The following is a 461,373-nucleotide window of genomic DNA, read 5'->3' as shown; positions in this document are numbered from 1 at the left end:
GACATCTACACCAGCATCGAGGCGGTCGAGGGTTCGGACTTCGCCGACCAGTTGCTCGGCACGGCCGGCGACAACCGGCTGGTCGGCGGGGGCGGTGGCGACCTGCTGGTCGGTCGTGATGGAGTCGACACCTTGATCGGCGGCGACGGCGACGACACGCTGGAGGGGGGCGTGGGCGCCGACGTCCTGACGGGAGGCGACGGCGAGGACACGGCCGACTACGCCGCCTCGACGGTGGCGGTGGCCGTCTCGCTGGCGTCGGGAACGGCGACGGGCGGCGCGGCCGCCGGCGATGTGCTGACCGGGATCGAGAACCTGATCGGCACCATCGAGGCCGACATCCTCGAAGGCGATCAGGCGGACAACCGCCTGAGCGGCGGGCGCGGCGACGACGTGCTGCGCGGCCTGGGCGGTGACGACGTGCTGGTCGGCGGCCGGGGGGGCGACGTGCTCGAGGGCGGGGCCGGCGTCGATATCGCCGACTATACGGGTTCGGTCGAGGCGGTGGTCATCGACATGTCGGGTCTGACGGCCGGCGGCGGCGACGCCCAGGGCGACAGCTTCGTCGGCATCGAGATCATCTACGGCTCCTATCACGACGACACGATCACCGGCGACGACGGCGACAACGTCATCCGGGGCGGGGCCGGGGCGGATGCGATCGCCGGCGGCGGCGGCCGCGACACCGCCGACTACGCCAACGCGGCCCAGGCCGTCGCGGTCGATCTGGCCACCGGGCTCGGCACGGGCGGCGACGCGGCCGGCGACAGCCTGACGGGCATCGAGGCGCTGATCGGCTCCAACTACAACGACAGCCTGCGCGGCGACGCCGGGGCCAACGACTTCGAAGGCGGGTTCGGCCAGGATCTGCTGGCCGGGGCGGCCGGCTCGGACACCTATCGTTTCGGGTTCGACTCCTTCGACGACACCATTGTCGAGGTCGGCGACCTGACCGGTATCGATCGGGTGGTCTTCGACGCCGATGTTCGGGTGGCCGATGTCAGCGTGGTGCGTCTGGGCGATGACCTCTTGCTCGAGATCGAGCACGACGACGGCTTCCTGATCGACACCGTGACGGTCAAGGACCACTTCCTGGGCGGCGAGACGGGCCTCGAACAGGTCGTGTTCGCCGACGGCATGGTCTGGGACCGCGACGATCTCGACTATCTCTACCGCAACGACCGCTTCAACGCCGTCGATGACCTGGTGCGCTGGGCCGACGAGGATACGCCCTACGCGATCGCCGCCAACCTGCTGACCCGTAACGACACCACCACCGAGGATCCGGGCCTGACCATCCTGTCGGTGCGCAACGGCGTCAACGGCACGGCGGTTCTCCAGGCCGACGGCTCGGTGGTGTTCACCGGCGCCCAGGATTTCCACGGCAGCGCCTTCTTCGATTACACGGTGACCGACGGCCGCGGCCGAGAATCGACGGCGACCGCGGAGGTCATCATCCGTCCGGTCAACGACGCGCCCACGGCGGCGGACGACGGAGTGTTTACCGGTTACGAGGACACGCCGTTCCTGATCCCGTTCAGCGCGATCTTCGGCAATGACGGCGATGTTGATGGCGATTCCCTGACGATCATCGACCTCAAGCCGATGATCGACGCCCAGGGCCACGACCTCTATCCCGACCTGTTCATGATGGGCAGCAACGGCAGGGCCACCGTCACGGCCAACGGTGTGCTGTTCGCGCCCAATGCCGACCACTATGGCTTCGCCGGCTTCCGCTACACGGTCAGCGACGGTCACGGCCGGACAGCCACGGCCCAGGTCGAGCTGCAGATCATCGGCGTCAATGACGCGCCGCGCCCGGGTGAAGACAAGCTGACCACCCGGATGGGCGAGCCGGTCATGGTGTCGGTGGCCCAACTGATCGGCAACGACATTGATCCGGAGGGCGACGCGATCCTGTTCGTGGACGTCGGTCCCGGAACCCACGGCGCGGCGGCGGTCGAAACCGTGACGGTCAACGGCGTGCCGACCCGCATGGTGGTGTTCACCCCGGCCGCCGACTTCCTGGGCGAGGCGACCTTCACCTACACGGTCACCGACGATCGCGGGGCCTCGGCCACGGGCTCGGCCAAGGTCACCGTCATCCCACTCAACGATCCGCCCAACGCGGTCGACGACAATGGCTTCGAGACGATCGAGGACCAGGTCCTGATCATCGACCCGGCGTCGCTGCTGCTCAATGACACCGACCCCAACGGCGATCCCCTGGTGATCGACCGCCTGGACCTCTATCCGGAGAACGGCGAGGTCCGCTGGACGGCGGACGGCAAGATCGCCTTCGACCCGCGCGCCGACTACAACGGCGAGGCGTCCTTCGACTACTGGATCTCGGACGGCCGGGGCGGTTACGACCGCGCCACAGTGCGATTGTTCATCAATCCCGCCAATGACAGCCCGGTGGTGGTCGACGATGTGATCGACGGGCTCGAGGACCTGCCGCTGTTCCTATCGGCGTTCGAGGCCTTCGCCAATGACGGCGATCCCGAAGGCGACGTGATCTACTTCGACTCCTTCGAGCTGATGGGGGTGCTGGAGAACGACTTCTCGGCGCGCACGGTGCTGAGCCGCGATCTCGGGATCGCCGACTTCACCCCGCCTGCGGCCGGCGGGGCGGTGGTCACCCTGGCGAACGGCGAGGCCCTGCCTGAATGGCTGAGCTTCGACGCGGCGACCTGGACCCTGACCGGCACGCCGCCGGCCGGCGTCGACGGCAACCTGTTCCTGCTGCTGACCGCCACCCGCGCCGATGTCGCGACGGGCGCCGTGCTGACGGTGGTCCGCGACGTCGCCCTGACCATCCCCGCCCCGCCGGAGGGCGCGCCGCCCGCTGCGCTGAGCCTGGTCCTCGATCCGAACGATCTGGCGACGACCCCGGCCGCCACGGTCACGGCGACCCTGGCCAATGGCGACATCCTGCCGCCCTGGCTGCATTTCTACGCCGAGACCTGGACCCTCGAAGGCCTGCCGCCGCCCTACTATGTGGGCCGCCTCGACATCGTCGTCACCGCGACCGAGCCGAACGCGGGCGGCGTGGCGACCTATGAATTCGAGATGGTCGTCGACCGGCTGATCGAGCTGGCCGGCGGCGACCTCGACACCGACTACGCGGCCCGGCCGCCGGTCAGCCTGATGGTCGCCGCGGCGGTCCTGGGCGCCGGTCCCGGAGCCGTCGTCGTCGCCACCCTGGCGGACGGTTCGGCCCTGCCGACCTGGCTGGCCTTCGACGCCGCGACCCTGACCTTCAGCGGCGACGCTCCCGACCACTATGTCGGCGAGTTGGAACTCAAGCTGGTCGCCAGCTGGACCGACGCCGACACCGGCCTGCCGGCCCAGAGCACGGCGATCGTCGAACTGCCGGTCGATCCGCCGATCACCTTCGGCGGCGGCGCGGTCCTGGTGCGCAACGGCGACGACATCGAGATCCGGACGCCCGAGGACTTTTTCGGCTCGCTGGCCATTCGCTACAAGGCGCACGACATCAAGGGCGCGGTCAGCGACGACTGGGCGGTGGCGGTCGTCAATGTGCTGCCGCAGCGCGAAGCTCCCGACGCCGGCCAGGACAGCTTCAGCGTCAACGAGGACGCGACGCTTAGCCTGCGCCTGGACGCGCTGCTGGCCAACGACCAGGACGAAGAAGGCGATCCGATCAGCTTCGTGTCGATGACCCAGCCCCAGCATGGCCGGGTCGATCTGGTCGCCGAGCCGTTCGCTTTCGACCTGCCGGAAAGCGCCCATGCCGGCCTGGCCGGCGCGAACATCACCTATGCCGCCACCCTGGCGAACGGCGGCGCTCTGCCCGACTGGCTGACCATCGATCCGGCGACGGGCGCGCTCGGCGGCCTGCCGCCCTTGAACTTCCCGGGCCAACTGACGGTGCGGGTGACGGCCAATGACGGCGTCGCCACCGTGGTCAGCGACCACCTGCTGATCGCCCTGGTCGCCGATCACTACCGCCTGGTCTATACGCCCGACCCGCAATATTCCGGGCGCGACAGCTTCAGCTACACGATCAGCGATGGGCGCGACGGCACGGACACCACGACGGTCGATCTCAACGTCCTGCCGGTCAATGATCCGCCCGTCGCCCAGACCGACACCTTCACGACGCTGGAAGACACCGCCCTGGCCTTCACCGTCGTCGACCTGCTCGGCAACGACAGCGACGTCGACGGCGACCCGATCCGCCTGGTGTCGCTGGGCCAGCCGGCCCATGGGACGATCACCCGCGACGGCGACCAGATCCTTTACACGCCGAACCTCAATTTCGACGGGGTCGACACCGTCACCTACACGGTGACCGACGACGCCGACGGGACGACGGTCGGCACGATCCGCATCACCGTGACGCCGGACAACGACGCGCCGGTCACGGGGATCGACACCTTCTCCGGCTTCGAGGACCAGCCGGTGATCGTCACGACAGCCCAATTGCTGGCCAATGACGGCGATCCGGACGGCGACGCTATCAGCTTTGTCGGCATCCAGCAGGTCGTGCCGCATGGCCGCGCCTTCCTCCTGCCCGACGGCCGGATCTCGTTCACCCCGGACGGCGACTATGTCGGCGAGGTCCGCTTCGCCTATCAGATCACCGACGGGCGGATTGTCTCGCCCAGCGATGCGGCGCTGTCAGGACCCCAGGCCGCCCAGTACCGCAACGTCGTCATCACCTTCGCGGCGGTTAACGACGCCCCGGTGGCCCGCGCCGACGGCGGCTTCGAGACCTTGGAAGACACCGTGATCGACATCGCGGTCGCCGATCTGCTGGCCAATGACAGCGACATCGACGGCGACGCGATCAGCGTCGTGGCGGTCGGCGATCCGGTCAACGGCACGGTGACGCTCGAGAACGGGATCGTCCGGTTCACGCCGCGCGCCGACTATTTCGGCAACGGCGGCTTCGTCTACACCCTGCGCGACGCGGCGGGGGCCGAGACCACCGCCTTCGTCTCGGTCGACGTGACGCCGGCCAACGACCTGCCGATCGCGGTGATCGACGACGGTTTCGCGATGCTCGAGGACGGCGTGCTGCTGATTGATCCGGCGACGCTTCTGGCCAACGACCTCGATCTCGACGGCGACACGATCGTGTTTACCGGCGTTTCGGGCTTTGGAGCCGAACTGACACCGGAAGGCATGATCCGCTTCACGGCCGGCGCCGACTATTTCGGTCAGGCCAGCTTCCACTACACCCTCTCGGACGGTCGGGGCCCCGACGTGCGTGGCACGGTCATCGTGGAGGTGCAGGGCGTCGAGGACGCGCCGCGCCCGACCGCCGACCAGCTCGACGGTACGGAAGACCAGGTCCTGATCATCCCGATCCTGACCCTGCTCGGCAACGACAGGGACCCCGACGGCCAAAGCCTGCAACTGACCGGTGTTTCGGCCATTGTCGGCGGAACGGTGGCGCTGGATGGCGTGGGCAACGTGATCTTCACGCCCGACGCCGACTTCAACGGCGTCGCACGCTTCGCCTACGACGTCGTTGACATCACCGGCCGGTCGGCCAGCACGACCGTTCGCCTCGACATCGCGGAGGTCAATGACGCCCCGCGCGTCGCCGCGCCCCTGGCGCCGCACGTCTCGGCGGAAGACATGGCGGTCAGCTTCCCGGTGCCGCTCGGAACCTTCGTCGATGTCGAGGGCGACGCCCTGACCTACGCCGCGTCGATGGCGGACGGCGCGCCGCTGCCGACCTGGCTGTCCTACGACGCCGCCAACCGACGTTTCGTCGGCACGCCCCCCGCCGACTTCAACGGCACGATCGGCCTGCGCCTGACCGCGTCGGACGGCGCCCTGGCGACCAACCACCTGTTCGACCTGATCATCGCCCCGGTCAACGACGCCCCCGATGCGATGGCGGCGATCGGGTCGCAACAGGCGATCGAGAACCAGCCGCTGGTCTTCACCGTGCCCAACGCGGCCTTCTTCGACCGCGATGGCGACGGGCTGACCTTCTCGGCGACGCTCCAGAACGGTGATCCGTTGCCGGCCTGGCTGGTCTTCGACGGCGCGACCGGGACCTTCTCCGGTACGCCGCCCTATGCGGCGGCCGGCGATCTCGACATCGTCGTCACCGCCACGGACGGTCAGGCCACGGCCCAGTCCGGTTTCCGGTTGGCCATCGCCGACGTCGACGAGACGCCGGTCGTCGCTCATCCGCTGACAGCCCAGTCCGGGGTCGAGGACACGGCGTGGAATTTCGTCGTCCCCGGCGACACCTTCGCCGCGCTCGACGGTGACCCGTTGACCCTGTCGGCGCGACTGGCCGATGGCGCGCCACTGCCGGCCTGGCTGGCCTTCGATCCGGCCACCATGGCCTTCGCCGGCACGCCGCCCGCCGACTTCCATGGCGCGCTCGACCTCACCGTCGTGGCGTCGGACGGCCGGTTCGTCGCCGAAAGCATGTTCCAGCTGACCATCGCGGCGGTCAACGACGCGCCGCGCGTGGCCTCGCCGATCGCCGGTCAGGCCTCGAACGAGGACCAGGCCTGGAGCTTTGTGCTGCCGGCCGGGACCTTCGTCGATATCGAAGGCGATTCGTTGTCGCTGTCGGCCAGCCTGGCCGATGGCGGGGCGTTGCCGGCCTGGCTGGTCTTCGACGCCGGCGCCCGGCGCTTCTCGGGCCAGCCTCCCCAGGATTTCGAAGGGGTCATCGACATGCGGGTGACGGCCTCCGACGGCGTGCTGGTCACGCCGGCCACGTTCCGGCTGTCGATCCTGCCGGTCAACGACACGCCGGTGGCGGTCGACGACGGGGGCTTCACGGTGACTTCCGGCGCGGTCCTGACCCTGCCGGCCGGCGCGCTGCTGGCCAATGACAGCGACGTGGACGCTTCGGCCCTGCTGACCATCACCGCCGTGAGCGGCGCCCAGCGGGGGACGGTCGCCCTGTCCGGCGGCGCGGTGGTGTTCACCCCGCAGGCCGGCTACGCGGGGCCGGCCGCGTTCAGCTACACCGTTTCCGACGGGGTCGGCGGAACGGCGACGGCCAATGTCAGCGTGACGGTGCTGCCGGTGATCGTCACCGGCACGTCGGCGGCCGACAGCCTGACCGGCACGGCCAATGCCGACCTGATCGACGGCGCGGCGGGCGACGACACCCTCACCGGCCTGGCCGGCAACGACCAGTTGATTGGTGGCCTGGGCGCCGACCGAATGGTCGGCGGTCTGGGCGACGACATCTATGTCGTCGACGACGCCGGCGACACGATCGTCGAGAGCAGCAATCAGGGCACGGACGCGGTGCTGTCCTCGGTCAGCCACGGCCTGGCGGCCAATGTCGAGCGCCTGACCCTGACCGGCGGGCTGGACATCGACGGCACGGGCAACACCCTGGCCAACCTCCTGATCGGCAACGCCGGCGACAACGTGCTCGACGGCCTGGGCGGCGCCGACACCCTGGTCGGCGGCCTGGGCGACGACACCTATGTCCTCGACGCCACCGGCGACGTGGTGACCGAACAGGCCGGAGAGGGGACCGACACCGTCCGCACGGGTCTCAACAACTATCTGCTGGGCGCCAATCTGGAGAACCTGGTGCTGACCGGGGTCGCCAATCTGACCGCCTTCGGAAACGCGACCGACAACGCCATCACCGGCAATGCCGGCGCCAACCGGCTGGATGGCGGCCTGGGTCGCGATCGCCTGGCGGGTGGAGCCGGCAACGACACCTATGTCGTCGATGACCTGGAAGACGTCGTCATCGAACTGGAGAACGAAGGGGTCGATCTGGTCCAGGCTTCGGTCAGCTACGCGCTGGCCGACCATGTCGAACAACTGACCCTGACGGGCTCGGCGGCTATCGACGGAACCGGCAACGCCTTGGCCAACGCCATCATCGGCAACCTGGCCGCCAATATCCTGGACGGCGGGGCCGGGGCCGACACCCTGACCGGCGGACTGGGCGACGACACCTATGTCGTCGACGACGTGGGCGACCGCGTGGTTGAAAGCTCGTCCAGCGGCGGCTTCGACGTCATTCGCGCCTCAGTCAGCTTCACCATGGCGACCAATGCCGAGCGTCTGATCCTCACCGGCTCGGCGGCGATCAACGCCGTGGGCAACAGCGCCGCCAACGAGATCCTCGGCAATGACGGCGACAACCGCATCGATGGCGGGGCCGGCGCGGACTTCATGACCGGCGGGCTGGGCGACGACATCTACGTGGTCGACAACGACGGCGATGTCGTCACCGAGGCGGCGGATGGCGGGTTCGACACCGTCAGCGGGGCCCGCACCATCGTCCTGGTGCAGAACATCGAGGCGCTGGTCCTGACCGGGACCGGCGGCTATGCCGGGACCGGCAACGGCCTCGACAACGTCCTGACCGGCAACGCCGGCGCCAACACCCTGGACGGCGGGGCCGGGGCCGACACCCTGGCCGGCGGGCTGGGCAACGACACCTATGTGATCGACCAGGTCGGCGACCTGGTGGTCGAGGCGCTCAACGAGGGTGTCGATCTGGTTCGCAGCGCCGTCAGCTACACGCTGGGGGCCAATGTCGAGCGGCTGACCCTGACCGGGGCGGCGGCCATCGACGGCACGGGCAACGAACTGGCCAACCTGATCACCGGCAACGCGGCGGGCAACCGGCTCGACGGCGGGGCCGGCGCCGACACGATGACCGGCGGGCTCGGCGACGACCTCTATATCGTCGACGACGGGGCCGACATCGTCACCGAGGCGGCCAACGGCGGCGCGGACACGGTGCTGTCCAGCGCCACCTACACGCTGGCCAGCAATGTCGAGCGGCTGACCCTGGTCGGGGTCGGGATCATCAACGCCACCGGCAATACCGGCGCCAACCTCCTGACCGGCAACGCCGCCGACAACATCCTGGACGGCAAGAGCGGGGCCGACACCCTGGTCGGCGGCCTGGGCAACGACACCTATGTGATCGACCAGGTCGGCGACGTCGCGATCGAGGCGGCGGGCGAAGGCGTCGACACCGTCCGTTCCAGCGCTGCGCACGCGCTGGCAGAGAACATCGAGAACCTGTCGCTGACCGGCTCGAGCAACATCAACGGCACGGGCAACCTGCTCGACAACAGCCTGGTCGGTAACGCCGGCGCCAACCGGCTGGTCGGGGCGGAGGGCATGGACATCCTGGACGGCGTGGGCGGCAACGATATCCTGACCGGCGGGGCCGACGCGGACGTCTTCGTGTTCCGCGCCGGATATGGCCGCGACACCATCACCGACCTCATGCTGGGCGGGCCGGGCGCAGACCTGATCCAGTTCTCGCTGGGAGAAGCCTTCGACAGTTTCGACGAGGTGATGGCGGTGGCCAGCCAGGTGGGGGCGAGCACGGTGTTCACCATCGACGCGGCGACCGTGCTGACGCTCCAGAACACCCAGATGTCCGCGCTCGTCGCCAGCGACTTCCTGTTCGCGGCCTGACAATGCGCGATCGCGAACGGGCGTGTAGCCAGTTGATCGACCGCCCGTGGCTAGCGCGCGATCGCCTGGGGCGGCGACGGCGCCGTCCCATCGCATGGGAGTTCATCTTGTTCGGAGAGCAGCGTACAAGAGGCGCTCTCATCGAGGAATCGACTGATGTCCCCCGGCGCCGAAACCTGGTCGAGCCTGACTTCCCTGGCCACGGAAACCATCAGGGGAGAGTTCGCGGCGCTGCGCCCCCTGTCAGTCGCCGACGCGGAGACCACGCACCAATGGCGCCATGCGGCCAGGGCGGCCTATCTCAACCAGGGCGCCGCCACGGTGGAGGAACAGGCGCGATGGATCGCCGGTCGCCCGGCCTCGGAACTCAACTACATCATTGAACTGACCAGCGGCGAGCCCGTGGGAATGCTGTCTCTGGTCGCGATCGACCTGACCCACCGTCGCGCGGAATCCGCCCGGTTCCTGATCGGCGACGAAGCGCTGGTCAAGGGCGCGCCGGTGGCCGTCGAGGCCATGAAACTGCTCTACGCTGTTGGGTTCGACCGCCTTGGCCTGGAGCGCATTCATGGTTTGATCGAGGCGCGCAATCACCTCATGCTGAAATGGCAACTCTATCTGGGCATGAAGGAAGAGGGTCGTTTGCGCCGACACTATTTGAGAGACGATGAGTTCGTCGACGCGGTGGCCCTAGGGCTTCTGGCCGATGAGTATCGCCGCGTGAGCCTGCCCAAGATGAACGCGCTGATCGCCCTCGCGCGCGGCCGAGCGGCGGCGAATTGAGCGCCATGGACAGACGTGAGCAAGTGCTCGGCATCATCTATGCCGCGCTGGAGAGCCTCAACGCCGAGCTGAGCGAGGATCGGCAGGTCGAGATCGGGCCGACGACGGCGCTGTTCAGTCCCGACGCAGCGCTGGACTCCCTGTCGTTGGTCTCGGTGATCATCGACGTGGAGACGGCGCTGACCCTGGAATGGGACGCGCCGATCAGCCTGACGGACGACCGCGCCATGGCCCGCGCCATCTCTCCTTTCGACGATGTGGGCACGCTGACCGACTACATTCTCGAACTCCTCGCTGAAGTCAGCCCGGCCTGAGGCGACCCATGGACGATCTCGTCGGCCGTTATGTGGGGCGCACCGCCCTGGTCACCGGATCCACCCGCGGGGTGGGCCGCCTGATCGCCGAACACTTCCTGGCGCAGGGCGCGTCGGTAATCGGTTTCGCGCGCTCGCCGGGCACGATCACGCACCCGGCCTACCAGCATGTCGAGGTCGATCTCGCCGACCCCATGGCCATCCAGAAGGCGTTCATGGGGCTGCACAAGAGCGCCGGCCGCGTCGACATCGTGGTCAACAACGCCGCCGTCCTGACCTCGCAATACGCGATGATCATGCCGCCCGGCGCGGCGCAGGCGATGGTCAACGTCAACCTGTTGGCGCCGTTCATCGTCTCGCGCGAGGCGGCCAAGTTCATGCGCAAGACCAAGTGGGGCCGGATCATCAACATCGGCTCGATGGCCGCCAGCCTCGAGCCGATCGGCGATTCCGTCTACGCCGCTTGCAAGGCGGGGCTGAGCACCCTGACCAATGTCATGGCCAAGGAGTTCGGGGCCATGAACGTCACCTGCAACACGCTGGCGATCACCGCCATCGAAACCGACATGCTCAGCCAGCTGCCGCGCGACAAGATCGACCAGATCATCGCCGGCCTGCCCATACCGCGCTTCGCCGAACCGGCCGACATCCTCAACGCCATCGACTTCTTCGCGTCGGAAGCCAGCGGCTACATCACTGCCCAGACCCTGTACCTAGGGGGGGTCAATTGACGATGCCGGCCCATGAGGCTGGGACGGCCGAACCCGTGGCGGTCGGGGAAGGCGTGTGGCGGGTGACCGGCGGGATCTTCTCGTCCAACGCCTATATCTGCGCGGCGGGCGACGGCTCCGGCTTCATCATCGACCCCGGCCTCGACCCGGCGAAGATCGACCGCGCTGCCCAGGCCCTGGGCCTGACGCCGCGTCAGGTGTTCTGCACCCACGGCCATTTCGACCACATCGGCGGCGCCGCGCACTTCCAGAAGGCCTATGACGCCGAGGTGTTCGTCCATCCGGCCGATATGAAGACCATGAAGAGCGGCAACTTCCTGCTGATGGTCCTGAAGATCGCCCAGCGGATCGAGTTGCCGAAAGTCACCCCCGTGGACGTGACCGCCGCGCCGTTCATGGTCGGGGGACGCCCGCTGACCTACCATCCGGTTCCGGGCCATACGCCGGGCAGTTGCTTCATCGAGTATGGCGAGGCGCTGTTCACTGGCGACAGCCTCTACGCGCGCGGCGTCGGCTTGTCGGACCTGCCCGGCGAGGACCATGACGGCCTGCGCCGCAGCCTGCTGGCGCTGTGGGACAAGATCCCCGCCGAACGGATGATCCACCCTGGCCACGGCCCCTCGGCCCGCTTCGACGCCATCCGCGCCGACAATCGCGCGCTGCTGGACTTCCTCTTCGCCACCCCCGACACAGCGGACGCGGACTGACATGTCTTCTCCCAGCGGCATTCGCATCGTCGGCGTCGGCCACCACCTTCCCGACATCATCGAGGACAACGAACAACTCTGCCGCAACCTCGACGTCACGCCGGAATGGATTGTCGAGAAGACCGGCATCAAGCGCCGCTACCTGGCGGGACCGGACGAGACCGCCTCGGGCCTGGCCCTGAAGGCGGCCCAGCGCGCCCTGGCTTCGGCCGGCGTCGGGGCCGAGGGCATCGACCTCGTCGTCGCCTGCACCTTCTCGGCCGACTACACCTTCCCGGCCCTCTCGGCCAAGATCCACAAGGATCTGGGCGTCAAGGGCGGCCAGATCTTCGACCTCCAGGCTAACTGCGCGGGCTTCGTTTCGGGGCTGACCGCCGCCAGCGACCGGATGGCCGCCGATCCGTCGGTGCGCAACGCCCTGGTCGTCGGGGTCGAGCTGAACAGCCGCTATATCGACCGCGCCAACGCCGACAGCGCGATCTACCACAGCGACGGGGCCGGCGCGGTGGTGCTGGGGCGCGACCCCGGGCGGGGCATCATCGCCTCGTCCTTCCACACCGACAGCTCCAACTACGAGGCCGTCCGGGTGCGCGGCGGCGGGTCGAGCTTCCCGGTGATGGGCCGTGGCGCGCCGGCCGAGACCGACGTCATGGAACTGAACGGCCTGGCGACCTGGAAACAGGCGATCACCCACCTGCCGACGGTGATCCGCGCCGCCTGCGCCAAGGCCCAGGTCGATCCCAAGGCCGTGGACTTCCTGGTGTTCCACCAAGCCAACTACAACCTGATCGACTATCTGGTGCGCAAGATGGGCTTTGATCTGTCGAAGACCTACACCAACGTGCAGGAGATCGGGAATACCGGCGCGGCCTCGGTCGCCATCGCCCTCAGCGAAGCCGTCGAGCGCGACCTGATCGCTCCGGACTCCCTGGTGGTGTTGGCGGCGGTGGGCGCGGGCTTCAACTTCGGCGCCAGCGTCTGGCGCTGGGGTCCGATCACTGTCAGCGGCGAGGTGTAGCGTGTTCTCCGATTTCGAAACGCTCCAGGTCGGCGACACCCGTTCGCTGAGCCGCACGATCTCCGAGGCCGACGTCCGCCGGTTCGTCGAGATGACCGGCGACGACAATCCGCTGCACGTCGACCGCGCCTATGCAGAGAGCACCAGTTTCAAGGACATCGTCGTCCACGGAATGCTGGGCGCCTCGTTTATCTCGACGGTGATCGGCACCCAACTGCCCGGTCCCGGCGCCCTGTGGGTGGCCCAGAGCCTGGAGTTCCTGCTGCCGGTGCGGCTGGGCGACACCCTGACCATCGCCTGCGTGATCACCGGCAAACACGAGCGCGAGCGGCTGCTGGACCTGGACACCACGATCACCAACCAGTCGGGCCAGCAGGTCCTGACAGGTCAGGCCAAGGTCAAGGTGCTGGAGACCGCGGCCCTGGCCCAGACCGACGCCCTGACCCGCCGCGCCAAGGTCGCGCTGGTCACCGGCGGCGGCGGCGGCATCGGTCGCGAGATTTGCCTGGCCCTGGCCCGCGACGGCCTCGACGTGGTGGTCGCCTATCGCGGCCGGGCCGATCGAGCCCAGGCGGTGGTTGACGCCGTCGCGGCGCTGGAAGGCTCCACCCGCGCGGTGGCGATCGCCGCCGACCTGTCGACGACCGAGGGCGCCAAGACCCTGGCGCGCCGAGCCGCCGAGGCCTTCGGGCCGATCGACGTTCTGGTCAACAACGCCTCGCCAGCCATCGGCGCCAAGCCGTTCGAGGCCTTGGCCTGGGAGGACATCCAGGGCCAGATCGACGTGACGGTGAAGGCCGCCATGCTGCTGGCCCAGGCCTGCCTGCCGGCCATGAAGGCCCAGCGTTTCGGCCGCATCGTCAACATCACCTCGCAGGTCATCGAAGGCGCGCCGACCCCGACCTGGACGGCCTATGCCATGGCCAAGTCGGCGCTCTCGACCTTGTCGCGCTACCTGGCGACCGAGGTCGGACCGGGCGGCGTCACCGTCAACTGTGTGGCGCCGGGCATGACCGCCACCGCCCTGATCGGCGACATTCCGGAAAAGGCCCAGCTGATGGCGGCGCGGCAAACGCCGATGCGCCGCCTGGCCACGCCTCGGGACGTCGCTTCGGCCGTCGCCTATCTCGCTTCCGAAGACGCCGGCTTCATCACCGGCCAGACCATCAGCGTGAACGGCGGCATGGTGATGCGGTGACCACCGGTCCTGACGAGCATTCTGTCGCGGACTGGATGAAGGTCCTGGCCGACCCCGCGGCGTCGCTGGCCAGTCTGATGGGCGCGGTCGAGGAGGTCGAGACGCACGCGACGCTGCCCTTCACCGCCCACGTCGGGATCAGCGCCGGCGCGACGGCCGATCTGCTGGGCCTGTTCCTGCGTCGCCACGCCCTCTTGTCGGGCGTTCGTCTGCGGGTCACCCAGGGCAATTTCGACGATCCGCTGGGCGACATCGAGCGCTTTGGCCAGGCCGGCGTCGAGTTCCTGGTGCTGGCCCCGTTCTTCGACACCCTGGAGCCGGCGTTCGAAGCCCGCGCCGCGATGATGTCCGAAGCGGAGATCGCTGGGCGCGAGACCGAGATGCGGGCGCGCTGGCGCCTGGCGCTGAAGGCCGCGGCGAGGTTCCGCAACGTCTTCCTCTGTGACTTCCATCGCTTGACCCCCTCCGTGGCGGGCGGCGACCGCGCCGATGTCGTGCTCGACCGATTCAACCAGGCGCTGGCCGAAGAAGCCGCGGCCTTCGCCAATGTCCGCGTCCTGGACATGTCGGCCATGGTCGCCGAGGTCGGGCGGGCCGCGGCCTTCGACATGCGCTTCTACCTGCGCAACACCGCTCCCTATTCCGCCGCCCTGCTCAATGTCTGGGGCCGTCAGGTCGCGGCGGCGTCGCGCGCCTATGGCGGCCGGTTCCACAAGGCTCTGGTGCTCGACTGCGACAACACCCTGTGGGGCGGCATTCTCGGCGAGGACTTGCCCGAAGGCCTCCAGATCGGCCCCTTCGACTATCCCGGCAACGTCTTCTGGCGGGCCCAGACCGAGTTCGTCGCGCTGCAGCGCCAGGGCGTGCTGCTCTGCCTGTGCAGCAAGAACGACCCGGCGGCGGTCGACGCGCTGCTCGAGACCCATCCCGACATGGTGCTGCGGTCGTCGGACGTCATCGTCAAGCAGGTCAATTGGGACGACAAGGTCGGCAACCTGCGCCAGATCGCCCAGACACTGAACATCGGTCTCGACAGCCTGGTGTTCCTCGACGACTCCGCCTTCGAGTGCGAGAGCGTCAGGACACAGCTGCCCGAGGTCACGGTGTTCCAGGCTCCGGCCAACCCGGTCGAGTATCTGGGCGTGATCGCCCAGATCAAGGACCTGTTCCTGGCCAGCGGGGAGAGCGGCGAAGGCGCCGGCAAGACCCAGCAATATCGTCAGCGCGCCGCCGCGATCGAGGCGGCCGCGGCCTTCGACACGCACGAGGACTATCTGGCCTCGCTCGACCTGACGGTGACCATCGCCCGCGACGATCCCGCCCGCGCCGCCCGGGTCAGCCAGCTCAGCCAGAAGTCCAACCAGTTCAACCTGACGACTATCCGCTACACCGCGGAAGACATCGCCCGGCTGATCCAGGACGAGGCGACCACCGTCTACGCCCTCGACGTGGCCGACCGGTTCGGCCCGGCCGGCACCACCGGGGTGGTGGTGGTCCGCCGCGAGGGCGAGGTCGCCGTGGTCGAGAGCCTGTTGATGAGCTGCCGCGTGCTGGGCCGAGGCGTGGAGCAGTCGCTGTGGTCTACGGTAGTGCGGGATGCGGTCGAGAAGGGCTGCGTGAGGCTTCAGGCCTCCTACCGACCGACCGCCAAGAACGCCCAGGCCGCCGACTTCTACGACCGCCTGGGCCTGCCGCCGCAGGGCGATGTCGGCGGCGCGCAAGTTTACGCCGCCACGCTGGCGGCGTTCATTCCCCCTCCGACACCGTGGATCAAGGTGCTGCATGTTTGACGAAGAAGCCTTGAAGAAGGTGATGGCCGCGGTGCTTCGCGTGCCTGAGGCGCAGATCGGTCCGGACACCAGCACCGACACCCTGCCGACCTGGGATTCCCTGCGTCACATGAACCTGGTGCTGGCCCTGGAGCAGGAGTTCGGCGTGTCGATCCCTGACGAGGACGCCGCCAACCTCAGCTCCTACGCGCTGATCAAGTTGGTCCTGAACGAACTGACGGTGGACTGAGATGCAGTGGCTGCTGGACCGGTTCGCGAGCGCCCCCGAGCGACTGGCCTTCGACCACCAGGGTCGAGAGGTCACCTATGGCGGCGTGGTCGAGCGGGTGGGTGGTTTCACCCGCCAGATCCAGCAGGAAGGCATCGCGCCGGGCGCCAAGGTCGTCATCCTGGCCGACTATTCGCCGGAGGTCTTCTGCCTGATCATGGCCCTGGGCCTGAACGGCAATATCATCATCCCGCTCAGCCGCGCCGCGGTCGTCGAGGAGGCTTCGGCTCTGGCGATCTCGGGCTGCGACTGGTTCGTGGAATTCGACGCCCAGGGCGGCGAGGCCACGGTCCGCCGCCACGTCATCGAAGCCGACACCCCGCTGGTCGACGGCCTGGTGGCGGCCAAGCGGCCTGGCCTGATCCTGTTCTCCTCGGGCTCGACCGGCCAGCCCAAGGGAATCCTGCACGACCTCGAGCGGGTCGCCGACAAGTTCAACAAGGTCCGTGCGCCGGTCGTCGCCATCCCCTTTCTGATGATCGACCACTTCGGTGGGGTGAACACCATCCTGGCCATCACCAGCAGCCTGGGGACGGTGGTCACCGTCGCCGACCGTTCGGTGTCGGCGATCTGCGAGGCCATCGCGCGGCGTCGCGTGGAACTGCTGCCGGCCACGCCTTCGTTCCTGTCGCTGATGCTGACGTCCGGCATCCACCGCGAGCTGGACCTGAGCTCGCTCAAGCGCATCACCTACGGCACCGAGGTGATGCCGCAGTCGGTGCTCGACCGCCTGGGCAAGGCCTTTCCGGACGCTGAACTGCAGCAGACCTACGGCCTGTCCGAGGTCGGCGTCCTGCGGTCGCAGTCGCGCGGCGACGGATCGCTGTGGGTGCGGGTCGGCGGCGAGGGCTTCGAGACCAAGGTCGTCGACGACGTGCTATGGATCCGCTCGCGATACGCCATGGTTGGCTATCTGAACGCGCCGTCCGAGTTCGACGCCGACGGCTGGTTCAACACCCAGGACCGGGTCGAGGTCGACGGCGACTACCTGAAGATCCTCGGCCGGGTGACCGACCTGATCAATGTCGGGGGCCAGAAGGTCTATCCGGCCGAGGTCGAGGACGTGATCCTGGACCTGGACAACATCGTCGACGTCGCCGTGTTCGGTGAAGCTCATCCCTTGCTAGGCCAGATCGTGGCGGCCAAGGTCATCCTGCGCGAGCCTGAACCGGCCGACCTCCTGAAGCGCCGCTTGCGGGTGGCCTGCCTGGCCAAGCTGGCCGCCTACAAGGCGCCGGCCAAGGTCTACATCACCGACGAACCCCTCCACACGGCGCGTCAGAAGAAGACGCGCCGCGCCTGACGCGGAGAACGGCCCACGCCGTTCGACACCGCCCTTGTCCTCGATCGACGGAACCAAGCATGACGACCGCCCTGCCCAAACCTTCCGATTTCGAGGTGTCGGTCCTCGGCTACGAGCCGGCGGAGCTGATCAAGGCGGCGGGTGATTGCATGGCCTCCGGCGGCTACGTCGATGCCGAGACCCTGCTGCGCGCCGCGGCGACCAAGCGTCCCCAGGACGCCGACATCCGCTATCAGCTGGCCAGCGCCCAGATCGCGCTCAGGAAGCTGGACGACGCCCAGCGCACGCTGGCCGAGGCGCGAGACCTGCACGGTCGGCTGGTGGTCCAGGCCATGGCTCCAAAGGCGATGGATCCACAGGCCACGACCGGCGATCTGGTCGCGATCGTCGAGTTCCTCTACGCCAACAACCAGATGGCCGCCGCCACCCACGTGATGCAACGACTGCTCGAGTTGCACCCCGCCGATTCCGGTCTGCGGGTGAAGATGGGCCTGGCGTTCCAGCATCAGGGGCGGGTGGAGGAGGCGATCGCGGCCTATGAGGGCGCGTTGCGTCACTGGCCCAGCGCCGACGACCATTCCTATCTCCACTATGCGCGGGCCTTCCAGCGCGCCACGCCCGACGCCATGTTCCAGGAGGGGCTACGGTGGGCCCAGCTTCACGCGTCCAAGACCCAGGCGCCACGCCCGCCCGCCCTGTACCGGCCCGAGGGTCGCCTTCGCATCGGCTACTTCGCGCCGCTGTTCAACCAGCACCAACTGAGCAAGTTCATCCAGCCGGTGCTGGAGCATCACGACAGAACGCGCTTCAGCATCGTCTGCTATTCCGGCTCGCCGGCCGGCGACGACACCGCCAAGGCGATCAAGGCTGGCGCCGACCTGTGGCGTGAGGTCAACGGACTCGACGACGCCGCCTTCGCCAGACAGGTCGCCGAAGACCAGGTCGACATCCTGGTCGACCTCTGGGGCCATACCGCGGGCAGCCGCCTGGCGATGTTTTCCCGCAAACCAGCGCCGATCCAGCTGTCCTGGATCAACTATATCGAGACCACGGGCCTGACGCAGTTCGACTACGTCCTGCACGCCGACGGTCACGACCTGCCCGGCGCTCAGGACCTCTACAGCGAGACGATCCTGCCGATCGGTCCTGTCGTCGCGCCCTACAGGCCGTCGCACGACATTCCCCCGCCGAGCGCCACGCCGATGCTGGCCTCGGGGGCCATGACCTTCGGCTGCTATGGCCACCCCGCCAAGATCACCCTGGGCGTCATCGCGACCTGGGCGCAGATTCTCGACGCGGTTCCGACCGCCAAGCTGGTGCTGCGTTCGGGCTATTTCGACGACCTGGCGCTCAAGCGCACGATCTGGGCTCAGTTCGCCGCCTTCGGGATCGGGGTTGGGCGGATCGTCTTCCCGCCGTTCGCCAGCGGCCGCGACTTCCTTCTCAGCTATCACGCCGTGGACCTGATCCTCGATCCGTTCCCCTATCAGGGGCTGACCACCACCCTGGACGCCATCTCGTCGGGCGTGCCGGTGCTGACCTGGGAAGGGGATTACATGCACGACCGGATCGCCGCGGTGACCCTGCGCGCCTGCGGGCTGGACGAACTGATCTGCGAGAGCCAGGAGGCCTATGTCCAGACCGCCATCGACCTGGCCAACGATCCCCAGCGCCTGAACGCCTTGCGGGCGAGGGTGCGGCCAAGCTTCGACGCTTCGCCCTACCGCGATGAAGTCGGCTTCACCCGTCGCTATGAAACCGCCCTGGAAGCCATGGCCGACGTCTACAGGCCAGGCTAGGCGGTCTCGAACCCGTTGACCGCATCGATCACGCGTTGGACCTGATCGTCGGTCAGCACGGGGCTCATCGGCAGGGAGAGCACCTCCCGCGCCATGGCCTCCGCCACCGGCAGATGGAAGGCCGGCAGGCGACCGGCGTAGCAGGCCTGTCGGTGAGGCGGGATCGGATAGTGGACCTGGGTCAGGACGTCCTGCGCCCTCAGGTGCTCGGCCAGCCGGTCGCGCTCGGCGCAACGCACCACGAACAGGTGCCAGACATGGCTGTCGTCGCCGCCCGGCACGGTCGGCAGGGTCACCGCCGGATGAACGATGCCCGCGCGGTACCGATCGGCCACCCGTCGCCGCAGGGCGTTGTCCGCGTCCAGCCTGGGCAGCTTGACCCGGAGAATGGCCGCCTGGAGTTCGTCCAACCGGCTGTTGGTTCCCAGCAACCGGTTCTCGTACTTGACCTCGGACCCGTAGTTGCGAAGGGCGCGCAGGTGGGCGGCCAAGGCGTCGTCGTCGGTGGTGACGGCGCCGCCGTCGCCCAACGCCCCGAGGTTCTTGCCCGGATAGAAGCTGAAGCCCGCGGCGTCGCCATGGGCGCCGACCCGCCGCCCGTCCGTCACCGCGCCATGGCCTTGGGCGGCGTCCTCGATCAGCAGCAAGCCGCGCTCGCGACAGAGGTCGGCGAGGTCGGCCATGGGAACCGCCTGGCCGTAGAGGTGGACCGCCATGACGGCGCGGACCTGGAGGGTCAGGGCCGCCTCGACCCCGGCGACATCGAGGTTGTAGGTGGCCTCATCGGGTTCGACCAGGATGGGGATCAAACCGTTCTGACTGATCGCCAGCAGGCTGGCGATGAAGGTGTTGGACGGCACGATGACGCCGTCGCCCGGCTTCAATCGTCCCTGATCGATCCAGGCTCGAAGGATGAGGACCAGGGCGTCCAACCCGTTGGCGACGCCGATGACGTGGCGTGTTCCCGTGAAGGCCGCGAACTCCTCCTCGAACCGCTGGCATTCCTGGCCCTGGATGTACCAGCCGCCTTCGATGACCCGACGGGAGGCGGCGGAAATCTCGTCGAGGATCGGGCGGTTCACCGCGCCCAGATCCAGGAAGGGAACCAGGCTCAACGCCCACCCCGCACGTCGGCCAGGAAGTCGTAGTAGTCGCGGTGGTAATCCTCCTCCTCGTAGTGGCGGGAGGCCAGCACCAGGCAGACCGATCCGGATGAGAAGTTCTCAAGCTCCCGCCATGTCATCGGCGGCATGTAGAGCCCGAAATAGGATCGGTTGAGGGAGAAGGTTTCTTTCTTGCGACCGTTGTCGACGACGACGTCAAAACTGCCCGACGCCGCGATGATCAACTGTTCGAGTTGCTTGTGGGCGTGGCCACCTCGCGATCCGCCGCCGGGAACATCATAGAGATAGTAGACGCGCTTGATCTCGAACGGGACGACCTGTTGCGCCTCGATGGATGTCAGATTGCCCCGCGCGTCCTGTATTCGGGGCAGATCCATCATGCGCCAGGGGCCGGGTTGAGTTTCACCCATGGCATGTGCTCCGCAGCGGGTCGTGGGAATTTGAGTCGCCCGGTAATGTAGTCCTGTTCTTTCGTCTTGGTCCAATCGACGACCGCGTACGGTCCGGAGTGGCCGGAGCGCGACGGCCGGGGCCGCCGCGCTCCGCTCAGGTCTAGAACCGCCAGGAACCGCCAGCCCGGATGGTCTGGGTCTCGTAGCGGTCGCCGTAGGTGGCGTCATAGGTGATCCCGAAGCGGGCCTTGTCGCCGGAGACCAGATCCGCGCCGAGTTGCAGCGCCACCGCGCCGGCGCCGTACTTGGCGCCGGTGACCACGAAGCGGCTCGCGCCGCCCGCGAAGGCGTTGGAGGTCTCGCCGGTCAGGTCGCCAGTGGTCATCCGCCAGGCGATCGAGGCCCGGGGCCGCAGGACGGTCGTCGCTCCGACGCCGAGGTCGGTCTTCAGCTTGACGCCGACATCGACCACGCCGAGTTCGCGCGTGCCGCCCTGGACGCTCAATGCCGCGAAACCGCCGGTTTCGGTGAGGTCATCGCTCTTCACGCTGAGATAGGCGCCTGAGACGAACGGCTCGATCGCCGCCGGACCGACGGTCAAAGGGACCGAGACCTGGGCGAACAGCTGGGCCGTCTTGGCGTCGTACTTGCCCTTCACCCGATCCTGGGCGCCGGGGAAGAACACCGTGCGGGTGGTGTCGATCGACGACCAGGCATAGCCGCCGCCGACGCTGGCCCGCACGGGGCCAAGGGTCGAGGCCGCGTAGGCCGCCAGTTCGCCGCTGGTGCTCTCGGCCTGGCTGCCGCGCGCCGCGATCGTGGCCCGACCTTCGCCATAGGCGGCGGCCAGACCAACGCGGGTGGCGCCCAGCAGGGTGTCGCCGCCGACCACGAGGCCGGAGGTGTTGGCCTTGACGCCCGCCGCCCCGGCGCCCGCGTCGACACGGTTCCAGCCGGCCAGGACGTCGCCCCAGCCGCCGACCGCTTCGGCCGGCGCCGAGGCGCGGCCCTGCACGGCGTCACGCAGACGCCCGGCGCCGCTGATCAGCAGGGTCGAGACGTCGGCGTGGATCTGGCCGTCCAGGGCGTCGTAGCCCTGGGCCGAGCCAGCCGCGCTCTGGATGACCAGCGAGTCGTAGACGGTCTTGCCCAACCCCAGGGCTTCGGCGGCGTTGGCCACGCCCGCCTGGTTGCGGGTCGTGGCGAAGCTGGCGAAGCGGATGTCGTTGCGCAGCAGGTTCAGCCGGATGGCGTTGGCGCTGTAGGTCAGGCTGGGCGTCAGGAACGCCATGTTGCTGGTGACGCCGGAGAACTTGCCGGTGATGCCGCCCGCCGAGGTGACGATGCCGTACTGCGACAGACGCGCGTATTGGGAGGCCGTGCCGCCGGCCAGAACCTGCACCGTGGCGCCGGTCTGGATGGTGGTGACGCCGCCGACGGCGATCAGGTCGTGCTCGCCGGTCGGCAGGACTTCCGCCTGGTAAACCGAACCCGTGGCGAAGGTGAAGTCGCCGGCCACATGCAAGGTGCCCGGCGAGTTGCCGGGGGTCACCTGGCCGCCGCTCTGCACGACGACGTCGCCGGCGATCGTGCCCGAGCCCCCCAGGGCGCCCGACGCGCCGACCGTGACGTCGGAGGTCACCGAGCCGTTGATCTTCAGCTTGCCGGCGCTGACGGTGGTGTCGCCGGTGTAGGTGTTGGCGCCGCTGAGCTCGATGACGCCGCCGCCGGTGATCGTGAACGAGCCCGAGCCGGTGATCGCGCCGGCGAAGGTGGTGGTGTTCGCCTGGTTGACCGTCAGGGCGCCGCCGTCGATCGAGATCGAGCCGGTCGAGCCGCCGCTGAGGTTGGTGACGGTCTGGGTCAGGCCGCTGAGATCCAGCAGGCCGTTGTCGACCTGGACCTCGGCGGTGCTGGGCAGGTGCAGGATGCGCACCGTGCCGCCTTGCACCGTCGTCGTGCCGGTGAAGCCGTAGAAGCCCGACAGCACCAGGCGCTGGTTCCCCTGCTTGATCAGGTCGCCCGAACCGGTGATGTCGCCGGCGTAGTCGTACTCGTCGGAGCGGTTGAAGATCACCGTGCCCGCGATCGCCAGGTCGCCGGTCAGGGCGCCCGTCGTGCCGCCCGCGCCGATCTGCAGGGTCCCGCCCGCGCCCACCGCCACGTCGCTGGTTAGCGACTGAGCCACGATCAGTTTGCCGCCCGAGACGGTCGTCGAGCCGAAGCTGGTGTCGCGGGTCAGGGTGAACTGGCCAGCCTGCACCGTCGCGGTTTCGAAGCCGGTCACCTCGGCCAGGGTCTGGGCGGTGGTCTGGCCCGCGCCGTTCAGGGTCAGGGCGTCGATCCCCGCGCCGGCGTCGATGGCTCCGCCGAAGCTGGCGCCCGCCAGGACGGTCAGGCTGTCGGCGCCGTCGCTGAACTGCACGGCCTTGGCCCCGGCGCCGCCGGAGATGTAACCGGCCGTGGTCACGTTCGCGCCGTAGCCGACGCTCGGAGTCTGGATCGGCGCGGTGCGGATGGGGGTGGCGTTGAGCAACAGGCCGATGCCGCTCGAAGAGGTCACCGAAGCGCCCCTCGCGACCGTGACGGTGGCGCGGTTCATGGCCGAGACCGAAGCGCCGAGAAGGTCACCGGAGGTCTCGCCGGTGATCGTCAGGGTCGCGTCATGCCCGCTGAAGATCTGCAGGCCCTTTCCATTGGCGTCGGTGGCGACGGCCCGGCCGGAGGTGACCACCGAGTCGCCCCGGTAGCTCACGGACTGCAGGGCGACCGACCCGACGCCGCCGATTTCGATGTCCTGGCTGTTGATCGTCACAACGTCCCCGCGACCCAGTACGCCCGCGGTTTTGTCACTGTCGGCGCGCGCCTTGCCGCTGTTGATCACCACCGCGCCGCCTTCGGAGACCCCGTACACCGCCGAGGCGTAGGTTCCGACCGCCGAGGCGTCGAGGCTGTTGATCGTGATCTTACCGCCACCGCTAGACCAGGCGCCGATCGCGTCGGCGGTGTAGCTGCCGTTCATGCCAAGGTTGGTGGTGTGGGTGGCGCCGGCGTTGATGGTGATGTCGCCGGTGGTGCTGACGCCGTAGATTCCCATGTCGCCGTGTTCGCCGACGGTGATCTCGCCGGACGTGATGTTTAGCGCGCCTTCGCGGGTGTAGGCGAACACCCCGCCGGCCGCCGCCGTGATCTTGTCGGTGGTGATGTCGATGCCGTTTTGGCCGTAGACATTGATGCCCGAGGCCGCGCCGGTGGTGATCTCGCCGCTGTCGATGGTGACCTTGCCGACGTTCTCGACCCAGATGCCGACGGCGTCGTTGGTCTGGGTGCTGATCGTGCCGCTGACGATATCGACCGTGCCGGTCCCGCCGGCCGGGACGTGCGGCGAGCCGTAGACGAACGGCGTTTCGGTCTGGGCGACGAGGATACCGCCCGCCGCGTAGCCCGTGGTGACGATCGAGCCGCTGGTGATGTTGACGGGGCCGCTGGCGCTGCTGGCCATGATGCCGGTGGCTTTGTGATCGACGCCCGGAGCCACGCCGGACTTGTCGCCCTTGGTGCTGATCGCGCCGCTCGCGATGGTGACACCGGCCCCGCCGACCGCGCGGACGCCGTTTGCGCCCGCGCCGGTGGTGGCGATCTGGTTGCTGGTGATCGACACGGCGCCGGTGGTCTCGGCCTGGATGCCGGTCGAGGCGAAGCCGAGCGTGGTGATCTTGTCGCTGTCGATCGTGATGGCGGCGTCGCCGAACGTCACGATGCCGTAGCCGTTGACACCCTTGGTGTCGATCACGCCGCTGGTGACGTCGATCGCGCCCTGGTGGTCGATGGCGATGCCGGCCGAATTGTAGCCGGCGGTCGTGATCGAGTCGCTGGCGATGGTCAGCGAACCCGTGCCGCCCACGGCGGGGTGGCTGGCGTAGTTGAAGTTGCCGTCGGCGTCGACCAGGATGCCCTGCGAGTTGTCACCGAGCGTGGTGATCACGCCGCTGTCGATGGCGATGTCGCCCTCGTTGGTCCAAGTATAGATGCCGCGCGCCCAGGTCCCGGCCGTTGTGGCCGTGCCGCTGGTGATGTCGATATTGGCCTTCTTGGAATAGGTCAGCGCCATGATCGCGTCGACGGTGTTGCCGGCGTAGTTGCCGGTGGTCGAGGCCGTGCCGCTGACGATCTTCACGCCGCCGCCGCCGTTGGCGTAGATCGCCCGGGCGCCGGCACCCGTGGTCGTGGCGGTGGTGCTGGTGATGTTCACCGCGCCGTTCGCCGCCGAGCCGTAGATCGCCCACGAGCCATTGCCCGTGGTGCTGGCCAGGCCGCTGACGATGTCGACGCCGCCGCCGGTGCTCAGAGCGCTGATGCCGTTGGCGAAGCGCTGGACGCCGTTCAGGCTGGACGCGCCGCCGGTGGCGGTGGCCGTGCCGCTGGTGATCGAGATCGAACCGGCGCCATTGGCGTAGATCGCGCTGGCGCCGTGACCGGTCGCCGAAGCCGTGCCGCTCTCGACGATCATCGCCGTGCCGCCGCTGACATTGATGGCGTCGGCCAGGCGGTTGGCGCCGTTCTCGTAGATCGCGTGGCCCAGGGTGCTGGTGCTGGTCGCCACCACCTTGGCCGTGCCGCCGGCCAGGACCAGGACGCCATAGGCGCCGTCGCCGGTCGTGGTCACCGCGCCACTGGTGAAGGTCACGTCGCCGAGGTCGGCGCGCAGGTTGACGCCATAGTCGCGCTTGCCGGTGGTCGCCACGGTCTGGCTGCTGCCGATGATGTCGCCGGCGTAGCTGCGGCCTTGCAGGCCCGCGCCATAGAAGGTCCCGCCGTACTGGTCGATGGACGGGCCGCCGGTCGAGGCAATGGATCCGCTGGTGAAGTCGATGTCGCGGTAGGCGTTGAGGTTGACCCCGGCGCTGCCGTGGCTGGCCACGATGTTGTTCAGGGTCGCGGTGACGGCGCCCCCGTCGATGATGACGTTGGTGGGCGAGCGGTACAACGCATTGGCGCCGACCGACACGCCGGCCGTGCCCGAGCTGTTGGCGCCATCGACGTCGATGCGGATATCGCCCGTTCCAGCGCTCGCGGTGACCCCCGAGGTGTAGGTGCCGACCGTGGATACGTTTCGCGCGGTGACCGAGACGTCGCCGCTGTCGGAGTGGGCGGTGATGGCGTCATTGGTCCAGTTGCTGCCGGCGAACAGCAGCCCGGTGGATTTGACGTCTTCGGCGTCGACCGTGATCGCGCCGCTGGTCGTGTGGATGAACAGGCCCAGGCCGCCGACGTCCGTGCCGTTGCCGTTGCCATTGCCGGTGACGCCCTTGGCGTTGACCGTGACGGCGCCCGTCGTGCCCGCGACCTCAACGCCCGGGTGGTCGGTGTTGCTGACCGTCGCGTTGGCGGGAACATTCAAGGTCAGGCCGTCGGCGCCGGCGGCATAGCTGACGCCGCTAGTGATCACGCCCGCGGGGCAGGTCACCACGCCGGCGACGACCGGGCCGCATGCGCCGGGCGCCACGGCGGCCATGACGGGCGCGGGTTGAACCAGCAGCGAGAGACCCAAGGCCGTGCCCGCGAGCAGCAGGTTACGTCCGGCCGGCCCCTGAATAACCTTACGGTTGATTTGAACGATAGCTGACATGACGTCCCCCAGAATAAAATCTACCTGCAGCGCATGACGCGCGCTTGCCCCCGTAGAGTTTATTGCCGTGAAACATAAATTCTTTCACTTCGCACTACAAAACAGGATAGGCGCGGAATTTTCAGTTCATGTTAGCAGGATGAGCCTGAGAGTCTCAAATATGAGACGTTTAGTCATTGTTCGATTATTTCCGAAGTGGCAGCCGGAATCGCGTCTGGCGGGATTCTTAATTCCACTGAAACGACTGTGCCATCGGCGCGACGAGCGACTTGGCTCGCGATCCTGTGACCTTGATCCGATGTGTCATTCGGTATCGGCGGCGACGGCCTTCGCGGGTTTTGATTCGCGAGGGCGCTGGCGCCATGCTCCGCCAGGCCGAGCGAGATCGGCGGAAGGCGGGGCCCTACTGGACGCTGCCGTAGTGCCGCGCGATGTACGAGACGAGGTAGATCAAGCCGCCCACGGCGAAGGCGGCCTGGAAGCGGATATCGCGAACCACGCAGGCCACCAGGCAAAGGACGACGAGGCCCGCGATCCGGATCGGATATTCCGGCCCGAGCCTCGCGAAGTGTTCCGGCCCCTTCAGCCACGTGTCGACCGTATCCATCAGGTAGGTCGTCGCCAGAAGGCCGAAGAACCAGGCTCGGCGCGACAGGAAGTAGTCGCGGAAGCCGTCGTACTCACTGATGTCGGTCGGAAACAGCAGGCTGCACAGCAGAAACAGCATGGCGGTATAGGTGATCAGGAAGATGTAGGTCTCGAAAGTCAAAACCCGCAGTTGGTTCAGCTGGAATTCCCACCACCAGAAAGCGGTGATCGAGATCAGCATATAGGCCACCCAGCACAGGTGCGGCCACCACAGGTGTTCCTTCTTGGGGTGTTGCACGAGGCCGGCCACGCCGTTCAGCAGCCGGGCGATGCTCAGGCCCAGGATGATACTGATTACGGTCCGGACATGGACCAGCAGGTCGTGGCTCGGCGGAGAGACTTGCATCACGCGAGTTCATCACCCCGCGCGGTTGAACACCAGTCCTGTCTGCTCCGAAAACCGGCTGCGCATGCTGGAATGGGCGCGAACCCCGGCGGTGGCGTCGGGATCGTGCACGAAGCCCGCCTCGGCGAAGCGGGCGATCCAATAGTCGCCCCACTGGCAGTTGACATGGTGATGACCGGGCTGGCCGGGCACGGCGGCGGTGATGAATACATGCTCGCAGCCGCCGAAGGTGGCCATGAAGTGCGGCACGTAGTCCTCGTCGACATGCTCGACGAACTCCACGGCCCAGCCCAGGTCGTAGCGGCCGGCGTCGAGGGGGCCCCGGGCATAGTCGTGCTCGATGATCACCGGGCTGTCGCGGGCATATAGCGGGTCGCCATCGACGCCCATGGCGTGCAGGCCACGCGAGCGGGCGTAGTAGACCATGCCGGGCGGACCGCAGCCGACGTCCAGGAAGCTGCTCGCCCCAAACCGGGCGATCAGGTAGTCGAGCGCGCCTTCGTCGAACTGGGTCTTGTGCTCGTGGCCGCCCAGGTGCTCGGGCGTCGGCTCGGGAACGAAGGCGTCGGCGAGCGGCGGCAGGTCCAGGCCGCGTCGCAGCAGGTACGACAGGAAATAGCGCTCGCCCAGCAGGTGCTCGGCGGGCATGTGGCTGAGCAGGCGGGTGCGTTCGTCGCTTCGGATGGTGTTGTTCGACAGCATGTAACACCAGGCGTCCTCGACCATCAGGGCGGCGTGGCGGCCGTCGTCGCGGCGGACGGCGAGGGCTTCGCTCTCGTTCCAGGGCAGGGGCATGACGGTGTGGGTCGGCAGGATCAGGGCCTCGCGTCCGCGCGCGGCGATGGCGGCGTCCATCGGCGTCGAGGCCAGGTCGAGCCACTGCAGCGGCGTGCGTCGGCGCAGGCGAGTGACGACACGGCGATAGTGGTCGGCGATCACCGCGCCGCCGGCCCGTGCGCCCATCAGGTTGCAGCTCATATAGCCCTGCGGTTCGCGATAGCCGACGAAGCCGTGTTGGCGCGCCATCTCCGCCAGGGGCGATAGGTCGCGCAGGGCCACGCAGTCGGCGTCGACATAGAGGCCGCCGTGGTGGGCCAGCAGGTAGGCGCGGATGAAGTCGGACTGGTGGTTCAGCGCCAGGCTGTCCAGCGGCAGGTCACGATCATGGACCCACAAGGCGTCGAAGCCGGCCCGGTCGAGCAGGCGCGCGTCGGGGCAGCGCCGTACGATGGTTTGCAGGCACAGGTCGATATAGGCCGGACGGGGACCCTCCCAGAACAGCCAGATGGGGTGATCGGTCACGTGAGGGCTCCCTGGTCTTCCGAGATGGGTGGGGGGAGGCGGCGCAGCAGCTTGAGCGAGCCGGCCTGGGCCTCCTCGGCCCAGCCGCCGGCGGCGACCAGGTCGTCGACGAACGCCACCACCCCCGGGAAGTAGTCCGCATAGTCGTGGAACAGCACCCGGGCGCCGGCCGGCAGGTGGTCGGCGAAGGGCGCGAAGTCGGCGGCGACCGAGGCGTAGTCGTGCAGGCCGTCGATCAGCAGCAGGTCGATCGGTCCGCTCCAGCCGGCGTCGGCGGCGGCGCCGATCCGGGTCTCGATCCAGTCGCCCAGACCCTGCTCGGCGACCATGGCGTTGAAGCGCTCCAGGGTGGGGCCGTGGTGCTGCAGTTTCTGGTCGCGAGCCCCGACCACGCCGTCGAAGGGGTCGATGACGGTCAGGCGGGCCGCGCCGCCGGCGGTGCGAACCGCGCTGGCCAGCAGGAAGCTGGCCTTGCCGCAGAACGCCCCGACCTCGACCAACCGGCCGGTGGCCGGGGGCTCGGCCAAGGCGGCGCGGGCGGCCAGCACCATCAGTTCGCCTTCCTCGTCGGCCAGCCAGCCGTCGAGGCCGCGCATCACCTTGAGCAGCGGCCAGACCTGGCCGGGAAAGGGCGCGGGCGGCGGTCTGGCGGCGACGGGCTCGCGATAGCCTTGATGGTGGTCGCGAACCGCCTTGCGCACCGGATTTTCCAGCTGTCGCGGCGCGGGGTGCAGCCAGAAGGCGTCGGACGTGGCCAGCGCCGCGTTGACCTCCCGCGCGCCGTAGGGCTTGCGGTACTGCACCCAGGTCTGGCGGCAGGGGTTGGCGGCGACGCGAAAGCCGAGCAAGGCGGTCAGGGTCGGAAACAGCACCTCCTCGGTGGCCCACAGCTTCGAGGCGGCGAGGATCGCCTTCAGCTCCGGATCGTCGAACAGGTCGCGCATGGCCTCGCCGGCTTCGCGGAAGATCACGGTCGAAGGCCAGAAGCTCCAGTGTGCGAAACGCGCCTCGCCATCCTCGAAGCGGCGCAGGAAAGGCCGCCACAGGGCGCGCTCGGCCTGGATCGTGCGGGCCGGGGCGATGCGGGTGTCCGGGCCTTGCAGGGAAGGATTGCTGGACAGCAGGCCCAGGTTGGAGCGGTCGCCGAGCCGCCTGGCCAGGAATTCCGCGTAACCTGACCGCAGCGCCAACTGGTCGGAATCGACGATGGTCATCGTCTCGTAGTCGCGGCCCTTCAGGTGGTCGATGCAGTCGAGGGCGAAACCGTGCAGCGCGCCCCAGCGCATCGGCCGGGGATTGGCCACTCGCTCGACGCCCCAGCGGTCCCAGGGCAGGGCGGGGTCGAGCAGGTCGCCGCGTGGCCCACCGTCATAGAGCAGGATCGGCGAGACCGGATCCAGCCGCCGCAGGTTGCGCACCAGGTCGATGACGCAGTCGGGTCGCTCATGCACCAGGCAGGCGTGGACGTTGGCCACAGGGCGGGGCGTGGCGAAGGCTGAAGGCGCGTCCGCCGGTCGCCGATCGATCAAGGCCTGGACGCCTTGCGGATCGCGCGCCCGCCAATAGGCCCCGCCAGTTCGTTTGGGACTGGTGTTGCCGCCATGCACCCGGGCCACCAGGATGGAATTGTCGGCCATGGCGTGGACCCGGGCGCCCCGGGCCGCGAATACGAAACGGGTGTCCTCGCCGACCCGGATTTCCGGAAAAGGGTGAGCTCGCCAGACGTCCTTGCGATAGCAGAGGCTGGCGCCATAGACCCACGGTTCGCGGCCGCCATAGACATAGTCCCAGGCCGCCGCGCCGTCGTCGCGCAGGAACACCACGCGGTCGAGACCGCAGACGTCGGCGCCGGTGTCGTTCAAGGCCTGAAGCTGCCGATCCAGGCGATCGGGCGCGTGCCAGTCGTCGTCGTCCCAGTGCACGATGACCTCGCCGCGCGCCATCTCGCACAACCGGTTGCGCTTGGCGCCCACCACGCGGCGGGCGCCCTCGCGGACGTAGCGGATGCGCGGATCGTCGGGGATGAGGTCACCGATCGCGTCGCCGCCGTCGTCGAGGATCAGCAACTCGGCGTCGTCGCGACCCTGCGCCAGGAACGCCGCGATCGCCTGGGGCGCGAACCGCCGGCGGTCGGCGGTGGGCATGATGCAGGAGGCGGTGATCATGGCGACCTCAATCCAGCGGGATGATGCGCGCCGGCGATCCGCGATCGGGCGCATAGATCTGGCCCATGAACGACAGATAGACGACCATCGACATGACCGAGAGGTTCGCCGCCGTCCAGGTTCCGCCCAGGGGCAGGGCCGGGGTCGGGCAGAGCACGGAATCCGCCTTCAACGGCCCGGCGGTCTTGGCCCAGGCCTCGAACAGCGGACGCCGCAGCGATTGTTGCGACGACGGCTTGCATGGTTCGAGCAGGCTGGCCGAGACGGACAGATCCGATTGCACGACGAGGCCCAGTTGGGTGTCCACGATCCAGACCGCGCCTCCCGCCAGTATGAAAAGCAGGCCGAACGCCGTGGAGGCGTAGGCGCGCGGCTCCGGTGGTAGCCAGGCCTTCCATTCGTCGAGGTCGGCGGCCTGTTCGCGTACCGAGGCGACCGAGAGAAACCCGTCCGCGAACGTGCCGTTTCCGATCTCTTCGGCGAAGGTCCGCAGGTCTTCCGATCCCTCGAGGCCCATGGCCGAGAGCTCGACTCCTGAACCCGGCGCGGGTGCGCCGAAGGCTTCGATGAAGGGGGCGTAGACCATCAGACCGCTCGCAATTCGAAATTGGCTTGGGTTATCGCGCGCGTCAGCGGGCTGACGGCGTTGAGGAAGCCCAGCATCTGAGGCCGTTTGCGTCCGCCCTGCGACCCGATGCTGCGGTTCACGCCGCTAATGGCGATGGCGCCCGTCGGATCCGGGAAGCCCAGGCCCCAGCCTATGTCTGGATTGTGGGGCGCGTCGTGACCAGCCACGTTGCCGCCGCGGGTCTGGAACATCTGGCGAAGCGCCGCCTCGTCGGGACCACGTCCGTGGTCCACGAAGGCCTGGTTGTTGGCCAGCATCTGGGCGACCGTCATGGCGTTTATGCCGTCCTGTTGCTCGCGCAGTTGGCGCTGATATTCGGCCCGTACCGCCGAGACCGGTATGTTCCAGGGGGTGGGACGGGCCACCGGCATCTGTCGGCGGGCGCTGTTCACGGTGACCGACATCTGGCCGATCGAGACGAGTTCATAGCCCGGATCCAGGGCCTGGATCCGCGTGAACTCGTTCGCCAGGCGGGTCATGCGCGGCTGGCGGGCGCTTTCCGGCACGCCGCGGGCCTGATCCTGCGACAGGCTCTGGGCCTGCTCGCGCGCCTGCTCCAGGCCACGCAGCATCTGCTGGGCGACAGGGCTGCTGCCTCGCCCGGCCCAGCCGGTGAACATGGTGATCGCCTGGCCCAGCTTGCTGATGATCGGAGCCCAGTTGGGCCCTTCAGCAGCTCGCGCCCCGCCGCCGGCGCCGCGATAGTCGGCGGCGGGGGTGCGGCCGTCCGGGCCGACAAGACCGGTCGAGACGCCGAGATTGGCCGTGACCTCCGGGTTGATGCGCGCCCGCACCCACCAGGAGCCTCTGCTCTCGTAGGGCTGGATGCTGACCAGGCCGTAGCGGGTGCGGATGCCGGCCAGGATCGGCGTCAGCAGCCCGGCCGTGACCCGGCCGCGCAGCCGCCGCGCCGCGCCGATCGCCGCCGCGCTGGCCAGCCGCAGGCGCTCGGCGGGATCATGCGGCACGCCCGCCTGGGCGACGAAGCGTCCCAACCGCCGGGCCTGGGTGACGATCCAGGCCACCACTCGGTCGAGGGCGTTGTTGATGGGCGCGCGGATGCGGTTGATGATGTTGGTCACCGCGTCGGCCACCCGGCCCAGCCCTGCGATGCGGGCCAGGAAGCTGATCACCAGGGTCAGCAGACCGGCCAGGGTCGACTCGACGCGGGCCGCCGCCGGGGCGATGTTGCCGGCGGCGATCGTGGCGATGGCGTCGATGAAGGACGCGGCGACAGCGGCGATCTGGCGCAGCCGCTCCACGAAGAACATCACCGTGTTGTAGATGGCGATGATGGCCTGGATGAAGGCCCCGGCCGGACTGAGCATCGACAACAGCCGGGTGACGGCGGCCGAGACGATGCGGTCCTTCACGAAGGTCATCACCTGCTCGATGACCATGTCGCGCAGGTTGGAGAGGGTCTCGAGGATCTTCTGCCAGGCCGCCGCCGGGCCTTCGTTCACCAGGGTGACGACGATGTCGAAACCGGTCTCCAGCGCGCGGACCACGGTCTCGTTGGTGGCGGCCACCAGCTTGGTGCGGATGTTGGTCCAGGTCAGGCCCAGCACCGACAGGGCGAACTTCAGGATCTCGCGCAGGCTGAAGCCCTGCGGGATGTAGACCGCCGCGCCGGTCATCGCACCCGTCAGCCAGCCCACCAGCGAGGCGCGCAGATGGGTGAGGAAGTTCTTGGCGAAATTGCTGAAGCCCAGCTTGCCGGCCTGCACCAGCGTGCCGACGAAGCCGATCGGGTTGCGGATGATGGTGTCGAAGGCGCCCGCCGCCTTCTTGACGTAGGGCATCACCCCGGGGGCCACGACCTCCATGATGATCTTCAGCAGGTCCATCACCGTGCCGCCGGCCCAGCTCAGGAAGTCGCCCATGAAGCTGGCGAAGGCGCCGGCCACCTTGAGCAGGGCGCGGGGCGGCAGGACCAGGTCCATGATCTCGAGCGACCGCAGGGTGCTCATGAACCGTTCGGGGATCGAGGTGACCAGGGCCATCAGGCCGCTGATGGCGCTCTGGAACCAGGCCCAGGCGCGGGCGATGGCGTTGGCCCGCTTGATGTTCTCCCAGATCTCTTCCTGGCCGATCAGCTTCATGAAGCCGCCGATCAGGGTGTCGGCGGTGCGCGGCACGGCTTCGCCAGTGATCGGGTCGCGGCCCAGGACGGCCTTCAGCAGGTCCCAGCCCGGCGTGCGGGCGGCCAGGGCGGCCAGCGGCTTGAGGATCGCCTCCTTGATCAGGTCGAGAACGGCGGACACCAGGCTTTTGGCGAACGAGATCAGCCGGTCTATGGGCTCGGTGAAGATCCGCTTGGCCCGCTCCCAGACGGCGCCCAGCCGGAAGGCGTCGGCGAGGCCGAGGCCATTCACGAAGGCGTCGAGCGCGGCCTTGATCGAGCCGAGGCCGATGCCCAGCGAGGCGATCTGGCTCTCGATCCACGACCCGGCCTTGTCGAAGATGCCGTAGCGATCGAGCGCCTCGACGATCAGGCCACCGCCGGGCAGGAACTCGACCAGGGCGCGCAGGATGTTGGCGGCGCTGCGCTCGACCCGGCTCATATTGATCGGGTTGATGCCGATGACGACGGTGATCAACCGGAAGCCGGGGATGTAGTTGGCCTTGTCGGCGAACCAGTCCAGGGCCTCGCTGATGATCCCGCGCTGCACCTGGGGCTGGGCGCGCTGCGACACCGTGGTGTCGACCTGCCGCTGGACGGTGGCGCTCTGCTGGATGGTGTGGGCCAGCTCGTGGGCGATCAGTTCCTTGCCGGCCTTGCTGGCCGGCTGGAACTGGCCGCGATTGAAGAACACGTGGCGGCCATAGGTGAAGGCCTTGGCGCCCAGCCGGGCGGCCAGGTTCTCGGCCTTGGCGTCGGTGTGGATGCGCACGCTGGAGAAGTCGGCCTTGAACCGCGGCGCCATGAAGTCCTGAACGGCCTTGGGCAAGGGCGCGCCGCCGCCCAGTTCGGCCTGGATGGCGTCGGCGGTCGCGGCGGTGGTCTGAGCCTGGTCGCCGCCGGAAGCGGGCGCGGCGGCGGGCGCGCGGGCGGCGAGCGGCGACCCCCGCGACAGGTGCGGCGCGCTGGCCGGCGGCGGCATGGACACCACCCTGTGCGCCAGGGTCTCGGCCTCGTGTTCGGCGGCGTCGCCGGGCGAGGAAATGGCCAGGGGCGCGGCCTGGGTCCGGGTGGACAGCAGGACGGTGGTGCGGGCGCTCCACGCCGCCGACGACGGGCTGTCCGTGGTCGCCGCGTCGCGCCTGGCGGTCGCCGCCTGGGGGGCGGAGCTCTTGCTGGTCTCGGCTTGTCGCTGGACCGCGGCCATCAGGTCAGCCCGCCGACAGGGCCGGCTTGAGCGGGCACTGCGCCTCGGTCTTGCGGTATTCGCGCAGCAGCGCCGAGCGCAGCGCCTCGTCGTCCAGCGGCCGGTCGCCCGACAGGGCCAGCAGCCGGGCGTGCAGGGCGACATTGCGAAGCTGGCCGCCGGACAGGGCGCAGCGGCAGGCGATCTCCTGCAGCAGCTCATCGGAAGCGGCATGGTCGCCCAGGTGGCGCTCGAGGATCTCGTAGCGCCGCGCCTCGTCGGGCGCGCGGAACGGCACGACCACGTCCATGCGCCGGGCGAAGGCCTTGTCGATGCGCTCGGCGGCGTTGGTGGTGACCAGCAGTATGCCCCGGAAGGTCTCGATCCGCTGCAGCAGGAAATTGGTCTCGAGGTTGGCGTAGCGGTCGTTGGCGTTGCCGACGTCGGTGCGGCGGGCCATCAGCGCGTCGCCCTCGTCGAGCAGCAGCATGGCGTCCAGGTCCTCGGCGGCGGCGAAGGCCCGGTCGAGGTTCTTCTCGGTCTCGCCGATGTACTTGCTGACGGCCGAGGCCAGGTCGATGCGGTAGAGATCCTTGCCCAGCTCGGCGGCGACCAGTTGGGCGGCCAGGGTCTTGCCCGAGCCGCTGGGGCCGCTGAACAGGGCCCGCACCCCGGCCGCGCCCGGTCCGTCGCCGGCCGCCACGGCCAGGGCCTCGCGGTGCCGGCAGCGGGCGATCAGCGACTCCAACTCCAGGCGCGCCGTGCGCTCCAGCGCCAGCCGGCCCAGTCCGCCTTCGGCGCGGACACGGGCGGCCACGGTCTCGATGCGGGCGTCGTGCAGGCCGCGCACCGCCTGGCGGACGTCATCGGCGGTCAGGTCCGCGCGGCGATCCAGGGCCGCGTAGCCCTCGGCCGCCGCCGCCGCGCGTCGGATGGCCCCGCTGGTCAAATGAAAGTCTTCGGCCAGCCGCCGCCGTTCCGCCGGGGCGCCGCCGGGCGAGGCCTCGCGCCAATGGCGGGCGCGGGCCTGGGCGTCGGGCGCCGACAGCTCCAGCGTCAGGATCGGCCGCCCATCGGCGCAGGCTACCCCGCCGGTCGGCCCCATGACCACGGCGATCGGGCCGTCCCATAGGGGGAGGGACGGCAGGGTGCGGCTCTCGCCGGGAACCAGCGCCAGCTCGACCAGCGGCATGGCCCCCCACAGGCGGGCGAGGGCGCCGCAGAGCCGCCAATGGGCTTCGTCCGCCAGGCCGGCGGCGTCGATCCGCAGGAGTCCGAGGCCCAGGGCCCGCGCGACGCCGCCGACCAGGGTCTTGCGCCCGTTATGGGCGGGGCCGCGCACGACGATCAGTCGCCCGGGCTGCCGCGCCAGGTGGTCGGGCAGGGCCGTCCAGGACGGGTGTTCCACGGCCTCGGCGCGCGGCGGGATGAAGGCGCTCAGCGGGGTCAGGCTTTCGGGCGGGATCCGTTGCGCCAGGCGCATCTCGGGGCAGGCGTCGCCGAGCGCGTCCCACAGGGCGGGCGAGACCGCCAGCCGCCAGGCCATGCGGGGCGCGTCGGGATTGAGCACGTGGACCAGGCCGGCCTGGAGCAGGTTCAGCACCGCGGCGCGGACGGCCTCGGGGCGGTCGGCGTCGCCGTGGCCGCGCCACAGGCCGATCAGGACGCCCAGGGTCGGCCGGGCGCCGTCGTCTCCAGCCAGCAACGCGGCGAAACGCGGATCCTCCTCCACCAGGCCAATGGTCAGCAGAAGGTCGATGTCCAGCGTCGCCAGCCCCGCGCGACGCAGGGCGGTCAGTGGCGTGGGCGGCAGGCGGGCGGCCCAGCCCTCGACCGCGCGACGCCAGGCCTCGGCGCCGGGACAGGTCGCCCCGAACAGGCGATCGATCTCGGCCTCGTACTCGGCCAGGAACGGGCAGGCCGCCAGCAGGCCGGCCCGATCCTCGCCCGCCGCCAGCTCCGCCAGCCGTCCCGCCACGCCCAGCAAGGCCAGACGAAAATGACCGGCGGCGTCCTGGGGCATGGCGGCGAAAGGATCGGAGAGCGTCATGGCCTGCCTTGATCAGGTGAAATGGAAGGTGGGCTTGAGCCCGACGGCCGGAATCCAGCCTGGGTCGCGGTCCAGCCCCGCGATCCTGAGGGCCAGCGGCAGGTCGGAGAGGGCGAGGTGGATATCGAGCGCGCCGTCGCTGGCCTCCAGGACGGCCGGATGGCGACAGACCAGGTCGGGGGCGTTGTGGGCGTCGACACCCAGGGCCCGCGACAGGCGCGCCCGCAGGTACAGGGTCAGGAGGTTCAGCCACCGGTCAAGGCCGCGGCCCAGTTGGACGGGCGCGCGCGTGGCGGTCACGATGGTCGTCGCGGCCAGGCCGGTCCGGCGGGCCAGTCTCGCGAGCTGGTCGCGGCCGTTGCGTCCAGGCCGTCTCGGGGCGTCGGCGATCGCGAAACCCGCCGGGTGCCAGAGCATCACTCGCTGGCGCCCCACCCAGCCGATGATCGTGGTCGGCTGGGCCCAGGGGCTCAGCCAGGCGCGAGGCGTGATCCAGGTCTTCGGCGCGACGAAGTCAGCGCCAGGGCGCCGGCGCGGAGGGCGCCCGGCCAGGTCGGCCAGAAAACCGCTGACGGGGTCCGCCGCGAAAGCTGGGCCAAACCATCGGGCGCCCAACATCGCCAGCAGGTCCCAGGGCGACAGGGCCAGGTTCCGGCCACGCGGCTGGGAAAAGTCACCGTACAGCTCCAGGCCCAGCAGGGCGTTGAGCAGGTAGAACACCCCGCCGAACCCGACCGTCGCGCGTCGGACGCGGCCCGCCGCTTCGGTTCCGCGGGCGTGCCGCGCGCCTGGAATGGGAGCGAGGGCAAGGTCGGGCCCCGGGGATTTGGACGGTGTCGGGTCGCGCGGCGAGCACGGCGTGGGGGCGGGCGCCGCCTTGGGCGCGACGGTTACGGCGACTTTCCCGCTCAGGGACGGGGCGTCGATTTCATCGGGCTTCGCCTCCAGTCCAGGTTCAGAGGTCGCGACCGGCGCGGGCCCGGTGGTCGCGCGTCGCGAAGAGGTCCTGAACGTGGAAGGCTCTCGTTTCGAGGCAACGTTGGCGGGGTGGTCCGGCGCCGGCGACCGCGCGACGAGTTGTGGATCGTTCCCGGGGACCCGTGCGTCGAGCGCATCCAGGAGGGCGGCGAAGCCTGGACCGCGCGCCTGGGGCGCGTCGCGGCGAACGGTCAGGGCCACGGCCAGCAGGCGCCGGGCCGAACCGGAAAGCCGGCCGGCGAGCAGCTCGGGCGTTGTTCGCAGCAGGACGGTCAAGGCCCGGACGTTCGCCGCGCGCTTGGCGGGCGCCTGGCGTGGGCGAACGCCAGGGCGGGCTTCGGCGCAGGCGGGGTCCAGCGCGTGGGCATGGACGATCGCGCCGAGCGCCAGGTCGAGTTCGGCGTCATCCAGTTCGGCGAGCCAGGGTTCCGCCAGGCCGCGCTCGGCCAGCCAGACGATGACGCGCGGCAGCAGGTCGCCGCGCGGCAACACCTCGGCCCGCCACCAGGCGGCCGGTGGACGGCCGCGAAGCACGGCGGACCACCACCAGCGCGCCGCCGGCGGATCGTTTCGCACCCGGCCGCCGATCAGCCAGGCGGCCAACTCGATCTTGTCGTCGAACAGCATGGAGTCGGCCTGGCCGACGCCGCCGTCCCGCGCCGGTCGCACGGCGCGGGCCAGGTTGTTTCGCAAGGCCGCCTCGACCGCCAGGGTGAACCCCGGACGGCCCAATGGCGCGGCCGCCGCCAGCCGCCGGACGATCAGCAGCGCCCGGCGAGGCAAGCCGATACGCGACGGGTCGATCGGCGCCAGGGCGGCCTCCAGGACGCGCCTGGCGTTCGCGCCGCCACCTCGAAGGCGCGCGCGCTGTATGGTCAGGCCCTGATCCGGCGACGGCACGAGCATGGATCACCGCATCAGCAGGATCAGCAGCAGGATGATCAACAGGATCAGCAGCCACCACCACTTGAAGTTCCGCTTGACCCAGTTTTCCACCGTCGCCGCGGTCGGACCGTCGCCGGAGGAAACGGAGCCGCCATCCGGCCCCCCGATGCCGGGACCCTTGGCCGGAGGATCCGTCGACACGTCGCCGCGTGGGCCATCCTTGTCGGCCTTGAGCTTGACGTTCAGCGTGGTGACGCCGTCGTGAGGCACTTTCAGGCCGTGCACGCCCGGCCGCCGCCGAGTCAGGCCGGGCCCCTCGAACGACCAGCTGAACGGGTCGTCGATCCCCTCGTGTCGCGCGACATAACCGAAGGCGCCAGGCCCCTCGTCGAGCACCTCGGCCGTGATCTTGCCGATGGTCAGGGTCTGCCCGGTGCGGCGATAGCCCTCGGTGATCCACAGATACAGGACCGTGTCCCTCCACTCCCGTTGATCGCCGACCGCGATGGAGGCCATTTCCAGATTGGGCACTGGCAGCGGGCCCGGTTGCTGAAGGGCTCCCGCCGCGAAGGCCAGCATCTCGTCTCCCAGAACCGCGCCCTTGCCCATGAGGTCGCGCACCCGGATCTTGCGTACGTGGGTGAACAGCAGGAAGTCATGGGTCTTGCCGCCGTCCTTGGGCGGCGGATAGCCGACGCCGCTGACCTCGGCGGGACGTTCGACTTCTGACAGGTTGATGAAGTCCATGTTCCGGCGGACGCTGGATTGGGCGAAATTGACGGCGGAACTCGAGGACAGCTGCACCCAGATGCACTGGTGCTTGTGAGCGGCGTAGGCAGCCGGGATCGTTCCCGCCAGCCAGTCCGAATGCGTCTCGACGGCGCCGCCGCCAGCGGGCACGGTGATCGAGGCCGAGGGATTGGGCGCGAGACCCGGCGGACGCGCCCAGTCGGTGAACCCGGGCGAACCAAGTCCCCAGTTGGCGAGGCGAACCTCGGCGGTGACGTTGTTGGCGTCCGACGTGCCCGTATTTTGGAGTATCGCGACGAGATGGTTGTTCTCCGTGCCGCTGATTTCGTGGCTGAGCGTCGCGCCGGTGCTGGGCTTGCGGCAGCCGACTCCCAGGGCGCCGTCCACGAACCGCACGCCCAGACCCAGGTTGGACTCCGCCGGGACCTGCAGCGCCGGGATCAGGCCCGTGCCGTACCAGGACGGATTGATCTGCAGGGTGGTGTCGAGAAAGCCGGTCAGGGCGTTGCCCGGGACCACGGGAAAGCGGAACTGGGTCGCGTAGTAGTCATCGACGACGTCCGGCCCGGCCGCCACGTCCTGGCCGATCCGCACGACGCTGAAATAGAGGCCAAAGCCCGCGGGCGACAGGTTGATCCAGTCGGCGCCGCCGGTCGCCGTGCTGACCGGCACGCGAATCTCGATGCTCCACGCCGACTCGTCCGGCGATCCCATGGCCACGGGCGGTAGCCAGGTACGAACCTTCACTTCGTAGGCGCCGGGAGTGACCGGGGAATAGGCCGTCCAGGGTGCGGCCGAATTGTCCGCCCGATAGAAGTTGATGGCCTGGGGAACGTGATTGCCCCGGACATGATAGTCAGCGCCCATGGGGACGCCGGGCGGAATGTCGTCCGGGTCGCCCGCCGGGCCCGGGTCGTCCGCGCCCACGTCCAGGAAGCTGGGGAAGATGTCGATCCGGCGGCGGGCCTGGTCGCCGGCGCCAGCCGCCGGACGCAAGGCCAGCACCACGACGTCACGGGGATCGAACGTCCTGTCCAGGCGACAGAGGAACGCGAACACCAGGGTGCCCGTGCCGGTGTCGCGCACGCCCTGGAAGACGACGGGCGGGAATCCCGCGCCGCCAAAGGTCATGCGACTGCCGCCGACATAGCCGGGTTCGGCCTCCGTGGTGAGGACGCCCGCGTCGGTGAAGAAGAAGCCGTCGATCGTCGGGTTGCCGGTGACGCCGTCGGCGTTGGCGAAACACAGTGTGTCGGTGTCGGACATGGAGTTCTCCTGGTCGGGTGCGCCTCAGCTGACGTAGCCTTGGATCGGGATGCGGATGAACGAGGTGAAGTCGGCCGGTGCGGCGCTGCCCGGTGGGCGGTGGGCGACGCTGATCTTGAGGAAGGTCGGGATCGGGGACGTGCCGGCGTCGGTGTTCTGCACGGTCAGGTTCAGGGATCGGGTCGAACCCGCCGCGACGCTGGTGTTGCCGGTCGGCGCGACGATCGGGGCCGCCCAGCGCCCGGCCGGCGTTTCGATGACCGCCGTGTAGGTGTAATCGCCCGCCGCCGTCGCGGTGCCCGGATGCTCGGCGTCGGCTTGCAGGCGGACAGTGAGCGGGATGACGCCGGTCTGGCCGAACTTGATCTGCACCCCCGCCAGCGAGGCGCCGTCGACGGTGATCTGGGCCTTGCGTACGGTCTGGGCGGCCGCGCCGATCGAGATCGGATCGAAGGTGACGCGTGGATCGCTGACCGCTGGGGCCTGGCCGACGACAAGGTCGAGCGGCGACGAGGTGTTGTGGAACAGGCCATCCGTCGAGGTGACGTCCAGCGAGATGGTCGCCTTGGAGGCTCCGGTGGGCACCTTGACGTTGGCCGTCACGGTGATCGGGGCGCCGCGGGTGATCTGTTGGTCACCGGTGGGGGCGATGATCGCGGCGGTCTTCCAGGCGGTCACGGTGGAGCCGGTGAGCCCCGTGAACAGCAGCGCGAAGCGATAGGTGGCCGGCAGGATGGTCTGGCTGTCGACCTGCCACGATATCGGATAGGTGTTCCCGACGATGATGGTTCCCAAGGCCGGAGTCGTGGGCTCGATCACCACCTGGCCGCCCTGCTGGGGAACGAGCGGGTTCACCAGGCAGGCCAGACTGGTCGAACCGCGGTCGCCGACCTTGACACTGACGGCGACGGTCTTGGGCAGGCCCGTGAAACTGTCGGGAACCTGGAACATCAGCTTGGTGGAGTCGGACCCCAGGTTGAAGGCGCTGATCTGGACCCCGCCCATCAGCACCGTCGTCTTGCCGGGCTGGATGTCGAAACCCGAACCGATCAGCGTCAGCAGGTCGCCGACGGCCGTCTCGTTCGATGGCTCGATCCGAACCAGGACCGGCCCGCCCGCGCTGCCTTCCAGAGCGGCGACGCGCAGTTGCAGCGTATTGATGTCCTCGAGCAGGCTGTTCACGAACTGGGCGGTGATCAGGTCGCCGGGCTGGACCTGATCCGCCCGGACGCCGACCACGGCGCCGAGCAGGGCGTCGCGCTCGGCCGGCGTGAGCACGCCGTCCAGCGCCTGCAGGATGGTCGACATCGGGACGACGATATTCCCGGGACTGGCGGTGATGGTCGGAGGCATGGGCTTGTCCTCGGCGGATTGGAGCGGGTCAGGGCCGCAGGGCGTAGTGGGCGTAGTCCCAACGGAAGAGATCGAAGCGGGCGTCGGCGCGGTAGGGCAGGTGGCCGCTGGCGAAGATCATGAACGGGGCGGGGCGGCTCGGACTGGCCGGAGCCTGGTCGATGGCCATGTCGGTCTCGGCCACCCGGTAGAGCTGGACGAAGGCGCCATCGCCGACCGTGATCGGCGGCCGGACCAGGCTTTCGCGGATCAGCGCCTCGGCCTCGGCGGCGTTGAGATAGCGGGGACCGCTCACCGTCAGGCCCTGGAAGAAGGTGGGAACGGGGCTTTGCCCGGGCGTCGGTCTCGGCGCGGGAATGATCCCGGCGGCTGGAAGATGGCCGAAGAGGCCGGCGGCCGTGGCGGCGCCCAGGCCGCCGCCCGAACCGGTCAGGTCGGCGATGTGCTCCTGGAACTGCCGGAACATCGCCTGGCCGACCGCGACGCGCCGCGCGCCCGCCAGGGTCGCCAGTCCGCCCGGATCGGCGGCGGCCAGCGGACGGCGCACGCTCCAGGCGTCGATGAACGTCAGGTCGGTGGCGCGGGTGAAGGCCAGCAGGGCCAGGGGGACGTCGGCGTCGCCGAGGCCGAAGCGCCGCATGGCGTCGGTCAGGTCGTCGGCGCGGGGCGGCGCGCCCAGCAGGTCGGCAGTCCAGTCGGTCGCCATGCCCGTCCCGAAGGCGCGGTAGGCCAGGGCGTTGCGATAGTCGGGGGCGGCCGCCGACAGGCCGGGCAGCAGCGATGGCGGCACGGCCAGCAGGCGAAGCTGGACGCCACTGACCACCACGTCGGTGTTGCAGCGGACATTGTCCGGGTCCAGCCCGTTGGTCGGGGCCGAGCCGGCCCGGGCCTCGGCTGGGGCCAGGGTGAGGATGTAGACCCCGGCGCCGGCCACATAGGTTCCGCCCAGCACCGGCGCGCAGTCGCCGAACAGGCAGTCGCCCGACGCGAGGGCGCCGCCGCCGCGCGCCAGGGCCACCTGGGCGGCCTGGGTCAGGCGCAAGGTCTGGCCCAGGCGATTGATCGCCAGGCCGGCGGCGACCTTGACGGTCGGCAGGCGGCTGTCGCTGGTCAGGCCGCCGTCGGTGACCTCCAGGCCGAAGGCCACGCCATCGCCGACCGCCAGGCCCAGCCGGGCGTCGACCTCGCGCCGGGCCGTCTGTTCGCGTCCGAGGTCGCCGCCGGTCAGCAGGCGGCCGTTGAAGAAGTTGACCGAGCGGACGCCGCCTTCGGTCAGGGGTTCCTGGAGCTGGAAGACCTCGCCCATCGCGCCCTCCTCAGGCCAGGGCCGAAAGGACGCGCCAACCGGCGCTTCCGTCCGACACCAGGGTCACGGCCTTGCCGGGATCGACGCCGAGCGTGTCGCCCGCGCCGTCGAAGGTGTCGGCGGGGTCGGCGACCAGCTTGAGGTTGTCGCCCAGGCTCTTGATCACATGCAGGCGCCCCCGGTTGGCGGGCGCGGTCTTGGGCAGGGTCAGGGCCAGGGCTCCCGTGCAAAGGACGCAGACGTGGGTCTCGTCCAGGGTCGTGTCGACGTTGAGGTCCGCCAGGGCGATCGTCGCACCGGGCGGCGCGGCGGGAAGCGAGGGCGGCGGCAAGGTCTGAAGGGCCTGCGCTAGGGCCAGCGACGCCAGCACCGGCCGGTCGCGCTGATCGATGACGATGTCGGCGGCCAGGCCGTCGACTTGCCAGGTCCCACCGTCCGATCCGACCAGGATCACCGGCGTATCGAGGCGGGCCAGCAGGACGCAATCGTCCAGGGCGTCCGCGAGGCCGCCGCAACGACGGGCCATCCACAGCGGCCGAAGCTCGGTCACCCATAGTCGCAGGGCCAGGCGCAGGAAGGCCGGATAGCGCTCCGGCGCGACCTCCAGGCTGAGTGGCGGCGAGCCGAACATGTAGTCGTCGGGCGGCGAGGTGGGCGGGCTTTCGTTGTCGATCTCCAGCCAGGGCGCGGCGGCGGCGCGCAGGGCTGCCAGCCAGGCGGCTTCCTCGTCCGCGGGCGGCAGGACCGGGCCGGCGGTGGTCAAGGCGCCCAGCCACTGGGCGAAGTCGGCGACGGCGTCATGCTCGGTCTGGGGTGGCGGCGTGACGCCGAGGGTGAGGCGATAGTCGTCGGCGACCCGCGACGGCGCCATCAGGTCCTCTTCCGATCGACAGGGCTCGCCCGGGATCGGCGCCAGGGCCGTCTGGCAGTCGGCGTAGCAGAGCGTCAGATAGAGCGGCAGCACTCCGGCGCCGGGCAGTGAGGCCGGAACGATATGGTCGGGCACGAGCGCCGCGTTCTCGGGATTGGCCAGCCAGGCGTTGAGCGCGCCGCACTGGTCGGCCTTGACGCAGATCAACTGACCGCTCGGCGCGGCGGCGGCGCCGGCCGTGACCCGGACGCGCGGGCCGGCGGCGTCGTCCTCGACGCTCACCGCCAGGCCGCTGGTCACACCGTAGCCGGCCAGTTCGCGCACCGCCCACTGGTCGCGGCCCGAGAGATAGGTGAACTCCTGGACGAAGTCGTCGACGCCCAGGACCATGCCCTTGGCGTAGTTGACGTGTAGCGACGGGTCGGCCGGTCCGGCCGAGACGAGGCTCGATCCTCTGTCACAGCATCCCATCAGGATCCTCCGGGCGGTTCGGGTTCAAGGGGTTGCGATGGAGGCGGGCGGTCAGCATGCCAGCCTCCGGCGGTCGCCGCCGACGGTGGGACCGTCGGGGCCGATGAAGCTGGCGCCCAGATAGGCCGCGCCCAGCACGGCGGGCGGGATCAGTTCCGGGGCGCGGCTGCCCTGGCCGATCTGGGTGTCGAGACCCAGCCTGGCCTCGCCCAGCCGGTTCATGGCCCAGTAGAAGCGCACGTCGAACACGGTGTGGGCGGGCTTTTCCAGGGCGACGATGCGTCTGGCCAGCACCAGGCGCCGCTCGGCGTCGAACGCCGCTTCGCCGCTGGTGGTCATCGGCAGCAGGACCGAGAAGCGGTGGGCCGAGCGGGCGATCGGCAGCAGGCGGCTCTCGAACTGGAACCAGTCGATCATCGCCGTCTCGCCCTGCGGCAGATGGTCGGGCAGCGAGACCTGGTCGAAGTCCGCCCAGTCGCCGCCATGGGCGGCGTTGAGCCGGCCTATCCGCCGGTAACGACCGGCCAGGAAGTCCTGCCAGCGACGGCGGTCCGGCGAGGCCAGGGCGAGGAACTCGTTCCAGGCCGTTTCGAGCCCGGCCGGCGGTCCGCCGCGCGGCAGGTCGAGCAGGGCGCCTGGATCGGTCAGCAGGCGCGTGGTCTGGAAACAGCGCCAGCGCGTCCGCTCCTCTGCCCCGGAACGCGGCGGGAAGCCCAGTTCAGCCAGCCAGAACCCGTCCCGGTCGTCGGAGGCGTCGGGCGTGAACAGTGGGAAGGTCTGGTAGAGCTCGTCCGCCGTCGGCTCGCGGCCCAGCCAGCGCGCCCAGCGCTCGGCCAGGCCGACGTTTCCCTCGGCGGGCGTCCAGCGCGCCCCGGGCGCGACCTGCTTCAGGCCCTCGGCGGAGCCGGGGTCGCCGGCCGCCAGGGCGCCGATCCGGCGGCTCAGATAGCGCTCGACGATGCGGATGGGGCGGGGACAGATGCAATCGGGATCGGGGTCGTCGAAGCGGTGTTCGTCGATGCAGGGCTCGAACGCCAGGGCCAGGGCCAGCTCCAGGCCATGGCGGGTGCCGCGCCAGCGGAAGAAGTCGACGGCCCTGGTCACGAACAGCCGCCGTCGCCGCTCGTCCCACGCCGGATCCAGCGCCACGTCGAACCAGTCGGCCATCCAGGCCAGGGCTTCGGTCGGCGCCGTGCGGGGGTCGAACAGCGCCTGGGCCTTGGCGATGCGGTCCTCGATGGCGGTGTTGATCCCTTCCATGTTGGCCAGGAACCGCTCGAGGAAGTCGCCCGGCTCCTCGCGATAGACGGCCGGCAGGAAGCGCTCGACATAGGAGAAGCGCGGATACCAGGCGCGCAGGGCTCGCAGGCGGGGGCTGGCCGCGCCGTCGCCCGACAGCTTCAGGCGCAATTGCAGGTACCGGCCACGCGCTTCCTGGAACAGCAGGTGCCAGGTCCCGGCCCCGGTCTTCGGATCGCCGGGCGGCAGGGCCAGGGGGCCGCGCCAGGGCAGGTCGCCGCCGTCGCCGGCCAGACATGGCCGGGGCTGCGCGACCCACGGCGCGCCCAGCAGGCCGTCGGCGCCGGCCGGGTTGTCACTGGCCCGCGCCCAGACCTCGACCGAGGTTCCGGCCGGGATGACGGCGTCGAGCCGCAGGCGGTCCCAGACGCATTGCGGGGTCTCGCCGTCCATCGCCAGGGTCAGGAACTGGGCGGTCTCGGCGTAGCGGACGCGGGGTTTCTCGACCAGCGGCGTCCAGCGGGGCGAGGTCAGGCCGCTGTCGTAGTGCGCCGCCCCCTGGACCGAGATCAGGGCGCGGCCGCCGAACCGCCGAAGCGGGAAGAGCTCCGCCGTGCCGATCAGCGTCCCGTCCTCGGCCAGGCGCCAGGCCCGCGCCTGGTTTCCGACCCCGCCGGCCAGGAACAGGCGCGTCTCGCGCTCGCCGCCCCGCACCGCGCCCTTGGCCACGACCAGGTCCTGGGTGGGATCATCGAGCGCGAGCAGAGCGGTGGCGTCGCCGCCGTCGGCCGGCAGGCGGAATATCCGGGTTCCGCCGGTCGCGGTGCGGTCCAGGACCAACAGGCCGCCGTCGCTCAGGGGTTCCAGCGCGATCGGGTCGATGTCGGCCGCCGCCAGGGTCAGGTCGCGACCGATCGGACGGGTCGCCGCGCGCAGCGTGCGGGGCGCGCCCTCCAGGGGCTGGAACAGCTCTGGCGTCTCCGGGCCATCGGGGCCGACGCCGGTCACCGAGAAGCCGCGATCCAGCGCCCATAGCCGGCGATCCGTGCGGTCCAGCAGCCAGACGCCGCCATCCGGGCGCGGCGCCATGTCGTGCACGGTCGGCCCGGACCCGGCGGTCCACAACCGTTCGCTCGGCGGACCGCCGGACACGAGGTCGAAGACCAGGAAGCCGCTTCGGTCGGCGGCCTCGAAGGCGACGACCAGCCAGGCGTCCCACGTGACGACCATGCCCATGAAGGTCTGCGCCGCGGTCGGCGCCGGCCTGCGCGGGCCGAACAGGGCGTCCTCGGCTTCGGCGTGGGCGTCGGGCCAGAAGGCGCTGGTCGCGCCGCTGCCGGCCGAGCGCACCAGGAGCTGGGCCCGGCTGTCGGCGATCCAGTAGACGTTGCCGTGGGCGTCGGCCGCTGCGCCGCGCCGGGCGGCCAGGTCGAGCGGGGCTTCGCCTTCCGTGGCGGGCAAAATCTCCAGACGCGGCGGCAAGGTCAGTTCGGCGCGGGCGGTGTCCCAGGCCGGCGGTGGCGTGGCGGGCGCGTCCTCCGGCGACGACCACAGCGTCGCCAATGGCTGGGGCGCGCCGTCGAGGTCGCCCAGGCAGCGCCCCCAGTCACCGGGGCCAAGCAGCAGATGGAAACGGCCGCCGTTGACGTTCATCAGCAGGTCTCCGCCACGATCGGCACGGGCAGGCGCGCCGGGCCGGTTGGGGGAGCGACGCCGCCGGTGTCGCCGCGCAGGGATTCCAGCGAAATCGGATCGCCGGCCGTCACCGACAGGCCGAGGATCTCGGGCAGGTCGAGGCCGCTGATCTCGACACCGGCGGTCGCCGCACGGCCGCCTTCGGCCAGCAGAACGTCGGCGACCGAGACCACGCCAGGCGTGCGCGCCGCCTCGGCCAGGATGGCCCGGGCGCTGATCGCCTGACCCAGCGGCCAGCCGCGCAGGGCGGGGTCCGGCGCCGGACCGAACAACTGACCCTGCAGGTCGGCGACGCCCGCGCCCGTCGGCGGCAGGGGGCTGAGATAGGCCCGGATGCGCTTGCGGACCGCTTCCACCGTCTGGGCGACCGACGCGCCGCCGGCCACCTCGACGCCGATCGAGATCCACAGGCCGCGATAGTTGGCGCCGCGCAGGACCAGCTCGGTGGTCACCAGCCGGCGCGGATCGAGATAGCGGCACAGGGCGTCCAGGAAGGGGCGGTCGGCGCGGGGCGCGGCCGGATGGTCGGGGTCGGCGGAGGGAATGGCCATCAGGGTGACGACGCCCGGTGCGCTGCCGGGGCCGGCCTGTCCGAGGTCGGGATGCCAGGCGGGGAGCACCTCGATCCGGCCGATCGCCGCGCCGGGCGTGCGCCAGGCGATCGACACGAAGTCGTCGGCGGTGACCAGACGGTCGCGATGCTGCAGGTAGCGCCGGACCTGCTTCTCGCCGCTGGCGGTGTCCTCGGCGTCGGCCCCGCCCCAGGTGGCGATGGGATTTGTCGCCGAGAACCCGGCCGGCAGCAGCGGTCCGCCCTTGATCGACCCGGCCGCCACATTGCCCTCGGCGCCCAGGCTGAAGCCGTAGCTGGCATAGAGCCGCGCGCCCGGCGCGGGGCGCCGACCGGTCAGGCCGTCGCCGAAGGTAACGCGGCCGGCCTCGGCGTCGACGGCGAAGACATCGACGGGGCCGGCGACGCCTTCGACGCCGGTCGCCGCCACTTCGGGGCCGGCGGCCAGCAGGTCGTCGATCACCCGCCAGCGCCGCTCGACCCCGTCCTCGATGCTGCTGACCTCGACCGTGCCCTTCAGCACCGGGGCGTGCGACAGCTGGCGGACCTGGTCGATGGTTCCGTCGCCCTCGGCCAGCCGCTCGGCGACGATGGTCTCGTACTGATGGATCGGCGTGGCGTTGACGCCGATCCAGCGTAGCCGGACCAGGGCCGCGCCGGTGGCCCGCACCCGCAGCCAGGTGATCAGCCGATCGGCCAGGGCCCCGTCCTCGATGGCCGGGGGCAGATCGCCGACCCCGCTTTCCAATGGGTCGAGATCGCGCCAGCTGACGATGGCTCCGGCGTCGGGCAGCTGGATCTGGATCACGCCGGGCTGGGTCAGGGGATCGAAGTCGGCGCGGGTCTCCAGCCGGCGGTAGGTGGGGGCGGGTCGGCCGTCGGCGTCGAAGGCCAGGGCCGAATTGACCCGCGGAAGCTCGAACGACAGCAGGTCGGCCGGCGCGATGGCCGCGCCGCCGGGCTTCAGGGTTCGGGTCTCGACATCGGTGGCGGGCGCCAGGCCCAGCGACAGGGTGCGGCCGGCCAGGGCCTTGCGCACCGGCAACCAGGGATCGTCGCCCTCCACCCTGTCGCTCTTGCGGCCCAGGATCGCGATCCACAGCGAGCGGTCGGTGGTCAGCGACAGGTCGGCCGGACCCGCGGCGGGGTCGAAGGCGACGGTCTCATAGAGCGCCAGGTCCTCGGGCAAGGCCCCGCCATACGAGGCGTAGAGCAGCTTGTAGTAGTCGAGCAGTTCCGGCGTCGGCTCGCTGACCGCCCGCTTGAGCAGGACACGGGTCTCGATCGGCAGCACGTCCAGGCCCTGGCCGGTGCGGAACGGAACCTCGCCGGCCCGCAGCTCCATGTCCTTCGACAATGCCTGGACCTCTAGCGCCGCCCGGTCGTTGGCGATGGTCGCCAGCCCCTTGGCCGCCACGGCCGGAGACAGGGGCACGCCCAGCAGGCTCAGGAACTTGGCCCGGTTGCGCTCGGGAATCTGGTTGGCGCGATAGAGCAGGCTCTCGGTCAGGAAGGCGAACAGCTGGACCAGGGTGACGCCAGGGTCGCTGGCGTTGAAATTGGTCCATTCGGGCGTGTGGACCGGCGCGCGCGCCAGCAGTTCATCGACCAGTTGCTGGTAGCGGCGGCTGTCGAGCGGCGGTGCGGGAAGGGGCATGGCGGGTTCCTCTTCCTAGGTCTGGCCGAGTGGGACGGTGACGCTGATCCGGGCCCGCGCGCCGGTGGCCACCAGGCGGTAGTCGACGGCGGCCAGGGCGGCGTCGGCCTGGCGCGGGTCGGGCGTGACCTCGACGCCCTCCAGCTTGATGCGCGGCTCCCACCGGGCCAGGGCCGCGCCGATCGCGCCCTCGATGCGGACGTGGGTGGCGGCGTTGTTGGGCTCGAACAGGAACCGGCCCAGTCCCGCCCCGAACGGCGCCAGGGCGACGCGTTCGCCGGGCTCGGTGCGCAGGATCACCGCGATCGACTCGCGGATGTTCTGCTCGCCCTCCGACCAGGCCATGCGGCCGTCGATCCCGACGCGGGGCGGGAAGGAGAGGCTTTTGCCGAAAGGGTTGAGCGCGCTCATTTCTTCCCCTTCAGGCCGGGGATCGGGAAGCACATCACGAACCAGGGCATCCAGCGGAAGATGAAGTCGAGCAGGCTGACGATGATCATCAGCAGGATCAGGGCGCAGATCGTGATGATCGGGATCGACAGCGAGCAGATCATGCCGATGTTGATCCCGCCGCCCTTGCAGGGACCGCCTTCGCCGACCTCCAGCGCCTTGTGCAGCGGCCACGGCAGCACCGAGCGCACCAGGTCGACCAGGCCCATGCCCTTGGCGCGCTGGATCTGGCCGCACAGCATGTCGGAGATCACGAAGGCCGTGCCGCGCCCGTGCTTGCGCAGGCCCGCGGCGCTGGTGTCGAGCGGCAGCGAGATGCGGATCGGCCGCACCGGCGCGTCCGGGTCGAAGAAGCTGGCCAGCTGGAACCGCTCGGTCGGGGCCGAGACGGTCGGCGGATGCAGCGGCCCGCAGTCGCGGTTCATGTGCACGAAGCGGATCACGAACCAGCCGGGGTCGTCGCCGGTCTGGAGGATGACGTCGCGCAGCTTCAGGGCGAAGGGCAGGGGCCGGGCGTCGCTTTCGTCGCGGGCGACCAGGGCTCGAACCACCAGGGCGGTCAGGCGATCGAGAGACTCGGCGGCGTCGGCCGGATCGGCGATCGCCGGCTGGCTGTCCAGTTCGGTCGCGCCCGGGGCGCCCAGGCTGGACACCGCCTTGTAGGCCCCGTCGGCGATCAGGTTGTGGTTCAATCCGGCCAGGGGGAAATGCTTTGCGGGCCAGACCGGCTGGGCCTTGGTGTCGACGGAGTACAGCGTCTCGGCGGCTTCCAGGCCGTCCCGCGTGGCGGTCTGGGCGACCATCTTGAGGGCTTCGCGCAACGACCCCGCCATCGGCTTGATTTCGGCGCCGGCGTTGAGCATGCCCTGGATCATGAGGGGACTGACGGTCGTGGCGTTCAGCCAGTTGAACACGGCCAGCGGCTTGGGAGGCAGGCCTGCCGGGGATCCGCTGCCCACGGCCGCCCAGACCTCGGGCAGGTGCGCGGCCAGCCAGTCGGCGAAGTCGAGCAGGATCAGCCACGACTGGGTCTGCCAACCAAGGTTCAGGGCCAGGGCGCGGGGGCGCTTGGTGCCGGCGGTTTCGGTGCTGTCGGGATGCTGTTCGGCCAGGCGCGCCTGGGCCAGGAGGGCGGCGCGCACCAGGCCCTTCCAGGGCTCGGCGACCTCCATCTTGAACTGGGTCATCCGGGCGGTGATCGACGGCGTCGGGGCGATCGGCGGCGCGGGGTGCAGGGTCGCGAGCTGGCCCTCGGCCAGCGGCTGGGGCGTGCGGTTGACCCCGGCCGAGAGGTAGTCCTCGCGGCGACCGACCGGTACGAGGCCGCTCCACAGCGTGCGGCGGCGCAGGGCCTCGTCCTGGTGCGCCATCGGGAACAGCGGCAGCAGCTCCTCGCCGGGCGCCAGGCTGGCGGCATTGGTCCCGCTCGACACCCGCCGCCAGGTCGCCGTTTCGCCGCCTTTCAGATAGGCGAATTCGCGCAAGGCGGTGTCGCCGGCCTCGCCCGCCACGCCGGGCAGCAGGCGGCGGATCACGAAGCCCACGGTCTCGGCCCCACCCGCTATCGTTCGCTCCGGCAGGCCGGGAATGGCGCAGACCAGGCTGGCTCCGACCAGGTAGAAGCGTTGGTGGGCCGGCTGGTAGAGCTTCAGCGGCGCGGGTGGGCGCGGCGCGATCGCCGGGGCGCGGACCTTGAGGGCGCGCTTGCGGCGCGCGTCGGCGATCAGGCCGGGCAGCGGCACGCGCTGCACCAGGTCTGCCTCGCCGGTCTCGCTGGGCGGGCTGCGCCAGGTCTCGGGCCGCGCCAGCCTTTCGCCGATCCGGGCCGGGTCGTTGGCCAGGGTGGCCAGCATCTGGTCCATGAAGTCGTCGCCGGCGAAGCGCAGGATGGCTGGCGCGCTGGCTCCCGCCAGGCCGCTCCACAGCGGCCGGGGCGCCTGCCAGGCGACGGGATGGCCCGTCTTGGAAGGGAGGGGAGCGTTCACCAGATATTCCCCGCGCCTGGAGTGTACGACGCCGAGACCACGCTGTTGGAGATCAGCGTGTCGCACTGGATCACGCCGGAGAACCGCGACATGCCGGCGTCGACCGTGACCATGCCGGCGCTGACCGCCACCTGGCTGGCGTTGACCGTGACCTTGGCCGAGGCGGTGATCGTCACGCCCGCGGCCTCCAGCTTGATGGAGTTGCCGTTGCTGTCGACGATCTCGACCGCTCCGGGGCCGTCCTTCAAGGTCACCGACTGGCCGCCGGGGGTCTCGAGGATCAGCTTCTCCTGGCCGTCCTGGTCGTCGAAGGTGATCTTCACGCCGTTGCGCGACCGGATGACCTTCTTGTTGTTGCCGCTGGCCATCGACTCCGGTGGCGCGTCCTTGCCGTTCCAAAGTCCGCCCAGGACGTAGGGGCGGCGGGGATCTCCGTGCTCGAACGCCACCAGCACCTCGTCGTCGACGTCGGGGATGAACCAGCTGCCGCGATCCTTGCCGGCGAACAGGGTCGCCATCCGCGCCCAGGCTTCGTAGCGGCCGCCGCCGGAGTCCGGCGCCCAGGGCAGGGCGACCTTCACGCGGCCTTGGTTGTCGGGGTCCTGGATGTCCAGCACCTGGGCTGGGGCGACGCCGTACCAGCGACCGCCCCAGCCCTCCGGCTGGCGCTCGGCCCACTGGCGCTCCTGGCGGTCGAGGTCGAACAGCGCCCTCATGGCCGGCCGATCCCGGGCCGATCGCAGCGGAATTCCGTGCGCAGGCCCTTGGCGTTGTCGAAGCGATGGGTGACGGCCGTGGCGCGGTAGTCGCCATCGAACAGCGGGCCCAGGCCCGAGAGCTTCAGCTTGCTCCCGACCTTCACGCCCTTGCCGCTCTCGGCGACCCCGTGACCGGTGACGAAGCGACGGGCCATGTGGCGGAAGCTGGCCTCGGCCAGGACGCGGGCCTCGCCGCCGTCGCGCGGCAGGCCATGGGCCAGGGTGTCGACCCGCTCCCCGAACGCCTGCCGCAGGATCGCCGCGCCGCCGACATCCTGGCCAAGTTCGGCGCTGATCGCGGCGGCCTCGGCGCGGTTGCTGGCGACGGCCCGCTCGGCGACGTCCCAGCCCGAGGCGACCAGGGCGGTGCGCTGATGGGTCAGATCGGCCGCGACATGGAACTCACGCAGCGGACCGGCCCAGGCCAGTTCGATGGCCTCGCCGCCGCGGGTCTTGGCCGCGTGCAGGGCGTCGCCCTCGACCCAGACCTCGGCGTCTTCGCGGCGCGCCAGGTCGTTGAGGAAGGCCAGGTCGCTCTGGTTCAGCTGGGCCTGGACCTTCGTCGCGGAGCCGGAGAGGTCGACCTGGGCCTGGAGGCCGTGATCGCCGGCGATGCTTCGCACCAGGTCGGCCAGCGACTTGTCGGCGAAGCACCGGGTGCGGCGGACCATCCGCAGGTCCTGCAGGCGGTCCTCGGCCAGGATGCCGATCTTGGGCGGACCACCATCGGGATAGTCGGCGGCGATGGCGGAAATCTTGCCTTCGAACAGGGTCTCGTCGCCGACCTTGATCGCCAGGGCCTTGCCGAATTCGACAGTGCGACGGTCGAAGTGCTGGAAGCCGGGGTGGTCGGCTCCGCCCCAGTTGCCCAGGGTCAGGCTGCAACGGGTCATGCCCTCGATGGCGTCGGCGATCTCCAGGCTCAGCAGCGCGGCCGTCAGCGTCGCCTGGCGCTCGCCGTCGATCTCGATCGACGGGCGGGCGGGGCGGGTCGGCAGGATGGCGAGGTTGGAGCTGGGCATGGCGATCTTCGGTTCCGGCGGCTCAGTGGGCCCAGGCGCGGGCGGCGTCGCGGGCGAGGGTTTCGATCAGGTGGCGCAGATCGGCCGGTTCGAGCTTGGTCTCGCCGCCGCCCTCGGCCGCGCCGCCGGCCTCGTCGCGGGGCGGAGCGTCGGCGACCGCCTCGAATTCGTTGATGACCACGGGCATGGCGGGGCTCCTCGTCAGTCGAACGCCAGCGTCGCGCCGACGCTGATGCGGGGTGAGGGAAGGGAGGGGGCGGAGACCGCGGCGCCGAAGCCGGCGCCGGCCTTGACGTCCAGGTCGATCAGTTGACCCGGCGACAGGCGCAGCGGGTCCTCGATGCCGTTGGCCGAGGCGATCGCCTGCCAACCCCCGCCCAGGCCGCCGCCCACGCTGGCGCTGAAGCCGAAACCACCCTTGCCGCCGGCCCCGGCCATCGACTGCAGGGAGTCGCCGGCCTTGGCGCTGTTCAGCGGCTTGTGACCGGGCCGGGCGGGGACCTTGCCCTCGCCCTCGAACTTGGCCTCCAGGATCTTCTGCTGGCTGAGCGTCAGGGTCAGGTTGGCCCGCAGCGGCTTGCCGTCGGGCGAGAAGTATTCCAGCGACTCCTCCAGCCCCTCGACCATGCCGTCGAACAGGAACGAGCCCCAGATGAAGCGCACGCCCGGCGGGGCCAGCTTGGTGGCGTCGCCCTCGGCCGGGGCCGGGGTCATGAAATAGATGACCTTCTGGGTCAGCCGACGGACGTCGTCGACGGCGTCCTCGGTCATGGCGGTGACGTCGAACCACAGGGTCAGGGCCAGCTTGGTGGTGCCGGCTCCGACGAACTGCCGACCGGAATTGCCCGCCGCCTGGTCGCCGCCCTGGGGCTGGACGATCTGGTTGGCGAAGGTGACCTTGAGGGTTTCGGGATTGAACTGCACGGCCACGCGCTGGCCGCCGTCCTTTTCGCTCTGGAAATCCTGCTTCAGCTCGATCAGCTGCGCCTTGACCAGCTCACCCATGGCTCAGCCCTTCCCCGGTATGAGGACGAGGGACTCGTAGGCGATGTGCAGCTCCTCGACGGCGACCGCGCCGTCCTTGGCCGACAGGGCCGGGGCCTTCATCTTGATCGGCACGCAGCGGGCCAGGCGGAAGCGGGCCCGCTCGGCCTGGCCGTCCTCGCCCAGCATCACCACCTCGGCGTCGGCCCGCAGGCCGGGATCGACGATGCTGTCGCTGAACCATTTCCAGAGGTCGAAATTGGCGGTCATGCCGCGCTTGAGCACCAGGTTGGCGTAGGCGGCCGGACCGTTCAGCCGGATCTGGCGGTCGTTGGCGCCACCCTCGCGGATGGTCTTGACCTCCATGCTCATGTCCAGGCCGTCGCAGTCGGAAAAGGCCGCCGCCACCAGCGCGCCGCCGTCCTGGCCGCGATTGATCTCGACCGAGAAGTTGAAGGTCGTGAACGGGTACGCAGCGGCGGCCATCAGGTCTCCTCCGAGAAGGTGAAGCGCTCGCCGACCTGGCGCAGGCGGACGGTCAGGAAGCGCAGCGGCGCGGCGGGGGCGACGGCGATCTCGACCAGCAGCCGTCCGGCGAAGCGGTCGGCGGGGCTGGGATCGACGGTGACCCGAAAGCTCTCGGCCGGGGTGGCGCCGGCGAAGGCGCCCTTGTGGAACAGGGTCTCCAGCATCTGGCTGAAGCCGCGTTCGACGGCGCGGCGCAGGACATCGCCGTTCGGTTCGAAGACGTAGGACGCGCCCCGCCGCACGGCCAGGCGACGGATCAGGCTGAACAGGCGGCGCGTCGGGATCGACCGCCATTCCGTCTCGTCCGACAGGGTGTCCGCGTCGAGCACCAGGAACCCGCGCGGCTCTCGGCGGATCAGGTTGATCCGGGCCGTATCGAGCGCCAGGCGATCGGCGGGGTCGATCAGCGGGTCGAGGCCGACGATGTCGCGCAGGGGTTCGTTGGCGGGAGCGACCCAGGCGCCGCGTGCGTTGGCGCGGGCGGCCAGGACGCCGGCCGCGACGCCGTCGGGCGGGCAGGCGGCCAGGCGCGGCTTGCCGTCGGCCGCCCGGGTCGGCGTCGATGACAGCACCCAGGGATGGTGCAGCGCGCCGTAGGACAGGGCGCGACGCTCGCCGTCGCTCAGGCCGTCGCCGGGCTGGGACGGATCGCGCCGAGCTGTCAGACGGCCGGCATGGGCCACGGCCTGGGCGGCGCGGTCGTCGCGCGGCAGGGACAGCACGGCGAACAGTTCGCCGCTGGCGGCGGCCAGTCGTAGCAGGGCGCGGTGGACACTCAGGAGAGCCTCGCGGGCGTCTTCGCCAAAGGGCGCGGCCAGCCAGGCGTCGGCGCGCACCGCCACGGCGATCGCGGCTGGGACGCTGGAGGTGTCGCCCACCCTCGCGGTCAGCCGGTAGTAGAAGACGCCCTCGCGGTCGGCGTCGAGGGTGTGCGACAGGGCGGTCCCGCGCCAGATTTCGACGGCGTCGGAGAGGTCGGCGCGCGTGGCCTGCTCCAGGATATAGAGCGCCGCCGGATCGGCCGTGGTCCAGGTCAGGCTCAGCGGGCCCGGCGGGATCGCGCCGACCGGACCTTGCAGCGCCGGCGTGGCGACGACGAAGCTGTCGCGATCGAGGAAGTTGGCGAAGTCGGGTCCCTCGACCTGGGCGCCGGCCGGCGCCGTGGTGCAGGCGCCGCGGTGGCTGAACCAGTGGGGCGGCGGCTTGAAGGCGGCCGGGGTCGGCGGTGGGACGACTTCGTCGGGGCGCCGTTCCCAACGCGGCTGGACGGCGTCCGGCGCGGCCACCAGGCTGGCCTCGTTCCATTCGCGGCCTTCGCCGACCCCCAGGGCGCCGTGGACGCCGAACAGCCGCTCGCCGTCGATTTCGCGGATTCGTTCGGCTTCGGTCGCCAGGGTGGCGACCGTCAGGTCGGCCAGGCGGGGGTCGAGGAACAGCTCGGCGTCCTGGCGCGAAAGGCCGTCGCGTTCGAGGGCGGTCCCGGCCATGGAGAGCGGACCCAGGGCGTCGCCGAACGTCGCCTCCAGTCCCAAGGGCAGCCATGCGGTCGGAGGGGCCAGCACGTCATCATCCGAAGCGCTCAGCGGTGGACGGCCGGAAACCGCGTCGCGCGGCCGGGCATAGAACCGGTCGTCGTCCAGATGGGTCCACCAGGCGCCCGGATGGTCCGGCGTCAGGCCGATCTCCGTCAGGACAGTCGGCGAGGCGCCGCTCTCGATACGCAGGTCGAGGGCCAGGCGGGCCAGCAGAACAGGGCCTGGCGCGGGAGCGATCGGACCCAGGGCGCGCCAGGCGGGGCCCTCGACCACCGTCTCGCCGCCAGCCGCCGCGCCGCGCGCGGTGTCGATCCGCAGCCAGACCTGATGGCCGGCGTGGGCCCAGCGCGCCCAGCGTCCTGGTCGCAGGCCTTGGGGCGCGGGCGCGGTGAAGGTCAGGCGCGCCAGGGCGGCGGGCGCCAGGCTGGCCGCGCCGGGGACCTCGTCGTCACCGGGCAGGTCGGCGGCGCCGAGACCGCCGACGTCGGCCACGTCCACCCGCGCGAACCGGCCGCGCCACGAGGCGTGGGCTAGGCCGTCGACGAGGCTGTCGACATGGGCGTAGGCGCGATGGGTAAAGCCGGGGTCGGCCAGTTCGACCAGGTCGCCGACCCGGCAGCCCTGGGCCGGGAAGCGCGCGCCGTCGTCGTCCCACGCCAGGTCCTGGGAGGCCAGGCCGGTGCGGTTCAACCGCGTCGAGACCCGCAGGCCGTCGGAGCCGGCGCCCAGTCCGCGCGCCTGGGCCTGGGCGGCTTCGAAGGTTCCGCCGGTGGTCGCCGACACCAGGCCGGGCAGGACGAAGCGGCCGCGCCTGGCGACGTCGCGCTTCTGGGGTTCGCCCAATGCGCTCGGAGCCACGCCGCGCCAGCGCGCCTCCAGGTCCTCGGTCCGGGCCACGCGGATCACCCAGCAGCGCCGGCCGCCATTGGCGAAGAAGCCGCGCACCGTCGGGGCCAGGGCCGCGATCACCCGCTCGCCCCGCGTCACGTCCCAACCCAGCGGCGCATCGCCGCCGAACACCGCCTCGAATGCCGCCACGCCGTCGACCGCCACGGGGCGGTGGACGGGCCCGTTGGCCGCGAAGCCGACGAACACCGCGATGTCCATGCGCGGCGGCTGGTCGGGCCGTGGCGGCGGCGCGGCGTCGAAGCTGACGCCCGGGAGGAGGCCGGGACCGTACATGCGGCTATTCCATCTCCAGCCGCTCGTAGGCCAGGACCAGTTCCTCCATCGCCACGTCGGTGCCCTTGGCGTTGAAGGGGCCACTGGTGTGCTTCATCGGGCGCGCGCGCAGCAGCTTCCAGGTCTGGACGATCTCGCTGTGGTCTTCGTTCTGCAGCTGCACGGTGACGGTGCGCAGGCCGGCCTGGTCGCCGTTGCGGATCTGATCCAGCCATTTGTAGAGGTTGAGTTTGCCGATCACGCCCCGCTTCAGGGTGACGTCGGTCGACTTGTTCATCCCGGTGATCTTCTGGACGGAGTTCTCCTTGGAATTACCGTTGCGGTACTCCGAGACGGTGACCTCCATGCCCACGCCGCTCACCTCCTGGAAGCCGGCGCCGGGCCCCTCGGTGACCCCGTCGCCGAGGTCGACCAGGAAGTTGAACTGCACATACGGACGCTCGCGTTCTACGGCCATGACGGCTCCCCTTAGATCTTGCGGTCGGCCGTCCACTGGCCGATGCGGAAGATGACGAATTCAGCGGGACGCAGGGGGGCGACGCCGATCAGACAGACCAGCCGCCCGTTATCGAGGTCGTTCTGGGTCATGGTCGAACGGTCGCATTTGACGAAGAACGAGCGCTCGGGCTTGTCGCCGAGCAGGGCGCCGTTCTGCCATTCGTTGAGGAGGAAATCCTCGAGGGTGCGGCGCACATTGGCCCACAGCTGTGGGCCGTTCGGCTCGAACACCGCCCACTGCGTGCCCTTGTCGATCGAGCGCTCCAGATAGGCGAAGTAGCGCCGCAGGTTGACGTACTTCCATTCGGGGTCGGAGCTGATCGTCCGGGCGCCCCACAACCGCATCCCGCGCCCCTCGAAGAAGCGGAAGCAGTTGATCCCCTCGGGGTTCAGCACCTCCTGCTGGGACTTGTTGAGCAGCTTCTCGAAGCCGATGGCCAGGTTGACCACCTCGTTGGCCGGGGCCTTGTAGACCGCGCGCTCGATGTCGTTGCGGGCGTAGATGCCGGCCACGTGGCCCGACGGCGGGACGTTGATCTCCTCCTGGCTCAGGGGGTCGATCACCCGCACCCATGGATAGTAGAGGGCGGCGTGGCTGGAATCGAACAGCGCCCGCATCTCGCGGACTTCCGAGATCGTCTGGTCCTTGACGCTGTCGAGCACGGCGATCCGGTAGCGCATGCGCTCGGCGTGGATGATCAGCTGGGAGAGGATGCCCTGGGTCTGGCTGTCATAGATCGCCGTGGAGCCCGGGGCGGCGACGATCGAGATGTCCTCGATGTCCTCGAACTGCTTAAGCCCGGTCTTGCGGTCGGTCGTGCCGTCGACCTCGCCCGCGTAATGGCTCGCGAACGGGCGCAGACCGTCGCCACCGCCGCGCAGATTGACCACCAGGCTGCGCCGGGCGGGCGGGCTGTCGTCGTCCAGCAGGTTGCCCTCGATGCCGAGGTCCGGCGGACTGCCGACCGGGCTGGCGACGACATAGGCGTCGATGAAGTCCTGCAGGATCGCCAGGCCGTCGGGAGCTCCCGTCGAGATGACGATCGGAATAGTGCGCGACCGCGACAGGCTGGCCGGCTGGGCGGCGAAATAGGCGAACACCGAGTCCGGCGCCCCGCCGCGGCGGTGCTTGGGGTCGAGCGCCAGGTCGGCGGCGACGAAGACCGGCATGTCGCGGCCGGTCGGCTCGACCGTCACGGTGACCGTCAGGGTACGGACGGCCGTCGTCGTCGGGTCGAGGTCGGCCAGTTCCAGCGTCGCCGCTTCGAGGTCATCGTCGGTGTTGTTGAACCGCCAGGTCCGCGCCGCTTCGTCCCACAGCGCCAGGTGGAAGGCGTCGATCGATCCGCCGATATAGACGAGATCGCGATCGATGGTCGAGCGCAGGGCGGGGCCGTCCGGGGTGTCGGCCAGAACGTTCTGGCCCAGGCGGAAGGTGAAGGTCACCCGCGCGTCGCCGGCCCGTCCTGGGAACCGGGCGCGGACCGTGACGGGCGGCGTCTCGCTGACCGCGGGCTCGGCGTAGCCCGTGCCGCTGTCGCCGGGCCGGAAGGTCCGGCTGACATAGAGCCGCTTGCCGCCCTCCTCGAAGAAGGCGCGCGCCCCGTGCCAGAGGTAGTTGTCGATCGGGGCGCCGTTCCAGATCAGCCGTTCCTTGCCGCCATAGACGCGCTCGAACTCGACGAGGCTGGTGATGATCTCCGGCTCGATGTCGAGCGGCCCGTAGCGGGCGGGACCGATCAGACCGGTGGTCGTCGTGCTGACGCCCTCGATCGATTTGGCGCGGAAGGAGACCTCCTCCACATAGACGCCAGGGGCTAGATATTCGGGCATCGACGGTCTCCTCGCGGGGTCAATTCGAGGTCAGGAAGAGGCTGGACGACGGCCCTTCGGCCGTCTCCAAAGTGCGTAGGGTCAGCGGGCGTCCGTAGGTCAGGGGCTGGACGCCCAGCGGCTCGGGCGGCGAAAGGGTCGAGGCCAGCGGCGTCACCGGATGGTCCAGTTGGGCCAGGATGTCGGCCAGGTCAGGCGGCTCCGGTGGCCCGTCGGCGCCGGGCGGCGAGCCGCCGACGACCGGCTGGTGATAGGCGTCCAGCGTCAGGTCCCAGCGGAAGTCGGCCATGGCCGGCGGCGAGGTGAACAGGGTGGGTCTTGGTCGCGCGGGCCAGGGGAAGAACAGTGCGGCGCGGCCGGTCGCGTCGGCCAGGCCCAGGCCCCGGGTGACCCCGTCGATCCGCGCGGCGACCAGGGCCCAGGCGGCCGGGCGGCCGGTCGTCAGGTCGGCGAGTTCGGCGTGGATCTCGACAATGGGCGGGGCGACGCGGCGGGCCGGGGCCGAGAACAACGGAATGCGGCCGGTCAGGACACCGACGGGCGAACCGTCGTCGAGCAGCGGCGCGGGCGGCGAGGCGGGCAGGGCGGACCAGCCGGCCCAGTCGTACAGGCCCTTCGCCGGCAGGTCGGCGTCGAAGGCCAGAGGCAGGAAGCGCCCGAGCGGATCGCGCACCTCGACGCGGAACGGTCGGGCCAGGGCGCTCCAGTCGTCGGCCGTCAGGGCCGCGTCGGTGAAGCCCGGCAGGCGGCCGCTCCAGATCCCGACCCGGTTGGGCGTCAGGGTCCGGCGCGCGAAGGGTGATCGGCGATCGTGGACCGTGACGTCGAGATGGTCGCCGATCCAGGCTCCGGTCGCCATGTCCTGGAACACCAGGCCCAGCGGCGCGGGGTAGCTGATCTTCTCAAGTACGGCGAAGCCGGTCATCGCAGCACCGCCATGTCGAAGTCGCGCACCTGGACCGGCGGACCGCCGTCGAGCTCGATGTCGGAGTCGAGCAGGACCATGCGCACCACGTAGTTGACGGACGGCGGAAGCTTCTTGAGCCGGTCCCACAGGGTCAGCTGGTCGGCCAGGCTCAACGGGTCGCAGACCACGTCGACGGCCTCTTCCGGGCGGAAGGTGTCGTCCTCGGCCACATACTGGTTGAGCTGGGCCGCCGACAGCGGACCGGCGTCCTCCAGGGCCCGCATCGCCCAGCCCAGCATCCGCTGCTGGCGCTCGGTGTCGTCTGCCCAGGCGGTGATCATGTAATAGAGGTCGAGCGGCAGCGAGGCGCGATAGCGCCGCCCGTCGGGCGTCCGCCTCGGCGGCAGGGCGCGGAGGCTGGCGTTGATCCCCACCCGCCACAGGAAGACCGAAAAACCGTCGCCCATCGGGCTTTCGAAGCTCTTGGCCTGGTAGAGCGAGACCTCCAGGGACGAGCCGAAGTCGTCGCGCGGATAGCGGTCGCGAAGCAGCCCGGCGATGGCGGCGCTGGCGGCGGCGATGGCGCGGGTGTTGGCCATGTCCTAGTCCGCCTCGCGCGCGGCGGCGCGGACCGCGGCCACCAGGCGCTCGCCCGACAGCTCGCCCAGGGCCACCCGTTCGGGATGCAGGCGGTAGAGGCTGCCGGTGCGGCCGCCGTCGTCGATCGCCAGGATCCGCAACCGGCCCAGGGCGGTGACGTCCGAGATCGGATCGACGGATTGCCGGCTATGCGACTTGCGGACGATCACGACATCGGCCGCCGCGCGCCGGGCCGCGCCGATCCAGTCGTCGGTGGTCGGAGCCTTGGCCACGACCAGCATGTCGCTCTGCTCGGACACAAGGTCGTCGATGATGTCGGTCAACATCGTGGGCATGCTCGCGAGAAGGATACGGATCTTGGTCACAGACCCCTCGGCCTCTTTTGCGGAACGCTAGGCGGTCGTCCGGGGGGCGGGAATGAACCGAGCGGGCAAAAACCGGTCTAGGCGCGGCATGGACCGGACGGTCTGGCGTCACGGCTAAGCTTGCGGTTGTCCTTCGCCCGTTACTGGCGGGTTCGAGCGGCGACCGTTGAGCGTTCGAGAGCGGTTTTGACCCATGGGCATGGACCAAATGGTCCATATTCGGTCCAGGCCAAGGGGCTGAACGGCATGAACTTTGTCGAAATCCACACCGAACATGGGTTTTCGAAATGAGCGGCGTCAGCTAAACTACTACCATCGGTCGTATGGTTAAAAATGCGATACGGGGCGTTTGGACGGGATGTCCGTGCGGAGCGAAGGGGTTGGCGCTGGGGGCGCCGATGCCGGCAGGCCGTTTATTCGCGGACATCGTGGTCCAGGTCGGTCGCCGGGACCGACGCAGCCTGAACAGTGCGCTTGTGGACGACATGCTGCATGGCGCGCCGCCGCGCGCCCGGGACAGGCAAGGGTGAACCAGATGATCGAGACGGGCGAAGCGGCCCACGGATCACCAGGGCGGGACACGGCCGTGAGCCGCGCGGAGACCTGGCCCCGCGTGCTCATCATCAGCGACGTGCGGCTCTATCGCGAGGGCCTGGCTCTCAGCCTGGCGCGTGGCGGCGCCCTGGAGGTGGTTGGCGCGACCAGCAGCGCCGACGCCATCGAGAGCACGGAAGCACTCTGTCCCGACGCCGTCCTGCTGGACGGTTCGCTGCCGAACGGCCTGGCCCTGTCGCGGGCGATCCTGCGTGGCGCGCCTTCGACCCGCATCGTCGGTTTCGGCATCGACGGCGACGAGCATGGGGTGCTGGCCTGCGCCGAGGCGGGGCTCTCGGCCTTCGTCTGGCGGGAGGGCACCACGGCCGAGCTGGCCGCGGCCGTCGGACACGCGATGCGGGGCGAGCTGCCCTGTTCGCCCCGCATCGCGGGCATGTTGTTCAACCGGCTGGGCTGTCTGGCCGGTGACCGCGATCCCGCGCGCGGCGAGCCGTCGCTATTGACCCGGCGCGAGCAGCAGATCGCCGAGTTGATCGCCCAGGGGCTGTCGAACAAGGAAGTCGCCATGCAGCTCCGGATCGGCGCGGCGACGGTCAAGAACCATGTCCACAACATCCTCGAGAAGCTGAAGATCAAGCGCCGGGCGGCCATCACCGCCTATCTGCGGGGCTAGCGGCGCGAGACCATGCTTGCCGTCGTGGACGCTGCTCAAGCGCCCTATGGCTTCTTCCGGGATCGGGCCGGGCGAGCGGTGTTCAGCGCCACCGCGGCGCGGACGAGCGCCTTCAACGCCTCCTCGTCGATCTTGTCGCCCTCATGGAAATCGATGGCGCGCCGGGTGTTCCCTTCGAGGCTGGAATTGAACAGGCCCGCGGGGTCCTCCAGCGCGGCGCCCTTGGCGAAGGTCATCTTCACGGCGTCCTTATAGGTTTCGCCGGTCGTGACGATTCCCGCGTGCGACCACACCGGAACCCCTCTCCATTTCAACTCCTCGACCACGTCGGGGTCGGCCTGCCGGATGAGGGCTCGAATCCGGGCGAGCGTCTCACCCCGCCAATCGCCCAGCGCTTCGATTTTCGCGTCGATCAGCTGAGAGGGAGGTCCCCCTTCGGTTCCTTCCGTCTCGCCGTTGTCCATCTTCCTCATGATCGTCTCCTCGCGCTGGCCGCTCACATGCGTTCGCCGGGCAACTGGCTGGCTTGCTTCACCCAGTCGACGAGCTGGGCTTCGTCGAGCGGGTCGTTCTCGTGGATGTGGAAGTAACGTACGTCCTTCTGCTTGGACGCGCCGGAGGGGACAGGATTCAGCGCCGCGCCGCGAAAGAAAGCCACCTTGACGTATTTCGTGAAGACATGGACGCCCAGGAACCAGCCCTGTCCCTCGATCCCGTACAGCGGCGAGTTCCATTTGACCGCCTTGCGCACGCCGGGGACGGTGCGCGCGATGAGCGCGTCGAGGCGGCGCCCGACGCCGCTTTTCCAGCCCGGCATGGCCGCGATGTAGGCCTGGACGGGGGCGTCGCCATCACCCTTGGCGATCTGGGGATTGCCGCCCGAGAGGAGGGGCGGCTTGGCGACGCCCTTCGCCGAGGTCTTGGATGTCGTGCCGGCCATTGCGTTCACGCCTGTTCGCCGGCGCGGCGGCGCGCGACGCCCCACCTGGCGACATGGGGCAGCGCGAACAGGTACAGGCCGCTGAGCAGGAGCAAGATGAGCGGGATCAGCGCCAAAAGGCCCAACCAGGCGGCGGGTTGTCCCCGCGTCATGGCGACGATGTAGAGGGTGACGCCCGCCGTGAAGGCCATGGACAGCCAGCGATGGATCTGTCGAATCCAGTTGTTCCAGTTCAAGGGGACCTCCTCTGAAGACGAGACGACGCGGATAGGGCGAACCGTGGGGCGACGGCCTTAGTCCGCCCGCGCCAGGACCTGATCCAGGTTCGCGAAGAACTGCCGCCAGCCGCTCTTGGCGCCGCCGAAGGCCTGCTTCTGATCCGGCCGGAAGCCCGACTGCTCCATGCGCAGGTGCGTGCCCGCGGCCGTTGGGGTGAGCGTGAAGGTCACCACGCTCTTCAGATCATAGGCCGCGTCATCGTGCTTGAAATTCCAGGTGTAGGACAACGTCCTGTTCGGTTCGACGGCGAGGACTTCGCAGTCCAGCACGCCGCCCCAGTCGCCGCGAAGATTGAAGCTGTGGCCCACGACGGGCTTGAAGTCGTTCTTCATCAGCCACTCCTCGATCAGGTGCGGCTGGGTGAGCGCGCGCCAGAGTTTTTCCGCCGGATGGGAAATCTCCCGTTCGACCACGACGGAGAGCGTTTCGGTTGCGGGGTTGTTCATTGGTCCATCCTTCTGAGGAGATCTTCGAGGTCGTCGAACCGGCTCTGCCAGAACCCCGCCATCTGGCTGGTCCAGTCGACCAGCGGGGTCAGGGCGCCCAGTTGCGCGCTATAGTGGGTGTGGCGACCTTCGTGGCGGTCGCGCACCAGCCCGGCTTGTTTCAGGATCCCGAGATGCTTTGAAACGACCGGCTGCGAGACTCCGGCCCGGGCCGTCAGGGCCCCGACCGTCTTCTCGCCTTCACGGCACAGACGTTCGAAGAGGGCCCGTCGGGTCGGGTCGGCGAGTGTTCTGAAGAGCACGTCGTGCGCGGTCGACATTTGGAATCCATACCCTTTGGGCTATGGGTTATCGTATAGCCATTGGGGTATGTGTTAGTCAAGCGGGAACATCGAATGGTGCGATTGGCCCCGTCCTGAGCGGACTTTCCTGAATTTTCCATGTCTCGATGGCTATGCACTATCGCAGGCGGTCATGCGGGTCGTGGCGATGTGGCGACGCGCATATTGCGGCTATCGGCGAAGGCCCGCGCCATGCGACTTTGCGGGCCGGTCCCGAAACAGGGTGCGGGGCCGCCGCGTCCTGGCGCGGACGATGAACTCCACGCAAGAGGCCCGAGTGTCCGACCAGTTTTCTCTCTTCGCGCCGGCCCCGGTCACCGACCGGCTGTTCTTCGCGATCTTTCCGGACCCCGCGACCGCCGCCGTCGTCGCGCGTCATGCCGAGCGTCTGCGGACCTTGCACCAGCTAAGCGGCCGGCCGCTGGCGGCGGAGCGTTTCCACGTCACCCTGCATCACCTGGGCGACCACGCCGGCTTGCGGCGCGACGTCGTGGCGATGGCGACCCAGGCGGCGGAGGCCGTCTCGACCCCGTCGTTCGACGTCACCTTCGACCGGGCGGGCAGTTTCCACAACGGCGGCAACAACCCGTTCGTCCTGCAGGGCGGCGAGGGGCTCGAGGCCCTGCGGGCCTTCCAGCGCGATCTGGGCCTGGCCATGGCGCGGGCGGGGGGCGCCCGCCTGGTGGACAAGGCCTTCACCCCGCACGTCACGATGCTCTACGACCGCCAACTGGTCGCCGGGCAGCCCCTTGAACCGGTGACCTGGCGGGTGGGCGGCTTCAGTCTGATCCACAGCCTGCTCGGCCGGACCGAGCATGTGCCGCTGGCCCGCTGGTCGCTGCGTTGAGGCGTCGTTGGCTGCCGGAGCGTGCGTTTCGGCCGCGCTGATCGTTCAAGTTGAACCAATCGGCGGCTGGCGCATTGTCTAGCTGTATCCCCCTCTATTCCCACTTGCCCCGGAGCGGTCACGTTCCGGGGCTTTTGTTTGGTCAGACGACCACGCGGGGCGGCGCGTCGCTGGTCAGCAGGGTCGCGACCTTGCTCAGGGCGTCGCGCAGCAGCGCCTGGCTGGCGGGGCCGCCCAGGGAAATCCGCAGGCCGTTGGGGTGTTCAGGGCCGGCGGCGAAGGCGTCGGCGGCGACCAGCGACAGGCCGCGGGCGGCGGCCTGGCCATGCACGCGCCCGGCGTCCCACCCGGCGGGCAGGTCGAGCCAGACGTGGATGGCTTCCGGCGCGCCCCGGGCCATCGGCAGGATTTCGGCGGCCAGGGCCCGGCGCGCCCGGGCTTCCAGCCTCACCCCGTTCAGCAGGCGCTCGGCCGCGCCGTCGCGAATCCAGCGCGTGGCGACGGCGGTGGTCAGGGGGGAGCCCATCAGGGCCGTGGCGCGCAGGCTGGCGGTCACCTGCGCGGCCATCGATCCGGTCGGCGCGACCAGGAAGGCGGTTCGCAGGCCCGGCGACAGGGTCTTGGACAGGGTGGCGATATGGAACGCGCGGGCCGGCGCCAGGGCGGCCAGGGCCGGAAGCGGGGTGTCGAACAGCCGGCTGTAGGGGTCGTCCTCGATCAGCCAGGTTCCGCTGCCTTCGGCGACCGCCGCTACGTCACGCCGTCGCGCCAGGCCCATGGTCGTGGCCACCGGGTTGCGGGTGGTCGGGACGACGTAGATCGCCGCCGGGCATTGCTCGGCGCACAGCCTGGCCAGGGCTTCGGGGACGAACCCGTCGTCATCGACGGGGCAGGCGACCAGCCGCAGGTCCAGCCGCCGGGCCAGGGCGGTCAGGCCGGGGTAGGTGAGGGGCTCGACGACGAGGCTGGCGCCGGGGCGGGCGAGGGTGGTCAGCACGGCGGTCAGGGCCGATTGCGCGCCAGGACAGACCACGAGGCGCTCGGCCGCCACCTCGCCGACATAGGGCGCCAGCCAGGCCGCGCCGGCGGCGCGCTGGGCCGGCGTGCCGGGTCCGGCGTGATAGGCCATCAGGGTGGCGACGTCGGTGCGGTCGAGGATGGCCGCGGTGGTCTCCTTCAGCAGGGTGGCCAGCGACACGCCCCGCGGCGGTGGCGGCAGGTTCATGCTCAGGTCGACCAGCCCGGCCTCGTCGTCGGCGGCGCGGCGCACGAAGGTGCCGCGCCCGACCGCCCCCTCGACCAGGCCCCGGGCGCGGGCCGCGCCATAGGCCCGGGTGACCGTGGTGAAGTCGACGCCCAACTGGCCGGCGACCGCGCGCTGCGGCGGCAGTTGGTCGCCGGGCTGCAACTCGCCGTCGCGGATCGCTGCCTCCAAGGCCTCGGCCAGGGCCAGATAGATCGGCTGGCCGCCGTTTCGCGCGACGCGCCTGAGCCAACCGGTGGTGGGACGATCGCGGGTCATGGTTGCGTCTCCATGATCAAATGCATACATTCTATCAGAAATGTATGCAATAAAGTCGATATTGTATGGAGTGATCCGATGATCACCGCCTTCAACGCCCCTTCCAGCCTGCGCTCGGGCCTGCTCTGCCGCTGTCCGCGTTGCGGCGAGGGCAAGCTCTACAACGGCTTCCTGAAACTGGCGAAGCGCTGCGACCGCTGCGATCTGGACTATGGCTTCGCCGATCCGGCCGATGGTCCGGCCTTCTTCGTGATGACCGGCGTCGGGATCCTGGTGATCACCGTCTGGGCCTGGGCCGTGGTGGCCCACCAGCCGCCGCTCTGGGTGCAGTTCGCGACGGTGTTTCCGGCGCTGCTGGCCGGATGCCTGGGCTCGCTGCGGCCGGTCAAGGCCTGGCTGGTGGCCGAGCAGTACATCCACAAGGCCAGCGAGGGCGGGGCCTCGAGCGTGCAGAAATAGGGCGCGCGCGGCGCGATGAGCCGCGCGCCGTCGCCTACCAGTTGAACAGGGTGCCGTCCTCGAGGCGGTTCACGGGCAGGCTGGCGGGCTTGTAGGGGAACTGGGCGGCGAGGGCCTCGTCGATGTCGACGCCGTGGCCGGGGGTCTCGCCGGGGTGCAGCTCGCCGTCCTTGAACGTGTAGGCGTGGGGGAAGACCGCGTCGGTTTCCGGCGTGTGGCGCATATATTCCTGGATGCCGAAATTGGGGACCCAGAGGTCGAAGTGCAGGGCCGCGCCCATGCAGACCGGCGACAGGTCGGTGGCCCCGTGGAAGCCGGTCTTGACGTTGTTGATCTCGGCCAGGCCGGCGATGCGCTTGAGGTGGGAGATCCCGCCGGCGTGGACGATGGTGGTGCGGATGTAGTCGATCAGCTGTTCCTCGATCAGCTGCTTGCAGTCCCAGATCGAGCTGAACACCTCGCCGACCGCCAGGGGGGTGGTGGTGTGCTGGCGGATCAGCCGGAAGCTGGCCTGGTTCTCGGCCGGGGTGACGTCCTCCAGCCAGAACGGGCGGTAGGGCTCCAGGTCCTTGCCCAGGCGGGCGGCCTCGATCGGGGTCAGGCGGTGGTGACTGTCGTGCAGCAGGTGGACGTCCCAGCCCAGGGCGTCGCGGGCCGCCTCGAACAGCTTGGGCACGGTGGGCAGGTACTTGGAGGTCGACCAGACGTTCTCGGTGGGGATGGCGGCGTCGGCCGGCTCGTAGAACAGCTTGTCCTTGGAGACCCCGTAGGTGCTGGGGAGGCCGGGGACGCCGGTCTGCAGGCGGATGGCCTTGTAGCCCATGGCCTTGTACTTGACCGCCTCGGCGATGGTGTCCGCGATGGTGGCGCCGTTGGCGTGGCCGTAGACCATCACCCCGGTGCGGCTGGCCCCGCCCAGCAGCTGGTAGAGCGGCAGGCCGGCGATCTTGGCCTTGATGTCCCACAGGGCCACGTCGACGGCGGCGATGGCCGACATCGTCACCGGGCCGCGCCGCCAGTAGGCGCCCTTGTAGAGGAACTGCCAGATGTCCTCGATGGCGTGGGCGTCGCGGCCGATCAGGCAGGGGACCACATGTTCTTGCAGATAGGCCACCACCGCCAGCTCGCGGCCGTTCAGGGTGGCGTCGCCGATGCCGTAGACCCCGTCCTCGGTGGTGATCTTCAGGGTGACGAAGTTGCGCCCCGGACAGGTGACGATGACCTTGGCGTCGGTGATTTTCGGCATTCGGGCGTTCCGTGAAGCAGACTGGCGCGGTCGCCGCTTCCGTTTGTTCCCGCGAGTGCGGGATGGCCCGACTCTTTTAAGAGAAGGTCTTGAAAGTGGCCTGGCCAATTGCGTCGGTTCTGGGTGCGGTGTCAAGCGTGTTGGCCAGGGCGCATGGCGTGTCGTCAGGCTTCGATTTGTCGCGATTTCCTTGAATTCGTTAAAGGCAACGCAGCTTTCGCAAGGGTTCGCTCCCATTTCGGAAACCGTGTCGTCGATTTTCACCGGAAGGCCGGGAGATCCCTTGAAAGTGGCCAGACCACTTGTTAGCTTGCGCTCCGCATCGGCGCCAGAACGGCGCCAACCCGTACGGCGCCTTCGCAGCTAGGCCGTCACCGAGCTGCAGCCGCTCGCGATTTCCACCGCCATGCGGGCGTGCGGTTGTCGGCTTCCTACTAGGGCTTGCTCCCCAGTCCCTAGACGGCGGGCCTTTGGGTTCGCCGCTTTTCTTGACCCAGGCCCCGCGGGATTCGCCGCTAGGCTGAGTTCAGATTTCAGAGCGCATGAGGCCCACGATGTCGGACAATTCGCGAAACGATGACGGTCAAACCCGGCGTGGCCTGGTCACGCGCAGAAGCGCCGTCGGCATCGCGAGCGGCATGGCCCTGGCCGGCGTGATGGCCGGCGCCGGTCAGGCTGTCGCCCAGACCGGCAAGCTGGCCCCGCGCTCGGGTTTGCCCAGCCTGCTCTATCCGCATGAAAGCGCCACCCGCTCGACCAAGAGCCTGGCCGCGACATGGCGCTTCCGCAGCGACCCCAAGGACGTCGGCGAAGGCGAAGGCTGGCAGAAAGGCCTGCGTGACTTCCGCCTCATCCCGGTGCCCGGCAGTTGGAACGAGGTCTTTGACGACGTGCGCAACTATGTCGGCTCGGCCTGGTACGAGACCGACTTCCGGATCGACAAGGGCTGGGCCGGCCAGCGCATCCATCTGCGCTTCGGCTCGGTCAACTACACCGCCAAGGTCTGGCTGAACGGCAAGGAACTGGGCGGCCACGTCGGCGGCCACCTGCCGTTCGCCTTCGACGTCACCGACGCCGTGTCGATGGACGGCGACAACGTGCTGACCGTGCTGGTCGAGAACAAGATCCGCCTGGACCGCGTGCCGGCGACGCCGGACACCGCGCGCTGGCACATGCACACCGTGCACTTCCCGCAGACCGCCTACGACTTTTTCCCCTTTGCCGGCGTCCATCGCCCGGTGCTGTTGTTCACGACGCCCGACGTCCACCTGCACGACGTGACGGTGAAGACCAGCCTCGACGGCAAGGTTCAGGTCGACCTGGAAGCCAGCGCCGCCTGGTCGGGCCTGGCCACGGTGACGATCGCCGATGACAAGGGCGCGCAAAAGGTCAGCGCCACCCTGACCGGCGGCAAGGGCGGGACGACCGTTGCCCTGAAGGCCCCGCGGCTCTGGAGCCCGGAGGACCCGCACCTCTACACCCTGACTGTCCGGCTGGAGAACGCGGCCGCGCCCGACGAATACGCGCTGAAGATCGGCGTACGCACCATCGAGGCCAGGAACGAGCGGCTGCTGCTGAACGGCAAGCCGGTGTTCCTGCGCGGCTTCGGCAAGCACGAGGATTTCGCGGTCCACGGCCGCGGCCTGGACGTGGCCACGATCGTCCGCGACTTCGAGCTGCTGAAATGGCTGGGCGGCAACAGCTTCCGCACCTCGCACTACCCCTACAGCGAAGAAGCGATGATGCTGGCCGACGAATACGGCCTGCTGGTCATCGACGAGACCCCGGCCGTCAGCCTGGTGTTCGCCGATCCGCCCGAGATCCAGCAGGCGCGGTTCAGTCAGCTCAAGCAGGACATCGTCGACCTGGTGCGGCGCGACAAGAACCATCCCTGCGTGATCATGTGGTCGCTGGCCAATGAGCCGCTGGTCAAGCCCTTCCACACCACCGACCCCGAGCCGCCCGGCGGCAACGAGACGGGCCTGACGTTCTTCAGTCCTCTGTTCGACCTGACCCGCCAGCTGGACGCCACGCGGCCGGTGACGATCGTCAGCGTGCAGGGCGGCTCCTCGGACTGGCAGGCCCTGGGCGATGTGATCTGCACCAACTCCTACCAGGGCTGGTATTCGCTGTCGGGCCAGTTGGACCGGGCCGAGGAGGCGCTGAAGTCCGACGTCGCCAAGCTGCACGCCCGCCACCCGGGCAAGCCGATCATGTTCACTGAGTTCGGCGCCGACGCCGTGGCCGGCATGCATTCCCAGCCGCCCGAGATGTGGACCGAGGAATACCAGGCCGACATGGTCGAGATGTATATCCGGGTGCTGGAGGCCTTTCCGTACATCTTCGGAACCCACCCCTGGGCCTTCGCCGATTTCCGCACTTCGCAGAGCATCATGCGGGTCGGGGCCCTGAACCACAAAGGCGTCTTCACCCGCGACCGTCGACCCAAGCTGGCCGCCCATCGCGTCCGCCAGCTGTGGAGCAAGCCCGCCAAGGCTTGACCCGCATGACCGAGCCGAGCGCCGATCCCCGCAAGCTGCGCCAGCAGATCGCCAATGCGATCGCCGTCTCGATCCGGGTGATCGACAACCTGCTGACCGTGGTCGAGGCCGACGCCATCGAGGAAGCCCGGCTGCGGATGGAGGCCCGCCGCAACGAGGTGGCGCGGCGGGCGCTGGTCTAGCGCCCCGCGAGGCCACTGTTCCGATCGCGCGCGACCTCCTAGAAGGCGGGCGTGAGGTGAGCATGAAGAAGGCGTTGGGCGTCATACTGACCACGGTGGCGCTGGACGCGATGGGCGTGGGCCTGGTCCTGCCCATCATCCCGCGCCTGCTGCGCGAGGTCGGGCACACCAGCGAACTGGGCTGGCGGTTCGGGGCGTTCCTGGCGCTCTACGCCCTGATGCAGTTCGTCTGTGCGCCGGTGCTGGGTGCGCTCAGCGATCGGTTCGGCCGGCGGCCGGTGCTGCTGGTCTCGCTGGGTGGCGCGGCCATCGACTATTTGTTCCTGGCTCTGGCCCCGTCGTTCTGGTGGCTGTTCGCCGGTCGGGCGATCGCCGGCATGACCGGAGCCAGCGGCGCGGTGGCCTCGGCCTACATCGCCGACATCACGCCCGGCGATCAACTGACCCGACAGTTCGGCTACATGAGCGCCTGTTTCGGTCTCGGCTTCATCGCGGGGCCGGTGATCGGCGGGCTGCTGGGCGACGTCTGGGTACGGGCGCCGTTCCTGGCGGCGGCGGCGCTGAACGGCCTGAACTTCCTGGTGGCGCTGCTGGTCCTGCCGGAATCGCACAAGGGGCGAGGCGGGAAGGTCGAGGTCTCGACCTTCAATCCGTTGGGGCCGCTGCGCTGGGCCTTGGCTTTTCCGGCGCTGCTGCCGCTGCTGGCGACCTTCCTCGTCCTGGCCGTGGTCGGCGACATCGGCGGCACGGTCTGGGTGCTCTATGGCGAGGACAAATTCGCCTGGAACGGTCTGATGATCGGGATTTCCCTGGCCGGATTCGGTCTGTTCCATGCCCTGGCCCAGGCCTTCGTCGCCGGGCCAGTCAGCGAGCGCTGGGGCGAGCGGCGCGCCCTGGCCATCGGCATCGTCGCCGACACGCTGGCCTATGTGGCGATCGCTTTCGTCACCCGGGGCTGGATGGCCTTCCTGTTGTTCCCGGTGTTCTGCCTGGGCGGAATCGGCGGGCCGGCCCTGCAGTCGCTGCTGTCGTTCCGGGCCGGCGAGGCGCATCAGGGGCGCCTGCAGGGCGTGCTGGCCAGCATGACCGGCGTGTCGTCGGTGATCGCCCCGCTGCTGATCAGCCAGGTCTACTTCGCGTCGCGCGGAGCCTTCCCGGGCCTGGTCTGGCTAGGCGGCGCGGCGCTCTATCTGCTTTGCCTGCCGGTGTTCTTCAGCCGCGCCCTGCGCCGCGCGCCGGACAAGGTGGTCGAGGTCTAACCCGTCCTGGCGGCCGTCCGGGCGGCCTGGCTGACGGTCGAAGCCATCTTGGGCGCTCCGACGCATAGGGGCGCGGCGAGGATCTCGGCCGTGACCGAGCGGTCGTGGCTTCGCGCCCGCTCGCGGTAGTGGTCCAGATGGTAGGGCGCCAGGACCGCGAGGGCCGTGGCCACGGCGCCGGCGATCACGGCGACCGGCCAGGCGCCGATCAGCGTCCTGAGGCCTCGCGCCGAGACTCCCGTGAGCAGGGCCAGCAGCCCCAGGACGCAGCACAGCATGGCCGGCGCGCCTAGGCCGGGACCTTCTCGGCGTGGCAGGCCTTGGCCGGCGTGGCGTCCTCGTATTCGTCGTGGCGACGCATCCAGTCCATGATTCCGGCCTCGTTGCGGCCCAGCGGCGCGCGGTCGAGGATCATGTAGGTCCCGATCAGTTCCTCGCTGCCTCGGCCATAGCTGGAATAGGTGTGGAACACCTGGCCGGCCTCGTCCTTGTAGAAGGCGCTGAGGCCCGGCAGCTCGCCCGGCTGGTTGTCGCCCTCGACTGGCTCGAAATTGTAGGTCGCGGTCCCGGCGGCCAGCGCCTCGGGCGTGAACGAGACATGGTAATCGTGGTTGAAGTCGCCGCCGAACGACGACACCCATGGAAAGCGCCAGCCCATGCGGGCCTTGTAGGCCTCGATCCTGTCCAGCGGCGCGCGCGACACCGCCAGCAGCGTCACGTCATGATGGTTCAGGTGGGGCAGGGTCCCGTCCAGGTGGTCGGCCAGGAACGAGCAACCCGGGCAGCCGGCCTCCCATTCGGGCGGCAGCATGAAGTGGTAGACCATCAGCTGGTTGCGGCCGTCGAACAGCTCGGCCAGGGTCTGGCGGCCGCGCGGCGTGTCGAACGTGTAGGTCTTGTCGACCTTGACCCAGGGCAGGGCCATCCGCTCGGCGGTATTTCTGTCGCGCAGCTGGGTTTCTTCCTTTTCATGGATGAGCAGCGCCTTGCGGGCCTGCAGCCATTCCTCGCGTGACGCGACCTTGTGGTCTTGCATCGATCTTCTCCCTCGGGATGAAGCCCGCCCAGCCGATCCGGCCTTGACATATTATGTTGATATCAACATAATTTTGCGGTGTCAAAGCCCCGGGAAGTCCCGTTCGAAACCACCCTTCATGTCCGTGACTCGTGCCTTTGCCTGCATGTGCAGCGCGCGGCGCGGGCCCTGGCGCGGCGGTTCGACGAGGCCCTGCGGCCGGTAGGAATCTCCAGCGGCCAGTTTTCGTTGCTGATGTCGCTGAACCGGCCGAAGCCGCCGACCATCGGCGCGGTTTCCAGCCTGCTGGCCATGGATCGCACGACCCTGACGGCTAACCTGAAGCCGCTGGAACGCCGAGGCCTGGTGGCGGTGAGCGTCGATCCCGACGACCGGCGCGGTCGGCTTCTGACCCTGACGCCGGCCGGCCTGGCGTTGCTGGCCAGGGCCGTGCCGATCTGGACGCAGAGCCATGCGGCGGTCGAGCGGAGGCTGCCGGGCGCCGACCCCGAGGCGCTGCGAACGGCCTTGCGCGCCCTGTCCTGAACCGTTCGACGTGACGTTGCGGGCGGCGAGCCCGCCCTTTTTCCGTTTTGCCCGACGGCGTGCGAACTCTACGGTGGTCAGAATAGAGAATCTGACCGCGCACGGAGCAATCACGCGTGACGACCACGATCTACGGCATCAAGGCCTGCGACACGATGAAGAAGGCGCGGGATTGGCTGGACGGTCATGGGGTCGCCTATGGCTTCCACGACTACAAGGCCGTGGGAATCGATCGTGCGCGGCTGGAGGGCTGGAGCCGCGCCGTGGGCTGGGAGACGCTGCTCAACCGCTCGGGCACGACCTTCCGCAAGCTGCCCGACGCCGACAAGCAGGGCCTGGACGAGGCCAAGGCCATCGCTCTGATGCTGGCCCAGCCGTCGATGATCAAGCGTCCGGTGCTCGATCTGGGCGACCGGCTGCTGGTGGGGTTCAAGCCCGACCAGTACCAACGGGCCATGGGCAAATGAACGCCCGGCCCGCGCCAGACGGCATCGACCTGGTCATCTTCGACTTCGACGGCACCCTGGCCGACAGCACCGCCTGGGCGATCCGCGCCGTGCGGCCGCTGGCCGAGCGTTTCAAGTTCAAGGCGGTGACCGAGGACGAGATCGCCATGCTGCGCGGCCGCACCAGCCGCGAGATCATCGCCTATCTGGGCCTGCCCCTGTGGAAGGTCCCGCTGGTCGCCGCCCACGGCAAGAAGATGATGGCCGCCGAGGCTCACGCCATCCCGTTGTTTTCCGGCACCGGCGACCTGCTGCGCGGTCTGTCGGCGGCGGGGCTGCGGCTGGCGATCGTCAGTTCCAACTCGGAGGCGACGATCCGCGCCATCCTGGGTCCCGACCTGGCCAGCCTGGTCGATCACTACGGCTGCGGCGCGGCGATCTTCGGCAAGGCCGCCAAGTTCCGGGCCGTGGTCAAGGCGGCGCGGATCGCCAAGGACCGGGTGCTGTGCATCGGCGACGAGACCCGCGACATCGAGGCGGCGCGCGAGGCGGGCCTGGCCTGCGGGGCGGTCGAATGGGGCTACGCCACGCGCCGCGCCCTGGCCGACCACGGACCGACGATGATGTTCTCGGCCATGGACGAAATTATTTCGCGGGTCGCCGCATCCAATCCCGGTCACGGCGCCGACTAGTCTTTTAGAAACGGTGCGAAGGCTCGCATCGATCTGGAGGCGAGACGGATGGAAGACCTGGTTTCCGACTATTGGTGGCTGATCTTTCCCTTGAGCTGGATGGCGATCGGCGTCTTTCAGGGCTGGCTGAGATATCGCGCCCGCCGTGACGCCCTGGAAGTCCTCAAATCCTATGCCCAGGCCGGGCGGGAACCGCCGCCGGAGTTGGTGGCCAAGCTCGACGTCCGCTGACCCCCGCGATCACGGCGCGCCCGGCGCGCCTTGGAGACCAAGATCATGGAAGACCTGTTTCGATCGTTCTGGTGGCTGATCTTTCCCCTCAGCTGGTTCGTGGTCGGCGGCTATCGGAGCTGGCTGTCCTATCGCGCCAACCGCGACACCCTCGACCTGATCAAGACCTATGCCCAGGCCGGGCGCGAGCCGCCGCCCGAACTGCTGGCCAAGCTTAGCAAGCGCTGGAGCGACGGCGACGGCGACGACAATGACCACGACCACGACGACCTCCGGCCGCGCTACCGCCGTCGCCGCGAGCGCAGCTGGTATCAGGTGGTCCTGTTCGCGGGCCTGTGCGCTGGCTTCACCTACGGCGCGGCCACCGACCTCTACGAGGCCGGCCCGGCCTTCGTCATCGTCGCCTTCGTGATGGGCGCCCTGAGCCTGGCTTCCCTGGTGTCCGTGCTGCTGGAGCGGGGACCCAGGGTCTGATGGACGCATCGCTCGTCCGGGCCGCGCGGGCGGGATCTCAGCCCGCCTTCGCCCGGCTGCTGGCCGAGCACGAGCGGTCCCTGCGCGGTTTCCTGCGCAAGAGCGGTTTCGGCGACGCCGACGACATCGCTCAGGAAGCCTTTCTGGCGGCCTGGTCCAGCCTGGAGCGGTTGCGCGACGACGAGGGCTTTCGCGCCTGGCTGTTCGGTATCGCCTGGCGCAAGGCGCTGGACCACAACCGCGCCGCCCGGCGGGCCGCCCGCCGGGACGAGGCCTGGCGCGAGGATCAGGCCGACGCGGCGCCGCGCGAGGCCGCTCCGGCCGACCGCATGGCCCTGCGGACAGCGCTGGCCGACCTGGCCCCCGACCAGCGGGCCTGCGTCACGCTCTGCCTGGGGCAGGGCTGGTCGCACGGCGAGGCCGCCGAGACCCTGGGCCTGCCGCTGGGCACCGTGAAGTCGCATGTGGCCCGCGGACGTGAGAGATTGTTGGCCGTATTGGGAGACGCGTCATGACCCCCGAAGACCGTTTGGCCGCCTTTCTGTCCGAGGACGACGCCCCGCGACGCCCGGCCGTGGACACGCTGTTCGTCGCCGGGGTGATGCAGCGGGTGGCGCGCCGCGAACTGACCGCCGGTCTGGCGGCTAGCGCGGCGACGGCCCTGGCCGCCGGCGCGGTGCTCTGGGCCTGCGCCCCGGTGCTTGACCTGGCCGTCCACGGCCTGGCCCCGGCCCTGGCCCCGACCGCCGGACTGCTGGCCTTCGTGCTGGCCGCGACCCTGCTGGGCGGCCAGATGCTGGCCCGTCGCTAGCCTTACGAAAGTTTCATCTGGCTGGGCGCCTCCAAACGGCGCCGCTCAAGCCTCTTCCCTACAGAGGCCGGAAGCATCACGCTCCGCCAAACAACTGAGGGGATTCACAATGGAAGAGATTCTCGTTCCGATTGGCCTTTTCGCGATGATCGCGGCCATCGTCATCGTTCCGAACTACCTGCGGCTGCGCGAGCGTCGGGAAATGCAGGCGACCGTCCGCGCCGCCATCGACAAGGGACAACCGCTGCCGCCGGAACTGATCGAGGCGCTGTCGAAGGATTTCAGGTCGCGCAAGGTGTCTTCAGCCCATCGTGACCTGCGGATCGGCGTCATCCTGTTGGCTGTCGCGGGTGGGGTGGCGCTGACGGGCGTGGCCTTGGGCGGGATCAACGACAACGCGATGTTCGGCACCGTGAGCGGCGCCGCGATCCCCGGCATGATCGGCCTGGCCTTCGTCATTCTCAGCTTCTTCAACCCCAACAAGCGTCCGCCGCAAGACTGAGCGCGGACACGGGGAAGAGGGGACAAACATCATGGGCGTACGCCCACCCACAGGTCACGACGTCGAACTCGCCGCGCTGGCGGCGGCCGGCGATCGGCAAGCCTTCGGCGAGCTGGTGCGCCGCCATGGCTCGGCCGTGCGGGGCCTTCTGCGCCGGTTGGGGGCCGATTCGGCCACCGCCGACGACATCGCCCAGGACGCCTTCCTGGTCGGGTTCGAGCAGATCGCCGACTATCGGGGGGAGGGGGCCTTCGGCGGCTGGATCAAGAAGACCGCCGCGCGGCTCTATCTGCGCAAGGTCAAGCGCGACTCGCGGTTCGTGCTGACCGAGACCGCCGAGGACGCGGCGCCCGCGGCATCGGACGGTTCGGGCGCGGCCGCCGACCGGATGGACCTGGACGAGGCGCTCAAGGTGCTGTCGAAGGGCGAGCGCCTGTGCGTATCGCTTTGCTACGGGGCCGATTGGTCGCACGCCGAAGCGGCCGAGGCCTTGAACATCCCCCTTGGGACGGTCAAATCCCATGTCAAACGTGGTCTGGATAAACTCAGGGTCCGGATGGCGCCGCCGTCCGGAAGCGTATCGAACGACTCCGCGAGGAGGGAAAACCTTGGCTGACCTGGATTTCGAAGCCCAACTTTCGCGCCTCTACGGCCAACCACCGGTGTTTCGCGACGCTGAACTGTTCACCCAGCGGGTGACTCAGAAGCTCGATCGCGGCTGGGCGGTGCGTCGCGTGGTGATCGGCGCGACCGGCGTGGTCGCGGGTCTGGTGGTCGCGGCCCAGCTGATCGGCGGCCGGTTCGTGAGCGAGTTCTCGGCGGTGTCGCGCGACGGCGTCCAGAAGATGGACCTCGGCCTGGACAAGGTGGCGGCGCGTTACGACCAGCTGTTCACCCTGGGCGGCACGGAAACCCTGTGGCTGGCGGCGGGGCTGGCGGCGATCGCCCTGGCCTTCGCGGTGACCCGGCTGGTGGACGAGGTCTAGGGGCGCTTCGTCCGCTCATTCTTCGATCGTGTTGCGGCGTCGGGCGATCTGGCGGAAAACGACGCACGCGTTTTCGCCGGAGTACTTGCCCTGTCCGCCCATCGTGAAGACAAGATCCGCCGTCTGGCCGCCCCGGACATCGCCGCGCGCAAGGGCGGCGAGCCCCTGGTCTGCCTGACCGCCTACACCGCGCCGGTGGCCGCGGCGCTGGATGACGCCTGCGATCTGCTGCTGGTCGGCGACTCGCTGGGCATGGTGGTGCACGGCCTGCCCAACACCGTCGGCGTGACCCTGGAGATGATGATCCTGCACGGCCAGGCGGTGATGCGCGGTTCGCGCAAGGCGATGGTCGTGATCGACATGCCGTTCGGCTCCTACGAGGGCGCGCCGGAAGAGGCTTACGCCAACGCCGTGCGGATCATGAAGGAGACCGGGGCCCAAGGCGTGAAGGTCGAGAGCGGCCCGACCGTTCCCGACACCATCGCCTACATGGTCCGGCGCGGCGTGCCGGTCATGGGTCACGTCGGTCTGCGTCCGCAGGCGGTTCTGGTCGACGGCGGCTTCAAGGCCAAGGGCAAGGACGAGGCCGGCCGGGCCGTGATCCTGGAGGAGGCCCGCCTCACGGCCGAGGCCGGGGCCTTCGCCGTCGTCGTTGAGGGCGTCGCCGAGAGCCTGGCCCGCGAGATCACCGCCGCCATCGCCCCGCCGACCATCGGCATCGGCGCCTCGGCCGGCTGCGACGGCCAGATCCTGGTCACCGACGACATGCTGGGCCTGTTCGACTGGACGCCGAAGTTCGTGCGCCGCTACGCCGACCTGAAGGGCGAGATCGAACGGGCCGCCGCCGACTACGCCCGCGACGTCAAGGCGCGGACCTTTCCGGGCGAGGCCGAGACCTACTACGCCAAGAAGGGGTAGGGCGGCGTCCGCCGCTTCCGCCCCGTTGCGGCTGACCCTGACACGCTATAGGTTCGCCGCCTCGGTGGGTCCGCTCACCACGTTATCAATCTAGAGCGTTGGTCCCGGAGCGATCCGGGAGTGACGCTTCAGGGCGCAGTTCTCGCCCCTACCGGAGCCTCGTTCGTGGTCGATGTGTTTGACGAGGTCGAAGAGCAACTGCGCTCCGACCGCTACAAGTCCCTCGCGCTGAAGTCGCTGCCCTGGGTGGGCGCGCTGGCGGCGGTGGCGATTCTCGGCACCGGCGGCTGGTGGGGCTGGAGCAGCTATCAGGAAGGCCAGGCCAACAAGGCCTCCGAAGCCTATCAGGCGGCGCTGGAAAACGGCGCCAAGGTCGGTCCGGCCAAGGCGTTCCCGGGCTTCGAAGCGATCTCCAAGACCGGCTCGACCGCCTACAAGACCCTGGCCCTGATCCAGATGGGCGGCATCCGCCTGGAAGAGAACAAAACCGCCGAGGCCGTGCGCTATTTCGACGAAGCGGCCAAGCTTGCGCCCAATCCGGTGCTGGCCGACCTGGCTGGCCTCAATTCCGCCTTGGCGCTCCTCGACACGGCTCCTTACAAGGACGTCGAAGCGAGGCTGACTCCGTTGATGGGCGAGAAAAGTCCCTATCGCGTTCAGGCGAAGGAAGCGCTGGCGTTCGCCAAGCTGCAGGCCGGGGACCTGGCCGGCGCGCGGGGCGAGTTCAGCGTGCTGTCCAGCTCGCTGGACAACTCCTCGGACGAGGTCCGCCAGCGCGCCCAAGGCGCGATCGCCATGATCGATTCCGGTTCGGCCAAGAACCTCTCGGCGGTCGTCAAGGCCGCGATCGCCCTGCCACCTTCCGCCGCTCTGACGCTGCCGTCCGGCCCGCAAGCCGCCCCTGACACCGCCCCCGCTACCGCCCCCAATAGCGCCCGATGAGCCGTCGCCCCATGACTTCCAAGCGTTCTCTGCTTCTCGCCGCGTTGCTGACGACTGCGGTGTCGGTGGCTGGCTGCTCGACACTCTCGAAGATCAACCCGTTCGACAAGAAGGAGGCCAACAAGACGTTGGCCACCCAGGGACAGCGGATCTCGGTCATCGCCTTCGACCAGAAGGTCGAGCCGGCCGAAGCGCTCAAGGGCGCCGACTTCTTCCTGCCCGATCCGGTGGTCCAGGCCGATTGGCCGCTGCCGGGCGGCAACGCCGAGCAGTCGGTCGAACACGTGGCCGCCGCCGCCAATTTCGACATCGCCTGGCGCAAGGGCTTCGGCCAGAAGGCCAACCGCAAGTTCCACGTCACGGCCCCGCCGGTGGCCGCCGACGGCAAGGTCTTCGTGATGGACGGCGAAGCCTCCGTGGTCGCCATCGACGCCCGCAGCGGCGCGACCGTCTGGCGCAAGGACCTGCGACCGGCCAAGGCCCCGGGCAAGAAGCGCGGCTTCATGGGCATCGGCGGCGGCACCGCCGACCGCACGGGCTTCGGCGGCGGCTTGGCCTATGCCAACGGCAAGCTCTATGTCTCGTCAGGCTTCCGCTTCGTGGCCCAACTCGACGCGGCCACGGGCGCTGAGGCGTGGCGCCAGCAGACCAGCACGCCGGTCCACGCCGCGCCGACCGTCCAGGACGGCCGCGTCTTCGTGGTCTCCACCGACAACGAACTGCTGACCTTCAACGCCGCCGACGGGGCGCCGGGCTGGACCTACCAGGCCCTGGTCGAGCCGGCCCGCATCCTGGCCGCCTCGAGCCCGGCGGTCAGCGGCGACACGGTGGTGGCCGGCTTCGCCTCGGGCGAACTGGTCGCCCTGCGCGCCACCAACGGCAACGACCTGTGGAGCGAGGCCCTGAGCCGCGCCAGCCGCACCAACGCCCTGTCCGAAATCCGCGACATCGCCGGCCGTCCGGTGATCTTCAAGGGCGACGTCTTCGCCGTCAGCCACTCGGGCGTGTTCGCCGCCACCGACCTGCGCACTGGCCAGGCCCGCTGGAGCCTGCCGGTCACCGCCATCACCAGCCCCTGGGCGGCCGGCGACGTCGTCTTCGTGGTCGACAAGGCCGGCCAGGTGATCTGCGTGTCGCGCGAAGCCGGTCAGGTCTATTGGATCCGCGACCTCAACGACACCGACAAGCTGTCCAAGAAGCAGAAGAAGAAGCGCGCCAAGCATCCGCTGCTGTGGTCGACGCCGATCCTGGCCTCGGGCCGGCTGATCACGGTCTCGAGCGAAGGCCAGGCCGTGGCGCTGAACCCCAAGACCGGCGAGACGCTGAAGACCCTGAAGCTTGGTCAATCGGTCCTGCTGGGCCCGATCGCCATGGGCGACACGGTCTATGTCGCCACCGACGAAGCCGACCTGATCGCCATCCGCTAGACGTTCCTGGGCGTCCCCAGGAATTCCAATCCAAGCAACCCGAACCCGGGCTGGTCCTCACCAGTCCGGGTTTGTCGCTTTTGTCCCCGAAATCGACTACTGCACACCCATGCCTTTGAAACTCGCCATCGTCGGCCGCCCCAATGTGGGCAAGTCGACCCTGTTCAACCGTCTGGCCGGCCGCAAGCTGGCCTTGGTCGACGACCAGCCGGGCGTCACCCGTGACCGCCGGTTCGCCCACGGCCGCCTCGGCGACCTCGACCTGGAGCTGATCGACACCGCCGGCTTCGAGGACGTCACCGACGAGAGCCTGGAGTCGCGGATGCGCGCCCAGACCGAGCTGGCGATCGAGGAGGCCGACGTCAGCCTGCTGGTGTTCGACGCCCGCGAGGGCCTGACGCCGCTGGACAAGACCTTCGCCGAGATCCTGCGCAAGCGGAACAAGCCGGTGCTGGTGGCCGCCAACAAGTCCGAGGGCAAGGCCGGCGACCATGGCGCGGCCGAGGCCAACAGCCTGGGCCTGGGCGAGCCGATCCAGATCTCCGGCGAGCACGGCGAAGGCATGGCCGAGCTCTACGCCGCCCTGATCGCCATCGCGCCCGAGGAGCTGCAGGGCGAGCACGACGAACTGGGCGACGACAAGCCGATCAAGATCGCCATCGTCGGCCGCCCGAACGCCGGCAAGTCGACCCTGATCAACCGCCTGATCGGCGAACAGCGCCTGCTGACCGGCCCCGAGGCCGGCATCACCCGCGACTCCATCTCGGTGGACTGGGTGTGGGGCGACCGCAAGGTGCGGCTGGTCGACACCGCCGGCCTGCGCAAGAAGGCCAAGGTCAACGAGAAGCTGGAAAAGCTCTCGACCGGCGACACCATCCGCTCGATCACCTTCGCCGAGGTGGTGCTGCTGATCATGGACGCCACCCACCCCTTCGAGACCCAGGACCTGCAGATCGCCGACCTGGCCGAGCGGGAAGGGCGCTGCGTCGTCTTCGTGCTGGCCAAGTGGGACCTGGTCGAGGACCAGGCCGCGACGCTGAAGGGCTTCATCGAACACGCCGAACGCATGCTGCCGCAATTGCGGGGCACGCCGGTGATCGCGCTGTCGGGCGAAACCGGCAAGGGCGTCGACAAGCTGATGCCGGCGGTGCTGAAGAGCCACCGCGACTGGTCGACCAAGGTCAAGACTCGCGACCTCAACGACTGGCTGCAGATGGCCATGCAGCGCCACCCGCCGCCCAGTGTCGGCGGCAAGCGCATCAAGCCGAAGTACATGGCCCAGACCAAGGCCCGTCCGCCGACCTTCGTGCTGTTCTCCAGCCGCGCCGACCAGATGCCCGAGCAGTATCGGCGCTACCTGATCAACTCCTTGCGCGAAAGCTTCGACCTGCCAGGGGTGCCGCTGCGCATCACCATCAAGTCGGGCGCCAACCCCTATGCCGAGGGCGAGGCCAAGGGCCACAGCGGCAAGGGCAAGCGCGAGTTCGAGCGTCGCGAACGCGAAGCCGAGCGCATCCGCGCCTCGCGCAACACCGTCAAGAAGTCGGTGCGGGTGGCCGAAGCCGCCGCGGCCCTGGCGGCCGGTGTCGAGGTCGAGGCCGTCAAGGCGGCGACCCGGGCGGCCAAGAAGGCCGGTCCGACGGTGATCAAGACCACAAAGCCCGTCGAGAGCACGGCCGCGCCCGCCGCCGAGCCCGGCAAGGCGGCGGTCAAGTCGGTCAAGAAACAGGGGCCCAAGGCCCAGAAGAAGGCGACCACGCCCAGCTACAAGGTCGGTTTCAAGGCCGCCGGCGGCAAGGCGGCGGGACCGCGTCGTCCCGTGGCCGGTTCACGCACCGTGCGTGGCAACAAGGCGCCGCCCAAGGGGCGATAGCCTGGCGGCGTCCCTCGACGCCTGACAGCGAAACGGGCCTCCCGTGAAGGAGGCCCGTCCGCCTAAGCGATACTGGTTACGCTGTACAAGGCGCGCCGGGACGACCGAAGGGGGTGTCGACGTCCCGGCGCATTCACGATCCGACTCTTCCGGATATCGGATCGGGAAGCTCTTAGAATTCCTCCCAAACCTTGGCCGCGGTCGCGGCGGCGCCGGCGCCTGGGCGGAACTGGGCGCCGATCCTGGCCTGGGCGCGGGCCTGGGCGCGGGCCACCGGATTGTCGCTGGGACGATGCCGATCGGTTTGAGCCAGTTCGGGGCGGCGGGTGATCGTCTGCTCTCCGGTTTGAAAGCGTGAGACCAGTCTGGTCAGCTCGGCCGCCTCGGCGTTCAGGCTGGCGGCGGCGGCCGTGGCCTCCTCGACCATGGCGGCGTTCTGCTGGGTGACCTCGTCCATCTGGTTGACGGCGGTGTTCACCTGGGCGAGGCCGGTGGCCTGCTCCTGCGACGACTGGGCGATCTCGGAGATCAAGGTGTCGATCTGGGTGACCTTGCCGACGATGCCGCCCAGTGCCTGGCCGGTCTCGCCGACCAGTTGGACGCCGCGCGCGACCTGCGAGGTGCTGCTGGCGATCAGCGTCTTGATCTCCTTGGCCGCCTCGGCCGAGCGCTGGGCCAGGGCTCGAACCTCCTGGGCGACGACCGCGAAGCCTCGCCCCGCGTCACCGGCCCGGGCCGCTTCGACCCCGGCGTTCAGGGCCAGCAGGTTGGTCTGGAAGGCGATCTCGTCGATGACGCCGATGATCTGGGTGATCTTGCCCGAGCTCTGTTCGATCTCGCCCATGGCCTCGACGGCGTCGCGCATGATCTCGCCGGAGCGGGTGGCGTCCTCCCGGGCGCTGGAAGCGGCGGTGGAAGCCTCCTTGGCCCCCGCGGCGCTGCGGCGCACCGTGGCGGTGATCTGGTCCAGCGCCGCGGCGGTCTCTTCCAGGCTGGCGGCCTGCTGCTCGGTGCGGCGGGAGAGGTCCTCCGAAGCGCCGGCGATCTCGTCGGAGCCGCTGCGCAGGCCGTCGGTGGCGCCGGAGATCTGGCCGATGGCGTCGCGCAGACTGTCGATCGCGGCGTTGTAGTCGTCCTTGATCTGCTGGAAGCGGCCTTCGAAGGGCTCAGTGATCCGGGCGGTCAGGTCGCCGGCGGCCAGGCGCTGAAGGCGCTCGGCGAGGGAGAAGACCACGGCCGTCTGTTCTTCCTCGGCCTTGCGCCGGGCCTCGTTGGCGATCCGCTCCAGCTCGACGTCGGTGATGTCGATGGCGAACTTGATGACCTTGCAGGGCTGGCCGGCAGCATCGAAGATCGGGTTGTAGGCGCCCTGGATCCAGACGTCCTTGCCGCCCTTGCCGACCCGTTGGAACTTGTCGGCGAAGAACTCGCCGCGCGCCAGATTGGCCCAGAAGGCCTTGTACTCGGCGCTGCGGCCATAGCCGGGATCGACGAAGATCCCGTGATGGCGGCCGACGATCTCGTCCAGTGAATAGCCGACGGTGTCCAGGAAGTTCTTGTTGGCGGTGATGATCGTGCCGTCGAGCTGGAACTCGATCATCGCCTGCGAGCGGTCGATCGCCGCGACGGTGGCTTCCAGGTCGGCCAGACGCTGCAACGTCTTCGCGTCGTTACGCTTCATGGAAAAGAACGACATTCGGGTGGGCTCCCCGGAAGGTCCTTGATGGACGCTTCCACACGTGAAACGTGCGCTTGCCCCATTTCTGAAAGCTTAACGTTAGCGCGGCAGAAGCCCTGTCTTGCTGCGACTTTTTGGCGCGATGACTGGTTTCAGGCGAACTTCTGAATGATCCAGAGTCGTTTTGGCGATCGTATAATAAGCATATTACGTAAAATGACTTATTAGCATGGGCATGTGGACCTGGTTTCTCATGCCGACGGGCTCTTGGTGGCCAGGAAAATCGTCAGAATCTGCTAAAGCATCGCCTCTACATGTATCTTGACTGACCTATCCCTCGCTTGGGGATTCCTGCCCGCGATCCTTGAAGCGCACGACGCCCTTGGGGGGCACGCGGTCAGGGCGGACCAGGTCGACGATGAACGGCGCGATGCTGTCTGGAGCCGGCACGCTTTGCGGATCCTCGCCCGGGAAGGCTCCGGCCCGCATGCGCGTGCGCATGGCGCCGGGATCGACGCAGATGGCGCGCACCGTGGTGTTCTCCATCTCGTCGTCATAGCAGCCGACGATGGCCTCCAGCCCGGCCTTGGAGGCCGCGTAGCCGCCCCAGAAGGCGCGGTGGGTCTTGGCGACGCTGCTGGTGAGAAACACGGCTCGGCCGGCCTCGGCGCGGCGCAGCAGCGGGTCCATGGCCCGGATCAGCCGCCAGTTGGCCGTCAGGTTGGTGGACAGGATCATGTCCCAGCCCTTGGGGTCGAGATGGCCCACGGGGGTCAGGGCGCCCAGGACCCCGGCGGCGCCGACCAGGATGTCCAGCTTGCCGAACCGTTCGAACAGGGCCGCGCCCAGATGGTCCAGGCCGTCGGCCTCGCGCAGGTCCAGCGGGACCAGGGTGGCGTGCTCGCCGGTAGCGGCGAAGATCGTGTCGTCCAGCGCTTCCAGCGCCCCCTGGGTGCGGCCCAGGGCGATCACATGGGCCCCAGCCTCGGCCAGGCCCACGGCGATGGCCTCGCCAATGCCGCGGGTGGCGCCGGTGACGAGGGCGATGCGGCCGGCCAGCGGCTTTATGGAGTCGGAATTCATGGGCGGGTTCTAGTGGCTATCGGATGGGATGGAAACCGCGTCGGCGGTGATCAGGCCTCGTCCGCCGACCTGGCCCCATAGCGCTGGGCCAGCACCGAGCAGGCCATCAGCTGGATCTGGTGGAACAGCATCAGTGGCAGCACCAGGACGCCCGCCGTGGCGCCGGGGAACAGGATGCCGGCCATCGGCACGCCGGTGGCCAGGCTCTTTTTGGAGCCGCAGAACACGATGGCCACCTCGTCGGGCTTGGAAAAGCCCAGGGCCCGCGCGCCGAACATGGTCGCGGTCATCACCACGGCCAGCAGCACGACGCAGGCGGCCAGCAGGACGGCCAGCTCGGGTATGGAAACCGTCTTCCAGATGCCGCCGACCACGGCGGCGCTGAAGGCCGAATAGACCACCAGCAGGATCGAACCACGATCGACCTGGCCGACCAGGGCCTTGTGCCGCTCGATCCAGTCGCGGATCAAGGGCCGGAGAAGCTGGCCGGCGATGAACGGCAGCAACAGCTGGATGATGATCGACCGGATCGACTCCCAGCCGCCGACGTCGCCGTGGGCCTGCATCAACAGGCCGACCAGCACCGGCGTCAGGAAGATGCCCAGCAGGTTCGAGGCCGAGGCCGCGCAGACGGCGGCGGCGATGTTGCCGCGACCGATCGAGGTGAAGGCGATGGACGACTGCACGGTCGAGGGCAGGCAGCAGAGGAACAGCATGCCGGTCGACAGGGTAGGCGACAGCAGGCCCGACTTGCTGATCAGCAGCCCCAGCGCCGGGAACATCACGAAGGTGAAGGCCAGGATCGTCAGGTGTAGACGCCAGTGGGTCAGGCCCGCGACGACGGCTTCGCGCGACAGCTTGGCGCCGTGCAGGAAGAACAGCAGGGCGATGGCGATCTTGACGACCCAGCCCACGATCGTCGCCGCTTCACCCCGCACCGGCAGGACCGTGGCCAGCACGACCATCCCGAACAGCAGCAGGATGTAGGTGTCGATCTTGAGCTTGGCGAGGAGGTCTTTGAACATCGGGATCACTGCGGCTGGCTGGCTCCCACCATCCGCTCATCCCGGCGAAAGCCGGGATCCATGCCGAGTTTCGGGTCGAGCGTTGGAGGTGGGTTTCGAGCGCTGCTCGGGTCCCGGCTTTCGCCGAGATGAGCGGAAGGGAAAAACTAGGCGCTGACCAGCAGCGACAGCTGCTTCTCGGCCTGGTCGTTGCGGCCTTCGGCGATCTCGCGGTCGGTCAGGCGGGTGGGATAGTCGCCGGTGAAATAGTGGTCGGTGAACTGCGGGTGGGCCGGGTCACGCGGACCGGCTTCCAGCGCTTCGTAAAGGCCGTCGACCGACAGGAAACCCAGGGAGTCGACCTCGAGGAACTTGGCCATCTCCTCCAGCGACTTGTTGGCCGCCAGCAGCTGTTCGCGCTCGGGCATGTCGATGCCGTAGAAGTCGGGCCACTTGATCGGCGGGCTGGCCGAGCGGAGGTGGACCTCCTTGGCGCCGGCTTCGCGGACCATGCGGACGATCTTCAGCGAGGTGGTGCCGCGCACGATCGAGTCGTCGATCAGCACCACGCGCTTGCCGGCCAGGACGGCGCGGTTGGGGCTGTGCTTCATGCGTACGCCCAGCTCGCGCACGCCTTGGGTCGGCTGGATGAAGGTGCGGCCCACATAGTGGTTGCGGATGATGCCGAGGTCGAAGGGGATGCCGCTCGCCTGGGCGTAGCCGATGGCGGCCGGCACGCCGCTGTCGGGCACCGGCACCACGACGTCGGCCTCGACGCCGGTCTCCTGGGCCAGGCGCTGGCCCATGCGCTTGCGCACGTCATAGACCGAGCGGCCGTTCACCACGCTGTCGGGGCGGGCGAAATAGACATATTCGAACACGCAGGGGCGGGCGGCCAGGTTGTGGAACGGCCGCAGCGACTTCACCCCGGTCTCGGAGATCACCACCATCTCGCCGTGCTCGACGTCGCGCACGAAGCGGGCCCCGATCATGTCCAGGGCGCAGGTTTCCGACGCCAGGACGGGCTTTCCGTCCAGGTCGCCCAGCACCAGCGGGCGGATGCCCAGCGGGTCGCGGACGCCGATCATCTTCTTGTTGGTGATCGCCACCAGGGCGTAGCCGCCCTCGATCTGGGCCACGGCGTCGATGAAGCGGTCGACGATGCGGGCCTTCCGCGAACGGGCGATCAGGTGGAGGATCACCTCGGAGTCCGAGGTCGACTGGAAGATCGCCCCCTCCTGCACCAGGCGTTCGCGCAGGGTCAGGAAGTTGGTCAGGTTGCCGTTGTGGGCCAGGGCCACGCCGCCGGTCTCGAGATCGGCGAACATCGGCTGGACGTTGCGGATAAAGCTGCCGCCCGCCGTCGAGTAGCGGGTATGGCCGATGGCCATGTGGCCGGGCAGGCGCTCGACCAGGTCGTTGCCGGTGAAGGCGTCGCCGACGTGGCCCATGTGGCGTTCGGTGTGGAAGCGCTGGCCGTCGAAGGCGGCGATGCCGCAGGCCTCCTGGCCGCGATGCTGCAGGGCGTGCAGGCCCAGGGCCGCGATGGCCGAGGCGTCGCGGACGCCGAACACGCCGAACACCCCGCACTCCAGGCGCAGGGTGTCGTCCTCGGGGTCACGCCACGGCGCGGACGAGTAGCGGTCGGTCGACTGGCCGAAGGACGTCATCGCGATTTCTCCACCAGGTCGTCGACGGAGCGACGCTGGGACTGATCATAGCTTGGTTCGCCCGGTTTGCGGTCGGACGGTTTGTCGCTGGCGCCGTCATGAACGGCGTCTTCAATGGCGGGGGCCAGTTTTCCGGCCAGGGCCGTGCCCTTGGGCGCGAACACCTTCAGCACCCGGGCGCTGGCGGTAGATAGGGGGTAGAGCGCCGATTGCGACACCCAGGCGGGCACGCGGTCGGGCGGGGTGGCCATGTTGAACACCAGGTTGAACACCCCCAGCACCACCAGGCCGCGGATCAGGCCGAACGCCAGGCCCATCAGCCGGTCCAGCGTTCCCAGGGCGCCGTCGGCGTGCAGGGTCCTGGTCAGTGCCGCGCCCAGCAGGCGCAGGGCGATGAAGGCGATCACGAAGGTGAGCAGGATGGCGGCCGCCGTGGCCGCCCAGTCCGGGTCCATCATGCCGCGGAACAGCGGGCCGGTGATGCGCAGGCCCAGCAGGGCGATGATCGCCGCGGCGATGAACGATAGGGCCGAGGTCAGCTCTCGCGACGCGCCGCGGGCGAAGCCGACGAGGCCGGAGACCAGCAGGATCAGGCCGGCGATGATGTCGAAGGGAGTCACGTCAGCTGGCCCCAGATCTCGTCGCCGATTCGCCGCACCGCGTCGGCCAGTCGGGCCACGCCGGCCACGGGCAGGGCTCCGCCGCCTTCGGGCAGGCCCGACAGCGGTCCCAGAGCTCGACCAAAGCCGAGTTTCGCGGCCTCTTTCAAACGCGTCTCCATACGGCTCACGGGCCGCACCTCGCCAGACAGGCTGACCTCGCCGAACACGACGCAGTCCTGCGGCAGGGCGATGTCCAGGGCCGAAGAGGCCAGGGCCGCCGCCGCAGCCAGGTCCGCCGCCGGCTCGGTGATCCGCAGGCCGCCAGCGACGTTCAGATAGACGTCCTTGTTGCCAAAACCAAGGCCGCATCGGCTCTCTAGCACAGCCAGCACCATGGCCAGGCGCCCGGAATCCCATCCGACCACGGCCCGGCGCGGCGTTCCGTACGCGGAGGGCGCGACCAGGGCCTGGAACTCCACCAGCACGGGTCGCGAGCCCTCGATGCCGGCGAACACCGCCGCGCCGGCCGCCCGCTCGCCGCCGTCGTTGAGGAACAGAGCCGAGGGGTTCTTGACCTCCCGCAACCCTGCGTCGCCCATCTCGAACACCCCGATCTCGTCGGTGGCCCCGAAGCGGTTCTTGGCCCCGCGCAGGATGCGGAACGGATAGCCGCGCTCGCCCTCGAAACTGAGCACCGCGTCGACCAGGTGCTCGACCACCCGGGGACCGGCGATCTGGCCGTCCTTGGTGACATGGCCGACCAGCAGGATGGCCACGCCCTTCTTCTTGGCCAGACGCACCAGTTCCTGGGCGCAGGCCCGCACCTGGGTGACGGTGCCGGGCCCGGCCTCGTGGGCGTCGCTCCACATGGTCTGGATCGAGTCGATGACCACCAGGTCGAAGTTGTCGCGCTTCAGCCCGTCGAGGATGTCGCGCAGGCTGCTCTCGGCCGCCAGCTTCACCGGGGCCTGGGCGAAGCCCATGCGCTCGGCCCGGCCGCGGATCTGGGCCACGGCCTCCTCGCCGGAGATGTAGGCGCAGGACGCGCCGCGCAGGGAGGCCTTGGCGACGACCTCCAGCAGCAGGGTGGACTTGCCGACCCCAGGGTCGCCGCCGATCAGGATGGCCGAACCGGGCACCACGCCGCCGCCGCACACCCGGTCGAACTCGTCGACCCCGGTGATGATCCGGGGCGGGGCGGGGGTGTCGCTCTCCAGGCCGGTGAACTGCAGGCCGCGCGTGCGGCTGGCCTTGGTGGCCGACAGGGCGCCGGGCGCGCGGACGCCAGTTTCCTCGACCAGGCAGTTCCAGCCCTGGCAGGCCGGGCACTGTCCCGACCACTTGGTCTGGACCGCGCCGCAGGTCTGGCAGGCGTAGACGGCGCCGTCACGGGCCATGGAAGCTCCTGATTCGAAGATGACTGGAGACTACAGGCTGGAGGACGACTGCGCCAAAGCCGGACGCACCCTCCGCGTCTTTCGGAATCCCGACGTCACGGAACAATGTTCTCAATGTCTCGTCGGCATGCCTAAATAGCGCGGGGGATGGCTCAGGATTCGCGGAGGGCAATCTTATGACTGTTATCGAACCCGGGACGACCTCGTCCGACCTCGTCGGGCGGGTGAAACGCCTGTTGCTGACACCCTCGGCCGAATGGGACCGCATCGACGCCGAGCCGGCGACGATCAAGGGGCTCTATGTCGGCTATGTCTGCATTCTGGCCGCGATCACGCCGATCGCCAGCCTGATCGGTGGGCAGCTGTTCGGCCACGGGGCCTTCGGCGTCTCGTTCAAGCCGAACCTGGTGGCGGCGATTGTCAGCGCCGTGGTCACCTATGGCCTGACCCTGCTGTCGGTGTTCCTGCTGGCCCTGATCATCGACGCCCTGGCGCCCAGCTTCGACGGCCAGAAGGACAGGGTCCAGGCCTTCAAGGTGGCGGCCTATACCGGCACCGCCGGATGGGTGGCCGGCGTGCTCATGATCTTCCCGGCGCTGGCGATCATCGCCGGCCTGGCCAGCCTTTACGGCCTCTACCTGCTCTATCTGGGCCTGCCCAAGCTGATGAAGGCGCCGAAGGAGAAGTCCCTCGGCTACACGGTCGTCACCATCCTGTGCGCCATCGTGCTGTTCATGGTGGTCGGGGCGGTCACCGGCGCGGTGGCGGGCGCGGCGATGTTCGGGGCGGCCGTCAACCACGCCGCCACCAGGGGTACGATGGAGGTCAACGGAACCAAGGTCGATCTGGGCAAGCTCGATGCGGCCAGCAAGCAACTGGCGGCGGCCGGCGCGGCGGTCGAGGCCGGCAAGACCGTGCCCGCCGTTCCGTCCGAGACCCTCAAGGGCTTGCTGCCGGGCGCGATCGCGGGCTACGCGCGCACCACGGTGGAAAGCAATTCGGGCGGGGCGGGCGGCATGTCGATGGCCACGGCGTCGGGCGACTACGAGAAGGGCGACGCCCGCATCAGCCTGTCGGTGACTGACATGGGCGGCATGGCGGGCCTGGCGGCCATGGCCAACGCCGTCGACGCCCAGTCTTCCAGCGAGACGGCCACCGGCTACGAGAAGATGGGCAAGGTGGACGGGCGCATGACCGTCGAGGAATGGGACCGCGAGGCCAAGTCGGGGCGCTACAGCGTCGTGGTCGGCAATCGCTTCACCGTCGAGGCCCATGGCAACGCCGACAACGTCGATTCGCTCAAGCAGGCCGTGGCTTCGGTGGACTTCGGGCGGTTGGAAGGCCTGGCGCGGTAGTCTTCAGCCGCTGTGCGTCCTTCGAGGCCCTCCCTTGGAGGGCGCCTCAGGATGAGGAGCGTTGTGCTGAAGTTCTCATCCTGAGGTGCGAGGCGTAGCCGAGCTTCGAAGGACGCACTGAGTCTCAGCCACCCTTCGCCACCCGCCGCGCCCTGGGCGCGATGCGGGTCAGCAGCTCATAGGCGGTCGTGCCCGCCGCGGCCGCCGCGTCGTCGACGGGCAGGTCGGGGCCGATGACCTGCATCATCGCGCCCGGGCGGGCCGCGTCGCAGTCGGTGACGTCGACGGCGATCAGGTCCATCGACACCCGGCCCAGCAGCGGCCGCCGGGCCCCGTCGAACCACACCGCGCCGCGGGGGTGGGCGGCGCGGGGCAGGCCGTCAGCATAGCCGACCGCCAGGATGGCGACGCGGGTGGTCTGGGACGCCGTATAGGTCGCGCCGTAGCCGATGCTCTCGCCGCGCGGCATGACCCGCACCTGCAGGATCGGCGCTTCCAGCGTCGCCACGGCCTTGATCCGGGCGTCGGGAACGTCCCGCGGTCCGCCGCCGTAGAGGCTGATCCCCGGCCGCGCCTGGTCGAAGCGGTAGTCGTCGCCCAGGAAGATCCCGCCGGAATTGGCCAGGCTGCGGCGGGCGTCGGGAAACAGGGCGGCGGTCTCGGTGAAGCGGGTCAGTTGGTGGGCGTTGAGCGGGTGGCCCGGCTCGCTGGCGCAGGCCAGGTGGCTGATCACCAGGTCGATATTGACGTGCCCCAGCCGGTCCATCGCCCCGGTCAGCACCACGGCCTCCTCGGGACGCAGGCCCAGACGGTTCATGCCGGTGTCGATGTGCAGGGCGGCGTCCAGAACCCGGCCGCGCGCGTGGCTGTTCCAGGCCTCGATCTGCGGCAGGCTGTTGAGCACCGGGGTCAGGCGCGCCGCCTCGATGGCCGGGGCCGAGCCTGGCGTGACGCCGTCCAGCAGGTAGATCGTGGCGGCGCGGTCGCCCAGGGCGCGGCGCAGGGCCAGCCCTTCCGACAGCCGCGCGACATAGAAGCTTCGCGCCCCTTCATCCCACAGCCGCGCCGCCACCAGGGCCGCGCCCAGGCCGTAGCCATCGGCCTTCACGGCCGGCGCGATCTCGGCTCCGCCCGCCTGGGCCCGGAGCACGGCGTGGTTGGACGCCAGGGCGTCGAGGTCGAGGGTCAGCACGGAAGTTTCGGTCACGAGGGCGGCTTTAGCACTCAAGGCGGCGAGGGGAGAAGGTCCAACCCATTTTGTCATCCCGGACGAGCGCATCGCGCGAAGATCCGGGACCGCCGGAAGCGCGGCGCTCAGGCGTCGGTCCCGGGTCTTCGCTTCGCTGCGCCCGGGATGACAGGTCTTGGTGCGAGCAGACGGTGAAAGGGCGCGCCCTATTCCTCGTTGCCCGAGCGGTGCTGGTGGAAATAGTGGTCGCGGGCGAGGTTGCCGAAGCGGGTGGTGTCGCTGTTGAACGACAGGCGCACGGTGCCGATCGGGCCGTGACGTTGCTTGGCGATGATCACCTCGGCCAGGCCCTGCAGGCGGTCCATGTCCTCCTGCCATTGCAGGTGCTCGGGCGTGCCCTCGCGCGGTTCCGAACGGCCGACATAGTAGCTTTCGCGATAGACGAACCAGACCATGTCGGCGTCCTGCTCGATCGAGCCCGATTCCCGAAGGTCGGAGAGCTGGGGCCGCTTGTCCTCGCGCTGCTCGACTTGACGCGACAACTGCGACAGAGCGATGACCGGGCAGGCCAGTTCCTTGGCCAGGGCCTTGAGACCCATGGTGATCTGGCTGACCTCCTGCACGCGGTTGGCGTTGGAGCCGAGGTCCGAGCCGGTGACCAGCTGCAGATAGTCGACCACCACCAGGTCCAGGCCGACCTGGCGCTTCAGGCGGCGGGCCCGGGCGGTCAGCTTGGCGATCGAGATGCCGCCGGTGGCGTCGATGTAGAGCGGGGCTTCCTGCAGCTCGATGGCCGCGTCGCGCACCCGGCCGAACTCCGAGGCGTCGATCTCGCCCTTGCGCAACTTGTCGCCCGATACCCCCGAGGCGTCGGCCAGCATCCGCAGGGCCAGCTGCTCGGCGCTCATTTCCAGCGAGAAGAAGGCCACGACCCCGCCGCTGACGGTCTTCTTGGTGCCGTCCGGCTGGGGCTCCCAGGCGTACTTCTTGGCGATGTTGAAGGCGATGTTGGTGGCCAGCGCCGTCTTGCCCATCGACGGACGACCGGCCAGGACCACGAGGTCGGAAGGGTGCAGGCCGCCGATCTTCTGGTCGAGGTCGATCAGGTCGGTGGCGACGCCCGACATGCCGCCGTCGCGGCTGTAGGCCTCGGCGGTCATCTCGACCGCGCCGCGCAGGGCTTCGCCGAAGCTGACGAAGCCGGAGCTGGCCGTGCCGCTTTCGGCCAGGGTGTAGAGCTGCTGTTCGGCCGCCTCGATCTGGTCGCGGGCCGGCAGCTTGGCCTCGTCCTTGCCCTGGCCGTGGGCGGTAGAGGCGATTTCACCGCCGATGCGGATCAGGTCGCGGCGCAGGGCCAGGTCGAAGACGGCGCGGGCGTAGTCGCCGACATTGGCGGCGGGCGGAGCGCGGTCGACCAGGTCGGCCAGGTAGCGCAGGCCGCCCAGTTCGTCGAAGGCCGGGTCGTGCTTGAACTCGTCGGCCAGCAGGATCGGCTCGGCCAGCTGGCCCTTGCGGATGTGGGTCTCGATCGCGCTGAACAGTCGCGCGTGGAAGGGCTCGTAGAAGTGACGGCCCTGCAGGCTGTCGGTCAGGCGCTCGTAGGCGGCGTTGTCGTACAGCAGCACGCCCAGCAAGGCTTGCTCGGCTTCCAGGTTGTGCGGCGCGACGGCGACGACGATATCGCCCATCGACGAGGGTGGGCGGAGGTCTAGGGCAGGAACGAGAGACATCGCCACAGGTTAACGCCTAGCCGGGATTTCCGCGCGGACGCAGCGGCGCGCCAGCGAAGATGAACGGGGATGTTCTGTGTATATTCTGACCCCGCCCCAAGACAGAACCGGACGTAGGGGAATGGCGCGGAGATCGCTCTCCGCGCCGCGCCAGTTGACGCTAGGTCATCCTACCAGTTGTAGCTCACCCGCGCGTACAGGAACCGCCCGTTGAAGCCGAACGGCGAATAGCTGGGGAAGCCGATCGAGCCGCTGGGCGAGTTGATCAGCGGCGGGGTCTCGCGCGGGTACTGGTCGAACAGGTTGTTGACGCCCAGCGCCAGGCCCGCCGGACCCAGCTTGTAGCGGCCTTCCAGGTCGACGATCGTGCGGTGGCCGGTCTCGTAGTCCAGCGTCGGGTTGTTGTTGGGCACCAGGACGCTGTCGTAATAGGTGGCCTTGGCGGTGACGCCGAGGTCGCCCAGGCTCCAGTCGGTGTTGAACACGAACTTCTGGTTGGGCGTGCCTTGTTCGTAGGTCAGGACGTTGCCGCGGTCGAACAGGAACGGCGGCTGGCCGACATTGGTGATGGTCGGCAGGCTGGGCGTCTTTCTCACGTCGGTGCCGTTGAAGTTGGCGGCCACGGTGAAGTCGTAGCGACCGGCCGTCTCGGTCTCGAGCTTGTAGCGCCCGACGATGTCGACGCCCCGCGTGCGGGTCTCGACGCCGTTGAGGAAGAAGCGCGCCGCGCTGACGCCGTAGGGGGCCAGCAGGGCGTTGATCACCGCCGCCGTCGCCGCCGGGGTCGAGGGGTTGGGCAGGTTCTCCGACAGCACGATGCGGTCGTCGATGTCGATCTGGTAGGCGTCGATGGTCAGTTCGAACGGACCGGTGTGGAAGACGATGCCGGCCGAATAGTTCATCGACTCCTCGGGCTTCAGCGGCTTGGCGCCCAGGGCCACGGCGATCGGGCTGTCGACCGTGAAGGTGCCCGACTCCACCAGGATCGACCCGGTCGGCGTGGCGACGTTGTTGGTCGCCGTATAGCTGAAGTACTGCTGCTGCAGGGCCGGCGACTTGACGCCGCTGGAGATGGCGCCCCGGATGGCCAGGGCGTCGTCGACATCGAAGCGGGCCGCCAGCTTGCCGGTGACCTTCGAGCCGAAGTCCGAATAGTCCTCGTAGCGAGCGGCGGCGTCGAACGACAGGCGCTGCGTCAGCTTGCCTTCGAGGTCGACATAGGCCGAGACGTTGTGGCGCGACTTGTCCACGACGTTCGACGGCCGGAAGCCGCCGAAGCCCTGCGACACCGGCGCGCCGGCCAGCGGGCCCTTGGTGTAGGAGGCCGGCTCGCCCTGGTGCACCGAGAAGCCTTCCTTGCGGTACTCCAGGCCGAAGCCCAGGTTGGTCGGCTCGATGAGCCCCAGGTCGAAACCCTTGCTCATGTTGAGGTTGACCAGGAACTGGTCGTAGTCGAGTCCGCCGGCCTTGAAGGTGCGCGGCGAGGCCGCGCCGAAGGTCGAGTTGATGGTGTTCTTGATCGTGTATTCGAGCTTGTTCTTGCCGTAGGTGACGCCCAGGTCCGTCTTGAACCCGGCCAGTTCGCCCTTGACGCCGCCGGCGACGTTGTAGTCGTCGATCTTGGTGGCGATGATCGGCAGGAAGCCGCCCGGATAGACAGCCGGAACGTTGTTGGAGTTGTTGTAGGTCCGCGCGGTGGCCGCGGCCTCGGTGTCGCGGCGCTGGTAGCCGCCGTAGCTGTACAGCGTCCAGGTCTCGTTCACCGGCAGGCCGGCGTTCAGATAGACCGCCTTGCTCTCCAGCTTGGGATCGCCGTAACGGCCCAGCACCACCTTGCGGCCGTAGTTCGGGGCCGCGTTCAGGTCGACATAGTCGGAGCGGTTGGTCGGGTGGCGGTTCAGATATTCGCCGGTCACCGTCAGGAAGCCCTCGGCGCCCAGCGGCAGGCCCACCCAGGCGGAGGCCGACTCGGTCAGGCCGTCATGGGCGTCGTGCTTGCCTCGCGCGGTCTTGTAGTCGGTGTCGTAGATTCCGTAGTTCAGCGTCACGCCGCCGCCGCTGCGGGCCTCGCGCAGACGCAGGTTGATGACCCCGGCGATGGCGTCGGCGCCGTACTGGGCCGAGGCCCCGTCGCGCAGCACCTCGACCCGCTCGACGGCGACCGTCGGGATGGTGTTGAGGTCGAAGGCGGTCGAGCCGCGGCCGATCGAGCCGTTGATGTTGACCAGGGCGCCGACGTGGCCGCGCATGCCGTTGATCAGCACCAGGGTCTGGTCGGGCGCCAGGCCGCGCAGGGTGGCGGGGCGGACGTGGTCGGTGCCGTCGGTGATGGCCGGACGCGGGAAATCGATGGCGGGCGTCAGGTTGGCCAGGGCCTGGGCCAGTTCCGCGCCGTTGCCCTGGCGGGCCAGGGCCTGGGCGCCGATGACGTCGACGGGCGCGATGGTGTCGAGGCGTGTCCGGCCCGGGGTGCGGGTGCCGGTCACGACCAGTTCCTCGACCTGAGTCTGTTCGGCGGCCTGGTCCTGAGCGACGGCGATGGCGGGAAGTTGCAGGAGCGCGCCGGCCGAGACGGCGGCCAGCAGAAGGTGGCGACGATGCATGGTTTCCATTCCCCTCGTTCTTGCGTGCCGCGATTTACGCTTCACACGCGAGTTACAGGGGTAGAAAGCGCGTATTCGCACCGATCGTAAATGACGATTGTGTCGAAGCGGCAAAAGAAAAACGGCGCGGATTGCTCCGCGCCGTTTCCTTGAGGTCGGTCGATGACCCGAGGCCGTTAGGACTCGTAGTGGTCGCCTTCGAACGAACCGGCGCCGCCGGCCGCCATGTCCGAAGCCGCTTCGGCCTCGGCCGCGCGGTCTTCTTCGAACTGAGCGGCGACGACGTTTTCGCCGCGCGCCTGGCGATCGGCTTCGTCCTGGCTGCGCGCGATGTTGAGCGTGACCGTGACGGTCACTTCAGCGTGCAGCTTCACCTTCACTTCGTGAACGCCGAGGTTCTTGATCGGCTTGTCGAGGACGATCATCGAGCGATCGACCTTGCCGCCTTCGGCCTTGATGGCGTCGGCGACGTCGCGGCCCGCGACCGAACCGTACAGCTGGCCGCTTTCGCCGGCTTGACGGATCATCACGTACTGCTTGCCGTCGAGGCCTTCACCGGACTTGCCGGCGGCTTCGCGGTTCTTGACGTTGCGGGCTTCGATTTCAGCGCGCTGAACTTCGAAGGACTTCAGGTTGGCCGAGTTGGCGCGCAGAGCCTTGTGACGCGGCAGCAGGAAGTTACGGGCGAAGCCGTCCTTCACCGAGACCACGTCGCCGAGGACGCCGGTGCCTTCGACGCGTTCGAGCAGGATAACTTTCATCGTGGTGTCTCCCTTACTTCACGACGTAGGGGAGCAGAGCCAGGAAGCGGGCGCGCTTGATGGCCTTGGCCAGTTCGCGTTGCTTCTTGGCCGACACCGCGGTGATGCGCGACGGCACGATCTTGCCGCGCTCGGAAACGTAGCGTTGCAGGAGCTTGACGTCCTTGTAGTCGATCTTCGGGGCGTTGGCGCCGGAGAACGGGCACACCTTGCGGCGGCGGAAGAACGGGCGGCGAGCGCCGGCGCCGGCGGGGGCGCCAGCGGGGGCTTCGGGAGCAGTGGTATCGGTCATGATCTCTCTTCTCCCTTACGCGGCCGGCGCGAAGTCTTCGCGCGGGCGCTCGGAGCGCTCGCCACGTTCGCGGTCGCGACGGGCCAGAACCGGCGACAGTTCCAGGTCCAGCTCTTCGACGCGGATGGTCATGAAGCGCAGCACGTCTTCATTGATCAGCAGCTGACGTTCCATCTCCTTCACGGCCGGGGCCGGAGCGTCGATGGCGAGCAGGGAGTAGTGGCCCTTGCGGTTCTTCTTGATGCGATAGGTGAGGTTACGCAGGCCCCAGTATTCGATCTTGGCGATATGACCGCCATTTTCTTCCAGGAGGGCCTTGAGTTGCTCATTCAGAGCTTCGGCCTGTTGCGGCGAGATGTCCTGCCGCGCGATGACCACGTGTTCGTAGAACGCCATGTTTTCCTTCTTCCGGCTTGGAAGGCGGCGTGAGCGACGGCGGAAGTCCGTCGACCACGATGGATCCTGCATGCCGAGCGGGAAATCCCGACCCCGTGGGGCTGCGTGCAAGACCGCCATCCGTGAGAGGGCGCGCTAATAGCCGAAAGGGCGCGGCAAGGCAAGGAAACCCTGCGGGCGCCTGATCCTGCGGCGGTCACGGCGATATCATACAAATGCGACGCTTGGCCTCTTTGGCTTGACGCCGGGTCATGCTATCGGGCGAACATGGGGCTACGAACGTCATCCTTGATCGCTGCGGTCGTGGTCATCATGGCCGGGCCGGCGCTGGCCGGCGACATCGTGCGCAAGCCGGACCTGTCGGTCTGGGGCAATGACGGCCGTTTCCAAGGCTATTCCGCGGCCCTGCCACTGGACCTGTCCACCGACGGGGAAAAGGCCACCTTCGTCGCCAAGGTGGCCGGCAATCTGGACAGCCCGACCTACGACTTCAACCTCGACCTGGCGGCCAAGACGGAACAGGGACCCAGCCCCCGCGCGCTGGCCCTCGGCGCATCCTGGAACCAGCGCGAGGCCGGTGTGCGTTCGTCGATGTCACGACTGTTCGGCTTCGGCTTCATGCCCCGGACCAACTATGTCAGCGTCTCGGTGGACATGAACGCCGTGGCGCCCGTCGATGTGACCAAGCGCGCCGCGCCCGTGACCCGCGCCAACCTGCGTTCGGCGCTGACCCTGGACGGACGCCAGGTCGGATCGATCGCCTTGGGCGGCGGCACGACGGGCGAGGAGGGCTTCGACGTCAGCCTGACCCGACCCTTCGACATTCCCGCCGAGTTCACCGTCAGCCTGCGCACCGCCGACGAGCGGATCCAGGACGGTCGCCTGATGGTCAAGCTGGTCCGGACGACCTGGTAGTTCCGCTCGCTCAGTGCGTCCTTCGAGGCCCGCTACGCGGGCGCCTCAGGATGAGGAGCGTTTTGCTGACTCCCTCATCCTGAGGTGCGAGGCGGAGCCGAGCCTCGAAGGACGCACCGCCGCCGCGAAGCGCTTCAGATAGTCCGGGTTCTCGGTGCCCATCATCTTGTCCCACCAGGTGAAATAGAGGCCGTAGTTCCAGCCGGCCTGGGCGTGGTGCAGGTCGTGGTGGGTCACCGTGGTCAGCCAGGGCAACAGCGGCCGCCCGTCGCGCCGGGCGGGGAACAGCTCGTAGCCGCTGTGGCCCAGGGTGTTGCGCACGATCTGATGCAGCATGAACAGTCCCGCGACCGGCCATTGGGTCGGCACGAGCATCATCCACAGCGGTACGAACAGCGCGTTGATCGCCGCCTCGCCGAGGTCGAAGCTGTAGGCGGTGAACGGCGAGGGATTGTTCGACCGGTGATGACGCCGATGGAAGGCGCGAAACAGCCGACGGTCGTGGATCAGCCGGTGGGTCCAGTAGAACCAGGCGTCGTGGGCGACGATCATCAGGACCAGGCTGGTCCAGAACCAGACCGGCCCCAGGCTCCGGGCGATGTAGGGGCCCGGCATCAGGCCGGCGTGGAACAGGCCGAAGGTCAGCAGGCCGACCGTCGAGAAGATCATGATCGAGCGGATCGAGCAGGCGAATTCGATCATCAGCTGCCGCGCGGGCGGAGCGCTGTCGCGGATCTTGCGGCTGGCGAGCGGGATCGCCAGGACGACCCACAGGACCAGCCAGACGCCGACCGCGAAGATCACGTACCGGGTGACGTCCGTCAGGGTGGAGCGCAACCAGCTCTCGGCGAAGGGGGCAAGGAACGACGGCATTGGGAATTTCCTCGGATGGATGACGGTCCAAGGAGGGGCGCGGGGCGAGGCGTCGTCGCGCCGATCGCGAAATCAGACGGATTTGTCGGCTTTCGGCGCGGGAACGGCGGTTTCGATCAGCCGCAGATGGGGTGACGTCGAGGCGGGTGTCCTGGCTGATCGCCAGGCCGACGGGGTGACGCCGGTCGCGGCGCGGAAGGCGCGGTTGAAAGGACCCAGCGAGGCGAAGCCCAGGTCATAGGCGATCGTCGAGACCGACTTCAGGGCCAGGTCGGGATCGGCGAGGGCCGTCTTGGCCGCCTCGATGCGACGGCCATTGACGTAGTCGGCGAAGTTGCGATGACCCAGGACGCCGTTGATCAGCCGGCGCAGACGGTGCTCGGGCGCGCCGACCAGGGCCGCCAGGGCCGCGATCGACAGGTCCTCGCCGCGCCAGACCTCGTTTTCGTCCATGGCGGTTTGCAATCGGGCCAGGACGAGGCGGTCGGCGGGCGCGAGGTCCAGGGCGGGCGCGGGGGCCGGAGGCGCGCATCCACCGGCCGCGATCGGCGCCTCGACCAGCAGGGGCTCGGCGCGAAGCAGGGCCGCGGCTCCGGCGACGGCCAGGCCGGCCAGCGCGCCGGCTTGCAACAGGCCGGAGGCGTAGACCCAGGGCAGGCCCGTCGCCCACGCCACGTCCTGGGCGCTCAGCAACAGGATGTAGCCGGCGGCGGCGATCATCACCGGTCCGCGCAGCCGGCGGCGCTGGACCACGAGGTCGCCGCGCCAGCCACGCCAGATCACCAGCAGGGCGTGCAGCACCAGACCCACCGAAGCCAGGTTGAAGACCAGCCAGAAGGGCCGACAGATCGCCTCCGGCATGAACCGGGCCAGCGCCCACAACACCACCAACCCGGCCGCCGGCCACAGACGGTGGGGCGAGAAGCGCCGCTCGTCGGCGAACAGGGCGTAGGCCAGGGTCCAGAACAGGCCGGTGGTCGCCACCGACATCGCCCAGATCACCGGTGTGGCGTGGGCCGAGCCGTCCAGCCTGAAGCCGTCGATCACATGGGCGATGGCGCAGGCGAAGAACAGCCCGCCGACCCAGCGCACCGGCGTCGGCCGGCGGTCCATCACCAGGGCCAGGCCAGTGACGCCGAAGCCGCCGACGGCGACGCCGCGCGCGAGGGTTTCGAGAAGGACCAGATCGACCATGCCGCGATCCTAGGCGCGCGACGGCCCGGCCGAAGCCCCTGTCGCGCGCCGATTTCGAAAGAGGTTGGCCGAAATCCGTTACGGACCCTCTACTTGGCCTTGTAGGCCTTCACCGCGTCCATCGTCTTGCTGACGTGGCCGGCGAAATTGCCGTCGGTGTAGGCCATCAGGATCTTGCCGTTGGGGGCGATCACGTAGGAGGTGCGGTTGGACCAGCCGCCCGGCATCGGCAGGGCGACGTCATAGGTCTTGACCAGGCCGGCCGGGGCGGCGGCCACCGCGAACTTGTCGCGGCAATGCTCCTTGGAGAAGTCCTTGATCTTGTCGACATTGCCGGCGGTGACGCCGATCACTGTGGCGCCCAGTTTCTCGAACTCGGGCGTCGCCTCGGCGAACTCGTGGGCCTCGGCCGTGCAGCCCGAGGTGTAGGCGGCCGGGAAGAAGTAGAGCACCACGGGGCCCTTCTTCAGCGCCTTGGACAGGGTGAAGTTGAAGTCCTTGCCGGCCAGGGCGGCGGGGGCGGTGAAATCGGGGGCCTTGTCGCCGACCTTGAGGGCGGCCAGGGCGGGGGAGGCGGCGACCAGGGCCGCGCAAAGGGCGAGCGTGGGGGCGAGACCGGTAAGCAGGCGTTGCATGGGAAGGCTCCAGCGGAAGAGGCGCGGCCACGCCGCTCCGCTTGAATAACCCCATTCTCCCGCCTTCCAAACGGCATCCTGCGCGGCTACGTCTTTGGCGACGACAAGAACGACGAGGGGAGGCGCTCGATGGCGCTTGGCGAGACGGAAGTTCCCACCCTGGCGGCCTGGGCGGGCGGGCCCGAGCGTTTCCGGGCGCTGTTCGAGGCCTTCTACGCCGCCGTGCCGAACGATCCGGTCCTGGCTCCGGTGTTCGCCGGCATGAACCCTCGACACGCAGAGCACGTGGCGGCCTTCGTCACCGAGGTGTTCGGCGGGCCCAAGGCCTATACCCAGGCCGGCGGCGGTCACGCCGCGATGATCGGCCATCATCTGGGCCGTCACCTGACCGAAGCCCAGCGCCGGGCCTGGGTGGCTCTGATGCTCGACACCGCCGACGCCGTGGGCTTGCCCGCCGACCCGGAGTTCCGCGCCGCCTTCGTGGGCTACCTGGAGTGGGGCACGCGCCTGGCGGTGATCAACTCCGCCGAGGGCGTGGCCGCGCCGACCGACGACCCGCCGATGCCGGTCTGGGGCTGGGGTCCGCCGGGCGGGCCTTGGCTGGGGTGACTTGGGCTGGGCTGACTTGCCGCCCCGCGTTCGATGGCCTAACCCTCCGCGCCTGAATCTATAGAAAGAGGCGCGAGCTTCATGAGCATCGCTTTCATTTTCCCGGGCCAGGGCAGCCAGACGGTCGGCATGGGCGCCGATCTCGCCCAGGCGTTCGCCGCGGCCCGCGAGGTCTTCCAGGAGGTCGACGACGCCCTGGGCCAGAAGCTGTTCAAGCTGATGGTCGAGGGCCCCGAGGGCGACCTGACCCTGACCGAGAACGCCCAGCCGGCCCTGATGGCGGTCAGCCTGGCGGTGTCGCGGACCTTGGAAAAGGAATTCGGCGTCGGTATCGACCGGGCCGCCTTCGTGGCCGGCCACTCGCTGGGCGAGTACAGCGCCCTGGCCGCCGCCGGCGCGATCACCCTGGCCGACACCGCCCGCCTGCTGAAGCTGCGCGGCCAGGCCATGCAGCGCGCCGTGCCGGTGGGCGAGGGGGCGATGGCCTCGCTGATCGGCCCCAAGACCGACCTGGCCCTGGCCGAGGCCGCCGCCGCCGCCGGTTCGGAGGTTGGCGTCTGCGTCGTGGCCAACGACAACAACAACGGCAATGTGGTGATCTCTGGTGACAAGGCCGCCGTCGACAAGGCCATCGAGAAGGCCAAGGAACTGGGCGCGCGGGCCATCCCGCTGAACGTCTCGGCCCCGTTCCACTGCCCGCTGATGCAGCCGGCCGCCGACGAGATGGAGGAGGCCCTGGCCCGCACCACCATCATCGCCCCGCGCGCCCCGCTGGTGGCCAATGTCACCGCCTCGCCGGTTCACGACCCCGACGTCATTCGCCGACTGCTGGTCGAGCAGGTCACCGGCCGCGTGCGCTGGCGCGAGAGCATGACCTGGCTGGCGACCGAGGGTGGCGTCACCCGCTTCGCCGAAGCCGGCGCCGGCAAGGTGCTGTCGGGCATGGCCAAGCGGATCGCCCCGGACGCCGAAGCCGTTCCGCTGAACAGCCCGGCCGATCTCGAAGCCTTCGCCAAGACCGTTTAAACCCGCTCATCCCGGCGAAAGCCGGGACCCAAGCTGAATCGCCGCCTCGATTTCCGGCTCCGGAACGGGCGGAGAAGGGACCTGCAAATGTTCGATCTCACCGGCAAGACCGCCCTCGTCACCGGCGCCACGGGCGGCATCGGCGGGGCCATCGCCAAGGCGCTGCACGGGCAGGGCGCCCATGTGGTGCTGTCCGGCACCCGCGAATCGGCCCTGGCCGAGCTGGCCGCCCAATTTGGCGAGCGCGTCTCGTTCGTGGCCGCGAATCTCTCCGACGCCGCCCAGGTCGACGGCCTGGTCGCCAAGGCCGAGGAAGCCGCCGGCGCGCCGCTGGACATCGTGATCGCCAACGCCGGCATCACCCGCGACGGCCTGATCGTCCGCATGAAGGATGAGGATTGGGAGACCGTGATCAAGGTCAATCTGGAAGGCTATTTCCGCCTGTCGCGGGCCGCCGCCAAGGGGATGATGAAGCGTCGCTCGGGCCGGATCATCGGCATCACCTCGATCGTCGGCGTCACCGGCAATCCCGGCCAGACCAACTACGCCGCCTCCAAGGCCGGCATGATCGGTTTTTCCAAGGCCCTGGCCCAGGAACTGGCCAGCCGCAACGTCACCGTCAACTGCGTGGCCCCCGGCTTCATCGCCAGCCCGATGACCGACGCCCTCAACGAGCAGCAGAAGGCCGGCATCCTGGCGACCATCCCCGCCGGCCGGCTGGGCGAGGGCAGCGATATCGCCGCGGCGTGCGTTTACCTGGCCAGCGACCAGGGCGGCTACGTCACGGGTCAGACCTTGCACGTCAACGGCGGCATGGCCATGATCTGACGGCCCGGCTTTTCCTGGGCTCGCCGCCTTTCTGCTTGGAAAGGCAAAAGCCCTGATTTCTAAAGAGTACAGCCGCTAGTCACCCGAAAAGGAACGTGATAGGCGGTGGCCCGACAATTCCCGTGGGGGGCGCAGGTTCGCCGAAACCGCCCGCGGAACTGCAAGATTCAAAACGAGGGACTAAAAGAATGTCCGACATTCTCGAGCGCGTGCGCAAGATCGTCATCGAGCACCTGGATGCCGATCCGGAAAAGGTCACCGAGAAGGCCAGCTTCATCGACGACCTGGGCGCCGACAGCCTCGACAACGTCGAGCTGGTGATGGCTTTCGAAGAAGAATTCGACATCGAAATTCCGGACGACGCCGCTGAACACATTCAGACGGTCGGCGACGCCGTGAAGTTCATCACGGAAAAGACCGGCGCCTAAGGCGTCGGGTTCGCAAGAGTCGCGAACAGGACTATCAACCGCCGCGTCGCACGGGCTCTTGCCATCGTGCGCGCGGCGGTTTTCGTATGTGGCCGAGATTCGCGAGGCCATATGGGGAGGGATTGGGGGCGTGTCGGATTCGTCCAGTATCCCCATATGTCCGCGATACGAAGGTTGGGAGTGATCCATGCGTAGAGTCGTCGTCACCGGACTTGGCCTCCTGACCCCCCTGGGTCAGGGCGTCGATGTCACCTGGAAAAACATCCTGGCCGGCAAGTCCGGCGCCAACAGAATCTCGGCCTTCGATCCGACCGAATACGCCTGCAAGGTGGCCTGCGAAGTGCCGCGCGTCGATGGACGGGGCGGCGGCGGGCCCGATGTGGAGGGCGCGTTCAATCCCGACCTGACCATGAGCCCACGCGACCAGAAGCGCGTCGACGACTTCATCCTGTACGGCATCGCCGCCGCCGATGAGGCCGTGAAGGATTCGGGCTGGGTCCCGGAAACCGAGGAAGACCGCTATCGCACCGGGGTGATTCTCGGCTCGGGCATCGGCGGCCTGTCGACCATCGCCGACACCGCCCTGGAATTGGAAGCCAAGGGCCCGCGCCGCGTCAGCCCGTTCTTCATCTCCTCGGCCCTGATCAACCTGATCTCGGGCCAGGTCTCGATCCGCTACGGCTTCAAGGGCCCCAACCACGCCGTGGTCACCGCCTGCGCCACCGGGGCCCACGCCATCGGCGACGCCTGCCGGTTGATCAAGTACGGCGACGCCGACGTGATGGTCGCCGGCGGGGCCGAGGCGGCGGTCTGCAAGGTCGGCATCGCCGGCTTCATCGCCTGCCGCGCCGTCTCCACCGATTTCAACGACACCCCGGAGAAGGCCTCGCGCCCCTATGACAAGGACCGCGACGGCTTCGTGATGGGCGAGGGCGCCGGCGCCCTCGTTCTGGAAGAGTACGAGCACGCCAAGGCGCGCGGGGCCAAGATCTACGCCGAGGTGATCGGCTACGGCCTGTCGGGCGACGCCTACCACATCACCGCGCCCTCCGAGGACGGCGACGGCGGCTTCCGGGCCCTGTCGGCGGCGATCAAGGACGCGGGCATCACCCCGGCCGACATCGACTACGTCAACGCCCACGGCACCTCGACCATGGCCGACGGCATCGAGGCCAAGGCCGTCGAGCGCCTGCTGGGCGATCACGCCAAGAACGTGGTGATGTCGTCGACCAAGTCGATGACCGGCCACCTGCTGGGCGCGGCCGGGGCCATCGAGGGCATCTTCTCGATCCTGGCCATCCGCGACCAGATCGCGCCGCCGACCATCAATCTCGACAATCCCGACGTCGAGGTCGCGATGAACCTGGCGCCCAACAAGGCCGTGCCGATGAAGATCGACGTGGCGGTGTCCAACAGCTTCGGCTTCGGCGGCACCAACGCCTCCGTCGTGTTCCGCAAAGTCTCGTGAGCCGCAAACCCTCTCCCGCCAGCAAGGGGCCGCCACGCAAGGCGCCAGCGCCGCGCAAGGCGCCCCGCCGAACGGGGGGGCGCCGGCGCGAGTCCGCCTCGATCGGCCGCCGGCTGATCGCCATGGGCGCGGGAGGGCTGACCATCCTCGGCCTGGTCGCCATGCTGGCGGTGCTGGGAACGATGTGGGTCTATCAGGGACCAGGTCCTGCCGCGCGGTCGGGCGACGTCACCAATGTCGTCCTGCGACGCGGGGCCAGCCTGCCGGAGATCGCTTCCAGCCTGGAACAGGCCGGGGTGATCCGCTCGTCCTCGATCTTCCTGACCGCCGCCCAGACCACCGGGGCGGCGCGCAAACTGAAGGCCGGCGAGTACGAGTTTCCCTCGCGCGCCTCGCTGCGCCAGGTGCTGGGCAAGATCCGCGACGGCAAGATCGTCCGTCACCAGGTGACGATCGCCGAGGGCCTGACCTCCGACATGGTGGTCGACATCCTGATGCGCTCGCCAGTGCTGACCGGAACCGTCCCGACCCCGCCGGAAGGCTCGATCCTGCCCGAGACCTATCAGGTCCAGCGAGGCGAGGACCGGGCCGTGGTGCTGCAACGGATGATGGACGACCGCGACGAACTGCTCGACGCCCTGTGGGCCAAGCGCCAGTCGGGCCTGCCGTTCGCGACCAAGGACCAGGCCGTGACCATGGCCTCGATCGTCGAGAAGGAAACCGCCCTGGCCAGCGAGCGTCCCCGCGTGGCGGCGGTGTTCATCAACCGCCTGCGGAGCGGCATCCGGCTGGGCAGCGACCCGACCATCATCTACGGCCTGACCCGTGGCCGTCCGTTGGGCCGAGGCATCCTGCTGTCGGAACTGCAACGCCAGACGCCCTACAACACCTATCTGATCGACGGCCTGCCGCCGACCCCGATCGCCAATCCGGGCCGCGCCGCCCTGGCCGCCGTGCTGGATCCGCCCAAGACCAACGAGCTCTATTTCGTCGCCGACGGCACCGGCGGCCACGTCTTCGCCTCGACCTACGCGGAACACGAGCGCAATGTCGCCAAGTGGCGCCAGGTCGAGCGTTCCAAGGCCGCCGAGGCCGTCGCGCCCGGCGCGGCCAAGACCCCGCTGGCCGGAGGCTAGGATGGCGCTTTCAGGCATGACCGGCTTCGCCCGCGTCGAGGGCTCGCACGGAGCCTGGTCGTGGGCGGTGGAGGCGCGCAGCGTCAATGGCCGCAACCTGGAGACCCGCTTCCGGGGCCCGCCGGGCTTCGAGGGTCTCGACAAGGCCGCGCGCGACGGCGCCCAGGCCCGATTCCAGCGCGGCCAACTGACGGTCAACCTGCAGGCCAAGCGGGCCGAGGCCCTGGGAGCCGCCCAGGTCAATGTCGAGGTGCTGGAGCGCTATCTGAAGGCCGGGTCGCCCTATGTGGCCACCGGCATGGTCGCCAAGCCCAGCCTTGACGGCCTGCTGGCCCTGCGCGGCGTTATCGACGTCCGCGAGGAAGAGGACGAGGCCGAGGATCGCGCCCAGGTCGAGGCCGCCATGGCCGTCTCGATCGCCCAGGCCCTGGACGGGCTGAAGGTCGCGCGCCTGGAGGAAGGGGCCGCCCTGGCCCCGATCCTGACCGGCGCGGTGGACCGCATCGAGACCCTGACCGACCTGGCCGCCCACGAGGCCGCCGGACAGCCGGCCGTGCTCAAGGAGCGCTATGAGCGCAAGCTGGCCGATCTGATCGGCGAGGCGGCCTCGCAGGAGCGCATCGTGCAGGAAGCCGCCGCCATGGCGGTCAAGGCCGACGTCCGCGAAGAGCTGGACCGCCTGGCCAGCCACGTGGCCGCCGCCCGCGCCCTGATGGGCGGCGACGTCGCGGCCGGCCGCCGCCTGGATTTCCTGTCGCAGGAGTTCATGCGCGAGGCCAACACCCTTTGCAGCAAGTCGGCGCTGACCGCGCTGACCACCCACGGTCTCGACCTGAAGGCGACGATCGAGCAGTTCCGGGAACAGGTTCAGAATGTCGAATAAGCCCGCCCACAAGACCCGCGGCCTGCTGCTGATGGTGGTGGCCCCCTCGGGCGTGGGCAAGACCTCGCTGACCCGCCGCCTGGTCGCCGACCACAACGACCTGCACCTGTCGATCAGCGCCACCACCCGCGACCCGCGCCCGGGCGAGCACGATGGCCGCGACTACCACTTCGTCAGCCAGGAGCAATTCGCGCTCATGAAGCTGAAGGACGAATTCCTCGAGTCCGCCGAGGTCTACGGCAACCATTATGGCAGCCCGCGCGGGCCGATCATGGAGGCGCTGGAGCGCGGCGAGAGCGTGCTGTTCGACATCGACTTCCAGGGCGCGATGAAGGTCCACAAGCAGGCCGGCGCCGACAGCGTGCTGGTCTACATCCTGCCGCCGTCCCTGGCCGAGATGAGCCGTCGCCTGCACGCCCGCAGCCAGGACAGCGAAGCGGTCATCCACCAGCGCCTGGCCCGCGCCAAGGACGAGGTCGCCGCCTGGGAGCTGTTCGACTACGTGATCCTCAACGACGACTTCGACCGCGCCTATTCGGACCTGGCCCACATCTATCACGCCGAACGTCAGAAGCGGGCGCGGAACCCGTGGATCGGCGATCTGGTGGGGGATTTGCTGAGGGAAGAGATTTAGCTCGCGATGGGCGGTTTCCGACCCGAGTCAGACGTTCGAACGATCAGCCTCTGAAGTCCGAAACCCTCTCGTCCCTCCCCCCTGCGGGGAGGGTGGCCCGCGTAGCGGGTCGGGTAGGGGTCCGGTGCAGGGCGCTGTTGGCGCGGTGAAGCCCCACCCACCAGCTTCGCTGGTCCCCCCTCCCCACAAGGGGGGAGGGAAGAACGATCGATCGACAACCACCCATAGCGGCTGTCGCGTGCGACTGCTTCTAGCGAGGCTCTTGTCCCAGGGGAGGGGCGCCCATCACCGCCCGCGCCAACGCCTGGAAGCCCTCGACCGGGATCGTCTCGGCCCGCGCGTCCGGATTGATCCCCGCCCGTTCGCACAGCGCCCCGCCGCCCAGCCCCTTGAGGCTGGAGCGCAGCATCTTGCGACGTTGGCCGAACGCCGCCGCCGTGACCTTTTCCAGCGCCGCGACCATGGCCTTGTCCGGGGCCGGCTCCAGCGGGACCAGCCGCACCACGGCCGAAGCGACCTTGGGCGGCGGGGTGAAGGCGCGGGCCGGCAGGTCCATGACCACCTTGGCGCTACAGACGGTCTGGGAGACCACGGCCAGGCGGCCATAGGCGTCGTCGTCGACGTCTGCGGCGATGCGGTCGGCGACCTCTTTCTGGAACATCAGGGTCATCGACAGCGGCCGGAACGGGCCCGTCAGCCAGTTGATCAGCAGCGGCGTGCCGACATTGTAGGGCAGGTTGCTGACCATGTGGGCCGGGCCGTCGGCGATGGCGGCCATGTCGACCTTCAGGGCGTCGCCCTGGACGATGGTCAGCCGGCCGTCGGCGGCGACGGCGAGGTCCTCCAGCAGCGGCAGGAAGCGGCGGTCCATCTCGACGGCGACCACCCGCGCGCCGGTCTCCAGCAGGGCTCGGGTCAGGCCGCCGGGACCAGGGCCGACCTCGATCACCGTATCGCCTTCGCCCACGCCCGCGAGGCGGGCGATCTTGCGGGTGATGTTGAGGTCCAGCAGGAAGTGCTGGCCAAAGCTCTTGTTGGCCAGCAGGTCGTGCTCGGCGAGGACCTCGCGGAGGGGGGGCAGGTCGGCGAGGGCGGGCGAAGTCATGTTAAACGCTCTGGTTTGCAGGTCTTGGACCGCAATCCTCGTCCTTCGACAAGCTCAGGATGAGGATTTCTACTGAACGGCCTTCGCCATAGCCCTCATCCTGAGCTTGTCGAAGGACGAGGGCGGTTCACCGTCGTTTAAAATTGGAGCTAAATCGCTCAGGCCATCGCGCGGCGTTCGGCGATCTCGGCGGCCAGGCGGATGGCGGCGATCAGGCTGTCGGCGCGGGCCAGGCCACGGCCGGCGATGTCGAAACCCGTACCATGGTCGGGCGAGGTGCGCACGATCGGCAGGCCCAGGGTGACGTTCACCCCGGCCCAGAAGTCGAGCATCTTCACCGGGATCAGCGCCTGGTCGTGGTACATGCACAGCACCGCGTCATAGGTCGCGCGGGCCTCGGCGTGGAACAGGCTGTCGGCCGGGGCGGGGCCTTTGACGTCGATGCCCAGGCCGCGAAGGATCCGGACCGCCGGTTCGATGATCGCCGCTTCCTCGCCGCCCAGCGCCCCGCCTTCGCCGGCGTGCGGGTTGAGGGCGGCCACGGCCAGGCGTGGCGCGACGATGCCGAAGTCGGTGCGCAGCGCCTCGACCGTCACCCGTCCGGCGTTGACGATGGCGTCGATGGTCAGGGCGGCGGGCACGGCGGCCAGAGGCGTGTGGATGGTCACCAAGGTGGCGCGCAGGTCGCGGGCCGCAAGCATCATGATCGGACCGTGGGGCGGCTGGCGCTCGCCCACATGGGTCAGCTCGGCCAGGAACTCGGTGTGGCCGGGAAAGGCGAAGCCGGCGTCGTAGAGCGGGGCCTTGGCGATCGGGGCGGTGACCAGGCCGGCCACGGCGCCCGACAGGGCCAGGCCCGCCCCGGTCTCGATCCAGCGGATCACCTGGGCGGCGTAGGCGCTGGACGGCTTGCCGGAAACGACGCGCGCCTGCAGCGGGATGTCGAGCACGGGCAGGGCGTCGGCGAACACCCTGATGGCCTCGACCGGACTGACCACAGGCCGGACCTTGACCCCGCCGCCGGCCGAGGCCAGCAACTGGGCGTCGCCCACCACCATGAACGGCGGCCCGTCCGCGCGCAGGGCCGCCCAGGCCTTGGCGATGATTTCCGGGCCGATGCCGGCAGGATCGCCGGCGCTCAGGGCGAGGGCTGTTGTCTTCACCGGGTCTCGATGGTCGCCGAATTGCGCAGATCGCGGAGGTAACGTTTAGAGATCAGCGCAAGTTGCTGACCACGCAAACGATTTTCGATCTGGTCGTGGGTCGGAGCGGCGCCGCCGGACTGGCGCTTGCCGCACACCGCGATCAGGTGCAGGCCGGCGTCGGTGCGGATCGGATCGGAGATCTGACCGACCTTCAGGGTGTTGGCCGCTTCCTGGAACGCTGGGGCCAGGTCGGTGATCTCGGCCTCGCCGAGGTCGCCGGCCACCACGCCATCGACCTTGCCGGCCGTGGCTTCCAGGGTTTCGCAGTTGGCGATCTTCGGCTTCAGGTCCAGCAGGACCTTGTTGGCGGCGTCGACCTGGGCCTGGCTGGCGTCCTTGGGCAGGGCCACGGCGACCTGCTTGAGGTCGACCAGGGCCGCCTTGGCGCCCGAGCGCTTCTCGCGCAGATAGATGATGTAGACGCCGTCGCGCACCGGGATCGGAGCCGACAGCTGGCCGGGGCGCAGCTGTTCGAGCGCCGCGTCGACCTCGGGCGGCATCTCGCCCAGGCCGACCCAGCCGGCGTCGCCGCCGTTGGCCGCCGTCGGCGAGGCCGAGAACTGGCGGGCCACGGCCGGGAAGGGCGCGCCCTGCTGCATCTGGCTCACCAGCTGCTTGGCGCCGTTGAGGGCGGTGTCCATGCCGCCGACGCGCACGGCGTCGATGAACACTTCGCTGACCTGGTACTGCGGCTTGCTGGCGGCGTCGGCCTGGCGGCGCTCGAAGGCCTTGACCTGATCGTCGCCGATCCGCAGGCGCGAACCGTAGCGGCCCTGGATCCAGGACTGCCAGCTGCTGTCGGCGCGGATCTGGGCGCGCCAGGTGTCGACGCCCACGCCCTGGGCGGCCAGCTGCTGGGTCAGCTGCTGGCCGGTCATGTTGTTGCCCTTGGCGATGTCCTCGATCTGCTCGTCGATTTCCTTGTCGGTCGAGATGATCGTGATCTTCTGAGCCTTCTCGACCCGACGCAGTTCCTGCATCTGGACGTGCTCATCGATCAGCGACCGCAGGGCTTCCTGTTCCAGCTGGGGCAGGTTCTCCTGGGTCGGCTGCATGCCCGAGGTGACCATCAGCAGGCGCATGCGCTGCATCAGGTCATAGCTGGAGACGATGTCGTCGTTGACGACGGCCGCGACGCTCTCCGACAGGGGATTGGCGCGCGCGGCCGCCGGGGCGGCCGGAGCGGCGTCGACCACGGGCGGGGCTTCCTGAGCCAGGGCCGGCAGGCCGAGGCTCGCCACGGTCAAGGCGAGGATGGAGGCGGCGTTGGCCGCCAGTTTTGTCACGCTACGCGCAGACCGCATCGGTATTGTCGTTCCTCTAGACGCGTCCAAAGGAAGGCGCGTGCTCGTACGCACGTCCCCCGACGCGGTGACATTCTAATCGCTGTACAGTGTGTCGCCCAATGTGGCGAGCGTTAGGCGCAGCACGATGGACTCATCCGCTCTCAGGCGCAGACCGCTGGTCGTTTGGGTATAGCGGTCTTCGTTCTGGTAGATCACGTCGACCCGGATGCAGTCGTCCTTGTAGTAGACGCCCAGATCGCGCCGGGTCCACGACCACTCGCCCTTGCGGGTCAGCCCCGTCACGGGATCGACCGGCAGCGCGCGGCCGTCCTGATAGGATAGGCGACCCAACGCCGTGACGCCCCAGTTCTCGCGAATCTTGTAGTCGGCGGTGAAGTCGAGGTTTTCCTGGCGGAAGCCCGAGGTGTCCTTGTTGTCGCGCAGATAGCGCACCGAGCCGAAGCCGCGCGAGACCGAGGCGTCGAGGCCGGCCTCGATGCGGTTGAGCTTGCCGTTGTCGTTGTCGAAGCGGGCGCGCGTGAAGGCGTTGACGCCGCGGATCGGGGTGACCGTGGCCGCGACGATCCAGTCGGAAGCCTTCTGGTCGAGGCCGGCTCGAGTGGGCATGAGCGGATCAACCTTGGTGCGCAGGCTGCGACCGACCAGCACGCTGCCGCCACGTCCGTCGCCGAGCTTGATCGTGGCCCGTCCGCCGACGTTCATCCGCGTGCCGCCCTCGTAGAGGTCGAAGCCGGGCGATTTGTTGACGTCGAACAGATTGGTTTCGTCGAGCTCGAAGTTGGTGCTGTCCTCGTTGAAATAGATCGGGACGCCTTCGGGATAGGCCGACGTGGCGGGGCCGCGCGCCACGATGATGGGGACGCGCGAGCTGTCGGAGCCCGTAGCCAGCTGGACCAGCGGCTCGAGCACGATGCTGCCGCCGTTCTTGAGCGGCCGATACAGCGGCAGGCTCAGATCGACGCCGACGACGCCCAGGGCGCGGGAGGAATTGATGTTGGCGGTGTCGCCCGCCGTCAGGGCGCTGACCGGCAGGAAGACGTCGCTGACCTTGTAGACATCGCCACGCGCCTGGGCGAAGGGCTCGACGCGCAGGCCGGGGCCGAGCACCAGGTTGGCGCGCCAATCGCCCTGCAGGGTGCCGCGGGTGCTGTCGACGCCGTCCTTCCCCTTGTAGTCGAGATAGCTGTAGGGCGCTTCGCCGAACTGCGACTCCGAGCGGTTCAGCATCACGCCCGAGCCTTGCAAGCGCAGTCGGCCGCCGAGGATGTGGGATTCCGGTTCCCAGCGCGCCTCGATCAGAGGGCCGATCAGCGGGAAGGCTCCGCTGTTCTCGAACTTGCTGGCCAGGCCGGTGGTGGTGTCGACGGCCACGACCCGCAGGCCCTGCACCGAAACCATCGAGGCCGAGAAGTAGGAGCGTTTGTCCTGGCGGGTGGCGTAGACCTGGGACATCAGGCGATGGTCGTCGCCGGTGAACTGGCCGCGCTGCTGGTAGACGTCGTTGATGTCGTAGTCGTCGAAGATCAGGGCGTCGGAAGCCCGCTCGGCCGTGAAGCCCCACTTCCACTTCCGGTCGATGTCGAACAGGCCCCTGGCCAGGATGTAGCTCTTGGTCGTGGCTTCGCCGAACCGGTCGCCGTGGTTGTCGAAGTCCTTGTCATAGGTGCCGCCGGCCCGAACCTCGATCGCGCCGGAATAGAAGCGCTTGCGGTACTGGGCGTTGAGGAACGGGTTAACTTTCGCGTTGATCTGGGGGGTTAGCACCAGATCCTGAGACGGCGAGATCGCGAAGAGATAGGGCTGCTGGTACGACACGCCGCGGCGCTTGGAGACGGCCAGCTTCGGCGTCAGGAAACCGGAGCTGCGCTGGGTCTGCGGGTCGGGGTGCCAGAACACGGGCAGGTACAGCAGGGGCGCGCCGAACATGCGGATCGTCGCGCCGTGATAGTAGACCAGGTGGCGCTTCTTATCCTGCACGACCTTGTCGGCCTCGATGCTCCAGGTCGGCTTGGGCTTTTCGGCGCAGACCTCGCAGGGCGTGTAGATCGCCTGGTTCAGCTCCTGGATCGTGTCGCTGCGGCGGATCGCGGTGTCGGCGGCGATCTTGATGTTCTTGTCCAGGCGGGCCGAGAAGCCGCGGGCGAAGCCGGCCTTCAGGTCCTTGTCCATGGTCATGTCGTCGGCGAACTGCGCCGTGCCGTCGGCGTTGATCAGAGTCACGTGGCCGTGGGCGGTCACCACGTCGGTCTTGGTGTCGTAGACCACTTCATCGGCGCGCAGGGTTCGCCCCTGGTAGCGGGCCTCGACCTCGCCGCGGGCGATCATCTTCTGATTGGCGTCGTCGCGGATCAGCAGATCGGATTCGAGATAGTAGCCGGTGTCGCCCAAGCCGTCGTCGACCGCCGGGGAGGGGGTGGGCGCGGCGGGAATCGTGACGAGCGGCTGCTGCGCCTGCGCCGTGCAGGCCAGGGCCAGCCAAGCGGCCCCCGCCAACAGGACCGCGCGTCCCGTGCTTTTCGCCCCCCAGCGAAGCTCCATCATCAACGACCTCGATCCCGGCGACACAGACTCAACCATCCTCGGTATAGCAAAGCAGCGTCAAACCCGCCAAAAGCGCCACCACCGGCGGTGTCCAGGCGGCCATCGCTGGGGTCAGCACGTCCGCCTTGCCCAGAGCGCCGCATAACTCGTTAAAGAAGAAGAAACCAAACCCCAGCGTGACGCCGGCCCCGGCCAGTCCCGCCAGCCCTCCCAGGCGCATCAGGCGCAGCGAGAAGGCCGCGGCCAGCACCGACATCGCCGCGAACAGCAGCGGCGTGGCCAGCACCTGATGCAGCCGCAGGCGGAACGGGATCGACGAGAAGCCGGCCGCGTCCGTGCGCTTGATGGTCTCGGGCAGCCGCCAGATCGCGATGGCCTGGGGGTTGTTGAACCGCTCCGACGCCGTGCGGTCGTCGAGGTCCGAGCGGATCGACATGCCTTCCGAACGGATCGCCCCGGCCCCGGGCATCGCTTCGCGGACGCCCGTCAGGCGCCAGAAGCCGGGCTCCAGCCGGGCCTCGGCCGCTTCGATGCGGCGCGAGAACTGCAAGCTGCCATTGGGACCTACGGCGTAGATGAACAGCGACACTCCGCGCAGGCGCACCGTGCCGTCGGTCGCCTGGTCGCGCGCCCGGGCGCGGATGACGATTTGGGTCTTCTCGTCGCCCTGGCGCAGCCATAGGCCCTTGGGGGCCGATTTCAGATAGTTCTCCATCATCGCGTTGCGCGAGGTTTCGAACTGGGCGCTCATCGCCGCGGTCAGCGGGTTGAGCAGGCTGACAGTCAGCAGGCCCATGATGAACGCGGCGATGGCGGCCGGCATGATGAACCGCCAGGCCGAGACGCCGGCCGCCCGCATGGCGATCAGTTCGCTGCGCCGGTTCAGCCCGACGAAAGCGCCCAGGGTGCCGAACAGGAAGATGAACGGCGTAAGCACCAGGATCGTCGCGGGCGCCTGCAGTACGGTCAGGAACAGCAGCTCGCTGAAGCCGACCTCGGTGCGGGTGCCGACGTTCTTGGAGATGTCGACGAACGCGATCAGCATGACCAGCACGGCCACCACCGCCAGGGCGGCGGCCAGGGAGGCCAGCGTCTTCTTGAGCACATAGCGCTCGATCATCCCGACGGCGATCATCGAGCCCCCAGGGGAGTCATGGACGGCTCGACGTGGCTGATGGCGATGTAGCGGTTGGTCTTCTGACGGAAGATCTGGGCGAGGCCCCACCAAAGGGCGGCCAGCGGCACGGCGTATTGCAGCACGTTGAGCCAGACGTCGCTGTCGCAGGCGGCCTTGACGCCGAAGCCCAGGATCTGGACCACCGCGGCGGCGGCCCCGACGACGGCGATCCGCTTGCCATAGCCCATGCGGTTGAACGCGCCGCCGATCACCGCGGCCAGGGCCATCGCCATCATCGCCATGTTGTAGAGCGGACTGGCCAGGCGCCAATGGCCCTCCGACAGCATCTTCACGCGGTTCTGCTGTTCCCATTCCTGCTGCAGGTCGGGGAAGAACAGCTCATGCGGATAGCGGTCGCCGATCTTGTAGTGCAGCAGCTCGTCACTCTGGAACAGCGAGGACAGGTCGAAGGTGTATTCGTCCCAGGATAGGTACTGCAGCACGCCCGCCCGCGAGAATTCCTGGTTGGAGCCCTTATGCAGGATCAGCACCGGCAGGCCCTTGCGCTCGGCGATCACGCCTTCGCGGGCCGTGTAGGTGACGGCGCCGCCGTTGGGTTTTTCCTGGTGAATGAACAGGTTGTGGATGATCTGGTCACGGTCGATCACCTGGGCGTAGACCGTCAGGCCCGGGCCCGGCTCGGTGAACTCGCCTGGACGCACCAGGGTCGAGGCCAGGTCCGACTTCATGTCGAAGAAGGTCTCGCGAATCGCCCGCGCGCTCCAGGGGGCGGCCCAGAGGCTCATGGCCAGCGAAATCAGGGTGGCCATCACGGCCAGGCGCATGGCCGGCGAGATCACCCGCCAGCGACTCATGCCGCCGGCGAAGCAGACGACGATTTCCTGCTCGGTGTGCAGTCGGTTGAGGGCCACCAGCGTCGCCACGAACAGAGCGATCGGCAGAATCATGCCCAGCAGCTGGGGCAGGGCCAGGCCGATGATCTTCAGGAACACCGCGGCCGACTGGCGTTGCTCGATCAGCACGTCGAACTCCGACAGGCTGCGCGCCAGCAAGGCAAGCGCCACCAGGGCCAACGTCGCCAACAGCGTCGGGCCCAGGAGCTGGCGGAAGAGATAGCGTTCGATCAGGCGCATCGACGACAGGCACGGGGGAAAGCGGAGTCGCGTGGCGCGCTCCGGGGAAGGACCACCTTCTACACGGCGTGTTCGCGTGCGCACAACCGCTCAAGTCAGGCAGTAAAGTGGCCGGCCTCCGCGTCCGGCGATCCGCCCCGTCGCCGGTGCGATCGATTGGTGCTTTTCTTCGGTCCTGGTTTGCGCCAATCCAACGGGCAGAAGGTCCTTTCGGGGCTCCATCGGTTTCCAGGAGCGCGTCATGCGTATCGAGTTCGTCCCCGCCGACAGCCAGGCCGGCGCCAACGCCGCCTTGGCGGTCCTGGCCTATGAGGCCGCCGCCCTTTCGCCCGAGGCCAAGGCCGTCAACGAGGCCAGCGGCGGGGCCCTGGCCCGCGCCGTGGCCGGCGGCCGCTTCACCGGCGCCAAGGGGCAGACCCTGGACCTGATCGCCCCGGCCGGCCTGGAAGCCGCCCGCGTGGTGCTGGTCGGCGTCGACGGCGACGGCGCGGTCGAGCCCGAGACGGTCGAGGTCGCCGCCGGCCACGCTTACCAGGCGGTCAAGGCCTCGGGCGTCACCGAACTGGTCCTCAAGCTGGGAAGCGACGCCGAGACCGCCGCCCGCGCCGCCTTCGGCGTCAAGCTGGCGGCCTACCGCTTCGACAAGTACCGCACCACCGAGAAGGCCGAGAAAAAGCCGTCGGTCGCCGTGGTCAAGGTGGCCGCAACCGACCCCGCCAAGGCCCAGAAGGCCTTCGCCAGCCTGGAGGCCGTCGCCGACGCCATTCTGTTCAGCCGCGACCTGGTCTCCGAGCCGGCCAATATCCTGCATCCGGAAGAGTTCGCCGCCCGCGTGAAGGGTCTGGAGAAGCTCGGCCTGGAGGTCGAGATCCTCGGCGAGGCGCAGATGGCCAAGCTGGGCATGGGCTCGCTGCTCGGCGTCGGGCAGGGCAGCGTCCGCGAGAGCCAGCTGGCGGTGATCAAGTGGTACGGCGCGGCCGACAAGTCGGCCCAGCCGATCGCCTTCGTCGGCAAGGGCGTCTGCTTCGACACCGGCGGCATCTCGATCAAGCCGGCCGACGGCATGGAAGACATGAAGTGGGACATGGGCGGCGCGGCCGCCGTGGCCGGCGTCATGCACGCCCTGGCCGGCCGTAAGGCCAAGGTCAACGCCATCGGCGTCCTCGGCCTGGTCGAGAACATGCCGGACGGCAATGCCCAGCGCCCCGGCGACGTGGTCACCTCGATGAGCGGCCAGACCATCGAGGTCATCAACACCGACGCCGAAGGCCGCCTCGTGCTGGCCGACGCCCTCTGGTACTGCCAGGACCGATTCAAGCCGAAGTTCATGATCGACCTGGCCACTCTGACCGGCGCGATCATCATTTCGCTCGGTCATGATTTGGGCGGTTTGTTCAGTAATAACGATGGCTTGTCGGAGAAACTTCTCGCGGCTGGCAAGGCCGAGCGCGAGCCGCTGTGGCGCATGCCGATGCCGGCCGCCTACGAGAAGCAGATCGAAAGCCCGATCGCCGACCTGAAGAACATCGGCGGCCGCCCGGCCGGCTCGATCACCGCGGCGCTGTTCCTGCAGAAGTTCGTCAACGGCGTGCCGTGGGCCCATCTGGACATCGCCTCGGTGGCCTGGCGCAAGCCCTCGACCGACCCTACCGTCCCGGACGGCGCGGTCGGTTTCGGCGTGCGCCTGCTCAATAGGTTGGTCGCGGACGCCTACGAAGGGTGATCTTCTAGGCTGTCATCCCGGAAGCGGCGAAGCCGCTATCCGGGACCGCCGGAAACGCCAACGCTTCCGGCGGTCCCGGGTCTTCGCTACGCTACGCCCGGGATGACAAGAATTATCGAATGACCACCACAACGCCCTGCGACATCTGGTTCTACCACCTCGAACGCAGCGCCCTGGAACAGGTGCTGCCCGAGCTGCTGGAAAAGACCCTGGGGCGCGGCTGGCGGGCCCTGGTGCGCGGCGGCGACCCCGATCGCCTGCGCGCCCTGGACGCCCATCTCTGGACGTACCGCGACGAAAGCTTCCTGCCGCACGGTCTGGCCGACGAGCCGATGGCCGATCGCCAGCCGGTGCTGCTGACCGACAAGCTGGACAACCCCAACGACGGCCAGGCCTTGTTCCTGCTCGACGGGGCCGAACCGGGCGACCTTTCGGGGTTCGAACGGTGCCTGGTGCTGTTCGACGGCCGCGACGAGGAGGCCTTGCGCCTGGCGCGGGGTCGTTGGAAGGCTTTCAAGGGCGCGGGCCACCCCGTGTCCTACTGGCGCCAGGGCGCCGAACGCGGATGGGAGAAACAGGCATGAAACGTTTCCTGCTGGCGGGCGTCGTCCTGGTCCTGGCCTCGTGTTCCAGCGCGCCCGAGCCGGCCCCCATGCCCGCGCCCAGCACGCCCACCGCGCCGCCGTCCATCGCTTTGCCCCCCACGCCGCCCCAGGCCGAGAAGGACCAGTGCGGCCTGAAGGACGCCCAGGCCTTCGTCGGCAAGAACCGCACCGAACTGCCGGCCCCGGTCGATCCGTCTCGCTGGCGTGTGGCCTGCACGACCTGCCCGGTGACCATGGACTACCGCCCCGACCGGCTGAACATCCTGTTCAACCCCGACACCGGCGTCGTCCAGCAAGTCAAATGCGGCTGAGGCCGTCTCGCGGACGCAGCTGTCCCGCTTACCGCCGGCCAACGCCCGGGAACAGCGCCGGTTCGCCGTCGAACACCCCCAGATAGCCCAGCTCGCCGAGCAGCGGCGTCACCGTGTCGGCATAGTCATCGGCGTGGCGGGGCAGGGTGGCCGGGCGGCCGGTCTGGTCCTGCAGGCGGTAGACGGTCCACAGCCGACCCTTGGGCGCGGCCGCGCCGGGCGCGAGGTAGCGGTGCTCCCAGCCGACCAGGGCCGGGGTGCGATCGACCTCGATGTCGAACGGGCGGTCGCGGAACGCCAGGTCCATGTCCAGCCGCATGGCCTCGGCCAGCCGCTGGTCCAGCCATTCGCCGAACGCCAGCAGGACGGTGGTCGCCGACAGGCCTTCGGGATTGGCGACGATGTGATTTCGGGACGTGCTTCCTGAACTCATGGGAACAGCAATACGCCCGTGGTCTCACATAATGGCTAAGGGACGTGGTTTAGGGGCGTTTACCAAGCCGCACCGTGCGGCCCGCCCGCGCGTTTTTGCCGCAAGCCCGGCAGTTCGTGCCCGCCAAGGTTGTTCCGGGCGATGCGGCGCATTGATTCGACGAGGATTTCCGCTGGCACGAGCGTTGCTCTTGAACCCTCCGTCACTTCGGGAGCAGGTCATGACCATCAGCGCAGTCACCTCGGGCGCATCCGCCGCGCTTCTCGGCGCGACGCCGAAGTCCTTTCCTGTCGATCCCGCCTTGGTGCGGTCGCTCAAGGCGGCCGATCCTTCGGCGGTGATCCGCAAGCTGCCGCCGGGTTTCGCCCCGCCACCGCCCCTGGACCCCGAGGTCATGATGACGGCGATGAACGAGGCCGGTGTGGTGCACGACGGCGATCCGTCCAGGCTGTTCGCCGAGGTCTACAAGAACGGCGAGGTGGTCGCTCGGCTCTACAATGGCGGCTCTTCGGCCACCTACGGCAAGGCCGACGGGATCATCAGCGGCGTCGACGAACCCTATGACGGCGGGCCCCAGTTGGCCCAGTGGCGGGCCAACAAGATCGCCAAGGAGCTGGGTGGGACCGTCAAGATGGCCTCGACCGCCCAGACCCAGTCGCAATGGGCCCTGACCCACGCCGCCGACCAGGCCAGGATGGACAAGGTCTGGGCGCCCTATCGCGCCGCCATGGACGCCTTTCGGACCGCGATGAGCGAATACAGCCGGCCTGAAGCGAACGCGCCCGTTTCCGTGACGGTGTGAGGCGGGGCTATCGCATATGGATTYGCCGCGCGGARAGCTGTCATCCCGGACAAGCGAAGCGCAGATCCGGGACCGCCGGAAGCGCCGAGTTCACGCGTCGGTCCCGGATCTTCGCGCTGTGCGCTCGTCCGGGATGACAGCCGTTTTTGGTCATATGCGATAGCCCTTGACCCTGAAGCCGGCCGAACCCGGGCGCCCTACGCCTGGGCCTCCGCCAGTTCCTCGGCCAGGCCCATCCACGTCGCCTCGGCCTCGTCCAGCTTCACCTTCGCCGCGTCGCGACGCTTGTTCAGCTCGGCCACCTTAGTCGGGTTCTTGTAGAGCTGCGGATCGGCCAGCTGGGTCTCAAGCTCGGCCACCTGGCGGGTGGTGCGGGTGACCACCTGCTCGGCGGCCTCGATCTTGCGCTTCAGCGGCTCGATGGCGACGGTTTTCCTCGGCGCGGCGGTGGGTTCGGCCTTCGAAGGCTCCTCGCGCGCCACCTGGGTCGGCTTCACCGACTGCTTGGCGCGGTCGAGCACGAACTTGGCGTATTCGTCCATGTCGCCGTCGAACGGCTTGACCGTGCCGTCGGCGGCCAGCCACAGGCGGTCGGCGACCAGTTCCATCAGCGAGCGGTCGTGGGTGATCAGGATCACCGCGCCCTCGTAGTCGTTGAGCGCGTCCAGCAGGGCCCGGCGCGAGTCGATGTCCAGGTGGTTGGTCGGTTCGTCGAGGATCAGCATGTGCGGCGCGTCCATCGCCACCATGTTGAGCAGCAGCCGGGCCCGCTCGCCGCCCGACAGGTTGGCGACCGTGGTCTCCTGCTTCTCGAAGCCCAGGCCGAACTGGGCCAGGCGCGAGCGGCGCGAGCTTTCCGAGGCGTCCGGCATGGCCCGGCGGATGATCTCCAGCGGGGTGTCGTCCGGATCCATCGCCTCGATCTGGTGCTGGTGGAACCAGCCGACCTTCATCTTGCGGTCGCGGTGCAGTTCGCCCGACTGGATGTTCAGGGCCCCGGCGATCATCTTGGCGAAGGTCGACTTGCCCGCGCCGTTGACGCCCAGCAGGCCGATGCGGTCGTCCAGGTCCATGCGCAGGTTGAGGTTCTTGAGGATCGGGCGGCCTTCCTCGTAGCCGACATTGGCCCGTTCCAGCCGGATCAGCGGCGGGGCCAGGGGGCGCGGCGGCGAGGGCAGGGTGAAGGGGGCGACGCGTTCCTCGATGGTGGTGGCCACCGGCTGCATCTTGGCCAGGCGCTTCATGCGGGATTGCGCCTGCGCCGCCTTGGAGGCCTTGGCCTTGAAGCGGTCGACGAAGGCCTGCAGGTGGGCGCGCTCGGCGTCCTGCTTGGCCTTGGCCGACAGTTGCAGGCGGGCCTTCTCGGCGCGGCGCTGCTCGAAGTCGTCGTAGCCGCCGGTGTAGAGCTCCAGCTTGCCGCCGGCCAGGTGCAGCATGTGGGTGCAGCTGTTGTTGAGCAGTTCGCGGTCGTGGCTGACGATCAGGGCGGTGTGCGGGTACTTCTGCAGGCGGGCCTCCAGCCACAGGGCGCCTTCCAGGTCGAGATAGTTGGTCGGTTCGTCCAGCAGCAGCATGTCCGGCTCGGCGAACAGCGCCGCGGCCAGGGCCACGCGCATCCGCCAGCCGCCGGAGAACTCGCTCATCGGCCGGCTCAGGTCTTCCTGGCTGAAGCCCAGGCCCACCAGGATTTCCGACGCCTTGGCCGGCGCGGCGTCGGCGTCGATCTCGATCAGCCGGGCCCAGATCTCGCCCATGTCCTCGGGCTCGGCGGTGTCCAGGCTGGTCAGCAGGCGGTGGCGCTCCTCGTCGGCCTCCAGCACGGTCTCCAGCAGGGTGAAGGGCGTGGCCGGGTGCTCCTGGTCCACCGAACCGATACGGGCGGCCTTGGGCAGGCTGATCTCATCGTCGCTGGCATGCAACTGGCCGAGGATCAGCTTGAACAGCGTGGACTTGCCCACGCCGTTGCGGCCGATCAGCCCCACCTTGGCGCCGGGGGGCAGACTCACGCTGGCGTGGTCGAAGAACTTCCGACCCCAGGCGATGAAGGTCAGGTCTTTGATCTGGAGCATGTGATTTTGAAGGTACGCGGCGGGTTGGCGGGGAGAGAGCGCCCGGCTATAAGCCCGCAACCTCCCAATTCACAACTTTATGTGTGAGATTTTCGGAACATGACCGAACGTACCTTCTCGATCATCAAGCCTGACGCCACGCGTCGCAACCTGACCGGCAAGATCAACGCCGTCATCGAAGAGGCCGGTCTGCGCATCGTGGCCCAGCGCCGCGTCAAGCTGACCGACGCTCAAGCCAAGAAGTTCTACGAAGTCCATGCCGAGCGCCCGTTCTACGGCGAACTGGTCGAGCAGATGACCGCCGAGCCGGTCGTCGTCCAGGTGCTGGAAGGCGACAACGCCGTCCTGAAGTACCGTGAAGTGATGGGCGCCACCAACCCGGACAACGCCGACGAAGGCACGATCCGCAAGCTGTTCGCCCTGTCGATCGGCGAAAACTCGGTCCACGGTTCGGACAGCCTCGAGAACGCGGGCATCGAAATCGCCCAGTTCTTCAAGGACGAAGACATCGTCGGCTAAGGCATTCGGGCCTTGGACGAAACGAAAGGGCCGGCGGAGCGATCCACCGGCCCTTTTGCTTGCGCGATAGTCAAGCGCGGTCGAGCCGCAGGGCTGGACGAATTTCGGTGACAGGCGGCGGCCGGATCGGTGACGATCCCGCCATCGGTCGGGAGTATTCCATGAAAGACTATCGCCGCCGCGACGTGGCCTTGGCGGCCGGGCTGTCGGGTGTCGCGGGCTATGTCGACGCCATCGGCTTCCTGAAGCTGGGCGGCTTCTTCGTTTCGTTCATGAGCGGCAACTCGACCCGGCTGGGGGTCGGCGTGGCCCGCGGCGACTGGTGGTCGGTCGGCAAGGCCGCCGGCCTGCTGGCGCTGTTCGTCACGGGGGTGGTGCTGGGCGCCCTTACCGCCCGCCGGGCCGGCGAGGATCGCCGCTCGGCGGTCATGGCGGTAGAGGCCGGCCTGCTGGCCGCGGCCGCCGGGCTTATGGGCCTGGGCCTGGGAGCCTGGGGCGTGGCGGCGCTGGTCCTGGCCATGGGCGTCGAGAACGCGGTGTTCCAGCGCAATGGCGATGTCGGCATGGGCCTGACCTACATGACCGGAACCCTGGTCAAGGCGGGGCACCGGCTCGCCGCCGCCCTGACCGGCGGCGAGCCTTGGGCCTGGGTTCCGTTCCTGGCCCTTTGGGCCGGCTTGACCCTCGGCGGGGCCCTGGGGGCGATGGCCTATCTGCGGATCGGCGTCTTGGCGTTGTGGGTGGCAGCGGGTGTGGTGGCGACCTTGTCCCTGATCCGCATGGCGATCGAGCGCCGTCGCGTCGCGCTGTCCGCCAGGGAAGCAGCGCTAGGCTAGGGCCCTGAGCCGGGCTTCCTCGAAGCTCGAGGTGAAGCGGGCCATGCGCAGCGCCGACGGACCCAGGGTCCGCAACAGGCCGCGCAACACCGGGCGCGACGCCCCGCACAGGATCACCTCGCCGTCGGCCAAGGCGCGGACCATCAGGTCGCCCAGCGCGGCGGCGCCGGTGGGATCGACCATCGGCACGTCCTCCAGCCGCAGTATGTAGCAGCGCTTGCGCCCACTGATGTCCTCGAGCGCGTCCTTCAGGAGGCTGGCGCTGCCGAAGAACAGCGCACCCCGGAAGGTGATGACCACCACGTCGTCGGGCAGGCCGAAATTGGGCGCGTAGGGCTCGGCCTCGTCGCCCTCCAGGCCGTTGAGGCCGAGCGGCCCGGGCGGTTCGCCGCGCCGGACCTCGGACAGTTGGGCCATGCGGTGCATGAACACGAAGGCCGCCAGGATCATCCCCATCTCTATGGCCAGGCTCAGATCGACCAGCACGGTCAGCAGAAAGGTGACCAACAGCACCGCCCGATCGCCGTTGGAGGCGTTCAGCAGGATTCGAAACCGATGCAGTTCGGCCATGTTGAACGCGACCACCATCAGGATCGCCGCCAGGGCCGCCAACGGCACGAACCGCATCAGCGACGCGGCCAGCAGCATGAACAGCAGCAAGAACAGGGCGTGGCTCATGCCGGCCACCGGCGAGCGCGCGCCGCTGCGGATATTGGTGGCGGTGCGGGCGATGGCCCCGGTGGCGGGCAGGCCGCCGACCAGGCTGGAGGCGATATTGGCCACGCCCTGGGCGATCAGCTCGATCCCCGAACGGTGCCGCCGGCCGGTCATCTGGTCGGCGACCACCGCCGACAGCAGGGATTCCACGCCGGCCAGCAGCGCGATGGTGAAGGCCGACGGCAGCACGGCCTGGGCCTTGTCCAGCGACCAAAAGGCCAAGGACGGGGTTGGCAGGCGAGAAGGCACGGCGCCGAACCGCGTGCCGATGGTCTCGACCGGCCAGGCGGCCAGGGCGACGAACCCCGCCGCGACGACGGTGACGATCAGGAACCCGGGCAGCCTTGGGGCCCAGCGGCGCAGGGCCAGGATCACGGCGAGGCAGGCCAGCGCCAGCAGCGGGGTGGCCAGGTCAAGGCTAGCGCGGGCTTGCCACAGAGCGAGGATCTTGGGCAGGAAGTCGGCTGGGACCGTCTCCAGGGTGAGGCCGAGGAAGTCGCGGATCTGGCTGGTGAAGATGATCACGGCGATGCCGCTGGTGAAGCCGGTGGTCACCGGGTCGGGGATGTATTTGATGAAGGTCCCCAGGCCGGAGAGACCCGCCAGGATCAGCAGCGCACCAGCCATCAGGGTGGCCATCAGCAGGCCATCATAGCCGTGCTGGCTGATCACCCCATAGACCACCACCACGAACGCCCCGGTGGGGCCGCCGATCTGGAATCGACTGCCGCCCAGCAACGAGATCAGGAAGCCCGCGATCACCGCCGTGACCAGGCCGCGGTCGGGCGTCGCGCCGGAGGCGATGGCCAGGGCCATGGACAGCGGCAGGGCGACGATGGCCACGGTCAGGCCCGCGACGAGGTCGGCGCGCAGATCGGCCACGCCATAGCCCTGGCGCAGCACGGTCACGGTCTTGGGAACGAACAGCCGCCAATCTCGCCGCATCGCTGGGCCCCGATGTTGACCAGGCGCGGCGCGCAAATCTCGCCGCCACCGGTCCACATCCCCCAGCATGACACAGGTCGGCGGTGGATTTCGACCATGCCGGGCGAAATCAGTCAGAGCGATGAGCCGGGTCCGGCGCTCCCACCGAGCCGGCCGCCCCCGCTCACCCCGCCGGCGCCTTGGCCGCCTCCGCCGCGCGCAGCAGGCGCAGCACGTTGCCGCTCCAGATCTTCTCCAGGTCGGCCTTGGTGTAGCCTTCGGCCAGCAGGGCCTGCGAGATCTTCCAGTAGTCGGAGGCGTCGTTCAGGCCGGTGACCCCGCCGCCGCCGTCGAAGTCGATGCCGATGCCGACGTGATCGACCCCGGCCACCTTCAGGGCGTGGTTCAGGTGGTTCATGAAGTCGGCGAAGGTGGCCTTGGGAACCGGCCACTTGGCCTCGATGGCCTTGTATTCGGCCATGAAGGCGGCGCGCTGGTCCTCGCTCATCTTCGACCGGGCCCCGGCCTTGGCCATCAGCGCGCCCATCGCCGCCTCGCGGTCGGCGTTCTTGGGCGTCTCGATCAGGTAGCTGGAATAGGCGTCGACCTGGATCACCCCGCCGCTGTCGGCCAGGGCTTTCAGCCGCGCGTCGTCGATGTTGCGCGGATGGTCGAACACCGCCTTGCAGCCCGAATGGGTGAGGATCACCGGCGTCCTGGACAGGGCGATCAGCTGGTCCAGCACGTCGTCGGACGAGTGCGAGCCGTCCAGCACCACGCCCAGCCGGTTGGCCTCGGCGACGAACTGTTTGCCCAGCGGGCTGAGGCCATGCCACTCCGGCTTGTCGGTGGACGAGTCGGCTATGTCGTTGTTCTTGAAATGCGCCAGGCCCGAGATCCGCACGCCCAGGGCGTAGAAGGCCGACAGCAGGCTGACGTCGCCGTCGATCGGATAGCTGTTCTCGATGCTCATATAGACCACCCGCTTGCCCTGGGCGGCGATGGTGGCGGCGTCGTCCGCCTTCAGCGCCAGGCCGAACTTGTCGCCGTGCTTGGCCACCATCTCGCGGATCTCGACGCCGCGGATCAGCGCCCCGTCGCGGGCGGCGCGGGTCGCCTCCGGCGTGCGCGGGCCCTGCGGGGTGTAGATGGCGAAGAAGCCGCCATCCAGCCCGCCCTCGACCATGCGCGGATAGTCGATCTGCGAGCCGTCCTTGAGGGCGTCGTGGCGGTCGAGGATGTCCCAGCCGGGGCGGCCGAAATTGGCCGGGGTGTCCAGGTGGGTGTCGAGGGTCAGCAGGCCCTCGTGGATCTTGCGGGCCGAGGCGGCGGTTTCGGCGGCCTGGCTGGTGGCGGCGAAGGCCAGGGCCGAGACGGCGGCGGCCAGGAGCAGGGAACGGGTCGTGAAGCGGGTCATGGGGGATACTCGAACGCTGTCCGGCCGGCCCCCCCCCTTCGTTTTCCGAGGGGAGAGACCGGCCGGAACGTGGACCTAGAAGTCGGCGGAGAGGGTGAACTGCACCGTCCGGTGCGAGCCTGGCCGGAAGCTGGCCAGGGTGTTCACCGTGGTGTTGATGGTGCCCAGATAGTCCTTGTCGAAGATGTTATCGATGTTGACCCGCGTCTTGACCTGCTTGAACGGCCCGGCCGCGAAGCCGTCGCCAAGGTCGAGATAGGCGTTCCACAGCGTGTAGCCCTTGGTGCTCTCGCTGTTGATGAAGTTGGTGAAGCGGTCGTCGATGTGACGGGCCGACAGGTTGAACACCACGCCTTCCGTCGGCTCGACCGTCACCCCGCCCTGGAACAGCCATTCGGGGAAGTCGGGCACGATCTTGCCCTTGGTCGGCAGGGTAACCGGCGCGGCCGTGGCGCTGGACCGGTAGTTCAGGACGTCGTCCTGGAACTTCGACCTGTTGTAGGACAGGTTGGCGTTGAAATAGATCTTGCCGCCCAGCAGGTCGGGCTTCCACTGGCCGCTGAACTCTGCCCCCGACGCCTTCACCGCCCCGACGTTCTGGTAGAAGCTTTCCAGCGTGACGCTACCGGGCACCACGGCGTTGAACTGCTGCAGCCGGTTCTTGAACTCCGTCTTGTAGACCACGAACGAGGCGTTGAAGGTCGCGCGGTTGGCCCGATAGCCCAGTTCGATGTTGGTCGAGGTCTCGGGCTTGGGGCCTGGCGCGCTGGGGCTGGCGGCCGAGAACACGTCGTCGGCGCCGCGCGGCAGGGCCATGTTCTCCGAATAGGACGCGAACACCTGGTCGCGCGGGTTGACGCTGTAGACCAGTCCGACCTGGGGCAGGAAGTCGTCCTTCCAGTTGGCGTCGATCGACGGCGTCAGATGGTTTCGATAGTCGGCGATCTGGCGCTTGCCATGGATGTTGTAGTCGACGTCGAGCGTCTTGAAGCCCAGCTCCAGCTTCAGATTCTCGTCCAGCAGGCTGAGGGTGTCCTTGACGAAGAACTGGGTGGTGTCGCGGGTCGAGACGTAGTCGCGTTGCAGGTGCACCGGTTCGTTCAGCAGCGGCGCGCCGTCGGGATCGCCGTTGACGGTGTTGTAGCGCGCCTGGGTGCGATGATAGTCGTCCTTCTCGAGCCAGACACCGGCTTCGAGCTTGTTGAAGCCGAACTTCCAGCTGCCCTTGGCCGTGACGCCCTTGCGCGTGCCGTCGATGGCCGAGAGGCCGTACTGCAGGCCCTTGGGGGCCGTCAGCCCCGTGAGCCCTTTCACCACCTCGGCGTCGTAATTGCCCTTGGACGTCGCATAGTCCTCCGGCGAGACGCCGTAGCCGCCCTTGTCCTCGTAATAGGCCGTCGTGGTCAGGTCGATCGCGTCGGTGATCGGCGTGTTCAGGGTCAGGCCGTAGAGGTGGTCCTTCCGCTTGTTGACCGCGAACTTGTAATAGTTGGCGTAGTTGGGGTTGGAATAGACGATCCCCGCCGCGGTCTGCGGCAGGCTGGCGGTCGGGATGATCACCGGCGTGCCGAGCGGCACGGACAGCGGCACGGCGCCCAGATAGGCGAACCCGCGCCCCTTGCGGCCGAAGATATCGCCCGCCGTGCCGTTGTACTGGGCCTTGGTGATCGAGGGGCTGTCGTAGTCGTAATAGTCGTTGTGGACAGTCTGGAAGCTGATGTCGCCGCCGGTGGGCAGCTCGTAGCGCAGCTTGCCCTCATAGTGCTTGCGATCGATCGTGCCCGGGCCGCGCCACAGGTCGCCCTTGATCCACGAGCCGCTGACATAGGCTGACACCGGGCCGATCTTGCCGGTCTCCAGGCGCAGGAAGCCACGCTTCAGCGCGTCGCTGCCCAGGGTGCCGCTGGCCGCGCCGCCGAAGTCCTCCGACGGCTTCTGGGTGAAGTAGTCGACGATCGGGCCCAGCGAGGCGTAGCTGGGCAGGGACACGTCGCCGGCCCCGGCCGAGGCCGTGACCTTGTTGAGGTTCTCGTTGTCGACATAGCGGTAGATCGGGCTGCCGCCGAACTGGTCGCTGCGGCCCATCGGGATGTTGTCGAGCAGGAAGCCGATCTGCTGGAAGTTGAAGGCCCGCACCGACACCGAGTTGCCGAACTCGTACATGCCCAGGGCGTCGTTGGCCTGGACGTTGAAGCCGGGCAGGGACTCCAGCATCTTCAGGCCGGTGACGCCGGCCGGGGCCGACAGCAGCGCTTCGCGGGTGATCGAGACGGTCGCGGTGGCGTGGTCGGTGCCGATGGCGACGCTGGCCTCGGAGACCCGACTGCCGGTGACCACGATCTCGTCGACCACCGAGGCCTTGTCGGCCTCCTGGGCCAGGACCGGCGTCGCGCCGCCCAGCACGGAGGCCGCGAGCAGAAGCGCTCGCAGGCGGCGGGTGACGGACGAAGAGTTGTTGCTTGTCATGACTATCCCCAATCATTTTTGACTGAGGTCAAGCTCGACGTTCCGCTCCCGTTGGTAAATTCAGAAAAGCTCTTGGCGGTCTTAATATAAAGAACAAGTCAAACAGCGCGCATATGTGTCTAGAATATGAACATCAGTAATGGGGTATATTTAGAATACAAATGACTATCTCACGATAGTCGTGGAGACCATCGTGTTACGGTGTTGGAGACATTCGAAATGAGCCTGATGAGCGATCGTGGATTCAGATCATGAGTAGCCGCACGGGTGTAGGGACGCGCCGGAATGGCCCGCCTTCCGCACCCCCGCTGTCCTTGGCGCCTGAGAGATTCAGCGACCCCATCTGATCGACGAGGGGCGCCTTGCTCCTTCGGCGAGGGCGCATGCAGCGCGCCCTGCTTTCCAGCGTTTCGAGGCTCGCGCGGTCCTTTTGCTTGAGCGTTTCCGGGGCGGTTTCGCCTTCAGCGCCGGGCCAGGCCCGGTCTCTCCCGCGAGAGCGGGGTCAGGAAGGTCCGCAACAGGCCTTGCGTCAATTCACGGCGACGCCGCGCAGGTCACATGTCGTCGGGCGCCGTCTCGAAACGCAACCCACGCCGCTTTTCACGGCGTCGAACGGGCGCGAGTTCGCTTTCGTGCAAGTCCAGGGCGCTTAGAGCCCGCGCACGAACTCGGCCAGGGTGGCGGCGTAGAGCTGGTGCTCCTGCTCCAGCACCCGGTCGGACAGCATGTGCTCGGTGTCGCCCGGCAGGATCGGCACCCGGGCCTGGCCCAGCACGGGGCCCTCGTCGACGCCGGCGGTGACCAGGTGGACGGTGCAGCCGGCCTCGATCTCGCCGGCCTGCAAGGCGCGGCCGTGGGTGTCCAGGCCGGGATATTTGGGCAGCAGGGACGGGTGGATGTTGAGCATCCGGTCCGCCCAGGCCTCGACCAGGAACGGGGTGAGGATGCGCATGTAGCCGGCCAGGGCGACGACCTGGATCCCGCGTTGGCGCAAGGCGGCGTCGATGGCCCGCTCGTGGGCCTCGCGGTCCTTGCCGAACTGGCGCTGATCGACGGCCAGGGCCTCGATCCCGGCCGCCGCCGCCGTGACCAGGCCGCCGGCCTCGGGCTTGTTGGACAGCACCAGGGCGACCTCGAACGGGCAGGCCGGGTCCTGGGCGGCCCGGACCAGGGCCTCCATGTTGGAGCCCCGGCCGGAGATCAGGACGGCGACTTTGGTCTTGGCGATCATGCGGTCAGTTCCGTGGGACCGCCCTCGTCCTTCGACAAGCTCAGGATGAGGGCTACTGGGAAGTTCGCCTATCAGGCGTCTGATCTGAAATCCTCATCCTGAGCTTGTCGAAGGACGAGGATTTCACGCAAGGCCTCAGCCCGCCACCAGCTGCCCGCAGATGAAAGCGTCTTCGCCCGCGTTCAGCAGCGCCGCCAGCACCGGCTCGGCGTCGGTCGCGGCCACCACCAGGATGAAGCCCACGCCGCAGTTGAAAGTCCGGCGCAGTTCGTGGTCGGTGATGCCGCCTTCGCGCTGCAGCCAGTCGAACACCGGGGGCAGGGGCCAGGCGTTCCAGTCGAACTCGGGGACCAGGCCCTTGGCGATGCAGCGCGGCGGGTTCTCGATCAGGCCGCCGCCGGTGATGTGGGCGCCGCCCTTGACGCGGCCGGACTGCAGCAGGGGCAGGATCGACTTCACATAGATGCGGGTCGGGGCCATCAGGGCCTGCGCCAAGGTCTTGCCGTCTTCGAACGGGCAGGGGGCGTCCCAGGCCAGGCCCGAGCGTTCGACGACGCTGCGCACCAGGCTGTAGCCGTTGGAGTGGGGACCCGACGAGCCGATGCCGATGATCACGTCGCCGGCCCGCTGGGCGTCCAGCTTGGGCAGCACGCCGTCGCGCTCGACCGCGCCGACCGAGAAGCCGGCCAGGTCGTATTCGCCGTCGCTGTACATGCCTGGCATCTCGGCGGTCTCGCCGCCGACCAGGGCCGCGCCGGCCAGCTTGCAGCCCTCGGCGATGCCAGCCACCACGCTCTTGGCGACCTCGAGGTCCAGCTTGCCGGTGGCGAAATAGTCGAGGAACAGCAGCGGCTCGGCGCCCTGGGCCAGCAGGTCGTTGACGCACATGGCCACCAGGTCGATGCCGACCGTGGCGTGCATCTTGGCGTCGATGGCGATGCGCAGCTTGGTGCCGACCCCGTCGGTGGTGGAGACCAGCAGCGGGTCGTCGTAGCCAGCCGCCTTCAGGTCGAACAGCGCGCCAAAGCCCCCCAGGCTGCCGTCGGCGCCGGGGCGGCGGGTGGCCTTGGCCAGGGGCTTGATGGCCTCGACCAGAGCGTTCCCGGCGTCGATATCGACGCCGGCCTGGGCGTAGGTGAGGCCGTTCGGCTGGTCGCTCATGCGTGGGCTCTGTGTCGGTAACGACCCAACGGGCCGTTTTTGAAAGGAAACTTGCCGCTCCCCCTAAGCTTGTGCTTGCAGACTCGGGGGTGCGCGAGGCTATTAGCAGCCGATGACGACGATCACCACCACCGCCGCGCTGGCGGCGTTCTGTAATGAGTTGAAGGGCGCCCCCTTCATCGCCGTGGACACCGAGTTCATGCGCGAAACCACCTATTGGCCCAAGCTGTGCTTGATCCAGGTGGCCTCTCCGGACACCGAAGCGTGTATCGACCCGCTGGCCGAGGGCTTGGACCTCGCGCCTCTGCTCGACATCCTGCGCGACCCCGCCGTGCTCAAGGTGTTCCACGCCGCCCGTCAGGACGTCGAGATCTTCAACAATCTCAACGCCATGCCGACGCCGTTGTTTGACACCCAGGTGGCCGGCATGGCCGCCGGGTTCGGCGAGCAGATCGCCTATGACGCCCTGGTGCGCCAGATGCTGAAGATCGAGCTCGACAAGTCCAGCCGGTTCACCGACTGGGCCCGTCGCCCGCTCAGCGAGGCGCAGTTGACCTATGCCGTCGCCGACGTGACGCACCTGGCCACGCTGTTCCCCATCCTGCGCGAACGCCTCGAAAAGGCCGGACGCCTGGCCTGGGTCGAGGAGGAGATGAAGGCGCTCAACGATCCGGCCGCCTACGACGTCGATCCCGAGAAGGCCTGGCGTCGCCTGCGTCCGCGCAAGACCGCCCCGAAATACCTGGCCGTGTTCAAGGCCGTCGCCGCCTGGCGCGAGCGCACCGCCCAGACCCGCGACCAGCCGCGCGGCCGCATCCTCAAGGACGAGGCCATCGACGAACTGGCCACTCAGGCCCCGACCTCGCTGGAGGGGCTCAACACCCTGCGCAGCGTGCCCAAGGGCTTCGGCGGCTCCAAGTTCGGCCCCGACCTGCTGGCCGCGATCAAGGCCGCCCTGGCCGACCCGGAAGGCTACGCCCCGGTGCTCGACAAGGCCGGACCGCCGCCGCCCGCTTCCGCGGGAGCCGTGGTCGAGTTGCTGAAGGTGTTGCTGAAGGCCCGGGCCGAAGAGGCCGGCGTGGCCTCCAAGCTGATCGCCACGGTTTCCGACCTGGAAAAGATCGCCGCCGACGACGAAGCCAACACCCCGGCCCTGCAAGGCTGGCGGCTGGAGGCCTTCGGTTCCGACGCCCTGAAGATCAAGCGCGGCGAACTGGCCCTGGTGCTGGACGGCGCGCGCGTGCGGGTCGTGGAAGTGCGCCGGGCCCCGAAGGCGGACTAGAAACCCGATCCTTCTCCCTCGCGGGAGAAGGGGGCGGCGTAGCCGCCGGAAGAGGGTCTCTCAAAAGACAAAAACCGCGACCGGCCGCAGGGCTCGTCGCGGTTTTTTTTGCCGGAAACGGCCGCGGCGATCACCGCCTACCGGGCGACACGGATCGGCGCCCGCCGTTTGACACCGCGCGCCACCCTGGGTAATTGCTCTTGCGACTCATTATTGATCGCAGGAAAGAACCTCATGACCGTTTCCCTGCGCGCGTTGCTTCTCGCCGGAGCCTCTGTCGCGGCCGCGTCCCTTGGCGGCCTCGCCATGGCCGAGGACGCGCCCGCAGGGCCGGCGGAGGCGAACAACCAGGTGGACGGCGTCGTCGTCACCGGCGCGCGCACCCGCACCTCGGCCGTCACCGGCCTGGACATGAGCCTGCGCGAGACGCCGCAATCGGTGACCATCCTCGATCAGGCCCGCATCCGGAATTTCGGCTTGACCAGCGTCAACGACCTGCTGGCCCAGGTGACCGGAGTCAATGTCGAGAAGGTCGAGACCGACCGCACCTATTACAACTCGCGCGGCTTCGACATCACCAACTTCCAGGTCGACGGCATCGGCCTGCCGCTGATCTGGGGCATCCAGTTCGGCGACCTGGACACCGTGCTGTTCGAGCGGGTCGAGGTGGTGCGCGGCGCCAACAGCATGATGACAGGCACCGGCAACCCCTCGGCCACCGTTAACTACGTCCGCAAGCGCCCCACCGACACCTTCAAGGCCAGCGCCGCCCTGCAGTACGGCTCGTGGGACGACTACCGCCTCGAAGCCGACGTCTCGGGCCCGCTGAACGCCGAGGGCACGGTGCGCGGCCGGTTGATCTACGCCAACGAGGACAAGGGTTCCTACCTCGACCACTACCACGTCAACCGCAACGTCTATGCCGGCCTGCTGGCCTGGGACGTCACGCCCAAGCTGACCGCGACCGCCGGCTATTCGCTGCAGGACAACCGCTCGCGCGGCGTGCTGTGGGGCGCGCTGCCGCTGAACTATACCGACGGCACACGGGTCGACTATCCGCGCTCGGCCTCGACCTCGGCCGATTGGACCTATTGGAACGTCAAGGACCAGACCGCCTTCACCGAGCTGGACTACAGGTTCGACAACGGTTGGAAAATCAAGGCCACGGGCACCTACAAGCGCTTCCACGAGAAGGCCAAGCTGCTCTACGCCTACGACAATCCCGACCCGGTCACTGGCCTGGGCGTGAAGGGCATGAGCGGCATCTATCCGTCGAAATACGAGAACTACATCCTCGACGCCTACGCCTCGGGCCCGTTCCAGTTGTTCGGCCGCACCCACCAGTTGGTGGTCGGCGGCCAGACCTCGAAATCGACCGGCAAGGAGTACGAGGACTTCTCCGCCGACACGATCGTCTATCCGGCCGTCGGTCTGTGGGGCTCGCGGCAGGTGGCCGAGCCGACCTATCCGGGCCAGTACCTGGCTTCCGACCAGACCGACCGCCTGTCGCGCTTCTACGCCGCCGCCCACTTCAGCGTCACTGACCAGTTCAAGGTCGTGGCCGGCTTCAACGCCCTGAAGCTGAAGTCGAAGGGCTATTCGTACGGCGTCGACACGCCGCGCGACGAGGACAAGGTCAGCCCCTATGTCGGCGCGGTCTATGACCTGACGCCGAACGTCTCGCTCTACGCCAGCTACACCGACATCTTCAATCCGCAGTCGGAAACCGACGCCCTCGAACAAACCCTGCCTGCCGCGCACGGCGAGGCTTACGAGGCCGGCGTCAAGAGCGAGTGGCTCGATCACCGCCTCTATCTCACCGGCGCGGTGTTCAAGTCGGAGCAGGCCGGCCTGGCGTTCGCGGCCGGCTCGAACGGCCCCCGAACCTACTATGTCGGGATCGACACCACCGTGACCGGCTACGAGCTGGAAGCCACCGGCGCGATCACCGACCAGTGGACGGTCAGCGCCGGCTGGACCCAGCTGAAGGTCGAGGGCGAGGACGACCAGGATCGCACCTACATTCCGCGCAAGACCTTCAAGGCCACCACCACCTACACCATCCCGTCGCTGCGCGACCTGACGGTCGGGGCGGCGGTGCGCTGGCAGAGCGAAGTCTCGATGGTGGATATCGTGCCGGTCGAGCAGAAGGCCTATGGCGTCATCGACCTGATGGCCGGCGTCGATGTGACCGACAAGGTGCGCGCCACGCTCAACCTGCGGAACGCGGCCGACAAGAAATACCTGACCAGCCTGATGTGGAACCAGTCGTACTACGCCGCCCCGCGCAGCGTTTCGCTACGCCTCGACTACACGTTCTGAGGTCGATGATGGACGCGCGTACCCAGGATCTGGCCCAAACCGCTTCCAACCCTCCGGCGTCCACGCGCTCGGGGGCGGCCCGGTTCGCGCCGCCCAGCCTTCGGCCGGCCCTGACCTTCGTCCACCGTTGGGTCGGGCTGCTCATCGCCGGCTTCCTGTTCGTGTCGGGGGTCACCGGAGCGGTGATCTCCTGGGACCATGAGCTGGACGACGTGCTCAATCCCCAACTGATGTTCGCCCAGTCGAAGGGCGGCCCCGCCCTGCCGGCGCTGGACTTGGCGCGACAGATCGAGGCGCGGGACCCGCGCGTGTCCGTGACCTATGCGCCCCTGGCCCCCGAGCCGGGCGGCGCCCTGGCCTTCGGGGTCGAGGGCAAGCGCGACCCGGCGACCGGCAAGCTGTTCGAGCCGGGCTACAACCAGGTGTTCATCGATCCGGTGACCGGCGCCGAGCAGGGGCGGCGCGAATGGGGGGCGGTCTGGCCGATCACCGGCGAGACCTTCGTCTCGTTCCTCTATGTGCTGCACTACAGCCTGCACATCCCGGAGATGTGGGGCATCGACCGCTGGGGGATCTGGCTGTTGGGCGTGGTGGCGATCCTGTGGACGCTGGACTGTTTCGTCGGCTTCTACCTGACCCTGCCGCCACGCCAGAAGGCCTCCGCGAAGGCCGCCGCTCAAAACGCGGGTCGCGGGTTCTGGAGCCGCTGGAAACCGGCCTGGCTGATCAAGACCAGCGCCAGCGCCTACCGGATCAATTTCGACATCCATCGGGCCTTTGGCCTGTGGCTGTGGGGCGTGCTGTTCACGGTGGCCTTCACCGCCTTCTCGCTGAACCTCTACAGCGAGGTGTTCTATCCGGTGATGTCGAAGGTCTCGAAGGTGACGCCCGGCCCGTTCGACTTGCGCAGGCCCGTCGATCACCATTCGCCGATCGTCGCCACCAGGAGTTATGCCCAGGTGATTGACACGGCGCGGGCCGAGGCGACACGGCGCGGCTGGAAGGCCCCGCCCGGCAGCGCCTTCTACGCGCGGGAATACGGTATCTATGGCGTGGCGTTCCACGAGCCCGGCGGCGATCACGGTGCGGCCGGGGTGGGTCCGCCCTACCTCTATTACGACGGCAAGACCGGCGCCCTGCTGGGCGACTCCCAGCCCTGGGTCGGCACGGCCGCCGACATCTTCGTCCAGGCCCAGTTCCCGCTACACTCGGGCCGGATCCTGGGCATACCGGGCCGCATCCTGATCTCGGCCACCGGGGTGGTCGTGGCGGCGCTCAGCGTGACCGGCGTGGTGATCTGGTTGCGCAAGCGCAAGGCGCGGGTTCTGCGTCGGAAGCCTATAAAATCCGCGACTTAGGGCCCGTTTTCTCATCTCCGTTTTCCCGACGAAGGCCGGGGGGAGGGAGCTAGATCTGGGTCAGCTCTACAGCGCCGTGATCTTCAGCTTCAGCCCCAGCAGCGTGGCCAGGGTCCCCGCCCGCTTGCCGGTCTGTTCGCCCAGCAGCAGGTCGGCATAGCCGGGCTCGGCGGCCAGCAGCAGGTCACCCTTGTCGATGGCCAGGCGCGAGCGGGCCAGCAGGGGGGCGCTGCGGCCCGACAGGTCGCAGCCCAGGCGGATGGCGGCCCCCAGGGCGCGGGCCCGCTTCAGCTTGGCCGGGGTCAGCAGGCGCTCCAGCACCTCCAGCTCGGGCGGGGTGAAGGCGGTGGCGTGGCGGGCGAAGGCGGCGGCGGCCAGGAAGGCGCGCTCGGCATGGGTCTGGCCGGCGATCGGGGCGCGCAGCACCTGCTCGAACACCAGGTCGGCGCGATGGTCGGGGTGCAGGCGCGCGCCCAGGTCGGCCAGGCGGCAGGCGGCCGAGACCAGCACCGCGTCGCGCGTGTCGCCGAAACAGGGCGGCAGGACGCCGAACGCCGGGGCCAGCCAGGCGTCGAGCGCCGCGCCCAGCTCATCGGCCACGCCTTGCCGGGCCCCCAGGGAGGCGCAGCCTTCGACCAGCGGGTCCAGCCGCCGCACGCCGGGAGCCATGGCCTCGAACAGCAGCCCCTCGCGCACCCCGAAGGCCGAGATCTCGATGCGCTTGAGGTCGAGGCTCTCGATCAGGGTCTCCAGCACCACGGCGGCGTAGGGCAGGGTCTCCGAGCGCTTCTTGCTCATGCCCTCGATGCGGTCCAGTGAGCTGCGCGACTGGTGGGCCACCAGGCGGGCGGCCTCCAGGGCCTCTCCGCGGCTGATGCTGTACTGGTGGACGACGTGCAGCGGGTAGTCGGAAAGCCGCATGTGCAGCAGGGCGAGGTTCCGCCAGGCGCCACCGACGGCGTGGAAGGTGTCGGTCCGGAAAGCCTGGGCCACCGGGGCCAGGCGCTGGGCGCACAGCCGGCGCACCCGCTCGGCGTCGAAACCGTCCGACAGGCCCAGGCTGAACGGACCCAGCGGCAGGGTGACGCCCAGGCCCGCGCCGGTGGCTTCCAGGCGGATCAGCTCCAGGCTGGCCCCGCCCAGGTCGCCGACCACGCCGGTGGCGTCGGGCGCCCCGGCCAACACGCCCAGGGCGGCGTAGCGGGCCTCTTCCTCGCCCGACAGCACTCGCATGGCCAGGCCGGTCTCTTCGCGCACCAGCTTGACGAAGGCCGCGCCGTCCTTGGCCTCGCGCACGGCGGCGGTGGCGGCGACGAAGGTCTCGGCGGGCTTGACGGCCTCGAGCACGGCGCGGAAGCGCTTCAGCGCCGCCAGGGTCTGGGCGACGCCCTCGGGGTTCAGGCGTCCGCCATCGCCGAGGTCACGGCCCAGCCCCGCCAGCACCTTCTCGTTGAAGACGGTCCAGATGGCGCGACCTTCCAGCCGGTACACCACCAGGCGGACCGAGTTGGAGCCGATATCGATAACGGCCGCGTCGCGCGGCGCCGCAAAAGGCATGGGATTGGTTTAGCCTATTGGGCGGGGAGGGGAAGGCGGGATCGGGCGACGGTGGGAATTTCGCTGGGGAAGGCCCCCTCCGACCCTTCGGGCCACCTCCCCCAAAGGGGGAGGATCTACGCCGAGCAGATGCTCCCCCTCTGGGGGAGCTGTCGCGGAGCGACTGAGGGGGTTTTCGCTGTGATCACCCCCGCCGCGGTCCCACGTGGTCGAAGGCTTGCGGCAGGTCCTTCACCTTGTGGCCGCGCCCCGACAGGCTGGGGTTGGTCATGAAGTATTCGTGGGCCGAGAAGGCGCCCTTGCGGTCCCAGGCCGGGTCGCGGGCGTAACGTCCTTCGGCGTCCAGGGTCCAGCTCTGGGCCTCGTCGTTGAGGTTGGCGACCATGATCTGGTTGAGGATCTGCTGGTGCACGGTGGGGTTCTCGACCGGCACCAGGCTTTCCACCCGGCGGTCGAGATTGCGCGGCATCCAGTCGGCCGAGCTGATGAACACCCGGGTCTGACCGCTGGGCATGGCCGCGCCGTTGGCGAAGGCGACGATGCGGCTGTGCTCGAGGAAGCGGCCGACGATGCTCTTGACGCGGATGTTCTCCGACAGGCCCTTGATGCCCGGCCGCAGGCAGCAGATCCCGCGCACCACCAGGTCGATCTGCACGCCGTCCTGGCTGGCGCTGTAGAGGGCGTCGATGATCTGCGGGTCGACCACGGCGTTCATCTTGGCCCAGATCGCCGCCGGCTTGCCGTCGCGGGCGTTGCGGGCCTCGGTGGCGATCATGGTCAGCAGGTCGGGCTTCAGCGTCTCGGGCGAGAACGACAGCTTTTCCAGCCCGTGCGGCTGGGCGTAGCCGGTGATGAAGTTGAACAGCTTGCCGCCGTCGCGGCCCAGGGCCGGGTCGCAGGTGAACAGCGACAGGTCGGTGTAAACCTTGGCCGTCTGCGGGTGGTAGTTCCCCGTGCCGAAGTGGCAATAGGTGCGCAGGGCCTCGCCCTCGCGCCGCACCACCACCGACAGCTTGGCGTGGGTCTTCCAGTCGACGAAGCCGAACACCACGTGGACGCCGGCCCGCTCCAGGTCGCGGGCCCACTTCAGGTTATTCTCCTCGTCGAACCTGGCCTTGATCTCCACCAGGGCGGTGACGTTCTTGCCGTTGTCGGCCGCCTCGATCAGGGCCGCGACGATCGGGCTGTCCTTGGAGGTGCGGTACAGCGTCTGCTTGATGGCCAGCACATTGGGGTCGCGGGCCGCCTGGCGGACGAACTGCACCACCACGTCGAAGCTCTCGAACGGGTGGTGGACCAGAATGTCCTTCTCGCGGATCGCCGCGAAACAGTCGCCGCCGTGGTCGCGGATGCGCTCGGGGAAGCGGGCGTTGAACGGCTTGAACTTCAGGTCCGGGCGGTCGGGCGGGATCAGCTCGGCCATCTGGGCCAGGCCCAGCTTGCCGTCGACCATGATCACGTCGTCGGGCTCGGCGCGCAGGCCCTCGATGATGAACTCGCGCAGGTCGTCGGGCATGGTGGTCTGGATCTTGACCCGCACGACGCGGCCCAGCCGGCGCTTCTTCAGCCGCGCCTCGAACTCGCGCACCAGGTCTTCGGCCTCTTCCTCGATCTCCAGGTCGCTGTCGCGGATCAGGCGAAACAGCCCCCGACCCTCGACCTCGTAGCCGGGGAACAGGTGGCCGAGGAAGAGGATGATGAAGCTTTCCAGCGCCACGATCCGCCGCTCGCGCTTGCGGGTCTTGGTCGGGCCCTGCGACAGCTCCCAGAACCGCTGCACCTGGCTGGGCACCGGCACCAGGGCGTACAGGTGCTTGTCGTCGGCGATCCGCCGCAGCTTCAACGCCAGGCAGAAGCCCAGGTTGGGGATGAACGGGAAGGGGTGGGCCGGATCGATGGCCAGGGGCGTCAGCACCGGGAACATCCGGGTCAGGAACAGTTCCTCGGCCCGCTCGCGGTCGGCCCCGTGGATGTCCTTGGCGTCCAGCAGCTTGAGGCCCTCGCCCCACAGCTCGGCCCGAACCTCCGTCCAGATCCGCTGCTGCTCGGCCATCAGCTCGGCGGCCGAGGCGTTGATGCGCAGCAATTGCTCGCCCGGCGTCAGCCCGTCCTGGCTGACCACCCGCACGCCCTCGCGCACCTGGCCCTTCAGGCCGGCCACCCGGACCATGTAGAATTCGTCGAGGTTGTTGGCGCTGATCGACAGGAACCGCAGCCGCTCCAGCAGCGGGTGGCGGGGGTTGGCGCTCTCCTCCAGCACCCGCTCGTTGAAGGCCAGCCACGAGGTCTCGCGGTTGAAGAACCGTTCGGGCGAGGCCAGGAACTCCTCGTCCAGCCGCAACCCCGCCGGATCCGGCGCGGCCGGCGACGGCGCGGCGGGCAGGGACAGGGCGGCGGCGTCGGTCATGAGGGTCTCCGGTTCACTGCGTACAGAGTGACGGAGGGTGGTGACAGGAGCAAGACATTGGGTGGGCGGGAACGTGGTGCGTCCTTCGCGACCACGACAACGCGCATTAAGGTCGTCATCCCCCGACTTGTTCGGGGGACCCAAGCCGAGCTGGCGGCGGCGATCTTGCTGAACTGGCGACGCCGCTTGGGTCCCCCGCATAAAGCGGGGGATGACGACCGTTTTGGGAGCGAAGGCGGGGAGGGGCGGAACGAGATCAAACCTCGTCGTCCCCGTCCTCCCCGTCGTCCTCCCCGAACGCCAGCACCGCCAGGGCCAGGGCCTTGTTGACCTCGCGCCCCTGGTCGATCGACGCCTCGTCCAGCGCCGCCACCGCCGCCAGCGCCGCCGGGGCCGAGCGCGGCAGTCTCGCCATCAGGTAGGGATAGAGGTCGGCGGCCGGCCGGATGCCCGCCGCCTCGAAGCCGCGCCGCAGCACCGCCGCCAGCACCACGTCGTCGGGTTCCTCGATGCGGGCCACGGGCAGGGCGTTGAGCCGCGAGCGCAGGTCGGGCACCGCCGCCTCCCAGGCGATCGGGGCCAGGCGGCCGGTCAGCAACAGGCTGCCGCCGTCGACCCCGGCCATGTTGATCAGGTGGAACAGGGTCTCGTCGTCGACGGTGTCGCCCCCCTCTCCACTAAAGGAGGCCCGCCGGTCGGCGTCCTCGACCAGCAGCGGCCGGCCGCGCAGGGCCGCCAGGTCCAGCGGCTTGTTTCCCGTGGAGGCCGCCTCGATCACCACGGCCTCGTGGGCCCGCGCCCAGTCACGCGCCAGGTGGGTCTTGCCCGTCCCCGCCGGCCCGACCAGGGCCAGCCGCCCCTCGGGCCAGGCCGGCCAGGCGTCCAGCGCGTCCAGCGCGTCGACGTTGGTGGGCGACGACACGAACGACTCCCGGTCCCAACGGGGCGGGGCGTGCAGCGGCAGTCGGAACTGACGGGGCAAGGCGGGGTCCGGACGTGGTTACTCTGTTACCGCAGATATAGGGCGCGGACGGACGGAGGGCGAGATGGCAGGGCGGTTTGGCTGGGGATGAGGAAGGGAGAGGTGTGGATGTTATATGCAGCCGAGAGAGCGAAGCCCCTGCTTCAGACGCGTCTCAAAATCGGAAAAGGACCTTGAGCCCCTAAGCATATCTATGCTTTGCGTCTGAGCTATTGTCGTAAAAAGTTGCCCAAAACCTCTCTTTGCTCTTCGTCCAAGAACTTCATTGGCCGCCATCTGCAGTACGGCTTTGGGGTCATTTAGCGACTCGGCTTCGGTCGCTGTGGAAGGAAGGCCTAATGCCTGCGGCTTCCCGCTGTAGCCAAGCGCTCCAGCCACCGCGACCGGGTCCGCTAGTGCCCATGCCTCCGTTTCATGCTTTGGCGTTATCGTTACGCATCGTTGTTGGTCCCATTGGCAAAGTTGGTGTGCGGCGTTGCAATAACTTACGCTCCTATTGCCGAGTGTCGCAGCAATACCTCTTCCCCCAATATCCGCGTGAACGAAGATTAGATAAAATGCATCCTTGTTCGCACAAATCTCCCTCGATACCGCTTCCACCTCCCTGCCATTGCTTCCGAGGTAGAGAGCTGGAAATGCTGGAATATTAACAAGACGAATTCCGTGCGATAAGATTATATCCTCGAGTATCCTTGGAACGAGGGAGTCAAAATAAGCGCGATCAGATCCGCCCTCGTAAAATGCTGCCCAAGAGAGATACATTATGCCTCATCGCTCTTTTTACGTAGCAGGTTTTCCACTTCTTTCCGCGTCATGTCGGTTTCCGGGTTCAGTTGAAACAGAGCGGTTTCAACGCCCGTTCGCATTCTAGTTTTCACGGATCTAGTTTTGGTCGCGGGATCTACAACGCTCACTGCATCAGCAGCCACGATCTCATTATCTTCAAGTGCATGCATCACGGCAGGGGAGTGGGTATTTATGAGAACCTGGAACAGGGGCTCTTCTCCGATCGTGCTTTTGGTAGAGGCGGCCTCCCTCAGTAGACTGACAAGCGCCTCAATGCGCCCCTCGTGCACGCCGTTCTCGGGTTCTTCAAAGCACAAAATTCCCCGCCTTTGAGGGTCGTCGAGAATAGAAAGAAGCGCGAGAAGCCTAATAGTGCCGTCGGATATCACGCGAGAACTAAAGTTGAGTTTTTCGGAAGTTGAAACAGCAAATGAATATTCTTTGGCATTTGCATCATTGTAAACTTTCACCTGCCTGACTGCTGGTATGAGTGAGGCCAAATCAACTGATATGTCTGAAATGACGCCGTTTGGCCTGGTGTCCGTAGATGTCTCATCTTGCAGTCGCGCCAATACGGCTGCCAGATTTGAGGCGTCAGGCCTCAATTGCTTAAGCTCAAATCTGTCGCTCGCACGTCTTGCTGCCTGTGGATTGATCTCTAGGAATCGCGTGGATGTAAAAACATCTCGAAGTGCGTAGAGATGAGGGAATTCAGCCGTGGTGATTGTGGAAAGCGCAGTTCTCGATGCCTCAAGAGCCGGAAGCGTGACTGGCCGTCCACGCTTAGTCGCTCCTGTATCGCCGGCAGGGCCATCCTGGCGAATTTCGAAAGCCGCCACCTCACCGTCAACACCCTCCTTAATGCTTATAAAAGGAGTTTTCCTGCCCGAATATTCGACCCGGGCCCCCTTTAAATACAAGGCGGTATCGTTCTTTTTTGATATTTCTGCGCAGCTTTCCCTAGTCACAAATATGCCCTTCGGAAATCCGCGACTGTCGAGCTTCATAGCTAAGGTGAGTTCGTACCTAAGCCTTTGTGCACGCACGTTGTATTTGGCGCCGAAGGCGTCAACGCCCTGCGATTCAAGCAAGACCTCAGTCGCGAATGACATCTCCGACGCAGAGCCGTCTTCGGTAATTCGAAACAGCTCTTCTGGCTCTCCTCGCAGGTCTTGCATTGCTGTGCGGATGTCGTGCTGCGAGAGCAGTGACAGGAATTTTATCGCATCGAAAAGGTTCGACTTTCCACTCGCATTGGGTCCCACGATCGCTGAAAAGGGCCTTAGATCGAGCGAGAAGTTCTCGAAAGTTTTGAAGCCATCAATTTCGATACGGGTCAGCATGTTCGGAAGCTAACTGTGCCGGAGAAACCCCGCAACTAACCTGAATGGCAAAGCTAATTTTTACCTCCGCCGACCTCGCCGCCTGGCGCGCCCGCATCACCCGCCCCGCCGGCCCGCTCGGCGCGGCCTCCCGCGCCGTCCAGCGGAAGATCAACGCCATCATTCCCGAGAAGGTCCACGCCGCCGTCACCGCCGCCATGCAGGGGATGACGCGGGCGATCCTGACCGGGGCCGACTTCGCCACGGCGTCTCCGCTGCGCGGGGCCAGCCTGGAGGAGCGCGAGGCCAAGGTCCGCGCCGCCATCGACGGCTGGAAGAAGGCGGCCGGGGCCGAGGGCGGGGTGGCCGGGGCGGGCGGGTTCCTGCTGGCGGCGGCCGATTTCCCGCTGCTGATGAGCTTCAAATTGAAGCTGCTGTTCGAGATCGCCGCCCTCTACGGCCATGACGGCGGGGTGCTGAGCGAGCGGCTCTATATCCTGCACATCTTCGAGCTGGCCTTTTCCGACGCCGAACACCGGGTCCGGGTGCTGGAGGCCATGGACGACTGGGACACGCGCCCGCACCCCGCCGACCTGGCCGATTTTGACTGGCGGGCCTTCCAGCAGCAGTACCGCGACCATATCGACCTGGCGAAGCTCGCCCAGCTGCTGCCCGTGGTCGGGGCGCCGGTCGGAGCCGTGGTCAACTGGCGGCTGACGGCCCACCTGGGGGAGACGGCGATGATGGCCTACCGGATGCGGTGGCTGGCGGCGCAGGGGCAGGGCGGGGCGGCGTAGCCGGGGACGCGCACTCACCCCACGGCGCCGGACGGCTTCACGGGGCCCCCACCGTGAGTGCGTGTCCCCAACGTCGTCAGCGGCGTTTTCTTTCGATCCAGGAAAGCTTGCAAGCCTCGGGGATGCAGGAGGGGACACGCACTCACCCTGACCGCCTCGCCAGACCTTGAAGAGCCCCGTCGTCAGTGCCCGTCCCCGACGGCAAGAGTCTTCGCAAGGTTGCACCGTCCTTTCCGCTTCGCTTCTATGGCCAAGCTTTGGAAGCGCGTCCCGTCGGGCGCCAAGGAGACCTCCCATGCGACTTTTCGGCGCCGCCCTGTGCGCGGCCACGCTGTCCCTGGCCTCGGCCGCCCACGCGTCCGACTCCGCCGGAGGCAAGATCAGCAACATCCTGTCATACGCCGACGGCGGGATCGTGTTCTTCAACCACGACGGCGTGCGCTCGGCGCTGCCGAGCTGCCCCGCCGCGGTGTTGCCCACCCGCTGGGCGATCAACGTGTCCACCCCCGCCGGCCAGGCGCGCTTGGCGGTGCTGTTGTCGGCCTACAGCCTGGGCAAGAAGATCGACATCGCCGGCACGGGAACCTGCACCCTGTGGCAGGATACCGAGACCTTGGGCTATTTCGTCATCAAGGACTGACCCGTGCCTCCGGTGTAGGCTGCGCCCATGCCCGCACCCACCACCCGCGCCAGCCGCCTGATCCCCGCCGCCCATGACGCCGTCTGGAACGCCCTGATGGACCCCGAGATCCTGGTCCAATGGCTGCCGCCGGGCGACATGACCGGCCAGATGCACGCCTTCGACGGCCGGGTGGGCGGCGGATTCGAGATGTCGCTCTACTATCCGAAGGGCGAAACCCAGCAGCTCGGCAAGACCGCCGAACGCGAGGATCGCACCCGCGTGCGCTTCGCGGCCATCAAGCCGGGCCGCCAGGTAGTCTGGGCGGTGGTGTTCGACACCGACGATTCGGCGCTGAAGGGCGAGATGACCATCACCGTGTCGTTGGAAGCCGCGCCGGGCGGTACGCGGGTGACCCTGCTGTCGGAGAACCTGCCGCCGGGGCTGCGGCCGGCGGACAACAAGGAGGGGTCGAAGGAGAGCTTGAAGAAGCTGGCGGGATGGTTTGGCGGGTAGGCCCGGGGACGCGCACTCACGACGGTGCGCTGGCCAAGTTCGCGGGACGGTCAGGGTGAGTGCGTGTCCCCACCTTGATCCGCTGAGCTTGCCCTTGAGGCCATGAGTTCGCCTAGGCGTTTGACGTCGTGGATGACGTTGGGGACACGCACTCACCCCACGTTCGGAGGCTGATCGGCCGAGGTCTTGCCGTGAGTGCGCGTCCCCGGCTGAGCGACTTACGCTCGGCGCATGGCGAACAAAGTTACACGATTTCGGAGCGATCGGGCTTCGTCGAAACGGTTACTACTCACACACTCCGGACGGTGTCCGGCGCTCCGCGACCCTTTCCGATAGCTCCGCGGTGAACCGCGTGAGGCGGCGAAGCCGTGTCTCAAGTCCTCCCCCTGTGGGGGAGGGCCTTCGGGCCAGAATCCTTGACATCCACGCCCCCCCATGCGCCTTTCCGCGCCTTGCAAATCACCGCGTTTCGAAGCCTTTCAAAGACCTTTTCATGACCTCGATGCACGCCTATCGCACCCATACCTGCGGCGCCCTGCGGGCCGCCGACACCGGCGCCAGCGTCCGCCTGTCGGGCTGGATCCACCGCAAGCGCGACCACGGCGGCCTGGTCTTCGTCGACCTGCGCGACCATTACGGCCTGACCCAGCTGGTCCTGCACCCCGAGACGCCCGGCTTCGCCATCGTCGAGCGCCTGCGGGCCGAGAGCGTGATCCGCATCGACGGCGAGGTGGTGGCCCGCGACGCCGCCGCCGTGAACCCCAACCTGCCGACCGGCGCGGTCGAGATCCGCGTCGCCGCCGTCGAGGTGCTGAGCGAGGCCGCCGAGCTGCCGCTGCCGGTGTTCGGCGAGCCCGACTATCCCGAGGAAATCCGCCTCAAGCACCGCTATCTCGACCTGCGCCGCGAGACCCTGCACAAGAACATCGTGCTGCGCAGCAAGGTCATCCAGTCGATCCGCAGCCGGATGTTCGGCCAGGGCTTCAACGAGTTCCAGACCCCGATCCTGACGGCGTCGTCGCCGGAAGGCGCGCGCGACTTCCTGGTGCCGTCGCGCCTGCACCCGGGCAAGTTCTACGCGCTGCCCCAGGCCCCCCAGCAGTTCAAGCAACTGCTGATGGTCTCCGGCTTCGACCGCTATTTCCAGATCGCCCCGTGCTTCCGCGACGAGGACCTGCGGGCCGACCGGTCGCTGGAATTCTACCAGCTCGACGTCGAGATGAGCTTCGTGACGCAGGAAGACGTGTTCGCGGCCATCGAGCCGGTGATGCATGGCGTCTTTGAAGAGTTCGCCAACGGCAAGCGGGTCAGCGCCTATCCGTTCCAGCGCATCCCCTACAAGGAATCGATCGCCAAGTACGGCAGCGACAAGCCCGACCTGCGCAACCCGATCGAGATGCAGGACGTCTCCGAGCACTTCCGCGAGGGCGGCTTTGGCCTGTTCGCCAAGATCCTGGCCGCCGATCCCAAGAACGCCATCTGGGCCATCCCGGCCCCGACCGGCGGCAACCGCGCCTTCTGCGACCGCATGAATTCGTGGGCGCAGGGCGAGGGCGCGGCGGGCCTGGGCTACATCTTCTGGCGCGCCGCCGACGAGCACGGCAACGAGGAGGGCGCGGCCGGCCCGATCGCCAAGAACATCGGCGACGAGAAGGCCGCGGCCATCGCCGCCCAGCTGGGCCTGAAGACCGGCGACGCCGCCTTCTTCGTGGCCGGCGATCCGGCGGTGTTCGCCAAGTTCGCCGGCCTGGCCCGCACCCGGGTCGGCACCGAGCTGAAGCTGGTCGACGAGGACCAGTTCCGCTTCTGCTGGATCGTCGACTTCCCGATGTTCGAATGGAACGAGGACGAGAAGAAGGTCGACTTCTCGCACAACCCGTTCTCGATGCCGCAGGGCGAGATGGCGGCGCTGGAGAACGCGGACCCGCTGTCGATCCTGGCCTACCAGTACGACATCGTCTGCAACGGCTACGAGCTGTGCTCGGGCGCGATCCGCAATCACAAGCCGGAGATCATGCTCAAGGCCTTCGAAGTGGCCGGCTACGGCGCCGAGGTGGTCGAGGAGCAGTTCGGCGGGATGCTGAACGCCTTCCGCTACGGGGCCCCGCCGCACGGCGGTCTGGCCCCCGGCATCGACCGCATCGTCATGCTGCTGGCCGAGCAGGTCGCCATCCGCGAGGTCATCGCCTTCCCGCTGAACCAGCAGGGCCAGGACCTGCTGATGAACGCCCCGGCCGAGGCCCAGGAGCGGCAATACAAGGAACTGCACATCCGCTCGGCTCCGCCTATCAAGGTGTAGATTGGTCGGGTTCGGCCCATACGAAAAAGCCCTCCGGTCCATCGGGATCGGAGGGCTTCTTTTCAGGAGCAGGCCGCGCTCAGTATCTCGGCGGGGCCGGCGGCTTGGGAGGCTTGGGCGGCTTGGGGACGGCGGCGATCCGGGCCGCGGCCTCGATCTGGGCGCGATGGGCCTCGATCTGGGCCCGGGCGGCCTCGGCCTGGGCGCGCTGGAAGTCGCCGCTGACCCGGAAATTGCGGCGGTCGCCCGAGCAGTTGCGGATGCTCAGCCCGGCCGGCAGGCGGGTGCCGCCGTCGCCGCAGGTCTCGTCCAGCTGGTCCTGGTCCAGGCCCCTGGCGCCCGACAGGTCCGCGCCGCCCAGATTGGCGCCGGACAGGTCGGCGCCGTGGAAGTCGGCCCCGCCGAACACCGCGCCGCGCAGGGTGGAGCCGGTGAACTCGGCGTCGCGGAAGTTGGCCCGCTCGAAATTGCCGCCGATCATGTTGCTGGCGTTCAGCTCGGCCGACTGGAAGCTGGCGTAGCGGGCGTTGACGCCCTGCAGATTGGCGCCCATCAGCTCGCTGCTGGACAGGTTGGCCTTCTCGAGGTTGGCGCCGACGAAGTTGGCGCCGTGCAGTTCGGACGACGACAGGTCCACCCGGGCCAGGTCGGCGCCCTGGAAGTTGGCGCCGCTGCTCTCGATGCCCGACAGCTTGGCGTCGGTGAAGATGGCGCTCACGAAGTTGGCGCCGCGCATCTCGGCCCCGCGCAGGTCGGCTCGCGACAGGTCGGCGCCGGTGAAGTTGGAACCGAAGAAGCTGGCGCCGCGCAGGTCGGCGCCCATCAGGTTGGCCTTGGCGTAGTTGGCGCCGGTGAACCGGGCGCCGGTCAGCTTGCGGCCGGACAGCTCGCAATTCACGCAGGTTCCGCCGAGCGAAATCATCCGCGGCACGTCCTTGTCCTCGACCCCCGCATAGGCCTGTTGGCCAAGGGCCGACAGGGCGAGGGTCAGGGCTGCGATAGTCATCCCCAATCGGGACATCGAGACCTCCAGGCCGGTCGAGAATAAGCGACCGCTTGAGTTACGATTTGGGGCCACCGGGCGCTGGGCGCCACTTAAATCGCGGTAATGACGGAAGTTTAACGACAGGGGCGGACCGACAGGCCGCGCGGAAGTTGAGTGGAGCCGTCGCCACAAGCGCCGTTCAGCTGGGCCTGGGTCAGGCCGGTGGCGCGGTCCATTTCGGCCCCCGACAGGTTGACGCCGGTGAGGGTGGCGCCCCGGAAACCGGCCCCTTCCAGATAGGCCCCGACGAAGCTGGCATTGGTCAGGTTGGCTCCGGCGAAGTTGGCCCCGCCGAACACGCCGCCGTAGAAATTGACGTCGCGCAGGTCGCCGCCGGCGAAGCTGGTGCGGTTCATTTCCGCCAGGCTGAGGTCGGCCTGGCGCAGGCGGGCCCCGGCCAGGTTCTTGCCCTTCAGCCCCAGGCCCGAAAGGTCGGCCTGGAACAGATTGCAGCGCGGACAGCTGGCGCCGGCCCGGACACTGGCGATCTGGCCGGCGTTCTGGGCCATGGCGGGGACAGCGAAAGCCACGGTGGCGATGGCGAGGAGCGAGGCGATCGGTTTCATTCTGGCACGCGTCTTTCGGCGGGAACGTCGATTAAGCATGCCCTCGCAAGCTTAAGGCCAAGGAAACGGCCTGGGGCCTGCGGACAGCTGAGATCGGGAAGCGCCCTGCGTCCTTCGAGGCCCTCCTCTGGAGGGCGCCTCAGGATGAGGAACGTTGTGCTGTCTTCCTCATCCTGAGGTGCGTAGCGGAGCGAAGCCTCGAAGGACGCACGGCGGTGCGCGCTAGCTCGCGCCGTCGCCCTCGCTGCGATCGCTCGCCTGGGTCCCGCAGCTGTCGCAGGTCACCAGGCCGCCCATGCGGCGCAGCGCCATGTCGCCGCAGGCCGGGCAGACGTCGCCGGCCGCGCTGGGCGGGGGCGCCTCCTCGGCCCGGCGGCCGCCGAACGGCAGGAACACCAGGTTGTCGGGGGCCGCGCCGCGCGAGAAGCCCTTGGAGATGAACTTGCTGGCGGGCAGGGGCTCGGCCTCGACCTCGCCGTCATCGACGCCTTCGCCCCGGCCCAGGCCGTCGGCGTTGAATTCGCCGGGGTCGGCGTTGGCCAGGTCGTCGCGACCCAGGTACGAAACCCCCAGCTCGCGGAAGATGTAGTCGAGGATCGAGGTGGCCGAACGGATCGAGTCGTTGCCCGTCACCGGCCCGGCCGGTTCGAATTTCGTGAACACATAGGCGTCGACGAATTCGTCCAGCGGCACGCCGTATTGCAGGCCGATCGAGATGGCGATGGCGAAATTGTTCATCAGGCTGCGGAAGGCGGCGCCTTCCTTGTGCATGTCGATGAAGATCTCGCCGACCTCGCCATCCTCGTACTCGCCGGTGTGCAGATAGACTTTGTGGCCGCCCACCGCCGCCTTCTGGATATAGCCCTTGCGGCGGTCGGGCAGCTTGCGGCGGGCGCGGCCGCCGCGCTCCACGACCCGGTCGACCACGCGTTCGACGATCCGCTCCTTGGGCGGGGCGAGCTTGGCCTCGACGGCGACTGGGTCGAGCGCGCGGGCCGGCTTGGGCGCCTCGACCTCGGCCTCGGGCAGCGACAGCACGAAGCCGGCCGGCGGCGCGACGCGGTTCAGGCGCAGGGCGCGGACCCCGGCCCGGGCGGCGGCGGCCTGCAGACGCGCGGCGTCGGCGGGGCGGGCGTCGAACGGCAGGTCCAGCACGGCCGCCGCGGCCAGGCAGGTGAAGGTCTCGACCGCCTCGATCATCGCCAGGCGGTCGGCCAGCGCCGGCGCCTCGACGGCGGCGAACAGGGCGCGGATGTCGTTGTCCAGGGCCTCGCAGTCCGACAGCCGGCGGGCGCCCAGGGCATGGCGCTCGGCCGCGTCGATCTCGACCTCGGAGAAGCCGGCGAAGGTCAGGGTGTCGAAGTTCGGGTCGGCCAGGGCCTCGGCCGGGACGCCGAGCACGTCGCTGAGAAAGCCCGCGCCGATCACCGCCGGGGCGAAGGCGGCGCGCAGGCCGTCGGCATGGCGCAGAGCGTCCTCGGCCTGCTCGATCTCGTGGGCGGTGAAGCCGCGGGCCTGCAGGACCATGTGGTCGATGGCCGGGGCCTCGGCCAGACTGCCATGACCCATGGCGTGGCGACGGGCGGCGTCGAAGTCGGACCCGGCCTGCGTCAAGCAGGTGTGGGCGGCGGTGCTGAAGGTCGGGATCAGCAGGCCGTCGGCGGTCTGGGCCGTCGAGACCGGCGACGCGGCGGCGGCGTGGCCCAGGGGCTTGCCGCCAAGGCGCAGGGCGGTCTCGGCGTCGGCGAAGGCGGCGACCAGGCGGGCCGAACGCAGGCCGTGCTTGCGGGCCAGGCCATGGGCCACGGCCAGGGCGGCGGCGGCCTCGGCGGCCAGGGGCGAGCGCAGGGCGGCGGCGCGCACCCGGCGCTCGGCCAGGCCGCGCAGCAGGACCTGGCGTTCCTGGGCGAAGATCGGGTCCACGCCGAGCACGGCGGCGGCCTCGGCGCTGGCCGACAGGGCCGCGCCGACGGCCAGGGCCCAAAGGGCGGCGGCGGCGTCGCGGGCGGCGTCGCCGGCTGGCGACAGGCCCTGGGCCAGCAGCCAGTCGCCGACCCCGGCCAGGCCGATCTGCGCCGGGCGCTCGCCGCGCTCGATCTCCAGGGCCGTGGTCCACAGGCCGACCGTCTGGTTGAAGCCCTCGCAGTCGAAGGCTCCGTCGTGCTGGAAGGCGGTGACGTCGATGGCGGCGCGGACGGCCGCGCCGCGGGCCAGGGCCTCGGCGTCTTCCGGCGACATCGCCAGGGTCAGGGCGCTGGTCTCCCAGCCGACCTGGGCGGCGAAGCTGGTTGCTTCATCGACGGCGGCGACGCCCTGGCGCGAGGCCGAGGCGACCAGTGGGACGGGGCCTTGCGCCTCCGGGTCGATCAGGGCGGTGCGCGGCGCGCCGGCCAGGACGATCGCGTCGAGGATCATGCGGTCGTCGGCGCCCAGGTCGCGGGCCCGGCGGGCGGCGCGGCCCAGGGCGCTGTTCTTGCGCGGGTCGGAGCAGGCCTTGGCGTCGCCATGGCAGCGGGCGACGGCGTCGCCGACCTGGGCCAGGGCGGCGTCGAGGCGCGCGGCGGCCTTGGCGGCCAGCTGAGCCGAGCGCCAGCGGGCCAGGTGGCCCACGGCGACGCGCTTGAACTCGATCTCGCCGACGTCCGGCAGGTGCGTCGGGGCGGCCAGCGGGCCGGCGGGCGAGGCGATGCCAGTCAACATGGTGACCAGCAGGGCGTCGCGGAAGGCGTCGGCGTCGGCGGCGTCGCCGAACAGGCCATCGGCCAGGCCGGCCTGGGCCAGACGGTTGGCATAGCGGGCGGGGCCCCCGCCGAGCGGCAGGTCGGCGTCGAACACGCCCTGTGACCAGTCCAGCCAGGCCTCGACCCGGGCGTCGGTCCAGTCCTCGGGGGCCAGGACCTCAAGCACCTGATCGCAGCGTTCCAGGGCGCGCGGTTCCACCTTGGGAGCGGGACCGGGATGTCGGGACTGAATGCGCATGGGCGATTCCGCGTCTGAGCGCCAAGAATTGGCTATCCTAGATCGCTCCACAGCCACCTTCAATAGATGTGGGGTGTGTTGGGCCCTTGATCCACAAGATGTTGAAGGCCTGCGCCGTCGCCCGAAGCTGGACGCTGGCGGGCCGCCGACCTATAGTCCGGCCGCTTCGCAACGCCTCCCGCGCTGCGCGAACCTTCCCAGAAATGGGCCTTTACGAGATTGGGTGCTGACGCGGTGCTGAAAGCGATCTTCACGTGGTGGAACGGTGCGACCATCGGTCAGCGTTTCCATATTAGCCGTCGCGGCGTGTTCATTGGCCAGGACGACTACGGCAACCGCTATTTCGAGGCGCGCGACAACCGCGACAGCTACGACGAGCGCAAGCGCCGCTGGGTGATCTATGACGGCTACGCCGAAGCCTCCAAGGTGCCGCCCGAGTGGAGCGGCTGGCTGCACTATACGTTCGACGAGCCGCCGACCACGGCGCCGCTGATGCGCCGCGCCTGGGAGAAAGACCACCATCCCAACCTGACCGGCACGATCCACGCCTGGCGTCCCAAGGGCTCGCTGACCCGCGGCGGCCAGCGCTCGGCCGCCACCAGCGACTACAAGCCCTGGTCGCCGGAATAGGATGACCATTCGGCGGTCATTGACGGGCGTCGCCACGCTGGCCCTGGCGGCTTCGCTGGCCGGCGGCGGCGCCTGGGCGTTGCAGAACACGCCGCAACAGCCGCCGGCCGCCCAGACGCCGCCGCCGGCCCAGCCGGCGCCGATCGTCGTGCCGGCCCAGTCGCGACCGGTTCCCGGGCCCCAGGTGGCTCCGACGGCGGTTCAGCCGACTCCCGCCCCGACCACGGCCGCGCCCGCGCCCGCGCCCACGCCGGCCCAGCCGGCCGCCAAGCCCGCCGCGACTCCAGCCGCCAAGCCGACCGAGCAGGTCAAGCGGGCCCGCTCGTCGGTGGCTATCATCCAGGCGCTGGACAAGGTGACGACCGAGACCATGAAGTTCGAGGCCCCGGTCGGCCAGCCCATCCGCTACAAGACCCTGGTCTTCACGGTGCGGGCCTGCGAGACGACCGCGCCCGACGAGGACGCCCCGGATTCCGTGGCCTATGTCACCGTCGACACCCAGCCCAAGGCCCTGCCGGGCCGCGTGGCCCCGCCCGGACGCCAGATCTACAAGGGCTGGATGTACGCCAATGCGCCGGGCCTCAACCCGCTGCAGCACCCGGTCTATGACGCCTGGCTGATCGCTTGCAAGACCTCGGCCCCGGCGGCGCCGGCCGCCAGCCGGTAGAAGTCGGCCTGACCCGTCCAGGCCCGGCCCAGGCGGCGGCGATAATCGGCCCGGGTGATCTCGGTGGTCCCGAACTGTTCCAGGTGCTCGGTGATGAACTGGGTGTCCAGCAGGCGATAGTCGCCGACCACCAGCCGGCCGGCCAGGTGGACCAGGGCCACCTTGCTGGCGTCGCGTCGGGTCGAGAACATGCTCTCGCCGAAGAAGGCGGCGCCGAACGCCACGCCGTAGAGGCCGCCAACCAGCTCCTCGCCGTCCCAGCACTCGACGCTGTGGGCCAGGCCGCGCGCGAACAGCTGACCGTAGAGCCGCTGGATCGGGTTGTTGATCCAGGTCTCCAGCCGACCGGGCCGGGCGGCGGCGCAGGCCTCGACCACGGCGTCGAAGGCGCTGTCGATGCGGATTTCGAAGGGCTCGGCGCGGACCGTGCGGGCCAGCCGGCGCGGGACGTGCACGCCGTCCAGCGGCAGCACGCCCCGGCGCTCCGGATCGATCAGGAAGATGCTCTCGTCATGGCGCGCGTCGGCCATGGGAAACACGCCGCGCTCGTAGCAGGCGATGAGATCATCGACCGTGAAGGCGTCGTCATCCATGGTGCGCGTTCGCCAGCTTCAATCCGTCCAGGCTAACTCACGCCGTTTTCCCGGCGAAGGCCGGGACCCAGATTCAGCCGTGGCGCCAGACGGGGGTCCGGAACGCACGGCCTTACGATCTGGGCCCCGGCCTTCGCCGGGGAAGCGAAGGAGGGCCTAACCCTGCGCCTTGATCCAGCGCTCCAGCCAGTGGATGTCGTAATCGCCGGCCAGGATATCGGGTTGCACCAGCAGGTCCTGGAACAGCGGGATCGTGGTCTCGATGCCGCCGACCACCATCTCGCCCAGGCAGCGCCGCAGGCGCGCGATGCACTCCTCGCGGTCGCGGCCATGGACGATCAGCTTGCCGATCAGGCTGTCGTAATAGGGCGGGATCGCGTAGCCGGTATAGATCGCCGAATCCAGCCGCACGCCCAGGCCGCCGGGGGCGTGGAAGTCGGTGATCGTGCCCGGCGACGGGGTGAAGGTCCGCGCGTTCTCGGCATTGATCCGGCACTCGATGGCGTGGCCTTCGAACACCACGTCGGCCTGGGTGAACGACAGCGGCAGGCCGGCGGCGATGCGGATCTGCTCACGCACCAGGTCGATGCCGGTGATGGCTTCGGTGACCGGGTGCTCGACCTGCAGGCGGGTGTTCATCTCGATGAAGAAGAACTCGTCGTTCTCCCACAGGAACTCGATGGTGCCGACGCCGAGATAGCCGATGGCCTTGATCGCATCGACCACGACCTTGCCGATCTTTTCGCGACCGGCGGCCGAGAGGGCGGGCGAGGGGGCTTCCTCCAGCACCTTCTGGTGACGGCGCTGCAGCGAGCAGTCGCGTTCGCCCAGGTGCACCACGTTGCCATGGCTGTCGGCGATCACCTGGATCTCGATGTGGCGCGGCTTCTGGAGGTAGCGCTCCATATAGACCGTGTCGTCGCCGAACGCGGCGCGGGCCTCGGAGCGGGCGGTCGAGACCGCCTCGACCAGGTCCTCGCGGGTCTGGGCGACCTTCATGCCGCGCCCGCCGCCGCCGGAAGCGGCCTTGATCAGCACCGGGAAGCCGATCTTGTCGGCGGCCTCATAGGCCTCTTCTTCGGTCGTCACGCCGCCGTCCGAGCCGGGGACCACCGGGATGCCGGCGTCCTTGACGGCTTGCTTGGCGGTGATCTTGTCGCCCATCATCCGGATGTGTTCCGGCTTGGGTCCGATGAAGGTGTAGCCGTGCGCGCCGACGATCTCGGCGAAGCGGGCGTTCTCCGACAGGAAGCCGTAGCCCGGGTGGATCGCCTGGGCGCCGGTGATCTCGGCGGCCGCGATGATCGACGGGATGTTCAGGTAGCTCTTGGCGGCCGAGGCCGGGCCGATGCAGACGCTTTCGTCGGCCAGCCGCACCCACATGGAATTGGCGTCGGCCTCGGAATGGACCGCCACGGTGGCGATGCCCATTTCCTTGCAGGCGCGGTGAACCCGAAGCGCGATCTCGCCTCGGTTGGCGATGAGGATCTTGTCAAACATGCCGATTACTCGACGATGACGAGCGGCTCGCCGAACTCGACGGGCTGGGCGTCGCCCACCAGGATCTCGACGACCTTGCCGGCCTTGGTGGCGGCGATCGGGTTCATGGTCTTCATGGCTTCGACGATCAGCAGGGTCTGGCCGGCCGCGACCGTGTCGCCGACCTTGATGAAGGCGTCCGCGCCCGGCTGGGGCGACATGTAGACGGTGCCGACCATCGGCGACTTGACCACGTCGCCGGCGGGGCGCGCGGCGGGGGCCGGAGCGGCGTCAGCGACCGGCGCCGGCGCGGCGGCCAGGGCGGGCGCGTAGGTCGGCGCCTGGGCCGGAGCCTGGACATAGGTGGTGGCCGCGGCGGCGACGGTCAGTTCGCGGGCGACGCGGATCTTCAGGCCGGCATGCTCGACCTCGATCTCAGACAGGCCGGTGTCCTTCAGGATGTCGGCCAGCTTGCGGACCAGGCGGGCGTCGATCGACGGGGTCTCGACCGGATCGGCGGGGGCCTTGGGATTGGACATGGAAGCTTACCTTGCTGTGTTCTTTAGGAGCCGGGGTCGCCGGCTAGTTGGCGCCGACCAGGCCGGCGGCGGCCTCGATCGCCAGTTCATAACTCGCCGCGCCGAAGCCGGAGACGATCCCGGTCGCCGCGAGCGAAACATAGGTGTGGCGGCGGAAGTCTTCCCGCGCCGCCGGGTTGGACAGGTGACACTCGATGATCGGGATGTTCAAGGCCTTGAGGGCGTCGAGCAGGGCGATCGAGGTGTGACCGTATCCGGCCGGGTTGATCACCAACGCGCACGCTTCCAGCCGGGCCTCATGAACCCAGTCGATCAGCACGCCTTCGTGATTGCTCTGCCGGAAGACGACGGAAAGGCCCCGAGCGGCCGCCCGCGCCTCGCAGCGCGTACGGACATCGTCGAGCGTGTCCTTGCCATAGATCTCGGGCTCGCGCGTTCCCAACAGGTTGAGGTTGGGTCCGCTCAGCACATGGATCGGTTTTACCATTCGGCTCCGCCGTCGATTCCGGGAGGTCTTGTATAGCCGGTTCCGTCAGGTCACAAGCAGGCCGAGTTTCGGAGGTGAGATGAAGCTTCTATTGAACGGCGAGGAACGGGTGTTCGAAGGCGTCGATACGCTGGCGGACCTGGTGTCTTCCCTGGGCCTGGACGCCCGCAAGGTGGCCGTGGAGCGCAACCTCGAGATCGCCCCGCGCTCGACCTATGCCGACACGGCGCTGGCCGACGGTGACCGCATCGAGATCGTGACGTTTATCGGCGGCGGTTAGGCCGTGCGTCCTTCGAGGCTCGGCCGCGCCTCGCACCTCAGGATGAGGAAGTCAGCAAAACGCTCCTCATCCTGAGGCGCCGCGAAGCGGCCTCGAAGGAAGCAAGGCGTTTGAAACCGCGCTTCCGCAGGCGTAAACCCTCCCCATGAACGCGCATGTCCCCCCCGAATCCGCCGCCGCCGCGATCGACGCCGACACCTGGACCGTCGCCGGCCGCACCTTCACCTCGCGGCTGATCGTCGGCACCGGCAAGTACAAGGACTACGCCACCAACGCCGCCGCCGCCCGCGCGGCGGGCGCGCAGATCGTCACGGTGGCGGTGCGGCGGGTGAACCTGACCGACCCGACCCAGCCGCTGCTGGTCGACTACATCAAGCCCACCGAATTCACCTATCTGCCGAATACAGCGGGCTGCTTTACCGGTGAGGACGCCGTGCGCACCCTGCGCCTGGCCCGCGAGGCCGGCGGCTGGGACCTGGTGAAGCTGGAGGTGCTGTCCGACCCCAAGACCCTCTATCCCGAGATGGAGGAGACCCTGCGCTCGCTGAAGCTGCTGGTCGCCGAGGGTTTCCAGGTGATGGTCTATTGCTCGGACGACCCGGTCTACGCCCGCAAGCTGGAGGACGCCGGCGCGGTGGCGATCATGCCGCTGGGCGCGCCGATCGGCTCGGGCCTGGGCATCCAGAACCGGGTCAACCTGCGGATCATCATCGAGAACGCCAAGGTGCCCGTGCTGGTCGACGCCGGGGTCGGCACCGCCTCGGACGCGACGATCGGCATGGAACTGGGCTGCGACGCCATCCTGATGAACACCGCCATCGCCGAGGCCAAGGACCCGATCCGCATGGCCCGGGCCATGAAGCACGCGGTGATCGCCGGTCGGGAGGCCTATCTGGCCGGGCGGATGCAGAAGCGGCTGTACGCCGATCCCAGTTCGCCGCTGGGCGGGCTGATCTAGGCGGGGGGAGGGGCTTCAGGCCTGAATGTCGACGAGCGCGCCCTGTTTCATCTTGGGGTCGTTCTCGATCTGGGCCTTGATCTGCTCCTTGAGCTTATCCTCGATCTTCTGGCGCTCCTTCGGGTCCATGGCCTTCAGCTGTTCCTCGGTGAGGCCCATCTTGCCGAGCATCGCCGCCCGCATCTTCTGGGCCGGGGTCAGCTTGGCGTAGTCGAGGAACTCGTCCTTGGCGGTCTTTACCGGCGCGGCGCTGACGCCGCTGGCCGAGGTCGCGTCGGTGGCCTTGGTCGTGGCCGCCGCGGTCGCCTGGTTGATCTTGTTCAAGGTCGACATGGCGAGCGACGCCATGATGCTGGAACCGGAAATGAGCATGGGAACTCCCGCCGTGAGGATGGCGGGATGCGCAAAGCAAGAGTCGTGCGCGTGGGGCGGTGAGTTCGTGGGTAAGGTTTTCAAGGGCTTAGGCGTGCGTGGCCGGACGCGGGCGGCGCGCACGGTAGAGGTGGCCCTGCAGTTTCTTCCACGATGACCGGAATTGTCCTCGGTCGTCTTTCCGTCGCCTTTCCTGCGCCCTCTCCCMRYGGGAGAGGGTCCGTCAGAGCATGGACGCCCTTCGCACTCAACGAAATCAACGGCTTGAAGTTTCTCGATGTTTTTCGTCCTCACCCCCTCCAGCCTCCCCGATACTGACCTCACCTGAAGGCACGGGGAGGGCGCACGTACGGCGACCGATGCGGCTTTCAGGACCCCCTCCAGCCTCCCCGATACTGACCTCACCTGAAGGCACGGGGAGGGCGCACGTACGGCGACCGATGCGGCTTTCAGGAGTGGTCGAGCGGGAAGGCTTGGCCGCCGCGCCTTTCGGGGCGCCTTCGGTCGGTTCGGAGCAGGTTCGCCTCAGCCGCGACGAAGCTCCGGCGCCGGGGGTAGGCGGGCAAGCCAGCAGGTGCGAGGGGGTTACTCGCACGGTCCGGGACCGGGGCTCGCCGCCCTGGCCCGCCCGTCGGGGGCGNGCTCTCGAACAACGGTTCCACGCGAAGCGCTCGTCTTCGTCGAAACGGTATTCAAACTGCAAAACCTCCGGGCGGAGCCCGGGCGCTTCGCACCCTCCCCATTCCATCGCAGCTTCGGCGCGTGAGCGTAGAGCCGCGCCCAGAGTCGGGGACCACACCCACTTGCCCCCACCTGACCGCTTCGCGGTCTGTCGGCGGCGAGGGGGCGGAGCGCTCTTCCCCCCATGGGGGAAGACGGCCGAAGGCCCGTAGGGGGCAAGTGAACCGCTGAAGTCGCGCCTAGACCTTCTTGGTCTTGCCCGCCCGGGCCTGTTCGATCGCCAGCTTCAGGGCCCTCATGTCGGCCCCGGCGATCATCGTGTCGCCGACCAGGAAGGCGGGGGTGCCCTCGATGGCCAGGGCCTGGGCCAGGGCGTGGGTGTCGGCCAGGTGCTGGGTGACCGGCTCGGCGCCGGCGGCGGCGCGGGCCTTGGTCACGTCGATCCCGACCTCCTGGGCGATCCGCATGACCGCCGCCTCGTCCAGGCTCTTCTCGGCCATCAGGCGCTTGTGGAAGACCAGCGACTTGCCCTGGTCCCTGGACCCCAGGACCATGCGGGCGGCGACCTCGGAGTCGTGGCCGAAGATCACGAAGTCCTTGAACACGAAACGCACGTCCGGGTTCTGCTGGATCAGGGCGATCACCTCCGGGGCGGCCAGCTTGCAGTAGCCGCACTTGTAGTCGAAGAACTCGACCACGGTGATCGCGCCGTTGGGATTGGCCACGAAGTCGCGGGGATCGCGTTCCAGCGCCTGGCGGTACTTGCCGATCGCGCCCCGGGCCTTGTCGGCGGTCTGGGCGATCTGCTTGGCCTGCAGCTTGGCGCTGACCTCGACCAGGACCTCGGGATTCTCCAGCAGATAGGCCCGGACCTTTTCGCCGAACGCCTTGTCGGGCTTGGGCGGACCACAGGCGGCCAGGCCCAGGGCGGCGACGGAGACGGCGGCCAGCGCCAGTCGGCGCGCCAGGGGACGATCAAACAGGGACATGGGGTTCTCTGGAAAGGGGACGCCTCAGCGGCGAAGCCCCGAGGTGACGGCGCCTTCCTTGGCCAGGTCCTTGAGGTCCTGGTTGGAAGGGTTGGAGGTCAGGACGATGTCGGTGGCCCGGCGCCATTCGATGCTGTCCTTCTTGAGCAGTTCACGGGCCCGCATGGCGAACACCCGGGCCTCCTGGGCGGCGCCCATGTTGAAATACTGTTCGGCCGTGGCCAGCCGCGCCTGGCCGTCCTCGCCGCGCTGGTCGTAGGCCTGGGCCAGCAGGCGCCAGGCGACGGAATTGTCGCTCTCGTCGATCAGCGAGCGCTTCAGTTCGGCGATGCCTTCCTCGACCTTCTTGGGATCGCTCTGGCCGATCAGGGTCTGGCCGAGGTTGACCCGCAACAGGGCGGCGTCGGGCTTGAGCGCCACCGAGCGGCGCTGCGGCTCCTCGGCTTCCTTGACGCGGTTGAACTCGAACAGGATCTGGCCCTTGAGCTCCCAGAGGTAGGGATTGTTCTCGTTCTCGGCGATCAGGCCGTCGAGGATCTTCAGGGCCCGGTCGGGCTCCTTCATCTGATAATAGGCGATGGCCCGGGCGTAGCGGGCCGGGAAGCCCCGGTCGCTTTCCTTGTACTTGACGATGGCCACGCCGGGATTGAGGAACCCCTCCAGCTTGGCCTTCATGATCTCGTGCTCGGCCAGGTCTTCCGGGCTGTCGACCGCGTTCCAGTGCGGCTGCCGTTCGACCCGGCTGCGCAGGGTCTCGATGCGTTCGGACGACAGCGGGTGGCTGCGGAAATAGGCGAAGCGCCGCGACTGGTCGAAGACCTCCTGGTAGCGGAAGTTGTCGAAGAACTCGACGAGGCCGCGGCCCGACTGGCCGGTGGCCTCCAGGAAGCCGGCGCCGGCCTGGTCGGCCCGCGATTCCTGGTCACGGCTGTAGCCCAGGGCGCCCAGAGTCCCGAAATAGGAGGCGTTGCCCATCAGCACGGCCCCGGCGTCGGGGGCGCCGGCCAGGGCGGCCAGCACGCCCAGGCCCATGGTCAGGATCATCGGCGTGAGGCCGGCCTTCATCATCTCGCCGGACCGCAGCGGGTGGGCGCCGGCCAGGTGTCCGGTTTCGTGGGCGATGACGCCCTTCAGTTGGTTCGGCGTTTCGGTCTGCAGGATCAGGCCGGTGTTCAGCCCCATCATCAGGCCCTGGGTGGCGAAGGCGTTCAGTTCCTTGTCGCCGACCAGCAGGATGCGCACGGTCTTGGGGTCCAGGCCCGCCGCCGCATAGATCGGGTCGGCGTCGCGGTGCAGGATCTCCTCGATCTCGGTGTCGCGGATCAGGGAGGGGCCGTCCTGGGCATGAGCCGGGACGGCCGGCGCCAGGGTGGCCGTCAGCAGGGCCAGCGCCGACAGCGCCGATCCCGCCTTCCTGCCGATCCTTCCGGAAGCCGCCCAACTACGGGAGGTCATCGAAGCTCTCCTGATCGCGCCCCCGCGCTCAAGCAGCAGTCTAACGCGGTTCTCGACGACCTGGGAACAACGGTCGATCAAGCTACACACGGATATAGTCGTGACGGCCGGCGGGACCAGGGCCCCGCCGGCCGTCATCGAACCTTGCTAGCCCCGGCGCCACCAGCCGCGCTTCGGCTTTTCAGGCGGCGTGGAGATCTCGGACGGATCGGGCTCGACCGCGACGGGCTCGGCGACCGTTTCCGGAGCGACCGGTTCCGGAGCGACGGCCACGGGGACGGCCACGGCCACGGGGACGGGCGCGGCGCGGCGCGAGCGTGTCGTGACGGGGGCCGGGGCCGCCACCTCGACATCGGCCGCCACCAGCGGAACGTCCTCGACCACCGGAGCGGCGACGGGAGCGGCTTCCACGACCTCGACTTCGGCGACGATTTCGGGCGCGGCGTCCTCGCTGGCCTTGCGGCCACGGCTGCGCGGACGGCGGGCCTTCTTGGGCGCTTCCTCCTGGGGCGGCAGTTCGACCCAGACATCGGCCGGCGGGCCTTCGATCACGGCCGGGGCCAGGGGCGCCAGCTCCAGATCGGCGGCGTCGACCCGCAACGCGGGAACGCGTTCGCCGCGCGGCGCTTCGACCTGTTCGGTCCGTTCGCCACGTTCACCGCGTTCGCCACGGCCACGACCGCGACGACCGCGCTCCGAACGCTCGGCGCGTTCAGGACGCTCCGCACGTTCGGCGACCGGCGCTTCGACGGCTTCCGGACGCTCGGCGCGCTCCGGACGATCGCCATTGGGCCGGCGTTCGCTGTTGCGGCCGTCCAGGGCTTCAGGGTCGTGCCAGACGAAGGCGCTCTCGCCGAACGGCACTCGCGGACGGGTCCAGGCGAAGACGTCGGCCGGACGGTCACCATCCTCGCGACCACCGCGACGGCCGCCACGGCGACCGCGACGGCGGCGACGGCGACGGGCTTCCTCGTCCTCGCCGTCGATCTCGGCTTCGGGACGGTCGGCGCCGTCGGCGTCATCCTCGTCTTCGTCGCCAGCGGCTTCGACCGGCGCGTCGTCGGCGGCGTCATCGCGACGGCCGCCACGGCGGCGACGCTTGCGGCCGCGACGACGGCTGTCGTCATCCTCGGCCGGTTCGGCGCGGGCCGGACGGGCGGCGCGGGGCTCGGCGTCGTCTTCGCCGGCGACTTCGTCCTCGACCTCGATCTCTTCTTCGTCCTCGTCCTCCTCGTCGTCGAACGCCTCGTCGTCATAGACGGGGTCGGGCTCGATCGGGGCGAAGATCTGCGGGGCGGGGCGCTCGCCCAGCTCCGTGCGTTCGATGTCGTGCTCGGCCTGGTGCAGGGCGTCGTCGACCAGCACGGTGACGAACAGCGCGTGGGTCTGCTGCAGGCGCAGCAGGTAGGCGCGCTTTTCGTTGAGGATATAGATCCCCACGGGGCGGCTGACCTTCAGGGTGACGGCGCCGCCGCCCTTCAGGGCCTCGACCTCGACCGCGCGCAGCGCCGCCAGGGCGCTGGACTCGACCGAGCGGACGCGGCCGGTGCCGTCGCAGTGTTCGCAGACGTGGGTGGTGCCTTCCAGCACGCCGGTGCGGCGGCGCTGGCGGCTGATTTCCATCAGGCCGAAACCGCTGATCTTGCCCATCTGGATGCGGGCGCGATCGTCCTTGAGCGAGTCCTTGAGGACCTTCTCGACGGCGCGGTTGTTCTTGCCTTCATCCATGTCGATGAAGTCGATGACGATCAGGCCGGCCAGGTCGCGCAGACGCAGCTGGCGGGCGGCTTCTTCCGCCGCTTCCAGGTTGGTCTTCAGCGCGGTGGCCTCGATGTTGCGCTCGCGCGTCGCCTTGCCCGAGTTGACGTCGATGGCCACCAGGGCCTCGGTCTGGTTGATCACCAGATAGCCGCCCGAACGCAGGGGCACGATCGGCGAGTAGATCTGGGCCAGATGGTCCTCGATCTTGTGCTTGACGAACAGCGGCGCCGGCTCGCGATAGGGGAAAACCTTCTTGGCCTGGCTGGGCATCAGCATGCGCATGAAGTCGCGCGCTTCCTTGTAGCCGGCCTCGCCCTCGACCCAGATGCCTTCCAGGTCCTTGTCGTACATGTCGCGGATGGCGCGTTTGACGAGGTCTTCCTCCTCGTAGATCAGCGCCGGGGCGATCGAGTGCAGCGTGTTGTCGCGGATGTTCTCCCACAGACGCAGCAGGTATTCGTAGTCGCGCTTGATCTCGGCCTTGGTGCGCTTGGCGCCGGCCGTGCGGACGATCAGGCCCATGCCCTGCGGCACGTCCAGGCCCTGGACGACGCTCTTGAGGCGCTTGCGGTCGGTGATCGTGGTGATCTTGCGGCTGATGCCGCCGCCGCGGGCGGTGTTGGGCATCAGGACGCCATAGCGGCCGGCCAGCGACAAATAGGTGGTCAGGGCCGCGCCCTTGTTGCCGCGCTCTTCCTTGACGACCTGAACCAGCATGATCTGCCGACGGCGGATCACTTCCTGGATCTTGTACTTGCGCATCAGGCGGCGCTTGCGGCGCGCCAGTTCTTCCTCGACGGCGTCTTCCTCGTCGTCGACGGCGTCGCCTTCGTTCTCGCCGTCACGGGCGTGGTGATGGTCGTCCTCGTCGTCGCCGGAATCGTCGCGCATCAGCGCTTCGCGGTCGGCGACCGGGATCTGGTAATAGTCCGGATGGATCTCGTTGAAGGCGAGGAAGCCGTGGCGATTGCCGCCATATTCGATGAACGCAGCCTGCAGGCTGGGCTCAACGCGGGTCACCTTGGCGAGATAGATATTTCCTCGGAGTTGCTTGCGGGTCTGGCTCTCGAAATCGAATTCTTCAACCCGGGTACCATCCACGACCACCACACGCGTCTCTTCGGCGTGGGCGGCGTCGATCAACATCTTCTTCGACATAAAGGGTATCTCCACGGCGCGCGGCGGGCGCTAGGCCCGGGCGCCGATATGAATGAAGGGCGCGCGCGTCACCGCCCGTCGCACCGCCGAAGCGGTTGCGGAAGGTCGGTCGCCAAAGGCGGTCGGGTGCGGCGCAGCCCATAAGGTTTCTGTGTTCCTTAAACGCGCCGAAAGGCGCGGATCGGATGGAGCGTCGACGCCGGGGGCGGCTTAAGGGCCCGACGCGGGCCCTGCGGGACGATCCAGGCGAAGGCTTCGTGCCTCACGCTGGTAATCGCGCCCAAACTCATTTCAGTCCGGCGATTCCGGCCGCGAACGCGGTTTGCATCCAGAAGGAATACAAGTGCGTCCGTGAGATAGGAACCGCTCACGCTTACCGCCATGACGATCAGGGCGTTCAGCGCGCGGACCATAGTGTAGCAACATCGCATCATAAAAGAAAAGCGCTCGACTGAACGTCGGGGCGGAGCGCATGTCGCGCGTGGGGTTAACGATTTCTGTACCCGAAGATGCGGATATCGTTTTTTGGACTAGGTTGGTCGCCAAGGGCGGGCGTGATGGCTAAGGTTCTGGTTTCGGCGACGAGGACGGGTTGGGCGAGGGCGGCGATGATCGTCGGCGCCCTTGCCCTGGCTGGCGTCGCCGTGGCCATGGCCCAAGGGCCGGCCCCGGCCGCCGGCGTGCAGAAGGTCCGCTTCGGCGGCGACCGCAACGAGACCCGCATCGTCATCGACCTGGATCGCGCGGCCTCGGGCAAGCTGCTGGCCGACGGAGCGACGGATCGTCGCGTGGTCATCGGCCTGCCCAACGTCACGGTGGCCGGCGACCTGCAAGGCGCGGGGCAGGGGCTGGTCGAGCGCTGGGCGATCGACGAGGCGGCCGGCGGGGCGCGGCTGCGCCTGGACCTGAAGGCCAACGCCGAAGTCCGCCGACGTTTCCTGCTGCCGCCGGGCGACGGCGCTTCGGCCTATCGCTATGTCATCGACCTGAAATCCACCGACGCGCCCGGCGCCCAAGCACCCGTTCTGCGTCCGACCCTGGTTTCGGCTCCGGTCAAGGCCTCGGCCCTGCGCCTGAAGAAGGTCATCGTCATCGACGCCGGCCACGGCGGCAAGGATCCCGGCTCGTCGGGGGCCAACACGGCCGAGAAGGACGTCACCCTGGCCGCCGCCAAGGCGCTGAAGGCCCGGCTGGAAAAGTCCGGTCGCTACACCGTGGTCATGACCCGGCAGTCCGACACCTTCGTGCCGCTGGAGGCGCGGGTGCAGGTCGCCCGCCGCGCCGACGCCGACCTGTTCATCTCGCTGCACGCCGATTCGGGGCCCGACGCGGCGACCCGCGGGGCCAGCGTCTATACCCTGTCGGAAAAGGGCACCGAGCGCGTGGCGCGGGTGCTCGAGAAGGACGACTGGCTGATGAAGGCCAATCTGCCGGGCCGCGACCGCGCGGTCAGCCAGATCCTGCTGGACCTCTCGCAGCGCGCCACCAAGAACCGCTCGGCCGCCTTCGCCGAAACCCTGCTGCAATCGGTGGGCGAAGAGACCGTACTGCTGCGCCGCAGCCATCGCGACGCCGGCTTCATCGTGCTGCTGGCCCCCGACATCCCGGCCGTGCTGCTGGAAATGGGCTTCATCACCAATGTCGACGACGAGCAGCTGCTGAAAAGCTCCGCCGGTCGCGGGCGCCTGATGGACGCCGTGGCCAGTTCGATCGAGTCGTACTTCGCCGCCCAGACGCGCATCGCCGCGCGTTAGGGCCGTTGGCGCCTTCTCCGATGCGCGCTAGAGCCATGGTGGGGGCGACGCGTCGGACGTGGGCCGCCTCCGCGACCGCAAAACCGCTTACGTTTTTGCCGATCGCGCTCTAGAGGATTCGAATGGAGCGGGCGAAAGTGCATCGCCCGACGGAGGCGGCGTGGATCTGAAGCCTAGAGAACGATGGATCGCCATCGCCGGTGTCACGGTGCTGTCCGCGATCGCCGTGGCCGGCTTCGCCATCGCCATCTACGCCGCCTGGCTGTTCCACGACATGCCGGACGCCGGGGAACTCCAGGACTACCGTCCTCCGACCGCCACGCGCGTCTACGCCTGGGACGGCACCCTGATCGGCGAATATTCCAAGGAACGCCGGATCTTCGTCCCCTACGATCAGATCCCGCCGCAGCTGGCCCAGGCCTTCCTGGCGGCCGAGGATCGCAACTTCTTCAAGCACGGCGGCGTCGATGTGGGCGGCTTCTCGCGGGCCATGCTCAAGAACGTCGGCAACGCCGCGCGTGGTCGACGCCTGGAAGGCGGCTCGACCATTACCCAGCAGGTGGCCAAGAACGTCCTGCTGACCAGCGACGCCACGATTGGTCGCAAGTTCAAGGAAGCGATCCTGGCCCGGCGCCTGGAGCAGTCGCTCGACAAGCAGCAGATTCTCGAGCTGTACCTGAACGAAATCTGGCTGGGCTATCGCTCGTTCGGGGTCGGCGCGGCCGCCTACAACTATTTCGGCAAGTCGCTCCCCGAACTGAGCCTGGCCCAGTGCGCCTATCTGGCCGCCCTGCCCAAAGGGCCGGACAACTACCATCCGATCCGCAACAAGGCCAAGGCCAAGGCCCGTCGCGACTGGATCCTGGGCCAGATGGCCGAGCTCGGCTGGGTCAGCCAGGAAGATGCCCGCAAGGCGATGGCCGAGGACCTGGTGGTCCAGCCGGCCCCCAAGCGCGCGGCCTATCGTGACGCCGACTATTTCGTCGAGGAAGTCCGTCAGCGGGGTGTCGCCACCCTGGGTCCGCGTCTCAACGAGGGCGGCTATTACATGCGCACCACTCTGGATCCGAAGCTGCAGACAGCGGCCCGGGTGGCGCTGATGGAAGGCCTGGAAAAATACGACCGCCGCCACGGCTGGCGCGGGGCCTGGGGTCATGTCGAGACGGTCGACGCCGACTGGGAGAAGGGGGCCCGCGCCAAGGCGCCGCCCGCCGAGCGCCGCGGCTGGCGCGCCGCCATCGTCACCTCGACCTCCGGCGCCGTCCGTCTCGCCAAGGACGAGGGCGAGGGCGCGATCGCCGGCGAGGACATGGCCTGGGCCAACGCCACCAAGGGCCTGAAGGTCGGCGACCTGGTGTTCGTCGAGAAATCCGAGACCTCGCCGGCCTATCGGTTGCGGCAGGTTCCGATCGTCAACGGCGCCCTGGTGGCCATGGAGCCCTATAGCGGCCGGGTCATCGCCCTGGTCGGCGGCTATAGCTTCTCGCTGTCGAACTTCAACCGCGCCACCCAGGCGATGCGCCAGCCCGGCTCGGCCTTCAAGCCGTTCGTCTACGCCACGGCCTTGGAAAACGGCTACACGCCGGCCAGCGTGGTGGTCGACAGCGCCATCACCCTGAAGGGGGCCAACGGCGAGGACTGGAGCCCGGAGAACTATCACAAGAAGTTCTACGGGGCCCTGCCGCTGCGCAAGGGCCTGGAGCAGTCGATCAACGCCATGACCGTGCGCCTGGCCCAGAGCGTCGGCATGAAGAAGATCGTCGACATGGCCAAGCGAACCGGTATCACGCGAGACATGGCGCCGGTCCTGGCCATGGCCCTGGGCGCCGGCGAGACCACGCCCTTCAAGCTGACCACGGCCTATACGCCCTTCGTCAACGGCGGCCGCCGGGTCGAGCCGCACCTGATCGAACTGGTGCAGGACCGCGAAGGCAAGGTGATCTTCCGCGCCGACAAACGCGACTGCGTGCGCTGCGACGCCGGCTTCAACGGCGACGAGAGCCCGCGCATTCCAGCCCTGGGCGAACAGGTGATGGACCCCATCACCGCCTACCAGGTCACCTCGATGCTGCAGGGCGTCGTCCAGCGCGGCACCGCCGCCCAGGCCAGCTCTCTGGGCTATCCGCTGGCCGGCAAGACCGGCACCACCAACGAGTACCGCAGCGCTTGGTTCATGGGCTATTCGCCCAACCTGGTGGTCGGGGTGTTCATCGGCTTCGACGACAACCGCTCGCTGGGCGAAGGCGAGACCGGCGCCACGGGCCCGGTGCCGATCTTCATGGACTTCATGCGCGAGGCCCTGAAGGGGCAGCCGAAGACCGAGTTCAAGGCTCCGAAGAACGCCAAGTTCGTGATGGTCCGCGGCGTCCGCGAGGCTTTCCGTCCCGGCACCGAGCCCAAGGTCGTGGTTCCGACCATTCCCACGGGGCCGCAGCCGTACGGCGACGCCTGGCCCGGTGGGCAAATCGGCCCGGCGCCGGGCGCGCCCAAGCCGCCGACCACGGCTCCCGACATCAGCGGGCTCTACTAAATCCAGTCGGTCATTGCGCCGACTCCGGGCGCGGGCTATGTCCCGCGCCCTTCAACACTGTCACGGAGCTACGTGATGAGACCGGATGTCGAGGCCTCAGCGGCTGACATCGAGCAGTCCGTAGGACTGCTCAGGAGGCGTCTTTGACTGGGATGTCGCCCTACGCAAACTGGATGAACTGAACGCCCGGGTCGAAGATCCGACCCTCTGGGACCGACCTTCCGAGGCCCAGGCGGTGTCGCGCGAACGCGCCGCCCTGGCCGCCCGCGTCGAAGCCGTGCAGGTCCTGGAAACCGGGCTGAAGGACGCCCTGGAATATGCCGAGCTGGCCGACATGGAGGGCGACGACGCCCTTCTGGAAGACGCTCGCGCCCAGCTCAAGGCGCTGAAGGAGACGGCCGGCCGCGCCGAGCTGGAGGCCTTGCTCTCGGGCGAGGCCGACGGCAACGACAGCTATGTCGAAATCAACTCCGGGGCCGGCGGCACCGAGTCCTGCGACTGGGCCGGTATGCTGCTGCGCATGTACAGCCGCTGGGCCAACGCCCACAAAATGACCGTCGAGCTGGTCGAAGAGACCGCGGGCGACCAGGTCGGCATCAAGTCGGCGACCTTGCTGATCAAGGGGACCAACGCCTATGGCTGGCTGAAGACCGAGGCCGGCGTCCACCGCCTGGTGCGCATCAGCCCCTATGACGCCGCCGCCAAGCGCCACACCAGCTTCGCCTCGGTCTGGGTCTATCCCGTGGTCGACGACACCATCGAGATCGACATCAACCCGTCCGACGTGCGGACCGACACCTACCGAGCCTCCGGCGCGGGCGGTCAGCACATCAACAAGACCGACTCGGCGGTGCGCCTGACGCACATCCCGACCGGCATCGCGGTGGCCTGCCAGGCCGGCCGTTCGCAGCACCAGAACCGCGAGGAAGCGTGGAAGATGCTGCGGGCCCGGCTCTACGAAGCCGAGCTGCAACGTCGCGAGGCCGCGCAGCAGGCGCTGGAGGACCAGAAGACCGACATCGGCTGGGGTCACCAGATCCGCAGCTACGTCCTGCAGCCCTACCAGATGGTCAAGGACCTGCGGACCAATGTCGAGACGTCCGACACCCAAGGCGTTCTGGACGGAGACCTGGACGAATTCATGGGCGCTTCCCTGGCCCAGCGAGTCGGGGCGACGCGGGACGCTTAGCGGGGCGTCCCTGAAAGCAAAACGCCCCGGAGCGATCCGGGGCGTCTTTTGTTTCAGCCGGCGGGCTTGGCTTCCAGGACCGGGGGAGCCGCCAGGGCTTGTTGCGGCGCCGGCGCCGGCGCCGACTGTGGCGGCGCGGCCGGACGCTGGAACTTCAGGCTGCGGCCCTGGAAGAAGGCCCCGGTTTCCATGGCCAGCTGCTCATGGGTGATATCGCCGTCGATATAGGCGGTGCCGTACAGGCGCACCTGCTTGGCGGTGAGCGCGCCGACCACGCGGCCGCGCACCTCGACCGCTTCGGCGTAGATCGAGCCTTCGACATGACCGGTCTCGCCGACCGTCAGGCGGCCGACACGGACATCGCCGCGCACCACGCCGTCGATCTGCAGTTCACCGTCGCCGGTGATGCCGCCTTCGATGGTGATGTCGGGGGAAACCAGGGAAGCCACTTTGGGCGGAGCCTTTCGAGCAGCCTCGGAGGAGGCGAGCTGTGACATGGGCAGCGGCTCGATACGGGCCGGTCCCTTGGACGCTTTAGCTTGCTTGCTGAACATACTCACCAGCCTTCAAGAAACGGTTCGGGTTCTGAGCCCGGCCGTTGACCCATACTTCGTAGTGCAGATGCGGACCGGTCGAGCGGCCCGTCGAGCCCATGGCTCCGACGCGCTGACCGATCGCCACGCGCTGGCCGACCTTGACCGAAGCGGCCTGCAGGTGGGCGTAGCGGGTCTTGAAACCGTTGCCGTGGTCGATCTCGACCACGTTGCCGTAGCCCGAGCGCACGCCGGTGAACGAGATGACGCCCGGGGCCGTGGCCATGATCGGCGTGTAGAAGGCGCCGGGGAAGTCGAGGCCCGAATGGAAGGCCGGGCGATGGGTGAAGGGGTCGAACCGCACGCCATAGCTGCTGCTCAGGGCCGGATTGGTGGTCGGCCGGTAGAAGGGCAGCTTCTGCGAGGCGGCGCTGAGGACGCGCATGTCCGACATGTCGTTGGCGGCGTGCTGGATGCGGCCGGCGAACTCTTCGTCGACGTCGAGGATAGCGGCCAGGGCGCGGGGGTCCTTGGCCTCGATCAGCGGGCCGCCCAGCGAACCGCCACCGCCGCCGCGCGTGAAGCCGCCGGCGTCGAGCCCGGCCATGCGCATGGCGGCGCGAAGGCGTTCGGCCCGGGTGTTGGCGAAGGTCTCGGCGGCGTCGATCAGGCGTTCCTGGTCCATCCGCGTGGCCTGGATGCGTTCGACCGGCGAGGCGCCCGGCAGGCGCGGCTTGGCGGTCTGCAGGGCCTGGGCGGCGCCGGGCACGCCCCGGAAGTCGCTGACCAGAAGGGCCAGGGCCGCGTGGCGCTTCTCGACCGAAGCGGCCAGTTCGTCCAGCGAGCCGCTGCTGGCCGACAGCTGGGCGACAGCGCTGTTCAGGCGCGCCTGGCGGTCGGCGTTGAGGCGCTCGTAATAGGCTTTCTGCTTGATGACCATCTGGTCGGTCGAGCTGACCGACAGGGCGCTGACCATCATCGCGGCGGTGCAGACGCCCATCCACAGGGCGGCGCCGGCGACGACCGTGGCGCACATCACCTGCTTTCCGGTCGAGAACACGTAACCACGCATCTCGCCGCCCGAACGCACGTAAAGATGGCGTTCCGGGAACAATTCTTCCAGGGATTGCCGCAGTCGCTTGAAGCGTGTGATCGCCATCGGCCTAGGAAACCCCCGTTTTCAAGGTCTCGGCGATATGCAACGAGAATGCGGAAACGCGCAAGACACTTCGCGCCGAGTAACGGCGCGTGGCTAGGCTTTCATCATCTGATTCAACCGGTAACGTGTTCTTTGCCCGCCCACCATCGCCTGAGCGTCTCAGTGTTGCGATAAACGCACGGCTGAGGCGCGAAAACCACACCACCTTGCCGCGCCTATTTCAGGGCCCGCGCCGCGGTCAGCACCGCCTTGATATGGTTGGGCACCTTCACCTTGCGCCAGGTCTGGCGGACCACGCCTTCGCGGTCGATCAGGAAGGTCGAGCGGTCGATGCCCATGTATTTGCGGCCATACATGCTCTTCTCGACCCAGGCGCCATAGGCCTCGACGATCTCGCCGGTCGCATCCGCGGCCAACTCCACCGTCAGGTCGTGCTTCTTGCGGAACTTGCCGTGCGAGATGGCGCTGTCCTTGGACACCCCGACGATCACCGCCCCGACCTTGGCGAATTCCTCGACCTCGGCCGAGAACTGCAGGGCTTCGGAGGTGCAGCCGGCGGTGTCGTCCTTGGGATAGAAGTAGAGCACGACGTTCTTGCCCTTCAGGCTCGAAAGGCTGACGCGGCCGGTGTCGGTGGCCAGGTCGAAGTCGGGGGCCTTGTCGCCGGGTTCAAGCATCTGTTTCTCTCCAACGTCCATTCTCAGCTGTCATCCCGGAAGCGCGTAGCGCTGTCCGGGACCCAGGGGCGGCTCCACCGCATCGGCCCAGTCACCTGGGTCCCGGACAGCCTCTGCGAGGCTTCCGGGATGACAACGGTTAGATAGGCTTCACCAGTACGATCTTCTTCTTGCCCGCCGCCAGCTTGACGACGCCGTCGATCAGTTCGGCCGAGGTCACGACGCGGTTGGCGTCGGGCTCGGCCTTGTCGTTGACCTTCAGGCCGCCGCCCTGAGCCAGGCGGCGAGCCTCGCCGCGCGAGGCGGCCAGGCCGGCGTCGGCGACTAGGTTGGCCAGTACAATCCCGGCGTCCAGGTCGGCGGCCGGAACCTCGAAGGTCGGCAGATCAACCGACAGCGCGCCTTGCTCGAAGGCCTTCTCGGCGGCGTCGCGGGCCTTGCGGGCTTCTTCCTCGCCATGCGCCATCCGCGTGGCCTCGTCGGCCAGCACTTTCTTGGCGTCGTTGATCTGGGCGCCGGGCAGGGCCTCGAGCCGGGTGATCTCGTCCAGCGGCAGGTCGGTGAACAGCTTGAGGAAACGGCCGACGTCGGCGTCCTCGGTGTTGCGCCAGAACTGCCAGTAGTCGTAGGGGCTCAGTTGCTCGGCGTTCAGCCAGACGGCGCCCGACATGGTCTTGCCCATCTTGGCGCCCGAGGCGGTGGCCAGCAGCGGGGTGGTCAGGCCGAAGGCGGCCTTCTGGTCGACCCGCCGGGTCAGCTCGACGCCGTTGAGGATGTTGCCCCACTGATCCGAGCCGCCCATCTGCAGCACGCAGCCGTGGGCGCGGTTCAGCTCCAGGAAGTCGACCGCCTGCATCAGCATGTAGTTGAATTCGAGGAAGGTCATCGGCTGTTCGCGCTCGAGCCGCAGCTTGACCGAGTCGAAGGCCAGCATCCGGTTGACCGTGAAGTGCACGCCGTAGTCGCGCAGGAACTGCACGTAGCCGAACTTGCTGAGCCAGACGTCGTTGTCGACCATGATGGCGTCGGTCGGCCCGTCGCCGAAGGTCAGGAACTTCGAAAAGACCTGCTTGATGCCGGCGATGTTGGCGGCGATGTCGGCGTCCGACAGCAGCTTGCGGCTCTCGTCCTTGCCGGTCGGGTCGCCCACCTTGGTGGTGCCGCCGCCCATCAGGACGATCGGTTTGTGGCCGGCCTGCTGCAGGCGGCGCAGCATCATGATCTGGATGAGGGACCCGACGTGCAGGCTGGGCGCGGTGGCGTCGAAGCCGATATAGGCGGTGACGATCCCGCCGGCCGCCGCGGCGTCCAGTTCGTCCGGATGGGTGATCTGGTGGATGTAGCCGCGCGCCTGCAGGGTCTGGAGGAATTCCGACTTGAAGGGCGTGGCGGCGGACATGGATCGACTCTCTGGCTTCGACTGTATTTCAGGCGTCCGCGCGTCTAGCACGGGCGGGGCGGGATGTGGCGAGGGTTTCATCGGCAAGTCTCCTGGCCAATCTTGAGGAAGATGGGGACCGGAGACGCTCGCTGAAGTCTGACGGCGTCGCCGGAGGGGGCGGGCGCGTCGACGTGATCGGTCGGCCTCCCGCTAGGACAGCGGGCGGTAATAGGCGCGGGCGATGAGGCGCGAGACGATCATGGGGCCTAGCTAGCCGCCGCGACCCGTGGCAGTCAACCAGACCATGCGTATCCTGGGATTCATGACCGGCACCTCGCTCGACGCGGTCGACATGGCGGTGCTCGAGACCGACGGCGAAGAGATCCAGGCCTTCGGCCCGGCCGGCGAGCGCAAGCTGCGCGAGGCGACCCGCGACCTGCTGCTGAGGGCCACCGACATCGCTCGGGCCTGGCCGCGCGGCGCGCCCGAGCCGGCGATCTTCGAGGAAGCCCGGCGGGCGGTCGCCAACGAGCACCTGCACGCCGCCGGGAGCTTCATCGCCGAACATGGCCTGGCCTGGGGCGACTTCGACCTGCTGGGCGTGCATGGCCAGACCGTGCTGCACGAGCGGCCGACCACAGAACGTGTCGGCCGGACGGTGCAACTGCTCGACGCCGAACGGCTGGCCCAGGCCTGCGGTCGGCCGGTGGCCTTCGACTTCCGCACCGCCGACGTGGCGGCCGGCGGGGAGGGGGCGCCGCTGGCCCCGGTCTATCACGCGGCCCGGGCCCGGGCCTGCGGCCTGCCGGCCCCGGTGGCGGCGCTGAACCTGGGTGGGGTGGCCAACGTCACCTTCGTCCGTCCCGACAGCGAGTTGCTGGCCTTCGACACCGGGCCTGCCAACGGCATGATCGACCTGGTGGTCCAGGCGCGCGGGGCCGGGCGGTTCGACGCGGGCGGGGCCCTGGCCAAGGCAGGGACGGTTGACCAGGCCGTGCTCGCCGCCCTGCTGGCGCGGCCCTATTTCGCGACCCGGCCGCCCAAGTCGCTGGACCGTTTCGACTTCCCGATCGAGAGCGTCGACGGCCTGTCGCTGGAGGACGCCGCCGCCACCCTGACGGCCTTCACCGTCGCCAGCGTGGCGCGGGCCTATGACTGGCTGCCGGCGGCCGAGCGACCGAAACAGCTGATCGTCGCCGGCGGCGGGCGGCACAACGGCCACATGATGCAGGGCCTTTCGCAGGCGTTGGCCGGGGTTTCCGAGGTGGTGTCGGCCGACGCCCTGGGCTGGCGCGGCGACGCCATCGAGGCCGAGGCCTTCGCCTTCCTGGCGGCCCGCACGGCGCGGGGGCTGCCGATCAGCTTTCCGGGGACGACAGGGGTGGCGAGTCCGATGATGGGGGGACGGATCGTTCGGCCTTAGCAAGGCAGTCTTCCCCCATAGGGGGAAGAGCCCTGTGCGCGCGGCTCCGCCCCCTCGCCGCTGACAGACCGCGAAGCGGTCAGGTGGGGGCAAGCGGGTGTGATCCCACGCCAAATCGGCTGTGAGCGGATCGGAGGAAAGGGTCGCGGAGCGCCGGACACCGTCCGGAGAACTTTGAATAAATACCGTTTCGACGAAGCCCAGTCGCTCCGCGCCATCGTTATCCGGAAGCGTGCGGCGCTGAGCCGTTGTTAGGGCCTCGCCGCCTTGAAGCCTCCGACGGGCGGGCCAGGTCAACGAAACCAGGTCCCGGACCGCGGGCGCGTAACGCCCGCCTGTTGCCAAGTCAGCCCTCACATCACGCCGTATCCGTGTTCCGCGCTCGGCCAGCACCAGAGACGTGAGGTGCGAAATCCTTGCAGATCCCGCCGCCGACAGAGCTTCCCGCTCGATCGCCCCCGCCGCCGCATCGGTCGCTGGCCATGCGCCCTTTCCCCGCGACGAGGTGAGATGAGCATACGGCGGGTTTTGAGGGGGAGGACGGGCGCGGCGCGGGTTGAGGGATTTCAGTGAGTTAGGCGCAAACAGCGCGCGAAGTTGGCCCCTTCTTGCGCCCTCTCCCCTTGGGAGAGGGCAACTTGACCCTCAGTGCAGCTTCAGCCGCCCCGCCACCCGCTGCTGCAGCAGCCGCGCCAGGGCCAGGACCACGGTCTTGGGCGTGCCGAGGATCGCCCGGTGATGGTCCAGGTGCAGCGAGATATAGGCCCACTTGGCGATCAGGCCCTCGACGAAGAAGTTGGGGCCGCCCAGGCCGCCCATCAGGGCCCCGACGCCCTTGTTCTCGCCCAGCGACACCAGCGAGCCGAAGTCGCGATAGACGAAGGGCGTCTCGACCCGCCGCTGACCCAGCCGGGCGATCAGCGTCTTGGCCAGGTAGCTGGCCTGCTGGTGGGCGGCCTGGGCGCGGGCCGGGATCAGCCGGCCTTCGGTCCCTCCATCCTTGTCGATCCAGGGACACCCGGCGCAGTCGCCCAGGGCCCAGACGTCGGGGGCGGAGGTCTCCAGCCGGTCGTTGACCACGAACTGGTTTGTCCGGTTGGTTTCCAGGCCATAGCCCGTGTTGGTCGCCGCGGCCTTCACCCCGGCGGCCCAGACGATCAGGTCGGCCGGCACGTCGCCGAGACTGGTCGCCAGCCGGTCGGCGTGGACGGCTGACACCTTGGCCCCGGTTCGGACCCGCACGCCCTTGCGCTCCAAAGCCACCGTGGCCTGGTCGGAGATCTTCTCGGGCAGGCCGCCGAGGATACGCGGGGCGGCCTCGACGATGGCGATGTCCAGGCGGAAGCGCTGCTCCGCCCCGATGCTGTCCAGCAGTTCGCGATGCGCCTCGATCAGTTCGGCCGACAGTTCGACCCCGGTGGCTCCGCCGCCGACGATGGCCACGCTCATCGTCTTCTCGGACGAGAACGAGGCCTTCATGAAGGCGGCCAGCAGGCGGGTGTGGAAGGCCTCGGCGTCCTCGGTGCGCTCCAGTAGGTGGGCCTGCTCGGCGCCGGGGGTGCCGAACAGGTTGGAGCCGCTGCCGATCGCCAGCACGCCCCAGGTGAAGGTCACGCCGCGTTCGTCGACCAGCACCCGGCCGCCTTCACCCAGAATCGGCTTGAGGGTCAGGCGCTTGGCGACGGGGTCGAAGGCGTCCAGTTCGCCCAGCAGGAAGCTGAAATGGTTGGAACGGCCGAGGATCGAATAGGACAGGCCCTCCTGGTGGACGTCCAGGGTGCCGGCGGCGACCTCGTGCAGGCTCGGTTTCCAGATGTGGTAGCTGGAGCGGTCGATCAGCAGCACCCGTTCCTTGCCGGCCTGGCGTCCCAGCTTGCGGCCCAGCCGCGCCGCCAGTTCCAGCCCGCCGGCTCCGCCGCCGACGATGACGATGTCGTAGTGCATGCCCGGCATACTTGGTCCCCTGGGCCAATAATTCCTCAGACGATGAATATATAGAATATATAGAGTGTCAGGTGGCCGTTGTCAGGCCAGGTTGAGCTGCCAGGAGACGCCGAACCGGTCGTTGACCCAGGCGAAGCGCCGGCTGAAGCCATAGTCGCCCAGCGGCATCAGTTCGGCGCCGCCGTCGCCGATGGCGGTGGCCAGGCGCGCGATTTCATCTTCCGACGCGCAGTCGACGAACAGGGACGTCGAGGGGGTGAAGTCGAAGGCGTGCTTCACGAAGCTGTCGGAACAGAAGATTTCCTGACCGCCGATCCTGAAGCGGGCCAGCACCACCGAGCCTTCGGGGCCCGGACCGCCAGGGCCGTGGCGCTTGACGTCGAGAACCTCGCTGTCGGGGAACAGCGAGACGTAGAAGGTCATCGCCGCTTCGGCCCGGCCATCCTGGAACATCAGGAACGGGCGTATGGTCTGGCTCACCGTCATCCTCCACGAACGCTGTTCGGGCAGAATGACGGTGAGTTGTCCAGGATCGCAAGTGCCTTGGTACCGGTAACCTGTGGTTACCTGGACGCTGGGGCCTAGGGAATCGGGGTCATCGCCAGGCGCTTGTCGAGATAGTCGCCGACGCTGCGTTCGACGCTGGGCAGGTGCTCAGCCCAGAAGTGGGTGGCCTTGTCGACGACCTCGTAGTCGATGACGATGCCCTTCTGGGTGCGCAGCTTGGAGACCACGCGCTCGACCTCGACCGGCGGCACGACGGTGTCGGCCGCGCCCGTCAGGATCAGGCCCGAGGCCGGGCAGGGGGCCAGGAAGCTGAAGTCGTACATGTTGGTCGGCGGCGACACCGAGATGAAGCCGTCGGTCTCCGGGCGGCGCATCAGCAACTGCATGCCGATATAGGCGCCGAAGCTGTAGCCGGCGACCCAGGTCTGGGCGGCGGCCGGGTTGTTGGACTGCAGCCAGTCCAGGGCCGTGGCCGCGTCGGCCAGTTCGCCGATGCCGGCGTCGAACTCGCCCTGGCTGCGGCCCACGCCGCGGAAGTTGAAGCGCAGGGTCGCGAAACCGCGCTTCATGAACAGGTGGTAGAGCTGCACCGAGACCGGATGGTTCATGTGCCCGCCCGCCTTGGGGTGCGGGTGCAGGATCAGGGCGATGGGCGCATTGTCGGTCTTGCCCGGCGAATAGCGGCCCTCGATACGGCCGGAGGCTCCGGTCAAAATCACGTCAGGCATACAAGGTCCCTATCCAAAAAGGGGCGCGGGGTCGGTTCCTTTCGGCCCCCAAAACGAAGGGGGCGGCGAAGGGAATACTTGACCACTGCGCTTGGTCTTCCTAAATCCGCAACGCGCGTCGTGACCAACCAGGCCCGGCGCGAAGTCGCGGCTTGTAACACACGCCTAAGCCTATGCGCGCGGAATCTGCAAGGAGGTAAGGCGCATGCGCCTGAGCACCAAGGGACGCTATGCGGTCATGGCCATGACCGATCTCGCGCGTCGCCAGGGCGAGGCCGAGGGCCGCGCCGTGGCCCTGGCCGAGATCGCCGCCCGCCAGCAAATCTCGCTGTCGTATCTCGAACAGCTCTTCGCCCGCCTGCGCCGCAAGGGCCTGGTGGTCAGCGCCCGCGGTCCGGGCGGCGGCTACCGCCTGGCCCGCGAGGCCCGCGACACCGCCATCGCCGACATCGTCCTGGCCGTGGACGAACCCCTGCGCGCCACGCGCTGCGGCCTGTCGAAGGCCGGCGTCGGCAAGGGCGCGCCCAAGGGCTGCATGGCCGGGGGCGCCCAGTGCCTGACCCATGACCTGTGGGAAGAGATGGGCCGCCAGATCCACGGCTACCTGGCCAGCGTGTCGGTCGCCGACGTCCTGGAGGGCAAGCTGTCGGGCAAGACCCGCACGACACGGGAGAAGGCGGCGGCGTGAGCAAGCCCACGGTCTATCTCGACTACAACGCCAGCGCGCCGCTCCGTCCCGAGGCGCGGGAAGCAATGCTGCGCGCCTTCGACCTGGGCGGTAATCCCTCGTCGGTGCACGCCAGCGGCCGGGCCGCGCGTGACCTGGTCGAGACCGCCCGCGCCCAGGTCGCGGCCCTGGTCGGCGTGGTGGCCGGTTCGGTCACCTTCGTCAGCGGCGGCACCGAGGCCAACGCCCTGGCCATCCAGAGCGCCGCCTTCGCCGGTTTCAACCGCATCATCGTCAGCGTCGGCGAGCACGACGCTGTCACCGCGACCGCCGCCGCCTCCGGCCTGCCGGTCGAGGTCTTGCCGATCGACGCCGAAGGCGTGGCCGACCTGGACTGGCTGCGCGAGGCGCTGTGCAAGCCGGGCCGGGCCCTGGTCTGCCTGATGCTGGCCAATAACGAGACCGGCGTCGTCCAGCCCGTCGCCGAGGCCAGCGCCCTGGTGCGCGACGCCGAGGGCTGGCTGCATGTCGACGCCGTGCAGGCGGCCGGCAAGATCGCCATCGACTTCACCGCCCTGGGCGCCGACACCATGGCGCTGTCGGCCCACAAGCTGGGCGGCCCGCAGGGCGTCGGCGCCCTGGTGGCCGGCACGCGCGCCACCCTGGTGCGCCAGCAGCACGGCGGCGGCCAGGAACGCGGCCGCCGGGCCGGCACCGAGAACGTCGCGGGCATCGCCGGGTTCGGCGCGGCGGCGCAAGCGGCCGCCTCCGACTTGCCCCTGATGGCCAATCAAGCGATATGGCGCGACGCCTTGGCCGAACGGATCAAGGCGGCTGGCGGCGTGACGCTCGGGGAGGGCGCTCGGCGCCTGCCTCAAACCCTCTGTCTGGCGGCCGAAGGCTTCGGCTCGCAGATCCAGGTGATGAACCTGGACCTGGCGGGCGTGATGGTCAGCGCCGGCAGCGCCTGCTCTTCGGGCAAGGTCAAGGCCAGCCGCGTGGTGGAAGCCATGGGCCGGTCCGACCTCGCCCCCTTCGCCCTGCGGGTCAGCGGCGGCTGGGCGAGCACGGAGCAAGACTGGATTTCCTGCGGCGACGCCTGGCTCGCCGCCTATTCGCGTATCGGCGCCCGTCGCCGGGAGGTGGCGTAATGGCCGCGGTCAAACAGACCATTGATACCGTCGCGGCGCTCGAGAAGTACGAGCACGGCTTTACGTCGGACATCGACCAGGAGTTCGCCCCCAAGGGCCTCTCCGAGGACATCGTGCGCTTCATCTCGGCCAAGAAGGAAGAGCCGCAGTGGATGCTCGACTGGCGGCTGGAGGCCTATCGCCGCTGGCTGGAGCTGGAAGAACCGGTCTGGGCCAATGTCACCCATCCGCCGATCGACTACCAGGACAGCTACTATTACGCCGCGCCCAAGGAGAAGGCCGGGATCGCCAGCCTCGACGAGGTGGATCCCGAGATCCTGGCCGTCTACGCCAAGCTGGGCATCCCGCTGAAGGAGCAGGAAGTCCTGGCCGGCGTGGTCGGCGCGCCGCGCTATGCCGTGGACGCGGTGTTCGACAGCGTCAGTGTCGTCACCACCTTCAAGAAGGAGCTGGCGGCGGTCGGGGTGATCTTCTGCTCGATGAGCGAGGCGATCCGCGAGCATCCCGAGCTGGTCAAGCAGTACCTCGGCTCGGTGGTGCCCACGTCGGACAACTATTTCGCCTGCCTCAACAGCGCGGTCTTCAGCGACGGCTCGTTCGTCTACATCCCGCCGGGCGTGCGCTGTCCGATGGAGCTGTCGACCTATTTCCGCATCAACGCCAAGGATAGCGGCCAGTTCGAGCGGACCTTGATCATCGCCGACAAGGGCGCCTATTGCTCCTATCTCGAGGGCTGCACGGCCCCGATGCGCGACGAGAACCAGCTGCACGCCGCCGTGGTCGAGCTGGTGCTGCTCGAAGACGCCGAGATCAAGTATTCCACCGTCCAGAACTGGTATCCGGGCGATCCGGAAACCGGCAAGGGCGGCATCTACAACTTCGTCACCAAGCGCGCCGACTGCCGCGGCGACCGCAGCAAGGTGTCGTGGACCCAGGTCGAGACCGGTTCGGCCATCACCTGGAAATATCCGTCCTGCGTGCTGCGTGGCGAGGGCTCGTCGGGCGAGTTCTATTCGATCGCCGTGACCAACGGCCACCAGCAGGCCGACACCGGCACCAAGATGATCCACCTGGGGGCCAACACCCGCTCGCGGATCGTCGCCAAGGGCATCAGCGCCGGCAAGTCGACCAGCACCTATCGCGGCCTGGTCAGCGCCCACCCCAAGGCCAAGGGCGCGCGCAACTTCACCCAGTGCGACTCCTTGCTGATCGGCAAGACCTGCGCGGCCCACACCGTGCCCTATATCGAGGCCCGCAACGGCCAGTCGGTGTTCGAGCACGAGGCCACCACCACCCGCCTGTCGGACGACCAGCTGTTCTACGTGATGCAGCGCGGGCTTTCGCAGGAGGAGGCCGTGGCCCTGCTGGTCAACGGCTTCGTCAAGGACGTGCTGCAGCAATTGCCGATGGAATTCGCGGTGGAGGCTCAGAAGCTGGTGGCGATCTCGCTGGAAGGGAGCGTCGGCTGATGCTGCTGGCGATCGACCACGTCCAGTTGGCCATGCCGGCCGGCGGTGAAGCCGCCGCGCGCGGCTTCTATGGCGACGTGCTCGGTCTGCCGGAAACGCCGAAGCCGCCGCACCTGGCCAAGCGCGGCGGTTGCTGGTTCGAGAACGATGCGCTGAAGATCCACCTCGGCGTCGAGGCCGACTTCCGCCCGGCCCGCAAGGCGCATCCGGGACTGCTGGTCTCGGAGCTGGACGCCTTGAAGGCGCGGCTGGTCGAGGCCGGCTATGCGCTGAAGGACGACGAGCCGCTGGAAGGCTACGACCGCGTCTATGTCGACGATCCGTTCGGCAACCGGATCGAGCTGCTGGAGCTGCTGGCTGGCGGGGAGGGCGCATGAGCACGATCACCCTCTACCGCCCCGTCGGTACGGAAGAGCTGAAGCTGATCGAGGCGTCCGGCTGGAAAGCCTTCCCGCCGCGCCTGCCCGAGCAACCGATCTTCTATCCGGTGACCAACGAGGCCTACGCCGCCCAGATCGCCCGCGACTGGAACGCCGTGCACAACGACGACAAGCGCGGCTATGTCACGCGTTTTGCGGTCTCGGCGAGCTTCCTGGCGGGCTTCGACAAGAAGGTCGTCGGCAGTCGTGAGCACGAGGAATACTGGATCCCAGCCGAGGATTTGCCGCTGTTCAACGCCGCTATCGAAGGCCAGATCGAAGTCGTCGAAACCGTCGTCGGCGACGCCGCGACTTCGTCGGAAGGGAGCACGAGGTGATCGCCGCCAGGCCAATATCGCCGACCATCGGACTTTTGGGCGCGGTTTTTTGCAGCATGGCCATCGCCGTCGAGTTCGCGTTGGGCTTCCACGTTCGGGGCCTCTCGCTGAATTTGATCCTTGGCCTGAGCTGGTTGCTCGTCGTCGCGTTCGCGCTTCTTAGCTATCGGGCGCGCGGACTTTCAGTGCTGCTAAGCGCCCCAGTCGCCACCTACATCCTCACAAGCTCGTCGCTGCAACTCGCCGTGGCCTGCTCTCTAAATTCTCAGAGTTGCCCATAATGCTCTCCATCCAAAACCTCCACGCCAATGTCGGCGACAAACCCATCCTCAAGGGCGTGACGCTCGACGTGCCGGCCGGGCAGGTGCACGCCATCATGGGGCCGAACGGGGCGGGCAAGTCGACCTTGTCCTACGTGCTGACCGGCCGTGGCGGCTACGAGGTCACCGAGGGCTCGGCGAGCCTGAACGGCGAGGACCTGCTGGCCCTGGAGCCCAACGAGCGGGCCGCCAAGGGCGTGTTCCTGTCGTTCCAGTATCCGCTGGAAATTCCGGGGGTTCCGGCCCTGACCTTCATCCGCACCGCTCTCAACGCTCAGCGCCGGGCGCGCGGCGAGGACGAGATCGCCGCCCCGGCCTTCCTGAAGCTGGCCAAGGAGAAGGCCGCGGCCTTGAAGATCGACTTCGAGATGCTCAAGCGCGGCCTGAACGTCGGCTTCTCGGGCGGCGAGAAGAAGCGGATGGAAATTCTTCAAATGGCGATGCTTTCGCCCAAGTTTCTGATCCTCGACGAGACGGACTCGGGCCTGGACATCGACGCCCTGAAGATCGTCTCCGAAGGCGTCAACGCCCTGCGCGCCCCCGATCGCGGCATGCTGGTCATCACCCACTACCAGCGCCTGCTCGACTACATCAAACCCGACCGCGTCCACGTACTGGCCGCCGGCCGCATCGTCGCCTCGGGCGGCCCGGAGCTGGCGCATCAGCTCGAGGCCGAGGGCTACGACAAGTACACGGTGGCGGCGTGATGGCGGTCGCATGGCATAGGTCCTCCCCCTGTGGGGGAGGCGATCGCGAAGCGATCGGTGGGGGGAGTTTGCTGAACCTGCCGAATACGCCCCCCTCCGTCGTCGCTGCGCGCCGACACCTCCCCCAGAGGGGGAGGACTTTCGCATGACCCTCGCCCTGGCCCTCAAAACCGGCGACCTGACCCAACTCCCGTCGCGCCGCGACGAGGACTGGCGCTGGACCGACCTGCGCGGGCTGGTCCGCCAGTTGCCGCCGGCCTCGCCGGCCTTTGAGGGCGCGGTCGCCGCCGGTCCGTTCGAAGCCCTGGCCGCCGACACCATCCTGTTCGTCAACGGCCGCCAGCGCCACGCCGCCGCCAGCGGCGCGGGCGACGTGGTGGCGCTGCGCTTCGTCTCCGCCACCGAAGGCTCGGGCCACGCCGCCGCCTACGCCATCGTGGTCGATCCGGGCTCGACCCTGGTCCTGCTGGAAAGCCACGAGGGCCATGCGGCCGGCTACATGTCGGACGTCACCCTCGACATCGCGGTGGGCGAGGGCGCCCGCGTCGAGCGCATCGTGCTGGTCGACGACCACGCCGAGGCCATCGACATCGTCACCGCCGAGGTCGACCTGGCCCCCGGCGCGACCTATGCCCAGACCGTCCTGACCTCGGGCGCCCGTCGCCAGCGGATCGAGACGCGGGTCAACCATCCCGGCGCCCACGCCAATGTGCGGCTCGACGGCGTCTATGTCCTCGACCATCAGCGCCACGCCGACCAGACCACGGTCGTCACCCACGGCGGCGTCGACGGCGTCACCGGCCAACTGACCAAGGGCGTGGTCACCGACCAGGCGCGCGGCGTGTTCCAGGGCCGGATCATCGTCCAGCCCGGCGCCGATCAGACCGACGCCCGCATGGGCCACCACGCCCTGATCCTGTCGGACAAGGCCGAGGTCGACGCCAAGCCCGAATTGCTGATCTTCGCCGACGACGTCGCCTGCGCCCACGGCAACACCATCGGGGCCCTGGATGACGAGGCGATCTTCTACGCCCGCCAGCGGGGCATTCCGGAGGCCGAGGCCCGCGCCATGCTGACCCAGGCGTTCCTGGGCGAGGTGGTCGAGCGCATCGAACACGACGGCGCCCGCGCCATCGCCGTGGCCTGGGTGGCCCAGCGGCTGGGGAGGGCGGAATAGTGGCTTTCGACGCCCCCTTCGACATCGACGCCATCCGCGCCCAATTCCCGATCCTGGCCCGCCAGGTGAACGGCAAGCCGCTGGTCTATCTGGACAGCGCCGCCAGCGCCCAGAAACCGGACGCGGTGCTGGACGCCATGACCAGCCTGGCGCGCACCAGCTACGCCAACGTCCATCGTGGCCTGCACACGCTGGCCAACGAAACGACGCAGGCCTATGAAGATGCTCGGGAAACCGTGGCGCGCTTCATCAATGCCGAGCCGTCGGAAATCATCTGGACCAAGAGCGCCACCGAGGGCGTCAACCTGGTCGCCGACACCTTCGGCCGGTCGCTGAAGGCCGGCGACGAGATCGTGCTGTCGGTGATGGAGCACCACGCCAACATCGTGCCGTGGCACTTCCTGCGCGAACGCTACGGCGTGGTGCTGAGGTTCGTTCCCGTCACCGACGACGGCCGCCTCGACATGGAGGCCTTCGAGGGCCTGCTGAACGAACGCACGAAGATGGTGGCCATCAGCCACATGTCGAACGTGCTGGGCACCATCAACGACGCCGCGCAGATCGTCCGCCTGGCCCACGCGGCCGGGGCGCCGGTGCTGCTCGACGGCTGCCAGGCCATTGTCCACTCCAAGGTCGACGTGAAGGCGCTGGACGTCGATTTCTACGTGTTCTCCGGCCACAAGCTGTACGGCCCGACCGGCATCGGCGTGCTCTACGGCAAGGCCGAGCGCCTGGCCGCCCTGCCGCCCTACCAGGGCGGCGGCGAGATGATCGGCCACGTGACCCTGGAAGGCGTCACCTATGCCGACCCGCCGCACCGCTTCGAGGCCGGCACCCCGGCCATCCTCGAGGCCGTCGGCCTGGGTGCGGCGATCGACTGGCTGGGAACCCTGGACCGCGACGCGGCCCTGGCCCACGAGCACGCGCTCTACCAGCGGGTGGTCGATCAACTGGCCGGCGTCAACGGCGTGCGGATTCTCGGCACGGCGCCGGGCAAGGGGGCGGTGCTGACCTTCGTGGTCGAGGGCGCCCACCCCCATGACGTGGCCCAGGTGCTCGACCGCTACGGCGTCGCCGTGCGAGCCGGCACCCACTGCGCCGAGCCGCTGATGAAAAGGTTCGGCCTCACCGCGAGCGCCCGCGCTTCCTTCGCCCTATATAACACCGAGGCCGAGGCCGACGCGTTCGTGAGCGCGCTGGCCAAGGCCCGCAGTTTCTTCAGTTGAGCCCCATGACCGATCAGATCGCCCCCGTCACCGTTTCCGCCCTGCCGCAAGCCGAGCTGGATCGCCTGACCGACCAACTGGTCGAGAAGCTGAAGACGGTGTTCGACCCGGAAATCCCGGTCGACATCTACGAACTCGGCCTGATCTACAAGGTGGACGTGTCCGACGAGAAGGACGTGGCCATCGACATGACCCTGACCGCCCCGGGCTGCCCGGTGGCCGGCGAGATGCCCGGCTGGGTGCGCGACGCGGTCATGGAGCTGGAAGGCATCAGGTCGTGCCATGTCGACCTGGTCTTCGAGCCGCCGTGGGATCCCTCGCGGATGAGCGATGAGGCCAAGCTGCAACTGAACATGTTCTGATTGGTTTGAAGCCCATGGAAGCCGCCGTCACCGCCCGTCCGCGCCGCCCGCGCCCCAAGGTCGTCACCCTGACCCCGGCCGCCGCCGCGCGGGTCAAGGAGATCATGGACCGGGCCGATAAGCCCTATGCCGGCCTGCGCGTGGGCGTGAAGAACGGCGGCTGCGCGGGGTCGGAGTACGTCTTCGAATACGCCGCCGAGAAGGGGCCGATCGACGAGGTGGTCGAGGATCAGGGCGTCACCATCCTGATCGACCCCAAGGCGGTGCTGTTCCTGATCGGCACCACGATCGACTACGAGACCACCAAGCTGTCGTCGAAGTTCGTGTTCAACAACCCCAACGAAACCGACGCCTGCGGCTGCGGCGAGAGCGTCACCATCCAGCCGGCGCCCGAGGCGCTGGACTGATGCTGACCCGGACGCCGTCCTGCGTGGAATGCGGCCTGGCCTGGGGCGCGCCGGCGTTCCGCCACGAGGATCATGCCCCGTTGTATTGGTCGGACCAGGGCCTCCTGTGCTCGACCGGCTGCGCCACGAAGCATTTCGACCAGCGCCGGGAGGATGGGACGTTCGTTCCCGTGCCGGCGGACTGCCCGGTCGACGTGTAAAACCAAGGTGAGGCCAATCAATCTGGCTGCCCGGACAGGTCAGGCACCGGCCGTCCCCTACAGGATGGCGATGATCGCTCCCGTGATGACGAGCACGGCTAAGACTGTGCCTATCGAGGCGAGACCACGGATTTCATCAAACGCAAGGCCTACCGGACGTCTATCGCCATTCCGTTGGATTGCCGGATTGACGTTGGGGCCTAGATCCAGCTGCCGGTAACTTCCATGGTCGCGAATAAGGCGATGAGCAACGTCGCCGGGACCTGAATTGCAGCAAAAGCCGCCGTCGGAATTCTGAAGCCCTTTGCGAACACTATGATCGCAATACCTAAAACGATGCTGCTAAGGAAGAAGACGCCCAGCGCATTGACCATCCATAACGGACGACTTTTCGTGGCTGGTTCTACCCAAAAAATGGCACCCCATGTTGCACAGACGAGGAGCGGGATGGGGAGCGCCATAAGGATCAAGCTGTGCCGAAACGTCGCGCCAACTCGTTGGGCAAGCCACATGAAGGCCGCAGTGAGCAAGGCCTCGATGGCGAGCAGCGTTATGATGACCTGCAATGGATTAAGCCGCCTTTGCTGACATAGGTGCCACGTTCTTGCGCCCGTTCCACTCCACCAGCACCGATGGCTTGACCGGTTCCCCACGCGCCTGGGCGATCAGTTCGTTGGTCCGGGTCTCGATGACCGCTTCCATCTTCGCCATGAACTCGGCCTTCGACAGCCCCGGCGGGATGGCCGGCAGGAACTCGACCGTGGCCTGGCCGGCGGTCTTGGCCTTTTCCGTCTGTTTCCAGAAGCAGCCCAGGTTTGTCGCCACCGGCACCACCGGCAGGTTGAAGTCCTGGCTCATGTGGTAGACGCCGGCGCGGTAGCGGAACCGCTCGCCCGGCGCGGCCAGGTGGCCCTCGGGATAGATCAGGATGCGGCGGCCCTCGGCGGCGACCTGGGCGGCGCTTTGCGACAGCGCCTTGCGGGCTTCCGGCCCACCGCAGCTGTCGACGACGATGGCCCCGAACTTCCTGAGGATCGCCCCGACCAGCGGGAAGCGCTCCAGGTGGTCGCCGGTGACGAACGACAGGTTCTCGACATTGGCGAACATCACGAAGCCGTCGCCCCAGCTGTGGTGCTTGGCGGCGATGATGAAGGCGCCGTCGGGCAGGTTCTCCTGGCCTTTCAGATCGATCTTCACGCCGGCGAAGGTCCGCAGCGCCCACAGCATCCGCTGGCTGTAGAGTCGCAGGGCGAAGGCGATCGGCCGGCGGCCGGGGAGCAGGGCGGAGAGGGCGGCCGACAGGCCGTAGAAGATCGACAGAACCCAGTAGTAGGCGTTGAACAGCGCACTGCGCATGGTTCGGTGTCCTTGATGGGGAGGGGCTAGCGGGCGGAAAGCACGGCCTGGACGGCCGCGGTCATCAGCGGGGCGTGGGCGGAGAGGGCGTCGGCGCCCAGCCGGCCATAGGCCTTGTTCTGGGCGGTCTGGGTGATGACGCCGATGGCCATGGCGGCGATCACCCGCGGGTCGCCCGGGGGCAATTCGGTGTCGATCATCGCCCGCTTGATCAAGGCCTCGACCATGGTCACCGGGTCGCGGCCGTCCTCCTGGTAGTAGGGCAGGAAGTGGTGCAGCTGCAGCAGGTGGAAGGCGAACAGCAGCCAGTCCTCGTCGGCCACGGTGCAATAGGCCCGGACCACGGCGGCGGCCTTGGCCTTGATCCCCGTCTCGGCCTCGGCCTTGACCATGATCAGGTCCGACAGCCGCCGATGGGTGGCCATGAACAGGCCCAGGGCCAGCTCGTCCTTGCTCTTCCAGTGGCGGTAGATCGCGCCCTCGGACACCCCGGCCCTGGCGGCGATCAGCTTGGTGGTGGCCGCGTCGACGCCGCGGTCGACGAAGACCTCGAGGGCGGCGCGTTCGATTCTGGGTTTGGCGCTCATGAGGGAAGGCTAGCATGGTTGGGGGTGCATGCAAGTGAATACTCACATCTAGGCGCGTGACGTTGACGCCGGCGGGCCGGGCGGCCTAAGCCGGGCCATGGTCCAGACTGTCCTGATCTATTCGATGGGCGAGGTGATCGGCGACGGCCTGATCAAACTTCCCTTCATCGCCGGCCTGCGGGCCGCTTTCCCGGAGGCCCGGATCACCTGGTGCGCGGCCAAGGGCGAGACGGTCTATGCCGGCCCGCTGAAGGGCGTCGTCGCCGGCTATGTCGACGAAATCCTGACCACCGGCCCGACCGGGGCCGGGACGCTGGACGTCCTGCCCTGGGTCAAGCCGTTCGGCGGGCGGACCTTCGACCTGGTCATCGACACCCAGGAGAACCTGCGTCGTAGCCTGGTGGCCAGGCGCGCCGCCCCCAAGGGCGGCAAGGGTCTGTTCGTCTCCGCCGCCGCCCAGGCGCGGAAACCCGGCTGGCCGGCGGCCGTGGTCGATCGCCTGGGTCGCCTGCTGGCCCTGGCCACCGATGGCGCGGGCGCGCCTCGCCCCCTGGTCCTGACCAATCCCGACGCCCTGGCGGCGGCCAAGGCGCTGTTGCCCGACGGTCCGACCTATATCGGCCTGGCGCCCGGCGCCGGCGGCCAGGACAAGCGCTGGCCGCTGGACCGCTATCTCGACCTGGCCCGTCGCCTGGAAGCCTCGAGCCGCAAGGCGGTGTTCTTCTTCGGCCCCGACGAGGCTACCGACGCCCAGGCGGCGCGCGAGGCCGTCCCGTCGGCGCTGTTCCCGGAGAAGGACCGCACCGACGGCCATGCCGCCGTGAACGGGCCGCTGCTGGCCATCGCCCTGGCTGGACGACTGACCGCCGCGATAGCCAACGACGCGGGCCCGGGCCACATGCTGGCGGCCGGCGGCGCGCCGCTGCTGTCGCTGCAGAAGGACCATCGCAAGGCGGCGAAGTTCCGTCCCGCCGCCCGGCGTCTTGAGCTGCTGGTCGCGGAGGACTACGGACAGGACATGGCCGCCCTGCCGCCCGAGGTGGTGGAAGCCGCCCTGCTGCGCCTGATCGCCGGAGAGCCCTGAATGGCCATCCTAGCCCCCATCTCGGCCGGCGAACTGATCGACAAGATCACCATCCTGCGGGTCAAGGCCACGCGGATCGGCGATCCGGCCAAGGAAGCCAATGTCCGCGTCGAACTGGCCCTGCTGGAGGCGACCGCCGCTCGTGAACTGGCCGGTTCGCCCGACCTGGAGCGCCTGACCGCCGAACTGACGCAGATCAACGCCGCCCTGTGGGATATCGAGGACGGCAAGCGCGACCACGAGCGCCGCCAGGACTTCGGCCCGTCCTTCGTCCAGCTGGCCCGCCGCGTCTATATCGACAACGACCGCCGCGCCGCCGTGAAGCGGGCGATCAACGCCCTGGTCGGGTCGGAGATTGTCGAGGAAAAGAGCTACAAGCCGTATCTGGGGGGCTGAACGGGCAGCCTCAATTCGGCTCGTGCTCCCTTCGCGCCGTCATCCCGGGCCCGGACGTTTTGACCGGCCGCTTGGGGTGGTTGTAGGACGGTCGCCTTTCCTTTCGAAAGTGACCGAAGGTTGACCGTTCGACGGTCCGCACCGGATCGTGCGCCGACATAACCCTCACCCCCGCTTGCCGACCGTCTCCTCGACCCGCTCTTCGAAGTCGCCGAGGTTGCCGAACAGGTTCTCGATCGAGAACACCAGGCCAAACACCCGGGCGGCGTCGTCGAAGGCCAGGGCGCGGGTGCCGCCGGTCTCGCGCAGGGTCTCGACGGCGGTCTGGAACGCCTGGTGGGCCTGGGCGAAGGCGATGCGGTCGGGACGGGGACCGCCCGACAGCAGGGTCGCGCAAGTCCGCAGGAAGCCGGCGCACGCGCCCAGCATTGCCGCCGACTGCAGGGTCAGGCCTGGGGCGGGGAAGGTTTCGCGCAACGCCCGGCCGATCATCACGCAGTCGTTGCGCAGCCGCCACAGGGTGCGGGGCAGGGCGTCGGTCACCGAATGGTCGCTGAGCTTGCTGGCGCTCTCGCGCTCGGCTTCGGCCATGGCGGTCTGCAGCTTGGCCAGGGCCTTGAGGGTCTCGTCGTAATGGTCGCGGGCGTCGATGGTGGTCTCGCCGCCGCGCAGCTTGAGGGCGTAGTGGTCGAGCAGGTCGGCCAGCAGCTCGGCGACCTTGTCGACGTTCTCGACCACCGAGGCGTGGGCGCGGGCCGGGAAGATCAGCAGGGTGGCGGCGATGCCGACCACGCTGCCGACCGTGATTTCGGCCACCCGCAGGAAGGCGGCGACCAGCGGGTCCATGTGGGTGGTCGTGCCGATCAGCATGATCACGGCGGTGATCGGCGCCACCTTGAAGGCCGGACGCACGGCGGCCAGGAAGGCCAGCAGGGCGGCGGTGATGGCCAGGATCGGTCCGCCGGCCTCGGGCCAGCGGGCGTGCAGCATCGCCGCCCCGGCCCCGACCACGGCCCCGACCACCGTGCCCATCAGGCGCTCGATCGAGGCGGTGATCGTCGCGCCCAGGCTGCCCTGGACGATGATCACGGCGGTGAACACCGCCCAATAGCCCTGGGGCAGGCGCAGCAGGGTGGCCAGGGCGTAGGCAGTCACCACCGCCACCGACACCCGGATGGCGTGGCGCCACTCGGTCTTGCGGGCCGCCGCCTTGGCCAGGGCGGCGCGCGACAGCCCCATGCCGACGAACCGCCGCCAGTCGCTGGGCGCGGCTTCCGGCACCTAGGCCACCGCTTCGCGCAGCATTTCCAGCGCCGTGCGCACCGCCGCAAGCTGCACCGCCTCGCGGGTCCCGCCGGCGAAGCGCTCGTGGCGATGGACGACCGAGCGGTTGGCGCGGGCCACCGCCAGATGCACCGTGCCGACCGGCTTCAACGGCGAGCCGCCGCCGGGCCCGGCGACGCCGGTGATCGACACCGCCACATGGCCATTGCTGGCCTCCAGCGCCCCCTCGGCCATCATCCGCGCCACGACCTCGGATACCGCGCCATGGTCGGCGATCACGTCGCCCGGCACGCCCAGCATCTCGGACTTCGCCCGGTTGGTGTAGGTGACGAAGCCGCGCTCGAAGACGTCGGACGCCCCCGAGATCGCGCAGATCGCCCCGGCCACGAGGCCGCCGGTGCAGCTCTCGGCGGTGACCAGGCGCAGGGACTTCTGCCGGGCTTCGTCGATCAGCAGGCGGGCGAGGGTCTCGATCTCTAGGGGGAACATCGGCGGACTCGGCGCATCGATCGGGAACACACACTCACACCACGGGCAGGGGGCCCGTGGCAACGTGGATGGGGTGAGTGTGTGTCCCCACCCGCATCCTCGGTCTTCACGCCGGTGTCTCGACCACCGCGATCGCCTGGGCCGCCAGGCCCTCGCCGCGGCCGGTGAAGCCCATGCCCTCGGTGGTGGTGGCCTTGACGCTGACCCGGTCGAGCGGAAGGTCAAGGATCTCGGCCAGCCGCGCGCGCATCGCCGCGCGGTGCGGTTTGATCTTCGGCCGCTCGCAGATCAGGGTCACATCGACATTGACCAGGGTTCCGCCACGTCGACGGACCAGGTCGACGGCGTGGATCAGGAACTTGTCCGAGGACGCGCCTTTCCATTGCGGATCGGTGGGCGGGAAGTGGTCGCCGATGTCGCCTTCGCCGATCGCGCCCAGGATGGCGTCGGTCAGGGCGTGCAGGCCGGCGTCGGCGTCGGAATGGCCGATCAGGGTCTCGTCATGGGCGATCTCGACGCCGCACAGCCACACGGACTCGCCGGGCCCCCAGCGATGGGCGTCGAAGCCCTGGCCCATCCGGGTGATCCGCGCGCGGCCCGCCAGTTGTTCGGCCATGGCGAAGTCCTCCGGATAGGTCAGTTTGAACAGCATCGGGTCGCCGGGAACGACGACCACGCGGCCGCCGTCCTGCTCGACCACCTGGGCGTCGTCGGTCGGCTCGTCCGGACCGTTCCAGGCGGCGTAGGCGGTCAGCAGGCGGTCGCGACGGAAGGCTTGGGGGGTCTGGGCGCGCCACAGGTTGTCGCGCGGTTTTGTGACAACGGCCGAGCCGGCCGCCCCGCTTTTCAGCGTATCGGCCACCGGCAAGGCCGGAATCGCGCCGTCGGCGTTCGCGAGCGCCGTCAGGACACCCGTTATTGCTGCGGCGCCGAGAAAGGGGCGGGCGGCGTCGTGGATCAGCACCGGCTCGTCGGTCGGACGGTCGGCCAGGGCGACCAAACCGGCCTGGACGGACAGCGCCCGAGTCGCGCCGCCAGAGGTTGTTGTCCAACCTGGTAAATCTTTAAGTATGTCTTCCGCGATGCTCCGCGCCCCAGGCTCGGTCACGATCACAAGGTTTTTTACGCCGGCGTTCAGCAGGGATTCCACCGACCAGCGGAGCACGGGCTTGCCCGCCAAATCGCGCCATTGCTTGGCCTGGCCAGGCCCGGCTCGCGTTCCCGAGCCCGCGGCGACGATGACGGCTGAAAAGTTCATGAGGGGTGTTTAGCCCCCCATCGAAACTTGTCCAGAGAAGGAGGCTTTACGGCGCCGCACAATATGCCTAAAAACAGTGCGATGGGGATGCATATAAAATGAGCAAAAGTCTCACTATCGGCAAGGTCGAGGTGCCTGGGCGTGTGTGGATCGCGCCGATGACCGGCGTCTCGGACCTGCCCTTCAGGGAAACCGCCACCCGCCTCGGCGCGGCCTATGTGGCGACCGAGATGGTGGCCTGCGCCGAGTTCGCTCGGGGGCGGCCCGACGCGGTGCGCCGCGCGGCGGTCGGCGACGGCCTGCCGCTGATGGTCGTCCAGCTGGTCGGCCGCGACCCGGGCTTCATGGCCGAGGGCGCGCGGATGGCCGCCGAGGCCGGGGCCCAGATCATCGACCTGAACTTCGGTTGCCCGTCCAAGATGGTCACCGGCGGCGTCGCCTCGGGCTCGGCCCTGATGCGTGAGCCCGACCTGGCCGAGGCCCTGGTGGCCGCCGCCGTCAGCGCCGTGGACGTGCCGGTCACCGTCAAGATGCGCCTGGGCTGGGACGACGACAGCCGTAACGCCGCCGACATCGCTCGCCGCGCCGTCGACGCGGGCGCGCAGGCCATCACGGTCCACGGCCGCACCCGCTGTCAGTTCTACAAGGGCGTGGCCGACTGGAGCGCCGTGGCGGCCGTCAAGGCCGCGGTCACGGTGCCGGTCCTGGTCAATGGCGACATCGTCGATGGCGACACCGCCCGCCTGGCCCTCGAACAATCGGGCGCCGACGGGGTGATGATCGGGCGCGGCGTCTATGGCCGTCCCTGGATCGCCCAGGCCATCGAGGCGGCGCTGGACGGCGAGGGCTTCCGTGAGCCGGACGCCGACGAGCGGCTGGCCATCGCCGTCACCCATTTCCGCCGCAGCATCCATTTCTATGGCCAGGAGCTGGGACTGAAGATGTTCCGCAAGCATCTGGCCTCTTACGTCGACGCCGCGCCGTGGCCGGCCGACGCCGAGGCGAGGCGGGCGGCGCGCGGCGTCCTGTGCCGGCTGGAAGACCCCGCCGCGATCGAGGACGGCCTGGCGACCCTGTGGCTTGACGACCGGAGGTTGGCGGCATGACGGATCACGCCCGGGTCGTTCCCGCCAAGATCGCCGACGGCCTGAAGGTCGCCGCCTTCGACCTCAGCCCCGAGCCCGCCCTGGTCGTCGACCGCGACGGCGCGCTGGTGGCGGTCAACGAGGCGGCCGAGGCGCTGTTCGGCCAGGGCCTGTCGCTGCTGGCCCGCGGCCGGTTCCGCGCCGCCCTGCCGCCCGGCTCGGTGCTGGTCTCGATGATGGACCGCGCCCTGTTCGAAGGGGCCCTGGTCCGCGAGCACGGGGTCGAGGTCAATCTGTTCGGCCAGCCGCCGTTCGAGGCCGACGGGGCCGCCGCGCCGCTGGGCGACGGCTCGGTGCTGTTGACCCTGCACGTCAAGGGCGTGCTGGGCGTCGAGCGCGCCTCGGACGCCGCCGGCCTGCGCTCGGTGGTCGGCCTGGGCCGCATGCTGGCCCACGAGATCAAGAACCCGTTGGCCGGCATCCGCGGCGCCGCCCAGCTGCTGAAGACCGGCGCCAGCGCCGCCGACCAGCCCCTGGCCCAGTTGATCGTCGACGAGACCGACCGCATCCGCCGGCTGGTGGATCGCATGGAGGCCTTCTCCGACGAGGTTCCAGGCCCGCGCGAGGCGGTCAACATCCACCAGGTGCTGGATCGCGTGCGGGCCCTGGTGGTCAACGGCGTCGCCGACGGCCTGGCGCTGCAGGAGCACTACGACCCCTCGCTGCCGCCGGTCTGGGGCGACGAGGACCATCTGATCCAGGTGTTCCTGAACCTGGTCAAGAACGCCGCCGAGGCCGCCCACGCCCGGGGCGACGGCCAGGGCATACTGTCGATCCACACCGCCTGGCGCCCCGGCGTGCGGGTGCGCGGGGCCGACGGCAAGGCCGCCGCCGGCGCGCCGATTGAAATCCGTATTCAGGACAACGGCCCCGGCGTGCCTCCGAGCCTGCGCGACCACCTGTTCCAGCCGTTCGTCACCACCAAGGCCAACGGCACGGGCCTGGGCCTGGCCCTCGTCACCAAGCTGGTGACCAGCCACGGCGGCCTGATCGACTTCGAATCCGAGCCCGGCCGCACCGTGTTCCGCGTGCTGCTGCCCATGGCGACTGAAAAGCTTTCCCCTGACCGGTCCACCGGAGACGCCCGCGTATGAACGCCGCCAACAAGAAGATCCTGATCGCCGATGACGACAGCTCCGTGCGGCTGGTGCTCAGCCAGGCCTTCACCCGGCTGGGCTATCAGGTCCGGGCGACGGGCAACGCCACCACCTTGCTCAAGTGGGTCATGGACGGCGAGGGCGACCTGATCGTCACCGACGTGATGATGCCTGACGAGAACGTCTTCGACGTGCTGCCGCGCATCCGCAAGGAGCGGCCCAAGCTGCCGATCATCGTGATGAGCGCCCAGAACACCCTGCTGACGGCGGTCAACGCCGCCGACGCGGGGGCGTTCGAATACATCTCCAAGCCCTTCGACCTCGACGACGTCACCGCCGCCGCCCGCCGGGCCTTGTCGCGGCCGGCCGACGCCGAGGCCTCCAAGGCCCAGGCCCGGGCCATGCGCGACGAGCGCCTGCCGTTGATCGGCCGCTCGGCCCCGATGCAGGAGGTCTATCGCACCATCGCCCGCCTGGTCGGCGCCGACCTGACGGTGCTGATCCTCGGCGAAAGCGGCACCGGCAAGGAGCTGGTGGCCCGCGCCCTGCATGAGTTGGGCCGTCGCCGCGACGGCAAGTTCGTGGTCATCAACCTGGCGGCCGTGCCGCGCGAGCGGGTCGAGACCGAGCTGTTCGGGCGCGGGGAGGGCGACCAGGGCCGGCTGATCGAGGCCGATGGCGGCACTCTGTTCCTGGACGAGATCGGCGACATGCCGCTGGACGCCCAGACGCGCCTGCTGCGGGTGATCGACGGCACCGAGCCGGTGCTCAACCCCAAGACCGGCCGCCGCCCCAACGTGCGGATCATCGCCGCCACAAATCGTGACCTACGGGGTTTGATCCAGCAGGGGTTGTTCCGCGAGGACCTGTTCTTCCGCCTCAACGTCGCCCCGGTGCGCCTGCCGCCGCTGCGCGACCGTACCGAGGACATCCCCGACCTGGCCCGCACCTTCCTGCTGCGCGCCAACCGTGAAGGTCTTCCCGCCAAGACCATCGATTCCAGCGCGCTGGACCGCATGAAGACCCACGCCTGGCCGGGCAATGTGCGCGAGCTGGAAAACCTGATCCGCCGGATGTGCGCCCTCTATGCCGAGGAGCTGATCACCGCCCGCATCGTCGACCGCGAGCTGCAGGACCATACCCCGACGGCTCATGCCGACGAGGGCCCGGTCACCCTGGCCAGCCTGGTCGAGCGTCACCTGTCGTCGCACTTCGCCGACCAGCCGGACGGCGTGCCGGCGGCGGGGCTCTATGACCGGGTGCTGCAGGAGGTCGAACGGCCGCTGATCCAGCTGACCCTGTCGGCGACCCGCGGCAACCAGGTGCGGGCGGCCGAGATTCTCGGGCTGAACCGCAACACCCTGCGCAAGAAGATCCAGGATCTCGGCGTGGAAATGACCCGGGGGCGGCGCTGATCGTTCTTCCGAACCCAAACGGGTTGTCATCCCGGGCCCTCGGGTCGCGCGAAGCGCGCGCCCAAGGATAACTCCGCGCAGCGAAGACCCGGGACCGGGGCCTGAGCGCATGCGCTTCCGGCGGTCCCGGATCGGCGCGCTGCGCGCTTGTCCGGGATGACAACCGCTGCTGGCGTCATCGGCGCCGCCGTTTGCCGACGCTGACGCTTAATTGGCACATACCTGTTGAGTTTGGGGCACACCTCCCCTTAAACTTGGTCAATGGCGTCCGCTGCATCCGTACTGGAGCTTGAAGGACCGCCGACCCGGTTCAGCCGGGCCTGGTGGCGAGGCTTGCTGCGGTCGCGCTACACCCTGGGTGTCGCCTACGGCCTGGCCGTCGCCCTGACCGCAACGGCGGTGGGCCTGGCCTCGTCGCCGCCGACCACCGGCCCGATCGGTCCGGCCACCACGGTCATTCTGGTGGTGCTGGGGCTCAACCTGGCCCTGATCCTCTGCATCGCCGGCATCGTCGGCTGGGGATTGCTGGACCTGGTCGACGCCCGGGCCAGCGACGCCGGCGCGCGCCTGCACCTGCGGTTCGTGGGCCTGTTCTCGGTGGCGGCGGTGGCCCCGGCGGTGATCGTCGCCCTGTTTTTCGGCGTGCTGGTCAATCGCGGCGTCGACGCCTGGTTCAGCGAGCGCGTGCGCACCGTCGTCGAGAACTCGGCCACCGTGGCCCGCTCCTATGTCAGCGAGCAGACCACCTATATCAGCCAGCACGTCGGGCCGATGGCCGGCACCCTGAACCAGGCCGCCCCCACCTTGGCCGACTCGCCCGTGGCCTTCGGGCATTTCCTGAAGAGCCTGGCCGACGACAACGGCTTCTCGTCGGCCTATGTGCTGGACCGCGACGGCCGGATCCTGGCCCGGGCCGAGAGCGACGACGCCCCGCCGTTCCTGGCCCCGCCGCCCTCGAGCTTCAAGTGGACCGACACCGGCGAGATCACCTCGCAGCGCTTCGTGTCCGAGGACCTGTTCCGGGCGCTCTACCGCCTGAAGGGCTTTCCCGACGCCTATCTCTACGTGGCCCGACCGATCGACAAGGGCATCCTGGCCCACCTGATCGAGTCCGAGGAGTCGCTGATCTCGTATCGGGAAGCCGCCAAGAACCAGGCGCGCATCCAGGTGATCTTCGGGCTGAGCTATATCGAGACCGCGCTGCTGGTGCTGGTCGCCGCCGTCTGGGTGGGCATCGCCGCCGCCAACTCGATCGCCGCGCCGGTCTCGGGCCTGGTCCAGGCGGCCGGCCGGGTGTCGGCGGGAGACCTGGACGCGCGGGTCGACGTCGAGCACGGGCCCGAGGAGATCCGCGCCCTGTCCGTCGCCTTCAACATGATGACCACCGACCTGCAGGCGCAGCAGGCCGCCCTGCGCGTGGCCAGCCTCGACGCCGAACAGCGCCGCCAGTTCATCGAGACCGTGCTGTCGGGCGTCAGCGCCGGGGTGGTGGGCCTGGACGCCGAGGGCCGGATCACCGCGCTCAACCGCCGGGCCGGCGACCTGCTGGCCCTGAACGACGACGCCGTGGGCAAGTCCCTGGCCGAGGCGGCGCCGGAACTGGAGCCCGTGGTCGAGGAGATCAGCGGCGGCCGTCCCAACGCCGAGGTCGAGATCGACGTGATGCGCGGCGGCGAGACGCGGCGGCTGCGCTTCCGCGGGGCTGGCCACGCCGCCGAGACCCTGGTCCTGACCTTCGACGACATCACCCGCCTGATGGCCGCCCAGCGCAACGCCGCCTGGAAGGACGTCGCCCGGCGCATCGCCCACGAGATCAAGAACCCGCTGACCCCGATCCAGCTGTCGGCCGAGCGTATCCGTCGCAAGTACCGCAAGGACATCACCAGCGACCTTGAGACCTTCGACCGCTGCACCGAGACCATCATTCGCCAGGTCGGCGACATCGGCCGGATGGTCGACGAATTCTCGGCCTTCGCCCGCATGCCCGCGCCGCGCTTCGCGCCCGCCGACCTGGCCGAGATGCTGCGCCAGGCGGTGTTCGCCCAGCGCTTCGTCGACACCGAGACCGAGGTCTTGATCGAGGAGCCGGGCGGCGAGGTCTGGGTCAGCTGCGACGCCCGGATGGTCGGCCAGGCCTTGACCAACATCCTCAAGAACGCCGGAGAAGCCATCGGCGCCCGCCGCCAGGCCTCGCCGGAACCGCCGGGCCGCATCGTCGCCAGCCTGGTGTCGGAAGACGACGCCCTGTGCCTCGTCATCGAGGACAACGGGGTGGGCCTGCCGGCCCGCGACCGCGACCGGCTGACCGAACCCTACGTGACGACCCGCGAGAAGGGCACCGGCCTTGGCCTGGCGATCGTCAAGCGGATCATGGAGGACCACGAGGGTGAGTTGGTCCTGACCGACGCGCTGCATGGAACCGGCGCCCGGGTCATCCTGAAGTTCCCCACGACCGCGCGGCTCGCCGCCGCGAACGCACCGAATGGCGTAGAGGAGATGATATGAGCGCTGACGTGCTTGTGGTCGACGACGAGGTCGATATCCGCGAACTGGTGGCTGGGATCCTCGAGGACGAGGGCTACGCCGTCCGGGTCGCCGCCGATTCAGACCAAGCCCTGGCCGCGCTGCGGGCCCGTAAGCCGGCCCTGCTGGTGCTGGACATCTGGATGCAGGGCGGGGGCATGGACGGGCTGGAGCTGCTCGACATGGTCAAGGCCCTGGACCCCGACCTGCCGGTGATCATGATCTCGGGCCACGGCAATATCGAGACCGCCGTCAGCGCCATCAAGCGCGGGGCCTACGAATTCCTGGAAAAGCCCTTCAAGTCCGACCGGCTGCTGCTGGTGGTCGAGCGCGCTCTAGAAGCCGCGAATCTGAAACGGGAAAACCGCCGCCTGCGGGTCCAGAGCTTCAGCTCCGACGGGCTGATGGGCAAGTCGGCGGCCGCCCAGGCTCTGCGCCAGCTGATCGCCAAGGTCGCCCCGGCCAACAGCCGGGTCCTGGTCTCGGGGCCGCCGGGCTCGGGCAAGGAGCTGGTGGCGAGGCTGATCCACGGCTCCAGCACCCGGCTGCGCAACGAGTTCGTGGCCGTCAGCGCCGCGGGCATGGCCCCTGAGCGCCTGGACGTCGAACTGTTCGGCGAGGAGGGCGAGAACGGCCGGCCGCGCAAGATCGGGGTGTTCGAACGGGCCCACGGCGGCACGCTGTATCTCGACGAGGTGGCGGACATGCCGCGCGAGACCCAGAGCCGCATCCTGCGGGTGCTGGTCGAGCAGCGGTTCCGCCGGGTGGGCGGCGACAACGACGTCCAGGTCGATGTCCGGGTGATCTCCTCGACCTCGCGCGAGCTGCGCGACGAGATCGCCGCCGGCCGGTTCCGCGAGGACCTGTTCCACCGCCTCAACGTGGTGCCGGTGCGCGTGCCTGGGCTTTCCGAGCGCCGCGAGGACATCCCCGAGCTGATCAGCTATTTCGTCGACCGCATCTGCGAGGCCACCGGCCTGCAGCGGCGGCGGCTGGGCGAGGATGCCCTGGCGACCCTGCAGGTCCAGGCCTGGCCCGGCAACGTCCGACAACTTCGCAACAACGTCGAACGCATGCTGATCCTGGCCTCCGGCGAGCCGGGCGACCTGATCACCGCCGAGATGCTCAACGCCAACGACCAGCCTTCGGGCGGCAACGCCGGGGCGATCGGGGCCGAACGGATCATCGCCCTGCCGCTGCGCGAGGCGCGTGAACTGTTCGAGCGCGAATATCTCAACGCCCAGATCCTGCGGTTCGGCGGCAACATCTCGCGCACCGCCAACTTCATCGGCATGGAGCGCTCGGCCCTGCACCGAAAATTGAAATCTCTCGGTGTCGCGGGCGCCCGGGTGGAAGAGGAAGAATAGGGACCGCCGTGCTGTTGGGCTAATTTTCATCCGTCTCCCCGGCGAAGGCCGGGGTCCAGATGAAACCCACGAGAGGCTCTGGATGAATCTGGATCCCGGCCTTCGCCGGGAAAACGGATTTTGTGTGTGTTTAGCGCCGCAATGCCGCGCTCATGAGGAACTGAGAAATGTCGCGTTTCGCCTACGTCAACGGTCGGTTCGTGCGCCACGGCCAGGCCGCCGTGCATATCGAGGATCGCGGCTACCAGCTGGCCGACGGCGTCTACGAGGTTTGGGCGGTGTTCGACGGCAAGCTGGCCGACGCGGCTGGCCACTTCACCCGGCTGTGGCGCAGCCTGGACGAACTGAAGATCGCCCATCCGATGAGCCAGGCGGCCCTGACCGTCGTGCTGCGCGAGGCTGTCCGCCGCAACAAGGTGCGCGACGGCCTGGTCTATCTGCAGGTGACTCGCGGCGTCGCCCCGCGCGACCACGCCTTCCCCAATCCCGCCGTGCCGCCGGCCGTGGTCGTTACCGCCAAGTCGGTCGACCGCGCCGCCGCCGAGGCCAAGGCCGCCCGAGGCCTCTCGGTGGTCACCGTGCCGGAGAACCGCTGGGGTCGCTGCGACATCAAGTCGATCGGCCTGCTGCCCAACGCCCTGGCCAAGCAGGCGGCGCGCCAGCGCGGCGCGGTCGAGGCCTGGTTCGTCGACGAACTGGGCCTGGTCACCGAGGGCGCGTCGTCCAACGCCTGGATCGTCGATTCGGAAGGCCGCCTGCGTACCCGCGACACCCAGGCCAACATCCTGCGCGGCATCACCCGCACCAGCCTGATGGAGGTGATCGCCGACGAAGGCCTGCCGATCACCGAGCAGCCGTTCACGGTGGAAGAAGCCAAGGCCGCCCGGGAGGCTTTCATCACCGGCGCGGGCACTCTGGTGCTGCCGATCGTCAGCATCGACGGCGTCGCCGTTGGGGACGGAAAGCCCGGACCAGTGGCGACGCGGCTTCGGGCTCTCTATATCCAGCGGGCCAAGGAGGCGGCGATTTAAACTTCGCTACCTTTTGGCGCATTTTCCGTGCGGATTGGTCATACCAACCGACGAAAAATGCTCTAGTCTGAACTTGTTTGTGTGGGGGGCGTGTGGCCCTCCGAAACAATAAGAGGGGAACCCCCAATGTCTGCCGAAAAAAAACAGAACCTTCAGGACACTTTCCTGAACAGCGTGCGCAAGTCCAAGACGCCGCTGACGATCTTCCTGGTCAACGGCGTGAAGCTGCAGGGCGTGGTCAGCTGGTTCGATAACTTCTGCGTTCTGCTCCGCCGCGACGGCCAGTCCCAGCTGGTCTACAAGCACGCCATTTCGACGATCATGCCGGCCCAGCCCGTGCAACTGTACGAGCCGAGCGCTGATCAAGACGATTGATTCCTGACGTTTGACCAAATCCACTTCTAAATCCATCGACCACGCGACGCCGGTCCTGAAGGCGTTCGTGATCCATCCCGTGCGCCCGACGCGCGGCCAATCGGCTCTTGAGGCGCGTGATCCCGTCGCGCGCCTCGAAGAGGCCGTCGGCCTGGCCCTCGCCCTCGACCTGAACGTCGTCGAGACGATGATCGCGCCCCTGCGCCTGGTCACCCCCGCCACCCTGTTCGGCAAGGGCAAGATCGAGGAGTTCGCGGCGCTCTGCGAGGTCGAGAAGATCGACGTCGCGGTGTTCGACGACCAGCTGACCCCCGTCCAGCAGCGCAATCTGGAACGGACCCTCAACGTCAAGGTCGTGGACCGCACGGGCCTGATCCTCGAGATCTTCGCTCGCCGCGCCCGTACCCGCGAGGGCAAGCTGCAGGTCGAGCTGGCTCGGCTGGACTATGAGCGCTCGCGCCTGGTCCGCACCTGGACCCACCTGGAACGCCAGCGCGGCGGCACCGGCAACACCGGCGGCCCCGGCGAAACCCAGATCGAGCTCGACCGCCGCCTGATCCGCGACAACATCCTCAAGCTCAAGCGCGAGCTGGACGAGGTGCGGCGCACCCGCACCCTGCACCGCTCACAGCGCAAGAAGGTGCCGTACCCGACCGTCGCCCTGGTCGGTTACACCAACGCCGGCAAGTCGACGCTGTTCAACCGCCTGACCCACGCGACCGTCGTCGCCCAGGACATGCTGTTCGCCACCCTCGACCCCACCCTGCGCAATGTGAAACTGCCCGACGGCCGGCCGGCGATCCTGTCCGACACCGTTGGCTTCATCTCCGACCTGCCGCACGAGCTGGTCGAGGCGTTCCGCGCCACCCTGGAGGAGGTGCAGGAGGCCGACGTCGTGCTGCACGTGCGCGACGTGGCCAATCCCGACACCGACGCCCAGGCCCGCGACGTCCAGGCGGTTCTGGCCGAGCTGAAGGTCACCACCGAGGACGGCAAGACCATCCTCGAGGTCTGGAACAAGATCGACCTGGTCGACGGCGAGGCCCGTGAGATCCTCGACGGCCAGGCCCGGCGCCTGGGCGCCTCGGCGGTCTCGGCCGTGACCGGCGAAGGCTGCGTCGAGCTGCTCAAGCGGGTCGGGGCCCTGATCGACGACACCCCGCCGGTCGCCGTGCGGCTGGCGGCGGGCGACGGCGAGGCCCTGGCCTGGATCTACCGCAACGGCCGGGTCGAGAGCCGCGACGAGGAGGCCGAAGGCGGCGTGCGCCTGATCGCCCGCCTCGACGCCCAGGCCCTGGGCCGGTTCGAGCGGCAGTTCCCGAACGTGTGGGTGATGGCGACCGAAGGATAACCCTCTCCCATAGGGAGAGGGAGGGGCCCATCGCTTCGCGATGGGAGGGTGAGGGGTTTAGACGGTGACGACGTAACCCCTCATCCTCCCACGCCTGCGGCGCGGGCCCCTCCTTCTCCCCTCCGGGAGAAGGTTATTTCGCGCGCTCCGCCGCCTTCGCCGCGTCCCACAGCCCGTCCATCTCCGCCAGGTCCGACTGGTCCGGCGTCCGCCCGTCCTTGGCCAGTTCGGCCTCGATGAACGAAAACCGGCGCACGAACTTGGCGTTGGTGGCGCGCAGGGCGTCCTCGGGCTCGACGTCCAGCTTGCGGGCCAGATTGGCGACCACGAACAACAGGTCGCCCAGCTCCTCGCGGGCCTTGGCCTTGTCGCCGGCGGCGATCTCGACCTTCAGTTCGGCGATCTCCTCGGCCAGCTTGTCGAGCACTTCGTCGGTCGACGGCCAGTCGAACCCGACCCGGGCGGCGCGCTTGGTCAGCTTGACCGCGCGGGTCAGGGCGGGGAGGCCGGCCGGCACGTCGTCCAGCACGCCCCCCTTGGCTTTCGCCTGGCGCTCCTGAGCCTTCAGCGCCTCCCAGCCGGCGGTCTGGGCGTCCTGGTTCTCGTAGGCGTGGTCGCCGAACACATGGGGATGGCGGCGGATCATCTTGTCGTTGATCGACGCGGCCACGCCGGCCAGGTCGAAGGCGCCCTGTTCCTCCGCCATCCTGGAGTGGAACACCACCTGCAGCAGCAGGTCGCCCAGCTCTTCCTTCAGGTCGGACAGGTCGCCGCGCTCGATGGCGTCGGCCACCTCATAGGCTTCCTCCACCGTGTAGGGCGCGACGGTGGCGAAGGTCTGCTCCAGATCCCACGGGCAGCCGCCGTTCGGGTCGCGCAGCCGGGCCATGATGTCGATCAGAGTGAAGAGCGGGTGGCTCCCATTTTCTTCATTCAGCGGCGGGATTGGGAGCGAGGAGGGGTGAGACATGCGGTTCCGGGCTCGGGCTGAGGAGGGGCTCGGCCGCGTCCCGTTCGTCGAGCTGACGGCGGATCTCGGCGTGGGCGGCGGCGTCCAGCGGATAGCGCAGGATGATCGCGCACACCAGCAGGCCCAACGCGGCCGGAGCCGCGGCGTAGAGGGTGATCAGGGCCGCGTCGCCCTGGGCGCTCGGGATCTTGGGATCGAAGCCGAGCCAGGACAGCAGCAGGAACACGCCGATCGCCAGGGCGTGGCCCAGCTTCACCGTGCCGTTGACGACCGCGTAGAGCAGACCCGTGCGGTCGACGCCGGCGTGCAGCCGTTCCTCGTCGCCGATGTCGGCCATCATCGAGCGCACCAGCAGCGGCGCGGCCGAATAGGGCAGGCCGGCCAGGATCAGGATCCCCATGCTGATCACGTTGGAGACGTTGAACGTGAACAGGCCCTGGTTGTTGGGCGTGAACACCACGGCCAGCTGGAACACGGCGTAGGCCACCGACGCGATGGCCAGGGACTTGTGCTTGCCGACCTTCTTGGCCAGGGCCGGCCAGATCGGCGATCCGAACAAAGCGGCGACGAAATAGATCAGCAGCAGGACACCGGCCTCGGCCTTGCTGAAGCCCTTGATGCGCTCGAAGAAGAAGAAGAACAGCGCCCCGGCGATGCCCGGCGCCAGGCCCATCAGCAGGTCGGCGGCCAGCAGCTTCTGCACCGACGGCCGCTTGATCAGCGCCAGATACTGCCGCAGGCCGGCGGCGTGCTTGACGGGCGGGACGTTGGTCTCGCCGACCACGCCCATGGCCAGCAGGAAGGTCAGGGGCAGCAGGATGATGATGAACCAGCCCATCGACTGGATCCCGGCCGCGTGGTCGCCCTTGAAGACGATGGCCAGCAGGGGCGGCAACAGCAGCACCAGGATCATGCCGACCACATTGCCGGCGCCCCACCAGCCATAGATCCGCGAGCGCTGCTGGTAGTCGGGCGACAGCACCGCGCCCCAGGCGGTGTGCGCCAGCACGGCCATCGAATAGCCGACATAGCAGACCACCAGCGAGGCCCACAGATAGATCGGCCCGACCCCGGGCTTGGCCATGAACAGGGCGTAGGCGGCGATCATCAGCACGGGCGTGGCAGCCGCCAGCCAGGGGCGGAAACGGCCGATGCGCGTGCGCGTGCGGTCCATCATGCCGCCGAGGATCGGGTCCAGGATGATGTCGGCCAGCCGCACCAGCAGGAAGGCGGCGCCCACCACGGAAAGCGAGAGGCCCAACTCGCTGACATAGTATTCCGGCAGATAGACCACCAGGGGCAGGCCCAGGGCCGCCAGCGGCAGGCAGGGCGCCGCGAAGGCCGCCAGGGTCCAGGATGAGCGCCGTCCGGTCATGCTTCCTCGCCAAGAGCGGGCTACCCCCGCGTTTATGAACGTTGATCAGACGCCGTGTCGGGTCCGCTGGCAAGCGTCGCCGGAAACCGGTGTTTCAGCGCGGACCGAATTGATCCTTGGACAGTCGGACCGCCAGCTTGTCGAAGGCGGTCTCGGCGTCGCTCCAGGTCGCGCCGTGACGCGCCTGGCGAATATCGCTTTCGTACCAGCTGTAGTCGATCGGCGTGCGGGCTCCGCCGGGAGCGACATAGACGCCGCTGATCCGTGCTCCGCCGACGCCGAAGCTCTCCATCGAAAGGCCCGGCGTCCTGGACATCTGCTGCGCCGTCGGACGGTTGGGTTTGGCGTCCTCGATGACCAGGGCCAGGGTTCCGCCGCCGGGACGTGGGAGCAGCTTGCGCTCGATCGATCGTTTCAGATCGGTCGTCAGGAGGTCGAACTCGCGAGTTCCGATCGTGTCGGCCTTCTTGGCCAGGTCCGGGCCGATCGAGACCTTGACCTCGGCGACGACCGGCGTGGCCAGGGCAGGCGTGACCAGGACGGCCTGGGCGAGGCCCAGCGCCAGGGCGGCGGAAAGCAGGGCGGCGCGCATGGCGGAGGCTCCGGAGCGGAAGGACTGGGTCCCACGGATGTGGGCATGCCGACCGGCGAGCGCCATAGGGCCGATCACACGGCGGCCGGCTTGCGCGACAGGCTGAACATCAGCCAGCCCAGCAGGGCCGAAAGCACCGATCCGGCCAGCACGCCGATCTTGGTCTCGTCCTGCAGCACGGGCGCGTCGAAGGCCAGGTTGTTGATGAACAGGCTCATGGTGAAGCCGATGCCGCACAGGGCCGCCACGCCGTACAGCTGTGGCCAGGACGCGCCGCTGGGCCGCTGCGCCCAGCCCAGCTTGATGGCCGCCAGGCTGAAGCCGAAGACGCCGATCTGCTTGCCGACGAACAGGCCCAGCGCCGCGCCCAGTGTGGCCGGCGCGACCAGGGCCGCGGCGCCCACGCCGCCCAGGGCGACGCCGGCGTTGGCGAAGCCGAACACTGGCACCACCAGATAGGCCACCCACGGATTGAGCCCGTGCTCCAGCCGGTGCAACGGCGAATCCTCGTCGTCGGGCCGGGCCGGCGACTTGGTGATGGGAATGGTCATGGCCAGGATGACGCCCGACAGGGTGGCGTGGACGCCGGACTTCAGGAACAGGAACCACAGCACCGCCCCGACCAGCAGGTAGGGCCACAGGCTGACCACTTTGAACCGGTTCATGGCGACCAGCACCACCAGGGCGACCGCCGCGCCGCCCAGCGCCCACAGGGTCAGGTGGTCGGTGTAGAAGACGGCGATGATCAGGATGGCGCCCAGATCGTCGATGATCGCCAGGGCGGCTAGGAAGATCTTCAGCGAAGCCGGGACGCGCGACCCCAGCAGCGACAGCACCCCCAGGGCGAAGGCGATGTCGGTGGCGGCCGGAATGGCCCAGCCACGCAGGTTGTCCGGCGCGTCGCGATTGAGGACCACATAGACCAGGGCCGGGATCACCATGCCACCCAGGGCGGCGACGCCCGGCAATACCCGCCGCGACCAGCTGGACAGTTCGCCGTCGACCATCTCGCGCTTGATCTCCAGCCCGACCAGCAGGAAGAACACCGCCATCAGGCCGTCATTGACCCAGTGGGCGACGCTGAGACCCGCGATCTTGACGTGCAGGGCGTGGAAATAGGCCTCGGCCAGGGGCGAGTTGGCGACGATCAGCGCCAGGGCGGCGCTTCCCATCAGCAACAGGCCGCCGGCGGACTCGCTCTTCAGGAAGGCGCGGAGGGCGGAGATCGCGCGGCGGGGGCGGGCGGTCGTCATGCGGCTGGCCTCGTCGGGAATCGTCCTTTACTACCCTAACTTGTCATCCCGGGCGAAGCGAAGCGCAGACCCGGGACCGACGCCTAAAGTCCCGCGATCCGCGCGATCGCCGCGATGTCCAGCGCCTGCTCCAGCATCGCCGCGATCTCGTCCAGCGCCGCGTCGACCTTGGCCGCGTGGTCGCCCGGCCCGATGGCCACGCCCAGCGGGGCCAGCAGGGCGGCGCGGGCCTCGCCGCGTTCGAACAGGCCGTGGACATAGGCCCCCGCCACCCGCCCGTCGGCCGAGACCGCGCCGTCGGACGCGCCGCCGTCGATGGCCAGCATCGGCCGCCGCGTTCCAGGGCCGGTCGTGCGGCCGATGTGCATCTCGTAGCCGGAGAACGGCGTGTCGCCGTCCATCAGGCGTCCGGACACCGCGCGCAGCACCTTGTCGCCCAGCAGCACGGTCTCGACGTCGAGCAGGCCCAGCCCCGCCGCCGACCCCGGCGCCCCCTCGATCCCCTCCGGGTCGGCGACCGTCCGACCCAGCATCTGGTAGCCGCCGCAGACGCCCAGCACCCGGCCGCCGCGCCGGACATGGGCCAGGATGTCGATGTCCCAGCCCTGGGCCCGCAGGAAGGCCAGGTCCGCCAGGGTGGCCTTGGTGCCGGGAAGGATCACCAGGTCGGCGTCGCCCGGCACCGGGGTTCCCGGCGGCAGGAACGCGAAGTCCACGGCCGGATCGGCGCGCAGCGGGTCGAACTCGTCGAAATTGGCGATCCGCGACAGCATCGGCGCCACGATCCGAGCCCGCTTGTCGCCGTTGGTCCGGACCGGGCGTTCCAGCACCACGGCGTCCTCGGCGGGCAAGGTCCGGGCGGGATGCAGCCACGGCGCCATGCCCAGGTCCGGCCAGCCGGTGCGCAGGGCGATCTCGTGTCGACCGTCGTCGAACAGCGAAGGATCGCCGCGGAACTTGTTGATGATGAAGCCCTTGATGCGGTCTCGGTCGGCCGCGTCGAGCACCAGATGGGCCCCGGCCAGGGCGGCGATCACGTGGCCCCGGTCGATGTCGCCGACCAGGGCGACAGGCACGTCGGCGGCGTGGGCGAAGCCCATATTGGCGATGTCGCCCGCGCGCAGGTTGGTCTCGGCCGGGCTGCCAGCCCCCTCGACCAGCACCAGGTCGGCCTGCGCGGCCAGCAGGCGATAGCTCTCGACGGTGGTGGCCAGCAGGTCGGGTTTCAGGCCCTGGAAGGCGCGGGCCTTATAGGTTCCGACCACCTTGCCGCGCACGATGACCTGCGAGCCGACGTCGCTCTGCGGCTTCAGCAAGACGGGGTTCATGTGGACGGTCGGCGGCGTGCGGCAGGCGAGGGCCTGCAGGGCCTGGGCGCGGCCGATCTCGCCGCCGTCGGCGGTGACCGCGGCGTTGTTGGACATGTTCTGCGGCTTGAACGGCCGCACGATCAGGCCGCGATTGGCGAACAGCCGGCAGAGCCCGGCGACCAGGGTCGACTTGCCCACGTCGGAACCGCAGCCCTGGATCATCAGTGAAGCCATGTCCCGCGCCTATAGAGCGTGGCGGTCACGGTCAATGCGTCGCGCGGCTAGCGCACGAGGGAGTTCTCTGCGCTGGCGCGCGGGCCTTGGGCGCTCTATATCCCCGACCACATGAGCATCGATCACGACTCCCGCCTAAGGCGGCTGAAGTTCCGGGCCTGGCATCGCGGATTTCGAGAAGCGGACCTCATTCTGGGGCCGTTCGCGGATACCCATGGGCCCAACCTGACCCCCGACCAGCTCGACGCCTTCGAAGCGCTGATGGAGGAGTCCGACCGCGAGATCTATGCGTGGATCGTCGGCCAGGAGCCGACTCCGGCGAAGTTCGACACCGAAGTCCTGAACCTGATCAAGACCTTCCGTTATGAAGCTCATGCGGTGCGGCCGATCGGGGATGGGGCTTAGTCCCTGATCCGCTCATTCCGACGAAGTCGGGACCCACGCCAAGCAGCAGCACTCACACCAGCGGCGTTGTCGCTGGCTCAGCATTCGAAGAGTTGAATGGCCTACGACGCCAAACAGATCGCCAAGGCCGCCGGGAGCCTGATCCTCGCCGGCGCGCCGGAAGGTTTCGACGCCCTGGTGATGGCCGACATCGCCCGGGCGCGCGGCGGCCTGACGGCCTTCGTGGCCCGCGACACCGCCCGGGCCAGCGCCTTCATCGACGCCCTGAAGTTCTTCGCCCCCGAGATCGAGGCGGTGCTGTTCCCTTCGTGGGACTGCCTGCCCTATGACCGCATCGGCCCGTCGGCCGGGGTCGCGGCCACCCGCATGGCGACCCTACACCGCCTGGCCCTGGGCCTGGGCAAGGACAAGCCGGCCATCCTGGTCACCGCCGCGCCGGCCCTGTTGCAGCGCGTGCCGGAGAAGACCGTGTTGCTGCGCGCCAGCTACGCGGCCCGGATCGGCAACGTCGTCAACGTGGCCGATCTGGAGCGCTATTTCGCCATCAACGGCTATAGCCGCGCCTCCACCGTCTCCGAGCGCGGCGAGTTCGCCATTCGCGGCGGCGTCATCGACGTTTATCCGCCGGCCGCCGAGGAGCCGGTGCGCCTGGACCTGTTCGGTGACACCCTGGAGAGCATCCGAGCCTTCGATCCGGAAACCCAGCGCTCGACCCGGCAGCTGAAATCCATCGAGCTGCTGCCGGTCAGCGAGGCCCTGCTCGACGCCGACGGCATTTCGCGGTTCCGGTCGGGCTATGTCCGTATCTTCGGCGCGCCGGGCGACGACCCGCTGTACGCCACGGTCAGCGAGGGCGGCCGCCGGGCGGGCCTGGAGCACTGGCTGCCGCTGTTCTACGAACGGATGGCGACCCTGTTCGACTACCTGCCGGACGGCGCGCTGATCGGCGTCGACCACCAGGTCACGGAAAGCCGCGACGAGCGCCTGGCGATGATCGCCGACGCCTATGACGCCCGCGCCTCGGCCGACCGCCGATCGGCCTATCGCCCGCTGAAGCCCGACGCCCTCTACCTGACCGCCCAGGAGTGGGACGCCGCCGTCGCCGACCGTCCCAACCGCCAGTTCACCCCGTTCCAGCCCCAGGGCCTGGACGTGGTCGACATGGGCGCCCAGATGGGGCGAGCCTTCGCCGCCGAGCGGGCCCAGGACAGCGTCAACCTGTTCGAAGCCACCGCGACCCACGCCCGCGATCTCGCGGGCCGGGGAAAACGCGTGCTGTTCGCCTCGTGGTCCGAGGGCTCGTCCGAGCGCCTGGGGACCATGCTGGCCGACCACGGTCTGACCAAGATCCCCTACGCCGCCTATTGGCAGGCGGCCAAGGCCAACGACCCCAAGATCCCGCAGCGGGTGGTCCTGCCGCTCGACAACGGCTTCGAGACCGACACCCTGGCGGTGATCTCCGAGACCGATATCCTCGGCGACCGCCTGGCCCGGCCGCGCAAGAAGCGCCGCGCCGCCAACTTCCTGGCCGAGGCCAGCGCCCTGACGCCGGGCGATCTGGTGGTCCACATCGACCACGGCATCGGCCGCTACGAGGGCCTCAAGACGCTCGACGTGCAGGGCGCGCCGCACGACTGCCTGGACCTGCTGTATGGGGGCGAGGCCAAGCTCTACCTGCCGGTCGAGAACATCGACCTTCTGACCCGCTACGGGACCGACGGCGAGAACGTCCAGCTCGACAAGCTGGGCGGCGCGGCCTGGCAGGGGCGCAAGACCAAGGCCAAGGAACGGCTGCGGGTCATGGCCGAGGGCCTGATCCAGATCGCCGCCGCCCGCCAGTTGAAGTCGGTCGAGGAGACCGACCCGCCGCACGGCGTGTTCGACGAGTTCTGCGCCCGGTTCCCCTACGAGGAGACCGACGACCAGCTGTCGGCGATCGCCGACGTGCTGGAGGATCTCTCCTCCGGCAAGCCGATGGACCGGCTGATCTGCGGCGACGTCGGTTTCGGCAAGACCGAGGTCGCCCTGCGCGCCGCCTTCGTGGTGGCGATGAGCGGCAAGCAGGTGGCCATCGTCTGCCCGACCACCCTGCTGGCTCGCCAGCACTACAAGACCTTCAAGGACCGCTTCCAGGGCTGGCCGGTGAAGGTCACCCGCCTGTCGCGCCTGGTCACCGGCAAGGAAGCCGCCGAGACCCGCGAGGGCCTGGCCAACGGCCAGTTTGAAATCGTGGTCGGCACCCACGCCATCCTGTCCAAGCAGGTGTCGTTCAAGGACCTGGGCATGGTCATCGTCGACGAGGAGCAGCACTTCGGGGTCAAGCACAAGGAGAAGCTCAAGGAGCTTCGCGCCGACGTGCACATGCTGACCCTGACCGCCACGCCGATCCCTCGAACCCTCCAAATGGCGCTCAGCGGCATTCGGGAAATGTCGATCATCGCCACCCCGCCTGTCGACCGCCTGGCGGTGCGCACCTACATCAGCCCGTTCGACCCGGTCACCCTGCGCGAGGCCCTGCTGCGCGAGAAGTATCGCGGCGGCCAGGCCTATTACGTGGTGCCGCGCATCAAGGACCTGGAGGACATCGAGAAGTTCCTCCGCGTCCAGGTGCCCGAGGTCAAGTACGTGGTCGGGCATGGGCAGATGGCCCCGACCCAGCTGGAAGACGTGATGACCGCCTTCTACGAGGGGCAGTACGACGTGCTTCTTGCGACCACGATCGTGGAAAGCGGCCTGGACATCCCCTCGGCCAACACCCTGATCGTCCACCGCGCCGACATGTTCGGCCTGGCCCAGCTCTATCAGATCCGCGGCCGGGTCGGCCGCTCCAAGGCCCGGGCCTACGCCTACCTGACCACGCCCAACGAGAAGACCATCACCCTGTCGGCCGAGAAGCGCCTGAAGGTGCTGCAGTCGCTCGACAGCCTGGGCGCCGGCTTCCAACTGGCCAGCCACGACCTCGACCAGCGCGGCGGCGGCAACCTGCTGGGCGACGAGCAGAGCGGCCATATCAAGGAGATCGGCGTCGAGCTGTACCAGCAGATGCTGGAGGACGCCGTCGCCGAGTTGCGCGAGCGCCAGGGGGCCGAGGCCCTGATCGAGGACCGGGGCTGGTCGCCGCAGATCAACACCGGCGCGGCCGTGATGATCCCCGACGACTACGTGCCCGACCTCAACGTGCGGCTGTCGCTCTATCGCCGCCTGTCGGAAGCCGAGCGGGCCGCCGACCGCGAGGCCCTGGCCGCCGAGCTGATCGACCGCTTCGGCCCGCTGCCGCCCGAGACCGACAGCTTGCTCAAGGTCGTGGCCATCAAGGGCATGTGCCGCGAGGCCAATGTCGCCAAGATCGACGTCGGCCCCAAGGGCGCGGTCGCCAGCTTCCGCAACGACACCTTCGCCAACCCGCTGGCCCTGGTGCAGTTCGTCGCCAAGAACGCCATCGTCTGGAAGGTGCGTCCCGACCAGAAGCTGGTGATCAAGGGCGAGTGGGAGACGCCGGCGGCCCGGCTCGACGCGGCGGAGAAGATTCTGGCTCAGTTGGTGAAACTGGCCAAGGCTTGAGGGGCGATCCCGCGGCTGCGATGACCGTGTCCGGATCTCGCCAGACCAACGCGCGCCGACCTGTCAGAGTCAGGGAAACCTCGAAAGGAGATTTCCGATGGCCACCATCGTCAAGCGGGTCAGCATCGACGTCGCGCCGGGCCAGGTCTGGGACGCGGTCCGGGATTGGGGGGCCGTGCACCAGCGGCTGTGCCCCGGGGTCCTGACCGACACCACGGTCGAGGGCGAGGCGCGGATCGTCACCTTCGCCAACGGCCTGGTCGCCAAGGAGCTGATCGTCGCGGTCGACGACGACGCCCGCCGCCTGGTCTGGGCCGTGGTCGGGACACAGCTGCTCAGCCACCACAACGGCGCCATGCAGGTGCTGGCAGAGGGGCAGGGCAGCCGCATCGTCTGGACCGCCGATCTGCTGCCGCACGACGCCGCGCCGCAGGTCGCCGGCCTGATGGAGGCCGGTTGCGCGGCCATGAAGGCGACGCTGGAGGGGTAGGAGCATGGCCGGGGACAGGCCCATGGGCCTGTCCCCGGCCGGCGCAACGTGTTCAAGCCGCTTCCAGGGCCTTGTCGATGGCTTCGGCGATGTTTTTCGGGCTCTCGGCGCCGACGATCGCCAGCTTGCCGCCGAAGATCGCGAACGGCACGCCGGTGATCCCGCCCTGAACGGCCATGGCGTGCTCCCGGGCGACGGTCTCCCTGTCCGCGCCCTCGGACAGCAATTGCAGGATCACCACCGGGTCCATGCCGGCCGCCTCGCCGATGTCGGCCAGCACCTGGGGATCGCCAATGTCGCGGCCCTGCGTGAAATAGGCGGCGAACAGGCCCTCGACCACGGCGTCCTGCCGGCCCGCCCCATGCGCCCAGCGGATCAACCGGTGGGCGGCGCTGGTGTTGGGCGACAGGGCGATGGCCTCGAAATTGAAGACGATCCCTTCCTCGGTCCCCGCCTCGACCAGGGCGGTGTGCACGGCCTTCAGCTTGAGCGGATCCTTGAACTTGCCGGCCATATAGGCTTTGCGGTCAACGCCTTGCTCGGGAAGGGTCGGGTCGAGCTGATAGGGGCGCCAGACGATCAGCGGCTCGACGTCGGGCCGCAGGGCCACGGCCGATTTCACCCGCCGCCAGCCCAGATAGCACCAGGGGCAGACGACGTCGGCGACGAGGTCGATCAACAGGGGCTGGCCCATGGCGCGGTCTCTCGGATGCTCTGTTCCGCGACGCACGTAGAGGCGTCACGCCCCTTCGACAAGCCTTCAGGCGCTGTCGCGCTGCAGGGCCCGCGCCGCCGCCCGCTCCAGGGCATGGACCGCGCTTTCGCCGACCTCGATCTGGGCGACGCCGATGTCGAACTCGCAGACGAACGGTGCGCGGTCGTCGCCGGCGTCGAAGGCGGTGCAGCCGATCACCGCGGCGATCCGTTCGGCGGCGGCGCGGCCGGCGGCCTGGTTGGTGGCGGGCAAGGCCAGGGCGAAGACTTCCGGCGCCAGGCGGGCGGCGGTGTCTTCCACGCGCACCAGCCGGCCGACCATCGAGCCGATCTGCGGGATGGCGCGGTCCAGCCAGCCGTTCTGGCGGGCCCAGACGGTGTCGGGCTTGTCGGCGACGCGCAGCACGCAGATCGACAGCGGTCGCGCCCGCTCGCGAGCCGCGCCGGCCAGCCGCACCAGGTGCGCGGCGAACAGGTCGCGGGTGAACAGGCCGGTGGCGGCGTCCATCAGGCCCGAACTGCGGGCCTTCTCCAGCGCTCCGCGGATCGACTCGCCGCGCCGATAGCTTCGGGCCAGCTCGACGACACGAAGTGCGGTCTCGATCTCGGGGGTTTCCGGCGAGGCGACGTCGGACACCCCGCGATGGAAGGCCTCCGACATGGTCACGTAGCTCTCGGCCTTCAGGTAGAGCAGGGCCGGAATGTGGAACAGGCGGGTGTTGCGCCGCATGCCAGCGGCGATCGACAGCGCTTCCTGCTGGTTGTCGCCGGCCCACAGCACCACGGCGTCGAAGGCCCGCTCGTGCAGGTAGTCGAAGGCGGTGTAGGCCGTGAAGGCGCCGACCACGTCGGCGCCGCTGCGGGTCAGGGCGTTGGACAGGGCCAGGAATTGCGGCGCGGGCTCGCCGATCGCCAGGATGCGGAAGGGCTCGGCGTGCGGCTCGGGCAGGTCCAGCCGCCGGCCGCGATCGCCGAAGGTCGCCAGGCGAAGCTCGAACTCCTCCTCGGCGATGGCGGTGCGGACCAGGGACTCCAGGCGCAGCACGGCCTGCGAGGGGTGCAGCGGCGGCGACAGGGTCAGGTCGAAGGCCTGGTGGTTGGGTTCGGTCCCCGGCTCGCCGATGGCGATAACGGGCAGGCGGCGCGGAGCCACCGCCGCCTTCAGGCGACGCGACAGGGATTGGGCGTCGGGACCGGCGCTCTCGAGGTCGACGATCACCGCCTCGATGTTCAAGTCGCCGAGCGCGGCGAGGGCGGCATAGGGGCCACGCGCGGTGATGGTCCGCCAGCCGAGCTTGTCGAGCCCTTCGGACAACGGTCCCGCGCGGGAGTCGTCGCGCGCCACGATCAGGATTCGGGCGTTCACCGCCAACTCAAGCCTCCGCCCCGGATACCGGCTATCGCCCGACGACGCGGCGTCATCGAGATTCGACGTCGCAACATAGCAGAGGCCGCTGGCGCTCATAGGTACGCATCGCCGCAGGGGCGAAACAGGCCTCTCAGGCGTCGGCCAAGGCGAAACCGGGCTTGCGTGACCGAACGTCAGGGCCGTTCTAGTTGGGGCAAGACAACGCCGCGAGAGTCGGCCGGGAGATGACGTCATGGCGCAGGGACCGCTGTCCGGCCTGAAGGTGCTGGAATTCGCCGGGATCGGCCCCGGGCCGTTCTGCGGCATGCTGCTGTCGGACCTCGGCGCCGACGTGGTGCGCATCGACCGCAAGGGCTCGGGGCGCAGTTCGCCGGCCGATGTCACGGCCCGCGGCCGGCGCTCGGTGGCGCTGGACCTGAAGTCGCCGGCCGCGGTCGAGACCTGCCTGAAGCTGATGGAAGGCGCCGACGGGATCATCGAGGGCTTCCGGCCAGGCGTCATGGAGCGGCTGGGCCTGGGACCGGACGTGGCCTTGGCGCGCAATCCCAAGCTGGTCTATGGCCGGATGACCGGCTGGGGCCAGACCGGGCCCTACGCCAAGGCCGCTGGCCACGACATGAACTACATCGCCATCACCGGGGCCCTGGCGGCGATCGGTACGCAGGACAAGCCCGTGCCACCGCTCAATCTGGTCGGCGACTTCGGCGGCGGCGCGCTCTATCTGGCGTTCGGCCTGCTGGCCGGGGTGTTTCACGCCCGCCAGACCGGGCAGGGCCAGGTGATCGACTGCGCGATGAGCGACGGCGCGGCCTCGCTGATGGCCATGTTCTACGGCTTCAAGGCCGGCGGCATGTGGAGCGAGGGGCGGCGCTCCAACCTGCTCGACGGCGGCGCGCACTTCTACGACACCTATCAATGCAGCGACGGCAAGTGGATCTCGATCGGCTCGATCGAGCCGCAGTTCTACCTGCTGCTGCTGGAGAAGACCGGGATCACCGACCCGCAGTTCCAGCACCAGATGAGCCGTGACGAGTGGCCCCAGCTGCACGACAAGCTGGCCGCCGTCATCGCCACCAAGAGTCGCGATGAATGGTGCGCCCTGATGGACGGCACCGACGTCTGCTTCGCCCCGGTCCTGACCATGGACGAGGCCCCGGCCCATCCCCACAACGCCGCGCGGCAAACCTTCGTCGAAGTCGCCGGCGTCACCCAGCCGGCCCCCGCGCCGCGCTTTTCGGCCACGCCCGGCGCGATCCAGGGACCGCCGCCGAAGATCGGCGCCGACAACGACGGGGCACTGGCCGACTGGGGCTTCTCGCCCGAGGCGATCGGGGCGCTGCGGGAGCAGGGGGCGCTGTAGCCGCCCCTTTTACCGTCACCCGGGCAGACAAATTTGGCTGACATTCAGGCGCCGTTCCCGTTCAGCCGCCATTCAGCCGCGAAGGCCTAAACCACACCTGTAACCGGCCGTCGCGCCACCCGTCCCTCGATGCGGCGACCGGTTCAGGTTCGTCCTGCGGAGGCCCGCCGCTTTCCCTGAAGCGACGGGCCTTTGTACGTCCGAACCTCGGTATCTCAGCCTTTGCTTGCGTCGGCGGGGCGACGCGGGCAGTTTCCGCCGCATGACGCCGCCCCAGGACCGTATTCGCTTTCGAGACCTTGATCTCGATCCGATCCACTGGGTGCGCGAGATTCTGCGGGTCCTGGGTCTGGCCCTGCAGCGCCTGTGGGGGCGCGACGTCATGCTCTATGTCGGCGGGGTGTCGTTCTTCATCCTGCTGGCGGTGTTTCCCGGCCTGGCGATCCTGATCGGCCTCTACACCATGATGCTGACGCCCGAGCAGGCGGTGATCCAGGCCGACAAGCTGGCCTATCTGATGCCGTCGGGCGCTCGTCCGATCTTCCAGAGCGAACTGGGACGCCTGGCCCATGCGCCCGAGCAGGCCATCTCGCTGCAAAGCGCCGTGGTCCTGATCATCGGCATGTACGCCGCCCATCGCGGCTTCAAGGCGTTGCTGGCCGGCCTGTCGTTCATCCACGACGAGGAAGACCAGCGGGGATTCTTCGGCTTCAACCTGATGGCCCTGGTGGTGCTGGTCTGCGCCTTCGGCCTGTTGTTCGTGATGTCGGGCGTGTTCCTGGTCTTCCGTCTGCTCTCCAGCACACTGGACCTGCGGCCCCTGGCCGGCGCCTCGTGGATCCAGAGCGAATGGACCTGGGCCAGCCTGGGCCTGCTGGTCGGCATGACGCTGGTCTACCGCTACGCCATGTCGCGCGCCCCGGTCGGCTGGCGGGCCTCGATGGCCGGCGGCCTGGCGGCCGCGGTGCTCTGCGTGTTCATGTCGTGGGCCAGCGCCTTCTACGTCGAGCAGGTGGCCCATCTGGGCGCGACCTATGGCTCGATCTCGGCGGTGATCATCTTCCTGATCTGGCTGTCGTGGAGCGTCAACGCCGTGTTCTTCGGCGGCGCCCTGGCCACCGAGATGGAGATCGCCCTGGACGAGCGGCCCCGGGCCCTCCTGGAAGGACCCAAGGCCATCGCGCTCAAGGCGCCTTCGCCACCAGAAAGCTGATCGCCCCGTTCGGCGCGTCGACGATCTCGACCACGGTCGCCCCGGCGCCGGCGGCGAAATGCGGTACGTCGATGCGGGCCATCGGGTCATCGGCCAGCAGGCGGACGCGGCTGCCCGGCGCGGCCTCTTCCAGCGCGCGACGCAGGCGCAGGGTCGGCACGGGGCAGCGATGGCCCCGGGCGTCGATCAACCTGTCCTCAGCCATCGAACACCGCCTCGGCCTGGGCCGCGGTCAGGATCCTGTGCTCGCCCGGCGCCAGGTCGTCGGGCAGGGCGATCCCGCCAACCCGCTCGCGGTGCAGGGCGACGACGTGGTTGCCCACGGCGGCGAACATCCGGCGCACCTGGTGATAGCGGCCCTCGGTGATGGTCAGGCGCGCCTCGCGCTCGCCCAGCACGTCGAGCTCCGCCGCCAGCAGCGGCTTGTCCTCGCCTTCCAGCATCAGGGTCCCGCTGGCGAAGGCCGCGCCCTCGGCGCCGGTCAGCGGGCGATCCAGGGTGGCGCGATAGATCTTGGGCACGTGGCGCTTGGGTGAGATCACCCGGTGCAGGAAGTCGCCGTCGTCGGTGATCAGCAGCAGGCCCGAGGTGTCCTTGTCCAGTCGCCCGACGCTGGACAGGGCCGGGTCGCGGATCTGCCAGCGCTTGGGCAGCAGGTCGTAAATCCGCTCGCCGTCCTCGCGGTGCGAGCAGACCACGCCCAGCGGCTTGTGCATGATCAGCACCAGGGGCGCGGGCGGATCGACGGCGACGCCGCGAATCTTCATCCGCGACGGCAGGTCGGCGGTGACGGCGATCTTTTGGCCGGCGTCCTTGATCGCCACGCCGTCCAATGTGACCTTGCCGCCCGACACCAGGGCCTGGACGTCGCGCCGGCTGCCGTAGCCGAGATTGGCCAGCAGGCGATCCAGGCGCGCCATCAAGGCTTTCGTCATTTGCGGGCCTCGTAGACCTTGAAGCCGCCGGCGTCGGCGATGGGCTTCACCGCCTTGAAGTGCTCGTTCAGTACCGCCTCGTAGGGCAGGTGACGGTTGGCCACGATCCACAGCACGCCGCTCTTGCGCAGCATGGCGGCGGCCGACTTGATGAAGGCCTGGCCCAGGCTCTTGTCCTCGCCGCCGCCCTCGTGGAACGGCGGGTTGGTGACCACGAAGTCGAGGCCGCTCAGCAGCTCCGCGCCGCGCCGGGCGTCGGCCCACAGCACCTCGACGCGCGGATCGGAGACGTTGCGCTTGGCCGCCTCGACCGCCCGGCGGTCCAGGTCGACCAGGGTCAGCTTGGTGACCTTGGGCGAGGTCAGGATGGCGTGCGCGAGAACGCCGATCCCGCAACCCAGGTCGACGCCGACCCCGGACATCGGTTGCAGCGACTTCAGCAGCAGGGCTGAGCCTGGGTCCAGGCGATCCCAGCTGAACACCCCCGGCTGCGACCACAGGCCGTCGCCGTCCAACCGGCGGGGCGCGCCCTCGGCGATCGCGGCGTCGAGACCGGTGACGGCGGCGGGCTTCAAGACCACGCAGATGCGATGGTGGCGCTTGGCGCTTTCACCGATCGTGCAGCCGAACGCCGTCAGTTCCTTGTTTAGGCGCTGGCCGCCGCGATCCTTCAGGGCCAGAGCCGTCAGCCGGCCCTCGGTCTTCAGCGCCCGCAGCGCCAGGGCCAGGACGTAGCGCCGCTCGGCCGCGCCGGCAGGGGCCTGGACGACGATCTCGTCCAGCGAGCCCTCGGGCAACTCGGCCAGGTCGGTCGAACCGGCCACCAGCGGCGAGACCTGCGCCGCCCCGCCCGGCACGTCGGCCACGTCGAGAAGCGGAAAGCCGTAGACGGCGGCGCGGGGAGTGTCGGACATCGGAATAAGTCTCGGCGGCAAGGAACAGGCGGCTTCAGTAGACCTTCGCGCCGTCTTATCAAGTTTCGCGATGCGGCGGCGGCCGTTAGACCGGACCGCCGTCCGGACTCGCGCCGGATTGGCCGAGAGGGTTATCTGGTTCTCCCGATCGGAAAGGAGGAAGCATGGCTCGAACGCGTCCCCACGACCATCAGCCCCGGCCGAGCGTGGCCGATCCACGATCGATTCTGCTGGCGGCCGCGCTCGATTTCGTTCGCGAAGCTCGGACCTGCCCGAATGTGCTCCGCATCGCGCTCGTGGGGTCGCTATCGACCGCCAAGCCGATACCGAAGGACGTCGATGTCCTCGTTACGCTGACCGATCACGATGATCTGGCGGCCCTCGCCCAGGTGGCCCGCCGCCTGAGGGGACGCGCCAACGCCATCAATCTCGGCGCCGACATTTTCCTGTGCGACGCCGAGGGCCGCTATCTCGGCCGCGTCTGCCGCTATCGCGAATGCCATCCGCGCATGGCCTGCGACGGCCTGCGATGCGCAACCGGCGGCCGGCTCAACGACGACCTCCATCTCGTGACTCTGGACCGAGCGCTGACCCTCGCACCGCCGATCGATCTCTGGCCGCGTGTTGAACGTCGAGTGGCGGTTCCAGACGATGTCGAGCGGCTGCTGCTCTCGGCGCTTGAACAGGACCTGGTGGCGATCAGCGCAGACCGTCCAGGCGCTGGATGAAGGTGCGCTTGGCCTTGTAGCGTTTGGCGAGGTCGGCGACATAGGCGGCCTGAGAGGCCGGGTCGTCGCAGACTTGGCCCCGAAGGCGAATGAGCTTGATCGCCGTATCGTAAGCGCCGGCGTTGGTGAGCCGCACGTGGGATTCTGCCAAGCGCTCGTAGACGGCTTGGGCCTCCCGGCGATGGGTCTGGTGGCTGGCGTCGGCAAGCGCCCTCAGGCGCCATTCGGCGATCGGATGACGACCTGCGATCACCCAGGCGGCGTCGAGCCGGCTCTCGGCCAGCATCAGTTCGAACAACATCGCCCAATATCGCCCGGCCTCCAAAATCTCGGCGACCCGGTCGACGACATCCATTGGCGAATGGCGCTTCAGGTCGCCCAGCAGGGCGAGATCAGGCGACCGCTCGAAGGCGCGCCGGAGAAGGGTCAGGGCTTCGTCGGGCCGTCCCGCGCTGGCTTCGAGCTGGGCCGCCACACTGACCAGCGTGACGTTGGGAGCGTCCTCGAAAACCCAGAGAGCATCCCGCGCCCATTTCAGGGCCAGGTCCTGTCGCTCGGATTCCATGCAGATCTGGATGATTTCCAGATAGGCGTAGGGGCCGGAAAGGTCGGCGCTGCGAAGCGCGATCCGCGCGTCGAGATCGCCTTCTTCGCGGGCAAAGTCGTCGAGGATGGCGCGCAAGGTGTATCGCCCCGCCCGGTCCTTGATCGCCACCGCCGCCCAGGCCGCCTTGGCCAGCCGTCGGTACTCCGCCATTCCGGCCTCGCCCAACACCTCGGCATAGCCGATGCGAAGATCCTCGAAGGCGGGCCACTCGCTGTCCACCTCCTGCTCGAACAACCATCGGGCCAAGTCCACCGGGGCGGGCTTGGTCTCCTGGCAAGCGGTCAGATGAATCTCGACGGCCCGCTGGACGGCGGCCGTCACCTCGCCCTCGGAATCGTCGATGGCCTCGAAGGCGTCCTGCATGGTCTCAAGAAAATGGACCATCAGGGAGGCCACGGCGGTCGCCCGGCCGTTGGCGTTCAGCGTCTCCAGACGATCGAGCAGGGTGGACAGACCGTCGGCATAGGTTCCGACGGCGTAGTAGCCGATCGATCCCGAGACATCGCAGGCGTCGTCGATTTCCGCCCGATATCGGCGAACCAGCGTCTGGTCATCTTCGACGGCGTCCTGGGCGTCCGCCTCGATTTCGGCCCAGAGAGCCGGATTCTGCTCGGCCAGCGACACGAGGCGGGCGATCGCCGCCTCCAGTCCCCGCTGACGTAGATGATCGATCAGGCGAGCGCGCCGGTCGATCATCGTCCCGTCATCGATTCGCTCTCGCGCGGCCATCGCCAAGGCGACCATGTGCTTGCAGAAATCGGTGGAATCGAACGCCGGACAATCACAGGATCCCGCCGGGGCGCCACCGCGCCAACGCAGTTTCACCCGATAGGTCTCCGACCCCACGACCCGGGCCACGGCCTGATCGCCGTCCAGCGACAACAGGTCCACGCGGCCCTGTGCGTGATAGGCGCGGCCGCGGGCGAACGCACCGGGTCCCGCGGCCCGCTCCAGCCGTTTGTCCGACAGGGTCTCATGGATAAGATTCATGTCGTTCATGTGAGCGCGATCACGCTGACGACCGCAAGAGCTCCGTGAGCGTGAAAAGCCGATCGGAATCTCTGGCGGGCAGGGTGGGATTCGAACCCACGGTGGACTTTCACCCACGGCGGTTTTCAAGACCGCTGCCTTAAACCACTCGGCCACCTGCCCGGAGCGGGTGGCTATATCAGCGGTCGCGCGCCGGCTCCAGCCCGTTTGGTCGCACCTTTGATTAACCAGACATCAAGGCTCCTGAACCACTTTCGACGCCAGCGGGTGGTCCGCCGGGAACGGGTAAGGCATGGGACGCGAAGCGCGAGGCGAGATGCGTCTGCTGCGCGGCATGGCCGTGACGGCCCTCGGCTGCGCGGGGCTGGCGGCCTGCGCCACGCCCGAGCCGCGCCTGCCGATCTATAAGTCTCCCCAATCCTCGACCGCCAGGCCCTATTCAGGTCCGCCGGCGCCGGGATCGGCCAAGGGTTTGCGCGGCACAGAAAAACCCTATCAGATCAGAGGGATATGGTACTATCCCAAGACCGATCCGAACTATGACGAGAAGGGGATCGGCTCGTGGTACGGCGAGCAGTTCCACAATCGCCGCACCGCCAACGGCGAGGTTTTCGACATGGATCTGCCGTCGGCGGCCCACAAGACTCTGCCGCTGCCCAGCATCGTCGAGGTCACCAACCTGGACAACGGCCGCAAGCTGAAGGTGCGGGTCAACGATCGGGGACCGTTCGTCGACGGCCGGATCATCGACCTGTCGAAGGCCGCCGCCGACCAACTGGGCTATCAGCGCAGCGGCGTGGCCCGGGTTCGGGTCCGCTATATCGGTCCGGCCGGCAAGACGCCCTTCGACGAGCGCCGAATCATCGCCTCGGCGCCGCCGTCGCCCGAACCGCGCTATGCGCCGCCGCCCAAGGCCCGGGTCTATGCGACGGGCCTGCCGCCGGCCCAGCCGGCCTATGACGATCCGCCGCCGCCGAAGACCGCCGAGCCGGAGTTCAGCCCGTCCGTGCCCGTTGTCGATGCGCCCCCGGCGCCGGTGACGGCCAGCTATCGCGTCCAGGCCGGCTCCTTCGCCAATCGCGACAACGCCGAGCGCGCCGCGGCCCAGTTGAGCGGCGCCGGCCAGGCCTCGATCGAGTCCGTCGAACGCGGCCAGGGCGTCCTCTATCGCGTGGTGGTCAACGCCGGACTCGACGAGGGCGAGGCCTTCGGCGTGCGCGATCGCGTCGCCGCCCTGGGCTTTTCCGACGCCACGGTGCTTCGTCCCTAGGCCGGGGCCCAAACGGGTCTGGACAAGACCGGCGTTCCGGCCGAATTGAAGCCGGTGACCAACGGAACATTCATCAGCTTCGAGGGCGGCGAGGGGGCTGGAAAGTCCACCCAGATCCGCCGCCTGGCCGACCGCCTGAGGGCGGACGGCGCCGATGTCGTGCTGACCCGCGAACCGGGCGGCAGCGACGGCGCCGAGGCGATCCGCGACCTGCTGGTCAACGGCGCGGCCGACCGCTGGTCGCCGATCACCGAGACCCTGCTGATGTACGCCTCGCGCCGCGACCACGTGGAGCGGGTGATCCGTCCGGCCCTGGATCGCGGCGCCGTGGTGCTATGCGACCGCTTCGCCGACAGCACCAGGGCCTATCAGGGCGCGGGCGGCGACGCCCCGGCCGCTCTGATCGCGGCGCTGGAGGACCACGTGCTGGGCGGCACCATCCCGCACCTGACCCTGGTGTTCGACCTGCCCGCCGAGGTCGGCCTGGCCCGCGCCACCGCCCGCGGCGGCGAGGCGCGCTTCGAATCCAAGGGCCTGGCGTTCCATGAACGGCTGCGGGCCGGCTATCTGGAGATCGCTCGCCGCGAGCCGGAGCGCTGCGCGGTGATCGACGCCGACGCTGACCTCGACGCGGTGACGGCGGCGGTCTGGGACGTGGTCTCCGCGCGGCTGGGTCTCTAGCCGTGGACGCCCCGCCTCATCCGCGCGACGTCTTCCGCATCGACGGGGTCGAGAACGCCGAGCTGGCCTTCCTTGACGCCCTGGATCGTGGCCGCCTGCACCATGCCTGGCTGCTGACCGGGCCCGAGGGCGTCGGCAAGGCGACCCTGGCCTACCGCATGGCGCGGCGGCTGCTGGGCGCCAAGCCCGATCCGGCGTTCGGAGCCCTGGGCGCCTCGCCGACCGACTCCGTCAGCCGCCAGGTCGCGGCCCGCTCGCATCCCGACCTGATGGTGCTGGAGCGCGAGACCGACGATGGTAAGGCCCGCAAGTCGATCCCGGTGGACGAGGCGCGGCAGCTGCCGGCCTTCTTCGCCAATTCGCCGGCCGTCTCGCCCTACCGGGTGGCGATCATCGACGCGGCAGACGACCTGAATGTCAACGCCGCCAATGCCGTACTGAAGACTCTTGAGGAACCGCCGGCCCGAGGCGTGATCCTGTTGGTCAGCCATTCGCCCGGCCGGCTGCTGCCGACCATCCGCTCGCGCTGCCGCCGCCTGGTGGCGCCCGCGCCGCCGCTGTCGATCGCCGCGACCATGGTCGAGGCGCGGGCCGGGGTGTCGTCGCACGACGCCGATCGCCTGGCTCGCATGGCCAAGGGCGCGCCGGGCAGGGCGCTGCAACTGGCCGCCGCCGGAGCCCTGGCGGCCGACGACGCGGCCGGCGAGATCCTGCGCAAGCTGCCCGACATCGACGAGGGCGCGCTGCTGGCGATGTCCGACACCTTCAAGGGCGCCGAGGGCGCGGCGCGGTTCGAACTGCTGTTCGATCGGCTGGGCGACCAGATCCACGCCATGGCCACCGGCATGGCCGGCGACCGCACCCCGGCCGGTCTCGACCGCTGGGTGGCGGCCTGGGAGCGGATCATGCGCGCCCCGGGCGAGGCCGAGGCCATCAACCTGGACCGGGCCGACGTGTTCTGGACCGCGATCATGGACTTGCGCGCCGCCGCCAGAGCGGCGATCTGACCGCATGCTCATCGACAGTCACGTAAACCTGCACGCTCATCAGTATGACGAGGACCGCGAGGCGGTGATCGACCGCGCCCGCGCGGCCGGGATCGAACTGATGGTGACCATCTGCGACAAGATACCGTCCTTCGAGGCGGTCCACGCCATCGCCATGGCGGAGTCCGACATCTGGTGCACGGTCGGGGCCCACCCGCACGAGGCCAAGGACCACCTCGACCTCACCACCGAGCGCCTGGTCGAGCTGGCGGGGCGACCCAAGGTGATCGGCATCGGCGAGACCGGGCTCGACTTCCACTACGACCTCAGCCCGCGCGACGTGCAGGCCGACGTGTTCCGCGCCCACGCGGCGGCGGCGCGCCAGACCGGCCTGCCGCTGGTTGTCCACACCCGCGAGGCCGACCAGGTGATGGGCGACATCCTCGAAGAGGAGCACGCCAAGGGGCCGTTCAAGATCCTGATGCACTGCTACACCAGCGGTCCGGAGCTGGCGAAGCGGATGGCGGCGCTGGGGGCCTGGTTCTCGGTCTCCGGCATCGCCACCTTCAAGCAGGCGCAGGAGGTGCGGGACATCATCGCCGACATGCCGGCCGACAAGATCATCCTCGAGACCGACTGCCCTTACCTGGCTCCCGTGCCGATGCGCGGCCGGCGCAACGAGCCGGCCTATCTGCCCCACATCCTGGACAAGCTGGCCGAGATCCGCGGCTGGAGCCGCGCCGAGGCCGAGCAGCGCACCGAGGACGCCTTCTTCGCCGTGTTCGATCGGATTCCGCGCCTCGTGAGCGCCCGGACATGAGCGACCGCCTGGAGTTCACCATCCTGGGCTCCGGCTCCTCGGGCGGCGTGCCGCGCGCCGACGGCAACTGGGGCGACTGCGATCCGGCCGAACCGAAGAACCTGCGCACCCGCTGTTCGCTACTGGTCCGCCGGCCGGGCGGCGGCGATCCGGTCCAGGACACCACCGTGGTGGTCGACACCGCGCCGGACTTCCGCCTGCAGGCGGTGGGAGCGAGGGTCGGGCGCGTGGACGCCTGCCTGTTCACCCACGACCATGCCGACCAGGCGCATGGCATCGACGACCTGCGACCGTTCTTCCTCAACAGCCGCAGGCGCGTGCCGACCTATATGGACGCCGCGACGACGGTCAGCCTGGAGCGCCGGTTCGGTTATATCTTCGAGAGCATGGGGGGCTATCCGGCGATCTGCGAGGCCCGCACCATTCCCGATCACGGGGCGAGTTGGCGGGTCGAAGGCCCCAGCGGCGCGATCCCGGTGACCACCTTCGACGTCGACCACGGCGAGATCCGCGCCGTCGGCTACCGGTTCGGCGGCGTGGCCTACACCCCCGACGCCATCGGCTTTCCCGAGGAAAGCTGGGCGGCCCTGGCCGACCTGGACGTCTGGATCGTCGACGCCCTGCGCTGGACCCCGCACCCGACCCACGCTCATGTGGAGCTGGCCCTGGAGTGGATCGCCCGCGCCAAGCCGCGTCGCGCGATCCTGACAAACCTGCATATCGACTTGGATTTCAACGCCTTGGCGGCGAAACTTCCACCGGGTGTCGAGCCGGCTTACGACGGGATGCGGTTCGAGGTCTGAGACCTCGTACAAAAACTCCCCGTCACTCGGTTGTCATCCCGGACAAGCGCGCAGCGCGACGATCCGGGACCGGGGCGTGAACGCATGCGCTTCCTGCGGTCCCGGATCTTCGCTTCGCTACGTCCGGGATGACAGCTGAGTGGGCGCGTCCCTCCACAATCCATCTTTACGCTCCCCTTATGCCGACCCGGCCCATCCGCATGGAGCCCTTACGCACCGCCATGGTCTTTTCCGGCCAAGTTAGCTGGAGGCCGAAGATGGCTGATTTCATCTTTTTGGCGTTGGGCGGCGGGCTGTTCCTGGCCTTCGCCGCCTTCGCCGTCGCGTTGAGGCGCCTATGACCATGCTGGTGAGCGCGCTTTGGGGAGCCGGGGCGATCGTCGTCGCGGCCTATATGGTCGTGGCCCTGCTGCGACCCGACAAGTTCTGACGGATCACATTCCATGAATTGGCAAGGTTGGGCGGAAATCGCCCTGACGCTGGGCCTGGCGGTCGCGATCGGCTGGCCGCTGGGCTCGTACATGTCGCGGGTCTGGAACGGAGAGCGCACCTGGCTGGACCCGGTGCTGCGTCCCGTCGAGGCCCTGTTCTACGCCGCCTGCGGCGTCGATCCGAAGAAGAGCCAAACCTGGTTCGGCTATGCCGGGGCCCTGCTGGCCTTCAACCTGGTCGGCTTCGTGCTGGTCTATGCGGTGCTGCGCCTGCAGGGCGTGCTGCCGCTGAACCCGCAGGGCTTCGCGGGTCTTTCCGGGCACCTGTCGTTCAACACGGCCGTCAGCTTCGTCACCAACACCAACTGGCAGAGCTATGCCGGTGAGACGACGATGTCGACGCTGAGCCAGATGCTGGTGCTGACGGTGCAGAACTTCGTCTCGGCCGCCACCGGCGCGACCATCGCCGCGGCCCTGGCGCGGGCCTTCATCGCCAATCGCGGCGAGGGCGTCGGCAACTTCTGGGCCGACCTGGTTCGCACCACCCTTTATGTGCTGCTGCCGCTGTCGTTCGTGCTGGCCGTCGTGCTGGTGCTGCTGGGCATGCCCCAGACCCTGGCCGCCGGCGTCACCGCCCACACGCTGGAAGGCGCGGACCAGAAGATCTCGCTCTACGCCGTGGCTTCGCAGGAGGCCATCAAGATGCTCGGCATCAATGGCGGCGGCATCTTCAACGCCAACTCGGCCCATCCGTTCGAGAACCCGACCCCGCTGACCAACCTGATCACCGCGGTGTCGATCGACGTGCTGGGCTGGGCCGCCTTCTTCGCCTTCGGCCGTAGCGTGCTGGCCAAGAAGGACATTCGCGCCCTGGTCGTCGCCGCCACCATCCTGCTGTCGGCGGGCGCGGGGATCGTCTACGTCACCGAGACGCAAGCCGCGCCGGCCCTGGTCGCCGCCCATGTCGACGCCTCGGTCAACATGGAAGGCAAGGAGGTGCGCCTTGGCGCGCCGGCCACCGCGGCCTGGGTGGCGATGACCACCGGAGCCTCGAACGGCTCGGTCAACGGCATGCATTCCAGCCTGATGCCCCTGGGCGGCGGCATGGCGATGTTCCTGATGCACCTGGGCGAGATCCTGCCCGGCGGCATCGGTTCGGGGATCGCCATCATGGTGGTGATGGCCGTGCTGTCGGTGTTCGTCGCCGGCCTGATGGTCGGTCGCACGCCAGAATACCTGGGCAAGAAGATCGAGGCCCGCGAGGTGCAACTCGCCATCCTCGCCGTGCTGGCCATCCCGGTGGCGACCCTGGGCTTCTCGGCCATCGCCGCGATCCTGCCCGCGGCGCTGAAGGGGCTGATGCACTCAGGCCCGCACGGCCTGTCGGAAATCCTCTACGCCTACACCTCGGCGACGGCCAACAACGGTTCGGCCTTTGCCGGCCTGACGGCCAACGCGCCCTGGTGGGACGCCACGCTCGGCGTCGCCATGGCCATGGGCCGGTTCATGCCGATCGTCGCGGTGCTGGCCATGGCCGGCTCCCTGGCGGCCAAGCCTAAGCTGGCGCCCTCGACCGGGACCTTGCCCACCCATGGCGGCCTGTTCATCGGCCTGCTGATCGGGGTGATCCTGATCCTGGGCGGCCTGCAATTCTTCCCCGCATTGGCGCTGGGGCCGATCGTCGAGCACTTCCAGGTGCTGGGCGCCGTCGCCCAAGCCCATTGACCCAACGCACTGATCGCAAAGGCGATTTGAAATGACGACCATCGAAACCCACGCCGGGGAGGGCCGGCGCAAGGCCAGCGCCCTGGCGGGCGGGCTGTCCCCGGCCATCCTGACCCGGGCGACCAAGGACGCCTTCGTCAAGCTGGATCCGCGCAAGCTGACCGGCAATCCGGTGATCTTCGCCACCTGGATCGTGGCCCTGCTGTCGACGGTCTCGGCCGTCGCCGCCATCGCCAGCCACCAGTCGGCCGGCTTCGCCGTGCAGATCGCCGGCTGGCTGTGGGCCACCGTGCTGTTCGCCAATCTTGCCGAGAGCGTCGCCGAAGGTCGGGGCAAGGCGGCGGCCGACAGCCTGCGCGCCACCCGGGTGACCACCAACGCCAAGCTGATCATCGACGAGAAGACCGGCACGGTCATCCCTACGGCGGCTCACAAGCTGGTTCCGGGCGAGGTGATCCTGATCGAGGCCGGCGACGTCGTCCCGACCGACGGCGAGATCATCGAGGGCATGGCCAGCGTCAACGAGGCCGCCATCACCGGCGAGAGCGCGCCGGTGATCCGCGAAAGCGGCGGCGACCGCTCGGCCGTCACTGGCGGCACCACCGTGGTCTCCGACTGGATCAAGGTGCGGGTCACCGCCTCGGCGGGCAACACCTTCCTCGACCGCATGATCGCCATGGTCGAGGGCGCGGACCGCCGCAAGACCCCCAACGAGATCGCCCTGGCCGTGCTGCTGGCCGGCCTGACCCTGATCTTCCTGATCGCCGTTGTCACCCTGCTGGGCCTGGGCAAGTTCTCGGGCGTGGCGCTGGATCCGCTGGTGCTGGGCGCCCTGTTCATCACGCTCATTCCCACGACGATCGGCGGGCTCCTTTCGGCGGTCGGCATCGCCGGCATGGACCGGCTGATGAAGCACAACGTCCTGGCCACCTCGGGTCGGGCGGTGGAGGCCGCCGGCGACGTCGACACCTTGCTGCTCGACAAGACCGGCACCATCACCTTCGGCAACCGCATGGCCACCGAGGTGATCGCCGCGCCGGGCGTACGTCCCGAGGCAGCCTTGCGGGCCGCCGTCAGCGCCTCCCTGGCCGACGACACCCCGGAAGGCCGCTCGATCGTCGAACTGGGCCGCAACCAGGGGATCGTCATCGAAGCCCCGGCCGGCGCGACCTCGATCGCCTTCAGCGCCACGACCCGTCAGTCGGGCCTGGATGCTAACGGGATGTCCTGGCGCAAGGGGGCGGTGGACGCCGTCTATCGCTCGTTGGCCCTGGACCCCAAGCTGATCCCGACCGAAGTCACCGCCGCCGTCGACCGTATCGCCCGTTCGGGCGGCACGCCCCTGGCGGTCAGCGAAAACGGCGTCCTGGTCGGCGTCATCCACCTGAAGGACGTGGTCAAGCCGAACGTCAAGGAACGCTTCGCCGACCTGCGCCGCATGGGTCTGCGCACGGTGATGATCACCGGCGACAACCCGGTGACCGCCGCCGCCATCGCCTCCGAGGCCGGCGTCGACGACTTCCTGGCCGAGGCGACGCCGGAGGACAAGCTGCGGCTGATCCGCTCCGAGCAGGCCAAGGGCCGGATGGTCGCCATGTGCGGCGACGGGGCCAACGACGCCCCGGCGCTTGCGCAAGCCGATGTCGGCGTGGCCATGCAGACCGGCGCCCAGGCCGCCCGCGAGGCCGGCAACATGGTCGATCTCGACAGCGACCCCACCAAGGTCATCGAGATCGTCGAGGTCGGCAAGCAGATGCTGATCACCCGCGGGGCCCTGACCACCTTCTCGATCGCCAACGACGTGGCCAAGTATTTCGCCATCATCCCGGCGATGTTCGTGGTCGCCCTGCCGGCGCTCGGCGCGCTGAACGTCATGCACCTGCACAGCCCGCAGAGCGCCATCCTGTCGGCGGTGATCTTCAACGCCCTGGTGATCGTCGCCCTGATCCCCCTGGCCCTGAAAGGCGTGAAATATCGGGCGATCGGGGCCGGAAAGCTGCTGTCGCGCAACCTGCTGATCTACGGCCTGGGCGGCCTGGTCGCCCCGTTCGTCGGCATCAAGCTGATCGACCTGATCGTATCCGCCCTCGGCTTGGCCTAAGCTGCATTCCTCGGAGACTCGAAAGCCATGCTCTCCCATATCCGCCCGGCCCTCGCCTCGATGGGCCTGTTCACCGCCCTTCTGGGCCTGGGCTATCCCCTGGCTGTCACGGGCATCGCTCAGGTGGCCTTTCCGGCCCAGGCCAACGGCAGCCTGCTGCGAGACGCCAAGGGAACCGTCGTCGGCTCGGCCCTGATCGGCCAGCCGTTCGCCAAGGCCGAGTATCTGCATCCGCGCCCCTCGGCGGCGGGGACCGGCTACGACGCTTCGGCCTCCAGCGGCTCCAACATGGGCCCGCTCAACGAGGCCCTGGCCACGCGGGTCAAGACCGACGCCGACGCCCTGCGCGTCGAAAACCCCGGCGCGGTCATTCCCGCCGACGCTGTGACGACCTCGGGCTCGGGCCTGGATCCGGACATCTCGCCGGCCTACGCCCGCTTCCAGGCGCCGCGCGTCGCCAGGGCGCGCGGCCTGCCCCTCGCCCAGGTCGAGGCGGTGATCGACCGCAACGTCCAGGGCCAGCTCCTGGGCTTCATCGGCCAGCCGAGGGTCAACGTCCTGGCGGTCAACCGGGCGCTCGACGCCCGCTTCCCGAAGGGCGGATAGTCTTTGGCGGCGGAAGACCCCAAAAGACCGGACCCAGAGGCGCTCCTGGCCGCCGCCAACAAGGCGAGCCGGGGGCGCCTCAAGGTGTTTCTCGGCATGGCCCCGGGCGTGGGCAAGACCTACGAGATGCTGCGCGCCGCCCGGCGCCGCAAGGCCGACGGCCAGGACGTGCTGATCGGCCTGGTCGAGACCCATGGCCGCCGCGAGACCGAGAGCCTGCTGCGCGGCATGGAGGTGATGCCGCGCCGGCCGATCGACCATCGCGGCCACGTGATGATGGAGTTCGACCTCGACGCGGCCCTGGAGCGCAAGCCGGCCCTGCTGCTGGTCGACGAATACGCCCATTCCAACGCCCCGGGCTCGCGCCATCCCAAGCGCTGGCAGGACGTCGAGGAACTGCTGGCCGCCGGCATCGACGTCTGGACCACCCTCAACGTCCAGCACCTGGAAAGCCTGGTCGACGTCGTTCAGCGGATCACCGGCGTGCGCCAGCGCGAGACCGTGCCCGACAGCGCCCTGTCGCGGGCCGACGCCATCGAGGTCATCGACATCACCCCCGACGAGCTGCGCGAGCGGCTGACAGCCGGCAAGGTCTATGTGCCCGAGACCGCGCGTCTGGCCTCGGAGAACTTCTTCAAGGTCGAGAACCTCACCGCCCTGCGCGAGCTGGCCCTGCGGCGGGCGGCCCAGACGGTGGACGACCAGCTGGTCGCCGCCATGCGCGAGAAGGGCGTCGAGGGGCCCTGGGCGGCGGGTGAGCGGATCCTGGTGCTGGTCGGCGGCGACGCCATGGCCGGGGCGCTGGTGCGGGCCGGCCGGCGGCTGTCGGACATGATGATGGACGCGCCATGGGCCGTCACCCATGTCGAGCGTCCTGAGCACGCGGGGAGCGGTCCCACGGCGGCGGCGCGGCTGCGCGACGCACTGAAGCTGGCCGAACAGCTGGGCGGCACGACCGTGGTGCTGACCGGGGCCGACATCGTCGCCACGGTGATGGCCTATGCCCGCCGCAACAACGTCACCCAGATCGTCATCGGCAAGTCGGCCGACAGCCGTTGGCGCGAACTGCTGGGTCGCTCCCTGGCGGCGGCGCTGCTGCGCGAGGCGCGGGGCGCGGCGATCCATGTCGTCACCGAGGCCACGCACGAGCCGATCGTCGAGCCGCCCAAGCGACGGTCGGCGGCCGGTTGGACATCCTATCTGATCAGCGCCGGCTGCGTCGCGGCGGCGACCGCGGTGGCCTGGGTCCTCGACGTCACCTTCGACCGCGTCGATCTGGGGATGATCTTCCTGGCCGCTGTGCTGGCGGCCGGGGTGCTGCGCGGACTGCGTCCCGCTCTTGCGGCGGCGACCGCGGCCTTCCTCGTCTACAACTACCTGTTCCTCGAGCCCCGCCAGTCCTTCGTCGTCGGATCACCGACCGATTTCCTGACCCTGATCGTGTTCTGGGCCGTGGCCCTGGCGGCGGGCGGGCTGGCCGGCCGGGTGCGCGACCAGGGCCGGGCGGCCCAGCGGCGGGCTTCGGCGGTCTCGGCCCTGCTGGCCGCCAGCCGCACCTTCTCGGCCGCCGCCGGACGCGAAGCCGCCGCCAAGGCCCTGGCCGAGCAGACGGCGGCGGCGGTCGGGGCCAAGGCCGTGGTGCTGCTGCCCCAGAACGGCGAACTGCGGCCCGTGGCTGGCGCGCCCACATTGGACGAACTGGACGCCGCCCCGATGGCCGCCGCCCGCTGGGCCTGGGAGAAGGGCGAGGCCGCCGGTTTCGGCACCGGCACCCTGCCACAGACCCGCTGGACCTTCTGGCCGCTGGAAGGCGTGCGCTCCCGGGCCGGGGTGGCTGGCGTCGAAGCCGGGGCGATGGTCGCCGGATCCGAGGACGAACGCCTGCTGCTGGCCTTGCTGGAGCAGGGCGCCGTGGCCCTGGAGCGCGCCGACCTGGCCAGCGAGGCGGTCGAGACCGAGACCCTGCGCCGCGCCGATCGCTTCCGCTCGGCCCTGCTCAACTCGATCAGCCACGACCTGCGCACGCCGCTGTCGACGGTGCTGGGCGCCTCCAGCACCTTGATCGACTACGGCAAGGGCATGACGGCGGCGGTGCGCGACGACCTGCTGCTGAGCATCCGCGAGGAGGCCGAGCGGCTGAACCGCTATGTTGGCAACCTGCTGGACATGACCCGGCTGGAGGGCGGGGCGCTGCGTCTGCGCACCGACTGGACCGACGTGCGCGACGTGCTGGGCGCCGCCGCCGACCGCGTCTCGCGCCGGCTGGGCGACCGGGTGCTTACCCGCGACTTCCCCAGCGAGCTCAGCCTGGTGCGGGTCGACTCCAGCCTGCTGGAACAGGCGATCGTCAACATCCTCGAGAACGCCATCGCCTATAGCCCGGCCGCCACCGGCATCGAGATGGCGGCCTATGAGGACCGCGCCAACGTGGTGATCAGCATCGAGGACGAGGGCCGGGGTATTCCCACCGCCGAGCTGGAGCAGGTGTTCGAGAAGTTCCGCCGCATGGAGGAGCCGACCGACCGGAACAAGGGCGCGGGCCTGGGCCTGTCGATTTCCAAGGGCTTCATCGACGCCATGGGCGGGCGCATCGCCGCCGCCAGCCCGATCCACGAAGGTCGCGGCACGCGCATCCTGATCAGCCTGCCCAAGGCGGTCGCCACGCCGCATCATCTGCTATGAGCCGGTCATGAGCGCAGTCCGCCAACGCATCCTGATCATCGACGACGAGCCGCAGATCCATCGGTTCCTGGCTCCGGCCCTGGACGCGGCGGGCTACGAGCCGCTGCGGGCCGATAGCGGCCAGGAAGGGCTGCGCGGTATCGCCCTATGGTCGCCCGACGCCGTGGTGCTGGACCTGGGCCTGCCCGACATGGACGGCAAGGACGTGCTGGTGAAGGCCCGGGCCTTCTATGACGGGCCGATCGTCATCCTGTCGGCCCGTGACCGCGAGGCCGAGAAGATCGAGGCCCTGGATCGCGGGGCCAACGACTATGTCGAAAAACCCTTCGGTGTCGGGGAGTTGCTGGCGCGTCTTCGCGTGGCCCTGCGCCAACGCGGACAGGCCCAGGGTCCGCAGGCGCCGATCAAGGCCGGCGAGGTCGAGATCGACATCGAGAAGCATCTGGTGACCCGGGGCGGCGCCGTGGTGAAGGTCTCGCCCCGCGAATACGACGTCCTGGCCCGCCTGGCCGTGGCGCGCGGCAAGGTGTTGACCCACAAGGACCTGCTGACGGCGGTCTGGGGACCGGCCCATGCGCACGACACCCAGTACCTGCGGGTCTTCGTCGGTCAGCTACGCCAGAAGCTCGAGGCCGATCCTTCGACGCCGAAGATGATCCTGACCGAGCCGGGGATCGGCTATCGCTTCATCGGTGACTGAATTTCCTGGACGAGATGAAGTCGAATTATGGAAGTAAATTCAATTTCTTCTCTTCATAAGTCAATTCATCCGGGTTGGTCAGGGCCCTTGTCGCCAACGCTCGCCAACTCGGCGGCTCCGGCGGGCGTGATCGTCCAGCCGCCGCCGGTTCGCTCGGCGAACCCCAGGTCGGTCAGGGCGCGGGCGTCGGCGATGTTGATCCAGTCGACCTGTTCGCCGGCCTTCTTGCGCGACAGGTTTCTCAGGGCGGTGAACTGACCGGCGGACAAGGTCATCTATTGGCCGCCCGACAGCGGATCGGGGGTGACCATGGCGCGGCGTCCGCTCAAGCGCTCAAGCTCCTGCTGCATTCGCAGCACTTGGCCGCCGAGGCTGGTGACGTCGTCCTGAAGCTGGGCGTTGCGGCGCTTGAGGTAGTCGTTTTCGCGGCGGAAGGCCTGGATCTCGTCGTCGGTCATCGGTCGTTCCCAGTGGCGTCGACCCCATGCGTGGAGTTCGCGGGCGTGGCTCGAATGACCGCCCGAAGCAGCACCGCGCGGTGCGGGTCGAGGTCCGGCGCCTCCAGTTCAAGACGCGCGCCCTCGACGATCTGGCCTTGATGGCGGTTGCCCAGGAAAAAGGCCTCGGCCCGAATCTCCCGCGCGGAAACCTGGTGGATGCCCATGGACTCCAGCAAGGCGGCCCAGCGCGTCACGCGAAGGCCGCGCGCGTCGTGGTGCGATGTCGTGGAAGGTCGGACATGGCGTCCTTTCAGGTTGGCGATCCCGCATGGCGCGGGGCGATCACTGACCCAGCCCTTTTATAACGCGATCGGGCGCCAATAGCTTCCGGCTTTCACGGATGGGCGCCGCAACCGCAGGCCGGCGGGTGATAGCGGCCATTCGCCTCGACCGAGCCGCCCTGGCCATACATGTCGTGCGGGCGCACCCAGTCTCCGAGGCTGTGATGAGGCCCGGTCTCGTTGCGCCCCCTTGGCGTCACGTCGAGGAAGCCGAAGAAGGTGTAGATCAGCCGCTCGGGCGGGTTGATCTCGCGATAGACGCCGCTCTGCCAGGCTTCGTCGCCGTGTTCGTTTCCCGTCAGGCAGGCGCGCCAGGCGCCGCCGGGACGTGGGTCGCCCTCCGCGAAGGTGGCGGGATAATGCGGTGGCCCCAGCCAGCGCAGCACCTGCGCGGGATCGATGAAGGCGTCGAAGACCAGGGCTCGCGGCGCGGAAAACAGCCGGGTGATGGTCAGGAGGCGCCGGTCGAGGGCTTGGTCAGTCATCTTGGGCCGCCTTGGTCTGGACCTCGGCCAGGTGCTCTTCCAGGCGATCGAAGCTGGCGTCCCAATAGCGGCGGTAGCCTTCCAGCCAGTCGGCCGCATCCTTCAGCGGCCCGGCCTCGAGTCGGCTGGGTCGCCACTGCGCCTCTCGGCCGCGGCTGATCAGGCCGGCGCGCTCCAGCACCTTCAGGTGCTTGGACAGGCCCGGCCCGCTCATCTCGAACGGTTTGGCCAGCTCGTTGACCGACGCCTCGCCCAAAGTCAGGCGCGCCAGGATCGCCCGCCGCGTCGGATCGGCCAGGGCGAAGAAGGTGTCGCTCAAACGGTCCGGGGTCATCACGTATCAAGCCAATCAGTTATTTAACCTTTTGGTTTGTTACAGCGCGTGACGCCATGCGTCAAGGGCGGCGCGAGGCGACCCCAGAGGGCTTTGGGTCTCGCGGGGACGGTCAGCAGGTGGGTCTGGCTGGCCGGATACCGCGCGGCCAGGGCGGTGGCCTTGTCGGTCAAGGCCTGATCGCCATGGGCGGCCACCGCCGAGACGAACAACGGCAAGGCCTCGCTCCGCCGTCGGTCGCGACGCCGTCATCGGACGACGAGGCGTTCCGGCGTCAGGTCGTCGCCAGCATCCTGGCCCTGCGCGATCCTGGTCGGAGCGGGCGGATGACAGCCTAGAACCGGAACTGGGCGATCAGCATGCCGAAATCGACGGCGCGCCCGTTGACGGCCTGGATCGCGTCGCCGGCCGACTGATGGACCAGTTGGGCCTGGAGTTTGAAGTTGCGGTTGACCTGCCATGTGGCGTCGAACTGGGCCGCGTCGCCCACCGCCCTTGATCGATCGGCGCCGATTGGGGCTAGCGGCGTCGACGGTTGCAGATAGATGGCGTCGTCGCCCGTCTGGCGGCGGCGGATCAGGTAGCTGATTTCCAGGCTGACATCGCGGCGCGGCGCCAGGCCCAGACTGGGGCGGACGGCCAGCAGGTTGCTCCAACTGGTCAGGCCCGTCTCGTTGAAATAGGCGCCCTTGGGAAACAGCGGATTGAAGGTTTCGAGCTTGCCGTCGCTGGCGTCGCTGTCGCCCGACCCCGCGTCGAGCCGCAGGCCCAGTCGCGGCGACCAGGCCCGGGCCAGGGTGTAGCCGCCGCCCAGGCTGCCGCCCCAGGCGCGGATGTCGCGGCCGGCGAACCGCCCGCTCTGGACCATGCCCTCGACTTCGTAGTCGATCGCGCCGCGCTTGCCGGCCAGGCGGGCGCCCAGGCTGGTGCGACGCTCGTCGCCACGCACCGCGCCAAACCGGACGCCGTTCCGGTCCAATTCGATCGCATACAGATCCAGGGTCACGGCCTTGCTCAGGGGTCTGGACGCGTAGACCCCGTAGAAGCGCTGATTCTCGTTGTGGCTGTCGTCGAACGCCCCGGTCTGGATCACGATCGGTCGCAGGTAGAAGGCCTCCAGCCGCAGGCCCGGGGTCTGGCGCGTGACACGCAGGCCGTCGAAACTCTGGCGGATGTTGGGGCCTTCGCGCACCGAGACGAAGCGCTGGGTGGCATTGAGCGACACCTCCTGGCGCCCCAGGCGCAGACGCCAGCGTCGCGCCGCGTCCGGCGTCAGGTCGACGAACGCCACCTGGGCGTCCAGGCCGTCGCGGTCGCTGATCGCCGGCGGGTCCTTCTTGCCGATGTCGCGATGCAGGCCCAGTTCGCCATAGACCCGCAGGCGCGAGCCCAGATGCAGGTCGGCGCTGAACAGGGCGCGGCCCAGGCTGTAGACGTCGGCCTGGGCGCCGCCGAGACCAAAGCGCGGCGCGTCGAAGGAATCCACCCGCAGCCGCGTCTCGCCGCCCAGGGTCAGGTAGGTTTCCCCGTCTTCGGTCAGGGGCAGGAAGCGCAGGCGGTCGCCACCCTCCAGGACCGGGCGACTCTTGAGATAGCCGTAGTCCTCGTCGGAACGGATCGGCTTGAAGGGCGGCGGGTCGGCGGCCTGGGCCGCACCGCCGCCGGCCAGGGCCAGCCCGGTCGCCACGGCGGCGAGCGTCCGACGCCCCATGCGCTCAGCCATGCCGAGGAGCCTGACCGGGCTTGGCCAGTTGCAACGGGACCAGGCTGAACAGCGTCGCCAGGACCGCGGCCACGCCGACCAGCACGCACCAGAAACCGAAATGGACAAAGCCCAGACCGCCGACGATCGCGCCGAGGGCGAAGGCCAGGACGGGCGGAAACATCTTGCCGATCCGCGCGCGGGCGGCCGGATCGGGTTGGGCCCGATCGGTCAGGGCGACCAGGTCGATGACGATCTGGGTGACGTTGCCGGTCATCACCGTGGTCGGCGACAGCTGCGCGAACAGCGTGCGCGAGCCGGCGTTCTGCAGGCCCATGGCCACGACACCGACCAGGCCACAAGCGACGGCGATCGGCTGGTCGCCGCCCTTGAAGGGCCCGCCGAGCACGCCGACCGCCATGAACGCCATCAGCAGCACGATCTGGAAGAACAGCAGATAACCGATGGCGAGACGCCTGTTGTTTCGGCCGCGACGCAGCAGAAGGCTGGTCACGGCCACGGCCAGGATGAAGGTCGGCAGGGCGAGCAACTTCGCCACGATGCCGGAACCATGGGTGACGATCGACGCGCCGATCAACACGAAGTTACCGGTGACATGGGCGGTGAACAACCCGAACAGGCCGACGAAACCGACGGTGTCTATAAAACCGGCGTTGAAGGCCAGGAGGGCGGCGGCGCGGCCTGGGTTGCGGAGTGGGGCGGACTCTGGAGCGGCGCTCATGACCGGCTCCGATCGCGCTCGACCAGAATGGCGGCCAGCATGAAGCCGCCGATCAGGCCGACATGTTCGAGGAAGGTGTTGAGAGCGTGGAAGCGCTCCATGGGGTCGGCCGCCGTCCAGAACGGATGGGCGACCAGGGTGGCCAGGGCGGTGAACACCCCCAGGGCGCCGGCGGCCAGCCAGCCCGCGCGCCCGACGATCAGCAGGATCGAACCGCCGAGCTGGACCAGGACGGTGACGATGACGACCAGCCAGGCGGGCTTGAGCCCGAAATGCTCGGCCTCGCCCAGGGCGCCCGACAGGTTGGCGATTTTCGACAGGCCGCTCCACCAATAGGGCAGGGTCAGCAGCACGCGGGCCAGGATGGACAGGGCGGGGACCTTCAACAGGGCGGCGACGGGGGCGGGCGTGGTCATGATCAAACCGCCCAGCAGCCGCAGCCGAACGCGCCCCAGAACGAGCGGGCGTCCGAGGTCGGAGCCTGGGCCCCGAGGGCCGCGGCGTGGTCGTGACCATGCACGCCGCAGTCCCTGGCGCAGCCGCAGGCCGAGGCCAGGGCCATCGCCGATTTGCGCGAGCGGTCCTGGTAGCCGCCGAAGGTCCGCACCGGCGACCAGTCGGGCATCGGCGGGGGCAGGGCGGGGGCCAGCCTGGAATAGTCGCCCTCGCCATGCACCACCTTGCCGCCCAGCAGGGTCAGCACGGAACCGAGGTGCCGGATCTCGTCCTCCGGAACCCGCAGATAGTCGCTGCTGAGCACGGCCAGGTCGGCCAGCTGGCCGACGGCGATCTCGCCTTTCTTGCCTTCCTCGTTGGAGAACCATGTGTTGGCCGTGGTCCACAGGCGCAGGGCCTCCTCGCGGTCGAGCCGGTTGGCCGGCGGATAGAGCCGCGTACCGCCCACCGTCTTGCCGGTCACCAGCCAGTTCAGCGAGACCCAGGGATTGTAGCTGGCCACCCGGGTCGCGTCGGTGCCGGCCCCCACGGGGATCCCGGCCTTCAGCATCTTGCCGATCGGCGGCGTGGCCTCGGCGGCCTTGGCGCCATAGCGGTCAATAAAGTACTCGCCCTGGAAGGCCATGCGGTGCTGCACGGCGATGCCGCCGCCCAGGGCCGCGATGCGGTCGATGTTGCGGTCGCTGATGGTCTCGGCGTGGTCGAAGAACCAGTGCAGCCCGTCAAAGGGAACGTCTCGATTGACCTTCTCATAGACGTCCAGAGCCCGGTCGATGGTCTGATCGTAGGTGGCGTGCAGCCGCCAGGGCCAGCGCTGCTCGGCCAGCAGGCGGATCACCGGCTCCAGGTCGGCTTCCATGTTCGCCGGCATCTCCGGCCGCTCGACCCGGAAGTCCTCGAAGTCGGCGGCGCTGTAGACCAGCATCTCGCCGGCGCCGTTGTGGCGGTAGGTGTCGTCGCCCTGACCGGGCTTCACCTGCCTGGACCAGGACTGGAAGTCCGACAGCTCGGCCTTGGGTTTCTGGGTGAACAGGTTGTAGCTGATGCGCAGGGTCAGTTGGTCGTCGGCGTGCAGTTTCTCGATGATCGCGTAGTCGTCGGGATAGTTCTGGAAACCGCCGCCGGCGTCGATCACCCCGGTGACGCCCAGCCGATTCATCTCGCGCATGAAGTGGCGGGTCGAATTCAGTTGATATTCAGGGGGTAACTTCGGTCCTTTCGCCAGCGTGGCGTACAGGATCGTGGCGTTGGGCTGGGCCAGCAGCAGGCCGGTCGGCTCCCCCGAAGCGTCACGCTGGATCTCGCCGCCGGGCGGGTTGGGCGTGTCCTTGGTGTAGCCGACGGCGCGCAGGGCGGCGCGGTTGAGCAGGGCGCGATCATAGAGGTGCAGGATGAACACCGGCGTCTCGGGCGCCGCGGCGTTGATCTCGTCCAGGGTCGGCAGGCGCTTCTCGACGAACTGGTGCTCGGTGAAGCCGCCCACGACGCGCACCCACTGCGGCGGAGGGGTGTTCTGGGCCTGCTTCTTCAGCATGGCCATGGCGTCGGCCAGGGTCGGCACGCCGTCCCAGCGCAGTTCCATGTTGTAGTTCAGCCCGCCGCGGATGATGTGCATGTGACTGTCGATCAGGCCGGGGATCACCCGCCGGCCGCCGGCGTCGATCACCGTGATGTCGGGACCGGCGGCGGCGCGGATGTCCTTCTCGTCGCCGACCGCCGCGAACCGGCCGTCGCGCACCAGCACCGCCGAGGCCCGCGGGTTGCTCCGATCCAGCGTCGTGATCTTGGCGTTGACGAGCAGCAGGTCCTTGGCGGGCATGACGGGTCTCTGGGTCTGGGCGAAGAGGGAACTGGGGAGGAGGGCCGCGCCCAGGGCCAGGGCGCCGCGACGATTGAGCGTGCTCATGCCCGATCCTTGCCGCGCAGGGCGTCCGGCGCGTGCGGGCCGAGCACCTTCTCGGCGCAATCGGTCTTGAGATAGGCGACGACGGGCGCGCCCGAGACCAGGCGCCTGGCGACCGGCACGACCTGTTCGCCCAGCAGCATGCCCAGCAGACCGATCAGGGCGATGGTCGGCGGGGCGGGCGAGCGCACGCCCATCAGCGCATAAAGCACGCCCACCAGGACGCCGGCGCCGAGCGAGAGCAGGTAGGGCTTCATGGGAACCTCCATGCGAAACGGCGGAAGTGGCGGGACCCCGGGTCCCGCCACGGTCAGTCAGGCGGCGTGCGAGCCTTCCGACGCGCCGAACATCGTCTTGGCGTAGATGATGCCCAGGCCGTAGGCGCCGCCGAACTTCTTGGCGACGCCGGTCGTCATTTCGTAGGTCTCGGTCCGGGCCCAATCGCGCTGCAGTTCCAGCAGGTACTGCAGCGAGGTCATCGGCCGGGCGCCGGCCTGGATCATCCGCGCCACGGCGCGCTCATGCGCCTCGACCGAGACGTCGCCGCAGGCGTCGGTGATGAAATAGACCTCGAAACCCTGGGCCAGGGCCGACAGGGCTGGACCAACGATGCAGACGCCCGTCCACAGACCAGCCAGCACAAGGCGGTCCTTGCCGATGGCGTTGACGCGCTTGATGACATTGGCGTCTTCCCAGGTGTTCATCGAGGTGCGGTCGGTGACCTCGGCGCTTGGGAAGGCGTCCTTGATCTCCTCGAAGATCGGGCCCGAAAAGCTCTTCTCCGCCACCGTCGTCAGGATGGTCGAGACCCCGAAGCCGGCGGCGGCGTGCGCCACCAGAGCGGCGTTGGTGCGCAGGTTGGTGGCGTCGATCGAGTGGGTCGCGAACGCCATCTGCGACTGGTGGTCGATCATGATCAGGGTGTGATCGGTCGGGGTCAGCAGCAGCGGACCGGGGGTTGGTGTCGCGAGGATGGGCATGGGTTCTTCCAGCTGATCGAGGAATGCGCCGCAGCCCTGGCCAGCCAAAGGGCGCGGCCTTCGGCGGTCAGGTCCGTGGAGAGGCAAAGGCTACAAGGCGCGGCGTCGGCGGGATTGGATGTTTCGGACGCGGTTTTGCAGCTTCCGACGGCGGCGGACCGACTTGCCGAATCCGGCGTCCCGGCCTGTATGGGGACCTTGGCCGGAGACAGGCAGGCGACCATGACCGCGATCCATTCCTATGCCCCCAAGGACGGCCACGGCCTGAAGCACGATCCCCTGAACGCCATTGTCGCGCCCCGGCCGATCGGCTGGATCTCGACGGTCAGCGCGGCCGGTGTGCGCAACCTGGCGCCCTACAGCTTCTTCAACGCCTTCAACTACCGGCCGCCGATCATCGGGTTTTCGAGCACCGGCTGGAAGGACTCGGTGCGCAACATCGAGGAGACCGGCCAGTTCGTCTGGAACCTGGCGACCCGGCCGCTGGCCGAGGCGGTGAATCTCACCTCGGCGATGGTTCCCGGCGATGTCGACGAATTCGCCCTGGCTGGCCTGACGCCCACGCCCTCACAGCGGGTGACGCCGCCCCGCGTGGCGGAAAGCCCGGTGGCGTTCGAATGTCGGCTGACGCAGCTGATCCGGCTCACGAACGCCGAAGGCCGCCCCGTCGACGCATGGCTGACCCTGGGCGAGGTGGTGATGGTCCACATCGACCGGGCGCTGCTGACGGACGGCGTCTACGACACCGTGGCCGCCGAACCGATCCTGCGTGGCGGCGGTCCGGCCGACTATTTCGGGATCAGCGACGACCAGAAGTTCCAGACGTTCCGGCCGAGCTAGAGCCCCGCCCTGATTACATCAGCTCGGGGTTCTAGATCTTTGTTTTAGCTTATTTTCTTCACGCGAACCGGTATCCACTTCGCTCGAAAATGCTCTAGCGGGAGCGCCCCCGGGCCGAGACCGGCCACAGCGCCACCAGGGTGTCGCCGTCGACCACGTGGTAGGTGTCGTAGAGGTTCACCGTCGGATCGCAATGCGGCGCGCCCAGCACCACCCGCTCGCCCAGGGTCGGCGTCGCCTGGCCCGAAGGCGGCAGGATCGCGCCGTGTTCGTCGCCCATGAAGAAGTAGCGCGACCCCTCCGGCGCGCCGGCCAGGACCTTGGGCGGTTCGGCGTCGGTCGACAGCGCCTTGAAGCCGGCGTCGACGGTGGCCATGCCGGGGGTGTTGGCGCTGACCACGCGAGCGTCGATCAATAGCGAAGCCTCGTAGGGACTGGCGTCGGCCCCGTCGCCGGCGATGTCGCAGACCAGGTACTGGCCGTCCATGAACACGTAGGAGCCGACCTGCAGTTCGGTGAAGATGTTCAGCTCGGCGTCGATGCGATGGGAGCCGGTGCCCGAGCCGCTGACGATCGGCGGTGGGCCGCCGGCCGCGGTCAAGGCGTCGATCACCGAGCGGATATAGGCGCCGCGGTCCTCCAGATTGGCCTTGCGGTCGGCGAAGCTCTCGATGTGCTGCTGCATGCCGCAATAGCATTGCAGGCCGGCATAGGTCAGGCCCGGCTGGGCCTGGATGGCCGCCAGCAGGGCGACAGCGGCCTCGGGCGAGGCGACGCCCGTGCGATGGATGCCGGGATCAAGGTCGATGACCACCTTCAACGGCTTGCCGGCGGCCATGGCGGCCTCGCCCAGGGCGGCGACGTTGGCCGGGTGATCGACCACGGCCATCAGGTCGGTCGTCGTCCCGTTGAGGGCGACCAACCGGGCGATGGCGGGCATCGAAACGACCGGCGAGGTGATCAGCAGGCCGGTCGTCACCCCGCCCTCGGCCAGGACCTCGGCCTCGCCGATCTTGGCGCAGCACAGGCCGACGGCGCCGGCCGCCAGCTGCAGCTTGGCGATGTCGACGCTCTTGTGGGTCTTGGCGTGCGGTCGGAGCTTCAGGTCCTTGTCGGCCGCGAACGTGGCCATGCGGGCGATGTTGCGCTCCAGGGCCGGGCGGTCGATCACCAGGACCGGGGTGTTGAGGTCGCGGCGCGAACCCTGGGCGCCGATCAGGTGGGCGTGCAGGTCTTGGTCGGTCATGGCGCGGTTCCGATCAGAGGCCGAAGAGTTCGGTCAGGTGAGTATTGGCGAACTTGCCGGCCGGATCCCAGGTCTTGCGCACCGCCAGGAAGTCGGCGGCGCGGGGATACAGCCTGTGGACGTCGGCGGGCGTGAGGGAGTGGCGCTTGGCCCAGTGCGGTCGGCCGGCGCCGTCACGCAGCACCGCCTCCATCTCGGCGAAGGCCGGGCGCCAGGGCATCTTGGCGTACTGGTGGAACGAGATCGAGGCCCCCGGACCCGCGTTGAACGGGCTCATCCAGATGTCGTCGCCGGCCGCCAGGCGGAACTCGAACGGGAAGGTGATCGGCAGGCGGCGCTTGCGGATGTGGTCGATGGCGGCGCGCAGGGTCGGCAGGCCGGCGGCGCGCGGCAGTTCGTACTCCATCTCCTCGAAGCGGATGTTGCGCTCGGAGGGGAAGATGGCGTGGGCCGGACCGACCCGGCGGCTGGACTTGCCGGCCAGGCGCATGATCAGGCGCTGCAGCGGCGGCGTCAGGTGGGGGAGGGCGGCGCAGATGTCGCAGATCATCTTGAACGTCGCCTCGTCGGTTTCGCCGGCCTCGCTGGGCGGACGGCCGGGCGTGTCGGCGGGGACCGGGTGCAGGGTCTTGAAGATCACGTCGTCGCAATAGGGGAAGACGAAGAACTCCATGTGGCGGGTGGCGGCGGCCAGCTCGTCCAGGCGCTCGGCGACCTCGGCCAGCGGCCGGCGCTCGACGCGTTCCTCCAGGTGGTAGGCCGGCAGGACGTTGATCCGGATCTCGACCGCCACGCCGAACAGGCCGAGCGACAGGCGCTGCGCCTCGTACAGTTCGGGATTGAGCGTCGGCCCGCATTCGACGATCTGACCGGCGGCGGTCATCAGCCGGAATCCACAGGCCTGGGTCGACAGGCTGCCCAGCTCCGCGCCCGTGCCGTGGGTGCCTGTCGAGACGGCGCCGGCCAGGGACTGGGGATTGATGTCGCCCTGATTGATCAGCGACAGGCCTTCGTCCCACAGCGCCGCCGTCAGTTTCTTGAGGCTCCAGCCGGCCGGGGCCCAGACCGTGCGACGGTCGGGCGCGATGTCGATCGCGCCTTCGTAGTCGGCCAGGCTGAGCAGCAGGTCGCTGGTTTCGCAGAGCGGCATGAACGAGTGACCCGCGCCGACGACGCGGACCTTGCCGGCCTGGGCGACCAGGGCCGCCAGTTCGCCGGCGTCGCGCGGCCGGGCGATGAGCCGAGGGGAGGTCACGACGCTGCCCGACCAGTTGTTCCATCCCGTCATCGCGTTCCCCCCGATTGTGATGACGATATGATAGTAAAAGCTAGCGTATTGGCAAGCCGTCGTTCACGGAGCGTCGGCGATGGTCTCGAAATAGCGGTCGAACAGCAGGCAGACCTCGCGGATCAGGGCGTCGGCGTCGCGGTCGGGCTCCTCGACAGCCATCTCGGTGGCGGCGTAGGTCAGTTCCACTGTCATCCGCATGGCGATGCGCAGGCGGGCCTCGGAGACCTGCGGGAACCGTTCGCGCATGAACTCCACGAAGCGGTCGGCGACCATGTCGCGCGAGGCGAAGCGCAACTGCTGCAGCATCGGCACGGCGCGCAGGGCCCGGCCGATCGCCGCGCCGCCGGGAAAGCGCCGGGTCATTTCGATCATCTCGGTGAGCATGACCACGTTCTTGTCGATCCGCTCCCTGGCGGTCGCGCCGTCGAAGCCGCCAGCCTCGATCCAGGCGAACACCGCGTCGTCCTGGGCCTTCATCAGCCGGTCGCCCAGCGCCTTGAGGATCGCGTACTTGTTGGGAAAATAGCGGTACAGGGCGGGCGGCGTCAGGCCGGCGCGCTTGCAGATGGCGTTGGTGCTCAGTTGCTCGAAGCCGTACTCGCCCAGCAGTTCGCCGGCCGTGGACAGCACGATCTCGTAGGTGTCCTGGCCGCGGGCCTGGGTGGGCTGAAGCTTGGCGTCCAGCGCGATGTCGGGGGCCGTCGAGGACGCGGTCTTCCTGGCCGTCGTCTTCGGCATGGCGGTTCTCCTTCACGTCCTCTCTGGACTAAAGCCCCGACCTGATTGCATCAGATCTGGGCTTTAGATATTTGTTTTAACGCATTTTCTTCACGCGAACCGGAATCCACTTCGCTCGAAAATGCTCTAGAGCGCTTCACCTGAAAAGCCAATCGGCGCGCGTCGTTAGGCGACGAAGCGAGGCCGGGTCAGGTGCAGGCCGGCGATGATCACCAGGGTGATGACCGCCAGGATCACGCCCAGCCAGACCGCGGGCCGCACGTCCGCGCCAGTGACGACGAACGAGGCGAGCAGCGGGCCCGCGCCGCAGCCCAGCAGGCTGGCGCCCGGTCCCAGCAGCGCCGCCCGCCGGCTGGGATCGGCCTCGATGGCCAGGGGCGTCAGGAACGGTGAGGCGAACAGCCAGACGAAGCCGAACAGTCCCGAGACCGCCAGGAACATCACCGCGGACGGCAGGCTGGCCATCACCAGCAACGCGCCGATCGCCACGAGCACGGCGACGGTCAGCGACCAGAACCACGACAGCCGGCCGGCCAGGGCCGTGGCGACCGCGCCGCCCGCCACCTGGGCGGCCAACGACACCGCGAAGGCCGCGCTGGCCGTCGTCGTGGGGTGACCGGCCTGGCGCGACAGCGGCTCGACATAGATCCAGGCGGCCAGGATGAAGGCCTGGAAGCACAGCACGGCGGCCAGGGCGATCCAGCCGCGCGGACTGGGCAGGCCCTTGGGATTGTCGGCCGCCTCCGCCAATGGGGCGTAGGCGCGGGGAACGGCCAGGCCGACGACGGCCGCGCTCACGGTCAGGATCGCCAGCACCACGAAGCCGCCGTCCGGGCCGAATGGCCCGACGACGAAGGCCCCGATCCCGGCCACCACGCCCAGCTGGAGCAGGGTCTGGATGGTCAGGTAGAGGCCCGCCCAGCGCTCGGGACGTGGCGCGCGGACGATCATGCCGGTGATCAGCCAGATCATCGCGCCGGCCGGCAAGCCCGCCAGGGCGCGCACCAGGGTCAGGGCGTCGCCCGACATCCGCGTGGTCGCCATGTCCAGGGCCGCCAGCAGCAGGCCGCAACCCACGGCGGCCAGCCGCAGCCGGCGCTCGCCGAACAACGGGCCAACGATGGCCGCGCCGACCCCCATGGCCACCAGTTCGGCCATGCCGGCCTGACCGATCTGCGCCGCCGTCAGCCGGCCGGCCGCCTCCATGCCGCCGAGCAGCAGCGGCCCGACGCCGGGAAACAGCACCCCGACCAGCCCGACCCAGAACACGGCCAGGCGCTGGACGAGGCTGGGCGGATCGCCGATCCAGGCGCCCGTGGGCGACGGGGCTTCCGCCGTCATGATCGCCTCGGCCGCGCTCAATATTTCGCCCGGAAATAGACGCCGTAGGTGCGGGGCGGCCCCATGCTGAACACGTCGAATCCGAAGGCGGCGATCGGGGTGATGTCGGAGATGTTGGTCGTGTCGAACAGGTTCTTGCCCCACAGGCCCAGTTCATAGCGACCGTCGGCGAGACGCCAGCCGACCTGGCCGTTGACGAAGGCGCGCGCCTTGTCGCTGAGCCGCTCGGTGTTGGCGGTGTCGTAATAGACCTTGCCGCGATAGGTGAAGTCGATCTGAGACACCATGTCGCCCGTCGGCAGCGGATGCTCGTAACGGGCGGCGCCGTTCAGACTGGTCTTCGGGGCCGAGGGCAGGGTGTTGCCGGAGTAGTCGTTGCCGACCGACTGGAAGTCCTTGTACTCGGCGCTCAGCAGCGATGCGCCGAGGGTCAGGCTCAGGCCCTTCATGGGACGCGCCTCGATCTCGGCCTCGCCGCCATAGACCCGCGCCGCCGAGGCGTTGGTGAACAGCTGCACCGGCAGGCCGTTGCGCTGGATCACCGTATAGACCTGCAGGTCCTTGTAATCATAGTAGAAGGCCGAGACGTTGACGCGCAGGCGGCGGTCGAGGAACTCGCTCTTCGCCCCTACCTCGTAGGCGTTGACGGTTTCGTCCTTGTAAGGACCGATGTCGGCTCGATCGGTGGTCTGACCGCTGAAGAAGCCGCCGCTCTTGGTGCCGCGATTGTAGGTCGCATAGAGGTTGGCGTCTTCGCTCAGCTTGTACTGCAGGCCCAGGCGCCCCGACACCGAGCTGAAGATCTTGGAGTCGTCGAGGGTGAACAGGGTGACCAGCCCGTAGTCGACGTCGCTGACATAGTGGAAGGTCTTTTCATCCTGCGACCAGCGCAGGCCGGCGGTCAGGGTCAGGCGATCGTTGAGGTCGTAATCGGCCTGGCCGAAGGCGGCGTAGCTGGTGGTTTTCTGGTGCAGGGGCCAGCCGAACACGCCGATGCTCCCGGCCGGGTCCATGCCGGTGGGGTTTTCGGGCGTTGGGACCCGTAGCACGTCCAGCACGTCGTAGTGGCTGTCATTGTCCAGGTTGTCTCTGGCCGCATAGACGCCGGCCACCCAGCGCAAGGCGGTCGTGCCGTTCGACTGCAGCCGCAGTTCCTGGCTGGTGGTGTCCTGTTTGGCGATGTAGCGGGCGCCGAAGATCGAGATCGGATTGGCGTCGGTCTCTTCCAGGTCGTCGCGCTTGGCGCTCTGGTAGCCAGTGACGGAATAGAGCGTCACGCCGCCGAAGTCGTAGCTGATCGAGGTCGTGGCCCCGAACAGCTTGACGATGTCCTTGCCCTCGAAACGGTAGTCGCCCTCGTACTTGTTGTTGCTGGTGTTGGCGTATCCGAGGGCGTTCGTGCACTGACCGGAGGTGTAGTAGTCGGGCTTGCAGAAGAAGTAGCCGAAGGTCGGATCGGGCAGGGCGGTGCTGGCCGCTTCCGGGGTCTGGGCGATTAGCGAGCGGTTGTAGGTCAGGATCGAGCCGCCGCTCGACTTGCTGTAGTTCACGGATACATCGACGGTCAGCTTGTCGTCGGGCGTGAAGCGCAGGGCGCCGCGCACGGCCTTGCGGTCGGCGTCGTTGCCCTTGTTGCCGGTCAGGCGATTGAGCGTGTAGCCGTCGCTCTTGTCGTAGAGGCCGCTGATCCGGAACGACAGGTCGTCGCCGCCGAGCGGGCCGCCGAATCCGCCCTGGACATTGAGTGAATTGAACCGGCCATAGTCGACGGCCAGGTCCGCGCCGGGCGTGTTGCTCGGCTTCTTGGTGGTGACGTTGATCGCCCCGCCCGTGGTGTTGCGGCCGTAGAGCGTGCCCTGCGGGCCACGCAGCACCTCGACCTGCTGCAGGTCGTAGAAGCCGGCCATCTGGGCCATCGGGGAGGCGACATAGACCCCGTCGAGATAGACCCCGACGGCGCTGGCGGTGCTGGGGTTGAAGTCGTTGACCCCGATGCCGCGGATGAAGATGCGCGGATTGGCGGCGTTGTCGTCGGTCTTGATCTGCAGGCCCGGCGACAGGCCCGACAGCGCCAGGACGTCGCCGACCCGCTGGTTCTTCAGTTGATCAGCGGTGAAGGCGGTCACCGAGACCGGCACGTCCTGCAGGTTTTCCGAACGTTTCTGGGCGGTGACGACGATCTCTTCGAGCGCGGTCGCCTCCTGAGCCATGGCCTGTCCGGCCGCCGCGACCATCGCCGCGCTTGCGACGCCTGCGAGCACCTGAAGCTTTCGCATCCCACATCCCCACTGCTGCTTTTGGAGATATAGTAGTTATAGCTATCGTTATGGCAAGCACCGTTCGTGGAGCCGCGTTCGTCCACGGCGGATCGGTCCGAACGGGGCGTTTCGGGGCAGGTCCAGGTCCGGAAAGCCCGAAAATTGATCCGAAACCGGATGGCGTCGAATCCGATCGGTGTTGACAGGGATCACCGAACGCGGCGCCCATGGCGCGACACGCGGCGGAGGGGCGAAGCGATGGGCATTGGCGGCACTCCGGCGTCGACATCAAGACAGAGCCGGGTCACGCGGGCCCTGGTCGCCGCGCCGCCCTGGGCGTTCGCGCTGTATGGCGGCCTGGCGTCGTTCGCGGTCTATTTCTCGATGTTCGCCTACCGCAAGCCGTTCGCCGCGGCGAGCTACGACCACATCGCCGGCTGGCCCTTCGCCATCGACTTCAAGATCGCCCTGGTGATCGCCCAGGTCGCCGGTTACGCCGCCGCCAAGATCATCGGCGTCAAGGTGGTCTCGGAGATGCGCCCCGAGCAACGCGCCTGGGCCATCGTGCTGCTGATCGGCGGGGCCGAACTGTCGTTGCTTGGCCTGGGCTTGGCGCCGTCGAGTTTCGGTCCCGTCGCGCTGTTCGCCAACGGCCTTAGCCTGGGGATGATCTGGGGCCTGGTGTTCGGCTTCCTGGAGGGCCGGCGGTTGTCGGAAGTGCTGGGCGCCATGCTGTGCGCCAGCTTCATCCTGGCCTCCGGCGTGGTGAAGTCGGTGGGCAAGGGGTTGTTGCTGCAAGGCGTCGACGAGCGCTGGATGCCCGCGGTGACCGGCCTGATCTTCACGCCCCTGCTGCTGGTCGCGGTCCTGGCCCTGGCGCAGCTACCGCCGCCGAACGCCGAGGACGAAGCGGCGCGGGTGCGTCGCGCGCCGATGACCGCCAAGGCTCGCGCGGCGATGTTCGCCTCCCATGCTCCGGTCCTGATCCTGCTGGTGGCGGTCTATGTGCTGGTCACCGCCCTGCGCGATTTCCGCGACAACTTCGCGGCCGAGATCTGGGCCGAGCTGGGTTACCAGAACGCCGCCTCGATCCTGGCCCTGTCGGAGATTCCCGTCGCGATCATCGTCCTGATCGGCTTGGCCATGCTGATGCGGGTGCGCGACAATCATCGCGCCGTGGCCTTCAACCTCGGCTTCGTCGCCCTGGGCCTGGCGCTGCTGGGCGTTTCCACCCTGGGCCACCAGTTGGGACTGCTGGGGCCGGTCGCCTGGATGGTCGCCCTCGGGGCCGGCGTCTACATGGCCTACACGCCGTTCAACGGCATCCTCTTCGATCGCATGGTCGCCGCCACCGGCCGGGTCGGCACGGCCGGCTTCCTGATCTACGTGGCCGACGCCAGCGGCTATGTCGGCAGCGTCGCCCTGATGCTGGCGCGCTATTTCGCCAGGCTGGAACTGGCGTGGAGCGCATTCCTCGGCGGCGCGGCCTACGTCACCTGCGGGCTGGGCCTGATCGGCGTGCTGCTGGCCGGCGTGCTGCTGTCGCGCCGGACCAGCCGCGCACAGCGACGGGAGGAGGTCGTCGCCCAACCGGTCGCCGGCGTCCAACCGTGATTATGTAACGCATTCCCGCGCCGTCGCGGTGACGCTATAGGGCGAGGATGAGGCGGCTTACGACATGGTTGCGCGGCATGGGAGGCCTTCTGGCCGCCTGTCTGCTCGTCGCGCTGGTCGTCACGCCGGCCATCGACGCCGCGGTCTGCGCGGGCGACGACCGCCCGGTCATTACCGGCGCGCCGCAGGTCTCCGCCGTGGAAGCGGCTGATCATCAGGTCCCACACCCGATCGACGCCGGCGACTGCCAACACGGCCATTGCCACCATGGCGCGCCGATGCTGGGCGGCCTGTTCGACGCCGACCCGGCCCTGATCCTGGCCGACGGTTCGCCGCCCGTGTCGCGCGCCCGCGCGCTCGCCTCCCTCGACCTGGCCGGACCAGAGAGACCGCCCCGCGCCTGACGGACCGCGCGCGCCTTGGCGTGCTCCTTTCCGTCACATCGCGAGGATTTTCATGTCATCGACCCGATGGCCGCTGCGTGCGGCCTTGGCCTGCGTCGTCGCCGGAGCGTTTAGTTCCGGCCCGGTCCTGGCCGACCCGGCGCCCGCCTACGCCGAACTCCTGCGGCGAGCCCAGTCCGCCGCCCCCCGTCTGGCCGAGAGTCGGGCCCATGTCGCCCAGTCCGAAGGCCTGGCCCGCCAGGCCGCGGTCCGACCCAATCCGACCCTGAGCCTGGAGGTCGAAAACTTCGCCGGACAAGGGCCGTTCAAGGGCGGCGACGCCGCTGAAAGCACCGCCTCGGTCCAGCAGGCGCTGGAGCTGGGCGGCAAGCGTCCGGCCCGCATCGCCGCCGGTCGGGCTGAACTGGAGGTCGCCCGCGCCAGGGCGGCCATGGTCGACGCCGCCTTCGCCTTCGACCTGGCCCAGGCCTATGCCGGGGCCGAAGCCGCCGACCTGCGATTCAAGCTGGCCAGCGACGCCATCGCCCTGGCCGAAGAGGATCTCCGGGTCACCCGCGCCCTGGTAGAGGCCGGCAAGGAGGCCGAGCTTCGGGTTCTGCAGGCGCGCTCGGTCATCGAAACCGCCCGCGCCCAGTTGGGCGAAGCCCAGGCCGAGCGGGAAGGGGCCTTCGCCCGGCTGACCGCCCTGACGGGCGATGATCCGCCGATCACCTCGATCGCCGTCAGCCTGCTGGCCCATGCCGACCGCATGGAGGCGCTGCCCGCCGTCGATCCGATCGACACGCCGGCCTATCTGGCCGCCCAGGCTGAACGCGAAGCGGCCGCGCGCCGGGTTCGGGTCGAGCAGACCCGGGCGGCGCCGGACGTCTCGGTGTCGGTCGGGGTCCGTCGACTGGCGGGGGACGACGCCACCGCCCTGGTGGCCGGCGTCTCCGCGCCGTTCCCGATCTTCGACCGCAACCGCGGCGCGATCTCCGCTTCCCGGGCGGAGTTGACGGCGGCCGAGGCGCGTCTAGGCGCGGCCCGGCTCGACGCCCAGGCCGAGATCGCCTCGGCGCTGTCCAAGGCCGAGGCGGCCCAGACCCGGGTCGCCGCCAACCGCCAGGCCGAGGCGACCGCGACGCAGGCCTACCGGCTGACCCGCCTGGGCTATGAGGGCGGCAAGCTGCCGCTGGTCGAAGTCCTCAACGCCCGTCGCGTGCTGATCGAAGCGCGCGACCAGATCCTCAACGCCCGGCTCGAGCGCCTGACCGCCGAAGCCGCGCTCGCGCGCCTGCAGGGCGTCGCGCCGTTTGGAGACCACCCATGAAATCGTCCTCCTTGCCGCTCTACGGGAGCGTCGCCGCCGCAGTGCTGATCGCCGCCGTGGGCGGCTTCGGCCTGGCCAGGCTCACCCAGAAGACGCCCGTCGCGCCGATCGCCGAGGCTCATGCCGAAACCGAGGAGCACGCGGATCAGGTCGTGTTGAAGCCGGAGGCCATCCGGGCGGCCGGCATTCTCACCGAAACCGTCGCGGGCGGCGGCTTGTCGGCCGAGATCCTGGCTCAAGGCTCGGTCACCGCCTCGCCGGGCGGCCAGGCCGTGCTGACCGCCAGGGCCGGCGGCGCCGTCACCCGCATCTTCAAACGTCTGGGCGACCCTGTCGGGGCGGGCGAAACCCTGGCCATTGTCGAAAGCGGCGACGCGGCCCAGATCGCCGCCGACCGCACGACCGCCGCCGCCAAGGCCACGCTGGCCCAGAAAACCCTGGCCCGCGAGAAGTCGCTGTACGACCAGCGCGTCTCGCCCCGCCAGGATTACGAACAGGCGCAGACGGAGGCGGCCATGGCCAATGCCGAGGCCCGCCGGGCCCAGGTAGCCGCGGGCGCCGCCCGGGTTACCGCCGATGGCCGGGGCGTCAGGGTCACCAGCCCGATCGCCGGCCGGGTGACGGCCGCCCCGGCCAGCCTCGGCGCCTTCGTCGAGCCGCAGACCGAGCTGTTCCGCGTCGCCGACCCCCGCCAGGTCCAAGTCGAGGCCTTCGTCACCGGGACCGACGCCCAGCGCATCGCGCCCGGCGACCGGGCGGTGCTCGAACCCGGCGACGGCCGCACGCTCGATGTCGTCGTGCGCGCGATCACGCCGGGGCTCAGCGCCGAGACCCGGGCCGCCACGGTCGTCCTGACCCTTCCCGACGACGCGAGCCTGCAACCTGGCCAGACCCTGCGCGTGCGCATCCTGCCGGCGCGGGCGGCGGGGAGCGGGGGTGTCGTCGTGCCCGAGGAGGCGGTCCAGACCCTCGACGGCAAGGCCGTTGTCTTCATTCGGACGGCCGAGGGCTTCAGGGCCAAGGCCGTCCAGGTCGGCGCGCGGGGCGCCGGGCGCGTGGAGATCATCGGCGGCCTGACAGCCGGCCAGTCCGTGGCGACCAAGAACGCCTTCCTGCTCAAGGCCGAACTCGGCAAGGGCGAAGGGGAGGCCCACTGATGATCGCCAAGCTTCTGTCGTTCTCGGTGCGGGCCCGCTGGGCCGTGCTGTTCGTCGTCCTGGGAATCGCCACGCTCGGCGCCTGGCAGCTGACCAAGCTGCCGATCGACGCGGTGCCCGACATCACCAACAAGCAGGTGCAGATCAACACCAGCGACCCGTCGCTCTCGCCGACCGAGATCGAAAAGCGCGTGACCTTCCCGGTCGAGACGGCGCTGGCCGGCATTCCTGGCCTGGAGTCCACCCGGTCGATCTCGCGCAACGGCTTTTCGCAGGTCACGGCGGTCTTCAAGGAGAACGTCGACCTCTATTTCGCCCGCCAGCAGGTCAATGAGCGCCTGGCCCAGGCCCGCGACAGCCTGCCCGAAGGCGTCCAGCCGCAGATCGGCCCGGTGACCACGGGACTGGGCGAGGTCTTCATGTACGCCATCGACTTCGCCAATCCCGGCGGGCGCGGCGCGAAGATTCGGGATAGCGAACCGGGCTGGCAAAGCGACGGCGCGTTCCTGACGCCGGAGGGCGCGCGCCTGACCGACGAGGTGGCTCGCGCCGCCTATCTGCGCACTGTCCAGGACTGGATCATCAGCCCGCAGCTTCGCGGCGTCGCGGGCGTGGCCGGCGTCGACACCATCGGCGGCTTCGAAAAGCAGTACGTCGTCGAGCCCGACCCGGTGAAGCTGGCCGCCTATGGCGTGTCGTTCCCGGAACTGGCCAGGGCGCTGGAGGCCGCCAACCTCTCGGTCGGCGGCAATTTCGTCGAGCGGGCAGGGGAGGCCTACCTGGTCAGGGCCGACGCCCGTATCCGCAGCCTCGACGAAATCGCCGACGCCGTGATCGCCACCCGAGGCGGCGTCGCCGTCGCGGTCAAGGATGTCGCAGGCGTCCGGGTGGGCGGCGAACTGCGCACTGGCGCGGCCAGCATGAATGGTCATGAGGTGGTGATCGGCACCACCCTGATGCTGATCGGCGAAAACAGCCGCACCGTCGCCAAGGCGGTGGGCGAGAAGCTGACCCAGGTCGAGCGATCGCTGCCGCCGGGGATCATCGTCACCCCGACGCTCGACCGCTCCAAGCTGGTCAACGCCACCGTCGCCACCGTCCAGCGCAACCTGCTCGAAGGGGCGATCCTGGTGGCCGCGGCGCTGTTCCTGCTACTGGGCAATGTCCGCGCCGCCCTGATCGCGGTGCTGGTCATCCCGTTCTCGTTCCTGATGACCGCCATCGGCATGAACGGGCTGGAGGTCTCGGGCAACCTGATGAGCCTGGGCGCGCTGGATTTCGGCCTGATCGTCGACGGTACGGTGATCATCATCGAGAACTGCCTGCGCCGCCTGGCCGAGCGCCAGCACCGCGAAGGACGGCTTCTCACCCTGAACGAGCGCCTGGAGGAGACCGTCCTGGCCTCGCGGGAAATGATCCGGCCCACCGTCTATGGCCAGGCGATCATCTTCCTGGTCTTCGCGCCGCTGCTGACCTTCACCGGCGTCGAAGGCAAGACCTTCTCGCCGATGGCGATCACCCTGATGCTGGCCCTGGCCAGCGCCTTCGTGCTGTCGCTGACCTTCGTGCCAGCCATGGTCGCCCTGCTGATCCGCGGCAAGGTCGCCGAGAAGGACGTGCCGGTCGTCGCCTGGATCAAGCGGATCTACGCACCCGTCCTGCGCCGCTCGGTCGCCCGGCCGTGGCCGTTCATCGCCGCTGGCGTGGGTGTCTTCGCCCTGGCCGGGGTGGTCTTCACGTTCCTGGGTCAGGAGTTCATCCCCCAGCTCGACGAGAAGAACATCGCCCTGTCGTCGCAGCGGATTCCGTCCACCTCTCTCGAACAGTCGCTGGCCATGCAGAGACAGGTTGAACGAGCGATCACCAGCCTGCCCGAGGTCGAGCGGATGTTCTCCAAGACCGGCACCGCCGAAGTGGCCACCGATCCGATGCCGCCCAACATTTCCGACGGTTTCGTGATCCTCAGGCCGGAGAAGGACTGGCCCGACGGCGTCGACAGCAAGGCCGATGTCGTGGACCGGATCCAGGCCAGGCTCGACGGCCTGGTCGGCAACAGCTTCGAACTGACCCAGCCGATCCAGATGCGGTTCAACGAACTGATCGCCGGCGTGCGCGGCGACGTGGCCATCAAGCTCTATGGCGACGACCTGGAACAGATGAGCGCCGCGGCCGCCAGGATCGGCGCGGCCTTGCAAGCGACGCCCGGCGCCGCCGACGTCCGGGTCGAACAGACGGGCGGGGCGCCGACCCTGGACGTCCAGTTCGACCGAGCGGCCATCGCTCGCCTTGGCCTGACGGTCGAGGACGTGGCCGACACCGTCGCCGCGGCCCTGGGCGGCCGTGAGGCGGGCCTGATGTTCGAGGGCGACCGGCGCTTCGCCGTGGTCGTCCGCGTGCCGGCCGCCACCCGCGACGACCTGGATGTCCTGGGCGCCCTGCCGGTGATGCTGCCGGAGGAGGGCGATCACCCGCGCGCTTCCGTGCCTCTACGCGCCGTGGCCCGTTTCGCCCTCGCCGACGGCCTCAACCAGATCAGCCGCGAGAACGGCAAGCGCCGCGTGGTGGTCCAGGCCAATGTCCGAGGTCGCGACGTCGGCTCCTTCGTCGCCGAGGCCACGGGCAAGGTCGAGGCCGTGGCCCTGCCGTCCGGAACCTGGCTGGAATGGGGCGGCCAGTTCCAGAACCTCAAGGCGGCCTCCGACCGCCTGGCCATCGTCGTGCCGCTGTGCTTCGCCCTGATCTTCGCCATCCTCTACATGGCGCTGGGCGGATTTGGTCGCGCCTTGGCGGTGTTCACCGCCGTGCCGCTCGGCCTGGCCGGCGGGGTCTTCGCCCTGGCCATGACCGGCATCGCCTTCTCGGTGTCGGCGGCCGTCGGCTTCATCTGCCTGTCCGGCGTGGCGGTTCTCAACGGCCTGGTGGTGATGAGCAGCGTCCGCCAGCGTCTGGAAGGCGGCGTCGAACTGGCCCAGGCGATCATCGACGGGACCATGGAACGGGTGCGTCCGGTGATCATGACCGGGCTCGTGCCGGCCATCGGCTTCGTGCCCATGGCCCTGGCCCACGGCACGGGCGCCGAGGTGCAGAAGCCGCTGGCCATCGTCGTCATCGGCGGCCTGATCACCGCCACCGCCCTGACCCTGCTGGTCCTGCCGGCGATCAGCCAGGTGATCCTGAGGTTGCCGCGACGACTGTCCGCCAACGACGATCGAACCTGATCCATCCTGACCATGCCTGCTGCCGCTTCGGATCAAAGGCCCTGAAGCGGTGGCGGCGCCTCGGCCAATAGCGGCGCCGGATCCAGCCGTCTCGTCTCAAGCCCGCGGTTCCATGATCTCTGTTATCCGGGCGGGATTCGCGTCATAGTGTCGCAAAAGGTGGACGACGCCACGGTAGGTGGTCGGAGGGGGTTGCTTGCGAGTCTTGTTCAGGATGCGTCGCGCCGTTATCGGTGCGAGCGCGGTGGCATGTCTGGGCGCGGCCCTGCTCGCCGCGCCCCCGGCGACGGCCCAGGTGGCCCTGCCGTCACGCCAGGAGCTGGATCCGGCCCGCGCCGCCCCGATCGCGGCCGCGCCGCGCGGCGACCTGTTCAAGGGTGTCGAGGCCGGGCCCTGCGCCTTTCGCGACAGCGCCATCAAGGTCACCCTGAGCGCGGTGGAGTTCCATGGCGCGACGGCCAATAACGGGGGCGGCGCCCTGGCGCTGTCGGACCAGGCCTTGGCCTCGACCTATGCCGAGTTCATCGGCCGCGAGGCGCCGCTGAGCGTGGTCTGCGACATCCGTGACCGGGTCGCGGCGCTCTATCTGCGGCGCGGCGTGCTGGCCAGCGTGGTCATTCCGGAGCAGCGAATCGCCGAGGGCAAACTGACCTTGACGGTGGTCGAGGCTCGGATCGCGGCGGTGACCTATCACGGCGACGCCGGTCCGGCCCAGAAGCAGGTTGTCCGCTTCCTCGACCATCTGCGCGGCCTGGCGCCGTTCGATCTCGACGTCGCCCAGCGCTACCTGCTGCTGGCCTCCGACGTGCCCGGCGTACAAATCCAGTCGGTGCTCAAGCCCTCGCCGCTCGGCCAGGGCGCGCTGGACCTGGATGTCGCCATCACCCGCGACGCCGTCGACGGCTCGGCGCAGATCCAAAACTACGGTTCCAAGACCGTCGGCCGCGATCTGGCCCTGGCGCGGCTGGACCTCAACGGCTTCACCCCCCTGGGCGAGCGGACCTCGATCCTCGGCTACGGCACACTGTCCAGCGACGAGCAGCGGGTCATCCAAGTGGCCGAGCGCTTCTACATGGGCGGCGACGGCCTGGCAGCCGACCTTTCGGGCTCGTGGGCGTGGACCCGGCCCGGCGACACCCTCAAGCCGCTGGACCTGGAGGGCGAGTCGTTCGCCGGCAGCGTCCGCCTGACCTATCCGCTGATGCGCCATCGCCGCCACAACCTCAACATCGGGGTCGGGCTGGACTGGGTGGACCAGAAGGTCGAGTTCGGCGGCGGCGCGGCCGTGCTGACCGACGACCATCTGCGGGTGTTCTTCGTTCGGCTAGACGGCCATTTCGCGCCGGCCAGCCTGGCGGCCAATTCGGTGGCCCTGACCGGGATGTTCGAGCTGCGCCAAGGCGTTCACAGCCTCGGCGCCAGCCGCTACGGCGACCCGCGGGCCTCGCGCTTCCTGGGCAAGCCGGACGCCACGGTGATGCGGGCCGAGGGCGAGGTCGGCGGCCGCCTGGCTGGGCCGGTGATCGGCAAGCTGATCGTCGCCTGGCAGCATACGGACGATCCGCTGCTGTCCTACGAGGAATACGGGGTCGGCAACCTGACGGTCGGGCGGGGCTATGACCCGTCGGTGGCGTCCGGCGATCGCGCCGTCTCGGCCTCGGTCGAGGTCAGCACCGTGCCGCTGTCCTTGAATGGCGGCCGCGCCGCCTGGCGACCTTACGCCTTCTACGACGCCGCCGAGTTGACCAATCTCGGTTTCGGGGCCGGCAAGCTGGACCTGGCCTCGGCCGGGGTCGGGGTGCGGGCCCAGGTCACCTCGCGGATCGCCCTGGACCTGACCTGGGCCAAGCCGTTCGACAGCCCGTTCGGGACCGGCGACGAACCGCCGTCGCGCGTCCTGATCTCGCTGTCCGCCGCCCTGTTCTAGCCTGTCGAAGTTCCCGGAGTGTCCCTCATGACCCCGTCGTCGATCCGTCCGATCTCTTCTCGCCCCACTCCTGGCCCTGCGCGCCGGACCACGCTGCTGGCGGCCTCGGCCCTGTGCGGCGTGGCCGCCATGCTAGCCCAGCCCGCCTTGGCCGGGACCCTGCCGGGCATACCGGGAGCGGGCAACATCACGGTCTCCAGCGGCGGCAGCCAGCCGTTCATCACCTTTCCCGACGCCATCACCCTGCAGATCGACCTGAACGCGCCCCGGACGGTGATCAACTGGACCGACCTGCATCTCAGCAGCGGCGATGCGATGAACTTCCTGTTCGACTCCGCCAGCGACATCGTCCTGAACAAGACCACCAGCCAGATCCGGTTCGACACCGGCAGCGTGGTGACCGGCAAGGTCGGGGCGGCCACCGCCGGCAACGTCTGGTTCTACTCGCCCCAGGGCGTGATCATCTCGCCGGGCGCGACCATGACCGCCGGCGGCTTCCTGTTCAGCCGAGGCTCGGGGATCGTGGACGCGGGCTTCGTCGACGCCGGCGACCCGCTGGCCAACCTGCGCGCCGCCACCGACGCCCTGATCCGGGTCAACACCATCTCGTCGGCGACCAGCGCCTCGATCGACGCCAGCGGCAACGTCCTGCTCAGCGCCTCGAGCGGCGCCCTGAACGTCGCCGCCGCCGTCGGCGCCACGGTGGGGGTCAGCACGACCTCCGGCTCGATCACCGCCAGCGAGGTCACGGCCACCAGCGGCGCGGCCACGGTCGCAGCCGGTGGCCCCGGCGCGACCGTCAGCTCGATTGCCGGCGCGACCGGCGTCACCGTCTCTTCGGGCGTCAACACCTCGGTCGGTTCAGCCAGCACGACGACCTCGGGCGACATCGTCCTCAGCAGCGGCGGCTCGGTGTCGCTGACCTTGGGCAATTCGGCGCGCGACATCCTGATCACCGCCCCGCTCATCTTCCTGAGCACCGCCGACGCGGGGCGCGACGCCATCCTGACCGGCGATACCGGAGTCACGGTGACCAACCGCATCTTCGCCGGCGACGACATCGAGCTGACCGCCTCCAACGGCGACATCGCGGCCGGCGGCGCCTTCCTGAGGTCGACAGGCCTGGGCGCCAGCGACGACGCGCATATCCTTCTGCGTTCCGACAACGGCGCGGTCACCGCCACCAACACGCTCCAGACCCAAGGGACCGGCGCGCAGGCCGGCGACATCACCGTCCAGGCGGCGACGACCGCCAGCGTCGGCTCGGCCAACGCCACCCGCGACCTGAAGGTGACCGGCGTCACCGCCAGCCTGACCAGCGGTTCGGCGGCGCGCGACATCTTCGTGACCGCCACGACTGGCGGCGCGACGGTGACCACCGCCGCCACGGCCGGCGACGACGTCGAGGTCACCGCGACCACCGGCGCCGTCTCGGCCGGCGGCGCGACGCTGAAGTCCACCGGCGTCGGCGCCGCCGACGACGGCCACGTCCTGGTGCGCTCGACCGGCAGTTCGGTCACGGTCAACGTGGCCCAGACCCTGGGAACCGGCGCCTCGGCCGGCGACGTCATCATCAGCGCCGCCGGCAATGCGGGCCTGACCACGGGCAGCGCGACCCGCGACCTGTCGGTCAACGGCCAGACGGCCAGCCTGAACACCGGCAGCGCCGCGCGCGACATCTTCGTTAGTTCCACCACGGGGAACGCCATCGTCGTCACTCAGGTCGTCGCCGGCGACGACGTCGAGGTCACGACGGTTAGCGGCGACGTCTTGGCCAGCGGCGCGACGCTGACCTCGACAGGCGCCGGGGCCGGCGGCAGCGACGGTCATGTCCTGGCGCGATCGAGCAGCGGCTCGGTCGATGTCGGCACGGCCACCACCCAGGGGACCGCCGCGGCGGCCGGCGACGTCACGCTCAACGCGGGCGATACGGTCACCGCGACCTCGGTGGAGGCGACGCGCGATGTTTCCGTGACCGGGCCATTTGGCATCAACGTGGCGTCCGCCACGGCCGGGCGCGACATCACGCTGATCGCCGATGTCGGAGATGCGATCCTGGGCAAGGCGCTGCTGACCGGATCCGGCGCGGGCCACGACCTGCTGGTCATGGGCGACGGTAATGCGACCCTGGGCGGTCCCGACTATCTCAGCATCACCGCCGCCAACACCTTCAGCCGGACGGGCGGCAACACAGGCGAGGCGGTGATCCTGTCGGCGACCGCCCAGGCCAGGGTCTACCTCGACACCAGCGACGCGATCGACAGGGTGGAGGGCCGGAGCGTCGATATCACCGTCAACAGCGGTCCGGTGACGTTCAGCACGCTCACGGCCCAGAACGGCATCTATGCGGAGGCGCTGGACGGCGCCCTGACCGTGGGCGAGGCCACGACGGTCAACGGTGGTCTGGAGCTCTCCGCCGCCGGCGGCGACCTGACGATCAACACCTTGGCGCGCGGCGCCGGGCTGGTGCATCTCCAAACCGACGGCTTGCTGGACGCGACCACGGCCAGCCTGATCTCCACCGGCGGCGATCTGGAGCTGGCGGGCGGTACGGTCGATGTCGGGACCCTGCAGGCCGGCGGCCTGATCGTGGGGGTCGCCATCGACGGGAACATCGACGTCCAGTCCGCCAACGCCGGCGTCGCCGTCCAGATCGCCGCGCTGGTCGGCGACGCCTTCGTCGATACGGCCGAGGCGGACCTGGGCGTCGTGGTGCAGGCGGGCGGCGACGCGCTGGTCAACTTCGCCAAGGCCACCGACGTCACCGGGATCGTCATGGTGGCGGCCGATGGCGACGCGACCCTGCGTGGCGCCGAGGCCCCAGCCGGCATCTCGGTCGAGGCGACAAACAAGGCCACCTTCGGGGCTGATGACAAGGCCTCGATCACCGCCGCCAATTACGCGGTGACCGACCCCGCCTGCGGCTGCGGTTCCGGCGGCTTGCAGGTGATCTCCAACGCCGGCGACGTGGTGGTCAATATCAACTCGGCCAGCAACGGCATCGCCGTGGTCGGCGCCGCCATCGACGGCGACGTGACCGTCGTCCAGAAGACCGGCGACCTGAAGATCGACGAGGTGGCGGGCTACAACATCACGCTGGAGGCCATGGCCGGCACGCTGGAGACGGACTTCGCCACCAGCAGCGGCGGCGACTACAAGATCACCGCCCACGATTTCCTGGGCGACGCCCTGACCCCGTTCCTGTTCAACGGCGAGATTCACGACGTCACCATCACCGACACCCTGGGCGACCTGGACCTGGGGTCTCTCGCCCTCCATGCCGGCCGCAGACTGACCATCGCCGCCCAGGACGGCGCGGTGCTCGGCTCGGCCCAACTGGACGCTGGGACGGGGGCGCATGACGGCGTGGTCGCCGTGACCGCCGACGCCATAAGCCTTGATACGGTCCTGTCCGACGGCGATGTGAGCCTGACCGCGGCCACCGGCGATGTGACCCTGGGGGCGGCTGGCGTTCACGCCGATCGCCTGCTGTTCATCACCGCCCTGAGCGGCGCATTGACCAGCCTGGGCCAGCTGGACGCCGGCCTGGGGGCGGGCGCCCACGACGGCGAGGTCAATGTGTCGGCCAACGCCATGACCCTCGGCGCGGTCGCGTCCGACGGCGACGTGGGTCTGAGCGCCGGAACCGGCGGGGTGAACCTGGGATCCGTCGTTCACGCCGACCGCGCGCTGAGCATCATCGCGCTGAACGGGACGGTGACCGGCGCCGGCCAACTCGACGCCGGGTCGGGAACCACTTTCGGCGATGTCGAGGTGACGGCCGACGCTATCGGCCTCGATACGGTCCGGGCCAACCGCGACGTGAATCTGAACGCCGGAACCGGCCTGGTGAACGTGGCGACCAGCCTCAACGTCGACAGGACCTACGCCCTGATCGGCGGCGACTTCTCGGCCGCCGCCCTGGCGCCGCTGGGCGCCAAGGCCGGGACCTGGACCATCCTGGATCAGGTCGGCGACTTCGACTTCAGCAGCAAGACCCTGCACTACGGGTCTTCCATCGCCCTCAACGTGTTCGACGGCAATGTTATCGGCGGCGACATCACCAGCGATGCGGGCACGGTCTTCGTCCAGGCCGACGGCGGAAGCCTGGGCGCGCTGTACGCCGGGGGCGGCCAGGTCACGGCGATCGGCGATGTCGGCGGCATGGCCGTGGGCTCGGCCCAGGGCGTGGGCCGGATCACGGTCACGGCCGTGAACGGCACGGCCAGCCTGGGCTCGGCGATCCTGACAGGGCCGGGGATTCACGGTCTGACGGTCCGCGCCACGAACGGCGACGTGGTCCTGGGGGCCGCGACACCGGGCGCGATCACGGCGGGCAACATCGTCACCTCGACGGGCTCGAGCCTGGTGCTCGCGGCCTCGACGCCGACGGGTAAGGTCGACGTCAATCTGGACCATACGACCAACGCCAACCTGACCACGCTTTCCGGTCCGCTCGGCGTCAAGGTCCAGGTCGTCAACGGTTCGCTGGGGATCGGTACGGCCAGCGCGACCAGCGGTCAGGTCTCGATCACCGGCACGAACGGCGCCGTGACCGTGAATCAACTGACGGCGGGCGGCACGTCGCTGGTGAGCGGCGGCGGCGAGACGCGGCTGGTCTCGGCCAACGTCACGGGCGGTGGCGGGATCACGGTGCGATCGACCGGCGCGGGCGTGCGCCTCGGCGACGCCACCCCGGGCCGGGTGATCGGCGTCAGCACGACGCTCAGCCTGGCCGCGGCCGCCGACATCACCCAGCAGGGCGCCATACAGGCCGGCGCATTGGTCGCGAACGCGGGAACCGGCGTCGTCCTGCTTGGCGACAACCAGGTCGCGCACCTAAGCGGGGTCAATGTCGCCAGCGGAGGTTTCGCGTACCACGGCGCCGCCGCCTTCGACATCGTCGCTCCGATCGTGGCCGCCGGCCAGACGGTGGACCTGCGGTCCGATCTGACCATCGGCCAGGCTCCGCTGGGGCTCATCACCGCCCAGAAGCTGACCGGGTCCTCAGTCGGCGGGGCGATCTTCGACCTCGCCAACCCGATCGCCGAGCTGGGCGACTTCACCAACACCACCGGCCGCCTGAAGCTGGTCAGCAATCGCGCCCTGACCATCAGCGGAACCGTGCTGAGCACGGGAATCCTGTCGATCGCCTCGCACGGCGGCATGACCATCGCCGGAACCGGCACGGTGCGGGCCAATGGCGCGGGCGACGCGGTGGTGCTGGCCTCGGACGGGGTGTTCACCAACGCCCGCGGGGCGGACGCCGTGATCGCCGCCAGCGGCGGCGGTCGGTGGCTGATCTACACCCAGGCGTTCGGTGATCCGCAGGGCTCGACGGCGGGCAACACGTTCAACGGCCTGGTCGGCAAGAGCTTCTACGGGGCGGCCTACGACTTCGCGGCCTCGGGCTTCCACGTGGGCCTCAACAACGGAAACCGCTTTGTCTACGCCTATCAGCCGACCATAACGGTGACGCCCGACAGCCGGACCGTGACCTATAGCGGAGCCATTCCGTCGCTCTCGGCGACGGTCACGGGCCTGGTCAACGGCGACCTCTTCACCGACGCCTGGTTGGGCGCCCTCGTGATCTCGGGCGCGACCAGCAAGAACGTCGGGACCTACACCCTGAACGCCGTCACCGGCGGCCTGACCTCCGACCTTAACTACGCCTTCGCCGCCGGACCCGCCGGCTCGCTGCGCATCGATCCCAAGGCCCTGAGCGCCACGCTGACGGCCGACGACAAGACCTATGACGGCACGGCGACCGCGAGCGGTTCGATCGGCCTGACCGGGATGGTGGCCGGCGACACGGTGAGCGCGTCGGGAACCTACCTCTTCGCCGACAAGAACGCCGGGACCGGCAAGACGGTCACCGCCTCGGGCGTGGCCCTGTCGGGCGCCGACGCGGGCAACTACACCCTTGTCCCGCTGGCCACGACCCAGGCCGATATCCTGAAGAAGGGCCTGACCGGCGCGCTGGTCGCCGCCAACAAGACCTATGACGGCACGACGGCGGCGAGCGGTTCGATCGGCCTGACCGGCGTGGTGGCCGGCGACGCCGTGAGCGCGTCTGGGACCTACGCCTTCGCCGACAAAAACGTCGGGACCGGCAAGACCGTGACGGTGTCCGCCGCGGCCCTGTCCGGCCTCGACGCCGCCAACTACGACCTCGGCGGCGTCAGCGGCGGCCTGGCCGACATCCTGCGTCGGCAGGTGACGGTGGCGGCGGACAGCGCGTTCAAGCCGTTTGGCCTGGTCGACCCGACCCTGACCTACCGCATCACGGTGGGCGACCTGGCCGCGGGCGACGCCTTCACCGGTGGCCTGGCGCGCGACCCCGGCGAGGTTCCTGGCGGCTATGGGATCACGCTTGGGTCGTTGGGCCTGTCGACGAACTACGACCTGACCTTTACCGGCGCGGTGTTCACCATCCGGCCGTTCCCATCGAACGAGGCGGGCGGCTCGATGACGATCAAACACCTCGTCCAGTCGCCGGACTTCACCCTGGACTGGGATCCGGAGGTCAAGCTCACGACCGGAGGCCAGGCCTGTCCCGGCGAAGGCTGTCCGCCCCAGGCCGCCATGTCCGGTAGCGGCGGCGGCCTGGCGGTGGCGGCGCTGCGCTAGGCCGCCACCGCGCGCGGGGCGGCTGGCGCCACATGGCGATGAGCACCTCGCACCGCGATCTAACTTCGTGCCCGTTTCGCAAGCTGCATAGGGGTGACGCCGAGATCGCGCCGAACCATGGCGATGAACGCGCTCGGCGAGGCGTAACCCAGCGCGCCCGCGACCTCCGTCACCGAAACCGCCTCGGCCAGCAGCTGGCGCGCCATCAGCAGGCGGAGCCGCCGCCGCCAGTCGGCGAAACCCACGCCCGTCTCATTCTGGAAATGGCGGATGAACGATCTGCGGCTCATACCCGCGACAGCGGCGAAGTCATCCAGGCCACGCGTGTCGCCGGGATCGGCCTGCAGGGCGTTGGCGACGCGAAGCAGGCGAGGATCGCGGACCCGGGGCAGGCCCAGGTCGAGGTGTGGCGCGCGGCGGATTTCGTCATAGAGCAAGAAGCGAAGGGCGCCGCGACGGGCGTCATCCTTGAGCACGGTCTCGTCCCACGCCGCGATAAGTTGGGCGAGCAGCGGCGAGACTTCGATCACGCAGGGCTCGCTCGGCAGGTCGGCCGGAATGGGGCAGGGGAAGCGGACGGTGCGAAAGTCACACCCTTTGGGCCCGACCAAGGTCGCGTGTTCGACCCCCGGCGGCATCCAAACGGCATGGGCCGGCAACACGACCCATGTTCGAGTGGAAAGGATTTGAGTGCAGGACCCCGAGCGGGCGTAGCTGAGCAACGCCTCGTCGTCATGGGCGTGCGCTTCCCAGCCGGAGCCGGGCGCCATGTCATAGGGCGTGATATCGAGGCGCATACTGCTCTGGCACTTTCTCGACATAGATTGGCCTACGATCGCGCGCAGGGGAAGAACCGATCGGCTAGGCCTGCTGCCCATGCAGATCCTCAAGCCTCTCCTCCATCCGCCGATCGCACGACTCTGGGCTGGCCTCTCCCTGGCCGCCATTGGCGATCAGGTCTATCGGATCGCGCTGATCTGGCTGTCGGTTCAATTGGCCGGAGCGCACGCCAGCTGGGTCACGGCCGCCGAGGCCATGACGGTCTTGGCCACGGCGCTTTTCGCCGGCGCCTGGGCCGAGGGTTGGAATCATCGCCGCACGATGATTGGCTGCGACCTGGCGCGCGCGGGCTTGGCGCTCGCGCCGGTGATCGCCTGGGCGACGGGCTGCCTGAACCTCTGGACCTTGCTCATCCCCTCAGTCGCGCTGGCGGCTCTCCGCGGTGTGTTCGAGCCCGCCCTTCAAGCCAGCGTGCCGCAACTCGCGCCCTCCCGCGTCCTCCTCACGCCCACCAACGCCCTGATGGACGCCACCGCGCGGCTAGCACGCCTGGTCGGTCCCACCATCGCCGGCGCGCTCGCCGGGTTCCTGCCCACGGTGGGTTTGATGGCCGCGACAACCCTGACCTCCCTGGCGTCCGCCATCGCCATCACCAGTCTTCGCGATCAATTGCCGCGCCAGCCGCGAACCGCGCACGGCTCCCGCTTCGAGATGCTGACCCGAGGGTTTCGAGCCATTCGGCACCACGGATACTTCCGCTATCTTCTGTGGCGCGGCGGCGTGGTGAACGGTCTGTGGGTCGTGTCCTTGTGGCTCTGTTTGCCCCTTACGGTCCAGCGCGGCGGACTGGAGGCCTTTGGCGCACACGGCCTTGGCGTGGTGGGGCTGGTGATGGGAGCCTATGGCGTCGGAAACCTCGCCAGCAATCTCGTTGTGGGCGGCCTCATGGTGCGCCGGCCGGTGACGATGATCTTGGTGGGCAACGCCGCCTTGGGCCTCGGCTTGGCATTGATGGGATGGGCCGCTCTGGCCGCGCCCAAGGACCTGGCCGCGCCCCTGATCATGGCGGCGTCCGCGTTCACGGCTTTGGGCGGCCCGGTGACGGACGTGCCGATGGCCACGCTGCGCCAGACCGTGTTCGCCGCGCACGAAGTGGCGGCGGTCTACCGGCTCTCCATCGTGTTCGACTGGGGCGGGATGCTTCTCGCGACCGCTGTCGCGCCCTTGGCGCTTCAAGCGGTTTCGCCGGAAATGACCATCCTGCTGTGCGGCGGCGTCATCGTCGCGGTCGCCGCCGTCGGGCTCGCTCAACCCGGCGCTCCGGCCGACTGGGAGGCGATGACAGCTGCTCAATCGTCACACGGATAGATGTTAGCGCCGTTGAGGGAGGTCGGTGATTGCAGGCCTGGGGTCGATGTCGTTGAGCTTGGCGGTCTCGGTCAGCGTCGCCGTGCGGATGCCCTGTGACTCAACGTCTGTAGGTTCGACAGGGCGGGCGCTGAACGTCCACCCTTCGGCCGTGGGCCATCATCAGGCCGACCAGACAGCATGCGGCGGACCTGTCGTTCAAACCCATCGACAAAGGTGAAGACGACCGGGACCACCAGCAGGCTGAGCGCCGTCGACGTCACGAGACCGCCGATCACCGCGATGGCCATGGGCTGACGAAAGCTGGCGTCGGCGCCAAAGCCCAGGGCGATCGGAGCCATCCCGCGATCATCGCCACCGTCGTCATGACGATGGGGCGGGCGCGCTTGTGGCAAGCATCGATCAGCGCCGCGCGCCGCTTCGGCGTCAGCGGTGGCTCCGGTCACACGACTCCGCGCCGCCGCCGCGCCCTAGCGGAGGCGACCCCAGAGATCGAGTTCCCACGAGAGACTGGCTCCGACCGATCCCGACGACGAGCTGGTCATCCCATCGTCCCCGCGGTCTCGTGATCGCGAGAGGCTCGCATCAACCCCGGCGGCGGGACGGCGCGCCGCGTCCTGCGTCGTCAGCGCCGCGCGCGCCTGGTCGACCCGCGCGGCGGCGTCCGCGAGTGTCGGATTGTCGGCCAGGCCCGCGGCCACCAACGGGTCGATGGCGGCGTCGCCCAGCAAGGTCCACCAGCCGTCGCGTTCCAGAGCTGTCGGTTCGGAAGGGACGCCAGGCGCGTTGCTCCACGCGTCGACGATCTTCAGCGGCGGGCGCTGATAGACAGGCTGGACGGCGCAGGCTCCGAGCAGGGCCAACGGCCCCAAGGCCAGGCCCGAAAGGTATCGTTTCATGTTCAAGACCAGATCGAGCGCCTGGGCGGCGCGGTCGCCGCCCAGGCGCTCGGTTGCACAGGGGAGGGCGTCGTCAGGGGTTGACGGATGGCGCCGACGCTTCGGGTTCGGCGGGCCGGCCCGCGCCCGAAACCGAAGGAGCATAGAGACCCGTTCCAAAGCCGATGATCGCGCCCCCGACCATGCGGCTGGCGGACCGGCGCGGGCTGAAGCGCGCGCAAGGGTCCGGCTTGGCGACCGGGCGGTTCTTTCTCGCCTTGGTCGCGAAGGCGTCACTGGCCGCCTTGGCGAAGGGTTCGGCCAGTTGGAGGGCGTCGCCGACTGGCGAGAGCGAGGGGTCCATCTTGCTGATGCCTTCGGTCGATTTCGCCCAAGTGATCGCCGCGACCTGTTGACCATCGGCCGCCACCAGTTCGGCCTCGGCGGCCAGGGCGCCCGAAATCCTGGGGCCCCGGAGCTTCACGAAGGGAACGGGGATGAAGAAGCTGGCCGCGGCGGTCGCGGCCGAGCCTGCTGGATTCGTGGGCGCGATGTGGGCGATCGCCGTGCGCACGCGCCCGGCGCCGGGTTCCGACGTGGGAACGATCTCGAACCGTTTGCTGAGCCTAAAGCACATCTGGCGGTCGATTTCCTGCCGCACCAGGGCCTGGCTATCGGGACGAACCGGGGACTTGGCGTTGATCCTCGCGTATATTAGCGCACAAACCTTGAGGTGAGCCCCGCCGCGGCGTCGAGATGCTCCGGCCATCATGGTGAGGTGGCGGAGCGAAGCTCCGGACGCTCCGTTCGCCGGCGCGCAATGTGCTCATCCGAGCGTGAAATCCAGCTGCGCCGAACGGACGCCGTCGGCCTGGGCGACGAGCCGCGCCTGGCCGGTTTGGCCGGGACGGGTGCGCAGGATCACCTGGCATAGGCCGCTGAACAGCCGGCGCGTCGGCTGGGTTTCGATCTCAAGGCTGGAGGGATCGCCATTGCCCGTGCCCGCCAGCCACAAGGGACCGTCGAGCGCGAAGCGCACCGGCAGTTCCGCGGTCGGCACGGGCCGACCCGTCGCGTCCACGGCCGAGACGCGCACGATGGCGGTGTCCTGCCCGTCCGCCTTGAGCCTGCCGCGCACCGCCGAAAGCCGCAATGCGGCGGGCGCGCCGGCCGTTTCGCGTGTCGAACTGGCGATCGCACGACCCTGACGATAGCCGCGCGCCTCCAGCTTGCCGGGCGCGAACGGAACCTGCCACGTGGCGTAGCCGAACTTCTCGACCGCCTTGCGGCCAAGGCTCTTGCCGTTGAGCCAAAGCTCGACTTCCTCAAGGTTGCTGTAGCACCACACGTCGATCGGCTGCCCCTCACGCCCCGCCCAATTCCAATGCGGCAGCAGGTGGACCAGCGGCTCATCCTGCCGCCACCAGGCGCGGATATAATAGGCCGTATCCTTCGGAAAGCCGCAGCTGTCGTAGACGCCGAACTGCGAGCCGACGCTGGGGAAGGTGTAGAAGGGCGAGGGCTCGCCATGATAGTCCAGGCCCGTCCACACGAAGCCCCCGGCCACATAGGGCTTGTTCTCGACGTCGGGCAGCCATTCGTGCGCGAACTGGCCCCAAGGCACCTTCTCGTTGTCGTAGGCCGGCAGGTGGCGGCGCTTGTCGTCGCCGACATAGACGCCGCGCGTGCCGACGCTCGATCCCGTTTCGCTGGCGATGACGATCGTCCTGGGGAAGGTCTCGTGCACCTTCACCAGTTCGTTGGGGTTGTAGTTGACGCCGACGAAGTCGAGCGCGCTGGCGAGCGCTTGCGGCTTGGTGAAGCTGTTGTCGAACGCCGCGCCGATCAGCCGGGTCGGATCGAGCCTGCGCACGGTGCGGATCATCGTTCGCGCGACCCGGGCGCTGCGCACGCTGCCTTCCTGCGGCTCCTCGTTGCCGATCGACCAGAGGATGACGCTCGGGCGGTTGCGGTCGCGCAGCACCAGCCGCTCCAGCTGGTCCAGCCCCGCCTCGCTGGAAATCATCTGGCGGTTCTCCGCGATGACCAGCAGGCCCATCTCGTCGCACAGGTCCATGAACTCCGCCGACTGCGGATTGTGCGAGCAGCGGATGGCGTTGCAGCCCATCTCGATCATCCGCTCCAGGCGGAAACGGTTGAGCTCCTTGGTGACCGCGCAGCCGACGCCCGCATGGTCCTGGTGGATATTGGCTCCGCGCAGCTTGACCGAACGGCCGTTGAGGAAGAAGCCGCGATCCGCATCGAAGCGGATGTCGCGCAGGCCGAAGCGGTTCTCGGTCTGGTCGACCACGGCGCCGTCGACCTCGATCGCGGTGCGCAGCGTGTACAGTTCGGGACGATGCACGTCCCAGAGGCGCGGGGACGCGACGTTCAGCGTCTGCGGAACGGTCGTTTCGCCCCAGGGGCTGGGCGCGGTCGTCGGCGAGCGCTCGCTGGCGACCACCTTGCCGTCCGGATCCAGCAGGGTCGAGACGACCACTGCGTCGGCCGTCTTGTCATCCGCTTGGCGCACCTGGGTGACGATATCCACCCGCCCGTCCGCGCGACCGCGGATCAGGACGCCCCATTGGGGCACGTGAATGGGGGCCCTCTTCACCAGGTGCACGCGGCGATAGATGCCCGCGCCTTCGTAGAACCAGCCTTCGCCCAAGGTCGCATCGACGCGGATGGTGATCAGGTTGTGGCCGTCCAGATTGGCGACGTCGGTGAAGTCGACACTGAAGGGCGCATAGCCGCTTTCGTTGCGCGCCAGGATGTAGCCGTTCACCATGATCAGCGCGTCGCGGAAGATCCCGTCGAACTCCAGCGTCAGCCGCTTGCCCATATCCGCCTGCGACAGGTCGAACTTGTAGCGGTACCAGCCGACGCTGGTGGCCGGATACTCGCGGCCCAGCGGCTTGAAGCCATGGCCGTTGCGCGGATCCTCGCTCTTGGGCCCGGTGGCCTTGAACCGCTCGTTGGGGGTGAACGGCAGCGAAACGGCCCAGTCATGGGGCAGGATCACGTCCTGCCAGCCGCTGTCGTCGAAGTTCGTCTTGCCCCACTGGATGTCGGTGAAATCCGGCGACGCGACGTATGAGGCGCCGAAGCCCTGCTTGGCATAGGTGCGCTGCTGCGCGCCGAAGCCGAAATCGCGATCAAGCTCATGGGCGTCGCCCAGATGGAATTTCCAGCCCGCGTCGAGCGCAATGCGCTTGCGCGGCCCGCCGCCGGCCGCGTCCAGCGGGGCGACGCCGGGCGATGCGGCCATGGCTCTGACAGGCAGGGCGACGGCGGGCAGACCGCCGATCAGGGTCAGGACGTTGCGACGGTTGATCATTTTGTTCGTCCTTGGATGACTAAAGGCAGCTGGAATTGCCTGGACAGGATTGGCGTCGGCCAAGTGAAATCGTTGCCGGTTGTGTGTCGCTGGGTTTGGCGGAAGTGCTGGCCGCCATGAAACTCGCGTCCAGGCATTCCATTATCGCGCGTTGCTACAACTACCGGGCGATCAGTCGGGCCTCACCCCAGGCCACCGAGGTCGGCATCGCCTTCAGGTCGGCAGGCTTGGCCACCAGTTCGATGATCTTCACCCCGGCCACGGATGCCTGGATGTCGACGGGACCCTCGCCCCAGCCGCGCGCCGGGGTCTGGGCCAACAGCCGACCGTCTCCATAGACGAGGAAGCGGACCTTCAGAGAACGATTACGCGTCTCGTCGTCGACCCCGACCGTGGCCCGGAACACCTGGTGGCCGTCGTTCCTGACCTCGAACCGCGAACCGGAAAGAATGCCGATGCCCGGCCCAAAGCGGCGGCCCGCCACCTGCAGGGTCGTGCCATAGGGCGCGGCGTCCGCCTGGGCCCCGCCCCAGCCGCCATAGGACGGCCGCTCGCCCGCGCCTTTGGTTTCCCAGCCCGCGCGATGAACCATGGGGTCGAGTTCCGGCTGCGCCACGCCGTCGATGGCCATATTGATCGACCCGGGAATCTCGGACAGATAGACGCCATCGGCCAGGGCCCGCCGCCCGCGCGCCACGAACATGCGGCTCTCCCGCGGCGCCAGCTTGAACCGCGTCTGGCCGGTGAAGCGGCTCGAGCCCTTGCTCCAAAGGTCCTGCAGTTCGATCGGCGCATCGCCCGCGAAACGCAGCTGCTCGGCGGTGAGGACAGCTTCGATCGGCGTCAGACCGCGGTTGACGACGACCACGGCCTTGGCGCCGGGCTCCTTTAAGGTCTTGACGATGATCTGGGCGTCATCCGAAGCAAAGGCGATGACGCCCTGGTTGCCTGCGGGGTCCTGATTGACCGCCACCACGTCGGCGTTGCCCCAGATGTCGAGCAACGATCGGGGCGCGTTACGCAGGTCATAGCCGATCAGCAACGGCGCGTTGGCGATGGCCCAGAGCGAGAAGTGGGTCCGCGCCTCGGTCAGATGATGCTCATCGAAATCGCCCGCGCCGACGAACAGCATGTCCGGATCGTTCCAGGCCCCGGGATGGGCGTAGAGGGCGCGGTCCGAAACCGTGTCGAAGGATTGCAGCATCCGCGTCCAGTTGGGCGAGATGTCGTCGCTGGTCCGCCAGATCGTGCCGACGTCCTTGCCCCAGGCCCGCACATTGGCGCCGCCCCAGTTACAGATCGAGAAGATGTAGTCCCGCGTGGGCCGGTAACGCGCGATAGCGTCGGCCACCTCCTGGTAGAGGCCGCGGATCGCCTTGGCGTCGGAACGGGCGAGCGAGCCGCGCTGCAGGAGCGGCTTGAGCGGCCGGTAGCCGAGTGTCGTGACATGACTGCGCCCCGCCTCATAGTCGGCGATCCCGCAGGCGTCGACCTTCACATAGTCAAAGCCCCAGTCCTTGAAGTAGAGGCCAATGTCCTGGTCCACGTGGCCATAGAGCCCGACCTCTCGCTCGGCGGTCGTCCCCACCGGCAGGTTCGGCGAGGCCAGGTCATAGGCCTGCGAGCAGGCGTTGCGGCCCAGGTCGGTGTAGATTCCGGCCTTCAACCCCATGGCGTGCAAGCGGTTCACCAACGGGCGCAAGCTGGTTTCCTCCGAGCCGCCGACCGCGGCGCTTGGGAAGATCGCGGTGCGCACCTGAAGGCGCCCGTCGCTCGTCCGGCGCTTCATCCACCAGCCGTCGTCGATATTGATATAGGTGTAGCCAAGGCGCGCCAGGCCGGTGCTGACGATGGCCTCGGCCGCCCCGACCACCTTGTCCTCGTTGACCTCCGTCCGGAAGGCGTTCCACGAATTCCAGCCCATGGGCGGCGTTGAAGCCGCGCCCGCCGGGGCGCCCGTCCATCGACCGCTTGGCGACAACGGGTCTTGGCTCGCGGGCGCGGCCATGGCGGAGAAGGGGAGGACCACAAGCGCGGCGCAGGCTGTCGCTGCGACATCAAACTTCAAACCCATCCAAACTCGCCATCTCATGTGGCTTCTCTGCGTTTCGCGAAAGAAACCCGCCCCCAATAGGTCAAGGCGCCGAGCCTTGAGGTGGGCTCTATTAGTCGTACAAATGGGGAGGTGGCAACTGAATTGCCGGTCCGGGTCGACTGTGCAGCGCCGTCGAACCCTTGCGCGCCTCCGACGATCCCGTGGCCGCAAGCGGGTTTGGGCCGCTGAACGAACCGGCCGACCGGCTCTATCGAGCGGCATAGCCCAATGTTCGTGTTTCGTACTTCTTGGCGTACTTTAGCGAACAAACCTTGAGGTGAACCCTACTTCGTCATGAGAGGATTGTGCAGCAGAAAGGCGAGCAGGTGGAGAGGCGGCGTTTTATCCCGCCGCCGTGGAGCTCCCGGTGTAGCGGGCTGCACGTCCGTTTCCTGGCGCTAGGCGAATGTCCGCCATTGGCGCGTAGCCGATTTGTCGAATGAGGCCCGCCATTGAAGGGCAATGGCCATTCCGATATGAAGCCTCCGTCGGAAAAGGCAGATTTGGCGTGGTCAGCCCAAATCCTTTCGGTAACGAAAGCTCTGGTCTTTGGCTTCGCGCCGGGGATCCCCGCGACGAACCCTGGACGCTCTCGCGAGCGCCCGTTGTTCGTCCGCGCGGTCTCCTGCTTGAGGAACGCTCCGGTCGAACACCATCGACCAAGGAGCGCTCATGCCTATCCATCTTCCCTACACCCATGACGTCGTCATCGCCGGCGCCGGCCCAGTTGGGCTCTTTCTCGCCTGTGAGCTCAGACTTGCCGGCGTTTCCGTCGTGGTTCTCGAACAGGCCGCAGATCCGCGCTCTCCGCTGAAGGGGTTGCCGTTCGGCATGCGCGGCCTATCGGCGCCAACGCTCGAAGCCCTCGATCGCCGCGACCTCTTGAACGCAGTCGAAGCGGCGCAACGCTCCAACCCGTCCGCCGGCGCCGCTAAGGTCGGCGCCCATTGGATGCAGACGCCCCACCGCCCCGCCGGTCATTTCGCGGGCATCCAGTTTTTCCATGAACAGGTCGACACCGCTTGCTGGCCGTATCGGTTGCCGAGCCCGGCGGGCGTCAACCTGGCCGTGGACATGCGGTCTCTGGAAACCGTCCTGGCCGAACGGGCGACCGCCATGGGCGCCGAGATCCGGCGGAGCTCACGGGTCGAGGGCTTCGAACAGTCGGACGAGGGAGTCAGCGTTCAAGCCGGCGGCGAGCGCCTCCACGCCCAATGGCTGGTTGGATGCGACGGCGGCCGCAGCATCGTGCGCAAGGCCGGAGGCTTCGCCTTCGTCGGCTCCGACCCCGAGTTCACGGGCTATTCGGTCGAGGCCGAGCTAGCCGATCCGGACGCGCTGGCCCCAGGGCGGACCTACACCGCGACTGGCATGTACACCTATGCAAGGCCCGGCGTGATCGCCATGGTCGATTTCGACGGCGGGGCCGCCCACCGGACGCAGCCGCTCGCGCTGGACCATGTGCAAGCGGTGCTGCGCAGGGTTTCGGGCGTCGATGTCACCCTGACCACCCTCAAGCTCGCCGCGACCTGGACTGACCGCGCCTTCCAGGCGACGGAATACCGCCGGGCGCGGGTGTTGCTAGCGGGCGATGCGGCGCACATCCACTCGCCGCTCGGCGGCCAGGGGCTGAACCTCGGCCTCGGCGACGCCATGAACCTGGGATGGAAGCTGGCCGCTACGATCCGCGGTGAGGCGCCTGTGGCGTTGCTCGACAGCTATGCCACCGAACGTCACCCAGAGGGCGCCCGCATTCTCGACTGGTCTCGCGCCCAGGTCGCCCTGATGAGGCCCACCCCGAGCACCCGCGCGCTGGCGAACATCATCCGCGACCTCGTCGCCACAAGCGACGGCGCCACCTATTTCGCCGAGAAGGTCTGGAACGTGTCGCTGCGCTACGATCTCGGCGCCGATCATCCGCTGGTCGGCCGCAGTGTCCCTGACTTTGCCTTCTCCGAGGGCCCAAGGACGCGGGTGCGGCTGCGGGGCGGGAGGGCTCTGCTGCTCGACTTCACTTCGGGTGCACCGCTCCAGTCGGTCGCGCACCGCTGGCAAGAGCGAATGGCCTATGTCGCCGACGAGCCGGAGAACCGGCTTGGCCTAAGCGCCGTGCTCGTCCGCCCAGACGGCGTCGTAGCCTGGGTCAGCGAGACCGCTGGCGATGATGAAGGTCTGCTTCAGTCCGCTCTACGGTGGATCGGTGAACCGTGAAGGTGAGGAGCCGAACCTGGTCATGGCGGGCCTGTCCGCACGCGCGCCGCAGGCTCGGGCGCGGCGTCTGTCACGCCGCGACCACGCCGGCCCCCCATGCCATCTGGCGAGATCATCGGCCCGGGGCGCCGGCGCGCCATGGGCCGTGGTCAGGGTGGTCAGCTGTCGCGCAGCCATCGACGAGGTCATCCAAAACAGTAGCTGGTCAGACAAATGTGCGGAACGGAGAAGCCTAAGCTCCCAAGGATGGCGAAGGTCGCCCGGCTGTCCAGGGCAATTCGCCGCGCTTCATACGAAACGCGGGGAACTGGCCAGGCAATTCTGTTGCAAATTTCCCACGAACCGACGGATTCGGTACCGCTACCATATTCGTTTTCTTGGAGTTTCGGCACACTTTTAGAGGTCTGCCGCCGACTAACACTCTGAAAAACCGTCGAAATATGAAATGTTGATTGGTAAGACCATTTGTAAGAGGTCTGGCCACATTGCCCTGGCATTATTGACGGCCGCCGCACCGTCGGGGAAAGCTCCTTCCAGCGTCGCCCGAGGGGGACGATCAAAAGCAAGAACAAGGCGGTTTCGCGCTGCGGCCGTCGAATTAGGGAGGGACATTCCATGCGAACGGCCAGTGTCACGACACGTTTGGGGCGCGCCGCGCTTCTTGGCGCAACCATGTTTTCGGGATTCGTCGCTGTCGAGGCGCACGCCCAGACCGCGCCGATCGCCGCGACGCCCAACAGCGAGGCGGTCGAGGAGATCGTCGTCACCGGCTATCGTCGCAGCCTGGAACAATCGACCGTCGCCAAGCGCGAATCCACCAGCTTCGCCGACACGATCTTCGCTGAAGACATCGGCAAGTTTCCTGACTCCAACATCGCCGAGTCGTTCAACCGCATCCCGGGCATCACCATCACCCGCGACATCACGGGCGAGGGCACCAATGTCGCCATCCGCGGCCTGGGCTCGAACTTCACCAACGTCACGCTGAACGGCGCCTCGATCGCCGTGGCCTCGTCGGGCGCCACCGACGCGCAGGGCACCGACCGCTCGGTCGACCTCAGCTTCTTCCCGACCGACCTGTTCACCAAGCTGACCGTCAACAAGAGCTATTCGGCCAGCCTGCTCGAAGGCGGCGCGGCGGGTAACATCGACATGCGCTCGGCGCGTCCGTTCGATCGGCCCGGGCAGCACCTCACCTTCAACGTCCAGGGGGTCAAGCCGGACGGCGCCGACTGGGGCGGCAAGGGCTCGCTGATCGCCAGCAAGACCTGGGACAATTTCGGCGTCCTGTTCGGGATTTCCGGCCAACGGCTCAAGACCGACACGCGCGGTTATGAGACGATCGGCTTCACCAACCCGAACCTGTCGGCGGCCCAGTGCGGCGCGGCGACGGGCTGCAACGCCACGGGCGGCGGCAACTGGACGATCCCGGCCACGGTGCCGGTCGGTGCGGGTGGCGGCCTGGTGGCCGGCCAGACCATCGACCAGGCCTTCCTGCTGGCTCACAATCCCGGCGCCTCGATCCAGCAGATCGACAACGGCCTGCTGCCGCGCCTGGGCCGCCCCTCGGCCGAATACGGCCGCCGCGACCGCTTCAACGCCGTGGCCAGCCTGGAATGGAAGCCGAACGACAACCTGAACTTCTATGTCGACGGCATGTACGGCTACAAGAACAACGACCTGCTGCGCGAGGACATGGCGTGGATCGTGCGGAACGGCGCGATCATTCCGACCAACACCAAGTACGACAAGACCGACTGCTCGGCCGGCTGCACGGTCACCCAGGGCACCTACGCCAATTCGCAGTTCTTCCTGGAATTCCGTCCCTATCTCGAAAAGACCGAGCTGTGGGGGATCAATCCGGGCGGCGAGTGGCGCATCAACGACAAGCTGAAGGTCGAGGGTCAGGTCAACTACACCAAGAGCACCTTCCACCGCGAAAGCCCGACCTTCGGTCCGGTGACCGCGCTGGGCGGCGGCACGACCGTCGACTACATCTACAACCCGAACGGCATCCCGACGATCAAGAGCAGCATCGACCTGAACAATCCGGCCAATTTCGTCTGGACCGGCGGCCGCTTGAACATGCAGGACGAGAAGCGCTGGTATGAGACCAAGGGCGCTCGCGCCGTCGTCACCTGGGGCGACGAGAAGCTGAACCTGAAGTTCGGCGGCAACTACGACGACGTTTCGCGCACCATCCGCGGCTATGACAACACCCAGCCGTGGCAGAACGCGACCTGCGGCAACAATCCGAGCATCAATCTGCCGGCGCCCAACGGCCAGCCGCCCTGCCAGGGCCTGAACCAGCCGGGCGCCGCGCCCGCGGGCTATCCGACCTATCCGGGTTACGGCACGGGCTATACGGCCGGCCAGACCGGGACGCTCAGCTACGGCGGCTCGCTGATCCCGACCGCCAACCTGGCCAGCTTCCTGAAGCCCGGCCCGGCCGGCTTCGTCACCGTCGATTGGGACAAGGTCAAGAAGGCCACCAACTACGACCAGCTTCACGACAACTCGCCGGAGACGGGCGGCTCCAACACCGGCGCCAGCGGCGGCTCCATCAACGAGAAGAACAGCGCGGCCTATACCGAGCTGAACGGCGTCACCCAGGTGCTGGACAGCGATCTGCGCTTCAATGTCGGCGTCCGCTACGTCCACACCAAGCAGACGATCGGCGGCCGCGTCTCGATCGCGGATCCGCGCAACAGCCCGGCCAGCGGCGCGCTGCCGGACGGCTCGCGCTATCCGAACGTGACCAACTTCGTCTACACCGAGAACACCTATTCCAAGTGGCTGCCGGCCGCCAACATCGCCTATGACGTCGGCGAACACGCCGTCGCCCGCGTGGCGGTGTCGGAGACGATGACCCGTCCGGATCCGGCCGCCCAGCTGCCCGGCGTCAGCTTCGGCGCGCCGTCGGCCGACCAGGCCACCATCGGCAACCCGGCCCTGGCGCCGTATTTCTCGAAGAACATCGACCTGGGCTTCGAGATCTACACCGGTCAGGAAGGCGTGATCGGGGTCAACGCGTTCCGCAAGTCGATCACCGGCTTCACGCAGAACCAGGTGACCACCCAGCCGTTCTCGTACCTGGCCCAATACGGCATCACCTACGACACCCTGAACGACACCCAGAGGACGGCGATCAATTCGCGCGGCGGCCCGACCTCGGCGCAGGTCCAGATCCAGTCGCAGATCAACGTGCCCAACAAGCTGACGATCAACGGTCTGGAATTCCAGTGGGTGCAGCCGCTCGATTTCCTGACCAGCCGGTTCGGCGTCGAAGGGCTGGGCGTCAACGCCAACGCCACCATCGTCGATCAGACCAGCAACGGTCCGGCCGTCGCCTACGGCGTGGCCAAGTACACCTACAACCTGACGGGCTACTACGAGCACAACGGCGTCAGCCTGCGTCTGAGCCACGTGTACCGGAAGGGATCGCAGTCCAGCGGCGCCAACCAGAACGGCGTCACCGCCGCGGCGCTGTTCGCCGACGACTACAAGCAGACCGACTTCTCCTCGAGCTTCGATCTGGAGAAGATCTTCGGCCTCGGGCACGTGCCGCAGCTGACCTTCAACGTGACCAACATCACCAACGAGAAGCTGCGCTCGCACTTCCAGTACGACAACGCGACGTTCACCTACTACAAGCCCGGCCGCCAGTTCCTGATCGGAATGCGGGCCACCTTCTAGGCGCTAGCCTCGGGCGGACGGCGCCAGCGCCGTCCGCCCGAGGTCGGGATGGCGAGCGCATACTCGCCAGACGCCCTCTAAATTCCTCCTCCAAACTGGCCTGGCCTTCCGCCGGGTCAATTTTTTATGGCCGATGCGGCGCTGGCTTCGGTTGTGGCCGAACCCGCTTAATAGTCTGAGGATTGTGGAGCGATCACGTCGGCCCAAGGCGTGATCGGCGATATAGTCTCACTGAAGCCGTCTTCAGCATGAAACCTCAAAGCGACAATTCGCGAGAATCTCGGATTTTCACAGCAATTCAGGTCGAATGAGCGGCAAAAAAAGCGCGCCCCCATGACAACCACCTATGTAATTTGTAGGAGTTAATCTGGCGCGGCATGACGCGGCGGCCAAGGGAACTGGAGCGCGGCTATGGGACGATCCAGAACGACGGCCGTGTTGGCGGGACCTGCATCTCGGCGCTTGATCGTGAGCGGGTTGGCCGCGGCCTGCATGCTGGTGTCCGCTGTCGGCGCTAGAGGACAGTCGGTCGGGTCCGCGCCCGCCGGGCTCGACGCGAATGGCCACCTCCAAGCTGTTCCCGCGTTGAAGGCCCAGGGTTTTGTCCACGCCAGGTTGCGCAATGGCGTTCAGATCCAGCTCAACGGCGTGACGAAGAACGTCGTGTTCTACGCGCCGGACACGATCCGGGTGAACGCCAATCTCGGCCGAAACTACTGGACCGCGCCCAGCCTGGTCGTGCCGACCGCGCCGGGGCCGGTGACCTTCGCGGTGGAGGACACGGCGACGGCGCTGATCCTGAAGAGCGCGAAGCTGCGCGTCGAAATCAGCAAGGCGACAGGCGCGCTTCGTTTCCTGGATTCCAAGGGCAAGCTCTACACCGAAGAGAAGGCCGAAAGTCCGCAACGCCTCAAGCCGGTGACCATCTCCGGCGCGCCGAGCTATGAGGCGGTCAACAGTTTCGTGCTCCGACCCGACGAGGCCATCTACGGCTTCGGCTTCACGGGCGACGACGCCAGCAATCGGCGCGGCAAGGATCTGCTGCTGGTCCAGACCAATGTCGGCATCATCATTCCGGTGATGATGTCGTCGCGGCGTTACGGCGTGCTGTGGGACACCTACTCGCAGATGCGTTTCAAGGACGAGGCGGGCGACGCCTCTCTCTGGGCCGAGAGCGCTCCGGGCGGCGTCGACTACTATTTCATGGCCGGGGACACGCCCGACGCGGTGGTCGGCGCCTACCGCACCCTCACCGGCGGGGCGCCCATGTATCCCAAGCAGGCGTTCGGCCTGTTCATGAGCAAGGAGCGGTACAAGACCCAGGACCAACTGCTCGAGGTCGCGCGCACCTTCCGCGTGGACACGTTCCCGCTCGATTACATCGTCCAGGATTGGCAATACTGGGGATCGGACAAGGACGGCAGCTGGAGCGGCATGACCTGGGATCCGGTCCGCTACCCAGATCCGGCCGGCATGGTCCGTCAGCTCCACGACATGAATCTGAAGCTGATGGTGTCGATCTGGCCGTCCATCGGCGACGACACCGCGCTGGCCCACGAGCTCGACGCCCACGGATTGCGCTTCAAGCCGCTGCACTGGATTTCGAAACACGCGCGCGTCTACGACGCCTACAGCCCGATCGGCCGGCGGATCTATTTCAAGCACATCAAGTCGGGCCTGCTCGACAAGGGCGTGGACGCGCTGTGGATGGACGGCACCGAGATCGAGGTGAGCAGCGCCATGTGGAACGCCGCCGACAATATTCGCGACACCAAGGCGCTCGGCTCGAACGCCCTGGGCGACTTCACGCGCTACCTCAATCCCTATTCGCTGGTGACCACCCAGGGGACCTATGACGGCCAGCGGGCGACAAGCGACAAGCGGGTCTTCACGCTGACGCGCTCGGCCTGGGCCGGCGCGCAGCGCACGGCGGCGGCGTCCTGGAGCGGCGACATCTACGCCAGCTGGAAGACGTTCAAGCAGCAGATCGCCGGCGGCGTCGACGTCACCGTCACCGGCAACCCGTATTGGACGCAGGATACCGGCGGCTTCTTCGTGACCCAGTTCCCCGGCGGCGAGCAGAATCCGGAATGGCGCGAACTCTACGCCCGCTGGGCGCAGTTCGCGGCCTTCAACCCGATCATGCGCATCCACGGCACCAGCGTCGAACGCGAACCCTACCTGTTCAAAACGCTGGATCCGGCGGTGTACGCCTCGCTATTGGACAGCGCGCGCCTGCGCTATCGCCTGCTGCCCTATACCTACGGGCTGAGCTGGAAGGTCACGTCGGACCACTACACACTGATGCGACCGTTGATGATGGACTTCCCGGACGACCGGGCGACCGACAGCATCGACGACAGCTTCATGTTCGGGCCGTCGCTCCTGGTCCATCCCGTCACCCGCGCGATGTACAATGTCAGCCCGCCCCCAGCGGTCACGATCCCCAGCCAGTATCTGCGCACGCCCGACGGGAAGGCCGGCCTGGCGGTGCAGTATTTCGAGGGCGTGAATTTCGAGACCCCGAAAGGCAAGCTGGTCGATGAGAAGATCGACCACACTTGGCCCAATCCGCCGCTGGCCGAAATCCCCGGCGGACTTGCCAAGCTCGACGATTTCTCCGCCCGCTGGGAGGGTTCCATCCTCGCGCCCGAGGACGGCGACTATGAGATCGGCGTGGCCGGCGACGACGGCGTGCGCCTCTTCCTCGACGGCGAAAAGGTGGTCGACGACTGGACGAACGGCGCCGAGCGCTATCACAGCGTCAAGCGCAAGCTGAAGCACGGCGACCGCCTGTCGGTGCGCATCGACTACTTCCAGGGCGGCGGCGAGCGAAGCCTGCGCCTGACCTGGCGACGTCCCGCCGAGTTGCAGGCCGCCGCCAAGCTCGCGCGGGCGCAACGGGATTTGACCGTCGGCACCTACCTGCCCAAGGGCGCGGACTGGTACGACTTCTGGAGCAATGAGCGTCATGCCGGCGGCCAGACCGTGTCACGCCAGGCGCCGCTGGAGATCTTGCCGCTCTATGTCCGCGCCGGTTCCATCGTGCCGATGGGGCCAGCGGTGCAATTCGCCACCGAGCATCCCGAGGCGCCCTACGAGATCCGCATCTATCCCGGCGCCGACGCCCGGTTCACGATCTACGAGGACGACAACGAGACCTACGCCTACGAGAAGGGCGAGCGCGTCACCTATGACCTGCTGTGGAATGACCGAGCCCGTACGCTGACGGTCGGTCGGCGGCAAGGGTCGTTTCCGGGCATGATCCAGCAGCGCCAACTGAACGTCGTCCTGGTCGCGCTCGGCAAGGGCGCAGGCCCAACCAGCGCTCCGGCCGACCGCCAGATCCTTTACGACGGCAAGCCCAAGGTCGTGAAGTTCAAGTGATGCTTGCTGCCCGGAGCTCTCCATCGATCGGGGGTATTTGGTCTCTTTCCCAGGCCGCGATCGCAGGGGCAAAACGGGCGCAACGAGGCGGATGGCGATCGCGCTGGCGCCGCCCATTTGAGGTCGGGATCGAACCTCGCCAGGAACGCCTCGCGGGTGACTTCACCAAGATCAACGATCTTGGCGCCTCCGGCGGCGATGAAGGTGACTTCGGTGATGCCGGTGACGTTCAAGATCAGGCGCAGATACCGCGTGGCAAATTCGCCGTTCGGATCGGCCGGGGAGGGCGGTTAGAGATTTGTTTCGGTTCGAGCCATGAGAGGCTCTGTTTACGAGCTCAGCAGTCGTCTTCAGGTTCCGCATAGAGAGGGATCAACCCGTAGTCGCAGCCGCGTGATGCGCGCCAACGATTTCCCAAACGGGCTACGCATGTGGAAGCGATTGGTCATGATGGGAGCATCTCACAACCGAGTGGCGGCACAGATTTCATTTTCGGCGCGGGAACCCCAGGCACGGCAAGCCCTCGGCCTGCCAAACACAAGTCGCCTGTGTCGGCCATCGGCTGACCACGGCCACGCCAGTCGGTGCTGATGGCTGGATGATCCTGACGCTTTCTTTTCGCTGGGACCTCGCGCTCGCAACAATGGCGGGCCTGGGGCTGGTAATGTTGAGCTTCTTACTCGTGCCATACTACGCCGTGCCGCCGGAATAACGGTGCCGAGTAGCCCGGCTTTGCCCCCCGGCCTGCGCAAACATCTTCGTCTGTTGCAACGATCTCAGACAGCGGCTGTGGCGCGGCCGGCGGTTTGCAAGGATCTTGGAAACCTCAGAAGGCGCTAGTCGCGAACAAGGAAGTTCTTCCGATAATATTACTTAGGCGAAAACCTGGTGTAGCGACCGGATGAGAATGTCTGTCACTGACTCCAAACTCTGCGAGTCGCACGCCGCGTGTCACCGGTTGCCGCAACGTTCCGCCCTTTCGCGGTTTCTGGCTCCAAACCCTGCGAACACTTGACTCCATTCGTTGCGACCACCCAAGCGCCGAAAATCGAGCCTGTACCGCCCAGTCGTTTGTGAGATGCTCCTGTCATGGCCAACCGCTCCCACAGGCTTAGCCCGTTTGGAAAATCGCCGGCGCGCATCACGCGGCTACGGATCCGGATGTTCGCTCAGATGATCCGGAACGTCGGCGTCGTCATGTTCGGGCTCTGCGCCGGCTGGATGGCGATGACGCTGGTTTTCAGCTGGAACCTGGCGCTAGGCGCCGTCATCGGCCTCGCACTGTTTCTGCTGGGCTACGGGCTGATCCCACTCTACGCCGAGCCAGACGGCGACCTCTGAGCTAGTAGACGTAACCGCCAATGGCGCCCACGGCGGCAGCGTAGGTCCAACGCCGCCTTAGGTCTGAAGGCCAGGCCAAGGATCGATCATTGAGCTGTAGGATCGCATTCCTAGGCAGTTCCATCGTCAGCAGGAAAAGCGGATCCGGCGCGGCATGAGCAAACAGGCTCTGCCAACCTTTGATCTTGGTGTGTCGATAGCGAAGCAAAAGCCAGTTTGGCCCTAACGGCGACGTCCTGTCGTTGAGAGCTGGATCGCCCGGCTCCGCCAGCACCAGCAGTGCTAGGCGCACGTACAAGAGCCGTGTTGCTGCATCGATGTCGGTCCAACAGTCCTCGGTCATGTGGTTGTTGCCGACGAAAGAGCGTCGCTGGAATATCGGGTGCTCCAGCAACGCAACCAAGGCGCCGGCGGCCGGGTCTCTCATCCTGGTCGTCATGGCGTCGATGACGTCCCGCACGGCCCACCGAAGGCGAAGCCGCTTCTCAAGCGCCTCGGCTCTGCCGCTGTCGTCCAGGGCTCGGAACACTCGAGCGATCATTCCCGGATCGTCGAACTCCACGATATCCAGCAAGTTGTCGCGTGGTTCGACCGGCTCGGCGCCGTCGCCAAACAGCGTGAGATCGCTGGCTATTTTGATCCTGGAATTGCCGTGCGGAACCAACGGCGCGTTGTGGGCGCGACAGAAGGCCGAGAGCGGATGGGTCCAGGCCCGCCGGACGTAAGGTGCCCTCCTCTGGGCTTGGTCCTCTTGCAGACACGCCGGACAAACAGCCCAGCAGTGCGGCGGCTTCGGGCCCGCTCGCATCGGGTGCGCGGCCAGGTCGGCCGGCGCCAGGGCCGCCAAATCGCCCATATCGGTACATGTCATCGCGGCCAGGCGAGGAAGCAGCGTGGCGTCTCCCCGATCCAGCCCCGACAACGACCCGCCGATCTCGCGCTCCAATTCCTCTACGGTCAGCAGATGAGCATCGGCTGTTCGGACGAGCCAGGAAGACAAAGCTTCGTCATGCTCCCGCGGCGGCGCGAGCACCGAAATGTCCCTTGGCGGGCTCAGAACGTCAGCCATCTTCGTCACGCCGCCGACGTAGCGCGACGGCTTCAATCAGTGCTGCCGAAAGGCATTCCTCGCGCTCCAAGGCCGCGATGGCTGTGCGCTCCAGGAGTCCAAACATCGGACCGAGCAGCGATTTGGAATGCAAAAACAGAACGTCCATGACGTCGCGATTAACGACGGTCGGCTTGCGAAGTGGCATGAACTCAATCCGCCCCCGCACTGCTTCGACCGCCCAGCGCTCCTTTTTGGTCCACATCGGCAACGCGACGATGTCGAACCGTTGATCAAGATGCGGATCTGACTTGATAAGAGCTTTTGCCTCGCCGGAACCAAAGCCGGCCAGGCTGATCGAAAGCTGGTTGGAAATGTACTTCAGGACATTGAGGATCGTTCGCTGCTCATTCGGGCGAAGTTCTGTCGCCCGCTGCAACTCGTCCAGAATGAAAAGCCGAATGTTACGAGCCTGAAGGTGACGCAAAGCCATGGCTTGGAGTCGCGGCGTAGTGGTGTCCGGCCCTGGTGCATCGAGGTTTCTCAGGATGTCGAGGTAAAGCCGTTTCTCGGTCAAGCTGTCGTTGAGCTCCATCCATAAGACTGCACCGGAGGACGTTGAATTGTCGCCCGCACGCTTGGCGGCGTAGAGTTCGAGGAAGTGCTTTTGGATATGGGTCTTGCCCATATTCGAATCCGCCCAGAATAAGACGGACGGCATCCGGATACGCGGCGGCATTTCCACCATCTCGAAGAGGCGATTGATCGCGTCGTCGGCCGCCGGATAGCTGACCCACCGGTCAGTCAGGATGCAGGCCTTGCGTACCGGCAGCTCGGCCGTGGCGAGATGACGAATATCCGGATGCAGGTGCTCAAAGGGAGAGGCGGTCATGACCCCCCTCCCCCGAACGCGCCGCCCCAGTCGTCATCGTCCGAAGGAGGCAGCGCCGGAATAACCCGAAGCTCCGCCACGGCCTGACGCTCCAGGCGAAGGCGTTCAACCTGCCGCGCGGCGGTGCCAGATCTCGCCGCTGCGGTTTTGACGACTGCCTCGGCGTTCTCCACGCCCCGCCGGGCGTCGGGGTTACGGGCGGCGGCGCCTGGGAGCCGGCTTCCTCGCCGGGAAGCTTTTAGAAGCCAAAGCGTCGGCGCCGGGCCTTCGCGTCTGAGACGGTACGGCACTTCAAGATAACCGCGGTCCGGGATCTGAACGTACAGTCGCGAGAGGTCGCGAGGATCATACTTTGCGACCACCTTGCGCGCCCCCAGGATGTAGGCCTCGCCGAGCGGTGGGCTGTAATACTCGTCACTGAACGCCTTGATTCCGCGCCGTCCGATCGTTGAGGTGATCTCAGGCAGAAGGTCGAGGCGGAACGCCTCCATGTCATCTGGGAAGCGGGGTTCGCGGCCATGGGCCTTTGCGGTCCACGCTTCCAGCGGACTGATGCCCAGCGCGCTGTGCTTGGTCTGGTGATACGCCCCAAGGATCTGATGGGCGAAGTACATCTCCAGCTCGTCAATGCGCAGCCGAGCGGAAGCTTTGCTGTCGTAGTTGCCGCGGGCCATGGGGCTGCTGTGGGTTGCGCCGGGTAGCAGGCGGCACATCCCCATGAATGTACCGATCAGTCGCTCGATGTGACCGCCATAGCGAGTGCCGCCGGGCGGCCGCAAAACCCAGCCAACGCCCTGATTGAGCAGCGCCCGCCGCAGGGAAGGTGAACGGAACTCGGCCGCACGATCACTGTGGAGGAGTATCGGGAATCCTTGTGCCGGCCATAGGTAGACAAGACCGCGAGCGGCAAGCCAACGAGACTTGCACGAGATCGCTAGGTCTAGGGTCGTCGCGACGCGGATCCGCGAGGGCGGATCAAGCCCGGCGTAGAAGGCCACGACCATTCGCGTCGCGACATCGATGACGACGGTTAGCCAAACGCGACCAATCGGCCGGCCGTCAGGGTCCACCACGATTACGTCCGCAAGGGTATGGTCAATTTGCCAGACCTCCCAAGGTTCCTTCACGTCAAAGCTGCCCGGCCTGGGCGTTTTCTGTTCTGCGGCTTTGGGACCTTTTCGCTTTAGGACGATAGTTCTTTCGGGAATGGCATTTTTCCGGCGAATGACAGCTGTCCGGCCGGGCCTGGGAAGGCCTTCATCCTCACACGCATTCCCAATTTTCTTGGCAACGCTGACCATGGAAGGCTGCGCTAGGGTGAGATATTCGGCGTTGAGGAACTTGGCGATCAGCTCTTCCTGCCGCGCATGTAGTCGAGATCGTCCTTTGGGGAAGCCGGCCGAGCGCGGTGTGAGGTCCTGGATCGTGCCGTTCCCCACAAGCCTTGTCAGATCACGATAGAGGGTTGTCGGATGGACACCGATTTTGCGCGCTGCGGCCTCGACGTCCTGCCGTGTTCGATGCGGCAGCGCCTTCAGGGCTTGGGCGGCGGTAAGGCGCCGCCAAAGTCTGTCAAAGCGCTCGTCCGAAAGGGATTCCAAGTCTAGGGGAAGTTTAAGCATTGAAGCCTCCCCTCCCCGTCAGATCCTTCGAAAAAGCCAGCCGCGTTGCAAGCAACTCGCCTTCTTCGTGGACCATGATCATCAATGGCCGCTCAACGCTGCCATCCCGTTGATCCGTGACGAGCACATCGCATTCAACAATGTCGATACGGATCTTCCTCGACGCAGGCATACGTCTGCGTTGTCCTTTGCCACTAGGCATTGGATCTCTCCCGATGTCGGTTGGTTTTAGGAAAAACGCTCGCAATCCCTCCGCCGAGCGATGGGTTGACAGCGTTCCAGCAAAGAGGGAGAGTCAGGCATCGAATGGTTGAATGCCCCGCCGAATAGGCGACCCAAAGGATCTAGCCCTGGCCGGCTGGATCCTTTTTGGACTCTGCGCTTACGTTATCCTGACATGACGATCCTCCTCCACGCTGAGCACCGCTGCTAGCGAGATGGATGTGTCTGCTGGATGGAATCCGCAGATCGCCTACGGTTGTCCAACTTTTGTGTTTTCGCAAGTCTCTGCGATCAGAGGGATTTCTCGAAATTAGCGTTGGCGAGAAAATTCTTTGGATGGAAGTCGTGAAAATCACGATGGATCCGTCGCCTATCGGCATCATAAATATGCCCTATAGGGTATCAATCTGCCGCCCCTTCCCTTACCCCATGAGGTAATACTTACATCAACTTGAATGAGGGGAATCCAGTGGCCGTACTGGTGCCGCTGCAGACGCGTGAATGCAAACCGATTTGCCATCAGGCCGGCTGAAGTGCGCCATTTGCAGACTCAAGGACCGCGCCAGATACACGACATCCAGGACACCGCGGTGACGGCTGGCGTCCTTGACCATCCAGTTGAGTTCGCTTGGACCGAACATCTTGTCTAGCGGAGCGGCCGGATCGACGAGGAGCGTAGACCCTGTCATCGCTTAGGCAGGGCCCGGTGGCTCGTCGGCGACCTCGTCAAAAACATCGTCGAAGTCGTAGTCCGCCGCCCGGCGCGGTCGGCTTCGGCATAGGTCGTCGACGTCCAAGCGCGACTTGATCAGCTCAAAGGTCCCCGGACGCGGTAGGATCTCGAAAAACGCAACGTCCTGGCTGCGGCCGGTCAATGCCCTAACAATCGTGAACTGCACTGCGGTTGGACATCGCAGGCCAAACACCACCTCGGTCATTTCAAACGGACTATCATGGGATCCGCGCTGGCCGATCAGGCGCCATTCGCGCTCGTACGCCCAGTCCTTGGCCTTGCGCAGCAGAACGGCGGCATCGACTCGGGTCTGGGCCCGATCGCCGCCGTTGAGCATGGCCTGGACCAAGCTGGCTTTCAGGATCGGGCTGCCGCCGTACTTGACCTTGTGCAGGTTGGCGATGTCGCCGGGGGCGTAGCCGACACAGAAGCCGCGATGCTGATCGCCATAATGGCTCCACATCAGCGGGCAGTCGGGACGCTGGGCCAAAGAAACAATCCCCTTGTCGTAGCGGCGCAGCACCTCGGTCTCGATGTGGCGTTCCAACGAATAGCTGAGCGGATCGCTCATCTCGTTGTCGCGGTCGGTGGCGTTGTAGCGGATGTCCGCCAGTCGATTGGCGAACGCCGACTGGCTTCGGCGGGAGATGTGATTGATGGTCTTGGGGCCCTGGTAGTGAATGATCTTGGCCGCCGCCGAAAGTTCGGCTTCAACCCGCTTGACCATCAGCGTTTCCAGCACCGCTTCCAGCGCGGGCGTGGCCAGATCGGCCTCGAGCCTGGGTTTGGCGTCGAGCGGGTCGTTGAAGGTGCTGGGGTCGGCGAAGAACAAGGTGTCCTCGACCAACATCTCTAAGCTCAGATTGCTGAAGGCGCGGTACTTGTAGACCAGATCGGGCCGCGGGCTCGCCATGGACATTCCTCGCCTCGGGCGTCCGCGCAGCCTTGCGCGGCCTGAATGCAATCGTTCGCGTTTAAGCTGGACTATTGATCCGCTCAACCCGCAAATGCGGGTCCAAGAAAACGATGGGCGAGGACCGGGTGGCGCGACGTACCGACGAGCAGATCTTTTTGGATGAGCTGACCTACATGGCGGGCGACCCGCCCGAGCGGGTGTCCAGCAGGGCGCTGAAGGCCACGCTGGATTGGGCGGAGGATCGCTACGATCGGACACGCAGGCGCCTGATCGACGGTGGCGTGATCAAGGGCGTCGTGGGCGGGGCGGGCGGATCGCTGGAACTGCTGGGCGGAGCCAAGGACCTGGCCGGCGAGCCGGAGAAGGCGCCCAAGGTCAAGCCGGTCACCGCCTTCATCTCCTACAGCCACGTCGACGCCAAGCTGAAGGCCGACCTGATCACCCACCTAACTCCGCTCAAGCGCCTGGGGATTATCAGCACGTGGAACGATCAGGAGATCAAGGCAGGCGACGAGTGGGAAAGGGAGATCGCCACCAAGCTGGCCAAGGCCGACCTTGTCTTGCTGCTGATCTCGGCCGACTTCATCGCCTCGGAGTTTTGCTACACCAAGGAACTGACCACGGCACTGGACCGCCACAAGGCCAAGAAGGCCATGGTCATCCCGGTGATCCTGCGACCTTGCCTTTGGACGGACCTGCCGTTCGGGGCCCTTCAAGCCCTCCCCCCAGAGGTCAAGCCGGTGACCGGCTGGGACAATCAGGACGAAGCCCTGATGGCCGTGGCCAAGGGCGTGCGTGAAGCCGTCCAGGCGTTGAAACGCTAGAGGCCCAACGAGGATGAAAAAGGTCAAACTGCAAGGTTGGATGCCCCCGGTCTTCGTGGTCGTGTGGTCCGTGGTGATCTACCTGTTGGCCCAGCATTGGCCGTTCAAGTTCAACTTCGAAAAAGCCGGCCAACTGGGCGACTCGTTTGGCGTTGTCAGCGCGGTGATGTCGGCAATCGCGGCCATCTACGCCTTCAGGGCCTTCGATCAGGCCAAGGTCGAGGCCGAGCAGGCTGCGATGTCGCAACAGACGCGCGACGACGAGTTGACGGTGTTTCGGATGCTAGAGGCCCGCCGCCAGATCATCGCCAGCTTCAAGTTCTCGGGAGAGGTGGGCTTGGCGGCGATCCAGGCGTTCGCCGAGGAGGTGCGCAAGGACAGCCGCGACCATCTCTTGGACGAAAATATCGGCGGGTGGTTGCCCGGGATCTACAAAACCAGGTTCGAAGACCGGTCCATCCAGCACTTGTGGCACTATTTTCGGTTCACGTACCACCTGGTGCGGTTCATCGACGAGCGGTTCAAGGATCGCGACGTGGCCTATCGCTACGTGCGCATGCTGCGCGCCGAGCTCTCCGACGCCGAGCAGCAAGCCATCGCCTTGAACGGCCTCTACTTCGGGACCGAGCCGGAGGATCGAAAATTCAAGCCGTTGATCGAGAAATACGCCCTGCTGCACAATATCAGTGACCAAGCCAAGCACCAGTTTGGCCTAGGTCGGGCCGATGCTTATTCGAAGGACGCGTTCGACTATTCTCACCCCGTCGGCGATTAAACCGTTTGCCCACAGTCTACTCTCGCCCTTCCCGCCTCCGTCTCAGTTGGGCCAGTTCCGGCAGCGGGCAAGGGCCGCGTGATCCAGTTCTTCTTTTCAAGCTGGAAGTGAGCGACCGCCTGCCTGAAAACCGAGACCGAGCGTTCGGCGCTCCTGCATATGCTTTGACCTCAACAGCGCGAATCCAAGGAGTCGCAATGAGCCCTAGTGACCTAGTCGATATGTCGTGGCGCATTCACGGGTTGGAGCGCGTGATCACCATCCTCGCCGAGGCGGGAGGTCCCGCTTCCGCAGCGCTTGCGAGGCGCCGGCAGGATCTACAATCTATCTATTCAGATCCGAAGACTGCACCCGATTTGAAGCGAGCCATTTCTTTCGAACTCGTGTTGCTTCGCAATGTTCCGGGATAGTGATAACTTTTGACGCTCTTCACAATCACTTCCGGGGACTAATAGTTTCGGGCAGAAAAACCTCCTCGCGCGAAACAGATGGCGCCTTCACGGAATCATAGAATGCCACTAACGTCACGCCCAAGGCGTGGCGGCCGGGGAGCGCAGCTTCGAGATTGAAATACACGCTGTCCGCCAAGCTGCACAGGAAACTTCGCCGGCTTAGGACGAGCGCTTAATGACTTTTGTAGCGCACCGCGATCCTATTCCACCGTCGATCCCAACGCCGCAGGAAGTTGATGCGCAGCTTCTAAAGCTCCTTAAGGTCAAGGGTGCCGATCCGGATTTTTGGTCATCGAAGGACCGGGATCGGACCGATAGCGCTCATAGTATCTTCCAGTATCCGGCGATGATGGTTCCCCTGGTCCAGCGCCGGCTGCTCGGGGCGGTGCTGGAGGCCCGACCGGACATCCAGTCCGTCTACGACCCCTTCATGGGATCGGGCACCTCGCTTGTGAGCGGGATGCACTACGGCCTTGGTGTCTACGGCAACGATATCAACCCGTTAGCGGTGCTCATCAGCCGTGTCCGCACCGCCCGGTCGGTGGAGTTTACGGTCGGCGCGATCGCTGAACGCGTGGCCAGCAGCGCTGCAGCTGACCGGCGAGATACCATCGAAACCTCCATGGCGAACCGCGAAAAGTGGTTTCAGGCGGATGTTTCGCTGGAGCTATCCCGCTTACGCCGCGCGATCCGCAAGTGTGACGGCCTCTGGGTCCGTAGGTTCCTCTGGGTCACTCTCGCCGAGACCGTCCGACTGACAAGCAACGATCGAACCTCGACCTATAAGCTCCATGCGCGGCCAGCGTCCGAGATCGAGAAGCGGACCTTGTCGCCAATCAAGGTCTTCCGCGACCTGGCGCGAGAGAACGCCGCGAGTTTCTCCGCCTTTAGACGTCGGCTCAACGAGGCCAAGCAGCTCAAATCCGCCAAATATGTTGCCGAGACGGACGTGCGGGTCGGCGACACGCGCAATGCTCAAGATTATTGGGGTAGTGCCGCGCCGTTCGATCTGCTGATGACGTCTCCGCCTTACGGAGACAATCTGACTACTGTCACCTACGGCCAGCACTCCTATCTTCCGCTCCATTGGATCGACTTCAAGGACATCGACCCGGCGGCAGACATCGCAACCCTCCGGACGACCCAGGAGATTGATCGTCGTAGTCTCGGCGGCGCGGCGGGCAATCAAGTGTGGACTGAGGCCAAATTGCTCGAAGCATCGCCGCGGCTGAAGCGCTTCGCAGATGGACTGCCAGCCAAGCCGGACGATGGCCGGACCAGGCTGATCCGCTTCTACACAGACTTCGGGGCGAGCCTCGACAGCATTCTCAATGTCATGAAGCCAGACAGCTATATGATCTGGACGGTGGGTAATCGTAACATTGGCGGCCAGCAGGTGCCGACCGACCTCGTGCTCGGCGAACTGGTAGAAGGCCTGAACTGCAAGGTGGTCACCACTCTGACGCGACGGATTCATCACAAGCGGATGCCCGATCGTAACGCCAGCTCGGCGACGATGCGGGAAGAAAAGATTCTCCTCGTCCGTAAGGGCGAGGGTTAGTCCGCATGGCCGGTCCGCATTTCGACATCAGCGCTGCGGTCGTTCGGCAGCTCGGAGATGAATTGGTCTCCGACGAGGTCACGGCGATCGTCGAACTGGTCAAGAACGCCTACGACGCCGACGCCGACTATGCCCACGTCGTCGTCGACACCACCGACGCTCCGCCCGGTGCCGCCGGAAAGTTTTCAAAGGCCGTCGGCTACATCACCATCGACGACGACGGCATGGGGATGGACCGCGACGACATCGAACGCGGTTGGTTGATCATCTCGCTCTCCGGCAAGCGCGTGATGAAGGCCGCCGGGGGCAAGACCCCGAAGGGCCGCACACCCCTTGGCGACAAAGGCTTGGGCCGCCTCAGCACCCAAAAGCTCGGGCGAAACCTTGAGCTTTACACGCGCAAAGACGGCCAAACAGGCACCTTGCATGTGGCTTTCGCCTGGGATGCGTTCACCGACGACAAAAGCTTGAGCGAGGTTCCGGTCTCGATCGATCCCGCGCCCAAGCCCGGCCGGACCAAGGGCACCATGCTGGTGATCTCCGGCCTCAAGAATCCGGATGTTTGGCACGGTGCTGGGGTCAAGAAACTGATCTCCGACCTCTCTCAGGTCATTTCGCCGTTCGCCGAAGCCCGGCCGTTCCTCGTAACGCTTCGCATTGACGGGCGCCCGATCGATCTGGGCCAGGTTTCAGCCAAGGTGCGCAGCGCGGCCGTCGGCAAGTTCGTCATCGATTTCACCGGGGGCGAGATGGGCCTGGCCGGGAAGTTCCGGCTCGTCAAACTCCGCGGCAACGATCCCGACGGGTTTGAAACTCTCCTGGCGCGGGACAATGGCCGCGCGTTTTTCGAGTATCTAAAAGGCCGCAAGGGGGCTCCGGTCGCGTTTCGCTATAGCGACGACCCGAACTACTTCTTGGAGTTCGACTATCGATTGCCTTTGGCGGCGCTGGGCAGTGTCGAGAAGCTCCCGGCCCCGGAACCGGGCAAGCCGCCCGTCGTCGCAAATCCAGGACCCTTCCACGCAGAAATCGACGAGTTTCTGCTGCGTGGCGATGACGTGGGTGCAAAGCTGGGCGGCTTGGCGAACACGAGTGAGGTTCGCGACATTGTTGCGCTTCACGCGGGCATCAAGGTGTTTCGCGATGGCTTCGCCATCAAACCCTACGGCCTGAACGGCGAGGACTGGCTGCGCCTGAGCGCCCAGCAGACCAGCGCAACGTCTTACTACGGGCTGCGCCCCCAGAACATCATCGGCTTCGTCTCCATCAGCGAAGCGACCAACGGCAACCTGAAGGAGAAGACGGACCGCGAGGGCTTCGTGTCCGACCCCTACTCTCAGAACTTCCGGCGCCTGATGTTGCATGCCGTCGAGACCATCGGCGGCTTCTATGAATGGACGCGGCGGAGTTTCAACACCTACAAGGCTGACATCCCCAGCCCGTCGAAGCCGTTCCAGGGCGGCCGCCAGGCGGTCACGGACGCCGCCGCCGTGGCGCGCCGACTGGCGAGCTACACGCAGTCCGCCAAGTCGCTTGAGACCAACACGGCGGCGGCGCGGAAGAAGATCGCCTCAGTGACAGCTCGCATTCAACAGGCGCCCATATTGTCGAGCGCCGCGGAGCGCGAACTGGCGGAGCTGCTGACCGAGGCCCAGCAAGCGCTGGAGAGTTCTCAAGCCCTGTTCGCCGAACTCATGGGCTACGCTGCGGAAGCCAAGAACTTGGCGGACATCGTCGCGGTGCTCTCGCCCCGCCTGGACGTGCTGTCCGACCAGCTTCAAGACTTCTCGGAGTTGGCGGGACTAGGACTGCTCGCGGAAGCGTTGTCCCACGAGGTCCAGAACCAGACCGATCGCCTGATGCAGAAGGCCTCGGCGGCTGTGGCGCGGGCGCGGAAGACAACGCCGCCGAACGTGGACCTGCTGGTCTTGGGCCAGGAAGTGACGTCGGCCGCCTCGGCTCTGCGCCGCCAGATCGGCCACTTGTCGCCGTCGTTGCGCTACCAGCGCGATAAGATCGAAACATTCGCCGTCTCAAAACTAGTGGGCGAAATCCTTGAGCACTTCACGGATCGTTGGGCTGAGAACGACATCCAGGTGGAGATCGAACCCGGCAGCGCCGATTTTGCTGTTAAAACCAACCGCGGACGGCTGACGCAGGTCGTCGACAACATCCTGCTGAACGCTGAATACTGGCTGAAGGAAGCCCACGTCCGGAATGCGGACTTTAAGCCTAAGCTGACTGTCGCTTACGCTTCGCCCCGGATCAGGATTTGGGATAACGCCGGCGGTGTCGATCTGGCCGTCGAGGATGCCCTTTTCGAGCCCTTCATCACCCTAAAGCCCAAGGACGAAGGGCGGGGCCTGGGTCTCTTCATCAGTTCCCAGATTCTTGAGTCGATGGGCTGCAGCATCGTCCTTCTCGGCCAGCGTAACGAACACGACCGCCGGTACATTTTCGAGCTGGACCTCTCGGGGATCGTTGATGGCTGAGGAAGCAAAACCCAAGGCATCCGCTGCGAAGGCACCCGCGAAAAAGGCGGTAAAACCGGCCGCCCCGGCAACAGCCCAGCTCATGGCGGAAATCGGTGCCCTGGTCGAGGTCCAAGCTGACGCGCCGCCCGTTGAGCCGATAGATGTCGTGCCCGGCGAAGCTCAGGCGGAGACCGCCGAAGGCTCGGACGAGCCGCCCGCCCATGAGCCGCCGGTCGATGCTCGAACGCGGCTCGCGCAGCTGTTCGCGCATCTCAAGATCGTCAAGATCATCTTCGTGGACGACAAGGCGGAGCTCCAGACGGACGCCGGCGCTGTCATCAAGGTTCTGGCGGCGAAGCCGGACGCCGGTGAGGCCTTGAGCACCTTCTTCCCGGGCGTTGAGCTGACGATCGAGAATGAGGCCTTGCAGGAGCAAATCTCTGCCCGCTTGGCTGAACTCGATGCGGATGGTCTGACAGCCCTCCGCGGCGTCTTGTCCGCCCAAGGCGGCGACGCCGCCGAACGCGAGGCGCTCGGCCGGCTACAGGACCTGTTGCCCGACGCCACGACGGCCCATCTGCTCACGCCGCATGCTTGGCACGAGCGCCGAACGGAGCTCATCGCCGAGTGCACGGAAGATCGCCGGACCTTGTTCCTGTTCGATCAGGAACTTGAGGTCCAGGACACGAGCCTGGGCTTCGCCAAGGGTTCCGAGATCATTCGGGACATGGCCGAAAAGGAGAAGGCGGGTTTTGGCACCCGATGGTTCTGCGGAATGCTGACCCACACGGTTGCAAAGGGCGACGAGGTGACGTCGTGGCGCGGCTTGGCGAAGTCAGAGAACCTCGACCTTCGCTTCTTCATGCCCATCGCCAAGGCGACCCTTGACGATGCGCCGGCGTTCTATGGCGCCGTCTATCGTACCTTGATCAACACCTACTGCCAGACAATGAAGACTCTGGCGCAGGACGCCTTCGAGGAAGCGTTGAAGGACGCCTTGGAGCGCTTCGCCGATCTCGATCCAATCGACTTCGAGCACATGGTAGTCAAGTCGTCCGAGGACGAAGGCGTCTCGGAGTTGGAGACCCTGATCCGCCTCTACGGAATCATTCAGAAGGATCAGGTCAAGTCGCAGATTCTTCAGCAGGCAAGAGTCGGCGAGTTCGCCACTGCCGCGCGGACGGTGAAGGACATCGCCGACATCGGCCGTGCGCTGTCGGCGACCTCCCAGGAACGCCTCCACAAGCTGCGCCGTGAGGAACTCTACGAGAGCGATCAGCTCGTCAATAGCTACAACGATCCACTCCGCAACGGCGATCTCTTCGAGATCGGCGAGGGCGCTGACTTAAAGCTGTGGGTGCTCGTCGCTCAGCCTTGCGACCTGATGGTACGCAGCAACGGCAAGCGCGTGCGGGAAGAGAATTTCAAGGTCGCCGTTCTCGCTCCTCTCGGCACATGGCCGCTGGGCGAAGCGGTGGGTGCCAAAGATGGCCTGAGTTTCGCGCTGGAGCACTACGATCACGATGGCGCCCAGTTCGCCACTGTGAAATTTGCGGACGCCACGCCAGCCAATCTGCAAGTGCTCGATCTCGCCGTTTTTAACAAGGACGGGCGCTGTCACCTGAGCGCCGCGGCCGACCCCGCGCTCAGCCTTCCGAGCCGAGCATGGGAGAAGCGGGACGCCGAGCTTCGAAGTCACTTCGGCAAGGTGACCAAACAGATCGAAGACGCCCGCAAAGCCCACAAAGATCCAGTCGCCAAGCTTCTCGCCGCCGCGATCATACCTAGGGGCGCGCCGAAGAAGGCGTTTGCGAAGTACGGCTCTTATGACGGCGGCGGCTACGCCTATCCAATCCGGCGGTGCGGTCGGATTCGGGAGCCGTTGGCCACCTCCCTGCTAACGGCATACAGCCGGTTTTTGGCCAGGGATGCATACGAGCACGACTACTCTCGGGCGTAAGCTCCCGGCACCGCGGTGCGGCTTGCAGAGCGCGCGCAGGTCGGCAATGCTTCACACTGATGCCAACCCCTGCTGAACTGTCAGCCCAACGCGCGCAAAGCGCTTGTAACGCCCTCGGCTTGGCAGAGACGTTTGCGGAGGCGCGAGCGGCCTGGGAAGACTTTCTGACCCATTGGCGGCGCGGCCTGAATCGCTGCGACGCCGCCGGAAAGCGGCAACTCGGACGGGCCTACGTCCCATGCTATAGCCGCGTCGCATCCAGCCCACCCCTCGCCTACCTCTGGGCCGCACGAAACGCCGAGGAGCATGGGGTGGCCGAGATTGCTACCCTGCAGAGTAGCGCGATCGCCATCGGTGCGTTTGGCGGCTACCATGAGGAAGAAGGCGAACCTGGGCCGAACGGCGAACGAACCTTCACATACACCCCGCTGACTGCCGATGCGCCGCCTTTCTTTGTGCTTCTCCCCGAGCACATCAAGCTAGAGCCGATTGTCGAGCGAGACCGCGTCGTGGCGGTGCCGGCCAGCTACGACTACGACTTGGGGGAAACCTCGGCGCCGGTCGCGCTGGCGCAGGTCGGCCTTGAGTTCTTGCTTGCCGAGGCGGCCACCATCGACGTCTCTACTGCCGATAGTGGATACGGCGCAGGAAGGCGCGCGCCGTAACCAGCACCACATGCAGACGGAAGGTGCTGTGATCGTCGTCCGACAGGCCCGGATGCGATCCGTCAGTGTGAAGCATCTTGAAGAGGCCGTTGATGAAGTTCCTGCCGTCAGCGGTCCATTCGTTGCGATCGGTCGCCAAGAAGCCGATCTCCGCCAGCAGGGCCCTTCGATTTTCGGCGGTGGGCAAGTTGCGAGCGCGACTAGGTTCTGCGACGAAGGCGATCTCGTCGAACAAGCTTTCGATGAAGGTGCGCAGTTGGCTATTGGCCGCCGCCCAGTCTCCCCGCGTGTGCGCATCGATGGCTTGAGCAAGGTGGCCAGCAGACGTCTTAAAGCCGAGGGTATCCAGGAGGGCATGCACCTCGTCGTCAGTGGTGGGAAGCTGAAGTTGCTCAGGCAGGGCCGCACGCAGACGAGGTTCACCGTCCACCCATTCGACAACGAAACCATCGCGGGCAAGGCCGCGTAGAAGGCGTTGGCTTTGTGGCTGCTCTTGCGCCAGGAAAGCCAACGCCTCGCGCACAATCGCCTCGGCCAAGCTGACGGCCCCTCCCAGCGTGTCAACATGGCACGCGCCCTGGCTCATCGCTATGCGTCCGAGCAACACACACTTTTTTGCGACTGCCAGCGAGTTATCTAAAGGAATTTGGTCCTCGAGCCCGAGCCGGAGGACCATCAAGTTGAACGACGCCTGCCCGTGCGCTTGATGAACTTCTATGGCGGCCATCAATGTTGGGCGTGTAAACGGCATCTCGCGCATCTTAGGCTTTCGAAGTTGTAGCGCGGCGAGCTTATCGGCTCAGAGCGGACCTTTCCAAGGTCTCCCTTGAGTCAGATTCAGGCTTTGAGCCTCTTTTGCGTTGTCCGAAAAACGCTGGTTATCGGGGCACTGGGGTATTCGGAGCCCCCTCCCCCAAGTTCACTTGAATTTGAGTGTCCTAAAACTGTGTCGCGAAACAGGGAGCACGCCAGCTTGCGTATCGCGCCAATACCGGACATGCGCGCCCCTCCAGCCTCAAGACATTTGCAGGAGCGCTAAGCCTCGCAAATGATCGCGCGCATCGTCCTGCGCCAGCAGGCCGATCCCCTCAGACCAGATCGCCTACTCCTCCTTGCGCGCCAAGGCGGCTTCCTTTCGCTCGAGCTCCTGACGTCGGCGATTGATCAGACGTTGCGCCTCTATCGCAAACTCCTCCGGCAGGCTGGCCAAGGCGGGTCGAATAGCGAGCGAATCTTTCGTATGCACGAGGAGATGGGGGTCAATATTATCGATGATCACGTGCAGGTATGCCCATTGCCGGGGCTTGGGTTGATGCGCCAGCGCCCCGAGCAACGCCTGCCCCTCCGCATTCGCCGCGCGGCGCAAAAGGGCCGCCAAAGCCGCCTCCTCCACCGCTTGCACAGGATCCAAGCTCAACGCCTCCAACCATGCGAGGGCGTCGCTATGCGGCAGCCAACCAGCGATCTCCGCCGCCATCTGGCGCTCAACCGCCTCGGGCGAAAGCGCGAGCACGGCTAAGGCCGGCAGGAGCATATCGCGGGGCGCTCCCCATCGCAGCGTACGGGCGATCGCGAGCCGCCTTGGCAGATTCGCGCCGACATAGGCGGCCATCAACTCGGCCACGGCTCGGGCCGGATCGGTGTCCATCAAGAGCCGCGCCGCCTCAAGGCGCCCCGATCGGACGAAAAGGCGGCGCGCGGCCCGAAACGCGCCAGGGGCGTTCCTACGCGCGACCATCCGGACCGCATTCGCCACCGCGCTCTCGTCCCTAGCCTTGCCTCCGAAGGCGAGGTTCGCCAGTTGCTCGGCGGCGTCCTGGTCGCCGTGATTGGCCAGCGCATCGAGGACGTCGGCGTTGAAGTGATCGAAATATCGATTCCGATCACGGTAGCGGCGCAGGAAATGGATTGCGTCCTGGCGACTATCCTCATGATCTAGCAAGGCCAGCGCCGCCTGCACAGCTCGCCATTGGGGGTCCTGAAGACCGTGCGCGCCGAGCCAGGCAGTAGCACCCGCCCGGCCGGTGGCGTCTCCATGCAACGCAAGGTGCAGCGCCGCCAAAGTTGCGGTTTCGTTGGCGCTACCGAGAAACGGCTCGATTTTCGGCAGCAGGCTCGGATCATAGCGCGACCGGTGAAAGTGTTGCGTTAGCAGGGCGCTGGCCACCGGACCACCGGGCGCGGCGCTAGCGATCAACGGCCGCGTCAGATCGAGTGCCAGATCCCCGTCGAGGAAGTGCGACATGTCCAAGGCGCGCACCTGTTCGTCGGGATCGCCCGAGGCCACTCTGGCGCGGATCTGCTCGGAAAGCCCTCCGGCGTCGCCCTGCCTGGCCTGGCGGATGTCGACTGCGTGGGTGTAAACGGGGGTTCGATCCTCAACCAGCCGCGCCAGCCCCGCGTCCCGCCCATGCGACGCCAGCGCCTGCATCAGGTAATACGGTTGGTCCTGATCGTCCCCGCCCTGCCGCTCCACCGCTAGGCGCTCTAACTCAAGGCCGATGGCATTCGTCGAGGTCCATAGCGCATGTCTGAAGCCGTATTCGGCGGTCGTCCTGCCGCTGCTAGTAATCTGGGCGAGCACCAAGCGGTCATAGCCCTCGCCCCCCATCACGGCCAGTAGATGCGCGATCATTTCGCCTTCGTGATCGACGTTGCGGGAATCTCGCGGGGGGCGGTCGATGGCGAAATCGGCGAGCACTCGTTCCAGGCGAGAGCCGCGACGCCCAGCCACCCGATCGAGCGTGGCCAGGGTTTGCAGCGACGACAATGTCCGAAGCGGTTGATAGGCACGATTCAAGCGGTCTTCGCGAGGGATCGCGGTATCCGAGGCCAGGAGTTCAAGGTCGTCGAGGATCAGGTCCACCGCTTCGGCGTCGATGAATTCCGTGCTCGAGCCGTAGCGCTGCGCCAGGCGCGTCCCAACGCCGATCCGGCCACCACGCTCGGCCCTCCCCCTGAGCGCCGCGGTGAGCGCCGCGCCCGCCCGATGGTGAAGCCCGGGCATCCACCAGTTCTCCGTGCCCCAGAGATCGAGGCCTTGGCTCCGACCCAGGCCACTGGCAAGGATATTGACCGCGCCGGCCGGATCCAGCCTGGCGATCGCATCGAGGGTCACCGCCCCGTGGAGGTGTTCGGCCCCTTCTGGCGAGGGCAGGTGCAAACGGGTGCGATCTTCGGGTTCAGCGAAGGTACGGATCGCTCTCGGCAGAACCCGACACCCTGGGCCGATCACCGCGAACAGGTGCTCACGGTGATGCCGCCAGATTGGGAGGGCTGCGCGGCGATCGAGCCGAAGCAGGGCCCAAAGCAATTGTTCGGCCTGCGAACGCACGGCCACGTTGGCGATCTTCCGATCCAGCCAGGCGGGCTCCTGCTCGACTGACCGAGCGAAGGCGGCGAAAGCGCGCTCCTTGGCCTGGATGACATCGAGCCTGTCATTCCCCGCCGCGCCGTCCAGGTCCGCCTTGCGCCGCATGTTCAATTGGAACAGGTCCTCGACGAGTTCGCCCGCGCCCACCTTGGTCATCACGCGCAGCGCGATTTCGGCTCTGGCCTCGTCACCGCTGCGGAACAGCGCGACCGCTGCCGCGCGGACGTCATCCCATGCGTCATTGGCCACGTTGCGTAGGGCTTCAGCAATCCAGGCCGGCCAGAAACTTTCGCGCTCGCCAGCCAACGGCGTCTCGGCCATGGCCTGCAGCAAGGGCACGGCGCGAGACCCAAGCGTCGGAAGCGACTTGCGAAAGAAATCGTGATCGTAGCGGTCGAAGTCGGGTCGTCGCATATAGGCTAGAAGGAACTCGGCCACCTGCGCGGGCGTGCGCCGGCCTGGGCCCAACGACAACCAGAGCAGATCCAGCAAAACATAGCCGAGGCGCCCGCCGATCCTGACGCCGCTGACCGTCTCGAGACTATCGATCCGCTCGACGAGCAAGACGAGTTCAGACGCCGGCAAGTTCTGGTCGACAGCGTGACTGGCCAGGTGGGCCGCCGTGGCCCAGTTCAGCAGCCGGTCGTGCGTCATCGATAGTCGGCGCTCGCCGTCGAGTTCGACGATGCCGCATTCCATTAAGCGAAAAACTGCAGCGTCATCAATCGTGCGGACAAAGGACGACGGCGGCCATGGATAGGTCGCCGGTGCAGTCAACATGTCGGCGATGACTAGCTGCAGTCTGTCCAAGTCGAACGGGTGACGGATCTGGTTTGGCCGCTCCCGGGCGGCGAGCGACCAGAAGCTGTTCATCAACTCGTACTCGGTCTCGGCCCGGAGCGAGATGCCGCGCGGCAGCAGGCAAAACAGTCGGGCGAGCACCGGCTTGAAGAGCAGTTCGAACACATCATCCGCCAACGCATCATAGTCGACCCCATGCGCCTCGAGGTAGCGGACCAACTCTTCGATATTAAAGGCTGGTACGTCGACGATCTCGGGCGCGGCGGCCGAGTGGCTCAGCCAGTCGGCCGTCGGCGTTTGACACGAGGCGACCACGTCAATGCCTAGCCCCGCCCAGTCGTCATCCACGATGCGCCTAGCGAGTTCAGGATCGTTCAAGTCGTCAAGGAACACCGTCAGCCAGACACCTCGCGCGTCGGCGAACTTGGGGCGCAGGCGCTCAGCGATCGATGAGAGGGGCGCCAAGTTGCTGTAGATCGGGTTCCAGATCGTGGTGGCGATCCGAGCGCGCAGCGCGTCCACGTCCGCGGTCGCCCGAACCAGGACCACGAGCTTGCCCTCCGCCGCCATGGTCATGGCCAGTGCGCATAGCCGCCAACTCTTGCCCAGCCCGGACTCGCCGCGCAGCACCGTCATCGGCCGCCTTGGCGGGGCAAGCGCTGCTCTGACGTCCTTTTCGCGATCGTAGTTGAGCGCCTTAGCGAAAGTAGCAAGCTTTCGGTACAAGAGCTGCGGAAGCCATGACTTCAACAACAGTCGGCGCGGATCTAAGTCTGCCTTGTCCAGCAGTTCGGAGGTCGTGACTCTGGCCCCGCCTGCGCCGAGCTCAACGAGTTCGCCAATTAGCTGCTTTCTCTTGTGTCGGATGTCCTCAGGGCGCTCGACCAGCGGTTCGAGGCAGCGATGGATGGTTCGGACGAGGTCGAATTTGTTGCGACGAACAATTTCGAGCGCGCCGAGAAGCTGGTCGACCCGAACTTTCTTTGTCCCGTCGGGATCGAGTTTACTGGCGACCGCTTCAAGCAGAGTCTCGGCGGACACCTGCTTACCGCCCTTCCCCAACCTGAACGTTTCCGAGGGAGTGTCTGGCGCGGTTTGGCGTGCCCTGAACCAACGAAGGAAACGCCGAAAATCCTCACATCCGGCGTCGTTGTCTGTGACGAACTGGTAGCGATCGTCCGCTCGTGGTCCTACTGCCCGAAAGAGGTCGGGAAGAACGTCGCTGATGATGGCACCGGAGGTCCAGCGGCGATGATGGACGCGCGTCTTGATCTGGATCACGAGCCGTTGTGTGGCAGTGATTTGCACGTCTCCGCCGTCAAACGGCTCCACCTGCAGCACGACCGGCGACGCGCTGGTGAAGGCATGGGCCGAGACAGTCGTTTCTATGCCGTCGGCCAAACTGACCAGCATCTGGTATAGGATGCCCGCGACATTGATCTGTCCTCCGGTCGAGGTACCTTCTTTAGCCACTGCGTCCTCACCATCGACGCGCGCCTCCGGGAAGGGCTTGCGCTCCAAATCATAGAGGGCCTGCCCCCAGGCCGTCATGCGATGATCGACGGCGAAACTGGCCCAGGCGAGATTTTCAGACGCAGTCTCGAAACGTTCCGGGAGCTTGTCGCCTCAGCGCGCCATCGCGGCACCCAGAGCCTTCTGTCGGGAGCGTTCCGAACAGCGAAAAGTTAGTCGCGGATTTTGGGGTCAGTTTCGGCGAGTTTGGAGTCAGTCGCGGGGTTTGAGGTCAAAGCCCTTGCTACCGAAAGGATGCGGCTGATGGTCGGTTCGCTGACGCGGTAGAGCCTGGCCATTTCAGCCGCCGACTTACGTCCAGAGGTCACATTCTCGACGACGTCCGCGCGCTGCGCCGGGGAGAGTTTTGGGCGGCGGCCACCGATGCGCCCCGCGGCCCTCGCCTCGGCCAAACCGGCGTTGGTGCGCTCGCGGATCATGGCGCGTTCGAACTCGGCGAAGCTGCCGACCATGTGCATCATCATGCGGCCCGCGGGCGTCGTCGTGTCGATGCTTTCCGTCAGGGAGCGGAAGCCGGCGCTGGCGGCGTCGACCTTCTCCAGAATGTGCAAAAGGTCTTTCAAGGAACGGGATAGACGGTCGAGTTTCCACACCACGACGACGTCGCCGGACCTCAGTTGATCGAGCATCCGGTGCAGCTGAGGCCGGTCCCATCGGCCACCGCTGGCGGCCTCTTCGAACAGGCGCTCGCACCCCGCGTCCGTAAGGGCGCGCTTCTGCGCGGCCGTCGATTGGTCGTCCCCCTTGGACACCCGCGCATAGCCGATGAGCATGGCGGTCCTTTCAAAAACCGGTTGCCTTTCAACTAAGTTATGAAAGAGGTTTTCGAAAGATGCTAGTCCCTGCCCTGGCTACTTGTGCGCCGCCCTTTCACAAACGGCCAATCTTGCAACTCACCGAAAATAGGAATATATTCCCAATTTTGTCATTGCCGCGATCGTTGAGATCGGCGACAGCGGGACTAGCCGGCGCCGGCTCCTGCCGTTTCGCGCCAGCCGCCGCCCAGGGCCTGGAACGACCGGATGGAAGCGCGGGCCGCCTCCATGCGAGCCTGAACTCTGGCGTCCCGGGCCGACAGCAGGCGCGCATCGGCGTCGAGCACCTCGACAAGACTGACGACACCGGCGTCGTAGGCGGCCTTGGAGGCGTCTCTTGCCTGGGCCAGCGACGCCTCGCCGTCGGCCAGGACACGCTCCTGGTCCTCGCGCTTGACGAGACTGGAGAACGCATTCTCCACGTCTTCGGTCGCGCGCAGGACCGACTGCTGATAGGCCGCCAGCGCTTCGGCTTTCTGGCCGCGCGCGGCGCTGACCTCGGCGCCGACCCGGCCGAAGTCGAAGAGACGCCATCGAAGACCAAGGACGCCCTGGGCTTGCGACGCGGGGCTCTCGAAGAGGGTGTTGCTGGTCGTGGTGGCCGTGCCGGCGAGGCCGCTCAGGGACAGTTTCGGAAAGTATTGCGACAGCGCCGAACCGACCCGCGCATTGCTCGCCCGCAGCCGCTGCTCGGCCACCACGAGGTCGGGACGGCGCCGCAGCAGCTCGGCCGGCCCGCCGGCCTCCGCCAAGCCCGGCGCGGCCGGGATCGGGGCCGTCACGGCCAGTTCGGCGCGATAGGTCCCTGGCTGCGCGCCCAGCAGCACGTCCATGGCGTTGAGCGCCGCATCCAGGCCCTCCTCGAGGACGGGTATGCTGGCCCGGGTCTGCTGGAGAGCGCCGAGCGCCTGGTTGAGCTGAAGCTCGGCCGCGACGCCCTGAGCGCGCTGCAGGCGGACCGTCTCGACCAGCCGGCTTTGCGTCTCCACCTGCCGGCGGGCGACGGCCAAACGGGCCTGGAGCCCGCGAACCAGCATGTAGGTGTCGGCGGTCTGGGCGGCGACCGCCAGTCGCGCGGCGGCGACACCGGCTCGCGCGCCCTCGTATTGGGCGCGGGCCGCCTCCTGGTCGCGACGCGAGCCGCCGAAGACGTCCAGTTCCCAGCCGGCGACGACATTGGCCTCGTAGAGCGCCCCGTCGCGATCGAAGTTGGGCGTGGCGGCCAGCAGGCGCCCGGTCGGCGTCTGGGTGGAGGCATGGGCCTGGGCGCCGCGCGCCTCGATCGACGCCGAGGGTAGCAGGGCGGCGGTCGCCGCGCCCAGGCCCGCCCGTGCTTGCGTCACGCGGGCCGCGGCCTGCGCCAAGTCGAGGTTCTGGGCCAGGGCCCGATCGACCATCCTGTCGAGGACGGGATCGTTGAAGCCGCGCCACCACGCATCGACCGGCGCGGCCAGGGCCGGCCTGGCGACGACGGCGGCCTGCCCCATGAAGGCGGACGGCGCGGCGATCGTTGGCGCCACATAGTTGGGACCGATCGCGCAACCGCCCAGCACGGCGACGCCGGCGACCGCGGGAAGGGTCCGAAGGAAGACGGAGCGCATGGCGAACTTTCCGAGGAAGAACCGAGAGTGACTAAATAATTATATCGTCACTCGTTTGTCAATCGCGATGCCCGATGGTAGCGTGCGGGCATGAGCACCATCGAACCTTCGCCCCCCTCAGCTGGGCAACGCGGTCCCGTCGAGCATGGCATTCGCGACCAGATCGTGGACGCGGCCGAGGCGCATTTCAGCCGTTACGGCTATGGCAAGACGACGGTCGCCGACCTCGCCAAGGCGATCGGATTCTCCAAGGCCTACATCTACAAGTTCTTCGATTCAAAACAGGCGATCGGCCAGGCGATCTGCGTCCAGTGCCTGGACAAGGTTCTCGCCGCGGGCGAGGCGGGCATGGCCGAAGGCAAGACGGCTGCCGAAAAGTTACGTCGATTTTTCAGCGGGATAGTCGCAACCAGCGCGGAGCTTTTCTTCGAGGACAAGCTGCTTTACGACATCGCGGCCCACTCGGCGGAGGAGCGCTGGCCCTCGGCGATGGCCTATATGGAAAGGGCCGAGGCGCTCCTGAAGGAGATCATTCTCCTGGGCCGCGAGACCGGCGAGTTCGAGCGCAAGACGCCGATCGACGAGATCTGCGAGGCGATCTTGCTGGTCATGCAGAGCTTCATGAACCCGCTGATGCTCAAGCACAATCTGGACGACCTGCCAGAGGCGCCGACCAAGGCCGTCAACCTCGTGCTTCGGAGTCTCGCGCCGTAGGATCAAGAAGGTGACCAGTTGACAATTCGGTCACAAGCCATCAGCCTAAGGTTCTCCCGTCAAGGCAGGACCCTTAAGCCATGTCGTCCCGAACCGTCGCCGCCGCCCTGCTCCTGGCCGGCCTCACGCCCTTGGCCGCCTGTGGCGGCAAGGCCGACGCCAACGATCCGCGCACCCTGCCCCCGGTCGTCCGGGTCGCCGTCGCGGGGCCGGCGGCCACCGGCGAGCGGCGGTTCAGCGGCGTCGTCTCGGCCCGCGTCCAGAGCGATCTCGGCTTTCGGGTCGGCGGCAAGGTGGTTGCCCGCCTGGTCGACGCCGGACAGACGGTTCGTCTGGGCCAACCGCTGATGCGCATCGATGCGGCCGACTACGCCCTGGCCGTCGCGGCCCAGAACGAGTTGGTGGAAGCCGCCCGGGCCCGCGCGGTGCAGACGGCCTCCGAGGAGCGGCGCTACCGCGGGCTGGTCGCGGCCGGCGCTGTCTCCGCCCTCGTCTACGACCAGGCCAAGGCCGCCGCCGACGCCGCCCAGGCTCAACTGGCGGCGACCCAGGCCCAGGCCCGCGTCTCACGCAACGCCGCCGGCTATGCGGTCCTGACCGCCGACGCCGACGGCGTGGTGATGGAAACCCTGGCCGAGCCCGGACAGGTCGTGGCCGCCGGCCAACCGGTTGTGCGCCTGGCCCATGCCGGCCCGCGCGAGGCCACCATCACCCTGCCCGAAACCGTTCGCCCGACGGTCGGATCGCTGGCGGACGCCTACGCCTTCACCGGCGCCAAGGCTGGCCAGGCGCGTCTTCGCCAGCTTTCCGACGCCGCCGACCCGCGCACCCGCACCTATGAGGCCAAATATGTGCTGAGCGGCCCGGCCGCCCAGGCGCCGCTGGGCTCGACCATGGTCGTGGCCTTGCCCGCCGAGGTCGGCGGCGAGGCCGCGCGCGGCGTTGAAGCTCCGATCGGCGCCCTCTATGACGCCGGCAAGGGCCCGGGTGTCTGGGTGATCGAGCCGCGCACCTCCACCATTCAATGGCGACCTGTGCGGGTTGCCGCGCTGGGGATCGAGACAGCGACGATCTCCGGCGGCCTGAGCGGCGGCGACCGGTTCGTGGCCTTGGGCGCCCACATGCTCCACCAGGGCCAGCGCGTCCGCGTCCAGACCGGAGAGGTCCAATGAACTTCAATCTCTCCGCCCTGGCGGTCCGCGAGCGCTCGATCACCCTCTTCCTGATCATCGCGGTGACCTTCGCCGGCGCCTTCGCCTTCATGAAGCTGGGACGCGCCGAGGACCCCAGCTTCTCGATCAAGGTCATGACCATCGTCAGCGCCTGGCCGGGCGCCACCGCCCAGGAGATGCAGGACCAGGTCGCCGAGCCGCTCGAGAAGCGCCTGCAGGAGCTGAAGTGGTACGACCGCAGCGAGACCTTCACGCGGCCAGGCCTGGCCTTCACCACCCTGACGCTGAAGGACCAGATTCCGCCCAAGGAGGTTCCCGAACAGTTCTACCAGACCCGCAAGAAAATGAGCGACGAAGCGGCCAACCTGCCGCGCGGGGTCCTGGGACCGTTCGTCAATGACGAGTACGGCGACGTCACCTTCGCCCTCTACGCCCTCAAGGCCAAGGGCGAGCCACAGCGCCTTCTGGTGCGCCAGGCCGAGACCCTGCGCCAGCGCCTGCTGCACGTCCCGGGCGTCAAGAAGGTGATGATCATCGGCGAACAACCGCAGAAGATCTTCGTGGAGTTCTCGCAAGCGCGCCTGGCGACGCTGGGGGTCAGCCCCAGGGACCTCTTCGCCGCCCTCAATGATCAGAACCTGGTCACGCCGGGCGGTTCGATCGAAACCGCAGGGCCCCAGGTGCAGATCCGGCTCGACGGCGCGCTCGACGACCTCGAAAAGATCCGGGAGACGCCGATCGTGGTCGGCGGTCGCACGCTCAAGCTGGCCGACATCGCCGAGGTCAAGCGCGGCTACGCCGATCCCGCCACCTTCCTGATCCGCAACGGCGGCGAGCCGGCCCTCGAGCTGGGGGTGGTGATGAAGGATCGCTACAACGGGCTGCGGCTGGGCAAGAGCCTGGAGAAGGAAGCCACGGCCATCTCCGCGGAAATGCCGCTGGGCATGAGCTTCGCCAAGGTCACCGACCAGTCGGTGAACATCACCGAGGCCTACGACGAGTTCATGCTCAAGTTCTTCGTGGCGCTCGCGGTCGTCATCGTCGTCAGCCTGGTCAGCCTGGGCTTCCGGGTCGGGCTGGTGGTGGCCATGGCCGTTCCCCTGACCCTGGCGGGCGTGTTCGTGATCATGCTGGTCACCGGCCGCGACTTCGACCGCATCACCCTGGGCGCGCTGATCCTGTCGCTGGGCCTGCTGGTCGACGACGCCATCATCATCATCGAGACCATCGTCGTGAAGATGGAGGAAGGCCGGGACCGCGTCTCGGCGGCGACCTATGCCTGGGGCCACACGGCCGCGCCCATGCTGTCGGGCACTCTGGTGACGATCATCGGCCTGATGCCGGTGGGCTTCGCCAAGTCCACGGCCGGCGAATATGCCGGCAACATCTTCTGGGTCGTGGCCTTCGCCCTGATCACCTCGTGGTTCGTGGCGGTGATCTTCACGCCCTATCTCGGCGTCCTGATGATTCCCAAGATCAAGCCGGTCGAGGGCGGTCACGCGGCGATCTACGACACGCCGCGCTATCGCCGGCTGCGCGCGATGGTCACCTGGACGGTCGACAACCGGTTCAAGGTGGCGGCCGGCGTCGGCGTGGCGATGGTGATCGCCGTGCTGATGATGGGCGGGACCAAGAAGCAGTTCTTCCCGGCCTCCGACCGGCCCGAAGTGCTGATCGAGGTGCAGATGCCCGAAGGCCAGAGCATCGCCTCGACCAGCCAGGCGGTGGCCAAGGTCGAGGCCTGGCTGCACCAGCAGCCCGAGGCCAAGATCGTCACCAGCTATATCGGCCAGGGCGCGCCCCGGTTCTTCCTGGCGATCTCGCCGGAACTGCCTGATCCTTCCTTCGCCAAGATCGTCGTGCTGACGCCCGACCAGAAGGCGCGCGACGCGCTCAAGCAGCGCGTGCGCCAGTTCGCGGCCAGCGGCGCCGTGCCCGGCGCGAAGATCCGCGCGACCCAGATCGTGTTCGGCCCGCCCTCCCCTTTCCCCGTCGCCTTCCGCGTCATGGGACCCGACGTCGCGCGCGTGCGCCAGATCGCCGAGCAGGTCCGCGCCGTGATGCTGAGCAACAACGCCCTTCGCCAGGTCAACACCGACTGGGGCGAGCGGGTCCCGACGGTCCACTTCGTGCTCGACCAGGACCGCCTGCGGGCCTTTGGTCTCAGCTCGAGCGATGCGTCGCTGCAGCTTCAATTCCTGCTGACCGGGGTTCCCGTGACCCAGGTGCGCGAGGACATCCGCTCGGTCGAGATCGTGGCGCGCACCGCCGGCGCCGATCGTCTCGACCCGGCCAGGCTGGGCGCCTTCACGCTGGTCGGCGCATCGGGAGAGCGTATCCCGCTCGACCAGATCGGACGGGCCGAGGTGCGCATGGAAGATCCCATCCTGCGCCGCCGCGACCGCCTGACGACCATCACCGTGCGCGGCGACATCGATGAGCGGCTGCAGCCGCCGGACGTCTCGACGCAGGTCCTCAAGGACCTCAAGCCGATCATGGCGGCCCTTCCGGCCGGCTACAGGATCGAGATGGGCGGCTCAATCGAGGAGGCCGGCAAGGCCAATGTCGCCCTGGCCGCGATCTTCCCACTGATGTTCATCCTGATGATGGTGGTGATCATCTTCCAGGTCCGCTCGCTGTCGGCGATGTTCATGGTGCTGCTGACCGCGCCCCTGGCCCTGGTCGGGGTCGCGCCGACCTTGCTGATCTTCCACCAGCCGTTCGGGTTCAACGCCATCCTCGGGCTGATCGGCCTGGCCGGGATCATCATGCGCAACAGCCTGATCCTGATCGGCCAGATCCACAACAACCAGGAAGAGGGTCTGGACCCGTTCCATGCCGTCATCGAGGCGACGGTGCAGCGGGCAAGGCCGGTCATCCTGACCGCCCTGGCCGCCATCCTGGCCTTCATCCCGCTGACCTTCTCGGTGTTCTGGTCCTCGATGGCCTACACCCTGATCGGCGGGACGATCGGCGGGACGGTCCTGACCCTGGTCTTCCTGCCGGCGCTCTACGCGATGTGGTTCCGGATCAAGGATCCTGGGCTCGACACCGCCAAGGCCAATGGCCCGGAAGAGCTGGCGACTTGACCGCCGAACTCGGAGCCGGACGGGCCTTGGCGCAAACGGTCATCAGAATGGCGCACCGCGCCATCTCCGTCGGCGCACCTTCGGCGTAGGCTAGGCCGTAAAGCCTGCCTCGAGACGGGCGACAGGGAGAAAGTTCATCATGCCCCGCGACGAGGTCGCCCTGCCGTCGAATGACGGCTCCGGATCAGGTCCATCAACACCCCCCGTCGGCGTCGTCGGCCGCCTGCTGATGTTGTTGCTCCAAGCCATGCCGTTGATTTTCGGGATCGGCTTCGTCGCGCCGCTGATCACGCAACTCCTCGAGCGCCTGCTTCCGGGCGCGGCGCAGGCCCAATGGCCTCTGGTTGCGGGCCTGGCGATCGGCGGATCATGGGGGGCGGCCGCCAACCTGAGGGGGCGATGGTTATGAGCGTCTCCGCGACGATGCACGAGCGCGATCTCAGCCAACTTTCGTCCCAAGAGTTGCTGCGCCTGGAGCGTTCGATCGCCGACGGCTTCATGGGCGGCCTTCCGTGGGGCTCCATCGCCTGGGCGTTCGTGAACCTGGCGGCCTGGCTGGCGCTTTGGCCCCTGACGCTGTCGGGCGTTCTCCCCCTGTGGGCGGCGGCTCCGATCGCGACCGTGACCGTGATCCTTTCCTACCTGCCCTCTCACGAGGCCCAGCACAGGATCATCGCCCGCGAAGGCGAGCGATTGTTCTGGCTGAACGAACTGGTGGGCCACCTCTCGCCCGTCCCGTTGGGACTGCCTTACCAAGCGGCCCGTCTCACGCACCATGAGCACCACAGCCACACCAACGACACGGAACTCGACCCGGACATCAACACCAAGTCCGACAGCGGTTGGCACATGGTCGTCAAGGACATCGGCAGCCAACTGCAGACGGTTCCAAAGATCAACATCGCCTACGCCAAGACCCTGGAGCGCATCGGATCGGACGACGCCCGGCGCGCCGGCGTCACGCTCCTGGCCTATGCGCTCGCCACCAACGCCCTGCTCTTCGGGTTCGCCTGGGCGGGCTACGCGCTCGAGGTGGCGGCGATCATGTGGCTGCCGCGCATCGTCGGCGGGGTCTACATCCGGTTTTTCCTGAGCTGGGCGCCCCACCATCCGGGCGCGGACCTGGGCCGCTACCGCAATACCCGCGGGTTTCGAAGCCGCCTTGGCAACATCCTGACGATGGGGATGCAGTACCACATCATCCATCATCTTTATCCTCGCATGCCCCTCATGCGGCATCCGGCGGCCTTCCGCGCGCTTCGGCCTATCCTCGTGGCGCGTGGGTGCCGGCTGGACGGGATCTAGCGGTCGAGCAGCGGTGGGTTCGGGGCGCCACACGGCTCCGCTTCAACATGAAGGCCAAACTGGTCGCGCCAGCCTTAAAGGGGTGGCGCGACGTGCCTCCTTCTGGGCATTTTGCGCGTGATGGTCGAGGCCCTAGAACAGCTGCCGATGTCCCTGGGCTATTTCCGCCTGATCTTGCGCTGCTTTGGCGACACCCCGGAGCGTCGAGCCGCCATCCTGGCCGGCACGGGCGTCACCGACGACATGCTGCGCGACCCCTCCGCCGACATCAGCCTCTTCCAGCAGGCCCGGCAGGTGGAAAACCTTGTCGCCCTGTTCGGGGACGGTTGGGCGCTGCGTTCGCCCGAGCTCTGGAATCTGTCCTGCCATGGGCCGCTGGGGGTCGCGGGAGTGGCGGCGCCGGACCTCGCCGCGATGGTGGAGGTAATCACCCGGTTCGGCTTTGTTCGGGCGCCGTTCTACAGGACCTCGCTGCGGCGCGGCCCGCAGTGGAGCCAAATGGACTACGATCTGACGGTCGATCTCGCCGAGACCGTTTGGCGCCCGATGATGGAAGTGTCTTTCATCGGGTTCCGGGCGGGGGTCGCGTCGATGCTGGCCGCGCCGCCCGCCGAAGCCCACTTCTTCTTTGCCTGCGCCGAACCCGAACACGCGCCTCAGGTCCGGGCCATACTCGGCAGGAACGTCGCCTACGGCGCGGCGCGCAACGCGATCCGTTTCCCCACCGCATGGCTCGCGCTGCAGTCCCCCATGGCCGACGCCACCTTGTACGGCGTCGCGCTGCAGGAGCTGCAGGCCGCGAGGGCGCGGCTCATCGCGCCGGATGGGTTGCGGGACAGGGTGGAGCGGCTGCTGAAATCCCTGCCCGCCGGCCATCCCACCGCCGACGAGGTCGCGCGCCTGACCGGCGTCTCGCGACGGACCCTCGTTCGGCGGCTCTCGGAGGCAGGGACCGGCTACCGCGAACTTGTCGATGCCGAACTGCGCGTCCGCGCCGAGCGGCTCCTACGAGCCGGCGACCTCTCCCACTCGCAGATCGCCGAGACGCTGGGCTACACGGATCCTTCGAGCTTCAGCCGGGCCTGCCGCCGATGGTTCCGCGGCGCACTTCCACCGGTTTGCCGGCCGAACCAAGCCCGAAAGGACACCAATCGGTCGTGACGAGCACATGTGTGAGCCCGGATCGATCGGCTGGACTTCAGCTCTGCGCCAGACCCGGGCCTGGGCCGGCGGCGGCGTGAGCAACGCCCGGAAGCGGACTTTGCCCATCGCCCGAGATGAGTCGGAAATCGACGTTCTTCAAATTACAGTCGCTTTTGGGAATATATTCCTAGAATGTAGGGTGCATAGTTAGGAAAACATTCCTTCCGCCATGCCGATCACGGCCATTGATGTTGGTGACGACACGGCGGCGGCTCAGCGGGTGTTCGCCCGCGCCCTGTCCAGATGGGCCGTGGCGTAGAAGATCAGCACGCTGGTCACCATCAGCACGGCCGCCAGCGCCAGCATGGGCGCCAAGTTGCTGCCCGTCGCGTCGCGCACCATCGGCACCAGGTTCTGGGCGATAAAGCCGCCCAGATTACCGATCGCGTTGATCGCCGCGATGCCGGCCGCGGCCCGCGGGCCGCTGAGGAAGCTCGGCGGCAAGCTCCAGAACACCGGCTGAGCCGCGAAGATCGCCGGGGCGGCGATGCACAACATCGCGAACTTCAGCGCCGCGCCGGGCACGATCACGCTCAGGGTCAGGGCGACCGCGCCCAGCATGATGGGTCCGGCTATGTGCCAGGCGCTGGCCCCGTGGCGCGCGGCGTGGCGCGGCACGAACCACAGCGCCACGCCGACCAGCAGCCAGGGGATGACGTTGATCAGCCCGTTGACGGTGTTGGAGACCCCGAACGACTTGACGATCGTCGGCAGCCAATAGCTCAAACCGTAAGCGCCCAGCGGCATGCCAATATAGAGGCCCGCCAGCAGCAGCACGCGTGGATCGAAGATCGCCTTCCAGGCGCCGCGATGATCGTCGGACGCCCCTCCCCGCTCCGCGGTCAGGACCGAGGCCAGCCAGGCCTTCTCGTTCTCCGGCAGCCATCCGGCCTGGGTCGGACCATCAGGCAGGCGCCACAGGACGTAGGGCGCCAGCAGCACGGCCGGAACGCCGGTGACCAGGAACACCCATTGCCAACCCGCCAGTCCCAGGGTCCCGTCCAGATCCAGCAGCAGGCCGCCCACGGCCGCCCCGACGGCGTTGGCGAGGGCGCTGGCGATCATGAACAAGCCCACCATCCGCGCGCGATGAGCCTGCGGGTACCAGAGGGTCAGGACGTAGAGCACGCCCGGGAAGAACCCCGCCTCGGTGACGCCCAGCAGGAAACGCAGGACGTAGAACATCGTCGCGTTCTGGGTGAAGCCCAGGGCCAGGGTGACCAGGCCCCAGGTGAACATGATCCGCGCGAACCAGACCCGGGCGCCCACTCGGGCCAGGATCAGGTTCGACGGCGCCTCGAACAGGAAGTAGCCGATGAAGAACAGCGACGCGCCCAGGCCGTAGGCCGCCTCGGTGAGGCCGAGGGCCTGGACCATGTCGAGCTTGGCGTACGACACGTTCTGCCGATCGATATAGGCGATCAGGTACATCAGGCAGAACAGCGGCATCAGCCGTCTGGTCACCCGCCCGACGGTGGCGCGCTCCAGGTCGAGGGACGGATCAGGCATGCGATGACCTCTGGTGTGCTTTCGCGCCCGCGACCCGGGTGACGCGCCGGGGCGGGGCGGTGGATTGGCGTTCGATCAGGGCATGACCCAGGACGTAATCCGCGGAGGCTTCGGCCGAGGGCTGGGTCGATCGCAAGACGCGCATCAGCCGATCCAGGGCCACGGCCGCCATCTGCCGCACCGGCTGGCGTACGGTGGTGAGCGGCGGCCAAAGGGTGGTGGCCACCGTGGTGTCGTCGAACCCGACCACGGTCAGGTCGCCCGGCACGTCGAGATGTCGGCGATGGGCCACCGACACGGCCGCGGCGGCCATGTCGTCGTTGCTGGCGAAGATCGCGGTGGGCGGCGGATGGGCATCGAGCAGTTGCTCGGCGGCGCGCAGCCCCGAACCGTAGGTGAACGTTCCTTGGGCCAGGACGAGTTCAGCCCCGTCGACCGCCGCGATCGCCGCACGCGCGCCCTCGAGGCGCTCGGCGCTGGCGGTCTGGTCGGGGTTCCCGGTGATGAAGCCGATCCTTCGGTGGCCAAGATCCAGCAGATGCTGGGCCATGGCCTGGCTGGCCTGGCGATCGTCGATGCGGACGCTGATCGCATCGGTCGGCGGACGCCCCGCGGCGACCACGGCGACGGGCAGATTAGCGGCGCGGAGGATGTCGCGCACGACGGCGGACTCGCCCAGAGGCGGCGCCAGGACCACGCCGTGGACGCCGGACCCCAACAACCTCTGCAGCTCCTGCGGCGCTGGGGCCTGGCCGTTCTCGCCCCGCACGAGGATCAACCGGGCCCCGGCGCTGGTGGCCTCCTCGAACACACCGACCAGGAAGTCGCTCATGAAGGCGGCGCTGGGATTGGAATAGATCACCCCGATCCGCAATTCGCCGTCCAAGACGAGATTGCGGGCCGCCAGGTTGGGCTGGTAATTCAGCTCGCGGATCGCGGCCAGGACCGCCATGCGCGTGGTTTCCCGAACGCTGGCGCCGTCGTTGATCACCCGCGACACCGTCATGCGAGAAACGCCCGCCAATAGCGCGACATCGACGATGGTGGCGCCCCGGGCGCGGTCCGGTCTGTTCAACGGAAAACCTTCTTGGCGTTCGCCGACCATGCGACGGCGACGTCGCTTGGCCAAGAAAAAGCGCCCGGGCCGGAACGGCGATCAGCCGGTCCGACCCGGGCGGCGCCGCCCAGGGAGAGGAGGAACGGGCGGCTCAAGCTAGAAGCTGTAGCGGAGACCGACGTGGTAGAACCGCCCCAGCAGATCATAGAGCGCCGGGTTGGCGTCCAGACCGGTGTTGGTTTGCGGCGACGGCGTCGGGTCCCTGTTGAACAGGTTGGCGACCTTGAAATAGGCCGTGAGCCCGTCCTTGATCTCGTAGGAACCACTCACGTCGACATAGGTCGCGCCCTTCATCTGGTTATGGTCGATGGTCGGGTAGTTGTTGTTGTCGGCTGGGGTTCTACCCACCGGACAGCTGCCGGCGGCGCACTCGATGTACTGGCCGCCGATGACGCCGTCGCTGAACCAGCGTTCCTGCAGGCTGAGGCTGAAGCGGTCGGAGCTCCAGGTCTGGACGGCGAGAACCTTCCAGTCCGGCGTATTGCCGGAGTTCTGGCCCGCGGTATCGATAACGGAGCCGCCGGGGAAGCCTTGATTGGTGACGAACTTGTGGGTGTTGGTCGCCAGGGCGCGCAGGTCGAAGTGGCCCGGCACGCTCGGGATATCGAACCGGTAGCTGGTTTCGATGTCGAAGCCGCTGGTCTTGATCGAGGCCAGGTTGAACACCTGGGCGTTGACGTAGGGCGTCGTGCCGGCCGGCGGGGCGAAGTTGAAGCTGCCGCAATACTGCGTCAGACCCGCATAGCAGAAGTTCACCACCTGCTGAGCGCTCAGGCTGGAGATGCCGCCGTTCAGGACGATGTTGTACCAGTCGACCGAGACGCTGAAGCCCGGCAGCCATTTCGGGTTCGAGAAGACGACGCCGAGCGTGGTGTTCTTGGCGATTTCCGGTTTCAGGTCGGGATTGCCGATCACGTTCTGAAGGACCAGCAGCGCGCCTGGTCCCGCGGGTTGGCCCGGTGGGGGGGTGGGTGTGGACGGAATGGTGAAGTTGGGCAGCGTGGTAGTGACCGGCGCGGCGAAGAGCTCCGACAGGTTCGGCGCGCGGACGTCGCGCGACGTCACGGCCCGCAGGCGAACGCCGTCGATCGGCGTGTCCCAGGTGGCTCCGACCTTCCAGGTGTAGACCGTGCCCGAGGTGCTGTAGTCGGTCCAGCGGCCGGCGGCGTTGAGGTTAGCCTTGCCCGCGGCGTCGGAGTTCACCAGCGGCACGTTCACTTCCGCGTACGCTTCCTTCACGCTGTATTTGCCGGCGCCGGAGTGATAGTTGCCCGCGTACCAGTTGTTGCCCGCCGTGTTGAGCAACGGATCCGCCGGATAGTCAGTGGTGTAGGGCGAGGCCGCCGAGCCGTCGCCGTAAGGGTCGCCCTGGACGTGGTAGGCTTCGCGGCGATACTCGGCGCCGAACGCCAAGGCCACGGGTCCTGCCCATCCGTTGATGGGCTCGCCGCTGAAGTTGATGCTGGCGACGTCCTGCTTCTGGACGGAGTGCTGGTACGGGCCGTTCTTGGGCGTGATGTAGGCCAGCGCCGCGTCGCTGGGCCGCTGTCCGCCGAAGACGTTGATCGGTTGGCAGCCATTGGCCCGGGCGACAGGGTCGGAACACACGATCTGGCCGTTGACGAGGGTGGCCTGGACGGCCGCCCTGTAGCGCGGGTTCAGCATGATGTTGTTGACGTGGATGTTCGTGGTGTTCTCGCCGTGCGTGTAATAGGCGTCGTAATGCCAATCCGTGCCGAGGGCGGCGAACTTGCCGTCCGCGCCGATCACGCCGCGGTACTGAGTCCGCGTCGGATGGACCGAGATGTTGTTGGGCAGCAGGGCGTTGCTGGTGCCGAAGGTGAAGCTGGTGATGTTGTTGGCGGCGCAGGCGGCCGCCACCGATGCCGGCAGGTAGGGATTGGAGCATTGCATCGTCAGGCCGGTCGTGGCCCCGCCTGGATTGGGCTGGTTGCTGGATTCGACGCGGGCGACGTTCAGGGTCGCGTAGATCTCGTTGTTGTCGTCAATGTCGTAGGCGATGCGGCCGTAGCTGTTCATGCGCTTGATTTCGGACTGCAGCGACGTGCCGACGCCGACATTGCCCGACAGGTCGCCGCCGACGCAGAAGCCGCCGTTCGAGTAGCAACCGATCACCGCGCCGTTTGCGGCCTTGGACGGCACGCCGTTGGAGCCATACTGGAACTGGAACGGGTTGCCGTTCTGATCGAAGGCGGTGCCTTGCAGCGGGCCGGCGCTGATCAGCCCGTACTTGGTGTACTGATAGGCTTGGGCATGCTCGCGGTAGAGATATTGCGGCGAGCCGTCATTGGTGACGCCGCGATTGATCAGGGTGGCGGTCGTGTACCAGTCGCGGCTGCCTGGCGCATCCTCGCCGAAGCCGCCGGCGGGAACGCCCTCCTCGTCATCGTATTCGGCGCTGACCTGGACATGCAGGCGATCATTCAGGAAGGCCTTGCCGCCCGCGACCTGCAGCAGGAACTGCTCGTTGTCGCCATAGGTCGTCACGCCCGCCGAGACGTTGGCCTTGAAGCCCTCGAACTTCTTGTCGGTGATGAAGTTGACGACGCCGCCGACCGCGTCGGAGCCGTAGGAGGCCGACGCGCCGCCGGTCACGACGTCGACCCGCTGGACCAGCAGTTGCGGGAACAGGCTGATGTCGGGAACGCCCGTGATGTTGGCCGGAACCACCCGTTGGCCATCAAGCAGGGTCAGGGTCCGGATGGTGCCCAGGCCGCGCAGCGAGAACGAACTCAAGCCCTGCGAGCCGCTCGAGGTGCTGAACGTGCCCGTGGTCGCCCCGGTCGAGCCCTGCAAGGAAGGCAGCTGGGCGATCGTCGTGAAGATGTTCGGCTCGGCGTTGCGCTCCAGGTCGGCCTGACCCAGGGCTTGGGTCGGCGTGGGCGCGGTAAAGCCGGTGGACCTGATCCGCGAGCCGGTGACCACGATCTCGCCCACGGTCGAGTCGGCGGCGGACTCCGACGACACGGGGGCCTGCGCCGTCTGCGCGCTGGCTGATCCGGCCGATGCGATCATTACGATCGCGCTCGTCGCGAACAACACGTTCAAAAAGGGCGATCCCCCTCGCGTCCGACCTAAAGCACTCATCCCTGCCGCCTCCTGTTTTTCGTTGAGTCCATCTGCGATGGCCTGGCGCGAAGTTGTCAGACAAGTGAGGCGCTCACCATTACGACCATGGTCGTAGGTCGGCCGGTCCCGCGCGCCGAACAGGCTGGGTCGAGGACGCGCCAGCGCCCCTCCTCAGGACGGCTCGGCGGCCGCAGGATTCTGGAATCTAGGGGCGCCGCACCGCGTAGAGCGCGTGGTGAGTCAGGACAAACAGCGTCTGCTTGCCGGGACCGCCGAAGAGCAACTGCAGCGGTCGTTCGGGGATGTCCACGCGCCCCAGCTCCCGGCCGTCCGGGGCGTAGACGAACACCTGGCCGTTGGCGACGTAGACACGCCCCTCCCCGTCCGTCGCGACACTCTCGCCGCCGCGGTCGGCGAAGGGCTTCAGATCGGTGATCGCGCCGTGCTGTCCGACCAAGCCGCTGTAGGTCTTGTTTTCCGAGCCGTTGGTGACGAACACCCGCTGGCCCGGCTTGGCCGTCGTGAAGCCGTAGGTGTCGAGCGCATCGGAGAACCGCATGGCCCGGTAGTCGGGCGGGCCCTGCTGGAAGACGCGATAGGCCGGCAAGGTCAGGCTGCCGTCGGGCGAGACGTATTCCTTGGGCTTCGGAAGCGCCATGTCGCGGGCGAACATCTGCGCCAGGGTCGTGAACTGATAGGTCTGGAGGTCGAGCTGGTCCTTGAACTCGCCGTTGTTCCACCAGTTGACCGGCAGCACGGTCGCCGCGCGCGGGTGGTCGGCCGCCGGGGTCGCGGCGATCACCGTGACCTCGGTGTCGGGGCTGCCCGGCCTGAAGCTGTAGACCGAACCGTCGCGGCCGTCCGACGACAGCACCAGCAGGTTGCCCGACCCATCGACGGCCAGGTTGATCGGATCCAGCGCGTTGTCGCGCACGATCGACAGTTTGCGCTCGTCCGACCAGCTGTAGATCCGCTGGTGACGGCGGTCGGTGAAATAGAGCGTCCCGGCCGCGTCGACGGCGCCGCCGCCCAGGGAATAGAAGCCGTCGCCCAGCTTTTCCACGCGGGCGCCGGCGGGGAAGACCGAGGGCGCGACCGGCGGCGGATTGGCCGGCAGGTCCAGCACCGCGAACTGCCGTTCGCGCACCAGGAGGCCGCTGGTGACGTCCTGGATGGCGTTCTCGTACGGATACTTGCTCAGGCGCAGGAAGGTGGCGCAGCCGTTCTCGTCACATAGCCCCACCCCGCTTTCGGCGTTCACGGCCACGTTGCGGAACCGGATATCGTGGGAGTTGTAGATCTTGGCCGCCGCCGCCGCCGGCTTGCGCGTCCGGGTGACGCGATAGGCGTGATAGTTGGCGACGAGAATGTCGTGCGAGTCGCGAATCTCCAGCGAGACGGTGTCCTCCCCCTCGCCAGCCTCCTCTTCGGTCTGCGGCGCCAGCAGCTCCCAGTGGGCGACCCGGTTGAGGCTGATCTCGGTGCGCACGTGGTGCTCGACCGACGCCTGGTAGATATGTCCCGGCGTCTGGGTGTCGGAGATGTAGATGCCGGAATAGGCGTAGGTGCTGGGGCTCCAGATGTTGGCGAACGTGCCACCGCCGCCATCTGTCACCCACAGGCTGGGATACTGGCCCGCCCAGCGCTTGGTTGGGTCGGCGTCGGCCGTGGCGTTGGCGTTGTAGGGATTGAACCGCGTCCCGTCGTAGAGGTTGGTGCCGTGGCCGCCCTGGAACTTGACGTCGTTGACCATCGAGCCCTCGCCCGCGGTCCATAACAGGGCCGTGGCGCGCGGATTGACGCCGCCGGTGTTGAGGCCCAGCCCCGAGACGATGTTGTCGCCCTTGGCCCCCGACAGCACCAGCGCCTTGGGCGCGCCGACGCCCTGATAGCCTGGGGTGAGATCGGGCAGCACGATCTGGGTCAGGCTCGGGTGCAGGCCAATCAGCACCGTGTCCGGTCGCAGCCGCAGGGTGTCGGTGACCACATAGAAGCCGGCTGGAAAATAGACGACGCGATGGCTGTCGATGGCGCGCTGGATGGCGGCGGTGTCGTCGGTGACGTTGTCGCCCTTGGCGCCGAGCGCGCGGACATTGGCCCACTGCGCCACGGCCGGCAGGGCGCGGATCGCCGCGGCGCGCGGGCCGGGCGACGTCGCGACGGCTTCCGCCTTCATCTGCGTCTTGGTCGCGCCCATCTGGCCCAGGCCAGGCAAGGTCAGGCCATGGTTGAAGGACGCTACTCGATAGGCCGCTCCCTGGCCCGGCACGGTCTTGCCGCTGTCGCGGAAGCGGGCGAACACGGGGGTCTTGACCGCCGTCGCGTTCTCGAAGCCGACCTGGGTATAGACGCTGGTCTCGTTGGAGATGACGACCCCGGCCTTCGAGAGGTTTTCGAACCGAACGTCCTTGCCCCACAGCCAATCGCCATAGCCGCGGTCGATCTCGATGCCCACGGGGGTGTCGCGCATCGCCACATTGACCAGGGTCAGTCGAGCTTCGTGCTCGCGGATCGCCGCGTCGCGCTGGCCCTCGAAGGTCGAGTCGAGCAGCACGAAACCCCAGGCCGGCGACGTCTTCTCGGCCAGGATGCCATAGCGGCCGCCCTTGAAGTGGAGATCCTCGGCCTCGTTGGCGACGTGATACAGGCCCGCCAGGCCCGACCCGATGTCGAAGGTCATGTGGCTGAGATAGGCGTGCTGGGCGGCGTGGAAGCGGATCGCCGTCGCGGCCGGATTACCCTCACCGATCTTGAAGTCGATATTGCTCATGGCCGAGTAGAAGGTGTTGGGATTGGCGTCGGCGATGTCCTTGTTGAAGGGAACGCTCCCGGGCGGCGGGAAAGGCACGCGCCGCGCCGGGTCCAGCTTGGCGCCGGCGAAGATCACCATGTTGGCCAGGCCCTTCTGGAACCCGGGCGTGGCGTCACCGAGCAGGATCAGCGGGCGGGTCGCGCCAACCCCGAACACGCGGACGCCCGGCCACAGAAAGATCGTCTTGCTGATCCGGTAGCGGCCCGAAGGGAGGAAGACCAGGCCGCCTGCGCCCTTGGCCGCGGCCGCGTCGATCGCGCCCTGGAGCGCGGCGCTGTCATCGGCGCGGCCATCTCCCACGGCGCGGACCACCACGGCGCTGGGATCGTCCGGCGCGGCCGCGAAGGCCGACACCGAAGCCGCCAACACCGGGGCCGCCTGGGCGCTGGCCGCCAACAGCAGAACCAACGCCGCCATTCCTGTCGCCACCCAACCTCGCATCACGAACCTCGTAAAAAAGCGTCCCGGCGCGAGGCCGGGACCAGTCTGGGGTGGAGGGGCGCGCCTCACCGGAACGTACGCCGGTCAGCGGTAATGGGGCTCATTGAGCGGCGCGCATCAAGGCGTCACCGCGTAGAGCGTATGATGGGTCAGGACGAACAGCGTGCGTCGGTCCGGCCCGCCGAAGATCAGCTGCAGCGGCCGCTCGGGCAGGTCGATGCGTCCGGCGGGCTGGCCGTCGGCCGCGTATTTGAAGATCTGGCCATTGGCGACGAACACCTGTCCCTGGGCGTCGACCGCGACGCTCTCCCCGCCCCGGTTGGCGAACACCTTCAGGTCCGTCAGAGCGCCGCCCGGGCCGACCTTGCCGCTATAGGTCTTGCCTTCGGACTCGTTGGTGACGAACACGCGCTCGCCGAGTCCCGCCCCGATCAGGCCATGGGTCTGCAGGGTGTCGGACCAGCGCCAGCCGACATGGTCTGGAGGGCCCTGCTCCCACACGCGGAAGGCCGGCAGGATCAAGCTGCCATCGGGCGAGACGTACGCCTGGGCCTTGGGCGCGCCGGCGTCCCGGGCGAACATTTCGGCCAGGGTGGTGAAATGGTCCGTCGACGGATCGTACTGATCCTTGAACTCACCATTGTTCCACCAGTTGACCGGCAACAGCGTCTTGGCGTCCGGAACGGGCGCCGACGGGGTCGCCGCGATGGTCGTCATCTGGTCCTTGGGCCCGTTCGGATCGATCGAATAGACGCTTCCCCGCGGACCGTACGAGGACAGCACCAGCAGCTTGCCGGAGCGGTCGACCGCCAGGTTCACGGGATCCAGCGCGTGGTCGCGCACCACTTCCAGCCCGCGGGCCTCGGTCCAGCGATAGATTCGCTGGAAGCGCTTCTCGACGAAGTAGAGCGCACCGTCCGCGTCCACCGTCGCGCCCGAGATCGACCAGAAGCCGGTCTCCAGCTTTTGCACCTTCCCGTCGCTCGCCGGAGCAGCCGACGTGGGCTGGTTGGAGACGTCGAGCACCGCGAATTCACGCTCCCGCACTTCCAGCTTGCGGGTCTTGTCCTGGATGGCGTTCTCGAAGGGGAACTTGCTGGCCCGCAGATAGGTCCCGCACCCACTCGCGCCGCACAGCGCGACGCCGCTCTCGGCGTTGATGTGCACGTTGCGGAAGCGGATATCGGACGAGTTGAACAGCTTCACCGCCGTTTCGGCGGGGTGATACGACCGCGTCACCCGGTAGCCGTGATAGTTGGCGAACAGAATGTTGCGCGAGTTGCGGATCTCCAGAGAGACGGCGTCCGGTCCGTCGCCGACCTCCTGCTCCGTCTGCGGGGCCAGGAATTCCCAGTTCTGGACGTTGTCGAGCACGAACTCATTGCGGACGTGGTGCTCGACCGACACCTCGTAGATGTGACCGGGCGTGCTGGTGTCGGAGATGTAGAAGCCGGCCGAGGCGAAGGTGTTGGGGCTCCAGACATTGGCGAAGGTCCCGCCGCCGCCATCCGTGACCCAGATGCTGGGGTACTGGCCGTCCCAGCGGCCGTCAGCCACTGGATCGCCGCTGCGGGCCTGGGCCGCGCCCAGCGGCTTGCCGTCCATGGTGGGCGTGCCGCCGCCGCCCATGATCTTGACGTCAGTCACCTGCGAATCCGCGCCCGACCGCCACAGCAGCGCCGAGGCGCGGGGATTGACCCGCCCAGTGAAGATCCCCAGCCCGAAGAGGATGTTGTCGCCGCCTTTCGGCGTTTCCAGCACGGGCGTCACCGACCCGACCCCGGCATGGCGGGGATTGTCGTCGGGAATCACCAGCTGGGTCATGGCCGGATGCAGGCCGACCAGCACCGTGTCCGGTCGAAGCTTCAGGGTGTCGGTGACCTTGTAGAAGCCGATCGGTAGGTAGAGCACGCGGTGGGTGTCGATCGCCTTCTGCAGGGCGGCGGTGTCGTCGGTCTCGCTGTCGCCCGTCACGCCCAGGGTCTTGACGTTGGTCCATTCGGCCACCGGCGGCAGGGCGCGAAGGGCTGGGGACGGGGCCGCGGGCATGGCCGGCAGCGCGGCCAGGTCCACGTTCGTCTTGTACTCGCCCATCTGGCCAAGGCCCGGCAGGGTCAGGCCGTAGGTGAAGGACTTCACCCGATAGGCGCGCCCCTTGCCGGCCACGGTCTTGCCGCTGTCGCGGAAGCGGGCGAACACCGGCGTGTTGGTCGCCACGGCGTTGTCGAATCCTACCTGGGTGAAGACATTGTCTTCGGCGGAGATGACGACGGCGGCCTTCGAGACGTTCTCGAAGCGCACGTTCTTGCCCCACAGGGAGTCGCTGTAGCCGCGATCGATCTCGATGCCGACGGGCGTGTTGCGCATGGCCACATTGACCAGCGTCAGGTCGACCTCGTGCTCGCGAATCGCCGCGTCGCGCTGGCCGTCGAAGGTCGAGTCGATCAGCGTGAACTGCCAGGCCGGCGAGGTCTTTTCGGTGACGATACCGTAGCGGCCGCCATGGAAGTGGACGTCCTCCATGATATTGCCGGCCTGGTAGACGCCGGCGAAGGCCGAGCCCAGGTTAAAGTTCATGTGGCTGAGGAAGGCGTGCTGGGCCATGCGGAACCGCACCCCCGCCGCGGCCGGGTTGCCGGCGCCAATCTCGATGTCGACATTGCTCAGCGCCGAATAGAAGGTCCCGGAATTGGCGTCGCGCACCTCGGCCTTGGCGCCGACCACCGTCGGAACCGGCACGGGAATGCGCCCGACGCTGTATTGGTCGCCGCCGGTGAACACGATCATCGTGCCCACGCCCTTCTGGAACCCGGGGGTGTTCGGGCCGAGCACGAAGACAGGGCGCTTGGCTCCGACACCGAAAATGCGCACGCCCGGCGGCACCAGAATGCTGCGGCTCAGGCGGTAGCGGCCCGATGGCAGAAACACCACGCCGTGCCCGGTCTTGTCACGGGCGGCGTCAATGGCGCTCTGGATGGCCACGGTGTCGTCGGCCCGACCGTCGCCGACGCCCTTGACGCTGATCGCGCGCGGATCAGCGGGCGCGGTGAGAAGAACGGAATGGGTCTCGGCCATCGACGCAGACGCAGATGCAGACGCCAGGATCACCGCCGCCAGTATGACTACTCTCATGCCGCTTCCCTGGGTTTCTTCAACTACGGATAAGGCGTTGGAAGCGGGTCGCCATCCGCGACCATGGTCGTAGTTCTCGCTCGCTCGGCTTACCCTTACAACCGCGTCTCCATCGCTCGGTGGCCTGCCGAGCTATCGACAGCCTTTGTCGCCGATCAGCCCAAGGACGCCGCTTGCAGCCGCACCCTCGCCACGCCGACCTAGCGCCTGTCGCCGTCATCATCATGGGGGTGAGCGGAAGCGGAAAATCGACGCTCGGCGCCATTCTCGCCCAGGCGCTCGACTGCCCGTTTCTGGACGGCGACGATTTTCACCACGCGGCCGCGATCGCCAAGATGAGCGCTGGCGAGCCGCTCACCGACGATGACCGCTGGCCCTGGCTCGATCGGCTGGGCCGCGCCATGGGCCAAACCCTGGCGTCGGGCGGAACGGCCGTGGCGGCCTGCTCGGCCCTCAGACGCAGCTATCGCGACCGTCTTCGCGCCGCGATATCGGCGCCCACGCGGTTCGTCCTGCTGGACGCCAGCCTCGACGAACTCCAGCGCCGCCTCGATCATCGGATCGGTCACTATATGCCCGCGAGCTTGCTGGACAGCCAATTGGCCACGCTGGAGCGCCCAGGGGCGGACGAAGCAGCCACCTCGTTCGCCGCCATCGCTTCGCCCCAGCATCTGCGCGACGCTACGCTGACCTGGTTGGAAGCGGGCGACAGTCAGACCGGCCGCATGGGGCGCCCGTCAGGGCATTAGCCGTTTTCGCCCTTGTGACAAATGCCAGCGCATGGCCAGAGCCGCGCCGTCGCCGTCTTGCGCGCGGATCGCTTCCACGATCATCTCATGCTCGCGCATCATCTCGTCGATAGCCCCCGGCGGCCGCGAGCGCGAAATGCCGACGCCAGCGCGCATGATCCGATCGACGTCCGGCTGGAGCGCCTCGAACGCGCTCAGAAAGGCAGGATTGGCGGTGGCCAGCACGATGCGGCGGTGGAGCTCCATGTCCTCGACATGCGCCGGCGCGTTCGACAAGAGCGCGGCGCGCAATTGCAGGAGGCCCTCTTCGATGCTGGCCATCTCCTCGGCTGACCGCCGCGCCGCCGCCAACCGCGCCGCTTCGGCCTCGAGCACGAAGCGCACCTCGTAGCTCCCGAGCGTCGAAGGCAGTTCGGAGAGCGGCATATAGGCGCCCAGCTTGTCGGATGGCCGGTTCTTTACGAAGGATCCCGCGCCGCGCCGCGCCTCGGTGATGCTGTCGGCCGCCAGTCGGACCAGCGCTTCGCGCACGATGGTGCGCGACATGCCAAAAATCTCCGCCAGGCGAGCCTCGGACGGCAAGCGATCGCCAACCGCCAATCCGTCGGCGTTGATCATCTCCACGATGCCCGTATACGCCCGGTCGGCCAATCGGCCTTCGCTCATCCATCGGTCTCCAATTCGACTGGCGCCACCATCGCGCCGTTCACAGCTCATGGAAAGCGGATGTCGACCGGCATCCGTGGCAGGCCAATGACGAAGACCAAGCCCCTATGACGCCGATCCCTGCTACCTAATCCGACAAAATCTGTACGACAGGTTTTCGCACGACACTCGCAATGATGCAATGTTCACGCTCCCATCGCCAATATCGCTTGAACTTGTCCAACAGATAACGCTACCATCGACGCACGCAGCCCGGATTGGCCGACCATGATCGGCAGACAAAACAAACGGGCGTCGCGCCGTTCAAAACGGCGGCGCAGGGATGAAGCAGAGGGGTTCAGGAATGACCACGACGGAAGTCCGCGTTATCGACCGGGATCTGGAAGCGGCGTTTGACGGGCTCACGCCGACCCAGATGAAGGTTCTGGAAGGCGTCAACTCAGGACTGCTCAACAAGCAGATCGCCTTCGACCTCGGCATCGCCGAAGCCACGGTCAAGGCCCACATGACCGCGCTGATGCGCAAGCTCAACGTTCATAACCGAACCCAGGCCGCGATCGCGGCCCAAACCCTGGTGCATGGGTTGAGGTCCGTCGCCCGATAAGCCGCCGCGCCATGGGCGGTTCTCCGCCCACCATGATCCGCCAAGCCGGCGCCGCCGAGACCAACGCTCCAGCGTTCTAGGAAAATTTTCCCATTTCCACATCGGGTCGTGACCGTTACGGCTGTGGATCGGATTTCGTTCAGGCAATATGAAAGCCGCATCCCTTTGCGCCGTGGCGGAATGTCGCGCGCGAAACCGCCGAATTTCGACGCGAGCGACATCTTAGTCGCAGAATCGTCAAGGTTTGCCTAAAATATCATCAATAACTTCCACTTCATAGACGGCCTTACACTGTAATGGCCAAGTTTGTTTGCTTTGCATGAAGGCGCTCAAGGATTCAGGTTGCTGAAAAATCTCTTGTGTCAACTTGCCGCATCGGTAGTTCGCCAATCACTCCGTAGAAAAAGATTAACCATGACGAGCATGGTCGATCGTCGGAGTTTTCCGTGCCGCACATCGTCGTCAGCCTTCTGAAACCGCTGTTGGTGGCCGTCGTCTTCGCGGCCGGCCTGGGCGCCGTCGCGGAGGCTCAGGTTCTCGAGATTGGCGACGACGGACAGGTCACCCACTTCAACGGCCCTGCCCGCTTTACCGAGGACGGCGCGGAAGCCTTGGCCGCCCCCGCGCCGCTGGCGACCAACGCCGCGGACGACGCCGTGCGCCAGCAGCTTTCGGCGGCGGCTTCGGAATTCTCGGTCGATCCCAAGTTGGTCGAGGCCGTCGCCTGGCGCGAGAGCCGCTTCAAGCAGTCGGCCCGCTCCAGGCGCGGCGCCGCCGGCGTGATGCAACTGATGCCCGGCACGGCCCGCGATCTCGGCGTCGACGCCACCGACATGACTCAAAACATCCGCGGCGGCGCACTCTATCTGCGCCAGATGCTCGGCCAGTTCGGCGGCGACGTGAAGCTGGCCCTGGCCGCCTACAACGCCGGCCCGGCCGCTGTCCGCAAGCATGGCGGTGTACCGCCCTACGCCGAAACCCAAGCCTACGTCACCGCCATCCTCGGCCGCATGGCCGTCACCGGAGCCGTCCTCGCGGCCCCGGCCCTCGGAGTCTCAAACTGATGCGCAAGTTCCTCCACGCCAAGACCGCCGCTCTCGCCGCGGCGCTCGCCGCCGCCGCGAGCCAGGCCCATGCCCAGGTGACCCAGGCTGATCCACAAGGCTCCAGCGCCATTCTCTCGGGCGTGATGTGGCTGCAAGGCACCCTGCTGGGCAACGTCGCCACCGTCGTGGCCGTGATGGCCGTGGCCGCCGTCGGCTTCATGATGCTGACCGGACGGATGAACTGGCGCTACGGCGCGACCGTGATCCTCGGCTGCTTCATACTGTTTGGCGCCACCACCATCGTCAGCGGCATTCGCTCGGCCGCGGGAGCATAGCCGCCGATGGCCGCTCCCCTCGATCGCGACGTGGTGTTCGGGGCCCTGACCCGGCCCCAGATGTTCGCCGGCGTGACCTACAGCTACTTCGTGATCAACGGTGTGGTCACGACCGAACTGTTCCTGGTCACCAAATCGTTCTGGGCCATCGCCGCGGCGCTGGTGATCCACGCGATCGGCTACGCGGCCTGCCTGCGCGAGCCACGCATCTTCGACCTCTGGCTGACCAAGGTCAGCCGCTGCCCCCGTGTTCCCAACTTCCGGGCCTGGCGATGCAACAGCTACCAACCGTGAACCGCAAGAAGGAAGCGTCGGCCGGCAAGCGCCTGCCCTACGCCCGCCACCTGGACCCCCGGACGCTGGAGACCCGTGACGGCATGCTTCTGCAGGTCATCCATCTGGCGGGCCTGCCGTTCGAGACCGCCGACAGCGAGGAGTTGAACTACCGCAAGGCGGTACGCGATGTGATGCTGCGCGGCCTGTCGAGCTCGCGCTTCGCGGTCTACCACCACATCATTCGCCGCGAGGCCGAGGTCGGGACGGAGGGCCAGTTCGCCAACCGGTTCAGCCGCGATCTCGACGCCGCCTGGAGCGCGCGGCTGGAAGGCCGCAAGCTCTATGTGAACGACCTGTTCCTGACGATCATGCGCCGGCCGCTGCAAGGCCAGGGCGGCCTGGTCGACAAGGCCCTGCGCCTGATCAAGGGCGCCGATCGCGCCACCGCCGCCTTGACCGCCGCTCAGGATCGACGCGAACTGGACGCCGCGCGCGACAGCCTGATCTCGGCGCTGGCGCCCTACGGCGCGCGGGTGCTGGGTCTCTATGACGGCGCCCAAGGCCCCTGCTCCGAGCTGCTGGAATTTCTGTCCTGCCTCTACAACGGTGAGATGCGTCCAGTACTGGCCCCGACAAGCGACGCCGGCGAGTACCTGCCCTATCGCCGGGTCAGCTTTGGCCTGGAGACGCTGGAACTGTCGCGGGCGGGCGCTCTGCCCCGCGGCTTCGGCGCCATGGTTTCGATCAAGGACTATCCGGCCCAGACCAGCGCCGGGGTGTTGGACGACCTGCTACGCCTGCCTTGCGAGATGGTGGTCACCCAGAGCTTCGGCTTCGTCGATCGCCAGCCGACACTGGAGAAGATGAACCTGGCTCTGCGCCGCATGCGCGCGGCCGACGACGACGGGATCAGCCTGAAAGCCGATCTGATCCGCGCCAAGGACGACGTGGTCAGCGGCCGCGCGGCCTTCGGCGAACATCACCTGAGCGTGCTGGTGCGCGGCGAAACCCTGGACGGCCTGGACCAATCCACCGCCGAGGTGCTGTCGGCCTTCACCGAAATGGGCGCCATCGCCGTGCGCGAGGACATCAATCTGGAGCCCGCCTTCTGGGCGCAGTTCCCGGGCAACCTCAAGGACATCGCCCGCCGGGCGATGATCTCGACCGCCAATTTCGCAGGCTTCGCCAGCGGCCACAACTTCCCGGTCGGCCAGGCCCAGGGTAACCATTGGGGTCCAGCCGTGACCTTGCTGGAGACCACGTCCGCCGGTCCCTACCACTTCAACTTCCACAAGGGCGACCTGGGTAATTTCACGATCATCGGCCCGTCCGGCTCGGGCAAGACCGTGGTGCTGAACTTCCTGCTCGCCCAGGCCCAGAAGTACTCCCCACGCACCGTCTTCTTCGACAAGGACCGTGGGGCCGAGATATTCCTGCGCGCTATCGGCGGTCGCTACGAGGTGCTGCGCCCCGGCCAGGCGACGGGCTTCAACCCGTTGGCCCTGCCCGACACCGCCGCCAACCGAAAGTTCCTGGCCGAATGGACCGCGCGCCTGGTCGCCGCGCCCGGCGAGACCCTGTCGCCCGACGACCTGGCGCGGATCAAGGACGCCGTCGACGCCAATTACGACCAAGCGCCAAAGCTGCGCCGCCTGCGGTTCTTCGCCGAACTGTTCAAGGGCGCGCGCCGGCCCGACGCCGCCGACCTGGCCGCCCGCCTGGCGCCCTGGCACGGCGCGGGCGAGAACGCCTGGCTGTTCGACAGCGCCGAGGACGGGCTGGACCTCGACCAGGCCACGCTGGGCTTCGACATGACCCAGTTGCTGGACGACCCGGCCTTGCGCACCCCGGCCATGATGTACCTGTTCCACCGCGTGGAGCAGCGCCTGGACGGCCACCCCACCATGATCGTCATCGACGAAGGCTGGAAGGCCCTGGACGACGACGTGTTCGTGGCGCGGATCAAGGATTGGGAAAAGACCCTGCGCAAGCGTAATGGCCTGGTGGGCTTCGCCACCCAGAGCGCCCAGGACGCCCTGGAAAGCCGCATCGCCAGCGCCATCATCGAGCAGGCCGCCACCCAGATCTTCATGGCCAATCCCAAGGCCCAGGCGCGCGACTATTGCCAGGGCTTCGGCCTGACCCAGCACGAGTTCGAGCTGGTGAAAAGCCTGCCCGACACCGCCCGCTGCTTCCTGATCAAGCATGGAACCGACAGCGTCGTGGCCCGCCTGAACCTGTCGGGCGCGCCAGAACTGCTGACTGTCCTGTCGGGTCGCGAGAGCACGGTACGCCGGCTCGACGCCCTGCGCGAAAGCGTGGGCGACGCCCCCGAGGCCTGGATGGCCAAGCTCGTGCGGGAGGCCGCGTGATGGTCGCCGCCTGCGCCGCCGCCGGCGCCCCGCTGGTCCAAGGCCTGATCGGCGCGGTCGACTGCCATGTGCACGGCCTGGCCGAGACCGGCTACACGGCCCTGGCCGCCCCCGGCTCGCCGGTCGCCACCCTGCTGACCGCGCTGATGACGCTGTACATCGCCTTCGTCGGCTACAAGCTGGTGCTGGGCAAGGGCGGCCTGCGCATGGGCGACATCACCGTCTCGGTGATCAAGCTGAGCTTGGTCATGGCCCTGGCCACCAACTGGGCGCTGGTCGAGACGGTGATCTACGACGCCCTGTTCAACGCCCCGACCGAGGTCGGCGGCCTGCTGCTGGGCCAGCTGAGCGGCGCGTCCGCCACCGATCCCTATGCCGGCCTGCAGTCGGCCTTCGACGCCCTGCAGAAGGCCGCCGACCACTTCGCTTCCCGCGCCGGCGCCAGCGATTCGGTGATGCAGGGCGGTCCCGGCTTCGCCGCCTTCGCGGTCAATGGCGGCGGCATGGTCATGCTGCTGTCGAGCCTGGGCGTCGTCCTGGCCTGCAAGGTGGTGCTGTCGGTGTTGCTGGCCATGACCCCGCTGATCGCCGGTCTGCTGCTGTTCGAAACCACCAAGGGTCTGGTCGAGGGCTGGTTGAAGGCGATGATCGCCTTGGCCGTCCTGCCGATGATCGCCACCCTGGCCCTGGCGCTGGAACTGGCCATGCTGGCCCCATCGCTGAAGGCCCTCGCCACCATGCGCGAGGCCCAGCAGTTCGCGCCGCTCGACATCGGTCCAGCCGTGACCGTGTTGGTCCTGGCTCTGGTGTTCGCCGTGGTCTTGGTGCTGGCCGCCATCGCCGTGGCCGTGACCGCCGCCGGCCTGCGCCTGCCCCGCGCCGCTTCAGCGACCCGAGACGGCAACGACGCCACCTCGGTCTCGACCGCCCGCTACGCCGCGTCGGAGGTCGAGCCTCGCTCCCGCGCCGCCCACATCGCCGCCGCGGCGGTGGCGATGGAGCGCCACGAGGGCCAGTCCACCGCCTCGGCTTCGCCGGCCGGCCCGCGCCGTCTGACCCTGGTCTCTGACCGCGGGCCGTCGGCCGACCCCGCCCTGACCGGCGCCGCCGTCCCGCTCGGCGCCAGCTACCGCCGCCCCGCCTCGCCCCGCCTCGGCGCTTCCAGCGCCCGGAGGGACACGTGACCAGCCGTACCCGTACCGGAGTAACCGCCGTGAAGCGCACGCTTCTCGCCCTGTCGATCGGCTCCGCCCTGGCCGCGCCCGCGCTGGCCCAGCAGGCCGACCCGCACATCCGCACCTTCGCCTACAGCCCCGATCGCGTGCAACGCCTGACCGGCTTCATGGGCTTCCAGACCATGCTGGAATTTGGCCCGGACGAGCGCATCGAGAACGTCTCGATCGGCGACGCCATGGGCTGGCAGGTGACCCCGAACAAGCGGGCGAATCTGCTGTTCCTGAAACCTGTCGACCGGGCCCCGGCCACCAACATGACCGTGGTCACCGACCGCCGCCGCTACGTGTTCGAGCTGGTCGTGGCCGCGCCCCGGGCCTCGACCGCGGACGCCGCCTATGTGGTGCGCTTCCGCTATCCGCAGGCCGCTCCCATCGCCGTGGCGGCCGCCCCGGCCAAGCCGGCGCCGACCGCCCGCAACACCGCCTACAGCCTGCAGGGCGCGGCGACCCTGCGGCCTTCGATCGTCTTCGACGACGGCGTCTCGACCTATTTCGCCTGGCCGGAACAGGCTGATCTGCCGGCCATCTTCGTGGTCGGCGCCGACGGCGTCGAGGGCCTGGCCAATGCCGTGGTCAGGGACGGCTACCTGGTCGTCGACCAACTGGCCCCGCGCTTCGTCCTGCGCAGCGACAAGGCGTCCGCCACCATCGCCAACGGCGCCTACGGCGCCCGCGCGGAGAAGGCCCGATGACCCACGACATCGATCCCCGCCAAGATCCGCGCCAGGCTCCCGACGTGATCGAGGACCTCGCCGTCGCCGACGCCCAGGCGCGTCCGGTTGTCACCCGTGGCCCGGGCGTGTCGAACCTGGCCATCCTCGCCGGCTTCGGCGTGATGGGCCTGGGCCTGTTCGGCTGGATGTCGAGCCACCGCGCCGACGCCCATCCGCGTCCGCAACGCGTCGAGACCGCGATCGTCGCCTCGCCGGCCGTCGCTCCCGTCGCGCCGCCGATCGCCAAGGGCCCACTCTATGCCGTGCCGGCCCCGCAATTCACGGTCGACAACAGCATGCCGGTCGCCGCGCCGCCGCCGCCGATGAGCGCCACGATCGCCGCCGCACCGGTCGATCTTGGCGCCCGCCGCCACGCGCCCGCCCTGGTGGTGGACTTCGGCGGCGGCGAGCGTCCGACGAAGCTGATCAAGGCCAGCGCCACCGCTCCAGGCGCCCCAGCCGCCATGAAGGTCGACGGCCTCAACGCCGACGAACAGTTCGCCGATCGCGTCAGCCTGGACGAGGCCGCTCCAGCCAAGGCCACGGCCATGCAGCACCTCGACGCTGTCGTGCCCCAGGGCGCGGTGATCCCGGCGATCATGGAGACGGCGATCAATTCGGACCTGCCGGGCCTGGCGCGGGCCATGGTCACCCGCGACGTCAAGAGCTTCGACGGCTCGACCGTGCTGATTCCGCGTGGCAGCCGGGTGATCGGCCAATACAAGTCGGGCGTGGCGCTGGGCGCCTCGCGGGTCTTCGTGATCTGGACCCGGGTGATCCGTCCCGACGGCGTGACCATCCAGATCGGCTCGCCCGCCGCCGACCCACTGGGCCGTGGCGGCCTGGAGGGCAAGGTCGACCGCCACTTCTTCACCCGCTTCGGCGGCTCGATCCTGATGTCGGTGCTCAATGCCGGCGTGGCGGCGGTCAGCAATGTTCGCACCAATTCGCAGATCTATATCGGCTCGGCGACCGAGGCGGCCAACCTCGCCAATTCCGCCAAGCCCAGCACCACCTCGCCGACCATCCAGACGCCGCAAGGCGCGCCGGTGACGATCTTCGTGGCGAGAGACCTCGACTTCTCGGGTGTGAGGAACGTCGGCCTATGACGATCCATACACCGCATACCACCGGCATGGGCGTCTATCTCGAGGCCTATCTGGCGCCCCTGGCTCCGTGGCTGGCCGAACCGGCCGTGACCGACCTCTACGTCAACCGCCCCGGCGAGCTCTGGGTCGAGCGCCTGGGCGGCGCGGTCGAGCGCGTCGAGGTCCCAACCCTGGACGAGACCAATCTCTGGCGGCTGGCCCGCCAGGTCGCCAGCCTGTCGCACCAGGGCGTCAGCCGCGAGCATCCGCTGCTCTCGGCCGTGCTGCCCGACGGCGCCCGCGTGCAGATCGTGGCCTCGCCCGCCACCCGCGGCGGCATGGTCATGGCCATCCGCAAACACGTGGTCTCCGATCTAACTCTGGACGACTACGCCAAGGCGGGCGCCTTCGCCCACGCTACGACGCCGCCGGCCAAAGCTGACGCGACCCTCCGGGCGAGGCTCGACGCCGGTGACGTCCATGGCTTTCTGTCGGCCGCCGTGCGGGCCGGCAAGAACATCGTGGTCAGCGGAGGCACCTCCACCGGCAAGACCACCTTCCTCAACGCCCTCCTGAAGGAGGTTCCCCTCGACCAGCGGCTGATCCTGATCGAGGACGCCCCGGAGATTCGCCTCGTGCATCCCAACGCCGTCGGTCTGGTGGCCGTACGCGGCGAGCAGGGCGAGGCGCGGATCGGCGTCGAGGATCTGCTCCAGGCCACCCTGCGCCTGCGGCCCGACCGCATCATCCTGGGCGAGTTGCGCGGCGCGGAAGCCTTCAGCTTCCTGCGGGCCGTCTCCAGCGGCCATCCGGGATCGATGACCACCCTCCATGCCGACGATCCGCGCGGGGCCGTCGAACAGCTGGCGCTGATGGCCTTGCAAGCCGGCGCCAACCTGCGGCGTCAAGACGTGATCGACCATGTCGAGCGCGTCATCGACGTCTTCGTCCAACTTCACCGCCAAGACGGCGTCCGCGCCGTAAAGGAGATCGTCTTCATCGATCGCTAGCGGCGGCTTCCCACCACCTTCGTTTCGACTTTCAGCGCGCTTCCCCCAAGAGCGTGATCGGAGAATTGTGCATGCGTATCAACTCGTTCGCCTCCAAAGCGGGCCTATCCCTGACCCTGTTTCTCACCGCCTGCGGCGGTGGAGGCGGCGGCGGAGGTGAAAGCAGCGGCGGCGCGTCGTCCAGCGGCGCCAGCGGCGCCTCGGTCCAAGCCGTGACCTTGCCCTCGGTCATCACCGCCGAGGAAGCCTCGCGCCTGGCCAAGCAGGCCTCGTTCGGCCCCACGCCCGCGCTGATCGACCGCATCGTCGCCCTCAAGAGCGCTTCGGCCTGGATCGACGAACAGTTCACGCTGAGCAACAGCACCTATGCCGACATAGCGGCCAAACCCGTGGCGATGGACTTCTGCAGCACCAGCGGCCTGACCGGCACGGCGCTCAGCAACTGCAGCCGCGACAACTTCAGCGCCATGCCCATGGCCATGCGTTTCTATTCCAACGCCGTGAACAACGACGACCAGCTGCGCCAACGGGTGGCCTTCGCCCTGTCGCAGATCGTCGTGGCGTCCGACCTCCAGGTCCACACCACGGCGGGCTTGGCGACGTTCAACCAGATCCTGCTGAGCAACGCCTTCGGCAACTATCGCGACATCCTGGCCCAGACGACCCTGAACCCGTTCATGGGCGCGTATCTGGACATGGCCGACAGCAACAAGAGTTCGCCAAACGAGAACTACGCCCGCGAACTGATGCAGCTGTTTTCGATCGGCACGGTTCTGCTGTACCAAGACGGCACCCCGAAACTCGGCGCCGACAATGCGGTGATCGCCACCTACACCGGCGCGGAGGTCAAGGACGTGGCGCGCGCCCTGAGCGGCTGGACCTTCGCCCGCTTCAGCGGCGCCACGGCGACCGATAGCAAGAAGCTCGACTTCTCGGCGTCCATGGTCGCCGTCCCCGCGCGGTTCGACACCGGCGCCAAGACCTTCCTGGGCAAGACCGTGCCCGACGGCGCCACCCAGCAGCAAAACGTCGACGCCGTCGTGGACGCGGTATTCAACCACCCCAACACCGCGCCGTTCATCTCCAAGCGTCTCATCCAGCAACTGGTGATCGCCAATCCGTCGCCAGCCTATGTCCGTCGGGTGTCGACGGTGTTCGCCAACAACGGCGCCGGAGTCCGCGGCGACATGAAAGCCGTGATCAAGGCCATCCTCACCGACGTGGAGGCGCGCGGCTCCGCCGCCACGCCCGGCAAGGTCAAGGAACCGGTGCTGATGCTCACCAGCCTGGGTCGCGGCATGGGCTTCAAGTCCGACGGCTTCGCGTTCTACTACCGCGACGCCGTACTGGGCCAGATGCCCTTCCGGGCGCCGTCCGTTTTCAACTTCTATCCCTACGACTTCCCGCTGCCGCTGGGTGACGGACAGGTCAGCCCGGTCAGCAAGCTGATGGCGACGTCGACGACGATGGCGCGCCACAATCTGGTCTGGGACTGGACCATGTACGGCGAGCAGACCCGCTCCGAATTCCAGTCCCATGCCGACATGGAGAACGCGACGGGCACCCAGCTGGCGTGGGCGGACTGGGAAACGCTGGCCGCCGACACCGACAAGCTGATCGACCGCGTGGACCTGGTGTTCCTCAACGGCACGATGACCTCGGCCCAGCGAGGTTCCCTCACCTCGGCCATCACCGCGGTCAAGAGCGCCGACCCTGTTCAGCAGGCCCACAAGCGAGCCCAGACCGCGCTCTACATCGTCGCCTCGTCCCCGCAATTCCAAGTCGATCGGTGAGTTTCAACATGCCCTTTTCTCGTCGTGACTTCGGCCGGCTGCTCGCCGGCGCCTCCGCCACGGCCGCCCTGGCGCAGTTTGGCCGATCGGCCGCCCTGGCGGACACATCCTCTTACCGCGCCATGGTCGGCGTCTTCCTGTTCGGCGGCAATGACGCCTGGAACATGGTCGTACCCAACGACAGCCGGTACGCCACCTACGCGACCCAGCGCGGAGCGATCGCCCTCAAGCAGGAGACGTTGGTGCCGCTGACCGGCACGGCCTTCGCCCTGCACCCGGCCTTCGCGCCGCTGAAGACAGCCTGGGACGAGGGTGCGCTGAGCGCCGTGCTCAACACGGGCACGCTGTACCAACCCCTGACCAAGAGCCTCTACCAGAGCCGGCCCGACCTGCGTCCGCTGAGCCTGATGTCGCATGAAGATCAGCAAAACCAATGGCAGGGCCTTCGCCTGCGCGAGGTCAACCACGACGGCTTCATGGGGCGCATCCTCGACAAGTCCGCCAAGACCGACGTCCCGCCGCTGATCTCCGTCGCCGGCTCCCAACTGGCGCTGATCGGCGCTCAGACCTCGCCACTGGTCCTGCCGTCGACTGGCACGATGGTCCGCTACGGCTACAACGCCGCCAGCGCCGACCCGACGACAATGGCCCGCCAGGCCGCGCTCGACACCTTCTCGGACGCCTCGTCGTTCGGAGCCGTCACCGATCTGACCAGCCGAGGCATGTCGTCCGCCTACGCCCAGGCGGTGGCGGCCAACACCGTCATCGCCGCCGCCAGCTCGGTCGTAGACCCGTATTTCAAGAACCCGACGACCGGCGCCGCCCTGACCAGCGACATCTCCAAGCAGCTGTTACGGGCGGCGCGCATGATCGAGGCCCGAGGGACCCTTGGCCACGCCAAGCAGACCTTCTTCGTCAGCCAGGGCGGCTACGACACCCACACCAGCCAACCGTCGACCCACAACACGCTCTACGCCGATCTGGCCCTGGCCCTGGCCGGCTTCTACAACGCCATGAAGGCCCTGGGCCTGGCCAACAACGTGACCGCCTTCACGATGTCGGACTTCGGCCGCGTGTTCAAAGCCAACAGCAACAACGGCACCGATCACGCCTGGGGCTCCAACCACCTGGTGCTGGGCGCCGCCCTGGCCTCGCGCAAGGTGCATGGCGCCTATCCGGACATGGCGTTCGGCGGTCCCGACGACGCCTACACCGACGGCCGCTGGATACCGTCCATCGCGATCGAGGAATATATCGGCGCCATTGCCCAGTGGTACGGCGTCAGCGCGACCGACATGCCCTATGTCTTCCCGAACTGGTCGACCTGGAACGGTGGCGGCCGGGGTCCAGCGCCGCTTTTTGGGTAGCTCTGTCGATCGCCGTGACCTCCTGGGTCGCGGCGATCGCGGTCAGCGATACGAGGGACTCGCAGACATCGAGGCCGGCCGGATCATCGGCCACGAGGCCATGAAAGCGGCGCCACGGGGAGTTTCAAGGCGTAACGTCGGGTCTCCTCGTCGCCGGCCGCCCGATCACGCCACCCGGAACTTCGGCGGCGGCAGGCTCAGCCGGGTGTCGGCCACGGCCTCGCCGCGGAAGAACCGCACCAGCAAAGCCTGCACGTCCGGATGGGCCTCGAAGACGTTGTGGCCGGCGTTCTCGACGATCACCCGGGACTTGCGCTGGAACTGCGCCGCCACTTCATCCTGTTCGGGCATGGGCGTGCGGCCGTCCAGCGTACCGGCGACCAGCAGGGCGGGATGGTCGATGCGGAACGCCGCGCGGAAACCTTCGCCCAGGTCGACGCCCGGGACCGCGCCCAGCAGCTGCGGCATCGGGAAGTTCAGCGCCTCGCCCAGCACGGCGGTCTTGGCTTCGCGTCGCACCAAGGCCAGCCGGGCCGGCGAGATTCCCGACGCCAGATCCGTGGCCTCGGGCATGCCGGCGATGCCGAGAAGGTTCGCGAATTCGTTCGCGAAAGGGGCCAGAACCTCCGTCCGACCGGCGTCGAGCCCCAGATAGAGTCCCGGCAGCATGACCAGGGTCTGCGGATTGGCGATCAGCCCACCCGCCATGAGTTGAATGGCGAAGCCGCCCACCCGTAGCTCGACCGGCGCGCCGTTCAGCGTCGCGGCCATCCTCACCGGCGCCGCCTCCATCTTGGCGTGCACCCGCCGCATCAAGGCCGGCAGGTCGGGGATCGCCGCGCGGACGACGGGGTCGGCGTCCAGCAGGCCGTCGACCTGGCGCAGAAGAGCGTCGATCGCCGCCGGCCGCTTCACCGTCTGATCCTGGCCCTCCAGGCTGGCCAGGGCCACGCGGTTCACCCGGTCGCCGTGCCGCTTGAGCATGCTGAGCGCCAGATGCGTACCGTAGCTGATACCCCAGAGGTCGACCTTTTCCGCGCCCAGATGACGTCGCAGGTCGTCGATGTCGTCGGCGTTCTGTTCGGTGTTGTAGCCGGTCATGGCCACGCCGGCCTTGGTCCAGTCGGCCCAGGCCTCCTGGAAATCCTCGCGGAAATAGGAGGTCAGCCCGGCTTCCGTGAACTCGGGCGGCGGGCGCGTCGAGGCCGGCCGCCCCGGGATGGCGTTGGACAGGCCCGTGCCCCGTTGGTCGAAGGCGATGACGTCGGCCACCTCGCGCAGGGCCATGAAGATCGGAAAGCGCGGTCCGCCCGCCGCCCTCGTCGCCATGCCGCCTGGTCCGCCGGCCAGGTAGACGATCGGCGGACCGGGCTTGGCCGCCGTCGAGGCGAACCGGACATAGCTCAGCCGGATCTTCCGCGATTTGGGATCGCGGCGATCCTCCGGGACCTCGAAGAAACCCCGCTCGGCGTCAGTGTCCTGGCCCTGCCAGCCCTTGAAGCGGAACGGGCCGGCCTGCGGCGGAGACGTCGTCGGCGCGGGAGCCCGGGGAGCGGCGGGCTGGGCGAGCGCCAGGGCCGGAAAGGCGAGGCCGGCGGCGACGAGCACGGCGCGGCGATGAAGCGATGTGTGGGTCATGCCGACAGCTGAGCCGTTCGCGGCGCCGTCCGCCACGCCGCTTCGGTCAATGGCGCTTGGTCATCGGCGAATGGCGGCGCATCTCGGCGAGCGGCGCCTTATAGGGTGACCCCATGTGGCGAATCTTGCTTCTCGGCCTGCTCCTGACCGGCCTTACGACCCTGGCCCGAGCCCAGGATACACCATGGCAGGCCTGCCACGGCGCGGTCGGCCCGGACGGTCCTGTGCTCAGCGACTGCCGCCCGATCCGGGATTTCGTTGATCCCCAGGGCCGGGAGCTGTGGATCCGTTCCACGATCGACGCCCCCAATGGCGCTTTGGGCGACACCCGGCCGCACGCCCTCTATGTAGCGGGTGTCGCCGCGTCGGAGGCCTGGCTCAACGGTCAGCGCCTGGGCGTCAACGGCCACCCCGGCGCCACGGCGCGGGAAGAGCTCCCTGGGCGCTACCAGGCGATCCTTCCGATCCGCGAGACCGCCTGGCGGCCCGATGGGAACGTGCTGGTGCTGCACCTGTCGTCCTTCCATGGCGGCCTGCGTTTCGCCCGCCCGATGAGCGCGATGCTCGTCCTGCCCTATCCCTATCCGTCGCGCACCGCGCTGCTGGCCGTCACCTTCGTGGCGGCGGGCGCCCTGCTGGCGGCGGCGTTCGGCTTCGGCGTCATCCACGCCATGCGCCGCACGGGGTCCAGCCTGGTCCTGGCCGCCATGGCCGGGGTCGCGGCCCTGCAAGCCATCGTCGAGACCCTGCGGTCGCTGTTCGACTACCCCTATCCGCTGCACGCCTGGCGGATGAGCGCCATCTGGCTGCTGGCGGCCGCCTTCGCGGTCCTGCTGGTAAGCTATGTCGCCACCCGGTTCCTGCCCAAGGCGAGCCGCCTGATGATCGGCGTGGCCCTGGGCGCGGTCGGAGCCACGGCCCTGCTTCCAGGCTTCGACGTGAAGACGGTCTGGGCGCTGATCCTGGGGGTGGCGCTGGCCGCCCTCCCCGCCGCGGCCGGCGTGCGCGACAAGCGCCCCGGCGCGCGGCTGACCCTGGCCTATCTGGCGCTGTTTCTCGCGCTGGCCCTAGGATTCCCCGAATGGCTGGCCGACCTCTCCTACTTCCTGCTCGCCGCCGGCCTGGTGCTGCCGTTGCTGATGGTCGAGGTGGTGCGGCTGGGTCGCGACGACCGCGGCCGCGAGGCCGCCCTGACCCGCGCCGCCAGCCGCCCTGACCGCCTGACCGTGGCCTCGGCGCGAGGCGTTGAACTGGTGCCGATCGCGGAGATCCTGGCCGTGGTGGGGGCCGACGACTATGTCGAACTGCGGCTGGTCGGCGGCCGCAGCCTGCTGCACGCCGCTCGCCTTGACGGCCTGGCGACCCAATTGCCGGCGAGCTTCCTGCGCGTCCATCGGTCGGTGATCGCCAACCTGGCCCAGGCGCAGCGCCTGGAGCGCGACGGCGACCGCTGGCGGCTGCACCTGAGCGAGGGCGCGCCGCTGCCCGTCAGCCGCTCCCGCCAGCCCGCCCTGCGCGAGGCCCTGGACGTTCCTCCTCTCGTGGGGGCGGCGTCTGCGTAGCGCCGTTCGCCGACCTGGGCTCCTCGCCGGGATCCGGACGTTCACCGTCCGCTCCAATGGACGGACTTGAGATCATCGAAGCCATTGGGTTCACATATGCGCCTGCCTGATTGCTGCTCAAGCAGGTGGTCGAAAACCTCATGCGAGCGTGCGACGGCGAAGGCGACGGAATGTTGTCAGTCCGTCACTCAAGCCGACTAGTCACACCAGGATCGGTTCGCGTCGGCGAAGCCGGAGATCCTCGACGGGCTTGACGGTTGCTGTTTGCACGACGTCGTCTCCGGACCTGTGCAGCGCGCCGCGCTCGAGGTGGACGATCGGCTTGTGGTTCAACGCGTCATGCGGTCCATACTTCAATCATCGACTTAGGTTCGCTTGAGTATGGTCGCGAAATGGGGCGGACCTTTCGGTCCGCCCCAGGAGGAAAATAGCTCACACGCCGGCGACGGACCCTAGAACTGCGCCCGTACTCCCACCGCATAACGCGCCCCGGTATCGACGTGGCTCAGGAACTGGTTGGCGTACTTGCCCACGGTCTGGGTCTTTGTGTCGCCGACATTGGAGCCCTCGAAGAAGACCGAGAACTTTTCGGAGACCGCATAGCGCGCTTGCAGATCGATCTGCCCCTGCCCCTTGGTGTAGATGGGGTCGCCGCCGGTGCCGTTGGATGCGGTGCTGATGAAGCGGTCACGGTGGTTATAGGCCACGCGCACCTCGATCGGCCCCTTGGCGTAGAACCCCACGAGGTTCTGGCTGTCACCCAGGCCTTCCAGCACGAACGGCGTCCCGGCCGCGGTCTGATTGGCCTTGCTGTCAACGATGGTTGCGTTGGCGGTGATCCCCAGACCGTCGAACGGCGCGGGCAGGTAATCGAAGGTGTGCTGGAAGCCGATCTCCACGCCGTAGACGTCCGCGCTCTGGGAGTTGCGCGGCCGCAGGACCTGCACCGGCAGGATGCCGCCAGGATAGAGACCGGCGGAGTTGGCGATGGTGAAGTTCTCGGTGGCCAACGAGTTGAGGATGAAGTCGTCGATGCGCTTGTAGAACGTGCCGACCGTCAGGAAGCCGGCCTTCTGGTAGTACCACTCCAGCGACGCGTCGAAGTTGGTCGACTTGAACGGCCGCAGATCCGGGTTGCCACCTGACGCCGTGAGGTTGCCAGGTCGCAGGGTGGTAAAGGCGATACGCGGCGCGACATCGGTGAGATTGGCGCGAGACAGGGTCTTGGTGGCGGCGAAACGACCGACCAGTTCCGGCGTGAGGTCGACCTTGACGTTCAGGCTGGGCAGGAAGTCGTTATAGGTCGTGGTCTTGGAAACCGGCGCATTGGCGTCGGCATAGACCGCCGTGTAGGACGTGCTGTCGCCCGCGATCGGCAGGACGTCCAGCAACGTCTGTTGGACGCCGCGCGACGTCAGCTCGGTATGGACGTAGCGGACGCCCAAGGTGGCGGTCCAAGGCAAGCCGCCGATGTCGGCCGCGAAGTCACCTTGGATATAGCCGCCCGAGATCTTCTCCTTGACCGAATAGGCCGAGGGTTGCGGCAGGCCCACGAAGCCGCCCTTGGAGGCGATGTAGGCCGCGGTCGAACCCAGCGGACGCCCCGCCGCCACGTCCTGGGCGTTCCCGGCCGCCGGGGTCTCGAGGAATTTGAAATAGTCCTCGGCGTTGAACGAGAGCCATTGGCGCGGGAAGTCGCCGCTTTCGCCGTCGAGGAAGGAACTCGGGTTGAAGGGCTTCAGCAGTCCAGCCGGCACGGCGATGCCGTAGCCGCAATAGGAGCAGCCGACGTCGTTGTCGGTCCGCACCGAAGCGTTGTCCTTGGTGCGGTCCGTGTAGATGGCGCCCATGCGCAGGGCGGTGAAGACCTCGTAGTCGGTCTTGAACACGCCATCCAACCGCGTCTCATAGACCGTCTCCGAAACGTTCGAGCCCTCGCGGGTCGCGAAGTGCGCGCGACCGACGCTCGGATCGGTGAAGCCTTTCGCGGCCGTCAGGCTAGGCAGGCCATCGCCGGTATTGCTGTACTGAACCGCATTGGGAAAACCGACCACCGCGAAGATCTCGTTGCCGCCGTTGTTCGACGCCGCCTTGGAGTAGGACGTGTCGAACTTCACGTTGATCTTGTCGGTGGGATTCCAATCGGCGTTGAAGCCCAGGGACCGCAACTTGGTCGGTCGATTGAAGGTGCGGCTGATGTAGTCGGTGTGGCCGTTGGCGTTTTGCGAGAAACTGGTCACGGTCCGGTTACCGTCCAGGACGGCGTTACTGATATCGGCCGGCGAGAACCAGTGGCCGATGCTGCTAGCCTGGGAGGCGACGGTGAACTTGTTGTAGAGGCCATCGACCGTCAGGGTCAGGTCGTCCGTCGCCCGAAACTGGACCGTGCCGGTGACACCAATGCGTTCGCGATCCTCCTGGTCCGAAATCTGGTCGTAGTTCTGGGGCACGAGCGCATTGTTGATGGCGCTCGCGCCCGAGCCCACCGTGGTGGAATAGTAGCCGTTGGTGGCGGCCGTGTTGATCAGCGCCTTGCGCTTTTGATACGACAACGAGGCCAGAACGCCGATGCGATCATCGGCCAGGCGGGTGGAGAACAGCGCGAAGGCGTCGGGCGAGGTCTTTTCCGAAAGATCCTCGTAATTGGCCTTGGCGCTGAGGATGACCTTGCTGCCACGAATATCGAAAGGCCGCGCGGTCTTGACGTTGATCGTGGAGCCGATGCCACCTTCCTGCAGCGTGGCGTTGTTGCTCTTGTAGACGTCCGCGCCCGAGATCAACTCCGCGGCCAGAAGGTCGAAGCTGAACTGACGGCCGGCGTTCTCGGTGGCCAGGGTGCGGCCGTTGACCAGCACATTGTTGAATGAGGGACCAAAGCCCCGGACCGTCACGAAGCGCCCTTCTCCGCCGCTACGGTCGATCGAAACCCCCGTGATGCGTTGCAGGGACTCCGCGACGTTGCTGTCTGGAAACTTACCCAGATCTTCCGAAGCGATGGAATCGACGATCACGGCGGCGTTGCGCTTGACGTCGATGGCGCGGCTCAGGCTGGCGCGCAGTCCCGTGACCAGAATCTCCTCGACGGTATCGCTGGCGGGGGTGTCGCTGGCGGGCGCCTCCTGAGCGTTCGCCGTGGAGGCGATCATGCAAAGGCCAAGCGCTCCCATACCGGCGCTGATCATCAATCGACGCGCGAACGCGCGGCCCCGACCAGCTGTCGTTGCCTGGGTCATAATTCCCTCCTGGTGTGAGGGCCGCCGCGCTAAAGCCGGGCGGCCTCGTCATTCTTTACCGACCTCGCCGGCATTAAGATGATAAATCATAAGAATGATGGAGGGTCAAACCGAACCCATAAGGAAATCCACATGTTAGCGCTATCTCGTTGCTGGAAAATTTCGTTTTCCTGAACAAGTTCTGGCGGTTCCCATTCCGAAATAAAACGGCCGCACGCTGCCGCGAAGGCGGACCCTATCGCTCCCGGGCCGCCGACTCGGGTCGTCGGGTTCTCGCATAGACCCGCTTAGCGAGTCGCGTGGGCGCCGAACGGCGATCAACTATCTGTTGCGACGGACGGGCAAATTTGACAGCAGTGATTCATGAGCGCCAGCGACCCTTCGGACGTCCGCACCTCTTTGGGTCGCAACCTGACCTATGGCCTGCTCGACGTCCTGGGCAGGATGATCGTCACGGGCGCCTATGACGGAAGACCCTTTCCGATCGAAGCCGAACTCTCCAAGGAGCACGGCGTCAGCCGGTCGGTGACGCGGGAGGCGGTCAAGATGCTGGGCGCCAAGGGGCTGCTCACCGCCCGGCCACGCCAGGGTACGATCATTACCCCGCCGACCAGCTGGAATTGGTTCGATACGGACGTCCTGAGATGGCTCCTGGAGCGCAAGTTCTCGCTCGCCCTCCTGCGGCAGTTCACCGAATTGCGCCTGACAATAGAACCGGGCGCGGCGGCCTTGGCCGCGCAATACGGGGATGCGGACGGCCTGGCGCTCATACAAGACGGCTACGCGCGGATGGAAGCGGCCGAAGCGGGCCATGACGACCCCTTGATCTCGGATATCGCCTTTCACGTGGCGATCCTGGAAGCTTCGGGCAATCCCTTCTACGCCCAGTTCCGCGACGTCGTGGCCACCGCCCTGCAAACCTCGATCCAGTTCACGAACCGGTACCGAGGCCGCAACGCCAGCCTGCCGGGGCACAGGGCCATCGTGGACTCCATCATAGCCCGCGATCCCGAAGGGGCGGCCCAAGCCATGCGGGCGCTGATCGCTGATGTCATGAGCCTTATCAGAGAGGCGACCGCGCGCCAGAACGCCGGGCAGGCTCTCGTCGAGGCCTCGATCGAGCAGGCAGAGAGCCAGACCCGAGGCATGGTCTAGGCCAGGAAACGCCGCCGACGCTTGCCTCGATCGGTCGAGGCCAGGCCCCCTCGCCCGCTGAACCGGACCCTTTTCGGTCAAACCCGAATTGACAATTCGCCGAAAAATCCATTTATCAGATAAATAATAGGATGAGGAAACGCCGATGCCACCACTCATGATGGATCGAAGACTCGCGTGCCTGGGTCTTCTGAGCGGCGCGATCGGGTGGACGAGTCAGGCCGTCGCCGCAGGGTTGTATGACGAGAAGACCAAGGTTTTCCGGCTGGATGGCGGCGACGTCACCTATGCCTTCGGTATCAACGCGAAGGGACAGGCACAGGCGCTCTACTGGGGCGGCCGGCTAGCGCCTGGCGACGCGCTCGCTGCCGCCACCGCCGTCCCCGACCACTCCTCTTTCGAACTCTCCACGTCGATCACGCCGCAGGAATTCCCGGCTCAAGGCGGTGGGATGTTCGTCGAACCGGCGCTGAAAGTGGCCTATCCCGACGGCGTCCGGGACGTGGTGCTGAAATATGCCTCGCACCGCCTGACCGACGCCGGCGTCACGGTCCGCCTGAAGGACATCGAGCGCGAACTCTATGTCGAACTCCGCTACGTCATGGACAGCGAGACCGGCATTCTGGGCCGCTCGGCGGTCGTCGAGAACCGCACGCGTACGCCCGTCCGGATCGACCAATTCGCGGCCGGCGCCCTGACCTTGCCGATCGAGACCGACTACCGCCTGCAGTATCTGACAGGCCGCTGGGCGGGCGAGTGGACTCTGCAGAGTCGGCCGGTGACCGCGGGCTCGACCGTCCTGGAGAGCCGTCGCGGCTCGACCGGCCACCAGAACAATCCCTGGTTCGCGATCGACCGCACCGGCGCCTCTGACGAGGAGTTTGGCCCTGTATGGTTCGGCGCCCTGGCCTGGAGCGGCTCGTGGCGGATCACCATCGACGCGGACTCGATGGGCAAGGTTCGCATCGTCGGCGGCTACAATCCCTACGACTTCGCCTACCGGCTACAGCCCGGCGAGACCTTGGAATCACCCGTGCTCTACGCCGGTTATTCCGGTCAGGGCATGGGCGGCGCCTCGCGCCTGATGCACCGCTTCCAACGCCAGAACATCCTGCCGGGCGGCGCCAAGGCCCGGTTACGGCCGGTGCTCTACAATTCCTGGGAAGCCACCGAGTTCGCGGTCACCGAACCTGGCCAGATCGCGCTGGCGGAGAAGGCGGCGACGATCGGCGTCGAGCGGTTCGTGATGGACGACGGCTGGTTCGGCGCGCGCAACAGCGACAAGGCCGGCTTGGGCGACTGGACGGTCAATCGCACCAAGTTCCCCAATGGCCTCAAACCCTTGATCGACAAGGTCCGCGGCCTGGGCATGGAGTTTGGCCTGTGGGTCGAGCCCGAGATGGTCAATGCCGACAGCGACCTCTACCGCGCCCATCCCGACTGGGTGATCAACTTCCCGACCCGGCCTCGCACCGAGGGCCGCAACCAGATGATGCTGAACCTGGCGCGCAAGGATGTGCGTGATCACCTGCTCAAGGTGCTAGACGACCTGGTCAGCCAGAACGACATCGCCTTCCTGAAATGGGACCACAACCGCAACTGGTCCGAACCCGGCTGGTCGGAGCAATCACCCGACGACGAGCAGAAGATCTATGTGGCGGCGGTCCGCAATCTCTACTGGATCCTGGCCGAGCTGCGCCGACGCCACCCCAAGCTGGAGATCGAATCCTGCGCCGGTGGCGGTGGTCGGGTCGACATGGGTGTCATGGCCCTGACCGACCAGGTCTGGCCGTCAGACAACACCGATCCCTATGACCGCCTCACGATCCAGGATGGCTTCACCCACGCCTACACCCCTGCGGTGATGATGGCCTGGGTCACTGATTCGCCCAGTTGGGCCAACCGGCGGACCACCTCGCTGGAATACCGCTTCCTGGTTTCGATGCAGGGCGGCCTGGGGATCGGCGCCAATCTCAACCACTGGAAGGACGAGGACTTCGCCGCGGCCAAGCGGCTGATCGCCGAGTACAAGACGATCCGCGCCACGGTGCAGCGCGGCGACCTCTATCGCCTGGTCTCGCCGCGCGATGGCTCCGAGCGCTCGGTCACCCTGTCCGTATCGCCCGATCGCAAGCAGGCGGCGCTGTTCGCCTTCGTCCACTCGGCCAGCAAGCTGCAGCCGCCGCCGCTGATCCAGCTTCGCGGCCTGGATCCCAAGACGACCTACGGGCTGCGGGTCATCGCCGGCGCGAACGATTCTTCCAATCCCGCCCAGGCTAGCGGCGCCTTCTGGATGGAGTACGGCCTCAAAACGCTCCTCAGAGGCGATTTCCAGGCGGCTGGCTTCGTGCTCGAAGCGACGGCCTAGCCCCTTTTCCGATCTTCGGGCGGCGACGCTGGAGCGCGCCGCCCTGAGTTGACCGCTTCCGCCGGGCCTAGAGCAGCCAATCCTCCGACGCGTTCAGACGCGCCACATGGCCCCATTCGGCGGTCGCCGCGTCGAGGTCGAAGCTCTTGACCCCGGCCAGCAGGATCGACGAGCCGTCCTCGAAGCTGACCAGGGTGTCCTTGCCCTGGCGAGCGGCGCTGGCGTGGTAGCCGGCATCCAACATCGCCGACCAATCCAGGGTGTCCTGGCCCTGGCGGAAATCGGTGACCCGGTCGTCGCCGAAACCAGGGCGGAACACGAAAACGTCGCGACCGCCTCCCCCGCTCAGCACGTCATCGCCGGCCTCGCCGATCAGGGTGTCGTCACCCGCGCCGCCGCTCAGCCCGTTGGCGGCGGTATTGCCGACCAGCAGGTTGGCGCGGGCGTTGCCCGTGCCGCCGATCGCCGCCGTCCCGGTCAGGCGCAGGTTCTCGAGGTTGAGGCCCAGCGAATGGGTGATCGAGGATTCGACCGTGTCGGTCCCGTCGCTGAACCACTCGACCACCGTGTCGAAGCGGTCGTCGATCACATAGGTGTCGTCGCCGTCGCCGCCGGCCAGGGCGTCGATCCCGTCGCCGCCGTCCAGCCGGTCGTCGCCGTCACCGCCGAACAGCGCGTCCCACCCGGCTCCGCCGATCAGGATGTCGTTCCCCGCCCCGCCGTCCAGCAAGTCCCAGCCGTCGCCGCCATCGAGGCGGTCGTCGCCGCCCTGGCCATGCAGGAGGTCCAGACCGTCGCCGCCCGACAGGTGGTTGGCGCCGTCCGTGCCGGTCAGGCTGTCGTTGCGGCTGGAGCCGACCAGGTTCTCGACGCCGAGGATCAGGTCGGAACCGGCGCCGGTGGCCTGTCGCGTGGTCAGCCGCAGGTCGATGTCGATGCCGCGCGTCGCCGTGGCGAAGCTGACCGTGTCGATCCCCTCACCGCCGTCCAGGGTGTCGTCGCCCAGGCCGCCGTCGAGCCGGTCGTCGCCCGCCCCGCCGATCAGCAGGTTGGCGCCCGCGTCGCCTGAAAGACTGTCGGCGAAGGCTGAGCCGGTCAGGTTCTCGACGGCGATCAGCGCATCAGCGCCCTCGCCCGTCGCCACGCCCGTGGCCAGCCAGGCCGAGACCCCGGCCAGGGCCGCCGCGAAGCTGACGGTGTCGACGCCCGCGCCGCCGTCCAGGAGGTCATCACCCAGGCCGCCGGCCAGCAGGTCGGCCCCGGCCGCGCCGCGCAGAACGTTGCCGCCCGCGTCGCCGGTCAAACGGTCATCGCCGGTCGAGCCGGTCAGGTTCTCGATGGAGACCAGGGTGTCGGATCCGGCCCCGGTCGCCTGGACGCCGGTCAAGGCCAGGTCGACCGTGACGCCGTTGGCGGCCGAATAGTCGGCGGTGTCGCGGCCCTCGCCGCCCTCGAGCCGGTCATCGCCCGGCCCGCCGTCGAGCAGGTCGTCGCCCGCCCCGCCAATCAACCGGTCATTGCCGGCGCCGGCGCGGATGATATCGCTGCCGCCCAGGCCGTCGATGGTGTCGTCGCCGTCCAGCGAACCCCGCGTCGCGCCGAACTTGGCCAGATAGGCCGCTGCGTCCAGCACATCCGTGCCCTCGGTAGCCAGGGCCGCCGAGCGCGGCAACAGCACCGAAACCAGCGACGGATCGTGATCCGACAACTGGTCGGCGAACTCGGAATTGATGTGGACGATGTCGTAGAGCGCGTCGGCGACCAGGTTGAGGGTCGCCAGGATCTGGTCGAGAGCCTGACTGTTGCCCTCGAAGACGTAGGAGTAGCGCTCTTCCTCGGGCAGCAACTCGATCAGCGCCTTCATCACCGCTTCGCCGGTGACGAAGGTGCTGGGGTTGCCCGCCGAACCGGCGGTCAGGCGCTCGATCGCCCCGGTCACAAGTTGCACGGCCGGGAAGAACTGGAACTCGTTGAAGTCGCCCAGGGCGATGACCTTGTCGTCGTTGCTCTTGGCGTTGGCCAGAACCGCGTCGACGAAGGCGTTGATGTCGATGGCCTGGCCCTCGCGCTTCACGGCGCCCGAGTCGAGCAGTTCGTCATATTCGGGCAGGTCCAGGCGGTCGCCGGTCAGGGGCGCGCTGCCGCCCTTTGACGACAGGTGGTTGTTGATCGTCCAGAAGGTGCCGCCCTGGGTCTCGGTGTAGCCGGCCGGCGACCATTCGATCGGCAGAGACTTGCGAGTGGCCGAGAAGTCCGGATCGGCGGTCAGCGGGCCAGCGCCGTCGGGATCGGCGCCGATCCGGTTCTCGGTCGGGAACAGGCGGATCCGGTCGCCCTCGACGCCGCTCAGCCCGTTGGCGACGGTCGGGGTCACGGCGTCGGCGCGGTAGAGATAAGCGACGCGGATATTGCCGCCCGGCGCGCCGCCGTCCTGGTCGTCGACCGGATTGGCGACGATGGCCAGATAGCGCGGTCCGCCCGCCGCCTCGATGGCGTCGAGCAGCTGGGTGATCGTGACGCTGGCGTCGACCGTGCTGTCGTTGAGGATGCCGTTGTTGTCCTGCAGCTCTTGCAGGGCGATGATTTCCGGCCCGCCGAGATTGTTGATGATCGCGGCGGCCAGCTTGTCGAACTTCTCCTGGGTCGAGACCTCGCCGGTCGAGAAGGTCATGCCGACCGGCGCCAGGTTCTCGACATTGAAGTTGGCGATCCGCACCCGGTCGAGGTTGGCCGCGATGGCGGTGGTTTCGCGCTCGAGCCCACCGGCGGTGTGGGTATAGGCCTCGGTGGCGTTCACCTCGTAGCTGCCGGCCGTGTAGGACACGACGCCGGTGACGTCGCCCAGGCGGTCGCCGACCGTGACGGTGGTCGGCGTGGCGATACCAGCCTCGTCGTCCAGCTGCACGCGCTCGGGATTGAAGTCGAAATCCTTGTCGGCCGGGTTGCCCGCGCCGGGGGTCTCGTCGCTGATCGTCAGGCCGCCGCGGCCGTTGGCGGAGTCGTTGGTCCCGACGTTGGGGGTGGTCCAGATCTCGCCGAAGCTGCTGCGCTCGGGGCTGACGACGCGGACGTCCTCCAGCGTCACGCGCATGCCTTCCAGCGATTCCCAGAAATCGATGCCGTCATTGACCGGGTCGTAGGTCCCGGAGGTCTCGTCGTCGCCCAGGCTGTGCAGGGCCGGCGTGCGCTGGAGCGTGGCCGGGTCGTTGACGTCGCCGATGCGAACGGCGGTCGGCAAGGCGTTGCCCGTGGACAGCACGGTCACGGTCGGCGCGGTGATCTCGGTCAGGGTCAGGTCGGTCGTGCGGCTGGACGAGCGGAACTCGGCCACCGTGCCACGCACCTGCACCTCGGCGCCCACGACGATGTCGGCGGCCAGCAGGGTGTTGTTGAACACATAGACGGCGTCGGACGTGCCTATGTCGCCGTCGCCCGTCGCATCCTGGATCCAGAAGGCGTTGTTGTCCTTGTCGATCGCCGTGACGATCCCCTTGGTGAACACCTCCTGCCCGGCCCAGGCGGAGGTATGGCCGGCGCCCTGGATGTCGAAGATCCGCACCACGGCGACGTCGTCATTGACGATCTTGCCCTGGCCGACCGCGTCGGTGAGGTTGGCCGCGCCAGTGGTGCTGACCAGGTTCGACAGGGTCAGGCTGAAGATCTCGTCCGGCTCGACAGCGGTGTCGCCGTTGATGATGATCGAGACTGTCTGGGTTAGGTCGCCGCCGACCGCGAAGCTCAACGCGCCCGCCGCGGCGACGTAGTCCGACCCCGCGTTGGCCGAGCCGTCGGCGGTGGCGTAGTCGACGCTGAAGGCCCCGGCGTTGTCGCTGCGGGTGACGGTGAAGGTCAGGGTGCGCGCGCCGGCCTCGCCCTCGGCCACGTTCACGTCGCCGATCGCGACGCGGGCGGGGCCGCCCACGCCCTCGAACGTCTGGCCGGCGTTGGCGCCGCCGGGGGTGTCGTCGGTCGCCAGGGCCCAGGTGAAGTCCGCCCCTTCGTCGCCGACGCCGACGCGGGCGATGGAGGTGCCGTTGGCGTTGCCGGGCTCCGAGACCCCGACATCGACGCTGGTCATGCCCGCCGCCGGCCCGTTGACCGCCGTCAGCGGGCCTTCGTAACTGATGAACTCGACCACGGCGCCGGTCGGATCGACCAGGGCGATGGCGTCGGGCGCGCCGTTCTGCAGGCCGTCGCGCGGATAGTTCAGGCCTATGACGCCGAAACCGTTCTCCAGGTCAGCGATCACGCCCGACAGCACGTCGGTGTCATAGGCCTGACCGTTCGAACCGTTGTAGAGCACGATGCTGTAACCGGTCAGGTCGGTTCCAGCCCGGCCGGCGATCTCGATGAACTCGCCAGTATCGGTGCTGGCGTTGTCGTAATGGAACTCGTTGATCCACGGCCGCGCGGCCGGGATCGGCGGCGCCGTATCGTTGTTGACGATCGTCGCCACGCCCTCGGCGTCGGTCAGGCCCGCGCCGCCGGTCGAATTGCTGAGCACCAGGCGGAAGGCCTCGTCGGCTTCGAACGTGGCGTCGCCGTTGACCAGAACCTCGACCGTGGCCGTGGTCTGGCCGGCCGCGAAACTGACAACACCCGAGGTGGCGACGAAATCCTCGCCCGCGCTCGCCGTGCCGGCGACAGTGGCGTAGTCGATGGTGAAGGCGCCCTGCCCCCCCGAGCGGGTAATCGTGAAGGTGGCGACCTGGGTTCCAGCGTCCCCCTCGGTGACAACCACGTCGCCGACCGTGATGCTGGGGGCGATCACCGCGCCCTCGAAGGTCTGGCCGGCGTTGACGGCGCCAGGCGTGTCGTCCGAAGCCACCGCCCAGGTGAAGTCCGCGGCCGCGTCGCCGAGTCCGACGCGGGCGATCGCGGTGCCGGCCGCCGTGCCGGGTTCGATGACCCCGACATCGACGCTGGTCAAGCCGTTGGCCGGACCGCCGACCGCGACGAACCCGCCCTCGTAGCTGAGGAATTCGATCACCGTGCCGGTCGGCGAGATCAGCGCCAGGCCGTCGGGCGCGCCGTTCTGGATGCCGGCCGGATAGGCGATCGAGACCGCGCCGAAGCCGTTCGACTGGTCGGGGATCAGCCCCGATAGCGTCAGGGTGGCGTAGGGCGCGCCGCCTGAGCCGTTGTAGAGCACGATCGTATAGCCGGTCAGGTCGGTTCCAGCCGGACCCGCCACCTCGACGAACTCGCCAAGGTCCGCGCCGGTGTTGTCGTAGTGGAATTCGTTGATCCAGATCATGTTCTTATCTCCACCGAACGCGGGGTCGCTCAACCGGAGGCTAGATCAAGTCGCAACCGGTCGTCGCGCGTGAATTGTCCTCCTGGCGTTATCGTCCGCAGGTGACGCGCGCATGACACGGAGCAGCGGCGTCTGCCCGTGTAGCCGACGCCGCTCAGCCCGCCCGTGCTGTTGATTTTGCCTTCGGCCACGCCGGCGGCGGCGTCACCGTCGAGGGTGACGGCGGCTGACCACCAGGCGGCAAGAACGGAATCTTCTTCAGACCGTCTGAGCCGCCACCAGATCCATGACCGCGCGTCCCAGGACCCCGATGGAGACGGGTTTACGCAGGAGCACCGCGCCCTCCACCTTCTCGAGTTGGGCTGTGTCGGAGTAGCCGCTGCAGAACACGATCGGCAATCCGGGCCTCAGGGCCCGGGCGCGCCCGCCGACCTCGGCGCCATTCATTCCCGGCATCGCGAAGTCCACCACCAGGGCGTCGGGCGATCGGCTCTGCAGCGCGGCCAGGCCGTCAACGCCGCCCGCGGCTTCGATGACGTCGAAGCCTTCGACGCGCAGGCCATCGACCAGGACCTGGCGAACGGCGTCGTCGTCGTCGACCACCAGCACCTTGATCCGCCCTGGATCGACCCGGCCGCCGCGCGCGACGGCTATGTCGGCGGGCCGTTCCTTGACCTCGGCGGCCGGAGCCTCGATGCGCGGCAGGACGATCCGCACCGTCGCGCCCTCACCGGGCGCGCTTTCGATCGAGACCTCTCCCTTGCACTGATGGGCGAAGCCATAGACCTGGGTCAGACCCAGACCCGTGCCCTTGCCACGCTCCTTGGTGGTGAAGAACGGCTCCAGCGCCCGGGTCGCCGTTTCCGGCGTCATGCCGCAGCCGCCATCACGCAGCCAGATGACCGCGGTCGGACCATCCCCGGGCGCGACGCCCAGCACGACCTCGCCGCCGTCGGGCATGGCGTCACGCGCATTCACCGCGAGGTTCACCACCGCGAGCTCCAGTTGGTCCCGGTGCGTCTTGGTCCAGATTTCGCCAAGCGCGAAATCGAGCTCCAACGAAATGGTCGGCCCGAGCGCGTGGGCGATGATCGGCGCGGCCTCCCGCAGCGCCGCGCAGGCGTCGATCGGCTGCAACTCGATGCGCTGCGTGCGCGAAAAGGCAAGAAGCTGGTTCGTCACCCGCGCACCCCGCCGCGTCGCCTCGCGCGCGCCCTCGATATATTTGCGACCGACATGGTCGGGCTCCAGGCGCTTGTCGAGGAGATGCAAGGCGCCGTCGATGGCCATGAGCAGGTTGTTGAAGTCGTGGGCGACGCCGCCAGTCAGCTGCCCGAGCGCTTCCATCTTCTGGATTTGCATCATGGCCTGCTCGGCCCGCAGGCGCTCGGTCGTCTGGTTCTCGACTTCCCGCAGCGCCTTCTCCCGTTCCGCCGTGCGCTCGCGGACGCTGCGTTCCAGCGCGGCGTTCTCCAGCCGGAGTCTGCGCATGGTCAGCGCGCGCGACAGCACGGGCAGGATGGCGCCAAGCTTGAGGGGCTTGAGGATGTAGTCCAGCGCGCCGGTCTTCATCGCCTCCACGGCGGAGGCGATGCTACCCTCGCCGGTCATGATCACGCCGACCAGGTTCGGATCAAGCGCCTGCGCCCGCTGCAGCAGCTCCACGCCGCCCATGCCCGGCATCCTGAGGTCGGTCAGCAGCAGGTCGAACCCGCCCTGCTTGAGCGCCGCCAGCGCGGCGGTCGGATCGGTGAACCCCTCGGTCTCGTAGCCCTGGTGGCCTAGAGTGACGCGCAGCGCCGTCAGGTTCGCGGCCTCGTCGTCGACGATGAGGATGCGGGATGGAGCTGGCTCGGTCGCGGCGTGGTTCGTCAAGGCGTGGCCTCCGGACACAGGTTCGCCAGGGCTTCCCGAATTTCCCTGAGCTTCGGCGGCTTGCTCAGGAGTTGATCGACATGCGGCGGAATGTCGGCGTCCGCGAGCAGGCCCTGCCCCCAGCCCGTCAGCAGGATCACGGGCGTGGACGGGGACAAGGCCTTGATCTCGGCGGCGACCTTCCACCCGTCGATCTTTGGCATGCCAAGATCGGTGATGACCGCGGCGAAGGGAGTCTCGCCGTCGTTCGCCGCCGCGAAGGCGTCGATCCCGGCGCGGCCGTCGTGGGCCGTGGTGACGACGTGACCGTCGGCGCTCAGCGTGTCGCCCAGCGCCTTGAGAAGCACCGGATCGTCGTCGACGAGCAACAGGCGCAACCGCTGTGGCATGACGCCCTGGTCGCTCTTGGCGGCCGCGATCGCGACTTCGGCCGGCGCTGGAAAGCTCAAACGAACCGTCGTCCCCTCGCCGAGGGCCGACCTGACATCCAGTTCGGCGCCATGGCGCTGCGCGACGCCGTAGACCATCGCCAGGCCGAGCCCCGTCCCGCGCTCGCCCTTTGTCGTGTAGAACGGTTCCAGGCAGCGACGGCGCGTCTCCTCGTCCATGCCGGAACCCGTGTCCTCGATCTCGACCTCGGCCACGCGAGGCGCCCGCCCCTTCCCGCCCGCCGCCGGCTTGATCCGCAGCGTCAAGGTTCCGCCGTCAGGCATGGCGTCGATGGCGTTGAAGACCAGGTTGATCAGCGCCTCCCGGATCTCGCTCTCCACGCCCAGGGTCGGCGGCAAGTCCTCCATGAGCTCGGTCCGGACCTCGATGACGACACCCCGCTGCATGGCCATGTCGCTCCAGCGCGCCTTCGTCAGGTCCAAAACCTGTTGGACCAGTTCGTGCAGCCTGACCGGCGCGAGGACGAGCTGGGGCTCGCGCTGCCGATAGAACTCTTTCATTCGCGCGATGGTGTGGCTTACATCCTCGACCGCGCGCTGGATGACCTGGAGATTGCCCCGGGCCTCCGCCGAAAGGCTCGTTTCGGTTTCCAGCATCGACTCCGTGTAGAGCGCGACCGGCGACAGGGCGTTGTTGATGTCGTGGGCGATGCCGCTGGCCATCTGGCCAAGCGCTCGCAGGCGCTCCTGCTGCAGGATCGTCTGCTGCGATTGGCGCAGATCGTCGTAGGCGTCCTGCAGCGCCTGATGCAGTTGAGCCTGGTGTACGGCCAGCGCCACATGCTCGCTGAGTTGCCGCAGGAACTCGCATTCGCCGCTGACGAAGCTCTCGGCCGCGAAACGCGCCACGATGATCACGCCGAAGACCTTGCTCTCGGCCTGAAGCGGCGCGGCGACCAGGGCGCGCAGCCCGCCGCGCGCGAGGCGTTGGGGAAACGGGAAAGGGATGTCCGCGATGTCGGCTTCGTAGACGAGCTGGCCCTTGACGCAACGCGAGAGGCCGTTCTCGTCGATCTCGATGCGCGCGCGCTCGGGCATGGCGAGCTCGAGCGCCAGGGCCTGGCTGTTGACGCCGACCGCCGCGACCGTCAGCGTCCGATCGAGACCATCATACAGACAGAGACACGCGAAGTCGGCCGGAAGTTGGCTTTCGATGCTGCGCACCACCACCTGGAAGATGCTCTCGATATCTTGGCGCAGACCGATGGCGCGGGTGATCTCGTCCAGCAGCGCCAGCCGCTCAAGTTGGGTCTGGACCCGGATTTCCGCCTGCTTGCGCTCAGTGATGTCGGTCGAAATGCCGAAAATGGCGTAGGGCTCGCCAGCGTCGTTCAGCAGCGGCGACTTCACGGAGACATAGGTGTGGGGGCCGTCGTCGTGGGGGGCGACCTCCTCCTCCAGCAAGGGCTGGCCCGCGGTGGCGACGCGCACGTCCATGGCCCTGAACGCGTCGGCGATGTCCTTCGAGAAGATGTCGTGGTCGGTTTGTCCGACCATCGCATCGGCATCCACGTGGAAGATGTCGCCATAGCGGCGGTTGACGAGGAGGTAGCGCCCTTCGAGGTCCTTGACATAGATGACGGCCGGCGAGTTCTCGACGATGGCTTCAAGCAGGCGCTGGCTTTCACGGCGGGCCTTGATCTCCTGCTCGAGCGTCCTGTTGGCCGCCATGAGTTCGCCCGTCCGCTCGCCCACGCGCTGATCGAGTTCGGCGTTGAGCCGGGATAGCCCGGCCTCCGCGCGGACGCGCGCCTGAAGGTCGCTTGAAGCCATCCGCAGGAGAAACAGGAGCAGCGTCATGTCGCCGGCCATCTTCCCGAGATGGGCGACCATCGCCGGGCCGTCGGCCGGCGCGCGCGAATAGAGCATGACGATGTTGGCGATCAACAGCACCGCGGCCGTGGTCGGAAGCGCCGCGGCCACCCGTTCCCGCCCCCTCAGGCGCCAGGCGACACTCCCAGCCGCGACCCACAGGACCGGCGCGAACACCAGCGCGGGACGCGTGACGCCGAAGAGACCGGGAGGCGCGTAGCGCGGAGCGTAGTGAAAGACGGCGAACAGCACCGCCGCGACCGCGGCGATGCTGGCGGCGAACAAGGCCAGCCCCAGCCTTCCTCGCTTGGGCCAGAGGAGGGCGCCGAGCACCGAGAGCGGCAGGAGGTGCGACGGTGGCGGCCAGGTGGAAGGCCGCAGCGCGCCCTTGGCGGCGGAAATCGTCGCGAACACGCCCGACCACTCGATGGCCACCAGAATGTGCACCAGCTCCATCAGGGCGGTGGCGGCGAAGCCGATCGCCAGTCGCCGGGCGACCTCGCTTTGAAGATGCTCTCCCGTGTCCCAGAGCATCAGCGCCAGCACCACCGAAAGCAGCGCCATGCCGGTGTCCAGGACGGTATGGAGCTCCGGATAGTTCCCCGGACCGATGGTCAGAAGCGCCACGCCGATCAGGGCGCATGCGATCAGCATCGCCGGAGCCGTCCAGGGCAGCCTCACGCTGACCGCTGTCTCATCCATCGTGGCCTGCCCCGCTCGTTCGGCGCCCGCTAGGGCGTTGGCTCGGTCACCTTGGCCGAACAAACCAGCCACTCGCGCCTCGGTGATCGCGCCAACACCTCACAATCTTAGCCTATCGCGGTGGCTTCACCAGCGTGCATGATCCGTGAACGCTCAAGCGGCTTGAACTGGCCGTGACAAGGGCGTCAACCGCGCCTACACATGGCTCTCGTTATCGATATTCGATTTCGTGGAGCCGACAACGGAATGACCCTGCGTGCTGGAGCACCACGATCTTCTCGCCGGCCTGATCCGGCTGCACGTTCTGCATCATGCCGCCGATGGCGAGATCTATGGACAATGGATGATCGAGGAGCTTGGCCATCATGGCTACAAGCTCAGCCCCGGCACGCTCTATCCGATGCTGCACGGCATGGAGCGCAACGGCTACCTCTCGTCGCGCAAGGAGCAGATAGGGCGAACGTTTCGCCGGCTCTACCGCGCCACGCCCTTGGGACTGGAAGCGCTGGCCATCGCCAAGGCACGGGTGCGCGAACTGGTGCGCGAGGTTCACGACCCGGCGTCGGTCGATCAGCCGTGACCCGCGCGTGACAACGGCGACGCCCCCGGCCCCGCCGAGTCCGCGCCGGCCATCGGCCCTGGAAGTCCTGGGGGTCTCGCTGGGGTTGGGACTGACCTCATTTGGCGGCCCCATCGCCCACCTCGCCTATTTCGAACGAGCCTATGTCCAACGCCGCCAATGGCTGTCGGCGGACGAATATGCCGGCCTGGTCGCGCTGTGCCAGATGCTGCCCGGACCGGCCAGCAGCCAGGTCGGCGCCTTGATCGGCCTCAAGCGCGCCGGATGGCTGGGCGCCCTGGCCGCCTGGATCGGTTTCACCCTGCCGTCGGCCCTGGCGCTCTATCTGTTCGCCCTGGCCGCACCAGCCCTGAAGAATCCGCTGACGCTGGCGGGCTTGCACGGCCTCAAGCTGGTCGCCGTCGCGGTTGTCGCCCAGGCGGTGTGGAGCATGGGACGCAAGCTGTGCCCGGACCTGCCCCGGGCCGGCCTGGCGCTGGTTGCCACGGCCCTGTTGCTGGTGATCGGCGGCTCGGCCATGCAACTGGGCGCGCTGGCGCTTGGCGCTGTCGGCGGCGCCGTGTTCTGCCGTGGCGTGGACCTGCCCCCGTCGCCGCCCGCCCTGCCCGTGCGCCGACGCGTCGGGGTCGGCGCCTTCGCGGCCTTTGTCGCGCTTCTCGTCGGGCTGCCATGGTTGGGCAGCCTGGCGCCAGGTTCGACGACAGACCTGATGGGGGTCTTCTACCGGGCCGGCGCCCTGGTGTTCGGCGGCGGACACGTGGTCCTGCCGCTGTTGCACGACGCGCTGGTTCCCCAGGGGTGGCTGACCGAAGACCGGTTCCTGGCCGGCTATGGCGCGGCCCAAGCCGTCCCTGGCCCGCTGTTCACCTTCGCGACCTATCTCGGCGCGGCGGCCGGTTCCCCGCATGGCGCCGCGGTGGCGGCGCTCTGGGCTCTGATCGCCACCCTCTTCATCTTTCTCCCGGGCACGCTGATCGTGCTGGCGGGGGTGCCGCTCTGGAGCTGGATCAGCCAGCGCCCGGGAGCAAGGGGAGCCTTGGCCGGGATCAACGCCGCCGTGGTCGGCGTCCTGGCGGCGGCGCTCTACGACCCCGTCTGGACCAGTTCCATCCGCGATGGGCGCGACGTCGCCATAGCGGCGACCGCATACCTGCTCCTGGAGCGCTGGAAAGTCCCCCCGCTGGGGGTCGTGATCTTCTGCGTCGCCAGCTCGGTGCTCGTCGAGGTCATGACCTGATCCGGGTCTTCCGCCTTCTCACCGAACGGGGCCGGGCGTCGCCTGGCAGGTTCAACGCCGAATGCCGAAGCGCCGACCCTGGCAGCCAGTGAACTGAACCGCGTGCGTTTCTTTGACGGAAACCCGCGCGCCGTGCATCGATCCTGGAAAAGACCGACGCCATGGCGGGGGAAACGGATTGCAGGATGGACGCGCCCGCATCGTGGCTTGGCTTGGGCGGGAAATCCTGCCGCATGAAGCCGACGTGCGCGCCTGGCTGAAGCGATCCCTGCCGACCGGCGGCGACGTCGACGACATCATTCAAGAGACCTATTGCCGGCTGGCCGGCCTGGCCAGCGTCGACCATATCGAGACCCCCCGCGCCTACTTCTTCCAGGCGGCCCGCAGCATCGTGCTGGAACAGCTGCGCCGGGCGCGGGTGGTTCGCATCGAGGCCGTGACGGAAATCGACGCCCTGAGCATCGAATGGGATGAGCCCTCGCCCGAGCGCATCGCCGGCGGGCGGCGGGAACTGGCCCAGGTGTTGCGGTTGATCGCCGCCCTGCCCGACCGGTGCCGCCGCATTTTCGAGATGCGCAAGATCGAGGGCCTGCCCCAGCGCGAGATCGCCCGTCGCATGGGGGTGAGCGAGAACGTCGTGGAGAACGAATCCGTCCGGGGGCTGCGCGCCATCCTCGCGGCCTTGGCGGAGGGCGAGATCAGTGAAGCGGCGAGTATGAAGAGGCCGAGCCAGAATGACCGAACGCGAAAGCGCCGCTGACATCGAGGCGCAGGCCGCCCGATGGGTCGTGCGTGTCGATCGCGACGACCTGACGAGCGCCGCGCGCGCCGAGCTGGAGACCTGGCTCGCTGGCGATTCCCGCCGGCGGGGCGCCTATGCTCGCGCCCAGGCTGGCTGGACCATGCTTGACCGCGCCCAGATTCTGCACGCCCGGCCGCCGGTCAGGCGTGACGCCGGGCTCGCCACGCGGCGCGGACTGATCGGCGTGATGGGAGCCGCCGTCGCCGCCTGTCTTGCCGTCGTCGTGGTCCCTCGTCTGCTGGTTAGCCGTTATGGCACGGCATTGGGCGAAATCCGCCGGGTGCCGTTGTCGGACGGCTCCATGGCCGCCATCAACACCGAGACCACGCTCGACGTCAGCATGAAGCCCGACCTGCGCCATGTGCGGCTGGATCGCGGCGAGGCCTGGTTCGAGGTCGCCAAGGACCCCAAGCGACCGTTCGTCGTCGAGAGCGGCGCGGCGCGTGTGCGGGCGGTCGGCACGGCCTTCTCGGTCCGCCGCCGCGACGGCGGCTGCGACGTGCTGGTCACGGAGGGCGTGGTCGAGGTCTGGTCGTTGAACGACGTGGGCCGACGAGAACGGATTTCGGCGGGTCAGCGCACCTTCGTCAGCGACGAGGCCGGAGCCGCTCCCCCCGCGGCCGCCGAGGCGGCGATCAATCGCCGCCTGGCCTGGCGCGACGGCCAGATCGTGCTGGACGGCGACGCCTTCGGCGAGGCCGCGGCCGAGTTCAATCGCTACAATCCCCGCAAGATCGTCATCGCCGATCCCGCCCTGGCCAACCAGCGGCTAGTCGGCTGGTTCCGCACCAACGATCCCGAAAGCTTCGCCCGCGCCGCCGCCGCCAGCTTCGGCGCCCGGGTGGTGGTCCGCGGCGACACCATCCTGGTCCAGAGCGGCGTCGTCGCCAGCCGCGAATAATTTTCGCCGTCGTCTGACGGAAACGGGGACGCCCCGCATCATTCAAGTCAGGCGTTCCAAGAAATGCCCATGACAAAAACTATAGGGAGGGCGCCGTATGGGATTTCCGCGGCACGATTGCGCCAAGACGACTTTGATGCTGGCCGCCGGCGTCGGCGCTTTGCTGGCCGCCAGCCAGGGCCACGCTCAAACTCGGCAGTTCAACGTGGCGGCCCAGCCCGCCGCGACGGGCATTCCGCAGTTCGGCAAGCAGGCGGACCTGCAGATCCTGGCGCCTCAGGCGGCCGTGCAGGGTAAGCGGGTCAACGCCGTCCACGGCGCCTATAGCGTCGAGGAAGGCCTTTCGCGCCTGCTGCGCGGCGGCGCCCTGACGGTGGTGTCCAACGACGGTCGCACCGCCGTGCTCGGTGAGCGCGCCTCGATGCAACTGGCCTCGACGGCGGCCATGCCCGCGCCCCCGCAAATCGCCCAGGAGGCCGCCGCGCCCGAGCCAAGCGCCGAAGTCGAAGTTGTTGTGGTAACCGGTTTCCGCGCCAGCATCGGCAGCGCCATCGCCACCAAGCGCCGCGCCAACGGCGTCATCGACGTCATCAAGGCCGAGGACATCGCCGACTTTCCCGACGCCAACCTGGCGGAATCGATCCAGCGGGTGCCCGGCGTGTCGATCGCCCGCGACGCCGGCGAGGGCCGCCAGATCACCGTCCGGGGACTGGGGCCCCAGTTCACCCGCGTGCGCATCAACGGCGTGGAGGGCCAGAGCACGGCCAGCGGCACCGACAGTTCGGGCGGCGCCAACCGCAACCGCGCCTTCGACTTCAACGTCTTCGCCTCGGAGCTCTTCAACAGCATCACGGTGCGAAAGACCGCCTCGGCCCAGACCGAGGAGGGCTCGCTGGGGGCCACCGTCGACCTGCAGACCGGCCGTCCCTTCGACTACCGGGGCGCGACCTTCGTGGTCTCGGCCCAGGAGGGCTACAACGACCTCTCCAAGTCGTGGGACCCCCGCCTGGCCGTGCTGGCCAGCAATAGCTGGTTCGACGGCAAGCTCGGGGCCCTGGTCTCGGTGGCCTACACCAAGCGCGAGCTGCTCGAGGAGGGCCACGGCTCGGGCGGCTGGCTGAACGGAACCGAGGTGGGCGGCTACAGCACCGCTTCGCCCTATGCGCAGGCCAGCCTGGCTGGCGCCTTCTCGCCGCGCTTCCCGCGCTACGGCCGGCTGACCCACGACCAGAAGCGACTGGGGATCACCACCTCGCTGCAACTCCGCCCGGACGACAACACCCTGATCAGCGCCGACTTCCTGTATTCGGACTTCAAGGCGACCCGCGAGGAGAACTGGCTGGAGGCCCTGTCCTTCGCCCGCAACGCCTCACAGGGCGGCCGGCCGGAGATCATCGTCCGCGACGGCGCGATCAACGCCAGGGGCGACATGGTCTATGGCCTGTTCGACGACGTCGACATCGAGAGCGAGAGCCGCTTCGACAAGCTCGACACCCAGTACACCCAGGCGACCCTGACGGCCGAGCACACCTTCGCCGACCGCTTCAAGGTCACCGGCCTGGTCGGCTTTTCGAAGTCCGACTTCGACAACCCGATCCAGACCACGGTGATCATGAACCGCGAGAATTCCGACGGCTTCTCGTACGACTATCGCCCCAACGCCAACCTGCCGCTGATCAACTACGGTTTCGACGTCAACGACCCGCTGGCCTACAATTTCGGCGCGGCGCGTTCGGAGATCCGCCTGCGTCCGCAAGGCGTGACCAACACCATCCAGACCGCCCAGCTGGACGGCGACTATGAGCTGAACGACACTTTCCATCTCAAGGTCGGCGTCAATTTCAAGAAGTATGAGTTCAGTTCCTGGGCGTTGGCCCGGGTCAATGAATCGGTCGTCCCCACCCTGCCTGTCGGCGTCACCCTGGCCAGCCTGACCAAAACCATCTCGGGCTTCGGCAAGAACCTCGGCGCGCCGAACGGCGTGCCGACCTCGTGGTCGGCGCCCGACCTGAACGCCTTCGCCAAGCTGTTCGACATCTACAACGGCCAGGGCCTGTTCGAACTGAGCGGGGCCAGCAACGCCAACGCCCGCGGCAACATCCGCGGCGTCGAGGAGAAGGACACGGCGGCCTATGCGCAGCTGGACTTCGACACCGACCGCTTCGCCATACCCATCCGCGGCGACCTGGGCGTGCGCTACGTGAAGACGGAGCAGAGCTCGACCGGCTACCAGCTGGTGGCGGGCGCGGCCCAGCAGGCCACGGTCGATCGCGACTATGACGACGTGCTTCCAGCCCTCAACCTGACCGCCGAACTGCGCTCCGATCTGCTCCTGCGCTTCGGCGCCGCCAAGGTGATGACCCGTCCGAACCTCGGCAGCCTGACGCCCGGCGGCAGCCTCAGCACGGTGGGGGTGTTCAGCGTCAGTTCGGGTAATCCGGACCTGGATCCGATCCGCGCCACCACCTACGACCTGGCGGTCGAATGGTACTTCGCCAAGGACTCGCTGCTGTCGGTCGGCCTGTTCTACAAGGACATCGAAAGCTACATCCAGACCTCGCGGATCTCGCAGCCGTTCAGCGCCTCGGGCCTGCCCGTCAGCCTGCTCGACGGCCTGGGCGTCTCGCCCAACGACACCTTCCTGTTCAGCCGCCCGGTCAACACCAAGGGCGGGCCGTTGAAGGGGATCGAGATCAGCTACCAGCAGCCGTTCAGCTTCCTGCCGGGGGCGTTCAAGAACCTCGGCGCGATCTTCAACGTCACGATCGTCGATTCCAAGATCGACTACATCTCAGCGCGCTCGCCCACCGGCTTCGTGCAGAACGACCTGGTCGGCCTGTCGAAGAACGCCTTCAACGCCACCCTCTATTACGAGGACCAGCGCTTCAGCGCCCGGGTGTCGGGGGCCTATCGCGACCAGTACCTGACCGCCGTGCCCAGCGGGACCAGCACCAACGACGTCGATGGCGTGCGCAAGACCTTCACGGTCGACGCCTCGGCCTCCTACAGCCTCAACAAGCGCCTCAAGCTGACGTTCGAAGGCCTGAACCTGACCGACGAGTTCAACGACCAGTATACCGATAGCCAGCGCGACAGCGTCTACGTCTATTCCCACACGGGTCGGCAATTCAATTTCGGCCTGCGCTACAGCTTCTAACCTGTCTTCCCCGCGTTCCTCCTCCCGAGGAATGGGCGCCGGCCTTGTCCTGGCCGGCGCCCGCCTTTCTTTAGAGGTCCCGATGCCCCTCGCCGTCTCCTCCTCGCGCCGCGCGCTCGTGCTGGGCCTGGCGGCGGCGCCCCTGGCGGCCCCGGCCTTCGCCGCGACGCCCTACGACGCCATCGTCCAACGCGCCGAAGCTCCGCGCCGCTTCCGGGCGCCGACCTATCCGTCGCTGAGCGCCGCGGTCGCCGCCGCGCCGGCGAACGGAACCCGCCCCTTCCGCATCCTTGTCACCAAGGGCCTGTGGGACGAGCAGGTCGTCATCGACAAGCCCTTCGTCCACATGGTCGGCGAAGACCGGAAGGCCTCGATCATCAGCCACCTGGCCGCCTCGGGCCTCACGGCGCCCGACGGCAAGCGCTGGGGCACCTTCCGCACCCCGACCCTGTTCGTCCGAGCGCCCGACTTCGCGGCCCGCAACCTGACAATCCAGAACGCCTTCGACGGCTTGGCCGAAATGACCCGGCCCGGCGGCCTGCGCTCGCACGACGGCGGCGGTCCTCAGGCCGTGGCCCTGATGCTGGACAAGGGTTCGGACCGCGCGCGCCTGACCGAGGTGGATATCCTCGGCTACCAGGACACCCTGTTCCCCGACGCCGGCCGCGGCCTGTTCGAGCGCTGCCTGATCGCCGGCAGCTACGACTTCATCTTCGGGGCTGGACGAGCCTGGTTCGAGGATTGCGAAATCCGCTCGCGACCCCGGCCGGCCGATCCTGTCGACGGCTATGTCGTCGCGCCCAGCACGCCGATCGAGCAGCCGTTCGGCTTCGTTTTTCATCGTTGTCGCCTGACCAAGGACGCCGGAACCAGGCGCGGCAGCGTCTATCTCGGCCGGCCCTGGCGACCCTCCGGGCAGTTTCCGGACGGCCGCTATGGCGACCCTCGCTTCGTCGGGGCCAGCGCTTTCATCGACTGCTGGATGGACAACCACGTCGCGCCGGAGGGCTGGACGGAGATGTGGTACACCGGCCGCGACGGCAATCCGCGCACCATGCTGCAACCCGAGGACGCCCGCTTCGCCCAGTATGGCGCGCGAGGCCCCGGGGCCGCCGCCTTTCGCCGCGGACGCGGACTGACGGCCGCGGAAGCCCGAACCTACAACCGACAAGCGGTGCTGGCGGGGTGGCCATCAGCCGCCTGACCAGCACTACCCACTCCGCCCCTCCGCCGCGATACCGCCCGAGCCGAGACGCCGCCGCCGTCCCCACGCCACATAGACTCCGCCCATCAGCGAGAACCAGACGATGGCGGTGTAGAACACCGGCCGACTGCCTGGATCCAGCGCCATGATCGCGACCACCACGACGATGAACAGGATCACCAGGCCGTTGGCGACGGGATAGATCGGCATCGGAAAGCGGGTCTTGCCGGTTTCGCCGACCCGGGCCCGCTGTCGACGGAAGTTGAGGTGGGCCAGGACAACCATCAGCCAGGTCCACAGCAGCAGGGCCGCGACCAGGGCCATGACATAGGCGAAGAGCTTGTCCGGGAAGACGTAGTTCAGCCCCACCCCGATCAGCATGGCTCCCGTCGAGAGGTTGAGGGCGTTGAGCGGCAGGCCGCGCGCGTTCAGCTTGGCCAGCGACCTGGGGGCCTGATCGCGCTCGGCCATGGCCGCCAGCACGCGGCCGGTGGCGTAGACGCCGCTGTTGCAGGTGGAGATCACCGCTGTCAGCACCACGAAATTGACGATGCTCGCGGCCGCCGGCAGGCCCAGGCGGTCGAAGACCATGACGAAGGGGCTCTCGCCGCCGCTGAAGGTGCTCCAGGGCGCGATGGCCATGATCACCGCCAACGACCCGATGTAGAACAGCAGGATGCGCAGGATCACGCCGTTGATGGCCTTGGGCAGCGCCTTTTCCGGCTCGGCCGTCTCGGCCGCGGTGACCCCGACCAGTTCGGTGCCGCCGAACGAGAACAGCGCCACGGGCAGGGTCACCAGCAGGCCGGCCACGCCATGCGGCGCCAGGCCGAACTTCCAGAGATTGGCCAGGTCGGCGGGCTGCCCGGGCGGGCCCAGATGCATCACGACCATCACCGTTCCGCCCAGGATCAGCGCCAGAATGGCGACCACCTTGATGAGGGTGAGGCCAAACTCCATCTCGCCGAAGAACCGCGCGCCGTGGCGGTTGATGACGTACAGCGTCACCAGCGTGATGAGGGCCGCCAGCCATTGCGGGAAATCGGGCGCCCAGAAGCGGAGGAAGACACCCACGGCGGTGATCTCGGCGATGCCCACCAGCACCCAGATCAGCCAATAGCTCCAGCCGGTGATGAACCCCGCCCAGCGCCCGACGCAATCGTCGATATGGCCGGCGATCGACGGCGCGCCGGGCCGGTTCAGGGTCAGTTCGCCCAGGGCGCGGGCCATGAAGAACACGGCGATGCCGGCCAGGGCGTAGGCGACCATCACGCTGGGGCCGGCCCGCGCTATGGCCTGGCCGCTACCCAGGAACAACCCCGAGCCGATCGCGCCACCGATCGCGATGAACTGGATGTGGCGATTGTGGAGCACCCTGGCGAGGGATGGTGCGGCGCCCTCGTCCGGGCCGGTTTCTGCCGACGGCTTATGCAATGGGGTCTCCTTGTCGGCGTCTATTGCCGTCTCCTGGCGGCGTGTGACAAGCAGGATTTGGCGAGGCCGGAAGGCGCCTTGCCGTTGACCCCGCCGACCGCGTGGCCCTTCACCGGGGTGGCGAGGAGCGCCATCTTTCAGCATCGGGCGCTCTTGCGCCCCGCGCGCGGCCAATGAAAATCAAGGTCGAGCAAAATCGACGGTCTTCGACCAAACTCTCCTCCCCAACCGCCCTTCGGGCTGCCACCTTCAAGCCGAAATCAGAATCGGCCTCGCGCCTCGTTTCAGACCAAACAAGCTGCGCAAGGCGGCGAACACTTCGGAGGGATCGCTATGGTAGACGCCGCCATCAAGCCGGCAACGGGGGCCAAGGGAGGCAAGGAGGTCGGTCGCAAGGACGCCCTCGTGATCGGCGCGGCCTCCGTCGGCACCGTATTCGAGTGGTACGACTTCTATCTCTACGGCTCGCTGGCCACCTACATCACCCATCACTTCTTCTCGGGCGTCAACGAGACGACCGGCTACATCTTCGCCCTGCTGGCCTTCGCGGCCGGCTTCGCGGTGCGCCCGTTCGGGGCCCTGGTGTTCGGCCGCCTGGGCGACCTCTGGGGCCGCAAGAACACCTTCCTGGTCACCATGCTGCTGATGGGCCTGTCGACCTTCGTCGTCGGCTTGCTGCCCAGCTATGGCCAGATCGGCATCATCGCCCCGATCCTGCTGGTCGTCATGCGCCTGGTGCAGGGCCTGGCCCTGGGCGGCGAGTACGGCGGCGCGGCGACCTATGTGGCCGAGCACGCCCCTCCCGGCCGTCGCGGCCTCTACACCAGCTTCATCCAGATCACCGCCACCTTCGGCCTGTTCCTGAGCCTGATCGTGATCCTGCTGACCCGCTCCTCGGTCGGCGAGGACGCCTTCAAGGCATTCGGCTGGCGCATCCCGTTCCTGATCTCGATCGCCCTGCTGGGCGTGTCGCTGTGGATCCGCCTGCAACTGGCCGAAAGCCCGTCGTTCGTGAAGATGGTCGAGGAAGGCAAGGGCTCGAAGAAGCCGCTGGCCGACTCGTTCGCCAAGTGGGGCAACCTGAAGATCGTCTTGCTGGCCCTGGTCGGCCTGACCGCCGGCCAGGCCGTGGTCTGGTACACGGGCCAGTTCTACGCCCTGTTCTTCCTGGAGAAGATGCTCAAGGTCGACGGCGCCCTGACCAATTCGATGGTCGCCATCTCCCTGCTGATCGGCACGCCGTTCTTCGTGTTCTTCGGCTGGCTGTCGGACAAGATCGGCCGCAAGCCGATCATCATGCTGGGCTGCGTCCTGGCGGCGTTGACCTATTTCCCGCTGTTCAAGACCCTGACCGTCGCGGCCAACCCCCAGTTGGCCGCCGCCGTCGCCGCCGCTCCGGTGACCGTCGTCGCCAGCCCCGGCGACTGCGCGTTCCAGTTCGACCCGATCGGCAAGACGGTGTTCAACCACTCCTGCGACCTGGCCAAGTCCTATCTGGCCAAGGCCGGCGTCACCTACACCAACCAGGCCGCTCCGGCGGGCGCGCTGGCGACCATCAAGATCGGTGACAAGGTCATCCCGTCCTTCGCCGGCGAAACCCTCGACAAGGCCGCGTTCAACGCCAGGAAGACGTCATGGGAGAAGGACCTGGGCGCCGCGCTCAAGACCGCCGGCTATCCCGCCAAGGCCGACAGCGCGCTGGTCAACAAGCCGCTGGTCGTCGCCATCCTGACGATCCTGGTGATCTACGTGACCATGGTCTACGGCCCGATCGCCGCCATGCTGGTCGAGCTGTTCCCGACCAATATCCGCTACACCTCGATGAGCCTGCCCTACCACATCGGCAACGGCTGGTTCGGCGGCTTCCTGCCGACCACGGCCTTCGCCATGGTGGCCGCGACGGGCAATATCTACTACGGCCTCTGGTATCCGATCGTGGTCGCGGCGGTCACCGCCGTGATCGGAATCCTGCTCCTCAAGGAAACCAAGGACGTCGATATCGAAGCTTGATCTGAGCCAGGAACGCCGGCTTCTCGAAGCTGGCGTTCCTGGCCGGCGGCCTGTTGCTGCTCATTGAAGGCCCGACGGCCAGTTGGCGCGCCGCGAAACGCTGATGGCAGGTCATCGCGGGCCAGATGATCGCGCCGAACCCGGCCGCTCGCCGCCCTAACGTTGAAGCCGCGGCCTTCCTAGATATGGTCTGAACGGGAACCACCCCTTCCAATGCCGGTTGTGCAGCAACCGCAAGGGCTGCTTCGGCAAGCAATCGTGGCGATCCAAGCACGGCCTCACCGTCGACGGAGATGACCAATGACCAGTCCGATCAAGACCCTGTCCGAGGCCGGCCAAGGCGTCTGGCTGGATTTCGTCGATCGCAAATTCCTCGCGGACGGCGGCCTCGACACGCTGATCGCCCAGGACGGCCTGACCGGCGTCACCTCCAACCCGTCGATCTTCGAAAAGGCCATCGGCCACGGCGACGCCTATGACGAAGGACTGCATGCCTTCCTCGAGACCCATCCCGACGCCAGCGCCATCGACGCCTACGAGAGCCTGGCCATCGCCGACATCCAGTCGGCCGCCGACAAGCTGCGTCCCACCTACGACCGCCTGAACGGCAAGGACGGCTATGTCAGCCTGGAGGTTTCGCCCTATCTGGCCAACGACACCGACGGGACCATCGAGGAGGCCCGGCGACTGTGGAAGGCCGTCGACCGGGCGAACCTGATGATCAAGGTGCCCGGGACGAAAGCCGGCGTCCCCGCCGTCCGCGCGCTGATCGAGGCCGGCCTCAACATCAACATCACCCTGCTGTTCGCGATCGAGGCCTACCAGGCGGTGGCCGAAGCTCACCTGGCCGGACTGGAGGCGCGGGTCGCCGGGGGTCAGCCGATCGACCGGATCGCCAGCGTCGCCAGCTTCTTCGTCAGCCGCATCGACTCCCAGATGGACAAGAAGATCGCCGACCTCGAAGCGGCGGGCGACCCGAAGGCGGCGGAGGCCAAGCCCCTGGCCGGCAGGATCGCCATCGCCAACGCCAAGCAGGCCTACGCCTGGTATGAGGAGATGATCGTCAGCGACCGCTGGAAAGCCCTGGCCGCCAAGGGCGCCATGCCGCAGCGTCTGCTATGGGCCTCGACCGGGGTCAAGAACCCCGACTATCGCGACGTCCTCTATGTCGAGCCCCTGATCGGCCCCGACACCGTCAACACCCTGCCGCCCAAGACCCTGGACGCCTTCCGCGACCACGGTCGCGTGGCCCAGACCCTGTCCGAAGGTCGCGCCGAGGCCAAGGCCGTGCTCGACAAGGCGCAAGCCTTGGGGCTCGATCTGCCTGGAGTCACCGCCGCCCTGGTCGTCGATGGCGTCAAGCAGTTCTCCGACGCCGCCGACGCCCTGCTCGGCGCGGTGGAGGACAAGCGCGCCGCCTTTGTTCAAGACCTCCGCAAGTGACCCGACGAAATGATCACCGCGAACGCAACAGCTTGAAGGACCTCGGATCATGAAGATCGGTGTGATCGGCCTTGGCCGCATGGGCGCGAACATCGTGCGCCGCCTGATGCGCGGCGGCCATGAGGTGGTGGTCTATAATCGCTCGCCCGAGCCGGTGGCGGAACTGGCCAAGGAAGGCGCGATCGCCTCGGACGGCCTGGCCGACATGCACGGCAAGCTGGATGGTCCGGCGATCTTCTGGGTCATGCTGCCCGCCGGTCCGGTCACCGACGCGACGATCGACGAGATCGCCGCCCTGGCCAAGCCCGGCGACATCGTCATCGACGGCGGCAACAGCTTCTACAAGGACGACATCCGTCGGGCCAAGGCGCTGCGCGGGAAGAACCTGCACTATGTCGACGTCGGCACTTCGGGCGGCGTCTGGGGGCTGGAGCGCGGCTACTGCATGATGATCGGCGGCGACGAGGCCGTGGTCCGCGGGCTCGACCCGATCTTCGCCACCCTGGCCCCAGGCTACGGTTCCATCGTCCGCACCCCGGGCCGCGACCCGGCCGACGACCGCGCCGAGCGCGGCTACATCCACGCGGGTCCCGCCGGGGCCGGCCACTTCGTGAAGATGATCCACAACGGCATCGAATACGGCCTGATGCAGGCCTATGCCGAGGGCTTCGACATCCTCAAGGGCAAGGCGTCGGAAGCCTTGCCGCAGGACGAACGCTTCACCCTGAACCTGCCCGACATCGCCGAGGTGTGGCGGCGAGGCAGCGTGGTCAGCTCCTGGCTGCTCGACCTCAGCGCCATCGCCCTGGCCAAGGACGGCGCGCTGACCCAGTTCAGCGGCCATGTCGCCGACAGCGGCGAGGGCCACTGGACGATCGAGGCGGCGATGGAAGAGGCGGTGCCGGCCAATGTGCTGTCGGCGGCCCTCTATGCGCGCTACCGCTCGCGGGTCGACCACACCTTCGGTGAGAAGCTGCTGTCGGCGATGCGCTTCGGCTTCGGCGGCCATGTCGAGGCGCCGAAGTGACCGGAACGCCGATCAAGCTCTTCGTTTCCGACGTCGACGGCACGCTCGTGCGACACGACAAGACCTTGGCGCCAGCCACGGTCGACGCCTTCGCCCGCCTGCGCGCCACCGGCGTCCAGGCCACGCTGATCAGCGCCCGACCGCCGAGCGGCATGCTGGCCCTGGCCAGGGCCCTGGACATCCAGGGTCCGCTGGGCGCGTTCAACGGCGGGACCATCCTGCGCGCCGACGGGACCATTGAGAGCGCCCAGCGCCTCGACCCAGTCGCGGTCCGCACGGCCCTGGCCCTGCTCGAACAGGCCGGCGTCGAGATCTGGCTGTTCGCCCACGGTCTCTGGTACGCGCGCTCGGCCGAGGGAATCCGCGTGCCGCACGAACGGTTGGCGGCCAACGTCGAGCCAACCCTGGTGTCCGGCTTCGACGGCCTCGACCAGGTCGACAAGATCGTCGGGCTCAGCGAGGACTTCGCGGCGCTCGAACGCCTGGAGGCCGTGGTCAGCCAGGCCATCGGCCCGGCCGCGACCATCGCCCGCTCGCAGCCCTACTTCCTCGACATCACTGCCCCGGCCGCCAACAAGGGCGACGGCGTCGCGGCGATCGCCCGGGCGGCGGGGATTCCCCTCCCCCAGGTGGCGGTGATCGGCGACATGCCCAACGACCTGCCGATGTTCGCCCGCGCCGGCCTGTCGATCGCCATGGGCCAGGCGCCGGAGGCGGTGCGCGCCGCCGCCGGTTTCGTGACCGCCTCCAACGAGGAGGACGGCGTCGCCGCCGCCATCGACCGCTTCGTGCTGCGCGTCGAACTGCCGGTATGAACAGGTCCTACGCGACGGCCAGCTCGCTCCTGATCCGCCGCAGCGCCGCGATCGTCGCGTGGCAAGCCTGGGCGGCTTCCCGCCCCTTGTTCTCGGCGTCGTCGCGGCTGCGGACCAGCGCCTGCTCGTCGGTATAGGTCGTCAGCACGCCGAAGGTGATCGGCGTTTCGGTGGCCAGGCCCGCCGCCATCAGGCCAAGGCTGGCGCCCAGGCTGATGAACTCGAAGTGGGCGGTGTCGCCCTTGATGACGCAACCCAGGCAGACCACGCCGTCATAGCGGCCCGTTCGCGCCAGGGTCTGGGCGATCAGCGGGAGTTCGAAGGCGCCGGGCGCGTCGATCACGTCGGCCGGCGTGACGACCACACCCTTGGTCGCCAGCTGGTCGAGCGCGCCCTTCAGGAGACCGTCGGTGACTTCGGGGTTGAAGCGGCTGACGACGATGGCGACGCGGCAGGCCGCGATGGGATCTGTCATGGGAGCTCGCGTCAGGAGGCGCGCGCCAGGCGGTGGCCCAGCTTGTCGCGCTTGGTGTCGAGATAGCCGGCGTTGTGCGGGGTGGACGGTATGGTCAGCGGCAGTTCCTCGCTGACCGTCAGGCCATTGGCGCGCAGGCCGGCGGCCTTCCGGGGGTTGTTGCTCAGCAGGCGAACGCGATCCACGCCCAGCGCCTTGAGGATCTGAGCCGCGACGCCGTAGTCGCGCAGGTCGTCGGCGAAGCCCAGGGCGTGGTTGGCCTCGACCGTGTCCAACCCTTCGTCCTGCAAGGCGTAGGCGGCGATCTTGTTGGCCAGTCCCAGGCCGCGCCCCTCATGACCGCGCAGATAGAGCAACACGCCATCGCCGCTGTCGCCGATCCGTTTCAGCCCCTCCCGCAGTTGCGCGCCGCAATCGCAGCGCTGCGAGCCCAGGGCGTCGCCGGTCAGGCATTCGGAATGCGCCCGCACCAGCGGCGCGCCGCTCAGCGGTCCTCGGATCAGGGCCAGATGCTCGCTGCCGTCGATGCGGCTGCGGAAGGCGCGGACCTCGAACGAGCCGGCGCCGTGTACGGACGGAAGCCGGGCGGCGGCCACCTCGTCGACCAGGACCTCGGTCGCCATGCGATGGGCCGCGACCTCGGCGATGGTCAGGATCGGGACATCGTGACGGCGGGAGAAGGCCTCCAGCGCCGCCATCCGCGCCATCGTCCCGTCGTCTTTCATGATCTCGCAGATGACGCCGGCCGGCGCGAGGCCCGCCAGCTTCATCAGGTCGACCGAACCTTCGGTGTGGCCGGCCCGGGCCAGGACCCCGCCGGGCACGGCGCGCAGCGGGAAGACGTGGCCCGGCGAGACCAGGTCGGCGGCCGTGGCGTCCGGCGCGATCGCCGCGGCGATTGTCCGCGCCCGGTCGAAGGCCGAGATGCCGGTGTCGACGCCGGTCGACGCCTCGATCGAGACGGTGAAGGCCGTCCGGCGGCTGGTGCGGTTGTCGGCGACCATCGGCGGCAGGCCCAGGCGATCGACCGCCTCGCCTTCCAGCGTCAGGCAGATCAGGCCGCTGGCCTGGCGGGCCATGAAGGCGATCGCCGGGCCGTCCGCGAACTGCGCGGCCATGACCAGGTCGCCCTCGTTCTCGCGGTCCTCGTCATCGACGAGGATGATCATCCGGCCGGACTTCAGGCGTTCGATGGCGTCAGATAGGCGTGACATAGCCGCTCCACGTATTTGGCCAGCACGTCGACCTCGACATTGATCGGGTCGCCGACGGCGGCGTGCTGCAGGTTGGTGTGGGTCCAGGTGTGGGGGATCAGGGTGACGCCGACCGCGAACCGGCCGTCCGCGCCCGCCGGCTCGACGCTGTTGAGCGTCAGGCTGATCCCGTTGAGGGCGATCGAGCCCTTCTCGACGCAGAAGCCGCGCAAGCTCCCGGGCAGGGTCAGGCGCAGGCGCCACGAGCCGCCGTCGTCGATGATCTGCGCCAGACGCGCCTCGCCGTCCACATGGCCCTGGACGAGATGGCCGGACAGCCGCGTGGCCAGGGTCACCGAACGTTCGAGGTTGAGACGGCTTCCGGCGGCGATCGCCTCCAGATTGGTGCGAACCAGGGTCTCGGGGCTGACGAAGAAGTCAGCCCGCCCCCTGTCGTCGTGGCGGACCACGGTCAGGCAGACACCGTTGACGGCCACGCTCTCGCCCAGTTCGAGGTCGGGAAAGCCCGTCTCGACGGTCAGCCGCCGCGAGCCGTCGCCCTCGGGGACGACGGCGGCCACCTGGCCGATCTGTTCGACAATTCCGGAAAACATCGGGTCTCCTTGCGCTTCAGGCGGCCAGCCGGTCGAGGATCTCGACCGTGTCGGGTTCGCCTGGACGGGGGCTCTGGCGGATGGTTACGCGCTCGTCCCAGAGGTCGGCGGCGAGGAAGGCCTCGAGCAGGGTCGGGCCGCACTCGATCAGGGCCTCCAGCACGCCGCTGGCGGCGAGGTCGGCCAGCAGCGCGGGGATGTCGTCATGGAGGCTGACCTCGAAGCCGCGACTCCGCGCCGCATCGAGGTACGACGCCGGCGTGCGACGCCGACGGTCGAGGATGGCCAGCCGCCGAGGCGCCTGCCGGGGATCGGGCGCACGGCGCACGGTGAACAGCGGAGCATCGGCCAGGATGGTCCCGGAACCGGTGACGACGGCGTCGGCCCGCCGCCGCAATCGGTGCGCCAGGACGAGCGAGGCCTGTGACGTGAAGGTTTTGGCGCCGGCCGGCGGGACCATGCCGCCGTCGGCGGTCAAGGCCTGCTTGAGGGTCAGCCAGGGTCGCCCGTGGACGGACCATGTGGTGAACGGGGCGACCAGGCGGTCGGCCTGACGGGAAAGGTCGGCGGCGTCGCGATGGTCCAGATCGCCGACGAAGGCGACGTCCAGGCCCGCCCGCGCCAGGCGCGCCCCGCCCTCCCCGGTCACCGCCGGGTTGGGGTCGCGCGATCCGATCCGGACGGCCTTGGCGGGACTGGCCAGGATCGCCTCGACGCAAGGTGGGGTGCGGCCCTGGTGATTGCAGGGTTCGAGGGTGACGATCAACGTATGGGCACGGTCGATCAGGCCCGCCTCACGACCGACCGCGAGCGCGGCGGCCTCGGCATGGAGGCCGCCGGCGCGCTGGTGCGCCTCGCAGGCCAGCACCGCGCCCTGGGCGTCGAGCACCGCGCAGCCGACCGGCGGATTGGGCGCGGTGGCGCCGGCGAAGGCCTCGGCGGCGGCCAGGGCCTGGCGGAAACCGTCGATCACGGCGTCCGCCGGCACGGGAGGGCAAGTCGTCATGCCGGCGAGTTAGGGCGGAAGGCGCGACCTGACCAAGCGCGCGTTCGTTTTCGAAACTCTTACATTTTAGACGCCGCGAGAAATGACCTCGGCGTATTTTGCGCCTAGGAGCTTGACGATGACCCCCTCGATCCCGTGTCGGCCATGAAGGGCCCCCTCAACAGCGTCGAACCGCACGGCGACTGGGCCCCGGGCCTGCAGAAGGCGCGGCTCTACGACCTGATCCTGATGGACATTATCCTGGGCGAACTGGCGCCCATGCAGGTGCTGGAGGAGAAGGCCCTGGCCGCGCGCTACGCCGGCGGGGTCGGCGGGGTGCGCGACGCCCTGGGCCGGTTGGCCTTGGAGGGCCTGGTCATGCGTCGCCCGCGCGTGGGCACCATCGTCGCCCCGCTGGACATCGCCGAGATCGAGCACGCCTTCGAGGTGCGGCGGATGCTGGAGGGGCGAACGGCGGCGCTGGCCGCGCGCAACGCCCGGCCTTCCGACCTGGTCGCCATCGCCGGGGCGTTCGACGGCGCCGAGGCGGCGATCGCGGCCGGCGATTTTCGCGCCATGCTGGCGATGGACCACGCCTTCCACCGCGCGGTCGCCTTCGCCACCCACAACCCGACCCTGGCCCGCTTCGTCATCGCCCTGCAGAACGTCGCGACCCGGTTCTGGATCTGGCAGATGGAGAAGCAGACGCCGGAAGATCAGCTGAAGGACGTGATGCTGCACAGGGCGATGGCCCGGGCCATCGCCGACCGGGATCCGATCGCGGCCGAAGCCACCTGCGCCCTGCTGATCGGCGAGCCGCCCAGCGCGCAACACGGCTGAAGGAAACGCCCGCCGTCAGGGATGAGACCGGGGATAGCTGGGGGTGTCCAAGGGCTTGGGCGCCCCGCTCCTCAGAATTCCACCTGCAGGCGGGCCTGGGCCACGGTGACGTCGGCGTCGAGCTGGGTCCCGGCGATGTTGCGGTTGTCGATCTTGGCCCGGGTCAGGTTTCCGGTCAGCCGGACATAGCTGTAGGGGTACCAGTTGGCCCCGACCGTGACGCCGCGATAGATCCCGGCCGTGGCCAGGCTGGTTTGCAGCGACGGAGCGACCGCCGTATTGGCCGCCATGTCGCTGAGGTCGGCGTAGTCATAGCGAGCCGCCAGCTCCACCGCGCCCAGGCCGCCCTTGTCGAGCGGGTGGAGCACCTTGATCCGCCCGAACGAGCCATTGGGATTGTAGGGCCGGGTCTCGCCGGTCGGGAACCAGCTGGCGGCGGCGTAGGCGGTGACGATGTCGAAGTTCGAGCCGCCGAGGGTCGGGCTCAGGCTGGTGGCGATGCGGTCGACCCTGATCTGGGCGGCCTCGGCCTGCAGCGACAGGGCGCGGTGCACCCAGGCGCCTTCCAGGGCCAGGGTGGTGTCGCCGTCGCCGACCGCGCCGGTGCTGAGCAAGGTCGCGCCTGACGAGGTCTGCGGCCGGAAGGCGGTGTTGGCGGCGGCCGAATAGGTGAAGCCGGTCTCGCCGCCGCGATCGCGCCGGCGCGCCCAGGCCCCCAGGTGCAGGCGGTCGTCCGAGGACAGCTTGGGCGACCAGGTGGCCCGCACCGTGGCGCCCATGCGCTCGACCGCCTGGTTGGGGTCATAGCCGCCGGTGGCCTCGGTCTTGTTGATGCTGTCGCCCTGCAGGGCCGCCCACAGCGACCAGTTGGAACCGGTCCGCACCGCCTCCAGGGCCAGGGTGTAGCCGGCGTCGATCAGGTCGCCATAGGCGCCGCGCTCCATGAAGGTGATCGACTTGAACGAGGTCAGCCCCTCCAGCGAGGCGGCCTTCTGGTTGCCGGCCAGCAGCGAGGTCTGGTTGCTCAGCTTGTATTCGATGATCGCGTCGTCCCAGCCCCAGGCGCCGCCGCTGACCGCGCCGCCCTCCAGGCGATAGGCCCAGCGGCCGGTCTGGCCCTCGACGCCGAGGAACAGCTGGCGGGCCTTGAACTGACGGGCGTGGTAGTCGGCCAGGCCGTCGCGCTCGGTGGTCGAGTCCACGGCGTCGAGCGACATCCGGCCACGTAGCTTGAAGGTCGCCCCCGACGCGTCGGTGAAGCGCGGCGAGTTCTCCCAGCGGATCGGCTCGGTCGACGGTTTGGGCGCCAGGGTGGCGATCGGCGCGGCGGCGGCGGGCGCGGCCGTTGGCGGGGCGGTCGGGGTCACGGCCTGGCGTTCGAGGACGTCGAGCCGCGCCTGCAGCGCCTGGATCTGCGCCTTCAGCGCGGCGAGGTCGGAATCTTCGGCGTGGGCCGCGCCGGCGAGACTGGCGGCGACGAGGGCCGTGGTGGCGAAAAGGATGCGCATGGCGGAGTCTCCCCCTCTCCGGCGCCGCGCGCTGGAAGAAGGTCAGGGGTCAGGATCAGGATCCGGGTGGGAGGGTAGCGCCTATTCGGCCGCGACCGTGATCGAGTCCGGCGAGGGCTCGACGTCCGACGGGGCCGGATGGCCGGCCAGGGCCGCCTCCAATTGGTCCGCGTCCAGGCCGCGCTCCCAGCGCGAGACCACGATGGTGGCCACGGCGTTGCCCATGAAGTTGGTCAGGGCCCGGCATTCGGACATGAAGCGGTCGACGCCCAGGATCAGGGCCATGCCGGCCACCGGCACCGAGGGCACCACCGACAGGGTGGCCGCCAGGGTGATGAACCCCGCGCCCGTGACTCCCGCCGCGCCCTTCGAGCTCAGCATGGCCACGCCCAGCAGCAGCAGCTGGTCGCCCAGTGTCAGGTGGACGCCGGTGGCCTGGGCGATGAACAGGGCCGCCAGAGTCATGTAGATGTTGGTGCCGTCCAGATTGAACGAATAGCCCAGGGGCACGACCAGCCCGACGACGGACTTTGGGCAGCCGGCCCGTTCGAGCTTCTCGATCAGGCTGGGCAGCGCGGCTTCCGAGGAGCTGGTGCCCAGCACCAGCAGCAGCTCGGCCTTCAGATAACGGATCAGGCGGAAGATCGAGAAGCCGTTGGCCTTGGCGACCAGGCCCAGGATCACGACCACGAACAGGATCGAGGTCAGGTAGAAGGTGCCCACCAGGGCGGCCAGGTTGACGACCGAGCCGATGCCGTACTTGCCGATGGTGAAGGCGAAGGCCCCGAAGGCGCCGATCGGCGCGGCCTTCATCAGCACGTGCACCAGCTTGAAGAACGCCTCGCCAACGGAGTTCAGCAGGTTGAGCACCGGCTGGCCGCGATCGCCGATCAGGGCCAGGGACAGGCCAAACAGGATCGAGAAGAACAGCACCTGCAGGATCTCGCCCTCGGCGAAGGCGCTGACCACGGTGTCGGGGATCACGTGCAGCAGAAAGCCGACGATGGTCTGGTCATGAGCCTTGGAGGCGTAGGAGGCCACGGCGTGGGAATCGAGGCTGGCGGGGTCGATGTTCATGCCGGCGCCAGGATGGACGACATTGGCGACGACCAGGCCGATGATCAGGGCCAGGGTCGAGAACACCAGGAAGTAGATGAAGGCCTTGAGGGCCACGCGACCGACCTTGTCCAGGTCCCGCATGCCGGCGATGCCGGTGACGACGGTGAGGAAGATCACCGGCGCGATGATCATCTTGACCAGCTTGATGAAGCCGTCGCCCAGCGGCTTGAGGGACTCGCCGACATGCGGCCAGAAATGCCCGATGGTCGCGCCCAGCACGATGGCGGCCAGCACCTGGAAGTAGAGGTGCTGGTAGAAGCGCTGGGGCCGCGCGGGCGCGGTGGTGCTGATTGTCTTCACTGTCGCCTCATGGGTTGGCCCTAGGGCCGCGTTTCCGTTCCCGCGTCTTTGCGAAGGCGCTTGGTTAGACGATCCTTGTTGAACGAAAGCGGCGCAAGCACAGTAGGCATAGGCCATTAGGTATTGATTTTGTTGATTTTTACCCCTCTCCATCCACCTGGGCGCGCAGAGGATGTGGCGATTTCCCGCCAACGCGGCGGCATTGTGTGCGAAAATCCGCACATACCTTCACGGGCCGCCGCATGACTTCGCCGTCGCCGCCGAATCCGAGAGACCCGATCACCCGGCGCTGGACGGTGTTCGTCGCCGTTTCGTTCGTGCTGCTGGTCGCCGCCGTTTGGTCCGCCGGCGCCGTCGCCGAACGACGGGCCACGGCCGATCTGTCCCGCCAGGCCCAGACCTCCGCCGCCCTGCACGCGGCGGTGCTGCGCAGCGAGCTGGCCAAGCACCGCTCCCTGCCCTTCGTCCTGGCCCAGGACCCCGACGTGGCGGCGGTCCTGCGGTCGACCGATCCGGCCGGGATCGGCGCGCTGAACCGCAAGCTCGAAACCCTCAGCGAGGGCACGCGCGCCGCTGTCATCTATCTGCTGAACGCCCGGGGCATGACCATCGCCGCCAGCAACTGGCGACAGCCCACCAGCTTCGTCGGCTCCGACTACAGCTTTCGCCCCTATTTCCGCGACGCCCAGCGGGCGGGCGTCGCCGAGCTTTTCGCCCTGGGCACGGTCAGCCGTCGCCCCGGCCTGTTCATGTCGCGCCGGGTCGACGGCCCGGACGGCTTGCTGGGCGTGGTCGTGGTCAAAGTCGAGTTCGAGCAGCTCGAAGCCGACTGGTCGTCGGCGGAACCGGCCTTCGCGGCCGACGCCGAGGGCGTGATCCTGGTGACGTCGATCGCGCCCTGGCGGTTCTCGACACTTTCGCCCCTGCCGGCCGCCGAGCAGCGGCGGCTACGCGCCGAGCACCGGTTCGGCGAGGCGCCGTTCACGGTTCTGGATATCAAGCCGCCCGTGGCGGCCGCCCGAGCCCCGGCCCTGGTCTCGGTCGCCCTGCCCGGCCAGTCGTCCGCCCGGTTCATGGCCGCCAGCGCCGACCCCGGCGCGGCGGGCTGGACGGTGTTCACCTTGACGCCGACCGGCGCGACGCTGCGGACGGCGGTGGCCGCGGCCCGGGCCGTGGCCCTGTTGATCGGCCTGGCGGCTTGTGGCTTCGGGGCGGCCCTGTTGCGGTGGCGAGGCCAGGCCACGGTGCGCGCCACCCGCCAGGAGGCCGCCCGCGCCGAACTGGAAGCCCGGGTCGGGGAACGCACGGCCGAGCTGCGCAAGACCAACCGCAAGCTGACGATCGAGATGGAGGAACGGCGCCGGGCCGAGGCTCACGTCCACCTGATGCAGGACGAACTGGTGCAGTCCAACAAGCTGGCCACCCTGGGCCAGATCGCGGCGGGCGTGGCCCACGAGATCAACCAGCCGGTCGCGGCCATTCGCGCCTATGCCGACAACGCCGCGGTGTTCCTCGATCGCGCCGATCCCGACACCGCGCGCAGCAATCTGGGCCTGATCGCCGGCCTGACCGACCGGATCGGCCTGATCACCGACCAGCTCCGCGCCTTCGCGCGCAAGACCAGCGCGCCGCCGGCCCCGGTGAGGGCGCACGAGGCGATCGAGGGCGCCCTGCTGCTGGCCGGACCGCGCATCCGCCAGCAGGGCGTCCGCGTCGTGCGGTCGGAAGCGAACGAGGACCTGCGGGTGATGGCCGAGCGCTTCCGCCTGGAACAGGTCCTGGTCAACCTGCTGCAGAACGCCATCGAGGCGTTGGACGGCGCGGTCGATCCCGAAATCGCGATCCAGGTCTCCTCGCGCCGGAACCAGGTGCGGATCGTGATCGCCGACAACGGCCCCGGCCTGGCGCCCCAGGTGGTGAAGACCCTGTTCACCCCCTTCGCCACCACCAAGCCGCGAGGCCTGGGCCTCGGCCTGGTCATCAGCCGTGACATCGTCACCGAGTTCGGCGGCGAACTGACGCTCGAGCCCGGCCCGGGCGCGCGCTTCGTCATCACCTTGCCCAAGGCCCGCTAGATGCAGCTTTCCGTCAACCAGGTCGCCTTCATCGACGACGACGACGCCCTGCGCGGGGCCAACGTCCAGACCCTGCAGCTGGCGGGCTTCGACGTTCTGGCCTTCGCCTCGGCCGAAGAGGCCCTGGCCGATCTGTCCGACAGCTTTCCCGGCGTGGTGGTCAGCGACATCCGCATGCCGAGGATGGACGGTCGCCAGCTGTTCCGTCGCCTGCGTGATCAGGACAAGAACCTGCCGGTCATCCTGATCACCGGCCACGCCGACGTCGCCGAGGCGGTCGAGGCCCTGCATGAGGGCGTCTACGACTTCGTCGCCAAGCCCTATGCGCCCGAACGCCTGGTCTCCAGCGTCCGGCGGGCCCTGGAGACGCGCCGCCTGGTGCTGGAGAACCGCCGGCTGCGCGCCGCCGCCGACGCCGCCCAGGGCGACGGGCCGTTGCTCGGCCAGACGGCCGTGATGGAGCGCCTGCGCTCCACCCTGCGGCAGTTGGCCAACGCCGACGTCGACGTGCTGCTGGAGGGCGAGACCGGTGTCGGCAAGGAGTTGGCGGCGCGGGCCCTGCATCTATGGGGGCGACGGCGCGACCGCGAGTTCGTGACCATGGACTGCGCGGCCCTGCCGTCAAGCATGCTGGAGAGCGAGCTGTTCGGCCATGAACTGGGGGCCTTCAACGGCGCGGTCCGCCAGCGCATCGGGCGCATCGAACAGGCTGATCGCGGCACCCTGTTCCTCGACGAGATCGAGACCCTGCCCCTCGACGCCCAGGGCAAGTTCCTTCGCCTGCTGGAAGAGCGCGAGATCGTGCCCCTGGGCTCCAATCGCCCCCGCACCCTGGACATCCGCGTCGTCGCCGCGGCCAAGACCAACCTCGGCGCGGCGGTCACCTCCGGACGGTTTCGCGAGGACCTGTTCCACAGGCTGGATGTCGTGCGGATCCGCATTCCACCGCTGCGCGAGCGGCGCGACGACATCCCGCTGCTGTTCGCGCACTTCCTGGCACGGGCCGCCGAGCGCCTGGGCGGGTCGCCGCGGGCGGTCGACGACGCCATCCACTGGCGGCTGCTCAACCACGATTGGCCGGGCAATGTGCGGGAGCTCAACCACTACGCCCAGCGTGTCGCCCTGGGGCTTTCCGACCAGGCCGGCCTGCCCCAGGCCGCCGAACTCGGCTCGCTGCCGGAACGCGTCGCGACCTATGAGGCGCACCTCATCGAGGAAGCCCTGACCAGCAGCGGCGGAGACGTCCGCGCGGCGCTCGGCCTCCTGCGCATCCCGCGCAAGACCTTCTACGACAAGGTGGAACGCCACAAGCTGAACCTCGACAAGCACCGCCAGCGCGCGAAGTGAAGCCTGCGAAATGACATAAGGATATCTTTATGTCCCCATTGACGCGCCACGTGGATTGGTCCCAGATAGGCTCGTCGTGGTTCTCCGGGGTCTTCGCGATTCCGGAGCTAAGAGGGAAGTCGGTGAGGGCGTGAAAACCCGAGGCCGGCGCTGCCCCCGCAACTGTGAGCGGTGAGCCGCTGTCCGATGAGTGTCACTGACACGCCGAGCTGGATCGGTGGCGTGTCGGGAAGGCCAGGACAGGGGCATTGACCCGTGAGCCAGGAGACCTGCCCCGACAGATAACGTCCTCCGGCGGGGTGCCCGGTCTGGTCGCTAGCAAGGCGCGACCGGGCCGCGATGGCTCGTGCGCGATCCGTCGCGCGCGCCCCGACCAGCCTCTCGTCGCAACACCGGCAGAGGCTTTTGAAAATGACCGTCACCATCGCCACCCTGGGCTTTCCCCGCATCGGCCCACGCCGCGAACTGAAGACCGCGCTCGAGGATCACTGGGCGGGCAGAACAGACGCCCCCACCCTGCTCGCGACCGCCGCCAAGCTTCGCGCCCAGACCTGGGAACGCCAGAAGGCGCTGGGCGTGAACCACGTGCCCAGCAACGATTTCTCGCTCTACGACCATGTGCTGGACACCAGCGTCATGGTCGGCGCCATCCCGTCGGCCTACGGCTGGACCGGCGGACCGATCGACACCGCCGCCTATTTCGCCATGGCCCGGGGAACCCAGGGGGCCGCGAGCGAGGAGGCCTGCGCCCACGGCCATTCCCATGACCACGGCGCCGGCCTGCCAGCCATGGAGATGACCAAGTGGTTCGACACCAACTACCACTACCTGGCCCCCGAGGTGTCGCGCGACCAGGCCTTCGTCCTGGCCTCGACCAAGGCGATCGACGAGTTCCTCGAGGCCAAGGCCCTGGGGATCCACACCCGGCCCGTGCTGCTGGGCCCGGTGACCTTCCTCAAGCTGGCCAAGACCCGGGACGCGGGGTTTGAGCCGCTTTCCCTGCTGTCGGCCCTGGTCCCGATCTATATCGACGCCCTGCAACGCCTGACGGCGGCCGGCGCCGACTGGGTGCAGATCGACGAGCCGTGCCTGGCCCTCGACCTCACCGATTTCGAGCGAGCCGAACTGCGCCGCGCCTACGGCGCCCTCAGTCACGCCACACCCGGCCTGCGCCTGATGCTGACCAGCTATTTCGGCGGCTACGGCGACAACCTTTCGACCGCCGCCAACCTGCCGGTCGACGGGTTGCACATCGACATGGTCCGAGCCCCGGAACAGCTGAACGCCGTCCTGGCGCACTGCCGCGACAGCCTGGTCCTGTCTCTCGGGGTGATCGACGGCCGCAACGTCTGGCGCGCCGATCTGCAAGCCCTGCTCGACCGCCTGGACCCCATCGTCTCGGCGCGGGGCGGCGACCGGGTCATCCTGGCCCCCTCCTGCTCATTGCTGCACACCCCGATCGACCTGGAGATCGAAACGGCGCTCGATCCGGAGGTCCGCCAATGGCTGGCCTTCGCCGTCCAGAAGATCGAGGAACTGGCCGTGCTGGCCAAGGCCTTGAACGAAGGTCGGACCAGCGTCGCGCCGGCCCTGGCGGCCAGCACGTCGGCGGCCCAGGCCCGCCGGACCTCGCCGAAGATCCATGACGCAACGGTGGCCGCGCGCCTGGCCGCCACGACGCCGGCCATGGCCAGTCGCCAGTCCGGCTTCAGCCGCCGGCAGGCGCTGCAGATCCCGCGGCTGAATCTGCCCGCCTTCCCGACCACCACCATCGGCTCGTTCCCCCAGACCGAAGCGGTCCGCAAGGCCCGTTCGGCCCATGGCAAGGGCGGGTTGAGCGACGCCGAATACGCGGTGTTCCTGCGTGAGGAAACCGCCCGTGCCGTCGCCTGGCAGGAGGAGGTCGGCCTAGACGTCCTGGTGCACGGCGAGTTCGAGCGCAACGACATGGTGCAGTATTTCGGCGAGCAACTGTCGGGCTTCACCTTCACCAGGCATGGATGGGTGCAGTCCTACGGCTCGCGCTGCGTGCGCCCGCCGATCCTCTATGGCGACGTCTCGCGCCCCGCGCCGATGACCGTGGAATGGTGGCGCTATGCCCAGGGCCTGACCGACCGTCCGATGAAGGGCATGCTGACCGGCCCGGTGACCATCCTCAACTGGTCGTTCGTGCGTGACGACGTCCCGCGCGAACTGGCCTGCCGGCAGATCGCCCTGGCGATCCGCGACGAGGTCGTCGATCTGGAAGCGGCCGGCGCCAAGGTCATCCAGATCGACGAGGCGGCCCTGCGCGAAGGCCTGCCGCTGCGACGCGGCGACTGGGAGGCCTACCTGTCCTGGGCGGTCGAGTGTTTCCGACTGACGGCCTCCGGCGTCGCCGACCACACCCAGATCCACACCCACATGTGCTATTCGGAGTTCAACGACATCATCGCCGCCATCGGCGCCATGGACGCCGACGTCATCTCTATCGAGACCGCGCGCTCGAAGATGGAGCTGCTCGACGCCTTCGCCAGCTATGCCTATCCGGCCGAGATCGGGCCCGGCGTCTACGACATCCACTCGCCGCGCGTACCGGCGGTGGAAGAAATGACGCAGCTGCTGAGCGCCGCCCGGACCCGGCTGTCGGCCGGCCAGCTTTGGGTCAATCCCGACTGCGGCCTCAAGACCCGCAAGTGGCCGGAAACCCGCGCCGCGCTCGTCAACATGGTCGCCGCCGCCAAGGTCGCGCGCCGGACGCTGAGCACGGAGGGCAGGCCCGTTCCCGCCTGATCGGCCTCAGGCCACGAACGGAAACGGTGACAGGGCCTTGCTGGATTCCTCGACCAGCAAGGTCCTGTTGATCGGCGCCGCCGCCCGTTGCGGACAGGCCGGCCGCTCGCAGATCCGGCAGGAGGGGCCGATCTCGACCGCGACGGGGGCGGCGATGTCCAGCCCACGCGCATAGGCCAGCTTGGCGGCGTATTTCAGCTCGCAGCCCAGGCCGATGACCAGTTCGTCCTCCTGGCCGGCCTGCAGGCCCGACACCCGGCGAACCGTGCGCGACAGGGTGAAGTAGCGCTCGCCGTCCGGCGTCTCGATCACCTGGGTGAGGATACGCCCCGGGGTCTTGAAGCTGTCGTGGACGTTCCAGCGCGGGCAGGTGCCGCCGAACCGCGAGAACGGAAAGGCGCCGGCCGCGAACCGCTTGGAGATGTTGCCCGCCGCGTCCAGCCGGACCATGAAGAACGGCACGCCGCGCGCGCCCGAACGTCCCAGGGTCGTCAGGCGCTGGGCCGCCTGTTCGAAGCTGATGCCGAACCGCGACCGCACCCGCTCGATGTCGTAGCCGCTGGCCTCCAGCGCCGCCAGGAACGGCCCGTAGGGCATCATGATCGCCCCGGCCAGATAGTTGCCCAGGAACACCTTGAGCAGCTGACGGCTGGCGCGGTCGGGGGCCTTGAAGCGGTCGGCCAGGGCGGTCAGTTCGTCGCCGTATTCCAGCAAGCCCAGCTGGTAGCACATCGCGAAGATCCGACTGGCCGGCGCCAGCGTCTCCGACAGCATCAGCCGCTTGCGATGGTGGTCGTAGCGGCGCAGCGAACTGGTCATCACCTCGACCGGCATCACCCGGGTCTGGACGCCGTGGCGGGCCTGGAGGCGCTCGCGCACCGCCGGGCCAAGGTCCTGCGGGTCCGCCTTCAGGACGGCGACCAGGGCCTCGGCGCAGGTTTCGAGTTCGGGGAAGTAGTTGCGCTGCGAGCCGACCAGGTCTCGCACCCAGTCCGTCGGCTGCAGGCTGGCCGCTCCCGAAGGCGCGACGCCTTCCACCCGGTCAAAGGCACCCAGGTCGATCAGCCGCTCGCGATCGATATAGGCCCGGTAAAGCCGCACCACCGCCTCGGTGACCGCCGGCGAGACCTCGGCCACCTCGGCGGCCTCATGACGCCCGATGCCCAGGTCGGCGAACATCTTGTCGCCCAGCACCTCTTCCAGTCCGGCCCCGCCGCCGGGATCGTCGGCCGCCAGGCTGCGGAAATCCAGGTCGTAGGCGTCGGCCAGGCGCAGCAGCATCTGGGCCGTCACCGGCCGCTGGTTGCGTTCCAGCAGATTCAGGTAGCTGGCCGAGACCTCGAGGTCCTCGGCCATGCGGGTCTGGGTGATGCCCAGGTCGCGCCGCAGCCGCTTCAACCGGCCGCCGAGAAAAAGCTTCTTGTCCGAGGTCGCCATCCAGTCACGTTGTCATAGGTTTACAGAAAATACAAAGTCGATTTGTGACAAATCACCTTCAATAGGTTCGCGCCCATCGCGGCGGGCGGGTTAGCTCCGAGACACAAACCTTCCTACTCGACGCCTTCCCGGGACCAGAAACATGACGCCGCGCAAGACCTACGCCCAACATCGCGAAGCCCTTCTGAGCCGCTATCCCCAAGGCGTGACGCCCGGCGGCATCGCCGTCGACGACATCATCCAGCTGAAGCTGCAAAACACCTTTTCCACCCATCTCGACATCGCCCGTTCGATGGCCGGGGTGATGCGGGCCGACATGGCCGACTACGACCGCGACAGCGCCCAGTTCACCCAGTCGCTGGGTTGCTGGTCGGGCTTCCACGCCCAGCAGATGATCAAATCGGTCAAGCGCCTGCGCGGCACGACCAAGGGCGCCTATGTCTATCTGTCCGGCTGGATGGTGGCGGGCCTGCGCAACCGCTTCGGCCACCTGCCCGACCAGTCGATGCACGAGAAGACCTCGGTCGTCGACCTGATCGAGGAGATCTACGTCTCCCTGCGCCAGGCGGACGAAGTGGCGATCAACGACCTCTTCAAGGTTCTGCGGACAGCGCGCGACGCCGGCGACGCGGCCGCCGAGCGGGCGGCGATCGAGGCCATCGACGGTTTCGAGACCCATGTCGTGCCGATCATCGCCGACATCGACGCCGGGTTCGGCAACGAGAACGCCACCTACATCCTGGCCAAGGAGATGATCAAGGCCGGCGCCTGTTGCCTGCAGATCGAGAACCAGGTGTCCGACGCCAAGCAGTGCGGTCACCAGGACGGCAAGGTCACGGTTCCCCGGGAAGACTTCATCGAGAAGCTGCGCGCCTGTCGCCTGGCCTTCGAGGAACTGGGCGTCGACGACGGCGTCATCGTGGCCCGCACCGACAGCCTCGGGGCCGGCCTGACCCAGAAGGTCCCGGTCAGCCAGGAGCCCGGCGACCTGGCGTCCGACTACATCAAGTGGCTGAAGACCGAGGCCATCACCGCCGAGAACCCGATCCAGGACGGCGAGGTCGCGCTCTACAAGGACGGCCAGTTCGTCAAGCCGGTGCGGATGCCCAACGGCCTCTTCGCCTTCCAGGACGGCACCGGCCGGGCCCGCGTCGTCGAGGACTGCATCGCCTCCCTGACCCAGGGCGGCGCCGACCTGCTGTGGATCGAAACCGATACCCCCAATGTCGACGAGATCGCCGCCATGGTCGCCGAGATCCGCCAGGTCGTGCCCAACGCCAAGCTGACCTACAACAACTCGCCGTCCTTCAACTGGACCCTGAACCTGCGCAAGCAGGTGCGCGACCAGTGGATCGCCGAGGGCAAGATCCACAAGGACTCCTACCCCGACGGCGCGGGCCTGATGTCGGCCGATCTCGACGCCACCGACCTGGGCCGCGAAACCGACGCCCGCCTGGCCCGCTTCCAGGCCGACATCTCGGCCCGGGCCGGGGTGTTCCACAACCTGATCACCCTGCCGACCTTCCACCTGACCGCCAAGAGCATGGACGAGCTGTCGCGCGGCTATTTCGGCGACGACCGGATGAAGGCCTACGTCAATTCGGTCCAGCGCGAGGAGATCCGTCGTGGCGTCTCGGCCGTGAAGCACCAGCACGAGGTCGGCTCGGACCTTGGCGACACCTTCAAGGAAATGGTCGCCGGCGAGCGGGCCTTGAAGGCCGGCGGCCACGGCAACACCATGAGCCAGTTCGCCGCCGAGTAGCTGGTCGAACGCTTTGACTAGCCCTCATCCTGAGCTTGTCGAAGGACGAGGGCGACACCCCGCCATCACCCAAGAAGGAATGCGCCATGTCTGCTTCCACCTTCGCTCCCGCCGCCATGCCGAACACGTCCGCTGAACAACGCGCCGTCGATCGGGTGGCCGAGGCCTCCCACCGCCTGAACGAGGCGGTGCGGCGGGCCATCGAGGCCGGCTATTCGGTCGAACTGGTCCGCACCTCGCGCCACCACGACGGCGCCGGGAACTGGGGCGACCAGATCGTCCCCAGCGTCCGTCCCAATGGCGTCGCCAAGAGCGCCTGATCTACAACACCACCTAGTCGACATATGGTCTCCCGGCTTCGCGCCGGGAGCCTCCCAAAGCCTACAGGACTCGCCATGCCCCTCGACATCGCCGCCAACGTTCAGATCACCGGTTCCGTCGAGGGCCGCGCCGTGGAAATCCTCACCCCCGAGGCCGTGGCCTTCGTGGCCGACCTGCATCGCCGGTTCGACGCCCGCCGTCGCGAACTGCTGGCCCTGCGCGTCGCCCGCCAGATCCGCTTCGACGCCGGCGAACTGCCGGACTTCCTGGCGCAAACCGCCGACGTCCGCGCTGGTGACTGGACGGTCGGGCCGATCCCGGCCGACCTGCAGGACCGCCGCGTCGAGATCACCGGCCCCGTCGATCGCAAGATGATCATCAACGCCCTCAACTGTGGGGCCAAGGTGTTCATGGCCGACTTCGAGGACGCCACTTCTCCGACCTGGTCCAACCTGATCGAGGGCCAGGTCAATCTGAAAGACCGCTGGGCAGGCGACCTGACCCATGTCGACGCCAACTCCGGCAAGCGCTACGCGCTGGGAGCCAACCCAGCCGTCCTGGTTATTCGTCCCCGTGGGTGGCATCTCCCCGAGCGCCACCTCGAGATCGACGGCCAGCCCATCAGCGGAGCCTTGTTCGATTTCGGCCTCTACCTGTTCCACAACGCCAAGGCCGCGCTGGCGCAAGGTTCCGGACCCTATTTCTACCTGCCCAAGCTGGAGAGCCATCTCGAAGCGCGGCTGTGGAACGAGGTCTTCGTCCACGCCCAGCAGGCGCTCGACCTGCCCGTCGGCACGATCAAGGCCACGGTGCTGATCGAGACCATCCCCGCCGCCTTCGAGATGGACGAGATCATTTTCGAACTGCGTGACCACATGGCCGGCCTCAACTGCGGCCGTTGGGACTATATCTTCTCGTTCATCAAGCGCCTGGGCCGTCGGCCCGAGTTCCTGACCCCCAATCGCTCGGCGATGGTCATGGGTCAGGCCTTCCTGGGCGCCTATTCGCTGAAGCTGATCCAGACCTGCCATCGCCGCGGGGCCTTCGCCATGGGCGGCATGGCCGCCCAGATCCCGATCAAGGGCGACGAGGCCGCCAACCAGGCCGCCTTCGCCAAGGTCCGCGCCGACAAGGAACGCGAGGCCGGGGCCGGCCACGACGGCACCTGGGTCGCCCACCCCGACCTGGTGCCGGTGGCCATGGAGGTCTTCGACCGCCTGATGCCGACGCCCAACCAGCTGGACCGCAAGCTCGCGGAGTTGGAAATCAGACAGGCCCAGATGCTGGAACTGCACGACGGCGCGCGGACCGAGGACGGCGTGCGCGAGAACATCCGCGTCGGCGTGCGCTACACTCAGGCCTGGATCGAGGGCCGCGGGGCCGTGCCGCTCTACAACCTGATGGAAGACGCCGCGACGGCCGAGATCTGCCGCACCCAGCTGTGGCAGTGGATCAAGCTGGCCGCCGACCTCGACGACGGCCGCACCATCACCTCGGAGCTGTTCGTCGGCCTGCTGACCGAGGAGATGGCGAGCCTGCGCCGCGACTTCCCCTCCCCGCGCCTGGAGGAAGCCGCCCATCTGTTCTCGCGAATGGTGCTGGCCGACACGCTGGAAGAGTTCCTGACCCTTCCCGCCTATGAGCTGATCAGCTAGCCCTAGCCGACCTTCAGAGGCGCGACGGTCCGTGGGCCGTCGCGCCCCGTCCTGGTGACGGGGTCGCCGACGATGGACCGACGGCTGACGGGCTTCACGACAGGCAGGAAGGCTTCCAGGAACCGCCAGGCGGCCTCGTCGTGATCCAGGTGATGGGTCAGCAGGCCGAGCGGTTCGTCCCAGAGCATCTTGTGGCGCCGCTCGGCCAGCAGACGGCGGGTCCGTGACAGGAACCGCGTCGCGCCCCGGAAACGGGGCCCGGGCTTCCAGCGCAGGACGTCCAGATGGGCGTCCAGGCGGGTCGGTTCGTCCGCGTTGCGCATATCGCCGTAGCCGGAAAGCTCCAGGTCGTGCAGCGACAGCGCCGTCTTCAGGGTCGGATGGATGTTATTCCACGGCGGCACGAACAGACTGGCCCGCGTCCCGGCCCGCCTGAAGACGTCCAGCGCCGTGCCCAGTTCCAACACCACGTCGGCCAGGCGATCGAGATCATTGACCTCGCCCGAAGGCCGCCCTGGCGGCGCGCGATTTTCATGCCGGAACCCGTGGATAGCCAGTTCGACCCCGCCGGTCGCGCGGCAGGCTTGGGCGAGCGCCTGAATGTCGCCGTCCGGCACCGCCGCTAGCGTGATCGGCGCTTCAAAGCGGCTGGACAGGGCCAGCAAGCGATCCAGGGCCGCGGACGGACGGCGCGCGTCATCATCCCGCCACCAGACCACCGGCGTGCGCCCCCGCGCCTTCCAGCGCGCGAGTTCCGGCCCGAGGACGGCGGTGATCAGGAGACGGTTGAGCCACATGGGATGGTGTCTAGGCCGAATGGCCCAGCCTCGTATCCTCGCCATCCAGGTTGATCACCGCGGCGCGCCCGGCGCGTACGGTCCGGACGTCCTGCCCGCTCAGAAAGCGGATCTCCCGCGCCTTGAGGTTGGACAGCAACGGATAGAGCCCGGCCATGACCGCGATCAGGAAGCCCAGGTCGCCTTCTTGGTACCCCTTGCGCGAGACGTAGCACTTGTAGAAGCGGCGCACGCCCCGGAACAGGTCGTCCCACAGGCTCTTGATCTTGCCGCCGTCGGCCAGGTCCTGGCCGCGGAGCGCGGTGTAGCGGTTGAGGCGCTGGACCATGTCGGCGATGTCGTCATCGACCTTGTGCAGGATGGCGTGCCGCAATCGGCCGCCATAGACGCCGGTGAAGGTCGTGCCCGGATGGACTCGCTCGCTCTTCCAGCTCTTGACCCCCTTGCGGAACAGCCGCGCCACCGACGAAGCGCCGAACGAGCCGCCCCAGCCGTGGCGCACCAGGCGTTCGCCCACGAAGTTGTCGACCGGGACCTGGTACCAGTCGCCGGCGTCGGCCCTGGCGATGGTTTCCCGGATTTCCTGAGCCAGGGCCGGCGTCACGGCCTCGTCAGCGTCCAGTTCCATGATCCATCGGCCGCGACAGGCGGCGACGCCGGCCGCCTTGCGCAGGCCCTCGACCGGGAAAATCCCCGAAACGACCCGGGCGCCCATCTTGCGCGCGATGGCTTCGGTGCGATCGGAGCACCGGTCGGCGACGACGACGATCTCGTCGCAGAACGCCAGACGTTCAAGGCATTGCGCGATGCGCGCTTCTTCATTGTGGGCGCAGACGAGCCCCGACAGCACAGGCATGACTTTCCCCGACTTGGGGGTGCCGCGCTAGCGAGCGTGACCCCGTCAAGAGGTAGACGCCGCCGTTTTGAGGGAACCTCAGAAGATTTTTCGCGTTTCGCGCGCGAGTTGATCCAAAATAGACCTGTGAAATCAAACTCAACCACAAAGATCAGAAGGCGCGCGAAACATCCAGGCTCCAGGTGCGCGGGCGCAGGGGCGTGACCTGGCGCACCTGGCCGAAGCTGAAGGGGTTGCCATAGGCGAAAGTGTCGCTGGACGCATTGGCGGGATTGGTGACCGCGAAGGTGAGGTTCCAGGTCGGCGTCGCCACCTCGGCCGACAGACGGCCGGTCACATAGTCGCCCATGGACGGCGAAAACCGTCGGTCGAAGGTCAGCCGCGAACGGCCGACATATTTCAGCTCCGCCGTCAGCACGAGACGCCGGTTCGCGGCCAGGTCTCTCTGGTAGCGGGTCATGGCCCCGGCCGAGACATCCGGAACGCCGGGGAGTTCGCTCTGGGCCGCCGACGCGAAGTTTTGGTCCACCCTGCTCAGGCGCGGTCGGCTGAACAGCGCATTGGCCTCGACCGTGAGGTTCCGGCTGACATGCGCCGCGCCCTCGAGTTCCAGGCCCGTGTTGCGTCCATCGCCAACATTGGCCGTGTAGGACAGCCCCGAGCTCAGATACTGGTCGGTCTGTATATCGGTCCACACGTCGTGGAACAGCGCCGCACGCAGGGTCATGCGACCTTCCAGCGGGCTGGCGCCGACGCCAATCTCGTAATTGCGCAGATGGTCGGGCTTGAACGAGTCGCGCAGGGCCGACAACGCGGCGAGCCCTCCCGTATTGAACCCTCCGGACCTGTACCCCTCCGAGGTCAGGAGATAGACAATCCCACCCGAGCCCCACGTTCGTTGCAGCGACAATTTGGGAGAAATGCCCGTGAAGCGGGCCTGCCGTTCGAAGGCGCGGGATTGTCCGGGCGCCGGCGCCGTGATCGCCGAGCTCGTGCGCACCGCGGTGCGGAAGGCGCGGCCGCCCAGGCTCACGGTCCAGCCGTCGCCCAGGTCATAGGCGGTCTCGCCATACAGGGCCAGTTCCCGGCGCTTGTCGCGCCGGTCCTCCAGATAGAGCAGCCGCGAAGGGTCGCGGGCGGTGCGGGCCCGCAGTTCGCCGTCGCTGTCCTCCAGGCTGGCCAGTCCATAGAGCCCGAGCAGCCATCGGAAGCGGCCGCTGTCGGGCGAGGACAGCACCGCGTCCTCCACGAGCAGCCTGACCTTGCTGGCCTCGTCGAACAGACCGACATCGACACCGACCGCATCGGCTCCGTTCAGCGCCGCCGTGGCGTCGAAGCGGCTGGCGAAACGGTGACGGACATAGCCGGTGGACGACTCGAACCGTCCCCAGGTCCCCGTCCCGGTCAGCGTCACCACCCCTTGCTGCAGCACGTTGTCGTGGGTCTCCCGCACCTGGTTGGCGCGCTTCTGTCCACCCAGGCTCGGCGTCGTGTACTGGCTGTCGGTGGCGTGCAGGTCCTGGCGCGCGCCCGAGATCGTCAATGACCAGTTCTCGCCGAGCACGGCGGACAGCGCCACGCGACCGCCGGTCCGGGTCGTGCGGTCGACGTTCGAAAGGCGCAGGTTGACGTCATCGACATAGCCGCCGTCCACGTCGCTATAGGCCGCCAGCCGCAGGGCCATGCGCCCCGTGACGAGCGGCAGGTTGACCACGCCCTCCAGGCGGCCGCTGGGAGAGCCGGACTCCGTCGCCGCCGCGCCGACCTTCACCGCCCCCGACCACTCGTCCAGCACAGGCTTGCGCGACACGACCCGGTAGACCCCGCTCAACGACCCGCCGCCGTAGAGCGCGCCCTGTGGACCGCGCAGGATCTCGACGCGTTCGACGTCAATCAGCCGAAGGTCGGGGTCGGGGGCGTTGTAGGTCAGCGGAATGTTGTCGAGATAGGTCCCGACGGTCTGCTGGGTACGGCCCGTGAAGGCGCCGTCCGACAGGCCGCGCAGCATGATCTTGTTGCGCGCCGCGCCGAGGTTGGTGGTGGTGAAGCCCGCCGTCTGCTGCGAAATGCTCTTGGTGTCGACCGAGCCGGCGTCGTGAAGCCGCCCCGCGCCGATCACGCTGACCCCGCCGGCCGTCGCGCCGAGCCGTGTCGGGCGCTTGGTGGCGGTGACGATCACGCCATCGACAGGCAGGGCCGGTTCGGCCGCCGCCTTGGGCGGCGCCGCGCGCGGCGCGGGGCGTTCGGGCACAACGCTGACCGTGGCGTCGCCGAGAATCTCGAACCGGCACGGGGCGCCTGACGTCACGGCGTCCAGGGCTTGGCGCAGGGTCAGGACGCCTACCACGGCCGGGCTCGATCCCGGACAGGACGAGGCTCCGCCGAGCGTGACGCGCGCCTGGACGCCAAGATCGATCAGCGCCTCCGACCGGGCCTTGGCGGGAATCCTGAAAGTATGGCGAGCGGGCTCGGCGTGGGCTTGCCCAGCCAAGACCAGGCCTGAAACCAGGGTCAGGGCGAAAACAGAACCCGAGGCCAGCAGGTCGGCGACCGACCGCGTCCCGGGCGAGCCTGGGCCGTCAGAACGACGTCGAAACGGAAAATCCGCGTCCGGAATCATCAGGCTCCAGCTCTACCCCCCTAGAGCTCAAGCTTCGCGCTTCGAACGATTCCGGTCCCGTCGGCAAGGCCTTAGCGCGCCCGGATCACGATAGCGTCGTTGGTCGTCGTCGTTCGGACGGGAAGCAGATGTGACAGTCGGCCGACCATCGCATCCTGCTCATCGACGATCAACACGCCGGACAGTCGCATGTCGGCGGCGCGCGCGTCAGCCAGCTTCACCGGACGGGGGAAAAGCCGGTTCAGGTCGCCGACGATCTCCGACAGCGGTCGGTCGCGATAGATCAACCGCCCCTGACGCCAGCCGGTGACCTCATCGACAGGGACGACCGCGACGCGCGCATCGTCCTGCCCCTCGACGTGGGAAAGGCCCTGTCCTGCCCGCAAGCGGATCGGCGCGGCGCTGGCCGGGCGCACTTCGACCAAGCCGCGCTGGACGGCCACGGCGACCTGCCCGTCCCGATGGCGGACGTCGAACCGCGTGCCGACCACCCGCACCTGGGTGTCGCCGGCCTCGATCAGGAACGGACGCCGCGCATCCTTGGCGACGTCGAAGAAGGCTTGAGCGTCGTCCATCCGGACGTGCCGGGCGTTGCGCTCGAACCGCACGGTCAGGCGCGAGGCGGCGTTCAACTCGATGCGGGTGCCGTCTTCCAGGACGATGGTCCTGCGCTCTCCGACCCCGGCCACATAGCGGGTTTCACGGCCACCCAGGAGGCCGCTTCCCGGAAGCAGGACGAGGCCGGCGACAAGCGCCGCGGCGATGGCGCTCCCGGCCGACCAAAGCCAGACGCGGCGGGTGGGGCGCAAGGCAACCAGATTTGTCGAGACCGTGGCCGCGACCGGCGCGACGGCCGGCGCGCGGTCGACCCGTCGGGCGTCGAGATCCAGCCGCTGGTCGAAGGCCTGGGCCTGGTCATAGGCCACCGCGTGGGCGGACGACGCCGTCAGCCAAGCGTCAAAGGCGCGCCAGTCGTCCTCGGTGACCGAGTCCCCCTGCAGCAGGACCAGCCAGTCGATCGCGACTTCGATGTCCGTCTGGGACCGCGTCATTTCGCTCCGTCCTGACGCCGCGCGGCGTCCTTGCAAAGGTATGACGTCGCCAAAGCCCCGGAACCTCCGAAACTCGTTTCCAAGGCCGAAAAATTCTTCATGGCAATTTCGCCATCAACGCCTTCAAGGCGGCGCTCACGTACTTCTCGATCGCGCTGCGGCTAACCCCCATGGCGACGGCCGTCTCGGCGTGGCTGAGCCCGTCCAGCTTGTGCAGGGTGAAGGCCTGGGCCACCTGAGTCGGCAGGGTTTCCAGCGTCGCCATCATCACATCCAGTCTCTGCCGACCGGCCACGACGTCCTCGGCCGAAGGCGCGTCGGCGACCGGCTGGTCGCCCAGGGTGGTGGTCTGCAGGCCGCGCCAGTTCTCGTCGCGCGCGCCGGCTCGGGCCTGGCTGCGAAGCCGGTCCAGCATCAGGTTGTTGGCCATCCGAAACAGCAGCGCCGAGCCGTCGCCCTCGACCTCCAGCTCGCCCAGGGCCTGAACCTTGAGGAAAAGGTCCTGAACCAGGTCTTCAGCCTCGGCGACCGACCTCAGCCGCGCGGCGAAGACGCGCACCAGATTGGCCCGCTTCTCGCCGTACAGCCGGATCATCGGCGTGATCGATCGCGGCGAAGCAGGCAGAACGGGAACTCCAGGCAGGTCGACCGCAGAGGCGAGCGATCGCGGCGAATCTTGAACCTATGCCGCTGACAGGTATGGGTCCAGCACACGTAGTTGAGATTGACTCGCAACAATGCTTGCGCCTAGATATTGATAATGACTCGCAACAAGAGAGTCCTTCCCAGCCGATTGAGGCCACAATGACCCCCTCCCCCGCAGCCATGTGCTGGTCGTCAGGCCCGACCCCTGGCGAGAAGCTGCTGCTGAGCGCGATGCGTCAGTGGGCCGCGCTGAGACTGACCGACGAGCGCCCCAATCGCCGGGTGGCCCAGGCCCTGTCCTTTCGATCGTCCAACCGTGTCGCCGGCCTGTTCGTCGCCTGGATGCAGTCGGTGGAGGCGACCCTGCGGCGTCCGATCCAGATCCAGTGTCCGGTCTGCGGCGGCATCTCGACGGACGAGCAGAGGCTCGTCGTGTCCTGCGGCCTGGCGGGGATGGCGACGGCGGTCGGCGAGACGCTGCTGGAGCCGCTGCTGATCGACCCGCAGCCGGTCATGGTGCTGGCGCGGGCGCTGAACGCCGCGCTCAATGTCGACGGTTATCCCCTTCCCGCCCGGCTACGCGAGGCGCCGGCGGAGCATGTCGACGACCGCGCGACGGTCCATTGAGGCGCGAGGGCCTGGGCGAACACAAGGGCTTTCACGGACGGAATCCTATTCGACGGCGAGGATGACGTTGGAGGGTTCGACGATCGCGACGACACGGTCGCCGAGCGCCGGAACGACGGCGCCTTGAGCCACGGTGGCGACCAGGGTCTTGCCGACGGCCAGGGTCAGGCTGATCTCGCTGGCGGCGACGCCGTCCTCGCGGTCGACGACCACGCCGGCCAGGCGATTGACCCCGCCGTCGAGGGAAGCCGCGGCGGCCAGGCTCACGAAGCTGGACTTGATCAGGGCGATGGCCGGCTCGCCGACCGCCAGGCCCAGTTCCTCGCGGCTACGCCGGGTGATGATCGAGACGATCTCGACGCCGTCGCCCAGCAACAGGGTCACCGTGGCGGTCACCTCGTCGTCGACGATGCGGGCGACCGTTCCCCGCAGCGCGTTGCGGGCGCTGGTGCGCAGGCCCAGGCTCCAGAACAGCTCGCCCAGATCCTGGCCCGGCGCCGCCAAGCCCGCCTCCAGTCGCGACAGGGCGGCGCCGATCTCGCGCTCGACCTCGCGAAAGGCCTTGATCACGGCGTGGCCGCGCGCGGTGACGACCGCCGCCCCGCCCGCCTTGCCGCCGGCGCTGGCGATGATCAGAGGGGCGTCGAACAGGTTGTTGAGGGCTTGCACGCCGTCCCAGGCCCCCTTGTAGCTCAGGCCCAGCCGCTTGGCGGCGGCGCTGATCGAGCCCAGCGCGCCGACCGCCTCGATCAAGGCGATGCGCTCCAGCCCAACGCGGGCCAGCGCCCCGCGCCGCAGGATCAAGGACGCGCTGAGATCACCGTCGACGGACATCTATAAACCCCGTTATGTAGGCTAACTACATAACCGACGAATCCCGAGGACCAAAGCCATGCTGAACCGCCGCCCTGTCCTGGCCGCCGCCCTCGTTGGCGCGCTATCGCTGGGTCTAGGCGCCGCGTCCGCCGTCGCCGCCGAGACCAAGGTCGCGGTCGCCGCCAACTTCACCGAGCCGGCCAAGGCGATCGCCGCCCGGTTCGAGGCCGCCACCGGCCACAAGGCCGTGCTCAGCTTCGGGTCTTCCGGCCAGTTCTACACCCAGATCGCCAACGGCGCGCCCTACGACGTCTTCCTGTCGGCCGACGGCGAGCGCCCAGCCAAGGCCGAGACCGACGGCCTGGCGGTGGCCGGCGCGCGCTTCACCTACGCCACCGGCCGCCTGGTGCTGTTCAGCAAGACGCCCGGCCTGGTCGACGCCAAGGGCGCGGTGCTGAAGACCGGCAAGTTCGAGAAGCTGGCCATCGCCGACCCCAAGGCCGCTCCCTATGGCCAGGCGGCGGTCGAGACCCTGACCAAGCTCAAGCTCTACGACACGCTGAAGCCGAAGATCGTCACCGGCGCGTCGATCACCCAGGCCTATCAGTATGTGCAGACCGGCGCGGCCGAGGTCGGTTTCGTGGCCCTGTCGCAAGTGGTCAATGAGGCCGGCGGCTCGCGCTGGCTGGTCCCCGCCGCCGACCACACGCCGATCGACCAGCAGGCGGTGCTGCTGAAGACCGGCGCCGACAGCGTCGCGGCCAAGGCCTTCCTTCAGTTCTTGAAGGGCAAGGACGCCAAGGCCATCATCAAGCGCTACGGTTACGAGGTTCACTGATCATGCTCGATGTGGCGTGGCTGACGGTCAAGCTGGCGGGGATCACCACGATCCTGCTGCTGATCCTCGCCACGCCCCTGGCCTGGTGGTTGGCTCGCGGTCGTTCGCGCTGGAAGTCGCCGGTGGGGGCGCTGGTCGCCCTGCCGATCGTGCTGCCGCCGACCGTCCTGGGCTTCTACCTGCTGATCGCCCTGGGACCACACAGCCCGCTGATGACCCTGCTGCACCCGTTCGGCGTCCGCACCCTGGCCTTCACCTTCGAGGGGCTGGTGATCGGCTCGCTGATCTATTCCCTACCCTTCGCCGTCCAGCCGCTGCGCAACGCCTTCATCGCGGTCGGCGACGAGCCGCTGGAGGCGGCGGCCACCCTGGGCGCCTCGCCTTGGAACGCCTTTCTGCGCGTCGCCCTGCCCCTGGCCCTGCCCGGCTACGCGGTCGCCGCCATCCTCGCCTTCGCCCATACGGTCGGCGAGTTCGGGGTGGTGATGATGCTGGGCGGCGGCATTCCGGGCGAGACCGAGGTGCTGTCGATCGAGATCTACCGGCTGGTCGAGGCCCTGGAGTGGGACAAGGCCCATATCCTGGCCGGCCTGCTGCTGGCCTTCGCCTTCCTGGTGATGCTGGGCCTGCTGCTGATGGAACGCCGCTCCAGCGCCCGGACCTCGCCGAACTGAAGCGAGGTCCTGGGCAGGTCTCTAGGCGGCGACGTCGCGCTTGACCGCGTGGCGATTGACCGGGAAATCGACGCCCAGATTGCCCCGGAAGGTCGTGGCCTCATAGTCCTGGCGATAGAGTCCCCGCGCCTGGAGGATCGGCACCACCAGTTCGACGAACAGCTCCAGTTGGCCCGGCACGGACTCGAACAGCACGAAGCCGTCGGAGCCGCGCTCCTCGAACCACAGCTGCAGGGCGTCCGCCACCTGTTCGGGCGCGCCGACGAAGTGGCCGCGCGGCGTGGCGAAACGCAGGGCCACCTGGCGCAGGCTCAGGTTCTCGGCCTTGGCGGCGGCCAGGATCTTCAGCGAGGCGCTCTGGTTGCTGTTGGCGCCGTGCTCGGAGACGTCGGGGAACGGCGCGTCGAGGTCGTGGACCGAGAAGTCGTAGTCGTTGAACGGCCGCCCCAGCATCGACAGGGCGTTGTCGATCGACACCAGGTTGATCAGCTCCTGATACTTGGCCTCCGCCTCCTCCGCCGTGCGGCCGACCACCGGGCGGGCGGCCGGCAGGACGTGAAGCTGGTCGGGATCGCGGCCGAAGCCGGCGGCCCGGGCCTTGATGTCCTTGTAATAGGCCTGGGCGGCGTCCAGTTCGTCGTGCGAGACGAAGATGGCGTCGGCCCGCTTGGCGGCGAAGTTCTTGCCGTCCTCCGAGGCTCCGGCCTGGAAGATCACCGGCTGGCCCTGCGGTGAGCGCGAGATGTTCAGCGGCCCTTTCACCGAGAAGAACTCGCCCTTGTGGTCCAGGGTGTGCAGCTTGGCCGGATCGAAGAACTGGCCGCTGGCCTTGTCGAAGGTCAGGGCGTCGTCCTCCCACGAGTCCCACAGGCCCTGGACGACGTCGAGATACTCGCCGGCCAGCCGGTAGCGGACGTCGTGGGCGTAGTGTTTTTCGCGGCTGTAGTTGGCGGCGCTGCCCTCGAGCCACGAGGTCACGACGTTCCAGCCGGCCCGGCCACCGCTGATGTGGTCCAGCGACGAGAACTGTCGCGCCACGTTGAACGGCTCGCTGTAACTGACCGTCAGGGTGCCGACGAGGCCGATGTTGTTGGTCGCGCCGGCCAGGGCCGACAGGATGGTCAGCGGCTCGAAGCGGTTCAGGTAGTGCGGGCTGGATTTCTCGGTGATGTAGACGCTGTCGGCCACGAACAGGAAGTCGAACTTGCCGGCCTCGGCGATCTGGGCCTGGCGCTTGTAGAACTGGAAGTCCGTGCTCGCCGTCGGCTGGGCGTCGGGATGGCGCCAATCGCCCCAGCCGGGACCGACCCCGTGCAGGATGAAGCCCAGCTTGATCTGACGCGGTCGGGACATGGGGCGAGGCCTGTTCTGAAAATGACAGGTCGTAGGTAAGGGGTCGCGACTTGGCGATCTAACGATATTGCCTCAAGCCATTGATAAGTCCGAGAAATACAAACCCCAGATCACCTCAATACGGCACGTCGCCCTGGATGGTCACCCGCTCGACGGTGCGTTCCAGTGGCCAGTAGTCGAGGATGGCGTAGTGCTGGGTGGCGCGGTTGTCCCAGAACACGATGGCGTTCGGCGTCCAGCGGAAGCGGACCTGATATTCGGGGGTCTTCACCCGGTCCAGTAGGTCGGCCAGCAGGCGCTTGGCCTCGTCTTCGGGCAGACCCAGGATCCGCGTCGTGAAGACCTTGTTGACGAACAGGTGCTTCTCGCCGGTCTCGGGATGGGTGCGGATCACCGGATGGGCCTGGAGCGGATAGGCGGCGCGCAGTTCGGCCCGCTTGGCTTCATCGACCCGGTAGCCATAGCTCTGCAGGATGTCGTGTTCGGCGGTCAGAGTCGCCAGCTGGTCCTTCAGCGCCTGTGGCAGGTCGCGATAGATGGCGGCGGTGTCGGCGAACAGGGTGTCGCCGCCCAGCGGCGGCAGGTGGCGGGCCCGCAGCACCCCGCCCATCGATGGCGCGGGCCGGAAGGTGACGTCGGTGTGCCACTTGTTGGCCACGCGGACGAGCGGCACGATCTCCTCGCGCAGCTTCATGCCGTCGGCGGCCTCGATGTGCAGGATCTCGGGAAATCCGGGCACGTGGGCGGTAACAGGATGTCCTTCCAAGTCCCCGAAATAACGGCCGAAACGGACATGGTCCTCGTGGCTGATGTCCTGGTCGCGGAAGAACACCACCTTGTGGCGCAGCAGGGCCGAGCGGATCGCGGCGACGATCGAAGGCGCCAGTGGCTGGCGAAGGTCGAGGCCGGAGATTTCCGCGCCCAGCACCGGGCCGGCCGGCGTCACGGTCAGGCCGGCATAGTCGGGCGTCTCGTCAGCGGTGATGGGGGCAAAGGCGTTCATGGCGTTCTCCCGGCGGCGGCGGCGTTCGTCCGTGCGAACGGCGTCTCTTTCGTGCGGACCTTAATACCAGCGATCTTTGATTTCGAGTTGTGACGTACGGACGGGGACAGGCGCATGCGCCTGTCCCCAGCCATGGCGCGGCGACCTCACGCGGAAACCCGCTGAGAATGTGAGGAGGCGCGGAGCGGCCGGGCCAAGCCCGGAGACCGTGAGTGTTGTGTTTGCGTTTCGGCGTGGACCGACCGCTCCGCGAAACCGTTATTCTCGAGGGACGGCGACTGAGGGCCTGTTTCATCCCGGTCGACGTTCCCCCTCGGACGGGCAGGATCAAAGTCGCCCGGAAGGGGCCGTCAGCGACTCCGACAGATCCTGGAACAGGCCGGTTTGAACCTCCCGGCCCCGTCGACCCGCTCCGTCCGGCGTCCGTCCTTCCCAAGCCTTGGATCCTTCTGAGACCCGCCGCCCAAGACGACCCGTCCGCCAGGCCGGCCCGGCCCCGCTCGGTTCCATCTCCATCGCCGCTTCGGGTCGGTACCAAGCGCCCTCCTCCGCGACGGAGACACAGCCAGTATGGGGGTGGTTTTCGGCGCCAAGGATTGGTGACGCTGATTTTTCTTCAGGATGTTGAAGTTGTTGGAGTTCGCTCTGCCTGCGACGGGGATAGAGGGCCGCCTATCCTCGAACCCTCTCCCGCTGGGAGAGGGTTCAGGAAGACCGCCGTCAATCCGCGCCGCGGCCTATTTCAGCCGCAGCGTCAGCCCGGCCACCACCAGGGTCACGGCGTCCGCCGCCCTGGCCAGGGCCTGGTGCAGCCGTCCGGCCTCGTCGCGGAAGCGGCGGGCCAGGGCGTTGTCGGGGACGATGCCGAAGCCGACCTCGTTGGACACCAGCCACAAGGCGCCCTCGAAGCGACCGGCCGCCATCGCCAGTTCGGCCGCCGCCTCCGCCACGTCGCGTTCGTCCAGCATCAGGTTCGACAGCCACAGGGTCAGGCAGTCGACCACCACGACGTCGCCCGCGCCCAATCCCTCCAGGGCGGCCGACAGTTCAAACGGCGCCTCCAGGGTCGTCCAGCCTTCGCCGCGATCCAGGCGATGCCGGGCGATGCGCTCGGCCATCTCGGCGTCGAAGGCCTGGGCGGTGGCGATCATCACCAGCCGTCCGCCGCCCCGCGCGGCTTCGACCTCGGCCGCGGCCTGCGCGAAAGCGCTCTTGCCGGATCGGGCTCCACCGAGGACGAGGGTAAACGACAAGATACGCTCCAGATTGACCGTGTGCGACGCAACATATAGTGCAGCTCTCGCGACAGGTTCCTCGAAAGAGGATGAAAAGGGAACTCGGGTGTGAAACCCGGGCTGCCCCCGCAACTGTAAGCGGCGAGCCCGCGTGTCATTAGCCACTGATCACTTTCTTCGGAAGGCGGCTGGGAAGGCGACGCGCATCGGCATTGACCCGTGAGCCAGGAGACCTGCCCGTCGCGGTCGTCCTTCGTCCGGCCGGGGTGCGCCGAACGATGGGGTTCTTTCCCCCGAGGCGACATCGTCGGGCCGGTCCGAATCTTCGGGCCAGCCTTCGTTGCCGCGCACGGAGGATTTGAACATGCGCTCTATTTCCGTCTTGGCCCTGGTGGCCGCTCTTCCCGCCCTCGCCCTGCCCGCCCTCGCCCTGCCCAGCGTCTCCCTGGCCGCCGAAGCCGCCGAGGCGTCGAGCGAGGTCGACCAGATCGTGGTCACCGCCGGCCGCGCCGCCGACAAGCTGTCGGAAGTGCCGGTCAGCATGACGATCATCGACGCCGAGGCCCTGCGCAAGCACCAGGTCGTGGTCGTCTCCGACCTCCTGTCGCGCACGCCAGGCGTCACGGTAACCCGCAACGGCGGCGTCGGCGGCTCGACCCAGGTGCGCATCCGCGGCGCCGAAAGCGACCAGACCGCCGTGCTGATCGACGGCGTCAAGCTCAACGACCCGTCGACCACCGGCGGCGGCTACAACTTCGCCACCCTGCTGGCCGGCGACGTCAGCCGCATCGAGGTGCTGCGCGGCCCGCAGTCGACTCTGTGGGGCAGCCAGGCGATCGGCGGCGTCGTCAACCTGATCACCAACACGCCCGACGGCCCGCTGGCCGGAACCGCGACGCTCGAAGGCGGTTCGCGCGCGAGCGCCTACGCCCGCGTCGGCGTCGGGGCCGGCGGCGACTGGGGCGGCTGGCGGCTGGCGGCCGGCCAGTACACCACGGCCGGTATTTCGAACTTCGACAAGGCCATGGGCGGCAAGGAGAAGGACGGCTACCACAACACCGCGATCAGCGGCCGCGCCGACATCAACGTCACCGACTGGGCCAGCCTCGACGTGCGCGCCTCCTACGCCGCCGGCCGCAACGAGTACGACAGCTCGCTTCCCGCCCCGCCCTACGCCCTGGGCGACACCACGGACTACGGCAAGACCAAGGAGCTGGTCAGCTATGTCGGGGCGCGCCTGTCCAATTTCGACGGCGCCCTGAACAGCCGGATCGGCTACGCCTACACCCAGACCGATCGAGACAACTACGATCCCACCCAGAGCGCGCCCAAGACCTTCGACGCGCGCGGCACCGACAGCAGCCTGGAATACCAAGGCACTTGGACGATCAATCCGATCTGGCGCGCGGTGTTCGGGGCCGAGACCGAGCGGACCTGGTTCCGCACCGCCTCGCCGTCGTTCAGCCCCGACGTCATCCGCCGCGCCGTCGGCATGGACAGCGTCTACGGCCAACTGCAGGCCAAGCCGGTCGAGGGCCTGACCCTCACCGGCGGCGTCCGCCACGACGACCACGACACCTTCGGCGGCGCCACCACCTACCAGGCCGGCGCGGCCTGGAGCCCGAACGCCGGCGCCACCATCTTCCGCGCCAACTACGGCGAGGGCTTCAAGGCGCCGTCGCTGTACCAGATCTACAGCCCGTACGGGGATCGCAACCTCAAGCCCGAAGAGGCCAAGAGCTGGGACCTGAGCGTCGAGCACAGCGTTCTGGACGGCCGCCTGCGCGGTTCGATCACCTATTTCAATCGCGACACCACGAACCAGATCGACTTCCTGTCGAACAACACCCCGCCCAACTTCGGCGTCTACGCCAACACGGCCAAGACCAAGGCGGACGGCGTCGAGGTCGAGGCGTCCTACGCGATCAATTCGATCGTCACGGTGTCGGGCAACTACACCAACCTGGACGCCACCAACCGCTCGCCCGGCCCCAACCAGGGCAAGGACCTGGCCCGCCGGGCCGGCGAAACCGCCAATGCCGACCTGGCGATCGATCTGCCCAGCGGCCTGAACGGCGGCGTGTCGCTGCAGTATGTCGGCCACAGCTTCGACAACGCCAGCAACACCCGGCGCCTGAAGAGCTACGTGCTGACCGACCTGCGGGTCGCCTATCCGATCAACGAGACCTTTGAGATCTATGGCCGGATCGAGAACCTGTTCGATCAGCAATACGAGACGCTCTACAAGTACGGGACCCTGGGTCGCGGCGCCTTCGTCGGCGTGCGGGCCCGGTTCTAGCCATGACGACGCCGGCGGCCCTTCTCGGCCACGGTGGCCGCCTCGGCGCGGCGCGGACCCTCTATCCGGACGCGCCGACGCCCTGGCTGGACCTGTCGACGGGGATCAATCCTTGCCCCTATCCGGTCCCGTCCCTGGCGAGCGAAGCCTGGTCCCGCCTGCCCGACCCCGAGTCCACCCGGGCTCTGGAGCGGGCGGCGGCGAGCGCCTTCGGCGTCGACGATCCGGCGCGGGTCGTGGCGGCGGCCGGCAGCGAGGCGCTGATCCGCCTCCTGCCGCGCCTGCTGCCGGCCCGGCGGATCGGTGTCGCGACACGGACCTATGGCGGCCATGCCGAGGCCTGGCATGCGGCCGGCGCGACGCTGTTGGCCGACACCGACACCGCCATCGATCTGCGCGTGGTGGTCAATCCGAACAATCCGGACGGACAGGCCCTGTCGCCCGACCAGGTCCTTGGCCGGGCCGCGGGCGCGCTGATCGTTGACGAGGCCTTCGCCGACACCGATCCGGACCTGTCGGTCGCCCCCTTGGCCGGCGCGCCCGGTCACGAGCGGCTGATCGTCCTGCGCTCGTTCGGCAAGTTCTACGGCCTGGCCGGCGCGCGCCTCGGTTTCCTGATCGCTGAACCCACCCTGGCCGCGCGAGTGCGTCAAACCTTGGGCGACTGGCCGGTCTCGGGACCGGCGATCGCCGTGGGCCTGGCCGCCTACGCCGACCCCGCCTGGGCGATCCGCACCCGCCAACGCCTGGCCGAGGACGCCGTGCGGCTGGACGCCCTGCTCCGCGTCGCCGGGTTCGAGATCGTTGGCGGAACCTCGCTGTTTCGCCTGGCCCGCGCCGCCGACGCGCCGCGCCGTTTCGAGGTCCTGGCCCGCGCCGGGATCCTGACCCGCCCCTTCCCCTGGGACGAGACGCTGATCCGCTTCGGCCTCCCCGGCCCCCAGCCCGACTGGCTCCGCCTCGCCGACGCCCTGGAGAGACTCCGATGACCGACGACCTCAACGCCAAGCACGCCGAAGCCATGCGCGCCCTCAAGGCCGAGCGCGAGGCGATGATGGAGACCAAGACCCTCGAAAAGGGTCTGCTGCTGGTCCACACCGGCGACGGCAAGGGCAAGTCCTCGGCCGGCTTCGGCATGGTCGCCCGCCATCTCGGCTGGGGCCTCCAGGTCGGGGTGGTGCAGTACATCAAGGGCAAGTGGAAGACCGGCGAGCGGCTGTTCTTCAAGAAGTTCCCCGACCAGGTGCGCTACGAGGTGATGGGCGAGGGCTTCACCTGGGACACCCAGGACCGCGAGCGCGACATCGCCGCCGCCCGCGCCGCCTGGCTGGTCTCGCAGGAGATGATCGCCGATCCCAAGCTCGACTTCGTGCTGCTGGACGAGATCAACATCGCGCTGCGCTACGACTATCTCGACATCGACGAGGTGGTCGAGGTCCTCAAGGCCCGCCCCAACGACAAGCACGTCTGCCTGACCGGCCGCAACGCCAAGCCGCAACTCATCGAGATCGCCGACCTGGTCACCGAGATGACCCTGGTCAAGCATCCCTTCGAACAGGGCTTCAAGGCCCAGCGGGGGGTCGAGTTTTGACCGGCCTGACCCGACGGGCCGCGGTCGGGACGGGTCTGGCGATCGGGCTGGCGGGCGGGCTGGCGGGCGGAACGGCCAAGGCCCGGGCCCTGCCCCGGGTGGTCTCGCTCAACCCATGCACCGACGCCGTGCTGGTCAATGTCGCCGATCGTGGCCAGATCCTGGCGCTCAGCCACTATGCGCGCGACGCCCGGCAATCGACGATCGCCGGCGTCGCCAGGACCTATCCGATCACCTACGAGAGCGCCGAGGAGGTGATCGCCCTGCGTCCCGACGTGGTGCTGACCGCCGCCCATTCGTCGCCGGCCACCCGCGCGGCGCTGAAGCGCCTGAAGATCCGCACCGAGCTCTTCAAGGTGCCCAACAGCTGGATCGAGAACCAGGCCCAGATCCGGCGGATCGCCGACGCCGTTGGCCATCCTGATCGCGGCGAGGCGCTGATCGCCCGCGTCGAGGCGGCCATGGCCCAGGGTGCGCCCCGCCCCGGCGGCCGGCCCGTGACCGCCCTGGTCTTCCAGCCCAACGGCTTCGCGGCCGGGCACGGCACCCTGGTCGACGAGATGATGCGCCGCGCGGGGTTCGTGAACGTCGCCGAGCGCTACGGCCTGAAGAAGTGGGGCAATGTCTCGCTGGAGCGCCTGCTGGACGACCCGCCCGAGGTGTTGCTGGCCGGCCAGGCCGCGCCCAACGCCACGACCTGGGCCGAGCACATCCTCAACCATCCGGCCCTGGCCAGTGTCGGTCCGCGCATGCGGCGGGCGGTGTTTCCCGAGCGGCTGCTCTATTGCGGCGGCCCGGTGCTGATCCAGACGGCCGCCGTCCTGGCCACCGCCCGACGGCAGGTTCTCGGAGAGTCGGCATGACCGGCAGGCGACTTTTGCTGATCGTGGGGCTCTGCGTCCTCGTGCTGCTGCTCGGCGGCGTGTCGCTGATGGCCGGACGGGTCTGGGTCCCCTGGAGCGCCTGGTCCCCGACCGCCCATGATCCGCGCTGGGCGATCATCTTCGAACTTCGCCTGCCGCGCACCATCCTGGCGGTGGTGGTCGGCGCGGCGCTGGGCCTCTCCGGCGCGGCGATGCAGGGCTATACGCGCAACCCGCTGGCCGATCCGGGCGTGCTCGGCGTCTCGTCCATGGCCGCGCTCGGCGCGGTGATGACCATGTATCTCGCCATGGGATTGAGCACGCCGTGGATGCTGTTCGCGGCGGCCATGGTCGGCGCGGGGGTCGGCGTGGCGGTGATGCTGGCCCTGGCCGGCGGGACCGGCGGGACCATCACCTTCATCCTGGCGGGGGTGATCCTCAACACCGTGGCCAGCGCCGGCGTCGCCCTGGCGCTGAGCCTGGCCCCCAGCCCGTGGGCGGCCCAGGAGATCATCAACTGGCTGCTCGGCTCGCTGGCCGACCGCAGCGCCGACGACGTCTGGATGGCCTTGCCGTTCATCGCGATCGGCTGCGGACTGCTGCTGTCGCTCGGCCGTGCGCTGAACGCCCTGACCCTTGGGGAAACGGGCGCCAGGGCCCTGGGGATCAACCTCACTCTGACACGCGTGTTGCTGGCGGTCGGGGTCGGCATGGCGTCGGGGGCCAGCGTGGCCGTGACGGGCATGATCGGCTTCGTCGGCCTGATCGTGCCGCACATGATGCGGCCGCTGGTCGGCCACCAGCCCGGCGCGCTGCTGGCGCCCAGCGCGGTCGCCGGGGCCGTCCTGGTCCTGGTCGCCGACATCGTGGTGCGGTTGACGCCGTCGGTCGCGGAGGTCCGGCTCGGCGTCGCCATGGCTTCGGTGGGCGGACCGTTCTTCCTGGCCCTGTTGATCTCGATGCGCCGGAGGCTGGCATGAGCGTGGGCGAGAACGGCGACCTGGTCGCCGACGACCTCGCCGTCGCGTTCGGCGGTCGGGTCGTTCTGGACGGGATCAGCGCCCGGTTCCGGCCGGGCGAGGTCACCGTCGTCGTCGGGCCCAACGGCGCGGGCAAGTCGACCTTGCTGGCCTGCCTGGCGGGCCTGCGCCGCCCCGACGCCGGACGCGTCACGCTCGGCGACCGCTCGCTCCTGACCATGCCGCATCGCGAGCGCGCCCGCCATATCGGCTTCCTGCCCCAGACGCCCGAGGTGGCCTGGGCGGTGAACGTCGAGACCTTGGTCGGCCTGGGTCGCACCCCCCACAGCGGGGCCCTCGGCCTGACCGAAGCCGATCACGCGGCGGTGCAAGAGGCCTTGATCCAGACCCGCATGACCGGCCTGGCCCACCGCGACGTCACCACCCTGTCGGGCGGCGAGCGGGCCCGCGCCCTGCTGGCCCGGGTCCTGGCCGGCGAGCCGTCGTGGCTGCTGGCCGACGAGCCGCTGGCGGGGCTGGATCCCGGCCACCAGCTGGACACCGTCGACCTGCTGCGCGCCTTCGCGGCCGAGAGTGGCCACGGCGTCATCATGACCGTGCACGATCTGGGCGTCGCCCTGCGCCTGGCCGACCGGGTCGTGGTGCTGCAGGGGAGCAGGCTCATCGCCGACGCGGCGCCACTGGAGGCCCTGACGCCGGCGATCCTCGCCCAGGCCTACGGCGTCGAGGCGGCGATCGTGGCTGGCGTGTCCGGCCCGCTGATCGAGCTGATCGGACGCGCGGGTGGCTGAGACGCCGCCCTGGGCATGGGTCGTGGCCCTGGCTCTGGGCCTGGAGGCCGCGCTGGGCTATCCGGCCTGGCTGCACCGCCGGGCGCCGCATCCGGTGGCCTGGCCGGCGGCGGTGATCGAGGGGCTGGAGCGGCGCTGGAACCGTCCGGCGCTCGCCGACGGCCGGCGTCGTCTGCTGGGCGTCGCGGTGGTCGGCATCCTTCTCGGGTCGGCTGTGCTGCCGGGGGCGATCCTGCACGGACTGCTGGGCGGCAACCTGCTCGGCCTGGCGGTCATCGCCTTGCTCGCCACCGTCGGCCTGGCCCAGCGCAGCCTGCATCAGCACGTCGCCGCCGTCCTGGCGCCGCTGCGGGCCGGCGACCTGCCGGCCGCCCGTGCGGCGGTCGGCATGATCGTCGGCCGCGACACCGCCGACCTCGACGCCGAAGAGGTCGCCGCGGCCGCCCTGGAGAGCTTGGCCGAAAGCTTCAACGACGGCGTCGTGGCGCCCGCCTTCTGGCTGCTGGTCGGCGGCTTGCCGGGCCTGTTCGCCTACAAGTGCGTCAACACCGCCGACAGCCTGATCGGCCACAGGGAGCCGCGCTGGCGGATGTTCGGCTGGGCCGCCGCGCGCACCGACGACCTGATGAACCTGATCCCCGCCCGCCTCGCTGGCGCTCTGATCGTCCTGGCCGGAGGGCGCGGTTGGCGGATCATGCGCCGTGACGCACGCCTGCATGCTTCGCCCAACGCCGGCTGGCCCGAGGCCGCCATGGCCGGAGCCCTGGGCGTCCGGCTGGGCGGCGAAGCGCGCTACGACGGCGTCGCGACCGCGCGGCCGATCTTCGGCGACGGTCCGCCGCCCATCGCCTCCGACCTTACACGCGGTCTGGCCCTCTACCGCCGAGCCTGTTTCCTGCTGGGACTGATCCCGCTGGGGATCGGCCTCGCCGTCGTGCTCGCCCGATGATCCCTTCTTCGTCTATCCAGGACCTCGTCATGACCGCCCTCCCGACCATCACGCCCGTCAGCGCCGCGCTCGAGCCGCTTCTGCGCGCCCGCCTCGACGGCAAGGCCAAGCCGCCCGGCTCGCTGGGCGTGATCGAGGACCTGGCGGTGCGGATCGGCCTGATCCAGAACCGCCTCGACCCGCGCATCGCCCAGACCGACCTCTATGTCTTCGCCGGTGACCACGGCCTGACCAACGAAGGCGTCTCGGCCTATCCGTCCAGCGTCACCGCCGCCATGGTCGGCCTGTACCTCTCGGGTCGGTCCAGTGTCAGCGCCTTCGCCAAGGCCACGGGCGTCCGGGTGCATGTGGTCGACGCCGGGGTCGACGCCGACCTGCCCGCCCATCCCGACCTGATCGCCGCCAAGATCCGCCGTGGAACCCGTAACGCCGCCCGCGAGCCGGCCCTGACCCAGGACGAGGTCCTGCGGGCCATAGCCAAGGGCGTCGAGATCGCCCGGTCAGCCGCCGCCGACGGGGCCGACGTGATCGCCCTGGGCGAAATGGGCATCGGCAACAGCTCGTCGGCCGCGCTGATCATGCACCGCCTGGCGCCCGCGCCGCTGGACGACTGCGTGGGCCAGGGCACGGGTCATGGGGCCGAGGGCATGGCCCGCAAGCGCGCCGGCGTGGCCCGCGCCGCCCAGCGCTCCGACGCCACCGCGCCCCTGGCCGTGCTGTGCGAATTCGGCGGTTGCGAGATCGCCATGATGGCCGGCGCCGTGCTCGGCGCGGCGTCGGTGCGGCGCGTGGTGCTGGTCGACGGCTTCATCAGCACGGCGGCGGCCCTGGCGGCCGTGCGCCTGGTCCCGGCAGCCCTCGACTACTGCGTGTTCGCCCACGGTTCGGCCGAGCGCGGCCATCCGTTGATGCTGCGGGCGCTTGGCGTCCGCCCCTTGTTGGACCTCGACCTGCGGCTGGGCGAAGGCACCGGCGCCGCCCTGGCCGCCCCGCTGCTGGTCGCCGCCGCCAACCTGCTGACCGACGTGGCCGACCTGGCCGAAGTCCTGGCCGGACCCGGGTGATGCCCCGCCAGCTCAAGCTCTTCCTTTGCGCCGTGCAGTTCCTGACCCGTCTGCCGGTCCCGTCCTTAGCCGATTTCGAACCGGCCTGGATCACCCGCGCCGCGCGTTACTTTCCGCTGGTCGGGATCCTGGTCGGCGGCGCCTGCGCCTTGGTGCTGCTGGCGGCCGGGCAAGCCTGGAGCGGCCCGCTGCCGGCCTTGCTGGCCGTCGCGGCGGGCGTGCTGATCACCGGCGGCTTTCACGAGGACGGCCTGGCCGACACGGCCGATGGCCTCGGCGGCGGGCAGACCGTCGAGCGTCGCCTCGAAATCATGAAGGACAGCCGGATCGGGACCTACGGCGTCCTGGCGCTGGGCCTGGTGCTGGCGATCAAGGTCGCCGCCTTGGCCCAATTGCCCCTGGCGACAGCCGCCCTCGCCCTGGTCGCCGCGCACGGCGCCGGGCGGACCGCCGCCGTCGCGGTGATGATGTGGGGACCGCATGTCAGCGACCCGACCAGCGCCAAATACAAGCCGGCGCCGGATGGCGTGCGGCCACACGAGGTGCTGGTCGCCGCCGTCCTGGGCTTGTGGCCCCTGGCGTTGCTCGGCTTGCCGGGCCTGATCGGCGCCCTGGTCGGCGCCGTGCTGGCCTTCCCGCTGGCCGCGACGGCCCGGCGGTTGATCGGCGGCTATACCGGCGACGTCCTGGGTGGAATCGAGCAAGTCTGTGAGCTGGGCGTTCTGCTGGGCGTGGCGGCCATGCTGGCGGCCCGATGACCCTGCTGGTCTGCCCGCTCGGCCAGGTGGAAGCGGCGCGCGCCCGGCGCCGGCCTTCGCACCTGATCAGCCTGCTGTCCCCGGCCTCGCCGGCCGAGACCTGGCCGGCCGCCGAACCCGGGGAGGCCTGCCTGCGGCTGGCCTTCCACGACATCGCCGAGCCTCGGCCTGGACTGACCGCGCCCAGCGCCGCCCTGGTCGGCCAACTGCTGACCTTCGCCGAAGCCTGGGATGGCGCGCGGCCGATGCTGGTCCATTGCTGGGCCGGGATCAGCCGCTCGACGGCGGCGGCCTTCATCATCGCCTGCCAGCGCGCGCCGGAACGCGCCGAGCGAGAGATCGCCCAGGCCCTGCGCGCCGCCGCGCCCTATGCGACGCCCAACCCGCTGCTGGTCAGCCTGGCCGACACGGCGCTGGGCCGCGATGGCCGGATGTCGACGGCGATCGCCGACATCGGCCGGGGCGCGGACACCTTCGAGGGCGCGCTGTTCGAGCTGCCTTTCTAAGCTTGGCCGATTTCAAACCCGGGAGCGCCGTGCGTCCTTCGAGGCTTCGCCTGCGGCTCGCACCTCAGGATGAGGAGCATTGTTGCTGAATTCCTCATCCTGAGGCGCCCTCCAAAGGAGGGCCTCGAAGGACGCACGGCGCTCCCAGGGGGCCTACTTCCCGTAGCGCGCCGCCACCGGCGCGTAACTGTCCCACACCTGGCCGTCGCTGACCGAGCGCAGCAGCTTGACGTACTCGGCATGCGACCAGGCCAGGGGCGTGGCGGAGTCCGTGCCCTCGCCGCGCGCGTAGCCGTGCGGGTTGGGGCCGATGCCGTCCCAGACCTGTTCGGGGATCAGCAGGCCGTCATTGGCGAACAGCTCCATGGCCTTCACGTAGCGCTCGCGGATCGCCTTGACCGCCGCCGCGTCGGGCTTGCCCTTCAGACCGGCCAGGGCCAGTTCGTAGTGGCCGCGTTCGCCGGTGAAGATCGGCCACACACGCCCTCGCTGGCCCGGCGTCATCTTGCCGCCGACGCCGTAATTGGCCCCGGTCTGGGCGTCCTCGCCATAGCCGTCGACGTCGTAACGTCGCCAACCGGGGAATTCGCCCTCGACGCCCGGAAACTTGAAATCGTAGCGCACGCGGTAGAGGTCGGGCCTCGTGGTGTCGTCCAGCTCGGGCAGGCTGGCGACGATGCGCGGGTCGTCGGCCCGGCGCACGCCATAGCGCACCAGCTCCAGGAAGCCGCCATCGACCACCTGGTCCTCCGGCGGCGCGATCTGGCCATTGGCGGCGTCGATCAGGCCGTGATCGTTGGGGTCCTCGTTCTTGTTGAGGCGCACGAAATACTGGCCGTCGCCGAACGCCCCCTTGGTGGTGAACATCCGCGCCTCGACCTTGGCCGAATAGGCGTCGGCGGTGGCGCGATAGCGGGCCGCGCCGGCCGCGTCGCCGGCCAGTTCGGCGATGTCGCCGGCCACGACCAGGCCGGCGATGGTCGCCGCCGTGGTCGATGGCGAATAGCCACCCTGCTCTTCCCAGCGTTCCTGCTGGGTGTAGGGCGGCTTGATGGTCTCATGGTTCCAGCCCACCCCGACCTTGCCGCCGTCGACCAGGAAGTCGGCCGCCGGCTTGATCATCTTGCCGTAATAGGCTTTCAGGTCGGCCTCGGGCAGCCAGCCCAGCTTCCACAGCTTCCAGCCCAGCATGATCGGCATGGCCGTCTGGTCCAGTTGGACGCCGACCCACTCGGTGGTGCCGTCCACCCAGGTCTTCTGCAGGAACCAGCCGCCGACCCCGGTATTGCCCGCCATGCCGGCCTTGACCTGGACCTGCGGCAGATAGTGGAAGGCGGCCAGCGGGGTTTCCTTGTCGCCCAGGGCCGCCAGGGCCATGGCGCACTGGTAGAAGTCGCGCGGCCAGACGGCCTTGTAGCCGGTCGAAGGCCTGGAAGCGTCGACCGTGTCGCCCCATGGGTTGGACAGCGAAGCGATCAGGGCGCCGGCATAGGTGCGGTCCTCCTGCACCTTCAGCATCAGGGCGCTGGCCTGGACCAGCTTGCCGCCGTCCTCCGACGCTTCGCGCAGGCGGGGCAGCTCGGTCAGCGAGGCCAGATAGTCCTCCCAACCGACGCGGTCGCCCTCGCCGTTGTAGCGCGCCAGGACTTCGTCATAGCCGGTCCTCAGCGTGGCCGAGGCGGCCCCGTCGGCGGCCGCCGCGTCGCCGCCGAAGCCGATGGTCAGATCGTAGGTCGCCTCGCCGGAGGCCTGCTCCGGAAGTTGGGCGGTCAGGACGACGGCGCCGCGCTTGTCGCCGGTGGTGGCCCCGCCGGCCAGCTTGCCGCCCTTCAGCGAAACCAGGGCGTCGTTGTCGACCAGGTCGGACACCGTCGCAGCGATGAACGGCCTGGCGCCCTTCAGGCTCAGGAACGCCTTGCCCTCGTTGGCGGTCAGAGCCGCCGTCGACGCCGCGCCCGCGTCGCCGCCGCCGGTGTTGGCCATGTGCGGCTCCAGCACCAGGAACGGCGTGATCGGACCCTTCAATGCGCGGACGGTGACCCGCACGAACAGGGCGTTGCGGTCAGGATCGGTGAAGATCCGCTTCTCGATCTCGAAGCGGCCCAGCTTGTCGGTGGTGGTGACCTTGTAGGCCGGCGACAGCGGACGGCCGGCGGCGTCGACGTGCAGATATTCGGTCCTGGTGGTGGTGTCGGTTCCCTCGACGGCCAGGCCCGTCGCGGTGTTCACCGCCACGCGCATCTGCTTGATCTGGGCCTCGTGGATCAGGCCGTACATGGTCTCGGTCAGCATGCCATCGGCGATCGAGAACCACACCTTGGACACCGCGCCCGTCCGGCCGCCGTCCTTGTAGGCGCCGTCGACATAGGCCTCGTAGGACGCGCCGACCCCGGTCTTGGCGGCATGGGCCCAGGTGGTCGGGCTCTCGGCGTGGGCGGCGGCCCCCAGGGCGGTCGCGGCCACGGAGGCCAGGGCGAGAATCTTCAGGCAACGCATGGAAATACCTCACGAAAGGATCGATGTCCTGGCGGACGGGTGTCAGGTCTTGGAAAGCGCCTTGGGCTCGCCTGGGTCGTCGACGGCGAACACGCAGAGGGCGGCGGCGAACATCGCGGCCGCGCCCACGACCAGGGCCCAGATCGACGCGCCGCCGAAGAAGGTCTTGACCAACAGGCCCAGGATCGTCGCGGCCAGCAGCTGCGGGATGACGATGAAGAAATTGAAGATGCCCATATAGACGCCCATCTTCCGGGCCGGCAGCGCGCCGGACAGGATCGAGTACGGGGCCGACAGGATCGAGGACCAGGCGAAGCCGACGCCGACCATCGGGATCCACAGCAGGACGGGGTCGCGGATGAACGGGAAACTCAGCAGGCCGAGGCCACCCAGGCTCAGGCAGATGACGTGGCTCAACCGACGGCTTGTGGCGCGGGCGATCAGCGGGATCAGCAGGGCCGCGATCGCCGCGACGCCGTTATAGGCGGCGAACAGAACCCCCACCCAGTCGGCGCCGTCGTTATAGGCCCGCGAAGCCGGGTCGGTGGTGTGGTAGTGATGGGCGGTGACCGCCGAGGTGGTGTAGATCCACATGGCGAACAGGCCAAACCACGAGAAGAACTGCACCACCGCCAGCTGTTTCATGGTGGCCGGCATGCGGAACAGGTCTTCGATGATCTCCGAGAAGCCGCCGGAGAAACCGCGCCGCGCCGCGCCGTCCCGCTTCAACGCCGCGGCGGCCAACTGCGCCAGACCAAAGCCGCCGACCAGGGCGGCCAGGACGTAGAGTTCCTTTTCCAGCTTCAGCGCCGCGATGACGGCGACCAGGACCAGGCCGATCGCCGTCCACGGCACGCCGCCCAGGACATAGGCCCTGGCGGTGCGGCCCGCGCCGGCGTCCGCCGTCGGTTCCGGCTCGCCCTTGCGCGCCCGGTCGGCCGCCTCGAAGCCGGCGATCTGGTCGGGGCTGTATTCGCGGGTCGTGAACACGGTCCACAGCACCGAAAGCAGCAGACCCGCGCCCCCGACATAGAACGCCATGCGCACCGAAGGTGGCACGCCGCCGGTGGGCGCGACGTTGCTGACCGAGAACCAGTGGGTCAGCATCCACGGCAGGGCCGAGGCCAGGACCGCGCCCAGCCCGATGAAGAAGCTCTGCATGGCGTAGCCGGTGGTGCGCTGCTCGTCGGGCAGGTTGTCGCCGACGAAGGCGCGGAACGGCTCCATGGTGATGTTGATCGAGGCGTCCATGATCCATAGCGCCGAAGCGGCGATCCACAGCGCCGGGGCATTAGGCATGACCACCAGCGCCGCCGTGGTCGCCAGCGCGCCCCAGAGGAAATAGGGCCGACGACGGCCAAGCCGCCCCCAGGTGCGGTCGCTGAGATAGCCGATGATCGGCTGGACCAGCAGGCCGGTGGCCGGCGCCGCGATCCACAGGATCGCCAGGTCGTCGACATTGGCGCCGAGGGTCTGGAAGATGCGGCTGGTGTTGGCGTTCTGCAGGCCAAAGCCGATCTGGATCCCGAAGAACCCGAAGCACATATTCCAGATCTGGAAAAAGTTCAGCCGGGTCCTGGTCATCGCTCCCCCTCGTCGAGGCCCCGTTGAACCGGAGCGTTTGCGCAAATTTTTTCAGCGCCTTGTCGTGATGTATTTGCGCATGGAGGACAGCGGTTCGCAACGGAGTTTTTCCATCACGACAAGGGTATATCGAACGAAATAGCCGTCACCTTGGGTCGCCGAGTCCCCGAAAGGTCAAGTCTCACAGGGCTTTGCGCTTCCGAAACCGCCCGTAGTTTGCAGTAATTTTCATAACCGCGACCCACAACGATCGAAGGCCAGGAACATGGACGTCGCTATAGCGAAGCCCGCCGTCCGCCGGCGGCGCCCGGCGAACGGTTCCATCCCTGAATCAAAGCCCCCGACTTCCGCGAGGAGGAAGTCTCGGAACCGCCGGCCCGCACTTGCCAATCGCCGCGCGCGATGCGTTAAGAGGCCTCTGAAAAGTTTTGCGACAAAGTTTGCATTCGGGGCGGGGGCAAGGTGAGCAAGGGCGCGACGCGGCTTGAGGATCTGGCCAAACTGGCCGGCGTGTCGATCTCCACGGCGTCACGGGCGCTCAACGACAGCCCGGCCGTCAACACCCGCACCAAGCAGCTGATCTGGAAGCTGGCGCGGGAGATGGACTATCCGTTCCGCCGCTACATGCCCGCCGGTCCGATCGGCGCCGAGGGCACCATCGCCATTGTCGTTCCGCGCCCGCAAGGTCGCGAGGGGCGCCTGTCCGACCCGTTCTTCCTGGAACTGCTGGCCGGCGTCGGCGAGGCGGCGCGCGAGCGCGGCTGCGACCTGGTCATCAGCCACGTGGCCCCCACCAGTTTCGAGGACCTGTCGGTGGCCATGACCACCAGCCGGGCCGACGGGGTGATCTTCCTGGGCCAGAGCTGGCTGCACACCGCCTTCAACCGCCTGGCCGAGACCGAGGGCCGCTTCGTGGTCTGGGGCGCGCAACTGCCGGACCAGGACTACTGTTCGGTCGGGTCGGACAACCCGCTGGGGGCCAAGCGCGCGACGCTGCACCTGGCCCGCCTGGGCCGCAAACGCATCGTCTTCCTGGGCGACACCGAGGCCCCCGAGGCCATGCAGCGCCATCGCGGCTATCTCGACGCCGTGGAGCAGTTCGGCCTCGGCGTCGATCCCGAACTGATCGTGCCGGCCCATTTCGAGGTGGAGTCCGCCGAGGCCAGCGTCGACTCGCTGATCCAGCGCGGCGTCAAGTTCGACGGCGTGGTCGCCGCCTCCGACCTGATCGCCCTGGGCGCCATCCGCGCCCTGCAGCACGCGGGCCTGTCGGCGCCGCGCGACGTCTCGGTGATCGGCTATGACGACGTGCCGTTCGCGCGCTATTCCAGTCCGGCGCTCAGCACCATCTCGCAGGACACCGCCAAGGCGGGCCGGCTGATGGTGTCCAAGCTGCTGGACGCCAGCGGCCAGGGGGCCAGCCGCTCGGAACGGGTGCCGACGGATTTGATCATCCGCGAGTCCTGCGGGGGGTAGAGCTTCGCTCGATGCGCCGCTGGAAAGTTCCGACGACATCAGAGGCTTCCCTTTAGTTGTCATCCCGGAAGCCTCGCAGAGGCTGTCCGGGACCCAGGGGCCGGCGCACAGCGGTGGCCCCTGGGTCCCGGCTCTGCGGTCCGCTTCGCGGCCCTTCGGCCGGGATGACAACGGTGGGGTGGCTGCGGACTTGGAACCGGAAGTTAGTAATCCAGGCTCGGATACCACTTCCCGCCTCGCCCGCCCGGCGTCATGTCCAGCACGGTCCACAGCGGCGACAGATCCGGCGCGCCGCGCGGGTCCTGGCCGGGATCGGCGCTGTCGCCGGTCATCTCGCCCGACCAGAAGTGGCGGATCACGCCGTCCTTGCGGGTGAAGACGTTGAAGGCCGGGACTTCCGACCCGTCCGGCAACAGGCCGAAATAGTCGCGGGAATAGTTGTCGTTGAGGTCGGAGTAGAGCCGCAGGTTGCGCCAGCCGCGCTCCTGCTTGAAGGCCGCCAGCCGCTCGACCGGCGAACGGGCGACCACCGCCAGCGAGATCTTCTGGTCGATGTCGGCGGCGTTGCCGTCCAGCGGACCGAGCAGCGCCGTGCACATCGGGCACGGCCGTTCGCGCTGCGGGCCGAACATGAAGCTGTAGACGGCCAGGGTATCCTTGTCGCCGAACAGGCCGGCGAAGTCGGTCGAGCCATCCATGCCCTGGAACCGGTAGTCGCCGCGCACCTCGCCGCCGGGCGGCAAGGCGCGGCGCTGGGCGGCGACGCGCTCGATGTGGCGGCGCAGCTCCAGTTCCTCGGCCAGAAGCGCCGTGCGCGCGGCGCGGTACTCGGCGCTCTCGTTGGGAAACCGGACCGGGCTCCGCGCGGCCAGTTCGGTGGCGGGGGTCAGCGTTTGGGTATTGCCGTCCATGTCGGCTCTCCTCCATGTCGTGTCGCGACACTTCAAGGACGCGGGACCAACGCCCGATCCGACATCGAAGCTCGAAAGCGCTCCTAGGCCTTCACGGCGACCAACCCCGCCATCGGCGGCAGGCGCCCCTCGCCCGCCAGGTTGACGCCTTCGACAACGCGCCAACCCGCCGGCGGGGCCCACGCCACGGCCTCGAAACCCAGGTTGAAGGCGCACAGCACCTGGTCCTCCCCCTCCCCGCGCTTGAAGACCAGCAGCGGCTCGGGCGCCTCGACCAGGGTCATGTCGCCCGCGCGAAGGGCCGGAAACTTCCGACGCAGGGCGATGACCCGCCGGGCCAGGTTCAGGGTGGAGTCGGGGTCGCGCTCCTGGCGATCGACGGACAGGTCGATGTGCGACGGATCGATCGGCAGCCAGGGCTCGACCTTGGAGAAGCCGGTGTGGGCGGCGACGGCCACCCACGGCATCGGCGTGCGGGCTCCGTCGCGGCCGAGGGTCTCCGGCCAGTTGGCGATCGCCTCGGGGTCCCGCAATCGGTCATAGGGCACCTCGGCCTGGGGCAGGCCCAGTTCCTCGCCCTGGTAGATGAAGACGTTGCCGCGCAGGGCGACCAGCAGCAGCAGGGCCATGTCTGCGAAGGCCTTGAGGTCGCGACCCTGGGCCCAACGCGATACGGCGCGGGGCGCGTCGTGGTTGGAGAAGGTCCACGACGGCCAGCCCTGTCCCTCGGCGCCCGGCCACATGGCCGCGCCCTGGCGGAACAGGTCCGGGCTCAGCGTGTCGGCATAGAGATAGAGGAAGCCATAGGCGCTGTGCAGGCGATCGGGCCCCTGGGTGTAGAGCTTCATCTCGCTCTCGGCCTGCTCACCCCCGACCTCGGCCACCATGAAGCGGCCACCGTAGGATTCGCCCAGTTGGCGCAACCGGGTCAGGAAGGCCGGAATGTCGGCGTGCGACTGGTTGTAGAGATGGTGCTGGAAGTCGAACGGCCGGTTGCGCTTGCCGCCGCCGTCCAGGATCGGCGGGTTGTCGGTCAGTTTCTGGTCGTGCATCGCGAAATTGATCGCGTCGAAGCGGAAACCGTCCACCCCGCGCTCCAGCCAGAACCGCGAGGTGGCGATCAGCGCGTCCTGGACTTCGCGGTTGTGGACGTTGAGGTCCGGCTGGGCCGACAGGAAGTTGTGCAGATAGTACTGCCGGCGCCGGGCGTCCCAGGTCCAGGACGGCCCGCCGAACACCGACTGCCAGTTGCTGGGCGGCGAACCGTCCGGCTTGGCGTCGGCCCAGACGTACCAGTCGGCGTGCGGATTGGCGCGGTCTTCGCGGCTGACCTTGAACCAGGGGTGCTGGTCGGAGGTGTGCGAGAACACCTGGTCGATGATCACCTTCAGGCCCAGGGCATGGGCCTTGTCGATCAGGCGGTCGAAGTCGGCCAATGCGCCGAAGATCGGATCGACGTCCTCGTAGTTGGAGACGTCATAGCCGAAATCCTTCATCGGCGAGGTGAAGAACGGCGACAGCCAGATGGCGTCCACGCCCAGCGACGCGACATGCTCGAGATGGGCCGTGACGCCCGGCAGGTCGCCCACGCCGTCGCCGTTGGAGTCGGCGAAGCTGCGGGGGTAGATCTGGTAGATCACCGCTCCACGCCACCAGTCTCGGTCGAAAGCCAGGTCGATGGCCGGCTTGAAAAGAGTCTCGACCGTCACTGGCCACCCTCCGATACGCAAATCATGTAGTCGAGCGGGCCGATCTCGACCCGATAGCTGCCCGGCGCCGTGGCGGTCGCCGCGCAGGATCCGTGAACCGCGCGCCAGGCCCGCGAGGTCGCGTCGACCTCGACCTGGGCGGCGATCGCCGTCTGGCCGGTGTTGAACACCACCAGGGTCTCGCCCCCGGAACCGGCCGTTCGGGAGATCGCCAACAGCCCCGGCTTGTCGTCGGAGGCCCGGACGACCTGTCGGCCGCCGCGCAAGGCCGGATCGGCGGCGCGTAGCCGCGCCATCGCCGAGATCGCCTGGTAGAGCGCCGCATCGGTCTTGAAGTGATCGCCCGCCGCCGCCGCGCCGCCGATCAGAACGTCGCCGTTATAGGCGGCCACCTTGCTGGGGAACATGTCCTGGCGGGAGTCCCGGTCGCCACCGCTTCCGGTGAAGCCCTGTTCGTCGCCGTAATAGATCACCGGCGCGCCACGTGTGAACATCAGCAGGGCGTGGGCCAGGGTCACGCGCTTCGACAGCTCGTCATTCGAAGCCTCGGGATGAGCCGCGCGCACGAAATGGCCGATGCGGCCCATGTCGTGATTGCCCAGGAAGGTCGGCAGTTGCCGCGCCGCCGCCTCGCCACCCTGATAGAGGGCGTCCTGGCTGAACAGCTTCGCCAGCCGGTCGGTCCCGACCTTGCCGTTGACCACGTCGGTCACCGTGGCCTGGAAGGCGAAGTCGAGCACGGCCGGATAGCCGTCCACCCGGGTGAACTTGGCCAGCATGCCGGGCTCGGTCTCATAGACCTCGCCGAAGATGTGGAAATTGGGGATGCCCCGCGCCTTGGCCCGGGCCAGCATGGCCGGCACGAAGGCCTGCCAGAACTCCGGGTTCACGTGTCGGGCGGTGTCGATGCGGTAGCCGTCGATCCCGAAGTCGTCGATCCACTGGCCGTAGATGTCGATGAAGTCCTGCGCCACGCGCGGATTCTCGGTGGCCAGGTCGTCCAGGCCGGCGAAGTCGCCATAGGTCGAGCTCTCGCCGGCGAAACGGCTGTTGCCGCGGTTGTGGTAATGGATCGGGTCGTTCAGCCAGGCCGGCGCCTTGACCGCTTCCTCCCCCTTGGGAACGTAGGGCTCATAGGCGTAGTCGGGCCGCGTCAGGCGCGCGAAGTTCTCGGTCGTCTGCCGTCCGGCCTGGTCGCCCAGGAAGCCGTCGTTGATCGCCGCGCCCCTTGGTCCGCCCTTGCGCACATAGGGATAGTCGGCTTTCGAGCGGTAGTCGCAGCCGGCGGCCGGGCAGTCGCGATACTGGATCACATCGGCGGTGTGGTTGGCGATGATGTCCAGATAGACCTTCATCCCGCGCGCGTGGGCGGCGTCGACGAAGGTCTTCAGCTGGGCGCGCGTGCCGAAATGCGGATCCACGTCGGTGAAGTCGGTGATCCAGTAGCCGTGATAGCCGGCCGACTCATGGCCGGACGGACCCTGCACGGGCTTGTTGCGGAAGATCGGCCCAAGCCAGATCGTGGTCGCGCCCAGGCCCTGGATGTAGTCGAGCCTGGCGGTCAGCCCCTTCAGGTCGCCGCCATGGTAGAATCCCTTGTCGGCCGGGTCGTAGCCGGTCTTCAGCCGATCGCCGGCCAGGCCGCCGCGATCGTTGCGCGGATCGCCGTTGGCGAAGCGGTCGGGCAGGACGAAATAGATGACCTCGTCCTGCGGCGCGCGGGCGCGATAGGCGTCGCTGGCGCTCATCGGAGGCGTCCTGGCCTGCGCCGCGCCGGCGGCGAGCGCCATGGCAAGAAGGGACGCCGTCGCCGCCCATCGCCGTCGCCGCGCCCCGCGGATTCGCATGCCCCTGGCCTCCACCCTGGTCGAACACCGATCGATTACACGCCGGTTCGCCGATTTGCATAGATTTGCAAAACCAACCCAGGCCTGTCAATCGCAGTCATCAGATCAGAAACAACCAATAGCCGCCAAACGTGGCCCGCCAAGCCCGATTGAAGGGACGGCGAGACCCACCCAAAAGCCACATCTTACATTTTGTCCATTTTTGCAGTTGCATTGATTGCAGCAATTTGCAGTAATTTGCGGAACGAAGCCTGGATCATCGCGGCGCAACCGCGAGAGCCTTAGGGAGGGAGGATCTCATGACGTCGAGTTTCACGCCGCGCCGTGCGCGACTGATGGGCGGTGCGGCCACGGGGCTGGTGCTGCTGCTTTCGGCCGCTAGCGCGGCCCACGCGCAAGACGCAGCGCCGGCGCCCAGCGCCGACACCGTCGAGGAAATCACCGTCACCGGCATCCGCGCCGGGATCGAGGGCGCGATCTCCCTGAAGAAGTCCTCCAGTTCGATCGTCGAGGCGATCTCGGCCGAGGACATCGGCAAGCTGCCGGACGTCTCGATCGCCGAATCCATCGCCCGCCTGCCCGGCCTGACCGCCCAGCGCCTCGACGGCCGCGGCCAGGTGATCAGCATTCGCGGCCTGGCGCCCGACTTCACCACCGCCCTGCTGAACGGCCGCGAACAGGTCTCGACCGGCGACAATCGCGGCGTCGAGTTCGACCAGTATCCGTCGGAACTGCTCAGTGGCGTCGTGGTCTACAAGACCCCGGACGCCGGCCTGATCGGCCAGGGCCTGGCCGGCACGGTCGACATGCGCACCGTGCGCCCGCTGACCTACGGCAAGCGAGCCTTCGCGGTCGGCGCGCGCTACGAGTGGAACGACATCGGCGCCCTGAACGCCGGCACGACCGACCACGGCAACCGCGTCAGCATCTCCTATATCGACCAGTTCATGGACGGTAAGCTGGGCCTGGCCATCGGCTACGCCCACATGGAGTCGCCCTACCAGGCCGAACGCTGGAACGCCTGGGGCTATCCGACCACCAGCTCGGGCGCGTTGGTCCTGGGCGGGGCCAAACCCTACGTGATGTCGAGCGAGCTGAAGCGCGACGGCGTGATGGGCGTGCTGGAGTTCAAGCCCACCGACAACTTCTCCTCGACCCTCGACGTCTTCTATTCGGAGTTCAAGAACCGCCAGATCCTGCGCGGCATCGAATTCCCCCTGGCCTGGGGCGGCGGCGACGGAACGCGCCCCGCGCCCGTCCTGTCGAACACCCAGACCGCGAACGGTTTCGTCACGGCGGGCACGTTCTCCAACGTCAAGGGCGTGGTCCGCAACGACGGCAACGACCGCAAGGCCAAGATCACCTCGCTCGGCTGGAACAACGCGCTGAAGGTCGGCGACGAATGGGTCCTGGACAGCGACCTCAGCTATTCGAAGGTCGAGCGGACCGACCAGGTTCTCGAAACCTATTCCGGCACGGGCCGCGGCCCCGCCGGCGCCCTCGACACCCTGGGCTTCACGATGGACGGCGACGGCGTCGCCCAGTTCACCTCACAGCTGAACTACGCCGACCCCAACCTGATCAAGCTGACCAGCCCGCAGGGCTGGGGCGGCGACGTGGTGCCCGGCGGCCAGGACGGCTACCTCAACAAGCCGACCATCGAGGATGAACTGAAGGCCGCCCGGTTCAGCGCCAAGCGCAACCTCGACGAGGGCTTGAGCAGCATCGAGTTCGGCGTGAACTACAGCGAGCGCAGCAAGGAACTGGTCAATGACGAGTGGTTCCTGAGCGCCAAGGGCGCGCCGGGTCCGGTGTCGATCCCGGCATCCGCCATCCTCGGCTCGACCTCACTCGACTTCATCGGCATCCCGGGCATGGTCAGCTATGACCCGTTCGCCCTGGTGGCCAGCGGCGCCTACAACCTGACCCGCAACCCGCACGCCGACGTGCTGATCAAGAGCTGGGAAGTCGAGGAAAAGGTCCTCGTCGGCTACCTGAAGGCCAATCTCGACACCCAGGTCGGCGACGTGCCGGTGACCGGCAACTTCGGCTTCCAGCTGGTCAACACCGACCAGAGCTCGGCGGCGGTCGGCGCCTCGACCAGCGGCACGACGACGGTCCAGCGCCCGCTGTCCGGCGGCAAGGAATATATCGACTTCCTGCCCAGCGCGAACGTGCAGTTCCATCTGACCAACGACCAGACCCTGCGCTTCGCTGTCGCCCGCACCCTGGCGCGGCCGCGCATGGACCAGATGCGCGCCAGCTCGAACTATTCGTACAACGAGAGCCTGCGCAACCAGACCACGCTGGACTCCTCGCCGTGGGGCGGCAGCGCCGGCAATCCCGAGCTCGAGCCCTGGCGGGCCGACACCTTCGACGTCTCCTACGAGAAGTACTTCGGTCGTCAGGCCTATGTCTCGCTGGCGGCGTTCTACAAGGACCTCAAGACCTACGTCTATGACGAGCGGGTCCTGGTCGACTTCACCGGCTATCCGACCGGCAGCACGCTGGGCGAACCGGTTCTGCGCCAGGGCTACCTGACCGTTCCGCAGAACGGCCAGGGCGGCTCGATCAAGGGCGCGGAGTTCACCGCCTCGATCCCCGGCTCCCTGATCCACCCGATCCTGGACGGTTTCGGCGCCACCTTCAGCGCCTCCTATACCGACAGCAAGATCCAGCCGAACGCGGGCGATCCGGCCCAACCGATCCCCGGCCTGTCCAAGTACGTCGGCAACCTGACCGTCTATTACGAGAAGAACGGCTTCTCGTTCCGGGTCAGCGACCGCTATCGCTCGAAATTCCTGGGCGAGGTCTCGGCGTTCGGCAATGGTCGCCAGTACCGGATGGTCAAGGACGAGACCATCATCGACAGCCAGATCGGCTACACCTTCAACAGCGGCCCGCTGGAGGGCCTGTCGGCGCTGTTCCAGGTCAACAACCTGAACAACGAGCCGTTCGTCACCTACCAGAACTACGACGAGCGCCAGGTCATCGACTACCAGACCTACGGCCGGACCTACCTCGTCGGCCTGAACTACAAGTTCTGATCGAACCGTCCCCCCAACTGAAAGCCCCTGCCCGGCCTGCTCCGGCAGGGGCTTCTTTTGTCTAGGATGGTCCGAAACAGGCCGACGGGAGCGCTGGAGGCGGCATGGGCGACAATCGCATCAGGCAGGTGGTGATCGTCGGCGGCGGAACCGCCGGCTGGATGGCCGCCGCCGCCCTGGCCAAGGCGCTGGGGCCGCTGGTCTCCATCCGTCTGATCGAGTCCGACGAGATCGGCACGGTCGGGGTCGGCGAGGCCACCATCCCGCAGATCAAGCTGTTCAACGGCCTGTTGGGCCTGGATGAGGACGACTTCATCCGCCAGACCCAGGGCACCTTCAAGCTGGGCATCGAGTTCGTCGGCTGGACCCGCCCGGACCACGCCTACATCCACGCCTTCGGCGGCGTCGGCCGCGACCTCGGCATGGTCAACTTCCACCAGTACTGGCTGAAGCATCGCCAGGACGGCGGGACCAGCGACTTCTGGGCCTATTCGCTGAACGGCGCGGCGGCCAAGGCCAACCGCTTCGACCGCCAGCCGGGCCTGGCCTACGCCTTCCAGTTCGACGCCGCGCTCTATGCCCGCTACCTGCGCGCCTATGCCGAACGGCTCGGCGTGGTCCGCACCGAGGGCAAGATCCTGGGCGCGACCCTGCGCGAGCCCGACGGTTTCGTGGAATCGGTGACCCTGGAGCGCGGCGAGGCCGTGGGCGGCGACCTGTTCATCGACTGCTCGGGTTTCCGCGGCGTGCTGATCGAACAGGCGCTGAAGACCGGCTACGACGACTGGTCGCAGCTGCTGCCCTGCGACCGCGCCGTGGCCGTGCCGACGGCCTCGGCCGGCCCTTTGCGGCCCTACACCCAGGCCATCGCCCGGCCCGCCGGCTGGCAGTGGCGCATTCCGTTGCAGCACCGCACCGGCAACGGCCACGTGTTCTGCAGCCGCTATGTCAGCGAGGACGAGGCCACGGCCACCCTGATGGCCAATCTCGAGGGCGAGCCGCTGGCCGAGCCGCGCCTGCTGAAGTTCGTCACCGGCCGCCGCAAGGCGTTCTGGAACCGCAACGTCGTGGCCCTGGGCCTGGCCAGCGGTTTCATGGAGCCGCTGGAATCGACCAGCATCCACCTGATCCAGTCGGGTCTCTCCCGCCTGCTCAACCTTTTCCCCGACAAGGGTTTCGCCCAGGCCGACATCGACGAGTACAACCGCCAGGCCGGGCTGGAGTTCGAACGCATCCGCGACTTCCTGGTGCTGCACTACTGGGCCAACCAGCGGCCCGAGCCGTTCTGGGCGGCCTGCCGCGACATGACGATCCCCGGCGAACTGGCCCGCAAGGTCGAGATCTTCCGCGCCCACGGCCGGCTGTTCCGTGAGCCGGAGGACCTGTTCTTCGAGACCAGCTGGCTGCAGGTGCTGCTGGGCCAGGGGATCGAGCCGCGAGGCCGCCACCCAATGACCGACCTGGTGTCCGGCCCGCGACTGGAGGGGTTCCTGGCCGACCTGCGCAAGATCACCGCCGACGCGGCCAACGCCCTGCCCGACCATGCTGACTTCATCCGTCAGCAGTGCGCCGCACGCTAGAGCGTTTCCCGACCTGATTGCATCAGGCCGGGGCTCTAGGTTTTTGTTTTAACGCATTTTCTTCACGCGAACCGGCATCCACTTCGCTCGAAAATGCTCTAGCTTGCCACCACACCCACGGCCATGCTCACTCCAGCCATGGTCGAGACCCTGTCCCACAAGCAAGCCCGTCGCATCGCCCTGGCCGCGCAGGGCTTCGCCGACAAGCGCCCGGCCAAGCCGTCCCGCCGCCACCTGATCGCGACGATCGAGCGCCTGGCCCTGCTGCAGATCGACTCGGTCAATGTCGTCTCGCGCTCGCATTACCTGCCGCTGTTCTCGCGCCTGGGCGCCTATCCCCGGCCGCTGCTGGAGGACCTGGCCTGGGGCAGGAAGCCGGCGCTCCTGGAATACTGGGGCCACGAGGCGTCGTTGATGCCGCTCGACCTGCAGCCGCTGCTGCGCTGGCGGATGGACGACGCCCGGGCCGGCGTCGGCGTGTGGAAGGGCGTCGCGGCCTTCCTGGCCAGCCATCGGCCGTTCATCGACAAGGCGCTGGCGGCGATCCACGAGCGTGGCCCGCTGTCGGCCGGCGAACTGGACCTGGGCGAGCGCGGCCAGGGCGGCTGGTGGGGCTGGAGCGAGGCCAAGCGCGCGACCGAATGCCTGTTCTGGGCCGGCGAGCTGACCACGGCCACCCGGCGAGGAACCTTCGAGCGGGTCTATGGCCTGCCGGAGAAGGTCCTGCCGCCGGCCATCTGGTCGGCCCCGACGCCGTCGCGCGAAGAGGCGCATCGCATCCTGCTGGGCCGCGCGGCGCGGGCCATGGGCGTGGCCACCGCGCGTGACCTGCGCGACTATTTCCGCATGGGCCTGGCCGACGCCCGGCGCGGCCTCGCGCAACTGGTCGAGGCAGGCGACCTGATCCCGGTCGTGGTGGAGGGCTGGAGCGAGCCGGCCTATCTGACCCCGGACGCCCGCCGCCCGCGTAGCGTCAAGACCAACGCCCTGCTCTCGCCGTTCGACAACCTGATCTGGTTCCGCGAGCGGGCCGAGCGCCTGTTCGACGTCCGCATACGGTTGGAAATCTACACCCCGGCCCACAAGCGCACCCACGGCTACTATGTGCTGCCGTTCCTGCAGGGCGAGGCGATCACCGCCCGGGTCGATCTGAAGGCCGATCGCAAGGCCGGCGTCCTGCGGGTGATATCGGCCCATCGCGAGCCGACCGCCAATGCGCGAACTCCGGCCGCCCTCGCCGTCGAGCTGGCTCTGATGGCCGATTGGCTCGGTCTCGAAGGCGTCGCCGTCGCCGCCAGCGGCGATCTGGCGCCCGCCCTGAGCGCCGCCATAGCCAGAGATTGACTTTGGCCCGCCAGGGCCTATTTATCCCCAGCTTCTGGAGCAGGCTTGGCGAATCCGCGCCGCCCGTTCGCCCAAACACGGGCGGCTCTGGACTTCAGACCAGCGTGACATGACAGAATTTTCCGAACTCGGGCTTTCGCCCACGACCCTCCAGGCGGTCGCAGACACCGGCTATACGACGGCCACTCCGATCCAGGCCGCCGCCATTCCCGTGGCCCTGGCCGGCCAGGACGTGCTGGGCATCGCCCAGACCGGCACCGGCAAGACCGCCGCCTTCACCCTGCCGATGATCGACAAGCTGGCCTCGGGCCGCGCCAAGGCGCGCATGCCCCGGGCCCTGGTCATCGCCCCGACCCGCGAACTGGCCGACCAGGTCGCCTCCAGCTTCGAGAAGTACGCCAAGGGCACCAAGCTGTCCTGGGCCCTGCTGATCGGCGGCGTGTCGTTCGGCGACCAGGTCAAGAAGCTGGACCGCGGCGTCGACGTGCTGATCGCCACCCCCGGCCGCCTGCTCGACCATTTCGAACGCGGCGGCCTGCTGATGACCGGCGTGCAGATCATGGTGGTCGACGAAGCCGACCGCATGCTGGACATGGGCTTCATCCCGGACATCGAGCGCATCTTCAAGATGACGCCGCCCAAGAAGCAGACCCTGTTCTTCTCGGCGACCATGCCGCCGGAAATCACCCGCCTGACCAAGCAGTTCCTGCGTGATCCGGTGCGGATCGAGGCCTCGCGCCCGGCCACCACCAACGAGAACATCACCCAGCTGATGGTCAAGGTGCCCTCCTCCGATCCCAAGGCCAAGCGCCTGGCGCTGCGCGCCCTGATCGAGAAGGCCCAGATCGAGACCGGCATCGTGTTCTGCAACCGCAAGACCGAAGTCGACGTCGTCGCCAAGTCGCTGAAGAGCCACGGCTTCGACGCCGCCGCCATCCATGGCGACTTGGACCAGAGCCAGCGCATGAAGACCCTGGCGGCCTTCCGCGACGGCTCGCTGAAGATCCTGGTGGCCTCCGACGTCGCCGCGCGCGGCCTGGACATCCCGGCCGTCAGCCACGTCTTCAACTACGACGTCCCGCATCACGCCGACGACTATGTCCACCGCATCGGCCGCACCGGCCGGGCCGGGCGTTCGGGCATCACCTACATGCTGGTCACCCCGGCCGACGACAAGGGCTTCGACAAGGTGGTCAAGCTGATCGGCTCGACCCCGCAGGAAGAGAAGCTCGACCTCGACTATTCGGGCGCCGTGACCGTGCGCCGCGAAGGCGACAAGCGCGGCGGCGGTCGTGACCGCGCGCCGCGTGGCGGCGAACGGGGTCGCGATCGTGATCGCAACCGCGCGCCGACCGAGCCCTCGGATGTCGCCGCCGCCAATTTCGAGGCCGCGATCTCCGGCGTGCCCGCCCCGCCGGTCGCGGCGACCGTGACGGGCGACGAGCCCGCCAAGCGTCCGGCCCGCGTGCGCAAGCCGCGTGGCGAGAAGGCCGGCGCCGTCGTCGCCGATACGGTTGAGGCCGAAGCGCCCGTCGCCACCGCCGCGCCCGTCGCGCCGATCGCCGAGAAGGGCCGTCGCGACCGTGGCGGCTCGTCGCGGGATCGCGGACGTCAGCCGCGTGTCGAAGACGCCGCCGACGCACAGCCGCAGGTCGAGGCCGAACGCGCCCCGCGTCCCGAGCGCGCCGAGGGCGAGCGTCCCAGCCGTGAACGGGGTCGTGAACGCGGCCGCGATCGCGACCGTCGCCCGGAACGCAGCGAACAGCCGCGCGTCGAGGCCGAGCAGCCGCGGGTCGAGGCCGAACGTGCGCCGCGTCCTGAACGCATCGAAGGCGAGCGTCCCAGCCGTGAACGCGGTCGTGGCCGCGATCGCGATCGTCGCCCCGAACGTAGCGAACAACCCCGCGTCGAAGCCGAGCGCGCGCCGGCGCCGCGCGACCAACCCGAACGCGCACCCGTGCGCGGCGCGCCGCTGCCGGTGCGCGGCGTCCAGCCGATCCGCGGCCGCGAAGACGACGACGACCGTCGCGTGGTCGGTTTCGGCAACGAAACCCCCGCCTTCCTGATGCGCGCCCCGCCGCGCCTGGCCCCGGCCAGCGATACGGAAGACTAGGCTTCGAGCTACTCAAGCTCACGCCCGCCTCTCCATATCGGAGGGGCGGGCGTTTTGATGTCTGAATGGTCGCGGATGGGCCGTCGGTCGAGCGCGCCCTCTCCCAGCGGGAGAGGGAGGGGCCCGCCGCGCAGCGGTGGGAGGGTGAGGGATTACACCCTCACCGTTTTCACGCCAACGCCCTGCCGGCGCGCCGTCGGACTCACCACCCCCTCACCCTCCCAAGCTTCGCTTGGGCCCCTCCCTCTCCCCATGGGAGAGGGTCCGTGAGAGCCGTGAGAGCATGGGCGCCTTCCGTGCCCAGCAAAATCAATGGCTTGAAGTTTCTCGATCTTTTTGGTCCTCACCCCTTCCAGACGCCCGATACTGAGCTCACCCCATCGCACGGGGAGGGACGTCGGCCGGCGACCTGACGGGCGGTGGGGGGTGGTCGAGCGGGAAGGCTTGGCCGCCGCGCCTTTCGGGGCGCCCTCGGTCGGTTCGGAGCAGGTTCGCCTCAGTCGCGACGAAACTCCGGCGCCGGGGGTAGGCGGGCAAGTCAGCAGGTGCGAGGGGGTTACTCGCACGGTCCGGGACCGGGGCTCGCCGCCCTGGCCCGCCCGTCGGGGGCGAATGCAGACCGGCTAAGTGATAAAACCACTGCCTACCGGCTCGAACAACGGTTCCACGCGAAGCGCTCGTCTTCGTCGAAACGGTACTCAAAACTGCAAAACCTCCGGGCGGAGCCCGGGCGCTTCGCACCCTCCCCAACTCTTCAGCGGCAGTCCGCGTGAAGCGGCGAAGCCGTGTGTCTCAAGTCCTCCCCCCGTGGGGGAGGTGTCGGCGAAGCCGACGGAGGGGGGAGTAGTCGGCCGATGGCCAGATCCAGGGTCGAACGTCCTATCACTCCCCCCACCGATCGCTACGCGATCACCTCCCCCACAGGGGGAGGAATGGTTTAATTCGTCGCCCCTAGGGGCGGTAACCGCCCCCTACCCACCCTACTTCTTGATCTGCCCCGCCAGGTACTTGCGAATCGCCGCGCCATAGGGCGGCCGCAGGGCCAGCATCGGCGCGATGTCCTTCTTCAGCTGGTGGAACACCGCCTTCTTGTGGCTGAACTCCATGAAGCCGTCGCGGCCGTGGTACGAGCCCATGCCGGCCGGCCCGACGCCGCCGAACGGCAGGTCTTCCTGGGCGACATGGAAGACCACGTCATTGACCGTGACGCCGCCGCTGGTGGTGCGGGTCAGCACCATGTCGCGCTCGGCCGTGTCGGTCCCGAACCAGTAGAGCCCCAGCGGCCGGTCGTGGGCGTTGATGTAGTCCACCGCCTCCTCGACCTCCTCGTAGGTTTTCACCGGCAATACCGGACCGAAGATCTCGTCCTGCATCACCGTCATGTCGTCGGTCGGGTTGAGGATCAGGGTCGGAGGGATCTTGCGGTGTTCCTGCTGGCTCAGGTCTTCACCGGCCGGGTTGATCTCGATGATCGTCGCGCCCTTGGCCCGGGCGTCGTCCACGTGACCCTTGATCCGGTCGTAGTGCCGCTGGGCGACCACGGCGGTGTAGTCGGGATTGTCCTTCAGGGTTGGGAAGGTCCGCCCCACGGCCGCCTTGGCCTCGGCCACGAAGGCGTCGACCTGGTTGGCCGGGGCCAGCACATAGTCGGGCGCCAGGCAGATCTGGCCGGCGTTCAGGGTCTTGCCGTTCATGATCCGCGCCGCCGCCGTGGCCATGTCGGCGCCGCGCGACAGGATCACCGGGCTCTTGCCGCCCAGCTCCAGGGTGACGGGCACCAGGTTCTCGGCCGCCGCCCGCATCACGTGGCGGGCCACCGAGGTCGCGCCGGTGAAGATCAGGTGGTCGAACGGCAGGCTGGTGAAGGCCTGGCCCACGTCCGGACCGCCGGTGACGACCGCGATCTCCTCCTCGCTGAAGACCTTGGCGAACATCGCCTTCATCAGCTCGGACGTGATGGGCGTGAATTCCGAGGGCTTGATCATCGCCCGGTTGCCGGCCGCCAGCACGCCCGCCAGGGGCGCGAAGGTCAGGTTGACCGGGAAGTTCCACGGGCTGATGACCCCGACCACGCCCTTGGGCTGATACTGGACCTCGGCCTTGGCCCCGAACAGGCCAAGGATGGCCGGCGTGGTCTTGCGCTTCTCAGGGCGCATCCACTTGGCCAGGTTCTCCTTGGCGTACTTCAGCGGGCCGATCGAGCCGGCGATGTCGGTCAGGCCCGTGGCGTCCTTCGACCGCGCGCCGAAATCGGCGTTCAAGGCGTCGGCGATCTCGGCCTGGTGATCGACCAGCAGGCCGATGCAACGGTCCAGCCACTCGATGCGACGTTCGGCCGTTGGGGCGCCGTGTCGCAGGTGGGCGGTCTTCTGCCGCTCCAGCACCTGCAGGAGCGAGGCCTTATGCGTTTCAAGGTCGAGATTGGCGGGCGCATTCACGGTCAAAATTCCTCCCAAACGGCCCGCAGGCTCATCTTATCAGCGTTAACAATGCTTGCGCCCGGCGAAACACGCAAGCGAACGCCGTTCGTTCTTAACGGCTCGTTTGAACTCTTCGGCTTAGATGCCAACACCAAGCGCGCGTCCGGGGCGGACGCGACGCTTCTGGGGGAATTGAGACATGTCGGACGTCGAGACCACGCTGCGCGGCCCGGAAGCCTACAAGATCGCCGGTCGCGCCCTGGCGCTGATGGAGCGTCATCAGGTCTGGCCGACGGCGCTGAACTTCGAGCTGTGGACCCATTACGTCGCCGACCCAGACGGCGCCCTGGCGCGCGAATTGACCCGCCTGATCTCGCTGGGCGAGCCGCTCACCGAGCTGCTGAGCGAAGAGCTGGCCGCCATCTATCTGCCCAAGGCCAAGCTGAACGAACAGATCCGCGACGCCGGTGACCTGCTGAGCAAGGAACTGGAATCGGTCTCCAAGGCCATTCAGAACGCCCAGAAGTCCAACGCCGCCTACGGCAAGACCCTGTCGGGCGCGACCAAGGAACTCGACGGCTCGGAAGACGTCAGCAAGATCAAGGCCGTCGTCAACGGCCTGACCGAGGCCACGCGCCGGATCCAGAAGGAAAACAAGTCGCTGGAGACCCGTCTGGCGGAATCGACCGCCGAGGTCGATCGCCTGCGCGAGCACCTGGAACAGGTCCGCCGCGACGCCACCACCGACGGCCTGACCAACCTGGCCAACCGCAAGGCCTTCGACGACGAGCTCGACCGGGCCTGCAGCGAGGCCGACGAAGCCGGCACCACCATCTGCCTGGCCGTGCTCGACATCGACCACTTCAAGGGCTTCAACGACACCTGGGGTCACCAGACCGGCGACCAGGTCATCCGCTATGTCGCCAGCGTCATCGGCCGCGTCGCCGCCCCGCCGCGCTTCGCCGCCCGCTACGGCGGCGAGGAGTTCGCGATGATCTTCCCGCGGGAATCGGCGGGAATCGTCGCCGGCACCCTGGAAGAGATCCGCGTCGAGGTGTCCTCGCGCATGCTCAAGCGCCGCTCGACCAACGAGGACCTGGGTGCGATCACCATCTCGTCGGGCTTCGCCGAACGGCGCGCGGGCGAGACCGGCCATTCGGTCATGGAACGGGCCGACGCCGCGCTCTACACATCCAAGCGTGGCGGTCGCAACCGCGTCACCGCCGCCGAGAGCAAGCCGGAATCCGCCAACGCCGCCTGATCCCGCGCCGGCCCGGTCGAAGTTTTTACGCCTGTCCCAGAGAAAGGCTCTGGTGTTCCCCAAGGTTAGTCGCGCCTAGACTCGAGGCAAGAACGACAAGCCTAGAGAGGACGCCATGACCTACGAGAAGATCCGGCTGGACGCCGTCGACGGCGTCGCCACCATCACGCTCGCCGACCCCACCACCCTCAACGCCGCCAGCCTCGAAATGGCGCGCGAGCTGGCCCACGCCTTCGCTTCGGTCGCTGCGGGCAAGATCACGGCCCGCGCGGTGGTCATGACCGGCGAAGGTCGAGGCTTCTGCTCGGGCGCCAACCTGTCGGGCGGCGGCGCGGCGGGACGTGAGGCCGATGTCGACGGCAAGCCCGACGCCGGCTCGGCCCTCGAGAGCACCTACAACCCGCTGGTCAGCCTGCTGCGCGACTTCCCGCTGCCGATCGTCACGGCCATCAATGGCCCCGCGGCCGGGATCGGCTGCTCCCTGGCCTTGCTGGGCGACATCGTGGTCGCCGCCGAAAGCGCCTATTTCCTGCAGGCCTTCCGTCGCATCGGCCTGGTGCCCGACGGCGGCTCGACCTACCTGCTGCCTCGCCTGGTGGGCAAGGCGCGGGCCATGGAGATGATGCTGCTGGGCGACAAGATCCCGGCCGCCACGGCGCTGAACTGGGGCCTGGTCAATCGCTGCGTGCCCGACGTCGAGCTGATGCCGACCGCCACCGCCATCGCCAAGGAACTGGCCGCCGGTCCCGCCGCCCTGTCGGCGATCCGCAAGCTGGTCTGGAACAGCCTCGACGCCGACTGGGTGGGCCAGCTCAACGCCGAGCGCCACGCCCAGAAGGCGGCTGGCAAGACCGACGACTTCATCGAAGGGGTCGGGGCGTTCCTGCAGAAGCGCCCGGCGGCGTTCAAGGGGCGATAGACGTCGCCCTGTGGATCGCCGCGGCCCGAGCCTCGAAACAGCCGATCAGCGTATTGGCCGCGCGATCCAGATTGGCGGCCAGCAAGGTGTCGAGCACGCGCGACTTGAAAGCGAAATCGATGACGAATTCCACAGTGGTTCCAAGTTCATGAGGCGAAAACCTCCACTGATTGGATAGCCGCTTGAAGGGTCCGTACAGCAGGCTGACGTCGACGGTCAGGGCCGCCGCGTCGCGCCGAACACGGGTGGCGAACTTCTCGCGCAGGAACGAGAAGCCGACCTGGGCCTCGGCGTCGACCGTGCTGACCTGGCCGTCGACCCGGCCGTTCCAGGTGCGCATGGCCGTGATCCACGGCACGAACGATGGATAGGCCTCGACGTCGCCGACCAGCGCGAACAGTTGCTCGGGCGCATAGGGCAGCACCCGGGTGACGACGTGACGGTGCAAGCTAGAGCGCCTTGAGACCCGAGGATTTGGCGTCCAGAGCCTTGCGGGCCGCCGCCAGCTTGGCGAAGTCCTCGCCGGCATGGTGCGACGAGCGGGTCAGCGGGCTGGCCGAGACCATCAGGAAGCCCTTGGCCCGGGCGATGGCCTCATAGGCCTTGAACTCGTCGGGCGTCACGAAGCGGTCGATGGCGGCGTGCTTGCGGGTCGGCTGCAGGTACTGGCCGATGGTGATGAAGTCGACACCGGCCGAGCGCATGTCGTCCATCACCTGCATGACCTCCTCCTTGGTCTCGCCCAGGCCGACCATCAGGCCGGACTTGGTGAACTGGGTGGGGTCGCGCTCCTTGACCCGCTCAAGCAGGCGCAGGGAATGGTAGTAGCGGGCGCCGGGGCGGATCTTCAGATAGAGCCGCGGCACGGTCTCGAGGTTGTGGTTGAATACGTCCGGGCGGGCGTCGATCACCACGTTCTCGGCCCGGTCCTTGCGCAGGAAGTCGGGCGTCAGGATCTCGATGGTCGTGCCCGGCGCGGCGGCGCGGATGGCCAGGACCACTTCGGCGAAATGCTGGGCCCCGCCGTCGGCCAGGTCGTCGCGGTCCACCGAGGTGATGACCACGTGCTTGAGGCCCATCTTGGCGACGGCCTCGGCGACGCGGCGCGGCTCGTCGGCGTCCAGGGCGTTGGGCAGGCCGGTGGAGACGTTGCAGAAGGCGCAGGCCCGCGTGCAGATCTCGCCCATGATCATCATGGTCGCGTGCTTCTGGCTCCAGCACTCGCCGATGTTGGGACAGGCCGCCTCTTCGCAGACCGTGGTCAGCTTGTGGTCGCGAACAATGTTGCGGGTCTCGTTATAGCCCGGCGAACCCGGCGCGCGGACGCGCAGCCAATCGGGTTTGCGCAGCACCGGCGTATCCGGGCGGTTCTGCTTTTCGGGGTGACGGGCGGCGCGCTCCTCGGGAACGCGGGCCTTCAGCGTGTCGATCAGGGTGACCATAACGGCCTAGATCGGACTTCTTGGCCTCCGGATCAAGCATGTGTTCTTGCATCAGGGGCAAAGGCGCGAAATGACTGCCTGGAATGCGCCGTCGCCTCCTCGCCTGCCTGCTGACCTTGCCGCTCGTCTCCTGCGGAGACGAGGCCGTCCGCGCGCCCTTCGCCGAGAGCCGGACGCCGCCGTCGCTGGCGGTGCGTTTCCAGCCGCCCCCGGGCTGGGCCTGGGGCTATGTACGGGTCGGCGACGAGGCGGTGCAGCGCTACGGCGTCTCGGCGCCCCAGGGCGCGCCGCGCGGCCAACTCCTGATTCTGCCGGGCTATGGCGAGTCGGCGGAAGGCTGGTTCGAGACAGCCCGGAACCTCAACGACCGCGGCTACACCGTGTGGATTCTCGAACGCCAGGGCCAGGGCGGCTCGGAGCGGACCGGCCCCTGGCGAGACCTGGGCCACGCGACCAGCCTCTCGCCCGACGTCACGACCGTCAAGGCGATGGTCAAGGCGGTCATCCGGCCGCATTCCAGTTCGGGGGGTGGTCGCGACCCGTTCGTGGTTCTGGGCCACGCCGACGGCGGCCTGGTGGCGCTGCGGGCGCTGGAGGAGGGTTTGCAGGCCGACACCGTCATCCTGTCGTCGCCGAATTTCGACATCGCCGACCTGCCCCGCGCCAAGGGCGAGTTCATCCGCATCGCCCGCTGGGCCAGGGGCCTGAAACTGGGTTTCGTCCGCTATCCAGGGCAGGCGGGATGGAAGCGCGAAGGGTTGGACGCCTTCGACGCCAGGCTGACCCACGACAGGCCCCGGGGCAGCGTGCAGCAGGCCTGGGAAGTGGCCAACCCGGACCTGCGCATGGGCGCGCCCAGCCTGGCCTGGTACGCGGCCTTCTATGACGCCGTCGACGTGGTGGGACGCGACCTGAAGCGCGTTCGGACGCCCGTCGCGATGCTCGACGCCGGCGAGGACGTCAAAGCCCTGGACGCGCCGCGACGGACCGTCTGCGCCGCCCTGCCCCATTGCGTCGAGACCCGCTATCCCAAGGCGCGCCACGCCCTGCACCTGGAAACGGATTCGGTGCGCCGCCCCTGGCTCGACGCCGTGGACGACGCCCTGCGCGCCCGCCGGGGCCTCCCCGTCGCCCAGGCCTTGAACGACAAGGGTTCGAGCGCATTTTAGAAAGATCGGTGCGGTGACGCGCACGTAACGGGTGTTGCAAAGCCACGCTTGGTCGCTAGGCTCCTGCTTCAATCACAAGAGAGCGCGACGTCGCGCTTCTGGGAGGTTTCGCCGGCATGCCGGTAGTTTTTGACGCTCGGGACGGCCAGAAGGCCCTCTTCGACGCCCTGCTTGACGCCCGTGACAAGCACGGGGCCAAGAAGCTGATCCTGGAAGACCAGGACCGCAATCCGCTCAGCTACACCGACCTGATCCGCGCCAGCTTCGCCCTGGGCCGCAAGATCGCGGCCATGACCAAGCCCGGCGAGCATGTCGGCGTGCTGCTGCCGTCCGGCGCGGGGGCGGTGGTGACCTTCTTCGCCCTGCACGCCTTCGGCCGCGTGCCGACCATGCTGAACTTCACGGCTGGCCTTCGGAACCTGCGCGCCGCCTGCGAGCTGGCCGGGGTCAAGCGCGTGCTGACCGCCCACAAGTTCGTTGAACTGGGCAAGCTGCACGACATCGTCGACGCTCTCGAGGAGAAGGCGACGATCACCTATCTGGAGGACGTGCGCGCCACGATCGGCCTTGGCGACAAGCTGTTCGCCGCCGCCGCCGGCGCCTTCCCCCGCCGCTTTCGCCATCACGCCAAGCCCTCGGACAAGGGTGTCGTCCTCTTCACCTCGGGCAGCTTCGGCGCGCCGCGCGGCGTGGTGCTGAGCCAGGCCAACCTGGTGTCGAACGCCGCGCAGATCGCGACCCATATCGAGCTCGATCCCAGCTGGGTGTTCTTCAACCCCCTGCCGGTATTCCACTGCTTTGGCCTGACCGGCGGGGTGATCCTGCCGATCCTGACCGGCATGAAGGCCTTCCAGTACCCCTCGCCGCTGCACATCAAGCAGATCCCGTCGCTGCTAAAGGACACGGGCGCCTCGGTGCTGCTGGCCACCGACACCTTCGTCAACCAGTACGCCCGCGCCTCCGAGAGCGACGAGCTCTCGGGCCTGAGATTTATCGTCTGCGGCGCTGAAAAGGTTCGAGAAGAGACCCACAACCTCATCGCCGAGAAATTCGGTCCGGTGCCGGTGCTCGAAGGCTACGGCGCCACCGAGGCCTCGCCGGTCATCGCGGTCAACAAGCCCGAAGACAACCGTCGCGGCACGGTCGGCGGCCTGCTGCCGGGCCAGGAATGGCGCATCGAGCCGGTCGAAGGCATCGCCGGAGGCGGCCGCCTGCTGGTGCGCGGTCCCAACATCATGTCGGGCTACCTGCGCGAAGACGGGGGCGTCGACGCTCCCGAGGGCGGCTGGCACGACACCGGCGACGTCGTCACCATGACCGACGACCTGTGGATCACCATCAAGGGCCGGGTGAAGCGCTTCGCCAAGATCGCCGGCGAAATGGTCTCGCTGACCGCCGCCGAGGACCTGGCTTCGGCGGTCTGGCCCGACGGCCGCCACGCGGTGATCTCGATGCCCGACAAGAAGAAGGGCGAAAAGCTGGTTCTGGTCACCGATTGCCAGAACGCCGCCGTCACCTCGCTGGTCGCTCATGCGCAAAGCATCGGCGCGCCCGAATTGGCGGTGCCGCGCAAGATCCTCAAGGTCATGGAAGTGCCGGTGCTGGGCAGCGGCAAGACCGATTATGTCGCCATCCAGCGGATGGCCGACCAGGACGCCCGAGCCGCATGATGGGGGCGGCGTAACGGCTCAAACGGAGGGGACCGATGGAAAGACTGAACGTGTGGGCGCCACGAGTGCTCAGCCTGTTGCGTATCGTCACCGCCCTGCTCTTCATGGAGCACGGCCTGATGAAGCTCTTCCACTTCCCCGGCCCGCAGCCGGGCGCGCCCGATCCCCTGCCGACCATGCTGGTCGTGGCGGCCTGGCTGGAGATCGTCGGCGGCGGCCTGATCGCCCTGGGCCTGTTCACCCGGCCCGTGGCCTTCATCCTGTCGGGCCAGATGGCCGTGGCCTATTTCCTGGCTCACGCCCCGCAGGGCTTCTATCCGGCCATGAACATGGGCGAGCCGGCGGTGCTCTACTGCTTCCTGTTCCTGTACCTGGTGTTCGCCGGGCCGGGCGAGTGGAGCGTGGACGCCCAACTGCGCAAGCGGCCGTAAACTCCCTTTCCTTCCCTTCTCCCCTTGCGGGAGAAGGTGTCGGCATAGACGACGGATGAGGGGTCTCTCCAAAATCAAACGCCGCGCCCAGCTTCATGCCGGGCGCGGCGTTTTCGTTCTTCAACCCCTCATCCGACCCGCTGCGCGGGCCACCTTCTCCCGCAAGGGGAGAAGGACAAGAGCTAGATGTGCAACACGCGCCCGTAGGCGTCGAGCGCCGCCTCGTGCATGGCCTCCGACATGGTCGGGTGGGCGTAAACGATGCCGTGCAGGTCTTCCTCGGTGGCTTCCAGGGTGATCGCCGTGACGAAGCCCTGGATCATCTCGGTGACCTCGTGGCCGATCATGTGGGCGCCGATCAGGGCGCCGGTCTTGCCATCGAACACCGTCTTGACGAAGCCCTCGGTCTCGCCGGCGGCCACGGCCTTGCCGTTGACCTTGAACGGGAAGCGGCCGGCCTTGACGTCGATGCCGGCGGCCTTGGCGGCGGCTTCGGTCAGGCCGACCGAGGCGACCTGCGGATTGGCGTAGGTGCAGCCCGGGATCGGCGAGTTGACGGCCGGGGTCTTGTAGCCGGCGATGTGCTCGGCGGCGTGAATGCCCTCGTGGCTGGCCTTGTGGGCCAGCCAGGGCGGGCCGGCGGCGTCGCCGATGGCGTAGAGGCCGGGCACGTTGGTCTCGCCGTGCTTGCCGGTGACCACGTGGCCGCGATCCATGTTCAGGCCGATGGCGTCCAGGCCCTCGGTATTGGGCGCGATGCCAACCGCGACGATGCACACAGCGGCTGTCAGGGTCTCGGCCTTGCCGCCGACCTCGACGGCCACCGACACGCCGTCCTTGGTCTTCTCGACCTTGGTCACCTTGGCCCCGATGCGGAAGGTGATGCCGCGCTTCTCGAAGGCCTTCTGGGCGGCCTTGGAGACCTCGGCGTCCTCGACCGGCATGATGCGGTCGACGGCCTCGACGACGGTCACCTCGGCGCCGAGGGCGCGGTAGAAGCTGGCGAACTCGATGCCGATGGCGCCCGAGCCGATCACCACCAGCGACTTGGGCATGGCCTTGGGCGCCAGGGCGTCGCGATAGGTCCAGATCTTGTCGCCGTCCGAGACCGCGCCGATCGCCGGGATGTCGCGGGCCCGGGCGCCGCTGGCCAGGATCACGCTCTTGGCCTGGATCGTGCGGCTGCCGCCCGCTTTCAGAGCCACGACGACCTTGGGCGACGGGCTGCCCTTCTCGAGCTTGGCCTCGCCCTCGACGACCTCGATCTTGTGCTTCTTCATCAGGAAGGCGATGCCGTTCGACATGGTCTTGGCCACGCCGCGCGAGCGGTCGATGATCTTGGCGAAGTCGAAGGACGCCTTCTCGACCGACAGGCCGTAGCCACCCAGGTGCGACAGCTGCTCGAAGATCTCGCCGGACTTCAGCAGCGCCTTGGTCGGGATGCAGCCCCAGTTGAGGCAGATGCCGCCGAGGGCCTCGCGCTCGATGATCGCCGTCTTCAGGCCCAGTTGGCTGGCGCGGATCGCGGCCACATAGCCGCCGGGGCCGGCCCCGATGACGACGACGTCGAATTCCGTGGACATGGTCTTCTTACCCTAGCTTGGACGCCGTTCGGGGGGAGCCGGCCGGCGTCGATCGACCGGCCTGCAAGCCGGTCCCATGGGACTTCAATGCGTTACAGCAGCGCCTCGACGGCGAGCTTCAGGTCTTCGGGCTTGGTCGTGGGGGCGAAGCGTTCGACCACCTCGCCGTCACGGCCGATCAGGAACTTGGTGAAGTTCCACTTGATGCCCTCGGTGCCCAGGACGCCCTTCTGCTCATGCTTCAGATAGGCATAGAGCGGGTGCGCGTCAGGGCCGTTGACGTCGATCTTGGCCAGGACCGGGAAGGTCACGTCGTAGGTCAGCGAACAGAAGTTCGCGATCTCCTCGGCGTTGCCGGGCTCCTGCGCCCCGAACTGGTTGCAGGGGAAGGCCAGGACCGTGAAGCCCCTGTCCTTGTAGTCCCGGTACAGCGTCTCCAGCCCTTCGTATTGGGGGGTGAAACCGCACTTGCTGGCCGTGTTGACGATCAGCAGCACCTGGCCGCGATAGTCGGCCAGGCTCGCGTCCTGGCCGTCCAGCGCCTTGGCGGAGTAGTCGTAGACGGACATGGAGCCCACCCTTTCGGATTAAACCAGCAGGGTCAGAGGCTCTTCGATCAGCGGCTTGAAGGCGGCCAGGAACTTGGCCCCGATCGCGCCGTCGACCACGCGGTGGTCGCAGGTCAGGGTGATGGTCATCACCGTGGCCACGGCCAGCTCGCCGTTCTTGACGACCGGACGCTGCTCGCCGGCCCCGACGCTCATGATCGCGCCCTGCGGCTCGTTGATGATCGAGGCGAAGGCCTTGATGCCGAACATGCCCAGGTTGGAGACCGAGAAGGTGCCGCCCTGGAACTCTTCGGGCTTCAGCTTCTTGGTCTTGGCGCGGGCCGCCAGGTCCTTCACCTCGGCCGAGATCTGGGCCAGGCCCTTGGTTTCGGCGGCCCGGACGATCGGGGTGATCAGGCCGCCGTCGATGGCCACGGCCACGGCGATGTCGGCGTGCTTGTGCATCGCGATGCCCTCGGGCGTGTAGGAGGCGTTGGCCTCCGGCACGCGCTTGAGGGCCACGGCCACGGCCTTGATGATGATGTCATTGACCGACACCTTCACGCCCTGGCCTTCCAGCAGGTGGTTGATCTTGGCGCGGGCGGCCAGCAGGGCGTCGATCTCCAGATCGATCGTCAGCGGGAAGTGCGGCACGTCACGGAAGCTGTCGGTCAGGCGGCGGGCAATGGTCTTGCGCATGCCGTCCAGCGGGACGAGGTCGTAGGAGCCGGCGGGAATGCCCATCTGCTCCAGCGACAGCACTTTGCGGGGCTCGGCGGCGGCGGCCGGAGCCGACGCGCCGGCGGCGGGCGCGGCCTTCGACGTGGCGACGCCGCCCTTGCCGGCCGCTTCGACGTCAGCCTTGACCACCCGGCCGTGCGGACCCGAACCAGGAATGGCCTTCAGGTCCAGACCAGCGGCCGAGGCCAGGCGGCGGGCCAGCGGCGATGCGAGCACGCGGTCGCCAGTCGGGGCGGCGGCGGCCGCCGGAGCGGGAGCGGCGGTGGGAGCCGGAGCAGCAGCGGCCTTGGGCGCTTCGGCGGCGGGGGCGGCCTTGGCGGGCGCATCCTTTGAAGGAGGGGGCGCGGGGCTTTCGCCTTCGCCGGCCAGCTTGGCGATCAGGGCGTTGACCTTGACGTTCTCGGTTCCGGCCTCGACCAGGATGGCCTCGATCACGCCTTCATCGACGGCTTCCACTTCCATGGTCGCCTTGTCGGTCTCGATCTCGGCGATCACGTCGCCGGCCTTGACGGTGTCGCCCACCTTGACGTGCCACTTGGCGAGGGTCCCCTCCTCCATGGTGGGCGACAGGGCGGGCATCAGGATGTCGATCGACATTGAGCTTCTTCCTCAAGCGTTCGGGACGGCTTCGACCAAAGTGGTCGGCGTCCAGCGAGCCTTGCGACGGGCAAGGCGTTGTTCGTCCGTTTCGTCTTCATAGTCCAGCGGCTCGCCATCGCGACCGTCGAACCCCGGCAAATTCGTTCCCACGACATTGAGGGTGGCGTAGGCTTGGCCCTCGTCCTCGATCATCGCGGCGACATAGCAGGCGCATTCCTGGCAAATCAGGAAATCCGCCGTCTGTCGACTGAACCGATAGCGCCGCAGCACACCCGGCGCGGCGGTGATGTGCAACCACCCCGCCGGATCGCTGGTGTACCGCGCTCCGTGCCGACGGCAGAACCCGCATTGGCAGACCCGCAAGGGCAGCTCGCCCACCGGCTTGCCGGGATCGAGCTGCACGTGCACCGCGCCGCAGTAGCAGGAGCCGTTGAGGGTCTGGGTCATGGACGCCTCCCTGCCCGCTCACACAGGCCAGGGCCTAGGCGAGCGGGCCGAGCGATCAACGGTAGCAGACCGTCTTGGCCGCCTTGACGATCTTGGCGACCGACGGCAGCGACAGGGCTTCCAGGTTGGCCGCATACGGCAGCGGCACGTCTTCCTGGTGGACCCGCAGCGGCGGGGCGTCCAGGTAGTCGAAGCCGAATTCGGTGATGCGGGCGACGATCTCGGCGCCGACGCCCATCGGGCCCCAGCCTTCCTCGACGGTCACGAGGCGGTTGGTCTTCTTGACGCTTTCCAGGATGGTGGCGTGGTCCATCGGACGGATCGTGCGCAGGTCGACGACCTCGGCCTCGATGCCTTCCTTGGCCAGCTCTTCCGCGGCTTGGAGGGCGAAACCGACCATCCGCGAATAGGTGGCGATGGTCACGTCGTTACCCGGGCGACGGACCTTGGCCTTGCCGATCGGCACGACCCAATCCTCGACGTCGGGGATGTCGAACTCGTGGCCGTACATCATCTCATGTTCGAGGAAGACGATCGGGTTCGGGTCGCGGATCGCGGCCTTCATCAGGCCCTTGGCGTCGGCCGCGTCGTAGGGCGCGATGACCTTCAGGCCGGGGACGTTGCCGTACCAGGCCGCGTAATCCTGGCTGTGCTGGGCGCCAACCCGGCTGGCCGCGCCGTTGGGACCGCGGAACACGATCGACGACTTGATCTGGCCGCCCGACATGTACAGCGTCTTGGCGGCCGAGTTGATGATCTGGTCGATCGCCTGCATGGCGAAGTTCCAGGTCATGAACTCTACGATCGGCTTCAGACCGGCCATCGCCGCGCCGACGCCGAGGCCGGCGAAGCCATGCTCGGTGATCGGGGTGTCGATGACACGCTTGTCGCCGAACTCCTGCAGCAGGTCGCGCGAGACCTTGTAGGCGCCCTGGTACTGGGCGACTTCCTCGCCCATCAGGAACACCTTGTCGTCGCGGCGCATCTCTTCGGCCATGGCGTCGCGCAGGGCGTCGCGCACGGTGATCTTCTTCATCGGCGTGCCGGCCGGGATTTCCGGATCGGCGAAGGTCGAGGCGGCGGAGATCGGAGCCGGAGCGGCCGCGACGGCCGGAGCCTGGACGACCGGTTCGGCGGCCGGAGCCGGCGCTGACGGCGCGGCGCTGTCTTCACCCGACAGGCGGGCGATCGGCGTGTTGACCTTGACGTTCTCGGAGCCGGCGGCGATCAGCAGGGCTTCGATGACACCTTCATCGACGGCCTCGACTTCCATCGTCGCCTTGTCGGTCTCGATCTCGGCGATCACGTCGCCGGCCTTGACGGTATCGCCCTCCTTCACCAGCCATTTGGCCAGGGTGCCCTCTTCCATGGTCGGAGAGAGGGCGGGCATGAGGATGTCCACGCTCACTGGGCGGCCTCCAGGTATACGTCGGTGTAGAGTTCGGAGGGATCCGGCTCGGGGCTGGTGCGGGCGAATTCGGCGGCTTCGGCGACAATCCGCTTCACCTCGGCGTCGATGCCCTTCAGGTCGTCCTCGGTGACGCCGATGGCGGCCAGGCGTTCCTTCAGGTGATCGATCGGGTCGCGCGTCTGCTTGACGTTGTCCACCTCGTCCTTGGTGCGGTACTTGGCCGGGTCGGACATCGAGTGGCCGCGATAGCGATAGGTCTTCATCTCGAGGATGAACGGGCCCTGGCCGCTACGGGCGTGTTCGGCGGCGCGGGCGCCGGCCTCGGCGACGGCCGTCACGTCCATGCCGTCGACTTCCTCGCCCGGGATCCGGAACGAGACACCGCGCTTGTGGAAGGCGGTTTCCGACGCCGAACGCTCGACGCTGGTGCCCATGGCGTACTGGTTGTTCTCGATCACGTACACGACCGGCAACTTCCACAGCTGGGCCATGTTGAAGCTCTCGTAGACTTGGCCCTGGTTGGCCGCGCCGTCGCCGAAATAGGCGAAGGCTACGTTGCCGTTGCCGCGATAATGGTTGTTCAGCGCCAGGCCGGTGCCGAGCGACACCTGGGCGCCGACGATGCCGTGACCACCGTAGAAACCGGTCTCGATGTCGAACATGTGCATCGACCCGCCCTTGCCGTGCGAGGAACCACCCGCGCGGCCGGTCAGCTCGGCCATGACTTCCTTCGGATCCATGCCGGCGGCCAGCATATGGCCGTGGTCACGGTAGCCGGTGATGATCTGATCGCCCTTGACCTTGATCGACTGCATGCCGACGGCGATGGCTTCCTGGCCGATGTAGAGATGGCAGAAGCCGCCGATCAGGCCCATGCCGTACAGCTGGCCGGCGCGCTCCTCGAAGCGGCGGATCAGCAGCATGTCCTGGTAGAATTTCAGAAGCTCGTCCTTGCCGACGAAGGCGTTGACACCGGTGGCGTCAGCCTTCACCGCGGGGGCTTCACCCTTGCGCGTACGCGCCATTCAACTCTCCCTGGCCAATCTTCATCGCGGCCCTACTCCTGGACGCCCACCGGCCGAATGAACCTCGGTTCCGCGTAGATGGGGGTCCGTTGTCAAACCCGAAACGGAACAGGATCGCCTGGCCCGCCGGCAGGTCCGCAAGTTCCGGATCCAACCAGCGCCTCAGCGCTGGGTGCGGATCACATAGTCCTTGGGGTCGGCATATCCCAGGAGCGAACGCGCGCGTTCTTCCAGGAGGTCCGCCGACAAACTGCCGCTGCGTAATAGACGAGCGCGGGCCTCCAGGTCCATCCTTTCGGCGCGGATCTTCTTCAACTCCAGCGTCTTGGCGGCAAGATCTGCGTTGCGTTGCGACGTCGATAACAGCCCGCGTTCGCCCGTCAGGGCGTGAAACACGAAGTAGGTGATCAGCAGAAGCAGCGCCGCGGTCGGCAGGAAGGGTTGCAGTCGGGCGAACATCAGTGATTCCCAGGAGGGGAAGTTTACCCTGCCCGATCATGCTTAACGCCTTACTAAACGGGCGGTTCGCGAGGATCGGGACAAGATGTCGAAAGCAGTTCCCTAACGCTTTCATTTGAGATGGTTTCAGCGGCATCTAGATACCGCGTCGCAGCATCTAAACGGCCGTTTCGCGGCGATTTTCGCGGCGATGCGGCGCCTGATGTTTTTCGCGTTTAGAAAAATTGTTGTCGAACCCTGGCGCCGGGCGCCTCCAAACTGGACGATTGGCGCGAAGACCGGCAGAATCGCGATGGCCGGAAACGAAAAAGGCGGCCGAAACGCCGCCTTCCCTCCCTCTCACGGCCCGCCCTGGAGCTTGGCCAGACAATTGCCATGGTCGCGCGGCACGACTACCGCATAGGTCGAGGAGAAACCCCATGCACGATCGTCGAGGCCTGATCCTATCACTCGCCGCCCTGGCGGCCGGCGGCGGCGCCTTGGCCAAGTCGCCCGAACCCGACAGCGGGATCGTCAAGGGGCGCAAGGGCGGTCCGAACATGATCAAGGGCGATCCGCCCAAGCTGGACTTCGGCGGCGGCCTGATCATTCCCATGAACGCCTCGATCTTCCGCACCCTGTGGGAAGGCGAGGATCGCTGGATCACCTATGGCCGCGCCTTGTCGCAACAGAAGGTTCGCGCCATGGGCCAGGCCGAAACCGCCGCGATCGGCTCGATGAAGCTGATGCTGTTGACCCAGGCCTTCGCGCCGGAGCGGCTGGAGCGGTTCGAGACCTGCGGCTGGCGGCTGAAGTCCGGCGACACCAAGGATCTGGTCCTGGGCGATATCGATCTGCCCGGCCGTCCCGTGATGCCGACCACGGACGAGGTGTCTGGCCAGGGCGCCGTCGCCGACGGCGCCTCGGTGGGCGAGCCGACCTATCGCGCGCTCACCGGCTACATGGTGATGAAGAAGGACGCGCCGCTCGACTACGTCCGCAAACACGCTCAACTGACGCAAGGCTAGGGCATTTTCGAGCGAAGCGGATACCGGCTCGCGTGATGAAAACCCGTAAAAAGCCAAGACTTCTAAAGGCCAAATCCAGGGATTTCTTCAATTTCCCTGCGCGTAGATCGTGATGAATTCGATGCGCGGTTCTGTACCGCAGCCGGAGGTGTTCCCCGGCGTGTAGTAGATCTCCACCTCGCGGCCCGTGGTCAGGGCCGTCAGCGTCACCGACAGCACCCCGTCCTCCGTGCCCGTCTGTAGGATCCGGAACGACATCGGGGCGTCGGTGTCCTTGCGCTTGAGCACCACCGTGCGGCAGGAGGGGGAGATGTGGCCCTGGGTCTGGACGATCGTGCCGCGAACGGCCTCCGCCCAGGCCGACGGCGCCCACAACAGTGCTCCGACGCAAGACAGCGTTGCCAAACGGCGAAGGGCGGCGATCTTCATCGTGCGGATCCTCTAGAACGGGACACGCCCAGGGCGAGCGCGCGCCAAGCTTTGCCAGAGTCGACCGCCGGCCGCACGCTCTTTCACAACCCCTGGTCAGGATCTTCGCGCGCTATCGTCCCGAGCGCCGGAGCCGCACGACATCAGCGGCTCTGGCGTTCGGGACGATCGGCCGGTCAGCGTCCCTTGAGGACCGCGCGGCCGGCGTAGATCGCCTGATCGTCGAGGGCTTCCTCGATACGCAGCAGTTGGTTGTACTTGGCCAGCCGGTCCGAGCGGGCCAGCGAGCCGGTCTTGATCTGACCGCAGTTCAGGGCCACCGCCAGGTCGGCGATGGTCGAGTCCTCGGTCTCGCCCGAGCGGTGGCTCATGACGCTGGTATAGGCGGCGCGGTGGGCCAGATCGACGGCGTCGATGGTCTCCGACAGCGTGCCGATCTGGTTGACCTTGATGAGGATCGAGTTGGCCAGGCCCTTGTCCAGGCCGATCTGCAGGCGCTTGGGGTTGGTGACGAACAGGTCGTCGCCGACCAGTTGCACCTTCTTGCCGAGCTTGTCGGTCAGCAGCTTCCAGCCCTCGAAGTCGTCTTCCGACATGCCGTCCTCGATCGAGAGGATCGGGAACTTGTCGGCCAGGCCGGCCAGGTAGTCGACCATCTGCGACGGGTCCAGGCTCTTGCCCTCGCCTTCCAGCTCGTACTTGCCGTTCTTGAAGAACTCGGTGGCGGCGACATCCAGGCCCAGGACGAAGTCGTCCCCAGCCTTATAGCCCGCCGCTTCACCGGCTTTGACGATGAAGGCCAGGGCGTCTTCGGCCGACCCGATATTGGGCGCGAAGCCGCCCTCGTCGCCGACGTTGGTGTTGTGGCCGGCGTCTTTCAGGGCCTTCTTCAGGCCGTGGAAGATCTCGGCGCCCATGCGCAGGGCCTCGGCGAAGGTGGGCGCGCCCGTCGGCAGGATCATGAATTCCTGGATGTCGATCGGATTGTCGGCGTGGGCGCCGCCGTTGATGATGTTCATCATCGGCACGGGCAGAACGCGGGCGCTGACGCCGCCGACATATTTGTAGAGCGGCAGGCCAGCCGACTCGGCGGCGGCCTTCGCCGTGGCCAGCGACACGCCGAGGATGGCGTTGGCGCCCAGGCGGCTCTTGTTGGGCGTGCCGTCGAGGGCGATCATCAGGTTGTCGATGCGGCGCTGATCCTCGGCGTCGACGCCCGACAAGGCGTCGAACAGTTCGCCATTGACCGCGTCCACCGCCGCCCGGACGCCCTTGCCGCCGTAACGGCCCTTGTCGCCGTCGCGCTTTTCGACCGCCTCGTGGGCGCCGGTCGAGGCGCCCGACGGCACCGCGGCGCGGCCGAAGGCTCCGTCCTCGAGGACGACGTCGACCTCGACCGTCGGATTGCCGCGGCTATCGAGGATTTCGCGGGCGATGATGTCGACGATCTCGGTCATGGGAGCTCCCTTTCAAAAGGCGCTTCCCCTTAGCGGCGCGGGCCAGCCACCGCAACCGGCGCGGCCGTCATCACACGAACGAACGTGCGTTCTGCTGGGATCAGGCCTGGAGGACGGGCGGCGTAAAGCCCTTGCCCAGGCGGAACTTCACCCGCTCGGCCCCGAAATCCAGCTCGACCCGGGCGAACATCTTCAGCACGTCGACGCCCAGCAGCACGGCCGGCCGGCTGGTGAGGTCCCAGACGTCGAAGATGTGCAGGTCGGCCAGGATCAGCGGCAGGTTGGTCATCCGCACCTCGCCCAGCTCCACCGAGCGGACGATCCTGATTTCACCCAGCGTCGCCTCGCCCGCCGCGCCGATCATCCGGATGGCCATGCTCGGCTCCGGCTTGCGGCGCACCCGCAGCTTGATGGCCTCGGCCAGCGCCATGTTGCCGATGCTGGCGCCCGAGCCGGAGTCGATGAACGCCACGCAGCGCACGCCGCTGACCCGGGCGTTGACGATCGCCAACCGGCCGAACCGCGCGTCGGCCAGCACCGAGACCTCGCGCGCGCCCCGAAGGACCGAGCCGAACTCGTTGCTGCGGCGGACCTCCAGCCGGCGGCGACGGAAGTCCATGACCACGCTGCGGCCGTCCAGGATATCGACGCCCAACAGGCCGTCCGCCCCCAGCCGATCGGCCGCCAGGACGGGCAACTGCGCGTCCTTCAGCTTCGATTCGCCGGCCGTCATCAGGGCGACCTTGACCGTGGGCGTGATGGCCGAGCCGCCGACGCCGTGCAGCAGGACATCGGGCCCAGGCTCCAGGCCGAGGCGCGCGGCCAGCGGCGCCGACAGCGCGCTGCGGTCGGCTCCCGAATCGACGACGAAGTTGAAGGGCCCCTGGCCGTTGATCAGCACCTCGACCGTCATGCGGTCGGCCTCGTCCAGGGCGGTGTCGAGAAAGAGGGTTGGCGGCGCGTCCGGCGTGGGAGGGGGCGCGCCAGGCGAATCTGCCACGGGGGGCGGCGTCTGGAGCGGCGGTATCCCCAAGGGGATCGGGGGCGTCGTGGATCGAGCCCAGGCCTGCTCGGCCATCAGCGACAATCCCAGTCCCGCCGTGATGTTTCGGCGTGTGAGCATGGGCGGTTCTCCCTGCTGTCAAGATAACATGGTTTTTCGAACGCGATGTCGAAATCCATGTCGCTGGACGCACAGGAGAAGCGGTTCGTCGCGGGAAGCGGAAAAGCGAAAAGGCGGCGGTCCGGGGACCGCCGCCTTTCAAGCTTCATCACATCGTCCCGCCGGGGCGGGAGGATGCGTGAGGACTAGTCTTCCTTCGGCGTCAGGATCTGCTTGCCGTTGTACAGACCGGTCTTCAGGTCGACGTGGTGCGGGCGACGCAGTTCGCCCGAGTCCTTGTCTTCCACGAAGGAGTTGGCGCCCAGGGCGTGATGCGACCGGCGCATGTTCCGGCGAGAAGGCGAAGTTTTTCTTTTGGGAACGGCCATCGAAGTGACTCTGCTCGCTGAGCTTGAAAACTGGAGACGGCGACTCGGGGAACACCCAGGCCGCCGTGTGAGGGCGCGCTTATGCCTGAAACTCCCCGAGGATGCAACCGGGCTTGTTAGACGAGTCTGCCCTGCTCTTTCGCCGCCGCGATGAAGCTGGCGAACAGCGGATGCGGGGCGAACGGGCGGCTCTTCAGTTCCGGGTGGAACTGCACGCCGATGAACCACGGATGGTCCTCGCGTTCGACGATCTCGGGCAGCACGCCGTCGGGCGAGCGACCGGTCAGCTTCAGGCCGGACTCCTCCATCCGGTGCGCGTAGCCGATATTGACCTCGTAGCGGTGCCTGTGGCGCTCGCTGATGGCCGTGTCGCCATAGATCGAGGCCACCTTGCTGCCGGGCGTCAGAACGGCGTCGAAGGCCCCCAGGCGCATGGTGCCGCCCAGGTCGTCGCCGGTGCGGCGCTGGACGGTCTCGTTGCCCTTGATCCACTCGGTCATGATGCCGACCACGGGACGCTCGGTGGGGCCGAACTCGCTGGACGAGGCGTCCTTGATGCCGGCCACGTTGCGCAGGGTCTCGATGACCGCCATCTGCATGCCGAAGCAGATGCCGAAATAGGGCACCTTGCGTTCGCGGGCGAACTGGGCGGCCCGAATCTTTCCTTCCGCCCCCCGCTCGCCGAAGCCGCCGGGCACCATGATGGCGTGGGCGTTCTCCAGGCGGGCCGCGGCCGCGCCGGGGTCGCCCTCGAAGGTCTCGCTCTCGACCCAGTCCAGGTTGACCTTGACCTTGTTGGCCAGGCCGCCGTGGTGCAGGGCCTCGATCAGCGATTTATAGGCGTCCTTCAGGACGGTGTATTTGCCGACCACGGCGATGGTCACTTCGCCATCGGGATGGTTGACGGTCTGGTCGATCGCTTCCCAGCGCGACAGGTCGGGCTTGGGCGCGTCGCCCATGCCGAACACGTCCAGCACCTCGGCGTCCAGGCCTTCCTTGTGGTAGTCGATCGGCACCGCATAGATCGAGGCGCTGTCCATCGCCTGGATGACGGCGCTGGGCCGCACGTTGCAGAACTGGGCGATCTTGCGCTTTTCCTCGACCGGGATGTCCTGTTCGCAGCGGCACAGCAGGATGTCCGGCTGAATGCCGATCGAGCGCAGTTCCTTGACCGAGTGCTGGGTCGGCTTGGTCTTCATTTCGCCGGCCGTCTTGATGAACGGCAGCAGGGTCAGGTGCACATAGCAGCTCTGGCCGCGCGGCAGGTCCTGGCGCAGCTGGCGGATGGCCTCGAAGAACGGCAGGCCCTCGATGTCGCCGACCGTGCCGCCGATCTCGACCAGCACGAAGTCGACGGCCTTCTCGCCGGTCTCGTCGAGCGCCGGCGACAGGACGAAGTCCTTGATCTCGTTGGTGACGTGCGGAATCACCTGGACGGTCGCGCCCAGATAGTCGCCGCGACGCTCCTTCTCGATGATCGTCTTGTAGATCTGGCCGGTGGTGATGTTGTCGGCCTTGGTGGCCGACACCCCGGTGAAGCGCTCGTAGTGGCCAAGATCCAGATCGGTCTCGGCCCCGTCGTCGGTGACGAACACCTCGCCGTGCTGATACGGGCTCATCGTGCCAGGATCGACGTTGAGATAGGGGTCGAGCTTACGAAGGCGGACCTTGTAGCCACGAGCCTGAAGGAGCGCTCCGAGCGCTGCGGAGGCGAGGCCTTTTCCCAATGAGGAAACCACGCCGCCGGTGATGAAAATGTACCGGGTCATGGGCGATCAGATTAGCCGCGATTCGGGGTCAGCGGCGAAAAGACCGCCGTTCATCAACAGTAAAATGCGGCCGACCCCTATTGGGCCGGCTTTTCCGAGGTCGCCGGCGGGGTGTTGATCACTGGAACCGGAGCGGCCGCGGGGGCCTTGACGACCGGCTGGGCCGGAACCTTGGCGACCGTGGTGGTCGGCTTGGGGACCGAGACGGTCGGGGTCGGGGCGCTGATGCGCGGCGTCGGCGCCTCGATCGTGGCCGGGGCGGCCGTTGACGGGGCTTGCGACGGCGTGGCCGCGGCCGGAGCCTGGACCGCGCCCGGCGCGGTCGGCAGCGGCAGGGCCGGCGCGTTCAGGGTCTTGGTGTCCAGGCCGTCGAGCTTCAGGCGATCGACGACCGAACCGCCGCCGCCCATCCGGCCGGTGAGGATCGTCAGGGTCAGGCTGATCAGCAGGAAGACCGAAAACAGGATCCAGGTCGTGCGGGTCAGGAGATCACCGGCGCCGCGCGCGGTCATGAAACCGCCGCCACCGCCGCCGCCCATGCCCAGGGCGCCGCCCTCGGAGCGTTGCAGCAGCACCACGATGATCAAGGCGACGCAAACGATGATGTTGATGGCCAGCAGAACGCCGATGAGCATGTGTAATTCGATCTCGATCCGGGCGACGGAGGATTCCACCGCGAAAAACGAAGCGGCCCCTCTATCACTTGCGACGGGGCCGCGCCATAGCTGGGGATCAACCCGCTCCACTCAAGTCCGTCCGCAGGTCCTTTCGCGCGCATGATCCTCGAGACCGAACGCCTTACCCTGACGCCGATGACGGTTGACGACGCCCCCCTGGTCTATCCGTTCATGAGCGACCCGGAGGTGATGGCCCATTGGGACCGTGACGCCATCGAGGATCCCGACGAGGTCGCCGCCACGGTCGCCGCCCAGGTGGCCGAGATGGCGCGACGCGAAGCGCTGTATTGGTCCATCCGCGAGACCGCCTCCGACCGGTTCCTGGGCTATTGCGAACTGGTCGACCTGGACTGGCGTCATCATCGCGGCGAACTGGGCTTCATCATCGCCCGCGAAGGCTGGGGCCAGGGCTACGCCACCGAGTCCGCCGCCGCCCTGCTGGCCCACTGCGCCTCGCCCCTGGGCCTCAAGCGGATGATCGCCCGCACCCATGTCGGCGACATCCGCTCGGAGAAGGTGCTGATGAAGCTGGGCTTCGAGCAGGAAGGCTATCTGAAGGGTCATGTCGACCGGGACGGCGAACGGCGCGATTGCCGGCTGTTCGGGTTGTTGTTCTAAGGCTTGAACGGCAGGCACGGCTTCTCGACCTCGGGCTTTCGCTGGCGAGTGAGTGGGGAAGCGCGGAGCGGCCGGGCCAAGCCCGGATGACCGTGAGTTTGTGTGTGCGTTTCGGCTAGACCTGACCGCTCCGCGGAACCGTTGTTCTCGAGGGACGTCGACTGAGGGCTTGTTTCATCCCGATCGACGTTTCCCCTCGGACGGGCAGGATCAAAGCCGCCCGGAAGGGGCCGTCGGCGACTCCGACTGATCCTGGAACA

At 68.2% G+C, this 461,373-nt stretch carries 365 protein-coding genes, 1 tRNA gene, 7 pseudogenes and 3 riboswitches (1 of these 376 only partly in view); of the genes and pseudogenes, 184 read left to right on the top strand and 189 right to left on the bottom strand.

Features of this window, described 5'->3' with window-relative positions:
- The 11 genes from ASD79_RS25435 to ASD79_RS13430 all read left to right on the top strand — a co-directional run.
- Nucleotides 1-9,420: the 3' end of a tandem-95 repeat protein gene (locus ASD79_RS25435; RefSeq protein ID WP_156400496.1), read on the top strand. Its footprint begins 17,706 nt before the window's first position; only the last 9,420 of its 27,126 coding nucleotides appear in the window; its start codon lies off the left edge, out of view; it ends in the stop codon at nt 9,418-9,420.
- 156 nt (nt 9,421-9,576) lie between these two features.
- Nucleotides 9,577-10,203 (top strand): GNAT family N-acetyltransferase, encoded by a 627-nt coding sequence (locus ASD79_RS13475; RefSeq protein WP_056722433.1) that lies wholly within the window; start codon nt 9,577-9,579, stop codon nt 10,201-10,203.
- Nucleotides 10,204-10,208: 5 nt separating this feature from the next.
- Nucleotides 10,209-10,517 (top strand): hypothetical protein, encoded by a 309-nt coding sequence (locus tag ASD79_RS13470; protein WP_056722431.1) that lies wholly within the window; start codon nt 10,209-10,211, stop codon nt 10,515-10,517.
- Nucleotides 10,518-10,525: 8 nt separating this feature from the next.
- On the top strand, nt 10,526-11,248 hold the full coding sequence (locus ASD79_RS13465; RefSeq protein WP_056722429.1) for an SDR family NAD(P)-dependent oxidoreductase: 723 nt from the start codon (nt 10,526-10,528) through the stop codon (nt 11,246-11,248).
- 2 nt (nt 11,249-11,250) lie between these two features.
- Nucleotides 11,251-11,955, top strand: coding sequence for an MBL fold metallo-hydrolase (locus ASD79_RS13460; RefSeq protein ID WP_056722427.1), 705 nt, complete (start codon nt 11,251-11,253; stop codon nt 11,953-11,955).
- 1 nt (nt 11,956) lies between these two features.
- Nucleotides 11,957-12,973 carry a 3-oxoacyl-ACP synthase III family protein gene (locus ASD79_RS13455; RefSeq protein ID WP_056722425.1) on the top strand — a complete coding sequence of 339 codons (1,017 nt, stop codon included), beginning with the start codon at nt 11,957-11,959 and terminating at the stop codon, nt 12,971-12,973.
- Nucleotide 12,974: 1 nt separating this feature from the next.
- A complete protein-coding gene (locus tag ASD79_RS13450) occupies nt 12,975-14,171 on the top strand; it encodes an SDR family oxidoreductase (protein WP_056722423.1) in 1,197 nt (398 codons plus the stop codon).
- Between the two features lie 35 nt (nt 14,172-14,206).
- Nucleotides 14,207-15,961 (top strand): HAD family hydrolase, encoded by a 1,755-nt coding sequence (locus ASD79_RS13445; RefSeq protein WP_235524442.1) that lies wholly within the window; start codon nt 14,207-14,209, stop codon nt 15,959-15,961.
- Nucleotides 15,954-16,190, top strand: coding sequence for an acyl carrier protein (locus ASD79_RS13440; RefSeq protein ID WP_056722419.1), 237 nt, complete (start codon nt 15,954-15,956; stop codon nt 16,188-16,190). The genes ASD79_RS13445 and ASD79_RS13440 overlap by 8 nt, the downstream gene beginning before the upstream one ends.
- Nucleotide 16,191: 1 nt before the next feature.
- Nucleotides 16,192-17,532: a class I adenylate-forming enzyme family protein gene (locus ASD79_RS13435; protein WP_056722417.1), complete on the top strand. Its 1,341-nt coding sequence runs from the start codon at nt 16,192-16,194 to the stop codon at nt 17,530-17,532.
- A gap of 59 nt (nt 17,533-17,591) precedes the next feature.
- Nucleotides 17,592-19,331 (top strand): glycosyltransferase family 41 protein, encoded by a 1,740-nt coding sequence (locus tag ASD79_RS13430; protein WP_056722415.1) that lies wholly within the window; start codon nt 17,592-17,594, stop codon nt 19,329-19,331.
- On the opposite strand, the gene ASD79_RS13425 is transcribed toward ASD79_RS13430, so the two are convergent.
- The 29 genes from ASD79_RS13425 to ASD79_RS13290 all read right to left on the bottom strand — a co-directional run bounded on the left by ASD79_RS13425 (nt 19,328) and on the right by ASD79_RS13290 (nt 62,582).
- Nucleotides 19,328-20,446 (bottom strand): DegT/DnrJ/EryC1/StrS aminotransferase family protein, encoded by a 1,119-nt coding sequence (locus ASD79_RS13425; RefSeq protein ID WP_056722413.1) that lies wholly within the window; start codon nt 20,444-20,446, stop codon nt 19,328-19,330. The genes ASD79_RS13430 and ASD79_RS13425 overlap by 4 nt on opposite strands.
- Nucleotides 20,443-20,865 (bottom strand): FdtA/QdtA family cupin domain-containing protein, encoded by a 423-nt coding sequence (locus ASD79_RS13420; protein ID WP_007661819.1) that lies wholly within the window; start codon nt 20,863-20,865, stop codon nt 20,443-20,445. Before ASD79_RS13420 ends, ASD79_RS13425 begins: the two co-directional genes overlap by 4 nt.
- Nucleotides 20,866-21,007: 142 nt before the next feature.
- Nucleotides 21,008-26,476, bottom strand: coding sequence for an autotransporter domain-containing protein (locus tag ASD79_RS25315; RefSeq protein ID WP_082584918.1), 5,469 nt, complete (start codon nt 26,474-26,476; stop codon nt 21,008-21,010).
- A gap of 403 nt (nt 26,477-26,879) precedes the next feature.
- The gene (locus ASD79_RS13410; RefSeq protein WP_056722409.1) at nt 26,880-27,470 is read right to left on the bottom strand and encodes a hypothetical protein; all 591 of its coding nucleotides are present in this window, start codon (nt 27,468-27,470) and stop codon (nt 26,880-26,882) included.
- 12 nt (nt 27,471-27,482) lie between these two features.
- The gene (locus ASD79_RS13405) at nt 27,483-28,772 is read right to left on the bottom strand and encodes a glycosyltransferase (RefSeq protein ID WP_056722407.1); all 1,290 of its coding nucleotides are present in this window, start codon (nt 28,770-28,772) and stop codon (nt 27,483-27,485) included.
- Nucleotides 28,769-30,937 carry a glycosyltransferase gene (locus ASD79_RS13400; protein ID WP_056722405.1) on the bottom strand — a complete coding sequence of 723 codons (2,169 nt, stop codon included), beginning with the start codon at nt 30,935-30,937 and terminating at the stop codon, nt 28,769-28,771. The genes ASD79_RS13405 and ASD79_RS13400 overlap by 4 nt, the downstream gene beginning before the upstream one ends.
- A 7-nt stretch (nt 30,938-30,944) precedes the next feature.
- Entirely contained in the window at nt 30,945-31,523 is a 579-nt protein-coding gene (locus tag ASD79_RS13395; RefSeq protein ID WP_056722403.1) for a T6SS immunity protein Tdi1 domain-containing protein, read from the bottom strand.
- Nucleotides 31,523-34,894, bottom strand: coding sequence for a DUF4157 domain-containing protein (locus tag ASD79_RS13390; protein WP_056722401.1), 3,372 nt, complete (start codon nt 34,892-34,894; stop codon nt 31,523-31,525). The genes ASD79_RS13395 and ASD79_RS13390 overlap by 1 nt, the downstream gene beginning before the upstream one ends.
- Nucleotides 34,895-34,898: 4 nt before the next feature.
- Nucleotides 34,899-36,923, bottom strand: a complete 2,025-nt coding sequence (locus tag ASD79_RS13385; protein WP_056722399.1) for an ATP-binding protein — start codon at nt 36,921-36,923, stop codon at nt 34,899-34,901.
- Between the two features lie 12 nt (nt 36,924-36,935).
- Nucleotides 36,936-38,807 (bottom strand): hypothetical protein, encoded by a 1,872-nt coding sequence (locus ASD79_RS13380; RefSeq protein WP_056722396.1) that lies wholly within the window; start codon nt 38,805-38,807, stop codon nt 36,936-36,938.
- Nucleotides 38,808-38,810: 3 nt separating this feature from the next.
- On the bottom strand, nt 38,811-40,802 hold the full coding sequence (locus ASD79_RS13375; protein WP_056722394.1) for a hypothetical protein: 1,992 nt from the start codon (nt 40,800-40,802) through the stop codon (nt 38,811-38,813).
- Nucleotides 40,803-40,826: 24 nt separating this feature from the next.
- A complete protein-coding gene (locus ASD79_RS13370) occupies nt 40,827-42,155 on the bottom strand; it encodes an IPT/TIG domain-containing protein (RefSeq protein ID WP_056722393.1) in 1,329 nt (442 codons plus the stop codon).
- Nucleotides 42,156-42,183: 28 nt separating this feature from the next.
- Complete coding sequence (locus ASD79_RS13365; protein WP_056722391.1) at nt 42,184-43,461, bottom strand: hypothetical protein; 1,278 nt, start codon at nt 43,459-43,461, stop codon at nt 42,184-42,186.
- A 10-nt stretch (nt 43,462-43,471) separates the two neighbouring features.
- Complete coding sequence (locus tag ASD79_RS13360; protein ID WP_156400495.1) at nt 43,472-44,803, bottom strand: hypothetical protein; 1,332 nt, start codon at nt 44,801-44,803, stop codon at nt 43,472-43,474.
- Nucleotides 44,804-44,854: 51 nt separating this feature from the next.
- The gene (locus ASD79_RS13355) at nt 44,855-47,695 is read right to left on the bottom strand and encodes a phage tail protein (protein ID WP_056722387.1); all 2,841 of its coding nucleotides are present in this window, start codon (nt 47,693-47,695) and stop codon (nt 44,855-44,857) included.
- Nucleotides 47,695-49,965 (bottom strand): baseplate J/gp47 family protein, encoded by a 2,271-nt coding sequence (locus ASD79_RS13350; protein WP_056722384.1) that lies wholly within the window; start codon nt 49,963-49,965, stop codon nt 47,695-47,697. Before ASD79_RS13350 ends, ASD79_RS13355 begins: the two co-directional genes overlap by 1 nt.
- A gap of 15 nt (nt 49,966-49,980) precedes the next feature.
- On the bottom strand, nt 49,981-50,376 hold the full coding sequence (locus ASD79_RS13345; protein WP_056722383.1) for a GPW/gp25 family protein: 396 nt from the start codon (nt 50,374-50,376) through the stop codon (nt 49,981-49,983).
- The gene (locus ASD79_RS13340; RefSeq protein WP_056722381.1) at nt 50,373-52,400 is read right to left on the bottom strand and encodes a hypothetical protein; all 2,028 of its coding nucleotides are present in this window, start codon (nt 52,398-52,400) and stop codon (nt 50,373-50,375) included. Before ASD79_RS13340 ends, ASD79_RS13345 begins: the two co-directional genes overlap by 4 nt.
- Nucleotides 52,397-53,116 (bottom strand): phage baseplate assembly protein V, encoded by a 720-nt coding sequence (locus ASD79_RS13335; RefSeq protein WP_056722378.1) that lies wholly within the window; start codon nt 53,114-53,116, stop codon nt 52,397-52,399. Before ASD79_RS13335 ends, ASD79_RS13340 begins: the two co-directional genes overlap by 4 nt.
- Nucleotides 53,113-54,180, bottom strand: coding sequence for a phage late control D family protein (locus ASD79_RS13330; RefSeq protein ID WP_056722376.1), 1,068 nt, complete (start codon nt 54,178-54,180; stop codon nt 53,113-53,115). The genes ASD79_RS13335 and ASD79_RS13330 overlap by 4 nt, the downstream gene beginning before the upstream one ends.
- A 22-nt stretch (nt 54,181-54,202) precedes the next feature.
- Nucleotides 54,203-54,367: a hypothetical protein gene (locus tag ASD79_RS23910; protein ID WP_156400494.1), complete on the bottom strand. Its 165-nt coding sequence runs from the start codon at nt 54,365-54,367 to the stop codon at nt 54,203-54,205.
- 14 nt (nt 54,368-54,381) lie between these two features.
- The gene (locus tag ASD79_RS13325; RefSeq protein ID WP_056722374.1) at nt 54,382-55,185 is read right to left on the bottom strand and encodes a hypothetical protein; all 804 of its coding nucleotides are present in this window, start codon (nt 55,183-55,185) and stop codon (nt 54,382-54,384) included.
- Nucleotides 55,186-55,188: 3 nt separating this feature from the next.
- A complete protein-coding gene (locus ASD79_RS13320) occupies nt 55,189-55,650 on the bottom strand; it encodes a phage tail protein (RefSeq protein ID WP_056722373.1) in 462 nt (153 codons plus the stop codon).
- Nucleotides 55,650-58,409, bottom strand: coding sequence for a phage tail sheath C-terminal domain-containing protein (locus ASD79_RS13315; RefSeq protein ID WP_056722370.1), 2,760 nt, complete (start codon nt 58,407-58,409; stop codon nt 55,650-55,652). The genes ASD79_RS13320 and ASD79_RS13315 overlap by 1 nt, the downstream gene beginning before the upstream one ends.
- Before the next feature lie 4 nt (nt 58,410-58,413).
- Complete coding sequence (locus tag ASD79_RS13310) at nt 58,414-58,866, bottom strand: phage tail protein (RefSeq protein ID WP_056722368.1); 453 nt, start codon at nt 58,864-58,866, stop codon at nt 58,414-58,416.
- A gap of 11 nt (nt 58,867-58,877) precedes the next feature.
- On the bottom strand, nt 58,878-60,740 hold the full coding sequence (locus ASD79_RS13305; protein ID WP_056722367.1) for a phage tail sheath subtilisin-like domain-containing protein: 1,863 nt from the start codon (nt 60,738-60,740) through the stop codon (nt 58,878-58,880).
- 19 nt (nt 60,741-60,759) lie between these two features.
- The gene (locus ASD79_RS13300; RefSeq protein WP_056722364.1) at nt 60,760-61,665 is read right to left on the bottom strand and encodes a hypothetical protein; all 906 of its coding nucleotides are present in this window, start codon (nt 61,663-61,665) and stop codon (nt 60,760-60,762) included.
- Nucleotides 61,662-62,246: a DUF4255 domain-containing protein gene (locus ASD79_RS13295; RefSeq protein WP_056722362.1), complete on the bottom strand. Its 585-nt coding sequence runs from the start codon at nt 62,244-62,246 to the stop codon at nt 61,662-61,664. Before ASD79_RS13295 ends, ASD79_RS13300 begins: the two co-directional genes overlap by 4 nt.
- A gap of 3 nt (nt 62,247-62,249) precedes the next feature.
- Complete coding sequence (locus ASD79_RS13290; protein WP_056722360.1) at nt 62,250-62,582, bottom strand: hypothetical protein; 333 nt, start codon at nt 62,580-62,582, stop codon at nt 62,250-62,252.
- Between the two features lie 616 nt (nt 62,583-63,198).
- Here ASD79_RS13290 and ASD79_RS13285 point away from each other — a divergent pair.
- The gene (locus tag ASD79_RS13285) at nt 63,199-63,840 is read left to right on the top strand and encodes a response regulator transcription factor (RefSeq protein WP_235524440.1); all 642 of its coding nucleotides are present in this window, start codon (nt 63,199-63,201) and stop codon (nt 63,838-63,840) included.
- A 44-nt stretch (nt 63,841-63,884) separates the two neighbouring features.
- On the opposite strand, the gene ASD79_RS13280 is transcribed toward ASD79_RS13285, so the two are convergent.
- Genes ASD79_RS13280 through ASD79_RS13260 form a run of 5 tightly spaced genes read right to left on the bottom strand, consistent with a single transcriptional unit; the run spans nt 63,885 to nt 65,825 of the window.
- A complete protein-coding gene (locus tag ASD79_RS13280; protein ID WP_056722642.1) occupies nt 63,885-64,313 on the bottom strand; it encodes a DUF1801 domain-containing protein in 429 nt (142 codons plus the stop codon).
- Between the two features lie 23 nt (nt 64,314-64,336).
- Entirely contained in the window at nt 64,337-64,780 is a 444-nt protein-coding gene (locus ASD79_RS13275; protein WP_056722356.1) for a DUF1801 domain-containing protein, read from the bottom strand.
- 5 nt (nt 64,781-64,785) lie between these two features.
- Nucleotides 64,786-65,016, bottom strand: a complete 231-nt coding sequence (locus ASD79_RS13270) for a hypothetical protein (RefSeq protein ID WP_056722353.1) — start codon at nt 65,014-65,016, stop codon at nt 64,786-64,788.
- 57 nt (nt 65,017-65,073) lie between these two features.
- Nucleotides 65,074-65,505 (bottom strand): SRPBCC domain-containing protein, encoded by a 432-nt coding sequence (locus tag ASD79_RS13265; protein ID WP_056722351.1) that lies wholly within the window; start codon nt 65,503-65,505, stop codon nt 65,074-65,076.
- Nucleotides 65,502-65,825 carry a helix-turn-helix transcriptional regulator gene (locus ASD79_RS13260; RefSeq protein ID WP_056722349.1) on the bottom strand — a complete coding sequence of 108 codons (324 nt, stop codon included), beginning with the start codon at nt 65,823-65,825 and terminating at the stop codon, nt 65,502-65,504. The genes ASD79_RS13265 and ASD79_RS13260 overlap by 4 nt, the downstream gene beginning before the upstream one ends.
- 274 nt (nt 65,826-66,099) lie before the next feature.
- Here ASD79_RS13260 and ASD79_RS13255 point away from each other — a divergent pair, with 274 nt between their 5' ends.
- Entirely contained in the window at nt 66,100-66,693 is a 594-nt protein-coding gene (locus ASD79_RS13255; RefSeq protein WP_235524439.1) for a 2'-5' RNA ligase family protein, read from the top strand.
- 142 nt (nt 66,694-66,835) lie between these two features.
- On the opposite strand, the gene ASD79_RS13250 is transcribed toward ASD79_RS13255, so the two are convergent.
- A complete protein-coding gene (locus ASD79_RS13250) occupies nt 66,836-68,215 on the bottom strand; it encodes a PLP-dependent aminotransferase family protein (RefSeq protein WP_056722344.1) in 1,380 nt (459 codons plus the stop codon).
- A 78-nt stretch (nt 68,216-68,293) separates the two neighbouring features.
- Between ASD79_RS13250 and ASD79_RS13245 the strand changes: the two genes are divergently transcribed.
- Nucleotides 68,294-68,674: a DUF983 domain-containing protein gene (locus ASD79_RS13245; RefSeq protein ID WP_056722342.1), complete on the top strand. Its 381-nt coding sequence runs from the start codon at nt 68,294-68,296 to the stop codon at nt 68,672-68,674.
- A gap of 34 nt (nt 68,675-68,708) precedes the next feature.
- Here the strand turns inward: ASD79_RS13245 and manD are convergent, their stop codons facing one another.
- Nucleotides 68,709-69,920 carry a D-mannonate dehydratase ManD gene (manD, locus tag ASD79_RS13240; protein ID WP_056722340.1) on the bottom strand — a complete coding sequence of 404 codons (1,212 nt, stop codon included), beginning with the start codon at nt 69,918-69,920 and terminating at the stop codon, nt 68,709-68,711.
- A 554-nt stretch (nt 69,921-70,474) separates the two neighbouring features.
- Between manD and uidA the strand changes: the two genes are divergently transcribed.
- From uidA to tet, 3 genes are all read left to right on the top strand, one after another.
- Complete coding sequence (gene uidA / locus ASD79_RS13235) at nt 70,475-72,421, top strand: beta-glucuronidase (RefSeq protein ID WP_056722338.1); 1,947 nt, start codon at nt 70,475-70,477, stop codon at nt 72,419-72,421.
- 5 nt (nt 72,422-72,426) lie between these two features.
- Nucleotides 72,427-72,603: a hypothetical protein gene (locus tag ASD79_RS24615; RefSeq protein WP_200952301.1), complete on the top strand. Its 177-nt coding sequence runs from the start codon at nt 72,427-72,429 to the stop codon at nt 72,601-72,603.
- Between the two features lie 62 nt (nt 72,604-72,665).
- Entirely contained in the window at nt 72,666-73,862 is a 1,197-nt protein-coding gene (tet, locus tag ASD79_RS13230; protein WP_056722337.1) for a Tet(A)/Tet(B)/Tet(C) family tetracycline efflux MFS transporter, read from the top strand.
- Here the strand turns inward: tet and ASD79_RS13225 are convergent.
- Both ASD79_RS13225 and ASD79_RS13220 read right to left on the bottom strand, forming a co-directional pair.
- Nucleotides 73,859-74,140: a hypothetical protein gene (locus ASD79_RS13225; protein WP_056722335.1), complete on the bottom strand. Its 282-nt coding sequence runs from the start codon at nt 74,138-74,140 to the stop codon at nt 73,859-73,861. The genes tet and ASD79_RS13225 overlap by 4 nt on opposite strands.
- A gap of 11 nt (nt 74,141-74,151) precedes the next feature.
- Complete coding sequence (locus ASD79_RS13220; protein WP_056722333.1) at nt 74,152-74,898, bottom strand: thioredoxin family protein; 747 nt, start codon at nt 74,896-74,898, stop codon at nt 74,152-74,154.
- Between the two features lie 78 nt (nt 74,899-74,976).
- On the opposite strand from ASD79_RS13220, the gene ASD79_RS13215 reads away from it, so the two are divergent.
- From ASD79_RS13215 to der, 14 genes are all read left to right on the top strand, one after another.
- Nucleotides 74,977-75,423, top strand: coding sequence for a MarR family winged helix-turn-helix transcriptional regulator (locus tag ASD79_RS13215; RefSeq protein WP_056722331.1), 447 nt, complete (start codon nt 74,977-74,979; stop codon nt 75,421-75,423).
- Nucleotides 75,424-75,539: 116 nt separating this feature from the next.
- The gene (locus ASD79_RS13210; RefSeq protein ID WP_056722329.1) at nt 75,540-75,890 is read left to right on the top strand and encodes an ArsC family reductase; all 351 of its coding nucleotides are present in this window, start codon (nt 75,540-75,542) and stop codon (nt 75,888-75,890) included.
- Nucleotides 75,887-76,561, top strand: coding sequence for an HAD hydrolase-like protein (locus ASD79_RS13205; protein WP_056722326.1), 675 nt, complete (start codon nt 75,887-75,889; stop codon nt 76,559-76,561). Before ASD79_RS13210 ends, ASD79_RS13205 begins: the two co-directional genes overlap by 4 nt.
- Nucleotides 76,562-76,609: 48 nt before the next feature.
- Nucleotides 76,610-76,792: a hypothetical protein gene (locus tag ASD79_RS13200; protein ID WP_056722324.1), complete on the top strand. Its 183-nt coding sequence runs from the start codon at nt 76,610-76,612 to the stop codon at nt 76,790-76,792.
- A gap of 45 nt (nt 76,793-76,837) precedes the next feature.
- Complete coding sequence (locus ASD79_RS13195) at nt 76,838-77,266, top strand: hypothetical protein (protein ID WP_056722322.1); 429 nt, start codon at nt 76,838-76,840, stop codon at nt 77,264-77,266.
- Nucleotides 77,266-77,781, top strand: coding sequence for an RNA polymerase sigma factor (locus ASD79_RS13190; protein ID WP_056722320.1), 516 nt, complete (start codon nt 77,266-77,268; stop codon nt 77,779-77,781). The genes ASD79_RS13195 and ASD79_RS13190 overlap by 1 nt, the downstream gene beginning before the upstream one ends.
- Complete coding sequence (locus ASD79_RS13185; RefSeq protein WP_056722319.1) at nt 77,778-78,077, top strand: hypothetical protein; 300 nt, start codon at nt 77,778-77,780, stop codon at nt 78,075-78,077. Before ASD79_RS13190 ends, ASD79_RS13185 begins: the two co-directional genes overlap by 4 nt.
- 109 nt (nt 78,078-78,186) lie before the next feature.
- Complete coding sequence (locus tag ASD79_RS13180) at nt 78,187-78,579, top strand: DUF6249 domain-containing protein (RefSeq protein ID WP_056722317.1); 393 nt, start codon at nt 78,187-78,189, stop codon at nt 78,577-78,579.
- 31 nt (nt 78,580-78,610) lie between these two features.
- Nucleotides 78,611-79,195, top strand: coding sequence for an RNA polymerase sigma factor (locus ASD79_RS13175; RefSeq protein WP_056722314.1), 585 nt, complete (start codon nt 78,611-78,613; stop codon nt 79,193-79,195).
- Nucleotides 79,188-79,565 carry a hypothetical protein gene (locus ASD79_RS13170; protein ID WP_056722313.1) on the top strand — a complete coding sequence of 126 codons (378 nt, stop codon included), beginning with the start codon at nt 79,188-79,190 and terminating at the stop codon, nt 79,563-79,565. Before ASD79_RS13175 ends, ASD79_RS13170 begins: the two co-directional genes overlap by 8 nt.
- 90 nt (nt 79,566-79,655) lie before the next feature.
- Nucleotides 79,656-80,483 carry a 3-methyl-2-oxobutanoate hydroxymethyltransferase gene (gene panB / locus ASD79_RS13165; protein WP_056722311.1) on the top strand — a complete coding sequence of 276 codons (828 nt, stop codon included), beginning with the start codon at nt 79,656-79,658 and terminating at the stop codon, nt 80,481-80,483.
- A 165-nt stretch (nt 80,484-80,648) separates the two neighbouring features.
- A complete protein-coding gene (locus ASD79_RS13160; protein WP_056722310.1) occupies nt 80,649-81,425 on the top strand; it encodes a tetratricopeptide repeat protein in 777 nt (258 codons plus the stop codon).
- A complete protein-coding gene (locus ASD79_RS13155; RefSeq protein WP_056722309.1) occupies nt 81,422-82,852 on the top strand; it encodes a PQQ-binding-like beta-propeller repeat protein in 1,431 nt (476 codons plus the stop codon). Before ASD79_RS13160 ends, ASD79_RS13155 begins: the two co-directional genes overlap by 4 nt.
- Before the next feature lie 109 nt (nt 82,853-82,961).
- Nucleotides 82,962-84,725 carry a ribosome biogenesis GTPase Der gene (gene der, locus ASD79_RS13150; protein ID WP_056722308.1) on the top strand — a complete coding sequence of 588 codons (1,764 nt, stop codon included), beginning with the start codon at nt 82,962-82,964 and terminating at the stop codon, nt 84,723-84,725.
- Between the two features lie 172 nt (nt 84,726-84,897).
- On the opposite strand, the gene ASD79_RS13145 is transcribed toward der, so the two are convergent.
- The 6 genes from ASD79_RS13145 to radA form a co-directional block, all read right to left on the bottom strand.
- Nucleotides 84,898-86,421: a PAS domain-containing methyl-accepting chemotaxis protein gene (locus tag ASD79_RS13145; protein WP_056722305.1), complete on the bottom strand. Its 1,524-nt coding sequence runs from the start codon at nt 86,419-86,421 to the stop codon at nt 84,898-84,900.
- 312 nt (nt 86,422-86,733) lie between these two features.
- Entirely contained in the window at nt 86,734-87,486 is a 753-nt protein-coding gene (locus ASD79_RS13140) for an SDR family NAD(P)-dependent oxidoreductase (RefSeq protein WP_056722303.1), read from the bottom strand.
- A 50-nt stretch (nt 87,487-87,536) separates the two neighbouring features.
- Entirely contained in the window at nt 87,537-88,511 is a 975-nt protein-coding gene (locus ASD79_RS13135) for a bile acid:sodium symporter family protein (RefSeq protein ID WP_056722300.1), read from the bottom strand.
- Nucleotides 88,512-88,657: 146 nt separating this feature from the next.
- A complete protein-coding gene (purF, locus tag ASD79_RS13130; protein ID WP_056722298.1) occupies nt 88,658-90,160 on the bottom strand; it encodes an amidophosphoribosyltransferase in 1,503 nt (500 codons plus the stop codon).
- Nucleotides 90,157-90,780 (bottom strand): CvpA family protein, encoded by a 624-nt coding sequence (locus ASD79_RS13125; RefSeq protein ID WP_056722296.1) that lies wholly within the window; start codon nt 90,778-90,780, stop codon nt 90,157-90,159. Before ASD79_RS13125 ends, purF begins: the two co-directional genes overlap by 4 nt.
- Nucleotides 90,777-92,159, bottom strand: coding sequence for a DNA repair protein RadA (gene radA / locus ASD79_RS13120; RefSeq protein ID WP_056722294.1), 1,383 nt, complete (start codon nt 92,157-92,159; stop codon nt 90,777-90,779). The genes ASD79_RS13125 and radA overlap by 4 nt, the downstream gene beginning before the upstream one ends.
- Nucleotides 92,160-92,335: 176 nt before the next feature.
- Between radA and ASD79_RS13115 the strand changes: the two genes are divergently transcribed.
- Nucleotides 92,336-93,514 (top strand): Yip1 family protein, encoded by a 1,179-nt coding sequence (locus ASD79_RS13115; protein WP_056722292.1) that lies wholly within the window; start codon nt 92,336-92,338, stop codon nt 93,512-93,514.
- A gap of 124 nt (nt 93,515-93,638) precedes the next feature.
- On the opposite strand, the gene alr is transcribed toward ASD79_RS13115, so the two are convergent.
- The 6 genes from alr to rpsF form a co-directional block, all read right to left on the bottom strand.
- Nucleotides 93,639-94,721, bottom strand: a complete 1,083-nt coding sequence (alr, locus tag ASD79_RS13110) for an alanine racemase (RefSeq protein WP_056722290.1) — start codon at nt 94,719-94,721, stop codon at nt 93,639-93,641.
- Between the two features lie 188 nt (nt 94,722-94,909).
- Nucleotides 94,910-96,439 carry a replicative DNA helicase gene (locus ASD79_RS13105; RefSeq protein ID WP_035037169.1) on the bottom strand — a complete coding sequence of 510 codons (1,530 nt, stop codon included), beginning with the start codon at nt 96,437-96,439 and terminating at the stop codon, nt 94,910-94,912.
- 164 nt (nt 96,440-96,603) lie between these two features.
- Nucleotides 96,604-99,036, bottom strand: a complete 2,433-nt coding sequence (locus ASD79_RS13100) for a TonB-dependent siderophore receptor (protein WP_056722640.1) — start codon at nt 99,034-99,036, stop codon at nt 96,604-96,606.
- A 176-nt stretch (nt 99,037-99,212) separates the two neighbouring features.
- A complete protein-coding gene (rplI, locus tag ASD79_RS13095) occupies nt 99,213-99,797 on the bottom strand; it encodes a 50S ribosomal protein L9 (protein ID WP_056722289.1) in 585 nt (194 codons plus the stop codon).
- A 13-nt stretch (nt 99,798-99,810) separates the two neighbouring features.
- On the bottom strand, nt 99,811-100,089 hold the full coding sequence (rpsR, locus tag ASD79_RS13090; RefSeq protein ID WP_007672610.1) for a 30S ribosomal protein S18: 279 nt from the start codon (nt 100,087-100,089) through the stop codon (nt 99,811-99,813).
- 15 nt (nt 100,090-100,104) lie between these two features.
- Complete coding sequence (rpsF, locus tag ASD79_RS13085; RefSeq protein ID WP_056722287.1) at nt 100,105-100,485, bottom strand: 30S ribosomal protein S6; 381 nt, start codon at nt 100,483-100,485, stop codon at nt 100,105-100,107.
- A 267-nt stretch (nt 100,486-100,752) separates the two neighbouring features.
- On the opposite strand from rpsF, the gene ASD79_RS13080 reads away from it, so the two are divergent.
- A complete protein-coding gene (locus ASD79_RS13080; protein ID WP_056722285.1) occupies nt 100,753-101,400 on the top strand; it encodes a hypothetical protein in 648 nt (215 codons plus the stop codon).
- Between the two features lie 45 nt (nt 101,401-101,445).
- On the opposite strand, the gene ASD79_RS13075 is transcribed toward ASD79_RS13080, so the two are convergent.
- The 3 genes from ASD79_RS13075 to ASD79_RS13065 form a co-directional block, all read right to left on the bottom strand.
- Nucleotides 101,446-102,273, bottom strand: a complete 828-nt coding sequence (locus ASD79_RS13075; protein ID WP_056722282.1) for a sterol desaturase family protein — start codon at nt 102,271-102,273, stop codon at nt 101,446-101,448.
- 72 nt (nt 102,274-102,345) lie between these two features.
- On the bottom strand, nt 102,346-103,467 hold the full coding sequence (locus ASD79_RS13070; protein WP_056722281.1) for an AraC family transcriptional regulator: 1,122 nt from the start codon (nt 103,465-103,467) through the stop codon (nt 102,346-102,348).
- Between the two features lie 89 nt (nt 103,468-103,556).
- Nucleotides 103,557-104,102 carry a peroxiredoxin gene (locus tag ASD79_RS13065; RefSeq protein ID WP_056722279.1) on the bottom strand — a complete coding sequence of 182 codons (546 nt, stop codon included), beginning with the start codon at nt 104,100-104,102 and terminating at the stop codon, nt 103,557-103,559.
- Between the two features lie 129 nt (nt 104,103-104,231).
- Here ASD79_RS13065 and ASD79_RS13060 point away from each other — a divergent pair, with 129 nt between their 5' ends.
- From ASD79_RS13060 to gmk, 8 genes are all read left to right on the top strand, one after another.
- On the top strand, nt 104,232-104,711 hold the full coding sequence (locus ASD79_RS13060; protein WP_056722277.1) for a group II truncated hemoglobin: 480 nt from the start codon (nt 104,232-104,234) through the stop codon (nt 104,709-104,711).
- An 81-nt stretch (nt 104,712-104,792) separates the two neighbouring features.
- Nucleotides 104,793-105,737 (top strand): ACP S-malonyltransferase, encoded by a 945-nt coding sequence (gene fabD / locus ASD79_RS13055; protein ID WP_056722275.1) that lies wholly within the window; start codon nt 104,793-104,795, stop codon nt 105,735-105,737.
- A gap of 87 nt (nt 105,738-105,824) precedes the next feature.
- The gene (fabG, locus tag ASD79_RS13050; RefSeq protein WP_007672585.1) at nt 105,825-106,565 is read left to right on the top strand and encodes a 3-oxoacyl-[acyl-carrier-protein] reductase; all 741 of its coding nucleotides are present in this window, start codon (nt 105,825-105,827) and stop codon (nt 106,563-106,565) included.
- A gap of 188 nt (nt 106,566-106,753) precedes the next feature.
- Entirely contained in the window at nt 106,754-106,993 is a 240-nt protein-coding gene (locus ASD79_RS13045; protein WP_007672577.1) for an acyl carrier protein, read from the top strand.
- 187 nt (nt 106,994-107,180) lie between these two features.
- The gene (gene fabF, locus ASD79_RS13040) at nt 107,181-108,461 is read left to right on the top strand and encodes a beta-ketoacyl-ACP synthase II (RefSeq protein ID WP_056722273.1); all 1,281 of its coding nucleotides are present in this window, start codon (nt 107,181-107,183) and stop codon (nt 108,459-108,461) included.
- Nucleotides 108,458-109,597, top strand: coding sequence for an endolytic transglycosylase MltG (gene mltG, locus ASD79_RS13035; protein WP_056722270.1), 1,140 nt, complete (start codon nt 108,458-108,460; stop codon nt 109,595-109,597). Before fabF ends, mltG begins: the two co-directional genes overlap by 4 nt.
- A gap of 1 nt (nt 109,598) precedes the next feature.
- On the top strand, nt 109,599-110,480 hold the full coding sequence (locus ASD79_RS13030; protein ID WP_056722268.1) for a YicC/YloC family endoribonuclease: 882 nt from the start codon (nt 109,599-109,601) through the stop codon (nt 110,478-110,480).
- On the top strand, nt 110,470-111,114 hold the full coding sequence (gene gmk / locus ASD79_RS13025) for a guanylate kinase (RefSeq protein ID WP_056722267.1): 645 nt from the start codon (nt 110,470-110,472) through the stop codon (nt 111,112-111,114). The genes ASD79_RS13030 and gmk overlap by 11 nt, the downstream gene beginning before the upstream one ends.
- Before the next feature lie 250 nt (nt 111,115-111,364).
- On the opposite strand, the gene rsmA is transcribed toward gmk, so the two are convergent.
- On the bottom strand, nt 111,365-112,219 hold the full coding sequence (rsmA, locus tag ASD79_RS13020) for a 16S rRNA (adenine(1518)-N(6)/adenine(1519)-N(6))-dimethyltransferase RsmA (protein WP_056722265.1): 855 nt from the start codon (nt 112,217-112,219) through the stop codon (nt 111,365-111,367).
- On the opposite strand from rsmA, the pseudogene ASD79_RS25115 reads away from it, so the two are divergent.
- Nucleotides 112,218-112,345 (top strand): annotated as a pseudogene (locus ASD79_RS25115) (hypothetical protein); the annotation flags it as partial. The gene rsmA and the pseudogene ASD79_RS25115 sit on opposite strands and share 2 nt — an antisense overlap.
- Before the next feature lie 32 nt (nt 112,346-112,377).
- On the opposite strand, the gene pdxA reads toward ASD79_RS25115, so the two are convergent.
- The 5 genes from pdxA to lptF form a co-directional block, all read right to left on the bottom strand.
- Entirely contained in the window at nt 112,378-113,382 is a 1,005-nt protein-coding gene (gene pdxA, locus ASD79_RS13015) for a 4-hydroxythreonine-4-phosphate dehydrogenase PdxA (RefSeq protein WP_056722263.1), read from the bottom strand.
- Entirely contained in the window at nt 113,379-114,728 is a 1,350-nt protein-coding gene (locus tag ASD79_RS13010; protein ID WP_056722261.1) for a peptidylprolyl isomerase, read from the bottom strand. Before ASD79_RS13010 ends, pdxA begins: the two co-directional genes overlap by 4 nt.
- Nucleotides 114,729-114,803: 75 nt before the next feature.
- The gene (locus ASD79_RS13005; protein WP_156400492.1) at nt 114,804-117,272 is read right to left on the bottom strand and encodes an LPS-assembly protein LptD; all 2,469 of its coding nucleotides are present in this window, start codon (nt 117,270-117,272) and stop codon (nt 114,804-114,806) included.
- Nucleotides 117,273-117,300: 28 nt separating this feature from the next.
- Complete coding sequence (gene lptG, locus ASD79_RS13000) at nt 117,301-118,407, bottom strand: LPS export ABC transporter permease LptG (RefSeq protein ID WP_056722257.1); 1,107 nt, start codon at nt 118,405-118,407, stop codon at nt 117,301-117,303.
- On the bottom strand, nt 118,404-119,543 hold the full coding sequence (lptF, locus tag ASD79_RS12995) for an LPS export ABC transporter permease LptF (RefSeq protein WP_056722255.1): 1,140 nt from the start codon (nt 119,541-119,543) through the stop codon (nt 118,404-118,406). The genes lptG and lptF overlap by 4 nt, the downstream gene beginning before the upstream one ends.
- 241 nt (nt 119,544-119,784) lie before the next feature.
- Between lptF and ASD79_RS12990 the strand changes: the two genes are divergently transcribed.
- The 3 genes from ASD79_RS12990 (at nt 119,785) to ASD79_RS12980 (ending at nt 122,182) form a co-directional block, all read left to right on the top strand.
- Nucleotides 119,785-121,266 (top strand): leucyl aminopeptidase, encoded by a 1,482-nt coding sequence (locus ASD79_RS12990; protein ID WP_056722254.1) that lies wholly within the window; start codon nt 119,785-119,787, stop codon nt 121,264-121,266.
- A 119-nt stretch (nt 121,267-121,385) separates the two neighbouring features.
- The gene (locus ASD79_RS12985) at nt 121,386-121,850 is read left to right on the top strand and encodes a DNA polymerase III subunit chi (protein ID WP_056722252.1); all 465 of its coding nucleotides are present in this window, start codon (nt 121,386-121,388) and stop codon (nt 121,848-121,850) included.
- A complete protein-coding gene (locus ASD79_RS12980; protein WP_056722249.1) occupies nt 121,847-122,182 on the top strand; it encodes a peptidase inhibitor I78 in 336 nt (111 codons plus the stop codon). Before ASD79_RS12985 ends, ASD79_RS12980 begins: the two co-directional genes overlap by 4 nt.
- Before the next feature lie 28 nt (nt 122,183-122,210).
- On the opposite strand, the gene ASD79_RS12975 is transcribed toward ASD79_RS12980, so the two are convergent.
- Complete coding sequence (locus ASD79_RS12975; RefSeq protein ID WP_056722247.1) at nt 122,211-122,615, bottom strand: hypothetical protein; 405 nt, start codon at nt 122,613-122,615, stop codon at nt 122,211-122,213.
- Nucleotides 122,616-122,835: 220 nt separating this feature from the next.
- On the opposite strand from ASD79_RS12975, the gene ASD79_RS12970 reads away from it, so the two are divergent.
- Complete coding sequence (locus tag ASD79_RS12970) at nt 122,836-123,417, top strand: hypothetical protein (protein WP_056722244.1); 582 nt, start codon at nt 122,836-122,838, stop codon at nt 123,415-123,417.
- 197 nt (nt 123,418-123,614) lie between these two features.
- Here ASD79_RS12970 and ASD79_RS12965 read toward each other — a convergent pair whose 3' ends face one another.
- Nucleotides 123,615-125,486, bottom strand: coding sequence for an ABC-F family ATP-binding cassette domain-containing protein (locus tag ASD79_RS12965; RefSeq protein WP_056722242.1), 1,872 nt, complete (start codon nt 125,484-125,486; stop codon nt 123,615-123,617).
- Nucleotides 125,487-125,585: 99 nt separating this feature from the next.
- Between ASD79_RS12965 and ndk the strand changes: the two genes are divergently transcribed.
- Both ndk and ASD79_RS12955 read left to right on the top strand, forming a co-directional pair.
- A complete protein-coding gene (ndk, locus tag ASD79_RS12960) occupies nt 125,586-126,005 on the top strand; it encodes a nucleoside-diphosphate kinase (protein ID WP_056722240.1) in 420 nt (139 codons plus the stop codon).
- A gap of 161 nt (nt 126,006-126,166) precedes the next feature.
- Nucleotides 126,167-126,841, top strand: a complete 675-nt coding sequence (locus tag ASD79_RS12955) for a YoaK family protein (protein ID WP_056722638.1) — start codon at nt 126,167-126,169, stop codon at nt 126,839-126,841.
- Here the strand turns inward: ASD79_RS12955 and ASD79_RS12950 are convergent.
- The 6 genes and pseudogenes from ASD79_RS12950 to purM all read right to left on the bottom strand — a co-directional run bounded on the left by ASD79_RS12950 (nt 126,833) and on the right by purM (nt 134,757).
- Nucleotides 126,833-128,503: a SulP family inorganic anion transporter gene (locus ASD79_RS12950; protein WP_056722238.1), complete on the bottom strand. Its 1,671-nt coding sequence runs from the start codon at nt 128,501-128,503 to the stop codon at nt 126,833-126,835. The two genes, ASD79_RS12955 and ASD79_RS12950, sit on opposite strands and share 9 nt — an antisense overlap.
- 163 nt (nt 128,504-128,666) lie before the next feature.
- Nucleotides 128,667-129,899 (bottom strand): dipeptidase, encoded by a 1,233-nt coding sequence (locus tag ASD79_RS12945; RefSeq protein WP_056722236.1) that lies wholly within the window; start codon nt 129,897-129,899, stop codon nt 128,667-128,669.
- 75 nt (nt 129,900-129,974) lie between these two features.
- On the bottom strand, nt 129,975-132,365 hold the full coding sequence (locus ASD79_RS12940) for a TonB-dependent receptor (RefSeq protein ID WP_156400490.1): 2,391 nt from the start codon (nt 132,363-132,365) through the stop codon (nt 129,975-129,977).
- A gap of 412 nt (nt 132,366-132,777) precedes the next feature.
- A riboswitch (glycine riboswitch) is annotated at nt 132,778-132,866 on the bottom strand.
- Nucleotides 132,867-133,014: 148 nt separating this feature from the next.
- Nucleotides 133,015-133,596: a phosphoribosylglycinamide formyltransferase gene (gene purN, locus ASD79_RS12935; RefSeq protein WP_056722232.1), complete on the bottom strand. Its 582-nt coding sequence runs from the start codon at nt 133,594-133,596 to the stop codon at nt 133,015-133,017.
- Between the two features lie 18 nt (nt 133,597-133,614).
- Nucleotides 133,615-133,727: pseudogene (locus tag ASD79_RS25110) on the bottom strand (hypothetical protein); the annotation flags it as partial.
- A gap of 4 nt (nt 133,728-133,731) precedes the next feature.
- Nucleotides 133,732-134,757 carry a phosphoribosylformylglycinamidine cyclo-ligase gene (purM, locus tag ASD79_RS12930; RefSeq protein ID WP_056722230.1) on the bottom strand — a complete coding sequence of 342 codons (1,026 nt, stop codon included), beginning with the start codon at nt 134,755-134,757 and terminating at the stop codon, nt 133,732-133,734.
- A gap of 112 nt (nt 134,758-134,869) precedes the next feature.
- Between purM and rnd the strand changes: the two genes are divergently transcribed.
- From rnd to ASD79_RS12915, 3 genes are all read left to right on the top strand, one after another.
- Complete coding sequence (rnd, locus tag ASD79_RS12925) at nt 134,870-136,039, top strand: ribonuclease D (protein WP_056722227.1); 1,170 nt, start codon at nt 134,870-134,872, stop codon at nt 136,037-136,039.
- A gap of 234 nt (nt 136,040-136,273) precedes the next feature.
- Entirely contained in the window at nt 136,274-138,361 is a 2,088-nt protein-coding gene (locus ASD79_RS12920) for a TonB-dependent siderophore receptor (RefSeq protein WP_056722225.1), read from the top strand.
- Nucleotides 138,362-138,369: 8 nt separating this feature from the next.
- Entirely contained in the window at nt 138,370-139,719 is a 1,350-nt protein-coding gene (locus ASD79_RS12915; RefSeq protein WP_082584915.1) for a PepSY domain-containing protein, read from the top strand.
- 66 nt (nt 139,720-139,785) lie between these two features.
- Here ASD79_RS12915 and ASD79_RS12910 read toward each other — a convergent pair whose 3' ends face one another.
- The 4 genes from ASD79_RS12910 to ASD79_RS23285 form a co-directional block, all read right to left on the bottom strand.
- Nucleotides 139,786-141,276, bottom strand: a complete 1,491-nt coding sequence (locus ASD79_RS12910; RefSeq protein ID WP_056722223.1) for a Ppx/GppA phosphatase family protein — start codon at nt 141,274-141,276, stop codon at nt 139,786-139,788.
- Nucleotides 141,277-141,460: 184 nt separating this feature from the next.
- Entirely contained in the window at nt 141,461-143,683 is a 2,223-nt protein-coding gene (locus tag ASD79_RS12905; RefSeq protein ID WP_082584914.1) for an RNA degradosome polyphosphate kinase, read from the bottom strand.
- Between the two features lie 256 nt (nt 143,684-143,939).
- The gene (locus ASD79_RS12900; RefSeq protein ID WP_056722221.1) at nt 143,940-144,665 is read right to left on the bottom strand and encodes a hypothetical protein; all 726 of its coding nucleotides are present in this window, start codon (nt 144,663-144,665) and stop codon (nt 143,940-143,942) included.
- Between the two features lie 761 nt (nt 144,666-145,426).
- Nucleotides 145,427-146,794, bottom strand: a complete 1,368-nt coding sequence (locus ASD79_RS23285; RefSeq protein ID WP_082584913.1) for an AAA family ATPase — start codon at nt 146,792-146,794, stop codon at nt 145,427-145,429.
- A gap of 44 nt (nt 146,795-146,838) precedes the next feature.
- On the opposite strand from ASD79_RS23285, the gene ASD79_RS12895 reads away from it, so the two are divergent.
- The 4 genes from ASD79_RS12895 to aspS all read left to right on the top strand — a co-directional run bounded on the left by ASD79_RS12895 (nt 146,839) and on the right by aspS (nt 151,004).
- Entirely contained in the window at nt 146,839-147,570 is a 732-nt protein-coding gene (locus ASD79_RS12895; protein ID WP_056722219.1) for an EcsC family protein, read from the top strand.
- Nucleotides 147,571-147,865: 295 nt separating this feature from the next.
- Complete coding sequence (locus ASD79_RS12890) at nt 147,866-148,210, top strand: hypothetical protein (RefSeq protein ID WP_056722217.1); 345 nt, start codon at nt 147,866-147,868, stop codon at nt 148,208-148,210.
- Nucleotides 148,211-148,237: 27 nt separating this feature from the next.
- Nucleotides 148,238-148,705, top strand: a complete 468-nt coding sequence (locus tag ASD79_RS12885; RefSeq protein WP_056722215.1) for an SRPBCC domain-containing protein — start codon at nt 148,238-148,240, stop codon at nt 148,703-148,705.
- Nucleotides 148,706-149,198: 493 nt separating this feature from the next.
- Nucleotides 149,199-151,004 (top strand): aspartate--tRNA ligase, encoded by a 1,806-nt coding sequence (aspS, locus tag ASD79_RS12880; protein WP_162252361.1) that lies wholly within the window; start codon nt 149,199-149,201, stop codon nt 151,002-151,004.
- Between the two features lie 79 nt (nt 151,005-151,083).
- On the opposite strand, the gene ASD79_RS12875 is transcribed toward aspS, so the two are convergent.
- The 3 genes from ASD79_RS12875 to ASD79_RS12865 form a co-directional block, all read right to left on the bottom strand.
- Nucleotides 151,084-152,010, bottom strand: coding sequence for a pentapeptide repeat-containing protein (locus tag ASD79_RS12875; protein WP_235524437.1), 927 nt, complete (start codon nt 152,008-152,010; stop codon nt 151,084-151,086).
- Nucleotides 152,011-152,123: 113 nt separating this feature from the next.
- Nucleotides 152,124-152,615 carry a pentapeptide repeat-containing protein gene (locus tag ASD79_RS12870; protein ID WP_056722211.1) on the bottom strand — a complete coding sequence of 164 codons (492 nt, stop codon included), beginning with the start codon at nt 152,613-152,615 and terminating at the stop codon, nt 152,124-152,126.
- Between the two features lie 222 nt (nt 152,616-152,837).
- Nucleotides 152,838-155,594 (bottom strand): ribonucleotide reductase, encoded by a 2,757-nt coding sequence (locus tag ASD79_RS12865; RefSeq protein WP_056722210.1) that lies wholly within the window; start codon nt 155,592-155,594, stop codon nt 152,838-152,840.
- Nucleotides 155,595-155,828: 234 nt separating this feature from the next.
- On the opposite strand from ASD79_RS12865, the gene ASD79_RS12860 reads away from it, so the two are divergent.
- Both ASD79_RS12860 and ASD79_RS12855 read left to right on the top strand, forming a co-directional pair.
- On the top strand, nt 155,829-156,224 hold the full coding sequence (locus tag ASD79_RS12860) for an NADH:ubiquinone oxidoreductase subunit NDUFA12 (RefSeq protein ID WP_056722208.1): 396 nt from the start codon (nt 155,829-155,831) through the stop codon (nt 156,222-156,224).
- Nucleotide 156,225: 1 nt separating this feature from the next.
- Nucleotides 156,226-156,891 (top strand): DUF2155 domain-containing protein, encoded by a 666-nt coding sequence (locus tag ASD79_RS12855; RefSeq protein WP_056722205.1) that lies wholly within the window; start codon nt 156,226-156,228, stop codon nt 156,889-156,891.
- Here ASD79_RS12855 and aat read toward each other — a convergent pair.
- The 4 genes from aat to ASD79_RS12835 form a co-directional block, all read right to left on the bottom strand.
- A complete protein-coding gene (gene aat / locus ASD79_RS12850; RefSeq protein WP_056722203.1) occupies nt 156,828-157,484 on the bottom strand; it encodes a leucyl/phenylalanyl-tRNA--protein transferase in 657 nt (218 codons plus the stop codon). The two genes, ASD79_RS12855 and aat, sit on opposite strands and share 64 nt — an antisense overlap.
- 156 nt (nt 157,485-157,640) lie before the next feature.
- The gene (gene accC / locus ASD79_RS12845) at nt 157,641-158,984 is read right to left on the bottom strand and encodes an acetyl-CoA carboxylase biotin carboxylase subunit (RefSeq protein WP_056722200.1); all 1,344 of its coding nucleotides are present in this window, start codon (nt 158,982-158,984) and stop codon (nt 157,641-157,643) included.
- 5 nt (nt 158,985-158,989) lie between these two features.
- The gene (gene accB / locus ASD79_RS12840) at nt 158,990-159,502 is read right to left on the bottom strand and encodes an acetyl-CoA carboxylase biotin carboxyl carrier protein (protein ID WP_056722198.1); all 513 of its coding nucleotides are present in this window, start codon (nt 159,500-159,502) and stop codon (nt 158,990-158,992) included.
- Nucleotides 159,503-159,545: 43 nt separating this feature from the next.
- The gene (locus tag ASD79_RS12835; protein ID WP_007666438.1) at nt 159,546-159,989 is read right to left on the bottom strand and encodes a type II 3-dehydroquinate dehydratase; all 444 of its coding nucleotides are present in this window, start codon (nt 159,987-159,989) and stop codon (nt 159,546-159,548) included.
- Nucleotides 159,990-160,068: 79 nt separating this feature from the next.
- On the opposite strand from ASD79_RS12835, the gene thiS reads away from it, so the two are divergent.
- Together thiS and ASD79_RS12825 are read left to right on the top strand one after the other, a co-directional pair.
- Nucleotides 160,069-160,269, top strand: coding sequence for a sulfur carrier protein ThiS (gene thiS / locus ASD79_RS12830; RefSeq protein WP_056722196.1), 201 nt, complete (start codon nt 160,069-160,071; stop codon nt 160,267-160,269).
- A 145-nt stretch (nt 160,270-160,414) separates the two neighbouring features.
- The gene (locus ASD79_RS12825; RefSeq protein ID WP_056722194.1) at nt 160,415-161,227 is read left to right on the top strand and encodes a thiazole synthase; all 813 of its coding nucleotides are present in this window, start codon (nt 160,415-160,417) and stop codon (nt 161,225-161,227) included.
- Nucleotides 161,228-161,242: 15 nt separating this feature from the next.
- Here ASD79_RS12825 and ASD79_RS12820 read toward each other — a convergent pair whose 3' ends face one another.
- The 5 genes from ASD79_RS12820 to ASD79_RS23895 all read right to left on the bottom strand — a co-directional run bounded on the left by ASD79_RS12820 (nt 161,243) and on the right by ASD79_RS23895 (nt 167,785).
- Complete coding sequence (locus ASD79_RS12820) at nt 161,243-161,599, bottom strand: hypothetical protein (protein WP_056722192.1); 357 nt, start codon at nt 161,597-161,599, stop codon at nt 161,243-161,245.
- A gap of 920 nt (nt 161,600-162,519) precedes the next feature.
- Nucleotides 162,520-163,269: a DsbA family protein gene (locus tag ASD79_RS12815; protein ID WP_056722190.1), complete on the bottom strand. Its 750-nt coding sequence runs from the start codon at nt 163,267-163,269 to the stop codon at nt 162,520-162,522.
- Nucleotides 163,270-163,293: 24 nt separating this feature from the next.
- Complete coding sequence (locus ASD79_RS12810) at nt 163,294-164,724, bottom strand: M48 family metalloprotease (RefSeq protein ID WP_056722188.1); 1,431 nt, start codon at nt 164,722-164,724, stop codon at nt 163,294-163,296.
- A gap of 147 nt (nt 164,725-164,871) precedes the next feature.
- Nucleotides 164,872-167,643, bottom strand: coding sequence for a ribonuclease E/G (locus ASD79_RS12805; protein WP_056722186.1), 2,772 nt, complete (start codon nt 167,641-167,643; stop codon nt 164,872-164,874).
- Nucleotides 167,567-167,785, bottom strand: coding sequence for a hypothetical protein (locus ASD79_RS23895; RefSeq protein ID WP_085954845.1), 219 nt, complete (start codon nt 167,783-167,785; stop codon nt 167,567-167,569). Before ASD79_RS23895 ends, ASD79_RS12805 begins: the two co-directional genes overlap by 77 nt.
- Nucleotides 167,786-168,200: 415 nt before the next feature.
- On the opposite strand from ASD79_RS23895, the gene ASD79_RS12795 reads away from it, so the two are divergent.
- From ASD79_RS12795 to prfB, 3 genes are all read left to right on the top strand, one after another.
- Nucleotides 168,201-169,397 carry an N-acetylmuramoyl-L-alanine amidase gene (locus ASD79_RS12795; RefSeq protein ID WP_156400488.1) on the top strand — a complete coding sequence of 399 codons (1,197 nt, stop codon included), beginning with the start codon at nt 168,201-168,203 and terminating at the stop codon, nt 169,395-169,397.
- Nucleotides 169,398-169,557: 160 nt separating this feature from the next.
- Nucleotides 169,558-171,927, top strand: coding sequence for a penicillin-binding protein 1A (locus ASD79_RS12790; protein ID WP_056722178.1), 2,370 nt, complete (start codon nt 169,558-169,560; stop codon nt 171,925-171,927).
- A 75-nt stretch (nt 171,928-172,002) separates the two neighbouring features.
- A protein-coding gene (prfB, locus tag ASD79_RS12785; protein ID WP_156400487.1) for a peptide chain release factor 2 occupies nt 172,003-173,116 on the top strand; the annotation gives its coding sequence in 2 pieces (ribosomal slippage) (nt 172,003-172,071 and nt 172,073-173,116; 1,113 coding nt in all).
- A 53-nt stretch (nt 173,117-173,169) separates the two neighbouring features.
- Here the strand turns inward: prfB and ASD79_RS12780 are convergent.
- The 4 genes from ASD79_RS12780 to tyrS form a co-directional block, all read right to left on the bottom strand.
- Entirely contained in the window at nt 173,170-173,670 is a 501-nt protein-coding gene (locus tag ASD79_RS12780; RefSeq protein WP_056722175.1) for a polymer-forming cytoskeletal protein, read from the bottom strand.
- Complete coding sequence (locus ASD79_RS12775) at nt 173,651-174,808, bottom strand: peptidoglycan DD-metalloendopeptidase family protein (protein WP_056722173.1); 1,158 nt, start codon at nt 174,806-174,808, stop codon at nt 173,651-173,653. The genes ASD79_RS12780 and ASD79_RS12775 overlap by 20 nt, the downstream gene beginning before the upstream one ends.
- A gap of 215 nt (nt 174,809-175,023) precedes the next feature.
- Nucleotides 175,024-175,485, bottom strand: coding sequence for a peroxiredoxin (locus ASD79_RS12770; RefSeq protein ID WP_056722171.1), 462 nt, complete (start codon nt 175,483-175,485; stop codon nt 175,024-175,026).
- 139 nt (nt 175,486-175,624) lie between these two features.
- Nucleotides 175,625-176,884 carry a tyrosine--tRNA ligase gene (gene tyrS, locus ASD79_RS12765; protein ID WP_056722169.1) on the bottom strand — a complete coding sequence of 420 codons (1,260 nt, stop codon included), beginning with the start codon at nt 176,882-176,884 and terminating at the stop codon, nt 175,625-175,627.
- Between the two features lie 286 nt (nt 176,885-177,170).
- On the opposite strand from tyrS, the gene ASD79_RS12760 reads away from it, so the two are divergent.
- Nucleotides 177,171-178,289, top strand: a complete 1,119-nt coding sequence (locus tag ASD79_RS12760) for an anhydro-N-acetylmuramic acid kinase (protein WP_056722168.1) — start codon at nt 177,171-177,173, stop codon at nt 178,287-178,289.
- 645 nt (nt 178,290-178,934) lie between these two features.
- Here the strand turns inward: ASD79_RS12760 and ASD79_RS12755 are convergent.
- The 3 genes from ASD79_RS12755 to ASD79_RS12745 form a co-directional block, all read right to left on the bottom strand.
- The gene (locus tag ASD79_RS12755) at nt 178,935-180,233 is read right to left on the bottom strand and encodes an NAD(P)/FAD-dependent oxidoreductase (protein ID WP_056722166.1); all 1,299 of its coding nucleotides are present in this window, start codon (nt 180,231-180,233) and stop codon (nt 178,935-178,937) included.
- Nucleotides 180,234-180,314: 81 nt separating this feature from the next.
- The gene (locus ASD79_RS12750; protein WP_056722164.1) at nt 180,315-180,719 is read right to left on the bottom strand and encodes a VOC family protein; all 405 of its coding nucleotides are present in this window, start codon (nt 180,717-180,719) and stop codon (nt 180,315-180,317) included.
- Between the two features lie 95 nt (nt 180,720-180,814).
- On the bottom strand, nt 180,815-181,468 hold the full coding sequence (locus tag ASD79_RS12745; protein WP_007668804.1) for an alpha/beta hydrolase: 654 nt from the start codon (nt 181,466-181,468) through the stop codon (nt 180,815-180,817).
- Between the two features lie 205 nt (nt 181,469-181,673).
- Here ASD79_RS12745 and ASD79_RS12740 point away from each other — a divergent pair, with 205 nt between their 5' ends.
- From ASD79_RS12740 to ASD79_RS12685, 11 genes are all read left to right on the top strand, one after another.
- Nucleotides 181,674-182,156 carry an Rrf2 family transcriptional regulator gene (locus ASD79_RS12740; RefSeq protein WP_056722162.1) on the top strand — a complete coding sequence of 161 codons (483 nt, stop codon included), beginning with the start codon at nt 181,674-181,676 and terminating at the stop codon, nt 182,154-182,156.
- A complete protein-coding gene (locus ASD79_RS12735) occupies nt 182,153-183,286 on the top strand; it encodes a cysteine desulfurase family protein (RefSeq protein ID WP_056722161.1) in 1,134 nt (377 codons plus the stop codon). Before ASD79_RS12740 ends, ASD79_RS12735 begins: the two co-directional genes overlap by 4 nt.
- Nucleotides 183,286-184,755 (top strand): Fe-S cluster assembly protein SufB, encoded by a 1,470-nt coding sequence (gene sufB / locus ASD79_RS12730; protein ID WP_056722159.1) that lies wholly within the window; start codon nt 183,286-183,288, stop codon nt 184,753-184,755. The genes ASD79_RS12735 and sufB overlap by 1 nt, the downstream gene beginning before the upstream one ends.
- Nucleotides 184,755-185,132 (top strand): VOC family protein, encoded by a 378-nt coding sequence (locus tag ASD79_RS12725; RefSeq protein WP_235524436.1) that lies wholly within the window; start codon nt 184,755-184,757, stop codon nt 185,130-185,132. The genes sufB and ASD79_RS12725 overlap by 1 nt, the downstream gene beginning before the upstream one ends.
- Complete coding sequence (locus tag ASD79_RS12720) at nt 185,129-185,512, top strand: hypothetical protein (RefSeq protein ID WP_056722157.1); 384 nt, start codon at nt 185,129-185,131, stop codon at nt 185,510-185,512. The genes ASD79_RS12725 and ASD79_RS12720 overlap by 4 nt, the downstream gene beginning before the upstream one ends.
- Nucleotides 185,513-185,792: 280 nt before the next feature.
- The gene (gene sufC / locus ASD79_RS12710) at nt 185,793-186,539 is read left to right on the top strand and encodes a Fe-S cluster assembly ATPase SufC (RefSeq protein WP_056722153.1); all 747 of its coding nucleotides are present in this window, start codon (nt 185,793-185,795) and stop codon (nt 186,537-186,539) included.
- 145 nt (nt 186,540-186,684) lie between these two features.
- Entirely contained in the window at nt 186,685-187,716 is a 1,032-nt protein-coding gene (gene sufD / locus ASD79_RS12705) for a Fe-S cluster assembly protein SufD (RefSeq protein WP_056722151.1), read from the top strand.
- Entirely contained in the window at nt 187,716-188,942 is a 1,227-nt protein-coding gene (locus ASD79_RS12700; protein WP_056722148.1) for an aminotransferase class V-fold PLP-dependent enzyme, read from the top strand. Before sufD ends, ASD79_RS12700 begins: the two co-directional genes overlap by 1 nt.
- Nucleotides 188,943-188,947: 5 nt before the next feature.
- Nucleotides 188,948-189,304 carry an SUF system Fe-S cluster assembly protein gene (locus ASD79_RS12695; protein WP_056722146.1) on the top strand — a complete coding sequence of 119 codons (357 nt, stop codon included), beginning with the start codon at nt 188,948-188,950 and terminating at the stop codon, nt 189,302-189,304.
- A gap of 5 nt (nt 189,305-189,309) precedes the next feature.
- On the top strand, nt 189,310-189,711 hold the full coding sequence (locus tag ASD79_RS12690; protein ID WP_156400486.1) for an iron-sulfur cluster assembly accessory protein: 402 nt from the start codon (nt 189,310-189,312) through the stop codon (nt 189,709-189,711).
- Entirely contained in the window at nt 189,711-189,911 is a 201-nt protein-coding gene (locus tag ASD79_RS12685; RefSeq protein ID WP_056722142.1) for a hypothetical protein, read from the top strand. The genes ASD79_RS12690 and ASD79_RS12685 overlap by 1 nt, the downstream gene beginning before the upstream one ends.
- A 200-nt stretch (nt 189,912-190,111) precedes the next feature.
- Here the strand turns inward: ASD79_RS12685 and ASD79_RS12680 are convergent, their stop codons facing one another.
- The 3 genes from ASD79_RS12680 to ASD79_RS12670 are packed head-to-tail and all read right to left on the bottom strand — an operon-like array spanning nt 190,112 to nt 191,854.
- Nucleotides 190,112-190,477, bottom strand: coding sequence for a hypothetical protein (locus ASD79_RS12680; RefSeq protein WP_056722140.1), 366 nt, complete (start codon nt 190,475-190,477; stop codon nt 190,112-190,114).
- Between the two features lie 4 nt (nt 190,478-190,481).
- Nucleotides 190,482-191,267 (bottom strand): 1-acyl-sn-glycerol-3-phosphate acyltransferase, encoded by a 786-nt coding sequence (locus ASD79_RS12675; protein WP_056722138.1) that lies wholly within the window; start codon nt 191,265-191,267, stop codon nt 190,482-190,484.
- Between the two features lie 26 nt (nt 191,268-191,293).
- A complete protein-coding gene (locus tag ASD79_RS12670; protein WP_056722136.1) occupies nt 191,294-191,854 on the bottom strand; it encodes a TetR/AcrR family transcriptional regulator in 561 nt (186 codons plus the stop codon).
- A 97-nt stretch (nt 191,855-191,951) separates the two neighbouring features.
- Here ASD79_RS12670 and ASD79_RS12665 point away from each other — a divergent pair, with 97 nt between their 5' ends.
- Nucleotides 191,952-192,938: a glycosyltransferase family 9 protein gene (locus tag ASD79_RS12665; RefSeq protein ID WP_056722134.1), complete on the top strand. Its 987-nt coding sequence runs from the start codon at nt 191,952-191,954 to the stop codon at nt 192,936-192,938.
- Nucleotides 192,939-193,334 (top strand): DUF6165 family protein, encoded by a 396-nt coding sequence (locus ASD79_RS12660; protein ID WP_056722132.1) that lies wholly within the window; start codon nt 192,939-192,941, stop codon nt 193,332-193,334.
- 165 nt (nt 193,335-193,499) lie between these two features.
- Here ASD79_RS12660 and ASD79_RS12655 read toward each other — a convergent pair whose 3' ends face one another.
- The 3 genes from ASD79_RS12655 to ASD79_RS12645 all read right to left on the bottom strand — a co-directional run bounded on the left by ASD79_RS12655 (nt 193,500) and on the right by ASD79_RS12645 (nt 196,365).
- Nucleotides 193,500-194,615: an FUSC family protein gene (locus ASD79_RS12655; protein ID WP_056722129.1), complete on the bottom strand. Its 1,116-nt coding sequence runs from the start codon at nt 194,613-194,615 to the stop codon at nt 193,500-193,502.
- Entirely contained in the window at nt 194,616-195,107 is a 492-nt protein-coding gene (locus tag ASD79_RS12650) for a CinA family protein (protein ID WP_056722127.1), read from the bottom strand.
- A 106-nt stretch (nt 195,108-195,213) separates the two neighbouring features.
- Nucleotides 195,214-196,365 carry a bifunctional 2-C-methyl-D-erythritol 4-phosphate cytidylyltransferase/2-C-methyl-D-erythritol 2,4-cyclodiphosphate synthase gene (locus tag ASD79_RS12645; protein ID WP_056722126.1) on the bottom strand — a complete coding sequence of 384 codons (1,152 nt, stop codon included), beginning with the start codon at nt 196,363-196,365 and terminating at the stop codon, nt 195,214-195,216.
- Nucleotides 196,366-196,463: 98 nt separating this feature from the next.
- Here ASD79_RS12645 and dusB point away from each other — a divergent pair, with 98 nt between their 5' ends.
- The 8 genes from dusB (at nt 196,464) to hflX (ending at nt 206,669) form a co-directional block, all read left to right on the top strand.
- The gene (gene dusB, locus ASD79_RS12640) at nt 196,464-197,471 is read left to right on the top strand and encodes a tRNA dihydrouridine synthase DusB (RefSeq protein ID WP_056722124.1); all 1,008 of its coding nucleotides are present in this window, start codon (nt 196,464-196,466) and stop codon (nt 197,469-197,471) included.
- On the top strand, nt 197,468-198,604 hold the full coding sequence (locus ASD79_RS12635; protein ID WP_056722122.1) for a nitrogen regulation protein NR(II): 1,137 nt from the start codon (nt 197,468-197,470) through the stop codon (nt 198,602-198,604). The genes dusB and ASD79_RS12635 overlap by 4 nt, the downstream gene beginning before the upstream one ends.
- Nucleotides 198,601-200,022 carry a sigma 54-interacting transcriptional regulator gene (locus ASD79_RS12630; protein ID WP_007668743.1) on the top strand — a complete coding sequence of 474 codons (1,422 nt, stop codon included), beginning with the start codon at nt 198,601-198,603 and terminating at the stop codon, nt 200,020-200,022. The genes ASD79_RS12635 and ASD79_RS12630 overlap by 4 nt, the downstream gene beginning before the upstream one ends.
- A gap of 261 nt (nt 200,023-200,283) precedes the next feature.
- On the top strand, nt 200,284-202,527 hold the full coding sequence (locus ASD79_RS12625) for a PAS domain-containing sensor histidine kinase (protein ID WP_056722120.1): 2,244 nt from the start codon (nt 200,284-200,286) through the stop codon (nt 202,525-202,527).
- Nucleotides 202,524-203,912 carry a sigma-54 dependent transcriptional regulator gene (locus ASD79_RS12620; protein WP_056722119.1) on the top strand — a complete coding sequence of 463 codons (1,389 nt, stop codon included), beginning with the start codon at nt 202,524-202,526 and terminating at the stop codon, nt 203,910-203,912. The genes ASD79_RS12625 and ASD79_RS12620 overlap by 4 nt, the downstream gene beginning before the upstream one ends.
- Before the next feature lie 167 nt (nt 203,913-204,079).
- Nucleotides 204,080-204,943, top strand: a complete 864-nt coding sequence (locus tag ASD79_RS12615) for a D-amino-acid transaminase (protein WP_056722117.1) — start codon at nt 204,080-204,082, stop codon at nt 204,941-204,943.
- A 126-nt stretch (nt 204,944-205,069) separates the two neighbouring features.
- Nucleotides 205,070-205,318: an RNA chaperone Hfq gene (gene hfq, locus ASD79_RS12610; protein WP_007668735.1), complete on the top strand. Its 249-nt coding sequence runs from the start codon at nt 205,070-205,072 to the stop codon at nt 205,316-205,318.
- A gap of 10 nt (nt 205,319-205,328) precedes the next feature.
- Nucleotides 205,329-206,669: a GTPase HflX gene (gene hflX, locus ASD79_RS12605; RefSeq protein WP_056722115.1), complete on the top strand. Its 1,341-nt coding sequence runs from the start codon at nt 205,329-205,331 to the stop codon at nt 206,667-206,669.
- A gap of 133 nt (nt 206,670-206,802) precedes the next feature.
- Here hflX and mazG read toward each other — a convergent pair whose 3' ends face one another.
- The 5 genes from mazG to ASD79_RS12580 form a co-directional block, all read right to left on the bottom strand.
- Nucleotides 206,803-207,639: a nucleoside triphosphate pyrophosphohydrolase gene (gene mazG / locus ASD79_RS12600; protein ID WP_082584930.1), complete on the bottom strand. Its 837-nt coding sequence runs from the start codon at nt 207,637-207,639 to the stop codon at nt 206,803-206,805.
- A complete protein-coding gene (locus tag ASD79_RS12595) occupies nt 207,599-209,014 on the bottom strand; it encodes an MFS transporter (RefSeq protein ID WP_056722111.1) in 1,416 nt (471 codons plus the stop codon). The genes mazG and ASD79_RS12595 overlap by 41 nt, the downstream gene beginning before the upstream one ends.
- Nucleotides 209,015-209,108: 94 nt before the next feature.
- Entirely contained in the window at nt 209,109-209,606 is a 498-nt protein-coding gene (locus ASD79_RS12590; RefSeq protein WP_056722109.1) for a hypothetical protein, read from the bottom strand.
- 74 nt (nt 209,607-209,680) lie between these two features.
- Nucleotides 209,681-210,859: a Na+/H+ antiporter NhaA gene (nhaA, locus tag ASD79_RS12585; protein ID WP_056722107.1), complete on the bottom strand. Its 1,179-nt coding sequence runs from the start codon at nt 210,857-210,859 to the stop codon at nt 209,681-209,683.
- A gap of 83 nt (nt 210,860-210,942) precedes the next feature.
- Nucleotides 210,943-212,403, bottom strand: a complete 1,461-nt coding sequence (locus tag ASD79_RS12580; protein WP_056722105.1) for a cobyric acid synthase — start codon at nt 212,401-212,403, stop codon at nt 210,943-210,945.
- A gap of 111 nt (nt 212,404-212,514) precedes the next feature.
- On the opposite strand from ASD79_RS12580, the gene ASD79_RS12575 reads away from it, so the two are divergent.
- From ASD79_RS12575 to ASD79_RS12565, 3 genes are all read left to right on the top strand, one after another.
- Nucleotides 212,515-212,808, top strand: coding sequence for a succinate dehydrogenase assembly factor 2 (locus ASD79_RS12575; RefSeq protein WP_007668723.1), 294 nt, complete (start codon nt 212,515-212,517; stop codon nt 212,806-212,808).
- Nucleotides 212,809-212,904: 96 nt separating this feature from the next.
- Nucleotides 212,905-216,369 carry a transcription-repair coupling factor gene (gene mfd, locus ASD79_RS12570; protein ID WP_056722102.1) on the top strand — a complete coding sequence of 1,155 codons (3,465 nt, stop codon included), beginning with the start codon at nt 212,905-212,907 and terminating at the stop codon, nt 216,367-216,369.
- 97 nt (nt 216,370-216,466) lie between these two features.
- Nucleotides 216,467-216,859, top strand: coding sequence for an SRPBCC family protein (locus ASD79_RS12565; protein ID WP_056722100.1), 393 nt, complete (start codon nt 216,467-216,469; stop codon nt 216,857-216,859).
- Nucleotides 216,860-216,911: 52 nt separating this feature from the next.
- On the opposite strand, the gene ASD79_RS12560 is transcribed toward ASD79_RS12565, so the two are convergent.
- Entirely contained in the window at nt 216,912-217,553 is a 642-nt protein-coding gene (locus tag ASD79_RS12560; RefSeq protein ID WP_056722098.1) for a DsbA family oxidoreductase, read from the bottom strand.
- Between the two features lie 66 nt (nt 217,554-217,619).
- The gene (locus ASD79_RS12555; protein WP_056722096.1) at nt 217,620-218,945 is read right to left on the bottom strand and encodes a diguanylate cyclase; all 1,326 of its coding nucleotides are present in this window, start codon (nt 218,943-218,945) and stop codon (nt 217,620-217,622) included.
- A gap of 229 nt (nt 218,946-219,174) precedes the next feature.
- On the opposite strand from ASD79_RS12555, the gene ASD79_RS12550 reads away from it, so the two are divergent.
- Together ASD79_RS12550 and ASD79_RS12545 are read left to right on the top strand one after the other, a co-directional pair.
- A complete protein-coding gene (locus ASD79_RS12550; protein WP_056722094.1) occupies nt 219,175-220,302 on the top strand; it encodes a CaiB/BaiF CoA-transferase family protein in 1,128 nt (375 codons plus the stop codon).
- 262 nt (nt 220,303-220,564) lie between these two features.
- Nucleotides 220,565-221,515, top strand: a complete 951-nt coding sequence (locus tag ASD79_RS12545; RefSeq protein WP_056722092.1) for a YihY/virulence factor BrkB family protein — start codon at nt 220,565-220,567, stop codon at nt 221,513-221,515.
- Here the strand turns inward: ASD79_RS12545 and ASD79_RS12540 are convergent.
- Genes ASD79_RS12540 through ASD79_RS12530 form a run of 3 tightly spaced genes read right to left on the bottom strand, consistent with a single transcriptional unit; the run spans nt 221,487 to nt 223,364 of the window.
- On the bottom strand, nt 221,487-221,720 hold the full coding sequence (locus ASD79_RS12540; RefSeq protein ID WP_056722090.1) for a sulfurtransferase TusA family protein: 234 nt from the start codon (nt 221,718-221,720) through the stop codon (nt 221,487-221,489). The two genes, ASD79_RS12545 and ASD79_RS12540, sit on opposite strands and share 29 nt — an antisense overlap.
- The gene (locus ASD79_RS12535; RefSeq protein ID WP_056722088.1) at nt 221,713-222,450 is read right to left on the bottom strand and encodes a pseudouridine synthase; all 738 of its coding nucleotides are present in this window, start codon (nt 222,448-222,450) and stop codon (nt 221,713-221,715) included. Before ASD79_RS12535 ends, ASD79_RS12540 begins: the two co-directional genes overlap by 8 nt.
- Nucleotides 222,447-223,364: a class I SAM-dependent methyltransferase gene (locus tag ASD79_RS12530; protein ID WP_056722086.1), complete on the bottom strand. Its 918-nt coding sequence runs from the start codon at nt 223,362-223,364 to the stop codon at nt 222,447-222,449. The genes ASD79_RS12535 and ASD79_RS12530 overlap by 4 nt, the downstream gene beginning before the upstream one ends.
- Nucleotides 223,365-223,528: 164 nt before the next feature.
- Between ASD79_RS12530 and ASD79_RS12525 the strand changes: the two genes are divergently transcribed.
- Nucleotides 223,529-224,092 (top strand): hypothetical protein, encoded by a 564-nt coding sequence (locus tag ASD79_RS12525; protein ID WP_056722084.1) that lies wholly within the window; start codon nt 223,529-223,531, stop codon nt 224,090-224,092.
- Here the strand turns inward: ASD79_RS12525 and ASD79_RS12520 are convergent.
- Complete coding sequence (locus ASD79_RS12520; protein WP_162252360.1) at nt 224,064-225,689, bottom strand: SWIM zinc finger domain-containing protein; 1,626 nt, start codon at nt 225,687-225,689, stop codon at nt 224,064-224,066. The genes ASD79_RS12525 and ASD79_RS12520 overlap by 29 nt on opposite strands.
- A 72-nt stretch (nt 225,690-225,761) precedes the next feature.
- Nucleotides 225,762-225,851: transfer RNA gene (locus ASD79_RS12515), tRNA-Ser, on the bottom strand.
- A gap of 154 nt (nt 225,852-226,005) precedes the next feature.
- On the opposite strand from ASD79_RS12515, the gene ASD79_RS12510 reads away from it, so the two are divergent.
- The 11 genes from ASD79_RS12510 (at nt 226,006) to ASD79_RS12465 (ending at nt 238,494) form a co-directional block, all read left to right on the top strand.
- A complete protein-coding gene (locus ASD79_RS12510; protein WP_368664863.1) occupies nt 226,006-226,959 on the top strand; it encodes a septal ring lytic transglycosylase RlpA family protein in 954 nt (317 codons plus the stop codon).
- A gap of 54 nt (nt 226,960-227,013) precedes the next feature.
- Nucleotides 227,014-227,640, top strand: coding sequence for a dTMP kinase (tmk, locus tag ASD79_RS12505; protein ID WP_056722627.1), 627 nt, complete (start codon nt 227,014-227,016; stop codon nt 227,638-227,640).
- A 2-nt stretch (nt 227,641-227,642) separates the two neighbouring features.
- On the top strand, nt 227,643-228,647 hold the full coding sequence (locus tag ASD79_RS12500) for a DNA polymerase III subunit delta' (protein ID WP_056722078.1): 1,005 nt from the start codon (nt 227,643-227,645) through the stop codon (nt 228,645-228,647).
- Between the two features lie 4 nt (nt 228,648-228,651).
- Entirely contained in the window at nt 228,652-229,446 is a 795-nt protein-coding gene (locus tag ASD79_RS12495; protein WP_056722076.1) for a TatD family hydrolase, read from the top strand.
- Nucleotides 229,443-230,249, top strand: coding sequence for an MBL fold metallo-hydrolase (locus ASD79_RS12490; protein WP_056722074.1), 807 nt, complete (start codon nt 229,443-229,445; stop codon nt 230,247-230,249). The genes ASD79_RS12495 and ASD79_RS12490 overlap by 4 nt, the downstream gene beginning before the upstream one ends.
- Before the next feature lie 337 nt (nt 230,250-230,586).
- Nucleotides 230,587-230,679, top strand: a complete 93-nt coding sequence (locus tag ASD79_RS23890; RefSeq protein WP_007667944.1) for a potassium-transporting ATPase subunit F — start codon at nt 230,587-230,589, stop codon at nt 230,677-230,679.
- Nucleotides 230,680-230,692: 13 nt separating this feature from the next.
- Nucleotides 230,693-232,405 carry a potassium-transporting ATPase subunit KdpA gene (gene kdpA / locus ASD79_RS12485; protein WP_056722072.1) on the top strand — a complete coding sequence of 571 codons (1,713 nt, stop codon included), beginning with the start codon at nt 230,693-230,695 and terminating at the stop codon, nt 232,403-232,405.
- Between the two features lie 31 nt (nt 232,406-232,436).
- Nucleotides 232,437-234,506: a potassium-transporting ATPase subunit KdpB gene (gene kdpB, locus ASD79_RS12480; RefSeq protein ID WP_056722070.1), complete on the top strand. Its 2,070-nt coding sequence runs from the start codon at nt 232,437-232,439 to the stop codon at nt 234,504-234,506.
- Between the two features lie 27 nt (nt 234,507-234,533).
- Complete coding sequence (kdpC, locus tag ASD79_RS12475) at nt 234,534-235,112, top strand: potassium-transporting ATPase subunit KdpC (protein ID WP_056722069.1); 579 nt, start codon at nt 234,534-234,536, stop codon at nt 235,110-235,112.
- A gap of 3 nt (nt 235,113-235,115) precedes the next feature.
- A complete protein-coding gene (locus ASD79_RS12470) occupies nt 235,116-237,794 on the top strand; it encodes a sensor histidine kinase KdpD (RefSeq protein WP_056722068.1) in 2,679 nt (892 codons plus the stop codon).
- 7 nt (nt 237,795-237,801) lie between these two features.
- Nucleotides 237,802-238,494, top strand: coding sequence for a response regulator (locus ASD79_RS12465; RefSeq protein WP_056722066.1), 693 nt, complete (start codon nt 237,802-237,804; stop codon nt 238,492-238,494).
- A 65-nt stretch (nt 238,495-238,559) separates the two neighbouring features.
- Here the strand turns inward: ASD79_RS12465 and ASD79_RS12460 are convergent, their stop codons facing one another.
- The 12 genes from ASD79_RS12460 to ASD79_RS12405 form a co-directional block, all read right to left on the bottom strand.
- Nucleotides 238,560-238,769: a hypothetical protein gene (locus ASD79_RS12460; protein ID WP_056722064.1), complete on the bottom strand. Its 210-nt coding sequence runs from the start codon at nt 238,767-238,769 to the stop codon at nt 238,560-238,562.
- Nucleotides 238,770-238,952 (bottom strand): hypothetical protein, encoded by a 183-nt coding sequence (locus ASD79_RS12455; RefSeq protein WP_056722062.1) that lies wholly within the window; start codon nt 238,950-238,952, stop codon nt 238,770-238,772. It abuts the gene before it with no gap.
- Complete coding sequence (locus tag ASD79_RS12450) at nt 238,949-239,158, bottom strand: hypothetical protein (protein WP_056722626.1); 210 nt, start codon at nt 239,156-239,158, stop codon at nt 238,949-238,951. Before ASD79_RS12450 ends, ASD79_RS12455 begins: the two co-directional genes overlap by 4 nt.
- 170 nt (nt 239,159-239,328) lie before the next feature.
- Entirely contained in the window at nt 239,329-239,760 is a 432-nt protein-coding gene (locus ASD79_RS23280; RefSeq protein WP_082584912.1) for an SRPBCC domain-containing protein, read from the bottom strand.
- Nucleotides 239,753-240,094 carry a helix-turn-helix transcriptional regulator gene (locus tag ASD79_RS12440; protein ID WP_056722060.1) on the bottom strand — a complete coding sequence of 114 codons (342 nt, stop codon included), beginning with the start codon at nt 240,092-240,094 and terminating at the stop codon, nt 239,753-239,755. Before ASD79_RS12440 ends, ASD79_RS23280 begins: the two co-directional genes overlap by 8 nt.
- A 23-nt stretch (nt 240,095-240,117) precedes the next feature.
- Nucleotides 240,118-240,312: a hypothetical protein gene (locus ASD79_RS12435; RefSeq protein ID WP_082584911.1), complete on the bottom strand. Its 195-nt coding sequence runs from the start codon at nt 240,310-240,312 to the stop codon at nt 240,118-240,120.
- Between the two features lie 116 nt (nt 240,313-240,428).
- On the bottom strand, nt 240,429-241,817 hold the full coding sequence (locus ASD79_RS12430; protein WP_056722055.1) for an alginate export family protein: 1,389 nt from the start codon (nt 241,815-241,817) through the stop codon (nt 240,429-240,431).
- The gene (locus ASD79_RS12425; RefSeq protein WP_056722053.1) at nt 241,810-242,538 is read right to left on the bottom strand and encodes a YoaK family protein; all 729 of its coding nucleotides are present in this window, start codon (nt 242,536-242,538) and stop codon (nt 241,810-241,812) included. The genes ASD79_RS12430 and ASD79_RS12425 overlap by 8 nt, the downstream gene beginning before the upstream one ends.
- Nucleotides 242,535-242,954 (bottom strand): DoxX family protein, encoded by a 420-nt coding sequence (locus ASD79_RS12420; RefSeq protein WP_056722051.1) that lies wholly within the window; start codon nt 242,952-242,954, stop codon nt 242,535-242,537. The genes ASD79_RS12425 and ASD79_RS12420 overlap by 4 nt, the downstream gene beginning before the upstream one ends.
- Nucleotides 242,955-242,956: 2 nt before the next feature.
- Complete coding sequence (locus ASD79_RS12415) at nt 242,957-244,900, bottom strand: amidohydrolase (RefSeq protein WP_056722049.1); 1,944 nt, start codon at nt 244,898-244,900, stop codon at nt 242,957-242,959.
- The gene (locus tag ASD79_RS12410; protein WP_056722047.1) at nt 244,897-245,154 is read right to left on the bottom strand and encodes a DUF1427 family protein; all 258 of its coding nucleotides are present in this window, start codon (nt 245,152-245,154) and stop codon (nt 244,897-244,899) included. Before ASD79_RS12410 ends, ASD79_RS12415 begins: the two co-directional genes overlap by 4 nt.
- A gap of 57 nt (nt 245,155-245,211) precedes the next feature.
- A complete protein-coding gene (locus ASD79_RS12405) occupies nt 245,212-245,877 on the bottom strand; it encodes a hydrolase (RefSeq protein WP_056722045.1) in 666 nt (221 codons plus the stop codon).
- Between the two features lie 222 nt (nt 245,878-246,099).
- Between ASD79_RS12405 and ASD79_RS12400 the strand changes: the two genes are divergently transcribed.
- Entirely contained in the window at nt 246,100-246,717 is a 618-nt protein-coding gene (locus tag ASD79_RS12400) for a flavin reductase family protein (RefSeq protein ID WP_082584909.1), read from the top strand.
- A 94-nt stretch (nt 246,718-246,811) separates the two neighbouring features.
- Here the strand turns inward: ASD79_RS12400 and ASD79_RS12395 are convergent, their stop codons facing one another.
- The 5 genes from ASD79_RS12395 to ASD79_RS12375 all read right to left on the bottom strand — a co-directional run bounded on the left by ASD79_RS12395 (nt 246,812) and on the right by ASD79_RS12375 (nt 253,609).
- A complete protein-coding gene (locus ASD79_RS12395) occupies nt 246,812-247,963 on the bottom strand; it encodes a DSD1 family PLP-dependent enzyme (RefSeq protein WP_056722041.1) in 1,152 nt (383 codons plus the stop codon).
- A gap of 13 nt (nt 247,964-247,976) precedes the next feature.
- On the bottom strand, nt 247,977-249,251 hold the full coding sequence (locus ASD79_RS12390; protein ID WP_056722038.1) for a D-arabinono-1,4-lactone oxidase: 1,275 nt from the start codon (nt 249,249-249,251) through the stop codon (nt 247,977-247,979).
- A 63-nt stretch (nt 249,252-249,314) separates the two neighbouring features.
- On the bottom strand, nt 249,315-249,992 hold the full coding sequence (locus ASD79_RS12385; RefSeq protein WP_056722036.1) for a TetR/AcrR family transcriptional regulator: 678 nt from the start codon (nt 249,990-249,992) through the stop codon (nt 249,315-249,317).
- Nucleotides 249,993-250,157: 165 nt separating this feature from the next.
- Entirely contained in the window at nt 250,158-251,333 is a 1,176-nt protein-coding gene (locus ASD79_RS12380; protein ID WP_056722624.1) for an MFS transporter, read from the bottom strand.
- Nucleotides 251,334-251,350: 17 nt separating this feature from the next.
- Nucleotides 251,351-253,609, bottom strand: coding sequence for a TonB-dependent receptor (locus tag ASD79_RS12375; RefSeq protein ID WP_056722033.1), 2,259 nt, complete (start codon nt 253,607-253,609; stop codon nt 251,351-251,353).
- A gap of 240 nt (nt 253,610-253,849) precedes the next feature.
- Between ASD79_RS12375 and ASD79_RS12370 the strand changes: the two genes are divergently transcribed.
- The 7 genes from ASD79_RS12370 (at nt 253,850) to ASD79_RS12340 (ending at nt 269,850) form a co-directional block, all read left to right on the top strand.
- The gene (locus ASD79_RS12370) at nt 253,850-255,205 is read left to right on the top strand and encodes a DUF5690 family protein (RefSeq protein ID WP_056722031.1); all 1,356 of its coding nucleotides are present in this window, start codon (nt 253,850-253,852) and stop codon (nt 255,203-255,205) included.
- 77 nt (nt 255,206-255,282) lie between these two features.
- Entirely contained in the window at nt 255,283-255,609 is a 327-nt protein-coding gene (locus tag ASD79_RS12365) for a hypothetical protein (protein ID WP_056722028.1), read from the top strand.
- Nucleotides 255,610-255,661: 52 nt separating this feature from the next.
- Complete coding sequence (locus ASD79_RS12360) at nt 255,662-256,918, top strand: TolC family protein (protein ID WP_056722026.1); 1,257 nt, start codon at nt 255,662-255,664, stop codon at nt 256,916-256,918.
- Nucleotides 256,915-258,075: an efflux RND transporter periplasmic adaptor subunit gene (locus ASD79_RS12355; RefSeq protein WP_056722024.1), complete on the top strand. Its 1,161-nt coding sequence runs from the start codon at nt 256,915-256,917 to the stop codon at nt 258,073-258,075. The genes ASD79_RS12360 and ASD79_RS12355 overlap by 4 nt, the downstream gene beginning before the upstream one ends.
- Complete coding sequence (locus ASD79_RS12350; RefSeq protein ID WP_056722022.1) at nt 258,075-261,293, top strand: efflux RND transporter permease subunit; 3,219 nt, start codon at nt 258,075-258,077, stop codon at nt 261,291-261,293. Before ASD79_RS12355 ends, ASD79_RS12350 begins: the two co-directional genes overlap by 1 nt.
- 214 nt (nt 261,294-261,507) lie before the next feature.
- Nucleotides 261,508-263,220 (top strand): ShlB/FhaC/HecB family hemolysin secretion/activation protein, encoded by a 1,713-nt coding sequence (locus tag ASD79_RS12345; protein ID WP_056722019.1) that lies wholly within the window; start codon nt 261,508-261,510, stop codon nt 263,218-263,220.
- Between the two features lie 27 nt (nt 263,221-263,247).
- On the top strand, nt 263,248-269,850 hold the full coding sequence (locus tag ASD79_RS12340; protein WP_056722017.1) for a YDG domain-containing protein: 6,603 nt from the start codon (nt 263,248-263,250) through the stop codon (nt 269,848-269,850).
- 59 nt (nt 269,851-269,909) lie between these two features.
- Here the strand turns inward: ASD79_RS12340 and ASD79_RS12335 are convergent, their stop codons facing one another.
- Nucleotides 269,910-270,647 carry an AraC family transcriptional regulator gene (locus ASD79_RS12335; protein WP_056722016.1) on the bottom strand — a complete coding sequence of 246 codons (738 nt, stop codon included), beginning with the start codon at nt 270,645-270,647 and terminating at the stop codon, nt 269,910-269,912.
- Between the two features lie 79 nt (nt 270,648-270,726).
- Between ASD79_RS12335 and ASD79_RS12330 the strand changes: the two genes are divergently transcribed.
- On the top strand, nt 270,727-271,998 hold the full coding sequence (locus tag ASD79_RS12330) for an MFS transporter (RefSeq protein WP_056722014.1): 1,272 nt from the start codon (nt 270,727-270,729) through the stop codon (nt 271,996-271,998).
- A 71-nt stretch (nt 271,999-272,069) separates the two neighbouring features.
- Here ASD79_RS12330 and ASD79_RS24610 read toward each other — a convergent pair.
- The 5 genes and pseudogenes from ASD79_RS24610 to ASD79_RS12310 all read right to left on the bottom strand — a co-directional run.
- Nucleotides 272,070-272,416: pseudogene (locus ASD79_RS24610) on the bottom strand (efflux RND transporter permease subunit); the annotation flags it as partial.
- Between the two features lie 52 nt (nt 272,417-272,468).
- Nucleotides 272,469-272,897, bottom strand: a complete 429-nt coding sequence (locus tag ASD79_RS24265) for a TolC family protein (protein WP_162252359.1) — start codon at nt 272,895-272,897, stop codon at nt 272,469-272,471.
- A gap of 73 nt (nt 272,898-272,970) precedes the next feature.
- Nucleotides 272,971-273,645 (bottom strand): DUF3313 family protein, encoded by a 675-nt coding sequence (locus tag ASD79_RS12320; protein ID WP_255356976.1) that lies wholly within the window; start codon nt 273,643-273,645, stop codon nt 272,971-272,973.
- A 57-nt stretch (nt 273,646-273,702) separates the two neighbouring features.
- Nucleotides 273,703-276,216 carry a beta-galactosidase GalA gene (galA, locus tag ASD79_RS12315; RefSeq protein WP_056722007.1) on the bottom strand — a complete coding sequence of 838 codons (2,514 nt, stop codon included), beginning with the start codon at nt 276,214-276,216 and terminating at the stop codon, nt 273,703-273,705.
- Between the two features lie 160 nt (nt 276,217-276,376).
- On the bottom strand, nt 276,377-278,140 hold the full coding sequence (locus tag ASD79_RS12310; protein WP_235524434.1) for an NPCBM/NEW2 domain-containing protein: 1,764 nt from the start codon (nt 278,138-278,140) through the stop codon (nt 276,377-276,379).
- A gap of 843 nt (nt 278,141-278,983) precedes the next feature.
- Here ASD79_RS12310 and ASD79_RS12305 point away from each other — a divergent pair.
- From ASD79_RS12305 to ASD79_RS12290, 4 genes are all read left to right on the top strand, one after another.
- On the top strand, nt 278,984-280,522 hold the full coding sequence (locus ASD79_RS12305) for an FAD-dependent monooxygenase (protein WP_056722003.1): 1,539 nt from the start codon (nt 278,984-278,986) through the stop codon (nt 280,520-280,522).
- Nucleotides 280,523-281,137: 615 nt separating this feature from the next.
- Entirely contained in the window at nt 281,138-284,218 is a 3,081-nt protein-coding gene (locus tag ASD79_RS12300) for a TonB-dependent receptor (RefSeq protein ID WP_056722001.1), read from the top strand.
- 648 nt (nt 284,219-284,866) lie between these two features.
- Nucleotides 284,867-287,605: a TIM-barrel domain-containing protein gene (locus tag ASD79_RS12295; RefSeq protein WP_368664862.1), complete on the top strand. Its 2,739-nt coding sequence runs from the start codon at nt 284,867-284,869 to the stop codon at nt 287,603-287,605.
- Nucleotides 287,606-288,778: 1,173 nt separating this feature from the next.
- The gene (locus ASD79_RS12290; protein ID WP_156400484.1) at nt 288,779-288,946 is read left to right on the top strand and encodes a hypothetical protein; all 168 of its coding nucleotides are present in this window, start codon (nt 288,779-288,781) and stop codon (nt 288,944-288,946) included.
- 1 nt (nt 288,947) lies between these two features.
- Here ASD79_RS12290 and ASD79_RS12285 read toward each other — a convergent pair whose 3' ends face one another.
- The 4 genes from ASD79_RS12285 to ASD79_RS12265 form a co-directional block, all read right to left on the bottom strand.
- Complete coding sequence (locus tag ASD79_RS12285) at nt 288,948-290,015, bottom strand: TniQ family protein (protein ID WP_056721997.1); 1,068 nt, start codon at nt 290,013-290,015, stop codon at nt 288,948-288,950.
- Nucleotides 290,008-290,886: a TniB family NTP-binding protein gene (locus tag ASD79_RS12280; RefSeq protein ID WP_056721994.1), complete on the bottom strand. Its 879-nt coding sequence runs from the start codon at nt 290,884-290,886 to the stop codon at nt 290,008-290,010. Before ASD79_RS12280 ends, ASD79_RS12285 begins: the two co-directional genes overlap by 8 nt.
- Nucleotides 290,883-292,508, bottom strand: a complete 1,626-nt coding sequence (locus ASD79_RS12275) for a Mu transposase C-terminal domain-containing protein (protein WP_082584904.1) — start codon at nt 292,506-292,508, stop codon at nt 290,883-290,885. The genes ASD79_RS12280 and ASD79_RS12275 overlap by 4 nt, the downstream gene beginning before the upstream one ends.
- 914 nt (nt 292,509-293,422) lie before the next feature.
- A complete protein-coding gene (locus ASD79_RS12265) occupies nt 293,423-294,382 on the bottom strand; it encodes a DUF2971 domain-containing protein (protein ID WP_056721987.1) in 960 nt (319 codons plus the stop codon).
- Nucleotides 294,383-294,504: 122 nt separating this feature from the next.
- Between ASD79_RS12265 and ASD79_RS12260 the strand changes: the two genes are divergently transcribed.
- The 6 genes from ASD79_RS12260 to ASD79_RS12235 all read left to right on the top strand — a co-directional run bounded on the left by ASD79_RS12260 (nt 294,505) and on the right by ASD79_RS12235 (nt 303,090).
- Nucleotides 294,505-295,203 (top strand): toll/interleukin-1 receptor domain-containing protein, encoded by a 699-nt coding sequence (locus ASD79_RS12260; protein WP_162252357.1) that lies wholly within the window; start codon nt 294,505-294,507, stop codon nt 295,201-295,203.
- A gap of 13 nt (nt 295,204-295,216) precedes the next feature.
- Nucleotides 295,217-295,978 (top strand): putative phage abortive infection protein, encoded by a 762-nt coding sequence (locus ASD79_RS12255; RefSeq protein ID WP_056721983.1) that lies wholly within the window; start codon nt 295,217-295,219, stop codon nt 295,976-295,978.
- Nucleotides 295,979-296,605: 627 nt separating this feature from the next.
- Entirely contained in the window at nt 296,606-297,991 is a 1,386-nt protein-coding gene (locus ASD79_RS12250) for a hypothetical protein (protein ID WP_056721980.1), read from the top strand.
- Nucleotides 297,992-297,996: 5 nt separating this feature from the next.
- Complete coding sequence (locus tag ASD79_RS12245; RefSeq protein ID WP_056721978.1) at nt 297,997-300,483, top strand: ATP-binding protein; 2,487 nt, start codon at nt 297,997-297,999, stop codon at nt 300,481-300,483.
- Complete coding sequence (locus ASD79_RS12240) at nt 300,476-302,425, top strand: hypothetical protein (RefSeq protein ID WP_156400483.1); 1,950 nt, start codon at nt 300,476-300,478, stop codon at nt 302,423-302,425. Before ASD79_RS12245 ends, ASD79_RS12240 begins: the two co-directional genes overlap by 8 nt.
- A gap of 311 nt (nt 302,426-302,736) precedes the next feature.
- Nucleotides 302,737-303,090 carry a hypothetical protein gene (locus ASD79_RS12235; RefSeq protein ID WP_056721974.1) on the top strand — a complete coding sequence of 118 codons (354 nt, stop codon included), beginning with the start codon at nt 302,737-302,739 and terminating at the stop codon, nt 303,088-303,090.
- Here the strand turns inward: ASD79_RS12235 and ASD79_RS12230 are convergent.
- From ASD79_RS12230 to ASD79_RS12215, 4 genes are all read right to left on the bottom strand, one after another.
- Nucleotides 303,047-303,850, bottom strand: coding sequence for a hypothetical protein (locus tag ASD79_RS12230; RefSeq protein ID WP_056721972.1), 804 nt, complete (start codon nt 303,848-303,850; stop codon nt 303,047-303,049). The genes ASD79_RS12235 and ASD79_RS12230 overlap by 44 nt on opposite strands.
- A gap of 342 nt (nt 303,851-304,192) precedes the next feature.
- Nucleotides 304,193-308,815, bottom strand: a complete 4,623-nt coding sequence (locus tag ASD79_RS12225; protein ID WP_056721970.1) for a hypothetical protein — start codon at nt 308,813-308,815, stop codon at nt 304,193-304,195.
- Between the two features lie 134 nt (nt 308,816-308,949).
- A complete protein-coding gene (locus ASD79_RS12220) occupies nt 308,950-309,570 on the bottom strand; it encodes a recombinase family protein (protein ID WP_056721966.1) in 621 nt (206 codons plus the stop codon).
- Nucleotides 309,571-309,758: 188 nt separating this feature from the next.
- Complete coding sequence (locus ASD79_RS12215; protein ID WP_056721964.1) at nt 309,759-311,213, bottom strand: efflux transporter outer membrane subunit; 1,455 nt, start codon at nt 311,211-311,213, stop codon at nt 309,759-309,761.
- A gap of 90 nt (nt 311,214-311,303) precedes the next feature.
- Here ASD79_RS12215 and ASD79_RS12210 point away from each other — a divergent pair, with 90 nt between their 5' ends.
- From ASD79_RS12210 to ASD79_RS12185, 6 genes are all read left to right on the top strand, one after another.
- Complete coding sequence (locus ASD79_RS12210) at nt 311,304-311,927, top strand: TetR/AcrR family transcriptional regulator (RefSeq protein ID WP_056721962.1); 624 nt, start codon at nt 311,304-311,306, stop codon at nt 311,925-311,927.
- Nucleotides 311,928-312,007: 80 nt separating this feature from the next.
- On the top strand, nt 312,008-313,099 hold the full coding sequence (locus ASD79_RS12205) for an efflux RND transporter periplasmic adaptor subunit (protein WP_056721961.1): 1,092 nt from the start codon (nt 312,008-312,010) through the stop codon (nt 313,097-313,099).
- On the top strand, nt 313,096-316,188 hold the full coding sequence (locus ASD79_RS12200) for an efflux RND transporter permease subunit (RefSeq protein ID WP_056721959.1): 3,093 nt from the start codon (nt 313,096-313,098) through the stop codon (nt 316,186-316,188). Before ASD79_RS12205 ends, ASD79_RS12200 begins: the two co-directional genes overlap by 4 nt.
- A gap of 139 nt (nt 316,189-316,327) precedes the next feature.
- On the top strand, nt 316,328-316,597 hold the full coding sequence (locus ASD79_RS12195) for a hypothetical protein (protein WP_200952300.1): 270 nt from the start codon (nt 316,328-316,330) through the stop codon (nt 316,595-316,597).
- A complete protein-coding gene (locus tag ASD79_RS12190; RefSeq protein WP_056721955.1) occupies nt 316,594-317,493 on the top strand; it encodes a fatty acid desaturase in 900 nt (299 codons plus the stop codon). Before ASD79_RS12195 ends, ASD79_RS12190 begins: the two co-directional genes overlap by 4 nt.
- Before the next feature lie 147 nt (nt 317,494-317,640).
- Complete coding sequence (locus ASD79_RS12185; RefSeq protein WP_162252356.1) at nt 317,641-318,654, top strand: AraC family transcriptional regulator; 1,014 nt, start codon at nt 317,641-317,643, stop codon at nt 318,652-318,654.
- A 255-nt stretch (nt 318,655-318,909) separates the two neighbouring features.
- On the opposite strand, the gene ASD79_RS12180 is transcribed toward ASD79_RS12185, so the two are convergent.
- The 5 genes from ASD79_RS12180 to ASD79_RS12160 all read right to left on the bottom strand — a co-directional run bounded on the left by ASD79_RS12180 (nt 318,910) and on the right by ASD79_RS12160 (nt 330,797).
- The gene (locus tag ASD79_RS12180) at nt 318,910-320,205 is read right to left on the bottom strand and encodes an MFS transporter (protein WP_056721951.1); all 1,296 of its coding nucleotides are present in this window, start codon (nt 320,203-320,205) and stop codon (nt 318,910-318,912) included.
- Nucleotides 320,198-321,280: a LacI family DNA-binding transcriptional regulator gene (locus ASD79_RS12175; RefSeq protein ID WP_056722618.1), complete on the bottom strand. Its 1,083-nt coding sequence runs from the start codon at nt 321,278-321,280 to the stop codon at nt 320,198-320,200. The genes ASD79_RS12180 and ASD79_RS12175 overlap by 8 nt, the downstream gene beginning before the upstream one ends.
- Before the next feature lie 138 nt (nt 321,281-321,418).
- A complete protein-coding gene (locus ASD79_RS12170) occupies nt 321,419-324,430 on the bottom strand; it encodes a TonB-dependent siderophore receptor (RefSeq protein ID WP_056721949.1) in 3,012 nt (1,003 codons plus the stop codon).
- A 187-nt stretch (nt 324,431-324,617) separates the two neighbouring features.
- A complete protein-coding gene (locus ASD79_RS12165; protein ID WP_056721947.1) occupies nt 324,618-327,641 on the bottom strand; it encodes a glycosyl hydrolase family 28-related protein in 3,024 nt (1,007 codons plus the stop codon).
- 141 nt (nt 327,642-327,782) lie between these two features.
- Nucleotides 327,783-330,797: a glycosyl hydrolase family 28-related protein gene (locus ASD79_RS12160; RefSeq protein ID WP_200952299.1), complete on the bottom strand. Its 3,015-nt coding sequence runs from the start codon at nt 330,795-330,797 to the stop codon at nt 327,783-327,785.
- A gap of 173 nt (nt 330,798-330,970) precedes the next feature.
- Here ASD79_RS12160 and ASD79_RS12155 point away from each other — a divergent pair, with 173 nt between their 5' ends.
- The gene (locus tag ASD79_RS12155) at nt 330,971-331,546 is read left to right on the top strand and encodes a gluconokinase (protein WP_156400481.1); all 576 of its coding nucleotides are present in this window, start codon (nt 330,971-330,973) and stop codon (nt 331,544-331,546) included.
- Here ASD79_RS12155 and ASD79_RS12150 read toward each other — a convergent pair.
- Nucleotides 331,535-332,212, bottom strand: coding sequence for a FadR/GntR family transcriptional regulator (locus tag ASD79_RS12150; protein WP_056721943.1), 678 nt, complete (start codon nt 332,210-332,212; stop codon nt 331,535-331,537). The two genes, ASD79_RS12155 and ASD79_RS12150, sit on opposite strands and share 12 nt — an antisense overlap.
- Nucleotides 332,213-332,612: 400 nt before the next feature.
- On the opposite strand from ASD79_RS12150, the pseudogene ASD79_RS12145 reads away from it, so the two are divergent.
- The 11 genes and pseudogenes from ASD79_RS12145 to ASD79_RS12095 all read left to right on the top strand — a co-directional run.
- A pseudogene (locus ASD79_RS12145) lies at nt 332,613-332,816 on the top strand (helix-turn-helix transcriptional regulator); the annotation flags it as partial.
- 446 nt (nt 332,817-333,262) lie between these two features.
- Nucleotides 333,263-333,880: a lytic transglycosylase domain-containing protein gene (locus tag ASD79_RS12140; protein WP_056721940.1), complete on the top strand. Its 618-nt coding sequence runs from the start codon at nt 333,263-333,265 to the stop codon at nt 333,878-333,880.
- Nucleotides 333,880-334,197 carry a TrbC/VirB2 family protein gene (locus ASD79_RS12135; protein WP_056721938.1) on the top strand — a complete coding sequence of 106 codons (318 nt, stop codon included), beginning with the start codon at nt 333,880-333,882 and terminating at the stop codon, nt 334,195-334,197. The genes ASD79_RS12140 and ASD79_RS12135 overlap by 1 nt, the downstream gene beginning before the upstream one ends.
- 6 nt (nt 334,198-334,203) lie before the next feature.
- Entirely contained in the window at nt 334,204-334,491 is a 288-nt protein-coding gene (locus tag ASD79_RS12130; protein ID WP_051695686.1) for a type IV secretion system protein VirB3, read from the top strand.
- Nucleotides 334,470-336,845 (top strand): VirB4 family type IV secretion/conjugal transfer ATPase, encoded by a 2,376-nt coding sequence (locus ASD79_RS12125; RefSeq protein WP_056721936.1) that lies wholly within the window; start codon nt 334,470-334,472, stop codon nt 336,843-336,845. The genes ASD79_RS12130 and ASD79_RS12125 overlap by 22 nt, the downstream gene beginning before the upstream one ends.
- A complete protein-coding gene (locus ASD79_RS12120; protein ID WP_056721933.1) occupies nt 336,845-338,029 on the top strand; it encodes a type IV secretion system protein in 1,185 nt (394 codons plus the stop codon). Before ASD79_RS12125 ends, ASD79_RS12120 begins: the two co-directional genes overlap by 1 nt.
- Nucleotides 338,026-338,772 carry a TrbG/VirB9 family P-type conjugative transfer protein gene (locus ASD79_RS12115; protein WP_082584902.1) on the top strand — a complete coding sequence of 249 codons (747 nt, stop codon included), beginning with the start codon at nt 338,026-338,028 and terminating at the stop codon, nt 338,770-338,772. Before ASD79_RS12120 ends, ASD79_RS12115 begins: the two co-directional genes overlap by 4 nt.
- The gene (locus ASD79_RS12110; RefSeq protein ID WP_056721929.1) at nt 338,769-339,902 is read left to right on the top strand and encodes a TrbI/VirB10 family protein; all 1,134 of its coding nucleotides are present in this window, start codon (nt 338,769-338,771) and stop codon (nt 339,900-339,902) included. The genes ASD79_RS12115 and ASD79_RS12110 overlap by 4 nt, the downstream gene beginning before the upstream one ends.
- Nucleotides 339,899-340,891, top strand: coding sequence for a P-type DNA transfer ATPase VirB11 (virB11, locus tag ASD79_RS12105; RefSeq protein ID WP_082584901.1), 993 nt, complete (start codon nt 339,899-339,901; stop codon nt 340,889-340,891). The genes ASD79_RS12110 and virB11 overlap by 4 nt, the downstream gene beginning before the upstream one ends.
- Before the next feature lie 71 nt (nt 340,892-340,962).
- Complete coding sequence (locus ASD79_RS12100; RefSeq protein WP_056721924.1) at nt 340,963-342,684, top strand: DUF1800 family protein; 1,722 nt, start codon at nt 340,963-340,965, stop codon at nt 342,682-342,684.
- Nucleotides 342,685-342,692: 8 nt separating this feature from the next.
- Nucleotides 342,693-344,051, top strand: coding sequence for a DUF1501 domain-containing protein (locus tag ASD79_RS12095; protein WP_156400480.1), 1,359 nt, complete (start codon nt 342,693-342,695; stop codon nt 344,049-344,051).
- A 165-nt stretch (nt 344,052-344,216) separates the two neighbouring features.
- Here the strand turns inward: ASD79_RS12095 and ASD79_RS12090 are convergent, their stop codons facing one another.
- Nucleotides 344,217-345,725: an alpha/beta hydrolase gene (locus ASD79_RS12090; RefSeq protein ID WP_156400479.1), complete on the bottom strand. Its 1,509-nt coding sequence runs from the start codon at nt 345,723-345,725 to the stop codon at nt 344,217-344,219.
- A gap of 77 nt (nt 345,726-345,802) precedes the next feature.
- Here ASD79_RS12090 and ASD79_RS12085 point away from each other — a divergent pair, with 77 nt between their 5' ends.
- Entirely contained in the window at nt 345,803-347,251 is a 1,449-nt protein-coding gene (locus ASD79_RS12085; RefSeq protein ID WP_056721917.1) for a LytTR family DNA-binding domain-containing protein, read from the top strand.
- Nucleotides 347,252-347,703: 452 nt separating this feature from the next.
- Here ASD79_RS12085 and ASD79_RS12080 read toward each other — a convergent pair whose 3' ends face one another.
- The gene (locus tag ASD79_RS12080) at nt 347,704-350,397 is read right to left on the bottom strand and encodes a TonB-dependent receptor (protein ID WP_235524433.1); all 2,694 of its coding nucleotides are present in this window, start codon (nt 350,395-350,397) and stop codon (nt 347,704-347,706) included.
- A gap of 450 nt (nt 350,398-350,847) precedes the next feature.
- Here ASD79_RS12080 and ASD79_RS12075 point away from each other — a divergent pair, with 450 nt between their 5' ends.
- The gene (locus tag ASD79_RS12075; protein ID WP_056721912.1) at nt 350,848-351,639 is read left to right on the top strand and encodes a FadR/GntR family transcriptional regulator; all 792 of its coding nucleotides are present in this window, start codon (nt 350,848-350,850) and stop codon (nt 351,637-351,639) included.
- A 145-nt stretch (nt 351,640-351,784) separates the two neighbouring features.
- Complete coding sequence (locus ASD79_RS12070) at nt 351,785-354,007, top strand: alpha-galactosidase (RefSeq protein ID WP_082584900.1); 2,223 nt, start codon at nt 351,785-351,787, stop codon at nt 354,005-354,007.
- Between the two features lie 67 nt (nt 354,008-354,074).
- Here ASD79_RS12070 and ASD79_RS12065 read toward each other — a convergent pair whose 3' ends face one another.
- The 3 genes from ASD79_RS12065 to ASD79_RS12055 all read right to left on the bottom strand — a co-directional run bounded on the left by ASD79_RS12065 (nt 354,075) and on the right by ASD79_RS12055 (nt 364,081).
- Nucleotides 354,075-359,264 carry a Calx-beta domain-containing protein gene (locus tag ASD79_RS12065; RefSeq protein ID WP_056721907.1) on the bottom strand — a complete coding sequence of 1,730 codons (5,190 nt, stop codon included), beginning with the start codon at nt 359,262-359,264 and terminating at the stop codon, nt 354,075-354,077.
- A 258-nt stretch (nt 359,265-359,522) separates the two neighbouring features.
- A complete protein-coding gene (locus tag ASD79_RS12060; RefSeq protein WP_056721905.1) occupies nt 359,523-361,139 on the bottom strand; it encodes a response regulator in 1,617 nt (538 codons plus the stop codon).
- On the bottom strand, nt 361,136-364,081 hold the full coding sequence (locus ASD79_RS12055) for a PAS domain-containing protein (RefSeq protein ID WP_235524432.1): 2,946 nt from the start codon (nt 364,079-364,081) through the stop codon (nt 361,136-361,138). The genes ASD79_RS12060 and ASD79_RS12055 overlap by 4 nt, the downstream gene beginning before the upstream one ends.
- Before the next feature lie 280 nt (nt 364,082-364,361).
- Between ASD79_RS12055 and ASD79_RS12050 the strand changes: the two genes are divergently transcribed.
- The 6 genes from ASD79_RS12050 (at nt 364,362) to ASD79_RS12025 (ending at nt 371,983) form a co-directional block, all read left to right on the top strand.
- Nucleotides 364,362-364,682 carry a PadR family transcriptional regulator gene (locus ASD79_RS12050; RefSeq protein ID WP_056722614.1) on the top strand — a complete coding sequence of 107 codons (321 nt, stop codon included), beginning with the start codon at nt 364,362-364,364 and terminating at the stop codon, nt 364,680-364,682.
- A gap of 7 nt (nt 364,683-364,689) precedes the next feature.
- Nucleotides 364,690-365,919 carry a chromate efflux transporter gene (gene chrA / locus ASD79_RS12045; protein WP_056721902.1) on the top strand — a complete coding sequence of 410 codons (1,230 nt, stop codon included), beginning with the start codon at nt 364,690-364,692 and terminating at the stop codon, nt 365,917-365,919.
- 178 nt (nt 365,920-366,097) lie between these two features.
- Nucleotides 366,098-366,679, top strand: a complete 582-nt coding sequence (locus ASD79_RS12040) for an RNA polymerase sigma factor (RefSeq protein ID WP_056721901.1) — start codon at nt 366,098-366,100, stop codon at nt 366,677-366,679.
- Nucleotides 366,654-367,622, top strand: a complete 969-nt coding sequence (locus ASD79_RS12035) for a FecR domain-containing protein (RefSeq protein WP_056721899.1) — start codon at nt 366,654-366,656, stop codon at nt 367,620-367,622. The genes ASD79_RS12040 and ASD79_RS12035 overlap by 26 nt, the downstream gene beginning before the upstream one ends.
- A 136-nt stretch (nt 367,623-367,758) precedes the next feature.
- Entirely contained in the window at nt 367,759-370,779 is a 3,021-nt protein-coding gene (locus ASD79_RS12030) for a TonB-dependent receptor (RefSeq protein ID WP_235524429.1), read from the top strand.
- A gap of 82 nt (nt 370,780-370,861) precedes the next feature.
- Nucleotides 370,862-371,983 carry a pectinesterase family protein gene (locus ASD79_RS12025; RefSeq protein ID WP_156400477.1) on the top strand — a complete coding sequence of 374 codons (1,122 nt, stop codon included), beginning with the start codon at nt 370,862-370,864 and terminating at the stop codon, nt 371,981-371,983.
- 6 nt (nt 371,984-371,989) lie between these two features.
- Here the strand turns inward: ASD79_RS12025 and ASD79_RS12020 are convergent, their stop codons facing one another.
- A complete protein-coding gene (locus tag ASD79_RS12020; protein WP_056721895.1) occupies nt 371,990-373,417 on the bottom strand; it encodes an amino acid permease in 1,428 nt (475 codons plus the stop codon).
- A gap of 333 nt (nt 373,418-373,750) precedes the next feature.
- Here ASD79_RS12020 and ASD79_RS12015 point away from each other — a divergent pair, with 333 nt between their 5' ends.
- The 4 genes from ASD79_RS12015 (at nt 373,751) to ASD79_RS12000 (ending at nt 378,712) form a co-directional block, all read left to right on the top strand.
- Nucleotides 373,751-375,427: an MFS transporter gene (locus ASD79_RS12015; RefSeq protein ID WP_056721894.1), complete on the top strand. Its 1,677-nt coding sequence runs from the start codon at nt 373,751-373,753 to the stop codon at nt 375,425-375,427.
- 300 nt (nt 375,428-375,727) lie between these two features.
- A complete protein-coding gene (gene tal, locus ASD79_RS12010) occupies nt 375,728-376,870 on the top strand; it encodes a transaldolase (protein ID WP_056721892.1) in 1,143 nt (380 codons plus the stop codon).
- Nucleotides 376,871-376,919: 49 nt separating this feature from the next.
- A complete protein-coding gene (gnd, locus tag ASD79_RS12005) occupies nt 376,920-377,897 on the top strand; it encodes a phosphogluconate dehydrogenase (NAD(+)-dependent, decarboxylating) (RefSeq protein ID WP_056721889.1) in 978 nt (325 codons plus the stop codon).
- Nucleotides 377,894-378,712, top strand: coding sequence for a Cof-type HAD-IIB family hydrolase (locus tag ASD79_RS12000; RefSeq protein ID WP_056721887.1), 819 nt, complete (start codon nt 377,894-377,896; stop codon nt 378,710-378,712). The genes gnd and ASD79_RS12000 overlap by 4 nt, the downstream gene beginning before the upstream one ends.
- A 7-nt stretch (nt 378,713-378,719) precedes the next feature.
- On the opposite strand, the gene ribH is transcribed toward ASD79_RS12000, so the two are convergent.
- The 4 genes from ribH to ribD are packed head-to-tail and all read right to left on the bottom strand — an operon-like array spanning nt 378,720 to nt 381,967.
- Complete coding sequence (gene ribH / locus ASD79_RS11995; protein WP_056721885.1) at nt 378,720-379,187, bottom strand: 6,7-dimethyl-8-ribityllumazine synthase; 468 nt, start codon at nt 379,185-379,187, stop codon at nt 378,720-378,722.
- Between the two features lie 11 nt (nt 379,188-379,198).
- Nucleotides 379,199-380,401 (bottom strand): bifunctional 3,4-dihydroxy-2-butanone-4-phosphate synthase/GTP cyclohydrolase II, encoded by a 1,203-nt coding sequence (locus tag ASD79_RS11990; RefSeq protein ID WP_056721883.1) that lies wholly within the window; start codon nt 380,399-380,401, stop codon nt 379,199-379,201.
- Nucleotides 380,368-380,994 carry a riboflavin synthase gene (locus ASD79_RS11985; protein ID WP_056721881.1) on the bottom strand — a complete coding sequence of 209 codons (627 nt, stop codon included), beginning with the start codon at nt 380,992-380,994 and terminating at the stop codon, nt 380,368-380,370. The genes ASD79_RS11990 and ASD79_RS11985 overlap by 34 nt, the downstream gene beginning before the upstream one ends.
- 16 nt (nt 380,995-381,010) lie before the next feature.
- Nucleotides 381,011-381,967, bottom strand: a complete 957-nt coding sequence (ribD, locus tag ASD79_RS11980; RefSeq protein WP_162252355.1) for a bifunctional diaminohydroxyphosphoribosylaminopyrimidine deaminase/5-amino-6-(5-phosphoribosylamino)uracil reductase RibD — start codon at nt 381,965-381,967, stop codon at nt 381,011-381,013.
- Nucleotides 381,968-382,144: 177 nt separating this feature from the next.
- On the opposite strand from ribD, the gene ASD79_RS11975 reads away from it, so the two are divergent.
- Entirely contained in the window at nt 382,145-382,819 is a 675-nt protein-coding gene (locus ASD79_RS11975) for a GntR family transcriptional regulator (protein ID WP_056721877.1), read from the top strand.
- A 71-nt stretch (nt 382,820-382,890) separates the two neighbouring features.
- On the opposite strand, the gene ASD79_RS11970 is transcribed toward ASD79_RS11975, so the two are convergent.
- Nucleotides 382,891-384,327 (bottom strand): OprO/OprP family phosphate-selective porin, encoded by a 1,437-nt coding sequence (locus ASD79_RS11970; RefSeq protein ID WP_056721874.1) that lies wholly within the window; start codon nt 384,325-384,327, stop codon nt 382,891-382,893.
- Nucleotides 384,328-384,408: 81 nt separating this feature from the next.
- Entirely contained in the window at nt 384,409-385,746 is a 1,338-nt protein-coding gene (locus ASD79_RS11965; RefSeq protein ID WP_056721872.1) for a dicarboxylate/amino acid:cation symporter, read from the bottom strand.
- Nucleotides 385,747-385,988: 242 nt separating this feature from the next.
- Here ASD79_RS11965 and ASD79_RS11960 point away from each other — a divergent pair, with 242 nt between their 5' ends.
- From ASD79_RS11960 to metE, 3 genes are all read left to right on the top strand, one after another.
- Nucleotides 385,989-387,821, top strand: a complete 1,833-nt coding sequence (locus ASD79_RS11960) for an ATP-binding protein (RefSeq protein ID WP_056721870.1) — start codon at nt 385,989-385,991, stop codon at nt 387,819-387,821.
- Complete coding sequence (locus ASD79_RS11955) at nt 387,822-389,168, top strand: sigma-54 dependent transcriptional regulator (protein ID WP_056721867.1); 1,347 nt, start codon at nt 387,822-387,824, stop codon at nt 389,166-389,168.
- A gap of 70 nt (nt 389,169-389,238) precedes the next feature.
- Nucleotides 389,239-389,460, top strand: a riboswitch (cobalamin riboswitch).
- A 119-nt stretch (nt 389,461-389,579) separates the two neighbouring features.
- Nucleotides 389,580-391,940 carry a 5-methyltetrahydropteroyltriglutamate--homocysteine S-methyltransferase gene (gene metE, locus ASD79_RS11950; RefSeq protein ID WP_056721866.1) on the top strand — a complete coding sequence of 787 codons (2,361 nt, stop codon included), beginning with the start codon at nt 389,580-389,582 and terminating at the stop codon, nt 391,938-391,940.
- Nucleotides 391,941-391,946: 6 nt separating this feature from the next.
- On the opposite strand, the gene ASD79_RS11945 is transcribed toward metE, so the two are convergent.
- Nucleotides 391,947-393,377 carry a short-chain fatty acyl-CoA regulator family protein gene (locus tag ASD79_RS11945; RefSeq protein ID WP_056721864.1) on the bottom strand — a complete coding sequence of 477 codons (1,431 nt, stop codon included), beginning with the start codon at nt 393,375-393,377 and terminating at the stop codon, nt 391,947-391,949.
- Between the two features lie 142 nt (nt 393,378-393,519).
- Here ASD79_RS11945 and ASD79_RS11940 point away from each other — a divergent pair, with 142 nt between their 5' ends.
- The 3 genes from ASD79_RS11940 (at nt 393,520) to aceB (ending at nt 397,115) form a co-directional block, all read left to right on the top strand.
- Nucleotides 393,520-395,139: an isocitrate lyase gene (locus ASD79_RS11940; RefSeq protein WP_056721862.1), complete on the top strand. Its 1,620-nt coding sequence runs from the start codon at nt 393,520-393,522 to the stop codon at nt 395,137-395,139.
- Nucleotides 395,140-395,225: 86 nt separating this feature from the next.
- A complete protein-coding gene (locus ASD79_RS11935; RefSeq protein WP_056722611.1) occupies nt 395,226-395,459 on the top strand; it encodes a hypothetical protein in 234 nt (77 codons plus the stop codon).
- A gap of 75 nt (nt 395,460-395,534) precedes the next feature.
- Nucleotides 395,535-397,115, top strand: a complete 1,581-nt coding sequence (gene aceB / locus ASD79_RS11930; protein ID WP_056721860.1) for a malate synthase A — start codon at nt 395,535-395,537, stop codon at nt 397,113-397,115.
- 2 nt (nt 397,116-397,117) lie between these two features.
- Here aceB and ASD79_RS11925 read toward each other — a convergent pair whose 3' ends face one another.
- The 5 genes from ASD79_RS11925 to ASD79_RS11905 form a co-directional block, all read right to left on the bottom strand.
- The gene (locus tag ASD79_RS11925) at nt 397,118-397,912 is read right to left on the bottom strand and encodes a polysaccharide deacetylase family protein (protein WP_056721858.1); all 795 of its coding nucleotides are present in this window, start codon (nt 397,910-397,912) and stop codon (nt 397,118-397,120) included.
- Between the two features lie 10 nt (nt 397,913-397,922).
- Complete coding sequence (locus ASD79_RS11920) at nt 397,923-398,768, bottom strand: glycosyltransferase family 2 protein (protein WP_056721856.1); 846 nt, start codon at nt 398,766-398,768, stop codon at nt 397,923-397,925.
- Nucleotides 398,769-398,919: 151 nt separating this feature from the next.
- Nucleotides 398,920-401,388 carry a TonB-dependent receptor gene (locus ASD79_RS11915; protein ID WP_056721854.1) on the bottom strand — a complete coding sequence of 823 codons (2,469 nt, stop codon included), beginning with the start codon at nt 401,386-401,388 and terminating at the stop codon, nt 398,920-398,922.
- 71 nt (nt 401,389-401,459) lie between these two features.
- Nucleotides 401,460-402,440: a FecR domain-containing protein gene (locus tag ASD79_RS11910; protein WP_056721852.1), complete on the bottom strand. Its 981-nt coding sequence runs from the start codon at nt 402,438-402,440 to the stop codon at nt 401,460-401,462.
- Between the two features lie 97 nt (nt 402,441-402,537).
- The gene (locus ASD79_RS11905; RefSeq protein WP_056721850.1) at nt 402,538-403,035 is read right to left on the bottom strand and encodes an RNA polymerase sigma factor; all 498 of its coding nucleotides are present in this window, start codon (nt 403,033-403,035) and stop codon (nt 402,538-402,540) included.
- 209 nt (nt 403,036-403,244) lie between these two features.
- On the opposite strand from ASD79_RS11905, the gene ASD79_RS11900 reads away from it, so the two are divergent.
- Nucleotides 403,245-403,712, top strand: a complete 468-nt coding sequence (locus ASD79_RS11900) for a hypothetical protein (protein ID WP_056721848.1) — start codon at nt 403,245-403,247, stop codon at nt 403,710-403,712.
- A gap of 45 nt (nt 403,713-403,757) precedes the next feature.
- Here the strand turns inward: ASD79_RS11900 and ASD79_RS11895 are convergent, their stop codons facing one another.
- A complete protein-coding gene (locus ASD79_RS11895) occupies nt 403,758-404,546 on the bottom strand; it encodes a TOBE domain-containing protein (RefSeq protein ID WP_056721846.1) in 789 nt (262 codons plus the stop codon).
- A gap of 58 nt (nt 404,547-404,604) precedes the next feature.
- On the opposite strand from ASD79_RS11895, the gene modA reads away from it, so the two are divergent.
- Nucleotides 404,605-405,366 (top strand): molybdate ABC transporter substrate-binding protein, encoded by a 762-nt coding sequence (gene modA, locus ASD79_RS11890; RefSeq protein WP_056721844.1) that lies wholly within the window; start codon nt 404,605-404,607, stop codon nt 405,364-405,366.
- Nucleotides 405,367-405,368: 2 nt separating this feature from the next.
- The gene (gene modB, locus ASD79_RS11885) at nt 405,369-406,040 is read left to right on the top strand and encodes a molybdate ABC transporter permease subunit (RefSeq protein ID WP_056721842.1); all 672 of its coding nucleotides are present in this window, start codon (nt 405,369-405,371) and stop codon (nt 406,038-406,040) included.
- A gap of 21 nt (nt 406,041-406,061) precedes the next feature.
- Here the strand turns inward: modB and ASD79_RS11880 are convergent, their stop codons facing one another.
- The 3 genes from ASD79_RS11880 to cobU all read right to left on the bottom strand — a co-directional run bounded on the left by ASD79_RS11880 (nt 406,062) and on the right by cobU (nt 409,649).
- On the bottom strand, nt 406,062-407,393 hold the full coding sequence (locus tag ASD79_RS11880; RefSeq protein ID WP_056721840.1) for an LLM class flavin-dependent oxidoreductase: 1,332 nt from the start codon (nt 407,391-407,393) through the stop codon (nt 406,062-406,064).
- Between the two features lie 115 nt (nt 407,394-407,508).
- Nucleotides 407,509-408,396, bottom strand: a complete 888-nt coding sequence (locus tag ASD79_RS11875; RefSeq protein WP_056721838.1) for a TauD/TfdA family dioxygenase — start codon at nt 408,394-408,396, stop codon at nt 407,509-407,511.
- A 737-nt stretch (nt 408,397-409,133) separates the two neighbouring features.
- Complete coding sequence (gene cobU / locus ASD79_RS11870) at nt 409,134-409,649, bottom strand: bifunctional adenosylcobinamide kinase/adenosylcobinamide-phosphate guanylyltransferase (RefSeq protein WP_056721836.1); 516 nt, start codon at nt 409,647-409,649, stop codon at nt 409,134-409,136.
- Nucleotides 409,650-409,686: 37 nt separating this feature from the next.
- Nucleotides 409,687-409,887: riboswitch (cobalamin riboswitch) on the top strand.
- 108 nt (nt 409,888-409,995) lie between these two features.
- On the opposite strand from cobU, the gene ASD79_RS11865 reads away from it, so the two are divergent.
- Genes ASD79_RS11865 through ASD79_RS11820 form a run of 10 tightly spaced genes read left to right on the top strand, consistent with a single transcriptional unit; the run spans nt 409,996 to nt 419,432 of the window.
- Nucleotides 409,996-411,930, top strand: a complete 1,935-nt coding sequence (locus ASD79_RS11865) for a TonB-dependent siderophore receptor (protein WP_056721833.1) — start codon at nt 409,996-409,998, stop codon at nt 411,928-411,930.
- Nucleotides 411,931-411,932: 2 nt separating this feature from the next.
- On the top strand, nt 411,933-412,919 hold the full coding sequence (gene cobD / locus ASD79_RS11860) for a threonine-phosphate decarboxylase CobD (RefSeq protein WP_056721831.1): 987 nt from the start codon (nt 411,933-411,935) through the stop codon (nt 412,917-412,919).
- Nucleotides 412,916-413,521 (top strand): cob(I)yrinic acid a,c-diamide adenosyltransferase, encoded by a 606-nt coding sequence (gene cobO / locus ASD79_RS11855; RefSeq protein ID WP_056721829.1) that lies wholly within the window; start codon nt 412,916-412,918, stop codon nt 413,519-413,521. The genes cobD and cobO overlap by 4 nt, the downstream gene beginning before the upstream one ends.
- Nucleotides 413,518-414,384: an ABC transporter substrate-binding protein gene (locus ASD79_RS11850; protein WP_082584898.1), complete on the top strand. Its 867-nt coding sequence runs from the start codon at nt 413,518-413,520 to the stop codon at nt 414,382-414,384. The genes cobO and ASD79_RS11850 overlap by 4 nt, the downstream gene beginning before the upstream one ends.
- Nucleotides 414,381-415,364 (top strand): iron ABC transporter permease, encoded by a 984-nt coding sequence (locus ASD79_RS11845; RefSeq protein WP_056721826.1) that lies wholly within the window; start codon nt 414,381-414,383, stop codon nt 415,362-415,364. The genes ASD79_RS11850 and ASD79_RS11845 overlap by 4 nt, the downstream gene beginning before the upstream one ends.
- Nucleotides 415,361-416,155, top strand: a complete 795-nt coding sequence (locus ASD79_RS11840; protein WP_056721824.1) for an ABC transporter ATP-binding protein — start codon at nt 415,361-415,363, stop codon at nt 416,153-416,155. Before ASD79_RS11845 ends, ASD79_RS11840 begins: the two co-directional genes overlap by 4 nt.
- Nucleotides 416,148-417,104, top strand: coding sequence for an adenosylcobinamide-phosphate synthase CbiB (cbiB, locus tag ASD79_RS11835; RefSeq protein WP_056721822.1), 957 nt, complete (start codon nt 416,148-416,150; stop codon nt 417,102-417,104). The genes ASD79_RS11840 and cbiB overlap by 8 nt, the downstream gene beginning before the upstream one ends.
- 29 nt (nt 417,105-417,133) lie before the next feature.
- Nucleotides 417,134-418,168, top strand: a complete 1,035-nt coding sequence (gene cobT / locus ASD79_RS11830; RefSeq protein WP_156400476.1) for a nicotinate-nucleotide--dimethylbenzimidazole phosphoribosyltransferase — start codon at nt 417,134-417,136, stop codon at nt 418,166-418,168.
- Nucleotides 418,168-418,926: an adenosylcobinamide-GDP ribazoletransferase gene (gene cobS / locus ASD79_RS11825; protein ID WP_056721820.1), complete on the top strand. Its 759-nt coding sequence runs from the start codon at nt 418,168-418,170 to the stop codon at nt 418,924-418,926. Before cobT ends, cobS begins: the two co-directional genes overlap by 1 nt.
- Nucleotides 418,923-419,432, top strand: a complete 510-nt coding sequence (locus ASD79_RS11820) for a tyrosine phosphatase family protein (protein WP_056721818.1) — start codon at nt 418,923-418,925, stop codon at nt 419,430-419,432. Before cobS ends, ASD79_RS11820 begins: the two co-directional genes overlap by 4 nt.
- Before the next feature lie 153 nt (nt 419,433-419,585).
- Here ASD79_RS11820 and ASD79_RS11815 read toward each other — a convergent pair whose 3' ends face one another.
- The gene (locus ASD79_RS11815; RefSeq protein WP_056721817.1) at nt 419,586-421,928 is read right to left on the bottom strand and encodes a glucan 1,4-alpha-glucosidase; all 2,343 of its coding nucleotides are present in this window, start codon (nt 421,926-421,928) and stop codon (nt 419,586-419,588) included.
- 42 nt (nt 421,929-421,970) lie between these two features.
- Nucleotides 421,971-423,512, bottom strand: a complete 1,542-nt coding sequence (locus ASD79_RS11810) for an MFS transporter (protein WP_056721814.1) — start codon at nt 423,510-423,512, stop codon at nt 421,971-421,973.
- Nucleotides 423,513-423,956: 444 nt separating this feature from the next.
- On the opposite strand from ASD79_RS11810, the gene ASD79_RS11805 reads away from it, so the two are divergent.
- A complete protein-coding gene (locus ASD79_RS11805; protein ID WP_085954878.1) occupies nt 423,957-424,988 on the top strand; it encodes a LacI family DNA-binding transcriptional regulator in 1,032 nt (343 codons plus the stop codon).
- A 52-nt stretch (nt 424,989-425,040) separates the two neighbouring features.
- On the opposite strand, the pseudogene ASD79_RS23885 reads toward ASD79_RS11805, so the two are convergent.
- The 4 genes and pseudogenes from ASD79_RS23885 to ASD79_RS11790 form a co-directional block, all read right to left on the bottom strand.
- Nucleotides 425,041-425,158 (bottom strand): annotated as a pseudogene (locus ASD79_RS23885) (hypothetical protein); the annotation flags it as partial.
- Between the two features lie 33 nt (nt 425,159-425,191).
- A complete protein-coding gene (locus tag ASD79_RS11800) occupies nt 425,192-425,899 on the bottom strand; it encodes a DUF899 family protein (protein WP_056721812.1) in 708 nt (235 codons plus the stop codon).
- A gap of 83 nt (nt 425,900-425,982) precedes the next feature.
- The gene (locus ASD79_RS11795; RefSeq protein ID WP_156400475.1) at nt 425,983-427,608 is read right to left on the bottom strand and encodes an alpha-amylase family glycosyl hydrolase; all 1,626 of its coding nucleotides are present in this window, start codon (nt 427,606-427,608) and stop codon (nt 425,983-425,985) included.
- Nucleotides 427,605-429,398, bottom strand: coding sequence for an alpha-amylase family glycosyl hydrolase (locus tag ASD79_RS11790; RefSeq protein ID WP_235524427.1), 1,794 nt, complete (start codon nt 429,396-429,398; stop codon nt 427,605-427,607). Before ASD79_RS11790 ends, ASD79_RS11795 begins: the two co-directional genes overlap by 4 nt.
- Nucleotides 429,399-429,754: 356 nt before the next feature.
- Between ASD79_RS11790 and ASD79_RS11785 the strand changes: the two genes are divergently transcribed.
- The 4 genes from ASD79_RS11785 (at nt 429,755) to ASD79_RS11770 (ending at nt 437,539) form a co-directional block, all read left to right on the top strand.
- Nucleotides 429,755-432,502, top strand: a complete 2,748-nt coding sequence (locus tag ASD79_RS11785; RefSeq protein WP_056721808.1) for a TonB-dependent receptor — start codon at nt 429,755-429,757, stop codon at nt 432,500-432,502.
- Nucleotides 432,503-432,606: 104 nt separating this feature from the next.
- The gene (locus tag ASD79_RS11780; RefSeq protein WP_056721806.1) at nt 432,607-434,082 is read left to right on the top strand and encodes a tryptophan halogenase family protein; all 1,476 of its coding nucleotides are present in this window, start codon (nt 432,607-432,609) and stop codon (nt 434,080-434,082) included.
- 138 nt (nt 434,083-434,220) lie between these two features.
- Nucleotides 434,221-435,426, top strand: a complete 1,206-nt coding sequence (locus ASD79_RS11775) for a winged helix-turn-helix domain-containing protein (protein WP_056722604.1) — start codon at nt 434,221-434,223, stop codon at nt 435,424-435,426.
- Nucleotides 435,427-435,535: 109 nt separating this feature from the next.
- Complete coding sequence (locus ASD79_RS11770) at nt 435,536-437,539, top strand: DEAD/DEAH box helicase (RefSeq protein WP_056721804.1); 2,004 nt, start codon at nt 435,536-435,538, stop codon at nt 437,537-437,539.
- Between the two features lie 980 nt (nt 437,540-438,519).
- Here ASD79_RS11770 and ASD79_RS11765 read toward each other — a convergent pair.
- The gene (locus ASD79_RS11765) at nt 438,520-439,977 is read right to left on the bottom strand and encodes a coniferyl aldehyde dehydrogenase (protein WP_056722602.1); all 1,458 of its coding nucleotides are present in this window, start codon (nt 439,975-439,977) and stop codon (nt 438,520-438,522) included.
- Between the two features lie 181 nt (nt 439,978-440,158).
- Between ASD79_RS11765 and ASD79_RS11760 the strand changes: the two genes are divergently transcribed.
- Both ASD79_RS11760 and ASD79_RS11755 read left to right on the top strand, forming a co-directional pair.
- Nucleotides 440,159-441,220 (top strand): GGDEF domain-containing protein, encoded by a 1,062-nt coding sequence (locus tag ASD79_RS11760; protein WP_056721802.1) that lies wholly within the window; start codon nt 440,159-440,161, stop codon nt 441,218-441,220.
- Nucleotides 441,221-441,335: 115 nt separating this feature from the next.
- Nucleotides 441,336-442,139: an enoyl-CoA hydratase/isomerase gene (locus tag ASD79_RS11755; protein WP_056721800.1), complete on the top strand. Its 804-nt coding sequence runs from the start codon at nt 441,336-441,338 to the stop codon at nt 442,137-442,139.
- On the opposite strand, the gene ASD79_RS11750 is transcribed toward ASD79_RS11755, so the two are convergent.
- Nucleotides 442,126-442,587 carry a type II toxin-antitoxin system RatA family toxin gene (locus tag ASD79_RS11750; protein WP_056721799.1) on the bottom strand — a complete coding sequence of 154 codons (462 nt, stop codon included), beginning with the start codon at nt 442,585-442,587 and terminating at the stop codon, nt 442,126-442,128. The genes ASD79_RS11755 and ASD79_RS11750 overlap by 14 nt on opposite strands.
- A gap of 1 nt (nt 442,588) precedes the next feature.
- The gene (lipA, locus tag ASD79_RS11745) at nt 442,589-443,581 is read right to left on the bottom strand and encodes a lipoyl synthase (RefSeq protein WP_056721797.1); all 993 of its coding nucleotides are present in this window, start codon (nt 443,579-443,581) and stop codon (nt 442,589-442,591) included.
- 83 nt (nt 443,582-443,664) lie between these two features.
- On the opposite strand from lipA, the gene ASD79_RS11740 reads away from it, so the two are divergent.
- The 4 genes and pseudogenes from ASD79_RS11740 to ASD79_RS23880 all read left to right on the top strand — a co-directional run.
- Nucleotides 443,665-444,750 carry an alpha/beta fold hydrolase gene (locus ASD79_RS11740; protein WP_056721795.1) on the top strand — a complete coding sequence of 362 codons (1,086 nt, stop codon included), beginning with the start codon at nt 443,665-443,667 and terminating at the stop codon, nt 444,748-444,750.
- Nucleotides 444,751-444,866: 116 nt separating this feature from the next.
- Complete coding sequence (locus ASD79_RS11735) at nt 444,867-446,420, top strand: AMP-binding protein (protein WP_056721792.1); 1,554 nt, start codon at nt 444,867-444,869, stop codon at nt 446,418-446,420.
- A gap of 35 nt (nt 446,421-446,455) precedes the next feature.
- Nucleotides 446,456-446,851, top strand: a complete 396-nt coding sequence (locus tag ASD79_RS11730; protein ID WP_056721790.1) for a DoxX family protein — start codon at nt 446,456-446,458, stop codon at nt 446,849-446,851.
- Nucleotides 446,852-446,875: 24 nt separating this feature from the next.
- Nucleotides 446,876-447,027: pseudogene (locus ASD79_RS23880) on the top strand (hypothetical protein); the annotation flags it as partial.
- Between the two features lie 6 nt (nt 447,028-447,033).
- Here ASD79_RS23880 and lpdA read toward each other — a convergent pair.
- The 7 genes and pseudogenes from lpdA to ASD79_RS11695 form a co-directional block, all read right to left on the bottom strand.
- Nucleotides 447,034-448,434 (bottom strand): dihydrolipoyl dehydrogenase, encoded by a 1,401-nt coding sequence (lpdA, locus tag ASD79_RS11725; protein ID WP_056721788.1) that lies wholly within the window; start codon nt 448,432-448,434, stop codon nt 447,034-447,036.
- Between the two features lie 92 nt (nt 448,435-448,526).
- Entirely contained in the window at nt 448,527-449,003 is a 477-nt protein-coding gene (locus ASD79_RS11720) for a glutathione peroxidase (protein ID WP_056721786.1), read from the bottom strand.
- A gap of 18 nt (nt 449,004-449,021) precedes the next feature.
- Nucleotides 449,022-450,320: a pyruvate dehydrogenase complex dihydrolipoamide acetyltransferase gene (locus ASD79_RS11715; protein WP_056721784.1), complete on the bottom strand. Its 1,299-nt coding sequence runs from the start codon at nt 450,318-450,320 to the stop codon at nt 449,022-449,024.
- Between the two features lie 12 nt (nt 450,321-450,332).
- Nucleotides 450,333-450,416 (bottom strand): annotated as a pseudogene (locus ASD79_RS25105) (aldehyde-activating protein); the annotation flags it as partial.
- 409 nt (nt 450,417-450,825) lie between these two features.
- Nucleotides 450,826-452,172 carry a pyruvate dehydrogenase complex E1 component subunit beta gene (locus ASD79_RS11705; RefSeq protein ID WP_255356979.1) on the bottom strand — a complete coding sequence of 449 codons (1,347 nt, stop codon included), beginning with the start codon at nt 452,170-452,172 and terminating at the stop codon, nt 450,826-450,828.
- 2 nt (nt 452,173-452,174) lie between these two features.
- Nucleotides 452,175-453,206 carry a pyruvate dehydrogenase (acetyl-transferring) E1 component subunit alpha gene (pdhA, locus tag ASD79_RS11700; RefSeq protein WP_056721780.1) on the bottom strand — a complete coding sequence of 344 codons (1,032 nt, stop codon included), beginning with the start codon at nt 453,204-453,206 and terminating at the stop codon, nt 452,175-452,177.
- 162 nt (nt 453,207-453,368) lie between these two features.
- Nucleotides 453,369-453,665, bottom strand: coding sequence for a septum formation initiator family protein (locus tag ASD79_RS11695; RefSeq protein WP_007671115.1), 297 nt, complete (start codon nt 453,663-453,665; stop codon nt 453,369-453,371).
- A 419-nt stretch (nt 453,666-454,084) separates the two neighbouring features.
- Here ASD79_RS11695 and ASD79_RS11690 point away from each other — a divergent pair, with 419 nt between their 5' ends.
- The gene (locus ASD79_RS11690) at nt 454,085-454,672 is read left to right on the top strand and encodes a hypothetical protein (protein ID WP_056721778.1); all 588 of its coding nucleotides are present in this window, start codon (nt 454,085-454,087) and stop codon (nt 454,670-454,672) included.
- Nucleotides 454,673-454,759: 87 nt separating this feature from the next.
- Here the strand turns inward: ASD79_RS11690 and ASD79_RS11685 are convergent, their stop codons facing one another.
- The 6 genes from ASD79_RS11685 to secG all read right to left on the bottom strand — a co-directional run bounded on the left by ASD79_RS11685 (nt 454,760) and on the right by secG (nt 460,453).
- Nucleotides 454,760-455,101 carry a hypothetical protein gene (locus ASD79_RS11685; RefSeq protein WP_082584897.1) on the bottom strand — a complete coding sequence of 114 codons (342 nt, stop codon included), beginning with the start codon at nt 455,099-455,101 and terminating at the stop codon, nt 454,760-454,762.
- Between the two features lie 176 nt (nt 455,102-455,277).
- The gene (gene eno / locus ASD79_RS11680) at nt 455,278-456,558 is read right to left on the bottom strand and encodes a phosphopyruvate hydratase (RefSeq protein ID WP_056721774.1); all 1,281 of its coding nucleotides are present in this window, start codon (nt 456,556-456,558) and stop codon (nt 455,278-455,280) included.
- Nucleotides 456,559-456,658: 100 nt separating this feature from the next.
- A complete protein-coding gene (locus ASD79_RS11675; RefSeq protein ID WP_056721771.1) occupies nt 456,659-457,681 on the bottom strand; it encodes a retroviral-like aspartic protease family protein in 1,023 nt (340 codons plus the stop codon).
- 185 nt (nt 457,682-457,866) lie between these two features.
- Nucleotides 457,867-458,049, bottom strand: coding sequence for a 50S ribosomal protein L32 (gene rpmF / locus ASD79_RS11670; RefSeq protein ID WP_007671126.1), 183 nt, complete (start codon nt 458,047-458,049; stop codon nt 457,867-457,869).
- Nucleotides 458,050-458,165: 116 nt separating this feature from the next.
- Entirely contained in the window at nt 458,166-459,818 is a 1,653-nt protein-coding gene (locus ASD79_RS11665) for a CTP synthase (RefSeq protein ID WP_056721769.1), read from the bottom strand.
- Nucleotides 459,819-459,895: 77 nt separating this feature from the next.
- On the bottom strand, nt 459,896-460,453 hold the full coding sequence (secG, locus tag ASD79_RS11660) for a preprotein translocase subunit SecG (RefSeq protein WP_056721767.1): 558 nt from the start codon (nt 460,451-460,453) through the stop codon (nt 459,896-459,898).
- A gap of 141 nt (nt 460,454-460,594) precedes the next feature.
- Between secG and ASD79_RS11655 the strand changes: the two genes are divergently transcribed.
- Nucleotides 460,595-461,113: a GNAT family N-acetyltransferase gene (locus ASD79_RS11655; RefSeq protein WP_056721764.1), complete on the top strand. Its 519-nt coding sequence runs from the start codon at nt 460,595-460,597 to the stop codon at nt 461,111-461,113.
- Nucleotides 461,114-461,373: the final 260 nt, after the last annotated feature.

The organism is Caulobacter sp. Root655 (assembly GCF_001427665.1).
GTDB lineage: Bacteria > Pseudomonadota > Alphaproteobacteria > Caulobacterales > Caulobacteraceae > Caulobacter.
Note: the sequence above shows the minus strand (reverse complement) of the source record. Positions and strands in the feature narration are given on the sequence as shown.

What these genes read in the sequence shown, in the direction of transcription:
- ASD79_RS13475 (WP_056722433.1), top strand. Translation starts at nt 9,577, where the DNA reads ATGTCCCCCGGCGCCGAAACCTGGTCGAGCCTGACTTCCCTGGCCACG.
- ASD79_RS13470 (WP_056722431.1), top strand. Translation starts at nt 10,209, where the DNA reads ATGGACAGACGTGAGCAAGTGCTCGGCATCATCTATGCCGCGCTGGAG.
- ASD79_RS13465 (WP_056722429.1), top strand. Translation starts at nt 10,526, where the DNA reads ATGGACGATCTCGTCGGCCGTTATGTGGGGCGCACCGCCCTGGTCACC.
- ASD79_RS13460 (WP_056722427.1), top strand. Translation starts at nt 11,251, where the DNA reads ATGCCGGCCCATGAGGCTGGGACGGCCGAACCCGTGGCGGTCGGGGAA.
- ASD79_RS13455 (WP_056722425.1), top strand. Translation starts at nt 11,957, where the DNA reads ATGTCTTCTCCCAGCGGCATTCGCATCGTCGGCGTCGGCCACCACCTT.
- ASD79_RS13445 (WP_235524442.1), top strand. Translation starts at nt 14,207, where the DNA reads ATGAAGGTCCTGGCCGACCCCGCGGCGTCGCTGGCCAGTCTGATGGGC.
- ASD79_RS13440 (WP_056722419.1), top strand. Translation starts at nt 15,954, where the DNA reads ATGTTTGACGAAGAAGCCTTGAAGAAGGTGATGGCCGCGGTGCTTCGC.
- ASD79_RS13435 (WP_056722417.1), top strand. Translation starts at nt 16,192, where the DNA reads ATGCAGTGGCTGCTGGACCGGTTCGCGAGCGCCCCCGAGCGACTGGCC.
- ASD79_RS13430 (WP_056722415.1), top strand. Translation starts at nt 17,592, where the DNA reads ATGACGACCGCCCTGCCCAAACCTTCCGATTTCGAGGTGTCGGTCCTC.
- ASD79_RS13420 (WP_007661819.1), bottom strand. Translation starts at nt 20,865, where the DNA reads ATGGGTGAAACTCAACCCGGCCCCTGGCGCATGATGGATCTGCCCCGA.
- ASD79_RS25315 (WP_082584918.1), bottom strand. Translation starts at nt 26,476, where the DNA reads ATGTCAGCTATCGTTCAAATCAACCGTAAGGTTATTCAGGGGCCGGCC.
- ASD79_RS13410 (WP_056722409.1), bottom strand. Translation starts at nt 27,470, where the DNA reads ATGCAAGTCTCTCCGCCGAGCCACGACCTGCTGGTCCATGTCCGGACC.
- ASD79_RS13400 (WP_056722405.1), bottom strand. Translation starts at nt 30,937, where the DNA reads ATGATCACCGCCTCCTGCATCATGCCCACCGCCGACCGCCGGCGGTTC.
- ASD79_RS13395 (WP_056722403.1), bottom strand. Translation starts at nt 31,523, where the DNA reads ATGGTCTACGCCCCCTTCATCGAAGCCTTCGGCGCACCCGCGCCGGGT.
- ASD79_RS13390 (WP_056722401.1), bottom strand. Translation starts at nt 34,894, where the DNA reads ATGGCCGCGGTCCAGCGACAAGCCGAGACCAGCAAGAGCTCCGCCCCC.
- ASD79_RS13385 (WP_056722399.1), bottom strand. Translation starts at nt 36,923, where the DNA reads ATGACGCTCTCCGATCCTTTCGCCGCCATGCCCCAGGACGCCGCCGGT.
- ASD79_RS13380 (WP_056722396.1), bottom strand. Translation starts at nt 38,807, where the DNA reads ATGCTCGTGCCGTCGCCGGATCAGGGCCTGACCATACAGCGCGCGCGC.
- ASD79_RS13375 (WP_056722394.1), bottom strand. Translation starts at nt 40,802, where the DNA reads ATGTCCGACACCGACACACTGTGTTTCGCCAACGCCGACGGCGTCACC.
- ASD79_RS13370 (WP_056722393.1), bottom strand. Translation starts at nt 42,155, where the DNA reads ATGCCTCCGACCATCACCGCCAGTCCCGGGAATATCGTCGTCCCGATG.
- ASD79_RS13365 (WP_056722391.1), bottom strand. Translation starts at nt 43,461, where the DNA reads ATGGGCGAGGTCTTCCAGCTCCAGGAACCCCTGACCGAAGGCGGCGTC.
- ASD79_RS13360 (WP_156400495.1), bottom strand. Translation starts at nt 44,803, where the DNA reads ATGGGATGCTGTGACAGAGGATCGAGCCTCGTCTCGGCCGGACCGGCC.
- ASD79_RS13355 (WP_056722387.1), bottom strand. Translation starts at nt 47,695, where the DNA reads ATGAACGTCAACGGCGGCCGTTTCCATCTGCTGCTTGGCCCCGGTGAC.
- ASD79_RS13350 (WP_056722384.1), bottom strand. Translation starts at nt 49,965, where the DNA reads ATGCCCCTTCCCGCACCGCCGCTCGACAGCCGCCGCTACCAGCAACTG.
- ASD79_RS13345 (WP_056722383.1), bottom strand. Translation starts at nt 50,376, where the DNA reads ATGAGCGCGCTCAACCCTTTCGGCAAAAGCCTCTCCTTCCCGCCCCGC.
- ASD79_RS13335 (WP_056722378.1), bottom strand. Translation starts at nt 53,116, where the DNA reads ATGAGGGCGCTGTTCGACCTCGACCGCCAGGAGCGCCAGTGGGCCGAG.
- ASD79_RS13330 (WP_056722376.1), bottom strand. Translation starts at nt 54,180, where the DNA reads ATGCCCAGCTCCAACCTCGCCATCCTGCCGACCCGCCCCGCCCGCCCG.
- ASD79_RS23910 (WP_156400494.1), bottom strand. Translation starts at nt 54,367, where the DNA reads ATGCCCGTGGTCATCAACGAATTCGAGGCGGTCGCCGACGCTCCGCCC.
- ASD79_RS13325 (WP_056722374.1), bottom strand. Translation starts at nt 55,185, where the DNA reads ATGGGTGAGCTGGTCAAGGCGCAGCTGATCGAGCTGAAGCAGGATTTC.
- ASD79_RS13320 (WP_056722373.1), bottom strand. Translation starts at nt 55,650, where the DNA reads ATGGCCGCCGCTGCGTACCCGTTCACGACCTTCAACTTCTCGGTCGAG.
- ASD79_RS13315 (WP_056722370.1), bottom strand. Translation starts at nt 58,409, where the DNA reads ATGTACGGTCCCGGCCTCCTCCCGGGCGTCAGCTTCGACGCCGCGCCG.
- ASD79_RS13310 (WP_056722368.1), bottom strand. Translation starts at nt 58,866, where the DNA reads ATGGCCGTAGAACGCGAGCGTCCGTATGTGCAGTTCAACTTCCTGGTC.
- ASD79_RS13305 (WP_056722367.1), bottom strand. Translation starts at nt 60,740, where the DNA reads ATGCCCGAATATCTAGCCCCTGGCGTCTATGTGGAGGAGGTCTCCTTC.
- ASD79_RS13300 (WP_056722364.1), bottom strand. Translation starts at nt 61,665, where the DNA reads ATGACCGGCTTCGCCGTACTTGAGAAGATCAGCTACCCCGCGCCGCTG.
- ASD79_RS13295 (WP_056722362.1), bottom strand. Translation starts at nt 62,246, where the DNA reads ATGGCCAACACCCGCGCCATCGCCGCCGCCAGCGCCGCCATCGCCGGG.
- ASD79_RS13290 (WP_056722360.1), bottom strand. Translation starts at nt 62,582, where the DNA reads ATGCCCACGATGTTGACCGACATCATCGACGACCTTGTGTCCGAGCAG.
- ASD79_RS13280 (WP_056722642.1), bottom strand. Translation starts at nt 64,313, where the DNA reads ATGAGGAAGATGGACAACGGCGAGACGGAAGGAACCGAAGGGGGACCT.
- ASD79_RS13275 (WP_056722356.1), bottom strand. Translation starts at nt 64,780, where the DNA reads ATGGCCGGCACGACATCCAAGACCTCGGCGAAGGGCGTCGCCAAGCCG.
- ASD79_RS13265 (WP_056722351.1), bottom strand. Translation starts at nt 65,505, where the DNA reads ATGAACAACCCCGCAACCGAAACGCTCTCCGTCGTGGTCGAACGGGAG.
- ASD79_RS13260 (WP_056722349.1), bottom strand. Translation starts at nt 65,825, where the DNA reads ATGTCGACCGCGCACGACGTGCTCTTCAGAACACTCGCCGACCCGACC.
- ASD79_RS13255 (WP_235524439.1), top strand. Translation starts at nt 66,100, where the DNA reads ATGAACTCCACGCAAGAGGCCCGAGTGTCCGACCAGTTTTCTCTCTTC.
- ASD79_RS13250 (WP_056722344.1), bottom strand. Translation starts at nt 68,215, where the DNA reads ATGACCCGCGATCGTCCCACCACCGGTTGGCTCAGGCGCGTCGCGCGA.
- ASD79_RS13245 (WP_056722342.1), top strand. Translation starts at nt 68,294, where the DNA reads ATGATCACCGCCTTCAACGCCCCTTCCAGCCTGCGCTCGGGCCTGCTC.
- manD (WP_056722340.1), bottom strand. Translation starts at nt 69,920, where the DNA reads ATGCCGAAAATCACCGACGCCAAGGTCATCGTCACCTGTCCGGGGCGC.
- uidA (WP_056722338.1), top strand. Translation starts at nt 70,475, where the DNA reads ATGTCGGACAATTCGCGAAACGATGACGGTCAAACCCGGCGTGGCCTG.
- ASD79_RS24615 (WP_200952301.1), top strand. Translation starts at nt 72,427, where the DNA reads ATGACCGAGCCGAGCGCCGATCCCCGCAAGCTGCGCCAGCAGATCGCC.
- tet (WP_056722337.1), top strand. Translation starts at nt 72,666, where the DNA reads ATGAAGAAGGCGTTGGGCGTCATACTGACCACGGTGGCGCTGGACGCG.
- ASD79_RS13225 (WP_056722335.1), bottom strand. Translation starts at nt 74,140, where the DNA reads ATGCTGTGCTGCGTCCTGGGGCTGCTGGCCCTGCTCACGGGAGTCTCG.
- ASD79_RS13220 (WP_056722333.1), bottom strand. Translation starts at nt 74,898, where the DNA reads ATGCAAGACCACAAGGTCGCGTCACGCGAGGAATGGCTGCAGGCCCGC.
- ASD79_RS13205 (WP_056722326.1), top strand. Translation starts at nt 75,887, where the DNA reads ATGAACGCCCGGCCCGCGCCAGACGGCATCGACCTGGTCATCTTCGAC.
- ASD79_RS13200 (WP_056722324.1), top strand. Translation starts at nt 76,610, where the DNA reads ATGGAAGACCTGGTTTCCGACTATTGGTGGCTGATCTTTCCCTTGAGC.
- ASD79_RS13195 (WP_056722322.1), top strand. Translation starts at nt 76,838, where the DNA reads ATGGAAGACCTGTTTCGATCGTTCTGGTGGCTGATCTTTCCCCTCAGC.
- ASD79_RS13190 (WP_056722320.1), top strand. Translation starts at nt 77,266, where the DNA reads ATGGACGCATCGCTCGTCCGGGCCGCGCGGGCGGGATCTCAGCCCGCC.
- ASD79_RS13185 (WP_056722319.1), top strand. Translation starts at nt 77,778, where the DNA reads ATGACCCCCGAAGACCGTTTGGCCGCCTTTCTGTCCGAGGACGACGCC.
- ASD79_RS13180 (WP_056722317.1), top strand. Translation starts at nt 78,187, where the DNA reads ATGGAAGAGATTCTCGTTCCGATTGGCCTTTTCGCGATGATCGCGGCC.
- ASD79_RS13175 (WP_056722314.1), top strand. Translation starts at nt 78,611, where the DNA reads ATGGGCGTACGCCCACCCACAGGTCACGACGTCGAACTCGCCGCGCTG.
- ASD79_RS13155 (WP_056722309.1), top strand. Translation starts at nt 81,422, where the DNA reads ATGAGCCGTCGCCCCATGACTTCCAAGCGTTCTCTGCTTCTCGCCGCG.
- der (WP_056722308.1), top strand. Translation starts at nt 82,962, where the DNA reads ATGCCTTTGAAACTCGCCATCGTCGGCCGCCCCAATGTGGGCAAGTCG.
- ASD79_RS13145 (WP_056722305.1), bottom strand. Translation starts at nt 86,421, where the DNA reads ATGTCGTTCTTTTCCATGAAGCGTAACGACGCGAAGACGTTGCAGCGT.
- ASD79_RS13140 (WP_056722303.1), bottom strand. Translation starts at nt 87,486, where the DNA reads ATGAATTCCGACTCCATAAAGCCGCTGGCCGGCCGCATCGCCCTCGTC.
- ASD79_RS13135 (WP_056722300.1), bottom strand. Translation starts at nt 88,511, where the DNA reads ATGTTCAAAGACCTCCTCGCCAAGCTCAAGATCGACACCTACATCCTG.
- purF (WP_056722298.1), bottom strand. Translation starts at nt 90,160, where the DNA reads ATGACGTCCTTCGGCCAGTCGACCGACCGCTACTCGTCCGCGCCGTGG.
- radA (WP_056722294.1), bottom strand. Translation starts at nt 92,159, where the DNA reads ATGGCCCGTGACGGCGCCGTCTACGCCTGCCAGACCTGCGGCGCGGTC.
- ASD79_RS13115 (WP_056722292.1), top strand. Translation starts at nt 92,336, where the DNA reads ATGACTGTTATCGAACCCGGGACGACCTCGTCCGACCTCGTCGGGCGG.
- ASD79_RS13100 (WP_056722640.1), bottom strand. Translation starts at nt 99,036, where the DNA reads ATGCATCGTCGCCACCTTCTGCTGGCCGCCGTCTCGGCCGGCGCGCTC.
- rplI (WP_056722289.1), bottom strand. Translation starts at nt 99,797, where the DNA reads ATGAAAGTTATCCTGCTCGAACGCGTCGAAGGCACCGGCGTCCTCGGC.
- rpsR (WP_007672610.1), bottom strand. Translation starts at nt 100,089, where the DNA reads ATGACCGATACCACTGCTCCCGAAGCCCCCGCTGGCGCCCCCGCCGGC.
- rpsF (WP_056722287.1), bottom strand. Translation starts at nt 100,485, where the DNA reads ATGGCGTTCTACGAACACGTGGTCATCGCGCGGCAGGACATCTCGCCG.
- ASD79_RS13080 (WP_056722285.1), top strand. Translation starts at nt 100,753, where the DNA reads ATGGGGCTACGAACGTCATCCTTGATCGCTGCGGTCGTGGTCATCATG.
- ASD79_RS13075 (WP_056722282.1), bottom strand. Translation starts at nt 102,273, where the DNA reads ATGCCGTCGTTCCTTGCCCCCTTCGCCGAGAGCTGGTTGCGCTCCACC.
- ASD79_RS13070 (WP_056722281.1), bottom strand. Translation starts at nt 103,467, where the DNA reads ATGGTCGATCTGGTCCTTCTCGAAACCCTCGCGCGCGGCGTCGCCGTC.
- ASD79_RS13065 (WP_056722279.1), bottom strand. Translation starts at nt 104,102, where the DNA reads ATGCAACGCCTGCTTACCGGTCTCGCCCCCACGCTCGCCCTTTGCGCG.
- ASD79_RS13060 (WP_056722277.1), top strand. Translation starts at nt 104,232, where the DNA reads ATGGCGCTTGGCGAGACGGAAGTTCCCACCCTGGCGGCCTGGGCGGGC.
- fabD (WP_056722275.1), top strand. Translation starts at nt 104,793, where the DNA reads ATGAGCATCGCTTTCATTTTCCCGGGCCAGGGCAGCCAGACGGTCGGC.
- fabG (WP_007672585.1), top strand. Translation starts at nt 105,825, where the DNA reads ATGTTCGATCTCACCGGCAAGACCGCCCTCGTCACCGGCGCCACGGGC.
- ASD79_RS13045 (WP_007672577.1), top strand. Translation starts at nt 106,754, where the DNA reads ATGTCCGACATTCTCGAGCGCGTGCGCAAGATCGTCATCGAGCACCTG.
- fabF (WP_056722273.1), top strand. Translation starts at nt 107,181, where the DNA reads ATGCGTAGAGTCGTCGTCACCGGACTTGGCCTCCTGACCCCCCTGGGT.
- ASD79_RS13030 (WP_056722268.1), top strand. Translation starts at nt 109,599, where the DNA reads ATGGCGCTTTCAGGCATGACCGGCTTCGCCCGCGTCGAGGGCTCGCAC.
- gmk (WP_056722267.1), top strand. Translation starts at nt 110,470, where the DNA reads ATGTCGAATAAGCCCGCCCACAAGACCCGCGGCCTGCTGCTGATGGTG.
- rsmA (WP_056722265.1), bottom strand. Translation starts at nt 112,219, where the DNA reads ATGACTTCGCCCGCCCTCGCCGACCTGCCCCCCCTCCGCGAGGTCCTC.
- ASD79_RS13010 (WP_056722261.1), bottom strand. Translation starts at nt 114,728, where the DNA reads ATGCGGTCTGCGCGTAGCGTGACAAAACTGGCGGCCAACGCCGCCTCC.
- ASD79_RS13005 (WP_156400492.1), bottom strand. Translation starts at nt 117,272, where the DNA reads ATGATGGAGCTTCGCTGGGGGGCGAAAAGCACGGGACGCGCGGTCCTG.
- lptG (WP_056722257.1), bottom strand. Translation starts at nt 118,407, where the DNA reads ATGATCGCCGTCGGGATGATCGAGCGCTATGTGCTCAAGAAGACGCTG.
- lptF (WP_056722255.1), bottom strand. Translation starts at nt 119,543, where the DNA reads ATGCGCCTGATCGAACGCTATCTCTTCCGCCAGCTCCTGGGCCCGACG.
- ASD79_RS12990 (WP_056722254.1), top strand. Translation starts at nt 119,785, where the DNA reads ATGCGTATCGAGTTCGTCCCCGCCGACAGCCAGGCCGGCGCCAACGCC.
- ASD79_RS12985 (WP_056722252.1), top strand. Translation starts at nt 121,386, where the DNA reads ATGACCACCACAACGCCCTGCGACATCTGGTTCTACCACCTCGAACGC.
- ASD79_RS12980 (WP_056722249.1), top strand. Translation starts at nt 121,847, where the DNA reads ATGAAACGTTTCCTGCTGGCGGGCGTCGTCCTGGTCCTGGCCTCGTGT.
- ASD79_RS12975 (WP_056722247.1), bottom strand. Translation starts at nt 122,615, where the DNA reads ATGAGTTCAGGAAGCACGTCCCGAAATCACATCGTCGCCAATCCCGAA.
- ASD79_RS12970 (WP_056722244.1), top strand. Translation starts at nt 122,836, where the DNA reads ATGACCATCAGCGCAGTCACCTCGGGCGCATCCGCCGCGCTTCTCGGC.
- ASD79_RS12965 (WP_056722242.1), bottom strand. Translation starts at nt 125,486, where the DNA reads ATGCTCCAGATCAAAGACCTGACCTTCATCGCCTGGGGTCGGAAGTTC.
- ndk (WP_056722240.1), top strand. Translation starts at nt 125,586, where the DNA reads ATGACCGAACGTACCTTCTCGATCATCAAGCCTGACGCCACGCGTCGC.
- ASD79_RS12955 (WP_056722638.1), top strand. Translation starts at nt 126,167, where the DNA reads ATGAAAGACTATCGCCGCCGCGACGTGGCCTTGGCGGCCGGGCTGTCG.
- ASD79_RS12950 (WP_056722238.1), bottom strand. Translation starts at nt 128,503, where the DNA reads ATGCGGCGAGATTGGCGGCTGTTCGTTCCCAAGACCGTGACCGTGCTG.
- ASD79_RS12945 (WP_056722236.1), bottom strand. Translation starts at nt 129,899, where the DNA reads ATGACCCGCTTCACGACCCGTTCCCTGCTCCTGGCCGCCGCCGTCTCG.
- ASD79_RS12940 (WP_156400490.1), bottom strand. Translation starts at nt 132,365, where the DNA reads ATGACAAGCAACAACTCTTCGTCCGTCACCCGCCGCCTGCGAGCGCTT.
- purN (WP_056722232.1), bottom strand. Translation starts at nt 133,596, where the DNA reads ATGATCGCCAAGACCAAAGTCGCCGTCCTGATCTCCGGCCGGGGCTCC.
- purM (WP_056722230.1), bottom strand. Translation starts at nt 134,757, where the DNA reads ATGAGCGACCAGCCGAACGGCCTCACCTACGCCCAGGCCGGCGTCGAT.
- rnd (WP_056722227.1), top strand. Translation starts at nt 134,870, where the DNA reads ATGACGACGATCACCACCACCGCCGCGCTGGCGGCGTTCTGTAATGAG.
- ASD79_RS12920 (WP_056722225.1), top strand. Translation starts at nt 136,274, where the DNA reads ATGACCGTTTCCCTGCGCGCGTTGCTTCTCGCCGGAGCCTCTGTCGCG.
- ASD79_RS12915 (WP_082584915.1), top strand. Translation starts at nt 138,370, where the DNA reads ATGGACGCGCGTACCCAGGATCTGGCCCAAACCGCTTCCAACCCTCCG.
- ASD79_RS12910 (WP_056722223.1), bottom strand. Translation starts at nt 141,276, where the DNA reads ATGCCTTTTGCGGCGCCGCGCGACGCGGCCGTTATCGATATCGGCTCC.
- ASD79_RS12905 (WP_082584914.1), bottom strand. Translation starts at nt 143,683, where the DNA reads ATGACCGACGCCGCCGCCCTGTCCCTGCCCGCCGCGCCGTCGCCGGCC.
- ASD79_RS23285 (WP_082584913.1), bottom strand. Translation starts at nt 146,794, where the DNA reads ATGCTGACCCGTATCGAAATTGATGGCTTCAAAACTTTCGAGAACTTC.
- ASD79_RS12895 (WP_056722219.1), top strand. Translation starts at nt 146,839, where the DNA reads ATGGCAAAGCTAATTTTTACCTCCGCCGACCTCGCCGCCTGGCGCGCC.
- ASD79_RS12890 (WP_056722217.1), top strand. Translation starts at nt 147,866, where the DNA reads ATGCGACTTTTCGGCGCCGCCCTGTGCGCGGCCACGCTGTCCCTGGCC.
- ASD79_RS12885 (WP_056722215.1), top strand. Translation starts at nt 148,238, where the DNA reads ATGCCCGCACCCACCACCCGCGCCAGCCGCCTGATCCCCGCCGCCCAT.
- aspS (WP_162252361.1), top strand. Translation starts at nt 149,199, where the DNA reads ATGACCTCGATGCACGCCTATCGCACCCATACCTGCGGCGCCCTGCGG.
- ASD79_RS12875 (WP_235524437.1), bottom strand. Translation starts at nt 152,010, where the DNA reads ATGACTATCGCAGCCCTGACCCTCGCCCTGTCGGCCCTTGGCCAACAG.
- ASD79_RS12870 (WP_056722211.1), bottom strand. Translation starts at nt 152,615, where the DNA reads ATGAAACCGATCGCCTCGCTCCTCGCCATCGCCACCGTGGCTTTCGCT.
- ASD79_RS12865 (WP_056722210.1), bottom strand. Translation starts at nt 155,594, where the DNA reads ATGCGCATTCAGTCCCGACATCCCGGTCCCGCTCCCAAGGTGGAACCG.
- ASD79_RS12855 (WP_056722205.1), top strand. Translation starts at nt 156,226, where the DNA reads ATGACCATTCGGCGGTCATTGACGGGCGTCGCCACGCTGGCCCTGGCG.
- aat (WP_056722203.1), bottom strand. Translation starts at nt 157,484, where the DNA reads ATGGATGACGACGCCTTCACGGTCGATGATCTCATCGCCTGCTACGAG.
- accC (WP_056722200.1), bottom strand. Translation starts at nt 158,984, where the DNA reads ATGTTTGACAAGATCCTCATCGCCAACCGAGGCGAGATCGCGCTTCGG.
- accB (WP_056722198.1), bottom strand. Translation starts at nt 159,502, where the DNA reads ATGTCCAATCCCAAGGCCCCCGCCGATCCGGTCGAGACCCCGTCGATC.
- ASD79_RS12835 (WP_007666438.1), bottom strand. Translation starts at nt 159,989, where the DNA reads ATGGTAAAACCGATCCATGTGCTGAGCGGACCCAACCTCAACCTGTTG.
- thiS (WP_056722196.1), top strand. Translation starts at nt 160,069, where the DNA reads ATGAAGCTTCTATTGAACGGCGAGGAACGGGTGTTCGAAGGCGTCGAT.
- ASD79_RS12825 (WP_056722194.1), top strand. Translation starts at nt 160,415, where the DNA reads ATGAACGCGCATGTCCCCCCCGAATCCGCCGCCGCCGCGATCGACGCC.
- ASD79_RS12820 (WP_056722192.1), bottom strand. Translation starts at nt 161,599, where the DNA reads ATGCTCATTTCCGGTTCCAGCATCATGGCGTCGCTCGCCATGTCGACC.
- ASD79_RS12815 (WP_056722190.1), bottom strand. Translation starts at nt 163,269, where the DNA reads ATGTCCCTGTTTGATCGTCCCCTGGCGCGCCGACTGGCGCTGGCCGCC.
- ASD79_RS12810 (WP_056722188.1), bottom strand. Translation starts at nt 164,724, where the DNA reads ATGACCTCCCGTAGTTGGGCGGCTTCCGGAAGGATCGGCAGGAAGGCG.
- ASD79_RS12805 (WP_056722186.1), bottom strand. Translation starts at nt 167,643, where the DNA reads ATGTCGAAGAAGATGTTGATCGACGCCGCCCACGCCGAAGAGACGCGT.
- ASD79_RS23895 (WP_085954845.1), bottom strand. Translation starts at nt 167,785, where the DNA reads ATGGGCTGCGCCGCACCCGACCGCCTTTGGCGACCGACCTTCCGCAAC.
- ASD79_RS12795 (WP_156400488.1), top strand. Translation starts at nt 168,201, where the DNA reads ATGGCTAAGGTTCTGGTTTCGGCGACGAGGACGGGTTGGGCGAGGGCG.
- ASD79_RS12780 (WP_056722175.1), bottom strand. Translation starts at nt 173,670, where the DNA reads ATGTTCAGCAAGCAAGCTAAAGCGTCCAAGGGACCGGCCCGTATCGAG.
- ASD79_RS12775 (WP_056722173.1), bottom strand. Translation starts at nt 174,808, where the DNA reads ATGGCGATCACACGCTTCAAGCGACTGCGGCAATCCCTGGAAGAATTG.
- ASD79_RS12770 (WP_056722171.1), bottom strand. Translation starts at nt 175,485, where the DNA reads ATGCTTGAACCCGGCGACAAGGCCCCCGACTTCGACCTGGCCACCGAC.
- tyrS (WP_056722169.1), bottom strand. Translation starts at nt 176,884, where the DNA reads ATGTCCGCCGCCACGCCCTTCAAGTCGGAATTCCTCCAGACCCTGCAG.
- ASD79_RS12760 (WP_056722168.1), top strand. Translation starts at nt 177,171, where the DNA reads ATGCGTATCCTGGGATTCATGACCGGCACCTCGCTCGACGCGGTCGAC.
- ASD79_RS12755 (WP_056722166.1), bottom strand. Translation starts at nt 180,233, where the DNA reads ATGCACTACGACATCGTCATCGTCGGCGGCGGAGCCGGCGGGCTGGAA.
- ASD79_RS12750 (WP_056722164.1), bottom strand. Translation starts at nt 180,719, where the DNA reads ATGACGGTGAGCCAGACCATACGCCCGTTCCTGATGTTCCAGGATGGC.
- ASD79_RS12745 (WP_007668804.1), bottom strand. Translation starts at nt 181,468, where the DNA reads ATGCCTGACGTGATTTTGACCGGAGCCTCCGGCCGTATCGAGGGCCGC.
- ASD79_RS12740 (WP_056722162.1), top strand. Translation starts at nt 181,674, where the DNA reads ATGCGCCTGAGCACCAAGGGACGCTATGCGGTCATGGCCATGACCGAT.
- sufB (WP_056722159.1), top strand. Translation starts at nt 183,286, where the DNA reads ATGGCCGCGGTCAAACAGACCATTGATACCGTCGCGGCGCTCGAGAAG.
- ASD79_RS12725 (WP_235524436.1), top strand. Translation starts at nt 184,755, where the DNA reads ATGCTGCTGGCGATCGACCACGTCCAGTTGGCCATGCCGGCCGGCGGT.
- ASD79_RS12720 (WP_056722157.1), top strand. Translation starts at nt 185,129, where the DNA reads ATGAGCACGATCACCCTCTACCGCCCCGTCGGTACGGAAGAGCTGAAG.
- sufC (WP_056722153.1), top strand. Translation starts at nt 185,793, where the DNA reads ATGCTCTCCATCCAAAACCTCCACGCCAATGTCGGCGACAAACCCATC.
- sufD (WP_056722151.1), top strand. Translation starts at nt 186,685, where the DNA reads ATGACCCTCGCCCTGGCCCTCAAAACCGGCGACCTGACCCAACTCCCG.
- ASD79_RS12695 (WP_056722146.1), top strand. Translation starts at nt 188,948, where the DNA reads ATGACCGATCAGATCGCCCCCGTCACCGTTTCCGCCCTGCCGCAAGCC.
- ASD79_RS12685 (WP_056722142.1), top strand. Translation starts at nt 189,711, where the DNA reads ATGCTGACCCGGACGCCGTCCTGCGTGGAATGCGGCCTGGCCTGGGGC.
- ASD79_RS12675 (WP_056722138.1), bottom strand. Translation starts at nt 191,267, where the DNA reads ATGCGCAGTGCGCTGTTCAACGCCTACTACTGGGTTCTGTCGATCTTC.
- ASD79_RS12670 (WP_056722136.1), bottom strand. Translation starts at nt 191,854, where the DNA reads ATGAGCGCCAAACCCAGAATCGAACGCGCCGCCCTCGAGGTCTTCGTC.
- ASD79_RS12665 (WP_056722134.1), top strand. Translation starts at nt 191,952, where the DNA reads ATGGTCCAGACTGTCCTGATCTATTCGATGGGCGAGGTGATCGGCGAC.
- ASD79_RS12660 (WP_056722132.1), top strand. Translation starts at nt 192,939, where the DNA reads ATGGCCATCCTAGCCCCCATCTCGGCCGGCGAACTGATCGACAAGATC.
- ASD79_RS12650 (WP_056722127.1), bottom strand. Translation starts at nt 195,107, where the DNA reads ATGTTCCCCCTAGAGATCGAGACCCTCGCCCGCCTGCTGATCGACGAA.
- ASD79_RS12645 (WP_056722126.1), bottom strand. Translation starts at nt 196,365, where the DNA reads ATGAACTTTTCAGCCGTCATCGTCGCCGCGGGCTCGGGAACGCGAGCC.
- dusB (WP_056722124.1), top strand. Translation starts at nt 196,464, where the DNA reads ATGAGCAAAAGTCTCACTATCGGCAAGGTCGAGGTGCCTGGGCGTGTG.
- ASD79_RS12635 (WP_056722122.1), top strand. Translation starts at nt 197,468, where the DNA reads ATGACGGATCACGCCCGGGTCGTTCCCGCCAAGATCGCCGACGGCCTG.
- ASD79_RS12630 (WP_007668743.1), top strand. Translation starts at nt 198,601, where the DNA reads ATGAACGCCGCCAACAAGAAGATCCTGATCGCCGATGACGACAGCTCC.
- ASD79_RS12625 (WP_056722120.1), top strand. Translation starts at nt 200,284, where the DNA reads ATGGCGTCCGCTGCATCCGTACTGGAGCTTGAAGGACCGCCGACCCGG.
- ASD79_RS12620 (WP_056722119.1), top strand. Translation starts at nt 202,524, where the DNA reads ATGAGCGCTGACGTGCTTGTGGTCGACGACGAGGTCGATATCCGCGAA.
- ASD79_RS12615 (WP_056722117.1), top strand. Translation starts at nt 204,080, where the DNA reads ATGTCGCGTTTCGCCTACGTCAACGGTCGGTTCGTGCGCCACGGCCAG.
- hfq (WP_007668735.1), top strand. Translation starts at nt 205,070, where the DNA reads ATGTCTGCCGAAAAAAAACAGAACCTTCAGGACACTTTCCTGAACAGC.
- mazG (WP_082584930.1), bottom strand. Translation starts at nt 207,639, where the DNA reads ATGTCTCACCCCTCCTCGCTCCCAATCCCGCCGCTGAATGAAGAAAAT.
- ASD79_RS12595 (WP_056722111.1), bottom strand. Translation starts at nt 209,014, where the DNA reads ATGACCGGACGGCGCTCATCCTGGACCCTGGCGGCCTTCGCGGCGCCC.
- ASD79_RS12590 (WP_056722109.1), bottom strand. Translation starts at nt 209,606, where the DNA reads ATGCGCGCCGCCCTGCTTTCCGCCGCCCTGGCGCTGGGCCTCGCCCAG.
- nhaA (WP_056722107.1), bottom strand. Translation starts at nt 210,859, where the DNA reads ATGACGACCGCCCGCCCCCGCCGCGCGATCTCCGCCCTCCGCGCCTTC.
- ASD79_RS12580 (WP_056722105.1), bottom strand. Translation starts at nt 212,403, where the DNA reads ATGGCTTCACTGATGATCCAGGGCTGCGGTTCCGACGTGGGCAAGTCG.
- ASD79_RS12575 (WP_007668723.1), top strand. Translation starts at nt 212,515, where the DNA reads ATGAGCATCGATCACGACTCCCGCCTAAGGCGGCTGAAGTTCCGGGCC.
- mfd (WP_056722102.1), top strand. Translation starts at nt 212,905, where the DNA reads ATGGCCTACGACGCCAAACAGATCGCCAAGGCCGCCGGGAGCCTGATC.
- ASD79_RS12565 (WP_056722100.1), top strand. Translation starts at nt 216,467, where the DNA reads ATGGCCACCATCGTCAAGCGGGTCAGCATCGACGTCGCGCCGGGCCAG.
- ASD79_RS12560 (WP_056722098.1), bottom strand. Translation starts at nt 217,553, where the DNA reads ATGGGCCAGCCCCTGTTGATCGACCTCGTCGCCGACGTCGTCTGCCCC.
- ASD79_RS12550 (WP_056722094.1), top strand. Translation starts at nt 219,175, where the DNA reads ATGGCGCAGGGACCGCTGTCCGGCCTGAAGGTGCTGGAATTCGCCGGG.
- ASD79_RS12545 (WP_056722092.1), top strand. Translation starts at nt 220,565, where the DNA reads ATGACGCCGCCCCAGGACCGTATTCGCTTTCGAGACCTTGATCTCGAT.
- ASD79_RS12540 (WP_056722090.1), bottom strand. Translation starts at nt 221,720, where the DNA reads ATGGCTGAGGACAGGTTGATCGACGCCCGGGGCCATCGCTGCCCCGTG.
- ASD79_RS12535 (WP_056722088.1), bottom strand. Translation starts at nt 222,450, where the DNA reads ATGACGAAAGCCTTGATGGCGCGCCTGGATCGCCTGCTGGCCAATCTC.
- ASD79_RS12530 (WP_056722086.1), bottom strand. Translation starts at nt 223,364, where the DNA reads ATGTCCGACACTCCCCGCGCCGCCGTCTACGGCTTTCCGCTTCTCGAC.
- ASD79_RS12525 (WP_056722084.1), top strand. Translation starts at nt 223,529, where the DNA reads ATGGCTCGAACGCGTCCCCACGACCATCAGCCCCGGCCGAGCGTGGCC.
- ASD79_RS12520 (WP_162252360.1), bottom strand. Translation starts at nt 225,689, where the DNA reads ATGAATCTTATCCATGAGACCCTGTCGGACAAACGGCTGGAGCGGGCC.
- ASD79_RS12510 (WP_368664863.1), top strand. Translation starts at nt 226,006, where the DNA reads ATGCGTCTGCTGCGCGGCATGGCCGTGACGGCCCTCGGCTGCGCGGGG.
- ASD79_RS12495 (WP_056722076.1), top strand. Translation starts at nt 228,652, where the DNA reads ATGCTCATCGACAGTCACGTAAACCTGCACGCTCATCAGTATGACGAG.
- ASD79_RS12490 (WP_056722074.1), top strand. Translation starts at nt 229,443, where the DNA reads ATGAGCGACCGCCTGGAGTTCACCATCCTGGGCTCCGGCTCCTCGGGC.
- ASD79_RS23890 (WP_007667944.1), top strand. Translation starts at nt 230,587, where the DNA reads ATGACCATGCTGGTGAGCGCGCTTTGGGGAGCCGGGGCGATCGTCGTC.
- kdpA (WP_056722072.1), top strand. Translation starts at nt 230,693, where the DNA reads ATGAATTGGCAAGGTTGGGCGGAAATCGCCCTGACGCTGGGCCTGGCG.
- kdpB (WP_056722070.1), top strand. Translation starts at nt 232,437, where the DNA reads ATGACGACCATCGAAACCCACGCCGGGGAGGGCCGGCGCAAGGCCAGC.
- kdpC (WP_056722069.1), top strand. Translation starts at nt 234,534, where the DNA reads ATGCTCTCCCATATCCGCCCGGCCCTCGCCTCGATGGGCCTGTTCACC.
- ASD79_RS12465 (WP_056722066.1), top strand. Translation starts at nt 237,802, where the DNA reads ATGAGCGCAGTCCGCCAACGCATCCTGATCATCGACGACGAGCCGCAG.
- ASD79_RS12460 (WP_056722064.1), bottom strand. Translation starts at nt 238,769, where the DNA reads ATGACCTTGTCCGCCGGTCAGTTCACCGCCCTGAGAAACCTGTCGCGC.
- ASD79_RS12455 (WP_056722062.1), bottom strand. Translation starts at nt 238,952, where the DNA reads ATGACCGACGACGAGATCCAGGCCTTCCGCCGCGAAAACGACTACCTC.
- ASD79_RS12450 (WP_056722626.1), bottom strand. Translation starts at nt 239,158, where the DNA reads ATGGGCATCCACCAGGTTTCCGCGCGGGAGATTCGGGCCGAGGCCTTT.
- ASD79_RS23280 (WP_082584912.1), bottom strand. Translation starts at nt 239,760, where the DNA reads ATGACTGACCAAGCCCTCGACCGGCGCCTCCTGACCATCACCCGGCTG.
- ASD79_RS12440 (WP_056722060.1), bottom strand. Translation starts at nt 240,094, where the DNA reads ATGACCCCGGACCGTTTGAGCGACACCTTCTTCGCCCTGGCCGATCCG.
- ASD79_RS12430 (WP_056722055.1), bottom strand. Translation starts at nt 241,817, where the DNA reads ATGGCTGAGCGCATGGGGCGTCGGACGCTCGCCGCCGTGGCGACCGGG.
- ASD79_RS12425 (WP_056722053.1), bottom strand. Translation starts at nt 242,538, where the DNA reads ATGAGCGCCGCTCCAGAGTCCGCCCCACTCCGCAACCCAGGCCGCGCC.
- ASD79_RS12420 (WP_056722051.1), bottom strand. Translation starts at nt 242,954, where the DNA reads ATGACCACGCCCGCCCCCGTCGCCGCCCTGTTGAAGGTCCCCGCCCTG.
- ASD79_RS12415 (WP_056722049.1), bottom strand. Translation starts at nt 244,900, where the DNA reads ATGAGCACGCTCAATCGTCGCGGCGCCCTGGCCCTGGGCGCGGCCCTC.
- ASD79_RS12410 (WP_056722047.1), bottom strand. Translation starts at nt 245,154, where the DNA reads ATGAAGCCCTACCTGCTCTCGCTCGGCGCCGGCGTCCTGGTGGGCGTG.
- ASD79_RS12405 (WP_056722045.1), bottom strand. Translation starts at nt 245,877, where the DNA reads ATGCCCATCCTCGCGACACCAACCCCCGGTCCGCTGCTGCTGACCCCG.
- ASD79_RS12400 (WP_082584909.1), top strand. Translation starts at nt 246,100, where the DNA reads ATGACCGCGATCCATTCCTATGCCCCCAAGGACGGCCACGGCCTGAAG.
- ASD79_RS12395 (WP_056722041.1), bottom strand. Translation starts at nt 247,963, where the DNA reads ATGACCGACCAAGACCTGCACGCCCACCTGATCGGCGCCCAGGGTTCG.
- ASD79_RS12390 (WP_056722038.1), bottom strand. Translation starts at nt 249,251, where the DNA reads ATGACGGGATGGAACAACTGGTCGGGCAGCGTCGTGACCTCCCCTCGG.
- ASD79_RS12385 (WP_056722036.1), bottom strand. Translation starts at nt 249,992, where the DNA reads ATGCCGAAGACGACGGCCAGGAAGACCGCGTCCTCGACGGCCCCCGAC.
- ASD79_RS12380 (WP_056722624.1), bottom strand. Translation starts at nt 251,333, where the DNA reads ATGACGGCGGAAGCCCCGTCGCCCACGGGCGCCTGGATCGGCGATCCG.
- ASD79_RS12375 (WP_056722033.1), bottom strand. Translation starts at nt 253,609, where the DNA reads ATGCGAAAGCTTCAGGTGCTCGCAGGCGTCGCAAGCGCGGCGATGGTC.
- ASD79_RS12370 (WP_056722031.1), top strand. Translation starts at nt 253,850, where the DNA reads ATGGGCATTGGCGGCACTCCGGCGTCGACATCAAGACAGAGCCGGGTC.
- ASD79_RS12365 (WP_056722028.1), top strand. Translation starts at nt 255,283, where the DNA reads ATGGGAGGCCTTCTGGCCGCCTGTCTGCTCGTCGCGCTGGTCGTCACG.
- ASD79_RS12360 (WP_056722026.1), top strand. Translation starts at nt 255,662, where the DNA reads ATGTCATCGACCCGATGGCCGCTGCGTGCGGCCTTGGCCTGCGTCGTC.
- ASD79_RS12355 (WP_056722024.1), top strand. Translation starts at nt 256,915, where the DNA reads ATGAAATCGTCCTCCTTGCCGCTCTACGGGAGCGTCGCCGCCGCAGTG.
- ASD79_RS12350 (WP_056722022.1), top strand. Translation starts at nt 258,075, where the DNA reads ATGATCGCCAAGCTTCTGTCGTTCTCGGTGCGGGCCCGCTGGGCCGTG.
- ASD79_RS12345 (WP_056722019.1), top strand. Translation starts at nt 261,508, where the DNA reads ATGCGTCGCGCCGTTATCGGTGCGAGCGCGGTGGCATGTCTGGGCGCG.
- ASD79_RS12340 (WP_056722017.1), top strand. Translation starts at nt 263,248, where the DNA reads ATGACCCCGTCGTCGATCCGTCCGATCTCTTCTCGCCCCACTCCTGGC.
- ASD79_RS12335 (WP_056722016.1), bottom strand. Translation starts at nt 270,647, where the DNA reads ATGCGCCTCGATATCACGCCCTATGACATGGCGCCCGGCTCCGGCTGG.
- ASD79_RS12330 (WP_056722014.1), top strand. Translation starts at nt 270,727, where the DNA reads ATGCAGATCCTCAAGCCTCTCCTCCATCCGCCGATCGCACGACTCTGG.
- ASD79_RS24265 (WP_162252359.1), bottom strand. Translation starts at nt 272,897, where the DNA reads ATGAAACGATACCTTTCGGGCCTGGCCTTGGGGCCGTTGGCCCTGCTC.
- ASD79_RS12320 (WP_255356976.1), bottom strand. Translation starts at nt 273,645, where the DNA reads ATGGCCGGAGCATCTCGACGCCGCGGCGGGGCTCACCTCAAGGTTTGT.
- galA (WP_056722007.1), bottom strand. Translation starts at nt 276,216, where the DNA reads ATGATCAACCGTCGCAACGTCCTGACCCTGATCGGCGGTCTGCCCGCC.
- ASD79_RS12310 (WP_235524434.1), bottom strand. Translation starts at nt 278,140, where the DNA reads ATGGGCTGGAATTCGTGGAACGCCTTCCGGACGGAGGTCAACGAGGAC.
- ASD79_RS12305 (WP_056722003.1), top strand. Translation starts at nt 278,984, where the DNA reads ATGCCTATCCATCTTCCCTACACCCATGACGTCGTCATCGCCGGCGCC.
- ASD79_RS12300 (WP_056722001.1), top strand. Translation starts at nt 281,138, where the DNA reads ATGCGAACGGCCAGTGTCACGACACGTTTGGGGCGCGCCGCGCTTCTT.
- ASD79_RS12290 (WP_156400484.1), top strand. Translation starts at nt 288,779, where the DNA reads ATGATCCGGAACGTCGGCGTCGTCATGTTCGGGCTCTGCGCCGGCTGG.
- ASD79_RS12285 (WP_056721997.1), bottom strand. Translation starts at nt 290,015, where the DNA reads ATGGCTGACGTTCTGAGCCCGCCAAGGGACATTTCGGTGCTCGCGCCG.
- ASD79_RS12280 (WP_056721994.1), bottom strand. Translation starts at nt 290,886, where the DNA reads ATGACCGCCTCTCCCTTTGAGCACCTGCATCCGGATATTCGTCATCTC.
- ASD79_RS12275 (WP_082584904.1), bottom strand. Translation starts at nt 292,508, where the DNA reads ATGCTTAAACTTCCCCTAGACTTGGAATCCCTTTCGGACGAGCGCTTT.
- ASD79_RS12265 (WP_056721987.1), bottom strand. Translation starts at nt 294,382, where the DNA reads ATGTCCATGGCGAGCCCGCGGCCCGATCTGGTCTACAAGTACCGCGCC.
- ASD79_RS12255 (WP_056721983.1), top strand. Translation starts at nt 295,217, where the DNA reads ATGAAAAAGGTCAAACTGCAAGGTTGGATGCCCCCGGTCTTCGTGGTC.
- ASD79_RS12250 (WP_056721980.1), top strand. Translation starts at nt 296,606, where the DNA reads ATGACTTTTGTAGCGCACCGCGATCCTATTCCACCGTCGATCCCAACG.
- ASD79_RS12245 (WP_056721978.1), top strand. Translation starts at nt 297,997, where the DNA reads ATGGCCGGTCCGCATTTCGACATCAGCGCTGCGGTCGTTCGGCAGCTC.
- ASD79_RS12240 (WP_156400483.1), top strand. Translation starts at nt 300,476, where the DNA reads ATGGCTGAGGAAGCAAAACCCAAGGCATCCGCTGCGAAGGCACCCGCG.
- ASD79_RS12230 (WP_056721972.1), bottom strand. Translation starts at nt 303,850, where the DNA reads ATGCGCGAGATGCCGTTTACACGCCCAACATTGATGGCCGCCATAGAA.
- ASD79_RS12225 (WP_056721970.1), bottom strand. Translation starts at nt 308,815, where the DNA reads ATGACGGCCTGGGGGCAGGCCCTCTATGATTTGGAGCGCAAGCCCTTC.
- ASD79_RS12220 (WP_056721966.1), bottom strand. Translation starts at nt 309,570, where the DNA reads ATGCTCATCGGCTATGCGCGGGTGTCCAAGGGGGACGACCAATCGACG.
- ASD79_RS12215 (WP_056721964.1), bottom strand. Translation starts at nt 311,213, where the DNA reads ATGCGCTCCGTCTTCCTTCGGACCCTTCCCGCGGTCGCCGGCGTCGCC.
- ASD79_RS12210 (WP_056721962.1), top strand. Translation starts at nt 311,304, where the DNA reads ATGAGCACCATCGAACCTTCGCCCCCCTCAGCTGGGCAACGCGGTCCC.
- ASD79_RS12205 (WP_056721961.1), top strand. Translation starts at nt 312,008, where the DNA reads ATGTCGTCCCGAACCGTCGCCGCCGCCCTGCTCCTGGCCGGCCTCACG.
- ASD79_RS12200 (WP_056721959.1), top strand. Translation starts at nt 313,096, where the DNA reads ATGAACTTCAATCTCTCCGCCCTGGCGGTCCGCGAGCGCTCGATCACC.
- ASD79_RS12195 (WP_200952300.1), top strand. Translation starts at nt 316,328, where the DNA reads ATGCCCCGCGACGAGGTCGCCCTGCCGTCGAATGACGGCTCCGGATCA.
- ASD79_RS12190 (WP_056721955.1), top strand. Translation starts at nt 316,594, where the DNA reads ATGAGCGTCTCCGCGACGATGCACGAGCGCGATCTCAGCCAACTTTCG.
- ASD79_RS12185 (WP_162252356.1), top strand. Translation starts at nt 317,641, where the DNA reads ATGTCCCTGGGCTATTTCCGCCTGATCTTGCGCTGCTTTGGCGACACC.
- ASD79_RS12180 (WP_056721951.1), bottom strand. Translation starts at nt 320,205, where the DNA reads ATGCCTGATCCGTCCCTCGACCTGGAGCGCGCCACCGTCGGGCGGGTG.
- ASD79_RS12170 (WP_056721949.1), bottom strand. Translation starts at nt 324,430, where the DNA reads ATGAGTGCTTTAGGTCGGACGCGAGGGGGATCGCCCTTTTTGAACGTG.
- ASD79_RS12165 (WP_056721947.1), bottom strand. Translation starts at nt 327,641, where the DNA reads ATGGCGGCGTTGGTTCTGCTGTTGGCGGCCAGCGCCCAGGCGGCCCCG.
- ASD79_RS12160 (WP_200952299.1), bottom strand. Translation starts at nt 330,797, where the DNA reads ATGAGAGTAGTCATACTGGCGGCGGTGATCCTGGCGTCTGCATCTGCG.
- ASD79_RS12150 (WP_056721943.1), bottom strand. Translation starts at nt 332,212, where the DNA reads ATGAGCGAAGGCCGATTGGCCGACCGGGCGTATACGGGCATCGTGGAG.
- ASD79_RS12135 (WP_056721938.1), top strand. Translation starts at nt 333,880, where the DNA reads ATGCGCAAGTTCCTCCACGCCAAGACCGCCGCTCTCGCCGCGGCGCTC.
- ASD79_RS12130 (WP_051695686.1), top strand. Translation starts at nt 334,204, where the DNA reads ATGGCCGCTCCCCTCGATCGCGACGTGGTGTTCGGGGCCCTGACCCGG.
- ASD79_RS12125 (WP_056721936.1), top strand. Translation starts at nt 334,470, where the DNA reads ATGCAACAGCTACCAACCGTGAACCGCAAGAAGGAAGCGTCGGCCGGC.
- ASD79_RS12120 (WP_056721933.1), top strand. Translation starts at nt 336,845, where the DNA reads ATGGTCGCCGCCTGCGCCGCCGCCGGCGCCCCGCTGGTCCAAGGCCTG.
- ASD79_RS12110 (WP_056721929.1), top strand. Translation starts at nt 338,769, where the DNA reads ATGACCCACGACATCGATCCCCGCCAAGATCCGCGCCAGGCTCCCGAC.
- virB11 (WP_082584901.1), top strand. Translation starts at nt 339,899, where the DNA reads ATGACGATCCATACACCGCATACCACCGGCATGGGCGTCTATCTCGAG.
- ASD79_RS12100 (WP_056721924.1), top strand. Translation starts at nt 340,963, where the DNA reads ATGCGTATCAACTCGTTCGCCTCCAAAGCGGGCCTATCCCTGACCCTG.
- ASD79_RS12095 (WP_156400480.1), top strand. Translation starts at nt 342,693, where the DNA reads ATGCCCTTTTCTCGTCGTGACTTCGGCCGGCTGCTCGCCGGCGCCTCC.
- ASD79_RS12085 (WP_056721917.1), top strand. Translation starts at nt 345,803, where the DNA reads ATGTGGCGAATCTTGCTTCTCGGCCTGCTCCTGACCGGCCTTACGACC.
- ASD79_RS12080 (WP_235524433.1), bottom strand. Translation starts at nt 350,397, where the DNA reads ATGATCGCCTCCACGGCGAACGCTCAGGAGGCGCCCGCCAGCGACACC.
- ASD79_RS12075 (WP_056721912.1), top strand. Translation starts at nt 350,848, where the DNA reads ATGAGCGCCAGCGACCCTTCGGACGTCCGCACCTCTTTGGGTCGCAAC.
- ASD79_RS12070 (WP_082584900.1), top strand. Translation starts at nt 351,785, where the DNA reads ATGCCACCACTCATGATGGATCGAAGACTCGCGTGCCTGGGTCTTCTG.
- ASD79_RS12065 (WP_056721907.1), bottom strand. Translation starts at nt 359,264, where the DNA reads ATGATCTGGATCAACGAATTCCACTACGACAACACCGGCGCGGACCTT.
- ASD79_RS12035 (WP_056721899.1), top strand. Translation starts at nt 366,654, where the DNA reads ATGACCGAACGCGAAAGCGCCGCTGACATCGAGGCGCAGGCCGCCCGA.
- ASD79_RS12030 (WP_235524429.1), top strand. Translation starts at nt 367,759, where the DNA reads ATGCTGGCCGCCGGCGTCGGCGCTTTGCTGGCCGCCAGCCAGGGCCAC.
- ASD79_RS12025 (WP_156400477.1), top strand. Translation starts at nt 370,862, where the DNA reads ATGCCCCTCGCCGTCTCCTCCTCGCGCCGCGCGCTCGTGCTGGGCCTG.
- ASD79_RS12015 (WP_056721894.1), top strand. Translation starts at nt 373,751, where the DNA reads ATGGTAGACGCCGCCATCAAGCCGGCAACGGGGGCCAAGGGAGGCAAG.
- tal (WP_056721892.1), top strand. Translation starts at nt 375,728, where the DNA reads ATGACCAGTCCGATCAAGACCCTGTCCGAGGCCGGCCAAGGCGTCTGG.
- gnd (WP_056721889.1), top strand. Translation starts at nt 376,920, where the DNA reads ATGAAGATCGGTGTGATCGGCCTTGGCCGCATGGGCGCGAACATCGTG.
- ribH (WP_056721885.1), bottom strand. Translation starts at nt 379,187, where the DNA reads ATGACAGATCCCATCGCGGCCTGCCGCGTCGCCATCGTCGTCAGCCGC.
- ASD79_RS11990 (WP_056721883.1), bottom strand. Translation starts at nt 380,401, where the DNA reads ATGTCACGCCTATCTGACGCCATCGAACGCCTGAAGTCCGGCCGGATG.
- ASD79_RS11985 (WP_056721881.1), bottom strand. Translation starts at nt 380,994, where the DNA reads ATGTTTTCCGGAATTGTCGAACAGATCGGCCAGGTGGCCGCCGTCGTC.
- ASD79_RS11975 (WP_056721877.1), top strand. Translation starts at nt 382,145, where the DNA reads ATGAAGGGCCCCCTCAACAGCGTCGAACCGCACGGCGACTGGGCCCCG.
- ASD79_RS11970 (WP_056721874.1), bottom strand. Translation starts at nt 384,327, where the DNA reads ATGCGCATCCTTTTCGCCACCACGGCCCTCGTCGCCGCCAGTCTCGCC.
- ASD79_RS11960 (WP_056721870.1), top strand. Translation starts at nt 385,989, where the DNA reads ATGACTTCGCCGTCGCCGCCGAATCCGAGAGACCCGATCACCCGGCGC.
- ASD79_RS11955 (WP_056721867.1), top strand. Translation starts at nt 387,822, where the DNA reads ATGCAGCTTTCCGTCAACCAGGTCGCCTTCATCGACGACGACGACGCC.
- metE (WP_056721866.1), top strand. Translation starts at nt 389,580, where the DNA reads ATGACCGTCACCATCGCCACCCTGGGCTTTCCCCGCATCGGCCCACGC.
- ASD79_RS11945 (WP_056721864.1), bottom strand. Translation starts at nt 393,377, where the DNA reads ATGGCGACCTCGGACAAGAAGCTTTTTCTCGGCGGCCGGTTGAAGCGG.
- ASD79_RS11940 (WP_056721862.1), top strand. Translation starts at nt 393,520, where the DNA reads ATGACGCCGCGCAAGACCTACGCCCAACATCGCGAAGCCCTTCTGAGC.
- ASD79_RS11935 (WP_056722611.1), top strand. Translation starts at nt 395,226, where the DNA reads ATGTCTGCTTCCACCTTCGCTCCCGCCGCCATGCCGAACACGTCCGCT.
- aceB (WP_056721860.1), top strand. Translation starts at nt 395,535, where the DNA reads ATGCCCCTCGACATCGCCGCCAACGTTCAGATCACCGGTTCCGTCGAG.
- ASD79_RS11925 (WP_056721858.1), bottom strand. Translation starts at nt 397,912, where the DNA reads ATGTGGCTCAACCGTCTCCTGATCACCGCCGTCCTCGGGCCGGAACTC.
- ASD79_RS11920 (WP_056721856.1), bottom strand. Translation starts at nt 398,768, where the DNA reads ATGCCTGTGCTGTCGGGGCTCGTCTGCGCCCACAATGAAGAAGCGCGC.
- ASD79_RS11915 (WP_056721854.1), bottom strand. Translation starts at nt 401,388, where the DNA reads ATGATTCCGGACGCGGATTTTCCGTTTCGACGTCGTTCTGACGGCCCA.
- ASD79_RS11910 (WP_056721852.1), bottom strand. Translation starts at nt 402,440, where the DNA reads ATGACGCGGTCCCAGACGGACATCGAAGTCGCGATCGACTGGCTGGTC.
- ASD79_RS11905 (WP_056721850.1), bottom strand. Translation starts at nt 403,035, where the DNA reads ATGATCCGGCTGTACGGCGAGAAGCGGGCCAATCTGGTGCGCGTCTTC.
- ASD79_RS11900 (WP_056721848.1), top strand. Translation starts at nt 403,245, where the DNA reads ATGACCCCCTCCCCCGCAGCCATGTGCTGGTCGTCAGGCCCGACCCCT.
- ASD79_RS11895 (WP_056721846.1), bottom strand. Translation starts at nt 404,546, where the DNA reads ATGTCCGTCGACGGTGATCTCAGCGCGTCCTTGATCCTGCGGCGCGGG.
- modA (WP_056721844.1), top strand. Translation starts at nt 404,605, where the DNA reads ATGCTGAACCGCCGCCCTGTCCTGGCCGCCGCCCTCGTTGGCGCGCTA.
- modB (WP_056721842.1), top strand. Translation starts at nt 405,369, where the DNA reads ATGCTCGATGTGGCGTGGCTGACGGTCAAGCTGGCGGGGATCACCACG.
- ASD79_RS11880 (WP_056721840.1), bottom strand. Translation starts at nt 407,393, where the DNA reads ATGTCCCGACCGCGTCAGATCAAGCTGGGCTTCATCCTGCACGGGGTC.
- ASD79_RS11875 (WP_056721838.1), bottom strand. Translation starts at nt 408,396, where the DNA reads ATGAACGCCTTTGCCCCCATCACCGCTGACGAGACGCCCGACTATGCC.
- ASD79_RS11865 (WP_056721833.1), top strand. Translation starts at nt 409,996, where the DNA reads ATGCGCTCTATTTCCGTCTTGGCCCTGGTGGCCGCTCTTCCCGCCCTC.
- cobD (WP_056721831.1), top strand. Translation starts at nt 411,933, where the DNA reads ATGACGACGCCGGCGGCCCTTCTCGGCCACGGTGGCCGCCTCGGCGCG.
- cobO (WP_056721829.1), top strand. Translation starts at nt 412,916, where the DNA reads ATGACCGACGACCTCAACGCCAAGCACGCCGAAGCCATGCGCGCCCTC.
- ASD79_RS11845 (WP_056721826.1), top strand. Translation starts at nt 414,381, where the DNA reads ATGACCGGCAGGCGACTTTTGCTGATCGTGGGGCTCTGCGTCCTCGTG.
- ASD79_RS11840 (WP_056721824.1), top strand. Translation starts at nt 415,361, where the DNA reads ATGAGCGTGGGCGAGAACGGCGACCTGGTCGCCGACGACCTCGCCGTC.
- cobT (WP_156400476.1), top strand. Translation starts at nt 417,134, where the DNA reads ATGACCGCCCTCCCGACCATCACGCCCGTCAGCGCCGCGCTCGAGCCG.
- cobS (WP_056721820.1), top strand. Translation starts at nt 418,168, where the DNA reads ATGCCCCGCCAGCTCAAGCTCTTCCTTTGCGCCGTGCAGTTCCTGACC.
- ASD79_RS11820 (WP_056721818.1), top strand. Translation starts at nt 418,923, where the DNA reads ATGACCCTGCTGGTCTGCCCGCTCGGCCAGGTGGAAGCGGCGCGCGCC.
- ASD79_RS11815 (WP_056721817.1), bottom strand. Translation starts at nt 421,928, where the DNA reads ATGCGTTGCCTGAAGATTCTCGCCCTGGCCTCCGTGGCCGCGACCGCC.
- ASD79_RS11810 (WP_056721814.1), bottom strand. Translation starts at nt 423,512, where the DNA reads ATGACCAGGACCCGGCTGAACTTTTTCCAGATCTGGAATATGTGCTTC.
- ASD79_RS11800 (WP_056721812.1), bottom strand. Translation starts at nt 425,899, where the DNA reads ATGGACGGCAATACCCAAACGCTGACCCCCGCCACCGAACTGGCCGCG.
- ASD79_RS11790 (WP_235524427.1), bottom strand. Translation starts at nt 429,398, where the DNA reads ATGGCGCTCGCCGCCGGCGCGGCGCAGGCCAGGACGCCTCCGATGAGC.
- ASD79_RS11785 (WP_056721808.1), top strand. Translation starts at nt 429,755, where the DNA reads ATGACGTCGAGTTTCACGCCGCGCCGTGCGCGACTGATGGGCGGTGCG.
- ASD79_RS11780 (WP_056721806.1), top strand. Translation starts at nt 432,607, where the DNA reads ATGGGCGACAATCGCATCAGGCAGGTGGTGATCGTCGGCGGCGGAACC.
- ASD79_RS11775 (WP_056722604.1), top strand. Translation starts at nt 434,221, where the DNA reads ATGGTCGAGACCCTGTCCCACAAGCAAGCCCGTCGCATCGCCCTGGCC.
- ASD79_RS11770 (WP_056721804.1), top strand. Translation starts at nt 435,536, where the DNA reads ATGACAGAATTTTCCGAACTCGGGCTTTCGCCCACGACCCTCCAGGCG.
- ASD79_RS11760 (WP_056721802.1), top strand. Translation starts at nt 440,159, where the DNA reads ATGTCGGACGTCGAGACCACGCTGCGCGGCCCGGAAGCCTACAAGATC.
- ASD79_RS11755 (WP_056721800.1), top strand. Translation starts at nt 441,336, where the DNA reads ATGACCTACGAGAAGATCCGGCTGGACGCCGTCGACGGCGTCGCCACC.
- lipA (WP_056721797.1), bottom strand. Translation starts at nt 443,581, where the DNA reads ATGGTCACCCTGATCGACACGCTGAAGGCCCGCGTTCCCGAGGAGCGC.
- ASD79_RS11740 (WP_056721795.1), top strand. Translation starts at nt 443,665, where the DNA reads ATGCGCCGTCGCCTCCTCGCCTGCCTGCTGACCTTGCCGCTCGTCTCC.
- ASD79_RS11735 (WP_056721792.1), top strand. Translation starts at nt 444,867, where the DNA reads ATGCCGGTAGTTTTTGACGCTCGGGACGGCCAGAAGGCCCTCTTCGAC.
- ASD79_RS11730 (WP_056721790.1), top strand. Translation starts at nt 446,456, where the DNA reads ATGGAAAGACTGAACGTGTGGGCGCCACGAGTGCTCAGCCTGTTGCGT.
- lpdA (WP_056721788.1), bottom strand. Translation starts at nt 448,434, where the DNA reads ATGTCCACGGAATTCGACGTCGTCGTCATCGGGGCCGGCCCCGGCGGC.
- ASD79_RS11720 (WP_056721786.1), bottom strand. Translation starts at nt 449,003, where the DNA reads ATGTCCGTCTACGACTACTCCGCCAAGGCGCTGGACGGCCAGGACGCG.
- ASD79_RS11715 (WP_056721784.1), bottom strand. Translation starts at nt 450,320, where the DNA reads ATGTCGATCGACATCCTGATGCCCGCCCTGTCGCCCACCATGGAGGAG.
- pdhA (WP_056721780.1), bottom strand. Translation starts at nt 453,206, where the DNA reads ATGGCGCGTACGCGCAAGGGTGAAGCCCCCGCGGTGAAGGCTGACGCC.
- ASD79_RS11695 (WP_007671115.1), bottom strand. Translation starts at nt 453,665, where the DNA reads ATGTTCGCCCGACTGCAACCCTTCCTGCCGACCGCGGCGCTGCTTCTG.
- ASD79_RS11690 (WP_056721778.1), top strand. Translation starts at nt 454,085, where the DNA reads ATGCACGATCGTCGAGGCCTGATCCTATCACTCGCCGCCCTGGCGGCC.
- ASD79_RS11685 (WP_082584897.1), bottom strand. Translation starts at nt 455,101, where the DNA reads ATGAAGATCGCCGCCCTTCGCCGTTTGGCAACGCTGTCTTGCGTCGGA.
- eno (WP_056721774.1), bottom strand. Translation starts at nt 456,558, where the DNA reads ATGACCGAGATCGTCGACATCATCGCCCGCGAAATCCTCGATAGCCGC.
- ASD79_RS11675 (WP_056721771.1), bottom strand. Translation starts at nt 457,681, where the DNA reads ATGCTCACACGCCGAAACATCACGGCGGGACTGGGATTGTCGCTGATG.
- rpmF (WP_007671126.1), bottom strand. Translation starts at nt 458,049, where the DNA reads ATGGCCGTTCCCAAAAGAAAAACTTCGCCTTCTCGCCGGAACATGCGC.
- ASD79_RS11665 (WP_056721769.1), bottom strand. Translation starts at nt 459,818, where the DNA reads ATGACCCGGTACATTTTCATCACCGGCGGCGTGGTTTCCTCATTGGGA.
- secG (WP_056721767.1), bottom strand. Translation starts at nt 460,453, where the DNA reads ATGCTCATCGGCGTTCTGCTGGCCATCAACATCATCGTTTGCGTCGCC.
- ASD79_RS11655 (WP_056721764.1), top strand. Translation starts at nt 460,595, where the DNA reads ATGATCCTCGAGACCGAACGCCTTACCCTGACGCCGATGACGGTTGAC.